Raw genomic sequence first — 450,600 nt, 5'->3', positions numbered from 1 at the left:
GCCGGACTTGGTGGTGTCCAGCGGCACGGTGCCGACGTTGTAGCCGGTGCCGGAGCCCTCGACGGTCTCCACGTCGGCCCACTTGTCGACGACCTTGCCGGTCTGCGCGTCGACGAGCACGTGGGTGACGCCGTCGCCGCCGGCCGGGTCCTTCACAGTGATCACCGTGCGCCACACCAGCACCGGCGTCGCGGGCAGCGCGTCGACGGCCAGGGTCGTGGAGGCGCCCGCGGTGGCGGTGCCGCCGAGCGCCTTCGCCGCCGCGCGGACCGCCTTCGCGGCGCTGAGGGTGGGCACTGCCGACAGGGTGAGCGGGGCCTGCTGGGTCTTCGTCACGGCGCTCAGCCCGCCGTCGCGGCCGAGGTGGGCGATGACGTCACCGCCGATCACCTCCAGCCCGCGGTACGCGCGGTTGAGGTGGACGTGGCTCGCGCCGCTCTTCTCGACGAACACGCCGCGCTGAGCGAACGTGTCCGACGCGCCGGCCGCGAACGCGGCGCCGTGGCTGCCGATCGCACTCGTGGCGCGGGAGGCGGCCAGGGCGGGCGTGACGGGCTGCGGCTCGGCGGCCTGTGCCGCGGCGGGGGCGGCGAGTGCGGCCGACGCAAGCGCGGTCGCGGTGACGATGGCTCTGGTGCGCACCGTTTCTCCTCTCGTTCCGGCCGGGGTGGGGCCGGACTGAGATAGAGCTTCGTGAATATTTTTCGGCAGCGGAAGGCCTTTTGGTAACAAACGTATGACGCTGAGGAACATATACGGACGTCTTTGGCGTGATCCACCCCCGCCGACTCCTCAACCGGGGCCTCCCGGAGCCGATCTGTCCGGACATGCAGTCGACACCGCGCGTCGGGATCCTCGGCACAGGCTCGTACGTGCCCGAGCACGAGGTCACGAACGAGGCCCTGGTGGAGCGGGTGACCGACACCACCGCCGAGTGGATCTCCCGGAAGACCCTGATCGAGGCCCGCCGGTTCGCCGGGCCCGAGGAGGCCACCTCCGACCTGGCCACCCGTGCCGCCGCCGCGGCCCTGGAGAGCGCCGGCATCGCCGCCGACCGGGTCGACTACCTCATCGTCTCGACGTCGACCGGCGACTCGCCGCAGCCGCCGACCGCCTCGCTCGTGCAGCACGCCATCGGCGCCCACCGGGCCGCCGCCTTCGACATCAACGTCGTCTGCGCCGGCTTCGTGTTCGGCCTCGCGCTGGCCAACAGCCTGATCGCCACCCGGCCCGACGCCGTGGTGCTGGTCGTCGCCGCCGACATCTACTCGCGCATCCTCGACTTCGACGACCGGCGTACCGCGATCCTCTTCGGCGACGGAGCCGGCGCCGCCGTCGTCGGTGCGGTGCCCGCGCCGTACGGGCTGGTCGACCTCGAGCTTGTCACCAGGGGTGACGAGCACGAGCTGATCCACATCAAGGCCGGCGGCAGCCGCCTGCCCGCCTCGGCCGAGACCGTCGCCGACGGGGACCACTTCTTCCGGATGAACGGCCGCGGCGTCCGCGACTTCGTCATGGCCGGGGTGCCGCCGGTGCTCGAGGCCCTGCTCAAGCGCGCCGGGGTCACCGCCGGGCAGGTCGACCACTTCGTGCCGCACCAGGCCAACGGCGTCATGATCCAGCAGCTGGTGGACGCGGCGGGGCTGTCGTCCGCGCGTACCCATCTGGTCCTGGACCGTTACGGCAACACCGGCAGCGCCTCCGCGGCGGTCGCGCTCGACACCGCCGCCCGCGCCGGGGAGCTCGGCGCCGGCGACCTGGTCCTGCTCGCCGGCTTCGGCGGCGGCATGTCGGTCGGCGCGGCCCTGCTGCGCTGGTACGCCGCCTGACACCGCGGGAATTCTCCCGGGGATAGTGTCGATCCGCGTCCGGTCCGTTCGTCGCAGGAAGGAACGGGCCGCAGGGGCCCCGACGAGATCGGACACGACATGGCCAGGTACCTGATCCTCATCTACGGCGACGAGCAGGCATGGGACGCGGTGTCGCCGCAGGAGCTCCAGGAACGCCACGCCGCCCACGTGGCGTTCGCCGCGACGGCCGGGCCCGCGATCTTGGGCGGAGCGCAACTGCAGCCCGCCGGCACGGCGACCAGCCTGCGGGCCGGCGCCGACGGCCGGCCCACCCCGACCGACGGGCCCTTCCTCGAGACCAAGGAGGTGCTCGGCGGCTACTACGTCGTCGAGGCCTCCGACCTCGACGCCGCCATCGCCATGGCGAGCCGGCTGCGCGAGGTGACCGCCGGGAACGGTGGCGTCGAGATCCGTCCCCTGGTGGAGCCGAACTGACCGGCGTCGCCGCGGCGGTGGCCGACGCGTACCGGCGCGAGTGGGGCCGGGTCCTCGCCGCGACGGTACGCGTCACCCGCGACCTCGACCTCGCCGAGGAGTGCACCCAGGACGCGTATGCCCGGGCCGTGCAGGCGTGGGAGCGCGACGGCATCCCGGACCGCCCCGGCGCCTGGCTCACCACCGTCGCCCGCAACCGGGCCACCGACCTGCTGCGCCGCGAGACGGTGCTGCGCCGGACCCTGCCGCTGCTCGTGGTCGACGAGGTCGAGGCCGGGCCGGGGGAGAGCGAGCCGCCGGCGGTGCCGGACGACCGGCTGCGGCTGATCTTCACCTGCTGTCATCCGGCGCTGGCCCACGAAGCACAGGTGGCGCTCACGCTGCGGCTGCTGTGCGGGCTGTCGACGGCCGAGGTGGCCCGCGCGTTCCTGGTGCCGGAGCCCACCATGGCCGCGCGGATCACCCGGGCCAAGAAGAAGATCGCGGCGGCGCGGATCCCGTACCGGGTCCCGGCGGCGGAGGAACTGCCCCCGCGCGTGGGCGCGGTCCTCGAGGTGGTGCACCTGGTCTTCACCACCGGGCACACCGCGCCCGCCGGCGCCCGGCTGGCCCGGCACGACCTCGCCGACAGCGCGATCCGCCTCGCCCGGATGCTGCACGACCTGCTGCCCGGGGACGGCGACGTGACCGGGCTGCTCGCCCTGCTGCTGCTCACCGACGCCCGGCGGGAGACCCGGACGGCCGCGGACGGCCGCCTCGTTCCCCTCGAGGAACAGGACCGCACCCGGTGGGACCGGCGGCGGATCGCCGAGGGCACGGCCCTGCTCACCGAGGCGCTCTCCGGGCGCCCGCCGGCCCGGTACGCCGTGCAGGCCGCCATCGCCGCGGTCCACGCCGAGGCGCCCACCTGGCAGGACACCGACTGGACCGAGATCTGCGGCCTCTACGAGGTCCTGCGGCGGCTGTGGCCCAATCCCGTCGTGGAGCTCAACCGGGCGGTGGCGGTCGGCATGCGCGACGGCCCCGAGGCGGGCCTGGCAGCCCTGGAACCGCTGCTCGGCGAGCCCGCGCTCGCCACGTACGGCTACCTCAGTGCCGCTCGCGCCGACTTCCTGCGCCGCCTGCGACGCTGGGACGAGGCGCTCGTCGCGTACGAGGAAGCGGTGACCCTGACCGCCAACGACGTGGAACGCGCGTTCCTCGGCGCGAGGCTCGCCGAGGTCCGCGCCCGTCGCGGCTGACCGCTAGGCTTCGCGCCCATGGATCATGTACCACCGCAGCGTGCCGCGCTGCCCCTGGAAGACCTCGCGGAGGCCGGCCCGAGCGCGGTCGCCGCGGAACGGCTGACGTTCTTCGGCGACGCCGTCATCGCCATCGCCATCACCCTGCTCGCCCTGGAACTGCCGGTGCCGGAGGGCCTGACGAACGGCGACGTGCTGCACGAGATCTCGGGGGAGCGCGGCGACTACATCGCGTTCCTCATCAGCTTCGTCGTGATCGGCGCGCACTGGAGCGGCCACCACCGCGTGTTCCGCCACGTCAACCGGATCGGCGGCCGGTTGGTGCCGCTGACCATGCTCTGGCTGCTCATGCAAATCGTCACGCCCTTCGCGACCAAGGTGCTCAGCGGCGACGGCGCTTTTCAGTTCCGGTTCATCCTGTACGCGGCGGTGCAGGCACTCGCCGGCATCCTGTTCATGCTCATGGTCCGCGAGGTTCAGGCGCATCACCTGTACGGCCCGCAGACGCCTCCCGCCATGTTCGCGAACGCGTACATCGGGACGGGCAGCCTGGCGCTGGGGTTCCTGCTCTCCATCCCGGTGGCGTTCTTCACCGAGTACGCCTACGACTTCTGGTTCGGGGTACCGGTGCTTATCGCGCTGTTTCGCCGCCTCGTGGTCAACGGTCGGCGGGGGCGGACCAGTCCGGAAGCAGCGCACCCGGCCGGCTGAACGTCGCGAAGTCGGTCGTGTCGCGGAAGGCCGGGATCGTGTACAGATCGCGGGCGTACGACCACAGGTGCGGGTACACGTGCAGGCCGGGGTTGACGGTGCGCCCGGCGTTGGGGCCGACGTCGTAGCGGACCAGGGTGACCCAGAGCCGGACGTCCGCCTCGGTGAGCTCCTCGCCGAGCAGGTAGCGCGAGCGCGACAGCCGGCCGTCGAGCTGCTCGAACGCCTCCAGCAGCGCATCGCGGGCGGGCCCGGGGCGCACCGCCGCGCCGACGCCGTGGTTGACCGCCGGGCCGAGCCACCCGTCCAGCTGCTCGATCCCCTCGCGCAGGTGCTCCGGGTACGTGCGGACAGCCGGCGCCGCCAGGTGCCCGAAGCGGGTCGCCAGGTCGATGCCGATGCCGCGGCTGTCGTTGCTGACCAGGCGTGCTGTGGCCCGGTCCCAGAGCGCGGGCACGCAGACGTGGCCGTCGAAACCCTCCTCGGTCGCCTCGTACACCTCGCGCAGCAGGGTGAAGCCGTTGACCGGGTCGGGGCCGTACTGGTCGCGGAAGGCCCAGCCGCGTCCGTCGCGCTCGCCGTCGACGAACGACATCGTCACGATGTCCTCGAGCCCGGCCAGGGCGCGGGTGATGGCGACACGGTGGGACCAGGGACAGAACCAGCCGCCGTACACGTGATAGCGGAACGGCCGGGCGGTGAAGTCGCCGTCGGCGGTGATGCGGCCGGTGAAGCGCAGCAGGGGTCCCGGGGTGTCGGGGATGCGGTACTCGCCGTAGGTGGCGACGTCCACGGGCCCGGCGAGGCGGGTGGCTTGCGACAGCTTCGCCATCGGCAAAGTCTATAGTTTCAGTAGGAGATGAGCAAGGGGTTCAGGCCGCGCTCTGCGTCGCCGCGACCGCCATCCGGGACCACCGCATCGCCGCCATGACCGTGCCCGAGAGGTCGTCGCCCGCGTAGGCCGCGGCCACCTCGCCGAGATCGCCCCGCTCGTACGCGTTGACGATCCGCAGCACCTGGCCCAGCGCGCCGGTCCCGCGCTCGAGAGCCGCGGTGATCTCCGCGTCCAGTGGCAGCTGGTGGGCGATCGCCGCCGGGGTCAGCCCGATCATGTGGGCCACCGCCGTGATCAGGCCCGCCATGAACGCGGCGTCGGAGCTGGCGCCGAACGCGCCGGCGACGTTCTCGCACAGCCGGGCGCGGGTCAGGGCGTCCGCCATCTGCTCCTCGGTCGCCTCGGCGACGTCGTCGACGACCATCAGCATCGCCCACTGCCGGATGTGGGCCAGGCCCAGCATCACGACGGCCTGGCGTACGGACGACACGCGGATCGAGGCGCCGGAAGCGGCGGAGTTACTGGCCCGCAGAACCCGCATGGTCAGGGCCGGGTCCCGGGCGACGATCGCGAGCACCGTCTCCAGGTCGGCGTCGGCGGCACTCAGCGCGCCGATCAGCTCCAGGCGGCGCAGCTTCGAGGGGGTCAGGCTGGCCGCGGTCAGCACCTGCGGGCGGCTGAGCACGTAGCCCTGGCGCAGCTCGAAGCCGTACTTGTTGCTCAGCGCCAGCTGCTCGCCGGTCTCCAGGCCCTCGGCGACGATCTGGATGCCCGGGAAGGCGCGGCACGCGGAGACGATCTCGTCCAGGTGGCCGAGGTCGGCCGTGAGCAGGTCCAGCTTGACGAAGTCGGCCAGCGGCAGCAGCCGCTCGTGACCGGAACCCCAGACGAAGTCGTCCAGCGCGATCCGGTACCCCTGGGCCGCGAGCGCGGTCACCCCGGCGACCACCTCGTCGTCCACGTCGACCGTCTCGAGCACCTCCAGCACTACGTGCTCGGGCCCGAACGGCAGGGTCAGCACCCCGGTCAGGAACTCCCGCGTCATGTTGATGAAGCAGGTGCGGTCCCCGACGACCTCGTCGATGCCGAACTCGGTGAAGGTGTTGACGATGACCTGGCTGGTCGCGTACGTGTCCCGGCGGCCCGCCTCGACCGCGTCCATGCTGCCCCGGAACAGCAGCTCGTACGCGACGACATCGCCCGTCCGGTCGAAGATCGGCTGCCGGCCGACGTGCACGAGCTGTGTGCCCGGCAGCGGGAACGGCACCATGGGGTTCACGCCGTCACTGATCGGCCGCCACGGCCCCCGGTTGAGCTTTCTGCGAACTCGGGCGTAAATCAGGGGCACTTCGGGTGCGGCGGCCCGAGGGTCAAGTGGCGTTCTTCACAGCGAGGTCGATGGCCCGGTGCAGGTCGGAGCGGCGGATGCTGACCACCTCGTCGGCGCCGTCGTCCAGGTAGTCCTCGACGATCTCCCGGATCTGGTCGTTCGGGCTGATGCCCCGCCGCTGCGCCAGCGTGACGAGCCGTTCCGTCATCTCGTAGGACATGGTCACCGCGTGCACCACCCCGGCCGCCCGGGGTCGGTTGTCACGCTGCGCCGAGTTCCAGTCCCGGTCGTTGACGGAGGCAGCGGCATCGTCGAACCTGCTCATGAGGTGTCTCCCTTGATCCGCGCGATCGCGTCGATCTCCACGTCGTCGAGGTATCGGGCCGAGGCGACCGTGTACGTGTCATCGCTGTCCTCGATCAGTGCCACCACCAGCCACGTTCCCTTGCGATCGGGCCCGGCGACCTGCATGGCGGGCCCGATGTGACGGCGTACCACCCCGTGAGCATGCAGGACCTCGATGACCGACAGGGGATTGACCCGGGCGGCGAGGAGATTTTCGTAGGTCTCGTCCGTGAAGACGAAGACTTCGTACGGCGTCTCGGCGTCATCATCGAACAGCTGCGGCACCTCCGGATCCGTGTGACATTGTTCGGACAGCCGGAGCATTACCCTAGGCACCCCGTATTACGGGAAGTGCCGGAAAAATGACAACGTGTCGTGCGCCGCATCCTTCCACCGGCACCGAAAGATGCGGAACATCATTAGCGCCAGATGCTGATGAATCGGCCTCAGCGAGGCGTGTTCTGATCATGCAGGAGCAGCCACGTCCCGCCGACAAGGGCGAAGGTCAAGGTCAGAAGATAGGTCATCGTGTACGGACGGCCGCCGGCGTCGAGATCGTCGTAGGTGACGGCGTACGGTGCGACACCCGTGCTCCCGGCCTCGGTGCGCCGTAGCGGCTCGAGCTTCCACGTCCAGTCCGGATCACCGAACCATTCCCGGTGAAACGACCCGACCTCGTCCCGGCCGGCGAACATCCGCCCGTTCGGCGCGATGACGGTGACGTCGTCGTGCACCGTCGCCAGGAAACCCTCGACGTCCCGGTCGTTGATCGTGGCCAGATGCTGCTCGAGTGCTGCGGCGAAATCCATACGGTGATCCTTTCCTCGTTTCTGCGCGCCGCAGCATGGCATTTCTCCAGGCCCTCCGGCACCGCATTTCCCCGTACCCGCTGTTACGGTCGCGGCCGTGACCGATCCCGCGGACGCCCGCCTGAACCGCGTCCGCCGGCTCATCCGGCTGCCCCGCGCCGAGCCCACCCGCCTGCCGAGCGACTCGAACGACACCTGGCGCCTCGGCGACACCATCCTGCGCATCTGCTGGCGCGGCGACCTCGACCGGTTCCAGCGCGAGGCGGCGGTCACGGCGGTCCTGCCACCGCAGGTACGCGCCCCGCACCTGCTCGACACGGGCCGCGCCGGCGACCTGGCATGGCAGCTCACCCGGGCGATCGACGGTGAGCCCCTGCAGGCCGTGTGGGGGACACTCACCCCGAGCCGGCGGGACGACGCCATCGCCCAGCTCGGGACCTGCCTCGCCGCCCTGCACGCCTTCCCTCTGCCGGCCGCCGTCCGCGCCCTCCTCGGCGTGCCCCGGCCCGGCCCGGATCCCACCCCGTCCGAGGTGATCGGCTCCGACATCAACCCACTGCCGTACGCCCGCCTGGTCCGCCTTCTCGCCCCGGCCCGAGCGCTGCCGGGCGGCGATCCCGGCATCATCGACGCGCTGACCGACCGCCTCCGCGACCTGGCCCGGCACGACCCGTTCGACGCCGGCCAGCAACGCAACGGCTGCATCCACGGCGACGTGCACCTCGGCAACGCCCTCTGGCACGAAGGCTCGGTGTCCCTGCTCGACTTCGAATGGGTACGCCTGGGCCCACCCGACGCCGACCTCGAGGCGCTGCTGCGCACCGGCCCGGACGGGCTCCCGCTGACGCCGGACCTGGACACGGTGCTGGCCCGGCTGGCGGAGGCGTACCCGGCGCTGGTGTCCGTACCGGATCTGGTGCCTCGGTTGTGGCTCTCCCAGCTGGCGTTCGCGCTGCGCCGGACGCTGACCGACGCCGGCAACCCGGCTGCGGCCTTCGCGGCGCTGCGCCGCCTGCTCGACGGTCCGGACGTGGTGCGCTCGGCCCTCAAGATCGCCGGGTGAGGTCCCCGTCCGCCCGAACCAGTGCCGAGGTGCGACCGGACGATCTCACGCTCTTCACGGAGATCGCTACCGCCGCACACGGCCGGCCGGGTACCTCCGTTCGGCTCGTCTGCTTCACCGGCCCGAGCGCCGCGTCGCCGACAGCCACCGGCGAGATCGCTGAGGTGGCGTGGTTCACCGCCGCGGACGCCGGCCGGTGCGCCTCCGCGATTCAGCAGCTGATCGCGCAGCTGGTGGAGTCCGGCCTGATGGACTGATCGCTTCTCGCCGGTGACCACCGGGTGCGGACGCTTCGAGCAGGTGGCAGCGAGCTGAGATCATCGGCGATCAGGGCCGGTCACGCGGAGGCGAGGGTCTCCAGCACCTGCTGACCGTACTTGGCCAGTTTGTTCTCGCCGACCCCGCCCACCGCCGACAGTTCGGCCAGCGAGCCCGGCCGCAGTGCCGCGATCTGGCGGAGGGTGGCGTCGTGGAAGATGACGTACGCCGGGACGCCGGCCTCGCGGGCCGCCGATGCGCGCCAGGCTCGGAGCCGTTCGAAGGCCTCGGCGGCGGCCGGGTCGAGGTCGGGTGCGGGGGCGACTGCCGCGGAGGTGGCGCGGCGGGCCCGGGGGGTGCGGGTTCGTTCGGGCTCGCGGCGCAGCATGACCTGGTGTTCCTTGCGCAGGACCGCGCTGCTGGCGTCGGTGAGGGTGAGGGTGCCGTAGTCGCCTTCGACCGCGAGCAGGCCCTGGGCCAGGAGCTGGCGGACCACGCCGCGCCATTCCTGGTCGCGGAGGTCGGTGCCGATGCCGAAGACCGAGAGCTCGTGGTGGCGGAACTGGAGCACTTTCTCGGTGGTCTTGCCGAGGAGGATGTCGATCGACTGGCCCGCGCCGAACTTCTGGCCGCGTTCGCGTTGCAGGCGCAGCACCGTGGACAGCAGTTTCTGGGCGGCGACGGTGCCGTCCCAGGACTCCGGCGGGGTCAGGCACGTGTCGCAGTTGCCGCACTGCGGGTCGGCGGCCTGGCCGAAGTAGGCGAGCAGCTGGGCACGCCGGCACTGGACCGTTTCGCAGAGGGCCAGCATCGCCTCGAGGTGGGCGGCGAGGTTGCGGCGGTGCGCCAGGTCGCCGTCCGAGGTCTCGATCATCTTGCGTTGCTGGACGACGTCCTGCAGCCCGTACGCCAGCCAGGCGGTCGACGGCAGTCCGTCGCGCCCGGCGCGGCCGGTCTCCTGGTAGTAGCCCTCGACCGATTTGGGCAGGTCGAGGTGGGCCACGAACCGCACGTCGGGCTTGTCGATGCCCATGCCGAAGGCGATGGTGGCCACCATGACCAGGCCGTCCTCGCGCAGGAACCGGCTCTGGTTGGTGGCTCGGGTGCCCGCGTCGAGGCCGGCGTGGTACGGCAGGGCGGTGACGCCGTTCTGGGTGAGGAACTCGGCGGTCTTGTCCACAGAGGCCCGCGACAGGCAGTACACGATGCCCGCGTCGCCGGGGTGCTCGGTGCGCAGCAGGTCGAGCAGCTGGCGGCGGGGCTCGTTCTTGCCGACGATGCGGTACTGGATGTTGGGGCGGTCGAAGCTGGCGGTGAAGTGTCGGGCGCCGGTCAGGTCGAGCCGCGACGCGATCTCCTCGCGGGTGGCGCTGGTCGCCGTCGCCGTCAGGGCAATGCGCGGCACGTCGGGCCAGCGCTCGTGCAGCATCGACAGGTTGAGGTAGTCGGGCCGGAAGTCGTGGCCCCACTGCGAGACGCAGTGCGCCTCGTCGATCGCGAAAAGGGCGATCCGGCCGCGGTCGAGCAGCCGCTGGGTGGCCCCGACGCCCAGCCCCTCGGGGGCGACGTAGAGCAGGTCGAGCTCGCCCGAGACGAACAGGTGCTCGGTGAGCCGGCGTTCGTCGGGATTCTGGGTCGAGTTGAGGAATCCGGCCCGCACGCCGAGGGTGCGCAGCGCGTCGACCTGGTCCTGCATGAGCGCGATCAGCGGGGAGATCACCACCCCGGTGCCGTCCCGCACCAGGGCAGGGATCTGGTAGCAGAGCGACTTGCCGCCGCCGGTGGGCATGAGCACCAGCGCGTCGCCGCCGTCGATGACGTGCTCGATGATCTCGCGCTGCCCGCCCCGGAAGTCGGAGTAGCCGAAGACCCGGCTGAGCACGTCGAAGGCGGGGCCGGCGAGTGGGGGAGCGGAAGTCACCCCGCGAGTTTAGTGACTCCGCCCGTGGCCGGGCCGGGGCCTGTGGACAACGCGTCCGGGAGCGCCAGGAGCAGGCCGATCAGGCGATGCGACGCCGACCGGAAACATCGGCCCTCTTGCATTGACATCCGTCGAGGTCCGGGGGGCGGCTGCTCCTCACGCGACTGCTCCGCACCGACGAGGGCATCGTGCACGGAGGTCGCGCCGGCGTTCGGCGGCGACCCGGGGCGGGTCACGGTCGGCGGTGAGTCGGCCGTTCCGAGCGCCGGCCGGGGCTACCGGTCGCTGCGTGCGGGCGGGCGCAGCGTCCAGATCGGCGACGCACGCTACGTCGCCGAGCACCAGTGCGGTTTCTGGGACTTCCGGTCCTGATCAGTCGAAGTTCAGGCCGCCCGAGCGGGTGCGCTTCAGCTCGAAGAAGTCGGGGTAGCTCGCCAGCGCCACCGCGCCGTCGAAGATGCGCGCCGCCTGCTCGCCGCGCGGGATGCTGCTGAGCACCGGCCCGAAGAACGCGACGCCGTCGATGTGGATGGTGGGCGTGCCGACGTCGTCGCCGACCGGGTCCATGCCCTCGTGGTGGCTCTTGCGCAGGGCGGCGTCGTACTCGTCGGTCTGCGCCGCCGCGGCCAGCTCGGCCGGCAGGCCCACCTCGGCCAGCGCTTCGCGGACGACCGCCTCGAAGTCCTTGTTGTCCTGGTTGTGGATGCGGGTGCCGAGCGCGGTGTAAAGCGGCGCGAGGATCTGGTCGCCGTGCTGCTGCGCGGCGGCGGTGACCACCCGTACCGTGCCCAGCGAGCGGTCGACGAGCTCCCTGTACCACTCCGGGAGCTCGCGGTTCTCGTTGAGCACGTAGAGGCTCATCACGTGCCAGCGCAGGTCCAGGTCACGCTGCTGCTCGACCTCGAGGATCCAGCGGGAGGTGATCCAGGCGAACGGGCACGCCGGATCGAAGTAGAAGTCGACAGTCGTCATGCTCCGACGATAGGCGCCGGGCCCGCGTCCCCGCCCCGCGAAGCGGCGGATCCCGGTGTGGCGTCGGTCGCAGCTCCCGGTAAGGAGGCGCGCGGCTGATCCACCCGGTGCGGCAGCGCGACCAGCTCGAGCACCGCCTGCGCCGGACTGGCCCGGGCCGCGTGCAGGTCGAGCTCCCCGCCCTGCTCGCGGTGTTGTTCGGCCACGTGGTGCAGGGCCGAGACGCCGGCGCTGGCCAGATGGGTCACGCCGGTGAGGTCGACGCTGAGCGGCAAGTGCCCGCCGCGCGTGCGGTGCAGCAGCTCCTGCCGGAGCCGCACGGCGCCGGCGGCGTCGAGCGTGCCGCTGACCCGGACCTCCGTCCCGGTCACCTCGTCGATGCGCAGCGGCTCCCCGTCCGCGGACGCGAGGGCGGGCTGGTCCGGGCGGCCGGGCGACTGTGCCGGGCGCAGCAGCGGGTGCCGGATCGTCGCCGCCGTTCCCTCCGGGCCCGGCGCGACCCGCAGAGTGCCGACGAGCTGACCGGTCAGGGCCAGGCCGCGCCCGCGCAGCGACTGCCGGGCCGGTACGCGCCAGCTCCCGTGGTCGGTCACCTCCGCCTCGACCTGTCCGTCGGGGGCGAGGCGTACGGCCAGCCGGACGACGTCCTTGCCGGGCACGCCGTCGTAGCCGTGCTCGATCGCGTTGGTGATGAGCTCGCCCAGCGCGTGCTGGAGGACGAAGGCGTCCTCGGCGGTCGCCCCCACCGTGGCCAGCCAGCCGGCCAGCGCCACCCGGGAGGTCCGCAGCGAGGAGAGCTCGGCGGGCAGCTCGAGATCCAGCTCGGGCGGGGCGGTGACGCGGTGCGCGGCCAGCAGGGTGATGTCGTCGCTGTGCCCGGTGACGCGCACCATCAGCTCCACCGTCTGGGTGCACACGCGCTCGGCCGCGGTGGTTCCCGGGGCGTGCAGCGCCCGCCCTGCCGCGGCGGTGGCGGCCGTACGCGCCAGCTCCCCGGCGCTGTCCGCCGCAGGGACGCCGGGGCGCTCGAGGATGCCGTCGCTGTAGAGCAGCAGCAGGTCACCGAGGCCGAGGTGGCCGGTGCGGACGGGGAAGCCGCCGCCGGTGCCGAGCGGCGCACCACCGGTCGTGGGCAGGAAGCGGGTGCCGCCGTCCGCGGCGACCACGAGTGGCGCGGGGTGCCCCGCCGTGCAGTAGCTGAGCGTGCCGTCCGCCGGGTCGAGCAGCGCCAGGCAGACCGTGGTGGCGTGGGCCGCCGGCAGCCGCCGGGCGAACCGGTCGGCCGCGGCCAGCGCCTCGCCGATGTCCGCGCCGTCGTCGAGCCGGTCGCACAGCACCGCCCGCAGCTGACCCATCACGCCGGAGGCGGTGACGCCGTGCCCGACCACGTCGCCCACCACCAGCCCCACCGTCCCGTCGGCGCGGACCACGGCGTCGAACCAGTCGCCGCCGGCCGCCCGGTCGCTGTCCGCGAGCAGGTAGCTGGCCGAGATCTGGGCACCGGGCAGCACCGGGAGCCCGCCGGGCAACAGCTCGCGCTGGAGGGCGGTGATGACGTCGCGGGTCTGGTCGTAGCGCTCCTGCAGCTCCGCCGTCCGGCTCTCGGCGGCGAGCCGGGCCCGTACGGAGTCCGTCACGTCGAAGCCCGCGCCGATGACGCCCCGGATCGTGCCGTCCTCCCGGCGCCAGGGGGAGATGGTGAAGGTGGCGTACATCTCCAGCAATGAGCCGTCGGGCTGGGCCAGCGTCGCCCGCCACTCGGCCCCGGCGACCGGGGTGCCGGAGGCGTAGACGCCGGCGTACATCTCGAGCCACTGCTGGCCGCTGACGTCCGCGAGCGCCTCGCCGAGCGGCAGGCCCACCGCCTCGCGGCCGCCGAGCAGCACCCGGGTCGTCGCGTTGACGTAGGCGATCCGCAGGTCGGGGCCCTCGCAGACGATGACGATGAACGGCATCTGCTCGGCGGCGGAGATGATCACCTCCGGATCGCCGGCCTGCTCCTCGCCCATCCCACCCCGCGCTTTCCGTCGGCCCCGTGCCATCATCGTGCGCCGGCGCCCCGCCCGCACGGCGTGGCGGCCGGATTCACCGCCACGGGCCGCCCGGCGGGACGATCACAGCCCGGGGATGTCGAGGGTGTGCGCCGTGTGCGTGGCCTTCGTCGCGAGATAGCGCAGGTTGGCGGCGGACAGGTGCACCCCCGTCGGGATCCGCTCCTTGACCTCCACCCCGCAGGCCTGCAGCTGGGTGGCCTTGTCGGGGTTGTTGCTCAGCAGCCGGATCTTGTCCGCCCCGAGGGCCAGCAGCATCTGCGCCGCCGCGGTGTAGTCGCGCTCGTCCTCGCCGCGGCCCAGCGCCACGTTGGCCTCGTACGTGTCCAGGCCCGCCTCCTGCAGCGCGTACGCGTCGAGCTTCGCGTACAGGCCGATGCCGCGACCCTCCTGGCGCAGGTAGAGCAGCAGCCCGCCGCTGACGGTGATGCGCTCGACCGCCTCGCGCAGCTGTGGGCCGCAGTCGCACCGCTGGCTGCCGAAGACGTCGCCGGTGAGGCATTCGCTGTGCGGGCGCACCAGGGGGACGTCGCCGATCGCCCGCTCCCAGTCGCCGAGACCGAGCGCGATGTGCTCCCGGCCGTCGACGAGGCCGTCGAAGGTCAGGACGCGTGCGGTCGTCGTGTACCCGTCGGCGAAACGCAGGGGGACGGTCACGCGGGTCCGTACCGAAGCTTGCGGAGTGTCTCCCGACGCTTCCACCATCAATTCCCCTCCCTGATCGTGCACCGGCCGGAGAGCGCGTAGCGCAGCAGCACCACGTCGCCGATCTGGCGCACCTCGATGAGGTCGGCGCGGCGTTGCGGGCCCCACGGGAACTCGCCGTCGCCGACGAAGCGGGGCGCCTTGGAGTCGCCCACGAAGAACGGTGCGATCACCAGCTGCAGCTCGTCCGCGAGACCGGCGGTCAGGAACTGCGTGTGGACGGTGCCGCCGCCCTCGACCATCAGCCGCCTGATGCCGCGGCGGGCCAGGTCGGCGGTCACCCGTACCAGATCCACCGGGTCGCCGGCGTCGATCACGGTGGCGAGGCCGCCGAGCTTGCTGCGGGCCGAGGCCACCGACCGGCCGGCGCAGTAGACGAGCTTCTCGGCCTCGCCGAGGGTGAAGAACCGCGCCTGCGGGTCGAGGTCACAGCTGCCGGTGACGGTCACCTTGACCGGGTCGGGCCGCTGCCCCCGGGCGACGCGGGCGCGCCGCCGGGCCTCGTCGCGCACCAGCAGCCGCGGGTTGTCCTGGCGCACCGTGCCCGCGCCGACCATGATCGCGTCGCTGCCGGCCCGGACCTCGTCGACGCGGTCGAAGTCCGCGTCGTTGGACAGCAGCAGCCGCTGGTCGTCCGCGCTGTCGACGTATCCGTCGATGGACATGCCACAACTCAGCAGCACGTACGGCCGATCTTCCACCGCCCCAACATAGTGCGAGCGGAGGACGGCGGCATGACCGTCAGGCACCGCTGCCGACCAGCTCCCGCACCGGCGCCGCGGTTCCGGGACGGACCGGCAGGATCTCCAGGACCGCCGCCGCGGACCGCCCGGACCCCGTGACCTGCGGCTGGACCGTGATCCCGACCCGGGCCGTCGCCCGGCGCCGGGCGACGGCCCGGCTCAGGATCACGGCCAGACCCGGCAGCGCGGCGACGAAGGCGAACAGTCCGTAGACCACGGCGATCGTGAGGCCCTGAGCGGCGCTGAGCCCGGCCGCGCCGAACGCCCAGGCGGTCACGCCCTCGCGGGGTCCCCAGCCGCCGACGTTCAGCGGCAGCGCCATCGCCAGCAGCGCCAGCAGCATCAGCGGGGCGAGGCGCAGCAGCGACGCCTGGGAGCCGGCCGCCCGCGCCGCCACCACGAACGTCGCCAGGTGCCCGGCCAGGACGGCGGTGGAGGCGAGCACGATGCCCGGCCAGTTGCGGCGCGCGAGCAGGCCGGCCCGGATCTCGGCGACCGCGGTCCGGGCCGCGCGGGCCCACCTCGACGCGCCGCTGCGCAGCCGGCCCACGGCGATGACCAGCACGACCGCGGCGACCGCGAGGGTCCCGGCCGCGACCGCGACATCCGCGCCGTGCGCCCGCAGCTGCGTCAGAACCGGCGACGGTACGGTCAGCAGCACCGTCAGACCCACCGAGAGCAGCACGATCTGCCCCGCCGTACGTTCGAGCACCACGGCCCGCACGCTGCGGCCGACGTCGCCCTCTTCCCGGCCGTGCTGCACCGCGCGGTCGACGTCGCCGAGCACCCCGCCCGGCAGGGCCGCGTTGATGAACAGCGCCTTGTAGTAATCGGCGACCGCGGTGCGCAGCGAGAGCCGCAGGCCGAGGCCGCGGGCCACCAGGCACCAGCGCCAGGCGCAGAGCACGGTGGTGGCCACGCCGATCGCGAACGCGGCGCCGAGCGTGCCGGCGTCGATGACGCGCAGCCCGTCGAGGAACGCGCCGGTGCCCAGGCGCCAGAACAGCACGGCGAGGATCCCCACCCCGCCTAGCAGCCGCACCCACGCCCAGATCGATCGGTTCATTCCCCAGCCCCCTCCGCGTGACCCTTCCTGCGACTAATACGTCCGGCTGCCACGAGGCGGTTCAGTCTTTCTGCGCGAAAAGATCTTGATGTCCGACCGTGACCTTCAGCGTCCCGGCGGCGGCCGCCTCGAGCCGGGCCGCCAGATACTCGTCGGTGGCCAGGTCAGGGCGCTGATCGGCGGCCGCTCCCACCCAGCCGCGCAGCCATTCGGCGGTCAGCTCCGCGTGCTCCGCGCCGAGCCGCCACGGGCTCGGCCGGGTCGTCACCGCGGCCCCCGCCTTGGCGAAGGCCTCCGCGGCGGCGCCGACCGCCTCCGGCCCCAGCAGCCACCGGCCGCCGGTCTCGCGGCGCTGGTGCTCGTTGAAGGCGGCGGCCACGGCGGCGTCCAGCGGGTGCGGCGGGTCGAAGGTCACCTCGCCGTCCACGGAGAGGGTGAAGAGGACGGGCGTGCCGGCCGCGACGCAGACGTCGGCGAGCGCGGTGACCTCATCGGCGGTGAACAGGTCGAGCAGAGCGGAGCAGGTGACCAGCGACACCCCGGAGAGGTCCGCCGCGGTGAGCGTGGTCACATCACCCTCGACGGTCTCCACGGTGACCGAGCTGCCGTCGCCGGCGGCGTCCGGCACGTGCGCGGCGGCGTGGGCGAGCAGCGCCGGGTCCCGGTCCTGCAGGATCCACCGTTGCGGGCCGGGCAGCCGGGGAGCGAGCCACCGCGCCATCGATCCGGTGCCGCACCCGAGGTCGCGGACCACCAGGGTCCCGCCGGTCCGGAGCATGCCGGGCAGGTCGGTGGAGCGGGCGGCGGCGTCGGCCGGCTCGCGCAGGCCCAGCCAGTCGGTGCTGAACTCTCCGGTCATGGGTGAAGTACCTCACTCAATCGTCGTGTCGTCTCGTCCCAGCCGCGCAGGCCGGCCCGGCGCGCGCGGGCGGCGGCCCGCCACGACCGGCGCAGGCCGGCGTCGGTCAGCCACCTCCGCAGGGCCGTGGCCAGGGACTGTACGTCGCCGGGCGGCACCAGCCCACCCGGCACCGTGCCGTCCGGAGCCTGCCCGATCGCCTCGGGTACGCCCTCGACGGTGGTGCCCAGCACCGGGATGCCGCGCGCCAGGGCCTCGGTGACGACCATCCCGTACGTCTCCGCACGCGACGGGAGCACCAGCAGGTCGGCGGCGGCGTAGGAGCTCTCCAGCGCGGCGCCGGTCCTGGTGCCCGCGAAGTGGATCCGGTCGCCGGCGAGGGCCCGTACCCGGGCGGTGAAATCGGGTTCCCGATCCAGCGCGCCCACGCAGACGCATGCGACGTCGAGGTCGTCGAGGGTGCGCAGCGCCTCGGCCAGGACATCCTGGGCCTTGCGCGGCGTCACCGCGGCCACGCACAGCAGCCGGCCGCCGGTCACGCCGCCGGTGGCCAGCGGTGCGGGGTCCACGCCCGGAGGGGCCACGTGCACGCTGCCGGCCGGCAGGTCGTGCAGGGTCTCGATCCGCCTGGCGGCCCCTGTGCTGGTCGCCACCACGGCACGGGCCGCGTGCAGGGTCCGGCGCTCCCGGCCGGGCAGCTCCGGCGCGGCTCCGGTCTCGTCGCCGAGGGGCAGGTGCACCAGCACGACCAGGTCCAGCCGATCGGCCTCGGCCTCGACGACCTCCGGAACCGCGCAGGCGACGAGTCCGTCCAGCAGGGCCGTGGCGCCGTCCGGCAGTGCCGCCAGCTCGTCGGCGAGGCGGGCGGCGTCCCGCGCGGACGGGTACGGCCACGGCGCCGCGACCGCGATCTCGTGCACCTCGCGGGTCGCGGCCAGGCCGGTCAGGACCCGGCGGTCGTACGTGTTGCCGCCGCTGGGCGCTGCCGGGTCGTCGATGTCGCCCGGCAGCACCACATGGAGCGGATCGGTCACAGGTCCCGCTCGTAGCTCGCCCACGCGATGTGCGACTCGTGCAGGGTCACGGCGATTCCGGTGAGCCCGCTCGCACCGGCGCCGAGCTCGCCGTTCGCGGCCTTGCCCGCCAGCCGGTCGGCGATGACCTTGGCGAGGAACTCCGTGGACGTGTTGACGCCCCGGAAGTCCGCCTCGTCGTCGAGGTTGCGGTAGCTCAGGGCGCCGCAGATGGCGTGCAGCTCCTGGCTCGCCAGGCCGATGTCGACCACGATGTTGTCCGCGTCCAGCTCGGGACGCTTGAACGTCGCGTCCACGACGAACGTCGCGCCGTGCAGCTTCTGGGCCGGTCCGAAGACCTCGCCGGAGAAGCTGTGGGCGATCATGATGTGATCACGGACGGTGACGCTGAACATTCACTCTCCAGTCGGATAGGTGATGAGGTGGCACATCGCGGCCAGCTCCCCGCCGGCCAGCCGGGGCAGGACCGAGGGCAGCTCCGCGAAGTCCGACTCGCCGGTGAGCAGCGTGTCGAACACCGGGTCGGCGAGCAGGTCGAGGGCGACGGCCAGGCGGTCGGCGTACGAGCGGCGCCCGCGCCGGGCCGGGGCGATGCCGCCGACCTGGCTGCTGCGGATCGTCAGGCGTCGGGAGTGGAAGAACTCACCGAGGGGTACGCCCACCTGGCGGTCGCCGTACCAGCTGAGCTCGATGACCGTACCCTCGGCGGCCAGGAGCTCGAGCGAGCGGGTCAGGCCGGCCGAGGTGGCGCTGGCGTGCACGACCAGGTCGCAGTCGCCGGTGGCGTCAGCCGGCAGCGTGAACTCCACACCCAGCGCCCGGGCGACCCCGGCGCGTGCCGGGTCGGCGTCCACGAGCTGCACCTTCGCGGCAGGGAAGCGGGACAGGATCGCGGCGACGCTCGCGCCCACCATGCCGGCGCCGACCACGGCGATCCGGTCGCCGACCAGGGGTGCCGCGTCCCACAACGCGTTCAGGGCGGTCTCCACCGTGCCGGCGAGCACGGCCCGCGACGGCGGTACGGACGCCGGCACGACGGTGACCGCCTCCACCGGTACGACATAGTGGGTCTGGTGCGGGTACAGGCAGAACACCGTGCGGCCGACCAGGTGTGCCGGGCCCTGTTCGACGACGCCGACGCTGAGGTAGCCGTACTTGACCGGGGCGGGGAAGTCGCCCTCCTGGAACGGGGCGCGCATGGCCGCGTGCTGGCTCTCCGGAACGCCGCCGCGGAACACGAGCGTCTCCGTGCCCCGGCTCACCCCGGAGTGCAGCGTGCGAACCAGCACCTCGTCCGGGCCGGGATCCGGCAGCGCCACCTCCCGGATCTCGCCTTCGCCCGGCGTGGCCAGCCAGAACGCCTGGGCCGTACGTGTCATGGGGTGGATTCTCCTCGGACGGTGAACCGAACTTGGCGATAGCGCGTGTTCACGGGTGGACTGCGGCAACCATACGCGGGACCCGATCTTGCGGATCCGGAGGCAGAGTGACTATGAGTATCGGCACGATGACGGCACGTTCGGGGCGGGGGCCGCTCGTGGGCGTGGCCGTCCAGCTCGTGCTCATGGCCGTCCTGGCGGCGACGTCGGGGCTGAGCCTCGCCGGCTGGCTCGCCGGTACGGCCTACGCCGTCGTGCTCTGCATGCTCCTGCGTACGGGCCTCCGCCGCGCCGGGATGGACGCGCTCGGCCCGGCGAACACGGTGACCCTGGGCCGCGCCACCCTCGTCGGCGCGGTGACCGCGCTGGTGGTGACCTCGTTCGACGCTCCGGTGAGCCTGCCTGTGCTGGTCACGCTGGTCGCCGTCGCGCTCGCCCTGGACGCCGTCGACGGCCAGGTCGCCCGCCGTACCAACAGCACGACGGCCCTCGGCGCTCGCTTCGACATGGAGGTCGACTCCATCCTGGCCCTCGTGCTGAGCGTCTTCGTCGCCGAGACGTTCGGCTGGTGGGCAGTGGCGCTGGGCGGCTTCCGCTACGCCTTCGTCGTGGCGTCCTGGGCGGCGCCGTGGCTCGACGCCGCACTCCCGCCCCGGTTCTCCCGCAAGGTCGTGGCCGCGGTGCAGGGCGTGGTCCTCGTGGTCGCCACGGCCCGGTTGCTGCCCGACGCCGTGCTGCTCGTCGCGGTGGCCGCCGTCGCGGTCTCGCTGGTCTGGTCGTTCGGCCTCGACATCGCCTGGCTGTGGCGCGCCGAGCGGGCCCGCCGGGCCGCCGTCGCCACGGTTGCCGCCGTGGCGCGCCCGGTGCCGCGCCCGGCCCGGCGCATCCGCCGCCCCGCCTCGGCCAGCGCCTGACCCTTCCTCAACGCACCCGCCGGATCGCGTCCGGCGGGGCTGCGGGAACCGCGTCCGGATGCAGGATCGCCGCGATCGCCTCGACCCCCTCGACCAGCCGCGGGCCGGGACGCACCACCAGGCCGTCGCCGTCGATGGCCCACACCTGAGCCGCGGGGAAATGCGGCACGACCCGGGCCGCCTGCTCGACGGCACCGGCCAGGTGGAAGCCGCACGGCGTGACCAGCACGACGTCCGGGCGGGCGGCGGCCAGCTCCGTCCACGTCGTCTCCTCGGAGCGCCGGCCCGGACGCGCCGCCACCGGCTCACCACCGGCGGCGGCCACCAGGTCAGGCACCCAGTGACCGCCGGTGAACGGCGGGTCGACCCACTCGACGATCGCCACCCGCGGCCGGGGCCGTCCCGCGACCGCCGCGGCCACGGCGTCCAGCCGGGCGCGCAGTCCCGACACCAGCGCGGCGGCCCGCTGCGGCACCCCGGCGCGGTCTCCCACCTCGGTTATCGTCGCCAGCACCTCCTCGAGGGAGTACGGATCCAGCGACAGCACGTCCGCGCGGCAGCCGAGGTGGTCCAGCGCACCGGAGACCTGACCGGAGGGCAGTGCGCACACCCGGCACAGGTCCTGCGTGAGGATCAGCTCCGGGTCCAGCCCGGCCAGCGCCCCGGCGTGCAGCGTGTAGAGGTCGGCCCCCGCCGCCATCTGCGCCTTCACGTACGCGTCGATCTCCGCGGGGGACATGCCGCGGGTGTCCCGGCCGCCGACCACGACCGTCTTGTCCCGCCGGGCCCGCGGTGGTTCGTCGCACTCGAACGTGACGCCGACCAGGTCGTCGCCGAGGCCCAGGGCGTACACGATCTCGGTGGCGGACGGCAGCAGGGAGACCAGGCGCATACCCGGGAGTCTGCCGCAGCCCGTGCCTAGCCGTTCACTCGCGCGACGAGATCGAACGCGGCCGGGAGGCAGGTGCTCCAGTAGGCGAAGTTGTGCCGGCCGGCGGCGTAGCTTCCCCCCGCCTTGGGCTGCGGCAACGCCCGCTCCAGCGCCCGTACGTCGGTGAGCAGCCCGTCGTCGGTGCCGCACCACAGCCCGACCCGGACGTCGCGCAGGGCGGCCACGTGAGTGAAGACGTCATCTCCGGGCGACACCGCGGGCGAGAAGGCGGCGACCGCCCCCGCGAATCCGGGGAAGGTCTCGGCCAGCAGGAGGGCGCCGTAGCCGCCCATCGACCAGCCGGCCACCGCGAAGCGCCCGGTGTCGAACCCCCGCTCGGCGCACCAGGCCGGGATGTCCTCGTGGACCATCCGCTGCGGGTCGTCGCCGCCCGACGGTCGCCACGAGAGCCGGCCCCCGGTCGCGCCGGCGAGGACGAACGGCGCGTTGCCCCGGCGGACCGAGTCGGTGACGAACCGGCCCAGGCCGAGCGCGGGGAAGTCGGCGGCGGTCTTGGAGGCGCCGTGCAGGACGAGGCATACCGGCAGGCCCCGGCCGTCGCCGTGGCCGGCCGGGACGGCGGTGTAGAAGTCGACGGTGCGGCCCCGGGCGGGGGAATGCCGCTGCTCGAGGCGCTCGTCGCCCAGCGGTGCGTCGGGGATCACCGGCTCGGCGGCGTACCGCTGCCGGGCGTACCCGCCGGCGGCGGCGACCGCTACCGCGGCTCCGGTGCCGGTCAGCAGGGTGCGTCTGTCCATCAGCCGATCAACGCGCCGCGAGCGGCGGCGTGACGGCCTCGCGGTCAGCGGCAGCCGGGCCCGGCGGCCTGTCCCCGGACGATCCGGTACGCCGAGATGTCGCCGTCCACGTACGGCTTCAGGTCGGCCGTGCGCGTGGGAGCCGTGCCGTGCTGGGCGACGTACGCGACGATCGCCCCGTCGACCGTGCGGCAGGTGGCCTGCTGCGAGACCTTGGCGGCCTTGTCCGTGAGGTGGCTCGTGTTCACCACAGCGTAAGACACGCCGCCGATACTCACAGTGATAGCCACGGCCATGGCCAGCTCGCTCAGGTTCACTTGATCTCCCGCTCGGACCCGACGGCTCGGTGCCGGCGAGGGTGCAGAGGAAAGATACATAGCGTAGTCAGCAAGCCGCAACAGTCGGGATTATCACTCTGAGTAAGCTCGGGAGGCGTTTGCCTCGCCGGGCCGACACGGGGGAAATATAGCGAAACAGCCGTGGTAGTCCGGTTCCTACCTGTATGACGGTTTCATGATTGAGTTGACGAGGCGGGAAAAGAAGATCATCGGGTGCATGGCGCTGGTGTGCCTGGTGTCCGGCGCGGGCGCGGTGATCGCGGGCGCCGTCGACGACCGCGGCGGCGCACCCGAACCGGGCGAGCGGACCGTGATCGCCGGCGCCGAGGAGGCGCTGGGCGCGGCCGCCCGCCCCGGCGTCGCGGCCCGCCCGGGGGTCACGCCGCCGCAGCTGCCCGGCCCGCAGCCCCCGGCCCCGGCCCGGATCCTGACCCTGACACCGGGGACTCCTATGACGACCGCGGCGGCGACCGCTGCCGCAGGCGCCGCTGCGGGCACTACGGTGGGCACCGCTGCGACGACCGGCGCGGCACCGGCGCCGGCCACCGTCGCGCCGCAGCAGCCGACGGTCTTGCCCCGCCCCCCGGTGGTGATGCGCCCCCCAGTGCCGACGCCGACGACGGCCACCACCCGGCCGGTGCCGCACCGGCCCACCAGGCCGCCGGCCACCGTTCCGGCCACGACGCCGGCCACCGTTCCGGCGACGACGCCCGCCACCGTTCCGGCAACCACGCCGGCCACCACTCCGGCGACGACACCCGCCACCACGCCGGCCACCACTCCGGCCACCGTTCCGGCGACGACTCCGGCCACCGTCCCCGCCACCACTCCGGTCACGACACCGGTCACGACACCGGTCACGACGCCGGCCACCGATGAGCCGGCCGCCCCGATCCCGGCGAAGTCCGAACCGCAGGACGACGACGCGCACGACTTCCCGTGGGAGCCGGGCACCGGCGGCCTGCCCGGATCGGACTCGGTGAGCTGGCCGCCGGCCGTGCCGGACGGGAACCCCTTCGGGTAGATCCACGGAGGGTCATACGATCAGCGGCGGGAACTGAGTTCGCCCGCGGCGCAAGGCCGGCGGCGGACCCGGAAAAGCACGCACGGAGGGATGACATGAGCACCGAGACGCTGGAGTTCCAGGCCGAAGCGCGCCAGCTCCTGCAGCTGATGGTCCACTCGATCTACTCGAACAAGGACATCTTCCTGCGCGAGCTGATCTCCAACGCCTCCGACGCCCTGGACAAGCGGCGCCTGGCCGGCCTGCACGACGAGGCGCTCCGGGCCGAGGACCTGCACATCGAGATCGAGGCCGACAAGGACGCCCGCACGCTGACCGTGCGCGACAACGGCATCGGCATGTCCCGCGACGAGGTCGTCGAACTCATCGGCACGATCGCCCGGTCCGGCACCGCCGAGATGCTGCGCCGGCTCAAGGAGAACCAGGAGTCGGCCGAGCTCATCGGCCAGTTCGGCGTCGGCTTCTACTCCACGTTCATGGTGGCGGACAACGTCACCCTGGTCACCCGCAAGGCCGGCGAGGACACCGGCACGCGCTGGGAGTCGGCCGGCGAGGGGACGTACACGATCGAGGAGGTCACGGACGCGCCCACCGGCACCGCCGTGACCGTCCACCTGCGTCCGAAGGACGAGGAGGACGCGCTCTACGACTACGCCGACGAATGGAAGATCCGGGAGATCGTCAAGCGGTACTCCGACTTCATCTCGTTCCCCATCCGCCTGATCAAGGGCGAGGGCGAGCCGGAGACCCTCAACTCCATGAAGGCGCTGTGGGCCCGGCCGCGCTCCGAGGTCAAGGACGAGGAGTACGCCGAGTTCTACCGGCACGTCAGCCACGACTGGACCGACCCGCTCGAGATCATCAATCTCAAGGCGGAGGGCACGTTCGAGTACGAGGCGCTGCTGTTCATCCCGTCGCGGGCACCGCACGACCTCTTCCAGCGCGACGCGCGCCGCGGCATCCAGCTCTACGTCAAGCGCGTGTTCATCATGGACGACAGCCGCGAGCTGATTCCCGACTACCTGCGCTTCGTCAAGGGTGTCGTGGACGCGGCCGACCTGTCGCTGAACATCTCCCGCGAGATCCTCCAGCAGGACCGGCACATCCAGATGATCCGGCGCCGGCTCGCGAAGAAGGTCCTCTCCACGGTCCGGGACCTCATGGCGAAGGACCCGGAGAAGTACCGCACCTTCTGGCGCGAGTTCGGGCGGGCGGTCAAGGAGGGCCTGCTCGGCGAGGCCGACGACCAGAAGGCGATCCTGGACGTCGCGTCGTTCGCCTCCACCGCGAGCGAGGAGCCGACCACCCTGGCCGACTACGTGTCGCGGATGAAGGAGGGACAGGACGCGATCTACTTCATGACCGGCGAGAGCCGGGCCCAGGTCGAGAACTCCCCGCACATGGAGGCGTTCAAGGCCCGGGGGTACGAGGTCCTGCTGCTCACCGACCCGGTGGACGAGATCTGGGTGGAGGCGGTGCCCGAGTACGACGGGAAGAAGCTCCAGTCGATCGCGCGCGGCTCCGTCGACCTGGCGTCGGACGAGAAGCCCTCGGAGGAACAGACCGGCGAGTACGCGCCGCTGCTGACCTGGCTGGGCGGGACGCTCGACGAGGTCAAGGAGGTGCGGCTGTCCACCCGGCTCACCACCTCGCCGGCCTGCCTGGTCAGCGACGCCGACGACATCACCCCGACCCTGGAGAAGATGTACCGCGCGATGGGGCAGGAGGTGCCGCCGGTCAAGCGCATCCTCGAGCTCAACCCGGAGCACCCGCTGGTGAGCGCGCTGCGCGACGCGTACGCCCGGAAGGCCGACGATCCGGCCCTGCCGGAGACCGCCGAGCTGCTGTACGGCACCGCGCTGCTGGCCGAGGGCGGGGACCTGACCGACCCGGCCAGGTTCGCGAAGCTGCTCGCCGACCGGCTCGCCCGTACCGTCTGACCATGATCTTCGTCGCCCGGGCCCCGCGGAGGGCCCGGGTGGCGGGGAGCCCGGACTAGGGTCGGGCCATGAGTGTCGAATCCATCGAAATCCGTCTCGCCGCGCGCCCGCAGGGGTGGCCGACCGCCGAGACGTTCGAGACCGCCCGCACCGAGGTGCCCGACCCGGCCCCGGGCCAGCTCCTCGTGCGCAACATGCTGATGAGCGTCGACCCGTACATGCGCGGCCGGATGAACGACCGCGAGTCCTACGTGCCGCCGTTCCAGGTCGGCGAGCCCCTCGACGGCGGCGCGGTCGGTGAGGTGGTCACCAGCGAGGCCGACGGTTTCAAGCCCGGAGACATCGTGCTGCACGGCCTCGGCTGGCGCGAGTACGCCCTCGTGCCCGCGAAGGCGGCGGCCAAGGTGGACCCGTCGGTGGCGCCGCTGGGTGCGTACCTGGGTGTGCTGGGCATGACCGGGCTGACCGCGTACGCCGGACTGCTGCGCAGCGCGGAGTTCAAGGCGGGCGACGTCGTCTTCGTCTCCAGCGCCGCCGGGGCGGTCGGCCAGGTCGTGGGCCAGCTCGCCCGGCTCAAGGGTGCCGCCCGCGTCATCGGCAGCGCGGGCTCGGCGGAGAAGGTGGCGTACCTGCGCGACGAGCTCGGCTTCGACGCGGCGTTCGACTACCACGACGGCCCGGTGCTCGACCAGCTCCGCGCGGCCGCCCCCGACGGCATCGACGTCTACTTCGACAACGTCGGCGGCGACCACCTGGAGGCCGCGATCTCGGCGCTGAACGTGCACGGCCGGATCTGCGTCTGCGGCATGATCAGCGTCTACAACGCCACCGAGCCCACCCCCGCGCCCCGCAACCTGGCCGACGTCATCGGCAAGCGGATCACGCTGCGCGGCATGCTCGTACGCGACCACGGCGACCTCCGCGACCAGTTCGTCGGGGACGTCGCCCCGGCGCTCGCGGACGGCCGCATCCGGCACCGCGAGACGATCTTCGAGGGCCTGGCGTCGGCCCCGGAGGCGTTCCTGGCCATGATGCGCGGCGACGGCGTCGGCAAGAACCTGGTGCGGATCGCCTGACCGCCGCCTCCGCACCGGCGCGGTGGCGTGATGTCATGGGGGCATGCCGACGATCTTTTCCAGAATCATCAGCGGCGAGCTGCCCGGCCGGATCGTCTGGTCCGACGACCGGGTCGCCGCGTTCCTCACCATCGCGCCGCTGACGCCCGGGCACACCCTGGTGGTGCCCCGGGCCGAGGTCGACGAGTGGACGGACCTCGAGCCCGAGCTGGTCGCCCACCTGATGACCGTGAGCCACACCGTCGGCGCCGCCCTCAAGCGGGCCTTCGACGCCCCGCGCATCGGGCTGATCGTCGCAGGGTTCGAGGTGCCCCACGCCCACGTGCACGTCTTCCCGGCGCACGACATGGCGGATTTCGACTTCGCCAGGGCGAACGCCGACGTCAGCGCCGAGGAGCTGGACGCGAACCACCAGCGCATCCTCGCCGCTGTGGGAAGGGACACCTGACCGGGCTGTACGGTGCCGCGGGAGGCGCGGCACCGTACGGTTTCCGATTCAGGCGTCCTCGTCGGTGAACAGGGTGATGGAGACGTTGCCGACCGGCTGGCCGAGGCCGGCCGGATTCTTGGCGCACCACCGGTAGTTGCCCGCGCCCACGAAGACCTTCGTCGAGTTCGCACCGGTCCGGCGGGAGTCGGTGCGGTAGATCTCCGTGCCGCTGCGTTCCAGCGTGTAGATCACCCCGGGGGCGGCCGCCGTACCCGTGGCCTTGGCGTCGCTGACGGCGCGGGCGCCGATGCAGACCTGCTCGCCGGGCTGCAGGGTGACGGGCCGGCCGGGCAGGGTGGTGATGGCGGCCTGCGCGGCGGCGGGTGCGAGCGCGAGCAGGGCCCCGGTGACGCCCATGGTCACGGCGGTGCCGAGGGTGCGAGTGCGGGTCATGACGTCCTCCTTCAGTGGGATCCGTTCGGACGAACGGACGCGAGGAGTTCGTGGCACCCGCCGACGGAGATGGCTCACTGTCAGTTGCCGGACACGTTGCGTGGTAACACCTCCGCGGAGCGGGCGGCTGCCACGTTCCGGATCAGGTCGATCGCCTGCCCGCCCGGCTGGGCGGGCAGGTGCCGCCCGTCGCGCAGGCGCAGCGCCACCTCGCCCGGTGCCTCCTGCGCGCCGATCACCGCGGCGTACGGGATCTTCCGCCGGGCCACGTCGCGGATGCGGGCGCCGACGGTCCCGCCGGCACAGACCTCGGCGCGCAGCCCGGCGGCGATCGCGTCCGCGGCGAACGCGTCGGCCGCGGCGAGCTGACCGGCTGACACCGGCACGACGGCGATCTGCACGGGCGAGTACCAGACCGGGAACGCCCCGGCGTGGGCCTCGATGAGGTGCGCGAACAGCCGCTCGAAGGAGCCGACCAGGCTGCGGTGCACCATCACCGGCCGCGACCGCCCGCCCGAGGCGTCCCTGTAGGACAGATCGAAGCGGGCCGGCTGATGGAAGTCGACCTGCACGGTGGACAGGGTCGACTCCCGGCCGGCCGGATCGGCGATCTGCACGTCGATCTTCGGCCCGTAGAACGCGGCCTCGCCCGCCGCGACCGAGTACGGCACGGCGGCGTCGTCCAGCGCCTCGCGCAGCAGCCGCCCGGCCCGCTCCCAGGACTCGTCGTCCCCGGCGTACTTCCCGCCGTCGCCGCGCAGCGACAGGCGGTACGACGAGACCTCGAGGCCCAGCGCCTCGTGGGCCTCGCGCAGCAGCCGGAGCGCCCCGGCCACCTCCGCGCCGGCCTGCTCGGGCGCGCAGAAGACGTGCCCGTCGTTGAGCGAGATGGACCGTACGCGCGCCAGGCCGCCCAGCACACCGGAGCGTTCCGCGCGGTACATGGTGCCCAGCTCGGCGATGCGCAGCGGCAGCTCCCGGTACGAGCGCTGCCGGGCCTTGTAGACGAGCGCGTGGTGCGGGCAGAGGCTCGGCCGCAGCACCAGCGCGTCATCGCCGGCGCCGAGGTGCATCGGCGGGAACATGTCGTCGGCGAAGTGGGACCAGTGGCCGGACAGCTCGTACAGCTGCCGTTTGCCCAGCGCCGGCGAGTACACGTGCCGGTAGCCGGCGCGGCGTTCGAGGTCGCGGACGTACGACTCCACCTCGTGGCGGGCCGCGGCGCCTTCGGGCAGCCAGAACGGCAGCCCCGCGCCGATGAGCGGGTCGGAGTCGAAGATGTCGAGCTCGCGCCCGAGTCTGCGGTGGTCGGCGGGCATGGTCGTCTCCCTGGGATCGTGGCCGGGGGAGAGGCCGGGACGCACGACGGCCCCGGGCATCTCGCCCGGGGCCGTGTCGTCGCTCGAAAAGGATCAGCGCGAACGTGCGCCGGGGTGTCCCGGCGCCGTCGTCATCATCCTGGCGTTCACACCGCCGATGGTAGGGGCGGCCGGCCCGTGCTCACGACCGATTTTCCAGGGCGGCCAGCCACGAGCGGGGGCCACGGTGCCGGACGCGGACGCCGGCGATCGTGACCGCGTACCGCAGGGCCTCGGTGGTTCCGGCACCGCGCGCGAGCGCGACGGCGAGCGCGCCGTGGAAGGCGTCGCCCGCGCCCGCGGTGTCGACCGCCTCGACCGGCGGCACCTCGATCTCGCCGGCGTCGTCGCCCGACCACCACCGCACCGGGTCCGGGCCGCGCGTGATCGCTCCACGCCGGACGCCCAGGGCCCGCAGGGACGGCTCCACGGGCAGGTCACCGGGCGGGCGGAACGCCGCCGAGCAGGCGGCGAACGCGGCCCGGGGGAGCAGCTCGGCGAAGACCGGGCGCCAGCTTCCCGCGTCCAGCACGAGCGGCCGACCGCTGCGCGCGGCGGCCCGGGCCAGTGCCGGGTGATGCCCGTCGGCCAGCACGACGTCCGCGGTGGCCAGCGCTTCCTCCAGATCCTCCGGTACGCCCACCGCCGCGCCCCGGGCGTTGCGGCTGACGATCGTGCGTTGCCCGGTGCCCTCGAGCACGGTGACGGCGGAGACCGGCGGGGGCTCGGCGGCGTCCGGCGTGGCGTTTAGCAGCGTCACCCTGCAGGCGGCGAGATCGGCGCGGATCAGATCGCCGAGCGGGTGCGTGCCCACCGCGGTGACCAGGACGACGTCGGCGCCGAGGGCGGCGGCGGTGACCGCCGCGTTGGTGGCCGGGCCGCCGGCCGCGACCTCCGCGGAGAGTGCCTCGGCCTTCTCGTCGGCCCCGGGCAGCCGCTCGACGCGCTGCACGAGGTCCACGGTGGCCAGGCCGGCGCAGACCACCCGCACGGCGGTCAGGACGCCAGGTCGGAGAAGAAGACGCCGATGTTGCGGAACACCTCCGCGACGCCGTCGCCGATGCCCTGCGCGATGTCCGCCGCCGGGCCGGGGTTGGTGCCGATGTAGAAGATGACCAGGATGAGCACGATCCAGCCGACTGCCTTCTTCATCGTCGCCGGTCACCTCCCTGCGGGCGCGTCTCGATCGATGTGATCGTGGCACAGGGCCGCACGCCGGGCTGCCGCAACGCGCCGTCAGAGGCCGAACAGCCGGGCCGCGTTGTGCCAGCAGACCGCGGCCAGCCAGTCGTCGCCGAGGTCGAGCGCGGCCAGGGACTCGAGCTGGTGCGCGTACGGGTAGGGGATGTTCGGGAAGTCGCTGCCCAGCAGGACCCTGCCGGCCAGGCCCAGGTCCCGCAGGCGGGGCAGCAGGTCGCGGGGGAACGGCGCCATGTCCTCGAAGAAGCCCGTGAACGCCATCGTGGTGTCCAGCCCGGCGCGCTCGTGGCGCTCGGCCAGCTCGAGGAAGCCCGCGTACTCGGGGGCGCCCAGGTGCGCGGCGATCATCGTCAGGCGTGGGTGGCGGGCGAGGACCTCGCCGATCGGGCCGGGGCCGGTGAAGCCGTGGGCGACCGGTCCGGAGCCGGCGTGCACGATCACCGGCGTGCCGGACTCGGCCAGCAGGCCCCACGCGTCGTGCAGGGCGTCGTCGCGCGGGTCGAAGCCGCCGACCTGCAGGTGCAGCTTGAAGATCCGCGCGCCGCGGTCCAGCGCGTCGCGGACATCGCGGGCCGCCGACGGCTCGGGGAAGAACGTGGCGCTGGGCAGGCAGCCCGGGGTGCGGGCGGCGAACCCCAGGGTCCACTCGTTGAGGTCGGCGGCCATGCCGGGTCGGTGGGCGTACGCGAGCGCGGAGAACGCCCGCACGCCGAGCCGGCCCAGTTCCGCGACCCGTTCGGCCTCGGTGCCGCGGTAGCGGATCGGCCATTCGCGGCCGATCAGCGGCCCGGCCTCCGCGAAGTGGGCCCAGACACGCCGCTGCATCCGCTCGGGCAGGAAATGGGTGTGCACGTCGGCCAGGCCTGGCAGGCCCAGCGTGCGGACGAAGTCGTTCACAGGTCGATGATGGCGCATCTCACATTCTGACCGTTCCTAGCTTTTGATGGTTACTGTCATTTCATGGCTACTTCCACTTCACGCTGGTGGGCGCTCGCCGCCCTCTCGCTCAGCACGATCGCCATCGGCCTGGACAGCACCGTGCTGTCCGTGGCGCTGCCGACGCTCGCCGGGGACCTGCGGGCCTCGACCGGGGACCTCCAGTGGTTCACCACCTCCTACCTGCTGGTCCTGGCGGCGGCGCTGCTCCCCGCCGGGATGCTCGGCGACCGCCTCGGCCGCAAGCGCCTGCTGCTCGGCGCGCTGGTGCTCTTCGGCCTCGCCTCCGCCGCCTGCTCGTACGCGACCACCTCCGGGCAGCTCATCGCGGCCAGGGCGGTGCTCGGCCTCGGTGCGGCCGTGATCATGCCGCTCAGCGCCGCCGTCCTCACGGTGATCTTCGAGCCGGCGGAGCGCGGCCGGGCGCTGACCGTCTGGATCACCGCCAACACCCTCGGCATCCCGCTCGGCCCGCTGGTCGGCGGCTGGCTGCTCGATCACTTGTGGTGGGGCTCGGTCTTCCTCATCAACCTGCCGCTGGTGGTCGCGGGCCTGGTCGCCGTAGCGCTGTGGGTGCCCGAGTCGCACGGCGACCGCACCCGGCGCTCCGACCCGGCCGGCGTCGCGCTGTCGGCGGCCGGCCTCGTCGCGCTGACGTACGGGACCATCGAGGCCGGCGAACGCGGCTGGGGCGACCCCCGTTCGCTGCTCACGATCGCCGCCGGGGCGGTCGTCATGGCCGCCTTCGTGTGGTGGCAGCGGCGCTCGCCGGCGCCGCTGGTCGACCTCGCGCTCTTTCGTTCGCGCGCCTTCACGTGGGGCTCGATCCTCGCCACGGTGGCCAGCTTCGGCATGTTCGGCCTGCTCTTCGCGCTGCCGCTGTACTTCCAGGCGGTCGGCGGCAACGACGCGTTCGGCACCGGCCTGCGGCTGCTGCCGGTGATCGGCGGCCTGATGGCCGGTGCGCGCATCGCCGGACGGCTCGAACCGCGACTCGGCGCCAAGGCCGTCGTCGCGAGCGGCCTGGTGCTCATGGCGGCCGGGCTGTTCACCGGCACGGCGAGCGGACCGGACACCGGCTACGGGTTCGTCGCCTGCTGGATCACCGTCACCGGGATCGGCCTGGGCTTCACCATGCCGCCGGCCATGAACGCGGCGCTCGGCGCGCTGTCCCGCGAGCGCAGCGGCGTCGGCTCGGGGCTGATCCAGGCCATGCGGCAGGTGGGCAGCGCGGTCGGGGTGGCAGTGCTCGGCACGGTGCTCAACGCGGCGTACCGCGACGGCATCGACGCCTCGGGGCTGCCCGGCGCCGCCCGCGACAGCGTCTCGGCGGGCATGGCGGTCGCGTCCCGGCTCGGCGACCCCGGCGCCGCCGCGGTGGTGCGGTCCGCCTTCACCGACGGCATGGGTACGGCGCTGCTCGTCGCCGGCGTGGTAGCGGCGGCCGGAGCGGTCCTGGCGGCGATCTTCCTGCCCGGCCGCCCGGATCGCGCGCCGGACGTCCCCCTCGCGCCCGTTGCGCCGCAGCCGGCGGCAGAATCGACGGTATGACCTCGCCGGGACTTCGGGAACGCAAGAAGGCCAGGACGCGCGCCGCGATCCGCGAGCACGCGTTGCGGCTCTTCGAGGAACAGGGGTACGCCGCCACGACGGTCGACCAGATCGCCGAGGCGGCGGACGTCTCGCCGAGCACGTTCTTCCGGTACTTCCCCACCAAGGAGGACGTGGTCCTCGCCGACGACTACGACCCGCTGCTGCTCCAGGCGCTGCGGGAGCAGCCGGCGGACGTGCACCCGGTCGAGGCCGTCAAACGCGCCATCAGGCAGGTGTTCAGCGCCGTCAGTGCCGAGGACTGGGCCGTGGAACGCCGCCGGCAGGGCATCCTGCAGTCGGTGACCGACCTGCGTGCCCGCGCCCTGCACCAGTACACGTCGACGATGGGCCAGCTGGCCGGCGCCGTTGCCGAGCGTGCCGGGCTGCCGGCGGACGACTTCTCGGCCCGGGTGCTGGCCGGCGCCGTGATGGGCGTCTGCCTGGCCGCGCTGCCCGGTGGCGCGATGTCCTTCGACGAACGCGAGTTCGTGAACTTGGACCGCGCCCTCGACCTGCTCCAGGCGGGGCTGCCGCTCGAGCCTTAGCCGAGGGCGTCCCGGGCGGCGGCGAGGACGCGGTCGGAGACCGGGGTGCCGGCCGTCGCGCGGGCGAGCAGCAGGGCGCCGACCATCGTCGCGACCGCGGCCAGGTCCTCCTCGCCGTCCCGGCCGGCCATCCAGCGGGCGAACTCCTCGATGCCGCAGGCGTACGCCTCCCGCGCGGGGCTCGCCGGGTCCTCGCGGGCCATGTCCGGGCCGAATCCGGTCGCCGGGCAACCGGTGCCGGCGTCGTCGCGGTGCTCGGCGGAGAGGTAGCGGTCGAGCAGCTCGTGGCGGGCCGCGTCGTGGTCACCGGCGTGCCGCTCGGCCAGGCCGGCCAGCCGGGAACCGTGCTCCGTGAAGGCGCGGCCGGCGGCCTCGGCCACGAGGGCCTCCTTCGACGCGAACTGCTTGTAGAAGCCGCCATGGGTCAGCCCGGCCGCACCCATGAGGTCGGCCACGCTCACGCCCTGGACGCCGTGCTCGCGGAAGAGGCGGGCGGCCGTACGCACCACCCGCTCCCGGTTCTCCTGCGCCTGCGCCTGTGACACCCGTGCCATGACGCCGAGTATATGACGTTAGACATCTAACGGGCGCACTCCGGCGGGTGATTCGATTTCTCTCTATCCGGGTACGGGCCGCCCATGACAGCGCACGCCGCTCCTGTGCTGGCGGCGGAGGCCATCACCTCCGCCGGTACCGGCCAACTGATCCTCGCCGCGGTGCTCGGCATCGCCGTGGTCATTTTGCTCATCGCGTGGGCGAAGTGGCACCCCTTCCTCGCTCTCATCCTGGGTGCGGCCGTGCTCGGGATCGTCGCCGGCGCCGCGCCCGGAGACACCATCACCTCGTTCACCGCCGGGGTCGGCAGCACCGCCGGCAGCGTCGGCCTGCTGATCGCGCTCGGCTCGATGATCGGCGCGCTGCTGGCGGAGTCCGGCGGCGCCGACGGCATCGTCGGCACCATCGTCCGCCGGTTCTCCGGCTCGGCCCTGCCGTGGGCGATGGCGGGCGTCGCCGCCCTCGTCGGCCTGCCGCTGTTCTTCGAGGTCGGCGTCGTGCTGCTGGTGCCGATCGTGCTGCTGGTGGCGCAGCGCACCGACGTACCGCTGCTGAAGATCGGGATTCCCGCCCTGGCCGGCCTGTCGGTGCTGCACGGGCTGGTCCCACCGCACCCCGGCCCGCTGGTGGCGATCGCCAGCCTCAACGCCGATCTCGGGCTGACGCTGGCCTTCGGGCTGATCTGCGCGATCCCGACCGTGATCATCGCCGGCCCGGTCTTCGGCAACTTCATCGCCAAGCGGGTTCCCGTGGCCGTGCCGGCCCGCGCCGTGCTGGCCGGCGCGACCCGGGAGCGGGCCGCCGTCGGGGACCGTCCCGGCTCGGGCCCGGCCGGCGGTCAGGACTTCGTGGACCGCGACGACCTCGCCAACGCCGGCACCCGCGAGCCGGACGAGCCCGTCGACGCCGGCCTGCCCGCCGGCCGGCGCGGGCCCGGCTTCTGGCCCGCGGTGCTCACTGTGCTGCTGCCCATCGTGCTGATGCTGCTGCGCGCCGTCGCCGAGCTCGTCCTGGACGAGGGCACCCGGCTGCGGACCGTCTTCGAGGTCCTGGGCACCCCGGTCGTCGCGCTGCTCTTCGGCGTGCTGCTGGCGATGTGGACGCTGGGCAAGCGGGCCGGCTTCGACCGGGCGCAGACGTCGTCGGTCATCGGCGGCTCGCTGCCGCCGATCGCCGGCATCCTTCTCATCGTGGCCGCCGGCGGCGGGTTCAAGCAGGTGCTGGTGGACGCCGGCGTCGGCAACGTGGTCGCGGACGCCGCCAAGGACGCCAACGTCTCGGCGCTGCTGCTCGGCTTCCTGGTCGCGGTCGGCATCCGGGTCGCGACCGGCTCGGCCACCGTCGCGACGATCACCGCCGCCGGCATCGTGGCGCCGCTGGCGGCCACCCTCGACAAGCCCGAGGTGTCGCTGCTGGCGCTGGCGATCGGCAGCGGCTCGCTGTTCTTCTCGCACGTCAACGACGCCGGGTTCTGGCTGGTGAAGGAGTACTTCGGGATGACCGTCGGGCAGACCATCAAGACGTGGTCCGTCATGGAGACCGTGATCTCGGTGGTCGGTTTCGGCTGCGTGATGATCCTCGACATCTTCGTCTGACGCGGCCCGGCCGTGCCCCGCGCGGGCGGGGCACGGCCGGGCGCGGTGGATCAGGCGTTCTGCTCGTCGCGCCAGGCCAGCCAGTCGCGCAGCGGGCCGAGGTCCGGCTTCGGGCCGCCGACGCCGACCGTGAACAGCGAGACACCCTGCTCGCGCAGCGCCGCCGCGGCGCTCAGCGCGTCGTCGCCGGAGGTCAGCCCGCCCGAGATCTCGATCTCCGAGAAGTCCCGGCCGACGTCGGTGCAGTGCTGCTGCAGCACGCCCAGCTTGTGTGCGACCGTGTCGGCGTCACCGAAGCTGTGCCAGATGTCGGCGTGCTTGGCGACGAGGCGCAGCGTCTTCTTCTCCCCGCCGCCCCCGATCAGCGTCGGGATCTTGCGGGTGGGCGGCGGGTTCAGCTTGCCGAGCCGCGCCTCGATCCGCGGCAGGGCCGCGGCGAGGTCGTTCAGGCGGCCGCCGGCGGTGCCGAATTCGTAGCCGTACTCCTGGTAGTCCTTCTCGAACCAGCCGGAGCCGATGCCGAGGATGAGCCGGCCGTCGCTGATGTGATCGACGGTGCGGGCCATGTCCGCGAGCAGGTCCGGGTTGCGGTAGCTGTTGCAGGTCACGAGGGCGCCGATCTCCACCCGCGAGGTCGCCTCGGCCCAGGCGCCCAGCATCGTCCAGCACTCGAAGTGCAGGCCCTCGGGTGCGCCGTACAGCGGGTAGAAGTGGTCCCAGTTGAAGAGGACGTCGACGCCGAGCTCCTCCGCCTCCGCGGCGGTACGCCGGATCGTCGCGTAGTCGGCGTGCTGCGGCTGAAGCTGCAGCGCGATCCTCACAGGCCTGTTCGTCATGAACCGGAGCATATTCCGGTTACGCCGGGCGCCGGGTGCCGGTCACGTGATCTTCGGCTCGCCGGATTCCCAAGGTCATCACAGGTACGCCTTGCACACTTGTCACCATGCGTAGACGGACACTGCTGCTCGGGCTGGCCGGCGTCGCCGGGGCCGGGGGCCTGGCCGCCTGCACGGCGGAGACCGGCGTCGGCATGTCCGGGGCGACCAGCGCGTCCGCCTCGGCCGCGCCGATCCTCGCCTCGACCACCGCGTCGTCGCTGGCGCCCCGGAACATCGCGACCGCGTACACGCCGCCGCCGGGCACCGCGCCCGCGGTGGCGTACCCGGTGGGTCGCCGGACCCTGCAGCTCAGCCGCGAGGGCCGGGCCCTGCCGACCACGGTCTGGTATCCGGCGGGCGGCACCGCCTCGGGCAGCCCGGCCCCCGCGGACGACGCGCCGGCGGCGAGCGGGCGCTTTCCGCTGGTGCTCTTCAGCCACGGGCTGACCGCCCAGCCCCGCGACTACGAGGCGATGCTGGCCCGCTGGGCGCAGGCCGGGTTCGTGGTCGCCGGCCCGACGTACCCGAAGACCTCGTACGGCGTGCCGGACCTCGACCCGCTCGACATCGTCAACCAGCCCGCCGACGCCTCCCACGTGATCGACGAGCTGCTGGCCCAGGGCGGGCCGACCAGCGCGATGATCGATCCGGACAGGCTGGCGGCGGCCGGGCACTCGGCGGGCGGGATCACCACCGCCGGACTGTTCAGCGCGCAGCGCGACGAGCGCCTCAAGGCCGGCGTGGTGATCGCCGGCACGGACTTCCAGGGCGCGCCGTTCACCGGGCCCGCCGCCGCGATGCTGTTCGTGCACGGGCGCAAGGACGGGACCGTCACGTACCGGGCCGGTCACGCCGTGTACGCGGCCGTGCCGTGGTCGCGGGCGATGCTGTCGGTCACCAAGGGCGGCCACGTCACCGAGAGCGACGACTTCGAGGCCACGACCCGGACCTCGACGGAGTTCCTGCGCTGGGCGCTGTACGGTGACGCGACCGCGAAGGCCAGGTTGCCCGAGGCGGCTGCGACGGGCGGCGTGGCGACCTTCGAGAATCAGCTCTGACCCACGAGCCGATCACCGGGAGCCGTCGTGCACGACCTGTACGAGACCATCCACCGCCGCCGCGACGTCCGCGGCGAGTTCACCGGCGAGCCCATCCCCGCCGACGTGCTGGAACGGCTGCTGACCGCGGCCCACGCCGCGCCCAGCGTCGGGCTGTCGCAGCCGTGGGACTTCGTCCTCGTCCGCGATCCCGGGGTGCGCCGGCGGTTCCGCGACCACGTCGAGAGCGAGCGCCGGGTCTTCGCCGCCGGGCTCGAGCGGGAGGCCGCGGAGCGGTTCGCGCGCATCAAGATCGATGGTGTGATGGAGTCCACTCTTTCGGTGGTGGTGACGTACGACGCCGACCGCGGCGGCCCGGCGGTGCTGGGCCGGCACGCGATTGCCGACGCGGGCCTGTACTCGGTGTGCCTGGCGATCCAGAACCTGTGGCTCGCCGCGACCGCGGAGGGGCTGGGTGTGGGCTGGGTCTCCTTCTACCGGGAGGACTATCTGCGCAGCTTGCTGGGCATACCGCAGGGCGTGCGCCCGGTGGCGTGGCTGTGCCTGGGCCCGGTCAGCCATCTGGAGCGCGTACCGGACCTGGAACGGCACGGTTGGCGGCAGCGACGTCCCCTTGATGCCGTTCTGCACGCAGACAAATGGGGCAACCCTCGAGAGGCGGTGCTGGATCCCCGTGGCTAACGTGGGCCGGGTGAGTTTCTGGACCCGAAAACGCGATCGCTCGTTCTTTGCCAACACCGGATCCCTGGTGATCTGCGGCTTGCTCGCCGGGGTGGTGGTCGCGGCGGCCTCCTTCCCGGCCGTCGCGATGTCCGGGCTGGCGGCGAAGGCGGGTTCGCGGGGGTTCGCCGAGCTGCCCAGCGAGCTCGAGCACCAGTCGGCACCCCAGGTCACCCGGATCTTCGCGTCGGACGGCAAGACGCAGATCGCGGTCATGTACGACGAGTTCCGCAGCGACGTACCGCTGAAGGACATCTCGAAGAACATGCAGAACGCGATCGTCGCGGCCGAGGACCACCAGTTCTACGAGCACAACGGCGTCGACCTCAAGGGTGTGGCGCGGGCGTTCGTGAACAACCGCAACGGCGGCTCGCAGCAGGGCGCTTCCACGCTGACCATGCAGGCCGTGCGGATGATGCTGGCGTACTCGGCGAAGACGCCGCAGGAAGCCATCGACGCCACCAAGGACACGCCCGAGCGCAAGCTCAGCGAGATGAAGTACGCGATGCAGCTCGAGAAGGAGCTCACCAAGGAGCAGATCCTCGAGCGCTACCTGAACATGGCCCCGTTCGGCAACGGCGCGTACGGCGTCTACGCCGGCAGCCAGGTGTACTTCAAGAAGAAGCCGAAGGACCTCACGGTCGCCGAGGCCGCCCTGCTCGCCGGCATGGTCAAGGCGCCGACCTCGTTCGACCCCACAACGCCGTCCGGCTATCCGCAGGCGCTCGACCGGCGCAACTACATCATCGACAACATGGTGGACCTGAAGTACATCACCGCGGCGGACGCCACCAAGGCCAAGGCCGCCAAGCTGGGCCGCACCACCAACCGCCCGGGCAACGGATGCGTGTCGGTGGCGAAGAACAACTGGGGCTTCTTCTGCGACTACTTCTACCGCTGGTGGCTGAGCCAGAAGGAGTTCGGCGAGACCACGTACGACCGTGAGCGCCAGCTCAAGAGCGGCGGCTACCGCGTCGTGACCTCGCTGGACGTCAAGGCGCAGGCCTCGGCCCGCAAGGAGATCACCGACCGGATCGACGACACCAACCGCAACGCCCTGCTGCTGGCCGGGGTCGAGCCCGGGACCGGCCGGGTCCGTACGCTGGCGGCGAACCGCAAGTTCAAGCTGGACAACGCCGAGCACCCGAAGAACAAACTGAACTCCAACCCGGAGCTGGCGGCCAAGGGCATCCGCGGCACGTACCCGTACACCACCAACCCGATCATCACCGGCGGCGGCGACATCGTCGGCTACCAGGCGGGCTCGGTGTTCAAGATGCTGACCATGGTGGCGGCCCTGGAGAACGGCTTCGAGCTGGACCACCAGATCACGTCGGGGGCCACGTACAAGTCCGGGTACATCATCGACCCGAGCTCGGACGCGGCCTGCCCGGGAACCCACTTCTACTGCCCGTCGAACGCGTCCAAGGACGAGCAGGGCACCTTCAACATGTGGACCGGCTTCGGCAAGTCGGTGAACACATATTTCGTGCCGTTGCAGGAGCAGGTCGGCGCCGAGAAGGTGGTGGACGTCGCGAAGCGCTTCGGCGTGCAGTTCCGGGCGAGGTCCGACGCCGAGATGGCGAACAACCCGACCGCGGCCAACCAGTGGGGCGCCTTCACGCTGGGTGTCTCCGCCTCGACGCCGCTGGACATCGCGAACGCGTACGCGACGCTGGCCGGCGACGGTATGTACTGCAAGCCGACGCCGATCCAGCGGATCACCTCCGCCGACGGCACCAAGGTCAAGGCGGGCCAGCCGGAGTGCACCCGGGCCACGAGCAAGGACGTGGCGCGCAAGGCGCTGGACGCGGCCCGCTGCCCGGTCGGTGACCAGGCCCAGCTGGGCAACTGCGCCGGTGCGACCGAGCCCGGCGCGCACTCGGCGGTGGGTCACCCGATCTTCGGCAAGACGGGTACGACCGACGCCGACAAGACCGCGGCGCTGGTGGTCGGCACGCAGTCGCTGGTCGTCGCCGGCTACCTGGTGAACCCGGACTGGGCGGGGCACTACGACCGGATGTCCCACGGCATCGTGAACCCGGCGGTGTACCGAACCATGGCGGACTACATGGACGGCAAGCCGCAGGAGGAGTTCAAGAAACCGGGGGAGTGACCCCGGCAGCGGAAACCTTCGGACTCATGGCGGTGGACCCGCCGCGCCGTCGGATCGTGTGGAGCGGATGCGCATAATGATCCGCATAGATCCGACGGCCCGGAGACAGGAGCCATGGCGCAGGACGACGTGCCCGACCCGTTCACCGAACTCGAGGAATGGGGCAGGAAGACCGAGCGCCGGGTGCGCCAGAGCCGCCTGCGAGGTGGGCTGGTCCGGCGGATCCCGCTGGTCGCTGTGGCTGTCGCCGCGGTCGTGGTGCCGGCCCTGGTCGTCCCCCGGCTGTGGTCATCGGTGTCCGCATCGAGGTCCGCCGGTCATCCGGCCGCGAACGTGCCCGAGGGCACCACGGCGACGACGTCACGAAGCGCTACGCCCACCAGCGCGTTCGCCGGCACCCCTGCCGCCGGCTATCCGGTGGGCGCTGCGGGCATCACGCTGCCGCCGGCGGCCGCGGTGCCCGGCTTCACCGCGGCGCGGGTGCGGACGGCGCTGAAGAGCGTCCGGGAGGCGTTGATCGCCGGCCGGCTGGACGACGCGATGCTGACCGGTCACGATCCGTCCCGGCTGCTGGCACTGCTCGCACCGAACCAGCGCGACGATGTCGGCACATGGTTCGAGGACAGGACCTTCGACACGGTCGCCACCTGGATCGACCCGGCCGTCCGGCTGGACGCCCGCGAGCGGCCGCGGGTCAGCGGCCGGGTGACGTACGCCTCGACAACGGTCGACGGCATCCGCACGCTCCGGGTGACGACGAACTTCGTCTGGGTGTACGCCTTCGACCGCGCCGACCGTCCGCTCGCCGCCGCGCACGACGAGATCCGATGGGAGTTCCCGGCCACCGCCCACCTGCGTGCCCATGACCGGGGCATGTGGATCGGTGCGACCAAGGCGTACACGGCGTGGGTGGACTGCGCCGCCTCGGACCGCGGGTTGCTGGCACCGACGCGCCGGGAGGCCGCCCCGCAACCGACCCGTACGGAGGACCCCGACGCGCTGCTCGAGGCCGACCACTCCCTGACGATCGAGGACGAGTGCCCGTGAGTATCTCGCCGACGGGTCGGCCGCACGTACTACCCGGATCGTGGCGGACCGCCCGATCGGCTTGCCGGGGAGCTGGACGGGGCCGCATCATGCCGTCGTGGGGTCGGACTGGATCTGGGAACTGAGGGTGCCGGTGGCGGCGGAGCCGGCCCTGCGCGTGCTGTACGCGCTCGCGGCCGAGCGGGACCTGCGGACGATCGAGGACCCCGAGGTGACACTGGCCGCCGTGGCGACGGGCAAGGAACACGGCCGGCTCCGGGCCGGTGGCGACGTCGACGTCTTCGTCAACTGGCGGGACGGGTCGCTGAGCTGGGCGCTGAACGCGGGGTTCTGTCACCGCCGCCCGGCACCCGAGGCCGACGCCTTCCGCGAGGTGCACGCCCGGCTGACCGGCCTGTGGCTGGACGTCGCGGAGCGCCTGAACGCGGACGTCGGCCGGGTCCTCGACGAATGGTCAACCGAGCAGGTCTGGAATCTCGGCATTCACGAGGGGATCCACCCGGGCGGCGGATGGCCGGCGGAACTCGGCTGGTGGACGTACCTGGGCGCCGGGCGCCACCTGCCGCAGTCGCCGTTGCCCGAGGTCACCGCCCGGGCGTACCGGCTTCCGAACGGTGCCCTGGTGGTGGCGCTCCTCGACGACCCGGCCGCCGTCGACCCGTTGCGCTACGCGGACATCCACGCCCGCTGGATGCGCGCGGCGTGATCCGGAGGTTTCCGGCGGACTCCACCTGCTCGTCGTCCAGCGGCCATGTACACGCCGCGCCTGATCTTTTAGGTTGACCGCGATCTATCTCTTCGAACGCGGGAGAACCTATGTCCGTCAAGGGCAGGATCGCGGCCGTGCTGGCCGCCGCACTCGTCACCGCGGGGCTCGCGGGCCCGGCGCCGGCGCACGCAGCGGTCAGCCGGGCACAGCTGGCGCTGCGCTGGGCCCCCATCCACTACCAGGACGTCGACGCCACCGGCAGCCACGCCCTGGGCGGCAAGTCCGACTACCTCACCCGGGTCGACTACGACGGCGACCTGAACGGGCGCAACAACTGGGACGACGCCGGGCAGGCCGGGGTGTCCTTCGCGGCGCACGTGTACTACTCCGTCGTGGAGACCGGCAGCCATTGGTTCATCACGTACTTCTTCTTCCACCCGCGCGACTGGATCGACCACCCGTTCTTCGAGAGCGAGCACGAGAACGACGGCGAGGGCGTCACGCTCGCGATCGAGAAGAACGGTACGGACTACGGGGTGCTGCGCGGGGCGGTCACCGTCGCGCACACCAACTTCTACTCGTACACCCCGGCCGGGAGCACCTGGACCACCGGCCGCGAGACCGTCGACGGCACGCTGCAGATGCAGTCCTCGCCGCACGACTCGTTCCAGCACCCCGTGACCGCGCAGGAGCGGGGCGGGCACGGGCTCAAGGCGTACCCGCAATACAAGATCAACGGCGACGGCATCGTGTACTACCCGTCGGCGACGGCCGAGACGCCCAGCACCACCGACGACCGCGACGTCCAGTACGCCCTCGTCGACATCTTCGCCGCCGGCGGACTCTGGGCCGAGCGCGCAAACAGCAGCCTCTTCGCAAACCTGGGCACTTTCGCCGGGGACACCTCCGGCGACTGCGGCGTAGGTACCTTCTCGTGCGGCACCAACTCGGCCAACGCGCCGTGGGGCTGGGACGACGGCGATGACCTGCCCGGACGGGGGGAGATCGCCACCGACCCCGCGAAGCTGTCCGCGGAGTACTTCACCGTGCCCGGGACGCTTTCCCGTTCGTACACGTACAACCCGTACTCCGTTGCGGCGGCGGCGCTGAAGGAAGCGGCCCGGACCGCGCCGCGCGTCGTCGACTGACGCGGCGGCCCGCGTCCCGGCTCAGGAATCCCGGGCCGGGACGCGCGGTGCGGCGGTGCTGTCACGGACGACGAGCTCGGTGGCCAGCTCGAGCCGGGGCGTCTCGATCTCCTCGCCGACGGCCAGGCGCAGCGTCGTGCGCGCCGCCAGCCCGCCCATCTCCGCCAGCGGCTGGCGCACCGTGGTCAGCGGGGGAGACGCCCAGCGGGCCTCCGGCAGATCGTCGAAGCCGACCACGCTCAGGTCGCCGGGGACCCGCAGGCCGCGGTGCCGGGCGGCCTCGTACACGCCGAGGGCCATGGTGTCGCTGGAGGTGAAGATGGCGGTCGGCGGGTCGGGGAGTTCCAGCAGCGAGCGGCCGCAGGCGAAGCCCGACTCGTACATGAAGTCGCCTTGCCGGATCAGCGACTCGTCGACCGACTCGAGGCCGGCGCGGTATCCGTCGAGCCGCGCCCGGCTGCAGAGGAGGTTCCTCGGGCCGGCGATGAAGCCGATCCGTCGGTGCCCGAGCCCGGTCAGATGCTGGGTGGCGGACAGGCCGCCGGCCCAGTTGGTGGCGCCGACGGTCGGGATGTCCAGCGGGGCGCCGCCGGCCGGGTCGATCACGACCACCGGGATGTTGAGCCGCTGGAGTTCGGCGTAGACGGGGGTGGTCGGGTCGGAGGTCACGAAGATGACGCCGTCGGACTGGCGGGCGTAGAGGTTCTGCAGCCACTGCCGGGTCGCCGTCGAGCGCCGGTGCACCGCGGAGACGACCGTGCCCACGCCGGCCGCGTGCATGACGTCCTCGACGCCGCGGATCAGCTCGACCGCCCACGGGCTGTCCAGGTCGTTGAAGACGAGGTCGACGAGGGCCGCCTTGCCGGTCTGCTGGCGCGAGGCGCGGCGGCGGTAGCCGTGCTCCTTGAGCAGGTTCTCCACCAGTTCCCGGGTCTGCGGGGCGACGTCGGCGCGCCCGTTGAGGACGCGGGACACCGTGGGGACGGAGACTCCGGCCTCCCGGGCGATCGCGGCAATGGTCACGCGGGCCACGGACCCTCCTCGAAAGTTTCGGGGCCAAGTCCCGGAAGTATTCCACAGTCCGTGCGTTGAAACATGAATCGCATTAACATCTCGGCTTATTGATCGCCCTCGGTCTATATCCGGAGGTGCCCTTGTCCCCCAGACGGCTGCTCGCGGGCCTCGCCGCGAGCCTGCTCCTGCTTCTCCCCGCTCCTGCCTCCGCCGCGCCCTCCGGTTATCAGGTCGGAGTGGGCATCGGCGACATCACCGGTGAGGCGGCCGAGGTCGGCATGCTCGGCTACGCCGACCCCACCCAGACCACATCCGGCCTGGCCTCGCGCCAGTGGGCGCGGGCCTTCGTGGTCGCCGACGCCGCCGGCCACCACGTCGCCTTCGTCAGCACCGAGATCGACTTCGTCACCCAGGCCGTCCAGATGGAGGTCCTCAAGCGGCTGCGGGCGAAGCACGGTTCCACGTACACCGACCAGAACGTCGTCCTGACCGCCACCCACACGCACTCCGGCCCCGGTGGGTACTCGGAGTACACGATGTGGAACCTCACCACGCTGGGCTTCGAGGCGCCGGTCTTCGAGGCGATCGTCTCCGGCATCGTGCGGGCCGTGGACGCCGCGGACGCCGGGCTCGCCCCCGGCACCGTCAAGATCGCCGAGGGCGACCTGATCGGCGCGAACGTCAACCGCTCGCTCCCGGCGTTCGAGAACAACCCCGCGGCCGACAAGGCGAAGTTCCCCGGCGCGGTCGACACCCGGATGACGGTGCTCCGCTTCGAGCGCGGCGGCCGCCCGGTCGGCCTGCTGAGCTTCTTCGCCACCCACGGCACGTCGATGACCCCGGCCAACCACCTCATCAGCGCCGACAACAAGGGGTACGCGGCACACCTGATCGAGGACGGCGTGCACGGCGTCGACTGGGCCCACCGCGGTGCGTTCGTGGCCGCCTTCGCCCAGACCAACGCCGGTGACATGTCGCCCAACCTGCGCAACGGCGGCGCCCAGGGCCCGACCGACGACGAGTTCGAGAACACCCGCATCATCGGCAGGCTGCAGGCCGACAAGGCCCAGCAGCTGTTCGACAGCGCGACCGAGGAGCTCACCGGCCCGATCGACGCCCGTGGCCGCTATGTGGACTTCTCGAACGTCCAGGTGACCGGGGCGTACACCCCGGACGGCCGGGAACACCGAACCTGTCCCGGCGCGCTGGGGCAGAACTTCACCGCCGGTGCCGAGGACGGCCCCGGCCCGCCGATCGTCGACGAGGGTGACCTGAGCACCAACCCGCTGCTGCTGGTCGCCGGCATCGTGGTGAACCCGACGCCGGCCGAGGTACGGGCCTGCCAGGCACCCAAGGACGTGTTCCTGGGCAGCGGCAGCCAGAACCCCCCATGGACGCCGCAGATCATGCCGCTGCAGATTCTGCGCATCGGGCAGCTCGCTGTCACCACGGCGCCGGGGGAGTTCACCATCGTCTCCGGCCGCCGGGTACGCGATGCGGTCGGCGCCGAGCTCGGCGGCATCGCCACCCACCAGATCCTGGCCGGGTATGCGAATGCCTACGCCGGCTACGTGGCGACCCCGGAGGAGTACGACCTCCAGCACTACGAGGGCGCCGCGACGCACTTCGGCCGCTACACGCAGTCCGCGTACGCCCAGGAACTGGCGAAACTGGCCGCCGCTCTGCGCACCGGGCAGCCGACGCCCAGCGCGGTCCAACCGCCCGCCCTGCCGCAGAATCGGATCAGCGTCCGCCCGGGCGTGGTGCTCGACTCGCCGCCGCTGGGCAAGTCCTTCGGCAGTGTCGTCACCGAGCCGGCCGCCTCGTACGGCCGCGGCGCGACGGTGCGCGCCGACTTCGTCACCGGCCACCCGAACAACAACCTGCGCGACGAGGGCACGTTCGTCGAGGTGCAGCGCCAGGACGGCAGCGCGTGGACGACGGTGTCCACCGACTCCGAGTGGCAGACGATCTACCGGTGGAAGCGCGAGTACCTCGGGGTGTCCACGGCCCAGATCAGCTGGACCGTGCCGGCCGACGCGGTGCCGGGCACCTACCGGATCGTGCACCACGGCGACGCCAAGAGCATCACCGGAACGATCAAGCCCTTCACCGGGACCACCCGTACCTTCTCAATCACTCCCTAGGGGACAAAAACGGCGGCGCTCGCGTCCTCCTGGCGCGAGCCCCGTTGACCCCTGGTGTGCTTAACAACCGAAATGGCCTGAAATCCGCCACGCGAAAGCTGGTGACGCTCGGCGTGGCGACCGTCGTGGTCGCGGCGGGCGGTGCCGCCCTGGCCGAGGTCGTCTCCGGTACGCCCGCGACAGCGCCCTCCTTCAACGGCCCGGTGTACGCCCTCGCCCACCGCGGTGACGTCGTCTACGTCGGCGGCTCGTTCACCGGCGCGGTCGTCGGCGGCAAGACGATCGCCCGCGCCCGGCTCGCCGCCTTCGATGCGAGCACCGGGGCCCTGCTGAGCTGGAACCCGGGCGCCGACTCCACCGTACGAGCCCTGGCGGTCGACGGCACCACCGTCTTCGCCGCCGGCGACTTCGACAAGGTCGCCGGCATGTCCCGTGACGCGATCGCCGGCATCGACGCCTCCTCCGGTGAGCTCACCGCCCTCAAGCACACCGTGCTGGGCCAGCCGAACGCGCTCGCCGTGGGCAACGGCCGGCTGTACGTCGGCGGCCGGCTCACCTCCGTCGACGGCTCCCCGCGGACGAACCTCGCGGCGTTCAGCACCGCCGGCGGAACCCTGGACAGCTGGGCGCCGACCACCGACGACACCGTCAACGCGCTGGCGGTTGCCGGCAGCCGGGTCTACCTCGGCGGCAGCTTCCACAAGACCAACGGGATCAGCTCCACGCTGCGGCTCACCGCGGTCGACGGCGTGACCGGTGTCCTCGACAAGGGCTTCCTGCCCAAGCCGGTGTCGCAGGTCTTCGCCCTCACCACGGACGCGGACGGCGTGTACGCCGCGCTCGGCGGCCAGGGCGGCCGGGCCATCGCGTACACCTTCGGCGGCCTCGCCCGCTGGACCCGCGTCTTCGACGGCGACGCCCAGGCGATCGCGACCCTCGGTGGCACCACGTACGTCGGCGGCCACTTCGACCGGGCGTGCACGACCACCAACAACGGCACCAAGGGCGTGTGCACCGACGGCTCCGTACCCCGGGTCAAGCTCGCCGCGATCGACGGCGCGGGCAACCTGACCGAGTGGGCGCCGCAGGCCAACGGCGTCGTCGGCGTCCGCACCCTCGCCACGAACGCCGGCAACGGCCTGCTCGGCGTGGGCGGCGACTTCACCACCATCGGCGGCGTCACGCAGAAGCGTTACGCCTCGTTCGGCGGACCCACTGCGCGGATGCCGGTGCCGCCCGTGCCGCCCTCGCCGTACGTGGCGTCGTACAACTTCGACTCGACGGTGCCGGACGGCACCTACGACGACGGTTCCGGCAACGGCCACCTGCTGCGGACCCGCGCGGTGAACGGAGCCGTCCTCAAGACCGTGGCGCACGGCAGCGGCCAGGCCATCATGTACCCGGCGAAGTGCACCGGGACGACGTGTCCCCGGGTGGTGCTGCAGGCCGCCGACGCGCCGGAGCTCAACCCCGGGGCCAAGGATCTGCGGTACGGCGCGCACGTGCTGCTCTCGCCGGCGGAGACCTCGTCGGGCGAGAACATCCTGCAGAAGGGCTACTCGACCGCCGGCGGCCAGTACAAGCTGCAGGTCGACGGCGCCTCCGGCAAGCCGAGCTGCGTGATGAGCGACAAGTCCTCGACGACCATCCACCTGGCCAAGAGCGGCAAGTCGATGGCCGACGGCGGGTGGCACGCCCTCGAGTGCAGGCGCGCCGGCACCTCGCTGACCATCCTGGTCGACGGCCAGGTGGAGGGTTCCGCGACGCTGCCCGCGGCCCTGTCGGTGGTCACGACGCAGCCGCTGAGCCTGGGCGGCAAGGGTACGGGCGTGAACAACGACCAGTTCCACGGCGGCCTCGACGACGCCTGGGTCAGCATCAGCTGAAGCGCGACACGAAGGAAGCGGCCGGGATCCGTCCCGGCCGCTTCCCGTCTCTCACGCCGCCTTCGGGCGTCCCGGCAGGAAGAGCGCCACGATCGCACCCGCGGCGATAATGGCGGCGCCCACCATCACCGCCGGCACGATGCCGTCCACGAACGACTGGCCGCCGGTGTAGCCGCCGTACGAGCTGAACACCGAGGCCAGCACCGCGACCCCGACCGCCACGCCGAGCTCCCGGACGGTGTTGTTGGCGCCGGAGGCGACACCCCGGTCCTGCTCGGACACGCTGGCCAGCGCCATCGTGCTGATCGGCGCGAAGGTGAGCCCCATGCCGACGCCGGCCAGGACGAAGGCGATCACGAGATCGCCGTAGGAGACGGTGGTCGAGCTCGCGAGTGCGATCCAGAGCACGCCGGTGGCCAGCAGGACCTGCCCGGCCACGATCAGGTTACGGACCCCGGCCCGGTCGGCGAAGATGCCGGCGAGCGGCGCGACGACCATCGGCGCCATGGTCCACGGCAGCGTCCGGACGCCCGCCTCCAGCGGGCTCAGCCCCTGGACCACCTGGAAGAACTGGGCGAGCAGGAACACCGACCCGAAGGTGCCCGCCGAGAACGTCAGCGTGACCACCGTGACCAGTCCGAAGCCTCGCGACCGGAAGAGTTTCAGCGGCAGCATCGGCGTGCGGTTGCGCCACTGCCACAGGACGAAGAGGGCGACCAGGACGCCGCCCGCGGCGAGCATGCCGAGCACCCGGCCCGAGGTCCATCCGTGATCCGGCCCGTCCACGACGCCCCAGACCAGCAGCAGCATCCCGGCGGCGGACAGCACCAGGCCCAGCGGGTCCAGCCGCGGGGCGCCGCCCCGGGACTCCCGCAGCACGACGGCGGCGAGCACGGTGGCGAGCACCCCGACGGGCACGTTCAGCCAGAAGATCCACGACCAGTGCAGCCCCTCGACGACGGCGCCGCCGACCACGGGCCCGACGGCGACCCCCAGGCCGCTGATCCCGCCCCAGATGCCGACCGCGGCGTTGCGCATCCGTTCGGGTACGGCCTGCGCCAGCAGCGTGAGGGACAGGGGAGCGACGGCGGCGCCGGCCAGCCCCTGCACGGCTCGCGCGGCGGTCAGCATCCACGGCTCGGTGGCCAGGGCGGCGGCCCCGGACGCCAGTGTGAACACGACGATCCCGGCCAGGAACATCCGCCGCCGCCCGATCCGGTCACCCAGCGCGGCGGCGGTGAGCAGGAAGGCGGCGAACGGCAGCGTGTACGCGTTGACGAACCACTGCAAGTCGGCCAGGGAGGCGCCGAGCTCGGCCCGGATAACGGGCAGTGCGGTGGTCACCACGAGGTTGTCGAGCGTGACCATGAAGACGGGGATGCCGACGGCGGCCAGCACGGCGGCGAGCGGGCGGGCCGCACGGGGTGGTGCGGAAGCGGGCGGCTGCACGCTCGGCACGGTCACGGTGGTCATGGACTGGCTCCTTGTTGTTATCGAATGATAACTAGTGCGCCCGCCAGGTTAGTTATCAACCGATGCCTTCCGCAACCCCGGAGTGCAGGGAATCTCGTCCGGACGCGGCGGAACGGGCCGGCGCTGCGATCGCCGGCCCGTTCCCGCCTCATGTCACGGCACGAGGACGTTGCGGTAGATCCCGTCGTCGGTGCCCCGGACGAATACCTGGAGGCTGCCGCTGTACACATCCGCGCCCGGGCCGGCCAGCGTCGCTCCGCCGCCGGGAACCGGGACCCACCCGCTCCAGGCGCCACCGCTGAGGACATTTCGATAGATGGCGTTGTCGGTGCCGCGCACGAAGACGTTCAACGCGCCGTTGAAGACAACTGCCGCGGGGCCTGAGGTGGTGGCGCCGCCGCCGGGAAGCGGTGCCCATCCGCTCCACGTGCCGCCGCTGCTGAGGACGTTGCGGTAGATGGCGTTGTCGGTGCCGCGGACGAACAGATTCAAGGCGCCGCTGTAGACGACGGCAGCCGGGGCCGACGGTGTGGCGCCGCCGCCCGGGACCGCGCTCCATCCGGACCAGGTGCCGCCGCTGCTGAGGACGTTGCGGTAGATGGCGCTGTCCGTGCCGCGGACGAAGAGATTCAGTGCACCGTTGAAGACGACGGCCGCGGGGGCCGCGAGGGTGGCGCCGCCCCCGGGGACCGCGCTCCACCCGGACCAGGTGCCGCCGCTGCTGAGCACGTTGCGGTAGATGGCGTTGTCGGTGCTGCGGACGAACAGATTCAAGGCGCCGCTGAAAACGACGGCCGCGGGCCCCGACGTGGTGGCGCCGCCGCCGGGAACCAGCGTCCACCCACTCCAGTTTCCAGCGCTCAGCACATTGCGGTAGATCGCATTGTCCGTGCCCCGGACGAAGACGTTCTGGGTGCCGTTGTACGAGACGGCGGCCGGGCTGTCCGGCGTCGCGCCGCCGCCGGGCAGCGGAGCCCAGCCGGTCCACTGCTCGAGGGGTGCCGCCGCGGCTGCCGGGGTCGCCGCCTGGGCCGGAGCGGAGATGCCGAGCGCGGCCAGCGCGACCAGCGCGACACCCGCGACCGCCGCCCTGAGGCGCCTCGTTCCGTGCTGCGAGAAGGTCATCGCGTCTCCTTCGAAAGGTGTGCGGGACGATCGGCCGGGGTGCGGCCGATCGGTGCGATGACTGCCGGCGGGCCCGCCTGTGCGTCGCCTTCAATCTCGTCCCGGACCGACCCCCCCGTCAAGACCCGATACACATCGAAGGACGACAATACAAATTCACCTTTTCGCCATTCCTTCAAAGCTGCGACGACATTGTGTCGGAGGTGCGGTGTCATCGGCTGATAACCTGGACGGGTGGCCCGTACCCGTCTCACCGCCGTGGAGCGCCACGAGCAGCTGCTCCGGGCGGCCCTGACCGCCTTCACCACCGGCGGCTACGCCGGCACCACCACCGACCAGGTCGCCCGGATCGCCGGGGTCTCCCAGCCGTACGTGATCCGGCTGTTCGGCACCAAGCAGCAGCTCTTCCTCGCCACCGTCGACCACGCCGGCCGTCGGATCGAGGAGCGGTTCCGCCGGGCGGCCGCCGAGGAGCCCACGCTGGCCAGCCTCGGTGCGGCCTACGACGACCTGCTCGCCGAGCGCGAGCTGATCACCGTCCTGCTGCACGGCTTCACCGCCAGCGCCGACCCCGCGATCGGCCCGGTGGTCCGCGACTGCTTCGGCCGCATCTACCGCACGGTGCGCGAGCTGACCGGCGCCGACCAGGAGGAGGCCCGGCAGTTCCTCGCCATGGGCATGCTCCTCACCTGCCTCGGCGCGATGCAGGTCGTCGGCCCCAACGCCGTGCCGCGGGAGCCGTGGATGACCGAGCTGCTCGACAAGTAGCTCAGGGCATGTTGTGGCGGGTGTACGCCGGCTCCCGCAGCCCCAGCATCGCCTCGGTCATCCGTACGGCCTCCACCGCCGGCCGGACGTCGTGCACCCGGACGATGCGCGCCCCCCGGAGGATGCAGAAGACCACCGTCGCCAGCGTGCCGGCGAGGCGTTCCCGTTGCGGCAGGTCGAGCGTCTCGCCGATGAAGTCCTTGTTGCTCACCGCCGCCAGGAGCGGGTGGCCGATGTCCGCGACCTCGTGCAGGCGGCGGGTGATCTCCAGCGTGTGCACCGTGTTCTTGTTCAGGTCGTGGCCCGGGTCGATGATGATCTGCTCCGGGCGTACGCCGCGGTCCTCGGCCAGGCGCACCCGCTGCCGCAGGAAGTCCGTGACCTCCGCGGTCACGTCGCCGTAGGTGGGTCCCGGGTACGCGGTTCGCGGCGCCGCGAGGCTGTGGGTGATGACCAGGGTGGCGTCCGTGCCCGCCACCGCGTCGGCCATCGCCGGGTCGCGCAGGCCGGACGTGTCGTTGATGACGCCCGCGCCGGCCTTGATGACCTCGCGGGCCACCTCCGGGCGGAACGTGTCCACCGAGACCACCGCGAGGCCCTGGGCCGCCTCGACCACCGGCAGGACCCGGTCGAGTTCCTCGGCCGCGGTGACCTCCGGACCGGGGGCGAACGGTACGCCGCCGATGTCGATCCAGTCGGCGCCCGCCTCCGCCGCCGCGCGGACCGCCTCGGTGGCACGGTCGAGGGCGAAGGTACGGCCGCGGTCGTGGAACGAGTCGGGTGTGCGGTTCACGATCGCCATCACCACCACCCGCCGGGAGAAGTCGTACGGGCGCCCGCCGATGACCCGTTCGGCGCTGATCAGGGGCGGTGCGTAAAGGCTCACGACCGGAGACTAACCGGCGATGAGGTGCGGGAATTAGGGACTCCCGGGAATGATCGCGGCGCTCTAGGGTGCAAGGGGTGACGGAAGCAGGACTCGCGGTCGCCGACGTGCGGGGTCCGTTGCGGTACCTGTGGTGGCTGGTACGCCGGCAGAAGCGCCGGGTCGCGGTCGGTGCGCTGCTCGGGTCCTCGTGGATGGTGGGACTGACGCTCCCGCCGTACCTGCTCTCCCAGGCCATCGATCTGGGCCTGCGCCGGCGCGACCTGACCGTGCTGACCACCTGGGTCGCCGCGCTCTTCGCCGTCGGCGTGGTCAACGCGGTCCTGGCCATCCTGCGGCACCGGACCATGACGAAGATCCGGATGGACGGTGGGCTGCGCACCATCCGGACGGTGATCGCCCACGCGACCCGGCTCGGTGCGGCCCTGCCCCGGCGCATCGGTGGCGGTGAGGTGGTGACCATCGGGGTGGCCGACGTGTGGGTGCTCGCCCAGGCCCTGACCATCACCGGGCCCGGGTTCGGCGCCGCTCTCGCGTACGGGGTGGTCGCCATGCTGTTGCTGAGGATCTCCCCGTTGCTGGCCGTCGTGGTCCTCGCCGGTGTTCCCGTGCTGGCGGTGGTGGTCGGGCCGATGCTGCGCCGGCTGCAACGCGCCGGGACCAGGTACCGGGCGCATCAGGGCGCGCTTGCCGACCGGCTCGTCGACATCGTCGCCGGACTGCGCATCCTCAACGGACTCGGCGGCAAGCAGGCGTACGCGGCCCGCTACCGCCGCGAGTCGCGCCGGGTCGTCGAGGAGGGCTACCACGTCGGGGCGGTGACGAGCTGGATCCAGGCGCTCGGCGTCGGCCTGCCCGCGCTGTTCCTGGCGGTGGTGATCTGGCTGGCCGCCCGGATGGCCGCCCAGGGCACCATCACGGTGGGCGAGCTCGTCGCGGTCTGGGGGTACGCCGCGGTGCTGGTCGTGCCGGCGGCCTTCGTCATCGAGGGCGGCTTCGACATCGGCCGTGCCCTCGTCGCCGGGCGGCGCATCCTGGAGTTCCTGCGGTTGCCGGCCGACCCGTCGCCCCCGGAGCGCGGGCCGGAGCGGCCGGCGGCGCTGTACGACCCCGAGTCCGGTGTCGTGGTCGCCCCGGGCCGGCTCACGGCGATCGCCACGGCCCGGCCCGGGGATGCGGCCGCCGTCGTCGACCGGCTGGGCCGCTACGGGCTCACCGCCGCCACGTGGGACGGCGTTCCCGTCGTACGGATCGCCGTGCGCGAGCGCGTGCTGGTCGCCGACGGGGACGCGTACCTGTTCACCGGCACGCTGGGCGAGGTGGTCGCGGGCCGGACGGCGGTGGATGACGCCGCCGTGTCCCGGGCCCTGGCCGCGGCCGCGGCGAGCGACATCGTGGACGGTCTGCCCGGCGGGACCGCCGCCGTGCTGGACACCCAGGGCCGCAACCTCTCCGGCGGCCAGCGTCAGCGGGTCCGCCTGGCCCGGGCGCTGCACGCCGATCCGGAGATCCTGCTGGCCGTGGAGCCGACCTCGGCGGTCGACGCGCACACCGAGGCGGCCGTCGCCGAACGGCTCGGTGCCGCCCGGGCCGGGCGGGCGACGCTCGTCACCACGACCTCGCCCGCGCTGCTCGAACGCGCCGACGTCGTGCACTACCTCGTCGGGGGCCGGGTCGTCGCGACCGGCAACCACCGCAGCCTGCTCGCCGCGGAGCCGGGATATCGCGCGCTGGTCAGCCGCGCCGCGGGGGAGGGCGTGCCGGCCGGGGCGGCCCGATGACCACCCTGCCCGTCGCCGGGACCGCCCCGATGCGCCGGGCGGCCGCCCGCCTGCTGCGCGCGGAACGGCGCACGGTCGCCTGGATGGTGCTGCTCAACGCGTCGGCCGCGGTCGCGGCGCTGGGCGGCCCGTGGCTGCTCGGCCGGATCGTCGACACGGTGGCCGGGGGCGGCGCCTCGGTCGGTGCGGTGGACCGGCTCGCCGCCGGGATCCTGGTGTGCACGCTCGCGCAGATCATTCTGACCCGTACGGCGCTGGGGGTCGGCTACCGCTTCGGCGAGCGTACGGCGGCCCGGGTCCGCGAGGACTTCCTCGACCGCGCCCTGGCCCTGCCCGCGTCCGTGGCGGAACGGGTGCCCACCGGTGACCTGGCGACCCGGGGCACCGCGGACGTCGGCGCGGTCGCCACCACGCTGCGCGACGCCGTGCCGGAGGTCCTCATCGCCGCCGGGCAGGCGCTGTTCGTGCTGGTCGCGGTCTTCCTCCTGGACCCGCTGCTGGGGGCGGTGGCCGTGCTCGGCCTCGCCGGGATCCCGGCCGTGACGCGCTGGTACCTGCGCCGGGCCCGCCGGGCATACCTGGAGGAGGGTGCGGCGGTGTCGGCGCTCGCCGACGAGATGGCGGCGACGATCGCGGGTGCCCGTACCGTCGAGGCCTTCGGGTTGCAGGAACGCCGGATCGCCGTGGCCCGCGACGCGATCTCCCGGGTCCGGCGCACCCGGCTGCGGACGCTCTTCCTGCGCAGCGTCCTGTTCCCGGCGGTCGACGTCTCCTATGTGGTCCCGGTGGTGGCGGTGCTGCTGATCGGCGGCGCCCTGCACGCGGACGGGCGGCTGACCCTGGGCGCGGTGGCGGCATCCGCGCTCTACCTGCGCCAGCTCGCGGTCCCGCTCGACGCCATCCTGATCTGGCTGGAGCAGCTGCAGAGCAGCGCGGCGTCGTTCGCCCGGGTGGAGGGGCTGGCGGCGATCCCGCCGGCGGTCACCGTGCCGGGTCCGCCGCCGGCCGGGGACCGGATCGAGGTCCGGGGCCTCCGGTACGCCTACGACGGCGGCCGCGACGTGCTGCGCGGGGTGGATCTGACGGTACGGCCGGGGGAGCGGCTCGCCGTCGTCGGGCCGTCCGGGGCGGGCAAGTCCACGCTGGGTCGCCTGATCGCCGGAGTGGACCGGCCGCGCAGCGGGACGGTGACGGTGGGCGGGGTGCCGATCGCCGACCTGCCGCCGGACCTGCTGCGCCGGCAGGTCGTGCTGGTGAGCCAGGAACACCACGTGTTCCGCGACGCGGTCCGCGACAACCTGACCCTGGCCGCGCCCGACGCCACGGACGACCAGCTCCGGACTGCGCTGGCGGTGGTCGGCGCGGATTGGGTGGACGAGCTGCCCGAGGGCCTGGACACGCCGCTGGGCGGGACGGGCCTTGCCCTCGACGGCGCCCGCGCCCAGCAGCTGGCGCTGGCCCGGGTGGTCCTCGCGGATCCGCACACGGTGGTGCTCGACGAGGCGACGGCCCTGCTCGACCCGACGACCGCCCGGGACGCGGAGCGGGCGCTGGCGGCGGTGCTGCACGACCGTACGGTGATCGCCATCGCGCACCGGCTGCAGACGGCGCACGACGCCGACCGGGTCGCGGTCATGGAGGCCGGGCGCCTGGTGGAGCTGGGCACCCACGACGACCTGGTCGACGCCGATGGCGCGTACGCGGCCCTCTGGCGCACGTGGCACGGATAGTGACGGTCATGAGCGCAGTAAGCCGATAGGAAAAGTAGGAAAAGCGCGAATCCGCGGGAATACCCGATCACACGCGATCTATGCAGGGTTAATTCGCACCATCGGTCAACCGGAATCAGGTTCGGCGCGCGCTCCCAGCGGGTAGCGCATAGGGGACGCACCGACGGACGAACCAACTTGGAGGTAGCGATGAGTGACCCTTACACGGGCGCCCGCGCACCGGACGGCACCACGGGCTACGGCGAGGTGCCGGTGCAACCGGCGACCGAAACTTATCCGGCCACCGAGACGTACCCGGCGACCGAGACCTATCCGGCCACCGAGACCTACCCTGCGACGGGCCTGACTCCGGGCGAGAGCCTGACGGCCGGCGACGACCGTGCCTTCGGCTCGACGGAGAGCGACACCGGCTCGGGCGCCAAGGAGCAGGCCAAGCAGGTCGCCGGCGAGAGCGCGCACGCCGCCGGGCAGGCCGCGAGCGAGGTGAAGGACACCGCCAAGGAGCAGGTCCAGCGGGTCGGCGCCGAGGCGAAGACCCAGGCGCGCAACGTCGCCTCCGAGGTCCGCGACAAGGTGAGCAGCCAGGCGCGGACCCAGAACGACAAGCTCGTCGGCAACATCCGGCAGGTCGCCGACCAGCTCGACGAGATGCGCGGCGACCGGCAGGACTCGCCGGCCGCGAGCGTGGTCTCGCGGGTCGCCGACGGTGGCCGGCAGTTGGCCGACTACCTCGACCACCACGGTCCCGAGGGCGTCCTGCGCGAGGTGCAGGACTTCGCCCGGCGTCGTCCCGGCGCCTTCCTCGCGACCGCCCTGGCCGCGGGCTTCGTGGTCGGGCGGCTCGGCAAGGGAGTGGCCAAGGCCGACGACACCGCCGGCAAGCCGCAGACGGACTCCTTCGTCTCCGGTACGGACACCGCCGGCTCGTACGGCACCGCCGGCACGTACGCGACCGGCTACGACACCACCGGCTACGACACCACGGCGACCACGACGGGCGCGACCGGCACCGGCTACGCCGACCCGGCCGTCGAGACCCGCGGGTACACCGCCGGCGGCACCGAGTACGCCTCCACCGGCACGGGCACGCCCGTCGTCGTGGAGGAGGAGTATCCGGGTGGCGCGCGATGACCACGCCGTACCCGGCCGAACAGGAGCGCGCCGAGGAGGTCTCGTCGACCTCCGTCGGTGAGCTGATCGGCAACATCAGCAACGACCTCTCCCAGCTGTTCCGCCAGGAGGTGGAGCTCGCCAAGGCCGAGGTCAAGGAGGAGGCCGCCAAGGCCGGCAAGGCCGCCGGAATGCTCGGCGGTGCCGGTTTCGCCGGCTACCTCGCGGTCGTGCTGCTCAGCTTCGCCCTGGTGTTCGGCCTCGCCAACGTCATGGACGCCGGCTGGGCCGCGCTCATCGTGGCCGTCCTCTGGGGGATCATCGGCGCCGTTCTCTACGCGAACGGCCGCAAAAAGCTCAAGACCGTCGATCCCGTGCCGCACCGCACCGTCGACACGATCAAGGAGGACGCGCAATGGCTGAAGAACCCGACCGGCTGAGGCAGGAGATCGAGCAGACGCGCGCCTCGCTGACGCGCGACGTGGACCTGCTCGCCGAGAAGACAAGCCCGAAGCAGGTGGCCAAGCGCCGCTGGACCTCGGTGAAGGAGAAAGTCATGGGAAGCTCGGGGAGCGCACACTCGGCGGCCGGCACCGTGCAGGACAAGGCCTCGCAACTGGGCGACAAGGCGTCGGAGAAGGCGTCGCACCTGGGTGACGTTGCGTCGGAGAAGGCGTCGCAGCTCGGTGACAAGGCGTCGGACGCGGCGCACAACGTCGCCGACACGGTCCGCGGCGCGCCGCAGGCCGTGACCCAGCAGACCCAGGGCAACCCCCTCGCCGCCGGCATCATCGCCTTCGGCGTCGGCATGCTCGCAGCCACCCTGATCCCGGTCACCGACGCCGAGAAGCACGCCGGCGAACAGATCAAGGAGCACAGCGGCGACCTGACCGACAAGGTCAAGGACGTCGCCGCCGACCTCAAGGACGATGTCTCCGGCACCGTGCAGGAGGCTGTCGGCCAGGTCAAGGAGACCGCACAGGACGCGGCTCAGACGACCAAGCAGCAGGCGCAGTCCTCGGCGCAGGACGCCAAGGAGCAGAGCAAGCAGGCCGTAACCGACGCCCGCTCCTGACCCACGAGAAACCGCGCACACCCGAACGGGGGTGTGGTGACCGAAAGTCACCGCACCCCCGTCGGCGTACGCCAACCCGTGTTTGCCACCCCCCGCCCAGGGCACCCCCGGACGAGGAGCCGGCAACCAAGGGGGAAAGAGCATGAAGTTCGGATACAAGCTGTCAGCCGAGGGCTTCGGCCCCAAGGAGCTGATCCAGCAAGCGGTACAAGCCGAGCAAGCCGGCTTCGACTTCGTCGAGATCAGCGACCACTACCACCCCTGGCTCGACATTCAAGGCCACTCACCATTCGCCTGGACCGTCCTGGGCGCCATCGCCGCGAAGACCGAGCGCATAGGCCTCGCCACCGGCGTCACCTGCCCGACCGTCCGCTACCACCCTGCGATCATCGCCCAGGCCGCCGCCACCCTCGCGATCACCTCGGACAACCGCTTCACCCTCGGCCTTGGCTCCGGCGAACGGCTCAACGAACACGTCGTCGGCCAGGGCTTCCCGAGCGTCCGCGGCCGGCAGGAGCGGCTCCGGGAGGCGCTGGAGATCATCAAGCTGCTGTGGCGGGGCGGCTACCAGTCGTACGAGGGCAGGCACCTGCAGCTCGAGGACGCCCGCGTCTTCGACCTGCCGGACGAACTGCCCGTGATCGCGGTCGCCGCCGGCGGCAGGAGCGCCGCCACCCTCGCGGCGGAGCTGGCTGACGGCCTGTTCGCCACCGAGCCGCGCAGCGACCTCGTCGAGACCTACCGTGGGGCGGGCGGCGCCGGGCCGCGCTACGCCGAGGTCCCGATGGCCTGGGCGACCACCGAGGAGGCCGGCGTGCGGGAGGCGTTGAAGACCACCCGCTGGGCGCTGACCGGCTGGAAGGTGATGAGCGAGCTGCCGAACCCGGCCAACTTCGAGGCCGCGTCGCAGACCGTCCGCGAGGAGGACATCCGCGGGCAGTTCGCGGTCGGCCCGGATCCGGAGCCGTACGTGGAGGCCGTCAAGGAGTATGCCGCCGCGGGCTTCGACCACATCGTGCTGATGAACGCCGGCCCGGACCCGGACGGCTTCATCGACTTCTTCCACAAGGACCTGGCTGACAAGCTGCGCGCCCTGTAGTCAGTCCACGAGTTTGCGCAGGACGGCGGGGAGCCGGGCGATCATGGCCCGCTCCTCGCCGTCGAGCGTCCGCAGGGTGGCGGCGATCCGGGCGGAGCGCTGCCGCCGTTCCTCCGCCAGCCGTCGCGTGCCGGTGGAGCTGAGCGTCACGACGACCCGGCGCCGGTCGTCCTCGGCGACGCCCAGCGTCACCAGGTCCTGATCGCCGAGCAGATTGACCGTCCGCGTCATCGACTGGTGCTTCACCCGCTCCCGCCGGGCCAGGTCGGCGATCGACAGCGGCCCGGTCCGGGCGAGATGTCCCAGCACCGCGACCTGACTGCGCGGCATCGTGTCGTACGCGCGCACGCGCCGCACGAAGTCGCCGAGGGCGGTCCGGAGTTCCTCGGCCAGGTCGGTGAGATCCGCGTCATCGTCCATGGCCAAACAATACAGGCTTGCTGTATGTTTCGGATCTACAGCAAGCCTGTATTTCTGAGGAGCCCGTCATGGAGCACGACCCGTACGCGAAGGCCTTCCCCGTCCCGGCTTTCCCGTTGACCAGCAGCGACTTCCCGCCCGGCGGGCCGCTCCCGCCGTCGGCGTACGCGACCACGGACGGCCCCGGCGAGTCGCCGGCCCTGTCGTGGGGGCCGCTGCCAGAGGGTGCCCGCAGCCTCGTCGTCACCGCCTTCGACGCCGACGCCCCGATCCCGGGCGGTCTCTGGCACTGGGCGGTCAAGGACGTCCCGGCCTCGGTCGGCGGCCTCGCCCGGGGCGCCGCCGACCGGCTGCCGCCCGGAGCGAGCCACCTCGCCAACGACCTGGGCCATGCCGCCTACTCGGGGGCGAAGCCGCCGCCGGGAACGGGCACGCACCGCATGTTCGTCGCCGTGACCGCCCTGGATGTCGACGTCCTGGAGGTGCCGCGCGGCGCGAGCCTCGCCATGCTCCACATCCTCATGATCCCGCACACGGTCGGCCGCGCCGTCCTGGTCGGCACGAGCGTCGCTCCTTGATGGACGATCGCGTTTCCGCGGGGGCCGCACCGGGTAGCGGTGGTGCATGCGTCCAGACGTCCTGTTGCGCGCCGCCGTGCTCGGCGCCTCTGCCGGTGCCCGGAGTGTGACCCCGCTCGCGGCGCTGGCCCACGACGGCGGCGGCCGCTGGGCGCGGGCCGTCACGCTGGCCGCCGCGGGCGGCGAGATCGTCGCCGACAAGCTGCCCCGGACGCCGAGCCGGTTGATGCCCGCGCCCCTCGCCGGCCGGCTCGTCCTGGGCGCCGTCGCCGGCGGTTGGTACGCCCGCCGCCGCGGGCAGTCCGTGGTCGTACCGGCCGTGACCGCGGCCGCCGCGGCAGCTGCCGCGAGCTGGGCGGGAGCACGCTGGCGGGCCCTCGGGGCGCGACACGGGCTCGCCGTGCCCGCGGCCCTCGCCGAGGACGGGCTCGCGGTGGGCCTGACCGCCGCCGCCACCCGCCGCTGAAGCCGGGCGCGCCGCGTCACGCCATCTGCTCGACCGGCGGCGGCATCTTCTCGCGGTGCCGGTCCGGTTTGCAGCCGGCGAACGGCCCGGTCGGGTCCCGCAGCGTCTCCATGGCGGGACCGGCGTGGTCCCGGTGCCAGGTCGCCGCTTCGTGCAGGTCGCTTCGGGCGCCGGTCAACGCCTGCCAGGCCAGGAACAGAGCATGCAGCCGGGCGATCGCTTCCGGATGCCGCCACCACTGTGTGCACCAGGGGGATCCGGACGTCACCTCGCGGACGTAGACCGGCACCAGCACGTCGTGCACCCAGCCGGCGAGGTCTTCGAGCAGCTTTCCGTAGCTCTCCCCGTCGTGGTACAGGATGAAAGCCGTCTCGCTCCTCGGGGGCGGGGGCGAAACGGGCTGGTCCGACGACGAGTCGGCCGGATCCTCGTCCGGCGCGGACTCCGTCAAGAAGCCCATGATGTCTGAGTCAGCGGCCATGCCCGCCATCAACGTAGGAGGGCGACCGCCGGTTCAGTGCGGAAGTCCGGCCGGGCAGGCGGAGGTGCCCTTCCGGGCAGTGCGCCGCAAGCCTGCGAACCCGGGTCGCCGGCGGCCCGTCGCTGGGAGGTACGGGCGCACCGGCCCGCAGCCCCAGACTCCGAGGACGGCGCTGATGCCACGCACCAATGAGTACAGTGAGACGACCGCCAGCATCCTGAAAGAGATCGAGATCCGCGACGAACTGAGCAGCCATTATCGGCGGGCCAGCAAGGCGGCGTTCGTAGCCTTCTACCACTACGACAAGCATCAGGCTCCGCTGGTGTTCCAGACCCCGATCGAGGTCAGCGGGCAGGCGAGCACGAGGGGCACCCGCGCCTCCCAGCTGCCGCATCCCCAGAACGAACTGGCGAGCAGGGAGGCCGAGTCGGCGGCCGCCCAGTCACACTTCACGACCCTGCAGAACCTGAAGGAGAACAACTGGCAGGAACTGCGCCTCACCGGACCGCTGCCTCCGCCGTACCGCGTCTCCCAGCGCGTGGTCGGTGACAAGGGTGCCTGCGACAAGTGCGAGGACACGTCGATCTATCTGGCGAACTACGCCCAGCGGCTCTGGCCGGGTAACCAGCAGGGTGATCCGGACATGGAGCAGATCGCCGGAAGCATGTCCAGCGTCTATCTCAGGGACGGGGCGCACGCCGAACAGAGCACGATGCCCGGCCGCTTCCGGGACCATGTGGCCCGGTCCCAGTACGGCTCTCCCAGCGCGATTCCGACCGTGACCGGCGGGACCCCGACCTGGCGGAACGACCTCTACGGTGACGAGCCGTCGACGCGGAACCAGACCGCGCCCGGATACTCGTCCTCCAGCCTTCCCCCGATCGCGGACAACGATCCCTACACGTCGACCGAGTATTCCTCCTCGTCCCGGCGGGGCTCCGACCGTACCGGCTCGCCGGGCTCGGGTTCGGACGGAACCGGGGTGTCGTCCTGGTCCGACGAGGCGGGAAGTCCGACCAACTACCTGCCGGCGGGTAGCACGGCGAGAGTGTCGCACCCCAACAAGCACATCCCGGAGACCAGGGCGGAGCAACCGTCCGGACCGCAGTTCAGCCAGGACCGGGCGTGGGCCTGGCACGGTGACAAGACGTACGCCCTCGAGGCGCGGGTGACCAGTCCGGAACGGGTCAGCCACATCTACCGCAGTGTCGATTCCTCCCACTCCGCCCTCGCGGCGCAGTTCCGTTCGGACGGAAGCCTGCGCGACTTCCGGACCCAGAACGCGAAGGCCGAGAAGCTGTGCGGCGACGCGGCGCGCGCCGGGCACACGGTCGAGTCGTACAGCGATCGGGTGTACGGCGGTTACGGCACGGGCGACCACCGCAAGAAGCACCACAGCGGCCACAAGCAGAAGCGGGGCGGGCCCACGGCTTGACTGGCGAACCGCCGCCGTTCACCCGAAGTAATGGCTTCGACACGCAGGCTCGGGGTACAGGCCGGGCCATGACAATTCAGATCGACCGAGCCGCGGCACCCGGGCGCAGCGCCGCGCCCGAGACCGGCGACGTGACCGTGGTGGTCGCGACCCGGAACCGGCATGACCGGCTGCGCGAGACGATCCCCCGGCACGCCGCCCCGGTCATCCTCGTGGACAACGGCTCCGACGACGGCGGCCCCGGCGACATCCCCGGCGTCGAGGTGGTGCGGCTGGGGGAGAACCGCGGCGCGGCGGCTCGCAACGTCGGGGTGGAGCGGGCGGGGACGAGGTACGTCGCGTTCGCCGACGACGACTCGTATTGGGAGCCCGGTTCGCTGGCGTGTGCGGCCGCGTTGCTGGACGCGTACCCGCGGACCGCGCTGCTCTCCGCCCGCGTGCTGGTCGGACCGGAGGGGCGGGAGGATCCGGTCTCGGCGGCCATGGCCGCCGCGCCGCTCGGCGTGCCCGGCGACGCGCCCGGCCCGTCCATCCTGGGCTTTCTGGCCTGCGCCGTCGTGGTCCGGCGGGACGCCTTCCTCGCGGCCGGCGGTTTCGAGCCGGCCCTGCACGTGTACGGCGAGGAGGCGCTGCTCGCGATGGACCTCGCCGCCGCGGGACACCGGCTGGCCTACGCGCCCACGCTGACCGTGCGGCACCTGCCGTCTCCCGCCGGCCGCGACGCCCCGGCCCGGCGCCGCCTCGAGGTGCGCAACCGGGTGCTGACCGCGATGCTGCGGCGGCCGCCGCGGGTCGTACGGCGTACCGTGGCTGCGGCGTGGCGGGAGGACCGCGCCGGGGTGACCGACGCGGTGCGGATGGCGCCCTGGGTCCTGAGGCAGCGGCGGCCGCTGCCCCGCGACGTCGAGCAGGACCTCGTCACGATCGGCTGCTGAACCGCCTCACCAGCCGGCCGGCGGAGCCTCGATGTGGACGGCCTTGGTCACCGTCAGCTCGTCGAGCAGCTCCGGACCGTAGCCGAAGCCCTGGCCGCTGCCGCGCCGCGGATGGGCAGCGCCGCCCGGGGCGCCGCCGAAGACGGCGTTGACCTTCACCGTGCCGGCCGGCAGGTCCCGCCAGGCCTGCTGGGCGTGGCTCATCGAGCCGGTCAGGACGGTGGCGGCCAGCCCGTACGGCGAGTCGGCCGCCCGGGCCAGCGCCTCGGCGAACGAGTCGACCACGACCACCGGCGCGACCGGGCCGAACGTCTCCTCGCGCACGACCGCCATGTCGTCGGTGCAGTCGGCCAGCACGGTCGGCGGGTAGTACGCGCCCGGCCCGTCCGGCACGCAACCGCCGGTCAGCACCCGCGCACCGGCCTCGACGGCCGCGCTCACCTGGGCGTGCACGCCGTCCCGCAGCCGGGCGTCGACCAGCGGGCCGATCCGCGCGGCCCACGTCCCGGCCTCCGCGGCGAGTGCCTCGAGGAACGGCCCGGCCACGTCCCGGTGCGCGTAGATCCGTTCGACCGCCACGCAGATCTGGCCGGAGTTCACGAACGCGCCGAGGGCCGCCTGCTGCGCCGCCCATGCCGGGTCCACATCGGCGTCGACGACGAGCGGATCGCTGCCGCCGTTCTCCAGCAGCGCCTTGGCGCCGGTGCGCGCGCACGCCGCCGCGATCGCCCGGCCGGTGGCGGTGGAGCCGACGTGCGCCACCACGTCCACCTCGGCCTCCGCGAGCGCGGCGCCGACCGGGCCGTCGCCGTTGAGCAGGGAGAGCACGCCGTCGGGGAAGTGCGGCGCGAGAATCTGCGCGAGCCGCCAGCCCGTCGCGGGGGTGCGCTCGCTGGGTTTGTAGACCACGGTGTTGCCGGAGACCAGGGCGGCGCCGAGCAGGCCGCAGGAGACCGCGACCGGGTCGTTCCAGGGGGTGATGGCGGCGACGATCCCGCGCGGCCCGTACGCCATCAGGTCGATCGCCTCGTCGTTACCGGCCAGGCTGCGGCCGCGGTGGGTGGGGCCGAGCTCGGCGTACTGGCGCAGCGTGCCGACGCCCGCGCCGATCGAGTCCTTCGCCCCGTCCACGGGCTTGCCCATCTCCGCGTTCATGATGCCCGCGAGCTCGTCCGCGGCGGCCTCGACCGCATCCGCCGCCGCGTGCAGCGCCGCGGCCCGCGCCGACGGTCCGGTACGCGCCCAGCCCGGTGCCGCGTTCCGGGCCGCCTTGACGGCCGCGGCCACGTCCGCGTCGGAGGCGATCGCGACGGCCGTGACCGGCTGCCCATTCGCCGGGTTCGTCACGGTCAATCGACGCGTGCCGCTGCCGGGTCCCCACGCGCCATCGATGAGCTGTTCCACGTCATGCATGCGGGCCGGGTGCCCGTCCGGCCCGCCTCCAAACCTCGAGCCTGTGACTATCAGTGCAGCTCACAATGCGAATAATGAAGTTTCGAAGAAGTCGATGACCATGGGAGTAAGTCGATGGGAGCCGGGTATCCGGCGCCCCATGCGAGTCCTGGGTATCAATGCGATCTTCCACGATCCGGCCGCCGCGCTGGTCGTCGACGGTCGGGTCGTCGCCGCCGCGGAGGAGGAGCGCTTCAGCCGGCGCAAGCACGGCAAGCGGCCCGTACCGTTCTCGGCCTGGGAGCTGCCGGAGCTCGCCGCCGCCTGGTGCCTGGCGGAGGCCGGCCTGAAGCCCGGCGATCTCGACGCTGTCGCCTACTCCTTCGACCCCGGGCTGTCGCGCGACGCCGAAAGCCTCGGACTCGACGACCCGTGGGACCACCTGCGCGTCGACTACGCCCGGCGGGCACCGCAGTTCCTCGCCGGCGCCCTGCCCGGCCTCGACCCGGAGCAGGTCCGCTTCGTACCGCACCACGTCGCGCACGCCGCCTCGGCCGGGCTCTCCGTCCCCGAGGACAGCGCCGTGCTGGTGCTCGACGGCCGCGGCGAGGTCGCGAGCCACCTGGCCGGTGTCTACCGCGACGGGCAGCTGACCACGCTCGCGAGCCAGGAGCTGCCGCACTCGCTCGGTCTGCTCTACGAGGACCTCACCCGCCACCTGGGCTTCCTGCACTCGTCGGACGAGTACAAGGTGATGGCGCTGGCCTCGTACGGCCGGCCGAAGTACCTCGACCTGCTCCGCGAGTGGGTGCACGCCGACGAGGACGGTGGCTTCACGGTCGAGCGGATCGAGTGGGCGGCGCTGGCCAAGGCGCGTACGGCCGACGGCGAGATGACCGACGACCACGCCGACCTCGCCTCGAGCGTGCAGGTACGCCTCGAGGAGGTCCTGCTCGACCTGGCCCGCTGGACGTACGAGGCCTCCGGCGGCGTCAAGACCCTGACGATGGCCGGCGGCACCGCGCTGAACTGCGTGGCCAACGCGCGGATCGCCGCGGAGGGCCCGTTCGACCGGGTGTGGGTGCAGCCCGCCGCGGGCGACTCCGGCACCGCGCTCGGCGCCGCCCTCTCGGTGGCCCGCGCGGGTGGCACCGTCGCCCCGTTCGCCGGCGCCGACCTGGGTCGCGGCTGGAGCGACGAACAGCTCGAGGCCGAGCTGAAGCGGGCCGCCCTGCCGTACTCTCGGCCGCCGTCCATCGCCGCCGAGGCCGCCCGCGTGCTCGCGGGCAACGGCATCGTCGCCTGGTACCAGGGCCGCAGCGAGTACGGCCCGCGCGCGCTGGGTCACCGGTCGCTGCTCGCTCACCCGGGCGACGCCGACACCCAGACCCGGATGAACGACGTCAAGGGCCGCGAGCAGTTCCGGCCGATCGCGCCGATGGTGCGCGCCGAGCGCTTCGCCGACATCTTCGAGGGCGTCTACCCGAGCCCCTACATGCTGTTCGTCCACAAGGTCAAGCCGGAGTGGAAGGACCGCATCCCGGCGGTCACGCACGTCGACGGCACGGCCCGGGTGCAGACCGTGCACAACGAGACCGAGCCGCTGGTGGCCGCGATGCTGGCCGAGTTCGAGCAGCTCACCGGGCTTCCGGTGGTGGTGAACACCTCGCTGAACACCGCCGGGCGCCCCATGGTGGACACCCCGCGCGAGGCGATGGAGCTGTTCGGTTCGGCGCCGGTGGACCTGCTGGCCCTCGGGCCCTTCGCGGTGCACCGCGCGTCCACCTTCGGGGACGGCCGGTGAGCGGAGCGGTGAGGCTACGGCCCGGGACTACGACGGCGGACGATCGCCGATCCGTGGAGCGGAGGTAAGCAATGCGCGGCATATCCGTGGTTGTCCCCACGCTCGGCAGGCCCAGCCTGACCGCGCTGCTCGCCGCCCTGGCGACGGGGGAGCCGGCCCCGGGCCCGGTGGAGTTCCTGGTCGTGGACGACCGGCCGGCGGCGGCCGGCGAGCTGCCGGTGCCCGCCGGCATCGACGTGAAGGTCCTCACCGGCCGGGCCGCCGGCCCCGCGGCGGCGCGCAACGTCGGTTGGCAGGCGGCGAGCCACGAGTGGGTCGCCTTTCTGGACGACGACGTGCTGCCGGACCCGGACTGGCTGTCCCGGCTGCACGACGACCTGACCGGCGCGGGCCCGGGCATCGGGGGAGTGCAGGGCAACCTGCGGGTGCCTCTGCCGCCCGACCGCCGCCCGACCGACTGGGAACGGGTCACCGCCGCGCTGGCCGGCGGCGCCTGGATCACCGCGGACATGGCGTACCGGCGGCCGGCGCTGGTCGCCACCGGCGGCTTCGACGAGCGGCTGCCGCGGGCGTTCCGGGAGGACGCCGAGCTCGCGTACCGCGTCCGGCAGGCCGGCTTCGAGCTGGTCAAGGGGGCGCGGACGGTCACCCACCCGGTGCGCCCGGAGGACCGCTGGGTCAGCGTACGCACCCAGCGCGGCAACGCCGACGACGCTCTCCTGCGGCACCTGTACGGCCGGGACTGGCGCGACCGCCTCGAGATCCCGCCGGGGCGCCGCCGCAGGCACGTGACGGTGACCGCCGTGGGGGCCCTCGCCGCGGCGCTCACCGTCGCGGCGGCGCTGACCCGGCGACGGTCGGTGGCCACCGCCGCGGCGGTCACGGCGGCACTCTGGGCAGCCGGTACCGCGGAGTTCGCCGTCGCCCGGATCATGCCCGGGCCCCGGGACGCCCGCGAGGTCACCACGATGGTGCTGACCAGCGCCGCTATCCCGCCGGTCGCCACCGTCCACTGGGTACGGGGCTGGGCGAGGTGGCGCGGAGCCGGCCCGGTGGAGCCACGGCGGTGAGCGGCCTGTACGACGCCGTCCTCCTCGACCGGGACGGCACGCTGATCGTCGACGTGCCGTACAACGGCGACCCCGCGCTCGTCCGGCCGATGCCCGGCGCCCGGGCGGGGCTGGACCGGCTGCGCGCCGCCGGGCTGCGGCTGGGCGTGGTCACCAACCAGTCCGGCCTGGCCCGGGGCCGGTTCACCGTCGAGCAGCTGCGCGCCGTCAACGCCCGCGTCGAGGACCTGCTGGGCCCCTTCGACACCTGGCAGATCTGCCCGCACGACGACACCGCGGGCTGCCGGTGCCGCAAGCCCGCCCCCGGCCTCGTCGAGGACGCCGCGACCGCCCTCGGCACGGTGCCGCAGCGCTGCGTGGTCGTCGGGGACATCGGCCGCGACATGGTGGCGGCCGGTGCGGCCGGCGCCGCCGGTGTCATCGTGCCCACCGAGGTCACCCTCGGCCCGGAAGTCGCCGCCGCGCCCGCCGGAGCCGCGGGCCTGGCCGGGGCCGTGGACCTGATCCTCCAGCGGCAGGCGCTGGTCACTCCGGCCGCGAGCCGGGACCGGGCCGGCACGGTGCTGGTCGTCCGCTCGGACTCCGCGGGCGACGTGCTGCTGACCGGTCCCGGCATCCGGGCCGTCGCGGCCGGCGCCGAGCGGGTGGTGCTCCTGTGCGGGCCGCGCGGCCGGGCGGCCGCCGAGCTGCTGCCCGGCGTCGACGAGATCATCGAGGCCCGGCTGCCCTGGATCGATCCGCGTCCGGCACCGGTGGACCCCGGCTTCGTCGACGGGCTGGTCACCCGGCTGGCCGCGATCGGCGCCGACGAGGCGGTCGTCTTCACCTCGTTCCACCAGTCGGCGCTGCCGCTGGCCCTGCTCCTGCGCGCCGCCGGGGTCGGCCGGATCACGGCGATCAGTGAGGACTACCCCGGATCGCTGCTGGACGTGCGGCACCGCGTACCGGTCGGAGTGCCCGAGGCGGAACGGGCCCGCTCGGTCGCCGCCGCCGCGGGGTTCGCCCTGCCGGAGACCGACGACGGCGGGCTGCGGGTCGACGCCGGTCCGGTCCGGGCCGGCACCTACGTCGTCGTGCACCCGGGTGCCTCCGTCGAGGCGCGGTCCTGCCCGCCGGAGACCATGCGGGCGATCGTGGCCGCCCTCGCCGCCGAGGGGCACGAGGTGCTGGTCACCGGCGGTCCCGACGAGCGGGAGCTGGCCGCGTTCGTGGCCGGTACGGAGGCCACCGACGCCGGACCGACCAGCATGCCCCGCCTCGCCCGCCTGCTCGCCGGGGCGGCCTGCGTGGTGGTCGCGAACACCGGCCCGGCGCACCTCGCCGCCGCGGTGGGCACCCCGGTCGTCAGCCTCTACGCCCCGACCGTCCCCTTCGGGCAGTGGGGTCCCTACCGGGTGCCGCACGTACGCCTGGGCGACGCCGCCGCGCCGTGCCGGGACACCCGTGCCACCCGCTGCCCGGTCGCGGGACACCCCTGTCTCTCCTCGATCCGGCCCGCCGACGTGCTCGGCGCCCTGCGGCTGCTCGGCGTGCCGGCACCCGCGAAGCAATCGGAAGAGGTAGCCGCGTGAACATCCTGCTGTGGCACGTGCACGGCTCCTGGACGACGTCGTTCGTCCAGGGCAAGCACCGCTACCTCGTCCCGGTCAACGCCGGGCGCGACGAGTGGGGGCGCGGCCGCGCCCGTACCTTCGACTGGCCCGGGACCGTCGAGGAGGTCGACGCCGGTGCCCTGCGGCCCGGCGACGTCGACGCGATCGTGCTGCAACGCCCCGGCGAGCTCGCACGCGTCGCGCACCTGACCGCGCCGAAGATCTACGTCGAGCACAACACCCCCAAGGGCGACGTGCCGGACTCGCGGCATACCGTGGCCGACCGCGACGACCTGGTCATCGCGCACGTCACCCACTTCAACGAGCTGTTCTGGGACACCGGCGGCACCCGCACCACGGTGATCGAGCACGGCATCGTCGAGCCCGCGGCGCGCTGGACCGGCGAGCTCGAACGGTTCGCGGTCGTGACCAACGAACCCGTCCGGCGCCACCGGGTCACCGGCACCGACCTGATGCCGCGGTTCGCGGCGGTCGCCCCGCTCGACGTGTACGGGATGGGCGTCGCCGGGCTGGATCTCGACCGGGTCACCGCGTACGACGACCCGCCGCAGACGCGGATGCACGAGGCGATCGCCCGGCGGCGGGCGTACCTGCACCTGTGCCGGTGGACGTCGCTGGGGCTGAGCCTCATCGAGGCCATGCAGATCGGCATGCCGGTGCTCGCGCTGGCCACCACGGAAGCGGTCGCCGCCGTTCCCCCCGACGCCGGTGTGCTCTCCACCCGGGTCGGCACCCTGGTCGAGGCGGCGCAGTGGCTGATCGAGGATCCCGACGCGGCCCGGCGGCTCGGCGCGCGGGCCCGTCAGGTCGCCCTTGCCCGCTACGGCCTCGACCGCTTCCTCGCGGACTGGGACCGATTGCTGGAAGAGGAAACATGCGCATCGCGATGATCTCCGAGCACGCCAGCCCGCTGTCCGCCCTCGGCGGGGTCGACGCCGGCGGTCAGAACGCGCACGTCGCCGAGCTGTCCGCGGCGCTCGCCGAGCAGGGCCACGAGGTGCGCGTCTACACCCGGCGCGACGATCCGGGCCTGCCCGCGGTAGTCGCGGCGAAGGGTTTCGAGGTCGTGCACGTCCCCGCCGGTCCCGCGATGACGCTGCCCAAGGACGACCTGCTGCCGTACATGGGCGACTTCGCCGAGTGGGCGGCCAAGGACTGGCGCACCACCTGGCTGCCCGACGTGGTGCACGCGCACTTCTGGATGAGCGGCCTGGCCGCCGTCACGGCCGCGCGCAGCAGTGACGTGCCGGTGGTGCTCACCTACCACGCGCTCGGCTCGGTCAAGCGCCGCCACCAGGGCGCCGCCGACACCAGCCCGGAGCACCGGGTCGCGTACGAGAGGCAGCTCGGCCGGGTCGTCGACCGGGTCGTCGTGCAGTGCCAGGACGAGATCCGCGAGCTGCTGAGGATGGGCGTGCCGCGCGGCCGGATGGCCCTGGTGCCGTCCGGCGTCAACACCGGGCTGTTCCGCCCCGAGGGGCCGGCCGAGCCCCGGGACGCCGACCGGCCGCGCATCCTGACCGTCGGCCGGCTCGTGGAGCGCAAGGGCTACGAGGACCTGATCCGCGCCCTGCCCTCGGTGCCCGGCGCCGAGCTGGTCGTCGTGGGCGGGCCGCCCGGCGGCCGGCTCGACGACGACCCGTACGCCCGCCGCCTGCGCGCCCTCGCCGAGCACTGCCGGGTCGGCGACCGCGTACGGCTGGCCGGCGCGACCGCCTCGGCGGACATGCCGCGCTGGTACCGCTCCGCGGACGTGCTCGCCGCCGCGCCCTGGTACGAGCCGTTCGGGCTCACGCCCCTGGAGGCGATGGCGTGCGGCGTACCGGTGATCGGCACCGCGGTGGGCGGTCTGACCGACACGGTCGTCGACGGCCTCACCGGCGACCTCGTCCCGCCCCGCGACCCGCGCGGCCTGGGCGTGGCCCTGCGCCGGTTGCTCACCGACGACGTGCGGCGCGTCTCGTACGCGGCGGCCGCGGCCGACCGGGCCACCCACTCGTACTCGTGGCGGCGCATCGCCACCCGGCTGGCGGCGGTCTACGCGACGGTCGCCGGCCGCGCCCGCACCACCACGGATTCCCCCCGAGAGGCGGTTGTGTGATGGACCTGTTGGACTCCCACCTGCGTGGCATGGCGGCGGCGCTCGGCCCGTTCCGGGCCGTGGCGTCGGAACGGCTGGCCCGCTGGGGCGCCCAGCTCGCCGACCACCTCGGCACCGGCGGGCGGCTGCTGGTCGCCGGCAACGGCGGCAGCGCCGCGGAGGCGCAGCACCTGGCCGCCGAGCTCGTCGGCCGGCTGCGCGACGAGCGGATGCCGCTGTCGGCGATCGCGCTGACCCCGGACTCCTCGGCGGTCACCGCGATCAGCAACGACTACGGCTACGAGGAGGTCTTCGCCCGCCAGGTCCGGGCGCACGGCCGCGCCGGCGACGTGCTCATGCTGCTGTCGACCAGCGGCCGCAGCCCCAACCTGGTCCGGGCCGCGCACGCCGCCCGGGAGCTGGGCGTACGGACGTGGGCGCTGGCCGGTGACGGCCCGAGCCCGCTCGCCGAGGTCTGCGACGAGGCGCTGTGCTGCCCGTCCCGCGACTCCCAGGTCGTCCAGGAGCTGCACCTGGTCTCGGTGCACGTCCTGTGCGAGTACGTCGACGCCCATCTGCCGGTGGTGCTGGGAAAAGCGCCGGCCGCCCGGCGCGAGGCGGTGCTGGTGCCATGAGCCGCCCGCTGCTGGTCGTCGTGGGCGACACCCTGCTCGACCGCGACGTCGAGGGTGCCGTCAGCCGGGTCGCCCCGGACGCGCCGGCGCCGGTGCTCGACGAGCGGTCGGTGTCCGACCGGCCCGGCGGCGCGGGCCTCGCCGCGCTGCTCGCCGCCGGTCAGGGCCACGACGTCGCGCTGGTCACCGCGCTGGCGGACGACCCCGCGGCGGCCCGGCTCAGCGAGCTGCTGACCGCCGCCGGCATCGAGGTGTACGCGCTGCCGCTGCCGGGCGCCACTCCGGAGAAGATCCGGCTGCGCGCCGGCGGCCAGGTCCTCGTCCGCCTGGACCGCGGCGGCGAGCCGGTGCCGCCCGGTCCCGCACCCGAGGCGGCGCTGGCGGTCCTGCGCGACGCCACCGCGATCCTGGTCAGCGACTACGGCCGGGGCGTCGCCCGGCACCCGGAGCTGCGCCGGGCGCTGGAGGCGGCGAAGGTGCCGGTCGTGTGGGACCCCCACCCCAACGGGCCGGCGCCGGTGCCCCACGTGCGCCTCGTGACACCGAACCAGGCCGAGGTCCGCAAGCTGACCGGGGACGCCGGCGGCGGCTCGATGCTCAGCACCGTCCAGCGCGCCGGCCACCAGCTGCGGCAGCGCTGGCGGGCCGGGGCGGTCGTGGTCACCATCGGCGCCGCCGGCGCGGTGCTCTGCCACAACGGGCCGACGCCGTTGGTGGTCCCGGCGCCGCAGGAGGCCGAAGGGGACACCTGCGGGGCGGGGGACCGGTTCGCGTCCACCGCCGCGCTCGCGCTCGCCCGCGGTGCCCTGGTCTCGGAGGCGGTCCAGGAGGCCGTCGCCGCTGCCACCGCATACGTCGCCGCGGGCGGGGTCGCCGCGGCCCTGGCTCCTCCGGAGCGGGTGGCGGAGCCGGAGCGGATCGGCGCCGCCGCGGCCGGGAAACTCCTGGCCGACGTCCGGGCGCGCGGCGGCACCGTCGTGGCCACCGGCGGCTGCTTCGACCTGCTCCACATCGGACACCTGGCCACCCTGCAGGCCGCCCGCAAGCTCGGCGACTGCCTCGTCGTCTGCCTCAACTCCGACAGCAGCGTCGCCGCCCTCAAGGGCCCCGACCGGCCGCTGACCCGCCAGGCCGACCGGGCCCGGCTGCTCGCCGCCCTCGACTGCGTCGACGCCGTCGTGATCTTCGACGAGCCGACGCCCGAGGCGGTGCTGACCTGGCTGCGCCCGGACGTCTGGGTCAAGGGCGGCGACTACGCCGACGGCGGCCCGGACCTGCCCGAGGCCGGGCTCATGCACCGCTGGGGCGGGCAGACCGTGATCGTCCCCTATCTCGACGGCCGTTCCACCACCAAGACCATCGCCGCGGCCCGGTCCGCGGCCTCCAGGAGGTAAAGCATGGACGCAGTCATCGTCACCGGCGGCTCGAGCGGCCTCGGCGCCGCCGTCGTCGACGGCGTCGTCAAGGCCGGCGGGCGCCCGTTCGTCATCGACCGTCAGCCGCCGGAGGACGGCATCCCCTGGGTCGAGTGCGACCTCGCGGACACCCGCGCCGCCGAGGGGGCGACCCGGAAGCTCATCGAGCGAGCCGGCGGCAGCATCGACGGCGTGGTCACCGCGGCCGGCATGGACGTGCCGGGCACCCTCGCCGACATCCCCGGCGAGACCTGGGACCGGATCGTCACCATCGACCTGCTCGCCACCGCCGCGGTCATCCGGGCCGCGATCCCGGCGCTCAAGCAGTCCCACGGCGGCGTGGTGACCATCGCGTCGACGCTGGGCGTCAAGGCGGTCAGCGACGCCACCGCGTACTGCGCCGCGAAGTTCGGCGTCGTGGGCTTCACGCGGGCCCTGTCGGCCGAACTCGCCGGGCAGGTCAACGTCACCCTGGTCATCCCCGGCGGCATGAAGACCAAGTTCTTCGACGACCGCGACGCGCAGTACAAGCCGGGGCCGGACGCGATCCTCAACGAACCGGCCAATGTGGCCAACGCGGTCATGTTCGCGCTCAGCCAGCCCGCCGGCTGTGCGGTGCGCGAGCTCGTCATCGCCGCGGAGCAGGAGAGCTCGTACCCGTGATCCTGGTCCTGCGTGCTCTCGGCGTGGGCGACCTCGCCGCGGGCGTACCCGCGCTGCGGGCGGTCCGGGCCGCCTTCCCGGACCGGACCCTCGCCCTGGCCGCGCCGGCCTGGCTGACGCCGTTGATCGACCTCGTCGGCGGCGTCGACCGGGTCGTGACCGCCGACGGGCTTGCCGCGCCGCTGCCCGCCCTGCCGCCGGTGCAGGTCGCCGTCAACCTGCACGGCAGCGGACCCGAGTCGCACCGGCTGCTCCAGGCGGCGCGGCCGGCGGAACTCTGGGCGTTTGCCAGCGCGGAGGCGGGGCATCTGGTCGGTCCGACCTGGGCGGAGGAGGACCACGAGGTGCGACGCTGGTGCCGGCTGCTGAGCCACTACGGTGTGCCCGCCGATCCCACTGACCTGTCCCTGGCGGTGCCGGACGCCGACGTGCCGCACCGGGCGACCGTCATCCACCCCGGCGCCAAGTCCCCGTCCCGCCGCTGGCCGCCGGAGCGGTACGCCGCCGTGGCGAAACGTCTCGCGGCGGCCGGCCACCGGGTGCTGATAACCGGTTCCCCCGCGGAGGAGCCGATCGTGCAGCAAGTCGCCGATCACGCCGGACTGGGCCCGGACGCCGTCGCGCGCACCGGGCTGGGCGAGCTCGCCGGCCTGGTCGCGCACGCCCGGCTGCTGGTCAGCGGGGACACCGGCATCGCGCACCTTGCCACGGCGTACCGGACGCCCTCGGTCGTGCTCTTCGGGCCGGTGCCGCCGCGACGCTGGGGGCCGCCGCCGGGGCGTCCGTACCATCGGGCGATCTGGCACGGCACCCGGGCCGAGCGCGGCGACCTGCCCGGACCGGACGCCCACCCGGCGCTGCTTGCCGTCGGCGTGGACGAGGTGCTGGACGCGGCGGCCGAGGCGGAACGTCATGCGGTTACGGCGTAGCGACCTCACCGCGCCGGGCTTCGGACGCCGGCGCAGCGGCAAGGGCTTCACCTACCTGGACACCGGCGGCAAGCCGCTCAAGGACGACGAGGCCGTGGCGCGGATCAAGGACCTCGTCATCCCGCCGGCCTGGACCGACGTGTGGATCAGCACCGACCCGCGCGGGCACATCCAGGCCACCGGAACCGACGACGCCGGGCGCAAGCAGTACGTCTACCACCCGCAGTGGCGCACGGCCCGCGACGAGAAGAAGTTCGACCACGCGCTCGAGGTCGCCGAGCGGCTGCCGGAGATCCGGTCCCGCCTCTGCGCCGACCTCAGTGGCCGGGGACTCACCCGCGACCGGGTCCTCGCCGCGATCACCCGCCTGCTGGACATGGGCATGTTCCGCGTCGGATCCGACCAGTACGCCCAGCGCGAGGAGGACCCGTCGTTCGGCCTGTCGACCCTGCGCCCGGAGCACGTACGGGCCGGCCGCGGCTGCGTGGTGCTGGAGTTCGTCGGCAAGTCGGGCAAGGAGCACGCCAACCCGGTCCAGGACGGCGAGGTGTGCCAGGTGCTGCGCGACCTGCGGCGGCGGCGCAAGGGCGAGGAGCGGCTGTTCGCGTACTGGGACGGCAGGGAACGGCGGTGGCGGGAGATCCGTTCCGACGACGTCAACGAGTACCTGCGCGAGATCAGCGGGCACGAGATGACCGCGAAGGTCTTCCGGACCTGGCACGGCACCGTCAAGGCGGCCGGGGAGCTCGCGGAGGCCGGGCCGCAGAAGACCAGGACGGCCCGCAAGAAGGCCGTGTCGCACGCCATGAAGGAGGTCGCCGAGCTGCTCGGCAACACCCCGGCCGTGGCGCGCAGCTCGTACGTCGACCCGCGAGTCGTCGAGGCGTACGAGAAGGGCGAGACCGTGGACGAGCCGACCGAGGAAGCGGTCCTGGACCTGCTCACGGATTGACGACGCCGAGTCGTAGATCACTGGACGCCGAGCGCCGCGGATGACCATATCTGGGATAGCCTCCCAGATATGAGAGATGCGCTGGACGACAGGCTGGCCGCCCGGCTGGCGGGGATGCGCGTGCAGCAGGGCTGGTCGCTGGACGACCTGGCCGCACGCACGGGCGTGAGCCGCTCGACCCTGTCCCGCCTCGAACGCGGCGAGATCAGCCCGACGGCCTCGCTGCTCGGCAAGCTCTGCACCGCGTACGGGTGGACGATGTCGCGCCTGCTGGCAGACGTCGAGTCCGCCCCGCCCGCGGTCGTCCGCGCGCAGGAGCAGGCGGTCTGGCACGACGACGCCTCCGGCTTCACCCGCCGGGTCGTGTCGCCGCCGCACGCGGGGCTGCGCGGCGAGATGATCGAGGCGGTGCTCGACCCGGGGGCGGACATCGCGTACGACGGGCCCGGCGTGCCCGGCCTCGAGCAGCACGTGTGGATCCTCGGCGGCACCCTCGCGCTCACCGACGGCGGCACGACGTACGAGCTGCACGCCGGCGACTGCCTGCGGTTCCGCCTGTGGGGCGCGACCCGCTTCCGCAACACCGGCGCCGAGCCGGTCCGGTACGCCGTGGTCATGGTGCTGCCATGATCGAGCGGCTGACCTCCGAGACGTTCGCCGCGGCGCTGCCCGGCCTGGCGGACCTGCTGGTGGACGCGGTGCACGGCGGCGCCTCGATCGGCTTCCTGGCCGGCTTCGACCACGAGCAGGCGACCGCGTGGTGGCGGGAGCGGGCCGAGGCCGTGGCCGGCGGCAGCCTCGCGGTCTGGACGGCGGCGGGGCCGGACGGCCTCGCCGGCACCGTGAGCCTGGCGTACGCGGACAAACCCAACGCCAGCCACCGCGCCGAGGTGGTGAAACTCGCCGTCCACCGCGACCATCGGGGCCAAGGCCTCGGCCGCCGGCTTCTCGCCACCGCCGAACAGGCCGCCGCTGCTGCCGGCGTCACCATGCTGCTGCTGGACACCGAGACCGGCAGCGCGGCCGACCACCTCTACCGGTCGGCGGGCTGGCAGCGGTACGGCGTCGTCCCCGACTACGCGGCCGGGCCGACCGGCGAGCTGAGGGCCTGCAGCTTCTACTACAAGCCCGTTCCCGCGGCGTGATGCCGGCTCGTCTGCCCAGCCCGCCGGGCCGTTCCGCGCATTCGCCGGCGCTCGGCCTCCCGGGCTCGGCGAGGCTCGGCTAGCCTGTGCGCCGTGTCGATCTTCGCGGAGCAGCCCGGGCGGCCCGGGGACCCGCCCGGCGCCGCACTGCTGGCCGGCCGTTACCGCCTGCTGCAGCGGATCGGGGCCGGCGGGATGGGCGTGGTGTGGTCGGCCCACGACGAGGTCCTGCGCCGGCATGTCGCGGTCAAGGAACTGCGCCACAGCTGGGGGAGCACCGACCGTACAGTGGCGCAGGGGCGCGAGCGCAGCCTGCGCGAAGCCCGCGCCGCAGCCGCTCTGGACCACCCGAACATCGTGGCGGTGTACGACATCGTCGACCACGACGAGCGGCCCTGGATCGTCATGGAATTCGTGGCGGGCCGCTCGCTGAAGGAGATGGTCGCCGGTGAGGGTCCGCTCCCGGTGGACCGCGCGATCCCCGTCGGGCTGCAACTGCTCTCGGCCCTGCAGGTGGCCCATGCCGCCGGGATCACCCACCGAGACGTCAAACCGGCCAACGTTCTGATCTCCGGCGATGACGTGGTACGGCTGACCGACTTCGGCATCGCCACCATGCAGGACGCCGAGACGCTCACCGAGACCGGCGCCGTGCTCGGGACGCCCGGCTATTTCGCCCCGGAACAGGCCAAAGGTCTCACCCCCGGGCCGCCTGCCGACGTGTTCGGCCTCGGCGCCACCCTCTACTTCGCCATCGAGGGCGTCGGGCCCTTCCAGCGCGACGGTTACCTGCCGATGCTGGTCGCGTACGCCCGTCATGAGATCCGGCCGCCGCAGCGCGCCGGGGACCTCGGCCCGGTCCTGCTGCGGTTGCTGGCCGCCGACCCCGCGCGGCGGCCGACGGCGGAACAGGCCCGCGAGATGCTGCTCAGCGGCGCCCCCGCGCGCGTACGCGGACTCTCCCGGCGCGCGGTGATCGGCGCGGGCGCCCTGACGGTGGCGGCCGCGGGCGGCACGGCCCTGTGGCGGGGTACGAGGGGATCCCGGGCCACGGCCACGCCCCGGTCCTCGGCCTCGGCCACGCCCCGGCCGAGCCCGGCGCCCGGACTCGGCGCCCCCGCCTGGCACCGCGACGACCTGCGGCAACCGATCGCCATGGGGTCGGTCGCGGTCGGTACGGACGGCGATGCGGTCCGCGCCGTCGACCTCGAGACCGGCAAGCAGCGCTGGCGCCGCAAGGAGCCCGAGATCACCGATCTGCTGACCTTCGCCGACAACCAGGTCCTCGTGGAGGCGGGCGACACGTTCCGCGTGCTCGACGCGGCCACCGGCGCGGTGCTGGCTGCCCGCCCAGCCGGGAGGCAGGGCATCCTCACCGGGCTGGGTGGCCTGTTCCTGACGCTCGAGGGGTCGTCCACGCTGAGCGGGTACGACGCCCGCACGAGCCGCCGGAGATGGCGTCTGCGCTGGGCCGGAGCCTTCGGTTACCAGTACTGTATGAGCCGCGGCGGGCTGCTGCACGGTCAGGCGGGGAAGACCGAGCGGGATCCCTGCTGGCTGTACGGCATCGAGCCGGTCACCGGCAGAGTGGCCTGGAAGACCGCGGTGGCGCCCAAGGGCGTGATGGATGGCCCCTGGTGCACCGGCGACCGCCTCAGCGTCACGGTCGCCGCCGGCGACGCCTGGAAGCTGTTCACCGTGGACGCGCGGACCGGCACGGTGACCAGCGCCGTACCCGTCGCGACCTACATCCCGGGCCAGGACTCGCCGACCGAGATCTCCGTCGTCACGTCGGCGGGCGCGATGACCGTGGTCGGCGTCTACGACGCCCGGCTGACGGCGGGGGAGTCGGGGGTGGCCGCCGCGGAGGGTACGACGCTGCGCTGGCGCCGCCGGCTGCTGAACCCAGTCGTGGCCACCAGCCAGGGCGGCCGCATCTTCGCCGCCTCCTACGACTCGATCCTGCACGAACTGGATCCGGCGACCGGGAAGAGCCTGTGGTCGACGCCGACCCCGGGCCCGGTGGAGACGCTGACCGTGGGCGCCACCATGGTGGTGACCTCGATCGGTTTCACGTCGACGGGGTATCCGCTGCGGCGCTGAGCCCCGTTCGTCACTGCCGCCGGCCACCCACGCCGGCCACCTGCGGCTCGGCGGCTGCGGCGGTCAGCCGGCCGTCGCGCAGGTGATATGTGGCGTCCACCCGGTCCAGGCCTTCGGTCCGATGCGTGAAGAGCACCACGGTCCGGTCACCCGCCGCGTCCAGCAGGTCCGCCATCAGCGCCGCGGCACCGGCCTCGTCGAGCCCCTCGGTCGGCTCGTCCAGCACCAGCAGGTCCGGATCGGCGAGCACGGCCCGGGCGGTGGCGAGGCGTCGGCGCTGGCCGCCCGACACGGTGCTTCCGCCGGCTCCCAGCCACGTGTCCAGCCCCTCCGGCAGCCCCGCCAGCCACGGCCCGAGACCGACGCGGGTCAGGGCCGCCCGCAGTTGCGGGTCCGTCGCGGCCGGGCCGGCCAGACGCAGATTCTCCCGTACGGTGGAAGCGAACACGTGATCCGCGTCGTCGCTGACCAGCACCGTGCGCGCGGGGCGGCGTACCGCTCCGGAGCGCGGGTCGAGCAGCCCCGCCAGCACCGCGGCCAGGGTCGACTTGCCGCCGCCGGACGGGCCCAGCACCGCGACCTTGGCGCCGCGCGGAAGCTCGAGGTCGACGCCGCGCACCGCCGGCGGCCGGTCCGGGTCCCATCCGGCGACCAGCCCGCGCATCACCACGCGGGCCGAGTCCGGGGGCGTGCGGGTGGCGGACGGGCGCTGCGTACGGATCTCCGCCAGCCTCTCCCGCGCCACCGCCGCCCGGCCCCGCGCGACGGCGGCGTCCGGCAGGGCGGCGACCGGCTCGCCCAGCGCCACCACCGCGAGCAGCAGCACGGCGGTCCACTCGGGAGACAGGCCGGCGGTGTGCCGGAGCACGACCTCGGTCCCGGCCACGGCGACGCCCCAGCCCAGCAGGCTCAACGCCGCGGCGGCACCGGACGCGCGGGCCGCCCGCGCTTCGAGCCGGGCCAGGTCGCGGCTGCGCCGGTCCGGTACGCCGAGCGCGTCGCCGCCGCGTGACGCCAGCTCCTCGACCCCCTCGACGGTCTCCACGACGGCGTCCCGCAGCTCGGCGCGGGCCCGCCCGGTGGCCGCCTCCACCCGGCCGGCGAGACGGGTGGCCAGGGCCGGCGCCAGCACTGCCGCGATCAGCAGCCCGGCGCCGAGCGGCAGCAGGAGCCGGGGGCTCACCGCCACCGCCACGGCCGTGGTGACGATCAGGACCACGGCCGCGCTCAGGGCGGGCAGGCGGCCCCGGAGCAGCCCGTCCACCCGGGCGTCGACGTCCGCGCCGATGCGGGTGAGCAGGTCTCCCCGGCGCCGCAGCCGCGGACCCGGTACGCGGGGGACGAGGTCGGCGTAGACCCTGGAGCGCCACCGGCCCAGCCGCGCGAACGCGACGTCGTGCGCGACCAGCCGCTCGAGGTAGCGCAGCAACGGCCGGGCGACGGCGGAGCCGCGGACCAGCACGACGGCGGCCGAGAGGCTCAGCACGGGCGGCAGGGTGGCGGCCCGCACCAGCAACCAGGCCGCGGCGCCGGTGAGCACGATCCCCGCCAGCGTCGAGGCCGCCCCCAGCGCCACGGCGGTCGCCGGCCGCCGGGCCGGGCCCCAACGTATCTTCCCAGGATGCGTAAGAGGGCGTGCCAACGGTCCCGGCCGAGCGTCCCGGGCTGAGGGGTCGCCGGCCCCGACGGCGCTAGCGGTCGGTGCGGTAAGACGCGGCGAAGCCACCTCGACCACGCGGTCCGCCTCGGCGAGCAATGCCGGCCGGTGCGCCACCACCAGCACCGCGCACCCCCGGTCCGCCGCAGCCCGGACGAGCCCGATGACGGTCCGCTCGGCGACCGCGTCCAGGTGCGCCGTCGGCTCGTCCAACAGCATCACCACCGGCCTGCGTGCCGCCGCCCGGAGCAGTGCCGCCAGCGCCAGCCGTTGCCGCTGCCCGGCCGAGACCCCGCTGCCGTGCTCGCCCAGAACCGTCTCCGCGGTGATCCCCTCGTCGAGCCCGACCGTCGTTAGCGCCGCCCGGATCTCGTCCGGGCCCGCGCCGGGGAACACATCGGCGACCGTGCGGACATGGGGCAGCGCCGGCCGCTGGGGGAGGTACAGCACGCCCGGGCCGCCGCACGAGACCCGGCCCTCCGTGGCCGGCTGGAGTCCCGCGAGGACCCGCAGCAGCGTGGTCTTGCCCGCCCCGGACGGCCCCCGTACCGCCACGACCTCGTGGTCGCGGACGGCCAGCCCGCCGATCGTCAGCGCGTCGGCCGTCGTGCCCGGATAGCGCACCCGCAGGCCCGACGCGTACAGGCCCGGCCGGTCGTCGTCGCCGGTGCGACCAGGCAGGTACGAAGCGTCGTCGCGCAGTATCTCGTCGACGTCTGCGATCACCGCGGACGCGTCGGCGCTCGCGTGGAAGCGGGCCGCCATCTCGCGCAGCGGCCGGTACGCCTCCGGGGCCAGCAGGATCACCAGCAGGGCCGGACCGAGCTCCAGCGCGCCGCCCGCGACCCGCAACCCGGCCTCGACCGCGATCAGCCCCACCGACAACGTACCGACGAGGTCCAGGGCCGTCGAGGACAGGAAGGCGACGCGCAGCACCCGTACGGTGGCGTTGCGGTGCTGGTCGGTCATCTCGCGCACGACGGCGGTCTGGCGATCGGCTCGCCCGTACAGTCGCAGGGTCGGCAGCCCGCTCACGACGTCGAGGAAGTGGCCCGCCAGGCGGGCGTCCGCGTCCCAGGCCCGCCGGGCCCGCTGCTGCGTGGCCCAGCCGATCAGCGCGCCGAGCAGCGGGATCAGGGGCAGCGTGAGCAGCGCGATCAGCGCGGACGCGGGGTCCACGATCGCCATCGTGACGATCACCAGCGGGGGCAGGGCCACGCCGAGCACGAGCGCGGGCAGATAGCCGGAGAACCACGGGCGCAGGGCGTCGAGGCCGCCGGTCAGCACGGCGCTGAGCCTGCCGCTGCCGTAGGACGCCACCCGGGCGGGCCCGTGCCGTAGCGCGGCGGCGAGCGTGTTGCGCCGCAGTTCGTCGGTGACCCGGGCGGCGGTGCGCCGGGCGGCGACCTGCTCGGCCCAGGTCAGCGCGGCCCGCAGCACGAACGCGGCCGCGAGCAGGGCGACCGCGTCGCGGCCGGTGACGATCCGGGCCAGGGCGATCGCGACGATCACCGTGGCGACGGCCTGTCCGGCTCCGATCAAGGACAGGACCGCGATTCCGGTACGCCCGGAGCGGGCGTGCCGCAGCAACCGGGGATCGACCGGGGCGCGGCTCACGACGGCACCCGCTCGCTCGCGACGCGCTTGCGGAACACCCAGTAGGAGAAGGCCTGGTAGACCAGCACGCCCGGGAGTACGACCACGCCCACGACGCTGAGCAGCCGCAGCGCCGACCCGGTGGCGGCCGCCCCGGTCGTCGTCAGCGACCACGCCGGGTCGAGCGTGCTGCGCAGGACGACGTCACCGTGGACGGTGAAGACGGCGACGACGGCGGCGGCGACACCGAGGGCGGTGGCGGCGAACGCGACCAGTTCGTGGCCGTGCCGGGCGACCAGTGCGACACCCATGCAGAGCACCGCGGCGGCGAGGACGAGCCGGGAGCTGCTCGCGATGCCGGCCGTCCCGAGCAGCAGCGTGCCGGCCGTGGCGAGGCGGCCGCTCCAGGTCCGGGCGCGGGCGTGCACCGGGCCGGTCGTGCGCAGGGCCAGGAACGTGGCGCCGATCAGCAGGGCCGCGTACAGGGCGAGGACGGCTCCGGCGAGGGCGGGCCAGGATGCCAGCGGGGCGAGACTGCGCGCCGGGCCGGTGCCGGTCACCTGACCGTCGGCCCCGACCGCGAGGCCGTGGGTCAGCACACCGAGGACGGCACCCCACAGCGCCACGATCCCTGCCGAACTGGCGGCCAGCGCGGCGTCGCAGCGCCTGCGCCACGCCGGGCCGTCGCCCTTACCGCGGAACTCGAGGGCCACGCCGCGGACGGCGAGCAGGAGCAGCAGCGCGGCCATCGGCAGGTAGAGACCGGACAGCAGGGCGGCGTACCAGTCCGGGAAGGCCGCGAAGGTGACGCCGATCGCCGCGACGAGCCAGACCTCGTTGCCGTCCCAGAACGGCCCGACCGTACGCACGATGGCGCCGCGTTCGTGGTCGTCGCGGCCGAGGACCGGGCCGAGGAGGCCGACGCCGAAGTCGAAGCCCTCGAGGACGAAGAAGAGGACCCAGCAGAGGACGACGAGCGCGAACCAGACGGTGACCATGGGTGCCTTCCTCAGTAGACGGGGGCCGGGATCCGCTCGGCCTCCGTGGCCGGTGCGGATGCGGACTCGAGCGGTTGCCGGGAGAGGTGGCGGACCAGGCGCAGCCAGACGACGGCGAGCACGCCGTAGACGACGGCGAAGCCGATGAGGGACCCGGCAACCTCGCCGCGGGTGAGGCCGGGGGAGATGCCGTCGGCCACGCGCGAGATGCCGAAGGCGAGCCAGGGCTGGCGGGCGGTCTCGGTGAAGATCCAGCCGAGGCTGTTGGCGGCGGCCGGCAGGACCGGGATGAGCGGCAGGGTCCGCAGCAGCAGCGGGTGCGTACGGCGGTCCTGGCGGGTGCTCCACAGGTAGTACGCCGCGACGGCCGCCGCCAGCATCCCGATGCCGATCATCAGCCGGAAGCTCCAGAACGCGACCGGGATCATCGGCACGTAGCTGCCCGGGCCGAACTGGGCCGCGTACTGCGCCTGGAGGTCGTCGATGCCCTGGACGGTGGCGCCCGGGGTGCCCTTGGCGAGGATCGACAGCAGCCGCGGGATCTCGATGCTCAGGAACGGCTCGCCGCCGTCCGGGCCGCCGACGGCGAACACCGAGAAGGGCGCCCCGGCGGTGGTGGCGTAGAGGGCCTCGGCGGCGGCCATCTTCATCGGCTGCACCTCGGTGATGACCTTGCCGAGGTGGTCGCCGGTGACGGCGGTGAGGGCGCCGCCGACGACGGTCAGCCAGGCACCCAGGCGGGCCAGCGTACGGAAGGCCGCCGCCCCCGCCGCCCGCAGCCGCCACGCGCCGACGGCGAGCAGGAGCGACCCGCCCGCCATCAGCGCTCCCGACAGGGTGTGCGGGAAGGCGGCGAGGTTGACCTTGTTGAGCAGCAGGGCGCCGAAGTCGTCGAGGCGGGCGCGGCCGGTGACCGGGTCCATCGAGTACCCGACCGGGTTCTGCATGAACGAGTTCGCGGCCAGGATGATGAACGCGGACAGCACCGTGCCGACGGCGACCACGACGATGGTGGCGGCGTGGAGCCTGCGGGGGAGCCGGTCCCAGCCGAAGTACCACAGCGCGAGGAACGTGGCCTCGAGGAAGAAGGCGAGCATGCCCTCGATCGCCAGCGTGGGTCCGAAGACGTCGCCGTAGAACCGCGCGAAGTTGCTCCAGCCCATGCCGAACTGGAATTCCTGCACGAGGCCGGTGACCACCCCGACGGCGAACGTGACGATCAGCAGTTTCCCGACGAACTTCGTCAGGTCCCTGTACGTGTCCTTCCCGGTGCGCAGCCAGGCGATCTGGAGCCCGGCCGCGGTGGCGGCGAGGCTGATCGACAGCGGCACGAAGAAGTAGTGGTAGATCGTCACCACCGCGAACTGGAGCCGGGTCAGGTCGAGCACGTCCACGTCGGTATCCCCTCTACGACATCTCGTAGTAGATACTACGACGTGTAGTACGACGCCGTGCAGTAGAGTGGGTCACATGGCTTTGGGAGACCTCGAGCGGGAGGTCATGCAGCAGTTGTGGAACGCCGCGGAGCCGCTGACCGTCCGGCAGGTGCACGAGCGCCTGAGCCGCGAGCGCGACCTGGCGTACACGACGGTGATGACCGTGCTGGACCGGCTGGCCCGCAAGGGTGTGGTGACCCAGCACAAGGCGGACCGGGCGTACCGCTACGCGCCGGCGCAGTCGCGCGAGGAGATGACCGCGGCGTTGATGCTCGACGCGCTCAGCACCGCCCCGGACGGCGTACGGGACGCCGCGCTGGCCCACTTCGTCGGACGCATCGACCCCTCGATGCTGACCGCCGCCATCGAGGCGGCCCGGAGGGAATCGGCCGCCGGGTCGTGACCGCGCTGCTGCTCGGCGCGCTGGGCCTGACCCTGTCGCTGGCCGTGCCGGGGATCCTGGCCGCCGCGCGGTGGCCGGGCCGGGCGCCGGCAGCCGCGGTGGCCCTCTGGCAGAGCATCACCCTGACCGGCATCCTCTGCGCCCTGGGTGTCGTCCTCGCCGGTCCGCAGGAGCTGGTCGGCGCGCTGGGCTCGGGCCGGCCGGCGGGGGCGGCCGCCCTGGTCGCGGCCCTGGTGGTGGCGGCCGTGATCATCGTCCGGCTGCTCGTCTCGCTTGCCGGGGTGACCTACCGCTCGCGGACCCGCCGCGCCCGGCACCGCATGCTCGTGGACCTCCTCGACGACGCCGAACGCCATGGCGAGCTGCCGGCCGAGGTGCCGCACGGGCTGCGGGTGCTCGACGGCCCGCTGCCGTTCGCGTACTGCCTGCCGGGCCGCAACCCCCGGGTGGTGGTCAGCGGGGGAGCGCTGCGCGTGCTCGACCGTGCGCAGGTGGCCGCCGTCATCGCACACGAGCAGGCGCACCTGCGGCACCGGCACGACCTCGTGCTGGAGTCTTTCACCGCGTTCTATCGTGCGGTCCCGCGGCCGCTGCGCAGCCGGGCGCCGCTGGACGCCGTGCACCTGCTGCTCGAGATGGTCGCCGACGACGCGGCCCGGCGCCGCTGCGGGGCGGAGCCGTTGCGCACCGCCCTGTCGGTGCTCAGCGACGCGGTGAGCCCGGACGTGCCCGCGGAGGCCGGCGGCGATGCCGGCGAGGAGCGGCGCCGCCGGCTTGAGCGGCTGGCCGGGACGGACGGCAGATCTCCGATGTGGACCGTCCTGGCGGTACTGATGACAGTGAGTTTGCTGGTGTTACCCACAGTGATCCTGGTGGTGCCCTGGCTGGGGCGTGCGCTCACCGCGTGGCCGCTTTAAGTCTTTCTTAATCACGGTCGGTCACTAGGCGTTGTGCGTTAAGTGTCCTGACATCGCCGTGTTTAGTTCTGCCGTCATCGGGAGTACGGTGGGGCCCGGCTCGTCGGTCCCCCTTCGCCCGAACCGGGCGAACCGGCGCGTCACCGCCTAATCGTGCATCACGAACCGGGGACCCAGGCATCTGGGGTGAAGCCGCGGCACCATCGCGGCCGGGCGCGCTTCCCGTCCGAACCCGACAGCTAACCCGGTCGGCGGCCGAGGGAAGAAAGGACACTGCACCTTCGTGAAACGGATTGCGGCGCGCCGCGCCACGATTCTGCGCGGTCTGCTCGGTGTCGTCGCCGCGGTCGGCGTGCTGCTGGTACCCACCGCGGCCCACGCGACCCCGTCGCCCTCGAGCATCGAGAAACAGATCGACGAGCAGTGGGACAAGCTCGAGTCGATCATCGAGCAGTACAACGACGTGCACAATCAGCTGATCAAGAACCGGGCCCAGCTCAAGAAGATCAACGACCGGCTGGAGCCCCTCCAGCTGGAGGTGGATCTGGCCATGTCGCACGTGGGTGGCATGGCGGCCGACGCGTACAAGCAGGGCTCGCCCGGTGCGGTGGAGGCCATGGTCGTCAGTGGCTCGCCGACCGGCCTGACCGAGAAGCTCACGTTTCTCGACCAGATCGCCCGCCACCAGCGCCAGCAGGTGGCCGGGGCGGCGCAGCTCCGCGACAAGTACGCGCAGGACAAGGCGGCCCTGGTGACCCTGACCGACGCCGTGGCGGTCCGCGACAAGGACCTCGGCACGCGGAAGAAGGAGATCCAGAAGAAGGTCGACGCCTTGCAGAAGCTGCGGATCAAGGCGTACGGCTCGGCGGGTGCGAACGACGGCCCGCTGCGCACCGGTCCCTGCCCGGTGAGCTACACCAACGACAAGGGCGGGCGCGCGGCGCAGAAGGCGTGCGACCTGATCGGCAAGCCGTACATCTTCGGGTCGGAGGGGCCGGGCGGTTACGACTGCTCGGGTCTCACCAAGGTGGCGTGGGCCTCCGTGGGGGTGCACCTGGAGCACTTCACGGGTGACCAGATCCACGAGGGCCGGGCCGTCAGCCGCAGCGAACTGCAACCGGGTGACCTGATCTTCTACGGCAGTCCGGTGCACCACGTGGGCATCTACGTGGGCGGCGGCATCATGGTGCACGCACCCCACACGGGTGACCATGTGCGCATGGCGCCGATCGACCGCAGCGGTGCCATCACGGGCATGCGCCGCCCGGGCTGACCCGGCACCCGCACGACGCCGAAGAGCCGCCACGAACGCGTGGCGGCTCTTCGCGTGTCCGGTCAGCCCTCGACGCGATGCGCCGCCCAGAAGGACGTGAGGTCCGTCGACCCCGCGGCGGCCTGCGCGGCCGCCTTGAAGTCGGCCACGGTCGAGACGCCGTACCAGTGCGACGCCGCGTACGAGCGCAGCAGCCCCGTCATCGCCGTGGAGCCGATCAGCCGGCGCAGGTCGTGCAGGGTGCACTTGCCGTACCCGTACACCACCGTGCTGTAGCGGTTCGAGTGCGCGTCCCAGTACGCCATCGAGTTCGTCAGCTTCTCGGCGGCCGACTGCCAGGTGATGCCGCAGCCCGAGCCGGTGCGGTTGAAGTACAGGTCGGTGGCGTAGTCGGTGAAGCCCTCGTCCAGCCACGGCGTGCTGTACTCGTCGTCGCCCACGATGCCGTAGAACCACTGGTGTGCCAGCTCATGGGCCAGCGCGGTCGAGTTGACCAGGTCAAGGACGAAGCCCGGGTACTCCATCCCGCCGAACCAGAAGCCGTTGTCCAGCACCACGTCGGCCTCCCCGTACGGGTACGCGCCGAACCGCGAGGCGTGGGAGTCCAGGGCGCCGGTGGCGACCGACAGCATCGAGGTGGCGCTGCGGTTGGAGATCGACGCGACCGAGTAGACGTTCACCTTGACGCCGGCCGCGGTCGTACCGGAGATCTTCTTGAACGGTCCCGCCGCCCAGGCGAACTCCCGCACCTGCTTGCCCACCGCGTGGGTGACGGTCCGCCCGGCGGTCCCGGCGCTGTCGGTGGACGTGCCCGTCGCCGGCACTTGCATCGAGGCCGGGTGGTCGAGGGTGACGTCGTAGTCGCTCGCGAGCTGGTAGAAGGACTCGCCGTTGTTCGTGTACGGGTCGAGGTGCCACCCGGCCCCGTCGCGCACCGCCAGCACGGGCAGCGCGTTGCCGACGAAGTAGTAGCTCCCGTCGTGCCCGAAGCGGTCCACGCCGGACGGGATCACGATCCGCAGGTCGAAGCCGACGGTCGCCGACCGCCCCTGGGCCAGCGGCGCCGGCAGCGTGATCGGCAGCGCCGTGCAGGCCACGGAGAGCGATCCCGCCGTGCCGCCCGTCACGTTGCTGACTGTGATCGGCATGGCCGCGCAGGTGCCGTGCGCGTTGTCCCACAGCCGCAGATAGACCTCGGTCAGGGGTTCGGCGGACGCGTTCGTGAACGAGACGCTCTGATGCCCGGTCCACGTCCCGCCGACCGCGTCGCTGGCCAGCGAGATGGTGTACGCCGGGGTCGCCGGTGTGCGGGTGGCATCGGCCGCCGCGGCCGCCGCCGGGGTGCCGGTCACGGCGAGCGCCGGGGCCAGCAGGAGCAGTCCCGTGAGGAGTTTGGTAACCATTCGATGAGCTTGGATCTCCACCGGCCCGGCGGTCAATGGAGGAAACCCTTGTCGGGCCGGCCCGTCACATCCAGGGCGCGCTGACCTCTTCCTCCACGTACAGCGTCGCGCCGTTGCGGCCGCGGCGCTTCGACCGCTGCATGGCCGTGGTCGCGTGGCGCAGGATCGTCACGGCGTCCGAGCCGCCCGGGTACGCCAGCGCGATCCCCACGCTGCACCCGACGCTCATGCGGACCCCGGCGACCGCCCCGTAGCTCGCCACGCCCTCGACGATCCGCCGCGCCACGTGCAGGGCCTCGTCGGCGTTGCGGACCCGGGTCAGCAGCACGCCGAACTCGTCGCCGCCGATCCGCGCGGCGGTGTCGGTGTCGCGGGTGATGCGCTTGAGGACGTGGCTGACCGTCTGCAGCAGGCGGTCGCCGACCTCGTGGCCGTACAGGTCGTTGACGGCCTTGAAGCCGTCGAGGTCGCAGTAGATCATCGCCACCGGGTACTGGTAGCGGGTGCCCTGGGCCAGCGCCCGCTCGAGGTCCCGGTGCAGCGTCGGGCCGTTCGCCAGGCCGGTCAGCCCGTCGTGCGACGCCGCGTACGCGATCCGGTCCTGGGCCTCCCGGCGCTCGGTGATGTCGCGCTGGTGGCTGACGATCGCGTGCACCGCCGGGTGGGCCAGCATGTTGCGGGCGATGATCTCGTGCCAGTGCCAGGACCCGTTCGCGTGCCGGACCCGCACCTCCGCCGAGTGCTCGACCGTGCTGTCCGAGGCCAGCAGCCGGGTGAACAGCTCCTGCGAGGCCATCTCGTCCTCGGGGTGGAACAGGCCGCGCATCACGCGGCCGCGCAACTCCTCCGGCTGGTAGCCCATCATCGTGCGGGCGGCCGGGCTGACCCACGTCATGTCGCCGGCGGCGTCGCTCATCGTGATGACCTCGGAGCCGTCGCGGACCAGCGCCCGGACCCGGTCCTCGCTCAGCCGGCTCGCCGCCTCGGCCTGCTCCCGCTCCGCCACGAACCGCCCGAGCGTACGAGCCGTCGTGGCGGTGCCGATCGCCATCAGCAGCGCCAGGCCGTGCGAGGAATACCCGCCGACATAGCTGGGCAGCACACCGAGCGCGACGAGGAGCTGGCCGGCGGCGAGCGCCGTGACGCTCGCCAGCGCGGCCGGCTTCCACGCCCGCGATCCGGACTGGCGCAGGTGCACGGTGAGGATGTGCAGGTGGGCGACGGCCAGCAGGGCGCCCCACCCGATGATGTACATGGTCGCGGTGGTGGCGAGGATGTGCACGGGGATCCGCAGCCAGAGCCGGCGGCCGGTGTCGCCGCCGGCGACCCGGAGCTGTACCTGCGGCTGCATCCACACCGTGGTCCCGGCGAGCGGCAGGGCGACGGCCCACAGCGGTACGTCCCCGCCCAGCCCGAAGCGGCGCAGCACGACGACGGCGGCCAGCACGAGCAGCGGTTCCACGCCGTTGCGGGCGAACCGCGCCGCCTTCGCCACCGAACTGTTCCCCACGTCGTTCCCGCCTGTCGAGTCGCACCCGCGCGCCGGGCACGCGCTGGCCCCACCATCGACCGGCCCCGCCGGAATCCAAATCATCCGGCGGCAAAGACCCTGATGTCCGGTTGGGCCCGGCCTTCGCCGCGCCGGGCCGTGCGGCGGCGAGGGCATAATCGCCTCTCATGAGCGACGCCCTGATCGAGAGCCTCACCGCCGCGGTCGGCGCCCGGCCCGACGACCTGCCGCTGCGGCAGCACCTGGCCGAGCTGCTGGTGGCGGCCGGCCGGCCCGCCGAGGCGGTCGGGCACGCCGCCCACATCCTGGCCCGGAACCCGGGCGACGCCGCGGCCCGGCAGGTCATGGCGGCGGCTCTGGGCCCGGCCCCCGCGCCCGGTGCGGCCCCGTCCCCGGCGCCCGGGAGTGTGGACTGGGATGCCCTCGAGGGTGAATTCCGCGGCGTCGTCCCGCCCCGGTTCGTGACGGCCGGCGACGACGGTGAACCGGTACGGGGCGGTGCGGACCGCGCGTTCGACATCGAGCGGGCGGGCGTCACCCTGGCCGACGTCGGCGGCATGCGGGAGGTCAAGGAGCGGCTCGAACTCTCCTTCCTCGGGCCGCTGCGCAACCCCGGCCTGCGCGGCCTGTACGGCAAGAGCCTGCGCGGCGGCCTCCTGCTGTACGGGCCACCCGGCTGCGGCAAGACCTTCCTCGCCCGTGCCGTGGCGGGGGAGACGGGAGCCGCCTTCCTCTCCCTGTCGGTGGTCGACGTGCTGGCGATGTGGGTCGGCAGCTCCGAGCGCAACCTGCACGACCTGTTCTCGGCCGCCCGCGCGCACGCTCCCTGCGTACTGTTCCTCGACGAGATCGACGCGCTCGGGCACAAGCGCAGCCAGCTGTCGTCGTCGGGCCTGCGGACGCTGGTCAACCAGCTGCTGACCGAGCTCGACGGGATCGACGGCGGCAACGACGGGGTGTTCGTGCTCGCCGCCACCAACGCGCCCTGGGACGTCGACGCCGCGCTGCGCCGGCCCGGCCGCCTCGACCGCACCGTCCTCGTCCTGCCCCCGGACGAGCCGGCCCGCGCCGCCGTCCTCGAGTACCACCTGCGGGACCGCCCCATCGCCGGCGTCGACCTGCGCCGGCTCGCGGCCGCCACCGACACGTACTCGGGCGCCGACCTGGCCCATGTCTGCGAGACCGCCGCCGAGTACGCGATGCGCGACTCCCTCGCCACCGGGGAGGTTCGCATGATCACGCAGGACGACCTGGCCGCGGCTGTCCGCGAGGTCCGCCCCTCGACCGGCGCCTGGTTCGCCACCGCCCGCAACGTGGCGCTGTTCGGCAACCAGGGCGGCGAGTACGACGACCTGGCTGCCTACCTGAAGCAGCGCAAGCTCCTGTGACCGGGGACGACCCCTACCGCCGGGCCCGGCACCTCGCGGAGCTGGGCCGGCACGCCGACGCGGAGGCTGAGCTGCGCGCGGCCCTCGCTGCGGAACCGGGCGACGCCGACCTGCTCACCCTGCTGGGGTACGTCCTGCGCCGGCACCACGACTACCAGGCCGCCCTGGAGGCCTGCGACGCGGCGACGGCGGCCGGCCCGCGTCTCGCCGACGCCCACGCCGAACGTGCCGAGTGCCTGATGGCGTTGCTCCGCGACAGGGACGCGATCGTGGCGGCGGGGGAGGCGGTCCGCCTCGCGCCGTACGCGCCCGCCGGCCACCTCGTGCTGGCCCGGGCGCTCGCTTCCGCCGGCCGCTACGACGAGGCCCGCGCGGCGGCCCGGCACGGCCTGTCGCTCGCACCGCAGTCGGTGGACGCCCTGCTCACGGTCGCCGGCGTCGAACGTGGCGCCGGCCGCCGGGAGGAAGCCGAGCGAGCCGCCCGCCAGGCCCTCGCGATCGATCCGGCCGCCGCGTACGGCCGCTGGCTGCTCGCGATGCTCGACGCGGAGCGCCTCCGCGTGGGCCGCTCGATGCGGGCCCTGCACGACGTGGCCCGCGACGACCCCGCCCGCCCGGACGTCATCTCGATGACCTGGCCGGTGCGCAGCCTGCTCAGCGCCCTGCGCCGATGGTTCGCCGCGGCGGTGCTGCTGGTGGCGGCCGCCGGGGTGGCCGCGACCTGGTGGCGGCCGGCCGCCGAGGCGAGCCGTCTCCTCGCCGCCCTGTTCGCCGCCGTGGTGGCCGGCTTCGCGCTGCGCGTGCTGATCCCGGCCGGGCGGCTCCCGTGGCGCTGCCTGCGCCTGGTGCCGTCGCGGCTGCGGCGGGCCACCCTCGGCGGTACGGCCACGGTGGCCGTGATGCTCGTACTGCTCGGCGCGTACGCGATGACGGGTCTGCGATCGTTCCCGGTCCTGGCCCTGGCGGCGGTGCCGGTGTTGTGGACTTTCGGCGCGGTGGAACGGGCCGGGACGCGACCGGACGGGCACCGATAAGCCATACCCGCCGCGCCCCGGCCCGCCGGTTCAGCAGTTGCGCAGCTCGGGGGACGGGTTCAGCAGCTGGCCCCACCGCACGAAGCGGAACGCCGCGACGCGGTGGCAGTTCTGGAACGCGAGCCGGGCGCCGAAGTGCCGCTCGAGCCCGCCGCGGATGGCGTCGCTGGCCAGGGCGCGCAGGAGCTGGCCGCGCTCCGTCTCGGACGGCGGCGGTACCTCGCAGTCGACGAATTCGGCGTCGGAGACCTCGCCACGTTCGGCCACGGCGAGCAGGTCGGGGGAGACGTTCAGGGACATGCGGTTCCTTCCACGACGGGAGCGCCACCGGCCGGACGGCCGGCGACGCGGTCCATCTTGTTGGCAACGATTTTCATCGTAAAGTCCGCCACGCCGGGGCCCGCCGGTTTGACGACCCGGTGCGGCCGTGCTGGGGTGAGGCCGTGATTCTCGACTGGCCCGGCTGCCGCAACGCCCGCGACCTGGGCGGACTGCCCACAGTGGACGGATCACGCATCCGCGCGGGTGCCCTGGTGCGCTCGGACCATCACGCCCGGCTCACCCCGGAGGCCGTGGCGCGGATCCGCGCGGCCGGGCTCGCCCGGGTCCTCGACCTGCGCTGGCCGCGGGAGCTCGCCGAGCACCCGAGCCCCTTCGCCGGCGACCCGGGGTATGCGCATGTGCCCCTGCTCATGGACCCCGTCTCGTACGACTTTCCCGAGGACTCCTACGGCCCGCTGCTCGACCACAACCAGGACCGCGTCGCCGCCGCCTTCAGGGCGATCGCCGGCGCCCCGCCGGGTGCCGTGGTCGTGCACTGCACCGCCGGCCGGGACCGTACGGGCGCCCTCGTCGGCCTGCTCCTCGCCGTCGCCGGTGTCGCGCCGGAGGTGATCGCCGACGACTATGCGCTGACCGACGGGACCACGGCCACCGCCATGCTCAACACGCTCGCGTACGCCGGGGGAAAGTACGGTGGCGTCGAGGCGTACCTGCGCACCACCGGCGTGACCGGGCGGGAGATCGACGCCGTCCGGGAGCGGCTGCGCGAGCCGGCGTTCCTCACCGAGACCCGCACCGGCTACGACGCGCTCGCGGCCGAGTACACCGCGCTTTTCGGCAACGAACGGGACCGGCACCACTGGGACCGCGTCATGCTCGACGGCTTCGCCGGGGTCGTGGACGCCGCGCCCGGCCCGGTGGTCGAGGTGGGTTCGGGGCCGGGGACCGTCACGGCGTACCTGAAGGGCCGGGGTCTCGATGTCAGCGGGATCGACCTGTCGCCGGAGATGGTGGCGATCGCCCGCCGCGACCACCCCGGCATCGGCTTCGAGGCCGGTTCGATGACCGCGCTTGACCGTCCCGACGGCTCGCTGGCCGCCCTTGTCGCGTGGTACTCGATCATCCACGTGCCGGAGGAGGAGCTGCCGGCGGTCTTCGGCGAGTTCCGCCGCGTGCTGCGCCCCGGCGGCCACGTGCTGCTCGCGTTCCAGGCCGGCGACGAGGTCCGCCACCTGCGCGGGCTGGCCTTCCGCCGGCTCCGGCCCGAGCGGGTCGCCGGCCTGCTGGCGGACGCCGGCTTCGAGATCCGCCTGCGGACCGTCCGCGAGCCCGACACCGACGCCGTCCTCGCCGAGAAGCTCCCGCAGGCGTATCTGGTCGCCCGGTCGGCGGCTTAGCCCCGCAGCCGGCCCCAGCTCGGGCGATCGCCCCAGATCGAGAGCTGATCCAGGTACGGCCTGGCGAGCATGGTCAGCTCCGGGTCGCCGCGCCCGTGCAGCTCGTCCTGCGCGATCTTGCGGACGGTGCCGGCGAGGATGTCGGCCAGCTGCACCCGCGGTTCGGACTCGGCGGCCGCCAGGCGCACCCGCTCGAGCGTCAACCCGGACCGCCGCAGGGTCCGTTGCAGCCCGGCGATCCGCTCGGCGGGGAGCATGGTCTGCCGGTCGTGCACGATCGTCACCGGCCGCCCGTCGTGGCCCCAGTGCGCCACCGCGCGCACCAGCGCGGGGATCAACGGGTCGAGGATCGAGAGCGAGGGATCGTCCTTCATCCGTACGCGCAGAGCCACCGCCCTGTCCCGCGTGGCCGGGTCACTGCCGATGCCCGCCGTGCCGTCCCCGAGGGCGGCGAAGAACGCGTCGACCGGCCCCCGGACATCGTCGCGTTCCTTGCCGCGCATCAGGTCGTTCGCGGCCACGAGCAGGACGTGACCGGCGCCGTCGCGGGCGGCCAGGCGGTACAGCTCGGCGGAGGCCGTCCGGGCGCTCAGGCCCGGGGCATCGGTGTCGGCGAGGACGAGGTCGGCGAGCTGGTCGAGGACGAAGCACACCTTGTCGATGAGAAAAACGTGCGCGTGGCGGAACAGCGGGCTGGAGGGGCCGAGCAGCCACACGAGTACGGCCCGGTGCTTCTCCCGCAGCAGGTGGGTCGCCTTGTACTCCGTCGCGGGGGAGCGGATCCGCTGCCGCAGTTCCGTCAGGCACGCGTCGGCTACGTCGGCCGGCAGGTGGACGCCCGCGTGTGCGAAGACGTCGGTCGTGGTGCCGATGAGCCGCTCGCCCTCGTACCCGGATTCGTCGCACGCGATCTCGACTTCCTGCACGAAGCGATTATGTCCGATCTCGCGACCCGGCGACAGTTATAGAACTCTCGGAAGAGATATGGCATGCTCATCCAGAAGTTCTAGAACTCTGGAGGTCCGTGATGACCCTCGCTTCGTCTCCTGCCATGCGCCTGCCGGCCGCCGGTGGCCGATTCGGCGCCTTCGGCGGGCGGTTCGTGCCCGAGTCGCTGATCCCGGCGTGCGCCGCCCTGGAGGAAGCGTTCCGCGACGCCTGGAGCGATCCTGCGTTCCGGCAGCAGCTCGACACGTTCCGCGCGGTGTACGCCGGACGGCCGACCGCGCTCACTCCGGCCTGGAACCTCTCCGCCGAGCTGGGCGTCACGCTGCTGCTCAAGCGCGAGGACCTCGCGCACACCGGCTCCCACAAGATCAACAATGTGCTCGGGCAGGCACTGCTGGCCCGGCGGATGGGCAAGACCCGCCTGATCGCCGAGACGGGAGCCGGCCAGCACGGCGTCGCCACCGCCACCGCAGCGGCGCTGTTCGGCCTGCGCGCGACGGTGTTCATGGGCGAGCGCGACATCGAGCGGCAGGCCCTGAACGTCTATCGGATGACCCTGCTCGGCGCCGAGGTCGTGCCGGTCACCAGCGGCAGCCGGACGCTCAAGGACGCCACCAGCGAGGCGATGCGGCACTGGGTCTCGTGCGTCGAGGACACCCACTTCTGCCTGGGGTCGGTCACCGGGCCGCACCCGTACCCGTGGATGGTGCGCGAATTCCAGCGGGTGATCGGCGACGAGGCCCGCCGCCAGTGTGCTGCCGAGCTGTCGGCCGGCGCGCCCGACGTCGTCGTCGCCTGCGTGGGCGGCGGCTCCAACGCGGCCGGAACGTTCGCCGGCTTCGTCGACACGGGCGCCCGCCTGGTCGGCGTGGAGGCGGCAGGCGGCGCCGCGATGACCGACGGCCGCCCCGGCGTCGTGCACGGCTCCCGCTCGATGGTGCTCCAGGACGACGAGGGCCAGATCGCCGAGGCCCACTCCGTCGCGGCGGGCCTGGACTATCCCGGCGTCGGGCCCGAGCACGCCCACCTGGGCGGCGCCGGCCGCGCCGAGTACGTGACCGTGACCGACGACGAGGTGCTCGCCGCGGTCCGCCGCCTCGCCCGCGCCGAGGGCATCATCTGCGCCCTCGAGTCCGCCCATGCGGTGGCCTGGGTGCTGAGAGCGGCCGGTACGGGCGAGCTGCCGCGCGGTACGACGGTGATGCTGACGCTGTCGGGGCGCGGCGACAAGGACATGGCGCAGCTCCGGGAGATGGACGCACTGGAGGTCTCGCGATGATCGAAGCCGCCTTCCGGGCCGCCCGGCGCTCGCTGCTCGTGCCGTACATCACCGGTGGCCTGACGCCCGACTGGACCGACTATCTCCTGGCCTATCAGGAGGCGGGGGCCGACGCGATCGAGGTGGGCCTGCCGTTCTCCGACCCGATGCTGGACGGCACCACCATCCAGCAGGCATCCGACCGCGCGCTGGCCCGTGGCGCCACGACCGGCGGGATCCTGACCGGCCTCGCGGCCGTCTCCGGGCGGCTGCGCGTGCCGATCATCGTGATGACGTACGCGAACCTCGCCCTGCGCGTGGGGATGCACCGGCTGGCACAGGCGGGCGTCTCCGGCCTGATCGTCCCCGACCTGCCCCTGGAGGAGTCCGCGGAGCCGGCGGCAGCGGCTGCCGCGGAGGGCGTCGACCTCGTCCTGCTCGCCGCACCGTCCACCCCGGACGCCCGGCTCCGCGAGATCTGCGCCCGCAGCCGCGGCTTCGTGTACGCCGTCAGCCTCATGGGCACGACCGGTGAACGCGACGAACTGCCGCCCGGTGCCGCCGCTCTCGTCCGCCGCATCCGGGCGGCGGCGGACGCCGGACCCACTCGCCGGCTGCCGGTGCTGATCGGGTTCGGCGTGTCGACGCCCGCGCAGGCGGCCGAGGCGGGACGCGCCGGGGACGGTGTGATCGTCGCCTCCGTGCTCATGCGTAGGGTGCTCGACGGGGCCACCGCCGATGATCTCCGATCCGACGTCGCGGCCCTGCGCACCGCACTCGACCTGGGGGTGTCCACTGGAACGCCGTACGCCGAAGTATCAGGCGATCGCCGATGACCTGACCGCGAAGATCCGCGGCGGCGAGCTGGCGCCGGGCTCGATGCTGCCCCCGCAGAAGGAGCTGAGCTCCCGGTACGGGGTGACGCTCGCGACCCTGCGCCAGGCGCTGCGGCGGCTCGAGGACGAGGGCCTGGTCTCGCAGGAGCCGGGACGGGGCACGTTCGTCGCCTCGCCCCGGCTGATGTACCGCCTGGACTCCCTGCGCGGGCTTGCCGAGGACCTGAAAGCCCAGGGGCAGGAGGTCACCACCCTGATCGTCGGTCAGGAGCTGCGCCGGCCGCCGGCGTGGGTGGCCGCCCACCTCGGCGTTCCGGCGAGCCGGAGAGTCCTGCGCCTCGAGCGGCTGCGCCTGCTCTCCGGCCGCCCGGCGGTGCACCAGCTGTCCTGGGCGCCGGACCGCGCCGGGCTCGGCCTGGCCGACCTCGACTACAGCGGCGCGTCCCTGTACGCGGTCCTGGCCGCCCACGGGGTGGTGGTGCACCGTGCGTCGGAGGCGCTGCGCCCGGCGCTGCTCGACGAGGAGCTCGCCACGCTGATGCACCAGCCGGCGGGGTTGCCGGTGTTCGTGTCCGACCGGGTCACCTTCGGCCTGGACGACCGCCCGATCCTCTTCGACCGGGCGACCATCCTCGGCACGGTCATGGAGATCCGCACGGAACGCGCCGCCACCGGCGTCTCTCTCCAGTGGACCCGCCAGCAGCAGTGACGCTAACGAAGGATGTCGTCGATCGCGCGCTGGGCGCTCGCCGCATATGCGTCCGCCGCCCGGTCGAACTCGCCCCCGGGAAGCACCAGCCCGGCGGCGATCAGCCGTCCGGCCGACCCGGCGAACTCGGCCTCCTCGATCATCTGGTGCTCGAGCGCGTCGGACCGGGCGATGACTTCCGAGAGGCTCGCCGCCGAGTCCGCGCCGGTACCGCCGAGCGCACCGAGCACCCAGGCGTCGTTACGTGTCCACACGTTCACCATGCGGGAAAGGTAATCGTCCCGCGCAACCTCGCGAGCCGCTCAACGAGCCACACCGGGTGAGGTGGGTCAGCTGGTGACGTCGCGACCCGCGAACCGTGCCCAGGCCGCCGGTAGGAACACCGCGATGTACGCCCCCGCCGACAGCAACCCCGGCCCGAGCGCCCGCCACGACACCGGGTCGCGGAGCAGCTCGCCGAAGTCCTGCCAGTGCCGCGTCAGCAGGTACGGATGGAGCCAGTCCAGCTGCGGCACCTGCCCGAGCACGAAGCTCGCCACGGTCAGCATGGTCAGCGCGATCGTGGCCCCCATCGGCTGCACCGTCAGCGTCGACAGGAACAGCCCCACCGCACCCAGCGCGGCCAGGCACACGCCGAGGTAGAGGCAGACGGCGAGCAGCCGCAGCAACGCCGTGCCGAAGCCGATGCTGCTGCCCGACAGCGTCGTCACGTCGCCGCCGCCGAACAGGAGCAGGCCGACGATCAGGCCGGAGACCGCCACCACCAGCGGCGCGACGCACGCGCCCAGGATGATGCCGGCGTACTTGACCGCCAGCAGCCGGGTCCGGCCCACCGGAACCGTCAGCAGGTAGCGCAGCGTGCCCTGGTCGGCCTCTCCCGCGACGGCGTCGCCGGCCAGCATGGCGATCGCGATCGGCAGGAACAGGGTCAGCTCCACGCCGAGTGCCGCCAGGGCCACGAAGAAGCCGTTGCCGAGGATCTGCTGGAAGAAGTCGGGACCCCGGCCGCTGTCGCGCCCGTCCGGCGCCGACACCTTCATCGCCACGGCGAGCACCACCGGTACGGCCGCCAGCGCCGCCAGCCCCACCTGGTTGCGCCGGCGTACCGCGATGAGCCGCAGCTCCGACAGCAGGAACCGGGGCGACACCCGCGCGTCAACCCGAGACATCGAAACCCCGCCCGGTCAGCTGCACGAACACGTCCTCGAGGCTCGGCGCCTCGACGGCGAAGCCGCGGACGGCCACACCGTCATGCACCAGGGCCGCCACGACCTTCTCCGGGGCGGCCGCGCCGAGCCGCCCGGAGGCCTCCGCCGCGGTCTCGGCGATCTCCGTCAGGCCGAGCGCCCGCAGCACCCGCGCGGCCTCCACCGGCTGGTCGGTGAGCACCCTGGCCCGCGGCGCCGCGTCCGACCGCAGCTCGGCGAGCGGTTCCTGGCCACCAGCCTGCCGCGGTGCATGACGCCGACGTGGGTGCAGACCTGCTCGACCTCGGCCAGCAGGTGGGTGCTCAGCAGCACCGTCGCCCCCTCGGCGGCGAGCGTGCCGACCAGCGCGCGGACCTCGCGGGTGCCCTGCGGGTCGAGGCCGTTGGTGGGCTCGTCCAGCACGAGCAGCTCCCGGGGCATGAGCAGCGCGGCGGCGATCGCCAGGCGCTGCTTCATGCCGAGCGAGAAGGTGCGGTAGCGCTTGCCCGCCGCGGCGGACAGGCCCACCCGGTCCAGCGCCGCGCCGATCCGGGCCTCCGAGGTGCGCCGGGCGGCCGTGCGGTCCGCCGCGTCGAGCCGCCGCAGGTTGTCCCGCCCCGACAGGTACGGATGGAAGCCCGGCCCCTCCACCAGCGCCCCCACCCGGGGCAGGACGCCACCGGCGCGGTCCGGCATGGCCTCGCCGAGCAGTTCGTGCCCGCCGGCGGTGGGACTGATCAGGCCGAGCAGCATCCGGATGGTGGTCGTCTTGCCCGAGCCGTTCGGGCCGAGGAAGCCGTACACCGCCCCGCGGGGGACAGCCAGGTCGACGGCGTCCACCGCGACCTGGCTGCCGAACCGCTTGGTCAGCCCGTGTGAGGCGACCGCGAGGTGGGTCACCGACCCGCTGCCTCGTACAGCTTCTCGGGGGCGACCGCGCCGACGAGGATCCGGCCGTCGTCGGTGAGCAGGGCGCTGAACAGGGCGCTCTGCAGCAGCCGCCCGCTGCCCCAGGTGCCGCTGACCTTCGGCAGGAGGCCGGTCAGCGCGTCGAGCTGCTGCCTGCCCTCGCCGGCCTTGGCGCCGTCGTCCTTGGGCAGCTTGGTGACCAGGACCGAGGTCCAGCCCTTGCCGACCACCTTGGTTCCCTCGGGCGCCTCCGGCTTGCCGGCCGCCGGCTTCCCCTGGGCGTGTTCCGCCTGCTGCTGCGCCCGCTCCGCCTGCTTCTGCAGCTGGGCCTCGCTCGGCGTCTCCACCTTCGTGCCCGGGGGCGGGTTGAAGGCGAACTGCTCGGGATCCGGCTGGGCGAAGCTGACCTGCTGGAACGCGATCCGGACTGCCGGCTTGGTGGCGTCCTTGGCGTACACGTCCACGCCGAGCGGGATGTGCTTCTCGGCGTCGATCGCCAGCCGCACCTGGCCGACCAGGGAGCCCGTGTCGCGCGGCGTGAGGACCAGCTCGTACGCGTCGCGCCCGGCGACCTTGGCCGCGCCGGTCGTCGTGACCGCCGTGGTCGGGTCGATGGCGGCGAGCGCGGCGTCCGCGGCCTCCTGGGGCGTCGCCGGTACGCCCTGCGGCAGCGTCTTCTGCTCGTGCTGCTTGTCCGTCGGGACCTTGAAGTGCGTGGCCGAGCTGTCGTTGCTGCGCCACAGCCACACGTCGGAGCCGTTGCGGATGACGTCCGTCTCGCCGAGCTTGCTCAGCACGGCAAGGCGCACCTTGTCCTCCCCGCCGTACCAGACGCGCGCCGTGTTGCTCCCGGCCACGAGGTTGATCAGGTCGGCGTTGGTGCCGGACCCGCCCGTGATGCCGGGCAGGGTGGGCAGTCCCAGATCCGCGGTCTGTTGGATCGTCCCGGACAGCCCGTCGATCTTCGCCGTCTGCACGTCCACGAGCAGTTGCGCCGCGCTGCGCTCCGGCAATGTGGGGTCCGCGCTCGCCACGATCGTGCCCGCCGCCGCGCCACCGCCGATCACGACGGCCGCCGCGGCCGCCGGAACCAGCCAGCGCATCGCCGGCCTCGACTTGAAGACACTCACGATGTCCACCTCCCGTTGTCTGCAGCCATCCTGCGTCGGCCGTGCTGTGACGCCGCTGAGAGCGTCCCCTAGGGGCACCTCAGGGTTGCCGGGAGGGTGCCGAACAGGACTCTGTGCGCCTCTCCTTCGCCGACCTGAGCGTGAACGTCAAGATCCTCGCGGCCGTCCTCGTCGGCACCGCGGTGTCGCTGGCGGTCGGGGTCGTCGGGCTGGTGGCGCTCGGCCGGTCCAGCGACGCCGCCCAGGAGATCTATCGCAGCAACGTCGCCTGCGTCGAGGCTGTCGGTGACCTGAAGGCCACCATGGCGCAGGGCCGGGTGGACCTGGCGAACCAGGCGATCTCGGAGGACGAGGTCACCACCGCCCATTACACCGACGCCTTCACCGCGGATCTGCGTGCTGTCGATGCCGCCTTCGCCGGCTACCGGGCCTGCGGCCCGGCCGGCGCTTCCTCCACCGTCGCGGCGCTGGAAGCCAACTGGCGGGCCTGGGTGAAGGTCGCCCAGGAGAAGCAGCTGCCCGCGGGGGCCAGTAACGACTTCGCAGGGTGGCAGCGGGTCCGGGACACCTCGATCCAGCCGATCCTCACCGACATCAACGGGGCACTCGAGCAGCTGAGCAGGGCCGAGGCGGCCGATGCCGCGAACTCGGCGCGGTCCGCCCAGTCGGCGTACGAGAAGAGCCGGTGGGTCTCGACCGTCCTCATGGTGGTGGGGATGTTGCTGGCCCTGGCCGCCGGCCTGGTGGTCGCACGGCGGATCGTCCGGTCCCTGAACCGGGTCAAGGCGGTCTGCCTCAGCCTCGCCGAGGGCGACCTGACCCACTCCACCGGTTTGACCTCCCGGGACGAGACCGGGCAGATGGGTGCCGCCCTGGACACCGCAGTGACCCGGCTGCGCCACACCATCAGCACCATCGGCGGGTCCGCCTCCACGCTCTCGGCGGCCTCGGAGGAGATGTCGGCCGTCAGCACCCAGCTGGAGTCGGGCGCCGGCGAGGCCGCGGAGAAGGCGAGCACCGCCAGCGCGGCCACCGAGATGGTGAACGCCGGCGTGCAGACCATCGCCGCCGGCGCCGAGCAGATGAACGCGTCGATCAGCGAGATCGCCACCAACGCCGCCCGTGCCGCCGAGATCACCCTGCAGGGCCTGACCGTCGCCGAGCGCACCAACGGGGAGGTCGCCGAGCTCGGCACGGCCAGCGCGGAGATCGGCGACGTGGTCAAGCTGATCACCAGCATCGCGGAGCAGACCAACCTGCTGGCCCTCAACGCCACCATCGAGGCGGCCCGGGCCGGCGAGCTCGGCAAGGGATTCGCCGTCGTGGCCGGGGAGGTCAAGGAGCTCGCCCAGCAGACGGCCCGGGCGACCGAGGAGATCACCGCCCGGATCGCCAACATCCAGGCGTCCAGCGGCTCGGCGGCCCACGCGATCGGTGAGATCACCGAGGTGATCAGGCTGGTCGGCGACTACACCACCACGATCGCCTCGGCGGTGGAGGAGCAGACGGCGACGACCAGCGAGATGGGCCGCCAGGTGGGGGAGGCCGCGCACAGCAGCGGGGAGGTGGCCCGGACCGTCTCCAGCGTCGCCGAGGTCGCCGGGGCGACCGCCGACGGCGCTCGGGCGACCCAGCAGGCGGCGGCGGACCTGACCCGGCTCGCCTCCGACCTGACCGTGCTCGTGGCGGACTTCCGGCACTGAGCGCAGGTCCGTACCGGGGCCAGACCGGGCCTTGAGACGGCATTGAGGATCCACGCCGATAGCTTCCGTGACAGCCCGGGAGCATCGCGAAGGAGACCTCACATGTCCATCACCGCCCAGCCCGGGGACCGCCTCGTCTACGGCCTGCGCCGGCCCACCCTGGACGACGCCCGGGAGAGCCTGCGCCGCAGCGTCGCCGATCCCGCGGCGGCCTGGCAGGAGTTGCTGACGCAGACCGGCCTGACCGGTGCCGAGACCGATGCCGGCTCGGTCGCGTCGATGGCGCGGGCGATGGTCGGCAGCGGCGGATTCATCGGCCTGTGCGGCAACGCCCTGTCGATCCGGATCACCGCCTACACCGCCCTGGGCGCCGTCGAGGAGCTGTTCGCCGCCGCGTGAGCCGTCCCGCGCTGTGACCCTGCTGAGAACCGATTCGCTCGCGGGCCCCCGCATGCCAAGGTGGACGGGTGCGCTTGCTGGTGGTGGAGGACGAGGCGCGGCTCGCGACCGCGCTGCGACGCGGCCTGCAGGCCGAGGGTTTCGCCGTGGACGTCGCCGCGGACGGCGCGGACGGCCTGGAGATGGCCCGGCACGGTGAGTACGACGCGATGATCCTCGACGTGATGCTGCCCCGCCTCTCCGGCTACCGCGTGGTGCGGCAGCTGCGGGCGGAGCAGAAGTGGCTGCCGGTGCTCATGCTCTCGGCCAAGGACGGCGAGTACGACCAGGCCGACGGGCTCGACTGCGGCGCCGACGACTACCTGACCAAGCCCTTCTCGTACGTGGTGCTGCTGGCCCGGTTGCGCGCCCTGCTGCGCCGGGGCACCCCGCAACGCCCTGCCGTGCTGCGTCACGGCGACGTCGAGCTCGACCCCGCGCAGCGCAAGGTGACCGTCGGGGGTGCCGAGGTGGTGCTGACCGCCCGCGAGTTCGCCCTGCTGGAGTATCTGATCCGCCGCCCGGGCGAGGTGGTCTCGAAGACCGAGCTGCTGGACCACGTCTGGGACGCCGCGCTGGACACCGCGGCGAACGCCGTCGAGGTGTACGTCGGCTACCTGCGCCGCAAGATCGGCCGGGACCGCCTCGAGACGGTCCGGGGCGCGGGCTACCGGCTCGCCGGGGGCTGAGCGTGACGAGGCTGCGCCGGTTGAGCCTGCGGGCGCGGCTGCTGCTCGTGTCCGTCGTCGTCCTTGCCGTCGGGCTGGCCGGCGGCGGGGTCGTGCTCGTCGCCACGATGAACTTCGCGCTGCAGCGCACCGCCAACACCGAGGCCCTCCAGACCGCCCGCGCGGTGGCCGGGCTGGTCGACACCGGGTCGCTCTCCGACCCGGTGCCGGCTGCTCCGGCCGTACGGGTGCAGGTCGTCAACGCCACCGGCCAGGTCCTCTCGGTCTCGGCCGGGACCGACCGGCTGGTGCCGATCCTCTACGAGCGCGAGCGGAAGTCCCTGCCCGACGGCGAGGGCATGTTCATCCCCGGCTCCCGGATCGGCTTCGCGGGGCGGGCGCGGGTGGTGGCCCTGGCGGCGGGGCCCTCGGATGCCCGGGTCACGGTGCTCGTCGCCCGGTCGACCGACGACCTGATCCAGAGCGTGCACCTGCTGCGCACGACGCTGCTGGTCACGTTCCCGCCGCTGGTGGCCCTGCTCGCCCTGGTGGCGTGGCGGGTCGTCGGTGCGGCGCTGCGCCCGGTCGAGGCGCTGCGGGCGGGCGCGGAGGAGATCACCGGCGGGGCGCGGCCCGGCATGCTCCCGATTCCCGATTCGCGCGACGAGATCCACCGGCTCGCCATTACGCTCAACGACATGCTGCACCGCCTCGACGCCGCGCGGGCGCGGCAGCGGGCGTTCGTCGCCGACGCGGCCCACGAGCTGCGCAGCCCGCTCACCAACATGCGCACCGAGCTGGAGGTGGCGCAGCGGCTGCCGGACACCACCGACTGGCCTGACCTGGCCGGTGACCTGCTGACCGATGTGCACCGGCTGAGCCGCCTCGTCGACGACCTGTTGCTGCTGGCCCGCGCGGACGACGAGACGACCCGCCCGGCCCGCCCGGCGACCGAGGAGGTCGAGCTGGGCCAGCTGCTCGCCGAGGTGGCGGGACGCTACCCGGACGTGGTCTACGAGCGTCCGGCCGTGCCGCTGCGGGTGTCCGGCGAGCGGGACGCGCTGGGCCGGGTGGTGGCCAACCTGCTGGACAACGCCGTACGGCACGCCCGCTCCTCGGTGCGCCTGGAGGTCGTGGCGGACGGCGCGTACCAGAGGATCGCGGTCGTCGACGACGGCCCGGGCATCCCGGCCACCGACCGTGAGCGGGTCTTCGACCGCTTCACCCGGCTCGACGACGCCCGCGCGCGCGACGCCGGCGGTTCCGGCCTGGGCCTGGCCATCGTCCGGGAGCTGGTACGCCGCCACCACGGCACGGTGACCCTGCGCGGCGCCACCCCGCCACCGGGCCTGCACGCCGAGGTGCGCCTGCCCGCGGCCTGAGCCGCGAGATCCGCCGGAACTATCCCGCCGCGGGCACCGACCAACGACCGTGCCCGGCAGCCGCCCGGAGCAGATCGAGCTGGAAGGCCTGAAATGTCCCTGTTGAAGCGTTCGGCCGTGGTCGGCAGTGTCGTCGCCGCGCTGACCCTCGCCCTCGCGGTGCCGGCCGCCGCGCACGTGACTGTGAACCCGAACACCGCCGTCCAGGGCGGCTACACGAAGGTCACGTTCCGGGTGCCGAACGAGACCGACACCGCGAGCACCACGAAGGTGGAGGTCAGCCTGCCGTCCGACGCGCCGTTCGCATCGGTGTCGCTCAAGCCGGTGGCCGGGTGGACCATGACCGCCGAGAAGGGGAAGCTGGCCCAGCCGATCCAGGCGCACGGCTCGCCGATCACCGAGGCGGTCAACAAGATCACGTGGACCGCCACCGGCGACGCGGCGATCAAGCCGGGCCAGTTCCAGGAGTTCGACGTCTCCCTCGGGCCGCTGCCGAAGGTCGACCAGGTGGTGTTCAAGGCCCTGCAGACGTATTCCGACGGCACGATCGTGCGGTGGATCGACGAGCCCACCACGGACGGCACCGAGCCGGAGAAGCCCGCGCCGGTGCTGAAGCTCACCGCCGCGGCCGCCGCGACCGGCGGCCCCACCGTGACGAGTGCCGCCGTGGACGATGCCAAGGGTGACGGGAACGGCACCTGGGCCGGCGTGGTCGGCATCGTGCTGGGCCTCGCCGGCCTCGTGCTCGGCCTGCTCGCCTACCGGCGTGCCAACGCCACAAACCCGGGCGGTGCGGCTTCGGGCGGTGCGGCGAAGTCCGCGGTCGCGGCTGAGTGACCGACGCCTGACAGGTGACCGGACGGGCGTCGGCTGCGGCGTCCGTCCGGCTTGATCAGCTGGTGGCCGGCGGGTCGTATTTCGGCTCGTAGAGCGTGATGTCGCCGGCGCCCGGGACCTTGAGCTGGATGGCCAGCCCCCAGCCCTGGTCGCGGACCTCGCCCTCGAAGGTGGCGCCCTTCGCGGTCAGCTCGGCCACCGTGGCGCCGAGGTCGTCGCACATCAGCGAGACGTCGAACCGCTGATCGGTCGAGCCGGAGCGTCCTTCGTGCTCCCACGCACTGGGGTGCAGGGCCAGCTCGCTGGGCCCGGTCTTGAAGATCAGCCAGCCGCCGCCCGTGTCCGTGCCGGGGAAGCCGAGCACGTCACGGAAGAACGCCCGGGCGGCGTCGGGATCATGGGCGTAGACGAGGGTGTGCACCGCGGTGATCACGCCGGTCATCGTATCCGCTTTCCGGCGCTCAGGCGGCCCCTGTGTACGCCGCGTACGTGCGGTCGGCGGCGGCCCGGGCCTGCTCCGGCTCCTCGCCGGCCATCACCGCGAGCTGCGCCCAGGCGTCGACGCTGAGCCGCATGAACTCTTTGCCCTCCGGCGACATCATCCAGGCCGGGCCGTCCTCGGGGCGGATCGCCGTGGCCGGGTCGGCGAGGTGGTTGGCCAGCCCCAGCATCCCCAGGTCCCAGCCCAGGCCGGTGGCCGAGGGGCCGAAGCGGTCCCAGAACTCCGCGGCGACGTGCGCGACGTGCTCCAGCTCGAACCGCGTGCGCCCGTCGCCCTCCGCGGTCAGGCGGACCTCGATCCAGCTCACCTCGCCGTTGTACTCCCACGTGGCGGCGAATCCGTGCGGGCGCTCGCACCGGCTGATGGTGCCGTTCGCATTGCCCTCGAGCTGGTAGTTGCCGCCCTCGCGCAGGTCGCCGGTGACCGGCATGAACCAGCGGGGGATCCGTTCGGGGCTGGTCACCGCCTCCCACAGGTCCTCGGCGTCCGTGTCGTAGACCTGGCTCATCGTGGTCACCTTCGCCTCGCCGGCCTCGAGGCGCCGGTCGCCCAGCGTCCGGCGCACGTCGCTGATCTGCTGCTTCACCTGGATCATGGGGTCGCTCCCGGATCGTCGTCGCGGCCGGCGAGGCGCCGCTGCCGCTTGCCGCGGGCCACCTCGGTGGCCAGCGCGTCGAAGTGCGGCGTCCAGAACCGCCGGAACCGGCCCAGCCAGGCGTCGGCCTCGCGCAGGGCGGTGTCGTCCACCGCGTACAGCCGCCGGGCGCCGTCCGGGCGCACGGTCGCGAAGCCGTTGTCGCGCAGCACCCGCAGGTGCTGGGAGACGGCGGGCTGGGAGATTCCGAACTCGGCCCGGATCACCCCGGTCACCGCCCCGGAGGATTGCTCGCCGTCGGCGAGCAGCTCCAGGATGCGGCGGCGCACGGGGTCACCGAGCACGTCGAACGCATGCACGATGCCAAGTTATCAACTGCGGCTTATATTAGCCAGGCCTGAATCACCCGTACGCCGGGGAGAAAGTTGGAAAACTCGGCACATGCGACTCGCCGGCCTCCTGCTCTGCGGCCTGCTCCTCGGGGGATGCGACGACGCGACACCGCAGGCGGCGCCCTCAGCGCTGCCCCGGGCGTCCCTCGGCGGCACGTGGAGCATGCCGTCCTCGCCGGCTCCGGCTCCGGCGCCGTCCCGATCCGCACCGCCCCTGCGGCTGCCGGTCGTCACCGTCCCGGTGCTCACCGGCGGCTGGGAGGTGACGGTCTACTACACCGCCGTCGAGGCGTACCACTCCGGGGCGGCCGAGACCGTCACCGGGTGCCCGCGGATCGATTGCGCGCACGGTGATCAGGATCTGGGGGCCTACAAGGCCGACTTCGTCGCGGCGGTACGGGAGGAGGGCGCCGGGCGTACGGCCGACGGCACGTATCTGAACTGGTCCCACGACGTCGGCTTCTGGCTCGACACCCGGCCGCGGGACACCGGCGGGCGGGCGCTGCGCCCGTTCATCTCCGCTGCCGCCGACCCCGGCGTGCTGCCCAGGGGTACGCAGTTCCGGATCACCGACTGCGGCGACGCGGACGACGGCGGCCGACCCGCGGCGAGGGTCTGCACGGCCCTGCGCGACGCCCGGTGGACGGTGACGGACGAGTTCACGCCCGGGCTCGGCGGCAGCAAGCACATCGACGCGTACATCGGCGAGGAGACCGGGCCGGACTTCACGTCGTCGCCGTGGTACCTCACGCTGCGCGGCGCGACGCTGCGACGCGGGTGAGGTCAGGACGCGTACCGCTGGCGGGCCTTCTCGCGGGCCTTGGCGGCCTCGATCTCCCGGTCGCGCGGCGGCGCCGCGGTCACCAGCTCCTCGAGCAGCTCGCTCGTCGCGGCGGCCACGGCGGCGACGGCCTTGTCGAAGGCGGCCTGGTTGCGCTGGGAGGGCTTCGTCGAGCCGGCGACCTTGCGGACGTACTGCAGGGCGGCCGCCTGCACCTCGTCGGAGGTGGCCGGCGGCTCGAAGTTGTGCAGCTGACGGATGTTTCGGCACATGGGCCGAGCGTAGCGCCGCCGGGTAGGTTTCCTCAGTGACCGCCGACCTCGAGGAGCGCGCGGCCGGCGCGCCGGCCGCCGACCGCCCCCGCCGCCGCTGGGTGGTGCCGCTGCTCGTGCTGGTGCTGCTGGGCCAGATGGCGGCCGTCATGGTCACCACCGCCGTGCAGCAGACCCCGACCATCGACGAGCCCGTGTACGTCGGCACCGCGGTCACGTACCTCGAGCAGCGCACCGTGCGGTACAACCCCGAGCACCCGCCGCTGGGCAAGCAGTTCATGGCGCTCGGGCTGGCCTTCGCCTCGCCCCGCCTCGATCCCGCGTTCCGGGGCGACCAGACCGCGCTGGGCCGGCACGTGCTGTACGGGGCCGGCAACGACCCGTACGAGCTCATGTTCCTGGCCCGGCTCCCGATCATCATCCTGACGCTGCTGTTCGGGCTGGTCGTGTTCGCCTTCGCGCGCGACCTCACCGGCGCCGCGGGGGGAGTGCTCGCGCTGACCCTCTACGCCTTCTCTCCCGACGTCATCACGCACGGCTCGCTGGCGACGCTGGACGTACCCGCGATCGGTTTCCTGCTGACCGCGGTCTGGCTCACCTGGCGGGCGCGCGACCGCGACCGGCCGCTGCTCTACCTGCCGCTCGCCGGTGTCGCGCTGGGCGCTGCCATCGCCACCCGGATGAGCGCGCTGCCCGCGGTGCCGGTCGTGCTCCTGCTGGCCCTGCTCGCGACGTCCGCGTGGCAGCGGGGGGTGCCGGTGCGGGAGCGGCTGCGCGGGCTGGCCGTCGTGGCCGGGGTGGGCGTCGCCGCGGTGCTGGTCGTGTGGCTCAGCTACCTGGCCGTCGACCCCGGGCTGCGGTGGACCGCGCCGAGCGGTACGCCCGTCGTGCACGGCGTACGCGGCCTGCTCACCGCCTGGCTGCCGCTGCCGGAGTCGTACCGCGACGGCATGCGCATCCAGTTCGGCTTCGAGGACTCGACCTTCAGCGGGTTCCTGTTCGGCCGCCACTACCAGGGCTCGCTCTGGTACTACCTGCCCGCCGCCCTGCTGGTGAAGACGCCCCTCGGGATGCTCGTGCTGTGGCTTGCCGGGGCCGTGGCGATGCTCACGCTGCCCCGTCTGCGCGCCGCGGTCCCCTACCTGCTGGTGCCGCCGGCGTTGCTGCTGGCGGTAGCGATGACCGGCGCCCGCGACTTCGGCACCCGGTACGCCATCTTCATGCCGATATTCCTGGCCGTGGCGGCGGCGGCCGTGGTGGCGGTCCGGTGGCGGTGGGCGCACGTCACCGCGGCCGTGCTGGTGGCCTTCGTGGCGGTCAGCTCGGTGCGCACGTTCCCGTACTACCTGCCGTACTCGAACGAGGCCTTCGGCGGTCCTGCCCGTACCCACCTGCGGCTGCACGACTCGAACGCCGACTGGGGGCAGGACCTGGGCCGGCTCGCCGACCGGCTGCGCGAGGAGTATCCCGGCGAGCCGGTGTGGCTGGTCTACAAGGGCGCCGGGGTGCCGGACGCGTACGGGATCCACGCCCGCGACCCGCTGCGGGTGCCGGCGGACGAGGTGCACGGCCTGCTCGTGGTCTCGGACAGCTCGATCGCGAAGGCGACCGGCCGGCTGGCGGCGCTGCTGGGCACCAGCGGTCAGCCGATCGACGAGGTCGGCCACTCGATCAGCATCTACCGCCGCCCGTGAGCCGGGGCGGGGGGTTGGCGCATGATCGCCCGGGTAATTCACCGGCATGAGTGGTGAACGATCCGGCGATCGGACGGAACGCGCGTCGGACCTCATGCAGCTCAACGCCATGGCGCTGGAGGAGACCGAGCTGAGCCTGCACGAGGACGCCGACGGGCGCGGCGACCCGGCGGCGGCGGAACGGTTGCACCGCCTCGCCGATTCGATGACCGACACGGCGCGCGACATCGCGGACCGGGCGCGGAACCTGGCCGATCCCGTTCCGGAGCGGGAACGACGCTGAGCCGGCTCAGCCCGCGGTGAGCTGCGCTCGCAGCTTGGCCAGGGCACGGGCGATGAGCCGGGACACGTGCATCTGCGAGACGCCGATCTGCCCGGCGATGTCCGACTGGGTGAGGTTGCCGAAGAATCGCAGCGACAGGATGGTCCGCTCGCGCTCGTCGAGGGTGGCCATCGCGGGCCCCAGCGCCACCCGCAGCTCGGCCAGCTCCATGTCGTGGTCGGTCTCGCCGAGCAGGTCGCCCAGCGACGTCGCGCCGTCCTCGGTGACCGGCGTCGACAGGCTCTTCGCGCTGTAGGCCCGGGCGCCCTCGAGTCCCTCCAGCACCTCCTCCTCGGTGGTCTTCAAGTGGGCCGCGATGTCTGCGACCGTGGGCGAGCGGCCCAGCGAATGCGTGAGGGCGTTGCTCGCCTCCGTGATCGCCATCCGCAGCTCCTGCAGGCGCCGCGGCACCCGGACCGACCAGGTGCGGTCGCGGAAGTGCCGGCGGATCTCGCCGAGGATCGTGGGGATCGCGAACCCGGCGAACTCGACGCCCCGGTCCGGGTCGAACCGGTCGATCGCCTTGATGAGCCCCACCGTGGCCGTCTGGAGCAGGTCGTCGTCCGGTTCGCCGCGGCCGGTGTAGCGGTGGGCCAGGTGCTGGGCGAGGGGGAGCCAGGCCCGCACGGCCTCGTCCCGCAAAGCGGCCCGGCGTGGCCCGGTGGGGGCCGCGACCATCCGCTGCAACACCTCTCCGCCGTTCCGTGGCACCCGCGTGGTCATGGTCGTCATTACGCATTCCTTTCGCCGACGCGCACGGTGTCTACCCGCCTCCTGCCACTCTAAACGACGCAGAAACCGACGCAACTCGCGCCGGGCATGAATCTTCGGCCGCCGGGTACGCGCGCTGCATGACCGTGAGCGCCAGCGTCACCTTCGTGGGCAACGCGACGACCGTGCTGCGGCTCGGGGACTTCACCCTGCTGACCGATCCCGCGTTCGGGCCGGCGGGCAGCCGGGTGTACCTGGGCAAGGGCATGTGGACCAGGCGGCTGGTGGACCCGGCGCTGGAGGTGGTCGACGCCGGGGCGCTCGACGCCGTCCTCCTCTCGCACCTGCACGGCGACCACTTCGACCGCTTCGCGCGCCGCGACCTGCCGCCCGAGATCCCGATCGTCACGACCGTCCAGGCGCAGCGCAGGCTGCGACGCTTCCGCTTCACCGCCGCGCACGGCCTGCCCACCTGGGACAGCACCCAGTGGGAGCGCGGCACGCAGCGGCTGCGGATCACCGCGGTGCCCGGCAGGCACGGGCCGGGGCTCGTCGACCGGCTGCTGCCGGACGTGATGGGCTCGGTGGCCGAGCTGGAGGTCGACGGGAGCTGTCGGCTGCGCCTCTACATCACCGGCGACACGCTCTACGGCCCGCACCTCAGCGAGATCCCGCGGCGGTGCGGTGAGATCGACGCGATGCTCATCCACCTGGGCGGCACCCGGGTGCTGGGCATGCTGCTCACCATGGACGACCGGCAGGGGGTGGCGACCACCCGCCTGATCAAGCCGGGGCTCACCGTTCCCATCCACAACGACGACTACAAGGTCCAGAAGACGCCGCTGGCCACGTACCTGAAGCGGGCGGGGGAGGAGGGCCTGCCCGGCATCCGGCCGGTCACTCGCGGCGAGACCTTGGAGATACCCGTACGCGTCTGACGCGGCTCCGGGTGTCTGCCCTCGTTCGCCCGCGATCGGGGAGCGGGCGCACCCGACCCGCACCGGGACTCATTGCCTCCCGCTGGGCCGGGCAGTTGAATCGGACCGTGGTCACCCGTACCGTTCTCGCCGCCGGCACCGCTCTCACCGCGGCGCTCGCCACCACCTTCTTCGCCCTGCACGCCGACGCCGCCGCCACGCCGTATGCGGAAGCCGCGATCGCGCCGCCGCCGGCGAACGCGACGTTCGACTACCAGATCGGCGCCGCGTACGACCCGCCCGCCGGCGTGACGGTGGTGAGCCGCGACCGCGAGGCGCCGGTCGCATCCGGCCTCTACACGATCTGCTACGTCAACGCCTACCAGACCCAGCCGGGCGAGGCCGCCTGGTGGCAGAGCGAGCACGACGACCTGCTGCTGCGCGACGGCGAGGGAAGCTATGTCGTCGACGGCGAATGGGACGAGATCCTGCTGGACATCTCCACCCCGGACAAGCGCGAGGCGATCGCGGGCATCGTCGGCGGCTGGATCGACGGCTGCGCCCGGGACGGCTTCCAGGCGGTCGAACCGGACAACATCGACTCGTACGACCGCTCGGACGGCCTGCTCAGCGTTGACGACTCGGTCGCATACCTCGAGATGCTCGTCCCGTCCGCCCACCGCGCCGGGCTGGCCATCGGCCAGAAGAACACCACCGAGCTGGGTACCCGGGGCCGGGACCTCGGCCTCGACTTCGCGATCGCCGAGGACTGCGGTCGCTGGAACGAGTGCACCGGCTACACCGACGTGTACGGCGGCCACGTCATCGACGTCGAGTACACCGACGCGGGCTTCCGGAAGGCGTGCCGGGCGGTCGGGGCAGGCGCGTCGGTCGTCCGGCGCGACCTGAAGGTGACCGCGCCGGGCAGCGCCACGTACCGGTACGACGCCTGCTGACGGCTATCGCACCAATGCTGCCAGCCGGTGTACCGCGGGGTTGGTGGTGTCGCGGGGGTAGGCCAGCGCGATGTCCACCGTGGGCGTCGGTGCGGCGAACCGGCGCAGGCGCACGCCGGGCACCTTGAGGGCCCGCGCCCGGCCCGCCGGCACAGCCGCGATGGCCGCGCCCTCGGCCACTGCACGCAGCAGTTGCTCGTCGTCGGGTTCGTGCCGGACCAGGTGGAACCCGCCGTCGGGCCACACCTGGGCGATCGTGCGGTCGTACATGCCCGCGGCGTTCTCCCGCGGCCACATCACGGCCGGCTCGCCCAGGATGTCGGCGCGGTGGATGCGCCTGTGCGTGGCGAGGCGGTGCTTCTCCGGTACGGCCAGAAGCAGCTCCTCGCTGTCGACGTGCCGGCAGACGAGCGAGGGTTCGTCGATCGGCGGCCGGACGAACGCGGCGTCGAAGCGGCCGGATAGCAGACCCGCCACGTTGGGCGCCGTCCAGGCGGTCTCCGGCACCACCTCGACCAGCGGGTGCAGCACCCGGAAGCGGGCCACGAGCGCGTCGACCCGCCCGCCGCGGGCCGACCGGGTGTACGCGAGCCGCAGACGTCCGTCCCGTCCGCCGACCGCCGCCCGGATCCGTGCGGCCGCGCCGTCCACCTCGGCCAGCGCCCGCCCGGCCTCGGCGGCGACCAGGCGGCCCACCTCGGTGAGGGTGCAGCCGCGGGCGTCCCGGCGTACCAGTTCCGTGCCGAGCTGCCGCTCGAGCGCGCGGATCTGCTGGCTGAGTGCGGGCTGTGTCAGGTGCAGCCGCGCCGCGGCCCGGGTGAAATGCAGCTCCTCGGCCAGCACCCGGAACGATCGCAGCCGGTCCAGCTCGGCCCCGGTCATTCTTGCGTCCCCCATGCGCCGAGCGTAGGCGGGACCGGGCGGCCGTGGCATAGGCGCTTCTTATCGCCGCTGCGGCAACGGCTATTGGCCACCGCTACGGCCCGGTCGCCACGATGCGGGCATGACGAATGTGACTGTCCTCGGCGGAGGGATCATCGGGCTGACCGCCGCCGTACGCCTGCAGGAGCGCGGCGCCCGGGTGACGGTGGTGGCCGACCGGCACGCCCTCGACACCGTGTCGGCGGTCGCTGCGGCGGTCTGGTACCCGACGCACACCGACGGCGGCGAACGGGTGCTGCGCTGGGCCACGCGGACCCGGGCGGAGCTGCTGGCCCAGGCCCGGGCACGGGTTCCGGGGGTGCTGCTGCGCGACACCCGGATGCTGCTGCGGACCCCGATCGGCGAGCCGCCGTGGTGGGCGCCCGGGGACGCGTCGCTGACCAGCGCGCCCGAGCCGTACGCGCAGCAGCTGAGGTTCGCCGCGCCGCTGGCCGAGATGGACGTCTACCTGCCGTGGCTCCAGCACCGGATCGTGGCGGCGGGCGGCCGGTTCGTGCACCGGCGGGTGACCCGGCCGGAGGATCTCCTGGCGGAGACCCCGGTGGTGGTCCATGCGACAGGTCTGGCGGCGGCCGATCCCGCGATGGTTCCGGTACGCGGTCAGATCGTGCTCGTGCCCAATCCGGGCCTGCGCGAGTCGGTACGCGACGAGGACAGCCCCGCCGGCATCACGTATGTCCACCCGCGCCGGCACGACGTCGTGCTGGGCGGCACTTTCGAGGAGGGCCGCGCCGACCTGACCCCCGACGCCGCGTCCCGGGCCGCCATCGTGCGCCGATGCACCGCCCTGGTGCCGGAGCTGGCCGGAACGCCGGTGTACGGCGACCGCATCGGTATCCGGCCGGCGCGGCGCGGTGGTCCCCGGGTGGCGGCCGAGGAGGTGGCGGGGGGACGGGTCGTGCACGCGTACGGCCACGGGGGAGCGGGCGTGACCCTGTCGTGGGGGTGCGCCGACGAGGTCGCGGACCTGGCCCTCGCCTGATCCGGGCCCTTGGACAGTGGCGATCGCCACAATCCGATACGGAACCGTTCCGTATTGCAGACCGGCGTCCTAGGGTCGGTTCGTGATACGGAACAGTTCCGTATCGTAATTCTCGGATTCTCGGGGGACCACCACATGGACGTTCCGCAAACGGGACACCCGCGGCGCTGGGCCATTCTCGGCGTGCTCGTCATCAGCCTGCTCGTGGTCGTGCTGGACAACACCGTCCTCAACGTCGCCCTGCGCACCATCGCCGACCCCCAGGCCGGCCTCGGCGCCAGCCAGGGGCAGCTCGAATGGGCGATCAACTCGTACACCCTCGTCTTCGCCGGCCTGCTCTTCACCGCCGGCATCCTCGCCGACCGGCTCGGCCGGCGGATCACCCTCACCATCGGGCTGGGGCTCTTCGGCGTGGCGTCGCTGCTGTCGGCGTACGCGCAGTCGGCCGACCAGCTCATCTGGGCCCGCGCCCTCATGGGCCTGGGCGCCGCCGCCGTCATGCCGGCCACCCTGTCGATCATCGCCAACGTCTTCGAGCCGCACGAGCGCGGCCGGGCGATCGGCGTCTGGGCCGGCGCGGTCGGCATCGGCGTCGCCATCGGCCCCATCGTGGGCGGCGTGCTGCTCGAGCACTTCTGGTGGGGCTCTGTCTTCTTCATCAACGTACCCGTGGTCATCGCCGGGATCGTCCTGGTCAGTGTCCTGGTCCCGGAGTCGCGCGACCCCCGGCCCGGCCGCATCGACCTGGTCGGCGTGCTGCTGTCGATCCTGGGCCTGACCCTGCTGACGTACGGCGTCATCGAGGGCGGCGAGAACGGCTTCGGCCAGCCCGGGTCCTGGGGCGCGCTGGCCGGCGCGGCCGTGGTGCTCGCGCTCTTCGTCGCCTACGAGCGCCGCATCCCGTTCCCGTCGCTGGACGTCCGGCTGTTCACCAACCGGCAGTTCGCCGCCTCGACCGGCATGATCGGCCTGGTCTTCTTCGCAGCCATGGGCTCGATGTTCTTCAGCGCCTTCTACCTGCAGCTCGTCCGCGGGTACGGCCCCCTCGCCTCGGGCGTGCTCTTCGTCCCGTTCGCGGTCGGCCAGATGGTGTTCGCCCCCCGCAGCGCCGCCATGGTCAAGCGCTTCGGCCCCAAGGCGGTCAGCACGGTGGGCCTGCTGCTCGTCGCGGTGAGCCTGGCCGGCTGGCTGGTCATCGGCGCCACCACGCCGATCTGGATCGTCGGCGCCCTGTTCTTCATCATGGGCGTGGGCATGGCCAACGTCATGCCCCCGGCCACGGAGTCGATCATGGCCGCGCTGCCCCGGGAGAAGGCCGGTGTCGGGTCGGCCGTCAGCAACACCGTCCGCCAGGTCGGCGGCGCGCTCGGCGTCGCGGCGCTCGGAGCCGTCCTCTCCTCGTCCTACCGCGACGACATGGCCGGCGCCACGGCCGCGCTGCCTGCCGCCGCCCGGGACGCGGCGAGCGAGTCCGTCTCCGGTGCGTACGGCGTCGCGACCCAGGCCGGGCCCGCGGGGCCGGCGCTGATCCAGAGCGCCAACGACGCGTACATCTCCGCCATGCACTACGCGTCCATCGGCACCACCGTGTTCGCGCTCCTCGGGGCCCTGGTCGCGGTGATCTGGCTGCCCGGCAAGCGGCCCGCGCAGGCGCCCGCGGCGACGACCGCGGAGGGTCTCGCCGAGGAACAGGGCGTGGAACTGGTCGAGGCGTGACGGCCGCCGTAGCCGGAAAGTGAAGGCTCGGTAACAATGGAGCGCATGACGACGGTCAGCGTTGACGCGGGGACCGACCAGGGCCGCAAGGCTCCTGGCCGGCCCCGCGATGCCCGGGCCGCGGAGGCCATCCTCGACGCCGTGACGGCGCTGCTCGGCGAGGGGCAGAGCGCCGACGCGCTCTCCATCGAGGCGGTGGCGGCCCGGGCGGGCGTGGGCAAGGCGACGATCTACCGCCGCTGGCCCAACAAGGAGGCCCTGCTCATCGACGCGGTGGCCCGGATGAAGGGCCCGCTGCCGGTCCCGGCCGGCGAGTCGGTCCGCGACGACCTGATCATGCTGGTCGCGCAAACCCGCAACAAGCGCATGGAGCAGTACGGCAAAGTGACCGCCTGCCTCGTGCCGGAGATGGTGAAGAGCCCGGAGATGCACGCCGTCTACCAGGCCATCATCGAGCCCCGCCGCGACGTCATGCGCCAGGTGCTGCGGCGCGGCGTCGAGACCGGGGAGCTGCGCGCCGACCTCGACGTCGAGCTCACCCTGCTGATGCTCACCGGCCCGACAATCGCGCAGAACATGCTCAACTGGAACCCCGGAATCCCGATCGAGGGGTACGCCGAAGCGCTCGTCGACGCCGTCCTCCGAGGCGCGGCCGCCTGACCGTAGCCTTTCGGTCACCTCTAGTTATGGCCCAGTACGTGGATGACTATCTATGTTGATGGTCATGAATCTCCGAGCCCGCGCGGGCCTCAGCACCGCCGCTGCCGCCACCGTCGCCCTCGTCCTCGCCGCCCCGGCACCCGCCTCCGCCGCCCCGGCACCCCCCGCCGCCGCGGTGCAGGTGCGCACCCAGGCCCTGCCCCCGTACCAGACCTGGATCGCCGACGTCACCGCCGTCGCCGGGCAGGCCGCCGGCTACCTCGACGACGTCCTGCCGAACCCGTCGCTGAAACCCGCCGTCGTGTTCGACATCGACAACACCGCGCTGCAGACGACGTACCGTCCGGGCCTGACCTCTCCGGCGACCCCACCGATCCTGGACATCGCCCGCCAGGCCGACGCCGACGGCGCGGCGATCTTCTTATCACCGCCCGCCCGGAGATCCTCGGCTGGCAGACCGAGCTGAACCTGCAGTCCGTCGGCTACCCGATCGAGCGCGTGTACCTGCGGCCCTGGTTCAACACCCAGCCTGACGCGGAACTGAAGGCCGACGCCCGCAAGGCGATCGAGGCGCAGGGCTACCGCATCGTGGCCAACATCGGCAACAGCCCCAGCGACCTCTCCGGCGGCCACGCCGACCGCACCTTCAAGCTCCCCGACTACGACGGCCAGCTGGTCTAGGCGCGCCGGAACGGCCCTCGCAGGGCGGCCCACTGCAGCAGCATGACCGTCTTCGCGTCGGCGATACGGCCGTCGTAAGTCATGTCGAGCGCCTCGTCGAACGGCAGCTCCACCACACCGATGTCCTCGCCCTCGTGGGCCAGCCCACCGCCGGAGGCCGTCCGAGCCTCCGGCGTGTAGGGCGCGGCGTAGAAATGCAGCCGCTCGGTGACGGAACCCGGGCTCATGAAGACGTCGAAAACGTGTTCCATCTCGCCGACGGTCACGCCGAGCTCCTCACCCGCCTCGCGCCGGATCGCCGTCTCGGGATCGTCGTCGTCGAGCAGCCCGGCGGCCGTCTCCAGCAGCATGCCGTCGGGATGACCGTTGACGTACACCGGATACCGGAACTGCCGGGCGAGCAGCACCGTCCGCCGCCCGGAGTCGTACAGCAGGATCGTGGCGCCGTTGCCCCGGTCGTAGGTCTCCCGCTGCTCGGTGGTCCAGCTCCCGTCGGAATGCCGGTAGTCGAACGTGGTCCGCCGCAGCACGTGCCAGCCGCTGGCCAGCAACTCCACGTCCGTGACCACGACATCCGGGTTGCCGCTCAGATCCCGTCCCGCCCGGTCCAGGCCGGTGCGGCCACGATGGTCGGGAACGTCGACGCCGGGCACCGGCAAGATCGTCGAATCCATGCCCGAACGCTATCGCGGTAACACGCCCCGCCCACCCCCCATCGATGCGCTGGAGCACCCGGCCTGCCCTCTTCGATGTGCTAGAGCACCTCGTCGTCGAGGTCGGCCAGCAGGGTGTCGCCGCTCGCCAGGAGGTCCAGCCACGGGCCGATCCGCGGCAGCTCGTGGTCGAAGAAATATCTCGCCGCCAGCCGCTTGCCGTCGTAGAAGGCGCCCTCCTTGCCCGCCGCCGCGATCGCCTGTTCCAGCCACATCCATGCGATGACGATGTGCCCCGCCGCGTCGAGGTAGGCGGTCGCGTTCGCCAGGGCCTTGTCCGGGTCGCCGGACGCCCAGAGCCGGCGGGTGACCTCGGCCAGCCGGGCGCAGGCCGCCTCGAGCGCTCCGGCCATGCCCGAGAGCTCCGGTGGCGCCCCCGCGATCGTCGTGCCGATCGTGCGGAGCAGGAGTGCCAGGCCCGCGCCGCCGTTCATGGTGACCTTGCGGCCGAGCAGGTCCAGCGCCTGGATGCCGTCGGTGCCCTCGTGGATGGGGTTGAGGCGGTTGTCGCGGTAGAACTGCTCGACCGGGTACTCGCGGGTGTAGCCGTACCCGCCGTGGACCTGGATCGCGTAGTCGTCGGCCTTGAGGCACCACTGCGACGGCCACGCCTTGACGATCGGGGTCAGCACGTCCAGGAGCTGCGGGGCGTCCGGGGAGTCGTCGTCGAGGAGCTTGGCCGCGTACAGGATGAGGGCCATGCCCCCCTCGACGTAGGTCTTGGAAGCCAGCAGCATCCGGCGCACGTCAGGGTGCCGGATGATCGGCACCGGCGGCGCCGACGGATTCCGGTCCGCCGCCGGGCGGCCCTGCTGGCGTTCCCTCGCGTACGCCAGCGCATGCAGATACCCGGTGTAACCCAACGCGACCGCGCCCGCCCCGACCCCGATCCGCGCCTCGTTCATCATGTGGAACATGTACGTGAGGCCGCTTCCGTCCTCACCCACGAGATAGCCGACCGCGCCGGGCGCACCCAGTGGTGTGTGCGTGCCGTCGCCGAACGACAGCACCGCGTTCGTGGTGCCGCGGAAGCCCATCTTGTGGTTGAGCCCGGCAAGCACGACGTCGTTGCGTTCGGCGGGAGCGCCGTCCGGACCCAGCAGGTGCTTGGGAACGATGAACAGCGACAGCCCCTTGACGCCGGCCGGCGCGCCCGCGACCCGCGCCAGCACCAGGTGCACGATCGTCTCGCTCAGCTCGTGGTCGCCGGCGGAGATCCACATCTTGCTGCCGGTCAGCCGGTAGACGCCGTCGCCGACGGGCACGGCCCGGGTGGTCACGTCGGCCAGCGACGAACCCGCCTGCGGCTCCGACAAGCACATCGTGCCGGTGAACCGGCCCTCGATCATCGGTCGCGCGAAGGCTTTGACATGCTCCTCCTTCGCGTACGCGAGGAGCAGGTTGACGTTGCCCATGGTGAGCATCGGGTACGCCGACGTGGCAATGTTCGCGGCCTGGAACCAGGCGAAGCAGGCGCGCAACACGACCTGCGGCAGCTGCAGACCGCCGACTTCCTCGTCCAGCGCCCCGGCGAGCAGCCCGGTGTCGCTGAACGCCTTGAGCGCGGCCTTGACCTCGGGGATGACGGTGACCCGCTCGCCGTCGAAGGTCGGCTCGTGCAGGTCGTTCTCGCGGTTGTGGTTCGCGAACTCCCGCTCCGCGATCCGCGCGGAGACCTCGAGGAACGCGTCGAAGGTCTCGCGCGAGTGCTCGGTGAACCGGGGGAGCTCGGTCAGCGTCTCCACATCGAGCCACTCGTAGAGGAGGAACTCGAGATCACGCTGCGACAGGATGCGGGACATCAGCCGAGCCTAACGGCTGTGAGCTGGGCGAGGAGTGTGGCAAATTCCTCAGCCGGCATGCAGGGTATGCCCAGTTCCTCGGCCTTCGTGGCCTTCGAACCCGCCCCGTCGCCCACCACCACGAGGTCGGTGCGTTTCGACACCGAGCCGGACGACTTGCCGCCGAGGCGTTCGACGGCCTCGTTGCCCTCGGTGCGGCTGAGGCCGGGAACCGAGCCGGTCACCACCACGGTCATCGGGCTGCCATCCTCCCTCTGAAGGGGCAAGCGGGGAGCTTCCAGAGCCTCCGCAGACCCCGGCGCGGCGGGACGGGTGGGAAGCTCCGGCTCGCTCATGGTGAGGCCGCGGGCGGTCAGCTTCGCGATCACCGGGGCGAGCTCGGCCAGCTCCGCCGCGATCGTGGCGGCTCGCTCCGGGCCGACGCCGTCGACCCGCTGAAGGTCGTCGACCGTGGCCGCCTGCAACGCCGGCATGGTGCCGAAGTGGCGGGCCAGGCGGCGTGACATCGATCGGCCGGTCATCCGTACGCCCAGGCCGGTCAGGACCCGGGACAGCGGCTGGGTCTTCGACCCCTGGATGGTCGCGACGAGTTTCGCCGCCGACGTCCGGCCGAGACGTTCCAATTGGGCCAGGGACTCGGCGTCAAGGTCGTACAGGTCGGCGGGATCGGTGACCAGGCCGGCCCGGACCAGCCCCGCGATGACCTTGTCGCCGAGGCCCTCGATGTCCATGGAGTCGCGAGCCGCGAAGTAGGCCAGTGACTCCTCCGCCCCGCAGGCCCGCCCGCGCACGCAGCGCCAGCGTTTCTGCGAACGATCGATCTCACCGCCGCAGCGCGGACAGACCTGCGGCGGCATGAATGCGGTGGCGCCGTCCGGCCGCGCGTCGAGCAGAGCCCCGGTGATCTCAGGAATGACGTCTCCGGCGCGGCGGACGAAGACCGCGTCGCCCACCCGCACGTCCCGGCGGACCAGGTCGTCGAAGTTGTGCAGGGTCGCCGACGTGACCACGACGCCGCCCACCTGCACGGGCTCCAGCACCGCCACCGGCGTGATCACGCCGGTGCGGCCGACCTGCACCTCGATGCCGACCAGCCTGCTCGTGCGGGTATCGGCGGGAAACTTGTACGCGACGGCCCAGCGCGGCGCACGGCTGGAGAAACCGGCCCGGTCGCGGTCGGCGGGGTCGTCGGCCTTGACCACGGCGCCGTCGATGTCGAACCCCAGACTGCCCCGGGCAGCGCCGAGAGACTCGATCGCGGCCAGTACGTCGTCGATCGTGGCGCACAGGGGCATTCCGGCCGGCGGGCTGGAGGTGGTGGTGGCTTCCGGGTCCGTGGTGGCGGCGGTCGGGGTGGTGGTGGCAGTGACCCCCGGCTCGGTGATGGCGGCCATTGGGCCGGCGGTGGTGGCTACCCCCAGGTCTGCGATGGCGGCCATGGCGGCGGAGTGGAACAGGCCCTCGCCACCGGGCAGGTCGTGCACCGCATAGGCGAAGAAGGACAGCGGCGCATCGTAGGCGCGATCCTGGGCGCGTAATGTGCCTGCCGCCGCGCTGCGCGGGTTGGCGAACGCGGTGCCGCCGTGGCCGGTCCTCAGCTCGTTGGCCCGTTCGAAGTCGGCGTCGGTCATGAACACCTCACCGCGGACCTCCACGGTGACGGGCCGGGCGAGCTCGGCGGGCAGGCCCGCGACGAGCCGGGCGTTGACCGTCACGTCCTCGCCGGCCCGCCCGTCGCCGCGGGTCGCCACCTGGCTGAGCCGGCCGTCGACGTACCGGGCGGCGACGGCCATCCCGTCGATCTTGGGCTCCACCGTGTAGCCGTTCGCCGGCCGCCCGAGAACACGTTCGAGCCGGGCGGCCCATGACGCCAGCTCGTCACCGTCGAAGACGTTGTCGAGGCTGAGCATCGGCGTGCTGTGCTCGACGTCGCCTCCGGCTATCCCGGCGGCGACCGTGGTGGTCGGCGAGTCGCTCGCTGCCCAGCCCGGCTGTGCACTCTCGGTGGCCGCGACGCGGGCGAGGAGAGCGTCATAGGCCGCGTCGTCCATGACGAGGTCGGCGCCGGCGTAGTACGCCTCGGCAGCGGAGCGGATCCGGCCGATGGCACCCGCATACTCGTCGCGGGTGGCATACGGCTCGGCGTGGGCGGCGTCGACGACCGGCGCGACCTCGTGAACGGCGGACATGTGACACCTTCCCCTCGTGACACTCAGTTCTTACCGGAGGGGTCCGACAGATTGCGGGTTTTGATCTCGACGCCCGCGGTCCGGAGCCGGTCGACCAGAGCGTCGCCGATCGCGGTGGCGGGCGTCAGCACCCCGCCCTCCGACGGCGGCAGGGAGTCCCGGTCGGCGGCGAGGGCCAGGGCTGCCTCGCCGAGCATCAACGCCGTGGCTGCGTACCCGGGATCGCCCTTGGCCCGGAAGCGGGCCGTGTAGCGCGCCCCGGTGGTGGTCCGGGTGTAGAGGTCCATCGTGAAATGCCCCTCGCGGCGGGCGCGCTCGCTCGGTCCCTCACCGGGCTTGGGCAGGATGCGGTCGAGCACGAACCGGGTCGGCGGCAGCGAGAGACCGACGACGAGCGCCGCCAGACCGACTTTCGTGCCGGCCGCGATCAGCGGGGACAGCGGCGAGGAGCCGACGCTCATGGCTTCGCGGTAACGGAAGCTCCGCCCGTACGCGAAATGTCGCAACGCGTTGCTCCGCCGCACGATCCGGGTGTTGTAGGAGGCCATCACGAACGGGGCGAGGCTGCCCCGCAGGGCGGGATCGACGTCGGTGCCGCGCAGTGAGACGTGATCCTCCTGGCGGCCGACGTCGGGCTCGGCGGCCCGGTCGGGGCTGAGCGAGTACGGGCTCGCGGCGATCCGCCTCAGATCACGATCCTTGCGCACGACGTCCAGCTGATGGCGCATCGAGTCGATGGTGCCGCCGCTGAACCCGCCCCGCAGGCTCGTGACGACGAGCGTGGTCTCGCCCAGCTCGCCGGCGCCGTCGGCGGTCACCTGCTTGTGCAGGACGTGCACGCCGAGGTCGGACGGGATGGAGTCGAAGCCGCACGAGTGCACGATCCGGGCGCCGGTCGAGCGGGCCAGCTCGTGGTTCTCGTCGATGCTGTGCCGCACGAAGAGCACTTCGCCGGTCAGGTCGGCGTAGTCCGTGCCCGCGGCGGCGCAGGCATGGGCGAGGGCACGGCCGTACTTCGCGTACGGTCCGACGGTGGTGACCACGACGCGAGTGGAAGCGGCCATGGCAGCCAGCGCGTCGGTGTCGTTCGCGTCGGCGACGATGAGCGGCCAGTCGACACCGAGCCGGTGTTGCAGGGAGGCGAGCCGCTCGCCGGACCGGCCGGCGAGCGCGATGCGGATGCCGGCAGGGGAGTGACCGGCCAGATACTCCGCGACGAGCGCGCCGACAAACCCCGTGGCGCCGTAGACGACGATGTCATGATCCCTCATGCCGGTCGATTGTGCGGCATTCGCTGGTTGCTCGCCGAGCGGCGGTGAGGGTGCCATCAGGAACGGACCGTCAATCTCGCCACCGGAAACTTGCGACCGGTCTTCTTCTCGTATTCGGGGGCGTCGGGCCAGTAATCGCGCCAGATGCCGTAGAGGTGCTCCCACTCCGGCTCTCCGGGCCGCACCACGGCATGGTCGGCCCGCACGGTGTCAGCGCCCAGCTCGATGGTCACCGGCCCGTTCATCGCTTCGAGGTTGGCCACCCACTGCGGATCTTCCGGCGCACCGCCGAGGCTGCCGCAGACCACGTAGGCGTCGCCGTCCGGGGCCGCGACGAGGGGATTCACGCGTGCCTTGCCGGAGCGGCGGCCGGTCGTGTGCAGCAGCACCAGCGTCTTCCCCTCCCAGTGGCCGCCGAGTACGCCGTGCTGGCGGCGGAACGTCTCGATCACCGTGTCGTTGAACGACGCCATTGCAGTTCGACCTCGCTTCACCTTGGGATGTCGTGGAACGGAATCTACTCGGGACGGTCGGCGATAATCCTTCGAAGTCGTAACCAGTTAGCCTGCGACCGTTGGCATCGCCTGCCCACCTGGGCGGTGACCACCGAACTGGGTCAAGAGCGGTGCCCGCGCCTCATCGGCGTGGATCCCAGGCGAAGGCCCTCACCGCGGCCGGCGCCACCAGCACGCTGAGTGCGATGACCGCGAGGATCGCCGCAAGCACGCCCGGGCCCCCGTCCCACGCCGCCCGGGCAAGCTGCGTAATCGGCACACCGGGTACGGCGAGCATCGCCCACGAGACCTCGGCCGGTGGCGTACGGACGGCCCACAGGCCCCCGCCGAAGAACCCGAGAGCGATCGGTGAGGTGGTGAGCTGGGCCAGCTCGGGGCTGGGCGTCACCACCGCCGTCGCGACCGCCAAGACACTCCCGGCCGCCGTCCCGGCGACGGCGGCTGCCGCCATCAGCCACGGCTGGGCCGGTCGGTGACCCGCCGCGACCAGCACCCCGAGGAGGACGGCCGCCTGAACGAGGGTCAGCACTGCCAGAGGCAGCAGCACCGCGCCGAGGATCTCCGCGTCACGGGCACCCGACATGCGCAGCCGCTTGAGCACGAATTGCTGACGGCGGGCGGCAAGGGTGGTGGTGCCCCCCGCGTACGCCGTGAAGGCGACAAGAGTCACCAGCAGCAACCCGGCCGCGCCGCCCCACCCCGCCCGACCGCTGTCCTGCTCGGCCCACACGATCAGCAAACCGACCGCGGCCGGCAGCAATCCCGCCATGACGATGGCGAAGGGGCTGCGCGCCAGAAGGCGGAACTCCGCGCTCGCCAGGGCCCTCATCGGACGACCTCCTCGACGCGGTCGGCGTGCGGAGAAGCTTCTTCGAGCAGGTGAGTCGAGAGCAGGACTGACGTGCCTTTGCGGCGCCGATGCCGCAGCAGGTCCCACACCAGAACACGCGATTCGGGGTCGAGGCCGGTCGTCGGCTCGTCCAGCACGAGCAGATCCGGCTCTCCGATGAGTGCGACCGCCAGGTCCAGCCGTCGCCGTTCACCGCCGGAGAGCTGCCGCACCCTGATGCGCTCCCGATGCTCCAGGTTCAGCTCCGCTACCGGATCGTGGTCGCCGACGGGTCGCCGGTGCAGGCGGCGCCACATCCCTACGGTCTCGGCGACGGTGAGGTCCGGCGCACATCCGCTTTCTTGAAACACCGCTCCGACGGCGTGTGCGAGGCGGCGGCGCTCCCGGTAGGGGTCCCGCCCGAGCAGACACACCGTGCCCGAGGCGGGCCGGCGCAACCCGAGCACCACCTCGAGCAGCGTTGTCTTCCCCGCGCCGTTGGCTCCTGCGAGCGCCACGATCTCGCCGCGTCTCACATCGAGGTCCACGTCCTGCAGGGCCTCGTATGGCCCGTAGGAGAAACCCACTCTGCGGCAGGTCAGCGTCGTTGTCATGGGTTCGAGTCTCGGGCCTTTCCAGGCCCTGCAGGTAGTGGCGAAACTCAGCATCCTTGATGACAGATGTCATCTCGGCAAACGGCAGCGCAAGCAGCATCATGGTGGCGTGAACGCACCTCCCGATGGTCTTCCGCTGCTGCGCCGCCTGACATGGTGGACGCTCCTCGGTTGCCTGATCGCGATCGAGCTCATCCTGGTCGCGGAAGTAGGAAATCTGCCGTCGGGAGCCGCGGCGACGTCGATCGTCGCCTCCACGGTGGCTCTCACGGTGGCGGCCGTCCTCTTCGCCCGCGCCGTGCCGCATACCGTCCTGGCCGTAGGCGCACTCGCGGCGGCCGTGGTGGTCGTCGTAGCCCGGGCGAACGACACGGGCGGCTTTCCCTGGGTGCTTCCCTTGGCTTGCGTCACCGCCGCGGCCTGGGCGACGTGGCCTCCACCCGTCGTGCCGGTCGCGGGCTGCAGCCTCGCCTTCCTGGCCGCCCTGGTCGGATCGCGCGGTGCCGTGACGGAGGCATTGGTCGACGCGGCCATCACCGCGCTGGGCGCCGCCGGGCTGTACGCACAGATCTGGGTCCTGCACGTGGCCGAACGCCTCGAGCAGGCCCGCAAGCTGGAACGTGCCGCCGCGGTGGCGGAGGAACGACTGCGGTTCGCGGCGGACCTGCACGACATCCAAGGCCACAGCCTGCACGCGATCGCGCTCAAGAGTGAACTCGCCGGACACCTCGTCACCGGCGACCCGGCCGGCGCCGCCGCTGAGATACGCGACATCCAGGCGTTGGCGCTGCGGGCATTGGAGGAAACCGGCGACGTGGTGAACGGCTACCGCAAGGTCGCCCTGGACCGGGAGATAGTCAATGCAGCCCGGCTGCTGCGCTCGGCCGGGATCGAGGTCTCCGTCTCCGAGCTGCCGGACGTTCCCGAGCCCGCCAAGGGCCTGTTCGGTCTTGTGGTCAGGGAGTGCACCACGAACGTCCTCCGTCACAGCTCGGCGAAACGCTGCGAGATCAAGGTGTCAGCCGCCGACGGCTTCACCGAACTGCTCTTCACCAACGATCGGCCACTCGGTCCGGAGCCCGGCCCGGCGGGTGGCCTGGCCGGCCTTGCCGACAGGCTCGACGCCGCGGGCGGCAAGGTTGACTATTCCGGTACGGCCGAGAGCTTCCTCGTTCGTGCCACTGTCCCGGTGACCGCATGATCCGCCTCGTGCTCGCGGACGACGAGGACCTCATCCGCGGCGCTCTCGCGGCGCTGCTCGGCCTCGAGCCCGACCTGGAGGTCGTCGGCGAAGCCTCCGACAGCCAGGCGGTGGTGAGCGTGGCAATGCAGGAGCGTCCCGACATCGCCGTCCTCGACCTCGAGATGCCACCAGGCGACGGCCTGGCGGCCGCGATCGAGATCCGTACCCGGCTCGCCATCCCCATCGTGCTGGTCACGCGGCATGCTCGCCCGGCCATCCTGCGCCGGGCTCTCGAGGCGGGCGTCGCCGGGTTCGTGCCGAAGACCACGCCGGCCGCCCGGCTCGCGGAGATCATCCGTACGGTGCACGGCGGCCGCCGCTACGTCGACGCACAGATCGCGGCGAGCGCCATGGCCGAGAACCCCTGCCCGCTCACGGACCGGGAGCTGGAGGTCTTACGCATCGCCCGCACGGGGGCGACGGTGGCGGCGATCGCCGCGAGCATCCATCTGGCGCCGGGAACGGTGCGCAACTACCTCTCGCATGCCATGACGAAACTGAACGCGGCGACCCGCCACGCCGCCGCGCACCATGCCTGGGAGGAGGGGTGGATCTGAGCGGCCGGAGGAGGGGTGGATCTGAGCGACTGGAGGAGGGGCGGAACTGAGTGTTGGTGAGGAGGCGGGAGGTGACTGCCTGGAAGGAGGGGGGATCTGAATGCCCGCGGGAGGGGCGGAGGCGAGCGCCTGGGAGGAAGGGATGGATCTGATGGTGTCGTGAGCCGGCGGGTTGGACGGAGCGGCCTGTCGCTCGTCCGAAGCCGGAGTGTGCATCGGATGGGCGAGAGGGGGGTGGGGAATACCCGAGCTGGGTATGCAGAGGCGCAAGGACCCAGCTCATAGGGAGATCAGACAGATGTTGTTCGCACTCCTTCGCCGTTACGTCGTGATGGCCGTCGCAATCCCACTCGCCGCCGCGGGTGCCCGCAAGCTGAGCGACGCCGTCGAGGCGCGGCGCGGGCCGAGCCGTGGCACCCGCCTGCTGCGTCGCGGTGCGGACACGCTGCAGGGCCAGTTCGGGCGCCAGAAGAAGCGCCGCCGCTTCGCCTTCGGACGCTGACCCCGGTAGCCGTGCTGCAAGAGCCCGGGCCGCGCTGACAGCGGTAGGCGTGAGCACGGTCCGGATCAGGGTGCTTCTCACGGCGGCCGTGTGGCGGTCAGCTCGGACCGGAGTGCTGGCGGCGGCAGGCACGAGCGCGGCCTGCCGTGTTAAGGAAGCCGGTCCGCGGGTACCCCGGCCGCGCACAAGTGCTGCGGGAGGAGTGCCAGCGTGTCGGTCATGCGGACCAAACCCATCGCGGACGTCGTCGCGCAGGGCGGTGACGACGGAGGCGACGGCCAGCAGTTGCGCCGGCGGCTCGGGCCGCTGGATCTGATGGGGTTCGGGATCGGCATCGTCATCGGTACGGGCATCTTCACGCTCACCGGCATCGAGGCGCGCGACCACGCCGGCCCGGCCGTCATCCTCTCCTTCGTCCTGGCGGGCGTCGCGAGCCTCCTCGCCGCCCTCTGCTATGCGGAGCTGGCGTCCAGCGTCCCGACCGCGGGCAGTGCCTACACGTACGCGTACGCCACCATGGGCGAGATCATCGCGTGGATCATCGGCTGGGACCTCGTGCTCGAGTTCGCGCTCGGTGCGGCCGTCGTGGCGCGGGGGTGGTCCGGATATCTCGCCGAGCTGCTGCACCTGCCGGGATCGGTGTTCGGCGAGACCAGCGCTGTGAACGTGGGTGCCGTCCTCATCACCCTGGTGCTGGGCGGCGTGGCCACCTTGGGGATCCGGCAGTCGTCCCGGGTCACCAACGTGCTGGTCGCCGTCAAGGTCGCCATCTGTTTGTTCGTCGTCGTCGCCGGGGCCTTCTTCCTCAGGACCGCGAATCTGACGCCGTTCGTGCCGCCCGCGCAGCCGTCCGGTGCCGGGGAGTCCGGGCTGACGCGGCCGCTGTCGCAGGTGCTGTTCGGGCTCGAGCCTTCCGCGTTCGGCATCGCCGGGGTGCTCACCGCGGCTGCCGTCGTGTTCTTCGCCTACACCGGGTTCGAGGCGGTGGCGAACCTCGGCGAGGAGACCCGGCGTCCCAAGCGCGACCTGCCCTTGGGTCTCTTCGGCACGCTGGCGGTCTCCGCCCTGCTGTACGTGCTGGTGTCCTTCGTGGTGGTCGGCATGGTCGACTACCGGGAGATCGACCCGGGCGCGCCGATCGCCTCGGCGTTCTCGGCGGTCGGCGCCGGGTGGGCCTCCGCGCTCGTCTCGATCGCCGCCGTTGCCGGGCTCACCAGCGTCATCCTGGTCGACATCGTCGCGATCGGCCGGATCGGCTTTGCGATGTCCCGCGACGGTCTGCTGCCTGCGGCCGCCGGGGCGGTCCATCCCCGCTGGGGTACGCCGTACCGCACCACCCTCGTGGTCACCGCCGGGATCGCCCTGCTCGCCGGCCTCGTACCGCTCTCGTCGCTGGCGAACCTGGTCAGCATCGGTACGTTGTTCGCGTTCGTCATCGTGTCGGCCGCCGTACCGATTCTGCGGCGGACGATGCCGGACCTGGAGCGGCCGTTCCGCGTGCCGTGGTCGCCGGTCGTGCCGGTGGTGTCGGCACTGGCCTGCCTGTATCTCATGACCAACCTGTCGGTGGAGACCTGGCTGCGTTTCCTCGCCTGGATGGTGCTCGGCCTCGTCGTCTACCTGGGGTACGGACGCCGCCGCAGCCGGGTGGCCACCGCCGGACGCGTGTCCTGATCGCAGCTCCCGGCTGAGCCGCGACGCACCGCAACCAGCGGGCGAAGGGCCCGGGGACGACGGGGGACCAGCGCAGGCTCAGGAGTCCAGGTCGGTGGTGCGGTATCCCGTGGGCGACGACAGATCGATCCGCCAGCTCTGCACTCCGGTGCTGTCCACGAGCTCGACGTGACTGATCTCCACCTTGCGAGGCCGCCCATCGCTTGCCGGGACGCCATCGTGGCGGGTCGCGACCGTGACTTCGTCCCAGGCCGGCGGGGCGAGACCTGCGCCGCGCTCGCACGGGGTCTCCCACTCCGGCGGCAGCTCTGCGAGCGCAGCCCGCAATGCCTCACGGGCCCGGTCGTCGCCGCGGGTGGCCGGGTCGAGCGGGCAGACGTACGCCGCCAGCGCTGCGGCCAGGCCGGGGTGTTCCTCCAGCGCCTCCGCGCACGCCGGCAGCGTGGCGATCCGGTAGACGGTCGCGTCCTCGTGGCAGAAGATCACGAGGCGGCCGAGGAAGCCGGGGCGCGGCAGGTTCGCCAGGCGCAGGGGTTCCGCGGCGACCGGGAAGCCGTGGGCGCGCAGGTCTCCCGAGAGTGTCTCGCGGGCGGCCTGGTCGCGGGGGTCGCCGAGCAGGTCCGCGATCGCCTGCCGGACGTCCTGCCGCTCGAGCGCCGCGCCGAGGCCGGAGGGTGCCGTCCCGGCGCGGGCCACGAACCGGTTCACCGTCACCTGGCCGGCGACGGGCGGGCCTGGCACGTCGGCCACGCTGATCCGGCGGTCCACGGCCGCCAGGAGCCCGGCGCGGCGGCCGGCGGGGTCGAGGTCCGCGGATTCCCAGCCCTCGCCGAGGTCCAGGTCGGCCGCGGCAGGACCGAACGGGTCGCCCGCGAGCGTGACGCGGGGTGTGATCACGGCGGGGCCGCCGGGTGCGGCGACCAGCTCGGCGCTGATGTCCGCGAGCGGGCGGATCACGGAGCGCAGGATCTGTTCGCGTACCGCCGGTAGCTCCCGGTCGGTGACGGCGGCCAGGAAGAACGGCCAGAGCAGGAACGGTACGGGCTCGCCGGTGACGATGCGCCGCCATTCCGCGTCGGCGTCCGGGAACGCCCCGGCCGTGGCCGCCTCCGGGGAGATCTCCTCCGACCGCCAGAAATCGTCGGACGTCTCACCCGTGGCGCGGTCGGCGACCGTCCTGTGCAGCAGGAGCCAGCCGGCCGCGGTGCCGTGCGGCACCCATACGAAGCGGGTCGTGACCATGGTGGATCCGTCGCCCCGGCTCATCCGGCCTCCTCGGGGAGTCGCTCATCGAAGCAACTTAGCGCCGCGACGCGGCCCCGTCACTGTACGGAAGCCTGTTGATCTCCTGGGGTGGTAGATGGCGCCCGGAAAGGATCAAAGTGCGGGAGCACTCGGAGGAGAGCGTTCTCCCGTTCTAGGGTAGGAGGGGCCGGAACTTTCGCAGGACCCGGGAGGACAGATGCGCATCAGCGACGTACTGCGCGACAAGGGCGACCGTGTCGTGACCGTGACCCCCGACCTCACTGTCCAGGAACTGCTCGCCACGCTCGCCGAGCACCGCATCGGTGCCGCCGTGGTGTCCGCCGACGGCGCCACCGTCGAGGGCATCGTCAGTGAGCGCGACATCGTCCGCCGGCTTGCCGAGCACGGTGCCGCCGTGCTCGCCCGCCCGGTCTCCGCCATCCAGACGACCCGGGTGCACACGGTGGGGCCCGAGGCCGACGTGGCGGAGGTGGAGCGGCTCATGACCGAGCACCGCTTCCGGCACGTCCCGGTCGTGGCCGGGGGCCGGCTGGCCGGCATCGTCAGCATCGGCGACGTGGTGAAGAAGCGCATCACCGAGCTGGAGGTGGAGACCTCGGCGCTCAGCGGCTACATCACCGGGGAACGCAGCTGACCGAGGACGACAAGGACCTGACGCGGCATCCGGCTACCCGTTAAGGCGGGTGCCGCGGTGTTTGTCCCGAATCGGCGCGGGTAGACGGCCGCCATGCCGAGCGAGATCCACTCCTTCCTGAACGACCGCCGCGATCGGCTCGCCGACGAGCTCTGCGAGTGGCTCCGGCTGCGGTCCGTGGCCGGCGTGCCCGAGCACGTCCCTGAGGTGATCCGTTCCGCGCACTGGCTCGCCGGGCGGCTGCGTGACCTCGGCTTCCCGATGGTCGAGATCTGGCCGGCCGACGGTACGCCCACCGTGTACGCCGAGTGGTGCGCCGCCCCCGGTGCGCCGACCGTGCTGGTGTACAGCCACCACGACGTGCGGGCGGTGAAGGACGAGCAGTGGTCCGAGACCGCCCCCTTCGAGCCGGTGCTGCGCGACGGTTACGTCTACGGCCGGGGTTCTTCCGACGCGAAGGGCCAGGTCCTCGCCCACCTGTGGGGACTGCGCGCGCACCTGGCCGCCACCGGCCGGGACGCCCCCGCGGTCAACCTCAAGGTCCTGGTCGAGGGCGAGGAGGAGACCGGCTCCGCCCAGCTCGCCGGCCTGCTCGACGAGCACCGGCCCGGGGCGGATCTCATCGTCTTCTCCGACACGCTGCTGTGGCACCGGGAGCACCCGGCGGTCTGCTTGAGCATGCGCGGCATGCTGCTCGCCGAGCTCGAGATCCACGGCCCCCTGCGGGACGTGCACAGCGGCGCGGTGTCCGGGCCGGCGCCGAACCCGGCGGTCGAGCTGGCCCGGCTGATCAGCGCGCTGCACGACGACAAGGGCCGGGTCACGCTGCCCGGCTTCTACGACGCGGTGGTGGAACCTTCCGGGCGTACCCGGGAACAGCTGGCGGCGCTGCCCTACAGCGACGAGGACTGGCTGACCCGCTCCGAGACCCGCAGCATCTGCGGCGAGGCGGGCTTCACCGTCCTCGAGCGGCTCTGGGCGCGGCCCGCGGCCGAGGTGCTGACCGTCGTCGCCGGGGATCCGGACGGTCCCTCGCGCGGGGCCGTACCGGCGGTGGCGACGGCCGCGATCAGCATCCGCACCGTGCCCGACCAGACCGTCGCGGAGGTGGCGGACCAGCTGCGCCGGTGGGTCGCGACGACGATCAGCGACGGCTTCGATTACGAGCTGAGCATCGGCGAGGAGACCGGGCAGGAGCCGTACCGGACGCCGGAGGACCATCCCGCGGTGGCGATGCTGGCCGCGGCGATGGAGGACGGCTTCGGTGCGCCGGCCGGGCGGATGGGCAACGCCGGTGGCGGGCCCGCGAGCCTGCTCGCGCGCAAGATCGGCGCACCGCTGCTGTTCTTCGGCACGGGGCTGCCCGAGGACCGCTGGCACGACGACGACGAGCGGGTCGCCCTCGACGTTCTGGTCGCGGGCGCGGCCACGCTGGCCTCCTTCTGGGACCGGCTGTCCTCCTCCCGGGTGACTGCAGAAGTACCGGACTACGGCGAAAACGGCACGGTTGACACAGGTACGGCCGGGGTAGCCGACCAGCCGTGACGGACTTCAAGGACGCGGGCACGCCCGGCGCGACCCGGGTGATCTGTGCCGACAGCCTGGGTGGCGGCCTCCTGGAGGCCACGGCGCGGGCCGTCGCCGGGCAGGACTGCCGCAGCCTGAGCCGGGTGCCGACGCTGGGGCAGCGGCCCACGGTACGCGAGCACGTACGCCTGGAGGCGCTGGCGTACGACGCCGCCGAGGAGGCGCTGCCCGTGGGGCTGGCGGCCCGGCTCGACGCCGATGCGGTCGCGTCCTGGATCACCGCGCACTATCCCGCGGACACGTACCCGGCGGTTCTTATCGGGTCTGCGCACGGGGGCGCGTGTCACCTCGCGGCCGCGCTGGGGGCGCCCTGGCTGCCCGACAGCTTCAGCGTCACCGTGCCGTGGCCCGGCGGGGCGGTCGGGGACTGGGAGGGTGCGATGGAGTGGGGGGCGATCGTCGCCGACTCCATCATCGCGGCCAACCCGGACGTGTCCGTGCGGCAGGTGCACGACCCGGTGCAGCGTGGCACCCTCTGCGGCACCACCATCACGCTGCACGTGCGGTGGCGGCGGCTGCCGGCGGCGTACCGGAGTTTCCTGCGCTCGCGGCTCGAACCGCGAGCGGCCGCGCTCATGGTCCGGGACGTGCGGACCTGGCCGGTCCTCGAGCTCGCCCCGGGGCACAGCTTCCAGCTGGGCAGCCCGGTCAGCGGCTGGGAACCCGATGACTACACACCGGACAATCCCGGGTTCCGCCGGACCCTCGCGGCGCTGGACGAGGTGCAGTGGGCGGCGCCCTACCAGGACGCGCGGCAGGGCACGGCCGAGGTGGCGGGCGAACCGGACTTCGGCGCCGACCTGCGCCGGTGCGCGACCACGCCCTTGCGGATCCGGTACGCGCGTCCGTCGGCGCTGAGCGCTTTCGTGGCCGGGCTGTACCGCCGCTGGCTGGCGGCCGAGCGGGGCGGAGGCGAACACTGCCTGGTCAGCTCCGGCACGCTGGTCGATCCGTGGCTGACGTTGACGGCCGGACTGGTGCCGTACTGGCTGGAGTCCGCGACCCGGCAATCGGTGGAGGCCGCCGAGTGGTGGCTCGCCGGGAGCGCGGGATTCGACACGGTGACGGTGCTCCCGCAGCCGCCCGGTTCGCGATCCGAGGCGTACGCGCCGGCCGCGCAGTGGCGTTCGGTCGCGGCGTTCGCGCGGTTGCGCCCGCACGCCGATCCGCTGGCGCTGAGCCACTACCCGCTCCTCCCGCTGCCGGTCGCGCACGCGTCCACGGTGCTGGCCACGGCGGCGCCGCTGGGTGCGGTGCCGCCGCCGCGGCTGACGACCGACGAGGTGCTGGCCGCCCTGGGCAGCGGCGGCGCGGCCCTGGGCCTGCTGGTCAGCTGAGTCGCCCGGCGGCGAGGCGGAACCGGCCTTAGGTTGACGGGTATGGAATATCGTCAGCTCGGCCGGTCCGGCCTCAGAGTCTCCGTCCTCACCATGGGCACCATGACCTTCGGCGGCAAGGGGAACTTCGCCGCCGTCGGCGCCACGGACGTCGCCGAGGCTCGGCGGCAGGTGGACCGGTGTCTCGATGCCGGGGTCAATCTCATCGACACCGCCGACGTCTACTCGGAGGGGGCGTCCGAGGAGATCGTCGGCGAGGTGCTCGAGGGCCGCCGCGAGCAGGTGCTCGTCGCGACGAAGGTCCGCATGCCCATGGGCCCGGGTCCCAACGACGCCGGCCTCTCCCGGCACCACATCGTCGCCGGGTGCGAAGCGAGCCTGCGGCGGCTGCGGACCGACCACATCGACCTCTACCAGGTGCACGAGTGGGACGGTCACACTCCGCTGGAGGAGACGCTGGAGGCCCTCGACCTGCTGGTGCGGCAGGGCAAGGTGCGCTACGCCGGTGCCTCGAACTATGCCGCCTGGCAGCTGATGAAGGCGCTCGGCATCGCGGACCGCACCGGCGCGTCCCGCTTCGTCAGCCAGCAGATCTACTACTCGCTGCAGGCCCGCGACGCCGAGTACGAGCTCATCCCGGCCGCCGTCGACCAGGGACTCGGCGTGCTGGTGTGGAGCCCGCTCGCCGGTGGCCTGCTGTCCGGCAAGTACCGGCGGGGTCAGCAGCCGCCGGCCGGGTCGCGGCAGCTCACGGACTGGAACGAGCCGCCCGTGCACGACCAGGAGCGGCTCTACGACACCGTCGAGGTGCTCGTCTCCATCGGACAGGAGCGAGGCGTCTCCGCGGCTCAGGTGGCACTGGCGTACCTGCTCGGCAAGCCGGCCGTCTCGTCGCTGGTCATCGGCGCGCGCACCGGCGAGCAGCTCGCCGACAACCTGGCGGCTGCCGACCTCAAGCTGAGCGACGAGGAACGCGCCCGGCTGGACGAGGCGAGCGCGCCGCCGCTGTTGTACCCGTACTGGCACCAGGCGAAGACCGCCCGCGACCGGCTCTCTCCCGCGGACCTCACCCTGCTCGGCCCGCACCTCTGACGACCGCAACCGATCGCCGGCGACTCCTAGCTGTCGGAGACCGAGAACCGGTCGACGATGACGCTCAGATTGCGGGCCGTCTCCCGTAGGGTGCCGGCCATCTGCCGGGTCTGCGTGGCACCGGTGGCGGTGCTGCCGGCCGCCTCGGACACGTCGCTGACGTCGGCGACGATCGCCTCGCAGTGCCCGGCCGTGCCGGCCACGCCCGCACCGATCTCGCGGGACGTGGCGGTCTGCTCCTCGACGGCGCCGGCGATGGTGGTCTGGAGCTCGCTGACCCGGCCGATGAACTCGCCGATCTCGGTGATCGCCTGGGCCGCCGCGGCGCTGTCGGTCCCGATGGCGGAGATGCGGGCGCTGATGTCCTCGGTGGCCGCGGCAGTCTGCAGGGCCAGGTCCTTGACCTCGCCGGCGACGATGGCGAATCCCTTGCCCTGCTCGCCGGCCCGCGCCGCCTCGATCGTGGCGTTGAGCGCGAGCAGGTTCGTCTGCTGGGCGATCGCGGTGATCGCGCGGACCACGTCCTGGATCGCGGCGGTGCTGGTGCCCAGCCGGGCCACCGTCTGGTTGGCCTCGGTCGCCGTCTGCACGCCCTGCGCGGCGACCTCGGCGGCCGTCGCGGAGCTGCGCGCGATCTCGGCGATGCTCGCCTCCACTTGCGCGGCTCCGGCGGCGATCGAGGCGACGCTGGCCGTGGCCCGGGCCGCGGACTCGCCCATCGCCGAGGCCCGGCCCGAGGCCTGGGCGGCGTCGCCGTCCAGGTCGGCGCTGACCGTACCGAGGCGGTCCGCCGACTGCACGAGCTCGGCGGCGTTGGTGCGGAGCGCCCCGACGGCACCGCCGAGCAGCTCGGTGAGCTCGTTCAGCGAGCGGGCCGTCTGTGCCACCTCGTCGCGCCCGCCCACCTCGACCCGGCCGCGCAGGTCCCCGGCCACCAGCCGGCCCAGGAACGAGCGGATCTGCTGGAAAGGCAGCGTGATGGCCCGCGCCGCCCAGAGGACGACGAGGAAGCAGAAGACGACGTTGCCGACGCCGAGCAGGGCCATCCGGGTCACGAACCCCGACGGCGCCGGACCCTCGTAGAGCAGGGCCGCCCCGATCGTCAGGATCACCGAGGCGTTCGCGCTCAGCGCGATCGCCAGGAAGATCATGAGGGCGCGGATGCTCGGGAACATGCGGAAAGGATTGAATCGCGGCACGTATGTCTGGTCGGCCGGGAGCCCGCGGACTTGAGCTTCTGGCCGTCCGGAAATATCAGAGCGATATTGCCGGCTGATTACCGATGGACGCTCGTCACAGTTTTGCACCGTCGGCGGATATCCGCCCACCGCGTCCGTAGCATCGACACGCAAAAATTCCCTCTCGATCGGCAGACCGGAATCCTTATGGTCATCACCGCCGTCCTGTCCACCGTGTCACTGCTGCTCCTGCTGTATTTCGGCTGCTTTGCGGCATACAACTACGCCTATTCGATCGCCGCGTTGTTTCCCTCGCGCATTCCCACGGTGGTGCCACGTCCGGATGCGAAGGTCGCCGTCGTGGTGGTGTCGTTCAACGAGCGCGAGGTTCTCGCCGACACCATCGCCGCCTGCGAACAGCTCTCCTACCCCGGCAAGACCGTCATCGTCGGCGACGACTCGAAGGATCCGGAGACGATCGACCTGCTGCGGAAGCTGGCGGCCGATCGCGGCTGCCTACCGGCGACAGTGGCCGGTGTGGGCGACGACGTCGAGATCTGGGAGTCCGAGCGGTTCGTCGTGTTCCACCGCGCGGACAACGTGGGCTTCAAGGCCGGCAATCTGAAGGCGCTCGAGGGATATCTGCGGCACCGCGGATTCGACTACATGTACCTGCTGGATGCGGACTGGCGTCCGCAGACCGATGCGATCGAACGCTGCCTCGAGGTGATCGAGGCCGACACCCGGATCGCGTACGTGCAGACGAAGCGCCTCTACCACCACGGTCCCGGCGACCACTTCCAGCGCTGCCTGGCCATCAACGAGGAGGCCTGTTACGTCGTCGACCTCGCCGGCCGGCAGCGGCTGGGCCACATGGTGCTGTTCTCCGGCTGCTGCGCCCTGTTCCACCTGCCCTCGCTGTACGCCGTCGGCGGGTTCCGGGCCGGCCACCTCACCGAGGACATCGACCTGTCGAACCGGTTCTACCTGGCCGGATACCGCGGCGTGTATCTCGGGAGCGTCGCCAACGTCGGCGAGGTTCCTCCGAGCTACCGGGCCTTCCGCCGCCAGCAGGAGCGCTGGGCGATCGGCTCGGCGCGTACCTTCGTGGAGTATCTGGTCCCCGTGCTGCGGTCGGATCTCGACCTACGCACCAAGCTGAGCCTGCTGCGTCAGAATGCTTACTACACGGCGGCGCTCGGCATCGAGGTGTCCGTCCTCTGGTGCGTCGTGGCGACCCTCTGCGCCGCGTTCGGCGGGGCCCGCGGCTGGGCCGGTTCCGCGATGGCACCGGTGATGGTGCTCACGCTGTTCGGCAGCGTCCTGCCGTTGATCGTCGCCACGGGCCGGAAGCGGTCGTGGTCCGATCTGCTCTACATTCCCGCCGCCTGCTGGATCTCCCTCTCCGTGGTGCACACGTACGCCGTCGCGAACATCAAGGGCTTCCGCCGCCGGGCCCAGACGTGGTTCGTCACGCCGAAGACCAACCGGCGGAGAGGTCACGTACGCATCCGCGGCGCGCGGCGCATCCGCGCCGTCAGCATGGTGACCCTGCTGACCCTGGCGGGTGCCTACGCGGCCGCCTATCAGGTGGCGCCGGGATCGGCGACGGCCCGGGTGCTGATCGCGACGTATGCCGTTCTGTGGATCCCCTCGATGCTGATCGCCGCGTGGAAGAGTTGACGGTCGGCGCCGTTTTCCCGGAAACGGTAAATGTTGCAAACAGAAGTTCATCATCGATCAATGCCCGGCTTCTTTGCCGGCCTTCGGCGAGTCGGCATACTTTCAAAGGAACCGGTACAAAGGAGCGCACCATGAAATGGGTGTTTCCGCCTGGCAGCGTGGTTCCCCACCGGTGAGCCGCGGCTCGGCAGTACCGGTCGCGGGCCGGGATGCGGAGCGGCACATCCGCATCCCGGCTTCCGGCACGGCCAGGAGTTCCCATGCATGACCCGGCGGCGCTGGGAGCCGAGATCTCCACCATCGCCTCCCGGGGCACCTGCCTCGCCGAGCGCGCCGAGGCCCTGCTCGAAGCCCTGCGGCACATCATCGCCGTCGACGCCGCCTGCGTCACGCTGCTCCGCCCGGACCGGAGCCGGCAGCCCCCGCTGTACGTACGCGGCTATTCCGAGGCGATGGAGGACCACCTGGCCACCCCGGAGTTCCTCGCCAACGTCGAGCTGGTGGGGCTGCATCGCAACCGGACCCCGCTGCGGGTCGTGGATCTGCCGGCACCCACCGCGGCGACGAACGCCTGGGCCCAGTACATGGCCCCGGCCGGGTTCTGCGAGGGGATCGGCATCCCGCTGCACACCGGCGACGGCCGCTACCTCGGCGTGCTGGCCGCCCACACGGACGACCCCACCCCGGTCGGTGACGACATCCGTGACCTGCTCACCGGGCTGGCGCCGCTGATGGCGTACGCCATGGACCCGATGCGGACCGTCAGCGCGCTGACCGGCCTGGTCACGGATGCGGTCGCCGGCGTCGTGCTGACCCAGGACGACACCGTCGAGCCCCTGCCCGGGCTGCCCGGACACCGGCTGCTGGCGCGCGGCTCCCCGGTGCTCACCGAGGCCGCGGCCTGCTACGCCGACGGCGACAGCCAGGCCAACTTCCTGGTTCCCCGGTCGTGGAAGGACCGCAACCGCTACTGGCGAACGACCATGCTGGCCTGCCCCGACCGGCCGCCGCACCACGCCAGCGCCGTCGTCGTGCTGCGGCCGCCGGACGATCTGCTCGGCCTCGGCCACCGGGAGCTGACCGTCCTCGGCCTGCTCATCGCCGGCTGGCCCACCGCGCACATCGCCGCCCGCCTGCAGGTGAGCGTGCTCACCGTGTACGCCTACCTGGACGAGGCGCGCGGCAAGCTGGGCGCCCGCACCACCGCCGCCGCCGTGATGCGCGCCGCCGACCGCGGCCTCTACCTGCCGGCGACGCTGACCGGGCAGCGGCCCTGACCCTTACCCGCCCTCACCGCCGTCGTACGGGATCCAGCCGAGATGGGCAGCGCGGACGCCGGCCTGGAACCGGGTCTCGGCGTCGAGCCGTACCAGCAGCTCCCGCAGGCGACGCTGGAAGGTGCGGTAGCTCAGCCCCAGCTGCCGGGCGATCACCACATCCGGCATGCCCGTGGTGAGCAGCGCCAGCAGGCGCCGTTCGTCGCGGGTGGGCCCGGCGTCCACGGTGGCGCCGCCGGGCACTAGCCCCAGGGGCAGGGCGCGGGCCCACAGCGACTCGAACAGCGCGCTGAGCGCCTCGAGCAGGGCCGAGGGATGGACGACGATGATGCTCTCGATGGAGGACGGGGCCGCCTGCAGGGGCATCATGCCCACCCGGTCGTCGGCGAGGATCAGCTTGGTCGGCAAGCCGGTCAGGACCCGCGCCACCTCGCCGCGGGCGGCGGTCTGCTCCAGGTCCGCCCGCAGGTCGTGGAAGTCCGTCAGGCCCTGCGGGTCGTAGATGACCCGGTACCGGATCCCGCGGCCCAGCATCTCGTGCTCGACCGGGTTGCGGTTGCCCGACGGTACGGCGTACGGCGGTTTGTCGATGGCGCGGATCTGCTGCCGGGCCGCGCGCTGGACCTGCTCGAAGCGTTCAAGCACGGCCATCCGCCCGGTGACCACCTCGACCAATGACGCCGGGTCGTCGCCGGCGTGGGCCCGGCGGTGCCGGGCGGCCAGCTGGTGCGCGTGCAGGCGGGCCCGCTGCAGCCGGGCCTCCTGGCGCAGCAGGAGCGCCTCGAGTGCCACGTCGGGCGCCGCCGCGGTGTGCCGCTCCGGATGGCCCGCGCCCCGGCCGGTCAGGCCCGCCTCCTCGAGGTGGTCCAGGGCGACGCGCACCAGCTCCTCCGCCAGGCGGGTGCTGCGCGCGAGCTCGGGCACGGTCGCGGGGCCGTCCACCAGAGCCTCGTAGACGGCCTCGTCCTCGGGTCCGAGCCCGGCGACGGAGAACACCTGACTCATGGTGGCCGGGTGTCCCCCCGCCGGGCTGGCGCTGTGGTGTCAGCGGCGAGTTCGCGCCAGGGCGGAACCGTTCCGCCATGCCTCACCGGACCTCATCCTTTTCATAAGTTGTTAGCGGCTGGTTCATATCCGGCGCTCTAACGGCCCCCCAGCACCGCGCCGTGCACCCACTGGCGCGGTGCTGCTGCTTTCGCCATCCGGACGAAAGGACGGTTCCATGAGCTCCAGTCACCGTTCCGGCTCTGCCCGGCGCTGGATCGCGGTCACCGCCGCGGTCCTCTGCGTCGGCGCCGCCCTCCCGCCCACCACCGCCCAGGCCCGCCCGGCGGTGCCCGGTCACGCGGCATCGACGCCCGCGGCCGCAGATGGTACGCACACCGTCACCCTCCTCACCGGAGACCAGGTCCGCTACCGCGAACTGCCCGGAGGCCGGGCAGAGGTCACCGTCCAACCCGGAACGCCGGAGCGGACCGGTGTCACCTTCGCCACCACGTCGCAGCGGACGGCGCCCGGCGGCCCGGCGCTCTACGTCGTGCCTTCGGACGCCGATCCGCTGCTCACCGCCGGCGCGCTGGACCGGGAACTGTTCAACGTGCGGGGGCTCAGCCGGCAGGGTCTGGACGACAGCCGCGCCGCCACGCTGCCGGTCATCGTCAGCCACCCCCGTACCCGGGAATTGGCGGCGCTTCCGGGCAGTAAGCGCACCCGTGAGCTGCCGGCCGTGCGCGGCTCGGCGTTGCGCGTCGAGCGCAGAGGATCCGGGTTCTGGGCGGCGATCAGGCCCGCCGGCCGGGGACGGGCGGCGCTGAGCCGGGGCGTCGGCAAGGTCTGGCTGGACGCCCGGGTGACCGCTTCCCTCGACCACAGCGTGCCGCAGATCGGTGCGCCGGAGGCGTGGCAGGCCGGATACGACGGCCGGGGCGTCAAGGTCGCCATCCTCGACACCGGCGTGGACGCCGGCCACCCGGACCTGCAGGGCAGGATCGCCGCATCCGCCGACTTCACCGGCTCCGGCTCCACCCAGGACGGGCACGGGCACGGCACGCACGTCGCCTCCATCATCGCCGGCAGCGGCGCGGCGTCCGGCGGCCGGCTGCGCGGCGTGGCCCCCGCCGCCCAGCTGATGATCGGCAGGGTGCTCGACGACGACGGTGCCGGGCTGGACTCCATGGTGATCGAGGGCATGCAGTGGGCGGCCGGCAACGGGGCCCGGGTGATCAACATGAGCCTGGGCGGCGAGCCCACGGACGGTACGGACCCGCTGAGCGCGGCGGTCGACGAGCTGAGCCGGGAGACCGGCGCCCTGTTCGTCGTGGCCGCGGGCAACGACGGCGCCCCGGTCAGCGTCAACACACCCGGCGCGGCCCGCTCCGCGCTGACGGTCGGCGCGGTGGACCGCGACGACCACGTGGCCGCCTTCTCCAGCAAGGGCCCGCGGCTGGGCGACGGCCTGATCAAGCCGGAGATCGTGGCGCCCGGCGTCGGCATCGTCGCCGCGCGCGCCGCCGGCACCGAGCTCGGCGACCCGGTCGACGACTCGTACACCGCGCTCTCCGGTACGTCGATGGCCACCCCGCACGTCGCCGGGGCCGCCGCGATCCTGGCCCAGCGCCGCCCGGCGTGGCGGGGCGACCGGCTCAAGGACGCACTGATCAACAGCGCCGCCCCGGTCGACGGCAGCTGGTCGGCCATCGGCGCGGGACGGGTGGACGTCGCCCGCGCGGTCCGGCAGGACATCGCCGCCACCGGCTCCCTGCAGGCCGACGGCGGCGGCACCCCGGGCACGGACGTGACGGAATACCCGGTCAGCTACGTCAACGACGGCACCGAGCCGCTGAACCTGCACCTCGGGGTCACCTTCACCGGCTGGAACGGCGCCTCCGCCCCGGCCCTCGGCCGGCTCTCGACGACCGACCTCACGGTCCCGGCGGGCGGCCGCGCCACCGTCACACTCACCATCGACGCGGCCGCGGCCGGCGGTGCGTACGGCGGCGCCGTCACGGCCACCGGGGCGCAGGTCTCGCTGCGTACCGCGGTCAGCGTCTACGTCCGCCCGGAGACCTCGCAGGTGACCGTACGGATGATCGACCACCACGGCGAGCCGGTGCCGTACGGCAGCGCGTACCTGGTCGACGCGGACCTCGACCCGGCCACCTCGAACGATCCCTTCGCGACCCCGACGGTCGTCGTACCCGTCGAGGAGGGCTCCGCCGTGGTGCCGGTGCGTCGCGGTGGCGTGTACACGGCGATGGCCTCGCTGTCCTCGGCGGAGCTGACCGGCCGGCGTACCGACGTCATGGTGTCGCCCGAGATCAGCGTCACCGGCGACACCGAGATCACGCTCGACGCCCGCAAGGGGCAGCGGCACACCGTGACCACCGGCGAGGCCACCGACGAGCTGGCCCGCGCGCTCGAGGTGGTGCGTACCACCGCCGGGGCGCAGATGAGCCTGCTGGCCGCCGTCCGCAACGATCCCGATCTGCAGTTCTTCGTCACCCCGCAGGCGGCGGCGCGGCACGGTTCGCTCGACACGTACGACAAGCGCACGCTGGCCACCGCCGGGCTGCGGGTACGGGCCGAGTCCGGGTCCGCCGCCGTGGACCTGCACCCCCGGTACGACGTCTACCGCACGCCCGCCCGCTGGGCCGGAACCCGCCAGTCCGATCTGGTCTGGGCCGGACGGGGACGGCCGGAGGACCTGGCGGGGCTGGACCTGCACGGCCGGCTCGCCCTGGTCGCCCTCGCCGGTGACGGCGACGATCCGGTCGCCACTGCGGCCCAGGCGGCCACCGCCGCAACCCGGGCCGTGTCCGACGCCGGTGCCGCCGGCGTGCTGCTCTACGTCGACCGCCCGGGGGCGGTGCCGCTGTCCCGGCCGGCCGCGACGCCGGTGCCGCAGCTGTTCCTCGGCCAGCAGGAGGGGGCCGGCCTGCGGTCGTGGCTGACGAGCAAGCCCGTACGGGTCACCCTGGCCGGCGACGACTCGCCGGACAGCAACTACAACCTCTTCTATCCCGCCGCCGGCGTCCCGTCCGGGCGCAGCGACGCCGCCACCGCCGCCGGGCTGGTGACGATCCCGACCCGCTACCATGCCGGCACCCCGATGACCTACGAGAAGAACTGGTACGCCTTCGGCACCCGCAGCGTCAGTGCCGTCCGGGAACGCGTCCAGTTCGCGGCGCCGGCCGTCCGTACCGAATATGTGGGACCGGCGAACCCGGGCGTGACCTGGATCCGCTGGATCACCCAGAACGAGCAGCCGGCGAACTCGCCGGCGTTGACGAGCTCGCTGATCAGCCGCGACGTCTTCGGCACCGGCACCCGGTCGCTGCCCGAGGAGCGCTGGTACGAGGGCCCGATCCTGGAGGGCGAGCCGGAGGGCGCCACCGACGGCTGCGGCCTCTGCCGGGGCGGTTCCGACGGCGCCGTGTTCTACCCGGCATGGCACCTGCGGGACTCGGCCGACACGCACGCCGTCCAGTCCTGGCCGGACTACCGCAGCAGCGTCCGGCTCTTCCGCGACGACACCGAGGTGGCGGCGGAGGAGCAGACCAACGGCCTGCCGATGCCCACGTTCCGGCTGCCGGCCCAGCCGGCGACCTACCGGCTCGAGGTCGACGGGCCCACCCCGGCCGGCCCGGGGGTACGCCCGGTGCAGCACACGACGTCGCAGTGGTCGTTCCGGTCGGCGCCGCCGCGGTCGACGGGCGTTCCCTGCCCCAACGCCGTCGCGGGCGGATGTGCCCCCCAGCCGCTGATCCAGCTGACCTACCGGCTCGGCCTGGACCCGGCCAACCGGGCCCCCGCCGGGCGCGACCTGGCCTTCGAGGTGCTGGCCCGGGAGCCGCAGAAGGCGGAGAACGGCGGCGCCCTGGCCGGTCTGTGGCTGTGGTCCTCCGCGGACGCGGGACAGACCTGGCGCCCGGCGGCGGTGCGGCAGCTGGCTCCCGGACGCTATGGGATCACCGTACGGAATCCCGCCACCGCCGGACCGGACGGCATGTGGCTGAAGGCGGAGGCGTGGGACAGCGCCGGCAACCGTCTCCAGCAGACGGTGCGTGCTGCGTACGCCCTCGCGGATCCGGCACGGGCAGCTCAGCTCTCCCGATAACGAGATCCCGGTACGGCCCGGTGGGGACTTCCACCGGGCCGTACCCGTCGAGCGGGTCAACCGTGGATCAGGACGAGCTGCTGTTCCGCGGCATGGCGGGCGTCACCCTGCGGAAGTCGAACGCGTTGTTGTTGGTGTCGCGGTCGTTCACCCGCAGCGCGGCCTGGTCGGTGAAGTCGACGCTCTGCGCGGGAGCCGCGGCCGTCTCCGTGCAGGGGTTCGCGGACGAGAAGCCGACCGAGTCGATCCGGGCGCCCGTCGGGCTGCCCTGCTGAGGCGCGCCGCGCAGCAGCACGCCACCGGTCCGTGCGATGTTGCCGTTGTAGGTCAGGTCCGGCGGCATCAGCCGCTCATAGCCCTGCGCCGCCAGCAGGTAGAACTCTCCGGTGTCCGGCTGCTGGTCCTCGGTGCCGCTCAGGATGGTGCCGGAGGGGACCGTGGCGAGCATGATCTGCTGCCCGGAGTTGGTGCAGGACCAGACGGTGAAGTTCGAGATGTCCATCGACTGCGTGCCGAGGTTGTGGATCTCGACGAACTCGTCGGTCACCCCGGCCGGACCCTGGGTGGAGACCTGGCTGATCACCAGGCTGGACGCCGGCGCCGGAGGCACGAGCGGCGCGGCGTTGGCGGGCGTCATGGACAGTGCGACGGCAGCGCCCGCCGCCAGGGTGGCTGTGCCGAGAGCGGTGAGACGCCGGGTGGTGTGAGACACGGGATCCTCCTTGCGATCGTGCACGGTTCCGGTCGCCCGCCGGTGGTGCGGGCCCCGGTCTTTCCGGAATCGATCCTGGTCCTGGGCGGGGCGATGAGAAAGAGTCCGTTTTCTGGCCACATCGACATTGAGGTACATCAATGGAAAATGAGGCTTCACAAATCGCCGGTGGCGCTGGACAGCAGGCGTTCCGCCCGGGCCCGTGCCGCCGCCCGATCCAGCTCGGTGCGCGGCAGGCCGAGCACCACGCTCAGCCAGCCGCGCCAGTACGGCCCCGGCACCCGGCCGCCGCCCTCCCAGCGGCTGACCTGGTCACGGGTGGCGGATCCGTTGCCGGAGACCGACGCCAGCGCCTCGGCGAGGGCCGCCTGGGTCAGGGCGCGGCGCAGCCGGTGCCGCCGGATCAGCTGCCCGACGGGCGGCTCGGCATAACTGATCACGAAAGTCCTCCTGCGACTCGGCGAGCGGGACGGAGACCATTCCGCAGTCAACACCGAGGCGTTCGCGACCGCGCGGGCGGAAACCCGCGGCGCCTCATCGAGCAGGGTTTCCGTGTGGATACCTGCACCAAGGGAGTGCCCGTGACTACACCTTTCGTGGTAGGGCCGTCCGGCGGCGAATTTGAACAGTCCGGCGGCGTATGTGAAAAGACGTCAACCGGTCCGGGATTCGTGGACAATCGCGCCCGGATGTCGGCAGAATCGATGTCGTCAGGCATGTGCCGAACCGCGGCGCGGTCGTTCAGCGGGAGGTGGCTCGGCCGTCCGCGACGACGGCTGCCGCAACCGGAATGTGCGAGGTGTCATGCACAAGCTCGACAGGAACGCGCACGCCCCGTTCGTCTCGCCGGGACCCGCTCGCAACCGGGGCCGCGCCCGGCGGTCCCCGAGGCAGCGGTCCCCACGCCCGGCCGCGACCCCGGCCGGCGCGGCGATCGACATCCTGGTGGCCGGTGACCACGCCCTGCTTCGCGAAGGGCTCGTCGACTTCATCGCGGCCGAGCCGGACCTGCGCGTCGTGGGGCAGGCGGGCAACAGCGTGACCGCCGTCCAATCGATCGCCGTCCGGCAGCCGCGGGTGGTCCTGCTGGACGTCACGATGCCGGACCACCCGGTGTGCGCCACCGTGCGGCACATCCGGCGGATCTCGCCGGGCACCCGCATCGTCGTGCTGGCGATGGATGACGACCTGCGCCTGCTCCAGGACGTCCTGGCGGCCGGTGCGCACGCCGTGCTGGTCCGGTCCGCCAGCCGTCAGGAGCTGGTCGGCGTGATCCACACCGTCTGCCAGGAGGCGAACAGCGTGCTGGTGGTGTCGCACCACAACGCCACGCGCCTGGCCGTGCCTGCCGACAACCCGTTGAGCCGGCGTGAGCTGCAGGTCCTCGAGCTGGCCGCGCTGGCGCTGAGCAACTCGCAGATCGCCGCCCGGCTGCGGATCGCCGAGGGCACGGTGAAGCGCCATCTGACGAACGTCTACACCAAACTGGGTGCCGTCTCGCGCATCGACGCCGTCAACAAGGCGACGGCGGCCCGGCTGATGCCGGCGCCGGGGCCGCAGGCGTGGCCCGGGCCGCGGCGCACGGCCCGGGTGCGAGCCTGACGATCCGCCCAGCCGGGGTGGCCGCTCAGCCCGGGTGGGGGCCGCGAAGCCGGGGCGGCCGCGAAGCCGGGGCGCCGCGGACGGTGGCCCAGACGATCTTGCCGGGGCCGATCGACCGGGCGCCCCACGCGTCGGCCGCGGCGTGCACGATGCGCAGACCCATGCCCCCGCCGGGTGTCCCGGGATCGGGCGGCGCGGGGTCGGGGAGGCGGGGGAGGCGGGGGTCCTCGTCGTGGACGGACAGGTACAGCCCGCTGCCGCGCCGGGAGACCACCACCGCGATGTCGGTGGCGGCGTGCTCGACGGCGTTGGTGACCAGCTCGCACACGATGGTCCGGGCCGCGGATACCAGCGGCGCCAGGCGCCAGGCCGAGCAGGCCTCCTCGACCAGGACTGCCGCGCGGCGGGCCGTCGCCGGCACGGGAGGCAGGACCAGCCGCAGGTGATCCGGCAGGGGAAGGCTGCGGGCCAGTGCCGAGCGGGCCTCCGGCATGCTGGCGTACATCGGCAGGAAGTGCGGGACTCCGATCCTGCGCAGCCGGCCGGCCAGCAGGGTGGACGGCGGTACGCACAACGCCAGGCGTACGGGCGGCTCGGGGATGGTGCCGGCGTGGTACGCGGCCAGCCACATCGGCGCGCTGTGCCCCTGCGGGTCGCCGAGGTCATGGAGGTCGATCAGCACGGCGACCGGGTGTTCGGCCAGGCACTTGTGAATGCCGGTACGCAGTTCGGTGGCGACTGCGGGACTCCAGCGGGCGTGCACCGCCAGTTCCATCGATTCGCGGTCGGCATCTCCGGTGATCGTCATGGATGATTCGTTCACCGGTGTTGCCACCAGGTGCGGAGGGTGCGCTTCCATGGCCAGCCCTTTCAGGTCGTACGCGACCTTCAGCCGTCGATGCGGCCGCGGTGCCGTGCACCTCCACCCCTGCTGGCTATCGCGATTCGCCGGCCGCGCAACTCATTCCACTTTCCCATTGATTGTTGGACGGCAACATGCCATTCCGTGCGTAACATTTGAATTCCATTTCCTATGTGTTACATCACGCCATGACGTGATCAGGCGGGGCCACGATCGACGAAGCTGAACGTCGTCCGGCGCCGGTGGCCGGCGGTCTCCGCCACGATGACGCGGTCGTCCTTCCCGGACAGTCCGACCGCGCCGTAGGCCTCGTTGACCAGGAGGTACGCCGGTCGGCCCGCGCGGTCCCGGGTGCCGCTGGGGCGGATGGAGAAGACGGTCGCCCGGGTCTGGTGACAGGGGGCGGTCACGAGGACCGCATCGGTGCCGGGGTTGATGTGCACGCCCAGGCACTGGCCGGGATACTTTTCGGACAGCCACCTGATCTGATGACCGGCTCCGAACGGTACGAGCGTGAACTGCGACTCGCCGCCCACCGCGTCGACGCTGCCGGTGGTCTCCGCCTCGCCGCCGTTCGGGTAGACCCACATGTCCTCGCCGAGCTCCGCGAAGTGGATGACGGCCCGCCGCCCGCCCGAGAGGACGTCCGGCGCCGCGGCCGGGTCCGGAGTCCGGCCGGCTCCACCGGCGGTCAGCGCCCGTACGGCGGGCACCGCCGCCCCGAGGAGCGCGACCGCGGCACCGGCGACGGCGAATCGCCGCAGCCCGCGGCGCTCCTTCGGCGGCGGCGCGGCGTCGGCCGCCTTCGCCCGGCTTCCGTCGACGCCGTCCAGGTACGCGCGGTCGGAACCGGGCAGCACCAGCTCGTCCAGGAGGTCGCGGGCGGCCGGCCGCTCGTGGGGATCCTTGGCCAGGCACCGGGCGACGAGGTCGCGCAGCGGGCCGGGCACGCCGGCGAGCTCGGGCGGCCGGGTCAGGATCCGTACGGCAGTGGCGGGCGGGCTCTCGGCGTGGAAGGGGGTACGCCCGGTCGCCGCGTACGTGACGAGGACACCCCAGGCGAAGATGTCCGCCGGGAAGCCCACCTGCGGATGCTCCTGGAAGCGCTCCGGGGCCATGTACGCGACCGTGCCGACCATGTCATCGGTGGCGGTGTGGTGGCTGGTGGCCTCGAGCGGCCGCGCGATGCCGAAGTCGATGACCTTGACGCCGCCCCGGGGCAGCAGGACGTTGTCGGGCTTCAGGTCGCGATGGATCACGCCGGCGCGATGGATGGCGGTCAGAGCGGCCGCGGTGCCGACGGCGATGCTGTGCAGGGCGGCGCCGCTCAGCGGGCCCCGCTCGGCGACGACCCCGGCGAGGCTGGGGCCGTCGACGTACTCGACGACGAGGTAGGGCGGGTCGTGGTCCGGGTCGGCGTCGAGGACCTCGGCGGTGGAGAACGGCGGCACCTGCTGGGCCCGGTGGACCTCGCTGCGGAAGCGGCCGCGGTATTCGGGATCGTCGGCGTACTCCGGGCGGACGGTTTTGATCGCGACCTGGCGGTTGCCGGGGGAGCGGCCGAGGAACACCGTACCCATGCCACCCTCGCCCAGCCGGGCCAGCAGCACGTACGAGCCGAGCCGGCGCGGGTCGCCGGGGCCCAGCGGCATGACCATCTCGACTCCCTTCCACCTCGTGCGGCACGCCGCCCGGCACCCTACCCGCGCCCGGCCCGGTGCCGGTAGTGCTGGGCCACGAGGGCGGTGGCGCAGGCGAGCGTGACGATCCCGAAGCCGGCGCCGACGAGGACGTTGACGCCGGTGCCCGACGCCACCGCGTTGGCGGCCGCGCTCACCACCAGGACGAGCCACAGCAGGGTACGGGTGCCACCGGTGCGTTCCTTGTTCTCTGTCATACCCCCGACGCTAGGAACTCCGGCGCGCCGGATCGATCCCGCCTGCGCGCCCCCTCGGGTACAGCAGGCTGTACTTCCGGACCTCTGGACTGCCGCAACCGCCGGTGAGGCCCTAAGGTTGCTGCCCGTGAGGTACGGCCGCAGCACCCGCGAGGCGCTGGAGCATCTCGTCGGCGGGCTGGGCACGGCGTGCCTGGCCTTCGCCGCCCTGCTCTGGCTCATCCTCGTGGCGCTGGGCTGCGTCGTCGGCGTGGGACTGCTGTTCGTGCCGACCGCACTGCGCCTGCAACGCTTCGCCGCCGACCGCGAGCGCGCGCGGCTCTCGCGGTGGGGCGACGAGGTGGTCAGCCCCGGCCCGGCTCCGGGGCGGTGGCGCGACGCCGTTGCCGATCCGGTCGCCCGGCGGGAGTGGCGCTGGCTGCTCGTGCACGGCACCCTCGGCCTGCTGCTCGGCATCCTCGGGCTGGCCCTGCCGCTCAACGCCGTCCGCGACGGCACCTTCCCGCTCTGGTGGCGGCTGCTGCCGCCGGAGGACGCCACGTCCTCGCTCGGCTTCCCGGTCGTGCACGACTGGGTGGGCGCCTTCGGGGTGTGGGCCCTCGGGGTCGCGTGGGTCGCCGTGGCCGTGGGTCTGGGCCCGGCTTTCGCCCGTACGCAGGCGTACCCCGGCCGCCGGCTGCTTCCGCCCGGCGCCGATCTCGACCTGGCGCTGCGGGTCGCCGAGCTGACCGCCACCCGCGCCGCAGCCCTCGACGCGCACGCCGCCGAGCTGCGGCGCATCGAGCGCTCCTTGCACGACGGTACGCAGAATCGCCTGGTCGGCGTCACCGTCCTGCTCGGAGCGGCCCGTCGGGCGCTGGCCCGGGACCCGGCCACCGCCGAGCAGATCCTGTCCCGCGCGCAGGACGCCGCCGAGCAGGCGCTGGCCGAGCTGCGTACGGTGGCCCGTAGCATCCTCCCGCCGGTGCTGGCCGACCGCGGCCTCGCCGGGGCCCTCGACGGTCTCGCCGGCACCTGCGGCGTCCCGTGCCGGGTCGAGGTCGACCTGCCCGGGCGCTGCGCCGCCTCGGTGGAGGCGACCGCGTACTTCGTCGTCGCCGAGGCGCTCACGAACGTCGCCAAGCACAGCGGTGCGGCGCACGCCGTCGTCACGGTGCGCGGCCGCGACGACCTGCTCAGCCTCACCGTGACCGACGACGGTCACGGCGGTGCGGACGAGGAGGCGGGATCCGGCCTCACCGGCATCCGCCGCAGGGTCGGCGCCCTGGACGGAACCCTGACCCTGACCAGCCCACCCGGTGGGCCGACGACCCTGCGGGTGGAGCTGCCATGCGGATCGTGATCGCCGAGGACGACCCGCTGCTGCGGGAGGGACTGGCGCTGCTGCTGCGCGCCGAATCCCTCGACGTCGTCGCCACCACCGAGAACCCGGCCGCGTTCCTGGCCGCGGTCGGCGAGCACGAGCCGGACGTCGCCATCGTGGACGTACGGATGCCACCCACCCACACCGACGAGGGCATCACCGCCGCCGTGGAGGCTCGGCGCCGGCGGCCGGACCTGGCGGTGCTGGTGCTGTCGGCGTACGTGGAGCAGGCGTTCGCCACAGAGCTGCTCGCCGGCGGCGCCTCCGGGCTCGGCTACCTGCTCAAGGAGCGGGTGGGACGGGTCGAGGAGTTCCTGGCGGCGCTGCACCGGGTCGCGGACGGCGGCACGGCGATCGACCCCGAGGTGGTGGCGCAGCTGCTCACGCGCGGCCGCCCCGATGCGGCCCTGGAGCGCCTCAGCCCCCGGGAACGCGACGTGCTGGCGCTCATGGCCGAGGGTCTCGGGAACACCGCGATCTCGGAGCGGCTGTTCGTCACCGAGGGAGCGGTGCACAAGCACATCCGCAACATCTTCGCCAAGCTCGACCTGCCGCCGGACGACCGGGCGGACCGCCGGGTGACCGCGGTGCTGCGCTACCTGGAGGACACCCAGCGGCAGGCCTGACAGCTCACCGGGGGGCGAAGACCATGATGCCGAGGCACATCTCGTCGCTCGTGCCCTCACCCCAGACGACGTAGCGCGACGGCAGCGTCTTGAGCTGGGGCAGTTGCTTGCGCAATGTGGCGTCGTGGGTGCACGTGACCCGCACGGTGTCCCCGGCCGCGACGCTGATCGGCTTCGCCAGCGGCACGAGCGCCTGGTTGTCGAAGTCGTACTTCGGCACGTCGATGATCGTCTGCGCCCGCGGCGTACCCGGGTTCAGCTCGACCTTGATCGAGCGGCCCAGCAGGTGCATGTGGCCCGCCGCCAGGTAGATCGTGCCGGCCTCCCGTACCGGCTGGTCGCAGTGCTGGGTCGGGCCCGGGACCGGTGGCGCGCCGCCGTTGCACATCTCATTGAGGCCGGCGACCTGCTCGGCCGAGCCGGCGCCGAAGCGCTTGCCGACGTCGGCGACGGCGGCCTTGCGGTCGCAGAGGGGTCCGGTGCCGCCGGGCTCGCAGGGCAGCTCGATGGGCGCCATCGCCAAGGCGGTCTGCAGGGGCTTCAGTGCCGTCTTGCCGTCGGCGATGCGCATCCGGATGCCGGACTGGTCGGCCGTGGAAGTGCCGCTGCCGGCGCCGAGCAAGTTGTAGTGCACCTGCATGACCAGTTTGCCGCCGGGCGGCATCGTGAAGCCGAAGCCGTCGGGCATCAGCGTCTCGCCGACGCCGGGCGCCCAGTGCGCGACCCATGCGGTCTCGCCCTCCACGCCGGCGTCGCCGAAGCAGGTCCAGCCCTCGCCGGGCGTGCTCGCGTCCACCCGCGCGGCGTCCTTCGCCTGCTCCGGGTCGAGCCGGTAGAAGATCGCGTGGTGCACGACGGCGGCGTTCTGCGGCAGGAAGCGGCTGCCGGTGAGGTACGCCGGGCTGGTCAGCCCCGGGTCCACCAGGAAGCATCTGTACTCGTCCGTGCCGCCGTTCGGGGCCGACGGGGTGTAGGGCTGGGGCAGCGCGAGATCGACGAAGCGTTCCCCCTGGCGCAGGGGCTTCGAGGGCGCCGCCGACGTCGCGCCGTGCGAGCCGTGCGAGGCGGGCCCGGGGTCGGCCGCGGGAGAGGTTGTCGTGGTGTCCGAGCCGCACGCCGCGGCCAGCAGCACGGTGGCCAGGGCGGTGGCGATACCGAGGGTAGGGCGGAGGGATCGCATGCCTGCAATCCTCTCGGGAAGGGCGCAGGCCGTATATCCGGGGGAACCCGGATATACGGGTATCGATCACGAGACCGGGGTGAGGAGGAGGAACAGCCCCGCCCAGGTGAAAGCGATCATGAGCAGGACGACCGGCAGCTCGTCAGCGAGGGCGGCCGGTCCCGGACGGCCCCGCGCCGCGCGCAACGACAGCTCGTGCGCCACGATCACGCCCAGCACGTGCCCGAGCAGGATCAGAGTCACCTGCGCCGCGGCGACCGCCCCGGGCGCCGGCACCGCTGTCCGGGCCCCCGGTCCACTGAGGAGCAGGGTCAGATAGTGCGCCAGGGTGTAGGCGGCCGCGATCGGTATGAGCGAGGGGGTCACGGCAGGTCCGCCCGGAAGCCCACGGATGCCGGCGTAGACGACCGCGCACATCAGCACCAGGCCGGCGGTGAGATACAGCAAGGGCGTGCCGGCGCGCTGCACGAAGTCGGCCCACGCCACCGAGGCTGAGGCGCTGTCGAAGACGGTCGAGCCCCACCAGACCGCCAGGAACGCCGCCACGCCCGCGTCCACCGGGGTGCCCGCCACGGCCGCCAGCGGGCGCCGCCGATGCAGCGGGCTGAGGCGCCCGGCGAGCGTGGAGTACACCTCGAAACAGTCGCCCCGCGCGAACCACTCCTCGCCGCGCAGGGCCGCTGCGCCGAGCTGCACCAGACCGTACGCCACCAGCCACAGCCCGACCATGACCGGCTCGTCGCGGTGCGGCGCCGCCAGCTCGAACCAGACGAAGGCGAGCAGGGCGAGGGCGGCGGGCCACCGTCCGGCCGATCCATCCGCCTTCGCGGGACGGAATCCGTGGCGTGGCAGGCGCAGCGCCCGGAACACCGTCCGAAGGGGATTGACGGCCCGCCAGACCGGTCCGAGCAGCAGGCTAAGTGGCACGAGACCGACCCACAGCCCGGCGAACAACGCGTACGGGGCCGGATTGCGGGGCGCCGGCGGGCCGGCCAGGGCCACACCGACGACCGACAGGCTCGCCGCCAGCGCGAGCAGCCGCGCGACGAGCTTCACCCCGGGCGGTGCGACCGTACGGACGCCGCCGTCGGTGAGCCGGGGGCGCCGCCACCAGAACGCCACCACGAGGAACGAGACGACGACCGCGGCAGCGCCGGCCTGGAGCACCAGGTCGAGGGGGAGGGGCAGATCCTGCGACCGGCCGATCCCGTGCGCGAGCGCCGTCATGCCGCCTCGGCGCCGGAGCGCGCGGAGAACGTGCGCAACACCGCCGCCCCGGCGACCGCGACACCGACCCCGGCGCCGAGGGTCAGCACCACGAGGGCCCGTTCGGCGGCGGCCGGCCCGGCGAAGGGCAGCACCGCCCGGTGGAAGGAGGTGACGTCGGGCAGCACCGACACCGCGATCAGCGCCGCCCCGGCACACACCCCCAGCACCCCGGCGGGCCGCCCGCGCAGCACCACCGCCGCGCCCCCGGCGACCAGCGGCCAGCCCAGCAGATTCACCCCGCACGCGCCGAGGAACGTGCCCAGGGCCGGCGCGGATTCCACGGCCAGCGTCGACCCGGTGACGTGGGCGGCCGACGCGGCCAGGGCCACGGCACCGGCGGCGGCCAGCACCAGGTCCGGGCGTCGCAGCCGGCGGGACATCACGGGTACGGCGACAGCCAGCACCACCGTCGCGACCCACCACGGCAGGGCGGCGGGCGGCTGTCCGCCGGTCAGTTCGCCGCTGACCGTGACGGGCGTGCCGCCGACGTCCAGCACCAGGGACCACGGCTCGGTGCGGCCGGGGGCCACCGTACGCCCGACCGCCGTCGAGCGGCTGTCGAGCCACGTCCGCTCCGTACCGGGACCGACGACCGCCGGTGTGGCCGTACCGCCGCCCGCCGGCACCGTCACGGCGACGGCGGTGTCGTTGCGGAGCCGGAGCCGGGCACCGTCCTCGATCGCGGTGACGGCCAGGCCCGCGACGCCGGGCGTCACGGCGACCACCCGGCCGCGTACGTCGGTGGCGGTCAGGCCGCCCGCATGCGCGAGCGCCGGCGCGCCCGTGCCGAGCACCAGGACCACGACCGCGGCCACCGTGGCGAAGGCCTGGCGCAGTGCCGTCACCGAGCCGTCGAGGAGGCGGCGGCGACCGGCTCGTCGCGCGAGGGCGCGGCCGGGGGCTGGAACCGGCGGGCCACCAGCGCCGTCGCCCCGCCCGTGAGGGCGGTGAGGGTGAGCAGGCCGGTGACCATGTGGATGTTCCAGCCGACCCCGTCCGTCCGCGCGCCGACGGCCAGCACGGCGCCCCACACCACCAGCGGCGCGATCAGGCCCGCGGCGATCCAGCGCGCCTCGTCCGACCAGGCCACCATCCGGCCGGCCACCCGCAGCACCACCTCGGCGCCGGCACCCGCGGCGGCCACGGTCAGCGACAGCCACCAGCGCTCGTCGGTCGCGAACATCAAATGCATGAGGACGGCGGGTACGGCGACCAGCACCGCCGGTACGCCGTACGGCACCCGCCACCGGCGTCCCAGGACGAGGACCGGCAGCAGGAGCAGCGCGGTGCTGAACAGGTAGCCGTGCACCATCTGCGCGTCGATGGAGAAGATTCGGACCGGGTTCTCGCCCGTACCGACCCAGGTCATGCCGAGCGCGGAGGCGTGCAGCGAGTAGATGTGCAGCGGCAGCACGGACAGCAGCGCGGAGACCGTCGCGAGGACGGCGTCCCCGGCGGACAGGGCGCGGCCGGCCCGGGCGGCCAGCATCAGCGCGGGGCCCGCGGCGACCAGCGCCATGCCCAGGATGATGAGCTCGTGGCTCGGGCTGACGAAGATCTCCAGGCCCTGCTCGATGCCGAACACGTTGTGCCACAGCGTGTCCACGCCGCCGCCGGCCAGCAGCAGCGCCATGCCGGCGACCGGGATGCGCAGGGCGTTCGGCAGGGCCAGCACCGACCGGTACGTGGGCACGACGGGCAACCGCGGGCGCAGCAGCCACACCAGGGTCAGCCCGCAGGCGGCGATGCCGGAGTAGAGCACGCCGTGCCACGGCGTCCAGAAGGTCTCGAGCTCAGGTGTGGTGGCGTGCGCGTACGCGTCGAGCTGCAGGCCGGCGACCAGCCAGACGCTCGCGACGAGCAGGATCCACCGCTCGCGCGCGGTGAAGGACACGGCGGTGGGGTCCACCCGGTCACTCCTCTCAGGGCGGCCGGGCGGCGGGCGCTTCCCGGCGCCCGTCAACGTACCGAACCCGCTGCCTCAGCCCGCGCCGAGCCGCGCCAGGAATTCCCCGGCACGGGCCGCCGCGGCCCGGTCGATCGCCCGCAGGGCGTTGTCGTCGAGCTGATGGTCGGTGCGCATCCGGGCGGCGAGGAGCTCGACCGGGTCGACGTCCGCGGCCGCGGCCCGCAGCCCCAGCAGGCACGGGCCGGCGCCGGTCCGCAGCTCGCCGACCTCCGCGGCGGCGGCACCCGCGATCGCCTCCACGTCGCCGCTGTCCACCGACAGGACGCTGACGACGGGGGACCGGCCGGATCCGGCGAGATGCTCGCCGCGGCAGAACAGCACGGGCAGCCCCGCGTACGCCGGCGAAACGAAGCTGGCCCTGTCCAGGTCGGCGCCGGGGATGCAGACCGCCACGATGCGGCGGTCGCCGGCCCGCGCCTTCCGTCGCGCCGCCGCCACGGCCTCGGCGGGACCGGGAGCGTTGATCACGTCCGCGCCGAAGAGCAGTGCGGCCGCGCCGACCGCGTGCCACGGACGCTCGCCCGCCGAGACGACGGCGTCCTGCGGGCCGAGGACGCTCAGCAGCCCGACCGCGACCGCCTCGTCACCCGCCGGAACCGCCCGCAGGAGGCGCTGTTCCAGCCGCCGGACCAGGAGCATCCGGTGCAGCAGGCCGGTGCGGCGGGCCGCCGCTGACTCACCCATCGCGGCCTCCCGCGTACGCCAGGATCCAGGTATGACCAACGCCACACTCAGCGTGGTCGCCCCGGCGACGAAGCGCAAGCGCCCTGGTCGGCGGGGGATTGCGGGCGTCCGGTTGGCCGGAAAGGGCACGTCTTCCACCCGATCGGATCAGGGGACGCTCGCCATGATCCGCTACTGTGTGTGACGTTGTGTCGGGACCTATTTGTGCAGGAGTCGCTGGTGGTGGACGTGACGAGTGCTAAGGCGCCCGCCCGGGATCGCTATTTTGACACTCTGCGTGCATTGGCCATCGTGCGGGTCGTGGCGTACCACGCCTTCCACTACGCGGTCCTTGCCCTGCTCTTTCCGTCGATGGGCGTTATGTTCGCGCTCGCCGGATCCCTGATGGCGAGGTCGCTCGACCGGTCTGCGGCGCCCACGGTCATCCGCGGCCGGGTGCGCCGCCTGCTGCCGGCGCTGTGGGTCATGGCCGCCGTCCTCGTCCCGCTGATGCTGATCGCCGGCTGGGGGCACCGGCCGGCCTGGCCCGACTTCCTGCTCTGGGTGCTGCCGCTGGCCACCCCGCCGGCCAGCCACGGACTCGGTGACGTGGGCGCGGAGGGTGCGGGCGTGCTGTGGTACCTGGCCACGTACCTGTGGATGGTCCTGCTGTCACCGCTGCTGCTGCGGCTCTACCGGCGCCAGCGGCTGCTGACCATCGCGTTGCCCCTCGTCGTCCTGGCCGCGCTGCACAGCCGGCACATCGCCGACGGCAACAACGCCGTGCAGACCGCCGGGTACGTCCTCACGTTCCTGCCCTGCTGGCTGCTGGGCTTCGCGCACCGCGACGGTGATCTGCGCAGGATGCGCCCGGTGGTGGTCGCCGGGGTGGCCGCGGGATGCGCCGCGCTCGGGCTCGCCTGGGTGGTCGACCACCCGGGACCCGCCGGCCTCGACCTCGTGCCGTTCCCGCTGGCGCACGCGCTCTACTCGATGGGCTTCGTGCTGGCGCTGCTGCGCCTCAACCCGAGCCTGGCCTGGCTCGGCCGCAGGCCGCTGCTCCAGCGGATGGTGTCCGCCCTGAACAACCGGGCGGTCACCATCTACCTCTGGCACAACGTCGTGATCACGGTCGCGATCATCGTCGGGGACCGCCTCGAGCTCTGGGACGTCCATCCGGGCGCGCTGATCTACCTCGGTTTCACCTGCATCGCCCTGTCACTGCTCACGGTCACGGTGCTCGGGCTCGGCTGGGTCGAGGACCTTGCGGCCCGCCGCCGGCCGCGGCTCCGCCCGTGGCCGATCCCATCTCCCCGCCACTCGCCCCGCCACGCGGCCGGCCGGATGGCCGACGCGGTGGAGCCCGCCCCGCGAGTCGGCGCCGCGGCCTGATCGCCGGTGGTCACCCCGCGAACTGGGGGATGACCTCCTCGGCGAAGCGCAGCATCGGCTCGTGGTCGTACGCGACCCGCGGCACGTACACGATCACGTAGTCGGCGCCGGCCTCGGCGATCCGCTCGATGCGCCCGATCGTGTCCGCCGTCGAGGCGCTCAGGTCCAGCTCCAGCCCGGTGGACTTGATGATCCGGTCGTAGTCGCGCCCCAGGGCGTCGCAGTGGCCGCGGAGCACGCCCAGCTTGTGACGGATGACCTCCGGGTCGCCGCCGCCCACGTTGCAGGCGTCCGCGTACTGGGCGACGAGCTTGAGGGTGACCTTCTCGCCGCCGCCGCCGAGCCAGAACGACGGGTGCGGCCGGCGCACGCCCTTCGGCTCGTTGATCGGCCTGTCGATCGAGTAGTGCCGGCCGGCGAACACGGGCCGGTCCTCGGTCCACATCTTGTGCACGATCTCGACGGCCTCGCGGAACTCGCCCATCCGCTGCGGGACCTCCTTCCACTCGTAGCCGTAGGCCTTCCACTCGTGCTCGTACCAGCCGGCGCCGAGCCCGGCGTAGAGCCGCCCATGGCTGGCGACGTCCACGGTGGAGGCGATCTTGGCGTAGAGGGAGGGCTGCCGGTAACCGTTGCAGCCGACCATCTGCCCGATGTTGACCCGGCTGGTGTCCCGGGCCAGCGTCGAGGTCACGGTCCAGCACTCGAAGACGGTGTTCATGGTCGGCTTCGGGATCGTGTGGAAGTGGTCGTACACCCACACCGAGTCCCAGGGACCGGCGTCGGCGGCCTGGGCGACGGCCGTCATGGCCTCGTACTGCTCGATCGGGTCGGCGATCTCGACCAGGTCCATCTTCCAGCCCTGCGGCACGAACACCCCGAAGCGCACACTCATACCGGCAACGTACCCGATCAAGTGACGACCGGCGGGGCGCCCGTCAGGCGTCGGCGAAAGCGTCGTACCTGATGCGGGTGGACGGGATCTGCATCTCGGTCAGCCGCCGCAGGGTCGCCGATACCATCGGTCCCGAGCCGGCCACATAGAAGTCGTGGTTGCGCCACGGGCCGTGCCGCGACAGCACGTCCGGGATCGAGCCGCGTTCGCCGGGGTAGTCCGGCTCGTCGCTGACCGCGCGGACGATGGTGAGCCACGGGTAGCGCTCGGCGATGCGGTCGAGGGGCTCGCGGTCGTAGAACGCGTCGCGGTGGCGTTCGCCGCGGAACAGGTGCACCCAGCGGGTGCGGTTGTAGCGGGTGAGCTCGTCCAGCAGCGCCTTGACCGGGGCGAGCCCGGTGCCGCCCGTCACCAGCACGACGTCGCGGCGCGAGGCCGCGTCCAGCGTCATCGAACCCATCGGGGCGCCCAGGCGCAGCATGTCGCCGGGCTTGAGCCGGCGGACGAGGGCGCTGGAGACCCAGCCGCCGGTGGAGCGGACGTGGAACTCCAGGATGCCGTCGTCGCGGGGGCGGTTCGCCATCGAGTACGTGCGCCACAGCCGCGGCTGGTACCCGCACTCGATGCTGACGTACTGGCCGGCCCGGAACCGCAGCGGGTGCAGGGGGCGGCAGGTGAAGACCGCGACGTCCGTGCCGCGCCGCTCGTGGGTGAGGACCTCGGCGTGCCGGTAAGGAGGGCCGTCGTCCTCGGCCGCGCCGGCGATCATCTTCCCCGCGACGAGGTCGTAGACGTCGTTCCAGGCCTGCTCGTAGAGGCTGTTCCAGCCCTCGCCGGCGTAGGTGCGGATCGCGTCGAGCAGGGCCGCCTTGACCTGGGCGTAGTGCTCGGGGGTGACGTGGAACTTGCGGTGGTCGCGGCCGAGGGCGCGCAGGTACTCGTCGAGATGGCCGGGGTCGTCGACCAGCTGGACGGTGGCCACGATGGCCCCCAGCAGGCGGTGCCGCTGGATGTCCATCTGCACCGGGAACAGGTCGCGCAGCTGGGGGTAGGAGAGGAACATGCGGGCGTAGAAGTGAGCGGCCACCCGGTCCTGGCGGTCCTCGACGAGCGCCCAGCTCTCCTTCAACGTGGTGGACAGACTGGCCATGTGATCAGGGTCGTGACCACCGGGGCCCGCCGGTCGCACACGCGGTGCGACTCGGCGGGGCCGGCGGGGGGTCATTTGCGGTGCGCGACGACCGCCTGCTCGCAGGAGGGCATCAGGTCCATGCCCTTCGTGATCGATTTGTGGTCGTTCTGCTCGCCGCCCAGCGCGATGTCGGTCCCGTTGTCGCCGACCTCGACGTACTTCACGCCCTTGCCCTTGAGGCATGAAACGACGTCCCTCGCGAAGTCCTTGGCCTCGGGGTTCGACGGGTCCTTCTCCCACGGGGGCAGCGGGAAGTACAGCGGCTCGCAGATCCGGTTGGCCGCCTCCAGCTTGTCGATCTCCGAGTTGGTCGGGCGGTGGTCGCCGCGCCAGTCCTGCTTGGGCTTGGCGCCGTGCTCGCGGACGCATTTGTTGTACGGCTCGAGCATCGCCTCGAACTCCTCGGGCGTGGTGTCCAGGCGCTCGCGGGGCCGGTTCGCGGCCGCCGACGCGGATGCCGCCGGGGTGGCGCCGGCGCTGGCCAGGGTCGCCACCTGCTGCTCCCCGCCGGTCGAGCTCTTTGTCGACGAACACGCCTGCACCGGTACGAGCAGCGTCAGCGCCACCAGCAGACTTCCCGCCGTGCGTTTCCGGACCATCATCGTGCCTCTCTGCCTCGGATGCCTCGAGGCAGCATTGCGGGCAGATGTGTGGAAACTGTCAGGTCGCGTCGCTGCGGTCCCGGGAGCCGATGTAGGCCAGCACCTCGGGGTCGGTCGCGTGCAGCCGGTCGACCTCCTCGCCGGCGTCGCAGCTGAGCAGGGCCACCACGACCGAGCCGGGGGAGCGGCCGAGCACCCGCCAGGTGGCGCCGGAGTCCTCCCAGCGGCGCAGCAGTTGCAGCGGCGACGACCCCGCGGCCGGGCGGTCGATCAGGTCCGGCTTCGCGTCGTCCTCGGTGAGCACCGACCCGCCGGCGACGCGTTCGGCCGTGTCCCGCGCCCACGCGGTGAGGCTTCCGACCGGCACGCCGTGCGGCGGGCTCGTGGCGTACGGTTCGATCCGGTCGGCGGCGCGCCGCAGCAGCCGGGCTGCGCCGACGGTGTTGCCCCGGCGGGCGTGCGTGAGGCCCACCGCGAGCTGAGCCAGCCCCTGCCACAGATCGCGTTCGTGATCGCCGGCCGCCTTCCACGCCGCCTCCAGCACCTCGTGCGCGTGGAAGGGGCGTCCCGCTGCCAGCAGGCGCTGGGCCTCGCGCAGCGACTCGTCCGGCGGCAGGGCGATGTCGTCGGGGGTCGTCGGCACGCCGGTCATGCCGTGCGGCAGGGGACGGCCCAGGCCGTCGCGGGGGCGGGCGTTGCGGGGACGGCCCGCCGCGTCGCGGTCGCGTGAGTCCTGGTCGCCGGCTTCCCGGCCCGGTGCGGTGGTGGCCATGCCCCGATTCTGCCCGCCGGGCGCGGCGCCGCGCGAGCCGCGGGTGCCGGCGTCAGACCGCGCCGGCGGTGGACGGCCCGGCCACCGGGTGGGCCCTGCGGGCGCCGCGGAAGTCCGGCTCGGCCACCGGCCTGCCGAAGTGGAAGCCCTGCGCCAGCCGGTACCCGAGGCGTTCCAGCTCGGCCGCCTGCTCGGCGGTCTCCACGCCCTCCGCGACGGCGGTCAGCCCCAGCCCGTTCGCGACCTGGATGAGGGCGGTGGCGATGACGGCGTGCCGCCCCGCCATGGTGATGGTGTCGACGAAGCTCTTGTCGACCTTCAACACGTCGACCGGGACGGTCTGCAGCAGGCCGAGCGACGAGTGGCCGGTGCCGAAGTCGTCGAGCGCGATCCGTACGCCGAGGGCCCGCAGGTCGTGCAGCGCCTCGATCGCCTGGCCGCCCTCGAACACCGCGGTCTCGGTGACCTCGATGGTGAGCCGGGTGGCGGGCAGGCCGCTGTCGCGCAGAACGTCGGCGACCATGGCGGAGAACCCTCGGTGGGCCAGCTGCCGGGCCGAGGCGTTCACGCTGATCCGCTCCGGCGCGTCGTCGCCCAGCTCGGCGCTCCAGCGGGCTGCCTGGCGGCAGGCCTCGCGCAGGATCCACGCGCCCATCTCGACGATCAGGCCGTTGCGTTCGGCGGCCGGGATGAACTCCGTGGGCCCCACCAGGCCGCGTTCCGGGTGGTCCCAGCGGACCAGGGTCTCGACGGCGACGATGCGGCCGTGCGGCAGTTCCACGATGGGCTGGTAGACGAGCCGGAACTGCCCGGTGTCCAGGGCGGTCCGCAGCTCCGCGCCGAGCTGCGCCTCCTCGCCCGCCTGCCGGTCGAGCTCGGGCTCGTACCAGCGGAACGGCTCGCCGCCGTCCTTGGCCGCGTACATGGCCAGGTCGGCGCGGCGCAGCATCTCCATCGCGTCGGCGTCGCCGGCGCTGTCGGTGAGGCCGATGCCGGCGCTGACCAGGAGCTCGTGGCCGCAGCTGCGCAGCGGCTCGTGCAGGGCCGTGGTGATCCGGCGCACGAGGTCGCGCGCGGCCCCCGCTCCGGTGTCGGTGATCAGGACGGCGAACTCGTCGCCGCCCATGCGCGCCACCAGGGTGTCGCTTCCGACGATGGCGGTCAGCCGGTCGGCCACGGCGATCAGCAGCTGATCGCCGACGGAGGGTCCGAGCTGGTCGTTGACGCGCTTGAACCCGTCGAGGTCGAGCAGCGCCACGTACGGCCGCCCGCGGGTCAGCTCGGCGCCGAGGACCTGCTCGAACCGGCGCCGGTTCGCCAGCCGGGTCAGGTCGTCGTGCATCGCCAGGTCCTCGAGCTTGCCGGCCTGCCATTGCACCTGCCCGACGAAGCCCGCGATGCGCATCAGCACCAGCAGGAACAGGATGATCGCGCCGACCGCGATCAGGGCGCGGTCCAGGACGTTGCCGCCGATCGCGGGTACGAGCAGCAGCGCCGGCCCGAGCAGCGAACTGGTCACCAGCAGCACGACCCGCGGGGCACCGATCCGGGGGTTGGCCCGGACCGCGATGACGGTGCCGGCGGAGCGCATGGATGGGTGCAGCGCGGCGGCGGCCCAGCAGACGTAGGACATCAAGAACGCGGCGTCGAGGATGGTGCCGCCAGCGTCGGAGTAGATGCTCACGATCGAGAAGCCCACGTCCCCGATGAGGAGCAGGACCACCGCGGTCAGCAGCAGGCGGGTGCCGGCCGTACGCTCCGCCGCACCGAAGTAGAGGCGGGCGAGCAGGGCCAGCAGCATCGCGTCAGCGGCCGGGTAGGCGACGCTGATGATCCGTTCCTGCACCGACACGCTGGCGTTCGCGGCGACCGGTTCGATGACGAAGATCCAGAACACGAGGCCCAGCCCGACGGCCACGGTGGCGGCGTCGACCAGGGCGGCCTTGTCACGTCGGCCGCCCCCGCGCACGAGCAGGACCAGACCCACCAGAAGCATCGGGTACGCGCTGAGATAGAAGGCGTCCGCCGGCGACGGGTACGGCTCCTGGTGCAGCACGTACTGGTAGTACTCGTAGATCACGTCGCCGACGACCCACACCAGCTGCCCGCCGGCGAACCAGTACCACATCGCCGGGCGCGCGGGCCGGTGCAGCCGTACGGCGGCCAGGATCAGCAGGCCGGAGACGAGCCCGACGACGTTGTAGCTCAGATTGCGGGCGAGGCTGTCGGCGGGCAGGACGTAGTAAAAGCCGGTGGCGAGCGCTCCCGCCGCCAGCCACAGCCACCACCACCGCCCATGCCGCACGACCTGCTATCGGCTTCGCACCCTGCGACCTGAGCAGCCTGCACGATGCAAGCAGGCCCGTCAGGCGGCGGCGAGCTCCCGGACGACCCGGACGAACAGGTCGATGTCGGCCTCGGTGGTGCGCCAGTTCACGATCGCCGGGCGCAGCGCCACCCGCCCGTCGTACACGGTGGTGCCGGCGAAGACCCGGCCGTCCGCCAGCAGCGCGGCGCCGACCCGGCGGTTCAGGTCGTCGAGCTCGCTCTCGGGCACGCCGGGCGGGCGTACCCGGAAGCACGCGATGCAGAGCGGGACGTCCGCCAGCCGTTCCAGGTCGTCCGCCTCGTCCACCCGGCGCGCCAGGTAGCGCGCGAGGTCGAGGTGGCGCTCCACCATCGCCCGGTAGCCGTCGCGCCCGTAGGCGGCCAGGGTCGCCCAGATCGGCAGCGCGCGGGCCCGGCGAGACGACTCCGGCCCGTACAGTCCGTATCCGCCGCCCGGATCCTGCGGCCCGGGCAGATAGGCGGCGCCCGGCATGCCGAAGGCGGAGCCGAGCCGTTGTGGCTCCCGGATGAGCGCGAAGCCGCTCTCGTAGGGCACGTTGAGCCACTTGTGGGCGTCCGCGGCGATCGAGTCGGCCCGCTCGATGCCCCGGGTCAGGTGCGACGAGCGCGGCGACAACGTGGCGAACAGCCCGAACGCGCCGTCCACGTGCAGCCAGGCGCCGTGGTCGCGGGCCAGGGTCGGCGAGCGCGTCCAGCGGATCGAAGTCGCCGGCGTTGACCTCGCCGGCGTTCGCGATGATCACCGCCGGGGCGGCGCCGAGCCGGTCCAGCCGCCGCGCCATCGCCTCCAGGTCGACGCGCCCCACGCCGTCGGCGGCGAACACCTCCACCGCATCGCGCCCGTGGCCGAGCATCTGCAGCGCCTTGCGGGCGCTGGCGTGCACGTAACCCCCGGACAGCACCGGCATCCGGGGCAGGCCGGCCAGCCCGTCCCGTACGGGATCAGCACCGTGCCGCTCGCCCCACCAGTGCGTGGCGCACCCGAGAGAGGTGAAGTTGGCGAAGGTGGAAGAACCGGGGACCGGACGAGGCCGTGCCCGCGGCGGTGCCGGTGGCGATCAGCCGCTCGACGGCCGTCACGGTGCCCAGGCCGTGCTCGGGAAGGACGCCGCCGAGCGTGGTGAGCAGCTCGGCGGCCTCCGCGTCGTAGACCTTGCGTTCGCTCAGGGAGTCGAGGTACGGGCCGGCGGCGTCGGTCACCCGGCGCAGGGCGTCGGCTGCGAGGTCCCGGTCGGCGAGGGGGTCGGCCATGCCGACAGCGTGCCAGATCCTGCGGCTCGCGTCGCTCAGCTCTCCGCCGGGGAGGTGACCAGGTAGTCGTCGGCGTCCGGGCTCCACGCGAGGTCGACCGCGCCGCCGGTCGCCGCCGCCTTGCAGAACTGCAGGAAGCTGCGGTAGCCGAGCTTGCGCTCGCTGAAGTCGGGCGCCACCTTGCGGAGCTGGTTCTTGAGGCCGGACAGCGCCACCGGCCCGTCGCGGCCGGCCAGGTCGACGACGACCGCGCGCAGCAGGGCGAAGGCCGTCTCGCGGTCGCCGTGCTCCGGCAGCGTCACCTCGGGGTCGCCCTTGGCCGGGCGCTCGCTGAGCTCGACCACGTTGTGCTCGGCAAGGTGGCGCAGCAGCTCACCGAAGGCGCGGAATCCCCAGTCGGCCTCGTTGAACGTGGGGTCCTTGCGCAGCAGGGTCCGCTTGAGCGTCGACGAGGTCACCGCGCCGCCGGAACTGCGCTGCAGACCCGCGACGGTCTGCGCCACCAGGGCCGTGAGGGCGTCCATGTCCCGGGCGGGCGCCTCCGCGGCGGCCTGCGGCTCGGGCTCGGGCTCCGGCACGACCGGCTGCGCGGCCGGCTCGGGCGCCGGGGCGCCACGGCCGCGCCGGGTCCGCTCCGGCGGGACCTCGACACCGTCGAGGCGGTCGTAGTAGAGGAACTCGTCGCAGGCCGGCGGCAGCATCGCGGAGGTCGTCCGCTCGACCCCGACGCCGATGACCCGCTTGTTGAGCTCGCGCAGCTTGTGGACCAGGGGCGTGAAGTCGCTGTCGCCGGTGCACAGCACGAACGTCGAGATGTAGTCCCGCTCGAACGCCAGCACCAGCGCGTCCACGACCATCTTGATGTCCGCGGCGTTCTTGCGCGAGGCGCCCATGCGCTGCGGCATGTCGATGAGCTCCACGTGCGAGCGGGTCAGCATCCGGCGGTCCTCGTCGAAGTACGACCAGTCCGCGTACGCCCGGCGCACCACGACCCGCCCCCGCTCGGCGAGCGCATCGGTGACCGGCCGCAGGTCGAACGTCATGCCGCCGAGGTGCTCGCGCGCGCCGATCGCCAGGTTCTCGTAGTCGAGGAACAGGGCGATCCGCTCTTCTTGATCCACGCCGGCCAGCGTACGCGGTGTCCTGCGGCAGTCCGGTTCCGGCGGCGACTACGCGAGCCGCAAGCCGGCCTTCTCCGACCGGCTGACCGCGGCGGCCTGACCCTGGTCCGCGAGCAACGTGTGCAACGCCGCGACCGGGGCGGGCCGGGCGAAGTGGTAGCCCTGGGCCAGGTCGCAACCGAGGGCGCGCAGCCGCTCCGCCTGCTCGGCCGTCTCCACCGCCTCGGCCACCGTCCGCAGCTCCAGGCTGCGGCTGAGGTCCAGGATCGTCCGGACGAACGCCACGTCGCGCGGGCTGCCGCTCTCGATCTGCCGGGCCGTGAACGAGCCGTCCATCTTCAGGATGTCGACCGGCAGCTCCCGCAGGTACGCCAGGGACGAATAGCCGGTGCCGAAGTCGTCGATCGCGATGCGTACGCCGTTCCCGCGCAGCTCCTGGAGTTGCGCGACCGCGCTCGCCGCATCCGTGACCGAGGTCATCAGCACGGTCTCGGTGATCTCGACGATGAGCGCGCGGCCCGGGACGCCGTGGCGATCGAGGAGTTCCAGCAGGCGGGCGGCGAACAGCGGGTCGCGCAGCTGGTGTGCGGAGACGTTGACCGTCACGGACAGCTGGTGCTCGGTCCAGAGCCGGCGCAGGTCGGCGCAGACGGTGGCGAGCACCCAGTCCCCGAGGGCGACGATGGAGCCGCTCTGCTCCGCGAGCGGGATGAACCGGTCGGGACCGATCCGGGTGCCGTCCGGCCGGGTCCAGCGCAGCAGCGCCTCCGCGGCGGCGATCCGCCCGCCGGCCAGGTCGACGATGGGCTGGTAGTGCATGCTGAACTCGCCCGCCGCCAGGGCGCCGGGCAGCTGGGCGACCAGCGCCATGTTGGCCAGCCGCTCCGCGTGCACGGCCGGGTCGAAGACGGCGACGAGGCCGCCGCCCTGCGTCCGGGCGCCGCTGAGCGCCAGGTCGGCGTCGCGCAGGCCGTGCGGGTGCGGGGTTCCGGCCGCGAGCGTCATGACCCCGATCCCGGCGGTGAAGCGCCGGGTGCTCAGGCCCTTCAGCCGGTACGGCTCGTGCACGGCCTCGAGGATGCGCCGGCCCAGGCGTTCGCCGTCGGCGTCGTCGGTGAGCACGGCGAACTCGTCGGCGCCCAGCCGCACCACCGTCGCGCCGCTGGGCACGGCCGCGCGGATCCGCTGGGCCGTCTCGATGAGCACGGCGTCGCCGGCCGGGTGCCCGAAGGTGTCGTTGAAGTCGCGGAAGCCGTCGAGGTCGGCCATCAGCAGGGTCCGGTCCCGGGTGGCGGCGCGGCACAGCTGTTCCTGGAGCACGACCCGGTTGCCGAGCCCGGTGAGCTCGTCCAGGCGGGCGCGGCGGTTGAGCAGCCCGGCGAGCTGGGACAGCCGGACGACGAGGAACACGGACATCGTGCCGCCCAGCACCTCCAGCACGAGCAGGCGTACGGCGTCCGTACCCGGCACGGAGGCGAGGAGGCTGGCCACGGCCAGGCCGGTGATACCGGCCGTCAAGGACACGTACGTGGCGAGCCGGCGGCGGGAGGCGGGGGACGGGTTCCTGGGCACCGTACCGGTGCTGCGGGCCATCGACGGGTGCAGCGCGGCGGTGCCGATCAGCAGGTACGACCCGAGCCAGCCGAGTGCGATCAGGTGGTCCGCCGATCCGCCGCGCACGATCAGGCTGTAGTTGACGGTGTCGGTGAGCACGAGCAGCGCGGCTGATCCGACCATCAGCCGGTACGCCGGGGTGCGTACCCGCGACACGATGACGACCCGCGCGGTGAACACGAGGATCACGAGATCGATGCCCACGTAGCACAGGTAGCTGGTGAGCCGCAGCCCGGTGAAGCGGCCGTCGAACAGCATCGGCGCCACCACCAGCGTCCAGAGCAGGGCGCCGGCGCCCAGCGCCACGATCCCCATGTCGACGGCGCCGCTGCGGCGCTCCTGCGGCCGCACCCATCGGTAGTTGCTCCAGGCGACCAGCAGCAGCATCGCCGCATAGCAGGCGTCGCCGAGGGACGGGAACCGCGGCACGCCCGCCGGTGTCATCGCCATCGCCCAGAAGAGGTTCGCCAGCAGCGACATGGCGACCCCCGCGACGATCAGCCACCACGGGAGCGACCAGCCGGGCCGGTGCCGGCGCACGCCGGCGACCACCGCGGCGATGACCGAGGCGGCGACCGCCACGTACAGCCACTTGCGGGTCGTCGGGTCGAGCAGCAGGGCGCTGCCTACCAAGATCAGTGCCCCGACGGCGAAATACCAGCGGTGCGCGGCCCGCCACGGTCGAGGGGATGTCTGTGCGGTCACTCGCTCAGGTGTACGGACTCCCGGTTGCTTTTGCGTTGCCGCCGGGCGGTAAGAGCAGCGCAACCGGGGCCGGTGGGGGATGGTCGCGCGCCGCTGGCATCCTGACGGGATGTCTTCGCAGCCCTCTGACGACGCTCCGGTACGCATCGGGCTCGCCCTCGGCGGCGGGGCGGTACGCGGTGCCGCCCACATCGGGGTGCTCGACACGCTCGACCGGGCCGGCCTGGAGCCCGCCGTCATCACCGGGACCAGCGCGGGTGCCCTCGTCGGCGCGCTGTACGCCGCCGGCACCAGCCCGTCCGAGATCAGCAAGGTGGCCCAGGCGCTGCGGTGGTCCCGGCTCGTCCGGCCTGCGCGTACCCGCAAGGCCCTGTTCGACACCGCCCGGCTCGGCACGTTCCTCGACGGGCTGCTCGGCGGCCGGGATTTCGACGCGCTCGACCGGCCGTTCGCCGCGGTCGCCTGCGAGCTGTGCACCGGCGACCGGGTGGTGCTGCGGGACGGCCCGGTGTCCAGCGCCGTGCTGGCCAGCGCGGCCATCCCGGGCGTCTTCCCGCCGGTGGAGCGCGACGACCGGCTGCTGGTCGACGGCAGCCTGGTCGACATCGTGCCGGCCCGCCTCGCCCGCGAGCTGGGGGCCGACATCGTCGTGGCCGTCGACGTCTCAGGGCCGCTGCCCCGCCGCCCGCCGACGACGCTGCTGCACATCATGGTCGCGGTCAGCGCGCTGCAGCCCGGCGGCACCGGTCAGCTGGCCGAGGACGCCGACCTGCTCCTGACCCCGACGGTGGACGCGTACGCGTTCTGGGAGCTGTCGCGCATCACGGAGTTCGAGGATGCGGGCCGCGCGGCGGCCGAACAGGCGGTGCCGCTGCTGCAGTCGATGGTGGCGACGGCCGCTGCCCGGCGTGCCTGGGAGCGCGAGGTGGCCACGACCCCGCAGCCCTGAGCCGGCCGGCGGGTCAGGCGGGCACGGCGAACGCCTTTCGGAAGCGACCCGGAGCGGCAAGTCCGCCTCCCGGCTGCGGCCCGGTCAGCGGGCGTCGCCGAGGAGCCGCTCGATCAGCCGCGGCTCGCCGGGCCACGCTGCGAGCAGCACGTCGCGGGGGACCTGGCGGCCGGCGTACCGCAGGGCCAGCGCCACCACGACGATGTCGTCCAGCGGGCCGATGACCGGGATGAACTCCGGGATCAGGTCGATCGGGCTGGCCACCCACACGCCGGCCACGACGATCGCGATCTTCGCGCGCCGGGGCACCCGGGGGTCCTTGCGGAGGCGCCGGACCGTGGTCACGCAGTCCGGGATGAAGGCGGCGAGGTCGCGCAGGATGCCCGGCGGCAGGCGGCGCGCGAGGATCAGCAGCAGCCCCCAGCTCGCCGCCAGGCACAGCATCGCGATGCCGAGTCCGATGAACCAGTCCCGCATCTCGCCTCCCCGGGCGAAGTCTAGGCCGGGGGCGGATCAGCGGGTGAAGAACACCGCGATCACCAATAGCACGGGTACGCAGCAGATCGTCGACAGGAAGATGGCGTCGCGGACCACGACCAGGCCGGTGCCGAAGCTCTGGGCGTACAGGAAGATGTTCTGGGCCGTGGGCAGGGCGGCCAGGACCGTGACCGCGTAGGCCGCCTCGCGCGGCAGGCCGAGCCCGGCGGCGAGCAGGAAGGCGGTAGCCGGCATGGCGACGGTCTTGAGAGCGACGGCGGCGATCGTCGCGATGCGGTCCGGGCCGGGTGCCAGGACCCGGCGTCCGGACAGGGACATGCCGAACGCGAGCAGCACCACCGGTACGGCCGCCGATCCGACCGTGGCGACCGGCTCCGCGAGCACCGCGGGCAGTCGCAGGCCGGTCACGGACGACGCCACACCGGCCAGCACCGCCACGATCAGCGGATTGCGCAGCGGCGCCGTCACCGTGGTCCGCAGCGACGCGTGCCCGGTGGTGGCGACCTCGAGCAGCGTCAGCGCGATCGGCGTGACGATCAGCAGTTGCAGGACGATGATCGGTACGACCAGGGCGGCGTCGCCCAGCACGTAGGTGGCGACGGGGATGCCGATGTAGTTCGCGTTCGTGTAGCCCGCGGCGAGCGCGCCGAGGATCCGGGTGCCGCGGTCCCGGCGCCGCGTGACGAGCGTGTGCGCGCCGAAGCAGAGCACCGCGGCGACGGCCGAGACGAACAGCGGCTCGCTGAGCAGCACGCCGAGGTCAGCCGCCGCCACGCCGGTGAACAGCAGGCACGGCGTCATGACCGTGTAGACGAGCCGGCCCAGCACCGCCTCCGCGTCCGGCGGCAGTCCGGCCCGGCGCCGGGCCGCCCAGCCGATCAGCACGATCACGCCGATGAGCGCGAACCCGGAGAGAGCCTTGATCATGTGTGGACACGCTAACCGGCGAAAATCCGTTGCCGGCGCCGGGCGGGCCCGGGAAGCTGTGCGCATGACGTTCTGACGGATCACCCTCCCCGCCGCACCGCTGTCCGTCCGCATCGCAGTCCGTCCGGACCCTGTCCAGGGAGAACGTCCTTGTCCACCGTCACCGTGCTCGCCTCGCCGGCGAGCTGGATCGAGTCCGACGCCGTCGCGCAGTGCCACCAGGTTGCCGCCCTCGACGGCATGCGCCACGTCGCCGGCATGCCCGACCTGCATCCCGGCAAGGGTGCCCCGATCGGCGCCGCGATGCTGTCGTCCGTGCTCTACCCGTTCCTCGTCGGCTCCGACATCGGGTGCGGTATCGCCGTGTTCCCGATCCGGCTCAAGCGGCCGGTGGCCGAGAAGCTCGCCGCCCGGTTCCCCGACCTCGACCGCCCGCTGGATCCCGCGGAGGTGGACGGCGACATCCCCGCCGGTCACCGGGAAAGCCTGGGTACGGTCGGCCGCGGCAACCACTTCGTCGAGCTGGCGCGGGTCGGCGCCGTCCTCGAGCCGGGCCACGCGAGCCGCCTCGGGCTCGCCGCCGGCGACCTCGTGCTCATCGTGCACAGCGGCTCGCGCGGCCTGGGGGAGCGGATCCTGCGGGCGCACACCGAGGTGCACGGCGCCGGGCCCGCGCCGGACCCCGCCGCCTACCTGGCCTCGCACGACGCCGCGGTGGCCTGGGGGTCGCTGAACCGGCGGCTGATGGCCGCCCGGGTGGCCCACGCCCTGGGCGCGCGGCCGGCCGAGCCGATCGTGGACGAGTGCCACAATCTCGTCGAGGTCCGCGACGGGCTGTATCTGCACCGCAAGGGCGCCGCGCGCGGTGACGGCCGGGACGTGCTCGTCGCCGGCACCCGGGGCACCCCCTCGTACCTCGTGGCCGCCCACGCCGGGCCGGACGCCGGGTATTCGGTGGCCCACGGCGCGGGGCGCAAGATGTCGCGGGCCGACGCCCTCCGGCGGGGCCGGGCCAAGCACACGGTCGAGGAGCTGCGGCGTACACCGGTGGGCTCGCTGGTGGTGTGCGGCGACCGGCAGCTGCTCTTCGAGGAGGCGCCGACCGCGTACAAGCGCATCGAGCAGGTCGTCGGCGATCTGGTCGCGCACGGGCTCGCCACGCCGGTGGTCACGACGGTGCCGCTGGTCACGTACAAGACGGCGGAGCGGACGGCGGGGGACCGGCGCCGCGGCCGGCGCTGACCGGACAGGTTTCGCCGCCTCAGGCCCGGGTAGCCGTGCTGCGCTGGTATGTACCGCACACGGAGGACGGGGTCACATGGATTCGAGCAAGCCGGTCAAGGCGGTCAAGGACGTGGTGGAGGCCGCCGCCGCCAAGGTGGCGGAGGCCCTGACGTCCGAGGTCCCCGGCGCGCCGGGAAGCGCACCGGCCACCGTCGATGAGCCGACCGCCCCGAAGGGCCCGCTGCCGCCGAAGAAGGAGCAGGGCGCCCCGGACACCCGGACGCCCACCGGCGCCGAGACCGGCGCCCCGGCCGAGTCGAAGGGGCAGCAGGGCGCCTTTTTGACCACCTCGCAGGGTGCGCGCCTGCGGGACACCGACCACTCGCTGAAGGCCGGGCCGCGAGGCCCGATCCTGCTCCAGGACCACCACTTCCGCGAGAAGATCACGCACTTCGACCACGAGCGCATCCCGGAGCGGGTCGTGCACGCGCGCGGCGCGGGCGCACACGGCGTGTTCACCGGCTACGGCGCCGCGCAGAAGGTCACCAAGGCGGGCTTCCTCGCGAAGGGCAAGGAGACCCCGGTCTTCGTCCGCTTCTCCACGGTACTGGGCTCGCGCGGCTCGGCCGACACGGTGCGCGACACCCGAGGCTTCGCCACGAAGTTCTACACCGACGAGGGCACGTTCGACCTCGTCGCCAACAACATCCCGGTCTTCTTCATCCAGGACGCCATCAAGTTCCCGGACATCATCCACGCCGGCAAGCCGCACCCGGACCGGGAGATCCCGCAGGCGCAGAGCGCGCACGACACGTTCTGGGACTTCGTCTCGCTGCACACCGAGGCGCAGCACCACACGATCTGGAACATGTCGGACCGCGGCATCCCGCGCTCGTACCGGACGATGGAGGGCTTCGGCGTCCACACCTTCCGGCTGGTCGACGCGGCCGGCGAGACGGTGCTGGTCAAGTTCCACTGGAAGCCCAAGCTGGGCGTGCACTCCCTGGACTGGGAGGAGGCCCAGATCGCCGCGGGCGTCGACCCCGACTTCCACCGGCGGGACCTGTACGACGCGATCGAGGCGGGCGCCTTCCCGGAGTGGGAGCTCGGCATCCAGGTCTTCCCGGACACGCCCGAGGAGACGTTCGCCGGCATCGACCTGCTCGACCCGACGAAGATCGTCCCCGAGGAGCTCGCACCGGTGCAGCCCGTCGGCAAGCTCGTGCTCAACCGCACGCCGCGCAACTTCTTCGCCGAGACCGAACAGGTGGCGTTCCACCTCGGCCACCTGCCGCCGGGCATCGACGTCACCAACGACCCGCTGCTGCAGGGCCGGCTGTTCTCGTACGTCGACACGCAGCTCACCCGGCTGGGCGGCCCGAACTTCTCGCAGATCCCGATCAACCGCCCGCACGCCCCGGTCAACGACATGCTGCGCGACGGCTTCCACCAGCACGCCGTGCACGCGGGGGTCGCGCCGTACCGGCCGAACTCGCTCGACGGCGGGAACCCGTTCACCACCGAGGAGAACGCCTTCCTGGACCTGCCGGTGGTGGTCGCCGAGGCGCCGAAGGTACGCGCGAACCCGGCCTCCTTCGACGACCACTACAGCCAGGTCCGGCTGTTCTGGCTGAGCATGTCGCCGGTGGAGAAGGAGCACATCATCCGGGCGTACACCTTCGAGCTCGGCAAGTGCTACGAGCAGGCGATCAAGGAACGCCAGCTGCAGTGCCTGGCCAACATCGACCCGGTGCTGTGCGCCGAGGTCGCCAAGGGTCTGGGCCTGCCCGCGCCGGAGCCCACGGTGCCACTCGCCGACGTCCACCCCAGCCCGGCGCTGTCGCAGATCGGCCGCATGTGGCCCGCCGACGGCCGCCTGATCGGCATCGTGGTCGACCCGGCCGTGGGCCTCGACGACGTGGGTCCGGTGCGCCGGGCGGTGTTCGCCGCCGGCATGGTGCCCCTGCTGATCGCCCCGTACGGCGGCGTGGTGGACGGCATGCCGGTGCAGCGCACCTTCGCCACGGCGCGTTCGGTCGAGTTCGACGCGATCCTGGTGGCCGGCGCCCCGGCCCCGGCCGCGGACGCGCTGCCGGTCCGCGACGCCAAGGCCGGCGCGGCCGGTTCGCTCGCCGTCGACCCGCGCGTGGTGCTGCTGGTCGACGAGGCGTGGCGGCACGCCAAGGCGATCGGCGCCTGGGGCAACGGCCTCACCGTGCTGCAGGAGGCCGGCGTGGCCGGCACGCCGGGCGTCGTGACGGCCGAGTCCGGGGAGGACGCCCTCACCGCCGTGCAGCAGCTGCTCGCGGCACACCGGGTGTGGGAGCGGTTCCCCGCCTCCGTCGCCTGACCGGCCGGCACCACCGGGCCCGCCCTGCGCCGCAGGGCGGGCCCGTTCACGTCCGGCGGCCGGCCAGGGCGAGCTCGGCCTGGCCCGTACGGTGCATCCGCTGCCAGCGCTGGCGGTCGCCGAGCAACGCCGCCACGGTCGCGTGCACCACGACGAGGTACATCAGCTGCCGGTACACGATCTGCTGCAGCGGCAGGCTCCACAGCGGCCCGAGGCGCTCGCCGTCGAGGCGCAGCGCGTAAGCCGCCGTGATCATCTGCAGGACCTGGAAGCCCGCCCAGGTCGTGGCGATCTGCGGCCAGGGCAGGAAGAACACCCCGTAGACCGCCGCCACGTCCACCGCCGGGGCGGTCAGCGGCAGCAGAACCTGGAACAGCAGCAGGTACGCCAGCCCGCGCCGGCCCAGCCTGCCGCCGGGGCCGCGCTCGGCCAGGGACCGGCGGTGCTTCCACATCGCCTGCATCGTGCCGTAGCACCACCGGTAGCGCTGGCGCCACAGCTGCCCGAGGGTCGCCGGCACCTCGGTCCACGCGACGGCGCGCGGTTCGTAGACGACCCGCCAGCCGGCCCGGATGACCGCCATGGTCAGGTCCGTGTCCTCCGCCAGGGTGGCCTGCGAGACCCCGCCCACCTCGGCCAGTGCCGTACGCCGGAACGCCCCGATCGCCCCCGGCACCGTCGGCATGCAGCGAGCCAGGTCGAACATGCGACGGTCCAGGTTGAAGCCGATCACGTACTCGAGGTGTTGCCAGCGGCCGAGCAGGCCACCGCGGTTGGCGACCTTGGTGTTGCCCGACACCGCGCCCACCGAGACGTCGGCGAACGGTTGCACGAGCCGGCCGATCGCGTCCGGGGCGAATATGGTGTCCCCGTCGACGAGTACGAGCAGGTCACCGGTGGCGGCGGCGATGCCGGTGTTGAGGGCGGCGGGCTTGCCCGCGTTGGCCTGCCGGACGACTCGGACCCCGGGCAGGCCCAGCCGGGCGACGATGCCCGCGGTGTCGTCGTTGGAGCCGTCGTCGACGACGATGATCTCGAGCGGCCGGTAGTCCGAGGCGGCCAGGGAGCGCACGGTGCCCGCGATGTTGGCGGCCTCGTTGTACGCCGGCACGACGACGCTGACCGTACCGAAGCCGGCCTGCCGGTGGCCCTGCCGCCGCGTCCGCCGTACGTGGCGCCGCGAGTGGTACAGCTGCATCACCAGGCGTCCGACGCCGAGCAGGACCGCCGCACCCAGCAGCACCGACATCGCCGTGGCGGCGACGGCTCCGGCCCGTTGCACCCCGGTGAGCGCGTACCCGCGCAGGCGCAGGGCGAGCGGGGCGGCCGGTGTCGGGGTGAGACGTACGGCCTGGGACACCGTCGCGAAGCGGTAGCCCGCCGCGGTGCTCAGCAGCCGGTCGACGGCCGCGACGGTCTGGGCGCGGTCGCCGCCGCTGTCGTGGAACATCACCACCGCCCCGCGCCCGGCGGCCGGCGTCGCGGCACGGACGATCGCCGCCGTGCCCGGGCGGCGCCAGTCACCGCTGTCCCGGTCGGTCAGTACGGTGAGGTAACCGGCCGCCCCGGCCCTGTTCATCGCCTCGGCCTCGGCCCGGGTGACAGCCCCCGGGGTGGCGGCGTACGGCGGGCGCACCAGCCTGGTCCGCGTGCCGGTGGCCGAGGCGATGACGGCCTGGGTGGCGGCGAGCTCGGCGCGCTGCCGCCAGGCGGGAATCGCCGCCAGCTCGGCGTGGCTGTACGTGTGCACGCCCAGCTCGTGGCCCTCCGCGACGATCCGGCGGGCCAGCTCGGGGTGCTCGGCCACCTTGGCGCCGACGACGAAGAACGTCGCGTGGGCGCCGTGCCGGCGCAGGACGTCGAGAATCCGCGGGGTCCACCGGGGATCGGGTCCGTCGTCGAAGGTCAACGCCAGGACCCGAGGTGGCGGGCGCAGGCTGCGGATCGGCTGCCCGGGCGCCACGCGCTGGACCGGGCCGCCGGCGCGGATCACGGGATCGGCCGCGGTCGCCGGGCCGGTCCGCTGCGGCGTACCGGAGCCCTCGCTGCCCACGTGCCGGACGTAGCCGTTGACGCAGAGCGCGATCAGCAGCAGCATCAGCGCGGCGACGAGACCGGCCCAGTGGGATCGGGGGCGGGCTCCGGTCACTTCTTGTGACCGGAACGGGCCCGGCAGGCGGCGGCCGCCCGCGGCGGCTTCCGGCCGGGGGCGGTGCACGCCTTGGGCTTCCGCCCGGTGGCCGGAGCCGCCGCCGACGACGTCGACGGCTCCGGCGTCCCGGCATCGCCGGCGCTCGGCGAGGGCGGGGACGGCACCACTGCGGGCCGGGACGGGGATGCGCTGGTCACGGCGGTCGTCGGAGCCTTCGCCGGCCGGACGGCCGCCGTCTCCAGGACCGGTGTGGACACCGTGACGGCCTCGCGTCCGGGGATCCGCGAGGCCGGCGGTTGCGCCTCGCGAGTCGTCGGGTGGGTGGTGGTGCGGGGCGCCGCCGGGTTCAGGGGAGCGGGCAGCGCGAGCGAGGGCAGGCGGGCCCCGCCCGCGAGGCCCGCGACGGTCACCGCGGTGGCCGCGGCCAGGGCGGCGACGCCCAGCCGGCCGCAGAGCACCAGCCGCCGGCGCCGGCGGCCGGTGCGGTCCACGAAGACGGGGTCATCACCCACCGGCTGGATCTCGTGCGAGGCCACCGCTCGCCCTCCTGACGTCCGACGGGATCGCCCGATATCCGGACGTATCGGAAACAACGACCCGGGACTCCGGAGGTGGTGCTCATAGTTGCGGCCACTCCCGCAGCGGACCGTAGGCGGCCCGGTAGCCGGCCGGCCCGGTCAAGGGCGCGGTGAGGGCGCGGACCCAGCCCGGGACGGACGCGGTCCGCGAGAAGCGGTCGGTCTGGGTCTGGACGTGCGTGACCCTCGGGCGCCGCACCTGGTCGAAGCGGGCGGCGGCGGCCGGTACGTCCGCCCCGGCGGCGAGCAGGGCCGCCAGGACCTCGGCGTCCTCCAGGGCGAGTGCGGCCCCCTGTGCCCAGACCGGCGCGGTGGCGTGGGCGGCGTCGCCGATCAGCACGGCCCGGCTGTGCGTCCACCGAGGGATGCGGACCTCCTCGATGGGGGAGTGGTACAGCTGCGACGGGTCGGCGAGCACCGACTTGAGGGTCTGGCGTACGGGCTCCGGGAAGCCGGCGAAGGTGTCCGCCAGCCAGCCGACGTCCGGGCTGGCCGGGCCCCCGCCGGTCGCGCAGGCGAAGCCGTACACCTCGGCCGGGGAGACCGGGATCAGCAGGTAGGTGCCCCGGTCGCCGATCCACACCGCCCAGCGGTCCACGCCGGGATTGGGCGCCATGAAGCGGTAGCTCGCCGCCGACAGCACCGCCGCCCGGACCCCCTCGTCGCCGAATGCCGCCCGGCGCACGGTCGAGCGCACGCCGTCGGCCCCGACGACCAGGACGCCGCGCGCGGTCGAGCCGTCCGAGAGGTCCACCTCCACGCCGGTCCCGTCCTGCCGGACGGCGGTCACACCGAGGCCCAGGTGGACGGTCCCGTCCGGCAGCCCGGCGCGCAGCATGGTGTGCAGGTCGGCGCGGCGGACGCAGCGCGGCGCGGCCCGCGGTCCCCAGAAGGCGTTCTCGTCGACGCCGAACAGCAGGCGCCCACGCCGGGTGCGGTACTCACGGCGGGCCACCGGGAAGCCCACGCCCTCGATCGCGTCGCCGAGGCCGGCCCGGTGCAGGGCGCTGATCGCGTTGCCGGGCAGGTTGACGGCCAGGCCGGCATCCGCCGCCTCCGTGCGCCGCTCGTAGATCGCGTACGGGATGCCCTCGCGGTGCAGCGCGCGGGCGAGGGCCAGGCCGGCGATGCCGGCGCCGATGATCAGGACTGGCTCGGTCATGCCGCCGATGGTGGTGCCCGGAGCGGGCGCGCGCCAGGGCCCGGCGGACAGGAAAACGTGCCGATTCCTGTCGCTTATGGACGGCTGTTGCGCGGCAGCGCGGACAGGTTGCGCCCGCGGACCAGGGCCTGGCGGCGGCCGATCTCGCGGCCGTCCACCGTGACCTCGACGCCGTCGACCTCGTACCAGCTGTCGTTGTCGTATTGCACCGGCCGGTTCCAGTCCACCCGCTCGACCCGCATCCGCAGCGGTCCCGCCCCGAACCGGTAGTCGGACTCCGGGAAGAGGCTCACCGGAGCGGCGGGGCCGCGATTCCTGTCCATCCACGCACTCCTCGTCTGCCGGGCCCGCGTCCGGGCTGGACGCTGCCATCGCCGGCGGGTGCGCGGAGCCGCGCACGTGCCCAAGCATGGCCAGATGGCCTCGACGATGCAAGTACTGCTGCACGTGCATATGCACATTGGCTGGTAAGACAACAGGAAAGGATGTCTGAAGTGCACCGTTCGGAGGAGGCTGACCAGCTGACCAGCTGATCAGCTCTCCGCGGCACTGAGCTCGTCGAGGATCTTGTGGAGGATCGCGGAGGTCCGGTCCGGCGGCTCCGCCTCGAGGCAGGCGCGCTCCATCGTCTCCGCATAGAGATCCACGTCGCCCGGCTTGTCGAGGTAGAGCGCGGTGGTGAGCTGCTCGACGTACACCACGTCGGACAGTTCGGCCTCGGCGAAGCGCAGGATCGCGAAGGGCAGGCCGGCGGCCGCGTGCGCCGTGGCGTGGAACGGCACGATCTGGATGTGCACGTGCGGCAGCTCGGCGGCCTCGATCAGCGCCTCGATCTGACCCCGCATCACCGTGCGGCCGCCGAACTGGCGGCGCAGCACGGCCTCGTCCAGGACCGCCCACACCTGCGGCGGGTCCGGCCGGTGCAGCACCCGCTGCCGGCCCAGGCGCAGCGCGATCCGCCGCTCGATCTCGTCGGCGGGCGCCTCCGCGTGCCCGTGCGCGATCACCGCACGCGCATAGTCGCCGGTCTGGAGCAGGCCGGGGACGAAGTGGACCTCGTACGCCCGGACCAGCGACGCCGCCTCCTCCAGGCCCAGATAGGACAGGAACCAGGGTGGGGCGACGTCGGCGAACTCCTGCCACCAGCCGGGCGCGTTGGCCTGCCGGGCCAGGGCCAGCAGGTCGTCGCGCTCGTCCTCCGGCACGCCGTAGAAGGCGAGCAGGTCGGCGACGTCGCGTTCCTTGAACGGGACCCGGCCCAGCTCCATCCGGCTGATCTTCGACTCGGAGGCCCGGATCTCCCAGCCGGCCGCCTCGCGGGTGATCTCCCGTTGTTTGCGCAGCCTGCGCAGCTTGGTCCCCAGCCTGATGCGCAGCGCGGCGGGGCCGGTGCCGGCGTCCTGACGAGCTGCGATCAATCCACCCACCCCGATCAGCCCTCGGTCCTCTCGGGGAACTCCATAACCTGATGCACGTGCATCCAAACGTGCAGCTTCCCTCGACGATGCCCAACCACCTGCACGATCATAGGGCCGCGGCGGCCCTGATCCACCCGTGTCACCCGGTCGCCGCCGGCGGGGCGCGCCGCCTCTATTCACCTCTGTAGATGCATTCCCCGGCCTGACGTGGTAGGCCGATGGCAGGCGCGTGCGTACCAGCAGGGAGGACCGTCATGACGACGACACCGGAACGGTTCGGATCGGGCTCGGGGATCTTCCGGCGAAAGCCGGTGGAGGACGTCGCCGACGACAAGGCCGACCTGTCCCGCACGCTCGGGCTGTGGCAGCTCACCGCCATCGGCGTCGGCGGCATCATCGGTGCCGGCATCTTCGCCCTGGCCGGCGCAGTGGCCCACGAGACCGCCGGCCCGGCCGTGCTGATCTCGTTCCTGATCGCCGGCGTGGCCAGCGCCGCCGCGGCACTGTCCTATGCGGAGTTCGCCGGGATGATCCCCAAGGCCGGCTCCGCCTACACGTACGGCTACGTGGTGCTGGGCGAGATCGTCGGCTGGTTCATCGGCTGGGACCTGCTGCTGGAGTACACCGCGATCGTGTCCGTGGTGGCGATCGGCATCTCCGGCTACTTCTCGTTCCTCGTGGGGGAGCTGGGCCTCGACCTGCCGGCCTGGATGCTGGGGGCGCCGGGCACCGGTGACGGGCACGTCGTGGACCTGTTCGCCGTGCTGCTGTGCCTGCTCATCGCGTACCTGCTGAATCTGGGCATCCGGGCGGCGGCCCGGGCCGAGACGGCCGTGGTCGCGATCAAGATCGCGGTGGTCCTGCTCGTCGTGGCGGTCGGCGTCTTCCACATCCGTACGGCGAACTACCGGCCGTTCTTCCCGTTCGGGGTGAGCGGCGCCGTCACCGGAGCCGCCACGGTGTTCTTCGCGGTGTTCGGTTACGACGCCATGAGCACCGCCGCCGAGGAGGCACGCGACGCGCGGCGGCACCTGCCCCGGGCGATCATCTACTCGCTGATCGTCTCGATGCTGCTGTACGTGGCGGCCACGCTCGTGCTCACCGGCATGCAGAACTACCGCGACATCGACCCGGAGAGCGGCTTCTCCTCCGCCTTCGCGGCGGTCGGCCTGTCCGGCCTCGCCGACGTCATCGCGGTCGGCGCCATCATCGGCATCCTCACCGTCATGTTCACCTTCATGCTCGGCGTGACCCGGGTCTGGTACGCGATGAGCCGCGACGGCCTGCTGCCGGCCTGGTTCGCCCGGCTGCACCCGGTGCGCCGGGTGCCGAGCCGGGTCACCTGGATCGCCGGGGCCGCCTCCGCCGTCATCGCCGGCTTCCTGCCCATCCGGGAGGCGGCGGAGCTGACCAACATCGGCATCCTGCTCGCCTTCGTCGTGGTCTGCGTCGCGGTGATCGTGCTGCGCTACCGGCGCCCGGAGCTGCCCCGCACCTTCCGCCTGCCCGGGATGCCGGTGATCCCGGCGCTCGGCGTGCTCTTCTCGCTCTGGCTGATCACGTTCCTCAGCCCGGTGACCTGGCTGCGCTTCGTGGTCTGGTTCGTGCTCGGGCTGCTGGTGTACCTGCTCTACAGCCGCCACCACTCGCAGCTCAACCGGTCGAAGTGAGGAGCATGCCGCGTTCGTGAACCTGCGCCTCCGGCGGCCCGTTGCGATGGCGGCAAGGGACGTCGACCCCTCTCGGAGGTTCAGGTGCTCAAACGTACGGTCACCGCCGCGGCGATGCTGCTGGCGGCCGGTTCGGCATTCGCCATCGCGGCCAACGCCCGGGCGCAGACGCCGGGTGCGGAACCTGCCCGGTACGTCGCCCTCGGCGACTCCTACGCCGCCGGAGTCGGCGCGGACCCCTACGACCCCGCGAGCGGCCCGTGCCGGCGCAGCCCGCTCGGCTATCCGCGGGCCTGGGCCGCCGCCCACCCGGCGTACGCCCTCACCGACATGACGTGCAGCGGCGCGACCATCGCCGACGTCGGGGAGACTCAGCTCGGCGCGCTGGACGAGCGGACGACGATGGTGACCGTCACGGCCGGCGGCAACGACGCCGGCTTCGCCTGGACCGTCCGGAACTGCCTGGCCCGCAGCGAGAGGATGTGCCGGCGTTCCACCCGGATCGGTACGTGGTACGCGCGGCACCGGCTGTCCGGCCGCCTGGCGGGGCTCTTCACGGAGATCCGGCGGCGGGCGCCGCACGCCGACGTGACCGTGCTCGGCTATCCCCGTTTGGTGGGGGAGGGCGGCACCTGCCCCGGCCTGGACCTCGACGAGGCCGAGCGGCGCGGGCTCGCCGACAACGCGGATGCGGTCACGGACGGACTCGCCGCGGCCAGCCGCCGTGCGGGCTTCCGCTTCGCCGACGTCCGCGAGGCCTTCCGCGGCCATGAGGCCTGCAGTGCTGACCCGTGGCTGCACGCCGCCGACCCCCGGCGGCCGACTGAGACGTTCCATCCCACCGCCGCGGGGTACGCCGGTGCCTACGGTGCCGTGCTCGGCGGCGTACCGGACGCGACACCGCCGTCGACACCGCCGTCGACGCCCCCTTCATCACCTCCGTCTCAGCCCTCGACGCCTCCGACCGAGCCGGCTACGCCCCCGGCGCCGGATGCGCCGGTCGGTGACGCCGCACTGGAGAGCCGGATGATCGATCTGATCAACACCGAGCGGGCCCGGGGCGGTTGCCCGCCCGTCAGGCCGAGCGACACCCTGACCGGCGCCGCGCGCGCCCACTCCCGGCTGATGGCGGGGAAGCGGGAGCTGAGTCACCGCCTGGCCGGCGAGCCCGACCTCGGCGACCGGATCACCGCGGCCGGCTACCGGTGGGCGTCCATCGCCGAGAACGCCGCCCCGGGTGCCTTCCGGACGCCCGAGATCGCCATGTACGGCAAGCACGACGCGACCACGGACTTCACCGGCTTCATGGAGAGCGAGGGACACCGCGCCAACATCCTCCGCTGCGGATACACCGAGGTCGGCGTCGGCGTGGCACGCGACGCGGACGGCGCACCATGGTGGACCCAGGACTTCGGTTCATCGCGCTGAACGGTCTTCACTAAGATGCACGCGGACGCTCGCCGACACCGGGAGGAACCATGGCGGAGCCGCTGGACACCGGGCGACCGCATCCCGCGCGCGTGTACGACTACCTGCTCGGCGGCAAGGACAACTTCGCCGCCGACCGCGCCGCCGCCGAGCAGGGGCTGACAGTCAACCCCGACGCCGCCACCGCGCCGCTGCAGAACCGGGCCTTCCTGCGGCGGGCGGTGCGGTTCCTGGCCGCCGAGGCCGGGGTCGGGCAGTTCCTCGACATCGGTACGGGCCTGCCGACCTCCCCGAACGTGCACGAGGTGGCGCAGGCGGCGGACCCGTCCGCGCGGATCGTCTACGTGGACAACGACCCGATCGTGCTGACCCACGCGCGGGCCCTGCTCACCAGCTCGCCGCAGGGGCGGACCGCGTACGTGGACGGCGACCTGCGCGACGTCGGCGAGATCCTGCGCGCCCCGGAACTGGCGGGGACGCTGGACCTGGGCCGGCCGGTCGCGGTGCTGCTGCTCGCGATCCTGCACTTCTTCGACGACGACGCCGACCCGTACACGATCGTCGGCAGGCTCATGGACGCCCTGCCCAGCGGCAGTTACCTGGTGGTGTCGCACATCACCGCCGACTACAACCCCACGTCCTGGGCGCGCTTCTCCGAGATCATGCGGCGGCAGGGCATCACCACCCGGTTGCGCAACCAGCCGGAGGTGGGCCGCTTCTTCGCCGGCCTGGAGCTCGCCGAGCCCGGCGTGGTGCCGATCCTGCGGTGGCGGCCCGAGGGCGAGGAGCCCCTCACCGACGCCCAGGCGGCCCTCTACGGCGGGGTGGCCCGCAAGCCCTGAGCATTTATTCGGGCGTTACGCACCGGCAGGCAAGATCGTCCGCATGCGCTATCAGCTCGATCTGGCCCTGGACCGCCCCGGCGCCCTGCCGCTGCTCGTCTGCTGCGCCCTGGCCGCCGGTGTGCTGTTCCTCCCGGTGTCCCGCCTGTTCGGGTGGCGGCCCGGATGGACCCTGCTCGCGCTGCTGTCCCTCGCGCCCATCCTGGTCTTCACCGTGCCCCTGGAGGCGCCGGGCTGGCAGGACGGCGCGGTCCACCGGGCCGGCGCGTACGTCCGCACGTTCCTGCACGCGGCGACCTTCCGGGCCGAGCTGCACGAACCCACCTCGCCCGACGAGCAGATGGCGAACCTACTCCTGTTCGTGCCACTCGGCCTCTTCGGCGCGCTCGCCACGCGGCGGGCCGTGTGGACGGCGGTGGCGGGGGCGGCGTTGTCGTTCGGCATCGAGGGGTGGCAGGCCGTCAGCGGCGTACGCGTCGCCACCGCGGGGGACTGGGTCTACAACAGCGGCGGGGCGCTGATCGGCGCGGGCGCCGGGCTGGTCCTCCTGGCCGTCGGCGCGATGGCGCGACCGCGCGCCGCAGCTCCGGCGCCGCCGCCTGCTGTCGTCCCACAGCCCTTTGTGCCGCCGCCCTTTGTGCCACCGCCCGTTGTCCCACCGCGCATCCCCGCGGCCCGGTCGTGGTCGCCGGCGCTCGAGCCGACGCTGGTCCTCACACCCGCAGTCGAGGACGAGACGACGCTGAACCTGACCCGCTGAATCCGAGCCGGCCGGCCGGCGGGACCGCCCGGACGACGGTCGTGGGGCAGTCTGCGTGGAAGATCAGGTGCTGGCTGACCGAGCCGAGCATCAGGCCGGCGAGCCCGCTGTGGCACCGCTCGCCGACGACCACCAGTTGCGCCAGGTGGGACCAGTCCGCGAGCAGCGGTCCGGCGTCGCCGCGGACGACGTGGCGCCGTACCGGCACCTCCGGATAGCGGTCGGCCGCGCCGGCCAGCGCCTCGGCGAGCACCCGTTCCTCCTGCGCCTCGCCCGACCGGAACCCTGAGCGCATCGCCACGCTGCTGGTGAGCTCCGTCCCGTCGGTGCCGCACCAGGCGTGCAGCGCCACCAGGGACGTGTCCCGCAGCGACGCCTCCTCGAGGGCGACGTCGACCGCCCCCGCCGAGTCCCCGGCTCCGTCGACGCCGACGACCACCGGGCCGGTCGTCCGCGGTTCGCCTCGTACGACGAGCACCGGGCAGTCGGCGTGCGATGCGACGTGGTTCGGCACCGAGCCGAAGAGCAGGCCGCCCAGCCCGCGGTCGCCCACGACCAGGAGGCTGGCATGCCGGCTCAGCGCCGTCAGCGCCGCCGCCGGGCGCCCGGCGACGACCTCGGTGGTGACGGCGATGTCGGAGGTCACCTTCCCGGCCATCCGGACCGCCTCCGCGAGGCAGGCCGCCGCGCGCTCGCGGACTTCGTCCGGTTGCTCCCGGGCAGCCGTTCTCGCCTGCGCGTGCACGATCCGCAGCGGCCGGCGGCGGCGCGCGGCCTCGGCGGCGGCGACCTCGACGGCATCCATGCTCCGCGGCGATCCGTCGACTCCGACCACCACGGCGGCTCCGGCGACTGTGGTCATGACCCCGACCTCCCGGCCCCTCGGGCCTCCAGGCCCGCGACCGGACCCCAATACAGCATCCGCCGGTGCGGCGCCGTTCGGAAGGGCCGGAGGTCCCGTCCATGGGATTCAATGTGATCGATGTCGAATGAGGACCTTGGAGGCCCGGCGTCAGCTGACTTCAGGCGCATTGGCGACGCCGGCGGGCGTGGCGGTCCAGCTGGCGAGCAGGCCGAGCGCCTCCTGCGAGGCGGTGCCCGATTCGGCGGTGTACGCGTTGAGCCGCAGCCCCTGATCGGCGGTCAGCTCCAGCGACTCGTAGGTCAGCGTCAGGTCCCCGACGACCGGGTGGTGCAGGTGCTTGACCCCGGAGCGGTGCAGCCGCACGTTGTGCGCGGCCCACCGGGTCCGGAAGGAGTCGCTGATGGTGGACAGCTGCCCGACCAGCTCGGTCAGGGCCCGGTCGTACGGATCCCGCCCCGCCTCGCCCCGCAGCAGGGCGACCGTGTCGCAGGCCAGCTGCTCCCAGTCGACGTAGAAGTCACGGGCGGCGGGGTCGAGGAAGATGAACCGGGCGATGTTCGCCGGCCGGGCGGCGGTGGTCGTCGGACTGTCGAACAGGGGCGCGAACACGGCCCGGCCGAGCGGATTGGCCGCCAGCAGGTCGAGGCGGCCGTTGCGTACGTACGCCGGCGCGGTACTCATCGCGTCGAGGACACGCTGCACCCCCGGGCGTACGTGCTGCCCGGCGGAGCGGCGCCGGGCCCGAGCCGTCAGGGTGCCGGCGGCACGGGCCAGGTCGAGCAGGTGGGCGTGCTCGGCCTCGTCGAGCTGAAGGGCCCGGGCGAGCGCCTCGAGGACGCTGTCGGACACTCCCTTGAGATCGCCACGCTCCAGTTTGGTGTAGTAGTCGACGCTCACCCCGGCCAGCAGGGCGACTTCCTCCCGCCGCAGCCCTGCCACGCGCCGGTGGCCGCCGTAATCGGTCAGCCCCGCCCGCTCGGGGGTTATCTTGGCGCGCCGGGTGGTCAGGAAGTCGCGGATCTCGGACCGGTTGTCCATGACCACCACGCTACGAGCGGTCCGCCCGGTCTGGGAGGTTCTGTCAGTACCGGGCTCAGCAGACACTGCCACCCGGACGGGATCCCGGGAAAGATCGGTATCACGCCGCCACCCGACGACAGGAGTACGACGATGGACCAGCGCACGCTCGGCACCGGCCTGCGGGTCTCGGCACTCGGCCTGGGCTGCATGGGCATCAGCCACGGGCTCGGCCCCGCCGCCGGCCGCTCCGAGGGCATCGCGGTCATCCGCGCCGCCGTCGAGGCCGGCGTCGCCCTCTTCGACACCGCGGAGGTGTACGGCCCGTTCGTCAACGAGGAGCTCGTCGGCGAGGCCCTGGCCCCGTTCCGCGGGCAGGTCGCGATCGCCACCAAGTTCGGCTTCGCGTTCGACGCCGACGGCCGCCAGGTGGGCCTCGACAGCCGGCCGGAGCACATCGCGCAGGTCGCCGACGCGTCCCTGCGGCGCCTGGGCGTCGAGGCGATCGACCTGTTCTACCAGCACCGCGTCGATCCGGACGTACCGATCGAGGACGTCGCCGGCGCCGTCAAGGACCTGATCCAAGCCGGGAAGGTGAAGCACTTCGGGCTCTCCGAGGCGGGCGCGCAGACCATCCGCCGGGCCCACGCGGTCCAGCCGGTCACCGCACTGCAGAGCGAGTACTCCCTCTGGTGGCGCGAGCCCGAGGCCGAGATCCTGCCCACCCTCGAGGAGCTGGGCATCGGTTTCGTGCCGTTCAGCCCGCTGGGCCGGGGCTTCCTCACCGGGAAGATCGACCGCAACACCGCCTTCGCCGCCGGCGACATCCGCAGCACCCTCCCGCGGTTCAGCCCGGAGGCGCGGCAGGCGAACCAGGCGCTGGTGGACCTGCTGGGCGCGGTCGCCGGCCGCCGGAACGCCACGACGGCCCAGGTGGCGCTGGCCTGGCTGCTCGCGCAGAAGCCGTGGATCGTACCCATCCCCGGCACCCGCAACGTGTCCCGCCTGACCGAGAACGTCGGCGCCGCGGACCTCCGCCTGACCGCCGATGAGCTCACCGAGATCGACGGCGCCGCCGCGAAGATCGAGGTCCAGGGGGACCGCTACCCGGCCCACCTGCAGGCGCTCATCGACCGCTGACCGGTGGGACGGCGGCGCGGGCGGTGCTAGCTTGCTGGAGTGTCCGAGGACAAGCATGACCGGCTCCGGGCCGAGTTCGAGGCGATGCGCGAGGACATCGCCGTCCGCGCCGCCGCGCGCGAGACGGCGAGCCACAAGGCCTTCGACGCGCAGCGGGCCGCGCACCGCGAGGAGACGGCCGCCTGGGACCAGCTCACCCGGCTGCGGGAGGCCCGCCGCGGCGAACCCGGCAACCTGTCCCTGGTGGCGCAGGCCGACCAGGCGGAAGCCGCCTACGAGGGGGCGCGCGAGATCGCCGAGGCCGTCACCCGGACGGCGGAATCGCTCGCCCAGCGGGCGCTGGAAGCATCCATGGCGGAGAGCCGGCGTCTGGCCGAGCTCGGCGGGCGCCTCCGGGCGGCCCGCTCGGCCGCCTTCCCGCCGCCGGGCTCGACCCGCATGGACCGCGCTCGCTAGCGGTCGCGCCCGAGGCGTCAGGAGCGCACTTCGGTGAGGCGGCGGGGGTCGAAGAAGCCGATCGGGTGCGCGGTCGCGCCCGTCGTGGCCAGGTCGGCCAGGATCTCCCCGACGACGGGCACGAATTTGAAGCCGTGACCGGAGAAGCCGCACGCCACCGTCACCGCCGGGTGGGCCGGGTGGGTGGCGATGACGAAGTGCTCGTCGGGCGTGTTGCTGTAGAGGCACGTCTTGGCCCGGAGAAAGGCGCCCGGCAGGGTGGGCAGGTGCCGGCGGGCGCGGGCGGCCATCGTGGCGATCTCGTCGTCGTGGACCTCCCGGTCGACCGTCTCCGGGGTGGTCGGGACGCCCCGGCGGAAGAAGGCGATCTTGGCTCCGCCCTCCGGGCCGTCGATGGCCGGGAAGCCGTACACCTGGCTGCCGTGCCGGTCCTCCCAGATGTAGACCGGGAAGCGGTCCGGAAGGTACGGCCCGACGCCGCCGTCGGGCTGGAACCAGTACTGCACCTGGCGCTCGATGACGAACGGGACGCCCAGGTCGGCCAGCAGGCGGGGCGCCCAGGGGCCGGGCGCCAGGACCAGGTGGCCCGCTGTGTACGTACCGGACTCGGTGTCGACCCGGACGCCGCCGTCCGCGGTGGGTTCCCATCGGGTCATGGGCTCGTGGAAGCGCAGGTCCGCGCCGTGCCCGGCGGCCAGGTCCAGGTGGGCGCGGACGGTCGGCTCCGGGCGTACGAAACCGGCCTTGGGTTCGAAGAGCGCCACCTCGTCGGCGCGCGGATCGAGGGCCGGGAATCGCCGCCGCAGTTGCGCCGCGTCGAGCATCTCGTGCGGCAGGTCCCACTGTTCGGCGCTGCGGCGGCTGCCCGCGACGGTCCGGCTCTCCGGGTGCCCGGCCATGACCCCGCCGGTCAGGCTGATCACGTCCTGGCCGGAGTCGTGCGCCAGGGTCTCCCAGAGCTCGTACGCCCGCAGGAGCAGCGGCACATAGTCGGCGCTCTCGAAGTAGGACTGCCGGATGATGCGGGAGCCGCCGTGACTGGCGCCCCGGTCGTGGGCCGGCCCGAACTTCTCCAGCCCCAGCACGCGCCGGCCGCGTGCGGCGAGGTGGTGTGCCGCCGCGCTACCCATGCCGCCCAGCCCCACCACGATCACGTCGTTGACCGTCACGCCGCCAGCTTCGGGGGATCCAATGGCGATGGTCAATGCCGTACGGCGAGTTTTCCGGATGCGCCGCAAACGGGCTCTCGTAGGATGCCACCATGCTCGCGGTTCCCTGGCGTGACGTGGTGCTGGCGGTGTTCCCCGCGGCCGGCCTGGCCGACGGCGCCCCCGTGGCGGCGATCGCGGCCGCGCAGGAGCGGCTGGGCCAGGTCTTCCCGGAGGACCTGGCGAGCCTGCTGGCGGAGTCCGACGGCGTCCGCGGCGACGACGAGCTCGACGTGATCTGGCCGGTGGAGCGGATCGTGCGCGACAACCTGGAGTTCCGCACCGTCGCGGACTTCCGGGAGCTCTACGCCCCCTTCGACGGCCTGCTCTTCTTCGGTGACAACGGGGGCGGCGACCAGTTCGCCCTCGTGCCCGGCGACCCCGTGCGGGGCGTGGTGGTGTGGGACCACGAGACCGACGAGCGCCGGACGGTGGCCGACGGCCTCGCGGACTACCTGACCCGCATCCTCGTCGCCGACGGCGACGAGTGGTACGCCCCCACCCGCTGAGGCGTCACCGGCGAGGCGCCTGCTCGGCCAGCACCCCGAGCAGGCGGTCGACGTGCTCCTCGCGGGTGCCGAGGCCGAGGCTCGCCCGGATCGCCGCGCCCGGCGCCTCGGCGGCCGGGTCCAGCCGGCCCGCCGCCTCGTGCAGCAGCCGCCGGGTCAGCGGGTGGGCGCAGAACAGTCCGGTGCGGACCCCGATCGCGTGGTCGCGGCCCAGGGTGGTGCTCAGCTCGTCCGGGTCGCGGCCCAGCACCGCGAACGAGACGATGCCGACCCGGGGCGCGGCGGCGTCGAACAGCCGCAGCTCCTCGGCGTGCGGCAGCGCGGCGATCCCGGCCCGCAGGCGGTCGAGCAGGTGATCCTCGGCGGAGAGGTCGGCGTCGGCCAGGGCCCGGCAGGCGGTCGCCAGGGCGACCGCGCCGACCAGGTTGGGGGTGCCGGCCTCGTGCCGGGCCGGGCCGTCGTGCCACCGTACGGCGAAGTCGGCGGACACCCCCGCGGTCGCGCCGCCCCCGGCGAGGTACGGCGGCGCCGCGTCGAGCCAGTCGGCCCGCCCGGCCAGCACGCCCGCGCCGAACGGGGCGTAGACCTTGTGCCCGGAGAGCGCGATGTAGTCGGCGCCGAGGGCCGTCATGTCTACCGGTGCGTGCGGCGCGAGCTGGGCGGCGTCGACCGCGATGCGGGCGCCGTGGCGGTGGGCGACCGCCGCCAGCTCCTGCACCGGCCACAGCTCCCCGGTGACGTTGCTGGCGGCGGTGACGGCCACGAGCACCGGGCCGGGCAGCCCGCGCAGCGCCTCGTCCAGCGTGGCGACCGCCTCGCCGGCCGAACGGGGCGTCCCGATGCGTACGGGGTTGCGCCAGGGGAGCAGGTTGGCGTGGTGCTCGACGTCGAAGGTCACCACGGTCGTGCCGGGCGGCAGGACGTGGGCGAGCAGGTTGAGGGCGTCGGTGGTGTTGCGGGTGAACACGACGGTGTCCTGCGGGCCGCAGCCGAGATGCTCGTACAGGGTCTCCCGGGCCTGCTCGTACTCGCGGGTGCTGCGCTGGGCCAGGGCGCCGGCGCCGCGGTGCACGCTGCCGTACCAGGGCAGCAGGTCCGCCACCGCCGCGGCGACGACGTCGAGGCACGGTGCGGTGGCCGCGATGTCGAGGTTGGCGAAATCGATGCTGCTGCCGTCGGGAAGTTTGACCTCTGCGGGGCTCAGGACGCTCACCATGACCGGACCATATCTAATCGATAGGAAATATGGATAGTGTGTCGGCATCGAGTCGCTCTGGAGGAAGCAATGACGCTTCGCACCGCCGTGGTGGAGACCTCGTCCCTCGGTGACCGCACCTACCTCGTGCACGACGGCGAGGTGGCCGTGGTGGTCGACCCGCAACGTGACATCGACCGCGTGCTCGCGGTCGCCGGCCGCCTCGGCGTCCGTATCACCCACGTGGCCGAGACCCACCTGCACAACGACTACGTCTCCGGCGGCCTCGCGCTCGCCCGGGTGACCGGGGCGGTGTACCTGGTCGCCGCCGCCGAGGAGGTGAGCTTCCCGCGGCTGCCGGTTGCCGACGGGGACCGGGTCGTGGTCTCCGACCGGCTGACGCTCACGGCCGTCGCCACGCCGGGCCACACCTTCCACCATCTGTCGTACGTGGTGCGTCACGACGACGAGGTGGCCGGGGTCTGCACCGGCGGCTCGCTGCTGTTCGGCACCACCGGGCGCACGGACCTGCTCGGCGCGGCGCACGCCCGGACCCTGGCCCGGCACCAGCACGACTCGGCGCGCCGCCTCGCCGACCTGCTGCCCGACGGCACGCCGGTCTGGCCCACCCACGGCTTCGGCAGCTTCTGCTCCGCCACCCCGCCGGACGCCGACTCGTCCACGATCGGCCGGGAGAAACGGGTCAACCCGGTGCTGCGGCTGCATGCCGACGCGTACGTCGAGCAGCTGCTGGCCGGGCTCGGCGCCTATCCCGCGTACTACGCGCACATGGGCGTCCGCAACGCCGAGGGGGCGGAGCTCATCGACCTGACGCCCGCCCGGCGCGCCGGCGCCGACGAGCTGCGGGCCCGCATCGAGGCCGGGGAGTGGGTGGTCGACCTGCGCTCGCGCAAGGCGTACGCGTACCGCCACCTCGCCGGGACGCTCAGCTTCGGTGTGGACGGTCCGCTGGCCACCTGGCTGGGCTGGACCCTGCCGCACGGCACCCCGCTGACGCTGCTCGGCGAGTCCCCGCAGCAGGTGGCGACGGCCCAGCGGGAGCTCGCCCGGATCGGCATCGACCGCCCGGCCGCCGCGGCCACCGGCACGCCCGACGACTGGGCGCGTACCCCCGGCGACCTGGCGGAGCGCCGCCGGGCGACCTTCGCGGACCTGGCGGCCGAGGGCGCGGACGTCGTCCTCGACGTCCGCGCCGACGCGGAGTGGCGGGCCGGCCACCTCGCCGGGGCTGTCCACATCCCGCTACCGCAGCTGACCGAGCGCTGGACGGAGGTTCCGGACGGCACGGTGTGGGTGCATTGCGCGGCGGGCTACCGCGCGGCGGCCGCCGCGAGCCTGCTGGCCCGGGCCGGACGCCGCGCGGTGGCCGTGGACGACGACTGGGCGAACGCGGCCGCCGCCGGCCTGCCCGTCGCGACCTAGGTCCAGACCATGTCGATCTGCCGCTCGAACACGCGGTAGCCGCCGCGGGCGAACGCCGCCGCCATCGGGGCGTTCGCCACGTCGGTCGCCGCGCGGATGCGGGGCACGTCCCGGCCGGCGAGCACGCGGGTGCCCTCGGCCAGGATGTCGTCGATGTAGCCGTGGCCGCGCAGGTCCGGCACCACCCCGATGTACGCGATGATCGGGTTGTAGCCGTTGTGCGCCGGGATCACGAACCCGGCAGGCGTGCCGTCCGGGCGGTGCGCCACCCGCCACCACTCCTGCGGGCTGGGACAGCGGACCAGCTCGTCGTGGTACTGCCGGTGGGCCGCCTCGGCCGGAGTCATCCGGGTGAGCTCCTCGCGCCCGTGGGCGTCGAGGGTGCCGTCCATCACGCGGGTCATCAAGGCGATGAGCTCCTCCGGGCCGGACGGCGGGCGGAACCTGAGGCGGCCGGTGTCCGGCGGGACCGGCGTGCCCGGATCCCACTGCAGGCGCAGGCGCTCGACGAACAGCCTCGCGCCGGTGCGTTCCAGGGCGCTCATGCGAAGCTCCACGTCGCGGCGGGCGCCCGGGTCGTCCCGCCAAGCGGCCGGCACGAACCGGGTGTACTCGGGCCGGGCCGGCAGGGTCGCCAGGGCCGTCTCGAGCAGGCGTACGCCCACCTCGAGGTCCGCGGGCCCGGCCACGTCGAAGATGTCGAGGAACATGGGCTCGTCGTCGCCCACCGGGGCCCAAAATCCGGCCCGGGCGGCCACCCGGCCGTCGTCGAGCGCCACCCACAGCCATCCGGTGCGGCGCCGCCCGGCGTCCAGGTCACCGGCGACCTCGGTGTTGAGCGCGTACGGCAGGGTGGTGAACAGGTCGATCTCGTCCGGCCCGCGGAGCGGGCGCAGGTGCTGCGTCAAGGGGTGTTCTCCTCGTGCGGAGACGGGCGCCCGTGCCGGGGGTCAGAAGTGGCAGCCCCGGGAGGACACGAGCGCGATGGTCGTGCGGAACATGGCTCAGCCCTCCTTTCATGTCGGATCCGTCCGGTAGGTGTAGCCGGAGCCCGGGCGGCCCGGCAACCGATTTCCGGCCGGGTAACGTGCGCGGCATGGACGACCTGCTCGACGCCGCCGCGCGGCTGATCGCCATCCGGTCCACCGCCGACCGGCCGCAGCTGCTGGGCGAGGCGCTCGAGCTCGTGCTCGGCCGCGTCGGCCCGGGTTTCACCGTCGAGCGGTTCACCTCCCGGGGCAAGCCCAGCGCGCTCGTGCACACCGGCGGGCCGCGACCGCACTTCCGGGTGCTGCTCAACGCGCACCTCGACGTGGTGCCGGCCCCGGACGAGCAGTTCCGGCCGCACGTCCGCGACGGCCGGCTGTACGGGCGCGGCGCCCAGGACATGAAGGTGGCGGCGCTGGTGCTGGCCGACGTCTTCCGCGAGCTGGCGCCCGTCCTGCCGTACCCGCTGGGCCTTCAGTTGGTCACCGACGAGGAGGTCGGCGGGTACGACGGCACCGCCCACCAGATCGAGGCCGGCGTGAGCGCGGACTTCGTCGTGATCGGGGAGCAGAGCGGCCTGCGGGTGGTCACAGAGTCCCGCGGGATCCTCCAGGTACGCCTGCATGCCACCGGCACCGCCGCGCACGCCGCCTACCCCTGGCTCGGCGACAACGCCCTGCTCAAGCTCCTCGCGGCGATCGGACGGGTGCTGGCCCGCCATCCCGTGCCCGGCCACGAGGTGTGGGCCACCACGGTCAACGTGGCCCGGATCGAGACCCCGGACGCGGCGGTGAACCAGGTGCCCGCCGCGGCGACCGCGTGGCTCGACATCCGGTTCCCGCCCGAGGACGAGGCGTACGCCGGGCGTACCCGTGAGCAGGTCGCGGCGCACCTGCGGGAGCTGTCCGGGCTCGAGGTGACCGTGGACGGTTTCGGGCCGCCGCACCGGGCCGATCCGGACCGCCGCGAGGTGCGGTTGCTGCAGGCCGCCGCACGGGAGGCCGGCTGGTCCGGCGAGCTGCTGCGCAAGCACGGCGCCGCCGACGTCCGGTTCTACTCGGCGCGGGGAATCGCCGCGGTCGTCTTCGGTCCCGGCGGCGACGGCCAGCACGGCCCCGGCGAGTACGCCGACCTGACCACCGTGGCGCCGTACCGGGCGGCGCTCAGCACCTTCCTGCGAGCCCTGCCGTGATCGCCCCCACGTCGAGGAGGACGACCCCGAGCCCGGCGATCTCCCGCAACCCCTGCTCGGTGGCTCGGGAGATCGCGTCCGTGGCCAGCACCACCCGGTAGTCGCGCTCGCTGGCCTCGACGATGCTGGCGCGGGGGCAGTTCGGCAGGTTGCACCCGGCGAAGACCACCGTGTCGACCTCCCGGTCCCGCAGCATCTCGTCCAGCGGAGTCCGGTAGAAGGCACCCCAGCGGGGCTTGAAGAGGGCGTACTCGTGCGGGCCGAGCGGCTGCGGCCGCCCGCCGAGCAGCAGATCGTCGTCGAGGCCGGGGCCGTCGCCGATCAGCAGGCCGGGCGCGAGCAGCCGGCCCTCGGTGCCGGGCCTGAGCATCTCGGCGCCCGCGCCGACGAGGGTGCGCCGCACCAGGTCGACGTCGTCGCCCCGGTACAGCCGCACGATGTGCACGATCGGCCGGCGCGCGGCCCGGAAGGCGTCCACCAGCTCCCGTAGCGCGGGGACGATCTCGGTGGTGCCGGCGAGCCCGAACCGGCTCTCGGACAGGAAGTCGCGCTGCATGTCGATGGTGACGAGCGCGGAGGTGCCCCAGTGCGGCGCCAGATGCGGGTCGATCGCGGTTCCCGTCATGCGCCCGTCCTCGACGCCTCCATGCGGCGGGCGAGCTCGCGGGCCCGGGCCCGCTGCACCGAGCGTGCCTGCCCGATCACGAAACGCCGCAGCACGCGCGGGGACGTCACGGTCACGAACTCGGTCACCCGGGTGCCCTCGCCGTCCGGCTCCAGGTCGACCGTGGCGACCAGGTGCACCGATCCGGGGCTGCGCACGTCGCTGACGATCCGCCGCCCCGGGTCCGGAAAGGTCATGGTGACCCGGATCGGATTGTCCCAGTGCAGTGGTCCGAGCCGGAAGCGTTCCACCGCTACGTACGCCACCGCGCCACCCGTATGCCGGACGTCGCGCACGGCCACCACCAGCGGTGACAACCCGACGTAGCTCTCCGGATCGCCGAGGTGGTCGTAGATGCGCCCGGGCGTGGCGGCCACCCGGAACGCGTGGCGGAACTCATCGATGGACACGCCCGCCATGGTCGCACGAACCTTTCGAAAACCTTTGCTGGGAAATTGCTTTGAACCCCTTCCCGGGCGTCTTCGTACTGATGGCTGTCGACGACGTCTGTACCGGGCAACATTCCCGATTTGCGCGGCGGTGGGAGACCTCCGCAGCGCGTGACGAAAGGCCGAGCATGAGTCGTGTCCACTACGGCACGCGGGCGGTTTCCCGCCTGTCGCGCCGTCGGGTTCTTACGATCGCCGCGACCGTGGGCGTCGGAGCCTCCGCCGCCGGGGTGGCCGGGCTGAGCCTGGCGGGGGAGAAGGGCGGCGCATCCGCCGACGCCGAACCGCTGGTCCTCTCGCTGCGGGACGCGAAGAAGGGCACCTTCGACCTGTTCTCGGGCGGCTCGAAGGTCACCATCACCGACGCGGCCCTGGCGAAGAAGCTGCTCAAAGCCGTCAAGCGCTGACCAGGAAGGCAGACTCATGTCCTCGCACCGCGAAGCCCCGGAGATCAGCAAGGACCCGGTGGCCGACAGCTCCGACCTGTACGCGTTCGTCAGCCCGGACCATCCGGACACTGTGACGCTGATCGCCAACTACGTCCCGCTGCAGCTGCCCGCGAGCGGCCCGAACTTCTTCGAGTTCGGCGACGACGTGCTCTATGAGATCCACGTCGACAACAACGGCGACGGGCGTCCCGATCTGACGTACCAGTTCCGGTTCCGCACCGAGCTGCGCAACGACAAGACGTTTCTCTACAACACCGGCCCGATCGAGTCGCTCGACAGCGAGAACTGGAACCGGCGGCAGTTCTACTCGGTGACCCGGGTGGACGCCAGCGGCAAGCACACCGTGCTGGCCGAGAAGTTGCCCTGCCCGCCGTGCAACGTCGGCCCGCTGTCCATCGCGGACTACGACAAGCTGGCCGAGGACGCGGTGCACAAGCTGAAGACCGGCGAGAAGGTCTTCGCCGGCCAGCGGGCCGACCCGTTCTTCGTCGACCTCGGCGCCATCTTCGACCTCGCCACGCTGCGGCCGTTCCAGGACAAGCACCTGGTCGGGCAGAAGCTGTTCAACTACGCGGGCAAGGCGGTCAACGCCACCGACAAGACGAACGTGCACAGCATCGCGATCCAGGTGCCGATGCACATGGTCCGCAAGGACGGCAAGAAGAAGGTGCGCGGGCGGGACCCGGGCGCGGTCGTCGGCGTGTGGACCTCCGCCAGCCGCCGGCAGGTCCAGGTGCGGCACGGCCGCAAGAACGACGACGTGTACGTGGGCCCGCAGGTCCAGGTGTCCCGGCTGGGCAACCCGCTGTTCAACGAGGTCATCGTGCCGATGGCGCAGAAGGACCTGTGGAACAGCCTGCCGCCCAGCGAGGACAAGCGCTTCGTCGAGTTCGTCGAGCAGCCGGAACTCGCCCAGCTGCTGCCGGTGCTCTACCCGGGCCTGTTCGACAACCTGGCCGAGCTGAACAAGGCGAAGACCGCCCGCGCCGACCTGGTCGCGATCCTGCTGACCGGCATCCCGGACGGGCTGATCGACGACTTCCAGAACAACACCGGCGAGACGCAGGCGGACATGCTGCGCCTCAACACGGTGGTGCCGCCGACCAAGGACGAGAACAAGTTCGGCATCCTCGGCGGCGACCTGGCCGGCTTCCCGAACGGGCGGCGGCCCGCCGACGACGTGGTGTCCATCTCGCTGCGCGCGATCGCCGGCGTCACCGTGCCGCTGGTCGACGAGAAGTTCAAGCCGGACGATGCGGCCGCTCTCGTGGAGCAGGGGCTGAGCGCCAAGGACGTCAGCTCGAAGCTGCTGCACAAGTTCCCGTACCTCGGGGTGCCGTTCGACGGCTTCAACACGCCGTCGGGCAAGGACGGCAAATGAGCGTCGGCGTCCACCATCACCACACCCTGGCGCCGTCCGGGCAGGGCACCGTGGTGCTCAACATCGGCGCGGGGATCGGCGCCCTGGTGATCCACACCCCGGGCAACCTGCACGGCCACGAGATCGAGGTCAGCCCGGTCGGGGACCCGTCCCGGCGTACGCACGCGGCGGTCCGGGCGCGGTACGTCCGCGACGGCGTGATGTTCAGCGTGGTCATCGACAGCCTGCCCGAGGGCCGCTACGTCGTCTGGCGGGACCCGGTGACCCCCCTGGCCGAGGTCGGGGTGTCCGGCGGGTCCGTGACCGAGTACGAATGGCCGGAAGGTGCTACTTCGTAACCAGCGGTGACCCCCCTGCCGGTCTAGGGTGAGCGAATGGACACGGCAGGGGTGACCGATCGGGACCCTGGTCCAGCCTCGGCGGGCTCGGACGTGGCGGCGCGCGCGGCGTTGCGGACCGTCGACCCGGAAGAGGCGGGGGCGTTCTGCCGCCGGATGTTCTACGGTCCGCTCGAGATCAAACCGGCCGGCAGCATGGAGGGCTTCGCCTTCTCGGGCGACGTCGTGCAGGTCGGCCCGCTGACCGTCGGCGAGGTGAGCTACGGGGTGGAGATGTGCGTCGCCATCGGCGACCTGCGCACGGCGTACCACGTGCTGGCCCCGATGACCGGTTCGGTCCAGGTGCGGCACCGCGGCACGGCGACGACTGCCGATCCGGGCCGTGCCGCGGTGTTCCAGCCGATCGGTGACATCGACCTGCGCTGGTCCGCGGACTGCCGGCTCTACAGCGTCAAGGTGGAGCGGCTGGCGTTCGAGCGGGAGCTCGAGGCGGCGTACGACGCGCCGGGCGGGGTGCCGCTGCCGCTGGGCGCCACGTTCGGCGTCTCCGGCGGGCCGGGCCGCAGCTGGATGGCCCTGATCCGGATGCTGCACGCCGAGCTGCGCGAGATGGACGGCCTGACCACCCTGCCCTGGCTGCTGCGGCGCTGGCGGGACCTGGCGATCAGCGCCCTTGCCGGCGCCGTGGAGCACTCGTCCGGCGACGGCGTCCGTGGCCGGCCGACCGCGCGCCGGCCGCGGACGGTCAAGCGCACCCTCGACGCGATGCACGCGGAGCCGGGCCGGTCCTTCACGGCGGCCGAGCTGGCGGGCATAGCGGGCGTCGGCATCCGGGTGCTGCAGGAGTCGTTCCGCCAGCACGTGGGCGTGCCGCCGCTGACCTACCTGCGCCGGTTGCGCCTGGAGGGCGTGCACGCCGAACTGACCCGGGCCGACAAGGGCGAGGTGAGTGTCAGCGAGGTCGCCTACCGGTGGGGCTTCACCCACCTGGGCCGGTTCGCCGGCGCCTATCGCGCCCGCTACGGCGTCTCGCCGTCCCAGACCCTGCGCGGCGACCGCCTGTAGCGGGTGGCCGGTACGGCGGGATCAGGCGGGTATCGTCCCCGCCCGCAGCCGGACGGTGAAGCCGTCGCCGCTGCGGATGAGCGTGGTGTCGAGGTCGAGCTGATGCACGAGCCAGAGCCCCCAGCCCGCGCGTACGAGGCGCTGCGCCGCGGGGACCAGGCCCGCGAGGGGGTCGGCGGGGCCACGGCCATGGTCATGGACGCCCACCACGATGCGGTCCGGCGCGGCCCAGATGCGGACCGTCACCGGTGGCTCGCCGTGGAGGTGGGCGTTGGCGGCTGTCTCCGACGTGGCGAGGGTCAGGTCGGCGAGCGCGGTGCCGGAGACCCGGCCGGTCCCGATGCACGTCAGCGCCCGGCGGACGTCGGCCGGGGGCCGGTCGGTCAGCTCGGCGATCGGGGTGGAGGCCTCGAGCGGGTCCGGTCGGGGCGGCAGACCCTCGAATGCCGGGACGGGCTGGTAGCGCTCGCTGGTCCGGCGCTGCCCGGACGGCATGACGAGGCGGGGATGGGTGCGCTCGACGACGTCCAGCACCGCCTGGGGCGCGGTGCTGGTGTCGTACAGGCAGAAGCCCCAGACCGGGTAGTCCTGCCAGACGGTGTTGACGGCGCACTCGTACCGGTCCCAGCCTTCGAACCGGCCCCCGTTGCCGGGGTGCGGTACGTCCCCGGCGATCCGGATCTGCCCGGCGCCGCGGGCGAGATGGACGTCGAACAGCCGCCGGTAGGCGTCGATCGCCCGCGCCGGCGTCGCGTACAGGCCCTTGTCGCCGATGAAGGAGACGGCGGACGTGTCGGCCAGCCGGGACCGGAGCAGCCCGGACTTCCGGTCGTCGTACCCGAGGATGACCGGCTCGCCGGCGGCCACACCTTGCTCGACGAACGGCACGATCAGGGCGGCGAACTCGGCGTCGGAGCCGTAGAAGCCGGCTTCGTGGAAATGACCCACCTGGCCGCGGGCTGCGCCCGTCCTCACCACACCACGACGGTACTCCCACGGCCGGGCTATGTCTGCGGGCGGCCGCGGTCCTGGCGGCGCTGGCGGTCGACGAGTCGCGCCTCGATCTGCCGGAGGCGCTCACGGAGTTGTACGGCGCGCCGCTGGGCGGCCTCGGCCCGCGCCTGGGTGCCGTACTGACTGTGGCCGGCGGGGCCGCCGGTGGGAACGGTGACGGACAACCGGACCTCGAAGCCGGCCGGGGTGGTGGTCATGTCGAGCCGGTCGCAGCATTGCCGGGCCAGCCACAGTCCGGCGCCCGAGCGGAGGGGACGGTGGCCGGTGTCGGCCGGGGCGTATCCGGCCAGCGGGTCGTCGAAGCCGGAGCCCTGGTCGGTGACGGTGCACAGGACCCGGTGGGGGTTCGCCCACAGCCGCACCCGCACGGGTGGGCGGCCGTGGGTCAGGCCGTTCGCGGCCACCTCGGCGACGGCGGCGATGAGGTCGCTGCGGGAGAGCGGCGGCAGGCCCGACAGGACGTCGCCGGCACGGAGCTCGTGGCGCATTTCCGCGATCCGGCCGGGGGAGGTGAGGTCGATGGTCGCCGTCGCTGAGGTGCTCGGCAGCGGATCAGGGTCGACGTCCGCGGAGTGGCGGAGGAACGCTGCCGGGTCCTGGTAGCGCGGGTTCGGCCGGCTCCCGCCGGGAGTGAGCAGCAGGGGGTGGGTTTGTTCGGCCCCGGCCAGCAGCGGCTCAGGAAGGCTGCGGGTGTCGTAGGCGCAGACGCCGGACAACGGGTAGGAGATGAGGGCCGCGTTGGCGACGGCCTCGAACCGGATCCATTCGCGCCAGGTCTCCGGGTCGGCCCCGAAGGCCACTTCGCCGACGAGCCGCACCCGGCGGGAGCCCGCCGCGGCGTGGCGGCGCATGATCTGGCGGTAACTTGCCACGGCGTGCGCGGTGCGGGTATGGACGGAGGCCCGGTCGACCACGGTCACCTGTGGACCGCCGCCCACGGCATCCGCCAGGGCCGCGCTGGCATCCCGGCCGCACACCAGGACAGCGGGTTCGCCGGCGTCCAGGCCGGCTCGCAGGAACGGCACCGCCCCTGCGAGCAGGGCGTCGGTGGAGTCGCAGAACAGGACGTGATGGTCATAGCCGGTGCTGTGCGGGGCGGTCACGGGTCACCTCCGAGCAGCTGCACGCCGGGCTCGGCCGCCAGGCCGAGCAGCCGCATGGTCCGCTCCACCTCCAGCTGCGGTGCGACGAGCAGGAGGTGGCCGCCGTCGGCGCGAAAATCGGCGCTGGCGGTGAGCAGGGCCCTGCAGGCCGCGACGTCGAGGAAGTCGACGGCGCCGAGGTCCAGCCAGACCGGGCCGCTGCCGTGGCTGGTGGCGGTGGCCACGACCGCGGCGAACACGTCGGCGTTGACGAGGTCGATCTCACCGCGCAGGACCAGGCCGTGTCCGATGTCACCGGTGGCGAACCGGGTCTGGCGCACCCCGACCACATGGGCCTCGACGGTAGCGCGCAACGCCGGGCCGGTCATGGCCGCGCGCGCATACTGGCACATCGCCGAGACCGGCCGCGTCCGGCACAGCCGGTCCATGGTCCGCTCGGTACGCAGGTAGGCGTCCGGGGCCAGCAGGGTCAGCGCGGCGGTGGGCTCCGCCGACATCCGCACCGCGGAGAACCCCTCGGCCAGCGCCCGCTCGACCAGCCCGTCCTGCCCGGCCGGAGGATAGAACTCCTCCAGCGGCAGCACCGCCAGCCGGCCGTCCCGCCGGGCCGCGCCGGTGTCGAGACCGGTGGCCTCCAGCACGGCGACCAGTGAGTCCTGCGAGGCGACGGGCCCGTCGGCGTAGATGACCTTCTCGCCCCGTTCCAGCCCGCGCCGCACCCACGCCGCCAGGCCGGCCCGCCGCTCCGACTCAGCTTCATAGAGCAACAGCACATGGCCGTCCCACTGCGGACCACACCCGTGGACGTCAGGACCAGCCACACCTCGAACGTACCCAGGTCGGCATCGGATGGATACCCACGGCCGGTCAGAGCTCGATCTGCTGGCCCTTGCCGACCACCACGATGCCGCTGTCGCTGACGGTGTAGCGCTTGCGGTCCTGATCGAGATCGACGCCGATCTGCGCGCCCTCCGGGACGACCACGTTCTTGTCGAGGATGGCGTTGCGGATGACCGCGCGCCGGCCCACCTGCACGCCCTCCATGATCACCGAGCCCTCCACGTGCGCCCAGGAGTTGACGCGCACGTTGGGCGAGATGACCGAGCGCTCGACCAGCGCGCCGGAGACGACCACGCCGGGGGAGATCATCGACTCGATGGCGCGGCCCTGGCGGTCGTCGTACCCGTGGACGAATTTCGCCGGCGGCCAGGAGCCGTAGTTGGTGTAGATCGGCCAGTCCATGTTGTAGAGGTTGAAGACCGGCAGGGTGGCGATGAGGTCCATGTGGGCCTCGTAGAACGAGTCGAGCGTCCCCACGTCGCGCCAGTAGCCGCGGTCGCGGTCGGTGCTGCCGGGCACCTCGTTGTCGCGGAAGTCGTAGACGTTCGCCTCGCCGCGCTCGACCAGCATCGGGATGATGTTGCCGCCCATGTCGTGCTTGCTGTCGGGGTTCTGCGCGTCGGCGCTCACCGCCTCGCACAGGGCCCGGGTGGTGAACACGTAGTTGCCCATCGACGCGTAGATCTCGTCGGGCGAGTCCGGCAGGCCGTCGACCTCCGTGGGCTTCTCGCGGAAGGCGCGGATGCGCTTGCCGTCCGCGGCGACGTCGATGACGCCGAACTGGTCGGACATCGACTTGGGCTGGCGGATGCCGGCCACGGTGACCGCCGCGCCCGAGGCGATGTGGTCGTTGACCATCTGCTTCGGGTCCATGCGGTAGATGTGGTCGGCGCCGAACACGATCACGTAGTCCGGGTTCTCGTCGTTGATCAGGTTGAGGCTCTGGTAGATCGCGTCCGCGGAGCCGGCGAACCAGCGCGGCCCGAGCCGCTGCTGCGCCGGTACGGGCGTCACGTAGTTGCCCAGCAGCGTCGACATCCGCCAGGTCTTGGTGATGTGCCGGTCCAGCGAGTGCGACTTGTACTGGGTCAGCACGACGATCTTCAGGAAGCCGCCGTTGGCCAGATTCGAGAGGACGAAGTCGATCATGCGGTAGATGCCGCCGAACGGGACGCCGGGCTTGGCCCGGTCCGCGGTGAGGGGCATCAGGCGCTTGCCTTCGCCACCTGCCAGAACGATCGCGAGCACCTTGACTGCCATGACGAGACGCTAACTTTCCTGCCGCGCTCACGCCAGTCGAAAGGCTTATTCTGCGTCACGTGACCGACTCGCGTTCGAAACTCGCCACCGGCAGCCTCCGCGTCGACCTGTTCACCCGGGAGTACCCGCCGGAGGTCTACGGCGGCGCGGGCGTGCACGTCGAGTACCTCGCCCGGGACCTGCGCCCGCTCACCGACGTACGGGTGCACTGCTTCGGCGCCAAGCGCGACGAGCCCGGCGTCACCGCGTACCCGGAGCCGGCCGAGCTGGCCGGGGCCAACGCCGCCCTGCGCACGATGGGCGTCGACCTGGCGATGGCAGCCGGGGCGGAGGGCACGGACATCGTGCACAGCCACACCTGGTACGCGAACTTCGCCGGGCACACCGCCAAGCTCCTGTACGGCGTACCGCACGTGGTCACCACGCACAGCCTGGAGCCGCTGCGCCCGTGGAAGGCCGAACAGCTCGGCGGCGGCTACGCGCTCTCGTCGTTCTGCGAGCGTACGGCGATCGAGGCGGCGGACGCGGTCATCGCCGTCTCCGGGGGGATGAAGCGCGACGTGCTGACGGCGTACCCGAGCGTCGACCCCGACAAGATCCGCGTGGTCTACAACGGGATCGACACCGAGCAGTACGCCCCCGACCGCGGCACCGACGTCATCGAGCGCCTCGGCATCGACCTGAACCGCCCCAGCGTGGTGTTCGTCGGGCGCATCACGCGGCAGAAGGGCCTGCCGTACCTCATGCGGGCCTGCCACGACCTGCCCGCGGAGACCCAGATCGTGCTGCTCGCGGGCGCCCCGGACACGCCCGAGATCGCCGCCGAGGTGGAGGGCCTGGCGATCCAGTTGCGCAACGCCCGCGACGAGCACGGTGTGATCTGGGTCCAGGAGATGCTGCCCAAGCACGAGGTCGTCCAGGTGCTGACCCACGCCACGGTCTTCGTCTGCCCTTCGATCTACGAGCCGATGGGCATCGTCAACCTGGAGGCGATGGCCTGCGAGACCGCCGTGGTGGCCACCGCCACCGGGGGGATCCCCGAGGTCGTCGCCGACGGCGACACCGGCGTGCTGGTCCCGATCGAGCAGGTCGCCGACGGCACCGGCATCCCGGTCGACCCGGACCGGTTCGTCGCCGACCTGGCCGACGCGATGCGCCGGCTGATCGAGGACCCGGCCCGGGCCGGGCAGATGGGCCTCGCGGGGCGCAGGCGCGCCGTCGAGAAGTTCTCCTGGGGCACCATCGCCCAGGACACCCTCGAGGTCTACCGCTCGCTGCTCTGAAGCAGCGCGCCGGCGACCGCGCGCCCCGACAGCCACGCCGTCTGGACGCGTGGCCTCCCGAACGCGTCCCCGGCCAGCCACACCCGCCCGTCGGTGGCATAGTCGCCGGTGGTGGAGGCCGGCTGGGCGTATGTCCAGCGGTGCACGTGGATCTCGGGCCGCGCGGGGATGCCGAGGAGCTCACCGACCGCCTCACTGAGGACCGGCCCGGCGGCGTGCGGGTCCGCGAGGTGCTGCCGCGCCAGGTCCGGCGTCGAGTGGGCGACCAGCACCGGCGCGCCGTCGCCACGGCGGTCGCCGTCGTCGCAGACGGTCGCCAGCACCGGGTGGTCGTTCACGAACGCGCCGTGAAAATCACCCCAGACCCTTTCCGGGTACGCCAGGACGGCCGCGAGCACCGGCTGCCACTCCTGCCCCCGCGCGGCGTCCGCCACCGCGGCGGGCGGCCCCAGCCGGAGCGCCTGAGGCCCGGGCATGGCCAGCACGACCGCGTCCGCGTCGTCCGGGACGGCCCGCACCTCGTGCTCCAGCGTCACGTCCAAGCCGTCCGCCAGGTCCGCCGCGAGCGAGCGCAGGCCGCCCGGCGCCGCCCACCGCATCGGCCCCCGGGCGGGGGAGCCGGGGTGCACGGCGAACGTGTCGGTCCACGGACGGGCGAGTCCCCGCGCCCGCCACCGCTCGGCGACGGCGGCAAAGTCCGGGTCGTCGGCCACGAAGTACGCGGCGCCGATGTCGGCGTACCGGCCGTTGTAGCGCCTGCTGGCGAGGCGTCCGCCGACCACCCGGCCCCGCTCGAGGACCCGTACCCGCACGCCCGCGCCGGACAGCGCCCGCGCGCAGGCCAGCCCCGCGATCCCCGCCCCGACCACCACCACATTCATGTCCCGAGCCTAGGAGCGGGCACACTGGGTGGGTGCCCCGTCCCCCCGTACGGCTCGTCCTGATCGTCGCCGCAGTCCTGCTGACGGTCGCCGTGCTCGGCCTCGGCCTGCTCCGGGCGGCCACCTACGACGAGCCGCCGCCCGCGTCGATCGCCGGTCAGCAGGCGGTCCCGGCGAACGGCACGTCGGGGCGCTGCGGGCCGGTGCCGGCGCGGGCCACCCGCGAGCTGCGCGGCATGTGGCTCACCACGGTCATGAACATCGACTGGCCCAGCCGGCCCGGCCTGCCCGAGGCGCAGGTCAAGGCCGAGTACGTGAAGTGGCTGGACCTCGCCGTGGCGCAGCACCACAACGCGATCTTCGTGCACGTCCGGCCGTCCGGCGACGCGTTCTGGCCGTCGGCGTACGCGCCGTGGTCGGAGTGGCTGACCGGCAAACGGGACGGCCGCTCGCCCGGCTGGGACCCGATGGCGTTCATGGTCACCGAGGCGCACGCGCGCAACCTGGAGTTCCACGCGTGGTTCAACCCGTACCGTGGCACCCAGCCGGCCCCCGCCGGGCCCGGCGCCGACCTCACGAAGCTGGCGCCGAACCATCCGCTGCTCAAGCACCGCGACTGGGCGATCGCCTACCCCGACGGCGAGCGCGCCCGGCTGTACTTCGACCCCGGCAACCCGGCCGCGCGGAGGTTCGTCGAGGACGCGATGCTCGAGGCCGTGCAGAAGTACGACGTCGACGGCGTGCACTTCGACGACTTCTTCTACCCGTACCCGGAGGGCGGCGGGAACGCGTTCCGCGACGACGCCAGCTTCGCCCAACGCGCCGACAAGGCGCAGAGCCGCGCCCAGTGGCGGCGGCAGAACGTGAACACCCTGGTCCGCGAGATGAGCGAGCGGATCAAGAAGCTCAAGCCGTGGGTCAAGTTCGGGATCAGCCCGTTCGGGATCTGGCGCAACAAGGACACCGACCCGGCCGGCTCGGACACCCACGGCCTGGAGAGCTACGACACGATCTACGCCGACACCCGTACGTGGGTGCGCGAGGGTTGGCTGGACTACGTGGTGCCGCAGCTGTACTGGGCCATCGGCTTCGACAAGGCCGACTACGCCAAGGTGCTGCCCTGGTGGTCCGCGCTGGTCAAGGGCACCGGCGTGCAGCTCTACATCGGCCAGGGCGATTACCGGGTCGGGGAGAAGGGCCCGTGGCGTCAGCCCGACCAGATCGAGCGCCAGCTCACCCTCAACGCCAAGTACGGCGTCCAGGGCAGCGTGCACTTCAGCGCCAAGCAGATCCGCGACGACCGCCTCGGTTCGGTGACCCGCTATCGCACCCAGCACTACGCGACCCCGGCGCTGCTGCCCACCATGGCGAAGCTCCCGGCGCAGCCGCCGACCGCGCCCCGGGCCACCGCCGCGCGCCGCGCCGACGGTACGGTCGCCGTGGAGTGGCAGGCGAGCGGCGACACGAAGGCCGTCTCGTGGGCGCTCTACCGGGTCGACGGCGCTGCCGCGAACCTGGTAGCGACCGGACGGGCGGGCAGCCAGAAGGTCGTCGACCCGGCCCCACCGCCGGCCGGCGCCACGTACTGCCTGAGCGCCCTGGACCGCTCCGGGAACGAGAGCGCCTTGAGCAACCCCGTGTCGGTCAGCCCGTGACCTTGCCGTCCGCCACCTCGAAGTGGCGGTCGGTCCGTACCGCTTCCAGCATCCGCCGGTCGTGGGTGACCAGCAGCAACGTCCCGGGGTAGTCCGCCAGGGCGGACTCGAGCTGCTCGATGGCGGGCAGGTCCAGGTGGTTGGTCGGCTCGTCGAGCACCAGCAGGTTGACCCCGCGGGCCTGGAGCAGCGCCAGCGCCGCCCGGGTCCGCTCGCCGGGGGAGAGGGTGGCCGCGGGCCGCAGCACGTGCACCGCCTTCAGCCCGAACTTGGCGAGCAGCGTCCGCACGTCGGCGTCGGCCATCTCCGGCACGGCGGCGCCGAACGCGGTCAGCAACGGCTCGCCGCCGAGGAACAGCCCCCGCGCCTGGTCCACCTCGCCGACCACGACCTGCGGACCCAGGTGGGCGGCGCCGGCGTCCAGCGGCAGCCGGCCCAGCAGGGCGGCGAGCAGCGTCGACTTGCCCGAGCCGTTCGCGCCGGTGATCGCCACCCGGTCCGCCCAGTCGATCTGGAGAGTCGCCGGGCCGAGCGTGAAGGCGCCCCGGTGGACCACCGCGTCGCGCAGCGAGGCCACGACGGCGCCGGCGCGGGGCGCGACGGCGATCTCCATCTTCAGCTCCCACTCCTTGCGGGGCTCCTCCACGACATCCAGCCGCTCGATCATCCGCTGCGTCTGGCGGGCCTTCGCCGCCTGCTTCTCGGTCGACTCGGTGCGCATGCCCCGGCCGATCTTGTCGTTGTCCTTGGCCTTGCGGCGGGCGTTGCGGACCCCGTGCTCCATCCAGTTGCGCTGCATCCGCGCCCGGTCCTCGAGGGCGGACACCCTGCCGGCGTACTCGTCGTAGCTCTCCCGCGCGTGCCGGCGCAGCGTGGACCGTTCCTCGAGGTACGCGTCGTAGCCGCCGCCGTACAGGTGGATCCGTTGCTGGGCGAGGTCGAGCTCGAGGACCGCGGTGACCGTACGGGACAGGAACTCCCGGTCGTGGCTGACCAGCACCGTCCCGGCCCGCAGCCCGGTGACGAACTCCTCCAGCCGGCGCAGCCCGTCGAGGTCGAGGTCGTTGGTGGGCTCGTCCAGCAGGAACACGTCGTAGCGGCTGAGCAGCAGCGACGCCATCTGCGCCCGGGCCGCCTGCCCGCCGGACAGCGCGGTCGCCGGGTGGTCCAGCGTCACCGCCAGCCCCAGCTCCGCGGTGACCTGCTCCGCCCGCTCCTCCAGGTCGGCGCCGCCGAGGTCCAGCCAGCGTTCGAGCGCCGCCGCGTAGGTCTCCTCCGCGCCGGTCACCCCCTGCGCCAGCGCTTCCGCGGCCGCGTCCATGGCGGCCTGCGCCGGGCCCACCCCGGTGCGCCGGATCAGCAGGTCGCGGACCGTCTCGGCGGGGCGCTGCTCGCGCTCCTGCGGCAGATAGCCGACCGTGGCGGTGGGCGGGCTCAGCGAGACGGAGCCGGCCTCGACCGGCAGCAGGCCCGCGAGGGTACGCAGCAGCGTCGTCTTGCCGGCCCCGTTGGATCCCACCAGCCCGATCACGTCGCCGGGCCCCACCACCAGGTCGAGGCCGCTGAACAGGGTGCGGTCGCCGTGCCCCGCGGCGAGGTCCCGGGCGATCATCGTGGCGCTCATCGGGACCCGACTCTAGCGCCGGTTCAGCCGGGGATCGGCACCGCCGTGCCGCTCACCCGTACGCCGGCCTCTCCCGGGGTCAGCGTCACCGTCAGGTGCCCGGGGCGGCCCATGTCGGCACCCTGCGACACCTCCACCACCGCGTCGCCCTCGACCAGCCAGAGGTCGCGCAGGTAACCGCCGAACGCGGCCGCCGCGGCGCCGGTCGCCGGGTCCTCGTAGACGCCGCCGACCGGGAACGGGTTGCGCACGTCGAAGCGGTGCTCGTCCTCGCGCCAGACCAGCTGCACGGTGGTCCAGCCGCGGCGCTCCATCAGCGCCTTCAGCGCCGGCACGTCGTAGTCCAGCTCCGCGAGGCGCTGCCGGCTGTTCACCGCCACGATCGGGTGGTACGCCCCCGCGTACGCGACCCGCGGCGGCAGCGCCGGGTCCAGGTCCTCCCGGCCCCACCGCAGCGCACCCAGCAGGGCGTCCAGGTCCGCGTCGTCCAGGTCCGCCACCCGCGCCCCGACGCTGGTCAGCGTGGCGCGCCCGGCCTCGTCGACGGTCACCGGCACCTCACCGGCGTTCGTCACGAAGACGAAGGTGCCCGGCCCGCGCCGGTCGGCCAGGGCGACGGCCGTGCCGACGGTGGCGTGCCCGCAGAAGGGCACCTCGGCGAGCGGGCTGAAGTAGCGGACCCGCAGGACCCCGTCCCCGCGGTCCCCGGTGACGAAGGCGGTCTCCGAATAGCCCACCCCGGCGGCGATGGCCAGCATCTCCTCGTCGGAGAGGGCGCCTCCGTCCAGGACCACGCCGGCGGGGTTGCCGCCGTCCGGATCGGTGCTGAACGCCGCGTACCGCAGGATCTCGAGGTCTGTCATGACGCCGAGCCTGCCGGGCGGCAGCGTGCGGAACCAGGGCCAATCGCCCGGCTCTGGTCTTGGTCACCGGCCCCGGCCGCGGGGTAGCGTTCTCGAAGTGACAAAGGCTCCCACACCGCTTGTCCCCACACCGCCTACAGATCTTCCGCGTACCCTCGGCGAGCTGCGCGCCTCCGGGCACGAGTTCCGCACCGTGAAGCAGGAGTTGCGCGACAACCTCCTCGACCGTTTGCGCAGCGGCGCGCCGCGGTTCCCCGGCATCGTCGGCTACGACGACACCGTGCTGCCCGAGGTGGAGCGGGCGTTGCTCGCCGGCCACGACATGGTGCTGCTCGGCGAGCGCGGCCAGGGCAAGACCCGGCTCATCCGCGGCCTCGTCGGCCTGCTCGACGAGTGGACCCCGTACATCACCGGCTCGGAGCTGCGCGAGCACCCGTACCAGCCGCTGACCCCGGCCTCGCGCCGCCTCGCCGACCAGACCGGCGACCTGCTGCCGATCTCCTGGCTGCACCGCTCCGAACGGTACGGCGAGAAGCTCGCCACCCCGGACACCAGCGTCGGCGACCTGATCGGCGACGTCGACCCGATCAAGGTGGCCGAGGGGCGGGCACTGGGCGACCCGGACACCATCCACTTCGGCCTGGTGCCGCGGACCAACCGGGGCATCTTCGCCGTCAACGAGCTGCCCGACCTCGCGGAGCGCATCCAGGTCTCGCTGCTCAACGTGCTGGAGGAGCGCGACATCCAGGTCCGCGGCTACCAGCTGCGGCTCCCGCTCGACCTGCTGCTCGTGGCCTCGGCCAACCCGGAGGACTACACCAACCGGGGCCGTATCATCACCCCGCTCAAGGACCGCTTCGGCGCCGAGATCCGCACCCACTACCCGCTGGACATCGAGCTGGAGACGGCGCTGGTCCGGCAGGAGGCGGCCCTCGCGGCGGCGGTGCCCGACCACCTCGTGGAGGTCATCGCCCGCTACACCCGCGCCGTCCGCGAGTCGCCGGCCGTCGACCAGCGCTCCGGCATCTCCGCCCGGTTCGGCATCGCCGCCGCCGAGACCGTCGCCGCCTCCGCGCTGCGCCGGGCCGGGCTGCGCAACGAGCGCGAGGCGGTCGCCCGCATCTGCGACACCGTGTCGGTGACCAGCACCCTGCGCGGCAAGGTCGAGTTCGACAGCGGCGAGGAGGGCCGGGAGACCGAGATCCTCGCCCACCTGCTGCGCCTCGCCACCGCCGAGACGTTCCGGGCCCGGCTGTCCGGCCTCGACCTGTCCGGCTTCACCGACCTGGTGGCCGAGGGCGCGATCATCGAGACCGGCGACCTGGTCTCCGCCGAGGAGCTGCTCGGCCAGATCGGCACCGTGCCCGGCCTGGCCAAGGTGCTCGACCGGCTCGGCCTCGGCGACGCGCCCAGCCCCGGGCAGGCCGCCGCCGGCGTCGAGTTCGCCCTCGAGGGCCTGCACCTCACGCGCCGGCTGGCCAAGGAGCTGACCGACGACGGCCGCACCCTGTACGGGAACTGACCGTGACCGGCAACCGATTCCGGTACGGCGCGTGGCGCGACGGCCCCGACCCGCTCGCGCCGCCGTACGACGTACGGGCGGCCGTCGACGAGGTCGGCGAGCGGGTCCTGGGCGGCGAGAGCCTGCGCGACGCGCTGCGTGACCTCATCCGCCAGGGCCCGCGGGACGGCCGGGGGCTCGACGACCTGCGGGCCCGGGCGCGCCGGCTGCGCCGGGAGGCGCTGCGCCGGGGCAACCTCGACGGTGCCGTCACCCGGGCGCAGCAGCTGCTCGACCAGGCGCTCGCCGCCGAACGCGACGAACTGCGCGGCCGCGACGACATGGACGCCCGGTTCAACGAGGCGGTGCTGGACAACCTGCCCCGCTCCACGTCCCGCGCGGTCGAGGAGCTGTCCGGCTACGACTGGGCGAGTCCCGAGGCCCGCGCCCTCTACCAGCAGATCCTCGACGGCCTGCGCCGCGAGGTCGTCGAGCAACGCTTCGCCGGCATACGCGACGCGCTGCAGGGCCGCGACCCGGCCACCGACGCCCGCGTGGCCGAGATGGTGAGCGACCTCAACGACCTGCTCGGCAAGCACGCCCGCGGCGAGGACACCGACGACGCGTTCCAGCAGTTCATGGAGAAGCACGGCGAGTTCTTCCCGGAGCAGCCGGCCACCGTCGAGGAGCTGATCGACTCGCTGGCGCGCCGGGCCGCGGCGGCGGAGCGGCTGCTGCGCTCCCTCAGCCCGCAGCAGCGCGAAGAGCTCTCCCGGCTCATGGACCAGGCGTTCGGCGACGGGCCGCTGCGCGATCAGCTGGCCGAGCTGACCGCGAACCTCCAGGCGCTGCGGCCCCAGCTCAACTGGGGGCGCGGCGAGCGGATGCGCGGGGGAGAGGACCTCGGCTACGGCGACGCGGCCGCCGCGCTCGGCGAGATCGGCGAGCTGGACGAGCTGCTCGACCAGCTCGGCCAGGAGCATCCCGGCGCCACCCTCGACGACGTCGACGTGGAGGCGGTGGAGCGCCAGCTCGGCCGCGGCGCCGCCGACGACGTCCGCCGGCTCCGGGACCTCGAGCGGGAGCTGCGCCGGCAGGGCTGGGTGACCCGCGACGACGAGGGCCTGACGCTCTCGCCCAAGGCGCTGCGGCGGCTCGGGCACACGGCCCTGGCCCGGGTCTTCGACGACCTCGACGGCAAGCGGCGCGGCGAGCACGACCTGCGGGACGCCGGGGCGGCCGGCGACCTCATCGGCTCGTCGCGGCGGTGGCGCTTCGGCGACGAGCAGCCCCTCGACGTGGTGCGCACCATCGGCAACGCGGTTCGCCGCCGCGCCGGCGGTGGTACGGCCACCGTGCCCGTACGCCTCGAGCCGGAGGACTTCGAGGTCGCGGAGACCGAGCGCCGGGCCTCGGCCGTGGTGGCGCTCTGCGTCGACCTGTCGTATTCGATGTTCGCGGACGGCCGCTGGGGCCCCATGAAGCAGACCGCGCTCGCGTTGTCGCACCTGGTGGCCACGAAGTTCCCGCAGGACTCGCTGCAGATCGTGGGCTTCGGCCGGCACGCCGTGCCGCTGACGCAGGGCGAGCTCGCGGGCATCGAGCCGGACATGGTGCAGGGCACCAACCTGCAGCACGCCCTCAAGCTGGCCGGCCGGCATCTGCGGCGGCACCCGGGCGCGGAGCCGGTGGTGCTGGTGGTCACCGACGGCGAGCCGACCGCGCACCTGGAGGACGACGGTTCGGCGTTCTTCACCTGGCCGACGACGCCGGAGACCGTGCGGCTGACGGTCCAGGAGGTGGACCAGCTCACCCGGTACGGCGCGACGCTGAACCTCTTCATGCTCGGGGAGGACCCGGGGCTGCGCCGGTTCGTGGACGCGGTGGCCAAGCGCAGTGGCGGACGGGTGTTCAGCCCGGATGTCAGCGAGCTGGGTCGCTACGTGGTGGACGACTACGTACGGAGCCGGCGCGGCAAACGCTGAGGCCCCGCCGTTTCCTATCTTCCTAGGATGCGCTACGGCGTGTGCGACGGGTGACAGGCGGTGAAGCCACGGCACGGGGTGGTCCGGGCCCGCGGCGTGGCTGGATATAGTGACTCGGCGAGTGAGCGGCCCGGCGTGCCGGCGGCCATCCGGGGGGACGGCGGCAGGTGCCGCACCCGGGCCGGGCTGGTGGGGTTCGCGGCCGGTTCGGGGGAGAGGGGGCGCCATGTCGCAGCAGGCTGCGCCTTTCGCCACGGACCGCATCTGGACCCTGCCCAACGTGATCAGCTTCGTGCGCCTGCTGGGCGTGCCGCTCTTCCTCTATCTGCTGCTCGGGCCGGAGAGCGACGTCGCGGCCGTGATCGTGCTCGCGCTCGGCGGCACCACCGACTGGGTCGACGGGTACATCGCCCGGCGGATGAACTCGGTGAGCCGGCTCGGCGAGCTGCTCGACCCGTTCGCCGACCGGCTCTACATCCTGGCGACGCTCATCGGCTTCACCCTGCGCGAGGTCGTCCCGTGGTGGCTGACCGCGGCCCTGCTGCTGCGCGAGGCCGTGCTCGGCGTCGCGCTGCTGGTGCTGCGCCGCCACGGGTACGGGCCCCCGCCCGTGCACTACGTCGGCAAGACCGGCACGTTCGTGCTGCTCGGGGCGTTTCCCGTGCTCCTGCTCGCCGAGGCGGTGCCGGCCGCGCACAGCGTCGCCGCGCCGATCGGGTGGGGCCTGGCCTGGTGGGCGCTCGGCCTGTACTGGGCGGCCGCCGTCCTCTACCTGGCGCAGACCCGGGCGCTCCTGCGCGCCGACCGTGCCGCGGACTCGCGCGAGGCTGTCGCCGGATGACCTCGCCCGACGGCGGCACCGACGGCGCCCAGCGCCGGACGTACACCCCGGACTTCCTCACCGAGCTGTTCCGCAACCCGCTGGATCCCGGCTACGCCGACGCCGCCGCCCGCCGGGCCCGCGGCGAGGGTCCGACTGCCGGGCGCCGGAGGCTGCTCAGCGGCGTCAGCGCCGTGACCCTGGCCGGGGTGGGCTTCCTGCTCGTGGTGGCCTACCAGCAGACGGTCGCGGACGAGCCGGCCCGCGCCCGGGCCCGCGACACCCTCGTCGAGCAGGTCCAGGGCCGCCGCGAGGAGACCGCCGAGCTCCAGGAGCGCGCCGACCGGCTCCGGGCCGAGGTGGCCGGCCTGCGGGAGCGGCAACTGGGCGGTGCCGCCGTGGCGCGGCTCGAGGGCATGGAGGCCGAGACCGGGCTGGCGCCGGTGCGCGGTTCCGGCGTACGGGTCACCGTCGGCGACGGCCCCACCCCGATCGACCCCGTCACCGGTGAACGCCGCAGCGAGGCCCGGGTCCGCGACACCGACCTCCAGCTCGCCACGAACGCGCTGTGGGCGGCCGGCGCCGAGGCGATCGCCGTCAACGGCCAGCGGCTCACCGCGACGTCGACGATCCGCCAGGCCGGCGAGGCGATCCTGGTCGACTTCCGCCCGGTGACGACGCCGTACCAGGTGGTCGCGATCGGCCCGGCGTCCCTGGTGGAGGACTTCCGCGACGGCGCGGCGGGCAAGTTCTTCCACGCCCTGAGCAGCAAGTACGGCATGTCGTTCGACGTGACCGAGGTCCGCGGCGTGACCCTCGACGCCGCCACCGCACCCCGCCTGCGCCAGGCCACCCCGTCGGCGGCGCCGCCGGCCTCCTCGTCGTCCCCGTCCCGAACCCCGTCGAAAGGCGGCTGATGATCGCCGTACTCGCCCTGATCGCCGGTGTCGTCCTCGGCATCGTCTTCCATCCGACGGTGCCGCCGGGGTTGCAGCCGTACCTTCCCATCGCGGTGGTGGCCGCGCTCGACGCGGTCTTCGGCGGGGTACGGGCGAAGCTCGACGGCATCTTCGACGACAAGCAGTTCGTCGTGTCGTTCATCGCGAACGTGGTGGTGGCGGCGGTGATCGTCTACCTGGGCGACCAGCTCGGCGTGGGCAGCCAGCTCTCGACGGGCGTCGTGGTGGTCCTGGGCGTCCGCATCTTCGGTAACGTGGCGGCGATCCGCCGGCATCTCTTCCGGGCGTAGGGCGAACCGATGAGCGACGAGAAGAACCCCCGGCCGGGCGAGACGCCGCCCGAGCCCTCCCTTGCGTCCCTCGATCCGGTCGATTCTCAGCCGGCCGCCTCGGACGAGCCGACCGTCGTCACCTCGCCCGAGGTGGGCGGCCCGATCTCGACCGACACCGACACCGTCGCCTCTCCCGAGCCCGAGCCCGAGCCGGCTCCCGGGTCCGACCCCGAGCCCGTGCCGGAGCCCGTCGCGGCGGCGGCCGAGCCGGACCCGGCCGGTGATCCCGCGGCGCCGGCACCCGAGCCTGCGGGCCGGGTACCCGAGAAGGTCCTGGCGCCGTGGCGGCGGCTCTCCTCGGCCGGCGCGCTGATCTGGGTGCTGCTGGCGCTGTTCAGTTTCACCCTGGTGGTGCAGCTGCGCAGCAACGACGCCGACTCCGGGCTGGCCTCGGCCCGGCAGGAGGACCTGGTCCGGATCCTGTCCGACCTGGAGGCCCGCGACCAGCGGCTGCAGCAGGAGATCAACGGCTTGGAGGAGAGCCAGCGTCAGCTGACCTCCGGGGTCGCCGGGCGGCAGGCGGCGCTGGCCGAGGCCGACAAGCGGGCGGAGGAGCTGGGGCTGCTCTCCGGCACGCTGCCCGCGACCGGGCCCGGCCTGAGGATCACCATCGACCCGAAAGGGCAGCCGATCAAGGCGTCGGCGGTCCTCAACGCGGTCCAGGAGCTGCGCGGCGCCGGCGGCGAGGTGATGGAGCTCGTCGGCAACAACGGCGTCGCCGTGCGCATCGTCGCGTCGTCGTATTTCGTCGACGCCGACGGCGGTGAGGTGATCGTCGACGGCAAGCAGCTCAGCGGTCCTTACACCCTCTGGGTGATCGGGGTGCCGGCGACGATGCAGACTGCCTTGCAGATCCCCGGTGGGGTGGTGGCGTCGGTGAGCCAGGCCGGCGGTAACGTGACCATGGAGCAGCGCACTTCGGTCGACGTGACCGCGGTGCGTCAGCCCGCCAGCCTGCAGTACGCGCGTCCGGTCTCCTGAGCGGACGCGCTTGTCGACGGAGGAATGTGTGATTCCCGAGGATCTGCGCTACACGGCCGAGCACGAGTGGGTGTCCGGCGACGGCACCGGCCCCGTGCGCGTGGGCATCACCCACTTCGCGCAGGACGCGCTCGGCGACATCGTCTTCGTGCAGCTGCCCGAGGAGGGCACGGCGGTGCAGGCCGGTGACCAGCTCGGCGAGATCGAGTCGACGAAGAGCGTGTCGGAGATCTACGCGCCCGTGGCGGGCACCGTGGTGGCCCGCAACGCGACGCTGGCCGACGAGCCCGAGTTGATCAACGCCGAGCCGTACGCGGCCGGCTGGCTCGTCGAGATCGCCCCGGACGACCCGTCGGCCCTGACCGGGCTGCTGGACGCCGAGGCGTACAAGGCCCTGACCGACGGCTGATCCGCCGTCCACGCGGCTCGGTCCGGCAACGTCCGCGCGTCTGGTTGCCCGGCATTTGCGCGCTGACTAGGCTCGCGGAGCACATGTAGAAACCGTTATTACTTCGAAACCGATAGTCGTACGTCCGGAGCACCGGGCAGCGGCGGCGGGGGCGCTGCGCACCGGACCTCACGTCCGGCTCGCTCACCCTTCGTCGTCGGGCGGCGACCGAAACAGATCCGTGAGGTGGTCCATGACGCGCCCAGACGACGAGTTCCCCCCGCTCGACGTCACGTCCACGCTGAACCTCGGAGCGCTCGACGAGGTGCTCGAGGGACCTGAGACCGACGTGGTGCCGAGCCGGATGTCCGGTTCGCTGCCGCCCGGTATGGCCCTGCTGGTGGTGCGCCGGGGCCCGAACGCGGGCGCGCGCTTCCTGCTGGACCACGACGTGACCACGAGCGGGCGGCACCCCGACAGTGACATCTTCCTCGACGACGTGACGGTCTCGCGCCGGCACGCCGAGTTCCACCGCGACGGCGGCACCTTCACGGTCCGCGACGTCGGCTCCCTCAACGGCACGTACGTGAACCGCGAGCGCGTCGAGTCCGCGACGCTCAGCAACGGCGACGAGGTCCAGATCGGCAAGTTCCGCCTGGTCTTCATCGCCGGTCCGCGGCCGGAGGGCGAGGGCGGCGGGGCGTGAACCCGGCGGGGGCGGCCGCACACGACCCGGGCGCGCGCCCGGGTCGTGACGTCGCGCTGATGAGCATCGGGGAGGTGCTGGCCCAGCTGCGCACGGAGTTCCCGGACACGACGATCTCCAAGCTCCGGTTCCTGGAGGCGGAGGGGCTGGTCGACCCGCAGCGCACCGCCTCCGGCTACCGCAAGTACTCGTGGAACGACGTGGCCCGGCTGCGGTTCGTGCTGACCGCGCAGCGGGACCAGTACCTCCCGCTGCGCGTGATCCGCGAGCAGCTCGAGGCCCTCGAGCGGGGCGACGACCCGCTCAGCCGCCAGCGCCCGTCGCTGGTGGCGGTCGGCTCGGAGACGGAGGTGGCCGCGGACGCCGCGGACACCCGGGTGGCGCGAGCCGACCTGATCGAGCGCACCGGCATCGCCGAGCAGCTCCTGACGGAGCTCGAACAGATCGGCGTTGTCACGTCCCGGCCCCCGGGCTGGTACGACAACGACGCGCTGGTGATCGTGGAGGCGGTGGTGGGCCTGACCCGCCACGGCCTCGAGGCCCGGCACCTCCGGGCGTTCCGCACCGGCGCGGACCGCGAGGTCGGGCTGTTCACCCAGCTCCTGGCGCCGCTGGTCCGCCAGCAGGACCCGGCGGCGCGGGCCCGGGCGGCGGAGACTGCCCGCGAGCTGCAGGCGCTGTCCCAGCGGCTGCATGCGGCCCTGGTGCGGGCGGGCCTCCGCGACACATTGGGTCGCTGAGCGACGCCGGTTTCCCTGGCGACGGGGAGCATTACGCCGAGCGCTGAACAACGTCACGACGAACGCGGCGGACCGGTCGCGGAGATCATCGGGCCGCCGCGCGGGAACAGGCGATGACCAGCGGCCGAAGGGCGATTCGGCGCCACCCCGCGGGGTAACCGCAGTGGGATCGGACACGGACCTCGTGTGGCGCTCGTCGCGGGGCGCCCGTGTACCGTGCAGGATAGGGCGGGAAACAGCCTGGCGGTCACCGTTTCACTCGGGGGGCCGGCGGGGCGGCGACGACGTGCGACACGGAGGCGGGCGGTGCGCGAGCTGAGCGTGGTCGGGGTTCGGGTAGAGCTGCCCAGCAACCAGCCGATCGTCCTGCTCAGGGAGGTCGACGGGGATCGTTACCTGCCGATCTGGATCGGCGCGGTGGAGGCGACCGCCATCGCGTACGAGCAGCAGGGCGTCAAACCGGCACGGCCGCTGACCCACGACCTGCTCCGTGACGTCCTCGCCGCGCTCCAGGCGCCGCTGAAGGCCGTCGAGATCACGGAGCTCAAGGAGAACGTCTTCTACGCCGACCTGCTGATCGGCGACGACCTGCGAGTGTCGGCCCGCCCGAGCGACTCGATCGCGCTGGCGCTGCGTGTGGGCGCCCCGATCCGCTGTGCGGACCAGGTGCTGACCGAGGCGGGGATCGTCATCCCGGACGAGCAGGAGGACGAGGTGGAGAAGTTCCGCGAGTTCCTCGACCAGGTCCGCCCGGAGGACTTCGCCGGCTGACCCGGCCCGGCACGATCGTGCCGGATGAGCGTGGAAATGCGCCCTGAACTGCCCTTTCGTGAATAATGCATTGACGGTCACCACATGTCCGGTCGTCCATACGCGGCGTGTCGCGTCATTACCTCCCTGTTTCCCGGCACGCTGAGTTATAGGCTCGTGAAGTCCAGGTGAAGCGGCACCGCGCAGCGGGGAGGTAGTCGCGTGCACGACTCAGATCCTCAGGAGGGTCCTCTCGTCGGCGAGGACGACGAGGTCGGGTATCGCGGGGTCACCGCGTGCCAGGCGGTCGGCATCAGCTACCGCCAGCTCGACTACTGGGCCCGTACCACCCTCGTCGTGCCCAGCATCCGGGACGCGTCCGGGTCGGGGACCCAGCGGCTCTACTCGTTCCGGGACCTGGTCGTCCTCAAGGTGGTCAAGCGCCTGCTGGACGCCGGAGTCTCGTTGCAGAACATCCGCAAGGCGATCGAGACGCTGCGCTCGCGCGGGGTTGACGACCTCGCCGGCATCACGCTGATCTCGGACGGCACCACCGTCTACGAGTGCCGGTCGCCGGAGGAGGTCGTCGATCTGCTCCAGGGCGGCCAGGGCGTCTTCGGCATCGCCATCGGCGGCGCCTTCAAGGAGATCCAGGGCTCGCTGTCGCACCTGCCCGCCGAGCCGGCCGCGGCGGCGCAGCCGGTCGGCACCCCGGCCCAGCCCGCCGCGGGCGACGAGCTCGCCGCCCGCCGGGCCCGGCGCCGTGCCGGCTGACCGGGTTCAGGGCTGCGCCGTCTCCTGCAACAGCCGCAGCACCAGCGCCAGGGGCGGCCAAGTAGCCCGGCCGCGTCGCACCACGGCATAGCTGCGCAGCCACACCGGCGTACCGATCAACGGCAGCAGCCGCACCCCCGCCGCCGGCCGCCGGTCGGGGAGCAGAGCGACCCCCATCCCGGCCACGATCAGGTCCTCCACGAGATCCAGACTGTCGGCCCGATGCGCGATCCGGGGCGTGCAGCCCGCCAAGGCGGCAACGGTACGCACGACGTCCTCGTCCGCGGTGTTGCGCGAGTTGACGATCCAGTCACCGCCCGCGAAGTCGGCGAAGCCACTGCCCGGCGCCTCCGAGGCGACCGCGAGAGCCCACGGTGTGCGCCACAGCGGGAACACCTCCCGGGCCGGGTCCGGCGCCGCCGGGGCGAGGTTGTAGTCGTACGTCAGCGCCAGATCGACGGCATCGGCGGCGAGCATGGCGAACGCCTCGGCGGGCTCGTGCTCACGGATGCTCAGCCGTACCCGTGGATGCGCCTCCGCCAGCCTGGCGGCGACCGGCAGCAGCGAGCGGCGTACCCCCGTGGCGAAGCCCGCCACCCGCACGTCTCCGGACGGCTCGGCGTCCGGTGCCAGGTCGAGCCGTGCCTCGTCGACCGCGGCGAGGATGGTCACCGCGTGGTCGGCGAGCCGCCGCCCGGCCGGGGTGAGCCGCACCCGGCGGCCGTCCGGTTCGACGAGTGCCGTGCCGGCCTCGCGGGCCAGGACGGCGAGCTGCTGCGAGACGGTGGACGTGGTGAGGTGCAGCACATCGGCGACCTCCCGCATCGAGCCGAGCCGGGACAGTTCCAGCAGCAGGCGCAGACGGCGGGTCTCCATCCCGCCATCGTCCGGCATCGGCGAACGGTTGGTCCAGGATTATCACGTGGACGCGTACGGTCATGCGGCGTGTACTGGTGCCCATGCGCTCCGAAGCCCGTACCGGGACCGCCATGGCCCTCGCCTCGATGCTCCTCGTGCAGCTGGGGCTCGCGGCGTCGGTCGGCCTGATCGACCAGCTCGGGGCCGTCGGCACCGCCTGGCTGCGCCTGGCCTGGGCGGGCGTGATCCTGCTGGTGCTGGTCCGTCCCCGCCGGGGCGCGTTCTCCCGCGGTGCCCTCCCGGCCTGCATCGCGCTGGGTGTGGTGACCGCGAGCGTCACGATGCTGTTCATGGCCGCCGTGGCGCGGCTGCCGCTCGGCACCGCCAGCGCTCTGGAGTTCCTCGGGCCGCTCGGGGTGGCCGTGGTTCGCGGCCGCCGCGGGACGTTGCTGTGGCCGGCGCTCGCCGGGGTGGGCGTCGTGCTGCTCACCGAGCCGTGGCACGGCGGCATCGACCTCGCCGGCGTCGGGTTCGCGCTGGGTGCTGCGGTGTGCTGGGCGGCGTACATCGTGCTCACCCAGCGGGTCGGGGACGGCGTCTCGGGCTTCCATGGCCTGGCGGTGTCGATGCCCGTGGCGGGCGTGGTGGCCACCGTCGTCGCCGGGCCGTCGGTGCTGCCCGTGCTGACCTGGCAGCTGCTGCTGGCCGGCCTGGGGCTGGCGGTGGTGCTGCCGGTCGTACCGTTCGCGCTGGAGTTCCTGGCGCTGCGCCGGCTCACCACCGCGGCTTTCGGGACGCTGATGAGCCTCGAGCCGGGCTTCGCCCTGGTCATCGGCCTGCTCGTGCTGGGGCAGCGGCCCGGCTGGGTGCCGGTGGCGGGCATCGCCTTCGTGGTCGCCGCCGGCGTCGGCGCAGAACGCACCGGCGGCCGCCGCCCGACCCCGGCGGCCGCGAGCCCGGCGGCTGTCAGCCCGGCGGCCGAGAGACCGGCGGCGCTGGACGGCGATGAGAAGGCGCCGTGCCAGGCCGGCGCTGCGCCAGGACGAGCGAACCTCGGAAAAGGTTGACGCCGAACGAGATCAACTATTCGGGGCCCTCACCAGTCTCTCTCTGCACACACCGCCCCCGGTGCGAAGGAGAGATGCCATGCCCGTCCGCGGTCTCGCCGTCCCGGCCGTCCTCACCGCCGTCCTGCTCTCCGGTTGCGGAGCGGTCGCCTCCGGCAGCGAGCCGCCACCGCCGCCGCCCCGGCACTCGTCCGGCACACCGGCCGCGCCCGCATCCAAGGCTCCCGTGGTCACCTACCCCGAGGCCGGCGACGGCAAGTTCGCCGCCGCCACGGCAGAGCGGGCATCGGACGCCCCGGGCACGATGCTGCGCTACCGGGTGCTGGTCGAGAAGGACATCACCGGCATCAGCCCGGGTACGTTCGCCGGCACCGTCCAGGCCACCCTGGCCGATCCGCGCGGGTGGACCGCCGGCGGCGAGCGCTCGTTCCGGCGCGTCGAGGGCCGCCAGCCGTACGACTTCACGATCTACCTGGTGACCCCGGGTACGCGCGACGACCTGTGCCAGGACGTCCCGGACGGCTACACCTCCTGCCGAAACGGGGACAAGGTGGTGCTCAACGTCGCCCGCTGGGTCAAGGGCGTCCCTGGCTACGGCGCACCCTTGAGCGTGTATCGGCAGTACATGGTCAACCACGAGGTCGGGCATCGCCTGGGCAACGGCCACGAACGCTGTCCCGGCCAAGGCCGCCCGGCGCCGATCATGCAGCAGCAGACCTTGGGGCTGCACGGTTGCAAGGCCAACCCCTGGCCGTACCGCGACGGTCAGCGCTACACCGGCTCGTCCGGCGTCTACGACGACCGGATGCCGCCGCGGGACCGGGGCTCTCGGGGATGAGGGCCGGGCACCACCGGCGGTGGCGCCCGGCCGCGGGGCGGTTACCGGAACAGGCTGCCGTCGCGGTACTCGACGGTGGCGCGTACGGGGGTGGTGAGCGGGTCGTCCGGGAGCGTGACCGGGCCGATTCGGGCCGGCCGTTCGACCAGGACGCAGACCTCCTCGCCGGGCCACCACCAGCCGGTGGCGCGGGCGAGGGCGGCCCACTCCTCCAGGTGGGCTGCGTCGCGGGGCGCCGGCTGGGACAGGCCGAGCCGGTGCATGACGTCGTGGTGGGCGATCCAGGGCGCGTCCTGCTGGCCGTACCAGCAGATCGGCAGCGTGGCCGGCGGCCCGAGCGCGGCCCGGACCGGCAGCGCGACGCCGTGCATCAGCGCCGAGCGCAGCGCGTCCCGGACGCTCTGCCCCAGCACCACACGCAGCGGCACCCCGGCCTCGATGGCCGGTACGGGCGGCAGCACCGGCCACGGCTTGTCGCCCTTGCGGACCTTCCGTACCGGTTCAAGATCGGGATGGACGGCCGCCTCGTCGAGGGCGGCGCGCAGGCGGGCCCAGGTCGCGGCGAGGTCGACGGCGATCGGCGGCCTGCCGGCCGGCTGGTCCGGCCACAGCCATGCGTGCAGGTCGTCGTGGCCCGGGATGCCGGCGGTGTGCGGCAGCGCGGCGGCGGGGGAGGTCACCCAGGTGAAGCGGGGCCGCTCGCGGCCCTGCCGCAGATAGAAGCGGGTCAGGATCCGTTCGGCGGTCTCCCGGTCGGCGGGCCCGGTGGCGAGTCCCACGCCGAGCCATTCCCGGCGCCCTTCGTCGGCCCGGTGCCAATGATCGAGAACTGTGGCGGCGCCTCTGCGCCGCACGGTGGCGGTCAACGCGTGAGGGCGCGCACGCCCTTTCGGTCAGCGGTCATCATGCGCACCACCATCGCGGATCATCCCCGCGGCGGCAACCCGGTTTCCGGAGCGGGTTCCCGCTCGTCGTAGACCCCGGCCGGGCCGGTGTAGCGCTGACCGTCGCGGTACGGCCAGGGGTTGGCCTTGCAACCGTGCAGCCCCAAGGTCTGCTGCTGCATGATCGGCGCCGGGCGGCCCTGGCCGGGACAGCGTTCGTGGCCGTTGCCCAGGCGATGCCCGACCTCGTGGTTGACCATGTACTGCCGATACACGCTCAAGGGTGCGCCGTAGCCGGGGACGCCCTTGACCCAGCGGGCGACGTTGAGCACCACCTTGTCCTCATTGCGGCACGAGGTGTACGCATCCCGCGAACTGCCGCACAGCACGTCCCGGGTCCGCGGCGTGGCGAGGTAGATCGTGAAGTCGTACGGCTGACCGGGACCCGAGCGCCGCAGCCGCAGCGTGCCCCCGGCCGTCCAGCTGCGCGGATCGTCGAGCGTGGCCGTCACCGCATCGGCGAAGCCCTGCAGAGCCAGCCCCTTGATGTCCCGTTCGACCCGTACGCGGTAGCGCAGCACCCTGCCGCCCTTCCCGCCGGTACGCGACGACGCCGGGGCCGTCCGCCACTCCGCGCCTCCCCGGGCGGGGTAGGTGACCTTCTCGGCGCGGGCGGCGTGGGCCGTTGACGAGGTGGCCAGTGGGGCGGGTGCGGCCGCTGGTTCCGGAGTCACAGCGGGCAGCGGGCTGCACGCGGCGACCGCGGGCACAACCACGCCCAGCAGCGCCGCAGCCACCCGGATCCGCCCCATATCCGACCATCGGCGCCCCCGCCGATCAGCTGAGCCGGGCGATTCTGTCGGAGGTGACCGCTACGGTCTGCCCGTGACTGCGAACCTCGACGACTTCTACCGCGACGTCGCCACCATCGCCCTGACGGCGGGGGAGAAGCACGGCTTCGTGCTCGGCGGCGGCGTCGCCTGGCTGGTCAACGGCCTGGTCCGGCGTCCCACCGAGGACATCGACCTGTTCACCGACACCGCCGGCGCCGTCGAGGCCGCCGCCGCGGGGGTGACCGGTGCCCTCACCGCCGCCGGCTACCAGGTGTTCCGCGAGGTCGGCGACGAGATGTTCGCGGGCATGGACGAGGACCTGCGGGAGTATCACGTCGCCGACGGGCGGCGGGCGCTGCGGCTCACCCTCACCCGCCTCGACCGGCGCCGGGCGCCCGTGGTGATGGACGTCGGCCCGGTCATGCACCTCGACGACCTGGTGGCCTCGAAGGTCGCCGCCCTGGTCAACCGCCGGGAAGTGCGCGACTACATCGACGTCGCGGCCGCGCTCGAACGCTATCCGCTGGCCCGGGTGCTGGAGCTCGCCCACGCGCTGGACGACACCCTGGAGAACGAGGACATCGCCGACGCCGGTCGCTACCTGGACCGCCTCGACGACGCCCGGTTCGCCGTCTACGGGCTCTCCGCCGCCGACGTGGCCCGGCTGCGGGAGCGACTGGCGGGCTGGCCGCGATGAGCGCAACCGTTTCGCAACCGGACGCGTCCCGGCCGGCAACCGCGCGCACCGAATCTTGCTGTCAGCGAGGCCAGTCAGACCAGGAAGGCTCCCGGAATGCGCCAGAGAATCGGTTCCACCATCGCCGTCTTCGCCGCCGTCATCGGCCTCGCGGGCAGCGTCGCCGGCCCGATCTACGCGGCGCTCGCCGCGTAGGTCACCGCTCCCAACTCCACAGCAAGGTCCCTTCCGTGGCCGGGCGCGTGTGCGCCCGGCCACGGTGCTGTCCGCGGACGGGCTGCTCATAGACTGGCCGCATCATGAATCTCACCGAACGCCTGCCCGGCACCGCCGAACCCGACGCCGTCTTCGACGCCTTCCAGACCTGGGTCGCCGAGCAGGGCCTGACGCTCTATCCCCACCAGGAGGAGGCGCTCATCGAGATCGCCACCGGGGCGAACGTCATCCTCAACACCCCGACCGGCTCCGGCAAGAGCCTGGTGGCGACCGGCGCGCACTTCGCGGCCCTGGCGCAGAAGCGCACCACCTTCTACACCGCCCCGATCAAGGCGCTGGTCTCGGAGAAGTTCTTCGCCCTCTGCGCGGTCTTCGGCGCGCACAACGTCGGCATGCTCACCGGCGACGCCAGCGTGAACGCCGACGCCCCGATCATCTGCTGCACCGCCGAGATCCTGGCCAACCTGGCGCTGCGCGAGGGCGCCGACGCCGACGTCGGCCAGGTCGTGATGGACGAGTTCCACTTCTACGCCGAACCCGACCGCGGCTGGGCCTGGCAGGTGCCGCTCATCGAGCTGCCCCAGGCGCAGTTCCTGCTGATGTCGGCCACGCTGGGCGACACCACCCGGTTCGTCGACGACCTGTCGCGGCGCACCGGGCGTGAGACCGCCGTGGTCGCCAACGCCGAGCGGCCGGTCCCGCTGCTCTTCTCGTACGCGATGACGCCGCTGCACGAGACCATCGAGGAACTGCTGACCACCCACCAGGCGCCGGTGTACATCGTGCACTTCACCCAGGCGGCCGCCCTGGAGCGCGCGCAGTCCCTGATGAGCATCAACATGTGCACCCGCGCCGAGAAGGACGCGATCGCCGCGGCGCTGGGCGGCTTCCGGTTCACCGCGGGCTTCGGGCGTACGCTCACGCGCCTGGTGCGCCACGGCATCGGCGTGCACCACGCCGGCATGCTGCCCAAGTACCGCCGCCTGGTGGAGACCCTCGCGCAGGCGGGCCTGCTCAAGGTCATCTGCGGTACGGACACCCTCGGCGTCGGCATCAACGTGCCCATCCGCACGGTGCTGTTCACCGGCCTGTCCAAGTACGACGGGGTGAAGACGCGGCTGCTCAAGGCGCGCGAGTTCCACCAGATCGCGGGCCGGGCCGGCCGGGCCGGGTTCGACACCCTCGGCACGGTCATCGTGCAGGCACCGGAGCACGTCATCGACAACGAGCGCTCGCTCGCCAAGGCCGGCGACGACCCGAAGAAGCGCCGCAAGGTCGTGCGCAAGAAGCCGCCGGAGGGCACGATCGGCTGGGGCCAGCCCACCTTCGACCGCCTCGTCGCCGCCGACCCGGAGCCGCTGACGTCGTCGTTCCAGGTCTCGCACGCGATGCTGCTCAACGTGCTCGCCCGCGGCGGCGACCCGTTCGCGGCGATGCGGCACCTGCTGACCGACAACCACGAGGAGCCCGCCGCGCAGCGCCGGCACGTCCGCCGGGCCATCGCGATCGCCCGCGCCCTGCTGGCAGGCGGCGTCGTCGAGAAGGTCGACGGCACCTATCGCCTGGTCGACGACCTGCAGCTGGACTTCGCCCTCAACCAGGCCCTGTCACCGTTCGCCCTGGCCTGCCTCGAGCTGCTCGACCGCGAGTCGCCGGACTACCCGCTCGACGTCGTGTCGGTCATCGAGGCCACCCTGGAGGATCCCCGCCAGGTGCTCTCGGCCCAGCGGTTCAAGGCCAAGGGCGAGGCGGTCAACGCCATGAAGGCCGAGGGCATCGAGTACGACCAGCGCATGGAACTCCTCGAGGAGGTCACGTACCCGAAGCCGCTCGTGGACCTGCTCGAGTCCGCGTATGAGACCTACCGCCGCGGGCATCCCTGGGTGGCGGACCACGAGCTCAAGCCCAAGGCCGTCGTCCGCGACATGTACGAGCGCGCGATGACCTTCACCGAGTACGTGTCCTTCTACGGCCTGTCCCGCTCCGAGGGGCTGGTCCTGCGCTACCTCGCCGACGCGTTCCGGGCGCTGCGGCAGACGGTGCCGGAGGACGCCCGTACCGAAGAACTGACGGACCTCATCGAATGGCTGGGTGAGCTGGTCCGCCAGGTCGACTCGAGCCTGCTGGACGAGTGGGAGCGGCTGCGCAACCCGGGAGCGGAGATCGCCGAGCCGTCGCCGCTGGACGACAAGCCCCCGGCGGTCACCCGCAACACCCGGGCGTTCCGCGTCCTGGTCCGCAACGCCCTGTTCCGCCGCGTCGAACTCTTCGCCCTGCGCCGCGCCGAGGACCTGGGCGAGCTCGACGCCGAGTCCGGCTGGACGACGGACCGCTGGATCGAGGCGCTGGAGGACTACTACGCGGAATACCCGGTGGTCGGCACCGGCCCGTCGGCGCGCGGCCCGGCGTTGCTGCAGATCGAGGCGGGCCCGGCGGTCTGGAAGGTCCGCCAGGTCTTCGAGGACCCGGAGGGCGACCACGACTGGGGCATCGACGCCGAGATCGACCTGGCGGCCAGCGACGAGGCGGGCGCCGCGGCGATCCGCATCATCGCCGTGGGACCGCACTGACCTCCGCGGCCGTCTCGCGGGTGGTGTTCCGGCCTGCCGCCAGCGGTAGCCCGTAGACCACCAGCAACCAGACGGCGATGAGGAGCCGGTCGCGCTGAAGCTGGTTCGGATGACCGATCTGATTCCCCAGGCCCGCCAGGGCGGCGGCGAGGATCGTGAAGGTCACGGAGCGACACCCCACACTACGAGCGTCAGGGGTGATCGCCGTTGCGCGTCGGACCAGGCCGCCAAGAACTGCGCGTCGGCTCGCAGCCACTGCAGGACGGGGTGGGGGACGTCGGGCTGACGGAACTGCTGGGTCAGCAGGTCCTGTATGGATTCGACGGCCCCCGGCCAGCCGAGCAGCTTCGCGCCGGCATCCTGCACGACGGCCGCCGCAGCCGCTGTCACGGCGACCGTCCAAGCTCCCGTTTCCGGCCGTCCGGCACGACGGTGCCGCCACGCCACGCCGCGACGGCTGCGGTCGCGGCCAATGCGGCGGCGAAGAGGAGGAACTGGGAGTACCTGACGACCATGCCGACACCGAAGCCGGCGGCCAGCAGGATCAGGCCCCGGTTCCGCATCCCAGCGTGCGCAGCATGAGGAACACCAGCACGCTGCCGAGCAGCACGATGATCAGCGTGGTCGCCCACATTCCCGTCCTCGCGCCGGCCAGGGCCACCCCGGGGGCGTAGAGCACGGCCACTGCGGGCCAGGAAGATGGCTTCGTAGCGCGGCGAGGTGACGGGCCCGCCGGTGGAGATGCCGGGCCGTGCACTGCCGCCCGCCGTCATCCGCACTCCCCGTCGACGTCCCCGCCGTGACGCTCTCACCAGGGACAACGATCAAGAGGGCTACGTGAGGTGGGAGTGCGTCACGCGAGGTAGGTGCCCAGAGCCTCGAGCAGGCCCCGGCTGCCCCCCTCGCGGTTCGGTCCGTCGGCCCAGAACTGGTCGAAGAAGACGCCGTGCTCGACGTGCGTGAACCGGGCGCCCTCCTCGATCGGCTCGAACTCGAGCGACGCCACCGACGTCGACATGTGGACCCCGTCGAGCCACATGTCGTACGTCGTGACGATGCGGACGTGCTCGACGATGTCGGTGTACGTGGCCTCGTACCGCGAGACCGGACCGTTGTGAAACTTCCCCTCGGCGACGTCGCGTCCGCCGACGCGGAAGTCGAACACCCACTCGCCGGGCTCGATGGCGTCGCCGGCACCCCACCAGCCCAACTTCTGATCCTCCTCGGCGAACGCCTCCCAGACGCGCTCGACGGGAACGGGGTAGTCGCGGGTGAGAGTGAATCCGGCGCGGGCCAGTCGGCGTTCGATCGTCATCTGCAGGTCCTATCGCGTGAAGGTGACGTGGGTCGTGCCGCTCTCGGCCACTTCCGTCGTCACCTTGTGGGTGAGCTCCAGGCCGCGCAGGTCGTCCCACAGCCGGGTGCCCCGGCCGAGCAGGATCGGGGCGATCATGACGTGCAAGTGGTCGACCAGGCCGGCGCGCAGGAAGGCGCGCGCGGTGCTGACCCCACCGCCGACGCGCACGTCCAGGCCGCCGGCAGCCTCGGTCGCCTCGGCGAGCACGTCCTCGATGGCGGCGGTGCTGCGGAAGTGGAATGTCGTCCCGCCCGGCATCGGGATCGACGGGCGCGGTGCGGTGTGGGTGAGGACGTAGACCGGGGTGCCGAACGGCGGCTGGTCGCCCCACCAGCCCTTCCAGTCCGGGTCGTCGGGGAACGTGTGGAGGCCGAACATGGCCGCGCCCATGATCTCGGCGCCGACGCCCTCGAAGTGCGCGGCGGCGTACGAGTCGTCGATGCCGGTCGTGCCGGCGCCGCTGGTGTCCCCGAAGACGCGCTCGTGGAACGTGCGGGTAGCGGCGTAGGCCGCCGTGAGGCGCCCCCAGTCCTCACCCATCGGATTCTCCGCGGTCTGGCCGGCCGACGTGTAGCCGTCCAGCGAGGCGAACAGGTCGATGCGAACACGGGTCATGTCAGATTTCCTTCGGGCTGGTGCGGGTCAGGTGGATGCCGAGCCGGTCGGCCTGGCGTTCTGCGGGGGTCCGTTGCTCGTCGAGCCACAGGTGAAGGACGTCGAGGGCGCCCGGTCGCAGGCTCACGGTGCGGACGCGTCCGTGCTTCTGCGACGTGACCAGTCCCGCGTTCTCGAGGACGCGCAGGTGCTGCATGAGCGACGGCAACGCCATCGAGAACGGTGCCGCGAGGTCGGACACGACGGCTGGGGACTTCGCCAACCGTTCCACGACGGCCCGACGCGTCGGATCCGAGAGAGCGCGGAGCACGGCGTCGAGCTCGTCGTGATACTTAGGCACACACCTAACTATTGTCGAAGAGCAGGGATCGGTCAACCAGCTCAAGGAGGAAGGTCCGTCTGGGGGGAGTGAAAGGGTCAGGCGGCGTGGGCAGCGCGGCGCAGTGCCGGGTGCCGGGCCTCCCAGGCCGCCCGCACCCCCCGCGGCAGGTTCAACTCGGGCCAGACCCGCACCAGCGTCGCCCCGTCGATGTGGTCGCGCAGCTCGTCCACGCGCACCGCCTCGCGCAGCACGTTCTCGTACATCCACAGCAGCATCGTGTGCTCGCCGAGGTCGAACGCGCGCTGGGGATTCCACCAGAGGCGCAGTGGCAGCTCGACCAGTCCGTGGGTCGGGCCGCTCAGCTCGCCCAGGGTCCCGGCCACCAGGACGGGCCGGTGCGGCCGCGCCAGGTGGACGACCGGGCCGTCGAGCGTGCGGGTGGACATGACGACCAGCGTAGACCGCAACCCGCACCGACGGATAACCCCTAGGTTCCTAGGATGCTTTACGCGCGGAGCACCACACCACAAACCGGAACAAATGCTTCAGCTAAGGCGGGTACGCACGACCAGCTCGTGCAACGCCTCGACCGCGGCCGGATCGGCGTGCTGGGGGAGAGTCGAAGCGTCACGCGCCGCCTCGAGCTCCGAGCGCAGCCGGGCAACGTCTTTCTCCACCTCGTCGCGCAGCGAGTCGGGGAACGCCCCGTGCTCCGCGGACCGCTTCATCGCGATCAGCTCCGGCACGTACGCCAGCGAGCTCAGCACCCCGAGGTCCGCGACGACCTCTCCGGTGCGCATGAGGTGGATGCCCGTGTGCAGCACCCGCAGCGTGTACAGGGCCGGCTTGAGCTCCCCGGTCTTGGCGAACAGCCGCTCCTGCGTGGCGGCGAACCCGAGGTAGTGGTGGGCATGGTGGCTGGTGATCAGGTCCGGAGCCAGCGCGATCAGCGCGCGGTGGATCTCGGAGGTCGTGACGACCCGCGGCGACAGGAGCTGCTCCAGGACGTAACCGTTGCGGCTGTTCAGCAGGCGGGCGAACTTGAGCAGATCGTGGCTGACCACGTCGAGCTCCACCCCGTCGCGCCAGGTGTCGGAGGCGATCGTCTCCGGGCCGGTTCGCAACCCGACGACCTCGGCGGCCGGCAGGACGTGGCTGGCGCGCAGGTCGAGGTCGCTGTCGACGGACGCGAAGCCGTAGAGGTGGGCGCCGCTGACTGTCACGAAAACCGTGGGATAGGGCAGGGCAGCGGCTTCCGCGGCCCAGGCGGGCACGTTGACGGTCACTTCAGACCCCTTTCTCGTACGCCGGTGAGCAGCGCGTCGATCGCGGCCCGGTCAGGCTCGTCCGGGAGCTCGCTGGCGGCCTCGGCGGCGGCCAGGTCGGCCTGCAGCTCGTCGGCCCACGAGACCACGGATTCCCACCGCTCTCCACCGTTTTTGATCAGCAGGAGCCGGTCGCGCAGCGGGCGGACGTCGACCAGGATCTCGCCGGTGCGCAGGACGTGGGCGCCCGCCAGCAGCAGCCGGATCATGTGCATCGCCTGTTTGCGGTTGGTCTCGCCGGTGCGCGCGCGCCGGGCGGCGACGCGCTTGAGCTGGTCGCGGGCGTAGGCGCCGTATGTGTGGGCGACGTGCCGGGAGAGGAACGCGGCGCGGGCGCCGAGCAGTTCGTGGCCGTCGGCGGTGGCGTGTTCGACCAGGGGTGACCAGAGCACTTCGAGGACGGTCGGGTTGGCTTGCAGGGCGAGGGTGCAGAACCGTTCGATCTCCCACGAGAACTGTTCGTCGTGGGGCCCGTCGAGGTGGGTGGGCGGCTTGTCGAGGTGCCAGAAGGCGCGGGTGGGTGCCGCGTACACGCCGCGGCGGTCGTGGTCGGAGTCCGGCCCGTCGAGGCCGTACGCGCGGGAGCCGACCACGACCGCGAGGATCGTGTGGGGCGGAAAGTCGGTCACAGGTCGAGGACGGTGGCGTCGACCGCGTCGAGCTCCTCCTGGCTCAGCGCCGGGTTCCGCAGCGCCGCGACGTTGGTCTCGAGCTGCTCGACGCTGCTGGCCCCGATGATGAGGCTGGTCATGCGCGGGTCGCGCAGGGCCCAGGCGAGGGCGAGCTGGGCGAGGCTCTGGCCGCGGCGCCGGGCGATGTCGTCGAGGCTGTGGATGCGGCCCATCGTCCGGGCGTCGAGGTCGCTCTCGTCGAGGAAGACGCTGGTGCGTACCCGGGAGTCGTCGGGGATGCCGCCGAGGTAGCGGTCGGTGAGCAGGCCCTGCTGCAGGGGGCTGAAGGCGATGCAGCCGGCGCCGACGCGTTCCAGCGTGTCGAGCAGGTGGTCGCGCTCGATCCAGCGGTTGAGGATCGAGTAGGAGGGCTGGTGGATGAGCAGCGGGGTGCCGAGTTCCTGGAGGATGGCGGCGGCCTGGGCGGTCTGCTCGGCGCTGTAGTTGCTGATGCCGACGTAGAGGGCCTTGCCGGCGCGGACGACGGCGTCGAGGGCCGTCATGGTCTCCTCGAGCGGGGTCTCCGGGTCGGGGCGGTGGTGGTAGAAGATGTCGACGTAGTCGAGGCCGAGCCGCTTGAGGGACTGGTCGAGCGACGACACCAGGTATTTGCGGGAGCCCCATTCGCCGTACGGGCCGTCCCACATGGCGTAGCCGGCCTTGGTGGAGACGATGATCTCGTCGCGGTGGGCGGCGAAGTCGGTGCTCAGGATGCGGCCGAAGTTCGTCTCGGCGCTGCCGGGCGGGGGCCCGTAGTTGTTGGCCAGGTCGAAGTGGGTGACGCCGAGGTCGAAGGCGCGGCGGGTGATGGCCTGCTGCCGTTCGAGGGGGCGGGCGTCGCCGAAGTTGTGCCAGAGGCCGAGGCTGATCGCCGGCAGCTTGAGACCGCTGCGACCGGCGCGGCGGTAGGTCATGGTGGCGTAGCGGTCGTCCGAGGGGGAGTAGGTCACACGCCACAGCCTAGGGACACGTGATCGACATCCGTCCGCTGGTAGGTTGAACGCAGCCGTACCACCCACGCGGGAGAGACCACCGGTCCGCCGGCGGCGCCGAAGGGGCAAATCCTCCCCGGAACCTCTCAGGCAAAAGGACCGCGGGGGAAGGCGACTCTGAAGTGCGCTCGTGGGTATGTCCGACTCGTGGGTATGACAGAGGGGGAGGTTGCCCGTCGACCTCGGAAGTCCCCTGGAGCCGCCATGACGTTCGCACATCGCCACATCGGTCCCGATCCGGACGCTCAGACCCAGATGCTCAAGGCGATCGGGTACGCATCCCTCGAGGCGCTGATGGATGCCGCGATCCCGGAGGTGATCCGCTGGCACGGCACGCTGGAGCTGCCGGCCGCGGCCTCCGAGGAGGAGACGATCGCGGAGCTGCGGGAGATCGCCGGGCGCAACACGGTGACGACCTCGATGATCGGGCTCGGCTACCACGGCACCTTCACGCCGGCGGTGATCCGGCGCAACGTGCTGGAGAACCCGGCTTGGTACACGGCGTACACGCCGTACCAGCCGGAGATCAGTCAGGGGCGCCTGGAGGCGTTGCTGAACTTCCAGACGATGGTGACCGACCTGACCGGGCTGACGACGGCGAACGCGTCGATGCTCGACGAGGGCACGGCGGTCGCGGAGGCGATGACGCTGGCGCGCCGATCGTCGAAGAGCAAGAGCAACGTGTACGCGGTGGACGCGGACACCCTGCCGCAGACGCTGGCCGTGCTGCGGACCCGGGCGGAGCCGCTGGGCATCGAGCTGCGCCAGGTGAACCTGGACACGGATGCGGCTCTGCCGGCGGAGTTCTTCGGCCTGCACCTGCAGTATCCGGGGGCGTCCGGCGCGGTGCGGGACCACGCGGCGCTGGTGGAGGCGGCGCACGAGGCCGGTGCCCTGGTGACGGTCGCCGCGGATCTGCTGGCGCTGACCCTGCTGCGGGCGCCGGGGAAGATCGGTGCCGACATCGCGGCCGGCACGACGCAGCGTTTCGGCGTACCGCTGGGATTCGGTGGTCCGCACGCGGGCTACCTCGCGGTGCGGTCCGGGCTGGAGCGGTCGTTGCCGGGCAGGTTGGTCGGGGTGTCGCGGGACGCGGACGGGGCGCCGGCCTACCGGCTGGCGCTGCAGACGCGGGAGCAGCACATCCGCCGGGAGCGGGCGACGAGCAACATCTGCACGGCGCAGGTCCTGCTCGCGGTGATGGCGAGCATGTACGCGGTCTACCACGGCCCGGAGGGGCTGCGGGAGATCGCGCGCCGCGTCCACGGGCACGCCCTCGCGGTCGCCGGTGGCCTGGCCGAGGCCGGTGTGGAGGTCACCCACTCGCGGTTCTTCGACACGGTGACGGCGTACGCGCCGGGCCGGGCGGCGGCGGTGGTCGAGGCGGCGGCCGGGGCCGGGATCGATCTGCGCCTGGTGGACGCCGACCGGGTGTCGGTGGCGTGCGACGAGACGACCACGGCCGCGCACGTCGAGGCGGTGCTGGCGGCGTTCGGGGCGACGGCCGGCGCGCCCGCCGGGTCGGGGCTGGCGGAGCTGGCCCGCACGTCGGACTTCCTGACGCACCCCGTGTTCCGGTCTTACCACTCGGAGACGGCGATGCTGCGTTACCTGCGCAGGCTGTCGGACCGCGACTACGCGCTGGACCGGGGCATGATCCCGCTGGGCTCGTGCACGATGAAGCTGAACGCGACCACGGAGATGGAGCCGGTCTCCTGGCCGGAGTTCGCGAACATCCATCCGTACGCGCCGACGTCGCGCACCGCGGGCTACGAGGCCCTGGTCGCGCAGCTGGAGCGCTGGCTCGCGGAGATCACCGGGTACGACGCGGTGAGCGTGCAGCCGAACGCCGGGTCGCAGGGTGAGCTGGCGGGCCTGCTGGCGATCCGCGGCTACCACCGGTCGCGGGGCGAGACGCACCGGGACGTGTGCCTGATCCCGTCGAGCGCGCACGGCACGAACGCGGCCAGCGCGGTGATGGCGGGCATGCGGGTGGTCGTGGTGGCCTGCGACGAGAACGGCAACGTGGACCTGACGGACCTGGACGCCAAGATCGAGAAGCACCGGGACGCCCTCTCGGCAATCATGGTGACGTACCCGTCGACCCACGGCGTGTACGAGAAGGGCATCGCGGAGCTGTGCGGCAAGGTGCACGACGCCGGCGGCCAGGTGTACGTCGACGGCGCGAACCTGAACGCGCTGGTGGGCTTCGCCCGGCCGGGGAAGTTCGGTGCCGACGTGTCGCACCTGAACCTGCACAAGACGTTCTGCATCCCGCACGGCGGCGGCGGCCCGGGTGTGGGTCCGGTCGCGGTGCGCGCGCACCTGTCCGAGTTCCTGCCCGGTGACCCCCTCGAGCCGGGCGACCATCACGCGGTGTCGGCGGCGGCGCACGGCTCGGCGGGGATCCTGCCGATCTCGTGGGCGTACCTGCGGATGATGGGCCCGGACGGCCTGGCGCAGGCCACGGCGGTGGCGGTGCTGGCGGCCAACTACGTGGCGGCGCGGCTGCGCGACCACTACCCGGTGCTGTACGCGGGCAACGAGGGCCTGGTGGCGCACGAGTGCATCCTGGACCTGCGCCCGATCACGAAGGCGACGGGTGTGTCGGTGGACGACGTGGCGAAGCGGCTGATCGACTACGGCTTCCACGCGCCGACGATGTCGTTCCCGGTGGCGGGCACGCTGATGGTCGAGCCGACCGAGAGCGAGGACCTGGCGGAGCTGGACCGGTTCTGCGCGGCGATGATCGCGATCAGGGGCGAGATCGACCGGGTGGCCGCGGGGGAGTGGCCGCGCGACGACAACCCGCTGCACCACGCCCCGCATACGGCGGCGGCGGTGTCGGCGGACGAGTGGGAGCACGCGTACCCGCGGTCGCTGGCCGGCTTCCCGGAGGGCGTGGACCGCACGGCGAAGTACTGGCCCCCGGTGCGGCGCATCGACGGCGCGTACGGGGATCGGAACCTGGTGTGTTCGTGTCCGTCGCCGGAGGCGTTCGAGGACTGAGGCCGCCGGGCGGGTCGGCCGGTGTGCATCGGTCGGCCCGCGGGCGGTGTGTGTGCCATGCGCGGGGCGCCTCGCCGTCGTGCGGCGTGCGCGGCCCTGACGCCGCGGTGGGCGCGGGCGCCGCGGGTGGGCGCGGGCGCCGGGTGGTGCAGGCCGGTCCGCGGTCGCGGCCTCGTCGCCGTTACTCTTCCGGCGGTCGTACTAGTTGCGGTCGTCTCGTCGACGGCCCGAGCCGCCCGGTGGTCCGGTCAGGCCGGTCAGGCCGCGAGGGCGTGCCGGGCGGGGCCGCGGTGCGGTTCGATCTGGCTGCCGTCGGGCAGCAGTTCGCCGGTGTCCTCGAAGAGGATGACGCCGTTGCAGAGCAGGCTCCAACCCTGCTCGGGGAAGGTTGCCACGACCCGGGCCGCTTCGCGGTCCACGGCCTCGGCGGAAGGGCAGGTGGTTTGGTGCTGGCACATCGGAGGTCTCCGGTCAGGGGGGTTGTGTTGTGTTGTGTTTCACATCAACGGTGGCGAACACTACTCCCATCGGAACGAGTCCGGGGGGAGCGGGTGACGGCGCCCCATTGAGCGAATCCACTGTTGAGATGGGCCACGGGAACCGTGGATACCAACACTGTGCGACAGTCGCGCCAGCCGTTCCACCGGGTTCTCCGGCCTCCTGCCAGCGCCGTCACGGTCCGTCATCGGTGTTCGAGTGGTTCCTCGGTGACGGTGGTGACCCTGCAGAGCTTGTTACAGCGTGGCTCGCGGACAACGGACTACCGGTGCGAGACCTCATCCGAACGGCTAATGCAAACCACCCGAACGGCGTCGGCACGGTCTGCGGATCCTCACTGTACGTGTCAGCCGCGGCCGGATCGGTGATGGCCGGCGGGGCGATCGGGCGCCCCACGCCGGTTCCCGGAATCCCTGACGTGGCAGCGGTTCTCTACCGCCACACCGGCGCCGGGGAGGAGCCGGGGAGCGGTGTCTCCCAGCGCCCGATCGGTGACCCTGAGTCAATTTCCCGGGGTTGGTCGCTGGGTCCCTGGCAGGACAGCTGGACACGTCAAGATCACGCCGATGCGGTCGAAACCGTCCGCGCCGCGATCCGGCGCGGGGACGTCTATCAGGTCAATGTCGTGGGCCACGCCAGCGCTCCGTACACGGGAGATCCGGGCCCGTCCCTACAGCGGGTGACCAAACTGTCCGGAGCCCGATACGGCGGCATCCTGGCGGGCGGGGACTGGGCCATCGCCACCGCGTCCCCCGAGACCCTCGTGGAGGTCCGCGCCGGGCGGGTCGTCACCCGGCCGATCAAGGGCACCCGGCCGGCGACCGCGGCGGGCCGCCGGGAGCTGCTCGGCTCCGCCAAGGAACGCGCCGAGCACGTCATGATCGTCGACCTGGAGCGCAACGACCTGTCGCGCCTGCCCGGCGTCGGCCCGGTGCAGGTCGACGAGCTGTTCGCCGTACGCCGCTGGTCCGGGCTGTGGCAGGCCGAGTCCCAGGTGTCCGCGCCCATCCGGGGCACCCTCGGCCTGGCGGAGCTGCTGCGGGCGGTGTGCCCCGGCGGCTCGGTGACGGGCGCGCCGAAGCTCGCGGCGCTCGACCTCATCGCCGACATCGAGCCGGTCGGGCGCGGAGTGGCGATGGGCGCGCTCGGCTGGGTCGGCACCGACCACATGGACCTCGGCCTGACCATCCGGACGGCGGCGGTCACCGAGGGCCGGGTGCACCTGTGGGCCGGCGGCGGCATCACCTGGGACAGCGACCCGGTCGCCGAGGTCGACGAGGCCGCGGCCAAGGCGGGACCGCTCAGGGCAGCCCTCGCCGGCGACTGAACGGTCCCGGCGAATAGGTTGGGTGCCATGACTGTGCGCCCCATCCGGCTGTTCGGCGATCCCGTCCTGCGTACCGCGGCGGAGCCCGTGACCGATTTCGACGACGAGCTGCGCCGGCTCGTCGCCGACCTGGAGGACACCGTGCGGGAACCGGGCCGGGCCGGGGTCGCGGCGCCGCAGATCGGCGTGAGCCTGCGCGTGTTCTCGTACAACGTCGGCGGCCGGGTCGGTCACCTGGTGAACCCGGTGCTGTCCGGCTTCGAGGGTGTGCAGGACGACGAGGAGGGCTGCCTGTCCGTGCCGGGGATGGGCTTCGCGACCGCGCGGGCCCTGACGGTCACGGCGACCGGCTTCGACGCGCACGGGCGGCCGCTGACGATCGCGGGCACGGGTTTCCTGGCACGGGCCCTGCAGCACGAGACGGACCACCTCGACGGCCGGCTGTACATCGACACGCTGACCGGCGATACCCGTCGGCAGGCGCTGCGCGAGCTGCGGCGTACCCGCCCGATGCCGGCATGACCTCGGCCTTCTCCGCGAAGCCCGGCCCCTCGGGGCCGGGCGATCCGGCGCGGGTGCCGGACACCACGCGGCTGGCGGCGGCGTCGCTGGCGGCCGGCGACCCGACCGGCTGGTTCGAGCGGCTCTACGCCGAGGCCGGAGCCGGCACCGCCGAGGTGCCGTGGGACGTGCCGGAGCCCAGCCGCTACCTCGCCGGATGGGTGCGCCGAGGCGAGATCACCGGCCGTGGCCGCAGGGCCCTGGTAGTCGGGTGCGGGCTCGGCCGCGACGCCGAGTTCCTGGCCGGCCTCGGCTTCACCGTGACCGCTTTCGACATCTCCGGAACGGCCGTGCGCACGGCCCGCGAACGGCACCCGTCCTCGTCCGTCGAATATGTCGTCGCCGACCTGCTCGACCCGCCGCCGCAGTGGAACGGCCGCTTCGACCTGGTGCTGGAGAGCAACAACGTCCAGGCGCTGCCCGGCCCGGAGCGCGCCCGGGCCATCGCGAACGTCGGCCCGATGGTGGCGCCCGGCGGGACGTTGCTCGTCATCGCGGTGGCGGAGCAGGGCGGGGGCGAGGGCGCGGGGCCGCCGTGGCCGCTGACCCGCGCCGAGATCGACGCGTTCGCCGGGCCGTCCCTGACGCCGGTGGCGGTGGAGCACCTGCGAGATCCCGGCGATCCGCTGGTGGCCCGGTGGCGGGCGGAGTTCAGAGCCGGCGGATGATCTCGGCCAGGCCGGGCGGGTCCAGCCCGGCCAGCCCGGCGAGGTCGCCGACGGCCACCCAGGCGTGCCCAGCCAGCTGCTCCCGCTCGTCCGGGAGCAGCCCGTCGCGGCCCAGCGCCGGCCGGGCGGTCTCGAACCGGGCGAGGAAGAACCGCTCCGGCCCGGTGAATCGCCGTCCCTTCCAGACGAAGTCGCGGTCCACCACCACCGACCGGTCGCGCACCGCCGCCGGATCCAGGCCGGTCTCCTCCGCGAGCTCGCGGAGGGCGGCCTGCAGGTGGTCCTCGCCCGGATCGAGGCCGCCGCCGGGCGGCTCCCACACGTCGTGGCCGTCGAGCGGGTCGCGCCAGTGCATGAGCAGCACCCGCCCGTCGGCGTCGAGGCAGACGACCCGGGCGGCGGGCCGGTGAGTGGCGTCTTCCATCAGAGGATGATGAACGACGGCGGCGGGTGGCGCAGGAACTCGTGGTGCGAGATGTCCCACCCGTACGCGCCGGTGCGGCCGAACACCAGCACGTCGCCGATCCGCAGCCGGGTGACGTGCCCGTCGCGGGCGAGGACGTCGCGGGGGGTGCACAGCTCGCCGACGGCGTCGACGGCCGTGTCGCGTACCTCCGGGCGGGGCCAGTCGTACGGCCACCGGTCCCGGGGCAGCACGGTGAACGGGTGGCTGTAGCCCCAGGCGGCGGGCAGCCGGAAGTGGTGGGTGCCGCCGCGCAGCACCGCGAACCACCGGCCGTGGGTGCGTTTGAGGTCGAGGACCTCGGCGGCGTACCAGCCGGCGTCGGCGGCCAGGATGCGACCGGGTTCGACGATCAGCTCCACACCGGGCGGCACGTCCAGCCCGGCGCCCACCTCCGCGAAGTCGACGGTGGCGTCGCCGAGATGGTCCACGCCGAGGCCGCCGCCCGCGTTGACCACACGCAGCGCGATCCCGTGCCGCCGGGCCGCCGCCTGTGACCATCGCAGCGCGCCGGCGAGGAATCGGGCGTGGGCGGCGCCGTCGAGGTTGTTGGACACCGCGTGCAGGTGGAAGCCGATGACCCCGACGTTCTCGTGCGGCAGGGCCAGGACCTCGCCCAGCTGCGCCTCGTCGACGCCGAACGGGGTGGGTGCACCGGTCATCGCGTGGCTGCCGGAAAGGGCGGCACCGGCGCGGTTCACCCGTACACAAGCGGGCACGACGATCCCCGCGGCCCGGGCGAGGCGATCCAGCCGGAGCAGCTCCTGGCCGCTCTCCACGTTGACCTGCGCGCCCGCGGCGATCGCCGCGGCCAGCTCCGCGTCCGTCTTGCCCGGCCCGCCGAAGACGATGCGGCGCGCACCCGCCGCCACGGCCAGCCGCAACTCACCGCCGGAGGCCACCTCCAGGCCGTCACAGGCCTCCGCGAGGGTACGGACGACGTCGGGGTGCCCGTTGGCCTTCACCGCGTACAGGAGCGTGGCCCCGGGCAGGGCGGCTCGCACGGCGGCGGCCCGGTCGCGCAGGGCCTGCCGCTGGTAGACGTACGCGCACACCGGCGACGGCAGGTCGCCGAGCGCGGCCAGAACCGGCTCAGGCGGGCGCATGCAGGGGATTCTCCACCGGCACGTACTCGTCACCGGCGCCGGTCAGCCGCATCCGCACCAGCGCCTTGTGCGGCACCAGCGGGGCGGTGAACGCGGCGTGGTCGTCCCGCCCGGCGTCGCCCAGCGCGTCGTACGTCTCGTCCACGACCGACCGGACGATCCGCCACGCCGCGTCCTCGGCCAGGCCGTGCGACTCGCCGAGGCGCAGCACGAGCTCGCCGAGGTGGGCCTGGAACGCGGTGTAGCCGATCTTGGCGCGCAGCACGGCTTCGTCGTCGGTGCCGACGACCGAGCCCGGCCACAGCGCCACGTCGTGCCCTGCGGCCGCGAGCCGGCCGGGGTGGATCCGCAGGCCGGCGAAGTCGCGTACGGCCAGCCGGTGCGGGACGCCGTCCACGAAGGTCGGCAGGCAGTTCTGCAGGTGCGCCTCCAGGGCGACGCCGCGGACGGTCAGCCGCAGCAGGGGCGGCAGCAGCAGCCGGGCGTATGCGTCCAGGAAGGCCCCCGCGGCCGCCGCATCGTCGCGGCGCCCGGTGCTCGCGGCGAAGGCCGCGACCAGGCCGGCGGCCAGGAACGGCAGCGCGCCACCCGCGATCGCCCGCTCGCCGGGACCGAGCCGGCCGGTGATCCCGTCGCGCAGGATCGCCGACATGTCCCGCCCGGACCCGACCGGCACGGCGGCACCGGCGGTCTCGGCCATGAGCAACAACCGGCCGGCGTCCGGGTCGCCGGCGACGAGGCGGTGCAGCAGGGCGGAGACGGGCGGCCCGTTGCGGGTGCTGGCCACCGAGATCCCGCGCCGCGTCGAGGTGACCTGGATGTCGAGGGAGAGCTTGAGGTACCGCCGCCGGCCGTCTGCGCTGACCGGCAGCAGCACGGTACGCAGCGCGGCGGTCGGTGTCGCGCCGAGCTCGCCGTCGAGGATTTGCACGGCGCCGCCGGCGAGCAGCTCCCGGTGGCGCCGCGGCACGACGGTGTCCCGCTGCCAGGCGTGCACGGGCTGCAGCCGGAATCCCGGCGGCACTGCGGGCAGCCCCGGGTACGCCGCACTCAGCGCGTCGCCGAGGTCCTCGCCGAGGTGCAGGTCGTCGCGGACGGCGAGGAAGCCCACCGAGGTGTGGCCGGCCTCCAGGTCGTGGGTGAGCACGTCGAGGGTGTCCCAGCCCAGCCGGGTCCGTCCGCAGGGGTGAAGGTTGTGCCCCGCCACGGCGAGCCGCTCCCCGGCCACGGCGCACGCGTCCGGGTCCTCGCCGCGCTCCGGGCCGTGGTCCTGCCGGGCCATGGCGATGGCGAGGTTCACCACCGCGTTGCGCAGTTCCGCGGCGAAGCCGGTGGTGTTGCCGGGCAGCCCGTCCGGGATGAGGTCGGCCGGATCGTCGGCGCCGGCGTCGGCGTACTCGACCCGGTGGAACGCGTGCACGTGATCGCCCGGCTCAGGGGCGGCCAGACCCTCGCGGACCAGCGCCTCCCGGAGCCGGCGCCCGACGACGTCAGCCGCAGTCGGCAGTGCGGCGCTGAACGGGTCCAGCAGGTGCGGGGCGTGCACCGCCAGGGAGGCCCCCGTGTCGGCGGCGGACACGGCGAGCCGGCGTGCGGTCAGGCCGGAGGTCATGGTCGGGCCATCGGGTTGTCGAGGTGGGTCCACACGTCGTCGAGCGGGTCGGCGGCGAGCCGCATCGCCGTGGTGGCCTTGACCGGCAGCGGCTCGGCGAGCAGGGCGGCCGCGTCGCTCGTCCCGGCCGAGGCGACCGCCGCGGCGGCCGTCGCCCACAGCTTCGCGGGGTCCGCGCCGCCTCGTTCCAGCACGGCCACGAGCTGCCCGGCCACGGTGCCCACGGCCGCGGCCAGCTTGGTGCGCAACACCCGGGGATCGTCGGTGGGCAGGTCGCCGGTCAGCCGCGGCGGGTCGATGCCGGCGGCGCGCAGCCGGGCCGGGCTGACGCGAACCCCGCCGAGGTCGCGGTAGACGATCCGCACGGGCCGGCCGCCGTCGAGGACGACCAGGGTGTTCTGGCCGTGGGCCTCCAGCGCGACGCCGCGGTCGAGGACCGCCAGCAGCGGCGGGAACAGCAGGTTCGTCAGGTCCTGCCACCACGTGTACGGGTCGGTCGCGGCGTGCAGCAGCAACGCCCGTCCGTCGTACGGGTCGGCGGCGGCGAGCGCGGCCAGCGGCACGACGGTCTCGCCGGGGCGCATCTCCGGGGCCTGCCGGTGCAGGTGGGCGAGGTGCCGGTCGGGGCGCCCGTCGACGAGGACCGCGCCGGGGGCGTACTCGGCCGGTACCGACAGCGGCAGCCCCGCGGTGAGGTCGCGCAGCAGGGCGGACAGCCGGGGTCCGTTGTGGAGGGCGGCGGGGGACACCGTCCGCACGGCGGAGGTCATCTGGACGTCGACGGCGGTCTTGACGTGGCCGGTGGGGGTCGCGACGGTACGCAGGGACATCAGCGGGCGGACCGGGGCGGTCTCGCCGTCGGGGGCGAGCCACGGGTGGCGCTCGAGCAGGCGCGGGGCCTGCCAGGGGTGGGCGAGCAGCACGGGCGGCCCCTCGCCGTACCAGCGGTCCGCGGGCACCCGCAGCCGGTGCAGGCGCAGGGTGGGACGGTGTTCCGGGCCGTACGCGAGCACGTCGGCGACGTCCATGCCGCCCCGGCTCCGGCAGCAGGGGTGCAGCGGGTGCCCGTCCAGGACGAGCTGTTCGAGGGTGGCCGGGTCGGGTTCGGTGTCCAGGATCGGCCGGGTGGTGGCGGCCGGCGGGTCCGCGTACGCGAGGGCGAGGTTGGCGACGCTGCCGGCGATCTCGTCGCGGAATGTGTCCGGCCAGCCCAGGCGGCGTACCAGCAGGACCGGGTCGGTGATCGCCTCGGCGCCGAGGCGGCAGGCCAGACCCGCGGCGGGCACGGCGAAGGGGAGCGCAGCGGCGGGGTCGAAGGTCAGCACCCGGCCGCCGCTGACCGTGATCCGGCCGGGGGCCCGCGCGGCCACGCCGGGCAGGGGTTCGCGGGCGAGGGCGCCGAGCAACCGGGCCAGGATCTCGGCCCTCGCCCGCGGCAGCGCCCGGTCGTAGGGCCCGGTCAGCTCCGGCCGCAGACGCTCCAGCTCGGTACGGGTCCGGACGGCGTCGGCGGTGGGCACGGCGCCCATTCTCCGGCACCGTGCCGGGCCCGCGGCACGGGCCCGGCCATCAACATCCTAGGACGCTCTACAGGGTGTGCGACCCGTCACAGGTCGCACACAAGGTCAAACCCAAAGAGGAATTTCATCGACCCCATCAGAACAGAAGTTCGGCCTCCCTGGCCGGGTCCAGGCCCACGGGAGGGCGATCGGGGCGATGCGGTGGCGTACCGCCGATGCTCTGCAGCCACGCCCACGTGTCGGCGACGGTCTCGCGCACCGGGCGGGGCCGCAGCCCGGCGGCGATCGCCCGGCTCACGTCGCCGCCGTGCATGAAGGAGTGGTCGAACCCCGGCGCCAGCCAGATCGGCAACTCGGTCCACTGTGCGATCCCGGCGGCGAGGATCGCGTCCGGCTCGGTCCAGCGCAGCTCGGCTCGGCCGCCGGTGATCTCGGCCGCGGTCTCCAGCAGCTCGCCCATGGTCGTGTGGCCCGACTCGCTGACCACGTTGTACGGGCCGGAGCGGCCGGCCGCGGCGGCGTCCAGGACGAAGGCGGCCAGGTCGCGGGCGTCGATGTACTGCAGGGGCAGGTCGCGGGGGCCGGGGGCGAGGGTGGGTCCGCCCTTCGCCAGCCGGTTCAGCCACCAGGGCAGGCGGCCGATGTCCTCGTGCGGGCCGAGGATGAGCCCGGCCCGGGCGAGCAGGACCGGGCCGTCGAACGACTGCTGGGCGGCGAGCTCACCGCCGCGTTTGGCGGCGGCGTACGCCATCGGGGCCGAGAATTCGACGTCGTCGCCGGCGTCGGGGGAGGCGTCGACGACGGGGGCGTCCTCGGTGAGGGGTACGGGGCCGCCGCCGGCGTAGACGCTGCGGCTGGAGACGTACGTGTAGTGGCCGGCGCGACCGGTCAGGGCCTTGGCGGCGTCGCGGACGGCGTACGGGGCGGCGGACCAGGTGTCGACGACGGCGTCCCACGTGCCGTGGTCGAGGGCGGTGAGGCCGCCGGGGGTGGTGCGGTCGGCGACCAGTGCGGTGACGCCGGCGGGTGCTGGGCGGTGGCCGCGGTTGAGGACGGTGACGTGGTGGCCGCGGGTGCGTGCCTCGTCGACGACGGTACGGCCGACGAATCCGGTTCCTCCGAGTACGAGCAGTCTCATGGGAGCGACGATGCCTTTTGTCGTACCCGGGGTGGAAGATGCTATCGCTGTCGGCGGAAACGAGGTGTGACGTGGCGTTACGGGTGGATCTGACGTTCGACTGCGCAGGGGCGGGGGCGCTGGCGGAGTTCTGGAAGCTGGCGCTGGGCTACGAGGACGAGCCGCCGCCGGCGCCGTTCGCGACCCGGGAGGAGTGGGCGGCGTCGTTCGTCGACCTGGAGGACGACGACGGGGACGGCGCGTGGTTGCACGATCCGTCGGGGGTGGGTCCGCGGCTGGTGTTCCTGGAGGTGCCGGAGCCCAAGGTGGCGAAGAACCGGCTGCACATCGACGTGCGGGTGGGCCGGTCGGCGGGGCAGTGGGCGGTGATCTCGGCGAAGGTGGCGCAGCTGGTGTCGGCCGGTGGGCGGGTGCTGGCGACGTTCGAGGGGCATCACGTGGTGATGGCCGATCCGGAGGGCAACGAGTTCTGCGTCGCGGCCTGACGGCTCCGGGGGCGAGTGGCGTGACCTCGCAAGGCCCGCTGACAGAGTCCGGGGCGAGTGGCGTCGCTTAGCGGGGTCCGAGGGGGAGTTCGGCGGCGGTGTGCCAGGGTCCGCCGGGGGCCGGGATGCCCTGGATGAGGTGGACGGCGTCGATGTCGGCCGTGATGGGCAGGTGGGTGGCGGCTTCGTCGGCGGCGGCGCGCAGTGTGGCAGGCGGATGGTCGTGGCCGATGGTGAGGTGCGGCACGACGTCGGGGTGGGCGCCCTCGTAGGGCTGTGCCCCGGGGAAGCGCGCGGCGATCGCGTGGGTGAGGGTCGTGAAGGGTTCGGCGGGTGTGGGGGCGAGCCAGACGACGGTGTCGCCGAACCAGTCGGCGTGGGTGATGGCGGCGGTGAAGCGCGGCACGCCGGCGACGATGTCGCGCAGGGTGTCGAGGACGGCCGCGGTGATCCGGGCCGGCGGGAGGAACGGGTAGAGGACGGTGATGTGGGCGGGCACTCCCCAGCCGGCGGCGCGGTCGAGGTGGGCCCGGTGGTGGCGGACGGCGGGTTCGGCGGTGGGCACCGGGACGATGAGGGCGCTGTGGGTGGGCGTCATGGTGGCGACTGTGCGGCGGGGGACGCCGGGTGTCCAGCGGTTTCGGGCTATGAGACGCCGGGCTCGGTTGATCCGCCGGCGGCCGCGAGACCCGGTGCGGCCGTCCCGATGGGTGCGGCCGCAAGAGCCGTACCGGACCGCACCGGGCTGCCCTCGGAGCCACCCGGCCGCGCCGTTGCTCCCGTGGGAGACGGCGACTGCGGATCCAGTGTGGATGGGCGTGACACGTCATGGGGACCGGATATGGGACAGCGGATCGATCCGATCGTCCGATGGACCGGAATCCCTGACAGATGTCATGGGGTGGTCGTGACGCGTGACCTGGTCGCGAGGGGCGGCCGGCGGCGAAGCTGGGTGGCATGACAGTGATCGTGGAGAGCGAGGCCCCGCCGCGGGGCCTGGCCGTCGAGCTGGACGGTGTGGTGAAGCGTTTCGGGGCCGTGACCGCGGTCGACGGGATCAGCCTGCGGATCCGCCCGGGTGAGGTGGTGGCGTTGCTGGGGCCGAACGGTGCCGGCAAGACCAGCACGGTCGACATGCTGCTCGGGTTGTCGACGCCGTCGCAGGGCTCGGTGCGGGTGTACGGGCGGCCGCCGCGGGAGGCGGTGGCGCTGGGCCTGGTGTCGGCGGTGATGCAGACGGGCGGCTTGCTGAAGGACTACACGGTCGAGGAGACCGTTCGCCTGACCGCGGTGTTGTTCGGGCGTCCGGCGGGCGAGGCCGACGCCGCGCTGGAGCGGGCCGGCATCGGCGACATCCGGCGGCGGCTGGTGGGCAAGTGCTCGGGCGGGCAGCAGCAGCGGCTGCGGTTCGCGATGGCGTTGCTGCCCGATCCGGAGCTGCTGATCCTGGACGAGCCGACGACCGGGATGGACGTCGGCGGCCGGCACGAGTTCTGGTCGGCGATCCGGGCGGACGCGCAGTCGGGCCGCACGGTGGTGTTCGCCACCCACTATCTGGAGGAGGCGGACGCCTATGCCGACCGGGTGGTGTTCGTTCGCCGGGGCCGGATCGTGGCGGACGGCACGGCGGCGCAGGTGAAGGCGATGGCGTCGGGGCGTACGGTGCGGGCCACGTTGCCGGGCGCCGACGAGCGGGCGTTGCGGGAGCTGCCCGGGGTGGACTCGGTGGAGGTGCGTGGCGACACCGTGATCCTGCAGGCGGCCGACGCCGACGCGGTGGCGCGGCACCTGCTGACCGCGACGACGGCCCGGGATCTGGAGATCACCTCGCGGAATCTGGAGCAGGCGTTCCTGGCGTTGACGGCCGACGACATCCAGGAGCACGACGAGCGTACGGCCGACGAGGGTGTGGGGGTGCGGCGATGACGGCCACGGTGCAGCGCAGTCTTCCGCGTTTCGGCGGGTTCTCGGCCGGGGTGGTCCGGCTGGAGTTGCGGCGGCTGGTGCGCAACCGCCGCACGGTGATCTTCACGCTGGTGATGCCGGCGGTGTTCTACCTGCTGTTCGGCTCGAGCGAGGCTTATCGCACCGAGCGGGCCGGTGCCGGCAATGTGGCGGGTTTCGTGCTGGTCAGCATGGCGGTGTACGGGGCGATGCTGGCCACCACCAGCGGCGGGGCGATGGTCGCGGTGGAGCGGGCCGCGGGTTGGAGCCGGCAGTTGCGGCTGACGCCGTTGCGGCCGGCGGCGTACATCGCGGTGAAGCTGGTGCTGGCGATGATTCTCGGGGCGGTGTCGGTGGCGGTGGCGTTCGCGGTGGGGGCCGTCGCGGGGGCGCAGCTGCCGGCGGCGGCGTGGGTGGAGTGCGGGGTGCTGGCGTGGGTGTGCGCCTTGGTGTTCGCGGCGTTCGGCCTTTTCATGGGCTATCTGCTGCCGAGTGAGAACGTCATGCAGATCCTGGGCCCGGTGCTGGCGGTCCTGTCGTTCGCCGGTGGCCTGTTCGTCCCGGTGGACCAGCTGGGCACCACGTTCGCCACGATCGCGAAGTTCACCCCGGTGTACGGCGTCGGTGAGATCGCGCGCTACCCGCTGGTGCACGATGGGAACCTGTGGCTGGCGGCGCTCAACGTGGTGGTGTGGACGGCACTGTTCGCCGGGGGCGCGGTGTGGCGGTTCCGGCGCGACACGGCGAGGGTCTGACGGGAACCGTCGTGGAGGCGTTCGAGCACCGCGGTTTCCGGTTCGGGTGGCTGTTCGCGGCCCTGTGGCTGTTTTACCTGAGCGAGAACCTGTCGGCGCTGCTCGCGCATCCGGGCGGCTGGCAGCGGGACGTGGGCCTGGCGGCGCTCGCCGGCTTCGCCGGGCTGTATCTGGCCATGGTGTGGTGGTTCAGCGCCGTCCGTGGCCGGCTGCGGGACATGGGCGGCTCGCTGCGCGTGTGGGCCTGCCTCGTGGCTCTGCTGGCGCTGACGGCGTTGCAGGTTCCCGGGGCCGGCTTCCACGCCCTGACCTGCCTGGTGTACATCGGGGCGTCGGCGGTGGCGGCCCTGCCGTTGTGGCAGGCGGCGCCGTTCTCGGTGGCGCTGGTCGTCACCGCGGAGCTGCTGGCGTGGCGGGTGCCAGGCTGGGAGGACAACGGGTACGGCCTGGCGGTGCTGCTGGGCTCGGCGGCGACCTGGGGCCTGCGGCTGGCCGGCGAGCGGCAGGCGCGGTTGCGCGTGGCGCAGGAGGAGCTGGCGGAGATGGCGGTGCAGAACGAGCGCACGCGCATCGCCGCGGATCTGCACGACATCCTGGGGCACTCGCTGACGGTGGTGACGGTGAAGGCGGAGCTGGCGCAGCGCCTGCTGGACGTCGACGTGAACAAGGCCCGGGCGGAGCTGCGGGACCTGGAGGCGCTGGCCCGCGACGCGCTGGCGGACGTGCGGGCCACCGCGCTGGGCGTACGGGGGATCTCGCTGCCGGGGGAGATCGCCGCGGCCCGGGAGGCGCTGGCGGCGGCGCACGTGGTCGCCGACCTGCCCGGGGCGGCCGACGACGTGCCGACCCGCAACCGGGAGCTGTTCGCGTGGACGATCCGGGAAGCGGTGACGAACGTCGTGCGGCACAGCGGCGCCGGCCGGTGCGAGGTGCGCCTGGCGCCGGGCTGCGTGGAGATCGTCGACGACGGCCCCGGCGACGCGGCGCCGGGGCCGGGGCCGGGCGGTCAGGGCCTCGCCGGCCTGCGGCGGCGGGCCGAGGCGGTGGGGGCACGCCTGACGGTGGGCCGCCGTGACGATCGGCCGGGCTTCCGCGTGCGGGTGGAGGTGCCGTCATGATCCGGCTGTTGCTGGCCGACGACCAGGCGCTCGTGCGCGGTGCGATGGCGGCGCTGCTGAACATGGAGCCGGACCTGGAGGTCGTCGCGGAGGTGGGCCGCGGGGACGAGGTCGTGGCCGCGGCCCGCGAGCACGGCGCCGACGTGGCGCTGTTGGACGTGCAGATGCCGGGGCTGGACGGCGTGGCGGCGGCCCGGCAGCTGCACCGGGCGGTGCCCGGGTGCCGGGTGCTGATGGTGACGACCTTCGGCCGGGCCGGTTACCTGCGGCAGGCGATGGCGGCGGGGGCGAGCGGCTTCGTCGTCAAGGACACACCGGCGCGGCAGCTCGCGGACGCGGTGCGGCGGGTGCACGAGGGCTTGCGGGTGGTGGATCCGGGCCTGGCGGCGCAGTCGCTGGCGTACGGGGATTCGCCGCTGACCGAGCGGGAGACGGATGTGCTGCGCGCCGCCCGGGACGGCGGCACGGTCGCGGACATCGCCCGTGAGCTGCGCCTTTCCGAGGGCACCGTGCGCAACCACCTGTCGGCGGCGATCGGCAAGACGGGCGCTCGGACCCGCGCGGAGGCCGTCCGCCTGGCCCGTGACCACGGTTGGTTGCTGACCTAGGTGCTGCCTGAGAGGTAACTGTGTGACTTTAGGTTTTCTTCGGGTGCAACCGAGCGGCAACCGACTGTGACCGTCCCCTGCACCCAGCGCCACGAAAAGTTCCCCCTGTCAGCCGGTGAGCCGTCACCGGGCGACGGGATACGAGGGGGAACACACGATGTCCGCAGCGACCGCGAAGAAGTCCGTCAGCCGTGAGCTGGAGAACCTGATCCGCGAGAACATGCCGCTGGTGGGTCACATGGTCCGCGAGATGCTGTTCAAGGTCCCGGCGCACGTGCACCGCGACGACCTGGCCTCGGCCGGGTACGCGGCCCTGGTCACCGCCGCCCAGGCGTTCGACGCCTCCCGCGGCATCCCGTTCGGCCGCTTCGCCGCGGTGCGGGTGCGCGGCGCCCTGCTCGACGAGCTGCGCAGCATGGACTGGGCGAGCCGGTCGGTGCGGGCCCGGGCCCGGCGCGCCGACGTTGCCCGGCAGGAGCTGACCGGTCAGCTGGGCCGTACGCCGACCCCGTCCGAGCTCGCCGAGCTGCTCGGTGTCGGCGTGACCGAGCTGGCGAGCGTCGACGACGACGTGCAGCGCGCCGCGGTGCTGTCGCTGCAGGGCTTCGCCTCCGGCGCTGCCGAGGACCTGGTGACCGAGGCGGCGCTGAACCCGGAGGAGATGCTGCTGCACCGCGAGCGCATCGGCTACCTGCACGACGCGGTCGCGGTGCTGCCCGAGCGGCTGCGCTTCGTCGTGGAGGCGTCGTTCCTGCAGGAGCGGCCGCTCTCGGAGGTCGCCGCCGAGCTGGGCGTGACGGAGTCGCGGGTGTCGCAGCTGCGCACCGAGGCGCTGGCGCTGCTGCGCGACGGCCTGACCACCCACCTGGAGCAGCAGGACAACGGCGATGCCAAGGATGGTTGCGTGGCCCGGCGCAGGGCGGCGTACGCGGCGCAGATCGCCGGCCGCAGCACCATGTCGACGCGCCTGGGCGTGACCGACGTCCAGGGCCTGAACCGCTCGGTGGCCTACGCCGCCTGACCCCCGCACCACCGGAGGCCGTCACCCGTACCCGCCGGTGGCGGCCTTCGCCATATTCGGTTGCGACCCGTCCCTGGCGGCGGCACAGTGGCAACCGGACCACCGCCGAGCCCCGAGGAGCAGTCACTCCCGTGTGATACCGACCCGACCCGTTCCGTGCCGCCGATCATGGCGGGTGCGCGGGTCGTCGTGTCCCATCGGTATCCGCCTTCGGAGGACCCCTTGCTCAAGGCCGTCTCGATCAGCGCCGCCCACGACGGCGAACCCCTGTTCGCCGGCGTCGACCTGGTGCTCGGCGCCGGCGACCGGATCGGCGTCGTCGGGCCCAACGGCGCCGGCAAGACCACCCTGCTGCGGGTGTTCGCCGGTGAGCTCGCCCCCGCCACCGGCACGGTGACGCGCGGCCCCGGCACCCGCGTCGGTTACGTGCCGCAGCAGCTCACCGGCCGGGACGGCACCGTCGGCGCCTTCCTGCACGCCGGGCTCGGCGAGCTGGCCGAGGTCACGGCGCGCCTGCACCGGCTCGGGCAGGAGCTGGCCGCCGGCGCCGACGTGCTCACCGCGTACGGGGAGACCCAGGAACGCTGGACCACCCTGCGAGGGTGGACCGCCGCCACCCGGCTGGACCGGATCCGGCAGCGCCTCGACATCGCGCACCTCGACGACGGGCGGCCGCTGCACGAGGTCAGCGGCGGCGAGCAGGCCCGGCTGCTGCTCGCCCGCGCCCTGCTCGACGCCCCGAACGTCCTGCTGCTCGACGAGCCCACCAACCACCTCGACGCCGAGGGTGCCGCCTGGCTGGGCGAATGGCTGGCCGGATTCCAGGGCGGCGTGCTCACGGTGAGCCACGACCGGGCCTTCCTCGACACCGCCGTCACCCGCATCATCGAGCTCGACGGCATCCACGACGTCCCGCAGGACTATCCCGGTGGCGGCTACGGCGCCTACCGCGCGGAGAAGACCCGCCGCTGGCAGAGACTGCTGCTCGACTACGAGGCCCAGGAGAAGGACCGGGTGCGATGGGAGGCCGACATCGAGCGCACCAAGGCCCAGTCGCTGTTCGTCGAGACCACCGTGCGCTCCGGCGCGGAGGCGCCGCACCTGCGCCGCATCGCCCGCAAGGTCGCCGCGAAGGCCAAGGCCCGCGAGCGGCGGCTGCGCCGGCAGATGGAATCGGTACGGTGGATCGCCGAGCCCCGCACCCGCCCGCCCCTGACCCTGGCGTTCCCCGGCGACGACGCCGAACCCGGCGAGACCCTGATCGAGGTGCGCGACCTCACCGTGAAGCTCGGCGGGCGTGCGGTGCTGGACGGCGTCGACCTCGCCCTGCGCCGCGGCGACCGGATCCTGGTCACCGGCCGCAACGGCTCGGGCAAGACCACCCTGCTGCGGGCGCTGCAGGAGCAGGCGACGGTCCCGGTGGCGGTGCTGCCGCAGACCGACCACGGCCTGCGCACGAAGACCACGGTCGTGGACTATTTCCGCTCCCGGGTGCCCGTGTACGCCGACGACGCGGAACGCCTGCTCGCCGCCCACCAGTTCGGCGCCGACCAGTGGGACGCGAGCCTGCGCAGCCTGTCCGCGGGGGAGCTGCGCCGGCTGCTGCTGGCCGTCATGGTCAACAGCCCGGCGCGGGTGCTGCTGCTCGACGAGCCGACGAACTTCCTCGACTTCGACGCGCTCGACGTCGTCGAGGAGGCGCTGCGGGCGTACCGGGGGACGCTGGTGACCGTCACCCACGACCGGTACTTCGCCGGGGCCGCCGGGCACGACCGCACCTGGCATGTCGCGGACGGCCGGGTGCACGTCAGCTGAGATCATGAGGGGCATGTCCCTGGTACCGCGTCAGCCCGCCGGGACGGTCGCGGCCGCCGGCGGCGCCGAACAGGTGACCGAGGCGTGGCTGCAGAACCGGCGGTTGTCCGCGCACACCCGTGAGGCGTACCGGCGGGACGTGGGCGCGTGGCTCGGCTGGTGCGCCGCGCGGGACGTCGACCCGCTGCGGGCGTCGTTCCTGGACGTCAACGCGTACGCGCGCGGCCTGGAGGCGCAGGAGCTGGCCCCGGCGACGGTGGCGCGCAAGCTGTCCGGGCTCTCGAGCTGGTACGACTTCCTCGTCAAGCTGCGCGCGGTCGACGCGAACCCGGTCGCCGGCGCGGACCGCCCGTACGTCTCCCGCGACCACTCGGCGACCGTGGGCCTGAGCCCCGAGGAGGTCGACGCGGTCCTCGCCGCCGCCGAGGCCGCCACCGGGCCCGCCGCGGTACGCCACCGCGCCGTCATCGCGCTGCTCGCCGACCTGGGCCTGCGCGTCGGCGAGGTGGTCAGCCTCGACGTCGCCGACCTGGGCGTGGAACGCGGGCACCGCAGCGTGCGCTTCGTCGGCAAGGGCGGCCGGCCGCGCCGCCGGGCGCTGACCCCGTACGCGGCCGAGGCCCTGGACACCTATCTGGCCGCCCGGGCCGCCGCCGAGGGCACCACCGCCGACCGGCTCGACGGGCCGCTGCTGGTCACCGCCACCGGCGCCCGGCTGGACCGGCACGCCGTGTTCCGGCTGGTGCGCCGCCTCGCCGCGGAGGCGGGGATCGCCGGGTGGGCCCGGCTGTCGCCGCACTCGCTGCGGCACGCGTTCGCCACCACTGCCCGGGCCGAGGGCGTGCCGCTGGAGGACGTGCAGGACGCGATGGGACACGCCGACCCGCGTACCACGCGCCGCTACGACCGGGACCGCCACAACCTCGACCGGGACCCGGCGCACACCCTCGCCGCGGCCCGGGCCAGGCGCAGCAGCACCTGAGCGACCACCTATCCTCGACCGCGGTCCGGTGAGTCGATCACGAGACGGGGTTGGGTTGAACATCTTCGAAGCGGTGCTGCTGGGCGCGGTGGAGGGTTTCACCGAATTCCTGCCCATCTCCAGCACGGGCCACCTGACCATCCTGGAGAAGCTGCTCGGCTACCAGATCGACGCCGAGGACATCACGGCGTTCACGGCGATCATCCAGTCCGGCGCGGTCATCGCCACGGTGATCTTCCTGCGCCACGACCTGATCCGGATCATCACCGCCTGGTTCCGCGGCGTGCTCAGCCGTGAGCAGCGCGGCAACGCCGACTACCGGTTCGGCTGGGCGGTCATCCTCGGCTCGATCCCGATCGGCATCGTCGGCCTGCTGTTCCAGGACACCATCGAGACGACCCTGCGCAGCCTGTGGTTCGTCGCCGGCGCGCTGATCCTCTACAGCGGGGTGATGTGGTTCGCCGACCGCGCCGCCACCCAGATCCGCCACGCCGAACACGTCGGCTGGAAGGACACCCTGATCATCGGTACGGTGCAATGCCTGGCCCTGATCCCCGGCGTGTCCCGCTCGGGCGCGACGATGACCGCCGGCCTGCTGCGCGACTTCGATCGGGTGACAGTAACGAAACTGTCCTTCTTCCTGAGCATCCCGGCCCTGCTGGGCGCGACCGTGCTGCAGAGCGTCACCGAGTACGACAAGATCTCGGCCGACAACGGCGGCGTCGGCTGGCTGCCCACGATCGTGGCGACCCTGGTGAGCTTCGTGGTGGGCTGGTTCGCCGTGTCGTGGCTGCTGAAGTTCATCGCCCGGCACTCTTACTCCATCTTCATCGGCTACCGCCTCGTCCTCGGCGCGCTGCTGATGGTCCTGCTCGCCACGAACGTCATCGACCCGAAGTGACCCCGCCGGCCCGGGCCCTCGCGCACGTCCGTGGCCTCGGCGCCGCCGGTGAGCTGCCCGTGCCCGGGACCCGGATCACCGTCAACTTCCACCCCGATCGGCTGCTGGCTGACAGGCGTACGGTCGCCGAGCATCTCGCCGCCGACGGGGTGTACCGCAGCCAGTTCGAGAGCGGCATCTCCAACGGCGGGCTGACCGCGTACCCGGGTGGCGACCGCGACCGGTGGGAGCAGCGGATGTTCGCCGGGGCGTATCCGAGCGGCGTCGCGGCCGGGCGGCCCGTCTACGGCGGCCTCGACCTCGCCGGCCATCCGGACGGTGCGTCGCCCCGCTTCGGCAGCTGCCACCTGCGGTTGCGTCCGGAGGTGCTGCGGCGGGCCACGTTCAGCCACGGTGACAGCGTCACCGAGCCCACGGTGGTCGGCACCCACCGCACGGCTGACTTCGCCGCCTTCGGCACCGGCGCCGAGGTGCTGCAACTACTCAAGTACCTGTGGCACATCCTGGTGCTCCGCGGTCGGCCCCGGACGTAGGTTTCATCGACATTCGTTGTCCTTTGCCCGGTGTGGCGATAACGTAGCGCTTGCGATCCAGTACGCCCTGCTACGTTCGAGGAGCGCCGCTGTGGCCGACGTGTTGACCGACCGTCTTCCGCTGTTCCCGTTCCGGAGTCCCGGCGACGACCCGTTCACCCCGGTGACCGCCGCCGATCTGCGCAGCCTGGACGGGCCCGTCAGCCGGGTGCGGCTGCCGACCGGGGGCTGGACGTGGCTGGTCACCCGGCACGCCGACGTCAAGAAGATGCTGCGCTCCGACGCGTTCAGCGCCGACATGACCCGGCCCGGGTTCCCGTTGCTGCGCGCCGTGCCGCCGCAGGTCACGCGCAACCGGCAGGGTGGTTTCATCCGGATGGACGGGAGTGAGCACCTGCGGCTGCGCCGGATGCTCACCGCCGAATTCATGATCAAGAACATCCGGCGGATCGAGCCGCTGATCGCCGGGGTGGTCGACGACGCGATCGACGCGCTGGGGCAGGCCGGGCCGCCCGCCGACCTGGTCGCCGGGTTCGCGCTGCCGGTGCCGTCGCTGGTCATCTGCCACCTGCTCGGCGTCCCGTACGCCGACCACGCGTTCTTCCAGCAGCGCAGCGCGATCCTGCTCGACCAGGGCGCCGACCCGCTGCTGGCCCGAGACGCCGCCGCCGGGCTGCGCACGTACCTCGGCACCCTGATCGAGGCGAAACGCGCCGCCGGCGATCCCGGCGACGATCTGCTCGGCCGGCTGATCAGCGAGCGGGTGCGTCCCGGCGAGCTGGAGGTCGGCGAGCTCATCGGCATGGCGCTGCTGCTGCTCATCGCCGGGCACGAGACCACCGCCAACATGATCGGCCTCGGCGTGCTGTTGCTGCTGCAGCGCCCGCAGGTGTGGCAGCGGCTGCGGACCGGCGACGACGAGACGGTCGACGGGATCGTCGAGGAGCTGCTGCGCTACCTGACGATCGTGCGGACCGGCCTGCCGCGCCTGGCCGTACGCGACGTCGAGATCGGCGGCCGGCTGATCCGCGCCGGCGAACCGGCGACCGCGCTGCTGTCGCTGGCCAACCGCGACGACGACGTGTTCGGCGACGGCGACGCGTTCGACCCGTACCGGCAGGCGCACCAGCATCTGGCGTTCGGCTTCGGCGTGCACCAGTGCATCGGGCAGCCGCTGGCCCGCGCCGAGCTGCGGATCGCCCTGGCGGGCCTCGCCCGCCGCCTGCCCGGGCTCAGCCTCGCCGCCGACCCCACCCGGCTGCCCACCCGCGACATGTCGATCGTGTACGGCCTGGCCGAACTGCCGGTGACCTGGTGAGCGCCCGGGTGCGCGCCGACCGCGACGTGTGCATCGGCGCCGGCAACTGCGTGCTGACCCTGCCGCAGGTCTTCGACCAGGACGACGACGAGGGCCTGGTGGTGGTCACCGACCCGGACGCCGGCGGCCAGCCGGACGAGCTGCTGCGGCGCGCGGTGCTGATGTGCCCTTCCGGAGCGATCACCGTCGACTGAGCGGCCCTCGGGGCTACTTACCGTGCGGGTCGGCGGCGTTGAGGGCCGCGACGACCTGGTCGTAGTCGCCGCGTGCCTCGCCGTAGCGCAGGAACTTGACCCGCTCCACCTGGATCTCGGTGGCGTCCGGCTCGCTCTCCAGCAGGCCGGTCACCTCGGCGACGAACTCGCCGAGCGGCATCGCGAGGTGGTTGGACTCCTGCCCGGGCACCAGCTCCGTACGCACCGACGGCGGCACCAGCTCCACGACCCGCACCGAGGTGTCGGCCAGTTGCAGGCGGATCGACTCGCTGAGCATGTGGATCGCGGCCTTCGACGCGTTGTAGCTGGGGGTGACCTTCAGCGGGGCGAACGCCAGGCCCGACGAGACGGTGACGATGGTGGCGTCCGGCTGCGCCTGCAGATGCCCCACGAACGCGGCGATGAGGCGGATCGGGCCCAGCAGATTGGTGGTGACGACTTCCTCGGCGGAGGCGAGGAACGACTCCGGCTTGTGCCAGTCCTCGACCCGCATGATGCCGGCCATCGTGACCAGCACGTTGAGCCGCGGGTGCCGCGCCAGGACCTGCTCGGCGGCGGCGGTGACCGACGCGGCGTCCGCCGTGTCGATCTGCACGGTGTCGATGCCGGGGTGCTCGGCGCCGATGCGGGTGAGCAGCTCGGTGCGGCGACCACCGACGATGACGGTGTTGCCGCGCGACTGCAGCTCGAGCGCGAGGGCCAGGCCGATGCCGCTCGTCGCGCCAGGGATGAAGATCGTGTTTCCGGAGATGTTCATGCCTCGAAGTCTGGCCGCGTCGGCGCCCGGCCGGCAGAGAGCACTCATCGGGGGATCGGCGATCCCTGGCTGGGCGGTGGCGCCCGGCGATACTGGAGCGCATGGACCGTGCCGCCCTCGCCGACTTCCTGCGCCGCCGCCGCGAGGCGCTGCGCCCGGGCGACGTCGGGCTGCCCGCCGGCGCCCGCCGCCGCGCCCCGGGCCTGCGCCGCGAGGAGGTGGCGGCGCTGGCCGCGATGTCGGCCGACTACTACACGCGGCTGGAGCAGCAGCGCGGCCCGCAGCCCAGCGAGCAGATGCTGGCCTCGCTGGCGATCGCGCTGCGGCTGAGCACCGACGAGCGGAACTACCTGTTCCAGATCGCCGGTCGCAACGCTCCCTCGTCGGTGTCGGCGGCCGCGCACGTAGCCCCCGCGCTGCTGCGGGTGCTCGACCGGCTCGGCGACACCCCGGCGCTCATCCTGTCCAACCTGGGCGAGACGCTGGTGCAGAACCGGCTGGCGATGGCGCTGTTCGGCGACCGGTCCGGCGACACCGGGCTGGAGCGCAGCGACATCTACCGCTGGTTCACCCGCCCCGGTGAGCGGTTGCGCTACCCCGAGCACGACCGGGAACGGCAGAGCCGCGCCCAGGTGGCGAACCTGCGGGCGGCGTACGGCTCGATGGGGCCGTCGTCGCGCGCCGGTGAACTGGTGCGGGCATTGCAGAAGGCCAGTGCGGAGTTCACCGCCCTGTGGGAACGCCACGAGGTCGGGCAGCGCTTCCACGACCACAAGGTGCTGCTGCACCCGGAACTCGGTGCCATCGAGGTGGACTGCCAGGTGCTGTTCACCGAGGACCAGGCGCAGGCCCTGCTGGTGCTGACCGCCCCGCCCGGCAGCGAGGGCTACGAGAAGCTGCAGCTGCTCGCCGTCATCGGGCAGCAGGACTTCGCCCAGGCGTAGAAGGGCAATGCGGGGTTCCCTTTCGTGCAGCACCTCGCGGACGCCGTGCAACGGGACGGCAGAGCGCCGGCCTGCGGAGACGGTTTTCGCGGCAACCTGCGACGCGCCCAGGGCACGGTGTGACGTTCATTTCGTCGTTGCGCCTGGTTCGCGGCAACCGTCTACCTTGCCTGCGTCGCCCCTTTTCTGCCCAACGGCGACACCTGTCTGAACCCCTTGTGAAAGGACCCCATGAAGTTCCGCATCATCGCCGCCGCCCTCGCCGGTGCCCTGACGGCCCTGGCGGCCGCTCCCGCCGCCCACGCCGCCGCGCCCAGGACCTTCGCGACCGAGGTCTCCGGCACCTGTGACACCACCACCGGCGAGTGGGTCGTCGACTGGGCCATCACCAACGAGTCGGACACCGCCGCGCTGCTCATCCTGATGGAGTCCACCCCGGCCGAGGCCGCCCTCACCTCCCTGCCGTGGCCGCAGGGCGGCGCCACCGAGCACGCCATCCAGCGCATCCCCGGTGCCAGTACGGGCGCACACCTCACCTACATCGCCGTCTGGACCGACTTCCCGGGCGGCAGCTTCCGCAGCAGCACTGAATTCACCCCCGCGTCGGTATGCGAGATCTCCAGCCCCGCGTGACCATCGGTTGACGCAGCGGCGGGTGCCGGCGGACGACTCCGCCGGCACCCGCTCGCGGGACCACGACGCTCAGCCCGGACGCCGGAGAACGGCCTCGACCAGCGCCAAGGCCGCCTCCGGTGTCAGTCCGAGGGACTTTGTCTCGTCCGCGTACCGTTGGGCGGCTCTGCGGGCCGCGACCGGGGTGCCGGCCGCCGCCGACGTGATCAGCGTGCCCGCCCGGCCGTGGGTCTCCACCAGGCCGGCCTGCTCCAGCTCCCGGTAGGACCGCGCAACCGTGTTCGCCGCCAGACCCAGCTCGGCCGCGAGCTGCCGCACCGGCGGCAGCCGGGTGCCCGCCGCCAGGACCCCGTCCGCGGCCAGCGCCGCGATCCGCAGCCGAACCTGCTCGTACGGCGGCACCGCCGAGTCCGAGTCGATCACGATGTCCACACTGTCCTCCTCCGGCGGATGTCCTCTCTCAGAGCAGCCGCGGCGGGGTGTTGCCGGCGGCCTCGATGGCCCGGCGCAGCGGGACCATCGCCAGCAGGATGCCACCGACGACGAAGAACACCACGAGCGACACGATCCCGATCCGGTAGCTGGCCGTCAGCTGGAACACCAGGCCGAACGCGAGCGGGCCGAGCCAGCTGGTGCCCTTGTCGCTGATCTCGTAGAAGCCGTAGTACTCGCCCTCGCGGCCGTGCGGGATGAGCTGGCTGAACAGCGAGCGGCTCAGCGCCTGGCTGCCGCCCATGACCAGGCCGATGCCGACGCCCAGCAGCATGAACGGCACCGGTTCGCCTTCCGGCAGCCAGAACGCGGCGAGGATGACCAGCAGCCACAGCGCCAGCGCGAGCAGCACCGTGCGGCGCGCGCCGATCCGTGTGGCCAGCGCTCCGAGCAGCAGCGCGCCGCCGAACGCCAGGAACTGCACGATGAGGATGGTGATGATCAGCGTCGACTGGCCGAGGTGCAGCTCCTCCGTCCCGAACTGGCTCGCCAGGGCGATCACGGTCTGGATGCCGTCGTTGTAGACCAGATAGGCGCCCAGGAAGAACAACGTCAGCGGGTACGCCTTGAGGCTGCGCAGCGTGTGCCCGAGCTGACGGAACCCGGCGGTGACCACGCTGCCGCGCCGCACGGCCGCCTCCGCGCTCGGGTGTTCGCGCAGCCACCGCAGCGGCAGCAGGGTGAACGCCGCCCACCACACCCCCGCCGACACGATGCACCAGCGGGCGAGGTCCAGGGTCCGCCGGTCGTCGCCCTCGACGCCGAGCCTGGTCACCACGATCAGGTTGAGCAGCAGCAGAACCCCGCCGCCGAGGTAGCCGAGCGCCCACCCGCGGCTCGACACCTTGTCCCGCTCGTCGGGCCCGGCCAGCCGGGGCAGGAACGAGTTGTACACGACCACCGACGCGCCGAACGCCACGTTGGCCACGATGAACAGCGCCCCGCCCAGCAGGTAGCGCTCGCCGGTCACGAACGCCATCGCGACGGTCGCCCCGGCGCCGAGGAACGCGGCGGCGGCCAGCAGCGGCTTCTTGCGCTCGGCGCGGTCGGCGATCGCGCCCATCACCGGAAGCACGAAGACCGTCAGCAGCACCGACAGCGACACCAGATAGGGGAAGTACGAGCCGGCGGCGACGCTGATCCCCAGCGGATGCACCCGCCCGTGGCACTCGTCGGCGCCCAGCGCGCAGCCGGCCGCCTGCTCGGTGACCGAGGTCAGGAAGGGGCCCAGGAACACCGTGATGACGGTGGTGGAGAACGCCGAGTTGGCCCAGTCGTACAGGTACCAGCCGGTGCGTTCACGCCGGGTGCTCTCCGGCGCGGTGGTGACGGTCATGGGCGCACATGATGTCACCTAGTCAGCTGTTTTGGCTCCACCATCGGGCCAGCGCGCCGGTGGCCGGATCCTCGGAGTCGGCCAGCGCCGCCCACGGGTCCACGCCCGGCGGCAGGTCCTGCGCCGCGTACGCGGCCAGCTCGTGCGGGTCGACCGGCGCGCCGGTGGCGTGCACGGCCGCCGGGTCGACCAGGCCGAGGCTGCCGGTGTCGATCCAGGGGAACCCGTCGACCGGCTCCGGCAGCGGCCCGACCTCGACGACCGGCGGGAACAGGCTCGCCGCCTCGTCGCCGGGCTCGACCGCGTCCGGGTCGGCGCCGACCGGGCCCATGCCGTGCCCGTCGGTGACGTCGGCGACCTCGTGCCCGGCGACGTCGTCGTGGCCGGTGCCCGGCTCGGCGTGGTCGTCGTGCCAGCCCGCATCGTGGTCGGCGTCGTGGTCGAAACCGGCGTCGTGACCCGGGTCGTCGGCGCCCAGGTCGTCCAGGTCGTGGCCGGCGTAGAGGTCCTCGTGGAACGGGTCGGCCTCCGGCGCCACGTCGTCATGGGCGGTGACGGCGTCGTCGTGGTGCCCCGGGTCGTCGTGGTGGCCGGCGTCGTGGAAGTCCGGCCAGCCGTACTCGTCGCTCATGCGTTCTCCTGACCGAGGGATGACGGCGCGGGTGCCAGGGCCCGCGCCCGGGTGAGGACCTCGTCGACGTTCTTCAGCTGTGCCCGTACCTGCTGCAGCTCCGTTGTGGCCCGGGAGCGGCGCCGGGCCCGCCCGGCGGCGTCCTCGGCGGCGGCCGCGTCGATCTCGGCGATGTGCGCGTCCAGCTCCCGCAGCCGGCGCTCGACCGCGTCGTCGACGGCGACGCCCAGCGCGTACTGCAGGTCGGTGAACCGGTACGAGATCTCGTCCTGCAACGCCGCGCGCGCCTCGCCGAGCACGTCGCGCAGCCAGGCGCGGGCCTGCTGCCGGTCGGTCTGCACCCGCCGGCGGTACAGCACGTACCCGCCGGCGGCCAGGCCCAGACCCAGGCCCGCGACCGGGATCAGCAGACCCCCGGCGACCCCCACGCCCAGCGCCGACGCGCCGAAGATCGCTCCCCGGCCGGCCATGAACGCGATGCCGCCCGCGGACAGGGCGATGAGCACGTTGTCGCCGGAGCCGTCGCGCGGCGATCCGGCCGCCAGGGCGTGGCGCAGCGTCGCGTTGAGCCGGTCCAGCACCCCGGCCAGCTCCTCGTCGTCGAAGACCTCCGCCAGGATCCGCTCGCCGACCTGGCGGAAGGTGGTCTGCAGATCTTCCGACATCCGTACGGCCACCGCCTGCAGCTCGGCGTCGACCTGATCGGGCAGCCCCGTCAGCCCGTCGCCGCGCAGCCGGTCGATGCGCGCGGCGACGTCGGCCTGCAGCTCGGCGATGCGGGTCCGCAGCAGGCCGACCACCTCGACGCGGGCCCGCTGGGTCTCCGTGGTCAGCAGCAGCGCCCACTGCCGCGACTCGGTGCGCTTGCGGGCGGCCAGGGCGCTGCGCTCGGCCCGGACCCGGGCGGTCTCGGCGGGGTCGGCCTCCGCGGCCTGCACCCGCGCCTCGGCGGCCTGCTCGAGCCGGGCCAGCTCCGCGCGGGCGGCCCGCAACACGTTGGCCAGCTGCAACTGGTGCCCGTGCCCGGCCAGCTCCACCAGGGCGTGCTGGAGTTCGGCGATGTGCGACGCCTCGACCAGCGCCGCCTGCTCCGGCGCCGGCACGCTCAGGGCCAGCTCCGCCAGCCGCGCCGACACCGGGAACCACGGCGCGTCGGCGAAGCGCGGGGCCCGTACGCGCAGCAGCGCCCGATTGTCCTCCGCGATGCGCCGCCACCCGGGGAAGGCGTCCACCTTGGTCAGCGCGAACACCACCGCGTCGACCCGCTCGCTGGCGGCCACGAGGAAGTCCAGCTCCGGCTGCGACAGCGGGGCCGAGGCGTCGGCGACGAACAGCAGGGCGGTGGCCCGCTCGACCGCGTCCAGCGCGACGGTGGTGTGGGCCGGGTCGAGACCGCCGACGCCCGGGGTGTCCAGCAGGCTCACGTACTGCAGCAGCGGCGCCGGATGGGTGATCTCGATGCGCCGCGGCGAACGCCCCGCCCCCCGCCCGGTAGCCCGGTCGCCGAGCTCGCCCAGGTCGAGCTCGACCGGTTCGCCGAGACCCGGCACGTACGCGAGGGCGCCGGGAGTGGGGCCGGGGGAGAAGTGCAGGTACGCGGCGGTGGCCACCGCGGCGTCAACGGGCGACAGCCCCGGCACGCCCAGCAGCGCGTTGATCAGGGAACTCTTGCCGCGCTTGGTCTCGCCGACCAGCACCACCGACGGGCGGGTGAGCCGGCGGCGGCGCAGATCGGCCAGTTCGGCGCCCGCGTCGGGGTCGGCGGCGCGGACCGCAGCCAGCGCGTCGCGGACGGTGACGTCGAGGCTCTGGGCAAGCTCGCGGGTCGCGCTCATCGGCCTGCCTCCTGCCGGGTGGCCTCTTCGCGGATCGCCTGGGACAGCAGGTGGAAGCCCCGATGGGCGACCTGCGCCACCCGCGACTGGGCCGGACCGGCGCCAGCGACCGCGTACACCCGCCACCGGTTCGCGGCCTCGACCGCGGCGGCGGCCAGCTCGTCGGCCCCGGCGTGCGGGCGGCGCAGCACCCACCGGGCGTCCTCGGAGGTCGCCAGCCGGGTCAGCTCCTGCTCCCACGCCACCGGCAGCTCCACCTTGCCGGTCGCGACGCGCTGCGCCACCTCCAGCAGGCGCAGCCGGTGGTACGCGGGCTCGCGCAGCAACCGCTCGGTGGCGTCGCGCAGCGTCTCCCGGTCGCGGCGGTCCCCGGTGTGCCCGGCGACGCGTTCCAGCCGCGACAACGCCCAGCCGGCCTTGATGGCGTCGGCACGCCAGCGCAACGTCTGCTCCAAGGTGTGCCGCAGCCGCGGGAAACCCGAGGCCGCGACCAGCCGCCGGACCAGCTCCCCGGTGCCCAGCTGCGGCTCGGCGGCGAGCTGGGCCAGGGCGAAACCCACGCCGTACAGGTCCAAAAGGCCCAGCAGTCGCTCGCGGCGCTCGGCGGGGACGGGGGCGGGCCGGCTGCGGAACAGGTCGACGGAGGCGAGCAGCACCTGCAACTGCCCGGCCGGCATTCCCGCGAGCTCCTTCAGGGCGGCGCAGTCGGCCGCGGTGAGCCGCCCGGCCTCCCCGGTCTCGGCCAGCAACCCCACGACCGGCACGACCTCGGAAACGGTACGGGCGAGCAGCGCGCCCTGCTGCTCGGCGAGCGGACCGGCGACCGGCCACGGGTCCCCGGCACCGCCCACCAGGGTGTCGACCTTGCCGAACACGCCCAGCGCGTTGATCGGGCTGCTGGCCAGGCGCGCCGACGCCGCCCGGAAAGCCTCCAGCGCCTGCACGTCGTCGGCGCGTACGGCCTGGGTGAACACGTAGACGACCGCCTCGGCGGCGGCGACCTCGGAGGCGGAGTCGGCATCGATGCCGGCGTCGAACGGCGCGGTCGTCTCGCTCAGCTCCGCGGCTGCCCGCGCGGACACCTGCGTGTCGGTCGAGGCCAGCCCCGGGGTGTCGACCACCGTCAGGTCACGCAGCTTCTCGCTGGTCAGCATCACGTCGACGTACGCGACCCGCCCGGCCGGCACCCCCAGGCGCTGCGGGATCATCCCGTCGTCGCCCAGCGGCAGGCTCGAGCGGGTGCCGTCGCGGCGCACCACGTCGACGCGGTCGGCCGGCCCGTACCGGAACCGGGTGACCACCCGGGTGCACTCACCGACCGCCGTGGGCGCCACCCGCCGCCCGATCAACGCGTTGACGAGTGTCGACTTTCCGGCTTTCAACCGCCCCGCGATAGCGACGCGTAACGGCTCGGCAAGCCGGTCATGGACGTGTCGCACCTGGCCAGCGACCTCCGGACCGACCCGGGCGCTAATGTCGTCGCACAGGGTAGCGACCCGCGCGGACAGCGGCCCGACGGTCATGACTCGTCAGCCGAGCACACATTCGGCGAGAATGTGCTGACCGCGGCCGTCAACGCAGACAAAGGTGGCTGCCCTTCCCCTCCAGGGCAGGGCGGAATCGCCTGCCGCAGCACAGACTACGGACCCGGGGCCGAGCGAGGATCCCGTGTTCGTGCCAACGGACGCTGCCGGGGGCGCAGCGGGACAGGAGCGTGCGTGTCACAGCAGGACCTGGCCGGGCTCGCCGCCGCGCATCTGCGCCGCCCCGGCCTCGTCGTGCTCACCGGAGCCCCCGGCGCCGGCCGCACCACCCTGCTGCGCCGAATCGCCACCACCGCCGCCGGGCCCGCGCACACCGGCGGCGGCCTCGCCATGCTCGCCACCGTGCCGGCCCTCGCGCTGTCCCGCGCGGTCAAGGCCCGCCTGCCCGCCCACGACGTCCCGCTGCTCGCCGAGGCGGTCCGCTCCCGGGTCCGCACCGGCCTGCTCGTCCTCGACGACCTCCAGTACGCCGACCCCGCCACCCTCGCGGCGCTGCCCCACCTGGCCGCACGCATCCGGGTCGTGGCGGCCCTGCGCACCCCGCACCGGCTCCCCGAGGAGACCCTGACCGCCCTGCGCGACGCGGCCACGGCGTGGCTCGACATCCCGCCGCTCGACCCGCAGGCCGCCGCCGACCTGGCCCGCCGCACCGCCGGGCAGCTCGACGACACCGCCGTGGCCGCGGTCGTTGCCCGCGCCGGCGGCAACCCGCTCGCCGTCACCGCCCTCGCCCGCCAGGCCGGCGCCGGCCGCGGCACCCCGGACACCGACGTCGACCAGGTCGCGTACGCGATCGCCACCGCCCTGGCCGACCTGCCCCGCGCCGCCCGGACCGCGCTCGCCGCCCTCGGCCTGCTCGGCCGGCCCGCACCCGAGTCCCTGCTCGGCGCCGGCGCCGCCGCCCTGCACGAGGCCGGACTCATCCTGCGGACCGGGGACGAGGTCGTGCCGGTGTCGGCGTACATCGCCGAGACCGCCGCGGGCCTGCTCGACGCCGACGCCCGCACCGACCTGCACCGGGCCCTGGCCACCGCCACCCCCGACGCCGAGGCCGCCCGCCACCTCGCCGCCGCCGGCGACCACCAGCAGGCGTACCGCAAGGCCCTGACCGCGGCCGACCGCACCGCCGGCGGCGACCGCGCCGACCTGCTGCTGTTCGCCTGCAACCTGCCGGGGGTCACCCCGGCGCCCCGGGTACGGATAGCCGCCGCCGACGCGCTGCTGGCCGCGGGACGCCCGCACACCGCCGCCCGCGCCCTGACCACCGCCGGTCCCCTCGGGGTGGAAGCCGACGTCCTGCGCGGCGAGGCACTGCTGCAGGCGGGCGACCCGGCGGCGGCCCGCGCGGCGGTCACCCCGATCCCCGACGCGGCCACCGGCACGGTCGTGGCGGCCCGCGACCGGATCCTGCTCCTGGCGGACCTGGCCGCCGACCCGGCCGGGGCCCTGGACACGGCCGAGAAGATCGCGGCCCGCCATCCGGCACCTGCGCCGGGTGTGGCGGCGGCGCTGGCCGCGGTGCGCGCGGCCCACCGTGCGCCAGGATGGGAACGCGACCTCGCCGCGGCCGCCAGTGACGGGGCCGATCCGCTGAGCGGGCGGTGGAGCGCCTGGCTGCTGGTCGAGCATCTCGCCGCGGACGGGCGGCTGGCGGAGGCGGCAGCGGCGGCTCGGACGGCCGCGGTGGCGTGCGGGGCCGGCATGGCGTACAGCTGGCAGACGCGGTTCCTGGCCGTCGCCGGGTGGGCGGACGTGCTGCAGGGCCTGCCCGCCGCTGCTTCTGCCTCCTCGGAGTCTGCCGCCTCGGACGAAGCGGTGCGGCGTAGTGGCGACCTTGCCGACCGGGCCCTTCCCGCGGACGCCCGGGCCTACGCGGTGGCCGCGACCGCGCTGGTCGAGGCCGACACCGGATTGCTCGCCGCCGCCCGGAGCCGGCTCGCCGACCCCGACGGGCACCCGGCCACCGCCTGGGTCGCCCGCGAGGCCGCCTGGCTCGACGGGCAACCCGACCGCGCCACCCAGCACCCGGACACCCCCGGCGCGGGACTGCTCACCGGACTGCAGCACATCACCGCCCGCTGGGCCGCGTACGACGGCGGCGCCGGGGCCCGGCCCGCGTACGCATCGGCGTTCGACATCGAGGACGCCGCCCCGGCCATCCCGGGCGGCCTGCCCACCGCGGCCCGCCGCACCCTGACCGCCTGGGCGACCGGCACGGGATTCACCGCGGCGGCCGAGGCCTGGGCCGGCACCGCCCGCCGCGAACAGATCCGCTGCCTGCTCGCAGCGGGCCTGCACGACCCGGACCCGCAGCGAGCCGTGTCAGCCCTGCTGCAGGCCGAGCACCTCGCCGACGAGGCCGGCCTGGTGGTCCTCGCCGGCCGCGCCCGCCGAGGCCTGCGCCGCCACCACGTGCACCGCGACACCCGCAGCCCGCGCTCGGGCAGCAACCTGACCCGCCGCGAGACCGACGTGCTGCGCCTGGTGGCGGCGGGCGAACCGACCCGCCGGATCGCGGGGCAGCTGGGCATCTCGGCGGAGACGGTCGACACCCACATCCGCGCGGGCATGCGCAAGCTGGGGGCGCGTACGCGTACCGAGGCAGCGGCCCTGGCCCTCACCCAGCTGGAGACGGCCCGCTCCAGCCCTTCCGATTCGGCCGGCTCCGTCAGCCCGTCGGACCGATCTGCCGGCTTCGGCCGGCCCGACCCGTACGACCGCCTGGACCGACCCGACCGTGAGGATGGCCGGTGACCCGACAGCCCGACGCCCCCCGCCACGTCGTCGCCTCCAGCGCCGACGCCGACACCGTGGTGCGCCGCCTCGCCCGGGACGGCTGGACCGTCCGCGAGGGATTCGCGCTGCCCAGCTCCGCCTGGGATGTCACCACGGAACGCCTGGTGCTGCACGGACGCATCGGCGACCGGGACGCCCTGCAACTCGCCGTGCTCGCGGCGGCCCGGGGCGCGGGCATCGTCGCCGTGTGCGACGCGGACAGCGCCATGGGTCATGCACTCATCGACGACCTCAGCCGGCTCGGGACGGTGCAGCTGGGACCGGGCAGTCAGAACTCGACGCCCGTGGAGGCCGGGGATGCGGTCGCTGAGCTCGTACCCGAACAGCGCGCCCTGCTCGACCGCCTCGCCGCCGGCGACACCATCGCCGCCGCGGCGGCTGCCGAGTTCCTGTCCTTGCGGACGGCCAACCGCCGCATCGCCGAGGCGAGAGCCCTGTTCGGGGTCCGTACCACCCGCGAAGCGGTCCTGGCGTACCTGAGGCAGCGCCGCACGAGCGACTGACGCCGCCTCTCCTTCGGTTGACGGCGGCGCGGGCCGTGCGTTCAGCTTGTTCGGCGCGTCCGTGACCGAGGTGCGCCACCTGCCGGCGTCACCCGCCACCCGCCCGGCACGACCCCGCGGCCGCGACGCGTAGGGTGCTTGTCGATGAAGGTACTGATCTCCGCCGACATGGAAGGCGTCTCCGGGGTCGTGCACCCCACCGAGACGAACCCCGGCGGCTACGACTACGACCGCAGCCGGAACCAGATGACCGCCGAGGTCAACGCCGCCGTAGCCGGAGTGCTGGAGGCCGTACCGTCGGCCGAGGTCCTCGTCGCCGACGCGCACGGACCGTTCCGCAACGTACTGCCGGAGAACCTTGACCGCCGCGCCCGCCTGGTGCGTGGCAGACCCCGCCCGCTGGGCATGCTGGCCGGCCTCGACGACCGCACCGAAGCAGTGCTGTTCGTCGGCTACCACGCCCGCGCGGGTGCCGGCCCGGCCGTGCTCGCCCACACCATCAGCGACGCGGTCCTTGACGTCCGCGTCGACGGCCGCCCGATGGGCGAGATCGGCCTCAATGCGGCCATGGCCGCCCACCACACCGCGCCGGTGGTCCTGCTCTCCGGGGACGACGCCGCCTGCGCGGAGATCCACGACCTCATCCCGGGTACGACGACAGTCACGGTGAAACACGCCCTCGGGCAGGCGGCCACGGTAGCGCTGCACCCGGAGGAGGTCTGCGACCAGATCCACCGAGCCGCGGCCAAGGCGATACGCCGCGCCGACAGCGTCCCGCTGCTGACCGTCCCGGGCCCCGTACGCGTCGAGGTGGACCTGTACAGCCCCGTCACCATCGACCTGGCGATGCTGATACCCGGCGTGACACGGGTGGGCGGGCGGACGGTGACCTTCACGGCCGGGGACATCGGTGAGGCGTACCGGCTGGTACAGCTGCTGACCCAGCTCGGCCAGATCAAACCCGCCTGACCGTTGACCCGGCTCAGCCGGATCAACTCGCCTGACCGCCGGCCGGGCTCGGCCGTGCAAACCCTGACTGACCGCTATCAGGGCGCGGCCAGCTCGGCTGACCAGCTCGGTCAGATCGAACCGGCGGGCCGCGTCTCAGGCCGCCGCGCGGCGTCGACGGACGCGGGACATGTCGACCGGGCGGGTCCGGTCCACGAAGTGGGGGACTTCCGGCTCGTCCTCGCGCAGCGGGACCAGGGTGTCCGCGATCCCCTGCACGATCCGGTCGGTGGCCCGCATGGCCCGAGCCCCCGCCGATCCGCTCAACCCGGTCAGGTCCACCGGCTCCCCGAACCGGATCATCACCACCGGCCGCCGCCACATCGCCTTGAGCACCGACCGCACGATGCCCACCGGCGCCGTGTACGGCAGCACCGCATGCGAGCCCCACTGCGCCACGGGAATCACCGGCGCGCCGGACATCGACGCCATGCGGGCCACGCCCGTCTTGCCGCGCTCGGGCCACATCCACGGGTCCAAGCCGATGCGGCCCTCCGGGTACACCAGCACCACCGACCCGGCCCGCAACGCGGCCGCGGCGTTCGGCAGCGCCTCGGCGACCTGCGCGGTGTGCCGGTCGACCCGCAGATGTCCCGAGGCCCGCATCGCCCACCCCGCGATCGGCGCGTCGAACAGGCCACCGGTCGCCATGAACCGGGGAGCCACCTTCGCGATGCTGCACGCCGCGGTCATCAGAACCGGATCCACCGGGCTGACGTGGTTTGCCGCCAGGATCAGCGGACCGTGCCGCAACTCCGCAGGAACCTCGCCCGACACCCGCAACCGGCAGATCAAGGGAACGAGCACCCGCGAAAACCGCAGCAGCACCCGCCACACCACCGGCACTTGCCATGACGCATTCATCAATGCGCCATGATCGCACGCCGGACCGCCCGCCAAGCCCGACCCCCGCCACCCCACGGCCCCGCGCCGCGGTCGCCCCGGATGAGGTGGATCCGTGCGGCGCACCACTGAACGCAGTGGCCTCACAGCCCGGCCCGGGCATCAACGCCAACCGCAGGCCGATGGTGGCAGTCACCCGGCACCAGCTGGCTCGCCCGGCTTGCGTTCGGCCCGGTGTTCCAGCCGACCGCCAGCCATTCGGGACCCTGTCACCCGCTGGCCGAGGGTGTCCACCGCAGGCCGAGGCTGGCAGGTGGTTCCGCACAGTCGAGTCGAGCGCAGCCAGGCAGACCCACGGTGGCAGGCATCCGCCGGCGCCAGCCGCATCGAGCGCAGGAAGCCACCCCGCTGGCGGCCGGTGTCAGCTCGCGTCGCGCAGCTCCTGCAGGCGCGCCTCGATCTCGGCCAGCTCCGCCCGTAGCCGCTCGGCCTGCTGTTCCGCCTCCGCCCGCTCGGCCCCCAGGATCTGCTCCACCGCTTCCTGCACCCCGGGCACGTCGACCAGCGCCACCATCCGCATCGCCTCGGCCGGGCGGACCACGTAGGGCTTCGCCAGCGCCTTCGAGCCCTGGTTGGCCGCGATCGTCCATTCGCCCTCGGTGTACGCCAGCGTGACCGTCAGACCGGGAGGCGGCTTGGGTTTCGCCGCCCGGGAGGAAGCCTTCCGAGGCGCCGGAGCCGGCCCACCCGACGCGCTCCTGCCATTGCCTCCCACGACCGCGGGGGCCTTACCGTTGCCGTCCGCGGCGTTCGAGGGCTCACCGTCAGCGGCTACCGCAGCACCGGGACGACCGTTTCTGCCCGCCGGCGTCGTCCGAGCAGCGCCGCTGGGAGAGCCACCGGCCACCGCGCCCGCATTGGAGGAGTTCGCCGCCGGCCCAGCGCCATCCGCGCGGGAGGCATCCACGCCCGAGCCTGCCGACATCGAGCCAGCCGACACCGTGCTCGGCGCACCAGCGCCTGTCGCGCCACGACCGTCCGCTGCACCGCCGGACCACCTACCGACACCAGACCCCTTCCCGGAACCTGACTCAGTCACCGCCGCACCACCCCTGCCTCCCGAAGACCCCGACCGGCCGCCCCGAACGGGAACCACCGGCTTGTCGATAACGAACTCCGGCTCCGGCCGGGACGGCGGCGGCGGGGCCGGCGGGGGAGCCGGCTTCCGGGCAGCCGCACCCTTGGGAGCCACTTGCAGATCACCCGGCGCGAACGGCAGCTCGTCGCGCCCGAACCGCACGACCACCCACTCGTCCGACACCGACGGGTCCGTCAACGCCACCACCTGACCCAGCTGACCCGCGATCTGACCGGCCGACGCGGTGAACATCACCCGCGGCTTGCGCCCGGCCGCCAGCCCGTCGCGGATCGCCTGCAACTCGTCGGAGCCCAGCCCTCGCACACCGGTACGCGCCGCCGCCATCGGCCCACCCTTCCTCGTACGTGTGTTCCAATGCCGTCAGTTTTACCAGCCGCCACCGACAAGAAACGCGTCAGCCCAGCCCGCCCGTCGCCGGGTTCCGATCCGTCACGCAGTAGTGCCGGCCCACCGGATCTTGGAGGGTGGTCCAGGACTCCGCCACCCGTACCACCGAAGCGCCGAGCCCCTCATGCCGTGCGACCTCGGCATGCCTGTCGTCACTGGCTAGATCGGGATGCATCCCGGACGCCGCGTCACCGGTCCGCTGGAGGAGCAGGCGTAACGGCATGCCGTCCGGGCGTACCAGAAAATCGAACTCGGGCCGTGAACCGGACCGCCGGGCCCAACCCGTCACCGCGGCCCAGAAATCAGCCTCCGCCTCGAACGAAGCGGCCGGAATGTCCAGACACCACTGATCCACCAGGCTCCGCCCACCCGGCCACGACACCGGCTCCGGCCGCACCGCCTCCCCATGCCACGCCACCAGGCAGAACAGCAGGCCCGTGGGGGAGCGCAGCACCACGAGATCATCCTCGTCGTGCACCACCACGGCACCGAGCCCCACCACCCGGCGCGCCTGCGCCGCCACCCGCTCCACATGCAGATCCAGGTGCGCCCGCGCCGGGCCGTCGTCGCCCACGACCTGCACCCTCAGGTACGCGTCACCGCCGCCGGGAAGCAACGTCGCGAACTCGCCACCGGGCCCCCGCCGCGGCGACAGGCCCGAGCCCGTCGCCGCCTGCCAGAAGGCCTCCGCCGCACGAGACGGCGAATCGAGAAAGCCGGTGATCCACCGGACAGAACTGTCAGACCCCACCGCTACGGTCCCCGCCATGACCGAGATCCTGCCCTGCCCGTCCCGTACGCGCCTCAGCGGGCAGCTTCCCGCAACCGCTCCAACAGGCCCGCCAGTTGCTCGAGCTCGGCAGGGGAGAGGACGGCACCCACCCGTACCTGCACCTCGTCCTCGAAAACGACCTCGGCATCGCTCAGCGCCGCCGCGCCCGCCTCCGTCAGCTCGATCAACGACGACCGCCGGTCATCGGGATTCGGCCGGCGTACACAGTGACCGACCGCCTCGATCCGGTCCACGGTCTTGCTGGCCGCGCCGACTGTGATCTGCAGCTGCGCCGCTACGTCGAAGACCCGGCAGCCCGGCGTCGTGGCGATCACCCGCATGGGCAGCAATCGGCCCAGCGTCAGTTGGTGCTCGGTCTGCAAACGCGCGTCGACCCGCTCCCACAACGCGATCTCCACGCTTACGACGCGGTCGAAGATGTCCATGGCCTTGGTCACGATCCACAGCGTAACGACATCCCCGGAAGCAGCTTCCAGGGAAACAACCGTCCGACCGCGGAGGGGGAGAGGCCGCAGAAACGACCGCCGATCGAGCGAACACAGCAGCGCACGCTTGGTGACTCCTCTTGTCCGAATCAAGCGAGGGCCGCGCTCCGCGGCTTGCCGTTCAGTGGTTCGCCACGAGGTTCACAACCGGCGTCCGCGTCACGGTGCGCGGACGATCCAACGTGTCGTCCGCTGCCGACTCGGTGCCGTGTGTCGGGCGTGCGGGGCCGGGCCATGCTGTAGCTCTCGAGATCGTCGAGGACCTCCGGACTGGGGTGCACTTCCCGAGCTCGCACATCCTGGCTCCAGGCGTGGCCGGAACCCTGAACGTTCACCCCTTTGGATGTGGTCGATAATTGACATTATGTCAACCTAAGCGCGAGAGGAGGGAGGAATCCCTCGGCAGTGCACATCCCAGCTCCGACTGAGGTTCGAAACCCCTGCCTAGCAGGGTCGAAATTCGGCGTAGGGCCATGCGAGTCGTCGCATGCGAGGCGGAACCGCTAGTGCGCCATACGAAATCCCAGCAGGATCGTTCTGACAGAACGCTTGCACCACCCGCCGCGGACTGGCCGCCGAAACGACGCTGCGGGACCTGGAGGGTGTGGCCCCCGACGCGCTGGCGGACTTGCGGGCCACGCGAGCCATGGGCAGGCACGCGAGTTCGGATTTGATGACAGCCACGCTCCCACTCCCGCCGGATGGGACTTTCCTGCATAATATTCCTTATGCAGGACGAACAAGACATATCGACCGAAGCGCTCGTCGAAGAGTTTCTGGCGGCTCGCGCCGTGAGGAAGCCGTCCGAGCACACCCTCCTCGCCTACCGCCGCGACCTGAACGCCGTCCTGCGGGTCATCGGCGAGAACGTCACTCTCCGTGACCTCTCCCCTCGCGCGCTCCGAGCCGCGTTCGCTCAGTTCGCCACCGGGCGGGCTCCCGCCTCCGTCTATCGGGCCTGGTCGAGCTGGAACTCCTTCTTCGGGTTCCTCGTCGTCGACGGCGTGGTCGCCGGCAACCCCATGTCCGCAGTGGGCAAGCCCCGGATGGCGACGCCCTCCCCCAAGCCGTTGCGTGGCGAGGACACTCCCGAGCAACTCCTTGAAGCGGTCAACCACGCCGACGACCGCCAGCGCGACCCCTGGCCCGAACGCGACGTGGCGGTCCTGGCTCTGGCGTTGTGTGCGGGCTTGCGGCTGTCGGAGCTGCTGGCGTTGAGGACCGGTTCCGTGCTGGGCCGACCCGGCGAGCGCCGGGTCGAGGTGGCGGGCAAGGGCGGCCGTCCCCGTACGGTGCCGATCGAGCCGGAGCTGGACGCCGTGATCAAGCGGTACGTGGAGAGCCGTCAACGGCGGTTCGGGCGGGTGCGGCCGGACGACCCGCTGCTGGTGGATCGGCGTGGTGTGCCGCTGCGGCGCGGTGGCCTGCAGTATCTGGTGCAGTCGTGTTTCCGGCGGGCCGGGGTGTCGGACCGGGTTCCGCGAGGCGCGCAGTTGCACGCGTTGCGGCATACGTTCGCGACGCGGCTGGCGGAGGACGGGGCGAACGCGTCGGAGATCATGCGGCTGCTGGGGCATGCGTCGTTGACGACGTCGCAGGGCTACATTGAGGTCACGGCGGCGCAGCAGCGGGCGGCAGTGCGAGCGAATCGCACCAATCGGGCGTTGGGTCGGTTGCAGTAGGCCTAAGCAGCCACCTCCGGAACCGGTCGGACCGGCCGCCGGATTCACGCGGCGCGATCGTCGGCAGCCGGCCCCGCGACGTCGCCGGCAGCGTCGGCACCCGGGTTGACGAGTCGTTGGCGCGCGGCGTGGGCCTCGGCCGTCAGACGATGGGCACGTTCCACGGCCGCAAGAGCAGCCTGCCTCGCCGCAACAGAGTGGGCTCTCGCCTCGCGCGCGAAGACCACGGCTGGATGCTCGCCAAAGGCGGCAGAGGTGTCACTGACGACAGCCATCCCGACCGGCTTTCCTCGACCACCTCGGGGCCGGGTAACACCGGAAGCGATGACGGCTGATGCACTCCTGAGGCTACGCCGACACGGCCGACACCGCTCGGTTCGCGAAAGTGACCAACCGTGAGGGTTGGCCGGAGCGGTCCGGGTCGGCCGTCCGCGGTGAGGCGGATGAACCAGCGCGGGTCAATGCGGGTGTGGTGGCGGGCGCAGGGTGGCCCACACCATCTTGCCGTTGCGGGCGGGCATTGCTCCCCAGGCGTGCGCGGCGGCGTCCACGACGCGCAGTCCCAGGTGGCGATGCTCAAGCGGCTCGGTGCTGCCGGTCGAGGGGCGTTGCGGCAGCCGCGGATCGCGGTCGTAGACGGCTAGATGCAGCCCGAGGTCGCGGTTGGTGGTACCGAGGCGGGACATGATCACATCGATCGGGGTGCCGGCGTGTTCGGTGGCGTTGGCGACCAGTTCGGAGATGACCAGCCGGGCGGTGTGGATCAGCGGCGTGAGGCGCCATTGTCGGCACGCGCCGGCGACGGCGTCTCGGGCTGCGACGGTGGCTGCCGGCTCGGGTGGCAGCGGCAGCCGCAGTTGGTCGGTGAACGGGTCGTGCTCGGCGAGCGTTGCGTGCGCGTCTGCGACGGTGGCAGCCACCGGCAGGTGCCGGCGGGCGCCGGGCCGGTTCAGTCGGGCGGCCAGCGCTGTGGTGGCGGGCACGGTGGCCAGCACCGGCACCGGCGGGTGCAGGGCGGCGCCCTGGGCGCGGGTGGTCAGCCACAGTGGGACGCTGCCGGCGCGGGGATCATCGAGGTGATGCAGGTCGATGACGATTCCGCCGGCGTGCCCGGCGAGGCACGTGGCCACCGCCTGATGAGCCTGCTGCCACAGCTGGTGCCTCCAGCGGCCGCGCACGGCGAGGTCGATGATCCCGGTGTCGCAGTCGACCACGGTCGTCACCGATGCGTCGTCGAGGTCGCCGTCGCGGATTCCGTACGGTGAGCCTGACTCCATGCCAACGCCTCCAGCCAGAAAATGTCCGGCTCGCATGTCAGGGCCGGCACCGCAACGGCGACTTCCCACCGGCAGTGGGCTCTCCACTGTGCTGGCGGAAACTGTCCGACTACCCACTGATGCTACGACCTAACGCTGCGTCTACCCTTGCCCACTGCTGCGGGGTTACTGGCGTCACCGAGACCCTCGTTCATCACCGCGACGCTGAACGGCGCGGATTTCACCAATGCCGCGTGAATCTTCGGTCTGAGTGGGGTAGTTGTCGTTCGCTGTGCGGGGCAGGTCGTACCTTTGCGGTATGCGTGGTGGTAGGCGGTCGATGGGATGACTCGTCCTGGTGAACCCTCTGGTGGAGTGTCGGGTCCTTCGCGCCGTACGCCGTGGGGGCCGTTGGCGGATGATGTGGTGTCGTTGGCGGAGGTGCCGGATGACGCCGATGGCCTGGTGGACGCGTTCCTGACCAGGATCACGTCGGCGGCCGCCCAGGTGATTGCCGGTGTCGACTATGCCTCGATCACCGCGTGGCGGGATGCCGGATACACCACAGTGGCGGCCAGCAGTGACCTCGTTCGGGCGGTGGACGACGCTCAGCACGTCGAGGCCTCCGGCCCGTGCGTGCAGGCCGAGCAGACGGCTGCGCCGGTGAGGGTTCCCGACATTCCGGCGGCGATGATGTCGTGGCCCAGGTTCCATGAGCAGGCCACCAAGTTGGGGCTACAGGCGTCGGTGTCGGTGCCGTTGTTCGCGGGTGGCGGTGCTGTGGTGGGGGTGCTGAATCTCTACGCCCGCGAGTCTTCGGCGTTGATACCGTTGTCCGCCGGAGTGCGCGACGTCTTTGCCGCGGAGCGGATACCGGCAGGTGGCTTCGGCGTGGACGGGAGCGCCGGCACACTGCAGTTCCTCAACGGGCTCGGGTTGGCGTTGCAGCTTCGGGTGACGATCCAGCGGGCGGTCGGCATGCTGATGGCCGATTCCGGGTGCGATGCCGTGCAAGCGCACCGGATGCTGCGGGCCCGTGCCGCTGCTGCGGGCAATTCGCTGTCCACGGCCGCGCTGCTGGTGATCGATGAAATGGGGCCGGACCCGGGTACCGATGTGCGGGTAACGGTGGGTCCACTCGTCGGGGACGTGGTGTCGGTTGCGGTCAGCGGTGAGCTGACGAGACCGGTGGATGCGGCGGTTGCCGGGCGGCTGGCCAGGGTGCTCGAAGAGCTGGCACTCGTGGTGGAGTGGGATCTGTCCGGGTTGCGGTTCTGTGATGTCGCCGGGTTGCGGCTCCTGCTCGACCTGCGGCAAAGGGCCGTCGCGGGCGGCCGGCAGATGCGCGTGGTCGCGGCTTCGGACTCCGTGCGCACCCTCATGCTGTTCACTGAGACAGCGGCGCTGTTCGGCTATCCTCCGGCGCCCGAATCGACGGCGGACGGCGACCCGCTGGGCTGAGTGGGCAGCGACCGGCGCAGCAGCAGCCGGGTCCCGCGTGCACTGCTGGTGATCTTCAGATCGGGGCAGACACGCTGGATCAGCCACAGGCCCGCATGCCGGCGGCGGATGTCCTGGGACCCGGTCGGGATCTCGAAGCCGGCGGGCAGGCCGGGACCGTTGTCGCTGATCTCGCACCACGCGCTGCCGTGATGCACCCACAGCCACAACCGGCCACCGCCGGCGTGCTCCTGCGCGTTCAGGGTGGCCTCGTGGACGGCGAGCAGGAAGCTGTCGAGGGCCGAGCCGGACAACCCGGCGGCGAGCAGCCGGTGCCGGACCTGGGTCCGCAGCTCGGCCATCGAGGCCATGGTGACGGGATGCGCCAGCAGGGCTGCCACGGTGCCGTTGCGCCGGTCGGCCGTGGGGAGGCTGGTGACCACCTCGATGGCCGTGGCCCGCAGGCTCCGGCCGGTGCGGGTGGCATGGCGGCGCAGCTCATCCAGGGCGGTGTCGACGTCCATCTCGAATGTTTCGGCCAAGATGCCCCGGGCCCGTTCGACCGCCACCCGCCCGGTCAGGACGTGCTGGGACTGGGCGGCCAGCACTGCGCGGTGCCCGGCGTCGCGCTGCACCAACAGTCCGACGGTGGCCACGTTCGCCAGCGCCTGCGTCAGACGCAGCTCCTCGTCGGTGAACCGGCCGGGTCGGTGCCGGAGCACGCTCAGCACGCCGACGATCTCACCGCGCATCCGCATCGGCGCCGCCGCAACCGACCGGAAACCGTCATCGCGGGCCTGCTCGGCGTACGCCGCCCACCGCGGGTCCGGATCGTCCAAGTCAGCGTCAACCGCCGGTCGTCCGGTGGCGAAGCACCAGCTGGCCGGTGCGGACGGGGCCTCGAACAGCCTCGCCCGTGGGGTGTACTCCGGTGCCGCCGCCAGCAGACACAGCACGCCCCGGCCGTCGGCGACCATGATCCCCGCCGCCTGCGCGGACAGTAGTCGCACGGCCCGCTCGGTCACCCAGTGCAGCAGCCCGTCAGCATCGAGGTCGGCGACCAACGTGTCGGACAACTCCACCAGAAAGTCCACCATCGCCGGATCGTCTGCCACGCTCACCGGTACTCACCCGCCCTGTCCTCATCGTCGTCCAGGTCGCTGAACCGCAGCCGCCGGGCCACCACGTCGGCGGCCACCTCGTCCAGCTCACGTCCGGCGGCGAACGCGTGCGCCCGCAGCCGCGCCAGCGCGTCCTCCACCGGCACCGCGAGCTGCACACTGATCATCCCGGTCGCCTGGTGCACGGCCGCGCGCTGCAGAAGATGCTCGCCGCGGCCATTGCCGAGCATCGGAGTCTCGTCGTCGCTGTCCGCCACGGTCTCGGCGAGGAGAAGCTCGGTGACCGCCTCCGCCATGACCAACGCGTCCGCCAGCGTCTGATCGGCCAACCCGCCCGCGGTGTCGCGGTACAGATCCAGAACGCCTACCCGCGTGTCGCCCACGTGCAGCGGTAGCGCGAAAACCGCATACGCTCCGGCCAACACCGCCGCCGGGGCGAACGCCGGCCACTGCTCCTGCCACACCGGCGCCCGCAGATCCTCGGCCAGCACTGGCTCGGTTCCCGCGTACGCAACCCGGCACGGCCCTTCACCGAGCAGGAACTGCAACTGCTCCACCCGGGCACTCACCGGATCGCTGGCATAGCGAACCTGCTGCGTGTCCGGCGTCATCACCGTCACGCCCCCGCCACGAACCCCCGCAAGAGCGGGCAGGCAGGCGTTACACAGGCTTTCCACATCCGGGCCGTGCTCGGCCATCAAGCGTTCCACCCGCAATCGGCGGTCAGGGTTATCCACACCGATCACGGCCGACTCCGAATATGCGCAAGTACTGGTTCACCATGACGGGAACCTCCGACCCTGCCCCAGAGGCGCCACCCAGGTTCGGATCCAGCGCCACAAGCTCCTGGCATCCCACCGAGCACCACCGGATACGGCAGATACCTCGCAACCCTACGCTGCAGGTGGTGAATCAGCCGCTTCGGGGCGTCGCCAGGCGCCGAGGCGAGGGGCCGGGAGGGCGGGAAGCCGGGAGGGCGGATACCCGCCCTCCCGGCTTCCCGCCGTCATGAATCAGCTGTTGAGGAAGCCCAGCAGGGCTTCGTTGAACTCGGTCGGGTGGCTGGCGTTGATGCCGTGCGGCCCGTCCTCGATGACGACGAGCTTCGCGCCGGGGATTGTTTCGGCGGTGCGCTTGCCGCTGTGTTCGATCGGCACGATCGCGTCGCTGTCGCCGTGGATGACCAGCGTCGGGATATCGATCTTGGCCAGGTCGCCGCGGAAGTCGGTGAGACCGAATGCCGCGATGCAGTCCAGGGTGGCCTTGGCCGAGGCGGCGTGGGCGAGTTCCTGAGCGTAGCGGACCTGGTTGTCGCTGACCTTGAGGGTCTTGCCGGCGGTGAAGAAGGCCTGGGCGAAGCCGTCCACGAAGGCGATGCGGTCGGCGGTGACGCCGTCCTGAAAGGCCTTGATGGTCGCGTCGTCCAGGGCGCCCTCGGGGTTGTCGTCGCTCTTGTAGAGGTACGGCGGGACGGCTCCCGCGAACACGGCCTTGGCGATACGGCCGCTGCCGTACGTGCCCAGGTAGCGGGCCACCTCTCCCCCGCCCATGGAGAATCCGACCAGGGTGGCACCGGTCAGGTCGAGGTGCTTGAGCAGGGCGTCGAGGTCGGCGGCGAAGGTGTCGTAGTCGTAGCCGTCCCAGGGCTGGCTGCTCTTGCCGAAGCCGCGCCGGTCGTACGTGATGACGCGTTTGCCGTCGGCGATCAGGGCCGGGGTCTGGGCTTCCCAGCTGCGGCCGGACAGGGGCCAGCCGTGGATGAGGACGACGGGGTCGCCTTTGCCGAAGTCCTCGTAGTAGAGGTCGACTCCGGTGCTGACGGGTGCGTGCGGCATGACGGGCCTCTTCTCAGGCGAGGGTGAGGGTGACGTCGATGTTGCCGCGGGTGGCGTTGCTGTACGGGCAGACCTGGTGCGCCGCGTCGAGGAGCTTGCGGGCGGTGGCCTCGTCGACGCCGGGGATCTCGGCTTCGAGGGCGACGGTGAGCCCGAAGCGTCCGCCGTCCAGGGGGCCGATGCCGACGTCCACGGTGACGGCCGTGTCGGTGAGGGTGATCTTCTCCTTGCGGGCGACGGTCTTGAGCGCGCTGTGGAAGCAGGCGGCGTAGCCGGCGGCGAAGAGTTGTTCCGGGTTGGTGAGGGGGCCGCCGGGGCCGCCGAGCTCCTTCGGCACGGCGAGGTCGAGGTCGAGGACACCGTCGCTGGAGCGGGTGTGTCCGCTGCGTCCGTCGCCGGAGGCGGTGGCGGAGGCGGTGTAGAGGGGGGTCATCGTGCGGTCTCCCGTCGGTTGGGGGTGGCTGCCGCGGCGCCGCGGATGCGGCTGAGCAGGCTTTGCAGCGTGGCGAGGTCTTCGGGGGTGAGGTCGAGGGTGCAGCCGAGCTGGCGGGGCAGGTCGGCGAGTTCGTGTTCGAGGGCGGCGCCCTTGGGCGTGGGGCTGATCCAGACGACGCGTTCGTCGTCGGTGCCGCGTTCGCGGCGGATGATTCCCTGGCTTTCGAGCCTCTTGAGCAGCGGTGAGAGGGTGCCGCTGTCGAGGTTCAGGGCGGCGCCGAGGTCTCGGACGGTGATGCGGCCGCGGTGCCAGACGACCCGCATGGTGACGAACTGGGGGTACGTGAGGCCGGCCGTGTCGAGAGCGGGCCGGTAGAGGCCGGTCATGGTGCGGGACGCAGCGTACAACTCGAAGCAGATCATCTGTTCGAGGCCGGTGCTCTCGGTCATGGCGAGAACGGTAGTCCGCGATTTAGTTGTGTACAACCGATGTGTGGCGCCGCCCACACTACGATCTCACCGTGGTCAATTTTGTGCCGCTCCCGTTGCCGGCGATGCGGGCCCTCATCGATGGCGACGTGGCGGCGGCGAGCGCGGCGGCCGGTGTCGCGTTGACCCCGTGGATGGCCGGCGAGAGGTGGCTCTGGGAGATCCGGGCGGAGCAGATCGAGCAGGATCCCGGGGCGGCCGAGTGGGTGGCGCGTGCGGCGGTGATTGACGGTCAGGTCGTGGGGCACGGCGGCTTTCACGGGCCACCGGACGACGAGGGGTGCGTCGAGGTCGGTTACTCGGTCGATCCGGCGTACCGGAGACGGGGTTTCGCGAGGGCCATGCTCGCCGAGCTGATCCGGCGCGCCGAGGGTGACCCCCGGGTGCGGGTCGTCCGGGCGAGCATCCGTCCGGACAACACGGCGTCGCTGGCGACGATCGCCGGGTTCGGTTTCGAGGCCGTCGGCGAGCAGTGGGACGCCGTGGACGGCCTGGAGACCGTCTACGAGCGGGCGGCGGCCGGGTCGAGGTGAACGACCAGCGGGCGGTGGTCGGAGACGGCGACCGCGGGGGTGCGGATCTGCACCACCGGTCCCAGGCCGGCGGCGTCGCGGGGGTGGACCAGGATGTGGTCGAGCTGCGCGCGCGGTGAGGGACTCGGGTATGTGGGCCGCCGGGCGAGGCTGCGCCAGCCGGTGAAGGCGCGTACCGGCCCGGCGGGCATGTTGAGGTCGCCCAGAAGCACGCGGGGCGCGGGCATGGACCGCAGCGCACGGACCGCGGCGCGCAGCTGGCGGATGTTCCAGCCGGGCACGAACGACAGGTGGGTGGTGGCGACGGTCATCGGGCCGCCCGGCGCGTCGATGACCGCGGCGACCATCACCCGGGGCTCGTCCTTGAGCAGCAGCAGGCCGCCGTCGGGGCCGGGTGCCCAGACGGGCGAGCGTACGGGTGCCGCCGGCAGCTCGGTGATCTGCCAGCGGGCGACCGGGTAGCGGCTGACCAGGGCGATGCCGTAGAGCGGGTGCACGTTGTCCGCCTCGGAGCGCCAGGGCCGCCAGGTCTCCCCCGGCGTGCCGGCGACGGCGGCGGCGAAGCGGTGGGAGGGTGCGCCGAGGGCTTCGGCGGCGATGGCCGTGAGGTCGAGGTGGCCGCTGCGGGGCTGGGCGCGGTCGACCTCCTGCAGACCCAGGACGTCGGCATCAAGGTCGGCGACGGCGGCGGCGACGCGGTCGGCGTGTACGTTGCCGTCGGAGAGGGACCTGCCGTGCAGCAGGTTGAAGGTGGCCAGGCGCACGGAACAAGACCTTATCGAGGTACGGAGGGTGGCGCGGTGTTCAAGGCGGTGTGCTGTTCGGCGTCGGTGTTCCTGCTGATCGGGATGGCGGGCATCTGGCTGCGGCGGCGCCGGGGGCGGTAGTCCATGCTTGTCAGCCGTGGATGCGTTTTCGGTCGTTACCTTGCTGGGGGCGGCGACGGCGGCCGGATGGGTGGACGCGGTGGTGGGCGGCGGCGGTTTGCTGTTGCTGCCGGCGCTGCTGATCGCGGCGCCCGGGTTGCCGCTGGCCACGGCGCTGGGCACGAACAAGCTGGCGGCGGTGGCCGGGACGAGCACGGCGGCGGTGACGTACGCACGGCGTACCAAACTCGACTGGCGCGTGGCGGGGCCGGCGGCCGGACTGGCCGTCGTGGTGTCCGGGCTGGGCGCGGTGCTGGCGGGTGTGGTGCCGGCGGCGGCGTACCGGCCGGTGGTGCTCGGTGTGCTGGTGGCGGTGGCGCTGTTCGTGACGCTGCGCCCGGCGGTGGGCCTTGTCGCCGACCCGTCGCGGCGCACCCGGGGCCGGGTCGCGGTGGTGGTCGCGCTGGCCGGCGGGGTGATCGCGGCCTATGACGGGCTGATCGGACCGGGTACGGGAACCTTCCTGGTGCTGGCGTTCACGACGGTGGTGGGCGCGGACTTCGTGCACGGCTCGGCGATGGCGAAGATCGTGAACACGGGTACGAACCTGGGCGCGCTGGTGGTGTTCGGCGCCACGGGACACGTGTACTGGCTGCTGGGCGCGGCCATGGCGGTGTGCAACATCGGCGGCGCGGTGCTGGGCGCACGGATGGCGTTACGGCGCGGCTCGGGTTTCGTACGGGTGGTGCTGCTCGTGGTCGTGCTGGCGTTGATCGTGAAGCTGGGAATCGACCAGCTACGCGCCTGAGCCGTGCACGAGAATGGGCTCATGACCGACGAGGACCTCATCGCCCGGCTCGAGGAGCACGAGGAGCGGCTGACGTTCACCCGCTTCGACAACGCGGACGCCTGGCACCTGGGCAGCCTGCTGGTGGATCTGGCCACCGGCCGGGATCTGCCGGTGGCCGTCGACATCCGCCGCGGGACCCAGCAGTTGTTCCACGCGGCGCTGCCGGGCAGCACGGCGGACAACGACCATTGGATCGCGCGCAAGGTACGGGTGGTGGAACGCTTCGCCGCATCGTCGTACCTGGTGGGCCGGCGGCTGGCGGCGAAGGGCGACGCGCTGGACGCCAAGTACGGGGTGGACCCGGCCGACTACGCGGCCCACGGCGGTGCTTTCCCCGTACGCGTGGAAGGCGTGGGTGTGGTCGGCGTCGTGACCGTGTCGGGGTTGCCGCAGGCCGACGACCATGCCCTGGTGGTCGAGGCGATCGAGACCTACCTGGCGGACTGAGCGAGCGCCGCCTCCACGGCGGCCTTGTCGATGCCGAGCTCCCCCAGCACCCCGCCGCCCTGGGCCTCTTCGAGCAGCGCGAGCACGATGTGACCGGTGCCGACGGTGTCGTCGCCGAGGCGCAGCGCCTCGCGGAAGGTCAGCTCGAGAGCCTTGCGGGAGCGGGCGTCGAACGGGATGAGCTCGGGCATCGCCCCGCCGGGCGCCTCGGGCAGCGCGGCCCTGGCGGCCTCCCGTACGCGTCCGATGTCGCCGAGGGTGGCGTGCGCGCGGGCGTCGGGGACGTCGAGCATGCCCAGCAGCAGGTGCTCGGGGTGGATCTCGGGGTGGCCGGTGGCGCGGGCCGCCGTCATGGACCCGACGACGGTGCTGCGGGCGTTGTCGCTGAAGCGGCTGAAGCCCTGCCCCGCGTCGAGGTCACCCTTGGGCACGAAGCGCTTCTGGGCGGCCTGCTTGGACACCCCCATGCTGTGGCCGATGTCGGTCCAGGAGGCGCCGGAGCGGCGGGCCTGGTCGACGAAGTGGCCGATGAGGTGATCGGCGAGCTCGCCGAGATGGTCGGCGAGCAGCACCGCGTCGGAGAGCCTGTCGAGCGGGGCGTCGGGGCGGTTCCTGGTGATGGACTGGATGAGGTCGTCGAGCCGGACGGGCGGCGTGGTCTGCGTCATGGCGTCAACTCTAGGTTGACGGTCGGGCTGTCGTCAACCACCGGTTGACGCGTACGCTCAGCGTTCATGTACCTGAATCCGGTCCGGCACATCACCATCGACGCCCACGACCCCTGGAAGCTCGCCACCTTCTGGGCTGCGGTCACCGGCTACACCGTCGGTGCGGAGGACGCCCCCGGCGACGACGAGGTGCTGCTCAGCGCCCCGGAACCCGGCGCGCCCGGAATCCTGTTCATCCGCGTACCCGACGACAAGGCCACCAAGAACCGGGTGCATCTCGACATCCAGCCGCCGGCGGGCACCCGCGACGAGGCCGTGGAGCGGCTGGTCAAGGCCGGCGCCACGGTGTACGAGGACCACCGCACCGGGGACGGGCTCGGCTGGGTCACGCTCCGAGACCCCGAGGGCAACGAGTTCTGCGTGGAACGCAGCGCGGCCGAGCGGGCGTGAGACTCCCCGAACCCGCGGGCGGCCTCACCCTGCGCCGGTGGCGTGACGGCGACGCGGCCGCGCTGACGGCCGCCGCCGGAGACCCGGATCTGCACCGCTGGACGTCCTTGCGGGTCGAGCACCCCGACGAGGCCAGCGCCTGGCTCACCGCCCAGCACGCCGGCTGGACCACCGGCACCCGCTACAGCTTCGCCGTCGTCGACGACCAGGACGGCCTGCTCGGCCACGTAGCCCTGAAGCGCCCCGGCGCGCCGGCCACCGAGGCCGAGGTCGGCTACTGGACCGCCGCGTACGCCCGTGGTCGCGGGGTCGCCCCGGGGGCGGTGCGCATCGTCACCTGCTGGGCCTTCGCCGAGTTCCCGCACCTGCGGCGCTTACGGCTGCTGCACCAGGTGGACAACACGGCGTCGTGCCGGGTCGCCCTCAAGAGCGGGTACGCGTACGAGCAGACGCTCAAGGCTCAGGACCCGTACCCGCGCGAGGGCCACGTGCACGTCTTGCTCGGGAGCCGTGCGATTGGTGATGGCGAAGCCTGATCGCGGCCATTCTGGAGGGTCGAGTCGGCGGCTCCCGGGTTTATGGTGGGGGCATGGCGGCACAGTTCGACTGGGGTCTGGATCAGCCCGCGAACCCTGCAGCGCGACCTGGGGAGGGTGTTCAGGACATCGAACCTGAACAGTTGCCTGAGGTGCGCGCGTTGTCGGCCGAGGGGTGGCAGCTGGCGCCGGACGCTCCGGTGCTGGCGTTCCTACCGGCGGTGTGGCCGCCGGAGCTGCGCACCTGGGTCCCGGATCGCTCGACTCGCCACGAGCAGCGGTTCGAGCAGTACCCCGTCAATCTCGCCATCTACTCGACGGCGACCGTCTCGGCCACTCCCGCTGCCCGCGAGGAGGCGGAGGCCGACATCGACGAGCTGTTGGCGGCTGCAGGGGCACCCGGCCGACCGCGAGGCCGAATATGGTTGCTCAAGCCGCCGCAGGGATATGACTCTGTCGAGCGCGCCTGGCGGCCGAGCTGTTGCACGACGCGAACCGCTGAGCACCAGACGGGGCCGTTTGCCCAGTGGCTTGGCACGGCCCCATCCGCTTCTTAGCGGCACCTCCGGCGACATGCGCTACGCCTGGCGGGCGGTCTCTTTGCGGCCGCGCTTACCGAGGGGCGTCTGCGACAGGTCCACCGCCTGGGCGGTCAGGTTCTTGTGGGCGTACCCGTGGCAGGTCAGCCACCGCACGGCAGCGGCCTGACCGCGGGCCGTCACCGCCGGGATGTCCCGCTCGTCGTCCACCGTCTCCGCGTAACGGAACGTGAAGAAGGGCCGCGCGGCGATGTCGTAGGTCATCGAGCCCTCAGCGGTGAACGCCGCGTACGCCACGTCATGCCGGGCGGCGTCGTCGAGCAGCGCGGTGCGCTGGGCGTCGGTGAGGGCGTCGAAGGCGCCGCGGACGGTGACCCGGATCGTGCGTGTACTCATGCACGCGACGGTAGAGCCACCGCGGACCGGCGACACCTCAATTACCGCGGCGCCTCGGCGGAGGGTCCGAACGCCGTGAGGAAACGGTCGCGGAATTGGTCCATGCGCCACACCGGTGCCTGCGGGTCCGGCTTCAGGCCGTCGGTCCAGCCCCAGGAGGCGACCCGGTCGAGCACCTTCGGGTCGTGCGCGACGATCGTCACCGGCACGTCGTGGCTCGCCCGGTCGCCGACCACGATCGGGGCCGGCTGGTGGTCGCCGAGGAAGACCAGGACCAGGTTCTCGTCGCCGTACTCGCGCACCCAGGACAGCAGGCTGCCGATCGAGTACGTGATGGACGTGGCGTACGCCGCACGGACTTGGCCGGCGTCCTTCCACACCTCGGCGGCGCCGGTGCCACGGGCGTGCTGGGCCTGGTACACCGAGCCGTCGCCGACCTGGTCCCAGCCGATCAGCGTCGGCAGCGGCGCCCACGGGGTGTGGCTCGACACGAAGGTCATCTCGGCCATCAGGGGGCTGCGGCGGGGGCGGGTGTACTCCAGGTCGGTGAACGACTTGAGGGTGAACTGGTCGGGCACCGGGCCCCAGCCGAACACCGGGCCGTGGTAACCGAGCGTGTGCGAGTCGTACACGCGGTCGTAGCCGTAGAACTGCGCCTCGGGCCACGCGTACGTGACGCCCGGCTCGACCCCGACGGTCTGCCAGGCGCCGGCCTTCTTGAACGCGCCGGTGATGGTGAACCGGTCGCCCGAGACCAGGCTGCGGTAGCGCTGCTCGTTGTCGATCCACACTCCCGACTGCATGGTCGAGTGCGCCAGCCAGCTGCCGCCGCCGGCTGTCGGTGAGGTCAGGAACCCGCTGCGGGCCGCGTACCCGGCCGCGGCGAGCTGCTTGGTGCCGTCCGTGAGCAGCCGGCTGACCGGCGGGTCCAGCTGCGGATCCTCGATCGCGGAGCGGCCGTAGCTCTCGATGAACGCGAACAGCACGTCCTTGCCGCGCAGCCCGGTCAGCAGCGACGCCGGCGGGGTGCCGCGGAACGCGTCCGCGGCGGCCTCGGCGGCGAACGCCTGCCGGTCCCGCACCGCGGCGGGCACCTTCAGCACGTTGTCCCGCGCCAGCAGCGCGGCGCTGTCGGAGGCGACATATACCCCGGGTACGAACGAGGTGCCCTGCAAGGCAAGCGCCAGCCACGCCACCGCGGCGAACCCGGTGGTGACCCGCGTCGCATCCTGGTGCCGGGCGGTGACCGCGGCCAGCCGCCGTACGGCCAGCACCATTCCCGTCAGCACTCCGGCGGCCAGCAGCACCGCCCCGGCGGCCGCGGCCACGGCTCCGGCCGTACCCGTGGAACCCTGGACGAAGCGGTAGCCGTCTGCCAGCAACGGCCAGTCCAGCACCGGGTTGAACGGCCGGGACAGCACCGCGAAGAAGCCCATGTCGACGATCTTCACGACGGTGAGCAGGCCCAGCACGGCGCCGAGCACGCTCGCGGTGATCGCCCGCGCCCGCGCGGGCAGCACGAGCAGCACGGCGAGGGCGGCAAGGGCCTCCACGGGTACGCGCACCAGCGCCGCCCACGGCGACGCCCCCGGAGGCAGGCGCGTCAGCTGGTCGGGGACGACGAGGGCGAGGAAGACGAAGAGGGCAGCGAGGCCGGTGAGGGCCCACGCGGCGGCGCGGCGCTTGCGTGACACTGCGACGGTCCTTCGGTTCGAGACGTGGCGGAGGCAGGAGCGTACCCCCGCCCTGTGCACACGCCCGAAATCCGGATCCGGTTCAGGCGCGCCGGCTCTCTTCGCGGCGGCGGACCAGTTCCTCGACCGCGCTCGGCAGGGTGGTCTCGAAGTCGATCAGCTTCGCCCAGGTCGGGGTCACGACGATCCGGACCATGCCGTCGTAGAGCGACCGCACCTCCGCCTTCCAGTGGACCCGCTGCTCGGGCGTCATCTCGTAGCTGGTGTTGGCCTCCAGGAACTCGTCGGGGATGCCGTCGACGACGTCCAGCTCGGCCCGGCCGCGGATGAGCAGGATCGCGGGCGGGTGCACCTCGGTGTCGATCGTCAGGGCCACCATCGGGTTCGCGCGCAGGGCCGGCAGCTTCGGGGCGTTCTTCGGGGTGCACATGACGATCTCCGAGCCGTTCCAGGAGAACCCGATCGGGATCGTGCGGGGAGTGCCGTCCTTGGCGACGTAGGCCAGGCGGGTCAGGTCGCGGGCCAGCAGTTCCCGGCTGAGCGGCCGGTCCAGGATTTCGGCGATCTCGTTCGGCTGCACGGTGGTACCTCCAGGGCGTCACGCGGACGGGGTGTCCGCTGCTGCCCCTGGGACGGAGCCGGCCTTCCGTTCTCGACATCGGCCAAGCCGCTACACCATAACTGTCATTATGGTGTAGTGGCGTTATGTCCGGTTTTTGGATTACCGGATTACTGTTAATCGCAATCCAGTAATTCTCGCAAGGGACTGCGCTGGCTTGGCAGCTACGGAGCTTTACGAGGGTGACTGCCGCCTGTCGAATTGCCAGCGCTGATACCAGCCGCCGTCACAGGCTGCGAGCGCGAGCCCGGCATCGAGCAGCCGCTGCCGCCCCTTGATCTCCACGCATCGGTGGTCCGCTCTGCTCTGCAGGGCGCCGCCGGCGCCGAGCTGCCAGCCTTGTTCCGGCGTGTCTTCGCAGTCGGCTTGTTCCAGCGCCGCGACGTCGTTGCGGGTCAGGCACTTGCTGCTGAATTTGTTGACCATGCGCCAGGTCGTCGGGTCGAGGCGTTCGACGACCCAGAGTTGGTTTCTGTAGTCGCCGTCGGTCCGCCATGTCCACAGGTGCACGCGGGCGCCGTTGTCCATCGACCAGTTCTCCACGTCGAGGACGTACGGAATCGAGCTGGTGCCGGGGTCCGCGTTGGTGATCGCGATGGTGGTGCCGGAGGCGGGCTGGGCCGGCGACGGTGAAGTCGGGGAAGGCTCGGGCGCCCGGCTCGGCTGGGTCACGGGCACGACCGGGTGCGATGTCGCGGGCCGCGATGCCGGATGGGTGTGCGACGGCGCGCTGTCCGGTGGCGCCGCGTCCGGTGGCCGCGCAGTGGGAAGCCGCACCCCTCCGGGCGGCTGCGAGGTGGGAAGCGGCGTGCCGCTGCTGGGCGCACCGGCCGGCCCGGCGGGCGTTGCCGTGATCGATCGCGGGTCGGCGGACACGGTGACGCCGGACAGGGCGTACGCCATCCCTGCGGAGACGGTCATCAGCAGGACGACACCGACGCCGACAGCGGCGAAGCGCCGGGCGGAGGGAGCGGGTGGCGGTGAGGTCGCCGGCCAGTCGGGCTCCCACAGGGGCGCCGACAACACTTTCGCCGGCCGCGTGCGGTCGGAGTGACGCGACTGTTTACGCGCTCTGTGCGTCGCCTCCCACTCGGCACGAAGCGTTCGCGGGTCGACCCCGGCCAACGTGGCCAGGGCCTCGACCATGTCCCAGGGCGGCAACGCCTGCGCGGTGAAGTATCGCGACAACGATGAATCGCTGACATGCAGCTGCTGTCCCAGCTGCTTCAAGCTGAGCCCGGTTTGCGCCCGTAGTGCCGCCAACCGTGAAGAAAGCGGTTCCAGGTCGTGGTTCGTCACGCCAGCCCTCCGTCCCCCGTTGATCCTCATTGTGCTGGCCACCGGTGCGGGATCGATGTCTATAACTTGACTGAACGGCGCGGACGGGTGCAGGACTCCGACTCCTGTCGACTGTCGACAGTGGCCTGAGCTGGGCCTTCATCGTCCCTCGCCGTCCCGGGACGAACCTGGGACGGCGGCGGTCTTGTCGGGCCCGGACCATCGCCGTGAGCGTTGACGTGCCGGCGACGTGCCGGCAACGACCGGCGCCGGGTTCGCCGCGAGGACGTCCCTGGGACGACCCCGAGCGCCACGTACGAGGGGGACAATCGTGTTGAAGATGCTCACGCGCCGCGGCCTGGCGGTCGCGGCGGCAACCGCCATGGTGACGGCGGCGGTCGTGACCGGTAGCGCCACAGCGGGAACCGCGGCGCCTGCCGCTTCGGGATCTACCGACCTCGGACCCGTCGCCGTGGCACCGGTGCCGCCGCCGGCAGTGAAGGCGGACAAGGCCGCGGTGAAGGCGGACAAGCAGACAAGCTCCCTGGCCGCGGTCTACTGGCACTGGTACAACTACAACTCCGGCAAGTGCCTGGGCATCGCCGGGGGCAACATGGCCAACGGCACCAAGGCCGTCCAGTGGTCGTGCCTGGACCATCCCGACCAGTTCTGGCTCTCCACGCCGCTGGACGACGGCAATTACTACGAGTTGCGCAATCAGGCCAACAGCAACAAGTGCCTGGGCGTACCGGGCGGCACGACCGCCAGCGGTGCACAGCTCGTGATCTGGGACTGCAACGGCCACGCCGACCAGTTCTGGAGCCCGGTCCGCAACGCCTCGACGGGCGCCTACGCGTTCCTGAACCGCAACTCGGGCAAAATCATCGGAGTCGGCGGCGGCTCCCTGGCCGACGGCGCGCCCGTGGTTCAGTGGGACTGGGAGGGCCACGCCGACCAGCTCTGGTACTAGCTCGGCAGTAGCCCCCCGGGCCGCTTTCGGTCCGGGGGGCGGACGCCCTTACTCACCCGGTGAAGACGCGTCGCCACGTCGGCGCAGCCGTGCCGTACGACGCGGGCAGATGCGGCCAGCGCAACGGCCGCCCGTCGAGCGACCCGGGCGGGCTGATGCCGGTCCAGCCGCCGCCGAGGTCGACCCGATAGGCGTCCGGATCGTCCACGCCGGGGTCACCGGCACCGCGGGGTCCCTGCTCGAGCAACCACCGGGCGGTGCGCTCCAGCGACACGGACACGTGCGCCGCCTCGCCGGTGCGGGCTCGCCGGGTCAGGGCCGCAAGGACACCGGAGGCGAGCAGGTAGCCGGTGGCGTGGTCGAGCGCCTGGCACGGCAGGGCACCCGGCCGGGTCCCGTTCCCGGCGGCCCAGCCGATGCCGGTGGCGATCTGCACGAGGCTGTCGAAACCACGGCGAGCATCCCAGCCACCCGTCGTGCCCCAGGCCGAGAGGGTGGCCACGATCGTGCCGGGGTGCCGCTCGGCGATCAGCGCGGGCGCCAGGCCGTACCGGTCCAGCGCACCGGGCCGGTAACCGGTGACGATCACATCGGCGTGGGCCGCGAGCCGGTGCAACGTCTCCAGCCCTTCTCCGGTGCGGGCGTCCACCAGGGTGCTCGCCTTGCCGAGCACACCGTCCACCGTGAGCGAGTCCAGCTCGGGCCGCTCGGGATCGTCGACGCGCAGCACGTGGGCGCCCAGCGCGGCGAGCATCCGGGTGGCGACCGGCCCGGCGAGCACCCGGGTCAGGTCGAGGACCCGGACCCCGGACGCGGGCAGCTGACCGGTGGCCGGTAGCCCGGGCGCGGCGCCCAACGGCACGATGCTGATCAACGGCGCGTCATCGGGCGGGTGCTCGCTCCGCCATTGTTTCGTCGTTCGCGCCGCGACGGCGAGTCCGCCCGCGTCGTACACGAGCTGCTCGACCTCGGCAGCCGGGCGCTGCTTGATCGCCTGGGCGACCAGCGGCAACACTGTGTCGTCCGGGCCGTCCGGCACGAACAGGGCACGCAGCAGCGCGGCACGATGCCACGGATAGTTGGCATGGGTGCGTACCCAGCCGTCAGCGGTCGGCCAGAGTCGTGACAGCGGCGCGAACCCGGGAACGCCGTGGCCGGTCGGGTCGCGCAGCAGAGCCTCGCTGCGTACGGCGGCAGCGACGTGCGCGGTGTCCACGGTGACCCGGGGCCGATGGCCGGTGCGGGCGTGCGCAAGCTCCGCCGCGGCGAGCAGGCACCCGGCCACGGAGGCCGTCGCGCATTCGGCAACCGCCAGCGAGGAGTGCAGCGCTGCCGGGCGGACGACGCCGGTCACGACCGCGGCGGCACCATCGGGCAGGCCGAGGCCGGTGGGCAGCGTCATGGGCCCAGCACCCGGCGGGCCTCGGCCAGCACCGGTTCCGACGCGAGGCCCTGCCACGACGCGAACACGTCACGGAAGTACCCGCCGTACCGTTGCCCGAGCGTGGGGTCCTGCTCCACGACGTCGAGCTCGTTGACGATGCTCAGGTCGGCGAAGCCCTGCAGCAGGTAGTCGGGGCGGCCGGTCCAGCGGTTCCACACCTGGCTCGTGCCGGGCAGGGTCCGCCAGGTGCGGGAGCGGTCACAGGCGCCGTACTGGTGGACCAGCGACTCGGCGCGCTCGCCCACCAGCTGCCGCAGCGGAGTCCGGTCAGCCTTGCGCAGCCACGCCTTCACGTCGTCGGCGTTCATGGCAGCATCCGGACGAGCCGGCCGATCTCGCCGCTGTGCGTGCAGGTCACCCACACTGCCCGGTCCGGGCCGATGGTGATCCCGTACGGGCCGGCAGCGTCGCCGGTGATCACGAACTCCTGGATCCGCACAGGTCGACCCTGCCGTCACGGGCGTGGGGCCCGCAACGGGTTTGTGCGCCTTCTTACTTCACGGATTCCAGGGCACCCTCGACGGCGGCGGGCGCTGCCGGCACCAGCGGCAGCCGTACGGCGGGTGTCGGTATCCGGCCACGGGCGTGCAGCACCGCCTTGATCACGGTGGGGTTGGGCGCGGCGAACAGCGCCAGCGACAGCCGCGCGAGCCGCCGACCGGCGGCCCGGGCACCGGACACGTCCCCGTCGCGCCACGCCTGCACGAGCGCCGCGAAGCCGGCCGTCTCCACGTGCGCCGAGGCCAGGACGCCGCCGTGCGCGCCGAGCGCCAGCAGCGGTGAGAGGAAGGCGTCGTCGCCGCCGAGGATCGCGAAATCCGGGGGCGGGTCGGCCAGCAGCGCGACGGTCTCGTCGTCGATCCCGCCGGCGGCCAGCTTCACGCCGGCCACGTTGTCCAGCGCGGCGATCCGGCGCAGGGTCGCTGCCGACAGCGGCTGCCCGGTCCGGTACGGCACGTGGTAGACGAGTACGGGTACGGGGCTGCTGCGGGCGTACGCGGAGAAGTAGGCGACGACGCCCTCCTCGCCGGGACGCACGAACGGTGGCACCAGCGTCAGCACCGCCTGGGCATCGCCGGGCGGCGGCACCACGAGGGACGCGCCGACGACGAACGGGGCCTGCCGCTGCCGGCACACCCCCGCGATCACGTCCACGACCCCACGCTGCTCGTCGGGGCTCAACGACCCGGGCTCGCCGGTCGTTCCCAGCGCGACGAGCCCGTGCGCGCCGTCGTCCAGCAGCTCCCCGGCGAGCCGATCCAGGGCGTCGTAAGCGACGTGACCGCCCGCGTCGAAGGGGGTGATGAGCGGGACGTACACGCCGGTGAGAGTCATGCCCCGACCCTCGCGCGCCCCGACCATCAGGTCCAGTTCAGATTTGTACGGTGATGCGTAAGCTCACCTGATGCTCGACGTACGCCGGCTGCGGCTGCTCTGCGACCTGGACCGGCTCGGCACGATCGCGGCCGTGGCCCACGCGCACAGCTACACCCCGTCGGCCGTGTCGCAGCAACTGTCCACGCTCGAACGCGAGGCCGGTGTGGCCCTGCTGGAACGCACCGGCCGGCGGGTCACCTTCACCGCGGCGGGCCGGGTCCTCGTCGCCCACGCCGAGACGGTCCTGGCCGCGCTCGAACGCACGACGGCAGCGCTCGCGGAGGTGTCCGCCCAGCTGACCGGCCCGCTGCGCATCGGCGCCTTCCCGACCGCGGTCCGCACCCTGCTGCCCCCGGCCCTGGTGGCCCTCGGAGGCGACCACCCGGCGCTGGAGCTGCGCGTGACGGAACTCGACCCGGTGGCGGTCCCCCGGGCGCTGCGCGAACGGCAGCTGGACGTGGGCCTGGTGCAGGACTACGACTTGGCCCCGGCCGAGCCGGATGCCGGACTGGACACGACGCCGCTGCTCGACGAGACGGTGCACCTGGCGGTGCCCGCGGACGCGCAGACGGCGACGATCCCGGCTGCCCGCGACCATCCGTGGATCGTGGCGACGCCGGGCACGCTCTGCCACACGGTGACGCTGCAGGTGTGCCGCGCGGCCGGGTTCACGCCCCGGACTCGGCACCAGGCCGACGACTTCGCGACGGTCCTGGCGCTGGTCGCGGCCGGTCAGGGGGTGTCGCTGGTGCCGGATCTCGCCGTGGCCGGGCCGGGCACCGTGGCCGGACCGGGCACTGCGGTGCCGCCGCCGGGGGTCAAGCTGGTCGCCTTGCCGTACCGGCGGCGCACGTGGATCGCCTACCGCAAGGGTGCGGCCGCCCACCCGGCGGTGACGGCCTTCGTCGCGGCCCTCCGCGGGTGTCTTCCGCCCCGCACGTAGGGTCACAGGTGATGAGACTCACCTACTGTCCGGACACCTCCGCCGCGGACTGGCTCGTCCGTTCGGGCACACCGGCCATGCGGTTGATCACCTTCGGGCCGGCGGTCTTCGAGGCCTTCGCCCGGCTGCGCTTCATCCCCGATCCCACCGTCCCGGGCCAGGACGAGACGGACGTCGAAATGCCCGACGACCACCCGTCGGACATCACGCAGACGCGCCGGGCGTTGCACCTGCTCGCAGGGTTCACCTCCACTCCGCAGGAGTGCTACTTCTGCGTGTGGGAGGGCTACTCCGACATTCCCCTGCCCCCGCACGGGCCGCTGGTCGAGATACCGCATCGCCGTTACGCGCTGCTGCGGGGTGCGCTCCACGACATCGACGCGTGGGAGACGGATCTCGGCGGCGGGCACCCGATCGCACCGCCCGCGTTCGTCTGGCCGGCCGACCGCCGCTGGTGCCTCGCCGCCGACGTCGACCCGCACTGGGCCGGGATCGGCGCCGAGCGGGCCGCCGTCGACGCCCTGGTCGCCGATCCGCAGCTGGACGTCGTCCCGGCCCAGCCCGCCGACGACCAACCGCTGTACTACTGAGGGACCCTCGTCATCCCTTCGGTCCTGCCGCCGGTTTCCGCTGGTCCGTACCGTCCCGGTGATGATCTCGTGGGTCACGGACGCGACGGCGCGACGGCGTCGTCCGATCCTGATGGCCGGCGTCGTGCTCGCCGTCGTCCAGGCGATGCTCACCGCGTCGGCTCCCGGGACCGTCTCCACGCTGGCGATCGTGGCGTTGCTGGTGGTCATTGTCGTCTGCATGCCGCGCCGGGCGGCGTCCGCGGCGTTGGTCGTCCGGGCCGAGTCCGCCTCCTTCACCGCACCCGCCGGCGTGTGGCCGGTGTATTACGCGCTGTGCATGCTCGGCCGGCCGACCGCCCGGACGAGGTCCGCCTGGGATGCCTCCGGCCGGAGCTCGTCCGCCGCAGGGGCCTGGTGTGGAACACGACGCGGATCCAGAGCGCGCACGTCGACGTCCGGTTCCTGGCGGCGGCCATCCGCTACTACGCGACCCGGCCCGAGCAGCAGGTGGCGATCGGCACGGACGAGGGCTATCGGCGGCTGCGGGAAGCCGTGATCTGAGTGGTTAGCTGATCGGGTGCAGCGCCGACATCCGCCGATGATCACCCAGTGTTCGGCGGGTCACTGACATTCATAAGCCAAGTGTGACCGGGTCGGCGGGTATCCCGGACGTGAGCAGGTCGGTCAGCGGTGTCGCAAGGTCACGGGGCGAGAACAGGTCAGGTCCGGTGTAATTCGTGATCTCGGAAAGCCGCCACCATCGAAAGGCAGCGATGTGCTCGGCGGCGAGTTGGTCGTCGGTGAACTCGCCTTGCGGCTCGAAGTGGGTGGCGCGGATGAGGAAGTAGTCGTTGACTATGCCGTCGAAGCCGGGCGCATGATCCGCGGCAATGACTACTTGATGCCAGACGTGCGGCGGGTCGATGGCGGCGACCAAGCCGGTTTCCTCTCGCAGCTCACGGCGCAGCGCGGACAGCCCGTCCTCACCTGGTTCGATGCCGCCACCTGGAGCAGCCCAGACGACCTGCGCCCCGTTCGGCACCGCCGGGTGCGGGAAGACGAAGCGGCACAGCAGGACGCGATCATCCTCGTCGAGGATGATCGCGCGGGCGGAGGTGCGAAGGTTCAGCGACACGGCAGGCTCCTGATCCTGTGCGGGGTGCCGTCGGGAGCAACCCGGGGAGCCGCCGAAGGTCCAGCCAGCTCGGATTCTTTCCGCAGGGTTTTCTTGTCAGGTGTCGGTGGCGTCCGCCGGCCCCGCCGGACGCCAGCCTCTGCGGCGGCCGTGGCGGACCGCGCCAGCCAGCAACACGACCAGCACGACCACCCCCGCGCCCGCGCCCGCCAAGACCAGGGACATGTCCTGAGCACGCGCGCGCCGGGCCGCCAGCGCCGCTGCCGCCGGGTCCTCCGTGTGCAGCACCACCGGTGCCGGGGCTGCGGGCTCCTCGGGGCCCAGTGTCTCTGTCAGCGCCCGGTACGGGTTGACCACCCCGTACCCGTACTCGTCGCTGTTGGCGCCGCCGGGGGCGGGGTCGGCGGTGGCGAGCAGGCGGCGGGCGACCTGGGGCGGCGTCAGGTAGGGGAAGCGTTGCTTGATCAGCGCGGCCGTTGCGGACACGAACGGTGTCGCGTAGCTGGTGCCGTCGCCCGAGGTGTGGCCGGAGTGGCGGGCGGCGAAGGTCACGCCGACGCCGGGGGCCACCACGTCCACGTAGCGGCCGTGCTGGGAGAACGCGCCTCGGACGCCGTTGACGTCGATGGCGCCCACGCCGATCACGCCGGGGAAGGCTGCCGGGTAGGGCGTGAGGTTCTTGTCGGTGGCGCTGCCGTGGTTGCCCACCGCCGCGACGACAACCACCCCGCGGTCGATCGCGCGGGCGACGGCGGCGCGGACCAGCTCGCTCTCGTCCGTCATGACCAGGGACATGTTGATGACGTCGGCGTTGCCGGCGGCGGGGTCGGACGCCCAGTCGATGGCCTGGGCGAACTTGGCGGGGCTGGTCGGCTCGGTCTGCACGGCCTGGCCCGGGGTGTCGGTCTGCTCGCTGACACGCACCGGCACGATCGTCGCGCGCGGGGCCAGGCCGCGCATGCCGGCCCTTCGGTCGTGGGTCGCCGCGATGATGCTGGCCACCGCGGTGCCGTGGCCGACGCAATCCTGGCGACCGTCCGGGTTCCCGTGCAGGAAGTCGTGACCGGCGTCGACCTGCCCGCGCAGCTGCGGGTGGGTCGCGTCCACGCCGGAGTCGATGACGGCGACGCGCACGCCGAAGCCGGTCGCGAACGGCGCCAGCCGCTCCGGTGCGTACATCTGGGTCTCGTAGGGCGTGGCCTTGCTGACCTGGGCGACGCCGGGTGGCCGACACTCGTTGGCCTTCGCCTGTGCCGGGGCAGCCGGCAGCAGCGTGGCGGCCAGCGCCGCGACGGCGAGCGCCGCCCTGGCGAATGCCGCCTTTGTGAGCCGTGTCCCGATGTGCATGCCTACCCCCGTGCAGCGATCGGATTGGATGCTACCGAGGTGGGGGCCGGGACGGGGAGCCGCGGCCGATCGGTGAGCGGATCGTCATGATTCGGTGTGAGCGGGGCCGCGATTGACCCGCTCACCGGCGCGCCGCTAGGTTGTGGGGACCATCTGCGGCGTCGTGAGGGAAACCGGTGGAATTCCGGTGCGGTCGCGCCACTGTGAACGGATCCGTCCCGGGTTCGTGAGTCAGGACGCTCACGCGTCGCAGGCCTGTCGATCCGGGACGCGTCATCCCGCAAGGAGGTCTGATCCGTTATGCCCAAGGTCCAGTCGGTTCGTCCGCTCAGCCCGGCCACCGTCTCCCCCCGCGTGTTGTGGACGGCGGTCGGCGTCGTGGCGGCCCTGCTCATGCTCGCCTACCTCGTGGCCTTCGACCAGGGTGCGGTGTCGCAGAGCGGCATGTACCTGCACGAGCTCATGCACGACGGCCGTCACCTGCTCGGCGTGCCGTGTCACTGACGCCGGCCCGCAGCGCTCCCACCTATGGGGCGCTGCTGCTGCGGGGGTTGCTCGCCGGTCTCATCGCCGGACTGCTCGCCGGTGTGTTCGCATACGCTGTCGGCGAGCCGAAGGTCGACGCGGCGATCTCCATCGAGGAGGCCGCCGCCGCGCACGAGCACCCCGGTGAGGCGGCCACCGCGGCCGACCATCACGACGACGAGGAGCTGGTGTCCCGCGACGGCCAGAAGGGCGGCCTGTTCCTGGCCACGGCCCTGTACGGCATCGCGATGGGCGGCCTGCTCGCCACCGCGTACACATTGCTGCGCCGCCGGCTGCGCACGGAGCACGACTCGCGCGCCGCGCTCGGGCTGGCCGCGGCCGCGTTGCTCGGGCTGGTGCTCGTGCCGTTCGTGAAGTATCCGCCGAACCCGCCGGCGGTCGGGGATCCGTCCACGATCGACCAACGCACGATCAGCTACCTCTCGATCGTGGTGATCGGCCTGGTCGCGGTATGGGCCGGGGTGCTCGCGTTCCGCTCGGCGCGCGCCGGCGCCCCGGAATGGGTACGCGCAGCCGCGGGCCTGGCGGGCTTCCTGGTGGTCGTGATCGTCGGGTACGTGCTGCTGCCCACCGTCGACGAGGTGCCGGCCACCTTCCCGCCCAGCCTGCTCTGGAACTTCCGGATCAGCTCGCTGGGCACCCAGGTGACGTTGTGGACGGTGCTCGGCCTGGCGTTCACTGCGCTGCTGTCCCGGCTGGGTTCCCGCAACGCCGCCACAGCGCCCGAGCAGTCGGAGACCGTGCCGGTGTGAGTGGCCTGCGGCTGCTCGCCTGCGCGCCGACGGCAGCCCTCCGGGGCGGACGGTTCGGCGGCGACGAGGACATCGACGAGGGTGGCCGGCGGGCCGCCCTCGCCATGTCCTCGCCGGGCCGCGGCGATTTGTGGGTGTGCGCCCCGTCGCGGGCGGCCCGGGAGACCGCGCAGGCGCTGGGCCATTCGGCGATCGCGGAGCCGCAGCTGGCGGACCCGGACTTCGGCCGCTGGGACGGGATGAGCCTGGACGAGGTGGCGGCCGCCGACGGCAAGGGGCTCGAGCAGTGGCTGACCGACCCGCAGTCCGCTCCGCACGGCGGTGAATCCCTGGCCCGGGTCCGCGAGCGGAGCGGCTCCTGGCTGGACGCGATGGCCCGCCAGCGGGTCGTGGTGGTCGCCCACCCGGTCGTCGTACGGGCGGCGCTGGTGCACGCCCTCGGGCTGCCGGACGAGGCGGTGTGGAACCTCGACGTGGCACCGCTGTCCCTGACCCGGCTCACCCACCGCTCGGGCCGCTGGCGCCTGCACTTCCCCGCCGCCTGAGGCGCCATCAGGCTCAGCCGAGAGCCTCCCGCGCCCATCGCGCCACCACCTCCAGCACCGGCGCCCGCCCCGCGAACATCGCCGCGGCGTCACGCGTGTCGTAGGCACCTTTCCGCGGGCTCTGCGCCGCCGCCATCACCATCCGCGGCGCCAGCCAGTGGTACTTCGCCGCCCCCGTCACCTTGACCGCCCGGGTGATCGTCGCCTCGTCCACCGCTCCGCCCAGTCCCCGCCGGTACCCGTCGACGACCGCCGCCACCACCTCGTCGAGCAGCGTGATGTCGATCAGCCCGTCGAAGAAGCTGTCCAGCGCCAGGTTCGCCACGTCCTCACCGATGGCGCCGGGACCGGCGAACGCCCAGTCCAGCAGCACCGGCCCGGACGTACCCAGGATCAGGTTCATCGGCCACAGGTCGTGATGGCACAGCGTCCGGGGCAGCCGGTCGGCCTCGGCCAGCAGCTGCGTCCGGCGTTCCCACACGGTGCGCAGGTCCTCGCGCAGCCGCGGCGACCATGCCCGCGCGACGGCCGGGTGGTTCCAGTCGGGGTCGTCGCGGACCGGCTGGGCGCCGGTGTAATCGCGCAGCCAGTCGCGGGCCAGCCACGGTTCGGCCGGCGGCCGGCCCAGCCAGCGGGCCTGGCCCACCCCCATCCGGTACGCGACGTCGCCGAGCTGCCCACTGCCGCACGCGGTGCCGGGCGTACCGGCGACGTCCTGCAGCCACAGCGCCACCGAGCCGTCGGGGCGTTCCTCGGTCGCGAGCAGCTCCGGCGCGGACAGGCCGGCGTCGGCGAAGGCGGTGCCGGCCAGCCCGCTGCGGTACGCCAGCAGTTCGCGCCGCCAGTAGTTCCAGTGGCCAGGGTCGCCGGAGGCCTGGAAATGCGCTGCCGCCGCGGCCCGCCCCGGCGTGGAGATCTTCAGCACCGCGCTGCCGCCGTCGCGGTGCACGCGCCAGATGCCGCCGGTGGCGCCGTTGACGGTGTTGTGCGGCAACTCTTCGGCGCGGCTGTCCGGGACCAGATCCGGCGGCGGTATCGGCACGACTGAGCACCGTATCGCGGCGCGGTTACCGGGTAGGGACCGCCGGCGGCATTAAGGTCGGGTCGCGATGGCTGAACACGACGTTTCCTCCGTACCGCGGCAGACGATCGACGCCGACGAGGCGCCCGAGACGCGCCCTTGCGCGCATTGCGGGCGGCCGGTGCCGCAGCGTTCGTCGGCGGGCCGCCCGTTCCGGTACTGCCGCGACAACGACGGCGAGTGCCAGAGGGCCTCGCGCAACGTGCGGATGCGGCACCGTTCGTCGCCGGGCCTGGCGGGGCAGGTGGCCCGCACCTGGGAGGTCGTGGACCGGCTGGACCAGTTGGTGGTCACGCTGGGCGAGGCGTTGCACGCCGAGATGTCGCCGGCCGGGGTCGAGCGGCAGGTGGCCGAGGTCCGCGCGGAGACCTCCCGGCAGATCGCCGCCGCGCACACCGAACGCGACGACGCGCGTCACGACGCCGACCGGGCCGCGGAGGCGGCCGCGACGGCGGTGCAGGAGGCCGTCGTCGCCCGGGCCGAGCGGGACGACGCCCTGCAGGCGGCGCAGCGGGCCCACCGGCTGGCGGAGTCGGCGGCGGCCGAGTCGCGCCAGGCCGTCGCGGCCCGGGACCAGGCGCAGGCGGCGGCGAGCGGGGCCGCCGCCCTGCAGATGCAGGCAGAGACGGACCGCGATGCGGCGCGGCGCGAGCGGGACGAGGCCGTCCGGGAGACCGATACCGTACGCCGGGAGCTCGCCGAGGCCCGTCACGAGTCCGCCACCCGGGCCCGCGACCTCGACCAGGCCCTGACCGAGCTGGCGGCGGCCCGTGCCGACCGCGACGCCGTGCAGGTGGCCCGGGACACCGCGCAGCGTGAGCTCGACGAGGCCCGCACCGAGCGGGACGCCGCCACGGCCGCTGTCGAGGCCGCCCGCGCGCGGGCCCAGCGGGACGCGGAGCAGGCCGCCCAGTTGCGGGCCGAGGCGGCGCGCGCCGCCGAGGAGACGGAGTCGTTGCGGCGTACCGTCGCTCAGGTTCAAGCGGACGCCGAGCGCGACCGGGCGGCGCTGGCCCGGGCGACCGGTGAGCTCGCCGCCGTGCGGGAGGCCGCCGAGCGCGACGCGGGCGAGGCCCGCAGCCGGCTGGAGGCGGCCCGCTCGGACGCGGACAGCGCGCACGACCGGGTGGCGCAGCTCTCGGCTCAGGTCAGCGATCTGGCGTCGGCGGTGGCAGCTCTGGGCACCGCCCGTTGACGCGTCGGCCGGGAGGGCGAGCGCCGAGGCACGACGCGCGGCGGCGGGCGGTGAGCGGTACCCTGAAACGGCCGATGGCCGACAGGAACCCGGGAACTATCCGCCCGAGTGACCGACATCGCACTATCCGTAAGTCGCGCAATATCCCGTAAAGTGGACCAAGGTCCACTTCAGGACGGGGCTGAGTCGGCCGATAGGGGACCCTGCCGGTTACGCTCGGAGCGTTAACACCGTCGACATACGGCCGTCGCCGAGGAATCGCGCGACCGTCCGTTTCGTTACACCAACGGCAAGTAGCACCACGAGCGAGGGGAAAGCCGATCATGGGCGAACGCATGCTGCGCGGCAGCCGACTTGGCGCAGTCAGCTACGAGTCCGACCGCAATACGGAACTGGCGCCCCGGCAGACCCGCGAGTACCTGTGCGTGAAGGGTCACCAGTTCGAGGTGCCGTTCGCCGTCGACGCCGAGGTGCCGATCACCTGGGAATGCAAGTTCGACGGCAGCGTCGCGCGACTGGTGGACGGTAACGAGCCGGAGCAGAAGAAGGCGAAGCCGCCGCGTACCCACTGGGACATGCTGCTGGAGCGGCGGTCGATCTCGGAGCTGGAGGACATCCTCAACGAGCGGCTCCAGGAGGTTCGCACCCGCCGCGGCCGCTGACCCGCAGCAACCTGATCGCCGTTCCGCCGACGAGGGCGGGACGGCGATTTGCTGTGCCCGGAGCGGGCCCGCGGTCAGCGGTCAGCGGTCAGCGGTCAGCGGACGATCTCACCCTCGACGACGTCGTCGGCCACGGCCGGGCCGGGAGTGACCGCGCCGGCCGATGCGCGCGGCGCCGGCGCGGGTTCGTCGACCGGGTCGGACAGGCGCACCCGCACGTGCCGCGGGCCGAACAGGTCACCGGCGAGCGCCGCGGACAGGCGCCGCTCGGCGAAGCGTTCCACCACGCGCCGGGCGAGCGGACGAGCGGGCGGCACGAGCAGCAGCAGCCCGGCGACGCCGGAGACGAACCCGGGCAGGGCCAGCAGCAGGGCGCCGAGCAGACCGACGAGCGAGTTGCTGACCTGATGGCCGGGCGGGCGGCCGGCCTCCGCGGCGGCGCGGAACGCCCGCCACCCGCGGATGCCCTCACGGCGCAGCAGCACCAGCCCGGCGAGGCTGGACACGACGACGAGCAGCACCGCCCAGAGCGCGCCGAGCGCGTGCGCCACCGCGGCGAACACCGCGATCTCGGCCACCGCGAGCAGCAGCAGACCCAGCGGCAGCAGAACCAGAGCTCGACGCATGGTGGTCACCTTCCCGCGAATACCGGCCTGTCCAGCATGACGCGGCTACGCCGTCACGGCCAGGTCGACGGCTGCCGCGGCTTGCGCCCGAGCTTGTTCAGCAGGGCGTCCTTGCGGGCGGAGACACCCCACACCGTGACCCTGAGCAGCTGTTCCTTGAAGATGTTGCCGCTCATCTTGCTGACGCCGTGTTCGCGCTCGGTGAACGTGATCGGCACCTCGGCCATCCGGAACCCGTGCCTGTACGTACGCCAGGCCAGCTCGACCTGGAACGAGTAGCCCTGCGAGGCCACCGTCGACACGTCGATCGCGTCGAGGACCGGCATCCGGTACGCCCGGTAGCCGCCGGTGGCGTCCTTGAACGGCATGCCCAGCGCCATGCGGATGTAGATGTTGCCGCCGCGGCTGAGCAGCAGCCGGTGCAGCGGCCAGTTGTGCACGCTGCCGCCGGGGATGTAACGGGTGCCCAGGACGGCGTCGGCCTCGCGCAGCGCGTCGAGCAGCTTGGTCAGTTCCTCGGGGGCGTGCGAGCCGTCCGCGTCCATCTCCACGACCGCGTCGTAGCCCTTGTCCTTGGCCCAGGCGAACCCGGCGACGTACGCCGCCCCGAGGCCCTCCTTGCCGGCACGGTGCAGCACGAACACGTGGTCGTCGGCGGCGGAGATGTCGTCGGCGATGGCCCCGGTGCCGTCGGGCGAGTTGTCGTCGGCCACGAGGATGTCCACCGATGGCACGGCGCGGCGCACCCGTTCGGTGATCAGCCGGACGTTGTCCGCCTCGTTGTAGGTCGGGATGACCACGAGCACACGGCCGACCCCCGGGTATCCCTCCGAGCCCGCTGCCGTCGGGTTCGTGTCGCTCACCGTACCTCCGTCTTTCCCTCAGCCGCGGTGTCGTCGCCGGTCCTGCGGCGCCGGCGCAGCGGTGCCGCCGCGGCCAGGACCAGCAGGGTCAGCGCGACCGCCGCGAGCTCCGGCCACTGTCCCAAACGAGTGGCCAGCGTACGCGGTCCGCCCACACGCATGTCATGCAGGACCACGGCGTCCACATTGAAGCCGGTGGCGGCGTGCACCCGGCCGTCGGCGCCGGCGAATGCGGACACCCCGACCGTCGAGACCATCAGCGCCTCGCGCCCGTGCTCGACGGCGCGCAGCCGCACCATCGCCAGCTGCTGGCGCGCCTCGGCCTCGTTGAACGTCGCGTTGTTCGTCTGCACGGCCAGGATCTGTGCTCCGCCGGTCACAGTGTCGCGCACGATGCCGTCGTACGCGACCTCGAAGCAGATGACGTCGCCGACGGTCGCGGCCGGGGTGTGCAGGACGCCGGGGGTGGCACCGGCGACCATGTTCTGCACCAGGTTCACCTTGTCGGACACGACCCGCGCGACCGGACGCAGCGGCATGTATTCGGCGAACGGCACCGGATGCCGCTTCACGTACACCTGGTCCAGGTCGGGGCCGGTGACCGGCATCCACAGGATCCCTGCGTTGCGGATCTCCCCCGGCACGTCGCCGCGCAGCACCGCGCCGACCAGGATCGGCACCCCGATCGCGCCGGCCGCCGCGGCGATCTGCTGGGCGGCGTCCTGGTTGCGCAGCGGGTCGATGTCGCTGGCGTTCTCCGGCCAGATCACCAGGTCCGGCTTCGGCTTGCGGCCCAGCCGTACTTCCTCGGCGAGCTTCTCGGTGGCGTGCACGTGGTTGAGCAGCACCGCCGCGCGCTGGGCGTTGAAGTCCAGCCCGAGGCGGGGCACGTTGCCCTGCACCACCGCGACCGTACGGGTCTGCCCGGCCGGCGCCGCCGTCGGCACGAACGCCGGGCCGGCCAGCAGCGCCGCCAGCACCACCGCGAACCCGGCCGCGGGCAGCCACGTGCGCGGCCGCCAGCTGCGCCACGCCAGCGCCACGAGGGCCCCGCCGGCTGCGGCGACGGCGAACGTCACCAGCGGCGCACCGCCGAGCACCGCCAGCCGCAGCGCCGGCGCGTCGTCCTGCGCGAACGCCAGGCGCCCCCACGGGAACCCGCCGAACGGCGCCCGGTCCCGCAGCGCCTCCTGGCTCACCCACAGCAGCCCGATCAGCAGCGGCCATACCGCCCGTACCCGGTCGGCCAGCGGCGACAGCCACGCCGTCGCCATTCCCAGCAACGCCAGGTAGCCGGCCTGGGCGAACGACAACAACATCCACGGGAGCCAGCCGGCGGCGATGCGGGTCCAGTCCAGCAGCGGCACGAACAGCACCAGCCCGGCGATCAACCCGACGCCGAGGCCGGCGCGCAGCCGCCGCCGGTGCGCCGCCGCCGTCAGCAACGCCACCGATACCGGGGCGAGCCACCACAGTCCGTAAGGGGGGAACGACAGCAGCAGCCCGGCGCCGGCGCCGAACGCCAGCACGACCGACACCCACAGCGGCAGCGGCCGGGGGCGCGGCGGCACGGTCGCGGCGGCGCCCGTCGGGGCCGGTGTCGGCTGAAGCGTCAACAAATCCACCCGCGGAAGGCTACCTGGCAGGGATCACGAAACTATCGCGCCGCCAAGTCCCCGAGAACCGGAAATCGGGGCGCAGCCCGCAGACTGCGCCCCGATTGCTCCCAGAGATCCGTTTCCGGGCCGATACGCCGGAACGATGTCGCGTGACCTTCGGACCGACCCGCCACAGGCTGGCTGCCCGCGTCGTGCCGTTGTCTACTGGCCGCACTCCATCCCCGACCCGCACCGGAAGGGCGCGGCCGGTCCGCGCCGCCCCGCCGACCCCCACCCCCTGGACCTGGCGTACGCGCGACGTTCGGGTCTCGGCGCGTGGCCAGTGAGCGAAGGAACGAAGCGAACAACAACCGCTTCCCGGAAAAGGACCCGTCGACGGTACGTCGCACCCCCGGCGCCTTGTCAACCATGTCCCGCACGGGTGGGCGTGTCGCATTCTTCGGCGTGTCCCCGGCCCGGCAGACGCCCGTCACGCACCGTTCACCACAGCCGCTCCCCCGGCGAGGAGACCCCCGTCACAGACTGTTCACCAGCGCCGCCGCCGCACGCGGATGATCGTCGGCGAGCAGGCCCGCGGCGGCCAGCACGTACTCGGTGTCGACCGCCCGGCGCACCTGCCGCGGTGCCGCCCAACCACCGGCGGTGTCACCCAGCACGGCGTCGAGGACCTCCGGCCCGCCGCCGTGGCGCAGCACTCCGCCGGAGCCGACCACCAGCCGCACGTCGCGCAGGTCACGCCCGCCGGTACGGGGCATGCCGGGCCCCGGCGAGTGGCCGCGCGCGTGCCGGCGCAGCGCGATCATCGCCGCCGTCGACGCCAGCGCCCGGTCCGTCGCCACGTCGTACGGCCGCCCGCCCGAGATGTCCGGCTCGGGGAGCTTCTCCGTGGCCGCGGCGGCGACCACACCCGCGGCGCCCACCCCGACCCCCAGGTCACCCTCGACGGTGCGGGACCGCCACAGCGTCCCGGCCACGTCGCGCTGCGGGCCGTGCGACAGCTCCGCGTCCGGCAGCAACGCCGAGTACACGTCGGTCGTAGCCCCGCCGACGTCGACGACCAGCACCCCGGCGGCGGTCTCGTCGGCCAGCAGCGACACCCCTGCCAGCACGGCGTCCGGCGTCGCGCACCGCACCAGCGACGCGAACCGCCGGCCCTTCGACAGCTTCTTGCCGCCGATGACGTGCCGCAGGAACATCTCCCGGATCGCGGCCCGCGCCGGGCCCGGGTCCAGCACGCCTATGCGCGGCAGCACGTTATCGGTCACGGTCACCGGCACGCCCCGATCGGTCAGCACCCGCGCCGCGTCCGGCCGGGCGGCCGCGTTGCCCGCCACCACCACCGGCACCCGCATCCGCGAGGTCGCCAACCGGCCCGCGTTGTGCCGCAGCGTCTCCTCGTCACCGCCGTCGGTGCCGCCGACCAGCAGGATCACATCCGGACGAGCCGCCCGCAGCGCCGCCACCGCACGCCCGTCCAGCAGGCCGGCGGCCACGTGCACCACCTGCGCCCCCGCCGACAGGCCCACCCGGTGCCCGGCCTCCGCCGTGACCAGCGACTCGTACCCGACGACCGCCAGGCGCAGCCCGCCCCCGGCCGAGGAGCACACGTAGAGCTGATCGCCGCCGCCGGCCACCTCGACCGCCTCGTCAAGACCGGTCAGCACGTCCGTGCCCGACGTCGTCGGCACCTCGGCACGCCCCAGCACCCGGCCGCTGCCCAGATCCACGCGCAGCGCCTTCGTGTACGTGGACCCGACGTCGACGCAGACAGCCGTGTTCAAGATTTCGGCGGCACGACCACCGTGCCCGTCGCGGTCACCGCCACGATCGGCTCGTCCAGAACGGAAGCCGCCGAACCGCCCGTGCCCCGGCACACCACGGTCGACGTGAACTCGATCTTCCGCGACCGGGTACCCATCTTCACCACCGTCGCGGTCACCTCGAGCACGTCACCGGCCTGCACCGGCGCCTTGAACTGCACGTCGTCGTACGAGGCGAACAGCCCCTCGTCGCCGTCGAGCTGAATGCACACCTCGGTCGCCACGTCCCCGAACAGGCCCAGCGAGTACGCCCCGTCGACCAGGTTCCCCGCGTAGTGCGCGTGCGCGTACGGCACGTAACGGCGATGCTTAACAGTGATCATGCGGTACTCCCGGTCAGCGCGTGGACGAGGTATGAGGCGACCTCCCGGGGCGTCGTACCCCGCGAGAAGATCCGGTCGACGCCGAGCTCCCCGGCCATCAACTCGTCGAAGCGCGGGCCGCCCACGATCAGCAGCGGCCGCTTGCCCGCCGGCAACGCCTCCCGGAACGCCGCGGACATCGCCCGCGTGTTCAGCAGATGCGCGTCGCGCTGCGTCACCACCTGCGAGACCAGCACCGCGTCGGCCTTCTGCGCCTTCGCCGTCTCCACCAGATCCGGCACCGACACCTGCGCGCCCATGTTCGTCACCGCCAGCTCCCGGTACGACTCCAGGCCCTTCTCGCCGGCGATGCCCTTGAGGTTCAGGATCGCGTCGATGCCGACCGTGTGTGCGTCCGTACCGATGCATGCACCGACGACGTTGAGCCGGCGCCGCAGCCGGCGCTTGATGACGGCGTTGATCTCCTTGGCGCCCAGCAGCGGGAAGTCCCGCTCGACGATCTGCACCTTCTCGGTGTCGACGAGGTGGTTGACCTTGCCGTAGACGACGAAGAACGTGAACCCCTCGCCCATCGGCTTGGCGTGCACCAGCATCGCCGGGTCCATGCCCATCTTGTTCGCCAGCTGGATCGCGGCGCCCTCGGCCCGCTTGTCGTGCACCAGCGGCAGGGTGAACGACACCTGCACCATGCCGTCACCGGTCGTGTCCCCGTAGGGCCGGACGATGCTCATGACTCCAGAGCCTCCGTCACCGGGTTGTAGTAGCCGGGCTCGTGCTTCGCGACCCCGTCCAGGCCCTTGCCCCGGTCCGCGGGCCGCTTCATGATCCCGAACGTGCCGTCGGCGATGGCGTTGAGCATCCCGTCGTCGACGACCCGCTCCAGCAGCTCCACCGCCTCGTCGAGCACCTCGTGCGCCCGCCGCTGGATGAACCCGCCCGGCGCCGGCACGAAGTCCTCGTGCAGGTTCCCGGCGCCGTTCAGCACGTACCGCACGTTCTGCAGGGCGATGTCGCGGTCCGACAGCCACGGCGTCACCACCGCCTCGGTCATCATCCCCACCAGCAGGATCCCCTGCCCGGTCAGCGCACCCACCAGGTTGAAGAACCCGTCCAGCAGGTTGCCGCGGAACACGTCACCGGTCATGTGCTTCGTCGGCGGCATCCACTTCAGCGGCGCGTCCGGGAACAACTCCCGCGCCAGCAGCGCGTGCGCCAGCTCGAGGCGGAACGACTCCGGCACCTCCGGGTTGATCTCGAAGGCGTGCCCGAGGCCCAGCTGCCAGTCCGCCAGCCCCGCCTCGTGCGCGAAGAACTCGTTCAGCAGCTGCGACACCGTCACCGTGTGCGCCGCCTCGACCGCGTCCGCCGTCGTCAGGTAGTTGTCCTCACCGGTGTTGATGATGATCCCGGCCCGGGCGTGCACCTGCCGCGAGAACCGCTGATCCACGAACGTGCGGATCGGGTTGATGTCGCGGAACAGGATCCCGTACATCGAGTCGTTGAGCATCATGTCGAGCCGCTCCAGGCCCGCCAGCGCCGCGATCTCCGGCATGCACAGGCCCGACGCGTAGTTCGTCAGCCGCACGTAGCGGCCCAGCTCCTTCGACGTCTCGTCCAGCGCCGCCCGCATCAGCCGGAAGTTCTCCTGCGTCGCGTACGTCCCCGCGAAACCCTCCCGGGTCGCGCCCTCCGGCACGTAGTCCAGCAGCGACTGCCCCGTCGACCGGATCACCGCGATCACGTCCGCGCCGGCCCGCGCCGCCGCCTGCGCCTGCGGGATGTCCTCGTAGATGTCCCCGGTCGCCACGATCAGATAGATCCACGGCCGCCGCGGCGGGTCACCCCACCGCTTGATCAGCCGCTCCCGCTCGGCGCGGCGCCGGTCCACCACCTTCAGACCCGCGTTGGTCGCCCGCCGCGCCGCCCGCCGGGCCGCCGTCACGTCGGCCTTCTTCTCCGGTACGCCGAACCGCACGGCCCCCGCAGCAGCCTTCTGCGCCAGCACCGTCACATCGTCCAGCCCCTCAGCGGCCAGGGCATGGAACACCGGCACCGCCACCCCGTGCCCCAGCCCGACGTCCGCGCGCACCGCGTCCACCAGCCGGTTCACCCACGGGATCCCGTCGGAGTCCGCACCGCTCACCCCTGCCAGGCGCAGCACCGCCCGCTCCACCGACACGGTCGTGTGCGACCGCGCCAGATCGACGACCGGCTGCCCCGCCCGTACGGCGAGCTCCCTCGCCCGCCGCACGACCTCCGGGTCCAGACCCAGCTTCCGCACTGTCACTCCTCGTAGATGGTCTCGCCGGACAACACCGTCCGGCGGCACACCGGCCGCGCCGGCACCTCACCCTCGACCCCCGGCAGCAGCGCCGGCAGTCCCCCGTCCAGACCCGCCGGGGTGTCCCACACCGCGAACGTCGCCTGCGCACCCGGCGCCAGCACCCCCGCGTCGTCCACCCGCGCGGCCCGCCAGCCGCCACGCGTCGAAGCCCCGAACGCCGCCCGCACACTCATCCGGTACACCGGATTGCGCGGGGCCGCCGCGGCGACCACCGCCGCCCACGGATCCAGCGGCGTCACCGGCGAATCCGAACCGAACGCCAGGGTCACCCCGGTCGCGTACATCGCGCCGATCGGGTTCGACGCCAGCGCCCGCTCCACACCCAGCCGCTGCGCGTACATGCGGTCCGCGCCACCCCACAATGCGTCGAAAACCGGCTGGACGCTGGCCACGACCCCGAACTCGACCATCCGGGCGATCATCGCCTTGTCCGCCAGCTCCACGTGCTCGATGCGGTGCCGGCCCTCGCGGACCCGGTCCACCCCGACGTCCTTGGCCGCGATCGCGAAGCCCTCCAGCACACTCTCGATGGCCGCGTCCCCGATCGCGTGGAACCCGCCCTGCACACCCAGCCCGATGCACTCCAGCAGGTGCGCCCCGGCCTGCTCCGCCGACACGAACGCCTCACCGCACCCGGGGCCGTCGGCGTACGGGCTGCGCACCGACGCCGTCCGCGACCCCAGCGCACCGTCCGCGTACAGGTCACCGGCCGCACCCACCGCGCCCAGATCCTTCGCCCGCTGCGCCCCGCCCAGCTCACCCCAGTAGCCGAACACCCGCGGCAGGCCCCGGCCCGACAACGCGAGCACCGACGCGAAATCCTGCTCGCTCGACGTACCCGGACCGGCGCACTCGTGCACCGCCGCCACACCGCGCGAGGCCGCCAGCCGCAACGCCGAACGCTGCGCCGCCTCCCGCTGCGCCGCCGACAACGCACCCAGCGCCACCGCCCGCACCGCATGATGGGCCTGCTCCCGCACCCACCCCGACGGCGCGTGCCCCGGCACCCCCTCGATGCCGGGACACGCCGCCAGCATCGACCGCGACGCCAGCGCCGAATGCACCGACGCCTGCGACAGATACACCCGCCGCCCGCCGGCGACCCGCTCCAGCTCATCGGCGTCCGGCGGCGTCCGCTCCACCCACGTCGACTCGTCCCACCCGTGCCCGTGCACCACCGCGTCCGGGCCGCGCGTACCGGCGAACGCCGCCACCGCCGCCAGCAGCTCCGGCGCCGACCGCACCCCGGACAGGTCCAGCCCGTCCGCCGCCAGCCCGGTGTCCGTGGCGTGCAGATGCGCATCCACGAACGCCGGCGTCACCAGGCCGCCGCCCAGGTCCACCACGGCATCGGCCGGCGGCGCATCCGCCGCCGCACCGAGCCACCCGATCCGGCCGTCGCGCACCAGCATCGCCGTGGCCCTCGGATCCGCCGCCGAATAGAACCGGCCGTGGGTGTAGAGCACCGTTTGGGAAGTCATGACCGTCAGTGTGCCGAAACCCGCGCCTCGAACAACGCCCGCACCGCAGGAGTGCGCCGCACCACATCCAGCGCGAACTCGGCGTGGCCGGGCACGTACCCGTTGCCCACCAGCATCCGGACGTCCGCGGCCAGGCCCTCCGCGCCCAGCGCCGCCGCCGAGAAGCTCGTCGCCATCGAGAAGAAGATCACCGTGCCGCCGTCGGCCGTCGACAGGATCGCCCCGTGCTCACACCCCGGCACGTCCACGCACACGACCGTCACCGTCGCCGGCGCGCCCAGCGCACCGGTCACCGCCGCCGACACCGCCACCGGATCCCGCGCGTCGGCCACCGCGACATGGTCGGCCAGGCCCGCCGCCGTCAGCGACTCCCGCTCGGCGTCCGACACGACCACACCGACGGTACGGGCACCCGCCAGCCGCGCCGCCGTCAACGCCAGCGACCCGCTCTTGCCCGCCCCACCCAGCACCGCCACCGACACCGGTACGCCCGAATCCGCGTACTCCCGCACCACCCGGTCCGTCAGGGCCGGCGCCCCGCACACGTCGAACACGGCAAGGGCCAGCTCCGGCGCCAGGTCGTCCGGCAGCACCGCCACGACCGACCGGCCGAACAGAATCGCGTGCCCGGACGCCGGCACCTGCTCACCCATGCCGTCCCAGCGCTCCAGCCCGTCGTCGATCACGAGCGGCGTCAGCGTCAGCGAGACCAGGGTCGCCACCCGGTCACCGGCCTTCACCGGCAGCGGCGACTCCGGACCCACCTCGTCCACGACCCCGATCAGCATCCCGCCCGACCCCGTCACCGGGTTGTGCATCTTGCCGCGCGACCGCACGATCTCCAGCACCTCGGCCCGCACCGCCGCGCCGTCACCGTCATGTTTGCCGGACAGCTGCCGATAACTGGCTGCGTCCAGGTTCAAACGCTCCACACGGATCCGCACCTCGTCCGGCCCGATCTCCGGGCGCGCGTCGAGTTTCCACGCCGCCTGCGGCAGCACACCCGCCGGCTCCACGACCCGAGACAGCCCCACCGCGAACGTCATTCCCACCATCCTCACGAGAAACAAGCTGCCAGATCGCCGGTACACCGTAAATCCTCCGGGCCTACGGTTTCTAGACCGGAGATTCTCCAGTATCGTCGACTACGATCACACCCCGACCCCAGGAGGCACCGTTGCCGCAGCTGGATGCGACCCCGGACACCACTGCCGGCCAGCCGTACGAATACCGGCGCCGCCCCCTCGCCGAGCCCGACTGGACCCGCTTCCCCGGCTGGCGCGACATCACCACCGCCCAGTGGGAATCCGCCCAGTGGCAGCGCGTCAACTGCGTCAAGAACATCAAGCAGCTGCGCGCCGTCATGGGCGACCTGCTCAACGACGCCTTCTACGACGACCTCGAAGCCGACATGCAGCGCCTCGCCACCATGTCGATGCTCATCCCGCCGCAGATGCTCAACACCATGGTGCCGGACCGCACCCCGGACACGGAGTCGTTCTACGCAGACCCGATCCGGCGCTACATGCTCCCCGTCGCCACCGACCGCCACCTCGACTGGCCGTCACACCCGCACGCCACCCGCGACAGCCTCCACGAGCACGACATGTGGGTCGCCGAAGGCCTCACCCACCGCTATCCCACCAAGGTCCTCGCCGAGCTGCTCAGCACCTGCCCGCAGTACTGCGGCCACTGCACCCGCATGGACCTCGTCGGCAACAGCACCCCCGTCGTCGACAAGCTCAAGCTCTCCCTCAAGCCCGTCGACCGCTACGACGCCCACCTGGCCTACCTCAAGGCCCACCCCGGCGTCCGCGACGTGGTCGTCTCCGGCGGCGACGTCGCCAACGTGCCCTGGAAGCAGCTCGAGACGTACCTCATGGGCCTGCTCTCCGTGCCCACCGTCCGCGACATCCGGCTCGCCACCAAGGCCCTCATGGGCCTGCCCCAGCACTGGCTGCAGCCCGACGTCGTCGAGGGCCTGCACCGCGTCGCCATCACCGCCGAACGGCGCGGCGTCAACCTCGCGGTCCACACCCACGTCAACCACGTCAACTCGCTGACGCCACTGGTCGCCCGCGCCGCTCGTACCCTCATCGAGGTCGGCGTCCGCGACGTCCGCAACCAGGGCGTGCTCATGCGCGGCGTCAACGCCACCAGCACCGACCTGCTCGACCTCTGCTTCGGGCTCCAGGGCGAGGCCGGCATCCTGCCGTACTACTTCTACATGTGCGACATGATCCCCAACGCCGAGCACTGGCGGGTCCCCGTCTGGTACGCCCAGCAGCTCCAGCACGACATCATGGGCTACCTGCCCGGCTACGCCACCCCGCGCATCGTCTGCGACGTCCCCTTCGTCGGCAAGCGCTGGGTGCACATGATCAACGAGTACGACCGCGAGCACGGCATCTCGTACTGGACCAAGAACTACCGCACCTCCATCGAGCGCGAGGACCCGGAAGCCCTCAACAAGCTCTACGCGTACTACGACCCGATCGACACGCTGCCCGAGTCCGGCCAGGACTGGTGGCGCAAGCAGATCGCGGAATGACAGAAGCGGAATGACGAAAGGGCCCCGGGAGTGATCCCGGGGCCCTTTTCCGCTGTACGGCTCAGCTGAACGCGTCGCGCACGTCCTTGCCGGCGTCCTTGACGTGCTCGCCGGCCTGCTTGGCGTGCGCGGAAGTCTCCTGCGCCTGGCCCTCCGCGATGAGCCGCTCGTTGTCGGTGGCGTCGCCGATGCCCTGCTTCGCCTTGCCGGTCAGTTCTTCGGCCTTGTTCTTGGCCTTGTCCGTGAAGCTCATCGTCAACCTCTCATCGACTCGAACCTTGTTTTGTCCTTGTCGGTGAATTCAGTGCCCGAAGGGCTCGTGATTAAAACTCGGTGACTCAGCGACTGGGCGGCCCAGCGCACAACGCGTAGAGCATCCTAGGATCCTGAGATATAGGGGATGGCAGGATGGGCGCATGGTCGACCGCGCCGCGCAAGCCGGCTCCTTCGGACCCGCCGCAGCCACCTATGAGCGTGGGCGGCCCGGATATCCCGCCGAGGCACTCGACTGGCTGTTGCCTCCCGGCGAGCCCCGGGTACTCGATCTCGGCGCCGGCACGGGCAAGCTCACCCGGCAGATCGCCGCCCGCGGCCTGCCCGTCACCGCGGTCGACCCCTCCGAGGGCATGCTGGACGAGCTCCGGCGGGTTCTTCCGGGCGTACCGGCCCACGCCGGGACCGCCGAGGCCCTGCCGCTGCCGGACCAAAGCGTCGACGCCGTCGTGTGCGCCCAGGCGTGGCACTGGGTCGACGTCGCTCGTGCCGTACCCGAAACAGCCCGGGTCCTCTCCCCCGGCGGCCGCCTCGGCCTCATCTGGAACCTGCGCGACGAGACCAGCGACTGGGTCCGGCGCCTCGGCGAGATCCTGCGCTCCCCCGAGGAACCCCGCCGCACCGACGTCGGCGCGCCGTTCGGACCGGTCGAGCACCGCCGCTTCCGCTGGACCCACCGGCTCGGCCTCGGCCGGCTGCTCGACCTCGTGGGCTCCCGCAGCTACGTCATCCTGCTGCCCGAGGACGAACGCCGGGCTCTGCTCGACCGCGTCCGCGAACTCACCGAGACCCACCCCGACCTGGCCGGACGGGACGTCCTCGAGCTCCCGTACGTCACCGAGTGCGCCCGGGCGTCGCTACCGGGCTGACCGCTGCGTCACGCCGTCCAGCCGCGGCGGATGTGCCACTGGTCGTCGTCGCCGTTCGTCGGATCGTCCACCGCGTGCTCGACCGGCTGCATCGTGGTCATCTCGTCGGGACTGATCCGGGGCGGCAGCCGCCGGTAGTCGTCACGGGTCTTCTCCGCCGGCTCGTCCTTCTCCATGGCTCTGAGGCTGGACCCGGCGCACACCCTCTAAGGCATCCTAGGATGAAGCTCCAGGCCCAGCCACCGGGCGAGGTCCGTGATCTGCAGCAGGCCGGGCGGGCGGTCGACACCCACCCGGCCGAGCTGCAGGCCCTCCGGCGCGAGCTGGTCGCGGCCCGCCCGATCGGCCCGGCGGGCGGTGGCAGATCGCCGCCGATGCCGCGGCGTCGGCCCGGCGCTGCGCGAGGCGGCTCGGGGCCGTCCTCGCCGACCGGCCCGACCGCCGCCGGGCGCCCCTTTCGGTGACGGGCCCCCTACCGTGTGATTGACCGGGGTTCGCGGGGTCCGGTTTCGTGGACGCATGAATGCGGAGGGCACACCCGATCCGGAAGCGCGCGGTCGGATCACCGAGGCGCTGCGCCTGAGGTGGCCCCACCTCCCCGCCGCGGTCATCTCCCACCACGTCGCGGAGGCGTTCGCGGCGTTCGGCGACGCGACCGTGCGCGACTTCCTGCCGGTGCTGGTCGAGCGGGAGGTACACCGCCGGCTCTCCTCCGGGGGACGCATCCCTTCGGCACGCTCCGGAAATGACGAGCCGAACCCGTAACGCCCTCTATGGCATCCTAGGAGGCTAGTTCATTCATGGGGCGACGATGCGGGGCGGGCGGTTCTCGTACGGCGTGCTCAGCACCACTGTGGTCCGAGTCGTGACGCTGGCCGCCGTACGGATCTCCTGCAGGAGCCGTTCCAGGTCCGCCGGGCTGGCCACCCGTACCAGAAGCATGTAGAAGTCCTCCCCCGCCACCGAGTAGCAGGAGTCGATCTCGGCCAGGTGCGCCAGCCGCTCCGGTGCGTCGTCGGGCTGCGACGGGTCGAACGGGCGGATCGCCACGAAGGCGGTCAGCGGCAGTTCGAGGGCCTCGTACGAGACCTTGGCCGTGTAGCCGTTGATCACGCCGCGCTGCTCGAGGCGGCGGACGCGCTGATGCACGGCCGACACGCTCAGGCCTACGCGCTCGGCGAGGTCGGTATAGGACAGCCGGCCGTCCGCGGTGAGGGCGCCCACGATCGCCCGGTCGATCTCTTCCACCGCGTCACGATACCGGTCGGGCCGAGGCCGTACCGAATCAGTCGCGGGTGAGGGCGCGCGAGATGACGAGCCGCTGGATCTGGTTGGTGCCCTCGACGATCTGGAGCACCTTCGCCTCGCGGAACCACCGCTCCACCGGATGGTCGCTGACGTAGCCCGCCCCGGCCAGCACCTGCACCGCGTCCGTCGTCACCTTCATCGCGACGTCCGTGGCGAAGAGCTTGGCCTTGGCGGCCTCCGTCGAGTACGGCCGGCCCGCGTCCTTGAGCCGCGCCGCCGCCAGCATCAGCGCGCGCGCCGCCGAGGTCTGCGTCGCCATGTCGGCCAGCATGAACCCGATCCCCTGGAAGGCCGAGATGGGCTTGCCGAACTGCGTGCGTTCCTTCGCGTACGCGCAGGCGTAGTCCAGCGCCGCCTGGGCCAGGCCGACCGCGCACGCCGCGATGCCGAGACGGCCCGAGTCGAGGGCCTGCATGGCGATACGGAAGCCGATACCCTCCTCGCCCACCAGCCGGTCCGCCGGGACCCGGGCCTCCTCGAGGACGATCTGCGCCGGCGCCGACGACCGCAGGCCCATCGTGCGTTCGGGGGTCTGGGGCAGCAGGCCGGGGGTGTCCGCGTCGGCGAGCAGGCACGAGATGCCGGCCGCGCCGGGTCCGCCGGTGCGGCAGAAGATGTTGTAGAAGTCCGCGTGGCCGGCGTGGGTGATCCACGCCTTGGTGCCGGTCACCACGTAGTCGTCGGCGTCGCGCACGGCGCGCGTCGTCAGCGCCGCCGCGTCGCTGCCGCCCTGGGGCTCGGACAGGCAGTACGCACCGAGCAGGTCGCCGCCGAGCATGTCGGGCAGGCTCTTGCGCTGGCGTTCGCTGCCGAACGCCGCCACCGGGAAGCACGCCAGTGTGTGCACGCTGACCGCCTCGGCGATGGCCAGCCAGGACGACGCCAGGATCTCGAGCACCTGGAGGTAGACCTCGTACGGCTGGCCGCTCCCGCCGTCGGCCTCGGGGTAGGGCAGCCCGAGCAGGCCGGCCCGCCCGATGGTCCGCAGCACGTCGCGGGGGAACTCGCCCTGCTGCTCGTGGCGGGCGACCCGCGGGGCGAGCTCGCCCTCGGCGATCTCCCGGGTCAGCCCGAGCAACTCGTACGCGTCTTCGGTGGGAAGGATCCGTTCGACCGTCACGCCCCTGAGCTTAACGGGCGTTAGGTTCTGGCGTCATCTCCGCCCCGCCGACGAGGCAGATCGGCAAAAATCGGTCATGCTGTGCTGGCTGGGCATGCCCTCCTGGCCCTTGCTCCGCTGCGGTGCAGTCGGTCATGCCGATGCCAGGGCGTCGACAAGGCGGCGCGCCGAACCGGCGAGATTCCACCGCTCGGCGAGCGCCAGCAGCGCGTCGGCGTCCTTGGGCGACCGGGGCAGCTCCGGGTCGAACTCGGGCAGCGGCACGTCGAGCGCCACCCGGCACACCGGCAGCGCCGCCGCGAGGTAGTCCTTGGCCGCGGCCAGCTTGGTGCGTACGCCGGGCGCGAATCCCGAGGCCGGGTCGTCGAGGGCCGCGACGATCTGCTCGACGCCCCCGTAGCGGGCGATCAGCCGGGCTGCCGTCTTCTCCCCCACCCCCGGCACGCCGGGCAGGCCGTCGCTGGGGTCGCCGCGCATCGCCGCGAAGTCCGCGTACCACCTGGCCGGGACGCCGTACTTGGCCTGGACCAGCGCGTCGTCGCTGTCCTCCAGCTTGGCCACTCCTCGGCCGCAGTAGAGCAGGCGGGTGCCGCGGGCGTCGTCGACGAGCTGGAACAGGTCCCGGTCGCCGGACACCACCTCGACCGGGCCGGGCTGGGTGGCTGCCAGCGTGCCCAGCACGTCGTCGGCCTCGTAGCCCTTGACGCCGAACGCCGGGATGCCGACCGCCTCGAGCACCTGCAACAGCACCGGGATCTGCTTCTCCAGCGCCGCGGGAACCTCCTCGACGTCGCCGTGCGCAACCCGATGCTTCTTGTACGAAGGCACGAGCGCGACTCGCCACGCCGGCCGCCAGTCGGCGTCCAGGGCGCACACCACGCGTCCCGGGCGGCGGGTGCGGATCAGCTGGGCGAGCATGTCCATGCAGCCCCGGATGGCGTTCACCGGCTCGCCCGCGTCCGTGCGGGCGGCGGACTCGGGGATGCCGTGGAACGCCCGGAAGTACAGGCTCGGGGTGTCGACGGCCAGCAGAGGTCGCATGGCGAAACCCTAATCGGTCTTCGGGAACTTTCCGGCGGCGGCGTGCGACTGTAAGCCCGGCAGTCTTTCTCGACGAAGGTGGTTCGGCGTGCGTAACGGTTTTCGGCTGGCGACGATCAGTGTCCTCGCGGGAATGGGGGTGCTCGCTGTGGCCGGCCCGGCCGCCGCGCACGTCGAGGTCAGTGCCGACAAGACGCAGGCCGGGGCGAGCGACGTGACGCTCACCTTCGCGGGCGAGGCGGAGAGCGAGACGGCTGGCATCAAGAGCGAGCGCGTGGTCCTTCCGGAGGGCATCGCCCCCGACGCCGTGACGCTGGTCAAGGCCCCGGGCGGGTGGACGTTCGCGCGCACCGCCGACGGGTTCACGGTGGGCGGCAAGGCGCTCAAGGTCGGCACCGACGCGGAGTGGGAGGTCAAGGTCGCCAAGCTGCCGGACGGCGAGACCCGGCTGTCCTTCAGGACGCTGGAGACGTACGGCGACGGGAAGGTCTCGCGCTGGATCGAGATCCAGGAGGAGGGCAAGGAGGAGCCCGAGAACCCGGCGCCGCTGGTCACCCTCAAGCCGGGGCCGAAGCCCACGGCCACGACGTCGGCGCCCGCGAGCGCGCCGGCCAGTAGCGCCGCGGCGAGCGCACCGGCCGTCAGTGCGCCGGCGGTCGTGCAGGCCGACCCGGTGTCCGACACGTCCGGCGGTTCGAGCACGTGGTGGATCTGGGTCCTGATCGGCGCGCTCGTCGTGGCGGGCGGCGCGGTCTTCCTGGCCCGGCGCCGCCGCAGCTGATCTGGTACGGGGTCGGCGACGTCTCGCCGACCCCGTACCGTCACCCGATCTCGTACGCCAGGTTGGGCCGCAGCCAGCGCTCGATCTCATCGACCGAGAGGCCGCGCCGGGCCGCGTAGTCCTCGATCTGGTCCTTGCCGAGCCGGCCCACGGTGAAGTACCGCGACTGCGGGTGGGCGAAGATCAGGCCGCTGACCGCCGCCGCGGGGGTCATCGCGTACGACTCCGTGAGGCCGATGCCGAGCTCCTGCGCGCCCAGCAGGTCGAAGAGGTCCTTCTTCTCGCTGTGGTCCGGGCTGGCCGGGTAACCCAGCGCCGGGCGGATGCCGCGGAAGCGCTCGGCGTGCAGGTCCTCCATCTTCGGGTCGGCGTCCGGCTCGAACCACTCGCAGCGCGCCTGCAGGTGCAGGTACTCCGCGAAGGCCTCGGCGAGGCGGTCGGCCAGCGCCTTGACCATGATGGCCCGGTAGTCGTCGTGCTCGGCCTCGTAGCGGGCGGCCAGCTCGTCCGCTCCGTGGATCGCCACGGCGAAGCCGCCGAGGTGGTCCCCCTCCGGCGCGATGTAGTCGGCGAGGCAGCGGTTGGCGCGGCCCTGCGGCTTCTCCGTCTGCTGGCGCAGCATCGGGAAGCGGACGCCGTCCGGCAGCACGATGTCGTCGCCCTCGGCGTGGGCGGGCCAGAACGCGTACGCGCCGCGCGCCCGGAACGAACCGTCCGCGATGATCTTGTCCAGCATGGCGTTGGCGTCGTCGAAGAGCTCGCGGGCGACCGGCTGCTCGAGGATCGCCGGGTACTTGCCCTTGAGCTCCCACGCGAGGAACAGGAACTGCCAATCGATCATGTCGCGCAGCCTGGCAAGGTCCGGCTCGACGGTGCGCACGCCGGTGAAGGCGGGCGTCGGCAGATCAGCGAAGTCGACGACCTCGCGGTTGGCGCGGGCCTGCTCGACGGTGAGCAGCGGCTGGCTGCGCCGGTTGGCGTGCTGCTCGCGCAGCCGCTCCTGCTCGGCGCGGTTGGCCTCGTCCAGGGTCTTGGCGCGACCGGGGTCGAGCAGGTCGGAGACCACGCCGACCACGCGGGAGGCGTCCAGGACGTGCACGGTCGGGCCCTGGTACGCCGGGGCGATCCGCACCGCCGTGTGCTGCCGTGACGTGGTCGCGCCGCCGATGAGCAGCGGCAGGGTCATGCCGCGGCGCTGCATCTCGGCGCCGACCGCCACCATCTCGTCCAGCGACGGCGTGATCAGGCCGGACAGGCCGACCGCATCGGCGTCCTCGGCGATCGCGATGTCCAGGATCTTCGCGGCCGGCACCATCACGCCCAGGTCGATGACCTCGTAGCTGTTGCAGCCCAGCACCACGCCGACGATGTTCTTGCCGATGTCGTGCACGTCGCCCTTGACGGTGGCGAGCACGACCTTGCCCTGGCCGCGCCCGGAGGCCTTGTCCTTCTCCATGAAGGGCTCGAGGTAGGCCACCGAGCGCTTCATGACGCGGGCGCTCTTGACCACCTGCGGCAGGAACATCTTGCCGGAGCCGAAGAGGTCACCGACGACCTTCATGCCGTCCATCAGCGGGCCCTCGATGACGTCGAGCGGGCGGTCGAGCAGCTGACGCGCCTCCTCGGTGTCCTGCTCGACGAAGTCGACGATGCCGTGGATCAGGGCGTGCTGGAGGCGCTCGGAGACCGGGGCCTCGCGCCAGGACAGGTCTACGGTCCGCTTGGTGCCCGAGCCGGTGACGGTCGACGCGAAGGTGACGAGCCGGTCGGTGGCGTCCTCGCGGCGGTCGAAGATGACGTCCTCGACGAGCTCCAGGAGCTCGGCCGGGATGTCCTGGTAGACGGCGAGCTGGCCGGCGTTGACGATGCCCATGTCGAGCCCGGCGCGGACGGCGTAGAACAGGAACGCCGAGTGCATGGCCTCGCGGACCACGTCATTGCCGCGGAACGCGAAGGACAGGTTGGAGATGCCGCCGCTGGTGCGCGCGCCGGGGCAGCGCTCCTTGATCAGCGGGAGCGCGTCGATGAAGGCCTTGGCGTAGCCGTTGTGCTCGGCGATGCCGGTGGCCACCGCGAGCACGTTGGCGTCGAAGATGATGTCCTCGGGCGCGAACCCGGCCTGCTGCACGAGCAGGTCGTACGCGCGTCCGCAGATCGCGACCTTACGCTCGGCGGTGTCGGCCTGGCCCTGCTCGTCGAAGGCCATCACGACCACGCCGGCGCCGTAGTCGCGGATCCTGCGGGCCTGCTCGAGGAACGACTCCTCGCCCTCCTTGAGGCTGATCGAGTTGACCACGCCCTTGCCCTGCACGCACTTGAGTCCGGCCTCGAGCACGCTCCACTTCGAGCTGTCGATCATCACCGGGATCCGGGCCACCTCGGGCTCAGTCGCGATGAGGTTGAGGAACGTGGTCATCGCCCGCTCGCTGTCGAGCAGGTCGGCGTCCATGTTGACGTCCAGCAGGTTCGCGCCGCCGCGTACCTGCTCGGCGGCGACGGCCACCGCGGCCTGATAGTCGTCGGCCTCGATGAGGCGGCGGAACTTGGCCGAGCCGGTGACGTTGGTGCGCTCGCCGATCATCACGAAGCCGGTGTCCGGGCCGATCGCGAACGGCTCGAGGCCGCTGAACCGGGTGGTGCGCTGCGGCTCGGCGACCGTACGCGGGGTGTTGCCGCGCACCGCGCCGGCGATCGCCGCGATGTGTGCCGGGGACGTGCCGCAGCAGCCGCCGACGATGTTGACCAGGCCCTCATCGGCGAACTCGCGGATCAGGCCCGCGGTCTCGGCCGGGGTCTCGTCGTAGCCACCGAACGCGTTGGGCAGGCCGGCGTTCGGGTGGCAGGCGACGTAGGTGCCGGCCAGCCGGGCCAGCTCGGCCACGTGCGGGCGCATCTCGGCCGCGCCCAGCGAGCAGTTCACGCCGACCACGAGCGGCTCGGCCCGCTCGATCGAGCGCCAGAACGCCTCGACGGTCTGCCCGGACAGAGTGCGCCCGGACAGGTCCACGATGGTCACCGAGATCCACAGCGGCAGCTGCGGGGCGACCTCGCGGGCGGCGGCGATGGCGGCCTTGGCGTTCAGCGTGTCGAAGATGGTCTCGATCAGAAGCAGGTCGACGCCGCCCTCGGCCAGTGCGGCGATCTGTTCCGAATACGCCGCCTTGACCTTGTCGAAGGTGGTCGTCCGGTAGGCCGGGTCCTCGACCCGCGGCGACAGCGAGAGGGTCACGTTGAGGGGGCCCACCGACCCGGCGACGAACCTGCCCCCGGCCTCGTCGGCGGCCTGCCGGGCGAGCTGCGCGCCGCGCACGTTCATCTCCCGCACCAGCGACTCGAGGCCGTAGTCGGCCTGGGCGATGCTGGTCGCGGTGAAGGTGTTGGTCGTGGTGATGTCCGCGCCCGCCGCCAGATACTGCCGGTGGACGTCGAGGATGACGTCCGGCCGGGTCAGGTTGAGCAGGTCGGGGTCGCCGGTGACGTCCTTGGGGTGGTCGGCGGCGATGAGCTCGCCGCGGTAGTCGGCCGGGGCGAGCTTCGCGCCCTGCAGCATCGTGCCCCACGCGCCGTCGAGCACCAGGACACGCTCGGCCATCAGCCGGCGCAGCTCTGCCGCCTGGGATGTCGAAGACACAGTGACCACCTCCGCGAAAATCTCGGAGGCGCCCTTGGTCGGTGTGGTTCCAGTCCGAGCGTGGCGGGTGGTCCCCGTCGCAGCGCCCCTCGGCCTGGCGCATAAGAATACCCGAAGGCGGTCGTATCGACCGGCCCGGAGGGCGCCGTCCCGTCAGTTGGACGACGCATCCGGGCACCCGCTGGTCAGGCGCCGCGGGCGAGCAGGGCGCCCATCACCATCACCTTCCGGCGGCGGCTGAGCAGCGGGCTCAGGCCGACCAGCAGGCGGTTGCGGCGGCCGGAGATCACGCTCGGCGGCGGGTCCCGGCGGTCGAGGGTACGCAGCGCCACGTCGACGACCTCGGCGGCGGTCTGCCGCTTCGTGCCCCCGTCCGCCGCGTCGGTGCCCACGACCTCGAAGAACTCCGTGCTGGTAGCGCCCGGGGACAGGGCCAGCACGCGCAGGCCGGTGCCGTGCGACTCCTGCCAGAGCGCCTCGGTGAAACTGAGCACGAACGCCTTGGTGGCGGCGTACACGGCCATGGCCGGGCTGGGCTGGTAGCCGGCGACGCTGGCGACGTTGACGAGCACGCCGGTGCCGGCGGCCCGGAGCGGCTCGATGAAGGCGCGGCTGATGTCGACCAGGGCCGCCACGTCGACGGCGATCTCCTCCGCGAGCCGCTGCGGGTCCTCGCCGTGAAACGGCCCGTAGGTGCCGAACCCGGCGTTGTTGATGACGCTGGTCACGGTCAGGCCGCGCTCGGCCACGGCCGCGGCGAGCTTCTGCCCGGCGCCGGGCAGGCCCAGGTCCAGCGGCACGACGGCGACCGGTACGCCGTAGGCGGCGGTCAGCTCGGCGGCCAGGGCCTCGAGGCGGTCGGCGCGGCGGGCGACGAGCACGAGGCCGGAGCCCCGGGCGGCGAGGCGCCGCGCGAACTCGGCGCCGATGCCGGAGCTCGCGCCGGTGATCAGGGTGGTCTGGCGGCGGTAGTCCACGGGAGTCATGCCTTCACTGTACGTCGCTTGTGGCACTCAGTGTCAACCGTGTCGTCGAGTGATACTGTGCCCGGCATGGCTGACGAACGACCCTTGATGGTCTTTCTGCACGGCTGGCCGGAACGCGGGCTGGTGTGGCGCGCCCAGGTCGAGTACTTCACCGCGGCCGGGTTCGAGTGCATCGCCCCCGACCTGCGCGGATACGGCGACGCCGAGGTGCCGGACGACCCCGCGGCGTACGCGGTGGAGCACGTCGTCGAGGACCTGGTGCGCCTGCACGACTCGCTCGGCGGCCGCCCGGCGGTGTGGGTCGGGCACGACTGGGGCAGCCCGGTCGCCTGGTCGCTCGCCGCGCATCACCCCGAGCGCTGTCGGGCCGTCGCGAGCCTCTGCGTGCCGTACCTGCCGGAGGGGTTCACGCTGGCCCATCTGCTGCCGCTGGTGGACCGCGAGGTCTATCCCGAGGACCGGTTCCCGTACGGCCAGTGGGACTACTACCGCTTCTACGAGGAGCACTTCGACCAGGCCGTCGCCGACTTCGAGGCGGACGTCCCGGCGACGGTCTCGCTACTGTTCCGCCGCAGCCGCCCCGAGGTCGTGGGGAAGCCGGCCCGCAGCGCCGGCGTACGCGCCAACGGCGGCTGGTTCGGCGACGCACACCACGCCCCCACCCTGCCGCGCGACCGCTCGATGCTCAGCGACGCCGACCACGCCGAGATCGTCGCCGGCCTCTCCGCACACGGGTTCCGGGGACCCTGCTCCTGGTATCTCAACGACGAGGCCAACCGGGCCTACGCCGCCCGGGCCGCGGACCAGCTGCGCATGCCGGTGCTGTTCGTCCACGCGGCGTGGGACACGATCTGTGAGACCCGGCACAGCCGCCTGGCCGAGCCGATGCGGGCCGCCTGCGCCGACCTGACCGAGGTCACGATCGACGCCGGCCACGAGGTGATGCTGGAACGCCCGGCCGAGGTGAACGACGCAATCGGTAACTGGCTGGCCACTCTCAAGCTGGTTCCTCCGGGCGGCGCCTCCTCCTCCTAACGGGCCGATCTCCCGCCCGCCCCGGGCCCCGTTCTGCGAAACCCCAGCTCAGCGGGGAGGATGCAGCGGTACGCCGATCTTGGGGGGACACGGACATGGAGATCCATCATTTCGAGCACGGGTGGGTCACACCGGCCGTCAGCTACGCGCTGTCGGTGCTCGGTTCGCTGCTCGGGCTGATCTGCGCGACCCGGCTGCGCGCCGCCCGTACCGGCGGGGGCCGGGCCTGGTGGCTGACGCTCTCGGCGATCGCCATCGGCGGCACCGGCATCTGGACCATGCACTTCGTCGCGATGCTCGGCTTCGACGTGGTCGGCACCCCGATCCGGTACGACGCCGCCCTGACCGCCGCCAGCGCGCTGCTGGCGATCGCGGCGGTCGGCGCCGGGATGATGATCGTCTTCGGCGGCGAGCGGGCCCGCCTCCTGCGCATCGTCGCGGGCGGGGTGCTCGCCGGGCTGGGCGTGGCCGCGATGCACTACATGGGCATGTACGCCCTGCACCTCAACGGAGAGATCGGGTACGACCGGACCAGGGTGATCGCCTCGGTGGTGATCGCGGTCGTGGCGGCCACGGTCGCGCTCTGGCTGACCGTCACCGTGCAGAAGCCGGTCGTGATCTTCGGCGCCGCCCTGATCATGGGCATCGCCGTCAACGGCATGCACTTCACCGGCATGGCCGCGATCTCCGTACGCCCCGACCCCGCGGGCACCGTCCCGTCGGGCGCCACGGCCACCGCGATGCTCGCCCCCATCGGCCTGGCGGTGATCTTCGGCGTCCTCGGCCTGATGTACGCGCTGATGGCCGCCCCGACCGACGAGGACCGGGCCGCGGCGGCATACCTCGCCGCCCGGCTGGAGCAGGGCGAACCCGCGCAAGCCCCGGCCACCGCCCCGGAGGCGCCGCAGCAGCGCGGGTCGGCGCTGGGTGGGGCGACGTGGACGTACCGGGACCGCTCATCGCGCCAGTGACCGGTCGCTCAGGAAGCGCAGGTATTCCTCGCGGTCCAGCGGGTTGCCGTCCAGGCGGGGGCGGACGGGCGCCGGCCCGCGCACCGGGCGGTCCCGGCCGGGCCGCGTCCACCATGCACCCTCGCCGTGGGTCAGGCCGGGCAGCGCCCGTGTGACCTCCTGCGCCGACCGGGCCGGCACCTGACCCGCCACGATCCAGGACGGGCCGCGCTGCCCGGATCCGGAGATCTCCGCGCCCAGGCCGGTCAGCCGGCCGAGCACCGCGCCGAGCGTGTCGCCGGGCACCTCCGCCTCGAACGCCTGGCAGGGCTCGTGCACCCTGGTGCCGGCGTCGCGCAGCGCCCGCAGCAGCACGATCGGCGTCAGCCCGCGGAAGTCGGCGGTGGTCGAGATCGGTGACTTCCACCCGGCGCGGGTCACCGTCACCGTGCAGTCGAGCACCTCCCAGCCGTACAGGCCCTGCTCGAGGGTCGCGCGGACGGCGTCCTCGGTGGCCGTGTGGAACGCCCGCGGCAGCGCGCCCCACTCGACGTCGCGGACGTAGCGCAGGCCCGAGCCGGCCGGTCCCGGCTCGACCCGCAGGCCGACCGTCGCCCAGAAGTCGCTGCCCCCGTGCTTGTCGAACGCCGTCTCGGCGTGACCGGTGCCGCACAGCCGCTCGACGAACACCGGCCGGACGTCGCCGAACAGCGCCTCGACACCGAACTCCCGGAGCAGCCGCTCGGCGATCACCTCGCGCTGCACCGCCCCGTACAGCAGGAGGGAGGTCCGCCCGTCGCCGGCCGGACGCGTACGGATCAGCGGGTCCTCGTCGGCGAGGGCGGCCAGCGCGGCGTGCAGGCGGGCCTCCTGGCCGGGGTGGGCCGGCCGGACCACGGACTCGAGGCCGGGCGGCGAGAACTGTGCCGCGGCGACCGGGCCGGGGTCGCCGAGCCGATCACCGACGCGGACGCCGTCCAGGCCGCGCACCCTGCCGATGCCGCCCGCCCGCAGGACGTCCCCGCCGCCGGCGACGGTCAGGCCGGTCACCCTTCCGCTGACGCCGCCGCCGGGCCGGGTGAGCCGCAGCCGCCGGCGCTCGCGCACCTCGCCGGCGAAGAGCCGCAGCCACGCGGCCCGCTCGCCGGTCGGCGACCGATCGACGGCGAAGACGAACCCGCGCGGCCCGCCGTCGGTGGGGCGCTGCGGCCGCAGCAGCGTGGCCAGGCCGTGGGCGAGGTCACCGACGCCCTCCCCGGTCAGCGCGGAGCCGAAGAAGAGCGGATGCAGCCGGCCGGCGGCGGTCTCCTCCGCGATGTGCGGACCCAGCTCGTGCAGGGACGCCTCGGGCGAGGTCGCCGCGCCCGGGGTGCCGGCGGCCCGGACGGTGTTCATCGCCACGACGTCCACGCCGAGCTTCGTCCGCACGTCGGCGACGAGGCCGCCGGTCCGTGCCCCCGGCCGGTCGATCTTGTTGGCGAACAGCAGCGTGGGCAGCCCGCACCGGCGCAGGCTGCGCACCAGCACCCGGGTCTGGGCCTGCACGCCCTCGACGGCGGAGACCACGAGCACCGCCGCGTCGAGCACCGCCAGTGCCCGCTCCACCTCGGCGATGAAGTCCGGGTGCCCGGGTGTGTCGATGAGGTTGACGCGCAGCGCGCCGAGCCGGAACGAGGCGACCGCGGAGCGGATGGTGATGCCGCGCTCGCGTTCCAGCTCGCCGCTGTCGGTGCGGGTGGTGCCCGCGTCGACGCTGCCGAGCGTGGCGATGGCCTCGTGGGCGAAGAGCAGGCGTTCGGTGAGACTGGTCTTACCGGCGTCGACGTGTGCCAGGACGCCGAGATTCAGCGTACGGAAGGACAAGGAGATCCTCGGAGGACGAGAGCGGACTGGTCAGCCGGAGCGTGCCGAGGTCTCGCATGTCGTCTCCCGGGTCAGAGGTCGTCGTCCGGCCGACCGTACGACGGGGACCGCGCGGTCGCCACTAGATTTCCGGGGATGACATCCGGACTGACGCGGCGGCTGGGCACGACGGACGCGGTGGTGGTGGGCCTCGGCGCGATGATCGGGGCCGGGGTGTTCGCCGCGTTCGCCCCCGCCGCGGCCGCCGCCGGTTCGTGGCTGCCGCTCGCGCTGGCGATCGCGGGAGTGGTCGCGTACTGCAATGCGATCTCCTCGGCGCGGCTGGCCGCGCTCTATCCGTCGTCCGGCGGCACCTATGTGTACGGCCGCAAGCGCCTCGGCGACCTCTGGGGCTTCCTGGCCGGCTGGGGGTTCGTGGTGGGCAAGACCGCCTCCTGCGCGGCGATGGCGCTCACCTTCGGCGCGTACGTGGCACCGGGCCACGAGAAGGTGCTCGCGGTGCTGGCCGTCGCCGCGCTGACCTTCCTCAACCTGGCCGGGGTCCAGAAGTCGATGACGGCCGCCCGGGTCATCGTCGCGGTGGTGATCGCCGTGCTGCTCGCCGTCGTGGCCGCCGGGCTGACCGCCGGCGCACGACCGAGCGGCGGCGCGGTGCCGGCCGACGCGTGGGGCGTGCTGCGAGGCGCCGGGCTGCTGTTCTTCGCCTTCGCCGGGTACGCGCGCATCGCCACGCTGGGCGAGGAGGTACGGGACCCGCAACGCACGATCCCCCGCGCGATCCCGCTCGCCCTCGGCGTCACGCTCGTGCTGTACGCCCTGGTCGCGGCCGCCGTGCTCGGAGTCCTCGGCCCGGCACGGCTGGCCACCTCGGCGGCGCCGCTCGCGGACACGGTCACCGCGGCCGGCGCGGCGTGGCTGACCGGCGTCGTCCGGGTGGGCGCGGCTCTCGCCGCCCTGGGGGCCCTGCTGGCGCTGATCCTGGGCGTGTCCCGGACGACCTTCGCCATGGCGCGCGAGCGGCACCTGCCCGGCGTGCTGGACGCGGTCGGCGCCCGGCACGGGGTGCCGCACCGGGCGGAGGTGGCGGTCGGCGCGGCGGTGGCGGCCCTGGTCGTGCTGGTGGACCTGCGCGGGGCGATCGGCTTCTCGTCGTTCGGCGTGCTGGTCTACTACGCGGTCGCGAACGCCTCCGCCCTGACCCTGCGGCGCGACGAGGGCGCACCGCCGCGGCCGCTGCCCGTGCTGGGCCTGGCCGGGTGCCTGCTGCTGGCGGCGACCCTGCCGCGCCCCTCGGTGCTGGCCGGCCTCGCCGTGTTCGCCGTGGGCGCGCTGGTGTGGCAGGCGGGCCGCCGGTCACGGGAGTCCCGCGACCGGCGGCAGCAGGGTTAGGGGCGCGGAGGGGTACGGGTGGCGGGGATGTAGCCGTATCCCAGCTGCTGCACCATGTACGTGTTCGCGTCGCGGAACTCCAGGCGCAGCGTCGGCGCGAGGGTGCCGCCGTAGACGGGTGCCTGCTCCCCCGGCTGCGTGAAGATGGTGTCGATGAAGCTCTCCACGAGCAGGTTCGGCATCACGTAGTGCGAGTACTGCTGCAGGCGCTGGCTCGCCGGGTTGCCGAGCACCAGGGCGCTGCCGTTGAGCGGCCGGTAGTCGCCGCGCACCGTCCGCGACACGAAGCCGTAGACGCCGTCGGGCCCGGTCAGCCCGGGGGCGTACGTGAAGGTGTGGCTGATGGTGAACAGGTAGACCTGCCCGCGGTGGAACACCAGGTGCGGCCGTTCGGTCTGCTGATTGACACAGTTGGCGGACAGCACCGGCGGCAGCAACCGGAAGGTACGCAGGTTCGCGCTGGTCGCCTCGGCGAGGCCGATGTTGCCGGTGTAGAACCGGGAGTCGGCCGGGACTGTGTGCCCGGGCGGCAGCGGGCCGAGGTCGCGCGAGGTGCACCGGTAGTCGCCCGCCACGCCGCCGGTGTTGCCCTCGAACAGGACGTAGACGCGGCCGTCGGCGGGGTTGCGGAAGGCGAACGGGTCGCGGAAGGCATAGATGATCGGGCCGGCCTGCGACTGCTGGAGAGTCTGGTACATCCGCCCGTCCGGCTCAGCGATGATCTTGTGGTCGCGGAAGCCGGTGAACCACACCCGGCTCGCGTCCGCGTGGATGCGCCCGCTCGCGGTCGCCAGGCGCTGCAGCGGGTCGTTGGGGTCGACGCCGCCGTTGTCGTGGCCGGAGGCGGTGTAGAAGGTCTGGACCTGGTCGCGTCCCTTGAGGACCGTCGACCCGGCCCACTCCCGGGAACCGAGGGAATAGCCGGGCGGGAACAGCGGTCCGCCGTAGGTCCACGTGCGAGCGTCGCGCGAGTAGAAGTAGCCGATCCGGGCCTGCCAGTGCCGGTCGCCGAAGAAGATGTTCCGGGGCGCGGTGAGCGAGAAGATGACGTGCCAGCCCCGGTACGTCACCACGTCGGTGGTCAGGTCGGTCAGCGGCCAGGTGTCCCAGATCCAGACCTGGTCCGTCATGACCGGGAAAATCGCGGGGATGAGCGGGCTGGTGTTGGTGGCGTCGGGGCGGACCTTCAGGGCGTCGGCGCGGCTCCAGACCGCGGTGTAGGTGCCCTGCGGGCTGAATCGGTCGGCGCCGGTCGCCGCCTGCGGGCCCGCGGATGCGGGAACGCCCAGCAGGCCGAGCGTGGCGACGAGGACGACGGTGGCCAGCGCGGGCCGGACCCGGTGCGGGGTTCGATGGTCGGTGAACATTCGTACCCTCCTCCGTCTTGTGTCAACTCGATTCAGCACCGGTGCCACGAAGACGGTAAGGTCGGGCAGGAATTCCATCACCATCAATGCGTTGGGTCGATATGTCTGACCGGTGGAACCGGTCAGCGCACGCTGACGCCCTGGATCAGGCAGCTGCCGTCGAAGACGTTGACCCCGAACAGACCGGCGGCGTAGGCGCCGTCCGTGGCGCTGATGACCGGCGCCGCCCGCCCGTCGAGGAACACCTCGAGACGATCGCCGCTCGCCACCACCCGCAGGTGATAGGTGCGGCCGGGCACGATCGCCGTCTCGAAGGTGGCGATGTCCCGGCCGGGGCGCCACAGCTTGACGTAGCCGTCGGTGTCGATGTTCGCGGTGTAGTGGCCGGTGGCGCCGGGCGTGGCCCGGAAGGTCAGTCCCGCGGCCCGGCCGGAGACCACCCGCAGGTCGGCCTCGTAGGTGAAGTCGGCGCCGCTGCGCGCCGACAGATAGAACCCGTCACCGGTACGGCGGCCCGCCACGCCGGCGCCGGGCGCGGTCCAGGCACCGGCCGCCGGAGCCCAGGCGCCGCCCACGTTCTGCTGCCAGCCCGCGGCGCCGGTCTCGGGGTTCTGCAGCACCGCGCCGCCCTGGAACACGTTGAGGCCGAACGGGCCCGCGGCGTACGCGTCGTCGACGGCGTCGATCAGCGGCGTGGCGGCGTGGTCCAGGTAGCCCCGCAACCGGGAGCCCTCGGCCACGACGCGCAGATGGTGGAACCTGCCGCGGGACACCGGCGCCGGGACCGACGCGATGTCGCGCCCCGGCCGCCACAGCTTCATGACCCCGGCCCCGGCGTCCACGTTGAGGGTGTAGTGGCCGCGGAAGGTCAGCCCCGCCGCGACGGCGGTGTCCAGCCGGACGTCGCCCTCGTACGTGAAGTCGGTGCCGGTGCCCGCGCCGAGGTAGAAACCGTCCCCGGGCGCCTCGCCCCGCTTGCCGTCGGCGGTGTCGCTCCAGGTTCCCCCGGCGCCGTGCCACGGCCCGGCGACGTCACTGTGCAGGGTCGGCTCCCCGCTCCCCCACGCGGGACGCAGCGGGGTCAGCCGCAGCGAGACGAGCCGTACGCTCCCGCCCTCGGCGTAGGCGCCCAGGCCGTACGCGCCGGGGTCGAAGGCGACCGTACGCGTCACCGACAGCCGCCCGTCGTTGCCGAAGATCTCGAGCTGGCCCCGGTCGACGATCATGCGCACCCGGATCCGGCCGGCGATCGGGGCGAGTGCGGCGCCGTCCAGCGTCCCGGCCGCCCGGTCGTACGTGACGTCGCGGGTGGACGTACCGTCGGGCCGGATCCCGAGCCGGAACCCGAAGCGGGCGGCCGTGGCGGCCGCGGTGTCGAATTCGGCCGTCAGCTCGTACGCGTCGGCCGACGCACCGCGCAGCGGGTCGCCGGAGCCGTCAGGGGTCACCGTCCGGTCCGACCACGAGGTGGCGGCACCGCGCAGCGAGTCGATCTCGGGGACAGGCGTACGGGTCACGCGCAGGCCGTCCGGATACGTCCGCAGTCCGAGCTCGACCGGGAAGGTGGCGCTGCCGGTCCACACGCTGCCGTGGTTGCCCGGCATCCACGCCATCTGCACGGTCCGGCCGCCGGGCAGGTTGCTGAACGTGAGCCCGGCGTAGAAGCTGCCGTCGAAGCGGTTGTCGCCCTCGTCCATCCGCTTCGGCCGGGGATCGTCGGCGGTGAACGTGGTGCCGTCGAAGGAGCCGACGACGTACTCGCCGCTCGCGTCGTTGAGGACCCATCGGGTGGCGCCGGTGCCGTCCGCGCGCAGCGGGAACATGTCGGGGCACTCGAAGAGCCAGTCCGCCGCGTACCGGCTGGCGAAGGTCCAGGTGAGCAGGTCGGGCGAGGTGTAGAAGTGTGCGGCGTTGCCGCCCGCGCCGGACCAGACCACCATCACCCAGCGGCGGGCCGGTTCGTACCGGAACACCTTCGGGTCGCGGCTCTCGGCCGGCATGGTGATGACCTTGCGGCCGTGGTCGTACGCCTGGAAGGTCTCCCCGCCGTCGTTGCTGTACGCGACGCTCACCCCGTCGGTGCCGGTGAAGACGACGATCGGGGCGCGCTCACCGGTGCGCAGTCCGGACGTGTTCGCGTTGTCCACCACGCCGCCGCCGGAGAAGAGGTTGCCGGGGTGCACGCCGGGCTCGAGGGCGATCGGCCGCTGGGTCCAGTGCACCAGGTCCGGGCTGACGGCGTGCCCCCAGTGCATCGTGTCCCACTGCAGGCCGTGCGGGTTGTGCTGGAAGAACAGGTGGTACACGCCGTCGGCGTAGAGCGGCGCGTTCACGTCGTTCATCCAGCCGCCCGCCGGGCTGAAGTGCACCTGCCCGCGGTGCGGCTCGGCGTAGGCGGTCGGGGCGTACGGGAACTCGGGGTAGTCGCCGGCGGCACCGGCGGACGCGGGGGCGCCGGGGGCGACAACGGCGACCGTGACGAGCAGGACCAGGGCGAGCAGGCCGTGACCGCGCATGCGGGGATCCCTTCGCCGTCTTTCCGGCAGTTTCCCCATATCACCATCTGTCGATGGCTCGACACAACGTTCATCGGATTCTCATGCTGCTCTGGTCTCATGGCCCGAATGACCAGTCCTCGTATCCTCGTCGTCGACGACCAGCCGGCCGTCGTCGACATGCTCTCCACGGTGCTGAGCTTCCACGGCTTCGCGGTGGACACCGCCGGAACCGCCGCCCAGGCCGTCGAGAAAGCCACCGAACACCGGCCCGACCTGCTGCTGATGGACGTCATGCTGCCCGACGGCGACGGCATGGACGTGTGCCGGCGGCTGCGGGCCGGCGGCTCCGGCGCGGGCGTGGTGTACCTGACCGCCCGCGACACCCGGGCCGACCTGGTGGCCGGGCTCGCCTACGGCGGCGACGACTGGATCACCAAGCCGATCGACCTGGGCGTGCTGCTGCCCCGGGTCCGCGCCCTCTTGCACCGGACCACCCGGGTCCTGCGGCACGCCGACGTCGAGCTCGATCAGGACACCCTGGAGGTGCGCCGCGCCGGCGAGCCGGTCGAGCTCTGCACCGCCGAGGCGCACCTGCTGCGCCACTTCCTGCAGAACCCCCGCCGGGTCCTGCCCCGGGTGGAGCTCCTGGAGGTCGTGCAGGGGCACGGCGGCACCGGTTCCGACACGGTGGACGCGTACGTCGGCTCCCTGCGGCGCCGGCTCGAGGAGCTCGGGCCGCCCCTGATCGTGACCCACCGCGGCTTCGGTTACGCCCTCCGCGCCGCCCTCCCCTGAGCGCTCACCGACGCCGGTCCGAGCAGGGATCCCCCTGGACCGTGTCCGGGGGAGCCACTCCCTGGACACCGCACCGCCCCCGGCGGCAGGGGCGCCGGCGGCTGAAAGATCTTGCGGAGCCGGAAACGTCGTGCATCGACCGTGGTCGTTGAATATCACCACTCCGTCAGCACAGGAGCACTTTTAGCTTTCTTAATCGTTTAAGAACAGCGCTGGTCCGGTGCCGAATCGTTACTCGGTTGATCAACCGGAAACATTGCGAAAGACGGCTGCCCGTTCTTGACTGACAGCCGGGGGAACCGGAGACGGTGACGGTGTTGTCACGCCCCGGCGTGATGTGACATAGGGAGAGGTATGTTCGGTCATTCCAGGAGTCCGCGCCTGCGCGGCGCCCTTGCCGGCTCGCTCGGCGTGGGCCTGGTGTTCGGTCTGGCCGCTTGTGGCGGCAGTGACGACTCGAACGACGATTCCACGGCCAAGCAGTCGATCGACTGCGCGCAGTTCAAGTCCTTCGGCGACCTGAAGGGCAAAACGGTCTCGGTCTACGCCAGCATCGTGACGCCGGAGGACAAGGCGTACAAGGACTCGTACAAGCCTTTCGAGGACTGCACCGGTGCGACCATCAAGTACGAGGGCGACAAGGCCTTCGAGACCCAGGTCCTGGTGCGTGCCAAGGCCGGCAACCCGCCGGACATCGCCATCGTGCCGCAGCCGGGCCTGCTCAAGCAGCTCGTCGCCACCGGCAAGGCCGTCGAGGCCCCGGCCGAGGTCGCCGCGAACGTGGACAAGTTCTGGGGCAAGGACTGGAAGGGCTACGCGACCGTCGGCGGCAAGTTCTACGCCGCGCCGTCCGGTGCCAGCGTGAAGTCCCTGGTCTGGTACTCGCCCACCGAGTTCAAGGAGAAGGGCTACCAGGTCCCGACCACACTGGACGAGCTCAAGCAGCTCTCCGACAAGATCGCGGCGGACGGCGGACGCAAGCCGTGGTGCGCCGGCATCGCCAGCGGTGAGGCCACGGGCTGGCCCATCACCGACTGGATGGAGGACTTCATGCTCCGGCTCTCCGGGCCGGAGACGTACGACAAGTGGGTCAACCACGAGATCCCGTTCAACGGCCCCGAGTCCACGGCGGCCCTGGACGCGGTCGGCGCGTACCTGAAGAACGACGCGTACGTCAACGGCGGCCTCGGCAACGTCAAGAGCATCGCCACCACCACGTTCCAGGACGCGGGCCTGCCGATCGTCGACGGCAACACCTGCTCGCTGCACCGCCAGGCGAGCTTCTACGCGGCGAACTTCCCGAAGGACGTCAAGGTGGCCGAGGACGGCGACGTCTTCGCGTTCTACCTGCCCGGCAAGGACGCGAGCAGCAAGCCGGTGCTCGGCGGCGGTGAGTTCAACCTCGCCTTCGCCGACCGGCCCGAGGTCAAGGCGTTCCAGACCTACCTGTCCACCGACACCTGGGCCAACAACAAGGCCAAGGTCTCGCAGGGCTGGGTCAGCGCCAACAAGGGCATCGACCCGAACAACCTGAGCAACCCGATCGACAAGCTGGCCGCGACGATCCTGAAGGACCCGAACACGGTCTTCCGCTTCGACGGCTCGGACCAGATGCCGGCCGCCATCGGCTCGAACGCGTTCTGGAAGCAGGCGACGAGCTGGGTGACCGGACAGGACACCAAGACCACCGTCGACAACATCGAGAACGCGTGGCCCAAGTGAGGTAGAACCACCCCGGGGCCGGTCGCCGAGAGGTGACCGGCCCCCTTGCACCTACAAGGAGGTACGGGTCGCGTGTTAACCGCCGAGACCAACACCGCGAAGATCGGGCTGATGTTCGCCGCGATCCTGCTCTTCGCCGCGGTCGTGGGCATCATCCTCTTCCTCGCCACCCTGTTCCGCGGCCGGCGCGCCGACCGCTGGGTCGCGTACGCCTATCTCGCGCCCACCCTGCTCATGCTGCTCGTCGGCCTGGTCTACCCGGGCGTGCGGACGATCTACGAGTCGTTCTTCGACGCCGCCGGCAACGCGTTCATCGGCCTGGACAACTACAAGACGATCTTCACCGACGGTGACCAGCTCACCGTCCTGCGCAACACGGTGTTCTGGGTCGTCGTCACGCCGTTCGTGGCGACCGCGGTCGGCCTGCTCTACGCCATCCTGGTGGACAAGTCGAAGTTCGAGTCGGCCGCCAAGGCGCTGATCTTCCTGCCCATGTCCATCTCCTTCGTCGGCGCGGGCATCATCTGGAAGTTCGTCTACGAATACCGGCCCGACCAGGGCAACGTGAAGCAGATCGGCCTGCTCAACCAGCTGCTGGTGTGGGTCGGCGGCACGCCGCAGCAGTGGCTCGTGGACTCCCCGCTCAACACGTTCCTGCTGATCGTCGTCATGATCTGGATCCAGGCCGGCTTCGCGATGACCGTGCTGTCCGCGGCCATCAAGGCGATCCCGGACGACATCGTCGAGGCCGCCCGGCTCGACGGCGTCACCCCCTGGGGCATGTTCCGCTTCGTCACCCTGCCGGCGATCCGCCCGGCGGTGGTGGTCGTGCTGACCACCATCGGCATCGGCACGCTGAAGGTCTTCGACATCGTGCGGACCATGACCGGCGGCCAGTTCGACACCAGCGTCATCGCCAACGAGTTCTACAGCCAGAGCTTCCGCAGCGACAACCAGGGCCTCGGCGCGGCACTCGCGGTCCTGCTGTTCCTGCTGGTGATCCCGATCGTCGTCTACAACATCCGGCAGATCCGCCGATCGGAGGCGCTATGACCACCACCACCCCGCCCGCGACGGCACTGCCGGTGGACAAGAAGCAACTGTCCTCGGCCGCCGTCGCGAAGCGCAAGCTCAGCTCCCCCTGGGCCTCGCTGGCGGCGATCGTCATCGCGGTGCTGTGGACGCTGCCGACCTTCGGTCTGCTCGTCTCGTCGTTCCGCCCCGAGCGGGCGATCAAGACGACCGGCTGGTGGACGTTCTTCTCGAACCCCACCGTCACCATGGACAACTACAAGGCCGTGCTCGACTCGGAGAGCGGCGCCGGTCTGGGCGCGTTCTTCGTCAACTCGGTGGTGATCACGATCCCCTCGGTGATCATCCCGCTGACGCTGGCGACGATCGCGGCGTACGCGTTCGCCTGGATCAAGTTCCCGGGCCGCAACGTCCTGTTCCTGGTGATCTTCGCCCTGCAGATCGTGCCGCTGCAGGTGACCCTGATCCCGCTGCTCACCCTCTATGTGGACGCGGGCCTGGCGAACACCTTCTGGACGATCTGGCTGTCGCACTCGATCTTCGGCCTGCCGCTGGCGATCTACCTGCTGCACAACTTCATGCGGGAAGTGCCGTCGACGCTGCTGGAGGCGGCGCGGGTGGACGGCGCCGGGCACGTGGCGATCTTCTTCAAGGTGCTGCTGCCGCTGCTGCGCCCGGCGCTCGCCGCGTTCGGCATCTTCCAGTTCCTCTGGGTGTGGAACGACCTGCTGGTCGCCCTCACCTTCGCGGGCGGCGGCGACGCCGTCGCCCCGATCACGGTGGCGCTGGCGAACCTGAGCGGCACCCGGGGCACGGCGTGGCACCTGCTGTCGGCGGGCGCCTTCGTGTCGATCATCGTGCCGGTCACGATCTTCCTGCTGCTCCAGCGCTACTTCGTCCGCGGCCTGCTCGCGGGCAGCGTCAAGGGCTGACACGCGTCCCGGCCGCCCGGCCCACCCGGGCGGCCGCGGACGGTGATCACTTCTCGTTGGGCCGTACCGGCACCGCGTGCCAGATGTCTCGGCAGTAATCGCGAATCGTACGGTCGGAGGAGAAGAACCCGCTGCGCGCGACGTTGCGGATCGCCCGGCGCGTCCACTCGTCCTGGTCCCGCCATACCCGGGCCACCTCGTCCTGGCAGTCGGTGTAGGCGCGGAAGTCCGCCAGGGTCAGATACTCGTCGTGGCCCAGCAGGTCCCCCACCAGGATGTCGCCGCCGTCGAAGGCGAACGGCCCGCCGGTGATGGCGTCGATCGCCGCCCGCAGCTCGTAGTCCTGCTCGTAGTAGGCACGGGGCTGGTAAGGCCCGGCTCGCAGCGCGGCGGCCTCGGTGGCGTCCATGCCGAAGAGGAAGAAGTTCTCGGCGCCGACCCGGTCGCGGATCTCCACGTTCGCGCCGTCGAGGGTGCCGATCGTCAGCGCGCCGTTCAGGGCGAGCTTCATGTTGCTCGTCCCGGAGGCCTCCTTGCCGGCCATGGAGATCTGCTCGGAGAGGTCGGCGGCGGGGATGATCAGTTCCGCCCGGGTCACGTTGTAGTCCGGCAGGAAGGCCACCTTCAGGTACGGCGCGACCTCCGGATCGGCGTTCACCACGCCGGCCACGACGTTGGCCAGTTGCATGACGCGCTTGGCGGCGTAGTAGCCGGGCGCCGCCTTGCCCCCGAAGACGATCGAGCGCGGCACGACGGCGGCCAGGTCGCCGCGCTTGATCCGCTGATGGAGCACGATCACGTGCAGCACCCGCAGCACCTGGCGCTTGTACTCGTGGAAACGCTTGATCATGACGTCGCAGAGGGCGTCGGGGTCCAGGGTCACCCCCGTCGCCGTCTGCGTGTACTGGGCCAGCTCCTGGCGGTTGCGCCGCTTCACCGCCTGCCACCGCGCCCGGAACTCCGGGTCACCGGCCGCCGGCTCCAGGTCGGCGAGCCGGTCGAGGTCGCGCAGCCACTCCGGGCCGCCCAGGCGCGCGCTGATCAGCCGGGTCAGCCCGGGGTTCGCGACGAGCAGGAAACGCCGGGGCGAGATGCCGTTGGTGACGTTGTGGAAGTGGTGCGGCAGCACGTCGGCGAAGGCCCGCAGGGTCGTCTCGGTGAGCAGCCGCGAGTGCAGGGCGGCGACCCCGTTCACCGCGAAGCTGCCGATGACGGCCAGGTGGGCCATCCGTACCCGCTGCTCGCCGCCCTCCTCGACGATCGACAGCAGGCGCAGGCGTTCCGGCTCGCCCGGGTGCAGGCGCTCGACGTGCTGCAGGAAGTGGTGGTTGATCATGAAGATGATCTCCAGGTGCCGCGGCAGCAGCCGGCGCAGCAGCCACACCGGCCACGTCTCCAGTGCCTCCGGCAACAGCGTGTGACACGTGTACGCGAAGACCCGCCGGGTGATCGACCAGGCCCGCTCCCAGTCCAGGCCCTCCTCGTCGACGAGGATGCGCATCAGCTCGGGGATCGCGATGACCGGGTGGGTGTCGTTGAGCTGGATCACCACCTTGTCGGCGAAGGCGTCCCACCCGTCGTTGCGCAGCCGGTAGCGCCGGATGATGTCCCGCAGCGAGCAGGCGACCAGGAAGTACTGCTGCTTGAGCCGCAGCTCGCGGCCCAGCTCGGTGCTGTCGTCCGGGTACAGGACCTTGCTGATGGTCTCCGACCGCACGATCGCCTCGACCGCCTCGCCGTACCGGCCCGCACCGAACTGCGACAGGTCGAACGACTCGCGGGCGGCGCGAGCGCGCCACAGCCGGACGATGTTCACCGTGCCGGTGCCGTACCCGGGGACCAGCATGTGGCTCGGCTCGCCCCGCACCACCTCGCCGGGCGCCCAGGTGGCCCGCCCGCCCTCGCCCGGCTCGGTCGTGCCGTAGAAGCCGACGCGCTGCTGGTCGTCCGGCGCCGGGAATTCCCAGGGGTTGCCGTAGTACGTCCAGTCGTCGGGACGCTCGACCTGAGCGTCCTCCCGGAACTCCTGCTTGAAGATGCCGAAGTCGTAGCGGATGCCGTAGCCGACCGCCGGGATGTCCTGCGTGGCGAGGGCGTCGAGCAGGCACGCGGCGAGCCGGCCGAGGCCGCCGTTGCCCAGGCCCGGTTCGACGTCGAGCGCCGCCACGTCGGCCGGATCGACCCCCAGCGCCTCCAGCGCCGAGCGGGCCACGTCCGCGGTGCCGGTGTACAGCAGGTTCTGCCCGAGCTGGCGCCCCAGCATGTACTCGGCGGAGAAGTAGTACACGAAGCGCGGATTCGCCGCGTAATGGGCCTCCGTGGTGCGGATGTACCGGTCCACGAGGTGGTCCCGCACGGTCAGCGCGAGCGCCTGGTAGAGGTCCTCCGGGCTGGCCGACTCGACGGTCGTGCCCCGCGACCGGGCCAGGTTGCCGACGAGCTCGAACTCGATCTCCGTGGGCGTGGCACAGACAGGGCTGACGTGGGTCACGGATTGAGCCTCTCCCCCGCGGAAACACCGGACCCTTCGAGTATCGGTAACCGCGCGAGCCCGCGGCGCCACTTGCCGATGAAACCTCGGCCGACCTCGTCATGCCGGTCACGGCGGGCAACGGAAAAGGGGACGCCGGAGCCGGCGTCCCCTTCCCGTCACGGGAGATCGGTCGTTCAGACCGACGGGTCGCTGGACGGCTCCACGGTCGGCTCGGTGCTCGGCTCATCGGTCGGCTCATCGGTCGGCTCATCGGTCGGCTCGTCACCGGGCTCGGTCGTCGGGCTGGTGCTCGGGCTCGGCGTGACGCTCGGGCTCGGCTTGGCGGTGACCTTCTTGCCGTTCGCCCGGAGGACCTCGACCGTGTAGACGGTGCCGGTACGGCGGCCCGTCACCTCGATCTTGAAGCCGGCGGCCAGAACGGCGACGGTGGCCTTCTTGCCGTTGACCCGGATCGACGCCTGGGCGGGCACGGTCACGGTGACAGTGCGCTTGTGAACGTCCTTGCTGCCGCCCTTCGCAAGCAGCGTGACGGTGCCGGCCTCGGCGTCGACGGCGGTCACGGTGCCGGACGCGGTGAAGCGTACGGGCTTCTGCGCCTTGGTGGTCTTGGTCGGCTTCGGGGTGGCCTTGGGCTTGGCGCCGGCCTTGGGCTTGGCGGTGGCGTGGGACGCGCCGGGCGCCGGGGGCTTCGCGAAGGCGACGGCCGCGGTCGAGACGGCGGGAACCAGGATGCCGGCGGTCAGCAGGGCGGTGACAGCGGTACGGCGCAAACGCATCGGAAGGAGCTCCTCGGATCGGGGGAACTCCAGAGTTCGGGTGTCCGGTTGCAGGCAGGTTGCGGGCCGTGGAGCACCTCGGTTGCGCAACCGCCCGCGCGCTCAGGGCGTCCCGTCGAGCGCCCGATGCAGCGCCGTCAGGATCGCCGCACGGTCGGCGCCGGCCGCGCGTGCCCGCCACACGTACTCCTCCGCGGCGCGGTCGAGATCCGGGTCGGGGCTGCCGGCATCCGGGGGGCGTGGCGGCCGGTCGGCCACCCGGGTGCCTCCGCCGCGCCGGGAGACGACCAGTCCGGCCGCCTCCAGCTCGCGGTAGGCGCGGGCGACCGTACCGACCGCCAGGCCGAGGTCGCCGGCCAGCTGGCGCAGCGGGGGCAGCCGGTCGCCGCGGCGCAGCAGGCCGCTGCCGATGAGGTCGGCGAGCTGGCGCCGCACCTGCTCGTACGGCGGTGTCGGGTCGCTCGCGGAGACCGTGAGCGTGGGCCGGGCGGTCATCCGGCGGTGCGCGACGGCAGGAGCAGGCAGGCGGCGCACCAGGCGGCCGCGGCGAAGGCGGCGATCGCGACTCCGGTCAGCACCGGGCCGGCGGTCGCCCACCACGACGTCGCGCAGTCGCCCGCGAGCGAGCTCAGGGCCAGGCCCGCCGTCAGGGCGACCCCGGTGAGCGGGATCAGCACCGAGACACCGGTCGCGGCGACCACCCGCTCGGCCGACCGGCGTCGCAGGGCGTCGTCGGCGGTGGCGTCGGAAGCGGCCTGGGGACGCCGGACCACCCGGCGCAGCACCAGTGCCGCCGCCACCAGGCCGGCAAGGACGCACACCGCGCCGGGCAGCGTGTAGTAGCTGCCGGGCCAAGGCCCGTAGGACGACGACCAGCCGGCGCGTACGCATGCCAGCGTGCGGCCGGCGCGTCCCATGTCGTCCGGCGCGCCCATCGCCGTGGTCACCGTGGTCACCGCGACGAGGACCACGGTGGCGACGACGACCGTGGCGCCGAGCAGGCGCGGCAGGTAGTCGGCGGAGCGCCGGACGCGCAGCGCAGCCACCCGGAGCTCGCCCGCGGGCGCGGGGCGGGTGACCTCGCCGGCCAGCGCCCCGGCGAGCACGCCGAGCCCGAACACCGGGGCCGCGAGCAGGAGCCCCCGGCCGAGCGCTCCCGTCTGGGCGACGACCGCGGCGCCGGCCAGGCCGGCGACGACGCCCGCCCAGCGCCAGCGCGCGGCCCGGCGCTCACCCGCCACCCACGCGATCGGGGCCGGCGGCCGGGTGGGCGACGCGGCACTTCTGCCGGCGAACGGTCCGGGACCGACCGCCCGGACGACGAGCAACGCGGCGATCGCGAGAACGAGCAGCACGGTCGCCGCCACAGTGAACACGGGCAAGGCCACCTCGACCCTCCTTGTATCAGGGGATTGATACAAGACCAGGGTCGGCGCCTTGTGTCAATACAAGTGGCGTCAGCCGGCCGTCCGCAACGGCAGCCGGACGGTGAAGGTGCTCCCCTGGTCCAGCTTCGACTCCGCCGCCACCGTGCCGCCGTGCTCCGTGACGATGGTGCGGACGATGGCCAGCCCCAGCCCGGACCCCTGCACCGCCCGGTCCATGGCGTTGGCGGCGCGGTGGAAGGGCGTGAACAGCCCGGGCAGGTCGGCGTCCGGGATGCCGATGCCGGTGTCGGTCACCACCACGACCGCCGTGTCCTCGTCGGCGTGGACGCGGTAGGTGACGTGGCCGCCCGTACCCGTAAATTTGATCGCGTTGTCGAGCAGGTTGCGCAGGACGCGTTCGAGCTGGCGGGGGTCGCCGTCGACCGCCACGGCGTCGGTCTCCCCGGTGAGGCCGATGTTGCGGGCCGCCGCGACCGGCGCGAACTCCGCCTGCACGGTCGCCGCCACCGCGACGAGGTCCACCGGTACGGCGCTTTCGGCCATCGCGTGGTTGGCCCGGTCCAGCAGCAGCAGGTCCGAGACGGTCTCGTGGAGGCGGTGGGCGTTGCGCAGGATCGCCGACAGGCCGCGCTGCTGCATCGGGGCCAGGTCGCCGCCGTCGCCCTCGGTGAGCATCTCCGCGTAGCCGAGGATGCTGGTCAGCGGCGTCCGCAGCTCGTGGGTGACGGTGGCGACGAAGGCGTCCTTGCGCTCGTCGAGCACCCGCATCTCGCTGATCAGCCGCTCCTGGCGGTAGGTCAGCCGGTGCTGGCGCGCCGAGCGGTCGATCTCGCGCGCGACGGTGGCCAGCAGGCGCCGGTCCTCCTCGGTCCACTCCGGGCGGTCGCGGCGCAGGAGCAGGAGCAGTCCGGGCGGGTGCTCGGCGTCGCCCCCCAGCGGTACGGCCAGCGCCCCCTCGACGCCGGGCACGGTCATGACGACGCCCGGCTCCGCGGCGAGCACGTCCCCGGCCGCCTCCGGTGACAGCGACGGCGCGCCGTCCGGCCAGCACACGTCGACGGCGCCGGCGGACTGGACGCAGATCCGCCCGTGGACGGCGTCCGCGCCGAGCGCCTCGCCGATCAGCCGCGCCACCCGGCGGGCGCCGAGCGCGGCGTCGCCGCCGTCCAGCAGGGCCCCGGCGACGGCCTGGCGCAGCTCCGTACGCACGAGCCGGGCCTGATCCGCGGCATGCAGCCGCTCGGTCTCCGAGGCCAGCCGGTTGAGCGTGCCGATGACGGCCCGCATCTCCCCCGGGCCCGAGGGGACGGCCCGCGCGGACAGCTCTCCGCGGGCGAGGCGGTCCAGGGTCGCCCGCATGTGCTCGAGCGGCGCCAGCAGCGAGCGGCGGCCCCACAGGCCCAGCGCGACCGCCACGGCGAGCAGGGCAGCGCCGAGCCCGGCGAACAGCAGCTGGGCGAGACTCGACTGGCGGCGGGCGGCGGCGGCGTACGTGCGCTGCTCGCCCTGGATCGCGGCGTCGACCGCGGTGTTGGCGGTACGGACCCGGTCGAACAGCTCCTTGCCGCGTTCCGCCTGCGAGTAGTCCGGATCGGCGACCCCCGCGATGACGATCGGGGTCGCGTACGCGTACATCCACTGGGACGCCGCCGCACGCTCCTCGGCGAGCAGCCCGAGCACCCGCTGATCGGCCGTCTCCGCCGCCGCCCGGTCGAGCGACGTGAAGGCACCCACCCGCCCGTGCTGGTACGGCTCCAGGAACGCCTGGTCGCCCGTGAGCTGGAAGCCGCGTACGCCGGTCTCGGCGTCCGTCAGATGCTGCAGCACGGCGATGTTGGCGTCGCGAACCCGCTCGAGCCGGGACGTGTGCTCGGCCTGCTCCGCGCGGAGCCGGTCCCCGACCACGATCTGGAGGACCACGACGGCCACGAAGAGCGTCACGAGGACGACGAAGGCGGCATTCGCGCGGCGCCGCATGCTCCCCACCTCAGGCACCCGGCAGGGTGAAGGCGATGGTGGTGCCGCCGCCGGGCGCCGCCTCGGCCCGGATCCGGCCCCCGTGCCGCTCGACGATGCGCTGACAGGTCGACAGGCCGACCCCGTGACCCGCGCGGGCACCCGGTTCGACCTGCGCGAACATGTCGAACACGCGACGCCGCTCGGACTCGGCGATGCCGATCCCGTTGTCCGTGACGGTCACCAGCCATTCGTCGTCGCGGGGTACGGCGGACACCTCGATCCGGGCCGGCCGGTCGGGATGGCGGTACTTCACGGCGTTGCCGATGAGGTTCTGCAGCAGCTGGCGCATCAGGGTCGGATCGACGTCGAGGCGGGGAAGGTCGGGGGCTACCGTCACCTCCGCACCGGCGGCGGCGACGCTGTCCCGCAGGTCGCTCAGCGTCTGCCCGGCGATCTCGCCGAGGTCCGTCTTCTCGCGGCGGCAGGGCTCGCTCCCTGCCCGGGCATAGGTCAGCAGCCCCCGGATGAGCCCCTGCATCCGCGCGATCGCCCGGGTCGCCGAGCCCATCCACTTGCGCGCCTGCGGATCCAGGCCGTCGCCGTACTCGTCGGAGAGCAGCTCGAGGTACCCGTTGACGACCGCGAGCGGCGCGGCCAGGCCGTGGCTGACCACGCCGGCGAACTGCTCGAGCTCGGTGTTGGAACGCCGCAGCTCCGCGATGGTGGCGGCGAGGTCGGCGTGGGCCTGTTCCAGGGCCCGCCGCTGGGCCCGGTCGGCGGTGACGTCCGCCATGGCGACGACGGCGCCGAGCGGCGTACCGCCGGGCGAGGCCATCGCCCGCCCGCTCGCGACGACATGCCGCGGCGGGCTGCCCGCCGGCCGAATGATCATCTCGGCGCCGTGCACCGCCCCGTCCCGCAGCGCGCACAGGAGCGGGATCTCGTCCGCGGGAAGCGGCGTGATCCCATCGACGCGGAACAACTGGTAGCGCTCCGAGAGGTCCTCGGGCTCGATCGAGTCGTCCGCGTCGAGCCCGTGCCAGGCGCGGCCGGCGCGGTTGAACATGCTCAGGTGCCCGGCTGGGTCCGAGGCCACGACGGCCACGTCGATGGTCTCCAGGACCGCGTCCGTGAACTCCTGGCGCGCCTCCGCCTCGGCCAGCAGCCGAGCGTTGACCCGGGCCTGCCGGCGGCGCTCGAACAGGGCCAGGATCACCTGCGCGAGGTCCTTGAGACGGGCGACCTGCTCCGCGTCGAGCTCCCGCGGCTGCGAGTCGAAGACGCACAGGGTGCCCAGCGCGTGTCCCTGCGGCGTCACCAGCGGCGCGGAGGCATAGAAGCGCACATCGGCGAGCAGGCCGGTGACCCAGGGGTTGGCCAGGTACACGGGGTCCTGGCTCGCGTCCGGCACGTAGGTGAACCCACCGGTCTCGAAGCGGATCGCGCACATCGAGTCGGCGCGGGGCGAGTCGCCGCCCTCGAAGCCGGTGGTGGTCAGCTGGCACTGCCGGTTCTCATCGATGAGGTTGAGCGTCGCGGTCGGCACGCCGGCGACCATGGCGGCCACCCGGACGACCGCCTCGAGCTCGTCGTCGGCGGGCGCGTCGATCAGGCGGTACTCGTGCAGGGCCGCAAGGCGCTCCCGCTCGTCTCCGCTCACCGGCCACAGTCCTCTTCTCACAAGGTCCCGACCTGAGGTAATTCGGCACGGAACGCCCCGATCTGAACGGGCGCTCTCCGCACGCCCCGTGCACAGACCTGAGAGCTTCCTGAAAGTTGTTACCTATCCGTAACCTTCGAAGTCTGCGTACGTGTGGTGACGGTCACATGTGAGTTGGACAACCGATGTGTCCGATTGTGACGCATCTTACGGACGCGAACCCCGTCTATGGTCGCGCACAGTAATCGTCCTCGTTTCGCAGACGTTACCGGCGGGTAGCCGACCCCCTTGTCCCCGTCACCCGGTAGAGGCAACATTTCCCGCACGTTAACCGGCTGCATCGATGTGCCTCACTTCCGGACCGACTGATGTCGGCCGCGATGCGAGCCGCATGGCGGTGCGGCCGAGCCGTTCCACCAGTCACGTACGAGGAGGATCCGTGAAGGATGCGCAAGGCGGTCCGGCATACGGTCGCACCAACTGGCGCCGTTTCGCCGTAGCGGCAGCGGTGCCTGCCGCGGCAGCCGGTGCCTTGGTCTTCGGGATGGCCAACGGGGCGTTCGCCGCTTCGTTCGCCGTGTCCGGTCAATCGTTCAAAATCTCCGCCGACAAGCTCGACGGAAACGGCTTTGCGCAGTACGGCGACTCCGTCAAGAAGGTCGACGGAACTCCCATTCCGGTCGCCATCTCCGGAATCTCCTCGGCGAAGCTTTACAACCTGTGTCAGTCCGTGAAGACTCCGGGCCTGCCCATCACCCTCACCATCCGGGCGGGCCGGGACGAGGCCAAGCCGGCGGCGGCCACCAACCTGCTGATCGGTGTCAGCGAGCTCAGCGGCGACGCCGAGTTCACCGACATCAACATCGGTCAGGACGCCTCCACGCTGGGTCTCGGCGGCAAGGACGCGCACTACCCGGATGCGGGCATGTTCGGCCAGGAGGCCAAGCACGTCACCATCACGGGCCTCCGGCAGACCGCGGTCTCGACCTCGGCAGGCACCTTCAAGCTCACCGGGCTCAACATGAAGGTCAACCTGCCCGGTAGCGACGGCAAGCCGGTGGAGTGTTTCTGACGTAGGACCCGAGGCCCGCGGAATGCACCGTCCGCGGGCCTCACCCATGCCGGGAGCGGCACAGCACCACCTGACTGGAGGAGTACGTGGTAACACCTGACACGTCGTCCGGCGGCGGCTTCCGCCACTGGCGGCGCACCCGGCCGTTCTGGGGCGGGCTACTGCTCCTGCTTTCCGGGCTGGAGCTGTTCCTCAGCGCCAACCTGACGCTGGGTGACATGGAGGTCCACTTCGGGCCGGAGGGCTTCCTGTCCTACCTGTTGCCCCTGCTGCTCCTGCTCTGCGGCATCCTGACCTGGCTCACGCCGGGCCAGCGCCTCTTCTACGGCATCCTCGGCCTCCTCACCGCGGTCTACTCGCTGATCGGGCTGAACTTCGGCGGCTTCGTGCTCGGCATGTTCCTGGGCATCCTCGGCGGCGCCCTGGTCCTGTCCTGGTCCCCGCGCAAGCCGGAGCCTCCGATCGCGATCCCGGACGACGTGGCGGAACCCCACGACCCCGAGGAGACGGCACCCGACCTGCCGTACGGCGCGCCCCCCGAGGCAGCCGCGCCCTACGGCCCGGCGCCGGCCGCCGACGACACCGCGGTGCTGCGCCCGTCGAGCCAGTCGGGGATCGTGCCCGGGTTCACCGGCGCGGACGCCGCGCACGGCGACCAGCCGGAGCCGCCCCGGCCGCCCTCCGGGGGCATCCACCGCAAGGCGTTCGTGATCGCCCTCGTGCCGCTCGTGTTCTCCGCCGCCCTGGTGGCGGGAAGCCGGACCCCGGCCCGCGCCGACGAGGAGTGCCCGGAAGGGCTCCCCTCCCGCCCGGCCGCCGCCGCGAAGAAGGAGGCCGCACGCCAGTCGTCCGCCTCCGTGTCGGCGAAGGCGAAGACGAAGACCACGACGAAGGCCGCGGCGAAGACCAAGACGTCGGCGCCCGCCACCCGCAGAAGTGCCGCTCCGTCGACGCCGGGCAAGAGCTCGCCGGCGAAGGCGGACGAGGCAGAGGAGGGTGACGGGAAGACCGGCAACCCCATCGTCGACGGGTGGAACGACCTCGTCGACGGCGTCGGTGACCTGCTCGGCATCGGCGAGGAAGAGCCGGCGAACCCGCCGGCCGAGGAGCCTGCCGGCGAATCGGCGAGCGCGTCGCCCAGCACGTCCGCCCCGGCGGATCCCACGCCGAGCTCCAGGGAGCCGTCCGGGTCCGCCACCACCGAGCCGACCGGGCCCGCCACGACCCCCGGCGGGAAGCCCACCCCGGACGGCAGCGCCTCCACCGGCGCCCCGACGGGCTCGGCGTCGCCGTCCCCGGCGCCGAGCCTGTCGGACATCCCCTGCCTGGGCCCCCGGGTCTTCAAGGAGGCCGGGCCGGACGACGTACCGATGGTCTCGATCAACGGCGGCACCCTCGAGGGCAAGTCGCTGACGATGTACAACCCGACCTACGACGGCGTGGTCGACCTGACCACCGCCCAGGGCACCCTCAAGGCGCTGAAGTTCAGCATGAAGAAGTCGGTGACCAAGCCCTTCAAGCTGACCGTGCCGGAGAAGGACGGCCACACCACGGTCATCGACAGCGACGAGCTGACGACCGAGGGCAACGTGCGCTTCTACACCCCGAAGTTCCAGGGCAAGCTCTTCGGCCTCATCCCGGTCACCTTCACCCCGGAGCAGCCGCCGCCGCTCACCCTGCCGGTGCTGTGGTTCACCGATGTGAAGATCAACCTGGCGTTCGTGCGCTGCGACACCCTGACGGCTGACCCGCTGAAGCTGACCGAGAAGAGTTAGGCCCGGCGCTGCCGCCAGCCCCGGACGACCTCGTCCGGATCCAGCGGCGGCAGCAGGACGGGCGGCCCGTCGAGCAGGCCCGCGCGCGCCTTGCGCAGCTGTTCGTTCAGCGCCGTGACATAGGCGCGTACGTCCTGCTCCGAGGTACGCCGGTCGACGGTGTCCCGCAGGTCCTCGGCCTCACGGCGCAGCGAGAGCGTGGGCGGCAGGGCCCCGGCGGTCGCGCCCTCGCGGCGCAGCCAGTCCTTGACCCACCAGTCCTCGTCGTACTCGCGGCCGTGGTCGCTCAGCGGCTTCCCGGCGCCGGGCAGGCCGTCGAACTGCCCCTGCTCCTGCGCCTCACGGATCTTCCGGTCGATGTGCGACTCGTACCAGCTCGCCATGGCCCTCAGTCTAGGTGCGGGCCAGAGCCCGCCGCTGCGCCCGGCGCCGTCGCGCTTCCTCCGGGTCGGTGACCGGCACCGCGGCGAGCAGCTCCTTGGTGTACGGGTGCTGCGGCCGCTCGTACACGTCCGCCACGTCCCCGAGCTCGACGATCGTGCCGGCGTGCAGCACCGCCACCCGGTCCGCGACCTGGCGCAGCACGGCCAGGTCATGGGACACGAAGACGAGGGTGAGCCCGTACTCGCGCCGGACGTCCTCCAGCAGGGCGAGGACCTGCGCCTGGGTGGTCACGTCGAGCGAGGACACCGGCTCGTCGCACACGATGAGCCGGGGCCGCGGCGCCAGGGCCCGGGCGATGCCGACGCGCTGGCGCATGCCGCCGGAGAGCTCGTGGGGATAGCGCTCGTACGCGCCCGGGGTGAGGCCGACCCGGTCCAGCAGGTCCTCCACCCGCGCCCGGGGTGCCGCCTCGCCCTGCAACCGCAGCGGATCGGCGATGCTCTCCCCCACCGTGCGGCGCGGGTTGAGCGAGGACAGCGGGTCCTGGAAGACCATCTGCACCGAGCGGCCGCGGCGGCGGGCGACGTCCGCGCCGTCGAAGGTGATGCGGCCGGCGCTCGGGCTGATCAGGCCCACCATCATCCGGGCGAGGGTGGTCTTGCCGGTGCCGCTCTCGCCGACGATGCCCAGCGTCTCGCCCTCGCGCACGTCGAGGGTGACGTCGTCGACCGCCTTGACCGGGTCGGGCCGGCGCAGCGACCGGCGGCGCGGCTGCGGGAAGTGCTTGCGGACCCCGGTGAGCCGCAGCAGCGGCGCGCCGTCGATCGTGCGCGCCGGCGCCGGCTTGGGGACTGCCGCCAGCAGGGCCTTCGTGTACGCGGCCCGCGGCGTCGTCAGCACCGTGGCGGTGGGACCCTCCTCGACCGCGACCCCCTCACGCATGACGACGACCGACTCCGTGGCTCCCGCCACCACGCCGAGGTCGTGGCTGATCAGCAGGAGCGCCGCGCCGGTCGTGGTGCGTACCTCGTCGAGCAGGTCGAGGATCTGCGCCTGCACCGTCACGTCGAGGGCGGTGGTCGGCTCGTCCGCGAGGATCAGCCGGGGGCGGCACGCGATGGCCATCGCGATCAGGGCGCGCTGCCGCATGCCGCCGGAGAACTGATGCGGGTACGCCCCGGCCCGCCGCGCCGGGTCCGGGATGTGCACCTGGCCCAGCACCTCGACGGCCCGCTCCCGGGCGGCCCGCCGGGTCCCGCCGGTGTGCAGCCGATACACCTCGGCGATCTGGTCGCCGACGGTGTGGAAGGGGCTGAGCGCGGTCAGCGGCTCCTGGAAAACCATCGCGATGCCGGCGCCCCGGATCGCCCGCAGCTGCTCCTCGCCCGCGGTGGTGAGCTCGGTGCCGTCGAAGGTGATCCGGCCGCCGATCTCGGCCCGGTCGTGCAGGCCGAGCAGGGCCAGGGCGGTGGCGCTCTTGCCGGAGCCGGACTCGCCGACGATCCCCAGCGCGCCGCCCGCGACGAGGTCGAAGGAGAGCCCGTCGACCGCGCGGGTCGCTCCGAAGCTGATGCGCAGGTCGCGCACCGACAGCAGGGTCATCGCAGCTGCACCCTCGGGTCGACGGCGGCGTACAGGAGGTCGGCGACGGCGTTGGCCACGACGACGAGGAAGCCGGTCAGCAGGGTGACCCCGACGACGACCGGCAGGTCGATCTGGTTGACCGCCCCGACCAGCAACTGGCCGACGCCGGGCAGCCCGAACATGGTCTCGGTGAGCACCGCGCTGGCCATGATCGCCGCCAGGTCGATAGCGGTGATGGTCACCAGCGGGACGAGGGCCCCGCGCAACGCCCGCCGGAACACGATGCGCCGCTCGGTGAAGCCGTACGCCCGCGCCGTACGCACGTGATCCTCCGCGAGAGTCTCCTGGACGCCGGCGCGGGTGAGGCGGGCGTACGCGGCGGACTGGATCACGGCGAGAGCGATCCACGGCAGCAGCAGGTTCTGCGCCCAGGCCGGCGGATCGGTGGTGAACGGCACGTACGCCGGGAACGGCAGCCACTGCAGCTGGACGCAGAAGAGCATCAGCAGGAAGAGGCCGACGAGGAATACCGGGACCGCGTACCCGGTCAGCACGAGGCCGTTGACCAGGCGGTCGAGGACGCGGTAGCGGCGTAGCCCGGAGAGCAGGCCGGCGCCGATGCCGACGGTCAGGGAGAGTATCTCCGCGCCGAGCGCGAGCGACGCCGAGACCGGCAGCCGGTCGGCCAGCAGCGCGGTGACGGGCTGGTCGGTCTCGAAGGAGTAGCCGAGGCAGGGCGCGGGACAGTGCCGCACATCCGGACCGGCCGGGTAGTCCCGCCCGACGAAGAATCCCTGGAGGAACTCGCGATACTGCGTCGCCACCGAGTGGTCGAGGCCCATCGCGGCCCGGACCTCGGCGAGACGTTCGGGCGTGCAGCCCTTGCCGCAGGTCAGCACGGCCGGGTCCTGCGGCGCGAGGTAGAAGAGCCCGTAGACGACGACCGACAGTCCGATCAGGACGAGCACGGCGCCACCGGCACGGCGCAGCAGGTAGCCGATCACCGCAGCACCTCGCTCCGCCGCGGGTCGAGGATCCGGCGGATGCCGTCCGCCACGAGGACGAAGGCGAGCAGGGTGAGGAAGAGCAGACCGCCCGGGATCATCACGTACGCGGGGTCGGCGCGGAACCAGGTCGTGGCGCTGGAGAGCATCTGGCCCCAGGACGGGGTGGGCGGCCGTACCCCGACGCCGAGGAACGACAGGCCGGCCTCGGCGATCATGTTCGCGGGCAGCACCAGGGCCGCGTAGGTGAGCACGGGCACGGCCAGTCCCGGCAGCACCTCCCGGCGCGCCACCCGCATCGGCCCGGCGCCCGAGACGCGGGCGGCCGCCACGTAGTCGCGGGTCTTGAGCGACAGGGTCTCGCCACGGGTGATCCGGGCGGTCCCGCCCCAGCCGAGCACCGCGATCACCACCGCCAGCAACGCCGGCCGGGGCCAGCTCTGCGGCACGATCGCCAGCAGCGCGATCGCGAGGACCAGGCTCGGGAAGGCGAGGACCAGGTCGGCGAGGCGGCTCAGGGCGGCGTCCGCCCACCGGCCGCCCAGGCCCGCGGACAGCCCGACGCCGACACCGAGCAGCAGCTGCAGCAGCAGTGCGGATACGGCGACGCCGAGCGAGACGCGGGCGCCGTAGACGACGCGGGCGAACAGGTCGCGGCCGGTGCCGGGTTCGACGCCGAGCCAGTGCTCGCCGCTGATCCCGCCGAAGCGGCCGGTCGGGACGCCACCGCGGGCCGAGTCGAGCAGCTCGGTGTGGAAGGTCGTCGGATCCTGCCCGGCCAGCGCCGTCAGCAGGGGCGCGGTCAGGGCGACGAGGACCATGAGCGCGGCGACGACCGCGCCGGTGAGGAAGGCGCGGTCGTCGAGCAGGCGGCGCGGGACGGTCACTTGACCGAGATCCGGGCCAGGTCGTACGTGCCCCGCCACCCGTCCGGCACGGCGTTCTTGACGTTCTTGCCGTACAGGTAGACGTCCTTCTCGTGGGTGAGCGGGACGACCAGGGCGAGCTTGCCGAGCTTGGCGTCCAGGGCACCCCAGCGCTGCGCGGCGGCGGCCGGGTCGGTCAGGGCGTTGACGGCGTCGATCTCGGCGTTGACGGCGGGATCGTCGTACTGGGCGAGGTTGAAGTTGCCGCCCGCGGTGATGATCTGGCGGCCGTCGAAGATCGGGATGAGGAACGGCCCGCCGGACGGCCAGTCGGCGCCCCAGCTCTGCAGCGACAGTGCGGGCTGGGTGGCCGGCTTGCCGGTGACGTCGCGGTAGGTGGCGCTGTCGATGGCGTTCAGCGTGACGGTGACGCCGGCCTGCTTGAACGCCTCCTGCACGGCGGCGGCGGTCTTCGGGCCGAGGCCCAGCGCGTCGTCGTTCTCGTGGGCGAGCTCGATCGTGAGGTCGGCCCGCCCGGCGGCGGCGAGCAGCTCCTTGGCCTTGGCCGGGTCGCCGGTGTCGCCCGCCGGGAAGTAGTCGTACGGCTGGTAGCCGAGCGCCGTCTGCGGGGGCAGGAAGGTGGTCGAGGGGCCGGCCACCGCGCTGCCGCCGAGCGCGTTGACGACCGAGGCGCGGTTGACCGCGTACGAGAGGGCCTGGCGCACCCGCTCGTCGTCGAACGGCTTCTTCTTGGTGTTGAAGGCGAGGTACGTCGTCGACGGGAACTCGCCGCGCGCCACCCGCTTGTCCAATGCGGATCCGGTGCCGAGCTGGGCCAGCTGCTCCGGGCCGACGACCGCGTCGGTGGTGACAGCGTTGGCATCCTGGCCCGCGCCGGTGGTGAGGCGCTGATTGATCACGGCGGCGTCCAGGCCCGCGGTCACGTCGATCTTGTCAGGGCAGGCGTACCGCAGGGAGTCCGAGGACCGCGTCCAGTGCGGGTTGCGGACCAGGGACAGCGACTTCTTCTGCTCGTACGAGGAGACCATGTACGGCCCGGACGAGATCGGGTGCTTCTCGTAGTCGACGCCCTTGTCCTTGTTCCGGGGCACCGGCGCGAACTGGGTCGCCGTGGCAAGGAACGGGAAGTCCCCCTCGGGCTTGCGCAGCTTGAAGACGATCGTCCTGTCGTCCGGCGTCTCGATGGCCTTCAACCCCTCGGGCTGCTTGTACGGCCCCGGGTATCCGGCCCCGCCGACGAGCCAGTCCCGCAGGTAGGGCGCGCCTCCGGGCAGCTCGGGGGCGAAGGAGCGCTCGATGCCGTACTTGACGTCGGCGGCCGTGATCGGCGTGCCGTCCTCGAAGAAGACGCCGTCGCGAAGCTTGTACGTCCACGTGCGAGCGCCGTCGGAGGGGGTGCCGAGGTCGGTCGCCAGGTCGGGGGCGGGCTTGGTGCCGGCCTCGCCGGGCTGCCGGTTGCGGGTGGTCAGCGTGCGGAACAGCAGCGAGGGGATGTTGCCGCCGCCCGAGGTGTAGAGGCGCGCCGGGTCCAGGTGCGTGATGCCGCCCTGGTTCAGCACGGACAGCGTGCCGCCCTGGCAGGTCGCCGGGTCGAACGCGGCGGACGACGAGCCGCCTCCGCCGGCGTCCTGGCAGGCGGCCAGGGCTCCGGCCAGCAGCGTCGCGGCAACTGTCACGGGCACGAATCTGCGGATGCGCATGGCACACCCTATCTATTCGTGCGGTAGGCGATGCAAGTTCCTCGATACGTAGTGGCCCAGCCCACAAAGCCTATCGGTAAGGTAGGATGATGACCCGCATCGACCAGGGAGCGCGGCATGATTTCGCTGACCGAACGAGCCGCCGAGCTCATCCTCACGGACACCGCCTTCGCACCGGCCCGCCCCGGCCTCGTCGGCGCCGCCGTGGATCTGCTCCTGTCCCGGCCCGGCCTGCCCGGCTCGCTGACCGGCACGCTGATCAGGCAGAGACCACGCCTGCGGCACGGCTTCCTCACCGCCCGCTCGCCCCGGGTCGCCGTGGTCAGCGGGCCGCCGTCACCCGGCATCGACTCCGCGATCACCCGCCTCGCCGAGGACCTGCCCCTGCCGCTCCCGCTGATCGGCGGGCACGACGTCGCGGTCCTGGAGGAGGCCTCCGACGACGTCGATCCCGCGGTCACCGGCCCGTCGCCGGCCTGGGCCACCGCCGGCATCCGGATCGGCCTCGAGGCGGGGCTCGACGAGGACGGACTGCTCGGGCTGCGCCGGCGCTGGGCCCTGGCGCACGCCCTGGCACCGATCCTGGCGGGCGCGTTCGCCAACTCGCCGCTGCGGCACGGGCGGCCCACCGGCTGGCGCAGCAACCGCCAGGCCCTGCGGCGCCTGCGTCCCTGCACCGCGGACCCCCGCGCGGACTGGACCGCCCTGGTGATGGACGCGCCGGTGGTGCACGCCGGCCGCACCTTCCGCGAGTGGACCCGCTCCGGCGACCGGCCGCTCCTCACCGACCTCGCGCGGCACCTGGGCACCGTACGGCCACCGATCGCCGCCCGCCGCCACCTGGAGCTCGACGTGGTGGACCGGCAGCCGGGCGCGGGCTGGCGGATCCCGGTCGCCGTCACGGCCGCCCTCATGGACGACCCGCGCGCGGTGGTGCAGGTCCTGACCGCCACCGAGCCACTGCGGACAGTGCCCGGGCTGTGGGAGCGGGCGGCCCGTGCCGGCCTGACGGATCCTCAGCTGGGTGCCGCGGCGAGGGCGTGCTTCCTGGCGGCGTACGAGGCCCTGGCCCGGCAGGGGGTGTCCCGGGAGCTGCGGGATGCGGTCGCCGCGTTCATCGATCGCTACGTGATGCGCGGACGGTGCCCGGCCGACGACGTCCTCGACCGCGCCACCGCCCCGCACCGCCTCTGACGGTTCCTGCCGGCGGTCACCTGACGGCGGTCACCGGCGCGTGGACGACGATGCCCACCGCTCCGGTGTCCAGCCGTCCGTCGGCATGCAGTGTGAAGCTCCAGCGGGCTTCCGGCGCCGCTCCGAGCACGACGACGGCCCAGCCCGATTCCGGGCTCGCGATCAGCGCCTTGAGCACCGCCGCGTCCCGGCCGGAGGGCGGGGCGGCGAGAAACAGCACACCCGCGGCGGCGGCACTCTCCGTGACGGCCGAGACCTGATCGAGCGCGGCACGCGCGCTGTCGACGAACAGGATGCCACCGTCACCGTCAGACGGCGCGGCGCCCATGCCGGCGGCGATGACCCGGCCGCCGGCGGACCAGGAATTGGTGGCCAGCTCGGCGGCCCAGGTCAGCGCGAGGGTGCGCGCGGCGCTCTTCTCGCCGCCGAGCGCGATGAGGCCGTGGCACTGCCCGAGGTCGAGCAGCACCCGGGTCTGGCCGGCCGAGCCGAGCGTGACGAGACGCAGGCTCGGCACCGGCACGGCGAGGTCGACGGGGGCGGCCTGAAGATCGAGCAACGGCGATTCCCAGGTACGGCCGTTGTCGGCGGCCACCCACGGCGCCGGGGCCCGGTCGTCCGGCGCGGCCAGCCGCAGCGCCATCCGGTCGGCATCGACCATGAGGGCGTAGAGCAGCGGGAGCGGGCGCCCCGCCTCATGGCACGCGGTCGCCACGACCCGCAGTGCGCGGTCCACGGTCCAGCCGGCCGCGGCATCCACCCGATCCAGAACCACCGACGGCGGCGAGTGCTTCCCCCTTCTCTGCGCCGGAACGCCCGGCTTCGCCCGCGGCAGCGTGGAGGCAGCGGGTGCGTCGGCCTCCGCCGACCGGGCGGCCGACGCATTCGCCGCTCGGCGTCGCCGGCGCAGCAGCAGGGCGGCGGCGGCCACCGCGGCGGCGAGGACCAGGCCACCGGCGGCGAGCGCGAGCACCAGGCCGAGACCCGGGCCGGCGTCCGACCGCGCGGAGTCCTTGGCGGCACCGGCAGGCGGCGCAGCGGCGTCGCCCGCGGGGGCGGACGCCGGGCCGGACGGCGCTGCGGTGACGTCGGGCAGCGGCCCGGTCACGACGCCGTCGCCCTTCGCGTCCTTCGGCAGCTGGAGAATCCAGCCGGTGTCCAGCTCTCCGGGGTTCGTCACCCGGCCGCCGTCCGGCTGCACCCGTCCCTTGTTCAGCCGGAAGATCTCCCGGTAGCGCTCACCGTCGCCGAGAAAACGCTCCGCGATCTCGTAGAGGAACTCGGGCTCGCCGCGGTACTCCGGGCGCACCACGTAGTACTTCACCGGCTCGGCGGGAGCGTACGCCACCGGGTGTCGCGGCACGGGGGCGACGCGGGCGGCTGCCGGAGTGCCCAGGACCATCACCAGAGCGGCTGCGGCCAGCGCCCACGCCAGCGCCGCCCGCCCGTGCGGGACGGTTCGCGGCGTTGCGGGTGGTACCGGTAGCGCTCGACGTGGCATGGCGATCCCTGCAGACGGTCCGACGAATGCGAATAGATTACGCAATGTGCTCGGCTAGCATCGTCCGGGCCCGCCCGAGACCGGCTTCCGCACGGTCCCGTGTGGACCCCTCGCAGGCCCGCAGCCACCGGAGACGATGTGCGATTCTTCCTGACTGTCGTTGATCCCCGTACCCGGGAAAGCGCCGACGTCGTCGTGACGGCGGACGAGGGGAACCGGATCGGCGAGCTGGCCCGGGAGCTGCAATCGCTGATGCGCGACGCCGCCGAGCGCACGGGCGGGCCGGACGGCGCCGCCACGCTCTACGTGAACGGCCGGCCGGTGGACGCCGCCCTCACGCTCGCCGAGTCGCAGCTGCGGGAGGGCGCGGTCGTCGGGCTCGACGCCCCCGCCGACGGGCCGCTCGCCGAGCCGGCGGGTCTGCTGGAGGTGCGGGTGACGGGCGGACCGGCGATCGGCTCGGTACGCACCCTCGGCGCCGGAGCCGGCGACCTCGGGTCCGGCGCCGATTGCTGGATCACCGTCGCCGGGGTGCCCGAGGTGGCCGCGCACCTGACCGTCGACCTGAGCGGGCGATGCTGGATCGAGCCCGCACCCGGCATCGGCGTGCACCTCGAGGACGAGCCGGTCGACGCGCGTGCCGAATGGCTGCCGGGCGACCAGGTCGGCATCGGAGCGACGCTGCTGGAACTCGCCGACTACACCCTGCCGGATGCGGCGCTGCAGATGTCCGCCGACAGCGTCTCCGTGGACTACAACCGCCCGCCCCGCATCCTGCCCGTCGCCCCGCAGACCCGCTTCCGGCTGCCGGCCCCGCCGCAGCCCCCCTCGCGTTCCCCGCTGCCCTGGCTGATGGCGCTGCTGCCGCTGGTCGGGGCGCTCGCCCTGGTCCTCATCACCGGCAATCCCGGCATGCTGTTCCTCGCCCTGCTCAGTCCCCTGTCGATGATCGGCAACCACCTGATGAACCGCCGCCAGGGCCGGCGCTCCCACGCCCAGCACCTGCGGGACTACCGGGCGCGCCGCGAAGGCGTCGAGACCGCCGTCCGCGAGGCCGTACGGCTGGAGCGGCGGGAACGCCGGCGGCGATATCCCGACCCGGCCGCGGTCCAGGGCATCGCCCTCGGTCCCCGTCACCGCCTGTGGGAACGCCGCCGGCGCGACGCCGACCATCTGGTGCTGCGGATGGGCGCCGGGGTGCTGCCCTCCGAGGTCGCCGTGGAGGATCCGGAGCGGGAGGAGCACCGGCGGACGGCCCGGCGGAGCCTCGGCGACGTACCGGTGACGGTTCCGCTGCGCGAACGCGGTGTGGTCGGCATCGCCGGAGCGGCCGGCGGCGCGCAGTCCCTGGGCCGATGGGCGGTGATCCAGGCGGCGGTCCTGCACAGCCCGGCCGACCTGCAGATCGTGGTGCTGACCGAGCCGGGCGCCCAGGCCCGCTGGGACTGGGTACGGTGGCTCCCCCACGCCCGCCCGGCGGAGAGCTCGGGGCCGGCGGTGCTGATCGGGACCGACGCGGACTCCGTGGGCCGGCGCGTGGCCGAGCTGCTGGAGCTGGCCGTGCACCGGGCGAGCGTCCGTACCGGGGCCGGCGAGGTGACCGTGGGCGAACCGGACGTGCTCGTGGTCCTCGACGGCTCCCGCCGGTTGCGCTCGCTGCCGGGGGTCGTGCAGCTGCTGCGCACCGGCCCCGCCGTCGGCGTCTACGCCCTGTGCCTGGACGACGACCGGCGCCTGCTCCCGGCCGAATGCCAGGCGGTGGTCGAGGACACCGGCGCCGGGCTGCGGGTGACCCAGGCGGACGCCGACGAGGTGAGCGATGCCCGCGCCGACCATCTCGACGCCGCCTGGTGCGCCCGGGTGGCAAGGGCCCTGGCGCCGCTGCGCGACGTCAGCGACGACGAGGACGCCGTGCTGCCGGCGTCCAGCCGGCTGCTGGACGTGCTGGCCCTCGAACCGCCCGGGGCCGAGGCGATCCTGGCACGGTGGCGGCTGGGCGGCCGCAGCACCGTGGCGATGGTGGGGGAATCCTACGACGGCCCGTTCGAGATCGACCTGCGCCGCGACGGCCCGCACGGCCTGATCGCCGGCACCACCGGCGCGGGCAAGTCGGAGCTGCTCCAGACCGTGGTGGCGGCGCTGGCCGTGGCCAACCGGCCGGACGCCATGACCTTCGTCCTCGTGGACTACAAGGGCGGCAGCGCCTTCGGCGACTGCGTCCGGCTCCCGCACACCGTCGGCATGGTCACCGACCTCGACGAGCACCTGGTCCGCCGGGCACTGGAGTCGCTCGGCGCCGAGCTGCGCCGGCGGGAGCACCTGCTGGCGGGCGCGGGCGCCAAGGACATCGACGACTACGTACGGGCGGCGGACCGGCACCCCGGCCGGCCGCCGCTGCCCCGGCTGCTCATCGTCATCGACGAGTTCGCCTCGATGGTCCGCGATCTGCCGGACTTCGTCACCGGGCTGGTCAACATCGCGCAGCGCGGCCGGTCCCTCGGCATCCATCTGCTGCTGGCGACGCAGCGTCCGGGCGGCGTCGTCTCGCCGGAGATCCGGGCCAACACGAACCTCCGGATCGCGCTGCGGGTCACCGACACGGCCGAGAGCCAGGACGTGATCGACGCCCCGGACGCGGCGCGGATCTCCAAGGGCACGCCGGGCCGGGCGTACGTCCGGCTCGGTCACGCCTCCCTGGTGCCGTTCCAGTCCGCCCGCATCGGAGGACGGCGCAGCGGGCTGCACGTGGCCGAGCTGCCGGCGCCCCGGGTGCGGCCGCTCGGCTGGACCGACCTGGGCCGTACCGTCGAAGCGGACCCGGTCGCCCGGCGCGACGACCGTGACGACGTCACCGACCTGCAGGTCCTGGTGGAGGCCGTCCGCGCCGCCGCGACGGCCGCAGGAGTTCCGGCGCAGCACAGCCCGTGGCTGCCGGCGTTGCCCACGGTCACGACCCTGGACGAGCTGGACGCCGCGGGCGGCGCCCCGTACGGCATCGACGACCTGCCCGCCCAGCAGTCGCGGCACACCGCTGTCGTGGAGGTGGAGCGGTTCGGACACCTGGTCGCCGCGGGCGCACCCCGTACCGGACGCTCCCAGCTGCTGCGCACGATCGCCGGATCGCTCGCACGGACCTACTCCACCGCCGACCTGCACCTGTACGGCCTGGACTGCGGCAACGGCGCCCTCCTGGCGATGGCGGAGCTGCCGCACTGCGGCGCGGTGGTCACCCGCGTCCAGGTCGAGCGCGCCGTCCGGCTGATCCGCCGGCTGGACGAAGAGCTCCGCCGCCGCCAGGCGGTGCTCGCCGCGGGCGGCTTCGCCACCGTGACCGAGCAGCGCGCGGCCGAGCCACCGGAACGGCGGCTGGCCCACATCGTGCTGCTGCTGGACAGCTGGGAGGGGTTCCTCGCCTCGCTCGGCGAGCTCGACGCCGGGGCTCTCACCGACGACCTCTTCCGGTTCCTGCGCGAGGGTGCCAGCAGCGGCGTCCATCTGGTCGTCGCCGGCGACCGGTCGGTGCTCACCGGCCGCATCGCCACGCTCACCGAGGAGAAGCTGGTGCTGCGCATGCCGGACCCCGGCGACATGTCCCTGGCCGGCATCTCGCCGCGCGGTGTGCCGCCGCAGATGCCTCCGGGGCGCGCGTTGCGGGCGGGTTCCGGCGTCGAGACCCAGATCGCCCTGCTGCCCGGGGAGGCGAGCGGCCCGGCGCAGGCCGCCGCCCTGGCCGAGATCGGGCGCCGGGCGCGCGAGCGGGACGCCGGGGTCCCGGCCGGGGCGCGGCCGTTCCGGCTGGGTGAGCTGCCCGCACAGATCTCGTACGCCGAGGCGGCAGCGCTGTGCGCCCCGGACGCCGGTGCGGGCTGGCTGTTGTTCGGTGTGGGCGGTGACCAGCTCGCCGTGTACGGGCCGGACCTCGCCGAGGGGGTGCCGGCGTTCGCGATCGGCGGACCGCCGAAGTCCGGGCGCAGCACGGCGCTGTCCGCGATGGTGCGCTACGCCCTGGACGCGGGACAGCAGGCGATCCTTCTGACGCCGCGTACCTCGCCGTTGCGCGACGTCGCGGACCATCCCGGCGTGATCGCGTCGTTCACGGGCCCGGACGTCGGCGCCGCCGAGTTCGCCGCCGCCCTGGACAAGGTGGCGGGGCGCGCGCTGGTCGCCGTCGACGACGCGGAGGCGTTGCGCGACGTCGAGGCGGCCGCGGAGCTGCGGGCCATCCTGCGCGGCGGCGAACGACGCGGGCTGGCGATCGTGTACGCGGGAGACCCGGAAGACCTGAGCGCCGGCTTCACCGGGTGGCTGGTGGATGCGCGCAAGGCACGGCGGGGAGCGTTGCTGTCCCCGCAGAACCGCACGGACGGCGACCTGGTCGGCGCGCGGCTCCCCCGCACCGCCGTGGGCCGGCCGGTCCAACCGGGACGGGCGTTGCTGTACGCAGGCGACGGCGAGCCGGTCGTGGTCCAGGTGCCCCGCTGACCCGCGGGGCCGGGGCCGGGCCGGCGCGTCCGGCATCCGGCCCGGCGACCCCGGGCGGCGCGGGTTACTTGGAGATGGACTTCGCCAGTTCCTCGTCAGCCTGCTTGAAGGCGTCGGCGGCAGCGGTCAGGTACTTGCCCATGCCCTCGAGCCCTTCGGCCATCTTGGTGGCGCCCTGGTTGAACTCGTCGTACGACTGCTCGAACTGCTTGCTGGACGAGTCCGTCACGTACCCGCCGTTGACCAGGTCGTTCACCATCCGGCGCAGCTCGTTGAGCTTGTCGAGGACCTCGTCCTTGCCCCGGACGAGCCGGTTGGCGCCGTCGCGCATGTCCTGATAGGTGACGTTGACGTTTGCCATGGCGGCATATCCCTTCGTCGTTCTTCCGGTGCGAAGCGGATCTTCACCCGGGGTGCTGAGGCCGGCGATCGGTCAGGAGCCGGCGGAGAGGAACCGGAACGTGCCGGTGACCGCGTCGAAGAGATCCAAGAGGTCCTCGGTCAGCGGCAGGATGGGTGAGCTCGCGGTGATCACGGCGATCCGTCCGGGATCCGGGCCCGGGAACGGCACGAAGGTCTGCATCATCACGGACCTGATCCATCCCTCGCCCTCGGGCAGCACGACGTCCTCGACGCCCCGGGTCCGCGCCACGCTGCCGACCTCCGGCAGTGCCGCCTGCACCACCTCGCGCCACGGGCTGTCAGCGCCCGTACGGGGCAGCGGCCGCAGCTGGGCGGTCACCGCCGAGGCGTCCGTGTCGTTGCCGGGAGCCCGCACGATGCTCACCGTGACGCTCGCCGTCAGCAGGGCCTCGTCGAAACCCTGCACCATCACGCCGCAGTAGGCGGCGCCGTTCGCGTACGCGCTACGAGCGACGCCGCGCAGCGCGCGGGTCAGCGCCGCGCGGTGCGGCATGAGCTCCGGAACCTCCCGGATCCGCTCGTTCACCAGCGCGCTGATCGCGGTGTTGCGGGTGTCGGGGTGTACGTCGATCTCGAACCACGAGTCCGGAACGGTGATGGCGAAGCCGGTCGGTTCCGTCATGCCTTCACCTGCTCGCGCAGCTCCGCGGCCAGCTCGTCGTCGACCTTGCGCAGGTTCTCCACCGCCTGCCGGGCGATCTTGACCAGCCGCTCGCAGTTCTTGTCCACACGCGAGCGCCCGTCGCTCCAGTGCGACTCGAAGTGGTCGAGCGCCCCGTCGACGTCGTCACCGCCGAGGTCGCCGGCGAACTGCACCATCCACCGGTCGGCGTCGTGCAGGCCGTCACGGATGCGCTCCAGCGTGCTGGCGAAATCCTCCAGCCCGCCCAGATCGACCTTCAGCTGCTCGGATGATCCCATCTCTACCCCCAGACCGAGCCCGTTGGCGTGGTGAAGACCCCGGTGACCGGGTCCATCCTGGTGCCCGGCGGCGGCAGGGCGGGCAGCGGTTTCTCACCCTGGCCCAGCAGCCTGTCGTTGATCTTGCCCAGGTCCGCCGGGGAAAGCGGCACGCCGTCACGCAGGTATTGCGCATCGAACTCCACGAAATCCCGGATCGCTCTTTCTCCCGCGTCGGTGGAGGCAGGGAACTTGGGCGCGTCACTGACGGTCGCCTTGTAGCTGACCGCGAAGTCCCCGTCGATCTTGTAGTTGGACCGGAGATTGCGGAACCGGTCGAGCGCGTACTTGATCGGCTGCTCGAGGAGATTCTTGTGGCTCACGTTGGCCATGTGGGTGAGCGGCGTAAGATTGTCCGTCGTACCGTGGCCGCCGAGGTTGTCGTTGATCAGATGTCCCCTGATCCACTTGTCGTCCTGACGACCGGCCTGCAGCAGGGCTTGTTCCACGTCCCCCGTGCGTGAACTGTTGTTCAGCCACTCCACCGACCAGCATTGGGTGCTCCGCGTGCTGGTACCCGGAACCAGCTTGGTGAGAATCTCCGACTGCGGCAGCGGACCATCGAAGTCCGCCTTCGTGAGAATGCGCGGCTCCTTGCCCAGAGCCCTTCTGATGTTGATCATCGTCCGCTTGTTCGGCACGTGTGTGTTCAGTTGTTTCCCCGGCTTGGAAATCCCGCCGGCCGGGGCGGAGGAGGAGGATCCGGCCGGCTTGGTGCCCTTCTTGTACAGATTTCCGATCTTGACGTTGGCCTTCTGGGCGGCCGCCCGGCACGACACCAGGCCGAGGGGGTCGATCTCGAGCAGGGGGTTGTCCACGTACCGGACGGGGCTGGGGCCCGCGCCGAGGCCGAGCGGATCGGGGCTGATGTAGCGGCCGGTGCGCGGATCGTAGTAGCGGTGCAGGTTGTAGTGCAGGCCGCTCTCGGGATCGGCGTGCTGGCCGGGGAACCGCACCGGAGTCCCGTCCGACGGGTTCCGCTCCTGGCCCCACAGTCCCGCCGCGGAGCGCCAGGCCACCGAGCCGTCGACCTCGATCAGGTCGGTGGGCACGCCGGTCGGGTCGCAGACCATCAGGCGCAGCCGGCCGTCCGGCGCGACACCGTCGGCCGCGCCGTCCAGTTGCAACAGCGGCCGGAGCCCGTCCAGGTCGTGCTGCCAGGTGGTGACGCGACCGGCGGTGTCCGACTCCTCGACGATCGTCGGGCCGTCCCAGCTGACCTGCACCTGCGCGACAGCCGGGCCGTCGAGCGGGGCGTCGGCCGGGCCGTCCGCCAGCCGCTGCTTGGCGACGCGCCGCCCGAGCGCGTCGTACCGGTACCGCCACCGGCTGCCGTCCGGGGTGACGACCCCGTGCAGCTGACCGTCGGCGTTCCACACGAAGGTCCAGACCCGCAGGCCACCACGGCCGTCCGGCTCCTGGCGGCGGATCAGCCTCCCCGCGCGGTCGTAGCGGTACGCGATCTCTCCCGCCCGCGTCAGGTCCGTGCCCTCGTACGCGCGGTCACCGGCCGCGCCGCCATCGCCCGACGTCTCGACGGGCTCTCCCGAGAGGTCGTAGCGGTAGCTCTCGCGGCGGCCGGGACCGTCCACATCGGTGACCCGTCCCTCGTCGTCGAGCCGGAACGTGGTGGTGCCGTCCCGGCTGTCCGACACCGTCGTCAACAGGCCGTCCTCCCGGTAACCGAAGGCGCGGTGCCCCTCGGGCCCGCGGACAGCGGTCAGCCGGTCGCCGTCGTCGAACTCCCGGGCCACGGTCACCGACTCGTCGAGCCGTTCGGCCCGGCGCCTGCCACGGTCGTCATGCTCGAATTTCAGGCTGTGCCCGGCCATGGTGAGGCTGACCGGATATCCCGCCGCGTCGAAGACCCACCGCGTCTGCGCCCCGGACGGCGTGCCGCGGACGACCGTCCTGGTGGGGTCGTCGTACGCGAACGAGACGGTGCGGCCGTCGACAGACTCGGCGGTGACCCGGCCGAAGAAGTCCCGCTCGATGGTGAGGGCGGCGTCCGGGCTGGTGGCGGCGACGAGCCGGCCCACGGGATCATGCAGGAACGTGGTCGACCGCTCGTCCCGTGCGGAGATGGCGCGCCGGCGTACGAGGTTGCCGAGCAGGTCGTACTCGAACTCGGTCGTCTCCCCCGCGGCGTTGACGATGCGGAGCAGCTGCCCGGCCGCGTCGTAGGAGTAGCGGCGGACGCGGCCGTCGAAGTCGGTCTCCCCGACCAGCCGGCCGGCGGCCTCGTAGCGGTAGTGCCACTGCAGGCCCGCCGGATCGGTGACCCGGCTCAGCCGCAGCTCGGTGTCGTGCTCGTAGGTGGTGCGGGCGCCGGACGGGGTGACGGTGGCCACGGGAAGGTCGAACGGCCCGTACTCGGTGCGGGTGGTGAGGCCGCGCGCGTCGGTGTGGGCGACCTCGTTCCCCTCTGCGTCGTACTGCCACTCCTGGCGGCCGCTCGCCGGGTCCTCGCGCCAGGCAGGCTCGCCGTCGACCGTCCAGCCGCACGAGACCTGCCGGCCGGCGGTGTCGTCGACGACGGCGGGACGGCCGAGCGGGTCGGCGGCCAGGACCGCCACCTGCGGGTCGCGGCCACCGACGGGCATCGGCGACGGTACGGCCGGTGCCGCCGCGGCCGGTTCGTTCCCGTACGCCGGCTCGTCGTCGTCATCCTGCGATGCCGGCCCGGGGTCGTACGCGTGCCCGCCTGCCAGCTCCCGGTGGCCCAGCAGCAGGTCGACGCCGAGCGGATCGGTGAACGGGTCGGGTGACTCGGCCGGCTCGTAGGGGCGCCGCCACACCCGGCCGTCCTGCTCGACCGAGACGGCCGTGACCCTGCCTTCCTCGTACGTGATCTCGCACGGGCTGCCGTCGGGGCGCACCACGGTGTCCAGCACGCCGTCCGCGTCGTAGAGGAACCGGGTGGTGCGGCCGAGCGGGTCCGTACGCGACAGCAGACGGTGCTGCGGGTCCCACTCGCGGTACGTGGTGCCGCCGAGCGGATCGGTCTCGGCCACCACCTGCAGGTCCTCGTTGAGGTCGAAGATCGTGGTGTGGCCGAGGGAGTTCGTAGCGTGGGTGCGACGCTGCTCCGGCTCGTAGGCGAACTTGTAGGAGAAGTAGCCGTCGCGGCCCTCGCCGAGCACGCACCGGCCCTGCTCGTCGTACGTGTAGCGGTACCACCGGCCGTTGCGGTCCTGCCACCGGATCAGCCGGCCGTCGTCGTCGTACGCGAAGTGCACGGGCAGGCCGGAGGTGTTGACGACCTGGACCAGGCGGCCGTCCGCGTACCCGAAAGTTCTCAGCGGTGTGGGCGAGCCGCCGTCGGCCGGAATCAGATGCAGGGCGGTGACCAGCCCGCTCTCGGTGGTGACGGTGACGCGCCGGCCGTCGCCGTGCCGCACCTCCCGCGGCATGCCCTGATCGTCGCGCAGGATCTCGATCCGGTTGCCCTCCCGGTCGACGATCGCGACGAGCGGTGCGAACGCGACCGGGGCGGCGCCGGCCGGACCGGGCAGCAGCTCCGCGGGCAGGGCCGGGCCCCCGGCATCCGGCTCCGCGCTGCGCGGATCGTCCGCATGGGGCGCGGCGAACAGCAGGGTCAGGCCGGCGGCGGGGTCGGTGACGAGGAAGCCCGCACCGGCGCGGCGCAGCGGCAGGCCGCGACCGTGTCGCGGCAGGACCGCACCCTCGGCACCGGGCACCGGGTACGTCAGCAGCGTGCCGTCCGCGGCCAGCAGGTGCACCCCGCCCGGCTCCACGGCGATGCGCTGGTCCAGCGTGGACGCCCAGGACGCCCCGAAGGAGCGGCCGGCACGGTAGTCGGAGCGGTGCGTACGTTCCAGCAGCAGCGGCGGATCGCCCGGCAGTTCCAGGTCGGTCTCGGTGAGGAACACCCGCCCGGTGCTGATGTCGACCGGATCGCCGCAGGCGGGCATCTCCAGGGTGCGCTTGGAGGTGCGCAGCGGCAGTTCATTGATCTTGTTGGTCAGCCGGGTGAGCCCCGACTTGACCACGTCGAGGGTGCCGCGCGCCGCATTGGCGACCGTGTTCGCCAGCCCACGGACGGTGTTGCGCATGGACGTCAGCGCGGCCTTGGCGATCTCTCGGAGCCCGCCGGCCTTGTAGAGCGCGGAGAGCCGCGAGATCGAGGTGAGGCCGCGGACCCCCGGGATGATCCCGAGCACGCCGAAGACGAGGTCCAGGATGCTGCCTTTGCCCTGCGCGAAGTCGACTATCGCCTTGACCAGCAGGACCGCGCCGGCCGCGACGGCCACCCAGGCGAGCGGACCCCCGATGATCATCGCGATGATGCCGGCCACGAGGGCGACCCACTTGGCCACCTCGCAGAGGACCTCCCACAGCTTCTTCAGGGCGTCGCCGAGTTTCTGCCAGAAGGACCGGGGCTGGATGCCGGCGTCGGAGGCCTCGGAGATCTCCCTCTTGCATTCCCGGGCGGCGCCGTCGCGCAGCTGCCGGGCCTGCTCGGCGAGCGACTTGGCGGCGTTCAGCGCCTGCTCGGCGGAGGCGGCCCGGCCCTGGACGTCGGACAGCCGCTGCTGGGCCGTCTCGGCGTCGCGCAGCGCCCGCTTGACCTGCTCAGGGTCGGGGTCGGTGTGCTGCTGCAGGGACTCCGCCTGCCGCGCGACCGTCTCGACGTCGCCCTGCGCCAGCTGGAGCTGCCCGGTGAGGCCGCCCAACTGCTCCCGGGCCGCACGCCCGTCGGCCAGTGCCCGGTCCGCCATGGCCTGCGCGTTCTGAAGCTTGGGCGCGAACGCGTGCAGCGCGTCGCCGACCATGCGGTGCGAGGTGTGCAGCTTGCGCAGCTGCTCCGGGAACTCGCCGAACTGCTCGCGGAACGCGTCGCCGGACTGCCCGATCCAGGTGAGCACCGCGCCGTCGCCCTGCAGCGAGTCGACGGCCCGCTGTGCGCGGTACGCCTCGTCGGCGAAGCTCAGGAATCGGTCGCCCACGGTGACGAGATTGTCCGGCGCGCCTGGCGTGGGATCTCCGTCGATGTCCAGCACCCACCAGTCACCCGGCCGCGCCATCCAGGAACTCCCACCGTTCGTCGTGGGCGCGAAGGCCCGTCCAGCCGGCTGGAGTGTCACGGTTCAGCCGGGATTGCAGAGTGGACCGTACCCCACCCCACCCACCCTTCCCGGAGGGTGTTTGCGGCTGTCCTCGCAGGTCAGCGCGGCTGGCGGGCGGACGGATCAACGGGGGTGCTGTGATTGATCCCTCAGGCGGGACGGAAGCTGTCGAAGACCAGCTGCAGGTCGTCCCGGGCGTCGTCCCAGTCGGCGTCGCGCGTCTGCCAGTAGATGCCGTACGCCTGGTTCGCGTCGACGACGAAGCCACGGTTGTTCACGTGCTGGCGGGTGCTGCTGCCGTCGAAGGTGAACTCCCAGTCGGCGGCCTTGCGGAAGTAGCGCACCTCGCGAATGTGGATCTCGTCGTAGCCGGGGAAGTCACCCGCCCGCACCCGCTGGTCGGCCTTGCCCCGCCAGTCCGCCACCGGGTTCCACTGCGGATGGTCGGTCTGGTCGATGCCGAGCACCCGCCCGGTGGCCGGGTCCCGGAAGTAGACCATGGTGCCTTCCTTCGACCGCCGCCAGCCCTCGGGCACGTAGAGGGCGAAGCCGGTCCGGTCCCGGTAGTCGCGCCACCCCGCCGGCCGCGGCGGGAGGTCGCGCCCGGCGGCTGGGGTCGTCGCGGTCGCCTTCCGCGTGGTGGAAGTGACCGGCGGCGCCGCGGGTGCCGTGGTGAGCGCCGTTGTGGCCGGTGTCCGGGAAGCCGGCGTGGTGGCTGCCGGCGCGGTCCGTGCCCCGGTCTCTCCCGGGGAACGGGTTACCAGCCAGGTGATCGCTCCACCGGCGAGCAGCACGACGACGATCGCCGCGATGACGAGAACCACCGATCGCCGGGGGCGCCGCGTCGCAGCAGAATCCTCTTCGGCGGGGACTTCTTCCACCGGGGCCGCGGCGGCGCGCAGACGGCGGCGGGTCTCCGCGATGTCGGTGCGCTCGGCCGGGTCCCTGCGGAGCAGCCCGTCGAGGACCGGCTGCAGGGCGCCCGCCTGCCGCGCCGGGTCCGGCTCGTCCACCGCGAGGGCGGTCAGCGTCCCGATCGCCGACGGTCGCTCGAACGGTGAGCGGCCCTCGACGGCGGCATAGAGGGTCGCGCCCAGGGACCACAGGTCCGCCGCCGGCGAGGCGGTGCCGTCCTTGACCCGCTCCGGCGACATGTACTGGGGGGAACCCAGCACCAGCTCGGTGCTGGTCGTGATGATGCTGTCCCCCTCGATGGAGGCGATCCCGAAGTCGGTGAGCACCACCCGGTCGTCGGGGCCGAGCAGGACGTTCGCCGGCTTGACGTCACGGTGCCGTACGCCCGCCCGGTGCGCCGCCTCCAGCGCGTCGAGCAGTTGCAGGCCGATCGCCGCCACCCGCTCCGGTTCCAGGGGGCCGTCCTCGCCCACGACCTGCTGCAACGAGCGGGAGGGCACGTACTCCATGACGATCCACGCCCGGCCCTCGTCCTCGAACACGTCGTAGACCTGCGCGACGTTCGGGTGGCTGAGCCGGGCGGCGGCCCGCGCCTCCTGGAGCATGCGCCGGTGCACGGCGTCCCGTTCGGCGGCGACGAGATCCGCCGGGAGGACGACCTCCTTGACGGCCACCTGCCGGCCGAGGATCTCGTCGTGGGCGACCCACACCCGGCCCATGCCGCCGGCGCCGAGGGACTCCCCCAGCCGGTAGCGCCCGGCGACGCCGACCGGTCCCGCACTCATGCGAGCCGATATACCCGGGCATGCCCGCGGTCACACCGCCTCCGGGCAGGCCCTGCGGCGTTACGCTTCCGTCGTGGATGACCTTGCGTACGCCCGTACGCGCGTGGCGGAGCTCGGCCCCCGGTTCTGCCTGACCTTCGTCAAGGGCGTCGACGAGCGGGAGGCCCTGCGGCGGATGGGCGCCTACCCCGACACGATCGCCGACCGCGACGGGTCGCGGCTCGACGGCCACGCCGCGGCGGCAGCGCTCGGCCGGTGGACCGTGGTGATCGAGTCCGGCGGCGCCGCGGGGGCCGACCACCTGCTCCTGGAGACGGTCTCGCGCGGCACCGAGGCGCTGTCCCTGCTGGGTGACGACGAGGCGTCGCCGCGGTTCACGTACGCGGTCGGCGGCAGCACCGCCGTGGCCTTCGATCCGGCGTACCCGGCGCTGGAGCTCACCTGGGGCTCGGACCCGGAGCTGCTGCGGCACCTCATGCAGGCGATCGGGCTGCGCGAGCCGGGCGGCGAGGACGAGGAGACGTGGCGCGACGCCGAGGCGAAGGCGCTGGTGCTGGCCCAGCGCCTCACCGGCGCCCGGCTGCCGGAGGACCTGCTCGGCCGGCCGCTGGTGTCGGCGCGGATCGAGCCGTGGTTCGCCGGCCCGGTGCATCCGGGCGACCTGCTGCGCCCGGGCCCCCGGTTCGCGGACCTGTTCGCCGCCGCCGAGGCAGCGCCGGACGACCGTAAGCGGCAGGTCGCCGTCGCCGAGGTACGCCGGCTCGCCGCGGCCGCGGGCGTGGCCGACGCCGCCGGGCTGGACGCCGCCCTCGATCGCGCCGCGCTCGGTGCCGGGGCGCCCGTCGCCATGGACACACCGCTGGGCCGGGAGGTGCGTGGCTGGCTCGGCGAGCCGGCCGGGAAGGGGCTGCGCAGCCTGGCCGTGGCCCTGCGCGGGGTGCTCGGCCGGGACGCCGACGTGGCGCTGCGGGCAGCGCTGCGCCCGCTCCGCGACGCCGCGGAGGCCGACGGCGAAGCCGTCCAGGCGCTGATCGCGGCGCTCGGCGCCCCGTGATCCCTAGCTGGTCGGCACCTTCACCGCGCCGCTGAGGATGCGGTAGCGGGCCTTCTCAAGCTTCGCCTCATACGGCTTCAGCGCCGGGTTGGAGGTCGAGTATCCGAGGCCGTCCACCTTGAGGTCGTAGCGCTTGGCGCCGCCCGAGCGGTCGCCCTTGATGAACGCCTGGATCTCCTGGAAGACGCTGTTGTCGACGCGCTTGAGCATCGAGGTGAGGATGCGCTCCTTCACCGCGCCGTCCGCGCTGAGGTACTGGTCGGAGTCGACGCCGATCGCCCAGGCGTCGCCCGCCGCGGCCACGGCCTGCATGGCGCCCTGTCCCGAGCCGCCGGCCGCCGAGTAGACGACGTCCGCGCCGTCGGCGAGCAGGGCGGCCGCGGCGGCCTTGCCCTTGTCCGGGGAGCCGAAGCCGCTGAAGTCCGGCGGCTTGCTCAGGTAGCGGGCGCCGACCCGGATGTCCGGGTCCACGCTGTGCACGCCCGCCGCGAACCCGGCCCCGAACTTGCGGATCAACGGTACGTCCACGCCGCCGATGAAGCCGACCCGGTTGCGCTTCGTGGCCAGGCCCGCCGCGACGCCGACCAGGTACGAGCCCTGCTCCTCGGAGAAGAGCAGCGACACCACGTTCTTGGCCTGCACCGAGTCGTCGTCGATGATGGCGAACAGCGTGCCCGGGTTCTCCTTGGCGACCGTGCCGACGGCACCGGCGTAGAGGAAACCCACCGCGATCACCGGGTTGCTGCCGGCCTTGACGAGGTCGCGCAGCGCGGCCGCGCGCCCCTCGTCGTCCTCCGACTTCGTGGTGGTCTCGGTCGCCTCGATGAGCAGTTCCTTCTTCGCCCGGTCGAGGCCGGTCCCGGCCATGTCGTTGAAGCTCTTGTCGCCGCGGCCCGCGCTGTCGTACGCGATGCCGACGTGGATGGTCTCGCGGCCGAGCCCGGTCAGCGCGTCGGACGAGACGGTGACCGGCGCCGAGCCGCACGCCGACAGCGTCGCGACGGCGGCGGCGAGCAGGGCGGCGGTGATCCTTCTGCGCATCTGCATCCTCAGTACCGGAACTGCCCGACGGCGTCGCGCAGGGTGGTGGACATGCGGGTCAGCTCGGCGGCGGCCTCGCGGGCTCGGGCCACCTCGGCGGAGGTGGCCGACGTCGCGGCGGCGACCGCGCGGATGTTCTCGGCGATGCTCGCCGTGCCGCTGGAGGCGGCGACCGCGCCGCGGCTCATCTCGACGGTCGTGGCGGTCTGCTCCTCCACGGCCCCGGCGATGCTGGTCTGGTAGTCGCTGATCCGCGCGATGACCCCGCCGATCTTCTCGATCGCGACCACCGCCGCCCCGGTGTCACCCTGGATCGCCCGGACCAGGCCGTCGATCTCCTCGGCCGCCTTGGCGCTCTCCTGCGCCAGGTCCTTGACCTCGCCGGCCACCACCGCGAAGCCCTTGCCGAGCTCACCGGCCCGGGCCGCCTCGATGGTGGCGTTGAGCGCCAGCAGGTTGGTCTGCTCCGCGATGCTGGTGATCAGGCGTACGGCGTCACCGATCGCCGAGGACGAGGCGCCGAGGTTGGCCACGGTGCCGTTCGCGGTCTCCGCGGCCCGGACCGCCTCGGCGGCGACGTTGGCGGCGTCGGTGGCGTTGCGCGAGATCTCCTGGATCGAGATGCCCATCTCCTCGGAGCCGGCGGCCATCGTGTCGACGTTGCGGTTGACGTCCTCGGCGGCGCCGGCCACCAGCTCGGCCTGCAGCGACGTGTCGCCGACCGCGTTGGCGAACGCCGCGGACACCGCGTCCAGCTCCACGGAGGTCCGGGTGAGTGCGTCGGCCTGCACGGCGACGTCGGAGACGATGGCGCGGACCGACCCGACGGCCTGCCCGAGCGCGGCGGCCATCTGCCCGACCTCGTCGCGCCAGGCGCTCGTCGGCACCTCGGTCAGGTCGCCGTCCGCTACCTTGCGCAACGCGTCGCGGGCGGCGCTGACCGGGCGCACGATGCTGCGGGTCACCACGTACGCGGAGGCGGCGCCGAGCAGCAGCGCCAGCGCGGTCGCGATGCCGATGGCCCATTGCGCGCGGGTCGCGTCGCTGGCGGACACCTGGACGGCCTCCACGCTGCGCGCGTCGACGGACGCGGCGAGCTTCTGGGCCGCCACCATGATCCGGTAGTAGCTGTTGAAGCTGTCGTACATGGCGATCTGGTCGGCGTTCCACAGCGCCTGCGGTGTGCCGGGCTTGTACGTGGCCACGAGCTTGTCGTTGACCGAGACGTACGTGTCCAGCTCCTTGCCGACCTGCGCGAACAGCGCCTTCTCGGTCGCGGTGAAGGCGGGGGCGTCGACCCGGCTCAGGAAGGTGCGGAACGTGTCCCGCTCCTGCTGCCAGGCCTTGTACGCCACCGAGTCCCCGCCCAGGGCACGCGCCGCCCCGAGCCGGTAGATGTCGTTGATGTAGCTGGACTGCCACCCGTTGAGCGTCGCGGCGTGGGTCTTGATCTCCCCGGCCTGCCGCGTGAGCACCTCGAGGCGCCGTACGTCGTTGGCGGAGCCGCGCTGCTCGACGATGGTGGCGAAGGCCATGGCCGCGATGCCCAGCAGCAGCACGAGAACCGCGGCGAAGGTGCCGAACAGCCGGGCGCCGATGGGAAACCGCCGCACGTGGAATACCTCCGGTCCGATGGCAGCACAGAGCCGCCGCACTCCTCTGATCGGCATGCGCGCGCCGCGACTGAGCCCCAAGCACGGCGGTGATCAGTCGTTCGAACGGTGCGCTCCACCGCCGGCAGATGCAGGACTCACCGTAGTTCCAAGATCACTGGCGGTAGCCGAATCGGCGGAAGGTTCGGTCCTGCGACGCGAGAACACCCCCTGAGAGGTAGCGACACCCGCCAGCACGACGAGCGCGCCGACCGGCTGGAACCAGCGGAGGTGCTCGCCGAGCACGGTCACACCGACCACGGTGGCCACCACCGGCATGAGATACGTGACCGACGCCGACGTGCTCGCGCCGGCCAGCCGGATGACCCGGAAGTTCAGCACGAACGCCACGCCGGTCCCCAGCGCGCCGAGCGCCAGCACGCAGAGCACCACCTCCGTCGACAGCGAGGCCGGGGCGGGCGGCTCCCCGGCCAACAGCGGTGCGGCGATGCTGAGCTGGGCCAGGGCCATGAGCAGTTGCGCGGCCGCGATGGAGACGCCGCTGCCGGTCCGTCCGGCGACGAACTTCTTCTGGTACGGGATCGCGACGGCGTAACACATCGCCGCGCCGAAGCACATGAGCTGGCCGGTGAACTGGGTCCCGCCCACGCCGTGCCACACGCCGAGCACCGTCATGACGCCCGCGAAGCCGATGCCGATCCCGGCCGCGCGCCGCCTGGTGAACGGCTCGGTGCGGAACACCAGCGCCGCGAGCGGCAACGCGACCAGCGGCGTGGCGGCGTTCCAGATGCCGGCGAGGACGGAGGAGACCCGCTGCTCGCCGTACCCGAAAAGGGTGAAGGGCAAGGTCACGCCCAGTGCGGCCACCACGACGAGATGGCCCCACAGCCGGGGGTCGCGCGGCAGGCGGTCGCGGGTCAGCAGCAGGATGACCAGCAGGGTCAGGGCGCCCGCGGCGACCCGGCCGAAGGTGAGCCACAGCGGGTGCAGCTCCCGGACGCCGACCTTGATGAACAGGAAGCTGGTCCCCCAGATGGCCGCGAGGGCCAGGAAGCCCGGGAGCCAGCCGCGCAGGGAGTGAGTGTCAGGAGCGGTACGCGATTCCACCCCTGACACTCTGCCGAAGAGGTACGACAATTTCCCCGCGTTTTCCGCCCGCGGTCAGAAAGTTGCGAGCATCGCGTAATGCCATTGATCACCGAGACCGCGGTGTCTTCCGGGCTGCGCGGCATGACCGTCAGGCCGTGTCGGCCCTGACGCCGGCGCCGCGCCTCCGGAAGACCGGAAGCCGCCAGAGCCGACCCGCCAGCACGGTGGCGAGGATCCAGAGGACGTACATGAGCACGGTCCAGGAACCGCCCGTGCTGCTGACACGGCCGTCGGCGACCGTGATCGTCGCCGCGTTCTGGACCAGCTCCAGGCCATCCCATACGAAGGTGCCGGTCACGTGGGGATCGACCGTGGTGAGGCCGCGCTCGAACGCCACCTGCGCCTCGGCGAAGACGTAGTTGACAAGTAGCGGGATGAGCGTGGCGACGTACGCGGCGGCGACCCAGGAGTGGCGGGGACCCTCGCCGAACTCGGCGATCAGATACTGCTCCGCGAGCCCTCGGCTGCCGCCGACGCGGCGCAGCGCCTCGGTCGTGCCCACGTCGCTGGCCGCTTCCAGCAGGTTGGCCCGCACCTCCCGCCGTGTCGTCAGGCGCGACTGCCGGGGCAGGTCGTAGAGCTGCTGGTCGAGCATCCAGACCAGCCGCTCGATGCGGAGCCGGTCGAACCATCGGACGGTACGGGACATGTCAGTCTCCCTCGGTGACGGCGTCGGGCAGCGGGCGGGACAGCACGGCATCGACGCCGGCGGCATGCCGCGCCCAGGCGGCGGTGCCCTCGGCGAGCGCCTGCCGGCCGGCGGCGGTCAGGTAGTAGTACTTGCGCGCGGGGCCGCTCGGGGACGGCACGAGACGGGTGGTCACGCGCCCTTCCCGCTGCAGCCGGGACAGCGCGGGATAGACGCTGCCCTCCAGGACGTCGGCGAAGCCCGCGGCCTGCAGCCGTTGCACCACCTCGTAGCCGTACGACTCGCGTTCGGCCAACAGATGCAGCAGCAGCACCGAGAGCACCCCCTTCAGCAATTGCGGATCATGGCTTTCCGGCACGGTTCTAGACTCCGTCAGGTACTAGGCATTGTCAAGTAGTGGGTGATAGATCTCAGGCATGACGCATCCGGCCGACGAGGTCGTGACCCTCGCCAGCGAGCTCATCGCCATCGACACCACCAACCCCGGCACCCACGGCGGCCCGGGACCCGAGCGGGCCGCCGCCGAATACGTCGCCGCCCGGCTCGCCGAGGCCGGCTACGCCCCCGAGTACGTCGAGTCCGGCGCACCCGGCCGGGGCAACGTCGTCGCCCGGCTGCCCGGCGCGGACCCGTCGCGGGGCGCACTGCTGATCCACGGTCACCTCGACGTGGTCCCGGCCGATCCCGCCGACTGGACCGTCCCGCCCTTCGCCGGCGAGGTGCGCGACGGCTACCTGTGGGGCCGCGGCGCCGTCGACATGAAGGGCATGCTCGCCATGACCCTGGCGGTCGCCCGGCACTTCCGGCGCACCGGCGTCGTCCCGCCCCGCGACCTGGTCTTCGCGTTCCTCGCCGACGAGGAGGCCGGCGGGGTGGTCGGAGCCCAGTGGCTCGTCGCGCACCGGCCGGATCTGTTCGAGGGCGTCACCGAGGCGATCAGCGAGGTCGGCGGGTTCTCCGTCACGCTGCCCGGCGGACCGCGGGCGTACCTGGTGCAGACCGCCGAGAAGGGCTCGATGTGGCTGCGGCTGGCCGCGCGTGGCACCGCGGGGCACGGCTCGCTGCTGCACACCGACAACCCCATCGGCAAGCTGGCCGCCGCGCTGGCCCGCCTCGACGCGCACCGGTTCCCCGTGGTGCTCACCGAGCCGGTGCGCGAGTTCCTCACCGGGGTCGCCGGGCTCACCGGCGTACCGTTCGATCCCGCCGACCCGGAGGCCGCCGTCCGCCGGCTCGGGCACCTGTCCCGGCTCATCGAGCCGGGGTTGCGCGACACCGCCAACGCCACGATCGTCGGGGCGGGCACCAAGTCCAACGTGGTGCCCTCGATCGCCCGGGCCGAGCTCGACGGCCGGATGCTGCCCGGGCGCGACGAGGCGTTCCGGGCCGAACTGGCCCGGGTGCTGGGCCCGGACGTGGCGATCGAGTGGGACAGCCTGCCCGCCGTGCAGACCACCTTCGACGGGGACCTCGTCGCCGCGATGGACGCCGCGGTGGACGCCGAGGATCCGGGGGCGCGGCTGCTGCCGTACCTGATGCCGGCCGGCACGGACGCCAAGTCCTTCGCCCGCCTGGGCATCCGCCACCTCGGGTTCGCCCCGCTGCGGCTGCCGCCGGAGCTGGACTTCACCGCGCTGTTCCACGGCGTCGACGAGCGGGTGCCGACCGCGGCGCTGGAGTTCGGCACCCGGGTGCTGGACCGGCTGTTGCGGACCTGCTGAACGGTCGTCTGCTACCTTCGGAGCAGGTCATGAGTGCCAGCGACAAGCCCCGGCTCGCTGGCCGGCAACCCTTCCGTTCGCGATGGGGTGCCCCGGGTGAGGACCGGGCTTGCGCCGGCACCGGCGCGGGCAAGCGCGGACCCCGTGGGGGTCCCTGACCTCGCGGAGGTTCCCGTGACCCTGGCCCTGCAGCACGACCTGGACGTCGTCGGCGACGACGCGGCCGTGCGCCTCGGCACCGGCGAGACCGTCCGGTTCGCCCACCTCGACCACGCCGCCTCGGCGCCCTGCGTACGCGCCGCCGCCGACGCCGTGCAGGGCCTGCTGCCCTGGTACGGCAGCGTCCACCGCGGCGCCGGCATCCGTTCGCAGACCTCGACGCTGGAGTACGAGCGCGCCCGGGACCTGGTGGCGGCCTTCGTCGGCGCCCGCACCGGCGACACGGTCGTGTTCACCCGCAACACCACCGACGCGCTGAACCTGCTGGCCCGCGCCCTGCCGCCGGGCACCACCACGATCGTCTTCGACGGCGAGCACCACGCCAACCTGCTGCCGTGGCCCCGCCAGCACCGCCTGCCGTGCCCGGACAGCCCGGACGCGGCGGTGGCGGCCCTCGAGGAGGCGCTCCGGACGGTACGCGGGCCGGCCCTGCTCGCGGTGACCGGCGCGAGCAACGTGACCGGCGAGGTGTGGCCGGTGCGCCGACTGGCCGACGTGGCGCACGCGTACGGCGCCCGGGTGGTCGTCGACGCCGCCCAGCTCGCCCCGCACTCCCCCGTCGACCTCACCGCCCTCGGCGCCGACTACCTGGCGTTCTCCGGGCACAAGCTGTACGCACCGTTCGGCGCGGGGGTGCTGGCGGGCCGCTGCGACTGGCTGGACGCCGCGCCGCCGTACCTGGCCGGTGGCGGCGCGAGTGCCGTGGTCGGTGACCGTCCCGGCGAGGTGACGTGGGCCGAGGGCGCGGCCCGGCACGAGGGCGGCACCCCCAATCTGCTGGGCGCGGTGGCCCTGGGGGCGGTGTGCGCGGCGCTGGGCCGGGCGGACCGTGCGGCGCTGCACGAACGCGAGCAGAGCCTGCTGACCCGGCTGCGGGACGGGCTCGCGCGGGTGCCCGGGGCCGTGGAGGTCGGCGCCTTCGGCGGTGCCGTACCCCGGGTCGGGATCGTTTCCCTCGCCCTGCCGGGGCACGACACGGCCGTCGTGGCGGCCCGGCTCGCCGACCGGTACGGCGTCGGCGTCCGCGCCGGCCAGTTCTGCGCCCATCCCCTGACCCGCAGGCTCACCGCCTCGGCCGGCGCCGCCGCGTGCGAAGCCGGTGCCATCGGGCTGCTGCGGGTGAGCTTCGGCCTGGGCACCCGCGACGACGACATCGACCGGCTGGTGCACGCCCTGGGCGAGCTCCTGAGCCGGCCGGGGGCCGGTTCTCAGGGATAACTCGGGGGCCGCTCCCGATGCCGGTGGGGTACGCGGCAGGCGACGCTGGATCCCATGAACGCCTTCTCCGACTCCATGACCCGTCAAGGCCTCACCCGTCCGCGCGAGGGCCGCATGCTCGGTGGTGTCTGCGCCGGCCTGGCGCGGCGCTTCGGACTCGACCCGTGGCTCACCCGCCTGCTCTTCGTGCTGGTGCTGCTCGTGATCCCCGGCAGCCAGTTGCTCATCTACCCGCTGCTCTGGATCCTGATGCCGGGCGAGAAGGCGGGCTACCCGCTCTGACCGCGGGGCACCACCGGATCCGCACCCGGACGGTAGGGTGCGGGTCGGTGTGCCCCGCGAGGTGAGATGAGGGACCGATGAGCCGGCCGCTGCTCCCCGGTGATCCGCGCCGGCTCGGCCGCTACAGCGTCCTCGCCCGGCTCGGCCAGGGCGGGATGGGCACGGTCTACCTGGGCGAGGCGCCGGACGGCCGCGAGGTCGCGATCAAGATGGTACGGGCGGAGTTCTCCCACGAGGCCGAGTTCCGGGGCCGGTTCCGCAGCGAGGTGAACCGGGCCCAGCAGGTACCGCCGTTCTCCACCGCCGAGGTCCTCGACGCCGACCCGGACCACGATCCGCCCTACCTCGTCGTCGAGTACGTCGACGGCCCCAGCCTGGCCGCGGTGGTGCGCGACCGGGGGCCGCTGGGCGGCGCCGCCCTGCACAGCCTCGCCGTCGGCATCGCGACGGCCCTGACCGCCATCCACGGCGCCGGCGTCATCCACCGCGACCTCAAGCCCGCGAACGTCCTGCTGGCCCGCGGCGGCCTCAAGGTCATCGACTTCGGCATCGCCAAGCCGCTCGAGGCCACCAGCCACCACACCGCCGTCGACCACATGGTCGGCACCGTCGCGTACATGGCGCCCGAACGCCTCGAGCCCGGCCCCGGGCAGGTGGCCGGCTTTCCCGGCGACGTGTTCGCCTTCGGGGCGGTCATCGCGTACGCCGCCACCGGCCGTACGCCCTTCGCCGCCGACTCCGCCCCGGCGACCGCCCTGCGGATCCTGACCGGCGCACCGGACCTGACCGGCGTCCCCGGCTCGCTGCGGGACCTCGTGGCCCGGACGCTCGCCAGGAATCCGGCCGAGCGTCCCACCGCCCGCGAGCTGCTCGACGCCCTGCTGTCCGGGCCCGCGCCGGTCACCGAGCCGCCGGTGCCGCCCGCGGCGCTCGATTTCCCCGGCGAGCCGCCCGAGGCCTGGCGCACGCCGCCGCCCGCGCCGGTCGTACGGCCACGGCGCACCCGCCGCGGCCTCCTCCTGGCCGGCGCCGCCGTGCTGACCGTGGCGGTGGTGGGCGGGGCCGGTCTGCTCCTGGCCGCCGGCGGCGGGACGCCCGAGCCGCAGACCGAGCCCGCCCCAGTCGCCGAGGCGAGCCCGGCGGCGACGACGAATGCGGACGGCATCCTCGTGGGCAGCCGGCGCACCCTGCTGCACATGGCCACGATCGACCGGGATCTGGCCCTGCCGGACACCGGACCGGCCCGGGCGTCGGACGGCACCGGTCCGGACGCCCTCTTCATACTCGAGTCCTACGGCGTCGACTACCTGATCAAGGCGGTGCGCCCCGGCTCCCGGGGGCAGGAGCGCTGCCTCGGCGTGAAGGTCGACCCGGACGGGCCGGGGTCGCTGGTCGCCACCGCCTGCTCGGCCACCAAGGCCACAATCTTCGGGATCCAGCCTGCGGAAGGGCGGGACGAGAAGGGCCGGCCGACGTACACCATCGGCAACGAGGCGTACGGCCTGGTGCAGTGGAGCGAGAACCGCCGGGCCGTGTACGTCGAGGAGGCGGGCGACTTCCCCAACCTGCTGAGCTTCAGTCTCGTGGACCGCGGCCCGGCCTGAACACGCGCCGTCAGGGCCTTGCCACCCCGCGTCACCTGTGATCGCCTCGGAGGACCACCTTCGAGAGGAGCGGCGCAATGTGCACAGAGGAGTGTCTCCGCCGGGCCACCGGCGCACGCGTCACCCGTCGCGCGGCACTGTTCGGCGCGGCCGCCGCGGCGGGCGGGCTCACCCTGTCCGAGCCGGCCGCGGCCGCGTCATCGGCGTCCGCGCTGACCGGCCCGCGGCGGGGACTTCGAGACCTGACCTATCCGCTGACCACGACGTTCCCGGCGTTCGCCGACGGCGAGGAGGCCCGGCGGCGCACGTACGTGACGATCGAGGACGACGGCTACTACATGCAGGAGTGGCGGCTGGTCGAGCACACCGGCACCCACGTCGACGCACCGGGACACTTCACCGCCGGCGGGCGGCTGTCGCCCGAGCTGACGCTGGACGAGCTGATCGTGCCGGCGGTGGTGGTGGACATCGCCCGCAAGGCGGCCGCCGACGCCGACGCCGAGGTCACCGTCGGCGACCTCAAGGCCTTCGAGCGCCGGTACGGCCGCATCCCGCGCGGCGCCGCGGTGCTCATGTACTCCGGCTGGGGTGCGAAGGCCGGCTCGGTGGACGCGTACCGGGGCACCGACGCGGACGGGGTGCTGCACTTTCCTGGGTTCAGCGCGGACGCCTGCGAGTGGCTGCTGGAGAAGCGCGCGATCCGGAGCCTGGGCGTCGACACGCTGAGCATCGACCCGGGCCGCTCGGAGGACTTCCCCGTGCACCTGACGCTCACCGGCGCGGACCGCTACGGCGTGGAGAACCTCGCAAACCTCGCGTCCCTCCCGCGGCACGGCGCGACGGTCGTCGTCGGCCTGCTCCCGTTCGAGGAGGGATCCGGCGGTCAGGCCCGCGTGTTCGCGATCTGGTGACATCGGGCGGGTGACTCCCGGCGAGCCGATCACGCCGATCGCGGCTAATCTCGGCAGATGTTCAGCAACTCTATGGTCGCGTACGAGGACGTCACCTCCGACGGGCTGCTCGTCGCGGCGCTCGACGGAGAACTCGACCTCGATTCTGCCGACGAGGTGCGCGACAGCCTCGCCGCGGCCGCCAAGGGCACCGGCTGCCGCTACCTGCACGTCGACGTCAGCCGCCTGACCTTCATCGACTCGTACGCCCTGGGCGCGCTGGTCAGCGCCCGCAACTCGGCGGCGGCCGCCGGCGTCACCCTGACCCTGGTCGACCCGTCGCAGCCGGTGCGCAAGGCCATCCAGGTCACCGGCCTGGCGGACGTCTTCGGGCTGCCCTCGGACGACTGATCCGGCCTCAGCCGGCGGCCGCGGTCGCCCGCAGGACGTTCTCCGTGATCGCTTCGGTGATCCGCGGCCAGAGCTCGCGCGGCAGGTCGTGTCCCATGCCGGGCACGGTCAGCAGCCGCGCGTCCGGGATCGCCGCTGCCGTCGCCCGGCCGCCGCTCACGCCGACCAGCGGATCGTCCTCACCGTGGACGACCAGCGTCGGCACCTTCACCTGGCGCAGGCCCGGCGTCCGGTCGGGCGAGGCGATCACCGCCGCGTACTGCCGCAGCGTCCCCAGCGGACGGTAGGCCCGGTCGTACTTGGCCGCCGCCCGGCGCAGCAGCTCCTCCTCGGCGGCGGGGAAGCCCGGCGAGCCGATGACCCGGGAGCCGGCGACCGCGGCGGCGAGGACCTCCTCGCGGCTGCCGGCGGGCGGCCGGCCGAGCAGCGCGGCCGCCTCCGGGGTCGAGCGGCCCACGGTGCGGTCGCCGGTCGTCGACATGATCGAACAGAGGCTGGCGACCCGGTCGGGGCGGTCCACGGCGAGCTGCTGCGCGACCATGCCGCCCATCGACGCACCCACCACGTGGGCCGAGGTGATGCTGAGCGCGTCGAGCAGGCCCGCGGTGTCGGCGGCCAGGTCGGCAAGCAGGTACGGCACCGACGACCGGTCGCCGGCCATCAGCGCGGCGAAATCGGGAATGCCCAGGTCGTCCAGCTGCGTGGACAGACCCGCGTCGCGATTGTCGAAGCGGACCACGCGCAGCCCCTGCCCGGCGAGCAGGTCGCAGAATTCCTGCGGCCAGTCGATGAGCTGCGCTCCCAGGCCCATGATCAGCAGCAGCGGGGGTGCCGCCGGATCTCCCAGGGTCTCGTACGCCAGCTCGACGCCATTGGTCCTCGCTACCGCCACGCCTCCACCTCTCGCCGTCCGTGTGCAGGCCGGTCGCCGTCAGCGGGCGGCCACCAGGCAGCGCTCGACCCGGTCGGCGACCGCTGACAGGTACGGGCCGCGCAGATGGTCGACCTTAGCGTTGTACGAGGCGGGTCCGTGCCGGCGGAGCATCTCGTCGTGCCGGTCGGTGGCGCTCACCCGGTCGCCGCGCGGGCCCACCGTCTGGTCGGCATAGGTCAGCGCGTCCGACATGAGGCCTTCCGCATACGGGTACGCGGAGAGCCGCTCCGCCAGCCCCCGCGCGGCCGCGACGAACCGGGCCCCGGAATGGTGGGCGACCTGCGTGGCGATCGACAGGGGCCAGCCCCGGCCGGCGAGGTGGTCCGCGCCGTCCAGCGGGTGGAAGCCCGTGACGACGGCCGGGGCGGCGTACCCGATGTCGTGCAACCAGGCGGCGCACACCAGGACGTCGGGGTCGAGATCGAGCGCGGACGCCAGCTCGGCTGCCCGCCCGGCGACGCCGACGGTGTGCCGCCAGCGATCACCCATCGTGCCGAGCAGCGCGAAGGCGACCTCGCGGGCGGCCGTGGCGAGGGCGGGGGTGCGTACCGTCATCGGCGGATCGTCGTCCCCGAAGGTGAACGGAAGCTTGCGGGGCCGTGCACGGTGACTGAATCACCCGCTAGGGCAACACGGGGACGATGGGCCCTGGCCGCGGCGGCTGAAAAGCGCCATGCTGAGGGGGAACGCCCCCGTACGCGTCAGCGGAGGGACGGGTGAGCCATGACCACCTCTGGACTTTCCGGCACCGGCATCCGCGCCGGCGATGTCGCCGCGGCGATTCTCGAGCTGACCCGGGCGGGACGGCGGACCGCGGCCGCCGGGGACCCCGGTGAGGCCGTCGTGGTGCCGGGGTGCGCCCGTCCGGCGCCACGGGCCGCGGTCGTCGCGGCGGTCGACGACGACGGCGACCCCGGCCCGGTCGTGCGGTACGCCGCAGCCGAGGCCCGCCGCCGCTCCGTACCGTTGCGGGTCGTCCACGTCTGGGGCGTGCGCGGCACGACCAGGGACGCACGGGACGCCATGTACGACGCCGACCGCCTGCTGTCCGCGGTTCTCTACGACAATCTCGGCGAGAGCGACGCCGCGTCCGCCGAGCGCGAGATCCTGCACGACGATGATCCGGCCCGCGCGCTGTGCGCGCTGAGCGCCGGCGCCTCGCTGCTCGTCGTGGCGGCCGGCGCCGGTGGCGAACCGCTCGGGCACACCGTGCAGGCCCTGATCGGCGTGACCCGGTGCCCGCTGGCCGTGCTGCCACCGGCGAGCACCGGAACCGTTCGGAAAGGCGCCTCGACACGGGAGGAACGATGATCGCGCACACCGGAGATCGGCTCGTCTTCAAGGGCATCCACGTCGGCGACCCCCAGCGGGTCGGCGTCATCGTGGACGTACCCCACCCGGACGGCACCCCGCCGTACCGGGTCCGCTGGCTCGACACCGACCACGAGGCACTGGTGTTCCCAGGTCCGGAGGCACACGTGGAGTCCCCGCACTGAACCCTTTCTCGCGAGTCCCGCACACTGTCAGGCATGCAGGATCGACAAGGACCCCTGGCGGGCGTCCGGGTGGTCGAGCTGGCCGGTCTGGCCCCCGCGCCCTTCGGCGGCATGCTCCTCGCCGACCTGGGCGCGGACGTGGTGCGGGTGGACCGGACCGGCCCGTCCGCCGCGGACTCCCTCGCTCCGCCCTCCGGCGGGCCGCTGCAGCGCAGCCGCCGCGTGACCGCGCTCGACCTCAAGTCGCCGCCGGGGGTGGCCGATCTGCTGCGCCTCGCCGATCACGCCGACGTCCTGATCGAGGGTTACCGGCCGGGCGTCGCCGAGCGCCTCGGCTTCGGCCCCGAGGTCTGCCTGCGGCGCAACCCCCGTCTCGTGTACGCCCGGATGACCGGCTGGGGCCAGCAAGGGCCGCTGGCACACCGGGCCGGCCACGACATCGACTACATCGCGGTGGCCGGGGCGCTGGACCCGCTCGGACGCGCCGGCCAGGCACCGCACGCGCCGCTGAACCTGCTCGGCGACTTCGCCGGCGGCGGGATGCTGCTGGCGGTGGGCGTGCTCGCCGCCCTGTTCGAGCGCGAGCGCTCCGGCGCCGGGCAGGTCGTCGACGCCGCGATGGTCGACGGCTCGGCGCTGCTCACGGCGTTCCTGCACGGGCTGATCGGCGCCGGACGGTGGACCGGGCCGCGGGGCACCAACCTGCTGGACGGCGGCGCACCGTTCTACGACACGTACGCCACGGCTGACGGCGGGTTCATGGCCGTCGGCGCGCTCGAGCCGGCGTTCTACGCGAACCTGCTCGCGGGGCTGGACCTCGGCGACGGCCCCGGCCTGCCGGACCAGTACGACCGCGGCGGGTGGCCGGTGCTGCGGCAGCGGTTCACGGAACGGTTCGCGCGGCGTACCCGGGACGAGTGGACGGCGATCTTCGACGGCCGGGATGCCTGCGTGGCGCCGGTGCTCTCGCCGGCCGAGGCACCCCGGCATCCGCACAACCGCGCCCGCGGCACCTTCGTGGCGGTCGGGGACGAGACGCAGCCCGCGCCGGCGCCGCGCTTCGGCCGGACGCCGGCCGCCCCGCCGCGGCCGGCGCCGGATCCGGGCCGGGACCGTGTCGAGGTCTCGGCCGTGCTGCGGGATTGGGCGTCCTGAGCCGGCTCACCAGTCGAACTCGAGGCCCCGTGCCGTGCCGCCGGGCAGCAGGGAACGCCCGGTGTACCGCCAGCTCTCCACCACCACGTACCGGTGCCCGTGCGGCGCGGAGAGGTCCGCCGGCCCGCACGTCTGCTGCAGCGCGAAGTCGGTGAACATCAACCCCTGGCACGTGTACGGCCCCGCCACGACCTCGTCGGTACCGGCGTCCTGCACCGTCAGGGAGACGTCTGCCTGCACCCCGGGCGTCGCCTCCATGTGACCCACGACCCGCACCTCGGAGCCCAGGGCGTGGCACGGCTGGGCGAGGACCGGGTGGCCGACGTCCCACTCGTACTCGTCACCGCACCGGTACGGCCCGAAGGCGACCTGGGCCTGCCCGCCCACCTTGCCGGCACCGGTGTCCACATCGGCACCGGCCGACGCCGCCACCCGCGGACCGGCACCGTCCTCCCGCGTAGCGTGTGCGGCGAGGCTGGGCGGGTCCTTCGCCGCCCCGGCCGCCGCGGCCGCCTCGACCGCGGGCGCCGCCCCGGTGGCCGTCGTCGCCGCCGGCAGCGCGGACCGGTCCGGCAGCACCGCGGGAACGGCATCCGGTAGCACCGATTGGTTGCCGGCCGCCCGGTTCTCCCGCACCTGCCACACGCTGTACCCGCTGAGGGCGGAGCCGGCGAGCGCGCCCGCGATCAGCACGGCCATGGCGCCCCGACGGCCCCAGGCCCAGCTGTGGGGGCGGTTCGGCGGCCGCCGCTTCGGCCGGGCCCGGACGCTGCGCGCCGGCGTCACCGCGGACACCGCGGACGCGGCGCTTGCGGGATCCACCGGCGGCGCCGACAGCGCCGGCACGCCGGCCAGCTCGTCGCGCAGCTCACGCAGCGTCAGCTCCAGCTCCGCCGCGGACGGGCGGGCCGCCGGGTCCTTGTCCAGGCACCGGCCGATCACCCGCCACACCGGCTCCGGCATGCCCTCCGGGCGCCGGGGCGTGTCCTCGAGGTGGCCGCGCAGCACGGCGAAAGGCTCACCCGTGTACGGCGTGCGGCCCGCCACCAGTTCGAAGAGGACGATGCCCAGGGCGTAAACGTCGGCGGCGGGCGTCGCGTCCCCGCCGCTGATGGCCTCCGGGGCCATGTAGTGCGGGGTGCCGATGACCGCGTGCGGGGTCGTGACCCCCGGCGCGTCCAGCACCCGGGCGATGCCGAAGTCGGTGAGGCGTACGTCGGCACGCTCGGCCCGGACGTGCAGCATGATGTTGTCCGGCTTGACGTCGCGGTGCACCACCCCGAGCGAATGCGCCTGGGTCAGCGCCGCGGCGACCTGCGCCAGCAGCCGCGCCGCCTCGGCCGGCTCCAGCGTGCCGGCGTCCCGCAGCCGTTCCCGCAGGTTGCCGCCGCCCACGAAGTCCATGGCCAGAGCCAGCGACTCCCCCACGCTGAACAGGTCCCGGACGCCGACGATGTGCTCGTGCCGCAGCATCTTGAGGATCGACCGCTCCTGCACGAACCGGGTCACGAGCTTGGGCTGCCGCAGCAGGCCCTCGTGCAGCAACTTCACCGCCACCTGGTCGCCGGACGCCTGCTCCAGGCCGCGCCAGACCGTCCCGGTGGCGCCGTGCCCGACCGGGCAGATCAGGACGTACGCGTTCCCGACGCAGCGCCCGCTGAGATCCATCGTCGCGGCCTCGTCGCTGGGCGCTGAGGGGATGTACGACACGTGATGTCGGGTCCTTCCGTCTTCTGGCGGCGTCGACCGTCCACGCCGAAGGCTCGGCGGGGGCGCCGACGATCGTGGCGGCCGGTACGCGCGACGACAAGGGACGGACGCCCGAACTCCCGCCAGCCGCGACCCTCGCCGGCCGGCCGTCACCGCGTCCCGGCGGGCTCGTTGGGCAGGGTTGCGCCGCCGCCACGATGTGGCGTTCGTCGCTTGTCCCGGCGCCGAGGCCCGACGGGACTAGCATCCGATCAGCACCATCGTTCAGCGTGCTCCGGGGTCGGTGAAAATCCGAACCGGCGGTGACAGTCCGCGACCCGACCGCAGCCGGCGGCCGGTTGACCCGGTGGAATTCCGGGACCGACGGTGAAAGTCCGGATGGGAGGCGGCACGCGGACGATCACTTACCCGCGTGCGCGGTCGCTCCCCGGCGTGCACCTCTGTCGTACACGGAGGTGATCCGGATGGATTCGCTGAACACCCTGCTGACCGCGTTCTACGACGCGAAGTGGCAGGTCACCGACACCCAGGCGATCTACTACCGGGAGATCGTCGGCAACGCGTTCGGGCTCGGCTCGGCCCTGTTCGGCCTGCGCCGCAACGCCTGGGCGTGGCCGGTCGGCATCGTCGGCAACGTCCTGCTCTTCACGGTGTTCCTGGGCCAGGCGGTCGGCAACGACCAGGGCACCCCGCTCTACGGCCAGGCCTCCCGCCAGGTCTTCTTCATCGCCACCAGCATCTACGGCTGGTGGCGCTGGCGCCGCAACCGCCACGCCCCCGGCGGCGCGGCCGTGGTGCCGCACTGGGCGACCCCCCGCCAGCGAGCGGTGGTCCTGACGCTGGCACTGTCCGCGGTGGTCCTGTGCTTCTTCGTCTTCCGCGCCGTCGGGGCGGGATTCCCGGTCCCCTGGTGGTACTACCTCGCCGACTCCTGGATCTTCGTGGGCTCGATCCTGGCGACGTACGCGATGGCGCGCGGCTGGGTCGAATTCTGGCTCTGCTGGATCGCGGTGGACCTGGTGGGCGTGCCCGAACTGCTGCACTTCCGCTACTATCCGTCAGCGGTCCTGTACGCGGTCTACGCGGGATTCGTGATCTGGGGCTTCATGGTGTGGCTGCGGATCTCCCGGACGGCACAGGCTCAGCGGATCGACTCCCCCGCCATGGAGACCGTCGCGTGACGCCGTCGTAGCACCACCACCACAGCAACCCCGATGACCATGAGCAGTACGCCTCCGCCCGCGACGGCTGCGGCGGCGCTCCCCGTGACGGGAAGTCCACCGCCTCCACCGCCGAGGCTGACCGTGATGGGGGCGCTGTTGTCGCCGGCGTACCGGTCGACGGACTTCCCGTCGTCGAGCATGCTCAGGCCGACCGAGCCCTTGCCGTCGCGAACGCCGGGGGCGACCCGCACCGTGAAGGTGAACGACAGGCGCTGTCCGGGCCGCAAGAGCAGCGACTGAGGCGTGCAAACGTAATCCGGCGGCCTCGAGCCGAAGGACTCGGCGGCGGCCATCGACGGGGGCGGCCCGGACGGTTCGTCGCCGCCGAACAGCGTCGAGCAGCGCTCGTCGGCCCGCACGATGGCGACTCCCCGCGGCAGGGTGACCTCGATCCATGGCAGGTTGTTCACGAACGGCGGGTAACGCAGCGTACCGGGACCGCGGTTGACCAGCCCGAGGTTGATGGTGCGCGCCTCGCCCGGTGAGCCGGTGATGGTCGCCCCGATCGCGACGACGTCGGCTCGCCGGTTGCCGGTGACGGTGACCGTGCTGAACGTGCCGTTGTCGTCGCCGTCGACGTCGGCCTGCGGCACCTCCGCCGCAGCCGATGCCACCTCGACCAGCTCCAGGTCGGGGCCGGTGCCCTGCCGCCCTCTCCCCAGGCCGGGCAGCATGTCCTGCCAGTCCTGCCACTCGGCCCGGGTCAGCCACTGCGCGTCCATCCCGGTCTTGCTGCCGGCGGCCGCATCACGCGGAACCTGAAGCATGAACTGCTCAGAGGTCTGGTACGTCCGCCCGGCGGCCAGCGTCGTGTCGAAGGCGCAGGCGACGCCGTTGTTGTCGTCGTCGTACGTGCAGTTGCCGAAGTCGGTGCCGGCCATCGCACCCTCGCCGTTGACCGCGAGGGTCAGACCCTGGACATCGCGGGAGCCGGTGTTGCGCACCTGGGGGCGCAGGACGGCGCTACCGCCGGGTGCCACCGACGACGACGGCGGATCGATCGCCGTGAGGTTCACCCCTTCGCCGAGCCGAATCCTGGAGGTCTCGGTGGTGGTAGGCCCGTCGTCGGCCCGCGCCGTGACGGTGAGGGCGCCGGTGTCGCCCGCCGCCGCTCCGGGCTTCGGCGTGAGGCTGATCATCACACTCGCGAAGGTGCCGATGCTGACCTTGCCGCTGTCGGGCAGGCTGAAAATTGGGTGCGGACCGGGCACGGTGCATCGCACGACGGCGCCGGTCGTCGAGCACGTCACCCCGGGATACACCTCCTCGACGGTCACGTCGGCAACCCCGGTAGCCGCCGACGTGTCGACGGTAAGGGTCTCTTGGTTCGCCCAGCCCGCGCGGTCGGAGGTCAGGAAGACGCCCAGATCGTCGTCGAGGGTGGGACCGCCGACGGGCAATGTGAGATCACGCAGGAAGACGTTCGCCGTGACCGTGTGGCCGGGTGCCGCGCTCGCCGGGAAGCCGAGCAGGGCGAATGTCGCCGTCGCCAGCATGGTCAAGGCAAGAAGGCGGCGCGGCCGGATCATGAATTCCCCTGATCGAGTCGGCGGTATGACTGGTCGAACTATCGCGAAACGGACGTTACCGCCGTCAGCGGTGCTCGTCCCGACATCCGCACGACAAGGCCACCTTCGCGATCCGGCGCCGGAGGCGCTCAGGTCAGGGGCGCGTACCAATGCGCTCCGGTGAGGAGGATCCGGGTGTCCTGGTCTCCGTTCCACTCGACGCGCATGCCGTTTCTCCGAAGTACCGGAAAGACAAGCTCGTTCAGCATGCGCTCGACGTCGGCCTCGTACTTGGCTCGCTTCTCATCCGTCGACAGGGCGTCGAAGGAGGCCCTGTCGAAATCCGGGGGCGGATAGGCGCCGTAGCCGAGGTAGACCGAGCCGTCCGGACTTGCCACCAACGACTCGGTGTCTTGCTGGTGAAACCAGAGGTATCCGCGCCACTGCCGGGAGTCGTCGCGCTCGTCGTGGATCTCGGCAGCGGCGCAGGTGCCGCAGCAGCTGAAATTCTCCCTTGCCAGCACGCCGAGCCGGTTGAGCTCGGCGAAGGCGAGGGTCAGGTTGCTCTGCACAGCACCCCATCCGCGCTGCTGGGCTCGCCGGGCGTCGAGCGCCCTCTCGTAGGACGCCGCGAGCTCCTCGTCGGTGAGGCCGTGGCGCTGCTCGTCGTCATCGAGGTAGTACACGAACTCTTGGGCGTCGAGCTCCCCGCGCACGATCCAGGACCAGATCTCGTCCTCGATCTCGGTGCGAGCCGGTTCCTTGATCCGCTCAGGCAGGAACCTGACGCCGTCGGGGCGATCGTTGTAGGGCCATTCGCTCACATCGGCGATCATCACACGAGCGCCTCGAGGGCGGTGAGGCGGCCCGAGCGTCTCCGAGCCTTACTTACCGGCCGCGACGTAGGTGCGAAAAGCATCCACCGCGCGGCCGGTCAGGGCCGTCCCGTGGCCGAAGACGGCGTGCTCGAACTCGAGCGCGGCGAGCTTCTCGACGCTGCGCCGCTGCTGGGCGAGGTCCACCGAGACCATCTTGGGGGTGCTGCCGACCTTGCCGCCCCGGCCACCGGCGGCCGCGTCGCCGGCGAAGAGGATGCCGCCGTCGCGGTCCAGCAGGTACGACAGGTGTCCCGGCGTGTGCCCGGGGGTGTGCAGGGCGGTGAATCCGGGCAGCGGCGTGGCGCTGTCCGTGGTGATGATGTCGTCCACGGGGGCCGGTTCGGCCTTGCCCAGGAACAGGCCGACGAGCCGGACCACGGGGTGGGGCATGAACGCCTTGGCCTCGCCCGTCACGTACGGGACGTCGTCGCGGTGGGCGACCACGCGGGCGCCCGAGCGGCGGCGGACCTCGGCGAGGCCGCCGGTGTGGTCGACGTGGTGGTGGGTGAGCAGGATCGTGGTGACGTCACCGATCTTGCGCCGGATGTCGTGCAGCGCCCGGCCGATCCGCGCGGAGCGACCCGGGAGTCCGGTGTCGACCAGCACGACGCCGTCGTCGGTCACCACCAGGTGTACGTGGACATAGCCGATGCCGACCTCGAAGACGCCGTCCACCACTTCGCGCATGGCGCGATCATGCCACCCCGGACCGCGCCCGCCCGCGATCCGCGCCGGGACGCCGCCCGATCGAGCCGCCACTTGGCGACGCCGGCGCCCACGGGAATTGATCGCTCGCCATCAAGAGGCCGTCCCTGTTCAACGCGTCCGACCTGCACACACCGCGCCTGTCAATGCGATTGGCCGTCGGCGATCGCGCGCAGAGCCGCAAGGTGGCGAGCCATCGCCTCCCGACCGGCCGGCGCGAGCGTGAGCCAGGTCCGCGGCCGTTTGCCGACATAGCCCTTTTCGACCGTCACGTAACCTGCTTCCTCGAGCATGGACACCTGCTTGGAAAGCGCAGCCGCGGTGAGTTCTACGGTGTCGCGGACAAGCGCGAACTCCGCTCGATCCACTTCGGAGAGAAACGCCATGATGGACAGCCGGATCGGGGCGTGGATCAGCGGATCAAGGCTGTGGCGAGGGTGGACTCCGGTCACCGGCCCACCCACCACGCGGCGGCCGCCCACACCGAGAAACCGGCGGCGGCACCGATCGGATACGCCACCGGATAGTCGATCCCGACTGCCATCGTGAGGCCGAACACCACGGACCACGCCAGGATGGTCAGGATCTGCGTACGCCGGGGTATCGCGCGCACCGGCTGGCGTCGTAGCCAGGTCCCGAACAGCACGACGAGCAGGGCGTACCACAGTCCCCACCACGCCGACGATATCCAGGGCGAGACCGCCCAGACGGCCAGCACGGAACCGGCCGACACGGCGCCGAAGCCGAGCAGGTAGCGCCGGGCCCAGCGGCCTGCGGCTCGGCGGCCGGCGGCACGTGCCTGCTCGGCAGCATCAAGAGCCGCGCGTGCCTGTGTGTTGTCGAAAATGTTGTCGGTCATGTCGCCCCTTGGTTCGCCGGACCTTCCGGCTCCAAGTTAGTAACTAGTTTCCGTCTTGGCAACTAGTTCCTGCCCAAGGCCCCCCAGACTGCTCGCCGGGATCGTGGCGACCGCTTTCCTGATGGGCGGCAGACGACATCCCATGTCGCCGCTGCGGAGGAATGCCAGGGCGAGCGCTTGGGCGGCCGGCGCGGCGGGTCAGCTCTTGGTGACCCAGGTGGGGTGGGCCTGGACGAACTCGTCCACCCGGTCGTTCTTCACCGCCTTGAGCAGCTCCTGGCTCGTCTTGCTCAGGATCTCGGCGCTGCCGACGCCGGGGATCGTGCGGCTGTTGAAGGTGCCGTTGTTGGTTTTGATGGTGACCAGGTCGTCCGGGCGGACGGCTCGCATGGCGAAGACCCAGTCCTGCAGGGGGATGCCGCCGTCGTCGACCGTCATCGTCTTGCCGAGGGCTTTGAGCAGGCCGGGCAGTTTCGCCGGGGAGTTCAGGCCGCTGCCGGCGATGTTCTTGAGGACCGCCTTGAGGAACTGTTGCTGGTGGCGCTGGCGGCCGTAGTCGTAGTCGCCGTCGGCGAGCAGGTCGCGCTGGCGGACGAAGTCGAGTGCCTCGGCAGGGGTGAAGCAGTGGTCTCCCTTGCGGTAGATGTTCGGGGTCACGCCGCTGATCCGGTGGTTCACCGTGCCGTCCGGATTGATTTTGTACGGCGCGGCGCGCTTGCCGGTGCGGTTGTCGGTGCCGACGTGGATCGAGGCGGTGTCCTCGTCGACGTACATGCAGACCTTGCCGAGGACGTCGACGACGTGGCGGAAGCCTTGGAAGTCGATGATGGCGCCGGCGTCCGGGGTGATGCCCGTCAGGTCCTGGACGGTCTCGGCGAGCAGGGTGAAGCCGCCGGTCAGGGCCTCGTCACCGGTCAGTCCTCTGCTTCCGTACGCGAAAGCCGCATTGATCTTGTTCTCGCCGCCGGCGTAGGGGACCTTGCCGTTGTCGAAGCGCGGGATGCGCACGAGGGTGTCGCGGGGCAGGGAGATCAGGTAGGCCTTGTCGCGCTTCGCCGGGATGTGCAGCAGAATGATCGAGTCGGAGCGGGTGAGCTTGCTCGGGTCCTGGCCGGGGCGGGTGTCGAGGCCGGCCAGCACGATGGTCTTGGCGCCCTTGACGGTGACGTGTTCCGCCTCGGGCCGGGCCGGGAGCAGATTTTGCTTCTTCACCGTGTCGGTGGCCGAGCCGAGCAGCACGCGGGTGCCGGCGACCGCCGTGCCGCTGCCCAGCATGAGCAGTGCCCCGAGGACGAGGCACCAGCGCGCCCAGCGGGGTGAGCGTCCTGTGCGGTGTCGCCGAATTCCTTTCACATCCTTGACGACGGATGTGGGACCCCGAAACGTTGCAGTGATCTCAGCGGCGGCGGGAGACGACCGACGATGCCAGCGCCGCGAGGGCCGTACGCGCGTCCGCGGTCAGCGGCGCCCGGTCCAGGGCCGCCGTGGCCGTCGCGGCGCGCCGGCGGATGAGGTCTTCGATGCCCTCGCGTGCCCCGGTCGCCTCGATGATCGCGCGGAGTTCCCCGGCGCCGGCGTCGTCGAGGGCCGGGTTGCCGAAGAGTTCCCGGATGCGGGCGCCCTGGGCGCGGTCGGCGCGGTCGCGGGCCATCGCCACCATCACGGTCGGCTTGCCCTCGCGCAGGTCGTCGATGACCGGTTTGCCGGTGACGGCCGGGTCGCCGAAGACGCCGAGGACGTCGTCGCGCAGCTGGAAGGCGTCGCCGAGCGGGTCGCCGAAGGCCTGCAGCGCGGCCTGGAGGTGCGCGGTCGCCCCGGCCAGGCCGGCGCCGATCTGCAGCGGCCGGGTGACGGTGTAGCGGGCGGCCTTCATCCGGATCACGGTCAGCGCGCCCGCCACCGAGCCGTCGCCCACGCCGGAGACCAGGTCGAGGTACTGCCCGGCGATGACCTCGGTACGCATCACCGTGAACAGGCGGTAGCCGCGGTGGATCCACTCGATCGGCAGCCCGGACTCGTGGAACATGTGGTCGGCCCAGGCGGCGCAGAGGTCACCGCAGAGCAGGGCGGCGCTGTGGCCGTACCGGACGGCCTCGCCCTTCCAGGAATGGCGGGCGTGCAGGTCGGCGAAGTGTCGGTGCACGGTCGGCTGCCCGCGGCGCAGGCTGCTGCCGTCCATGATGTCGTCGTGGATGAGGGCGAAGGCGTGGAACAGTTCGAGCGCCGCGGCGGCCGCCACGATCGGCTGGCCGTCGGGCTGGCCCGCGCCGCGCCAGCCCCAGTAGCAGAACATCGGGCGCAGCCGTTTGCCGTCGGCCAGGACGAACCGGCGGACCGCGTCGAGGACGCCCCGCGGGGTGCCGTCCGGCCAGTGCGGCCGCTGCCGGTCCAGGTACGCGATCAGCGCCGACTCGCACCGCCGCGCCAGGCCGGCCGCATCGGTCTCGGGGGCCATGTCCACGGTCATGAGGGCAGCCCGGCCAGCTCGAGCAGCAGACCCTTCACCTCGGTGGCGGCGATCTCGTCGCGGGCCGCCGAGGCGTCGGAGCAGAGCAGCACCGGGGCGTCCTGCGGGTCGGTGGGCAGGCGCCCGTGCGAGCCGCGGACCGCGCGCGCCCCCGCGTCCAGGCCGACCACGGTCATCGAATAGCGCATGCCGAGCTTCTTGCGCAGCAACGCGAGTGCCGCGCGGCCCTTGGCGGCGGCCGGTCCGGCGGGGTCGAAGAACAGTTCGGCGGGGTCGTACCCGGGTTTGCGGTGGATCTCGACGAGCCGGGCGAAGTCGGGCGCCGCCGCGTCGTCCAGCCAGTAGTAGTACGTGAACCAGGCGTCCGGCTCGGCGACCAGGACCAGCTCGCCGGAGCGTTCGTGGTCGAGCCCGTACGCGGCCTGCCCGGGCCGGTCCAGCACCTCGGCGACGCCGGGCAGGCCGGCGCACAGCTTGGCGACCGCGGGTACGTCGTCCGGCGACGCCACGTACACATGGGCCACCTGGTGGTCCGCGACGGCGAAGGCGCGGGAGGTCCACGGGTCGAGGTACTCCATCCCGGCCTGGGTGTAGACGTGCAGCAGGCCTTCGGCGCGCAGCAGCCGGTTGATGTCGACGGGACGCGAGACGTCCGTGATGCCGTACTCGGAGAGGGCCACGATGGTCGCGCCCCGGGCGTCCGCGGCGGCGAGCAGCGGGCCGAGGGTGGCGTCCAGCTCGGCGGCCGCCCGGGCGGCCTGGCGGGAGGAGGGGCCGTACCGTTGCAGGTCGTAGTCGAGGTGCGGCACGTAGACCAGGGTGAGGTCGGGGTCGTGCAGGGCCATGATGTGCTCGGCCGTCCGGCAGATCCACGCCGACGAGGCGATCCCCGCGTTCGCGCCCCAATAGCTGAACAGCGGGAAGGTGCTGAGCTCGTCGTGCAGCGAGGGCGGGTACGTGTAGCAGTCCGGGTCCTTGCGGCCGTCGGCGTGGTAGATCGGCCGGGGCGTGACGGTCCAGTCGACCTCGGCGCCCATCGCGTACCACCAGCAGACGTTCGCGACCGTGTAGCCCGGCACCACCGCGCGGGCCGCGTCCCAGACCTTCTCGCCCCGGACCAGGGCGTTGTGCTGGCGCCACAGGAACACCTCGCCGAGGTCGCGGAAGTACCAGCCGTTGCCGACGATGCCGTGCCCGGCCGGCATCGCGCCGGTGAGGAAGGTCGACTGCACCGAGCACGTCACCGCGGGCAGGACGGTGCCCAGTGAGGCCTGGAAGCCGAGGCCGGCGAGCCGGGACAGCCGCGGCATGTGCCGCAGCAGCCGCGGGGTGAGGCCGACGACGTCGAGGACCACGACGGGTTTCATGACGACACCCCCTGCGAGGTCGCGAGCCCGAGCGCGGTCAGCTGCGCCCGGGCGAAGAACAGTTCCGCGGCGATCCCGGCGGCCAGCTCCGCGGGGCCGTCCGGGCGGGACGCCGGCGGCAGCACATGCCATGTGTACGTCTCGACGTCGAAGTGGTCGCACTCCGCCGTGTCCCCGCCGACCAGCTCGCGCAGCGCGGTGGCGAGGACGCCGACCGTGGTCTGCAGCGGCGGCATCGGCGCCTCGTGCAGCGGCACGTGGAAGTGGATCCGCCACGGCTGCTCGTCGCCGCCCGGCGTGGCCAGGGCCTCGTCGAGATCGTCGGCGGACAGCCCGAACGGCCCGCGGGTCTGGTGCAGGAAGCGCGGCTCGACGTACTCCCGGAGCACCGCGGCGTCGCGTCGCGGGTCGGTGCTGGCCAGCGCCGCGGACACCTGGGTCTTGACCACCGGCAGCCCGGCCTCGCGCAGCCGGTCGAGCGCGAGCGCCGGTTCCTCCCACGCGCAGGCGAGATGGGCCAGGTCGAGGCAGACGCCCAGCACCGACGTGTCGGCCTCGCCGAGCAGCGCGACCGCCTCGGCGGTGTTCTCGATGATGCAGCCGGGCTCGGGCTCGAAGGCCACCCGGATCGGCCGCGGCATCCGGTGCAGGCCGCGGGCCAGCTCGTCGAGGCCGCGCCGGCAGGCGCTCGCCCGGGCCGCGTTCCACGGCTCGCGCCAGGCGAGCGGCAGCGTCGAGACCGACCCGCGTACGGCGTCGTCCGGCATCAGGTCGCTCAGGATCCGGGCCAGGTCCAGCGTGTACGCCAGCCGGTGCGACGTCGTCCAGTCCGGCTGATAGACCGCGTGCTTGACCACCGGCGCCTGGAAGGCCTGGTACGGGAACCCGTTGAGCGTCACCACCTCGAGCCCGCGCGCCGCCAGGGCCCCGCGCAGCCGCTGCCGGTCGGCGACGTCCGAGGCGAGCCCGGCGGCCACCGGCGCGGACAGCCACAACCCGAGCCCCAGCACGTCGGTGCCGAGCCGCTCCCGGATCGGTACGGCGTAGGTGTCGAGCTGATCCAGGATCCCCTCGAGAGTCTCGCCGGCGTGGACGTTGGTGCAGTACGACAGGTGCACGGTCTGCCCGTCGCGATGGCGCAGGCGCATCAGCTGCCTCCCCGGGTGATCGAGCTGCCCGCGTACGCCGGGCCGGGGCTGACCGGTTCCAGGTCGAGGCGCCCGGACTGGGCGTAGAACTCGATGGGGTTGCGCCACAGGACGCGGTCGACGTCGTCGGCGGTGAACCCGGCGTCGAGCATGGCCCGCCCGGTCTCGACGGTCAGCAGCGGATCCGAGTGGCCCCAGTCGGCGGCGGAGTTCACCAGGATCCGCTCGGTGCCGTACCGCTGGAGGATCTCCACCATCCGCGGCGGCGACATCTTGGTCTCCGGATAGATGGAGAAGCCCATCCAGCAGCCGGTGTCGCGGACCAGGCCGACGGTGACCTCGTTGAGGTGGTCGACGGCGACGCGGCCCGGTTCGATGCCGGCGGCGGCCACGACGTCCAGGGTCCGCCGGGTGCCGGCCGCCTTGTCGCGGTGCGGGGTGTGGACCAGCGCGGGCAGCTCGTACTGCACGGCGAGCTCGAGCTGCGCGGCGAAGGCCTCGTCCTCGGCCGGTGTCATCGAGTCGTACCCGATCTCGCCGACCGCGACCACGCCGTCCTTGTCCAGGTAGCGCGGCAGCAGGTCGAGCACGCCCTTGCAGCGCTGGTCGTTGGCCTCCTTCGGGTTCAGCGCCAGCGTGGCGTGGTGCCGGATGCCGAACTGCGACGCCCGGTACGGCTCCCATCCGAGCAGCGAGTCGAAGTAGTCGGCGAAGGAGCCCGGGTTGGTGCGCGGCTGCCCCAGCCAGAACGCGGGCTCGACCACGGCCCGCACGCCGTGCTCGGCCATCCTGCGATAGTCGTCGGTGGTCCGTGAGGTCATGTGGATGTGCGGGTCGAAGACGCGCATCAGTCCTCCTTGCGCAGCAGGTGCCGGTTGAGCAGCGCGAGAGCGTCGGCCGGCATGCGGCGCCCGGCGGCGGCGCGCTCCCGGGCCAGGGCGGCGAGCATGGCGGTGAGCTCGGCGTCGGCGCGGTCCTCGAGGCGGTCCACGACGCTGAGCGGGATCCCCATGAACACGCACTTGACGACGCCCTGGCGCCAGGTGCTCGCGTCCAGATGCGCCGCGTACGGCCCGAGCGCCGCCGCGACGAGCCGCGGGTCGTTCGTGCGCAGCGCGTCCTCCGCCAGCGGCACTCCAGCGTCGCCCATCTCGAGCAGGGGCAGCGCTTGCAGCACCGCCAGGCGTTCGGCCGCGTCGCCGTGCCAGTAGAGCTCCGCGATGCGCGCGGGATCGTCGAGCGCGGCCAGCAGCAGCACCCGCCCGGCCTGCCCGGCGGTCCATCCCGGCCGGTCCGGCACCGGCTGCCGGCCCAGCTTGCGCCCGGCCCGGGCGAAGAGCGGCGCGACGCTGTCCGGGTCGGCGCGCACGCGGGCCTCCGCGTCGTCAAGCCAGTCCTTCTCCGGTACGCCGGCAACCACGGCCCGCAACTCGTCGAGGGTCACTGCTGTGCCTCCTCTTCGGCGGCCCGGAGGAAGGCCAGCGACTGCCGGGCGACGGTCGGCGCCGCGTGGGAGTGCCGGGGCAGTTCGACGGCGACCAGGCCGCGGTATCCGCCGTCGATCAGGGCCCGCAGCACGGGCGGGAAGTCGATCTCGCCGGTGCCGAACTCGAGGTGCTCGTGCACCCCCCGGCGCATGTCGTCGATCTGCACATTGACCACGTACGGCGCCACGGCCGCGACGCACTGCGGCACCGGGTCCGGCTCGAGGCACCGGCAGTGCCCGATGTCGAGGGTGAGCCCGAACGCGGCCGGCGCGCCCAGGTCGGCGCGCAGCCGGTGCCATCCGGCCAGGTCCTCGACGAGCATCCCGGGCTCCGGCTCGAAGCCGACCGGGACCCCGAGCACCGCGGCCACGGCGGTGACCTCGGCGCAGCCGTCGACCAGCCGGCGCCAGGCGGTGCGCTCGTCGACCTCCGGCGGGCGTACGCCGGCCCAGAAGGACACCGCCTCGGCGCCCAGGTCGGCGGCGACGGCGACGGCCCGGCGCAGGAAGTCCAGCCGCAGCTTGCGGTCGTCGTGCAGCAGCGTGGGCGCGTGCTTGCGCCACGGGTCGAGCAGGTAGCGGGCGCCGGTCTCGACCACCACGCCGAGGTGGCGGTCGCGCAGCTGGTCGGCGACGGTGGCGACGCGCCGGGCCAGGGCGGGGGCGAACGGGTCCAGGTGATCGTGGTCGAGGGTCAGGGCCACGCCGCAGTAGCCCAGGTCGGCGATGACCCCGACGGCGTCGGCGAGCCGGTGGTTCGCGAAGCCGTTGGTGCCGTAGCCGTACCGCAGGGTGCTCATGTGGGGGAAACCCTGCGCGCGAGCAGCCTGCCGATCGGCACGGCGGCCGCGACGGCCAGCCCGGCGAGGGTACGGCCGGCACGCGCGGCCAGCGCACCCTGCAAGGCAGGCAGTGCGGTGATCCCGGCGCCGACGGCCGACCGGACCCGGGTGGCGGACGGGTCGCCGAAGAGGGCGGCCTGGGCACGGCCGAAAGCGGTGGCGTACTGCCCGGCGAGCAGCACGGCGGGGGTGCCTCCGCGGGCCGCGACGGCGCCGGTGACCGCGGCAGTGGTGAGCAGCGTCGCGGCGGGCAGCTCGCCGCCGGGGCTGCCCGCGACTTCGTGCCGGGACAGCGCCGTGACCGCGTACGTGTGCACGCCGATCACCGCGGCCGCCGGCAGGGCCCGGACGGGGTTGCCGGCGCCGGCCCCGAGCAGCACGTCGAGGGCCCGGCAGGCGGCCATCCCGGCGGGCCCGGCAGCCGTGTTCTTCAGTTGCAGGTCGTACGCCCACACCGCCGCGGCCAGTGGCATCGCGACGGCGAGGGCGCGAGGGCCGCCGGCCCGCCCGGCGACGGCCAGTCCGGCGGCGGTGAGCGCGGCGGCGATGCCCAGCGCGACCGGCGCGCTCACCCGGCCGGACGGGATCGGCCGTTCCGGGCGTTCCACCGCGTCGAGGTCCCGGTCCGCCCAGTCGTTGGCGGCCATCCCGGCCCAGTAGAGGCATACCGAGGCGGCCGCGAGCCCGGCGCTGCGGGGCCCCAGCGTGCCGGCGGCCGCGGCGCCGGCCACGACGTCGCCGGGCACCGACAGCGCGGCGGGCGCGCGGACGAGCTCGGCCAGGGTCCGCAGCGGCGCCTTCATCGGCCCAGGCCGGCGACGAAGCCGGCGAGCGCGTCCCACTGCGCGGCGAGGGCGGACGAGCCGTCGCCGAGCGGGTCCTTGAAGAAGAACCCGAGCTCGGGCAGGGCCCCGTGGCGCCCGGCGCGGTGCGCGGCGGCGGTCAGCCGGGCCAGATCCAGGACGAGCGGCGCGGCCAGCGCGGAGTCGCACCCGTGCCAGGTGAACTCCAGCCGCATGCCGGTGCCGAGGAAGCCGGCGAACGTGATCAGGTCCCAGGCGGTCTTGAAGTCGCCGATCTCCGGGACGTAGTCGATGCGGCTGGTCCCTTCCGGACGGTATCCGAGGGCGTCTCCGAGGACCCGCTGCTTGCTGGCCACCTTGGCGGCGTTCGCGGCCGGGTCGGCGAGGTTGGCGCCGTCGCCGCCGCCCAGCAGGTTCAGCCCCGACCAGCTCGTCACCCGCAGGTTGCGCTGCGCGAACATCGGCGCGAGCACCGACTTGACCAGGGTCTCCCCCGTTTTGCCGTCGTTGCCGGCGTACGGCACCCCGGCGCGGTCGGCGAGCTCGGCCAGGGCGGGCAGGCGCGCACCGGTCGAGGGGGTGAAGTCGACGAAGGAGCAGGCCGCCTCGAAGGCGGCGTACGCGGCCAGCGAACTGGGCGGCAGCACGGGTTGCGGGCCGTCCAGCGCCTCCCGCAGCGCGGCGAGCGACGCGTGGGCCGGGTGCGCCGCCGCGACCGGCTCGGTCGTGGCCACGTTGAGCACCACGACCCGCTCCAGCCCGTGCCGCTCCCGGAACTCGTGCAGATCCGCGGCGATGTGCCGCGCCGTGTCCGCCTGGGCGTCGCGGACCGGCAACGGTCGCAGGTCCTGCTCCGTGCGGCCCAGCTCGTCGGCGAGCGCGGCCACCAGCCGTCCCGGCAGCACACCCGCGGCGGCCAGCGTCTCGGCCTTCTTCAGCAGCGGCAGCGTGACCACGTCGTGGCCGCCGAGGACCAGGTCGGTCCAGGCGGGCAGCGGGGCGCCGCGCAGCTGCGGGAGTTCGGTGACGCAGCCGGTCGGTGCGACGAGGCGGGCCCGCAGCGCGGCGGCGCCGACGATCGCGGTGACGGCGACGGAGCCGCGTGCGCCGATCAACCAGATTCCGGTACGCATGCAGCATCCCTCCCGAGAGCGGACATAGACGCGCCTCGCGATAACACGACGTATCACCCGTGTTACGTGAAGCGACGCTAACCCAGCTCACGGGACAAAGGAAACCCTCGATATCGAGAAACTTCTTCTCGTGACGGAGAAACTTTCCCCTCGGCCGTACGAAAGTGTGGCAGTCAGCCCTTTCCGCTCTTGCCCTTGCCCTTCCCCTTGTCCTTGTCCTTCTTGCTCGCCTTCGGCTTGCCGCTGCCCTTGCCCTTGCCCTTGTTGTCTGCTTCGGACTTCTCGGCCTTGACCGGCTCGGCTACCGGACGTGCCGGAGACCGGACTGCCGGGGACGGGGCCACCGCCGCCAGCACCGGTTCGCACGCGACACCGTTCACCTCGAAGCGGGTCGGGAACGTGGCGGCACCCTTGTCGTACGCGGTGTCGAAGCCGGTGGTCGCCGTGGCGCCCGGAGCCAGGCCGGCGCCGCGGACCTGCGCCTTGCCGTCCTTCTGGTGCCACCGCTCGTCCCAGCCGCGCACCAGGCGCTGGCCGGACGGCAGGGCGAAGGTGAGGCGCCAGTCGGCGAAGGCCGTACGGCCGGTATTCACCACCGCGACCGCGTTGGCGAGCCGGCCGCCGGGTGCGCTGCTGACGGTGTACCGCACGGTGCAGCGGGGCGTCGCGGCCGCCATGGGCACGGCGGTCGGTCCCGCGGCGGCGGCGGGGGCTGCTCCCCCGCGTACCGGATCAGGGTTCTGCACCGACCAGGCCAGGCCCGCTGCACCCACGGCGAGTACCGCCGCCGCAGTCGCGCCCACCAGCCGCCGGCGGCGCACGGGACGGCGGACCGGCACCGTGTCCACGCCCGGCGCGGGCACGGCGAGCGGGGTCAAGCCGGCCGCCTCAGCCAGGATCCCGGCCGCCTCGGCCGCACTCGGCCGGTCCTTCGGGTCCTTCTGCAGGCACCGACGGCAGAGATCGGCCACCCACGGCGGCAGGCCGGCGATCAGGGGCAACGGTGCCGGTTCGGCGTAGAGGTGGGCGCGCACCATCTCGGTGACCGTCCCGGCGTGCCAGGGCATCCGGCCCGCCAGCGCCCGGTAGAGCAGCAGGCCGAGGCCGTAGACGTCGGTCGCCGGGCGCACCGGGCCGCCGTCGAGCCGCTCGGGAGCCAGGTACGCGGGCGTGCCCAGCACCTCGCCGTCGGTCTCGTCGGCGGCGCCCACCTCGGCCGAGATGCCGAAGTCCAGCAGCTTGGCCCCGGCCGGGGTCACCATCACATTCGCGGGCTTGACGTCGCGGTGCACCACCCCTCGCGCGTGGGCGGCGGCGAGCGCGGCGGCGACCTGGGCACCGAGGTGCGCCACGGTGCGCCACGGCAGCGCCTCCTGCGCGAGCAAGCCGGCGAGCGGGCGCCCCTCGACCAGCTCCATCACCACGTACGGCACCGGGGGGCCGCCGGGCTCGCCCGGGGACTCGCCGTAGTCGTAGACCTCGACGATGTTCGGATGCCGCAGTCCGGCCGCCGCACGCGCCTCCAGGCGGATGCGGCTGAGCCGCGCCGGGTCCGGGGCGGCCGCGGCGGACAGCACCTTGACCGCGACATCCCGCCCGAGCACCTCGTCGTGTGCCCGCCACACGACCGACATGCCACCGACGCCGATGCGCTCGCGCAGCTGGTAGCGATGATCCACCAGCGGGCAGTGCCCGGCGCGGCGGGGAGGGAAACCTGCCGGCCCGGATCGCCCCGATACGCGCTCGGTGGCCGCCACCGCCGTAGGGTGGCCGCATGGATATCCAGGAGAGCCAGTGGTGGGGAGTCATCGGTGAGCTCCTGGACCGCTCCCACCTGTGGCGGCCGGAGGACCTCGGCGGCGTCCTCGACGGGGCCGCCGCCGAGCTGGGCCTGGCGATGACCGTCTACCTGGTCGACCACGAGCAGCGGTCCCTGCGGCCGCTCGCCGTTCCCGGCCGGCCCACGCCCGGCCCGGAGCCCATCGACGGCACCCCCGCCGGGCAGGCGTTCACCCTGGTCGAGTCGGTCGCCGGGGCCGACCGCCGGTGGGCGCCGATGGTCAACGGCACCGACCGCCTGGGCGTCCTCGAGGTACGGCTGCCCGCCGGCACCCACCAGGACGAGCGGCTGGCCCGCGCCTGCGAGACCGTCGCCGGTCTCGTGGGCCACCTCGTCACGACCACCAACCCGCGCGGCGACCACCTGCACCTGGTCCGCCGTTCCACCGCGATGACGGCCGGCGCGGAACTGCTCTGGCCCCTGCTGCCGCCGCTGACGGTCAGCGTCGCCGATTTCGCCGTCGCCGCCGTGCTGGAACCCTGCTACGACGTCGGCGGCGACGCCTTCGACTACACGGTCGACGCTCGGCGGCCCCAGTTCGCCGTCCTCGACGGCACCGGGCGCGGCATGCGTGCGGGACTCGCCGCCGCCGTCGCGCTGTCCTGCATCCGGGCCGCCCGCCGCGCCGGCGGCGATCTGCTCGGGCAGGCCCGCGCCGCCGACGAGGAGCTGATGCGGCAGTTCCCGGACGCTCGGTTCGCGACCGCGGTCCTCGCCGAACTGGACCTCGACACCGGGGTCCTGCGCTACGTCAACGCCGGTCATCCCCCACCGCTCGTCCAGCGCGCCGGCAAAATTGTCGACACGCTGACCGGCGGCCGGCGCCGGCCGCTCGGCATCGAGGGCCCGGCCGCCACGTACGGCGAGGTCACCCTCAGCCCCGGCGATCGCCTGCTGCTGTACACCGACGGGGTGACGGAGGCGCGTGACGCCACCGGCCGCCAGTTCGGCGCCGAGCGCCTCGCCGACACCGTGGAGAAGCACGTCACCGAGGGCTTGCCGCTGCCCGAGGCGCTGCGCCGGCTGTCCCACGCCGTCCTCGAGCACCAAGCCGGACCCCCGGCCGACGACCTGACGCTGCTGCTGGTGGAATGGTCGTCGGCCGCGGCGCACCGCACCGTGCCACCCACCACCCGAGCGGACGACCAGGCGGCATGATGCCCGACATACTCAGCGTGACCACCCACGACCCGGCCGACGGCGTCCGGGTGCTCTGTGTAGCCGGAGAACTGGACCGCGACAGCGTCGCCATGCTGCGCACGGAGATCGAAGAGGCGATCGAGGACGGCATCGACCGGCTGATCGCCGACCTGACGTCGATGGACTTCTGCGACTCGGGCGGCCTGAGCCTGTTCGTGGAGACCCACCGCCGCACGATGGCGCGGGGCGGATGGTTCCGGCTCGTGGGGCCGAGACCCGCGGTCCGCAGCGTGCTCGAGACGACGAACCTGACCGGCTATCTGAGTGTCCACTCGGAGCTGGCTTCGGCGCTGGAGTAGGACCGCCTCCCCCACCCCTGCATTCGTCGATGCCCGTCACGCGGGAGGCCATCTGGTGTTCAGCGGCCGGTCGGCAAGCGTCCGTAGCCTTCCGTCGTCATGGACACCCCCCAGGTCAGCGTGGTCATCCCGACCCGCAACCGCCCCGAACTGGTGACCCGCGCGGTTCGGGCCTGAGCCGCAGCAGGTAGGCCCACGGCGCGCCGACGACGTAGGTCTCGCGCCGCCCTAGTGACCAGGCCCGCCGCCGGGTGCGTTGGGACCACAGGAACAGCGGCACGCCGGGCACGTACTCATGGTCGGCGGCCATGCCGTCGCCGATGTTCCACCCGTGCTGGAGATGGCCGAACATCCGCGGCGGCGGGCCGGCCGGTACGCCGCAGTAGCGGGCCAGGACGTGGGAGTGCCCGTAGTAGTCGTTGGCCCGGTGCACCGCAGCATTCTTTCCCGGCGGAAATCGTTGCCGCTACGGCCGGGAAGGACTGTTCCCTGGCCGTCGCCTACGCGTAGCCCTGCATGCATCGCCGGGACAGCGGCAGGCGGCCGACCGTGAGGCCGGCGATGACGGCGGCGGCGAAGGCCTCGCGATCCGCCGGTGAGAGTCCTTTGGCGGCTGCCGCCCGCACGGCGTCCGTCCAGATCCGGTGCAGGTGAGGCTCCTCGAGGGCGGGAAGGACGAGATCAGGCACCAGGGCGAGGTCACCCCACCGCAGCCGCCGGCCCGCCCGCGACGGTAACCACCCCCACCACGGCGAGCCCGGCGGCTCAGCCGCGCCCCCGGGCGACCATCCCGCCGCCCGCAGGAGCCCGACGACGTCCTGGGCGACGAAGCCCATGGCGAACGGCGCCCAGGGCACGCGCTGATCCACGGGGGACCTCGCGTCGTCCTCGAGGGTCCACGGGTCGAGCCGATAGGAGTCGAGCACCGATTCCAGGAACGGCAGCTCCCGGGGTGACAGCGCGACGATCACTTCGCGGACCACATCGGCGCCGGTCCGCTCGTTCTCCTCCGTCACCCGCCCTCCTTCCGAGGCCGGCGGTGTGCAGACCTCGACGATAGGCGCGTTTCGTCGCAATCGAGTCATTCGTGCGGATGACACCGGGCGCCAGCATCGAGTCCCATGATCGTCTGGATCAACGGCACCCACGGCGCCCGCAAGACCACGACCAGCGCGCTCGTGCAGCACCTGATCCCGGATTCACGGGTGTTCGACGCCGAGAAGGTCGGCGAGACACTCATGGACATCACGCCCGTACTGCCCGGGACGGACAACTTCCAACACTGGCCACCGTGGCGCCAGCTCGTCGTCGAGACCGCCCGCCGCGTCCTCGACTACACCGGCGGCACCCGGGTGATGCCCATGACCGTCCTGGTCGAGCAGTACTGGCGCCGCACCTCACGCCGGCCCAGGCCGCCCGCCGGATCGCGGAGGCCGTCAGGTCACACCGGTAGCGCGAGGCGGAAGCCGACTCCGCGCCGGTTCTCGATCCAGCCCGGGTCACCCAGCTTCCGGCGCAGGCTCGCCACATGGAAGTCCAGCGTCTTGCCGGGTCCCGGGAACGCCGGCCCCCACACGCTCTCCAGGATGTGCCGCCGCGACACCACCGCGCCCGGGTCCTGGGCCAGGAGGGTCAGCAGGTCGTATTCCTTGGGGCTCAGGGAGACCGGGATCCGGTGGACCCGGACCTCGTGCGTACGGGTGTCGATGCTCAGCGGCCCGCAGATGCGGACCGGTACGGCGCGCCGCCGGCGGCTGACCGCTCGCATGCAGGCCACGAGTTCCGGGACGCTGAACGGCTTGGGCAGGTAGTCGTCCGCGCCGAGGTCGGGAGCGGTGTCCGTCCGTTCGCCGCGGGCGGTGAGCACGATCAGCGGGGTCTCGCCGGTGTGGCTCAGGCGCCGGCAGATCTCGATGCCGTCGATGTCCCGCACCGCGGCGTCCAGCAGCACCATGTCGGTGGGCGCGGCGGCGAGCGCCGCCGCGCCGGTGGCCACGTGGTCGGCCACGATGCCGTACCGGGCCAGGCCGTCGACCAGGGGCTCGGCGATGGACTGGTCGTCCTCTACCAGCAAGACCTTCATGGGCGATGGTACGGATCATCGCCCCTGCGCGGTTCAGTGAGCCCGTCACCCGCGTGCGGCCCAGTCCCCCAGCACCCAGCGTGTTGGCGTCCGGCGGCAGGTAGACGCGGGCCACGTCGCCGCGCTGGGTCAGGACCACCTGGATGAGGCCGGGGCCCTGGTGGGAGAAGCCGTTGTGGTCGTTGCGCCAGGCGGTCGAGGTCAGCAGGACGTTGAGGCTGGGCACCTTCGCGCGCCACGGCAGGTGTTTGGCCTCCTGGAGCCACTTGCCGTGCTGGACCGTCTGGGAGGCGCTGACCATGGCGAACGCCTCGTACGTGGCGAACATGCCGTGCCGGCCGGTGAGGGTGTCCTCCAGCCAACCGTGGCAGTTGTGTTCCGAGAGGACCTCCATGACCCGGCCGTCGCGCCCGATCTGCACGTCGGCGTCGGTGACGTGCTCCATGAAGCCGCGGTCGGAGGCCTCGAACACGGCGCCGAGCCGGTTGCTGTTCGTCTCGTCCGGGCAGAACAGCCGGAACGTGTCCGGGTTGCGCCGGTAGATGTCGCGCATGAACTCGCCCAGCCTGCGGGTCGACTCGGCGCGCAGCTCCGCCGGGCGGGGTACGTCGACCGCGTAGTCGCGGAAGTCGGGCAGGTCGAGGTCGCGGGTCAGCCTGCCGCCGTTCGCGTGCGGGCCGGCGCTCATCCGCAGGTCGCCCTCGGGGTTGGCGTCGCGGATCAGGGCCACCGGCGCGCCGGTCTCGTCGAAGAGCTCCTCCGGCCGGTACGAGCGCAGCCAGCGTTCCAGGATCGCGAGGTGGTCCGGGTTGTCCTTGACGCCGGACAGCGGCACCTGGTGGGCGCGCCACGTGCCGAGGACCTGGACGCCGTCGACCTTGTCCGGTCCGGTCCAGCCCTTGGGCGAGCGCAGGACGATGAGCGGCCAGCGCGGGCGGGTGCCGTCCCAGTCGCCGCCGCGGGCGGCTTGCTGGATCTCGCGGATCCTCGTCCACGCCCCGGCGAGAGCGGCGGCGAGGCGGTGGTGCATGCCGGGCAGGTCGTCACCCTCGACCTCGATGACCTCGTAGCCGTGCCCCTCGAGCAGGGAGCGGACCTCGGCGCGGTCCTTGCGCGCCAGCACGGTCGGGCCGGCGATCTTCGCGCCGTTGAGGTTAGCCCTCCAGCGGGCCGGTCTCCGCCTCGCCGTCGCCGACGACGGCCACGGCGATCAGGCCGGGGTTGTCCATGACCGCGCCGAAGGCGTGCACGAGCACGTACCCGAGCTCGCCGCCCTCGTGGATGGAGCCGGGCGTGGTGACGGAGACGTGGCTGGGGATGCCGCCCGGCGCCGAGAACTGCCGGAAGAGGCGGAGCATGCCGTTCTCGTCCTGGCTGACCGCCGGGTAGATCTCGCTGTAAGTGCCCTCGAGGTAGCCGGCGGCCACGAGGGCCGGACCGCCGTGGCCGGGCCCGGCGAGGTAGATCGCCTCCTGCCCGGTCCGTCTGATGAGCCGGGAGACGTGCGCGTAGATCAGCGACAGGCCGGGGCTGGTCCCCAGTGGCCGAGCAGCCGGGGTTTGATGTCCTCGGGGGTGAGCGGGCGGCGCAGCAGCGGGTTGCCCTGCAGGTAGATCTGTCCGATCGTCAGATAGTTGCTGGCGTGCCACCAGGCGTCCAGGCTCGCGACGTCCGCGTCGTCGAGCCGGCCGAGGGTCGTCAGGTCCTCCGAAACCGTCGTCACGTCCGCGACGCTACGACGAACACCGAGCGGCGCAGTCCTCGCGGCATCCGGCGGGCATGCCGGCGCGCGGGGTCCACCTCGGACAGGCGGGCTCGCAGCCGCTCGGGCACCCACGGGCCACCGGTATAGAACTCGCCGCCGACGCGCCTGGCGTAGGCGGGACCGAACCAGCACCACACGGGCGGCTCCGGCGGCAGGCCGAGCCAGTCCCCCCGCGGGGCGAGGTACGGCTCCTCGGGCCGCACCGCCGGGCCGTACAGGGTGGTGCCGTCGAGGACCATGTCCCCGGCGACCGAGGCGGAGACGTACACGGTGCCCGGATGGGTCAGCGCGAGCGCGAACCGACGTACCCGTTCGTCGCCGGGGTCGAGCTCGGCGTGCAGGGTGTGCACCGCGACGGGGCCCCGCGCGTCCGCGACCGCCAGCGACGCGTGGTACACCGGCGGCGTCCCGGCGAGGAGCAGCATCGTGTCCGCACGGGCGTACGCCTGGAAGAGGTCGCCCCGGCCGCGCAGCGGTTCGGTGTCACCGAACCGGAGCGGAACCGCCTCCGGCAGGTGCTCCCGGGCGGCACCGAGCCAGCGGGCGACGACGTCCGGTGACCGGTTCCGGCGCTCGTACCAGTGCACCACCAGCACGTCGAGCTTGCGTTCCGCCACCGCCGCAGCCTAGGCGACCCCCGCCTTCTCGCGATCCCCGGAAGGCTCGGTGCGCCGGGCCGCCCGGACGTCGGCGAGGGCGGCGACCAGGGCGACGACCACGAAGCCGATGGTGATCAGGAGCGAGGTCCGGAAGGCCAGAGACCAGCTGCCGCCGTTGGCCGCGAGCCGGTTGAAGAAGATCGCGCCGACCACGGCGATGCCCAGGGCGGTACCGATGCGCTGGCCGGTCTGGAGCACGGCGCCCGCACTGCCGGCCCGGCGCACCGGGACCTCGGAGAGGGTGAGGGTCTGGTTCGGGCTGATCACCAGCCCGCTGCCGGCGCCCGCGATCAGCAACGGCAGGGCCGCGGCCCAGCCGGCGTTGTGGCCGGGGACGAAGTGCAACGCAACCACGGTGGCGATCAGGCCTGCGGCGACGAGGGCGAGTCCGGCGGCGACCAGCGGGCGCCCGTACCGGTTGACGATCCGCCCGCCGACCGCGGCCGTGACCGCCGAGCCGATGGCGAACGGGGTGATGGCCACGCCCGCGGCCAGCGCGCTGTAGTGCAGGCCGCTCTGCAGATAGAGGGTGTAGATGAAGAAGATCGTGGTGAAGCCGGCGAAGTAGAGCAGGCCGATCAGCGCGCCGAGGCCGTAAGAGCGCACCCCGAACAGGCCCAGCTCCACCAGCGGCGTCCCGCCGCGGCGGGCGAAGCGGCGTTCCCAGGCGACGAACCCGGCGAGGACCGCCACGGCGGCCACCACGAGCAGCCACTTGGCCGGGCCCTGCCACTCGCGCTCCTCGACCAGCGGCAGGAGCAGCAACAACACGCCCAGGCCGAGCAGGAGCACGCCGGCCGGGTCGAGGCTTTCGCGGGCGCGGTCCTCGCGGCTGCGTCCCGGGATCCACATCCGGCCCAGCACGATGGCCGCGATCCCGATCGGCACGTTGATGAAGAAGATCCAGCGCCAGCCCTGCTCGGCGCCGAGCAGCTGGATCAGCAGCCCGCCGAGCAGCGGGCCGACCGCGGTGGAGACGCCGATCGTGGCGCCCAGCAGGCCGAAGGGCCGGCCCCGCTCGGCCGGCTTGAACAGTTGCTGGATCAGCCCGGAGACCTGGGGGTTCACCACGCCGGCCGCGGCGCCCTGGACGAGCCGGGCGACGATGAGCCACAGCGCGCCGTTCGCCATCCCGGCGACGGCACTGGACAGGGTGAATACGGCGAGCCCGGCGATGAAGACGTCCCGGCGCCCACGCGCGTCGCCGAAGCGCCCGGCCGGCACGAGCAGCAGCCCGAAGGTCAGCGCGTATCCGGACAGCACCCACTGCAGCCCACCGGCGCTGAGGCCGAGGTCGTCGCGGATCGAGGGCAGGGCGACGTTGACGATGCTGACGTCGAGCAGGGTCATGAACCCGGCCACGAGCGCGACCGTCAGGGCTTTCCAGCGGTTGGTCACCGGCCCGTGGTTCCCGCACGGGCCGGTGGGAAACCGTGACTAGCGGTACAGCCGCAGGTCGGCGATGCTCCACCAGCTGCCGCTGCTGCCGGTGTTGGTGATGCGCAGGTGCCGGGCCCGGGTGAGCGGAAGCTCCACCGTGGTCAGCTGGCCGGTGCCGGCGCCGGTCGCGAGGGTGCGCCAGTGCACGCCGTCGGTGCTCGCGGCCAGTTCCCAGGAGCGGGCGTAGTCGCCGAGGTTGTCGCCGCTGTCGATGGCGGCCTTGCGGAACCACCGGGTCGTGCCGAAATCGGCCTGCAGATACTGCCCCGGCGTCTGGGCGGCGCCGCTGGACCAGCGCGTGGACGCGTCGCCGTCGACCGCGGCGCCGGGGTTCTCGCCGGCCGGGGAGGCGGTGGCGGTCACTCCCCCGGACGGCAGCAGCCGGTCGACGCCGTCGAAGGCGCCCCGCGGCCACGTGAAGGTGGCCAGGGCACCACCCGGCAGCTCGTACTCGAAGGTGCGGTCGCCGACGGCGACGGCGAAGGAGCGCGGGTCGTCGTTCTCGTTGTGCACGATCAGGGCCGTGGAGCCGTCCGGGTTGCGGAAGGCGACGTCCATGATCTGGCCGTTCCAGCCGACGGTGCCGAACGAGGTGCTGGCGATCCGGACGGCGCCCGGCTTCACGAACTTCGACAGGTGCCCGATGGTGTAGTACTCGGCGTCGCGGGTGACGCTGCCGTCCGCCTGGAGGGTGAGCAGGCCGGTGCAGGTGCCGCAGCCGCCCAGGTGCGGGCCGCCGGTGTGGTCGAGGGCGATGTTCCAGTTGACCACCGACTTCGCCCAGTTGCGGGTGGTGCCGATGGCCAGCGTCCGGGCATGCCAGGTCAGCGTGCCGCGGAAGGTCTGCTCCGGGGTGTCCTGCGGCCCGTGCGAGCCCGAGCACTCGGTGAACCAGATGCCCTTGCCCGGGTACGCCTCGTGCAACGCACTCTGCGCACTCGGGTCACCGGAGTAGCAGTGGTACGCCGTACCCGCGAGCCACTTGCCGGCCGGGGAGGCGAGCAGCCGGTACGGGTAGTCGGTCTCCGGGTCCTCGCCGGGCGGGGTGGTGGCCACGTCGCCCGGGTGCGTGGTCCAGTTGTGGTCGTACCCCAGGATCTTCGTACGCGGGCTGGCCTTGCGCAGCAGCGGCCCGAGCGCCTCGATGAGCTTCGCCTCCTGCGGCACCGGCACGGCCGCGCCGGGGTAGCCGCCGTCGTGCCGGTTCTGCGGCTCGTTCTGCACGGTCAGGTAGTCGATCGGGACGCCGGCCCTCGCGTACGCCTGCACATACTTGACCAAGTAGCGGGCGTACGCGTCGTAGACGGCAGGGTCGTCCTTGAGGTGCCCGCCCATCAGCGAGTCGCTCGTCTTCATCCACGCGGGCGGGCTCCACGGCGTACCCATGACGGTCAATCCGGGGTTGAGCTGCCGGGCTCGGCGCAGCAGGGGCAGGATCTGGGCCTCGTCGTGGGCGATGCTGAAGTGCGCCAGCGGGAAGTCGGTCTGCCCGGCCGGCACGTCGTCGTAGGTGTAGTGGGTGCTCGTCGCGGTGAAGTCGGACGAGCCGATGGGCTGGCGCAGGAAGCTGACGCCGATGCCCTGCCGGGGGTCGAAGAGCGAGCGCATCGCGGCGTCGCGGGCGGCCGGGGCGAGGCGGTCGAGCACGCTCGCGGCCGAGTCGGTCAGGGACGCGCCGAAGCCGTCCATGCGCTGGTAGGTGGTGCCGGGGTCGATCGTGATCGTGGTCCGGTCGCTGGTGGCGCGGGTGAAGGACACGGGTGCGCGCTCGTGCAGCTGCTCGGCCCGGTCCGGCGTGGTGACCCAGACGCGGGCCTGGGGTACGCGCTCGCGATGGGCCTGCGCGGGCCCCGACGCCAGCAGGAGGACCGCGGCGCTGACCGCCGCGCCGAATGCTCGCCGCCTCATGACCACTCCCTTGAAACAAATGAAACAGCGGCGCTCGCCGCCATCGACAGGAAACAATCAGGAAAGGCTCGTGTCAAGCCCCATCTGCATGTAGCTATGGTGGAGGTATGAAACAAGGTGATGTAACAACACCACTACGGGGGACCGTCCGGGACGTCGCCGCCGCGGCCGGTGTCTCCATCGCCACGGTGTCCCGGGTGCTCAACGGGCGCGGGAACGTCGCGCCGGAGACCCGGGAGCTGGTCGAGCGGACCCTGGAGCGGATCGCCGGCCGCGGGCCCCGGCCGCGCGGCGCGGTGCGGCCGCCCACCGGGCCGGTGTTCGTCCGCTGCCCGTACCTGCTCACCGACTACTTCGGCGTGATCGTGTCGTCGATCGCCGAGACGCTGGACCGGCACGGGCGCGCGGTGGTGCTCAACGCCGGTGAGGCCGCCCAGCAGACGCCGGTGCTCGCCCGGCTCCCGCAGCGGGCCGGGCCGGCCGGCGCGGTGCTGATCCTGCCGCCCGAGCCGGCCGAGGAGCTGGCCGCCCTGCGCGCCCGGCGGTTCCCCTTCGTCGTCGTGGATCCCCGCGTCCCGCCGCCGCGCGACACGCTCGCGGTCTCGGCCGCGCACGCCGCCGGGGCGCGCAGCCTCACCGCCCACCTGACCGGGCTGGGGCACCGCCGCATCGGCGTCGTCGCCGGCCCGGACGAGTGGCTGGCCAGCGACGCCCGGCTGGCGGGACACGCGGCCGCCCTGGCCGACGCCGGGGTGCTCGCCGCGCCGGAGCTGGTCCGGCACGTGGAGCCGACGGTGGCGTGGGGCCGGCGGGCCGCCGGGGAGCTGCTCGACCTGCCGGACCCGCCGACGGCCGTCATCGGCTTCAACGACAAGGCCGCCGTGGGGGCGCTCCAGGCGGCGGCCGAGCGGGGGCTGCGGGTCCCGGCGGACCTCTCGGTCGCGGGCTTCGACGACATCGACCTCAGCCGCGCCACCAGCCCGCCGCTCACCACCGTCCGGCAGCCCCTGGCCGAGCTGGGTCGGATGGCGGTGTCCCTGCTGATCCGCGTCCTCGAGGGCCACGACGTGGAGGCGCTGCACGTGGAACTCGCCACCGATCTGGTGGTGCGCGGATCCACGGGTGTCGCTCCCGCCCGATAGGGTGCGCCCGTGACATCGTTCGCGACTGTGGGCGCCGGTTGGCGCGCCGAGATGTTCTGGCGGCTGGCCGCCGGCCTCGACGGCCTCGAGTGTGCCGGCGCGGTGGTGCGCACGCCGCGGACGCTGCCGGTGCCGGCGTACGCGTCGCTGGCGGAATGCATCGAGCAGGCCCGGCCCGACTTCCTCGTCACCGCGGTTTCCTGGGACGCCAATCCCGCGGTGATCACCGAGGCCGTGGAGCGAGGGCTGCCGGTGCTCGCCGAGACCCCGCCCGCGCCGGACGCCGACGGCCTGCGCGCGCTGTGGGCCGCGGTCGGCGCCTCCGGTCTCGTCCAGGTCGCCGAGCAGTATCTGCTGATGCCGGCGCACGCCGCCCGCCTGGAGGCGGTCCGCCTGGGCCTCATCGGCATCCCTGCCCAGGTCCAGGTGTCCTCGACGCACATGTACCACGCGGTCGCGCTGATCCGCGGGCTGCTGGGCGTGGGCCGGGAACCGGTCACCGTACGGGCGAGCCGCACCACCGCTCCCCTGGTCGACCCGCTGAACCGCGACGGCTGGACCGACGACCCGGACCCGAGGCCCGCCACCACGACCATCGCGACGCTGGACTTCGACGAGGGCCGTTCCGGCGTCTACGACTTCACCGACAACCAGTGGCACAACCAGCTGCGATATCGCCGGCTGCTGGTCCGCGGCAGCCACGGGGAGTTGCGCGACGACGAGGTGGTCCGGCTGACCGCCCCGCGCACGATCGTCCGGACCCCACTGGTACGCCGCCAGACCGGCTACGACCTGGACCTCGACGGCTTCGACACCGACACCATCACGTTCGGCGGCGAGGTGCTCTATCGCAACCCGTACCCCGGGCGGCGCTGGAGCGACGAGGAGATCGCGATCGCCACGCTGCTGGACGCCACCGCCGCGTGGGTCCGCGGGACCGCACCGGCGCCGTACCCGCTGGCCGACGGGGCGCAGGACCACCTCGTCGCGCTGGCCGTCGAGGAGGCGGCCGGCACCGACCGCACGGTCACCACGGCGGCGGAGGACTGGTCGTGATCCGGTAACGGAACGCCCGCGCGGGTCAGGAGCGGCGCGGATCCGCCGAACAGAGGGTAAGACCCGACGTTCGGCCGGACGGAGCCCGCATGACGACGCGATTCGCGCGCGCGTGCTGCACCGCTTGGATGATCTTGCTCGCCGGGGTCTTCTACGCCTGGCCGGCGACCCACATGTACAGCTGGGCCGCGATCGGCCTCTCCGGCGTGGCCGGCATCCTGCTGGGCGTCCGCGTCCACCGTCCGGCCCAGCGGCTGCCCTGGTACCTGATCGCGACGGCACTGCTGTTCTTCGTCTCCGGGGACACGATCTACTTCGTGCAGACCACGTACGACCTCGGCGCGCCGTTCCCCGGCCCGCCCGACATCCTGTACGTGCTCGTCTATCCGTTGCTCGCCGGCGGGCTGCTGCTGTTCGTCCGGGCCCGCTCCGGGGACCGTAACCGGGCGGCGCTGCTCGACGCGCTGGTGCCGACCGTCGGCCTCGGGCTGCTCTCCTGGGTCTACCTGATCGCGCCGTACACCCGGGCCACGGACCTCAGCCTGGCCGAGAAGGCGGTGTCGGTCGCGTACCCGCTCGGCGACGTGCTCGCCCTGGCGATCCTGCTGCGGCTGCTCGCCGCGCCCGGGCCCAAGCCCGTCGCCGTCCGGCTGCTGAGCCTCAGCATCGTCGGCGTCCTCGTCTCCGACGTCGTGTACGGACTCGCCCGCCTCAACAGCGACTGGAACGCCGGCGGCCCGATCGACCTCGGCTGGGTCGTCTTCTACGGCACGGCGGGGCTCGCCGCACTGCACCCGTCGATGATCATGCTCACCCGCGCCTCCGCCCCCACCGATGCCCCGCCCACGACCGGCGCGCGCCGCCTGGCGCTGCTGACCTTGGCCGCCCTCATCGCCCCGGGCGTGCTGCTCGCCCAGCATCTCGGCGGCGGGGTCGTCGACGCCCCGGTGATCGCGGCCGGCTCGACCGCGCTGGTGCTGCTGGTCATGGCACGGGTCGGCGGCCTGCTGAGCGAGCAGCGCCGGGCCCACCACAGCGAGCGCGCCCTGCGCCGGGCGACCGCCGCCCTCGCGGCCGCCGCCGGCCCGGACGACCTGCTCACCGCGATCGGTACGGCCGTCGCCGCGATCATGCCGCCGGGCGAGCCGTACACGATGCTCACCGGCGAACCCGTCCCGCTGGAGGATGCCGCCACCGTCGAACCGGAGGTCACGCTCGAGCCGGTCGACCGGGCCACCGCCGGATTCCCGTACGCCCTGCACGCCGCGATGGTCGTACCCGGTACGCCGCCGCGGAGGAGCGAGATCCAGCTCGCTGCCCGGGCGGGCACGCTGCGCGCCGTACGCCCCGCCGTACAGGCGCTGTTCGCCCAGGTGGACCTGGTCGTCGAGCGGATCGCGCTGGCCGCCGAGATCAGCCGCCGCGACGGCGAGGCGTACTTCCGGACCCTGATCCAGAGCGCCTCCGACGTCATCCTGATCATCGACGACGACGATGTGATCCGGTACGCGAGCCCGTCCGCCGGCGCCGTGCTCGGCCACCCCGACCTGGCCGGCGTCCCCCTCGCCCGGCTGGTCGCGGACACCCACCACGACGAGCTGGCCGCGCTGCTGATCCGGGCCCGCGCCGGTGACCGGGACGGCTCCGACCTCACCGTGGTCTGCGGCGACCGCAGGCTGCTGCAGGTCGAGTGCCTGGCCCGCGACCTGCGCGACGATCCGACGGTCCGCGGCCTGGTACTGACCGTGCGCGACGTGACCGAGCGGCGCCGCCTGGAGAACGACCTCGCCCACCAGGCCTTCCACGACGGCCTGACCGGGCTGGCCAACCGGGCACTCTTCCGGGACCGGCTCGAGCAGGCCTTCGCCGGGGCCGCGAGCACGGGCACCCACCTGGGCGTGCTCTTCGTCGACCTGGACGACTTCAAGGAGGTCAACGACACCCTCGGGCACGCCGTCGGCGACCAGCTGCTCGTGGCGGTCGGGCAGCGCATCGCCGCAGCGATCGGCCCGCGCGACACCGCGGCCCGGATGGGCGGCGACGAGTTCGCCGTGCTGGTCGCGGACGCCGCGGACGCGGGTGCGGCCGAGGACGTCGCGGACGCGGGTGCGGCCGAGGACGTCGCGGCCCGCATCGTCGCGGCGCTCGGCTCGCCGGTGGAGGTCAGCGACGGCCTCGGCGGCAGCCACGTGGTCAGCGGCGCGGCCAGCGTGGGCGTCGCCACCAGCCGGGACGCGAGCAGCCCCACCGAGCTGCTGCGCCACTCCGACCTGGCGCTCTACCTGGCCAAGGGCGCGGGCAAGGGCTCCTGGCAGCGGTACCGCAACGACCTGCAGACCGCGATGGTCGAACGGCTCGCCCTGCGCACCGCGCTGCAGGAGGCCGTCGAGGACCGGCAGTTCGTGCTCCAGTACCAGCCGATCGTGGAGATGCGGACCGGTACGGTCGTCGGCGCCGAGGCGCTGGTGCGGTGGCAGCACCCGGAGCGGGGGCTGCTGGGGCCGTACCACTTCATCGAGATGGCCGAGGAGAACGGCGCGATCGTCGGCATCGGGGCCTGGGTGCTGCGCGAAGCGCTGCGCCAGTTCGCGCAGTGGCGCGAGGAGTCACGGGGGCTGTCGCTGCGCTACGTCAGCGTGAATGTGTCGGCGCGGCAGTTCCGCCAGCCGGGCTTCGTCGGCCAGGTACGCGAGGCGCTGACGACCGCCGGGGCGCAGCCCGAATGGCTGCTGCTCGAGATCACCGAGAGCCTGGTGCTGCGCGACGCCGAACAGGTGTGGGCGGACCTGGAAGAACTGCGGGCGCTCGGCGTGCGCATCGCGATCGACGACTTCGGTACGGGCTACTCGTCGCTGAGCTACCTGCGGCAGATCCCGGTCGACGTACTGAAGATCGACAAGTCTTTCATCGACGACATCCTGGCCGGCAGCCGGCAGCGGGCCCTGGTCGACGCGATCGTGACCCTGGCCCGCCACCTCGACCTGGCCGTCGTGGCCGAGGGCATCGAGGACGAGGGGCAACGCGCCGTGCTCGCCGCCATGGGGTGCCCGTACGGCCAGGGCTACCTCTTCTCCCGGCCGGTATGGCCCGCCGAGATCCCCGCCACTGCCGCGGCGGTCGTGCCGGCCTGATGCGACGCCTTTGCGAGGATCGTGACGTGGAAGCTCTCGACAACCCGGTCTGGGCGGCGCTGTCCGGCCCGCAGGCCGCTCACGCCGACCGGCACGGCCGCGCCGCCCGCTTCGACCCGGAGATCAGCCCGTTCGCCGCCGTCGACGACCCCACCGACCCCGACGCCTGGCGGGACCTCGCGGACCTCGTCGGATCCGGCGCTCCGGCGCTCGTGGCCGCCCCCGTGGTGGCCCTGCCGCCGGGCTGGACGGAGACCGGCGGCGCGCCGGGCGTCCAGCTCGTCGGGCACGCGTACCAGGGCGAGCCGGACCCGGAGGCGCAGCTGCTGACCGCCGGCGACCTGCCGGAGATCATGGACCTGGTGGCCCGCACCCGGCCGGGGCCGTTCCGCGAGCGGACCGTGGCCCTCGGCACGTACCTGGGCATCCGGCGCGGCGGCACGCTGGTCGCCATGGCCGGCGAGCGGATGCGGCTGCCCGGCCACACCGAGATCAGCGCCGTCTGCACCGACGAGGCGCACCGCGGCAGCGGGCTGGCGACCCGGCTGGTCGCCGCGGTCTCCGCCGTCATCCGGGCCCGCGGTGAGGTGCCGTTCCTGCACGCCGCCGCCGACAACACCACCGCGGTACGCCTCTACGAACGGCTGGGCTTCGAGCAGCGCACTTCCATGCAGTTCATCGCCGCCGCGGCGCCCTAGAGCTGACCGTGGTTGGGCGGCTGGACGTCCGCCAGCTCGTACGCGGCGAGATGGTGGTACTTCCAATCGAGCGGGTCGTGGACGCTGTGGGTACGGGCGTTGCGCCAGTGCCGGTCGAGGTCGTACAAGGCGGCCGTGGCGCTCGTGCCACACATCTGGAAAAGGTCGGACGCCACCTCCAGCGCCACCTCGCTGCCGAACGCCTTCGCCGCCGCGACGGCCAGCGAGCCACGGGCCGCCTCCGCCGCACCGGGCGGCACCAGCCCGACCTCGTCCAGGGTGCGGGCGGCGCCGGCGAGCAACGCCTCGGCCGCGCGTACCCGTGCGGCGGCACGCCCGTATCGGTGCAGCACGTGCGGGTCGCCGGCGGCGGTGGCCGCGCCGGCCCGTACCGCCTCGGTGGACGGCCTGGCCTTCTCCCGCAGGTACGCCCGGGCGTCCCGCAACGCTCCCCCGGCGATGCCGACCTCGATCGCGGCGTGCACGAGCTGGGCCCGGGCGCCCAGCTGCTGCGGCACCTCGTACGCGCCCGCGTAGTCCAGCACCAGCGGCGCCTCGACGTCCTCGAAGGTCGCCGTACCGCTGATCGTGGCGCGCTGGCCCATCACGTCCCAGTCGGTGCCGACGGTCACGCCGGGCGCCTCCCGCGGCACGAACGCGAGGAGCAGGCGGCCGGTGTCGTCCAGCGCGCTGACCGCGATCCACGCCGAGGTCAGGGCACCCGTGGTGTAGTACTTACGGCCGGTGAGCCGGCCGCCGGCCAGCCGGGTGCTCAGGTCCTGGGCGTGCCGGCCGCCGCGCTCGGCCAGGGCGTTGCCGATCCGCCGGCCGGCCAGGACCTCGGCGTACAGCGCGGCGCGGGTCTCCTTGTCGCCGTGCACGGCCAGGACGTCGACGAGCAGGTAGTGCGCCTGCGGCACCTGGGCGATCGCGGGGTCGACGGCGGCGACGATCCGGGTGACCTCCGCCAGGGTCGAGGGGCCCAGCCCGGGACCGCCGTCGGCGGCCGGGACGGTGATCGCGAGCAGGCCGGAGGCGTCGAGGGCGGCCAGGGCCTCGACCGGCACGGTGGCGGCGCCCGCACGGTCCCGCTCGATCACGCCGGGCGCCAGCGCCGCGGCGACCTCGTGGGCGGCGGCGACGGCGGCGTCATGGGAGTCGATGGTCACCCCGCGATCCTAGGGTCGCTCCCCGGCCGCACCGCTAAAGCACCGGTACGGCAACCCGCGTCGCGTTGACTGAGGCGGTTGAGCTGTCCGGCGATCGGGGCGCGCATGCGAGGCAGAAGCTGGCAGACCTTCGCGGTCGCCATGGCCGTGATGATCGCCGCGTACCAGGTGCTGCCGGACGACCCGGTGTGGACGACGAGCTGGCAGGTCGGCATCGGCTGGGCCGGCACCGTCGCCGTCGCCGTGGGCGTCCGCCGCCTGCCGAGCTGCGACCGGCTGCCCTGGTGGTGCTTCGCGCTCGGGATCTTCGCCAACTCCACCGGCATCGCCGTCGCGGTCTACGCCGACACCGTGCTGGGCTGGGAGGACATGCCCACGCCGGCCGACCCGTTCTTCCTCACCCTCTATCCGGCGTGCGCGCTCGGGCTGGCCCTGCTGATCCGGCGCCGCGAGCCGGGCGGCAACTGGACCGCCATGGTCGACGCCACCACGATCACCACCGGCCTCGGCCTGCTCGCCTGGGTGTACGTGATCCAGCCGGCGGCCCAGGACGCGGACATGTCGCTGCTGGGGCGCACGGTGCAGGTGGCGTACCCGGTCGGGGACCTGCTGCTGCTGGCCATGCTGACCCGGCTGCTGCGGGCGGGCGGTGTCCGGGGCGCGTCGTTCTGGTGGATCGCCGGCTCGCTGGGTGCTTTCCTGGCCGGAGACACCGCCTGGGTGGTGCTCGGCAACCTCGGCGAGGCCGGCATTCGCCTGGAGGAGACGCTCCCGTTCCGCCGCGGCATCGACATGATCTTCCTGATCGCGTTCGTGCTCTTCGGGGTCGGCGCGCTGCACGCCCATGCCCGCGACCTGAGCCGCCCGACGGTCCCGCGCCCGCCCCGGCTCGGCGGGCTCCAGCTGCTGGCGCTCACGGTCGCCACCCTGATCGCACCGGCGATTCTGGCCGGTCAGCTGATCGCCGGGGAGGTCACCGACGGCGCGGCGGTCGTGGTCGGCTCGACGGCCCTGTTCCTGCTGGTGGTGGCCCGCATGGCCCAGCTCGTACGCCAGGTCGAGCAGCAGGCCCGGCAGGTCCGGGAGCTGTCGCGCACGGACGAGCTCACCGGCCTGCCGAACCGGCGGGCCTGGAACGACGAGCTGCCCAAGGCCCTCGAGCGCTCCCGCCGCGACGGCCAGCCGATCTGCGTGGCCGTGCTGGACCTGGACCATTTCAAGCTGTTCAACGACAGCTACGGGCACCCGGCCGGCGACCGGCTGCTCAAGGAGGCCAGCGCGGCGTGGCACGAGGCGCTGCGCCGGGTGGACACCATCGCCCGCTACGGCGGGGAGGAGTTCGCCGTCCTGCTGCCCGGTGCCGACCTGGACGAGGCCGGCGCCACGGTCGGGCGCGCCCTGGCCGTGACGCCGCTCGGGCAGACGTTCTCCGCGGGCATCGCCGTGTGGGACGGCACCGAGACGTCCGACGAGCTGGTGGAGCGCGCCGACGCCGCGCTCTACGCCGCGAAGGCGGCCGGGCGCAACCGCCTCGTCGCCGCCGGGTCGGCGCCGGACGCGCGGGTACGCAGCTCCGCACTGCCCGGGTAGGGTGGGCGCGGCCCGCCCCCGACCGCGACCCGGAGCCCTGCTGTGAGCGCAACCGACGAGATCGACACCCGGCGCCGGGCCGGCTCGGTCGAGGTTCTCGCGGGCGTTCTCGTGCTGCTGGTCCTCTTCCGGGGCCCGCTCGGGTCGCTGATCTCCGATCCGCGGCTGCAGACCTGGACCACCGTCTTCGTGTCCGTGCTCGTGCAGGCCGTGCCGTTCCTGGTGTTCGGCGTGGTGCTGTCGGCGGTCATCGCCGTGTTCGTGCCGCGCTCCTTCTGGGCCCGGGCGCTGCCGCGGCGCCCGGCGCTGGCCGTTCCGGCGGCCGGCCTGGCCGGGGTGATCCTGCCGGGCTGCGAGTGCGGCAGCGTGCCCATCGCCGGGTCGCTGATCCGGCGCGGGGTGACCCCCGCAGCGGCGCTGGCGTTCCTGCTCGCCGCGCCCGCGATCAACCCGATCGTGCTTACGGCCACGGCGGTCGCCTTTCCCGGCAGGCCGATGATGGTCGTCGCCCGCGGCGCCGCCAGCCTCGTCGTGGCGGTGGCCATGGGCTGGCTCTGGCTGCGCCTGGGCAAGGCCGAGTGGATCCGCTTGCCGCACCGCCCCGACCTCGACGGGATGAGCCGCGGCAACGCCTTCTGGGCCGCCGCCCGCCACGACGTCATGCACGCCGGCGGCTTCCTGGTGCTGGGCGCCGCGGCCGCCGCGACGATCAACGTGGTGGTGCCGGAGCGGTGGCTCACCTCGCTGGCGGGCAGCCCGGTGCTCTCGGTGCTGGCCCTGGCGGTGCTCGCCGTGCTGCTGTCGATCTGCAGCGAGGCGGACGCGTTCGTGGCGGCGTCGCTCTCACAGTTCTCGCTCACGTCGCGGCTGGTGTTCCTGGTGGTGGGGCCGATGGTGGACCTGAAGCTGATCAGCATGCAGACCGGGGTGTTCGGCCGCCGCTTCGCCTCCCGCTTCGCCCCGGCGACGCTGCTGGCCGCGATCCTGGTGGGCTCGGCCGTCGGGGCGGTGCTGCTGTGAACCGGCAGGCCCAGGCGGTGATCATGCTGCTCTTCGGCGGGGCGATCCTGCGGGCCGGCCTCGGCGACCTTTACCTGCGCTACGTCAAGGAAGGCCTGCGGCCGTTCCTTCTCGGTGCCGGGTTCCTGCTGGTCGTCGCCGCGGTCATGACCCTCTGGTACGAACTGCGCCCCCGTCCCGCCGCCACAGCCCCCGAGCCGGACGGCCACGGCCACGAGCACCACCACGAGCCCCGCATCGGCTGGCTGCTGATCCTGCCCGTGCTCGGCCTGCTGCTGGTGGCACCGCCCGCCCTGGGGTCGTACGCGGCGGGACAGGCGGGCAGCGTCCTCACCGCGCAGAACTCGGCGTCGGACTATCCCCCGCTGCCCGCCGGCGACCCGGTCGACGTGGACCTGCTCGACTACGCGTCCCGGGCCGTCTTCGACAAGGGGCGCAGCTTGACCGGCCGCACGCTGCGGCTCACCGGCTTCGTGACGCCGGGGCCGGACGGGGAACCGATGCTGGCCCGCATGGTCCTGTCCTGCTGCGCCGCGGACGGGCGCCCGATCAAGGTCGGCCTGGCCGGCGAGGGCCCGGCCGGCGTCGCCCCGGACACCTGGGTACAGGTCGTCGGCATGTACGCGGACCGGGTCGGCAAGGACCCCGTCAACGACGCCGACGTGCCGTACCTGCAGGTGAAGAGCTGGCAGGAGGTCGCCGCGCCGAAGCAGCCGTACGAGTGAACCGGCTCAATCGAGGTGGTTCGGCAGCCCGAAGAGGGGGAAGAGGCGGGCCGTGTCGAGGAAGTTGCTGACCCCCGCGATCCGCCCGCCGGAGATGTCCAGCACGATCAGCGCCCACGGGTCGTGGCCGATGCCGCCCGCGCCCGGCCGGTACTGCCCGAAGGCCGGTACGCCGTTGGCCGCCACCGGGATCAGGCGCGAGCCCTGGCAGCCGCCGCCCGTACCGCCCATCCACACGGCGATCTCGTCGCGGCCGCTCAGCCACAGCGGTAGCGGCGGCATCGACAGCGTCGCGTCCTCGTGCAGCAGCGTCGTGAGCGCCTCGAGGTCGTACGCCTCGAACGCCCGTACGTAACGGGCCAGCAGTGCCCGCTGCTCCTCGTCCAGCGGCCGGTGCACGTCGGCGCCGAGGTCGGCCGCCGCGATCGTCGCGCGGGCCCGCTGCAGGACGCTGTTCACGCTGGCGACCGACGTGTCGAGCAGCTCGGCCACCTCGCTCGCCGACCAGGCCAGCACGTCACGCAGGATCAGCACGGCCCGCTGCCGCGGCGGCAGGTGCTGGAGGGCGGCGACGAAAGCCAGCCGGATCGACTCGCGCCCGGCGACCACCTCGGCCGGGTCGGCGCGTTCCGGCAGCACCCGGGAGTCCGGCACCGGGCCGACCCAGATCTCGTCGGGACGCGGCTCGCCCGCGTCGGTGGCCCGCCCGGAGCCGGCCGGGCCGAGGTCCATCGGCCGCACCCGGCGCTGCGCGCTGCTCAGCATGGTCAGGCAGACGTTCGTGGTGATCCGGTACAGCCACGACCGCAGGGCGGACCGCCCGTCGAAGCCGTCGAAGCCACGCCAGGCGCGGACCATCGCGTCCTGGACGGCGTCCTCCGCGTCGAATGCCGACCCCAGCATGCGGTAGCAGTAACCGGTCAGCTCCGGCCGGTACGCCTCGAGCTGCGCCACATCGTTCACCCGGCCAAACTAGCGGAAACTTTTTGCGCCGGGACCGATGAGTCTCCGGTGTCCCCCGGGTCTACCCCTGCGACAGACAGCACGGCACACCAAGGAGCCAGCCATGTACGCGGACGTCAACGGCATCAACCTGTACTACGAGACGCACGGGACCGGCCGCCCGCTGATCCTGCTGCACGGCGGGCTCGGCTCGGGCGAGATGTTCGGCACGGTCACCGACACCTTCGCCGCGCACCACCAGGTCATCCTTCCCGACCTCCAGGGCCACGGGCGCACCGCCGACATCGACCGCCCGCTCGACATCCGCCTGATGGCCGACGACGTCGCCGCCCTCATCGACCACCTGGGACTGGACCGGCCGGACGTCGTCGGCTACTCCCTCGGCGGCGGCGTGGCGCTGCTGACCGCGATCCGGCACCCGCAGAAGGTGGGCCGGCTGGTCTCGGCGTCGGCGGGCATCCGGCGCGACGCCACGTACCCGGAGATCCTCGAGCAGCAGGGCCAGGTGAGCGCGGCAGCCGCCGAGTTCATGAAGGAAACCCCGATGTACGAGCTATACCAGCGGGTGGCGCCGCGTCCCGAGGACTTCCCGCGCCTGCTGGACAAGATCGGCACCGCGATGGCGCAGGACTACGACTTCACCGAGGAGGTCCGCGGACTGCAGGTGCCGACGCTGGTGATGGGCGCGGACGCCGACATGGTGCCGCCGAGCCACCTGGTCGAGATCTTCGCGCTGCTCGACGGCGGGGCGCGGGACGGCGGCTGGACCGGCGAGGGCCGGCCCAAGGGCGGCCATGCCCTGGCGATCCTGCCCGGCCTCACGCACTACAACCTGTTCATGTCGCCGTTGTTCGCGGCCACGGCGCTCGCCTTCCTCGACAAGGATCGCTGAGCCGCGGCGGGCCGCCGGAGGAAGGTCCGGTGGCCCGCCCGGGCGTCAGGTGCCGATGATCCCGCCGTCGAGGCGCCAGGTCACGATCACGGCCGGCTTGGCGAAGTCGCCGTCGGGCCAGGTGGACGCCGGATTCTCCACCGTGGCCCCGGTGATCTCGCCGGGGTGCTGCACCGCGGTGAAGACCGACCGGTCGTCGCCCGTGATGAAGGGGCCGCACGTCTCCGCGCCGGGCGGCACGGTCAGGAACTGCTTGAGGTGACCCCGTTCCGGGCCCTCGATCGCGGTGGCGAAGAGGCCGTCGTTGCTGCCGAGCGCGTTGCCGTCGGTCGCGATCCAGAGATTTCCCGTACGGTCGAACGCGACGTTGTCCGGGCACGAGATCGGCGACACGGCGCTCTTGTCGTAGCCGGCGAAGTAGGTCGACGGGTCCGCCGGGTCGCCGCAGACGATCGGCAGCGACCAGGTGAACGTCTCCGCCGTGTGGTCCCCGCCGTCCTCGGTGATCTCGAAGATCTGGCCGTGCTTGTTGGCGACCCGCGGGTTGGCCTCGTCCACCCCGGGATAGGTGCCCACCCCGCGGTTGGTGTTGTTCGTCAGCGCGGCGTAGATCTTGCCGGTGATCGGGCTGGGCTGCACGTCCTCGGGCCGGTCCATCTTGGTCGCCATGACCTTGTCGCCGGCCAGGCGGGTGTACGCCAGGACCTCGACGACGCTCATCCCGGGCACGTGGGAGCGGTCGCCGGAGGCGAGCTTGATCCAGCGGCCCGTGCCGTCGAAGGCGCCGTCGGAGGGCAGCTTGCCCGTGCCGTCGATCTCCGAGGCCGGGCTGTCACCGGTGAGCTTCGCGACGTAGAGCGTGCCCGCCTCCAGCAGGCTCAGGTTGTGCCGCCGGTCGCCGGGGACGTAGCGCTTCTTCGACACGAACTTGTACAGGTAGTCGAAGCGTTCGTCGTCACCCATGTAGGCCACGACGTGCCCGCTGCGGGCCACGATGACGTTGGCGCCCTCGTGCTTGAGCCGGCCCATCGCCGTGTGCTTGCGCGGGCGCGAATGCGGGTCGTGGGGGTCGACCTCGACGATCCAGCCGAAGCGGTGCGCCTCGTTCGGATGCTTCGCCAGGTCGAACCGCTCCTGCGCCCGCTCCCAGCGCCGCGACCCGGCCGGATACCGCGCCGTCGTGGAGATGCCGTAGCGGGCCAGCGACGGCTTCAACTCGGCCGGCGCCTGGTCACCACCGACGAAGTACTGGTTGAAGTTCTCCTCGCCCGACAGCACGGTGCCCCACGGCGTCACGCCGCCGGAGCAGTTGTTGAGCGTACCGATCGGGGTCGTGCCGGCCGGGTCCTGCGCCGTCCGCAGCAGCGCGGAACCGGCGGCCGGTCCGGTGAAGGTGAACGGCGTCTCCAGCAGCGTCAGACGGCGGTTGTACGGCAGCCGCTCGCCACTCCCGGGCCGCCACTGACCGGTGTGGCCGACGCGCTCCAGCTCGACCACGGACATGCCGTGCGCGGCCATGGCGACCCGGATCTGCTCGACGGTCATCGCCTCGAGCGAGGTGAAGCCCGGGAACATCAACTCCTCGTTGGTGTACTCGTGGTTGGACACCAGCAGGGCCCGCCGGCCGTCGCGCCCGAGCGGGAGGACGCCGAGGAAGTCGTTGTTGAAGCCGAACTGGCACCGCTGCCGGTCGGCGCTCTGCTGGTGCACGTCGAACGCGGGTGCCCCGGGGAGGATCGGGTCGCCCCAGCGGATCACCACCGCGTGGTCGTAGCCGTTGGGCACGATCACGGTGTCCAGCTCGTTCGGCGGGATCGGCTTGAAGCTCAGCGCGGCGGCGCGGCCCGGAGCGCTCCCGGCGGCCTCCCCCGGCACCGGACCCGCCGCCGCGGCCGGAGCCGCTCCGGAGGTGGCACCGAACCCGAGCACCAGGGCACCGGCGGCGCCGGCCCGGACCAGACCCCGGCGGGTCATCCCCGCGCTCAGCACGTCGCCCAGGTACGGGTTCAGGGACCGGTTGGGCACGTCGTGGTCGCACGCGTTGCCGCAGCGGTAGAGGCAGGTCATCTGATCACGCATCGACAGACCTCCAAGCGGTGGGGTGCGGGTGAGTCTAAACCGGACGCTGGGTAAACGGTAGGTTAACGATGCGTGGTCAAAGGGCCAGGGCGGCCACCTCGTCCGCGCACCCCCAGGACAGCGTCATCCCGGCGCCGCCGTGCCCGTACGCGTGCACCACGACGCCGTCCGGCCACTTCTCCGTCTCGACCCGCGGCCCGCCGCGACGGGCCGGGCGCAGCCCCACCTTCTCCCCCACCACCGGCGCGCCGGCCAGCTCGGGCACCAGCGCCACGCACCGCTCGACGATCGCGTCGCGGGTCGCCGGGTCCGGTGTGGTGTTCCAATCACCGGCCTGGAAGGTGCCGCCGAGCACGACGTCGCGGGTGCGCGGGTGCACATAAGTGCTGGGCTCACCCTGGTCGCGTACGGACACGAACACGCCGGGGTTGGCGACGAGCACGATCTGGCCGCGTACCGGATGGACCTCGGGGTCGCCGCAGAGCGTGCCGGCGGCGAGCCCGGTGGCGTTGACGACCACCGGCGCCTCGGCCAGCGCCTCCTCCAGGCGGTCGACCCGGCGGCGCACCACCCGGCCGCCGGCCCGCTCGAACCGGTCCCGCAGCCACGGCAGGTAGACGCCCATCTCGACCATCGGGGCGTGGAAGCGCACCTCCCGGGTCCACGGCGGCCCGATGGGCAGATACCGCACCCGGCGCGCGGCGGGCGCCCACCACGGCTCGCCGGTGGCGCCGTCCCGCTCGAGGTTGCGCGTCTCCCGGACGAGGACGCCGGGCACCCGGTCATGAGCCTGCCGGCGGAAGAACTCGTACGTGGCGGCGGCCCAGGCGAGCACGCGCGGCGAGAAGTACATGCCGGTCGGGTACCAGGCCGCCGCGGCGACCGCCGAGACCGTGTCCGTGGGTCCGACCGGCGTCCAGAGGGCCACGTCGGCGCCCCGCTCGCGCAGCCGCACCGCCGCCGTCATCCCGATGATCCCGCCGCCCACCACGATGACGTCCGCCATCCCGCCATCCTCCTGCACGCAGCGGGTGAGTACGCACACTCAGTCGCGTTGGCGACCGGCCGGGCAGGCTCCTCGCATGGACACGAATCCTCAGCCGAGAACCACCACCGCGTTCCACGTCCAGTCGATGGCTTCGTTCGGCCTGTCCCTGACCGCCGTGACCGCGGGAATCGTGTATCTGCCGGTCGGCGCCTGGATCCGGGCCTTCCTGGCGGTCGGCCTGCTGTACGTGGTCACCTCGGCGTTCACCCTCGCGAAGTGCGTCCGCGACCAGCAGGACGCCGGGTCGGTCACGCGCCGGGTCGACCAGGCGCGGATGGACAAGCTGCTCGCCGAGCACGACCCGTACCACGTGCCGGGTGCCTAGAGCCGGTCGAGCGTCGCGGGGTCGGGCTCGCCGTCGTAGTAGCGGTCGAGGACGGCCTGGAACAGCTCGGGGTCGTCCGCGGCCCGCGCGAACAGCGTCATCGACGAGCGCAGCTTCAGGTCGTCGGGGTAGCCGAGGATCTGCCCGGCCGTACGCCCCTCGACGGCCAGCAGGGCCCGCGCGCACTCGGCGAGCCGCGGGCCGAGCACCGGGTGGGCCAGGTACGCGCGGGCCTCGGCGAGATCGCGGATCGCGTACGTGCGGGCCGTCGGGCTGGAGCCCAGGCCGGCGACCTGCGGGAACACGAACCACATCCAGTGGCTGCGCTTGTCGCCCGCCGTCAGCTCGGCGAGCGCGCGCTCGTAGATCCCGTCCTGCGCCGCCACGAACCGGTCCAGATCGTGCTGGTCTGCCATGGTCCCATCCTGCCCGCCGGTCACCCCGTCCCCAGCAGCGGGGCGGCCGCCCGGCACCGGACCGGATCGGTCAGCACGTCCGTGGAGTCGGTCACCTGGTCGATCGTGCCGGGCAGGGTCGGCACCGGACCACCCCGCCGCCCGCCGAGCCGCTCCAGCAGCGCCCGCACCGGCGGGTCCCCGATCGCGGCGGTCAGCGCCACGACGAACCGGTCGGCGCCCAGGACCCGGATGTCGCGCGTGTAGTAGGGACGCGGCGCCGGGTCCACCGGCGTCGCGAGGCCGAGGTCGTTGGTCGCGGCGGCGATCCGGCTCGCCGCCGTCACCAGGGCCGCCTCGCGGGCCCGCCAGTCCGGCGCGGCCACCGCCTCGGCCAGCGGCGGGCCGATGTCGGCGGCGAGGCGCAGCCGGGCGAAGGCCGTGCCGAACCATTTCGGGTACGGCGCCCAGCGGCGCTCGACGAGGAACGCCAGGCGCATCAGCTCCCGGACCAGCCGGCCCGCGATCACCCGGGAGCCCAGGTCGTCGCCGGTCGAGCCGGCCCGCGCCACGAACGCCTCCTCCTGGGCCACCCGCAGCCACCCGGCCGCGAGCGCGTAGCGCCAGACGTCGTCCGGATACCACGCCAGCCGGGCCCGGCGCCGCGCCAGCTCGCCGTCCGGGTCGTGGAGGACCGCGCCTGCGATCAGCGTCGCCAGCGTCTGCGTGGGCGCCACCAGCCAGTCCTCGAGGGTGAAGCCCGCGGCCGGATCGGCGCCGAGCCGGTCCGCGAAGAACCGGCCGGCGGTCGTCACCTCGACGCGGTCGTCGCCGCCGAGCTCCGCGACGACCGGTGCGCCCGGCGGTAGGAAGATCTGTACGCGGGGACCGAAGTCGTGGTCGGTGGAGACCTCGTCGTCGAAGCCCAGTACCTCCGAGCCGGCGCCGAGCAGGGCGGCGGCGTGCGGGCGGGCGCCCAGCCGGGGCCGTACCTCGTGCTCGTAGAGGCGGCGCGCGAGATCGATTCCGGACATGGCGGCCAGCCTGTCGCCCCGGCGCCGCCGCGACAACCGGATCAATACCGGCAGCGCAGCACGACCATGGTGTGGCCGCCGACGTCGAGGGTGCCGGCGGCGCGGACCGTTTTCTTGCGGTTGGCCAGCAGCGGGTCGGCCGTGTCGACCACCGTCTCCCAGGTGCGGCCGTACGCGCGGGGCGGCACGGTGAATGTGACGTTCTCCGGCAGCGGGTTGAACAGCACCAGGAACGAGGCGTCGGTGATCGCCTCGCCGAGGGCGTCCCGCTCCGGGATCCCGTGGCCGTTGAGGAACACCGTCATGGTCATGCCCGACTGGGCGGTCCACTCCTGGGCTGTCATCGGCTCGCCGTCGCGCCGCAGCCAGGCGATGTCGGGCACCTTCGAGTCACCGGCGGGTTCGCCGGTGAAGAACCGCCGGCGGCGGAAGATCGGGTGGTCGGCGCGGAGCTTCGTCAGCCGCCGGGTGAACTGCGTGAGCACGTCGTGGTGCCGGGCGTCGGTCCAGTCGATCCAGCTCAGCTCGTTGTCCTGGGCGTACACGTTGTTGTTGCCGCGCTGGGTACGGCCCAGCTCGTCACCGTGGGCGATCATCGGTACGCCCTGGGACAGCAGCAGCGTCGCGAGGAAGTTGCGCTTCTGGCGCTCGCGGAGCTTGATGATCTCGGGGTCGTCGGTCGGGCCCTCGGCGCCGCAGTTCCAGGACCGGTTGTGGCTCTCGCCGTCGCGGTTGTGCTCCCCGTTGGCGTCGTTGTGCTTGTCGTTGTAGGAGACCAGGTCCTCGAGCGTGAAGCCGTCGTGGGCGGTCACGAAGTTGATCGACGCGATCGGGCGGCGGCCGTCGATCTCGTACAGGTCGGACGAGCCGGTGAACCGGGAGGCGAACTCGCCGAGGCTGGCCTGCTCGCCGCGCCAGAAGTCGCGCACGGTGTCCCGGTACTTGCCGTTCCACTCGGTCCACAGCGGTGGGAAGCCGCCGACCTGGTAGCCGCCGTCGCCGACGTCCCACGGCTCGGCGATGAGCTTGACCTGGCTCACCACCGGGTCCTGGTTGACCAGGTCGAAGAACGCGGCGAGCCGGTTGACCTCGTGGAACTCGCGGGCCAGCGACGCGGCGAGGTCGAAGCGGAAGCCGTCGACGTGCATCTCGGTGACCCAGTAGCGCAGCGAGTCCATGATCAGCCGCAGCGACTCGTGGTGGCGCACGTTCAGGCTGTTCCCGGTGCCGGTGGTGTCGTAGTAGTACTGCTTGTCGCCGTCGACGAGGCGGTAGTAGGCGGGATTGTCGATGCCCCGGAAGGACAGCGTCGGGCCGAGGTGGTTCCCCTCGGCGGTGTGGTTGTAGACGACGTCCAGGATCACCTCGATGCCGGCCGCGTGCAGCGCCTTGACCATCGACTTGAACTCCTGGACCTGGCCGCCGCGGCCACCGAACGACGCGTAGTCGTTGTGCGGGGCGAAGAAGCCGATCGTGTTGTATCCCCAGTAATTGCTCAGCCCGCGCTCGATGAGCCCGCTGTCGTGCACGAACTGGTGCACCGGCATCAGCTCGACGGCGGTCACCCCGAGCTCCTTGAAGTGCTTGATCATCTCGGGGTGCGCCAGGCCGGAGTAGGTGCCGCGGACGTCCTCGGGGATCCTCGGGTTGTCCATGGTCATGCCCTTGACGTGCGCCTCGTAGATGACCGTCTGGTGGAACGGGATGCGCAGCGGCCGGTCGTTGGCCCAGTCGAAGTACGGGTTCACCACGACCGAGCGCATCGCGTACGCGGCGGAGTCGGCCTCGTTGACCGACGCCGGATCCCCGAAGTGGTAGGAGAACAGCGCGTTGTCCCACTCGTTGTGCCCCTCGATCGCCTTCGCGTACGGGTCGAGCAGCAGCTTGTTCGGGTTGCACCGCAGCCCCCGCGACAGGTCGTACGGGCCGTGCACGCGGTAGCCGTACCGCTGACCCGGCACGATCCGCGGCAGGTAGCCGTGCCAGACCAGCGCCTCGCGCTCGGGCAGGTCGATCCGGGTCTCCTTGCCCTCGTCGTCGAACAGGCAGAGCTCGACGCGGTCGGCCACCTCCGAGAAGAGGGCGAAGTTGGTCCCGCCACCGTCGTAGGTGGCGCCGAGCGGATACGGGTTGCCCGGCCAGATCTTCATACGTCTCTCCTCCACGCGAACGCCTTCCGCGCTGGCCTTCCCACTCCGGAGCGGGATCAATCCTTACCGCACAGTGATGCCGGACGCGCCGGCGTCCCGCGGCTCGGAGGCCACGGGACGCCGGGGACGACAGGGGTTGCGCTCAGCGGCGCGTACCGTCGGGGTCGTCGAAGTCGATCTGCTCCTTGCGGACCTCGCCGGTGACGCTCTCCTCGTCGGTCACGACCTCCTTGCCGAGGCGGACCCGCTCGACCGGCACGGCCTCGGTGTCCACCACCGGCCGCTCGGCGTGCAGCGTGACCTCGTGCTCGCCGTCGGAGATCTCGGCGCCGGACAGCGCGTCGCCCCGGTTGGCCTCGGTGATCGGCTCGCGCTCGAGCCGGACCTCCTCGCGGCTCACCGGTACGCTGACCTGCTCCTGCTCGGTGACCACGTACTTGCGCAGCCGGGCCTTGCCGACCTGCTCCTTGCGGGTGTCGGCGACGAGCCGCTCCTCGGAACGCGTCATGGCGTCGTCCCCGGTCGCGGAGCTGTCGCGGTCGTAGTCCGTGCCCGTGGTGTCGCTGTCGTAGCTAGCGGTTCCGGTGGCGGTCGTGGTCTCGTCGCCGGTGAGGCTCCCGCCGCTGGATGAGAAGCCGTAGTAGCGGTAGAGCTCGTCCTCCTCGTCGGGCGACAGCCGGCCGTCGGGGTCGATGCGCGGCGCGTCCTTCACCGTGGACTTGTCGAACGGCACCACGATGCGGTCGCCGCCGACCTCCGCGCGCTGCAGCGGGATGAACGACTGCTTGGTGCCGAACAGCCCGGTCTTCACCGCGAGCCACTCCGGCTCGCCGGTCTCCGCGTCCAGGTACACCTCGTCGGTGGAGCCGATCTTGCCGCCGTCGGTCTCGTAGACGTCCATGCCGTACAGCTTGGGGATGTCGTTGCGCGTGATCATCGTTTGTCCTCTCCGGGGGTGTGGACCTACGCCCCGGACAATCCCCGGGCCTTTGCGCGATAAACGGAGGATCACACGACCAATTCGTGGCATCTTTCCCGCGTTATTCCGGCTCCTTGCCGGGTAACAACTACGTCCCCCGACCTGCGGCGCGACGGCAGCCGAAGCGTCGGAGCCGACGCTCGACAATGGACCCGAAAGGGCTCAGGCCGCAGTCAGCGGAGTCGCCAGTTTCTCCAGGCTCTGCCGCTCCGCCCTGACGCCCAGGACCGCCTCGACCAGCCCTGCGACGATCATCAGCACGGCGCCGACGACGAACGCCAGCACGGTGTCGCCGACCCTGCCCGTGCCGACCAGGCGGGCGAAGAGCAGCGGGCCGGTGACGCCGCCGACAGCGGTGCCGATGGCGTAGAAGAACGCGATCGCCAGGGCCCGCGTCTCCATCGGGAAGATCTCGCTGACCGTGAGGTACGCCGAGCTGGCGCCGGCCGAGGCGAAGAACAGCACGACGCACCAGCACGCGGTCATCGTGACCGCGCTCAGCCCTCCGGTGGAGAACAACCAGGCGGTCACCAGCAGCAGCACACCGGAGAGTACATACGTACCGGTGATCATGATCTTCCGGCCGACGGAGTCGAAGAGCGGGGCGAGAGTCAGCGGGCCGAGCAGGTTGCCCACGGCGATGACCGCGAAGTAGTAGCCGGTGCTGCCGGACGGCACGTCGAAGAAGGTCTGCAGGATCTGGGCGTACCCGAAGGTGACGGCGTTGTAGAGGAACGCCTGACCGACGAAGAGGGCGAGGCCGAGTGCGGCACGCTTCGGGTAGCGGAGCACCAGGGTCCTGGCGATCTGCCCGAACCCGATGCTGCGGCGCTGGTGGATGGTGATGTAGTCCTCGGCCGGCTCGAGCGTGACCCGGTCCTCGCGCTCGACGGTCTGCTCGACGTCGCGGACCAGGTTCTCCGCCTCCTCGCCGCGGCCGTGGATGAAGAGCCAGCGCGGGCTCTCCGGCACGTGCCGGCGCACCAGCAGGATGACCAGGCCCAGCACCACGCCCAGCCCGAACGCCGCCCGCCAGCCCCAGGAGACCGGCAGCTGCGTCAGGATCGGTACGGTCACCAGCGCGCCCACCGCCGCCCCGGCCCAGAAGGTGCCGTTGATCACGATGTCGATGCGGCCACGGTGCCGGGCCGGGATCAGCTCGTCGATCGCCGAGTTGATGGCCGCGTACTCGCCGCCGATGCCGGCGCCGGTGACGAAGCGGAACAGGAAGAACCACCACGGGTCGAAGCTGAACGCGGTCATCGCCGTACCGAAGAGGTAGACGCCGAGGGTCAGCATGAACAGCTTCTTGCGGCCGAACCGGTCGGTGAGCCAGCCGAAGAACAGCGCGCCGAAGCAGGCGCCGAGCACGTACGTGGCGGCGCCCAGGCCGGTGACCTGGCTCTGGCTGATCGAGAGCCCGCTGCCCGGCTCGGCGAGGCGGCCGGAGAGGTTGCCGACGATGGTGACCTCGAGGCCGTCGAGGACCCAGACGGTGCCGAGCCCGATGACGATCATCCAGTGCCAGCGGGCCCAGGGGAGGCGGTCGAGGCGGGCCGGCACGTTCGTACGCACCGTTCCCGGGTCGGTGGTGGTCATGTGACGCACCTACCCCTGGGAATGCTGCATTATGCACCCGCATCGGCGGTACAAAGGAGGCGATGCCCGAGCTCAGCCCCCGCCGCCGCCAGCTGGTGCTCGCGATCTGCTGCATGAGCCTGTTCATCGTCGGGCTCGACACCACGATCGTGAACATCGCGCTGCCCTCCCTCCGCGCCGACCTGGACGCCTCCGTCTCCGGCCTGCAGTGGGTCATCGACGCGTACACGCTGGTGCTGGCCAGCCTGCTCGTGCTCGCCGGATCGACCGCCGACCGGGTGGGCCGCCGGCGTACCTTCCAGACCGGCCTGGCGCTGTTCACCGCGGGGTCCCTGCTGTGCAGCGTGGCTCCGGGCCTCGGCTGGCTGATCTTCTTCCGCACGCTGCAGGCGATCGGGGGCTCGATGCTGAACCCGGTCGCCATGTCGATCATCACCAACACCTTCACCGAGCCGCGGGAGCGGGCCCGCGCGATCGGCGTCTGGGGCGGCGTCGTGGGCCTGAGCATGGCGCTGGGCCCGGTGCTCGGCGGAGGCCTGGTCGCCGCGCTGGGCTGGCGGTCCGTCTTCTGGATCAACGTGCCGGTCGGGCTGGCCGCCATCGCGCTCGCCGCCGCGTACGTCCCGGAGTCGCGGGCCGCCCGGCCGCGCCGGCTCGACCCGGTGGGTCAGCTCCTGGTGCTGATGCTGCTGGCCGCGGTCACCTTCGGGATCATCGAGGGGCCTGCCGCAGGCTGGGCGGCGCCGGAGATCATCGGGTGTTTCGCGCTGGGGGCGGCGGCCCTGGGCGTCCTGATCCCCTACGAGAACCGCCGCGCGGAGCCACTCCTCGACCTGCACGTGTTCCGCAGCGTCCCGTTCGCCGGCGCGGCCGTCATCGCGGTGTGCGCGTTCGGGGCGCTGGCCGGCTTCCTGTTCCTCAACGCGCTGTACCTGCAGGACGTCCGCGGCCTGTCCGCCCTGCACGCCGGCCTCTGGACCCTGCCCATGGCCCTGGCCACGGCGGTCGTGGCGCCGCTGTCGGGACGCATCGTCGGCGCCCGCGGACCACGGCTGCCCCTGGTGCTCGCGGGCACGGCGATCGCCCTGGCCATGATGCCGCTGACCCGGCTCACGGCGAGTACCCCGGTGTGGCTGCTGATCGCCGCCTACATGCTGTTCGGGTTCGGCTTCGGCATGGTCAACGCCCCGATCACGAACACGGCCGTCTCCGGGATGCCACGCGCGCAGGCCGGGGTCGCCGCCGCGATCGCGTCGACCAGCCGCCAGGTGGGGGCGGCGCTCGGCGTCGCGGTCATCGGCGCCGTCGTCGTCTCGGGCCTCGACGGCCCGTCGGCCGCCCACTTCGCGGAGGCGTCGCGGGCCGGGTGGTGGATCATGGCCGGCTGCGGCGTCGCCGTCCTCGCGCTCGGGCTGGCCACCACCGGCCGCCGGGCCCGCGCGACGGCCGCCCGAGTGGAGACTCCCGAGGCGGTTCCCGCCTGATGGACGAGATCCTGGACATCCGGCGGATCTACGTAGAGCCCGAGGCCGCCGCCCTGCCGCGCGGCCGGGAGATCCTCGCGCGCTTCCCCGGCGCCGAACGCGTCGAGGTGGAGAGCCACCACCGCATCCCCGAGCTCTACGGCGACGAGACCAACGTCCGGCGCTGGGTCCGGATCAAGCGCGAGGCCCTGGTGCTCGGCGTGAAGAAGTCGCTGACCGCCCGCCCCAACGGCCGCTCCGCCGACTTCATCGCCCCGTCCACCGCCAACGGCTGCGCGATGGCCTGCGCCTACTGCTACGTGCCCCGCCGCAAGGGTTACTCCAACCCGATCACGGTCTTCGCCAACATCGACAAGATCCTCGGGTACGTCCAGCGCCACGCCGGCCGCCAGGGGACCAAGCCGGCGCCGAACGAGTGCGACCCGGCGGCCTGGGTCTACGACATCGGCGAGAACTCGGACTGTTCGCTCGACGCCCGGATCAGCGACAACGTGCGGGACCTGGTCGAGCTGTTCCGCTGGTTGCCGACCGCCAAGGCCAGCTTCGCCACCAAGCACGTCAACCGCGACCTGCTCGACTGGGACCCGCAGGGGCGTACCCGGATCCGCTTCTCCCTCATGCCGCCGCGCGACGCCAAGCTGCTCGACATCCGCACCAGCCCGATCGCCGACCGCATCGCGGCGATCGACGACTTCGTCGCGGCCGGGTACGAGGTGCACGTGAACTTCAGCCCGGTGGTGGTCCGCGACGGCTGGCTGGACGACTGGGCGGCCCTGCTCGCCGACCTCGACGCGGGGATCGGCCCCGCGGCCAAGGCGCAGCTGGCCGCCGAGATCATCTTCCTCACCCACAACCGCGACCTGCACGAGGTCAACCTCGGCTGGCACCCGAAGGCGGAGGAGGTGCTGTGGCGCCCGGACATCCAGCAGGGCAAGCGCTCCGAGAACGGCGCGTGGAACGTGCGCTACCGCACCGGGCAGAAGGGACGCCACGTCGCGGCCCTCACCGAGGTGATCAACCGCGTGACGCCGTACTGCCGGATCCGCTACGCGTTCTGAGCTAGCCTCCGTGCCGGTTCAGCAGGGCGCGGGCGACGGCGGCGACGGTGGGCAGGTCGCGGGACGTCACCAGCTCCAGCGGATGACCCGACCGGACGCAGACGGCGTAGCCGTACCCCGGTCCGATGACCGCCGTGGCGAGCTCCCCCGGGATGGGCCGGTCCAGCAGGATGACGGAGCGCACACGGCCGGCCAGTTCCTGCAGTGCGGAGGTGATGGCGCCGGTGTCGGCGATGCCCGGACCGGGGCAGGACGCGATGACCACGGCGGACTCGTCGGCGGCGGCGGCATCCCGCAGCCGGGCCAGGGCCGCCGCGATGGCGTCGGCCGTGCCGGCGGTGACCGGCCCGCCGCCGGTGGCGACCTCGAACGGGGTGCCGCCGGCCTGGTGGAAGCCCGGCCGCGGCGCCGGGAGGGCGCTCGCCGCCACCGGGTCGAACCGGTGGCTCACCTGCTCGATGCTGCCGGGCCGGCCGAACAGCCAGCCCTGGCCCCAGCGCGCCCCGAGCGCCTGCGCGGTGACCAGGTCGTCCTCGGTCTCGATGCCCTCGCCGACGACCATGGCCCCGGTACGCTGCGCCTCCGCGCGTACGACGGCACAGACGGCGCGGGTTTGTTCGGCGGACGGATCGCGGATCAGGCTCATGTCGAGCTTGATCACCTCGGGCTCGAGCACCGGCAGGAACGCCAGCGACATCGGGTCCACGCCCACGTCGTCGAGCGCGAGGCTGTTGCCCCACTGCTGCGCCTGCCCGGCGATCCGTAGCAGGCTGCCGGGCAGAGCCGGCAGGGCGCGCTCGGTGAACTCCAGGATCTCGCGGAACGGCAAACCGCCCATGATCAGCTCGACCAGGCGGGGTGACAACGGCTGATCCAGCGCCGCGGGCTCGGCGTTGACGAACACCAGCGGCGGGGAGACCGGGGCCGCCACGGCGCACTCCAGCGCCCGCTCCGAGCACAGCATGTCCAGGTCGCCGAGCCGGCCCGCCTCCCGGGCTGCGGCGAACAACCGGTCCGGGAACTCGAGGTCGGTGCCGGCCGGGCCCCGGGCGAGCGCTTCCACCCCGACGACCGTACGGGTGGACAGGTCGACGATCGGCTGGAACAGCGGTCGCACGAGCCGCTCGGCCAACACCGCCTCGATCGCGGCGTGGGCCGGCGACGACGCCTGGGTCGGTGCGTGACCGGCGTGCATCCCCCAGCTCCCTCCGGTGGCCTCACCAGACCTATCGGCACCGGAGCGGGAGGACTCAAGCCGGCGGGCGTAAAAGGGAGGGATGCGACCGGTGATGCGGGTGAGGCCGGCGTCAGGCCGCGGCGCGGCGCCCGGCACGGCGGGCGATCAGCACGGTGACCAGGACGTACGCGATCATCAGGGCGGTGGCCGCGTAGCCGAAGCCGTCCGCGAACGAGATGTCCGCCGTCCAGTAGCGGTCGTCGTCCGGGGAGAACTCCGGTCCCGCACTCGAGCCGGCGCCGAGCGGCAGCAGCGCCACGCCCGCATAGACGGCGGCAAGGCCGAAGGGCCACCAGACGAGCGACACCACGAGCGTGCGCAGCGTACGGCCGTAGACCAGGCCCAGAAGACCGGCCACCGCGGCGGTGAGCACCGTCTGCATGACCATGAACCCGGGGTGGTTGAGGTGCAGCATCTCGATCAGCTCGTAGAGGTCGTTCGCGAGCAGCGTGTACCGCGCCGCCACCAGCCGGTACACCAACGCCGGCGCCGCCGTGCAGACCGCCCCGGCGAGCAGGGCGCAGGCCAGCTTCGTCACCACCCAGCGCCCCCGCGGCACCGACTGAGTGAGGACGAACGCGACGGTGCCCTCCTCCCGTTCGCGGGCGAACAGCGGCACCCCCAGCACCAGTCCGATGAGGACGGGCACGAAGGCGGCGACCAGCTCCATGCCGAGGATCGCGTTCATCGCGGGGCCGGTGGGCCAGCACAGGTTGGGATTGACGCAGCCGGGCATGCCGCTCGCGTCGAGCTGCCGCTGGACCACACCCGAGGCGAAGAAAAGGAAAGCGGTCGACACCCCGGAAATCACCACGGCGACGATCAGGTACGGCCTGAGCAGCCGCATCGCGAGCCAGGTCATCGGACGGCCACCTCCCGCACCGGCAGGGCTCCGGTCGTCCGCAGGTAGCCCAGGAGCAGCTCCTCGAGCGTGGGCCGATGCCAGGACAGGCGGCCGGCAAGGACCGGCTCGGCGATCCTCACCAGCGCGGTGAACCCGGGGCCGTCCGGTTGCGCCTCGACGATCTCCGCCCCGTCCAGCGCGGCCAGGTCACCGGCGCCGCCGACCGCCACGTGGTGCGCGGCCAGCGCCTGGTCGACGTCGCCGGCGAGGCGTACCCGGCCGTCGGCGAGCACGACGACGTGGTCGCAGACGCCCTCGATGTCGGCCACGACGTGGGACGAGAGCAGCACGGTCGTCCCGTGCTCGGCGACCTCGGCCATCAGCGCGCCGGCGGCCTCGGTGCGGGCCACCGGGTCCAGGGGTGCGAGCGGTTCGTCCAGCAGCAGCAGGCCGGGCCGTTTGCCGAGCGCCATGATCAGGGCCAGGCGGGTGCGCTGCCCCGGCGCCAAGGCGCCGACCTTCACCGCCGGGGGTAGGTCGGCGGCGTCGGCGAGGCGCTGGGCGTACGCGGCGTCCCAGCGGGGGTTGAGGCGGCCGCCCAGGCGCAGGGTCTGCGCGACGGTCAGGGCCTGGTAGAGCGGGGCCTGCTGGCCGACGTACCCGATGCTGGGGAGTGTGCCTTCGCCGACCTGATCCCCGAAGACGGTCAGGCTGCCGCGATGCGGCGTCAGCAGCCCGGCCGCGGCGCGCAGCAGCGTGGTCTTGCCGGCGCCGTTGCGCCCGACCAGCGCGGTCACGCTGCCGGCAGGCACCGTGACGGAGCAGTCGTCGAGGGCTGCGCGGTCCCCGAACGAGTGGGTGAGACCGGCGGCGGCGAGCGCCGGGATGTCCTTAGACACGCTGTGCCTCCTCTTCGGCGGCCACCTCGGTGACGAGCGCCTGGATGTCCGACGGGTCGAGGCCCGCCGCACGGGCCCGGGCCACCCATTCGGCCAGGTCCCGGCGGAGCTCGCCGATGTCGGCGGGCAGCGGCGGCAGGTGGTCGCGCACGAACGTCCCCGAGCCCTGCCGCGGCTCCACGAGACCCGCCACCTCGAGCTCCCGGTACGCCCGCAGCACGGTGTTGGGGTTGATGCCGGTGCGCTCGGCCACCTCGCGGGCAGTGGGCAGCCGGTCGCCGGGGCGCAGCCGTCCCATCCGGACCGCCTGGCGGACCTGCTGGATCAGCTGGACGTAGACGGCGGTGCCGGTGCGGCGGTCGATCCGGAAGATCATGACTAGCACCAATCCACTAATCAACTAGTGGACTGAGGATGATCCGCTTCCGGGACTTTGTCAACCACCGTCCGCCGGTCGTCAGGCAGCCGCCGGGTCGCGCCCGTGCGGTCCAGCAGGCCCAGCAGAGGCACGGCGACCCGCCGCGTGGTGCCCAGCGCCTGCCGCGCCTCGCTCAGGGTGAACGGCTGCGGCAGCCCCGCCAGGACCTGCGCCGCCCGTTCCGGCGCGCCCGCCCGCAGCACCACGTTCTCCGCCACCTGGACGACCAGGCCGGCCCGTACCGCCGCCCCGAGCTGCCGGGTACCCAGCCCCACCTCCGCCAGCCGGTACGCCTCCGGCGCGGCGAACGGCCGGTCGGCCAGGTCGGCGAAGGCCTTCTCCACCGCGGCGACCAGCTCCTGCGGCACCCCGGTCGCCCCGGCCGCCACCCGGCCCGCGCGGAGCACGAACGGCGGGCGTACCAGAGCCTCCACCAGCGAGCGGTCCGGCAACTCCAGCCGGTGCCGCAGCGCTTCCACGGGTACGCCGGGCTCGAGCGGCCGTTCCCCGGCGTGGGCCTCGACCTCCGCCGCCAGGCGCGTCCCCAGCCACGCCCAGTGCTCCGGGTCGGCCAGCCACTCGCCGGCCACGGCATCCCCGCCGGCGGGCACCCCCATGCGCACCAGTTCGCTCCGCCGGGCCAGCCTGCGTCGGCGCAACTCTCCCGCCAGGTCCGGCACCCCGTCCATCCCGGACAGCGTGCCGGCCCGGGCCGCGGCCGCACCGCGCCGCTGCAGACCCGGGGGTACGACGTCGAGCACGGTCACGCCGCCGGCGACGTGGTGCCGCCCGGGGTCCCGCAGCAGCGCCCGGTCGCCGATGCGCAGCGGCAGCGCCCGGGCCAGCCGCAGGCGTGCCGTGTCGGTGCCCAGCGGGCGTACCCGTACCGGAACCGCGGCCGACCCGGCATGCAGGGTGAGCGTGCCCGGAAGGCCGGCCACCGGATCGCCGTGCACCCGCACGTCCACGAGATCGGTGAGGTGGAAGCGCCCGGGCGTGAGCAACGCGGCACCCCGGCCGACCTCGTCCTTGCCGACGCCCCGCAGGTTCACGGCCACCCGGGCCGGGCCGCGGACCGCGGTGACCGGCTCCCCGAGGCTCTGCAGACCCCGCACCCGCACGACCCGGTCCGCGCCGGTCAGCTCCAGCTCGTCACCGGTACGCAGCTCGCCGCCGCCGAGGGTGCCGGTGACGACCGTGCCCGCACCCTTGATCGTGAACGCGCGGTCGACCCACAACCGCACCGGACCGACGGCCGGTACGGGCAACGCCGTGACCAGCCGGCTCAGGGCGCTCCGCAGCTCCCCCAGCCCGGCTCCCGTGACCGCGCTGACCGCGACGACCTCCACCGCACCCAGCGACGTGGCGGCGATCTCCTCGGCCGCACGCCGCATCGCCGGCCCCGGATCCGCCAGGTCGGCGCGGGACACCACCAGCAGTCCGTGCCGCACGCCGAGGGCGTCCAGGGCGGCGAGGTGCTCGGCGGACTGCGGCATCCACCCCTCGTCGGCGGCGACCACGACCATGGCGGCGGGCACCGGCCCGATCCCGGCGAGCATGTTCGGCACGAAGCGCTCGTGCCCCGGCACGTCGACGAAGGCCACGGTGCCGCCGGGATCCAGGGTGGTCCAGGCGAAGCCGAGGTCAATGGTCATCCCGCGGCGGCGCTCCTCGGCCCAGCGGTCGGGCTCCATCCCGGTCAGGGCCCGGACCAGCGTGGACTTGCCGTGATCCACGTGTCCGGCGGTGGCGACGACGTGCACGTCAATCCGCCAGGACGGCGTTCACCACGGCCTTGTCCTGACCGGGCGGCACACATCGGAGGTCCAGCAAAAGCCGTCCACGGACGACCCGGCCCACGATCGCCGGTTCACCGAGGCGCAACCGCCGTGCGTACTCCTCCGGCAGCGCGACGGCCCACGACGGCAGCTCGAGCTCCGGCGCGCCGCCCCCGCCGACCACGGCGACCGACTCGACGACCTCAGCGGCCACGCCCGCGGCGGAGAGCTCGGCGGCGACGCGCCCGGTCCGTGCCCGCAGCGAGGCCGGGTCCGCCCGCAGCGCTCGCCACGTCGGCGTCTCCGGCCCGGCGACCGTGGCCTGCAGCGCGGCCAGGGTCAGCTTGTCCACCCGCAGCGCCCGGGCCAGCGGATGCCGGCGCAGCCGCTCCACCAGGGCGGCGTCGCCGAGCAGCAGCCCGGCCTGCGGGCCGCCGAGCAGCTTGTCCCCGCTGGCGATGACGAGACCGGCACCGGCCGCCAGCGTGGAGGCCGCGTCCGGCTCGTCCGGCAGCAGCGGATCGGGCGCGAGCAACCCGGAGCCGATGTCGGCGACGACCGGCACCTCGAGCCCGGTCAGCTCCGCCACCGGAACCGCCCGCGTGAACCCCCGCACGACGAAGTTGGAGGGATGCACCTTGAGCACGAACCCGGTCTCGGGCCCGACGGCCGAGGCGTAGTCGTCGCGCGAGGTGCGGTTGGTGGTGCCGACCTCCCGCAGCCGCGCACCGGTGGACACGAGCAGGTCGGGCAGGCGGAACCCGTCGCCGATCTCGACGAGCTCCCCGCGGCTGACGACGATCTCGCGCCCCTGGGCGAGGACGGTGGCGGCCAGGACGAGAGCCGCGGCGCCGTTGTTGACGACATGGACACCGCCCGCGGCGGGCACGGCCACGGCCAGGGCGGCGAGGGCATCGCGGCCCCGCCGAGCGCGGCGGCCGGTATCGAGGTCGAGTTCGACGTCGGTGTGCCCGGCCGCGGCGGCGACGGCCTCGACCGCGGCCGGCGAGAGGGCGGCCCGGCCCAGGTTGGTGTGCAGGACGACGCCCGTGGCGTTCAGGACCGGCCGCAGCCCGCCGGCCGTTCCGGGCAGCGCGGCCAGGGCGGCGGCGATGACGTCGCCGGGCTCCAGCCCGCCGGCACGGGCCCGCTCCTGGGCGGCGACCACAGCCGCCTTGACGGGCCCTCGCCCGATCCGCTCCGCGGCGGCGGCCAGGCGCGGATCGTCGAGCGCGGTGTCGGTACCCGGGATCCGGCGGCGAGGGTCCACGCTGTCACCGTACCGACCGGCGGGCGGATCTACTCGGTGAGGTCGTCCAGCCCCTGCTCCCAGCGCCGGCGTCGCTGCTCGAGCGTCTGCTCCCACCACGGCGTGCCCCGTTCGCCGAGCGCCACCTTCGCCGCCTGCACCCTCGCGCGGGCGGACGCCGGATCCTGGCCCGAGCGCAGCGCCGCGCCGACATCCCGTCGAGCGGCCATCAAGGCCTTGCGCAGAGCCGCCGCCGTGTCCCCAGGAATGGCGGGATCGGTCGCGCGCCAGCGGCGCCCCGAGATGACGACGAAACGCCCGTCCTCGGTGCGCTGAGGCTCAGGCAACCGCGGCCTTCACCAGCGCGATGACCTTCTTCTCCACCGCGGGGGTCCACTTCCGCAGCGCGTACGACACCGGCCACAGATCGCCGTCGTCCAGGGTGGCGGTGTCCTGGAAGCCCAGTGTCGAATACCGGTAGTTGAACTTGCCCGAGTCCTGGAAGAACACGACGATCTTGTCGTCCGCGTTCGCGTAGGCCGGCATCCCGTACCAGGTCTTCGGCGAAAGCTCCGGAGCGCCCGCGGTGACCGCCACGTGCACGCGCTCGGCCAGCGCCCGGTCCTCCGGAGCCATCTGCGCGATCCGGTCGAGAAGCGCCTGCAGCCCGTCGGCCCGCTTGGCCCCCTTCTTACCCTCGGCACGCAGCTCGGCGGCGCGCTCCTTCATCGCGGCGCGCTCCTCAGCGCTGAAGCCGTCGGAACCGGTCTGCGGACTCTTCGCGGGCATTCCTCACGCCACCTCTCGACCCTCAAGGCGCGGCGCGACGCCGGCCACCTGCGGAAAGACTAGGACCGGCGGAATCCGCCGCGCTTCTCGAATCCTGACCGGATCGCCGGAGGAAATCTGTGCCGTTGGACTCACCCGCTCCCGGACGGGGCTCCCAGGGTTGATCATCGACTGGTGATTCTGGTCGTGTTGTCCCTCGTGCTCGGAGCCCTGTTCCTCGTCACCGGCGGCGGCAAGGTCGCCGGCCTGCCCCAGAGCCTCCGGGCCCGGGACCAGTTCGGCATGACCCCCCAGGCCTGGCGCACCATCGGCCTCCTCGAAGCCGCCGGCGCGATCGGCCTGCTGCTCGGGCTGAAGGTGGGCCTGATCGGCCTGCTCGCGGCGATCGGCTTGGCGCTCCTGATGCTCGGCGCCACCGCCACGCGGGTCAAAGTACGCGACCAGGCTTGGCTGATCGGGCTGGATGTCGTGGTTCTCGTCCTGGTCGGCATCACGGCGGCACTGCAGATCGCCCGATAGCCGATCGCCAGCGCCGTATGCACGGTTGAGCCGCGGCGCTGAATCGGCGGTTCTCCTCGGCGGCCCGTCCAGAATCGACGTTGACCAGGTAGAAGTCGGCGAAGTTGTCGTGCGGGTCCGCGTACAGCAGGTCCTCATGCGTGGCGGCATCGGCCAGAATCTCGTCCACCGGGCGGTCGGCGGCCGCGAGGGCCTGCTGCAGGTCCCGAAGGCGCGGAAGCCATTACGCCCCGCGGCGTCCCTCCCGGGCGACGGCAAGGCTCACCCGAGGCAACGCATCGGCTAGAGCCTCACTGCCGCAGTGCGCCTCACGCGGTTGGCCGCCCCGAACTCCGGCGTACAGGCCGCCTCGGGCGTGCAGGGTCACCGGCTGCGCCGGACTCGCTGGCAGAGGGCTTCGGCTACCGCGGTTGAAGGTGAGGGCCAATGCAGTCCGGCCTCACCGGGCTGTTCACCCGTACGACTGACGAAGTGACGAAGTAGGTGCCTCAAGCTGCGCAAACACCGCGGCAACTGGAAGGAACCAAACGAGCTCGGTGGCTGGGAACGGTGCGCCTTCGTGCCCGGCTGATCATGCAATGTCCAATAGGGGATATGCCTACAGTCCGCGATCGCTTCAGCGCCGCCCGTGACGCCTGGAAAACCGGCGCGTCCTCCCCCACCCCACCGTCAGTGGTCGGCAGCGCCCGATCGAGAGGGCGGCGGCCTAGAGCCGCCGCACGGGTCGGCGCGGTACCGCGTCGGCTGCGCCAGGTCAGATCTGCGCCGACCGGGGTGAAGCAGGACAAGTGGCAACGGGCCACCGCGATCGCCAGTCTCCTGTCGGTCCTAGCGGTAGCAGTCGGCCTTGTCGTCACCAACAACTACAACCGAGAACAGCAGAATCTCGCAGAACAAGGGCAGATCACCGACCGATTCACCAAGGCCGTCGAACAGCTCGGCCAACCCGGCCCCAACAAGATCGACATACGCCTAGGAGCGATCTATGCCCTACAACGCATCATGCGTGACTCGGCCGCAGACCAACCCGCAGTCGTAGAAATCCTCGCAGCTTTCATCCGCGTCCACGCTCCCGCACGCGCACCACGCCCGGTCGGGCCAGACGCGAACACCTCGCCCCCGGTGGACATTCAGGCGGCCGTGACCGTGCTGGGCCGCCGCAACGCCACCTACGACAGCTCAGTGGATCGCTTGAACCTGGTGGGCACACAACTGCACGGCGCTGACCTGACCCGCGCGGACCTGGCCGACGCGGACCTGGCCTACGCGAACTTGACCCAAGCGGACCTGACCAGCGCGGACCTGACCGGCTCGTACCTGCGCAGCGCGTACCTGAGCGACGCGTTCCTGGGCTACGTGAACCTGACCGGCGCGGACCTGAGCGGCGCGCACCTGGGCAGCGCGTTCCTGACCGGCGCGCACCTGACCGACGCGTTCCTGACCGGCGCGCACCTGACCGGCGCGGACCTGACCGGCGCGGACCTGAGCGGCGCGCACCTGAGCAGCGCGGATCTGACCGACGCCCATCTGCTCGGCGCGGAGCTGACCGGCGCGGACCTGACCGGCGCGAACCTGACCGGCGCAAACCTGAACTACGCGAACCTGACCGGGGCGCGCCTGAGGCCCGAGCAACTGCGCTGCGCCTACGTCACCGACGCCACGAAGCTCTCGCCGGGAGTGGAGCGGCCGGGCGCAGACGCACCGGTCAACAACCCGAACTGCAAGCACTGAGCCCAAGTCGCAACCCGGCGACGATTTACTTCCGCAGCTTCCTAGCCGCCTGTGCCCACGTCCCAGGTCAGCCCGCTCACTCCGGAACCTCGTCAGTTCGTCGGTCCGGGCCGCGCCTCGACGAACTGGTGCAGGAAAGGGCGTGGAGACGTGAGGACGTCGAAAAATGGATCAAAGAGCATCGTGCGGATCTCTGGATCGAGTGACCGCTTCCGTCAAGGAACGATTCCGGTGCGTCGACCAGCAGCGGGCTGCAAGCTGAGCTGCGACGACGGTCCGTCGTGATCCACTGACGTTCAGCGGCAATCGATGCGGTTGTCAATCGGCTAGTCACCCGACCATTCCGGTAGCGCTGCGCAATCATCACAATCTTCGAAGAGGCGGCGGGTCTCGGCCGAGATGTGGTATGCCGGTAGCGCAGCCACGCCGTAACACCGAAGACCATCGCGAGAAGGTGCGAAGGACCGGCAACTCCTGCCGCCGCCGCACCCTTCAGCCATGGGAGATGCTGGTGAGCGGAGGCGGACGGGAATCGAACCCGCCTGACTCGGATACCGAGCCACACCGGTTTTGAAGACCGGGAGGGGCACCAGCCACCTGAACGCCTCCGTCGATCACCCTAGCGGGATCTCCCCGGACCGAGCGCGCGGCCCGGCCCCGTGCGACAGTGCGGGGGTGACGACGACGCAACCCCAGCGGCTGACCCAGTACGCCCACGGCGGCGGGTGTGCCTGCAAGATTCCACCCGGCGAGCTCGAAGCCGTGGTCGCCGGCCTGGTCGGTTCCGCGGCGCCCGAGGGGCCCGGTGAGCTGCTGGTCGGGCTCGACGACGGGGACGACGCCGCCGTGGTGAAGCTGGGTGCCGGTATGGCCGTGGTGGCAACCGCCGACTTCTTCACGCCGGTCGTCGACGACGCGTACGACTGGGGCCGCATCGCCGCCGCCAACGCCCTGTCCGACGTGTACGCGATGGGCGGTAGTCCCGTCGTCGCCGTGAACCTGCTGGCGTGGCCGCGTGACGTGCTGCCGATGGAGCTGGCCGGCGAGGTGTTGCGGGGCGGTCTGGATGTCGCCCGCGAAGCGGGGTGTCATGTCGCCGGCGGGCACAGCGTGGACGACCCGGAACCCAAGTACGGCATGGCGGTCACCGGTGTCGCCGACCCGGCCCGGCTGATGCGCAACGACGCCGGGGTGGCCGGCACTCCCCTGACGCTGACCAAGCCGCTGGGCATCGGGGTCCTCAACAGCCGCCACAAGGCGACCGGCGAGGTGTTCCCGCAGGCCGTGGCGGCGATGAGCCAGCTGAACCGGGACGCCGCGGAGGCCGCCCTCGAAGCCGGCGCGGTATGCGCGACCGATGTCACCGGGTTCGGGCTGCTCGGCCACTTGCACAAGCTGGCCCGGGCGAGCGGGGTCACGGCCCGGGTCGACGCGGGAGCCGTGCCCTACCTCGACGGCGCGCGGGAGGCACTGGCCGGCGGGTACGTCAGCGGCGGCACCCGCCGTAACCTCGAATGGGTCTCGCCGCACGCCGACACCGGCACCGTGTCCACCGAGGAGTTGCTGCTGCTGGCGGACGCGCAGACCTCCGGCGGGCTGCTGGTCGCCGGAGTCGTTCCGGGCTACCCCGTCGTGGGCGAACTGGTGCCGGCCCGCGCCGACGGGAAGACGCTCGAGATCCGCTGAGGGGTCGGGATGCCGGGCCCGCGACAGCAGCAGGATCAGTGTCCGACGGCGCCCCGCCGCGGAGCACCGGACGTCTTCGCCGTCGGTTCGTCGGGAGCCACGGTGTCCGCAGGCGGGGGTGACCCGGCCGGCGACCGCGAAGCCAGGCGTTCGCGCTGCGGGACCACCGTGTACTTCGGGTCCTTCGCCGAGGCCACGCCGCCGTCGAAGATGCCGAAGCGGGTGGCGAGCGACGCGGTCAGCAGCGAGAGCCCCGACACTGCCGACACCAGCCGGCTGCGCCGTCCCAGCACCGCCCCGACGACCCCGGCCACGGTCAGCAGCCGGCCCGTCCGCAGCAGACGGCCGGCCCTGCCCTCACGGTAGGGCTCGCTGAGGATGCCCTTGGTGGTCTCGATGCGGTGGGCGCCGTAGAGCTCGAGCGCCGCGCCGCACACGGCCATCCGCCGGGCCGGGCCCGCCTGGTCGGCCGGCGCGGCCAGCAGGCCGACCCCGGCGCCGCTGGCCAGGGCGCTGCCGGCGAAGACGAACGGCAGTTCCGGGTACGCCTCGTGCCAGCTGGGCGTGGCCGTGTCGGAGAGCAGCACCGCCGTGTACGTCGCCAGCGCCGGCGCGAAGACGGCGGCGCCGTACTGGCCCGCGGTGCCGAGCGGGGGCAGGACGCGGCGGGCCAGGCCCAGCACACCGCGTCGCGGCAGCAGCGGTGCCGCCTCCGCGACGGCCGACGCGCCGGCGGCCGCACCGAACGCGCTGAGGATCCAGGTGCCCATGGACATCGGTGACGTCGGCTTCGCCACCCGCAGCATGTTGATGAAGCGTTCGGGGCGGCCGAGGTCGTGGACGAGGAAGTACGAGCTGGCGGTGAGGGCACCCAGTGCGGTCAGCCGCCCGGCCCGGCGCAGGGCCGGCCGGCCGGTGGCGTCGCCGCCGGCCGCCAGCAGCGCCGAGCCGGCCGCGAGCCCGCCGGTGAACAGGTACGCGGCGATGTCGTGGTGCCACACCGGCGCCTTGACGATGGGCCGGCCGTAGTAGGACCGGAACTCGGCCGGCGGCACCATCGACCGGTCGCCGCCCTTGCGGGGGCTCACGAGCGCCGTCCCGCGAACGACACCACGACGGTGGCGGCCATGGCGAGGCCGGCCAGACCGGCCCGCTTCCACATCGCCTTCAGGTCCCGGGTGGTCACCACCGGGTCCGGCGGCAGGCCGTACACCTCGGGTTCGTCGAGGAGAAGGAAGAAAGCGCCGTCGCCGCCGACACCGTCCTCCGGGTCGTGGCCGTACAGGCGGGCCTCGGCGACACCCTGCTCGTGCAACTTCTCGAGGCGGTGGGCGGCGCGGCCGCGTAGCTCGTCCAGCTCGCCGTACTGGATGGACTCGGTCGGGCAGGCCTTGGCGCAGGCCGGGGTGAGGCCGTCGCCGATCCGGTCGTAGCAGAGCGTGCACTTCCACGCGCGGCCGTCGTCCTTGCGCTGGTCGATGACACCGTACGGGCAGGCCGGGATGCAGTAGCCGCAGCCGTTGCAGATGTCCTCCTGCACCACGACCGTGCCGAACTCGGTGCGGAACAGCGAGCCGGTGGGGCACACGTCGAGGCAGGCCGCATGGGTGCAGTGTTTGCACACGTTGGACATCATCAGCCAGCGGAAGTCGCTGCGCGGCGCGTCGAGGGTGCGCCCCGGCAGGTCGGACATCGGCATGCCCAGGAACTGCGTGCCGGCCGCGGCGAGGGCGTCGGCAGCCGGCGGCACGCCCGGTGAA

General features: G+C 72.8%; 434 protein-coding genes, 1 tRNA gene, 4 pseudogenes and 6 riboswitches (2 of these 445 running past the window's edge). Of the genes and pseudogenes, 200 read left to right on the top strand and 239 right to left on the bottom strand.

Going from position 1 to position 450,600, the window contains the following annotated elements; genetic code table 11:
* Positions 1-642, bottom strand: partial view of a M4 family metallopeptidase gene (locus tag AB0368_RS04250; protein ID WP_366152310.1) — the 5' portion only. The gene continues 918 nt to the left of window position 1, outside the view; 642 of the gene's 1,560 nt are visible here — the first part of the coding sequence; the start codon lies at positions 640-642; its stop codon lies off the left edge, out of view.
* Positions 643-827: 185 nt separating this feature from the next.
* Between AB0368_RS04250 and AB0368_RS04245 the strand changes: the two genes are divergently transcribed.
* The 4 genes from AB0368_RS04245 to AB0368_RS04230 all read left to right on the top strand — a co-directional run bounded on the left by AB0368_RS04245 (position 828) and on the right by AB0368_RS04230 (position 4,237).
* Positions 828-1,829 (top strand): ketoacyl-ACP synthase III, encoded by a 1,002-nt coding sequence (locus tag AB0368_RS04245; RefSeq protein WP_366152309.1) that lies wholly within the window; start codon positions 828-830, stop codon positions 1,827-1,829.
* A 99-nt stretch (positions 1,830-1,928) separates the two neighbouring features.
* Positions 1,929-2,285 (top strand): YciI family protein, encoded by a 357-nt coding sequence (locus tag AB0368_RS04240; RefSeq protein ID WP_366152308.1) that lies wholly within the window; start codon positions 1,929-1,931, stop codon positions 2,283-2,285.
* Positions 2,286-2,302: 17 nt separating this feature from the next.
* On the top strand, positions 2,303-3,526 hold the full coding sequence (locus AB0368_RS04235; protein ID WP_366152307.1) for a sigma-70 family RNA polymerase sigma factor: 1,224 nt from the start codon (positions 2,303-2,305) through the stop codon (positions 3,524-3,526).
* A gap of 18 nt (positions 3,527-3,544) precedes the next feature.
* Complete coding sequence (locus tag AB0368_RS04230) at positions 3,545-4,237, top strand: TMEM175 family protein (protein WP_366152306.1); 693 nt, start codon at positions 3,545-3,547, stop codon at positions 4,235-4,237.
* On the opposite strand, the gene AB0368_RS04225 is transcribed toward AB0368_RS04230, so the two are convergent.
* From AB0368_RS04225 to AB0368_RS04205, 5 genes are all read right to left on the bottom strand, one after another.
* Complete coding sequence (locus AB0368_RS04225) at positions 4,185-5,069, bottom strand: glutathione S-transferase C-terminal domain-containing protein (RefSeq protein ID WP_366152305.1); 885 nt, start codon at positions 5,067-5,069, stop codon at positions 4,185-4,187. The two genes, AB0368_RS04230 and AB0368_RS04225, sit on opposite strands and share 53 nt — an antisense overlap.
* 40 nt (positions 5,070-5,109) lie before the next feature.
* On the bottom strand, positions 5,110-6,342 hold the full coding sequence (locus AB0368_RS04220; protein WP_366152388.1) for an HDOD domain-containing protein: 1,233 nt from the start codon (positions 6,340-6,342) through the stop codon (positions 5,110-5,112).
* A gap of 100 nt (positions 6,343-6,442) precedes the next feature.
* Positions 6,443-6,727, bottom strand: coding sequence for a hypothetical protein (locus tag AB0368_RS04215; protein ID WP_366152304.1), 285 nt, complete (start codon positions 6,725-6,727; stop codon positions 6,443-6,445).
* Entirely contained in the window at positions 6,724-7,032 is a 309-nt protein-coding gene (locus AB0368_RS04210; RefSeq protein WP_366152303.1) for a hypothetical protein, read from the bottom strand. Before AB0368_RS04210 ends, AB0368_RS04215 begins: the two co-directional genes overlap by 4 nt.
* 161 nt (positions 7,033-7,193) lie before the next feature.
* Entirely contained in the window at positions 7,194-7,556 is a 363-nt protein-coding gene (locus AB0368_RS04205) for a nuclear transport factor 2 family protein (RefSeq protein WP_366152302.1), read from the bottom strand.
* 97 nt (positions 7,557-7,653) lie between these two features.
* Between AB0368_RS04205 and AB0368_RS04200 the strand changes: the two genes are divergently transcribed.
* A complete protein-coding gene (locus tag AB0368_RS04200) occupies positions 7,654-8,619 on the top strand; it encodes an aminoglycoside phosphotransferase family protein (protein WP_366152301.1) in 966 nt (321 codons plus the stop codon).
* The gene (locus tag AB0368_RS04195; RefSeq protein ID WP_366152300.1) at positions 8,616-8,876 is read left to right on the top strand and encodes a hypothetical protein; all 261 of its coding nucleotides are present in this window, start codon (positions 8,616-8,618) and stop codon (positions 8,874-8,876) included. The genes AB0368_RS04200 and AB0368_RS04195 overlap by 4 nt, the downstream gene beginning before the upstream one ends.
* 80 nt (positions 8,877-8,956) lie before the next feature.
* Here AB0368_RS04195 and recQ read toward each other — a convergent pair whose 3' ends face one another.
* From recQ to AB0368_RS04145, 10 genes are all read right to left on the bottom strand, one after another.
* Complete coding sequence (gene recQ, locus AB0368_RS04190; protein ID WP_366152299.1) at positions 8,957-10,798, bottom strand: DNA helicase RecQ; 1,842 nt, start codon at positions 10,796-10,798, stop codon at positions 8,957-8,959.
* Between the two features lie 372 nt (positions 10,799-11,170).
* Positions 11,171-11,770, bottom strand: a complete 600-nt coding sequence (locus AB0368_RS04185) for a DsbA family protein (protein ID WP_366152298.1) — start codon at positions 11,768-11,770, stop codon at positions 11,171-11,173.
* On the bottom strand, positions 11,767-13,779 hold the full coding sequence (locus AB0368_RS04180) for a SpoIIE family protein phosphatase (RefSeq protein WP_366152297.1): 2,013 nt from the start codon (positions 13,777-13,779) through the stop codon (positions 11,767-11,769). The genes AB0368_RS04185 and AB0368_RS04180 overlap by 4 nt, the downstream gene beginning before the upstream one ends.
* 105 nt (positions 13,780-13,884) lie before the next feature.
* A complete protein-coding gene (gene ribA, locus AB0368_RS04175; protein ID WP_366152296.1) occupies positions 13,885-14,526 on the bottom strand; it encodes a GTP cyclohydrolase II in 642 nt (213 codons plus the stop codon).
* The gene (locus AB0368_RS04170) at positions 14,526-15,227 is read right to left on the bottom strand and encodes a dihydrofolate reductase family protein (RefSeq protein WP_366152295.1); all 702 of its coding nucleotides are present in this window, start codon (positions 15,225-15,227) and stop codon (positions 14,526-14,528) included. Before AB0368_RS04170 ends, ribA begins: the two co-directional genes overlap by 1 nt.
* 40 nt (positions 15,228-15,267) lie before the next feature.
* A complete protein-coding gene (locus AB0368_RS04165) occupies positions 15,268-16,335 on the bottom strand; it encodes a lysylphosphatidylglycerol synthase transmembrane domain-containing protein (protein WP_366152294.1) in 1,068 nt (355 codons plus the stop codon).
* Positions 16,336-16,396: 61 nt separating this feature from the next.
* A complete protein-coding gene (locus AB0368_RS04160) occupies positions 16,397-17,194 on the bottom strand; it encodes a class I SAM-dependent methyltransferase (protein ID WP_366152293.1) in 798 nt (265 codons plus the stop codon).
* The gene (locus AB0368_RS04155; RefSeq protein ID WP_366152292.1) at positions 17,191-18,228 is read right to left on the bottom strand and encodes a glycosyltransferase family 4 protein; all 1,038 of its coding nucleotides are present in this window, start codon (positions 18,226-18,228) and stop codon (positions 17,191-17,193) included. Before AB0368_RS04155 ends, AB0368_RS04160 begins: the two co-directional genes overlap by 4 nt.
* Entirely contained in the window at positions 18,225-18,623 is a 399-nt protein-coding gene (locus AB0368_RS04150) for a 6-carboxytetrahydropterin synthase (protein ID WP_366152291.1), read from the bottom strand. Before AB0368_RS04150 ends, AB0368_RS04155 begins: the two co-directional genes overlap by 4 nt.
* A complete protein-coding gene (locus tag AB0368_RS04145) occupies positions 18,624-19,607 on the bottom strand; it encodes a dehydrogenase (RefSeq protein WP_366152290.1) in 984 nt (327 codons plus the stop codon).
* Between the two features lie 128 nt (positions 19,608-19,735).
* On the opposite strand from AB0368_RS04145, the gene AB0368_RS04140 reads away from it, so the two are divergent.
* Positions 19,736-20,521 carry a CDP-alcohol phosphatidyltransferase family protein gene (locus AB0368_RS04140; RefSeq protein ID WP_366152289.1) on the top strand — a complete coding sequence of 262 codons (786 nt, stop codon included), beginning with the start codon at positions 19,736-19,738 and terminating at the stop codon, positions 20,519-20,521.
* Positions 20,522-20,528: 7 nt separating this feature from the next.
* Here AB0368_RS04140 and AB0368_RS04135 read toward each other — a convergent pair whose 3' ends face one another.
* From AB0368_RS04135 to AB0368_RS04125, 3 genes are read right to left on the bottom strand one after another with little or no spacing between them, the layout of a single operon-like run.
* Positions 20,529-21,413, bottom strand: coding sequence for an ABC transporter substrate-binding protein (locus tag AB0368_RS04135; protein WP_366152288.1), 885 nt, complete (start codon positions 21,411-21,413; stop codon positions 20,529-20,531).
* Positions 21,414-21,439: 26 nt separating this feature from the next.
* Positions 21,440-22,210 (bottom strand): alpha/beta hydrolase-fold protein, encoded by a 771-nt coding sequence (locus AB0368_RS04130; protein ID WP_366152287.1) that lies wholly within the window; start codon positions 22,208-22,210, stop codon positions 21,440-21,442.
* Positions 22,211-22,254: 44 nt separating this feature from the next.
* Complete coding sequence (locus AB0368_RS04125) at positions 22,255-22,473, bottom strand: hypothetical protein (RefSeq protein ID WP_366152286.1); 219 nt, start codon at positions 22,471-22,473, stop codon at positions 22,255-22,257.
* Positions 22,474-22,723: 250 nt separating this feature from the next.
* On the opposite strand from AB0368_RS04125, the gene AB0368_RS04120 reads away from it, so the two are divergent.
* The 4 genes from AB0368_RS04120 to AB0368_RS04105 all read left to right on the top strand — a co-directional run bounded on the left by AB0368_RS04120 (position 22,724) and on the right by AB0368_RS04105 (position 27,036).
* A complete protein-coding gene (locus AB0368_RS04120; RefSeq protein WP_366152285.1) occupies positions 22,724-23,572 on the top strand; it encodes a hypothetical protein in 849 nt (282 codons plus the stop codon).
* Between the two features lie 95 nt (positions 23,573-23,667).
* Positions 23,668-25,512 (top strand): molecular chaperone HtpG, encoded by a 1,845-nt coding sequence (htpG, locus tag AB0368_RS04115; protein ID WP_366152284.1) that lies wholly within the window; start codon positions 23,668-23,670, stop codon positions 25,510-25,512.
* Positions 25,513-25,580: 68 nt separating this feature from the next.
* Positions 25,581-26,588, top strand: coding sequence for an NADP-dependent oxidoreductase (locus tag AB0368_RS04110; protein ID WP_366152283.1), 1,008 nt, complete (start codon positions 25,581-25,583; stop codon positions 26,586-26,588).
* A 43-nt stretch (positions 26,589-26,631) separates the two neighbouring features.
* Positions 26,632-27,036, top strand: coding sequence for an HIT family protein (locus tag AB0368_RS04105; RefSeq protein ID WP_366152282.1), 405 nt, complete (start codon positions 26,632-26,634; stop codon positions 27,034-27,036).
* A gap of 48 nt (positions 27,037-27,084) precedes the next feature.
* On the opposite strand, the gene AB0368_RS04100 is transcribed toward AB0368_RS04105, so the two are convergent.
* From AB0368_RS04100 to AB0368_RS04080, 5 genes are all read right to left on the bottom strand, one after another.
* Entirely contained in the window at positions 27,085-27,471 is a 387-nt protein-coding gene (locus AB0368_RS04100) for a hypothetical protein (RefSeq protein WP_366152281.1), read from the bottom strand.
* A gap of 80 nt (positions 27,472-27,551) precedes the next feature.
* Positions 27,552-28,790 (bottom strand): threonine--tRNA ligase, encoded by a 1,239-nt coding sequence (thrS, locus tag AB0368_RS04095; protein WP_366152280.1) that lies wholly within the window; start codon positions 28,788-28,790, stop codon positions 27,552-27,554.
* Between the two features lie 181 nt (positions 28,791-28,971).
* A complete protein-coding gene (locus tag AB0368_RS04090; protein WP_366152279.1) occupies positions 28,972-29,820 on the bottom strand; it encodes a PfkB family carbohydrate kinase in 849 nt (282 codons plus the stop codon).
* Positions 29,821-29,825: 5 nt separating this feature from the next.
* On the bottom strand, positions 29,826-29,981 hold the full coding sequence (locus AB0368_RS04085; RefSeq protein WP_366152278.1) for a hypothetical protein: 156 nt from the start codon (positions 29,979-29,981) through the stop codon (positions 29,826-29,828).
* Between the two features lie 84 nt (positions 29,982-30,065).
* Entirely contained in the window at positions 30,066-30,926 is an 861-nt protein-coding gene (locus AB0368_RS04080; RefSeq protein WP_366152277.1) for an amidohydrolase family protein, read from the bottom strand.
* Between the two features lie 63 nt (positions 30,927-30,989).
* On the opposite strand from AB0368_RS04080, the gene AB0368_RS04075 reads away from it, so the two are divergent.
* The gene (locus tag AB0368_RS04075; RefSeq protein ID WP_366152276.1) at positions 30,990-32,516 is read left to right on the top strand and encodes a DHA2 family efflux MFS transporter permease subunit; all 1,527 of its coding nucleotides are present in this window, start codon (positions 30,990-30,992) and stop codon (positions 32,514-32,516) included.
* Positions 32,513-33,103, top strand: coding sequence for a TetR family transcriptional regulator (locus AB0368_RS04070; protein WP_366152275.1), 591 nt, complete (start codon positions 32,513-32,515; stop codon positions 33,101-33,103). Before AB0368_RS04075 ends, AB0368_RS04070 begins: the two co-directional genes overlap by 4 nt.
* Here the strand turns inward: AB0368_RS04070 and AB0368_RS04065 are convergent.
* Positions 33,100-33,657: a TetR family transcriptional regulator gene (locus AB0368_RS04065; protein WP_366152274.1), complete on the bottom strand. Its 558-nt coding sequence runs from the start codon at positions 33,655-33,657 to the stop codon at positions 33,100-33,102. The genes AB0368_RS04070 and AB0368_RS04065 overlap by 4 nt on opposite strands.
* Before the next feature lie 84 nt (positions 33,658-33,741).
* On the opposite strand from AB0368_RS04065, the gene AB0368_RS04060 reads away from it, so the two are divergent.
* Positions 33,742-35,253, top strand: coding sequence for an SLC13 family permease (locus tag AB0368_RS04060; protein WP_366152273.1), 1,512 nt, complete (start codon positions 33,742-33,744; stop codon positions 35,251-35,253).
* Positions 35,254-35,303: 50 nt separating this feature from the next.
* Here the strand turns inward: AB0368_RS04060 and AB0368_RS04055 are convergent, their stop codons facing one another.
* A complete protein-coding gene (locus tag AB0368_RS04055; RefSeq protein WP_366152272.1) occupies positions 35,304-36,089 on the bottom strand; it encodes an LLM class F420-dependent oxidoreductase in 786 nt (261 codons plus the stop codon).
* 107 nt (positions 36,090-36,196) lie between these two features.
* On the opposite strand from AB0368_RS04055, the gene AB0368_RS04050 reads away from it, so the two are divergent.
* The 6 genes from AB0368_RS04050 (at position 36,197) to AB0368_RS04025 (ending at position 42,929) form a co-directional block, all read left to right on the top strand.
* Positions 36,197-37,189, top strand: a complete 993-nt coding sequence (locus tag AB0368_RS04050) for a chlorophyllase (protein WP_366152271.1) — start codon at positions 36,197-36,199, stop codon at positions 37,187-37,189.
* 27 nt (positions 37,190-37,216) lie between these two features.
* On the top strand, positions 37,217-37,870 hold the full coding sequence (gene bluB, locus AB0368_RS04045) for a 5,6-dimethylbenzimidazole synthase (protein ID WP_366152270.1): 654 nt from the start codon (positions 37,217-37,219) through the stop codon (positions 37,868-37,870).
* Between the two features lie 10 nt (positions 37,871-37,880).
* Entirely contained in the window at positions 37,881-40,025 is a 2,145-nt protein-coding gene (locus AB0368_RS04040; protein ID WP_366152269.1) for a transglycosylase domain-containing protein, read from the top strand.
* 114 nt (positions 40,026-40,139) lie between these two features.
* The gene (locus AB0368_RS04035; RefSeq protein ID WP_366152268.1) at positions 40,140-41,072 is read left to right on the top strand and encodes a hypothetical protein; all 933 of its coding nucleotides are present in this window, start codon (positions 40,140-40,142) and stop codon (positions 41,070-41,072) included.
* A 97-nt stretch (positions 41,073-41,169) separates the two neighbouring features.
* Positions 41,170-41,778 carry a hypothetical protein gene (locus tag AB0368_RS04030; protein ID WP_366152267.1) on the top strand — a complete coding sequence of 203 codons (609 nt, stop codon included), beginning with the start codon at positions 41,170-41,172 and terminating at the stop codon, positions 41,776-41,778.
* Positions 41,779-41,888: 110 nt separating this feature from the next.
* Positions 41,889-42,929, top strand: a complete 1,041-nt coding sequence (locus tag AB0368_RS04025; RefSeq protein WP_366152266.1) for a hypothetical protein — start codon at positions 41,889-41,891, stop codon at positions 42,927-42,929.
* A gap of 21 nt (positions 42,930-42,950) precedes the next feature.
* Here AB0368_RS04025 and AB0368_RS04020 read toward each other — a convergent pair whose 3' ends face one another.
* Complete coding sequence (locus tag AB0368_RS04020; protein ID WP_366152265.1) at positions 42,951-43,961, bottom strand: LacI family DNA-binding transcriptional regulator; 1,011 nt, start codon at positions 43,959-43,961, stop codon at positions 42,951-42,953.
* A 122-nt stretch (positions 43,962-44,083) separates the two neighbouring features.
* Here AB0368_RS04020 and AB0368_RS04015 point away from each other — a divergent pair, with 122 nt between their 5' ends.
* The gene (locus AB0368_RS04015) at positions 44,084-46,090 is read left to right on the top strand and encodes a neutral/alkaline ceramidase (RefSeq protein WP_366152264.1); all 2,007 of its coding nucleotides are present in this window, start codon (positions 44,084-44,086) and stop codon (positions 46,088-46,090) included.
* Positions 46,091-46,191: 101 nt separating this feature from the next.
* Complete coding sequence (locus AB0368_RS04010) at positions 46,192-47,976, top strand: LamG-like jellyroll fold domain-containing protein (protein ID WP_366152263.1); 1,785 nt, start codon at positions 46,192-46,194, stop codon at positions 47,974-47,976.
* A 51-nt stretch (positions 47,977-48,027) separates the two neighbouring features.
* Here AB0368_RS04010 and AB0368_RS04005 read toward each other — a convergent pair whose 3' ends face one another.
* Complete coding sequence (locus tag AB0368_RS04005; RefSeq protein WP_366152262.1) at positions 48,028-49,449, bottom strand: DHA2 family efflux MFS transporter permease subunit; 1,422 nt, start codon at positions 49,447-49,449, stop codon at positions 48,028-48,030.
* Positions 49,450-49,602: 153 nt separating this feature from the next.
* Positions 49,603-50,574, bottom strand: a complete 972-nt coding sequence (locus tag AB0368_RS04000; RefSeq protein ID WP_366152261.1) for a hypothetical protein — start codon at positions 50,572-50,574, stop codon at positions 49,603-49,605.
* 234 nt (positions 50,575-50,808) lie between these two features.
* Here AB0368_RS04000 and AB0368_RS03995 point away from each other — a divergent pair, with 234 nt between their 5' ends.
* Positions 50,809-51,342 (top strand): TetR/AcrR family transcriptional regulator, encoded by a 534-nt coding sequence (locus AB0368_RS03995; RefSeq protein WP_366152260.1) that lies wholly within the window; start codon positions 50,809-50,811, stop codon positions 51,340-51,342.
* A 1-nt stretch (position 51,343) separates the two neighbouring features.
* On the opposite strand, the gene folP is transcribed toward AB0368_RS03995, so the two are convergent.
* On the bottom strand, positions 51,344-52,228 hold the full coding sequence (gene folP / locus AB0368_RS03990; protein WP_366152259.1) for a dihydropteroate synthase: 885 nt from the start codon (positions 52,226-52,228) through the stop codon (positions 51,344-51,346).
* A gap of 194 nt (positions 52,229-52,422) precedes the next feature.
* On the opposite strand from folP, the gene AB0368_RS03985 reads away from it, so the two are divergent.
* The 6 genes from AB0368_RS03985 (at position 52,423) to AB0368_RS03960 (ending at position 59,023) form a co-directional block, all read left to right on the top strand.
* Entirely contained in the window at positions 52,423-54,009 is a 1,587-nt protein-coding gene (locus AB0368_RS03985; protein WP_366152387.1) for an ABC transporter ATP-binding protein, read from the top strand.
* Positions 54,006-55,739, top strand: a complete 1,734-nt coding sequence (locus tag AB0368_RS03980) for an ABC transporter ATP-binding protein (protein WP_366152258.1) — start codon at positions 54,006-54,008, stop codon at positions 55,737-55,739. Before AB0368_RS03985 ends, AB0368_RS03980 begins: the two co-directional genes overlap by 4 nt.
* Before the next feature lie 189 nt (positions 55,740-55,928).
* Positions 55,929-56,870, top strand: a complete 942-nt coding sequence (locus AB0368_RS03975; RefSeq protein ID WP_366152257.1) for a hypothetical protein — start codon at positions 55,929-55,931, stop codon at positions 56,868-56,870.
* Positions 56,867-57,289, top strand: a complete 423-nt coding sequence (locus tag AB0368_RS03970) for a phage holin family protein (protein ID WP_366152256.1) — start codon at positions 56,867-56,869, stop codon at positions 57,287-57,289. Before AB0368_RS03975 ends, AB0368_RS03970 begins: the two co-directional genes overlap by 4 nt.
* Positions 57,265-57,924 (top strand): DUF3618 domain-containing protein, encoded by a 660-nt coding sequence (locus tag AB0368_RS03965; RefSeq protein ID WP_366152255.1) that lies wholly within the window; start codon positions 57,265-57,267, stop codon positions 57,922-57,924. The genes AB0368_RS03970 and AB0368_RS03965 overlap by 25 nt, the downstream gene beginning before the upstream one ends.
* Before the next feature lie 142 nt (positions 57,925-58,066).
* Positions 58,067-59,023: a TIGR03557 family F420-dependent LLM class oxidoreductase gene (locus tag AB0368_RS03960; RefSeq protein WP_366152254.1), complete on the top strand. Its 957-nt coding sequence runs from the start codon at positions 58,067-58,069 to the stop codon at positions 59,021-59,023.
* Here AB0368_RS03960 and AB0368_RS03955 read toward each other — a convergent pair whose 3' ends face one another.
* On the bottom strand, positions 59,024-59,443 hold the full coding sequence (locus AB0368_RS03955) for a MarR family transcriptional regulator (RefSeq protein ID WP_366152252.1): 420 nt from the start codon (positions 59,441-59,443) through the stop codon (positions 59,024-59,026). It abuts the gene before it with no gap.
* Between the two features lie 68 nt (positions 59,444-59,511).
* On the opposite strand from AB0368_RS03955, the gene AB0368_RS03950 reads away from it, so the two are divergent.
* Both AB0368_RS03950 and AB0368_RS03945 read left to right on the top strand, forming a co-directional pair.
* Positions 59,512-60,021, top strand: coding sequence for a YbhB/YbcL family Raf kinase inhibitor-like protein (locus tag AB0368_RS03950; protein WP_366152251.1), 510 nt, complete (start codon positions 59,512-59,514; stop codon positions 60,019-60,021).
* Positions 60,022-60,067: 46 nt separating this feature from the next.
* Positions 60,068-60,487, top strand: coding sequence for a hypothetical protein (locus AB0368_RS03945; protein WP_366152250.1), 420 nt, complete (start codon positions 60,068-60,070; stop codon positions 60,485-60,487).
* Between the two features lie 16 nt (positions 60,488-60,503).
* Here AB0368_RS03945 and AB0368_RS03940 read toward each other — a convergent pair whose 3' ends face one another.
* Entirely contained in the window at positions 60,504-60,968 is a 465-nt protein-coding gene (locus AB0368_RS03940) for a DUF4913 domain-containing protein (RefSeq protein WP_366152249.1), read from the bottom strand.
* Between the two features lie 175 nt (positions 60,969-61,143).
* Between AB0368_RS03940 and AB0368_RS03935 the strand changes: the two genes are divergently transcribed.
* Both AB0368_RS03935 and AB0368_RS03930 read left to right on the top strand, forming a co-directional pair.
* Positions 61,144-62,403, top strand: a complete 1,260-nt coding sequence (locus tag AB0368_RS03935; protein ID WP_366152248.1) for a hypothetical protein — start codon at positions 61,144-61,146, stop codon at positions 62,401-62,403.
* Positions 62,404-62,471: 68 nt separating this feature from the next.
* Positions 62,472-63,338, top strand: coding sequence for a glycosyltransferase (locus tag AB0368_RS03930; RefSeq protein WP_366152247.1), 867 nt, complete (start codon positions 62,472-62,474; stop codon positions 63,336-63,338).
* Between the two features lie 6 nt (positions 63,339-63,344).
* Here the strand turns inward: AB0368_RS03930 and AB0368_RS03925 are convergent, their stop codons facing one another.
* Positions 63,345-64,751 (bottom strand): aldehyde dehydrogenase family protein, encoded by a 1,407-nt coding sequence (locus tag AB0368_RS03925; RefSeq protein ID WP_366152246.1) that lies wholly within the window; start codon positions 64,749-64,751, stop codon positions 63,345-63,347.
* A gap of 139 nt (positions 64,752-64,890) precedes the next feature.
* Here AB0368_RS03925 and AB0368_RS03920 point away from each other — a divergent pair, with 139 nt between their 5' ends.
* The 13 genes from AB0368_RS03920 to AB0368_RS03860 all read left to right on the top strand — a co-directional run bounded on the left by AB0368_RS03920 (position 64,891) and on the right by AB0368_RS03860 (position 79,139).
* Positions 64,891-66,534 carry a carbamoyltransferase C-terminal domain-containing protein gene (locus AB0368_RS03920; protein ID WP_366152245.1) on the top strand — a complete coding sequence of 548 codons (1,644 nt, stop codon included), beginning with the start codon at positions 64,891-64,893 and terminating at the stop codon, positions 66,532-66,534.
* 71 nt (positions 66,535-66,605) lie between these two features.
* On the top strand, positions 66,606-67,604 hold the full coding sequence (locus tag AB0368_RS03915) for a glycosyltransferase (protein ID WP_366152244.1): 999 nt from the start codon (positions 66,606-66,608) through the stop codon (positions 67,602-67,604).
* Positions 67,601-69,175, top strand: coding sequence for an HAD-IIIA family hydrolase (locus AB0368_RS03910; RefSeq protein WP_366152243.1), 1,575 nt, complete (start codon positions 67,601-67,603; stop codon positions 69,173-69,175). The genes AB0368_RS03915 and AB0368_RS03910 overlap by 4 nt, the downstream gene beginning before the upstream one ends.
* Positions 69,172-70,107 (top strand): glycosyltransferase, encoded by a 936-nt coding sequence (locus AB0368_RS03905; RefSeq protein WP_366152242.1) that lies wholly within the window; start codon positions 69,172-69,174, stop codon positions 70,105-70,107. Before AB0368_RS03910 ends, AB0368_RS03905 begins: the two co-directional genes overlap by 4 nt.
* The gene (locus tag AB0368_RS03900; protein ID WP_366152241.1) at positions 70,092-71,318 is read left to right on the top strand and encodes a glycosyltransferase; all 1,227 of its coding nucleotides are present in this window, start codon (positions 70,092-70,094) and stop codon (positions 71,316-71,318) included. Before AB0368_RS03905 ends, AB0368_RS03900 begins: the two co-directional genes overlap by 16 nt.
* Positions 71,318-71,932: an SIS domain-containing protein gene (locus AB0368_RS03895; RefSeq protein ID WP_366152240.1), complete on the top strand. Its 615-nt coding sequence runs from the start codon at positions 71,318-71,320 to the stop codon at positions 71,930-71,932. Before AB0368_RS03900 ends, AB0368_RS03895 begins: the two co-directional genes overlap by 1 nt.
* Entirely contained in the window at positions 71,929-73,326 is a 1,398-nt protein-coding gene (locus AB0368_RS03890; protein WP_366152239.1) for a PfkB family carbohydrate kinase, read from the top strand. The genes AB0368_RS03895 and AB0368_RS03890 overlap by 4 nt, the downstream gene beginning before the upstream one ends.
* Positions 73,327-73,329: 3 nt before the next feature.
* Positions 73,330-74,010, top strand: a complete 681-nt coding sequence (locus AB0368_RS03885) for an SDR family oxidoreductase (protein WP_366152238.1) — start codon at positions 73,330-73,332, stop codon at positions 74,008-74,010.
* Entirely contained in the window at positions 74,007-74,939 is a 933-nt protein-coding gene (locus AB0368_RS03880; RefSeq protein WP_366152237.1) for a glycosyltransferase family 9 protein, read from the top strand. The genes AB0368_RS03885 and AB0368_RS03880 overlap by 4 nt, the downstream gene beginning before the upstream one ends.
* On the top strand, positions 74,923-75,891 hold the full coding sequence (locus tag AB0368_RS03875) for a DNA topoisomerase IB (RefSeq protein ID WP_366152236.1): 969 nt from the start codon (positions 74,923-74,925) through the stop codon (positions 75,889-75,891). Before AB0368_RS03880 ends, AB0368_RS03875 begins: the two co-directional genes overlap by 17 nt.
* A gap of 69 nt (positions 75,892-75,960) precedes the next feature.
* Entirely contained in the window at positions 75,961-76,521 is a 561-nt protein-coding gene (locus AB0368_RS03870; RefSeq protein WP_366152235.1) for an XRE family transcriptional regulator, read from the top strand.
* A complete protein-coding gene (locus AB0368_RS03865) occupies positions 76,518-77,036 on the top strand; it encodes a GNAT family N-acetyltransferase (RefSeq protein ID WP_366152234.1) in 519 nt (172 codons plus the stop codon). The genes AB0368_RS03870 and AB0368_RS03865 overlap by 4 nt, the downstream gene beginning before the upstream one ends.
* Before the next feature lie 93 nt (positions 77,037-77,129).
* On the top strand, positions 77,130-79,139 hold the full coding sequence (locus tag AB0368_RS03860) for a serine/threonine-protein kinase (protein ID WP_366152233.1): 2,010 nt from the start codon (positions 77,130-77,132) through the stop codon (positions 79,137-79,139).
* Positions 79,140-79,149: 10 nt separating this feature from the next.
* Here AB0368_RS03860 and cydC read toward each other — a convergent pair whose 3' ends face one another.
* From cydC to AB0368_RS03845, 3 genes are read right to left on the bottom strand one after another with little or no spacing between them, the layout of a single operon-like run.
* On the bottom strand, positions 79,150-82,413 hold the full coding sequence (cydC, locus tag AB0368_RS03855) for a thiol reductant ABC exporter subunit CydC (protein WP_366152232.1): 3,264 nt from the start codon (positions 82,411-82,413) through the stop codon (positions 79,150-79,152).
* Complete coding sequence (gene cydB, locus AB0368_RS03850; protein WP_366152231.1) at positions 82,410-83,390, bottom strand: cytochrome d ubiquinol oxidase subunit II; 981 nt, start codon at positions 83,388-83,390, stop codon at positions 82,410-82,412. Before cydB ends, cydC begins: the two co-directional genes overlap by 4 nt.
* A gap of 11 nt (positions 83,391-83,401) precedes the next feature.
* Positions 83,402-84,784, bottom strand: a complete 1,383-nt coding sequence (locus AB0368_RS03845; RefSeq protein ID WP_366152230.1) for a cytochrome ubiquinol oxidase subunit I — start codon at positions 84,782-84,784, stop codon at positions 83,402-83,404.
* Positions 84,785-84,860: 76 nt separating this feature from the next.
* Here AB0368_RS03845 and AB0368_RS03840 point away from each other — a divergent pair, with 76 nt between their 5' ends.
* The 3 genes from AB0368_RS03840 to AB0368_RS03830 all read left to right on the top strand — a co-directional run bounded on the left by AB0368_RS03840 (position 84,861) and on the right by AB0368_RS03830 (position 87,419).
* Positions 84,861-85,229 (top strand): BlaI/MecI/CopY family transcriptional regulator, encoded by a 369-nt coding sequence (locus AB0368_RS03840; RefSeq protein ID WP_366152229.1) that lies wholly within the window; start codon positions 84,861-84,863, stop codon positions 85,227-85,229.
* Complete coding sequence (locus AB0368_RS03835; protein ID WP_366152228.1) at positions 85,226-86,146, top strand: M56 family metallopeptidase; 921 nt, start codon at positions 85,226-85,228, stop codon at positions 86,144-86,146. Before AB0368_RS03840 ends, AB0368_RS03835 begins: the two co-directional genes overlap by 4 nt.
* A 134-nt stretch (positions 86,147-86,280) precedes the next feature.
* A riboswitch (cyclic di-AMP (ydaO/yuaA leader) is annotated at positions 86,281-86,415 on the top strand.
* 14 nt (positions 86,416-86,429) lie between these two features.
* The gene (locus AB0368_RS03830) at positions 86,430-87,419 is read left to right on the top strand and encodes an NlpC/P60 family protein (RefSeq protein ID WP_366152227.1); all 990 of its coding nucleotides are present in this window, start codon (positions 86,430-86,432) and stop codon (positions 87,417-87,419) included.
* A gap of 62 nt (positions 87,420-87,481) precedes the next feature.
* Here the strand turns inward: AB0368_RS03830 and AB0368_RS03825 are convergent, their stop codons facing one another.
* Together AB0368_RS03825 and AB0368_RS03820 are read right to left on the bottom strand one after the other, a co-directional pair.
* Positions 87,482-88,822 (bottom strand): M1 family metallopeptidase, encoded by a 1,341-nt coding sequence (locus tag AB0368_RS03825; protein WP_366152226.1) that lies wholly within the window; start codon positions 88,820-88,822, stop codon positions 87,482-87,484.
* A gap of 64 nt (positions 88,823-88,886) precedes the next feature.
* Positions 88,887-90,332, bottom strand: coding sequence for a sensor domain-containing diguanylate cyclase (locus AB0368_RS03820; RefSeq protein WP_366152225.1), 1,446 nt, complete (start codon positions 90,330-90,332; stop codon positions 88,887-88,889).
* Positions 90,333-90,499: 167 nt separating this feature from the next.
* Between AB0368_RS03820 and AB0368_RS03815 the strand changes: the two genes are divergently transcribed.
* Together AB0368_RS03815 and AB0368_RS03810 are read left to right on the top strand one after the other, a co-directional pair.
* Positions 90,500-91,720, top strand: a complete 1,221-nt coding sequence (locus tag AB0368_RS03815; protein WP_366152224.1) for an AAA family ATPase — start codon at positions 90,500-90,502, stop codon at positions 91,718-91,720.
* Positions 91,717-92,754: a tetratricopeptide repeat protein gene (locus tag AB0368_RS03810; RefSeq protein ID WP_366152223.1), complete on the top strand. Its 1,038-nt coding sequence runs from the start codon at positions 91,717-91,719 to the stop codon at positions 92,752-92,754. Before AB0368_RS03815 ends, AB0368_RS03810 begins: the two co-directional genes overlap by 4 nt.
* 30 nt (positions 92,755-92,784) lie before the next feature.
* On the opposite strand, the gene AB0368_RS03805 is transcribed toward AB0368_RS03810, so the two are convergent.
* Complete coding sequence (locus tag AB0368_RS03805; RefSeq protein ID WP_366152222.1) at positions 92,785-93,054, bottom strand: SCO5389 family protein; 270 nt, start codon at positions 93,052-93,054, stop codon at positions 92,785-92,787.
* A 143-nt stretch (positions 93,055-93,197) separates the two neighbouring features.
* On the opposite strand from AB0368_RS03805, the gene AB0368_RS03800 reads away from it, so the two are divergent.
* Positions 93,198-94,433 (top strand): tyrosine-protein phosphatase, encoded by a 1,236-nt coding sequence (locus tag AB0368_RS03800; protein WP_366152221.1) that lies wholly within the window; start codon positions 93,198-93,200, stop codon positions 94,431-94,433.
* Here the strand turns inward: AB0368_RS03800 and AB0368_RS03795 are convergent.
* On the bottom strand, positions 94,430-95,359 hold the full coding sequence (locus AB0368_RS03795; protein ID WP_366152220.1) for a hypothetical protein: 930 nt from the start codon (positions 95,357-95,359) through the stop codon (positions 94,430-94,432). The two genes, AB0368_RS03800 and AB0368_RS03795, sit on opposite strands and share 4 nt — an antisense overlap.
* Positions 95,360-95,460: 101 nt before the next feature.
* Between AB0368_RS03795 and trpB the strand changes: the two genes are divergently transcribed.
* Genes trpB through AB0368_RS03780 form a run of 3 tightly spaced genes read left to right on the top strand, consistent with a single transcriptional unit; the run spans position 95,461 to position 98,184 of the window.
* The gene (trpB, locus tag AB0368_RS03790) at positions 95,461-96,660 is read left to right on the top strand and encodes a tryptophan synthase subunit beta (RefSeq protein WP_366152219.1); all 1,200 of its coding nucleotides are present in this window, start codon (positions 95,461-95,463) and stop codon (positions 96,658-96,660) included.
* Positions 96,657-97,475 (top strand): tryptophan synthase subunit alpha, encoded by an 819-nt coding sequence (gene trpA, locus AB0368_RS03785; protein ID WP_366152218.1) that lies wholly within the window; start codon positions 96,657-96,659, stop codon positions 97,473-97,475. The genes trpB and trpA overlap by 4 nt, the downstream gene beginning before the upstream one ends.
* Positions 97,378-98,184 (top strand): GntR family transcriptional regulator, encoded by an 807-nt coding sequence (locus AB0368_RS03780; RefSeq protein ID WP_366152217.1) that lies wholly within the window; start codon positions 97,378-97,380, stop codon positions 98,182-98,184. Before trpA ends, AB0368_RS03780 begins: the two co-directional genes overlap by 98 nt.
* Positions 98,185-98,186: 2 nt before the next feature.
* On the opposite strand, the gene AB0368_RS03775 is transcribed toward AB0368_RS03780, so the two are convergent.
* From AB0368_RS03775 to AB0368_RS03755, 5 genes are all read right to left on the bottom strand, one after another.
* Positions 98,187-98,447, bottom strand: a complete 261-nt coding sequence (locus AB0368_RS03775) for a hypothetical protein (RefSeq protein ID WP_366152216.1) — start codon at positions 98,445-98,447, stop codon at positions 98,187-98,189.
* A 66-nt stretch (positions 98,448-98,513) separates the two neighbouring features.
* The gene (locus AB0368_RS03770; RefSeq protein WP_366152215.1) at positions 98,514-99,353 is read right to left on the bottom strand and encodes an ABC transporter permease; all 840 of its coding nucleotides are present in this window, start codon (positions 99,351-99,353) and stop codon (positions 98,514-98,516) included.
* Positions 99,340-99,555 carry a DUF4162 domain-containing protein gene (locus AB0368_RS03765; RefSeq protein ID WP_366152214.1) on the bottom strand — a complete coding sequence of 72 codons (216 nt, stop codon included), beginning with the start codon at positions 99,553-99,555 and terminating at the stop codon, positions 99,340-99,342. Before AB0368_RS03765 ends, AB0368_RS03770 begins: the two co-directional genes overlap by 14 nt.
* Positions 99,519-100,271 carry an ATP-binding cassette domain-containing protein gene (locus AB0368_RS03760; protein ID WP_366152213.1) on the bottom strand — a complete coding sequence of 251 codons (753 nt, stop codon included), beginning with the start codon at positions 100,269-100,271 and terminating at the stop codon, positions 99,519-99,521. The genes AB0368_RS03765 and AB0368_RS03760 overlap by 37 nt, the downstream gene beginning before the upstream one ends.
* Complete coding sequence (locus AB0368_RS03755) at positions 100,268-101,410, bottom strand: sigma-E factor regulatory protein RseB domain-containing protein (protein WP_366152212.1); 1,143 nt, start codon at positions 101,408-101,410, stop codon at positions 100,268-100,270. The genes AB0368_RS03760 and AB0368_RS03755 overlap by 4 nt, the downstream gene beginning before the upstream one ends.
* Positions 101,411-101,523: 113 nt before the next feature.
* On the opposite strand from AB0368_RS03755, the gene AB0368_RS03750 reads away from it, so the two are divergent.
* The 5 genes from AB0368_RS03750 to AB0368_RS03730 all read left to right on the top strand — a co-directional run bounded on the left by AB0368_RS03750 (position 101,524) and on the right by AB0368_RS03730 (position 106,438).
* Positions 101,524-103,113 (top strand): methyl-accepting chemotaxis protein, encoded by a 1,590-nt coding sequence (locus tag AB0368_RS03750; protein WP_366152211.1) that lies wholly within the window; start codon positions 101,524-101,526, stop codon positions 103,111-103,113.
* A gap of 102 nt (positions 103,114-103,215) precedes the next feature.
* Positions 103,216-103,512, top strand: a complete 297-nt coding sequence (locus AB0368_RS03745) for a hypothetical protein (RefSeq protein WP_366152210.1) — start codon at positions 103,216-103,218, stop codon at positions 103,510-103,512.
* 68 nt (positions 103,513-103,580) lie between these two features.
* Positions 103,581-104,240, top strand: a complete 660-nt coding sequence (locus tag AB0368_RS03740) for a response regulator transcription factor (protein ID WP_366152209.1) — start codon at positions 103,581-103,583, stop codon at positions 104,238-104,240.
* A 41-nt stretch (positions 104,241-104,281) separates the two neighbouring features.
* The gene (locus AB0368_RS03735) at positions 104,282-105,601 is read left to right on the top strand and encodes an ATP-binding protein (protein WP_366152386.1); all 1,320 of its coding nucleotides are present in this window, start codon (positions 104,282-104,284) and stop codon (positions 105,599-105,601) included.
* Positions 105,602-105,694: 93 nt separating this feature from the next.
* The gene (locus tag AB0368_RS03730; RefSeq protein ID WP_366152208.1) at positions 105,695-106,438 is read left to right on the top strand and encodes a YcnI family protein; all 744 of its coding nucleotides are present in this window, start codon (positions 105,695-105,697) and stop codon (positions 106,436-106,438) included.
* A gap of 55 nt (positions 106,439-106,493) precedes the next feature.
* Here the strand turns inward: AB0368_RS03730 and AB0368_RS03725 are convergent, their stop codons facing one another.
* Genes AB0368_RS03725 through AB0368_RS03715 form a run of 3 tightly spaced genes read right to left on the bottom strand, consistent with a single transcriptional unit; the run spans position 106,494 to position 107,894 of the window.
* Positions 106,494-106,880: a VOC family protein gene (locus tag AB0368_RS03725; RefSeq protein WP_366152207.1), complete on the bottom strand. Its 387-nt coding sequence runs from the start codon at positions 106,878-106,880 to the stop codon at positions 106,494-106,496.
* 19 nt (positions 106,881-106,899) lie between these two features.
* A complete protein-coding gene (locus AB0368_RS03720; protein WP_366152206.1) occupies positions 106,900-107,535 on the bottom strand; it encodes an SRPBCC family protein in 636 nt (211 codons plus the stop codon).
* A complete protein-coding gene (locus AB0368_RS03715; protein ID WP_366152205.1) occupies positions 107,532-107,894 on the bottom strand; it encodes a metalloregulator ArsR/SmtB family transcription factor in 363 nt (120 codons plus the stop codon). The genes AB0368_RS03720 and AB0368_RS03715 overlap by 4 nt, the downstream gene beginning before the upstream one ends.
* 82 nt (positions 107,895-107,976) lie before the next feature.
* Between AB0368_RS03715 and AB0368_RS03710 the strand changes: the two genes are divergently transcribed.
* Positions 107,977-108,708: a hypothetical protein gene (locus AB0368_RS03710; protein ID WP_366152204.1), complete on the top strand. Its 732-nt coding sequence runs from the start codon at positions 107,977-107,979 to the stop codon at positions 108,706-108,708.
* A gap of 2 nt (positions 108,709-108,710) precedes the next feature.
* Here the strand turns inward: AB0368_RS03710 and AB0368_RS03705 are convergent, their stop codons facing one another.
* Positions 108,711-108,980, bottom strand: a complete 270-nt coding sequence (locus AB0368_RS03705; RefSeq protein WP_366152203.1) for a DUF2277 domain-containing protein — start codon at positions 108,978-108,980, stop codon at positions 108,711-108,713.
* 35 nt (positions 108,981-109,015) lie between these two features.
* On the opposite strand from AB0368_RS03705, the gene AB0368_RS03700 reads away from it, so the two are divergent.
* Together AB0368_RS03700 and AB0368_RS03695 are read left to right on the top strand one after the other, a co-directional pair.
* On the top strand, positions 109,016-110,674 hold the full coding sequence (locus tag AB0368_RS03700) for a phospholipid carrier-dependent glycosyltransferase (protein WP_366152202.1): 1,659 nt from the start codon (positions 109,016-109,018) through the stop codon (positions 110,672-110,674).
* A 46-nt stretch (positions 110,675-110,720) separates the two neighbouring features.
* Entirely contained in the window at positions 110,721-110,957 is a 237-nt protein-coding gene (locus tag AB0368_RS03695) for a hypothetical protein (protein ID WP_366152201.1), read from the top strand.
* 6 nt (positions 110,958-110,963) lie between these two features.
* Here the strand turns inward: AB0368_RS03695 and AB0368_RS03690 are convergent, their stop codons facing one another.
* On the bottom strand, positions 110,964-111,674 hold the full coding sequence (locus AB0368_RS03690; RefSeq protein ID WP_366152385.1) for a SigB/SigF/SigG family RNA polymerase sigma factor: 711 nt from the start codon (positions 111,672-111,674) through the stop codon (positions 110,964-110,966).
* 173 nt (positions 111,675-111,847) lie between these two features.
* Here AB0368_RS03690 and AB0368_RS03685 point away from each other — a divergent pair, with 173 nt between their 5' ends.
* Positions 111,848-112,645: an MBL fold metallo-hydrolase gene (locus AB0368_RS03685; RefSeq protein WP_366152200.1), complete on the top strand. Its 798-nt coding sequence runs from the start codon at positions 111,848-111,850 to the stop codon at positions 112,643-112,645.
* Between the two features lie 107 nt (positions 112,646-112,752).
* Positions 112,753-113,580 (top strand): endo alpha-1,4 polygalactosaminidase, encoded by an 828-nt coding sequence (locus AB0368_RS03680; protein ID WP_366152199.1) that lies wholly within the window; start codon positions 112,753-112,755, stop codon positions 113,578-113,580.
* A gap of 3 nt (positions 113,581-113,583) precedes the next feature.
* Here the strand turns inward: AB0368_RS03680 and AB0368_RS03675 are convergent, their stop codons facing one another.
* The gene (locus tag AB0368_RS03675) at positions 113,584-114,477 is read right to left on the bottom strand and encodes a LysR substrate-binding domain-containing protein (RefSeq protein WP_366152198.1); all 894 of its coding nucleotides are present in this window, start codon (positions 114,475-114,477) and stop codon (positions 113,584-113,586) included.
* Between the two features lie 106 nt (positions 114,478-114,583).
* Between AB0368_RS03675 and AB0368_RS03670 the strand changes: the two genes are divergently transcribed.
* The 5 genes from AB0368_RS03670 (at position 114,584) to AB0368_RS03650 (ending at position 118,561) form a co-directional block, all read left to right on the top strand.
* Positions 114,584-115,504: an FAD-dependent oxidoreductase gene (locus AB0368_RS03670; protein WP_366152197.1), complete on the top strand. Its 921-nt coding sequence runs from the start codon at positions 114,584-114,586 to the stop codon at positions 115,502-115,504.
* A gap of 135 nt (positions 115,505-115,639) precedes the next feature.
* Positions 115,640-117,220, top strand: coding sequence for an MFS transporter (locus tag AB0368_RS03665; RefSeq protein WP_366152196.1), 1,581 nt, complete (start codon positions 115,640-115,642; stop codon positions 117,218-117,220).
* Between the two features lie 45 nt (positions 117,221-117,265).
* Complete coding sequence (locus AB0368_RS03660; protein ID WP_366152195.1) at positions 117,266-117,880, top strand: TetR/AcrR family transcriptional regulator; 615 nt, start codon at positions 117,266-117,268, stop codon at positions 117,878-117,880.
* Between the two features lie 64 nt (positions 117,881-117,944).
* Positions 117,945-118,346 (top strand): hypothetical protein, encoded by a 402-nt coding sequence (locus AB0368_RS03655; RefSeq protein WP_366152391.1) that lies wholly within the window; start codon positions 117,945-117,947, stop codon positions 118,344-118,346.
* Positions 118,304-118,561 (top strand): HAD family acid phosphatase, encoded by a 258-nt coding sequence (locus AB0368_RS03650; protein WP_366152384.1) that lies wholly within the window; start codon positions 118,304-118,306, stop codon positions 118,559-118,561. The genes AB0368_RS03655 and AB0368_RS03650 overlap by 43 nt, the downstream gene beginning before the upstream one ends.
* On the opposite strand, the gene AB0368_RS03645 is transcribed toward AB0368_RS03650, so the two are convergent.
* From AB0368_RS03645 to AB0368_RS03615, 7 genes are all read right to left on the bottom strand, one after another.
* Positions 118,558-119,235, bottom strand: coding sequence for an NUDIX domain-containing protein (locus AB0368_RS03645; RefSeq protein ID WP_366152194.1), 678 nt, complete (start codon positions 119,233-119,235; stop codon positions 118,558-118,560). The two genes, AB0368_RS03650 and AB0368_RS03645, sit on opposite strands and share 4 nt — an antisense overlap.
* Before the next feature lie 80 nt (positions 119,236-119,315).
* The gene (locus AB0368_RS03640) at positions 119,316-121,076 is read right to left on the bottom strand and encodes an acyl-CoA dehydrogenase (RefSeq protein WP_366152193.1); all 1,761 of its coding nucleotides are present in this window, start codon (positions 121,074-121,076) and stop codon (positions 119,316-119,318) included.
* Positions 121,076-123,265 (bottom strand): NAD-dependent DNA ligase LigA, encoded by a 2,190-nt coding sequence (gene ligA / locus AB0368_RS03635; protein ID WP_366152192.1) that lies wholly within the window; start codon positions 123,263-123,265, stop codon positions 121,076-121,078. Before ligA ends, AB0368_RS03640 begins: the two co-directional genes overlap by 1 nt.
* Before the next feature lie 23 nt (positions 123,266-123,288).
* Positions 123,289-124,536: a saccharopine dehydrogenase NADP-binding domain-containing protein gene (locus AB0368_RS03630; protein WP_366152191.1), complete on the bottom strand. Its 1,248-nt coding sequence runs from the start codon at positions 124,534-124,536 to the stop codon at positions 123,289-123,291.
* 56 nt (positions 124,537-124,592) lie between these two features.
* A complete protein-coding gene (locus tag AB0368_RS03625; RefSeq protein WP_366152190.1) occupies positions 124,593-125,009 on the bottom strand; it encodes a nitroreductase/quinone reductase family protein in 417 nt (138 codons plus the stop codon).
* Between the two features lie 163 nt (positions 125,010-125,172).
* Complete coding sequence (locus AB0368_RS03620; RefSeq protein ID WP_366152189.1) at positions 125,173-125,880, bottom strand: ABC transporter permease; 708 nt, start codon at positions 125,878-125,880, stop codon at positions 125,173-125,175.
* Positions 125,877-126,494 carry an ABC transporter ATP-binding protein gene (locus AB0368_RS03615; protein WP_366152188.1) on the bottom strand — a complete coding sequence of 206 codons (618 nt, stop codon included), beginning with the start codon at positions 126,492-126,494 and terminating at the stop codon, positions 125,877-125,879. The genes AB0368_RS03620 and AB0368_RS03615 overlap by 4 nt, the downstream gene beginning before the upstream one ends.
* 109 nt (positions 126,495-126,603) lie before the next feature.
* Between AB0368_RS03615 and AB0368_RS03610 the strand changes: the two genes are divergently transcribed.
* The 4 genes from AB0368_RS03610 to AB0368_RS03595 all read left to right on the top strand — a co-directional run bounded on the left by AB0368_RS03610 (position 126,604) and on the right by AB0368_RS03595 (position 130,470).
* Positions 126,604-127,695, top strand: a complete 1,092-nt coding sequence (locus tag AB0368_RS03610; protein ID WP_366152187.1) for a histidine kinase — start codon at positions 126,604-126,606, stop codon at positions 127,693-127,695.
* Positions 127,692-128,294 (top strand): response regulator transcription factor, encoded by a 603-nt coding sequence (locus AB0368_RS03605; protein WP_366152186.1) that lies wholly within the window; start codon positions 127,692-127,694, stop codon positions 128,292-128,294. The genes AB0368_RS03610 and AB0368_RS03605 overlap by 4 nt, the downstream gene beginning before the upstream one ends.
* A gap of 298 nt (positions 128,295-128,592) precedes the next feature.
* Positions 128,593-128,796, top strand: a complete 204-nt coding sequence (locus AB0368_RS03600) for a hypothetical protein (protein WP_366152185.1) — start codon at positions 128,593-128,595, stop codon at positions 128,794-128,796.
* A 219-nt stretch (positions 128,797-129,015) separates the two neighbouring features.
* Entirely contained in the window at positions 129,016-130,470 is a 1,455-nt protein-coding gene (locus AB0368_RS03595; RefSeq protein WP_366152184.1) for an amino acid permease, read from the top strand.
* 78 nt (positions 130,471-130,548) lie between these two features.
* Here the strand turns inward: AB0368_RS03595 and AB0368_RS03590 are convergent, their stop codons facing one another.
* Positions 130,549-131,736, bottom strand: coding sequence for a hypothetical protein (locus tag AB0368_RS03590; RefSeq protein WP_366152183.1), 1,188 nt, complete (start codon positions 131,734-131,736; stop codon positions 130,549-130,551).
* Positions 131,737-131,932: 196 nt separating this feature from the next.
* On the opposite strand from AB0368_RS03590, the gene AB0368_RS03585 reads away from it, so the two are divergent.
* The 4 genes from AB0368_RS03585 (at position 131,933) to AB0368_RS03570 (ending at position 136,386) form a co-directional block, all read left to right on the top strand.
* Positions 131,933-132,370 (top strand): CBS domain-containing protein, encoded by a 438-nt coding sequence (locus tag AB0368_RS03585; RefSeq protein ID WP_366152182.1) that lies wholly within the window; start codon positions 131,933-131,935, stop codon positions 132,368-132,370.
* 93 nt (positions 132,371-132,463) lie between these two features.
* Positions 132,464-133,915 (top strand): M20/M25/M40 family metallo-hydrolase, encoded by a 1,452-nt coding sequence (locus AB0368_RS03580; protein ID WP_366152181.1) that lies wholly within the window; start codon positions 132,464-132,466, stop codon positions 133,913-133,915.
* Positions 133,912-135,294 (top strand): hypothetical protein, encoded by a 1,383-nt coding sequence (locus AB0368_RS03575; protein WP_366152180.1) that lies wholly within the window; start codon positions 133,912-133,914, stop codon positions 135,292-135,294. Before AB0368_RS03580 ends, AB0368_RS03575 begins: the two co-directional genes overlap by 4 nt.
* Positions 135,295-135,336: 42 nt before the next feature.
* Positions 135,337-136,386, top strand: a complete 1,050-nt coding sequence (locus AB0368_RS03570) for an aldo/keto reductase (RefSeq protein ID WP_366152179.1) — start codon at positions 135,337-135,339, stop codon at positions 136,384-136,386.
* Between the two features lie 26 nt (positions 136,387-136,412).
* On the opposite strand, the gene AB0368_RS03565 is transcribed toward AB0368_RS03570, so the two are convergent.
* Positions 136,413-137,561 (bottom strand): methyl-accepting chemotaxis protein, encoded by a 1,149-nt coding sequence (locus AB0368_RS03565; protein WP_366152178.1) that lies wholly within the window; start codon positions 137,559-137,561, stop codon positions 136,413-136,415.
* Positions 137,562-137,771: 210 nt separating this feature from the next.
* Between AB0368_RS03565 and AB0368_RS03560 the strand changes: the two genes are divergently transcribed.
* Entirely contained in the window at positions 137,772-139,247 is a 1,476-nt protein-coding gene (locus AB0368_RS03560; RefSeq protein WP_366152177.1) for a glycosyltransferase family 2 protein, read from the top strand.
* Positions 139,248-139,507: 260 nt separating this feature from the next.
* Positions 139,508-140,524 carry a GAF domain-containing protein gene (locus tag AB0368_RS03555; RefSeq protein WP_366152176.1) on the top strand — a complete coding sequence of 339 codons (1,017 nt, stop codon included), beginning with the start codon at positions 139,508-139,510 and terminating at the stop codon, positions 140,522-140,524.
* 3 nt (positions 140,525-140,527) lie between these two features.
* Here the strand turns inward: AB0368_RS03555 and AB0368_RS03550 are convergent, their stop codons facing one another.
* Positions 140,528-141,529 carry a hypothetical protein gene (locus AB0368_RS03550; protein WP_366152175.1) on the bottom strand — a complete coding sequence of 334 codons (1,002 nt, stop codon included), beginning with the start codon at positions 141,527-141,529 and terminating at the stop codon, positions 140,528-140,530.
* 217 nt (positions 141,530-141,746) lie between these two features.
* Here AB0368_RS03550 and AB0368_RS03545 point away from each other — a divergent pair, with 217 nt between their 5' ends.
* A complete protein-coding gene (locus AB0368_RS03545) occupies positions 141,747-145,640 on the top strand; it encodes a S8 family serine peptidase (RefSeq protein ID WP_366152174.1) in 3,894 nt (1,297 codons plus the stop codon).
* Positions 145,641-145,707: 67 nt separating this feature from the next.
* Here the strand turns inward: AB0368_RS03545 and AB0368_RS03540 are convergent, their stop codons facing one another.
* On the bottom strand, positions 145,708-146,352 hold the full coding sequence (locus tag AB0368_RS03540; RefSeq protein WP_366152173.1) for a lamin tail domain-containing protein: 645 nt from the start codon (positions 146,350-146,352) through the stop codon (positions 145,708-145,710).
* A 155-nt stretch (positions 146,353-146,507) separates the two neighbouring features.
* A complete protein-coding gene (locus AB0368_RS03535) occupies positions 146,508-146,792 on the bottom strand; it encodes a helix-turn-helix transcriptional regulator (protein WP_366152172.1) in 285 nt (94 codons plus the stop codon).
* 364 nt (positions 146,793-147,156) lie between these two features.
* Between AB0368_RS03535 and AB0368_RS03530 the strand changes: the two genes are divergently transcribed.
* Positions 147,157-147,954 (top strand): response regulator transcription factor, encoded by a 798-nt coding sequence (locus tag AB0368_RS03530; RefSeq protein WP_366152171.1) that lies wholly within the window; start codon positions 147,157-147,159, stop codon positions 147,952-147,954.
* A gap of 25 nt (positions 147,955-147,979) precedes the next feature.
* Here the strand turns inward: AB0368_RS03530 and AB0368_RS03525 are convergent, their stop codons facing one another.
* From AB0368_RS03525 to AB0368_RS03515, 3 genes are all read right to left on the bottom strand, one after another.
* Entirely contained in the window at positions 147,980-148,762 is a 783-nt protein-coding gene (locus tag AB0368_RS03525) for an ATP-binding protein (RefSeq protein ID WP_366152170.1), read from the bottom strand.
* A 251-nt stretch (positions 148,763-149,013) separates the two neighbouring features.
* Entirely contained in the window at positions 149,014-150,474 is a 1,461-nt protein-coding gene (locus tag AB0368_RS03520; RefSeq protein ID WP_366152169.1) for a serine/threonine-protein kinase, read from the bottom strand.
* A gap of 41 nt (positions 150,475-150,515) precedes the next feature.
* A complete protein-coding gene (locus AB0368_RS03515) occupies positions 150,516-150,713 on the bottom strand; it encodes a hypothetical protein (protein ID WP_366152168.1) in 198 nt (65 codons plus the stop codon).
* Between the two features lie 127 nt (positions 150,714-150,840).
* On the opposite strand from AB0368_RS03515, the gene AB0368_RS03510 reads away from it, so the two are divergent.
* Both AB0368_RS03510 and AB0368_RS03505 read left to right on the top strand, forming a co-directional pair.
* On the top strand, positions 150,841-152,055 hold the full coding sequence (locus AB0368_RS03510) for a sensor domain-containing protein (RefSeq protein WP_366152167.1): 1,215 nt from the start codon (positions 150,841-150,843) through the stop codon (positions 152,053-152,055).
* Positions 152,043-152,702: a response regulator transcription factor gene (locus tag AB0368_RS03505; protein WP_366152166.1), complete on the top strand. Its 660-nt coding sequence runs from the start codon at positions 152,043-152,045 to the stop codon at positions 152,700-152,702. Before AB0368_RS03510 ends, AB0368_RS03505 begins: the two co-directional genes overlap by 13 nt.
* Positions 152,703-152,706: 4 nt before the next feature.
* On the opposite strand, the gene AB0368_RS03500 is transcribed toward AB0368_RS03505, so the two are convergent.
* The 5 genes from AB0368_RS03500 to AB0368_RS03480 all read right to left on the bottom strand — a co-directional run bounded on the left by AB0368_RS03500 (position 152,707) and on the right by AB0368_RS03480 (position 157,804).
* Complete coding sequence (locus tag AB0368_RS03500; protein ID WP_366152165.1) at positions 152,707-153,882, bottom strand: monooxygenase; 1,176 nt, start codon at positions 153,880-153,882, stop codon at positions 152,707-152,709.
* Between the two features lie 66 nt (positions 153,883-153,948).
* Complete coding sequence (locus AB0368_RS03495; protein ID WP_366152164.1) at positions 153,949-155,109, bottom strand: hypothetical protein; 1,161 nt, start codon at positions 155,107-155,109, stop codon at positions 153,949-153,951.
* Positions 155,106-155,996, bottom strand: a complete 891-nt coding sequence (locus tag AB0368_RS03490; protein ID WP_366152163.1) for a hypothetical protein — start codon at positions 155,994-155,996, stop codon at positions 155,106-155,108. Before AB0368_RS03490 ends, AB0368_RS03495 begins: the two co-directional genes overlap by 4 nt.
* Positions 155,993-157,060: a hypothetical protein gene (locus AB0368_RS03485; RefSeq protein ID WP_366152162.1), complete on the bottom strand. Its 1,068-nt coding sequence runs from the start codon at positions 157,058-157,060 to the stop codon at positions 155,993-155,995. The genes AB0368_RS03490 and AB0368_RS03485 overlap by 4 nt, the downstream gene beginning before the upstream one ends.
* Before the next feature lie 72 nt (positions 157,061-157,132).
* The gene (locus AB0368_RS03480; protein ID WP_366152161.1) at positions 157,133-157,804 is read right to left on the bottom strand and encodes a hypothetical protein; all 672 of its coding nucleotides are present in this window, start codon (positions 157,802-157,804) and stop codon (positions 157,133-157,135) included.
* Positions 157,805-157,984: 180 nt separating this feature from the next.
* On the opposite strand from AB0368_RS03480, the gene AB0368_RS03475 reads away from it, so the two are divergent.
* A complete protein-coding gene (locus AB0368_RS03475) occupies positions 157,985-159,175 on the top strand; it encodes an acyltransferase family protein (RefSeq protein WP_366152160.1) in 1,191 nt (396 codons plus the stop codon).
* A gap of 10 nt (positions 159,176-159,185) precedes the next feature.
* Here the strand turns inward: AB0368_RS03475 and AB0368_RS03470 are convergent, their stop codons facing one another.
* The 9 genes from AB0368_RS03470 to AB0368_RS03430 all read right to left on the bottom strand — a co-directional run bounded on the left by AB0368_RS03470 (position 159,186) and on the right by AB0368_RS03430 (position 169,676).
* A complete protein-coding gene (locus tag AB0368_RS03470) occupies positions 159,186-160,070 on the bottom strand; it encodes an LLM class F420-dependent oxidoreductase (protein WP_366152159.1) in 885 nt (294 codons plus the stop codon).
* Between the two features lie 43 nt (positions 160,071-160,113).
* Positions 160,114-161,220 carry a globin domain-containing protein gene (locus tag AB0368_RS03465; RefSeq protein ID WP_366152158.1) on the bottom strand — a complete coding sequence of 369 codons (1,107 nt, stop codon included), beginning with the start codon at positions 161,218-161,220 and terminating at the stop codon, positions 160,114-160,116.
* A gap of 71 nt (positions 161,221-161,291) precedes the next feature.
* Positions 161,292-161,864, bottom strand: a complete 573-nt coding sequence (locus AB0368_RS03460; RefSeq protein ID WP_366152157.1) for a hypothetical protein — start codon at positions 161,862-161,864, stop codon at positions 161,292-161,294.
* A gap of 58 nt (positions 161,865-161,922) precedes the next feature.
* Positions 161,923-162,636 (bottom strand): DUF309 domain-containing protein, encoded by a 714-nt coding sequence (locus tag AB0368_RS03455; protein WP_366152156.1) that lies wholly within the window; start codon positions 162,634-162,636, stop codon positions 161,923-161,925.
* Between the two features lie 52 nt (positions 162,637-162,688).
* On the bottom strand, positions 162,689-164,941 hold the full coding sequence (locus AB0368_RS03450) for a bifunctional diguanylate cyclase/phosphodiesterase (protein ID WP_366152155.1): 2,253 nt from the start codon (positions 164,939-164,941) through the stop codon (positions 162,689-162,691).
* Between the two features lie 60 nt (positions 164,942-165,001).
* Positions 165,002-165,661 (bottom strand): pyridoxal-dependent decarboxylase, encoded by a 660-nt coding sequence (locus AB0368_RS03445; RefSeq protein ID WP_366152383.1) that lies wholly within the window; start codon positions 165,659-165,661, stop codon positions 165,002-165,004.
* Between the two features lie 266 nt (positions 165,662-165,927).
* On the bottom strand, positions 165,928-166,236 hold the full coding sequence (locus AB0368_RS03440; protein WP_366152154.1) for a hypothetical protein: 309 nt from the start codon (positions 166,234-166,236) through the stop codon (positions 165,928-165,930).
* Between the two features lie 35 nt (positions 166,237-166,271).
* Positions 166,272-167,357, bottom strand: a complete 1,086-nt coding sequence (locus tag AB0368_RS03435; RefSeq protein WP_366152153.1) for a PIN domain-containing protein — start codon at positions 167,355-167,357, stop codon at positions 166,272-166,274.
* 48 nt (positions 167,358-167,405) lie between these two features.
* A complete protein-coding gene (locus AB0368_RS03430) occupies positions 167,406-169,676 on the bottom strand; it encodes a bifunctional diguanylate cyclase/phosphodiesterase (protein ID WP_366152152.1) in 2,271 nt (756 codons plus the stop codon).
* A 109-nt stretch (positions 169,677-169,785) separates the two neighbouring features.
* Between AB0368_RS03430 and AB0368_RS03425 the strand changes: the two genes are divergently transcribed.
* Positions 169,786-170,625, top strand: a complete 840-nt coding sequence (locus AB0368_RS03425) for a patatin-like phospholipase family protein (protein ID WP_366152151.1) — start codon at positions 169,786-169,788, stop codon at positions 170,623-170,625.
* Between the two features lie 84 nt (positions 170,626-170,709).
* Here AB0368_RS03425 and AB0368_RS03420 read toward each other — a convergent pair whose 3' ends face one another.
* A complete protein-coding gene (locus AB0368_RS03420) occupies positions 170,710-171,102 on the bottom strand; it encodes a DUF1232 domain-containing protein (RefSeq protein WP_366152150.1) in 393 nt (130 codons plus the stop codon).
* Positions 171,103-171,138: 36 nt separating this feature from the next.
* Positions 171,139-172,050: an AEC family transporter gene (locus tag AB0368_RS03415; RefSeq protein WP_366152149.1), complete on the bottom strand. Its 912-nt coding sequence runs from the start codon at positions 172,048-172,050 to the stop codon at positions 171,139-171,141.
* Between the two features lie 150 nt (positions 172,051-172,200).
* On the opposite strand from AB0368_RS03415, the gene AB0368_RS03410 reads away from it, so the two are divergent.
* Entirely contained in the window at positions 172,201-173,292 is a 1,092-nt protein-coding gene (locus AB0368_RS03410; RefSeq protein ID WP_366152148.1) for an RNA ligase RtcB family protein, read from the top strand.
* A 76-nt stretch (positions 173,293-173,368) separates the two neighbouring features.
* On the top strand, positions 173,369-175,624 hold the full coding sequence (locus tag AB0368_RS03405) for a catalase (RefSeq protein ID WP_366152147.1): 2,256 nt from the start codon (positions 173,369-173,371) through the stop codon (positions 175,622-175,624).
* Positions 175,625-175,670: 46 nt separating this feature from the next.
* On the opposite strand, the gene AB0368_RS03400 is transcribed toward AB0368_RS03405, so the two are convergent.
* The 5 genes from AB0368_RS03400 to AB0368_RS03380 all read right to left on the bottom strand — a co-directional run bounded on the left by AB0368_RS03400 (position 175,671) and on the right by AB0368_RS03380 (position 180,934).
* Entirely contained in the window at positions 175,671-177,773 is a 2,103-nt protein-coding gene (locus tag AB0368_RS03400; protein WP_366152146.1) for a bifunctional polysaccharide deacetylase/glycosyltransferase family 2 protein, read from the bottom strand.
* Positions 177,770-178,312 (bottom strand): hypothetical protein, encoded by a 543-nt coding sequence (locus tag AB0368_RS03395; RefSeq protein WP_366152145.1) that lies wholly within the window; start codon positions 178,310-178,312, stop codon positions 177,770-177,772. The genes AB0368_RS03400 and AB0368_RS03395 overlap by 4 nt, the downstream gene beginning before the upstream one ends.
* An 82-nt stretch (positions 178,313-178,394) precedes the next feature.
* The gene (locus AB0368_RS03390; protein ID WP_366152144.1) at positions 178,395-179,516 is read right to left on the bottom strand and encodes an FAD-dependent monooxygenase; all 1,122 of its coding nucleotides are present in this window, start codon (positions 179,514-179,516) and stop codon (positions 178,395-178,397) included.
* Positions 179,517-179,590: 74 nt separating this feature from the next.
* A complete protein-coding gene (locus tag AB0368_RS03385) occupies positions 179,591-179,839 on the bottom strand; it encodes a hypothetical protein (RefSeq protein WP_366152143.1) in 249 nt (82 codons plus the stop codon).
* 210 nt (positions 179,840-180,049) lie between these two features.
* Complete coding sequence (locus AB0368_RS03380; RefSeq protein ID WP_366152142.1) at positions 180,050-180,934, bottom strand: helix-turn-helix transcriptional regulator; 885 nt, start codon at positions 180,932-180,934, stop codon at positions 180,050-180,052.
* 254 nt (positions 180,935-181,188) lie between these two features.
* On the opposite strand from AB0368_RS03380, the gene AB0368_RS03375 reads away from it, so the two are divergent.
* The 4 genes from AB0368_RS03375 (at position 181,189) to AB0368_RS03360 (ending at position 185,634) form a co-directional block, all read left to right on the top strand.
* A complete protein-coding gene (locus AB0368_RS03375; protein ID WP_366152141.1) occupies positions 181,189-182,604 on the top strand; it encodes an amino acid permease in 1,416 nt (471 codons plus the stop codon).
* 84 nt (positions 182,605-182,688) lie between these two features.
* A complete protein-coding gene (locus tag AB0368_RS03370) occupies positions 182,689-184,032 on the top strand; it encodes a GDSL-type esterase/lipase family protein (protein WP_366152139.1) in 1,344 nt (447 codons plus the stop codon).
* Positions 184,033-184,082: 50 nt separating this feature from the next.
* Positions 184,083-184,874 (top strand): SAM-dependent methyltransferase, encoded by a 792-nt coding sequence (locus AB0368_RS03365; protein ID WP_366152138.1) that lies wholly within the window; start codon positions 184,083-184,085, stop codon positions 184,872-184,874.
* A gap of 43 nt (positions 184,875-184,917) precedes the next feature.
* Positions 184,918-185,634, top strand: a complete 717-nt coding sequence (locus AB0368_RS03360) for a VanZ family protein (RefSeq protein ID WP_366152137.1) — start codon at positions 184,918-184,920, stop codon at positions 185,632-185,634.
* Here AB0368_RS03360 and AB0368_RS03355 read toward each other — a convergent pair.
* Positions 185,588-186,496: a universal stress protein gene (locus AB0368_RS03355; protein ID WP_366152136.1), complete on the bottom strand. Its 909-nt coding sequence runs from the start codon at positions 186,494-186,496 to the stop codon at positions 185,588-185,590. The two genes, AB0368_RS03360 and AB0368_RS03355, sit on opposite strands and share 47 nt — an antisense overlap.
* Positions 186,497-186,646: 150 nt before the next feature.
* Entirely contained in the window at positions 186,647-187,537 is an 891-nt protein-coding gene (locus AB0368_RS03350; protein WP_366152135.1) for a helix-turn-helix transcriptional regulator, read from the bottom strand.
* A gap of 132 nt (positions 187,538-187,669) precedes the next feature.
* Here AB0368_RS03350 and AB0368_RS03345 point away from each other — a divergent pair, with 132 nt between their 5' ends.
* On the top strand, positions 187,670-188,656 hold the full coding sequence (locus AB0368_RS03345; RefSeq protein ID WP_366152134.1) for an aldo/keto reductase: 987 nt from the start codon (positions 187,670-187,672) through the stop codon (positions 188,654-188,656).
* A gap of 39 nt (positions 188,657-188,695) precedes the next feature.
* The gene (locus AB0368_RS03340) at positions 188,696-189,112 is read left to right on the top strand and encodes a hypothetical protein (RefSeq protein ID WP_366152133.1); all 417 of its coding nucleotides are present in this window, start codon (positions 188,696-188,698) and stop codon (positions 189,110-189,112) included.
* Between the two features lie 17 nt (positions 189,113-189,129).
* On the opposite strand, the gene solA is transcribed toward AB0368_RS03340, so the two are convergent.
* Positions 189,130-190,281, bottom strand: a complete 1,152-nt coding sequence (gene solA, locus AB0368_RS03335) for an N-methyl-L-tryptophan oxidase (protein ID WP_366152132.1) — start codon at positions 190,279-190,281, stop codon at positions 189,130-189,132.
* 92 nt (positions 190,282-190,373) lie between these two features.
* Here solA and AB0368_RS03330 point away from each other — a divergent pair, with 92 nt between their 5' ends.
* Entirely contained in the window at positions 190,374-190,829 is a 456-nt protein-coding gene (locus tag AB0368_RS03330) for an SMI1/KNR4 family protein (protein WP_366152131.1), read from the top strand.
* Positions 190,830-190,833: 4 nt separating this feature from the next.
* On the opposite strand, the gene AB0368_RS03325 is transcribed toward AB0368_RS03330, so the two are convergent.
* On the bottom strand, positions 190,834-192,045 hold the full coding sequence (locus AB0368_RS03325; protein WP_366152130.1) for an aminotransferase class V-fold PLP-dependent enzyme: 1,212 nt from the start codon (positions 192,043-192,045) through the stop codon (positions 190,834-190,836).
* Between the two features lie 69 nt (positions 192,046-192,114).
* On the opposite strand from AB0368_RS03325, the gene AB0368_RS03320 reads away from it, so the two are divergent.
* Positions 192,115-193,467, top strand: coding sequence for an MBL fold metallo-hydrolase (locus AB0368_RS03320; RefSeq protein ID WP_366152129.1), 1,353 nt, complete (start codon positions 192,115-192,117; stop codon positions 193,465-193,467).
* Here the strand turns inward: AB0368_RS03320 and AB0368_RS03315 are convergent.
* Complete coding sequence (locus tag AB0368_RS03315; protein WP_366152128.1) at positions 193,464-194,375, bottom strand: GNAT family N-acetyltransferase; 912 nt, start codon at positions 194,373-194,375, stop codon at positions 193,464-193,466. The two genes, AB0368_RS03320 and AB0368_RS03315, sit on opposite strands and share 4 nt — an antisense overlap.
* A gap of 188 nt (positions 194,376-194,563) precedes the next feature.
* Between AB0368_RS03315 and AB0368_RS03310 the strand changes: the two genes are divergently transcribed.
* On the top strand, positions 194,564-195,646 hold the full coding sequence (locus tag AB0368_RS03310; RefSeq protein WP_366152127.1) for a M20/M25/M40 family metallo-hydrolase: 1,083 nt from the start codon (positions 194,564-194,566) through the stop codon (positions 195,644-195,646).
* Here AB0368_RS03310 and AB0368_RS03305 read toward each other — a convergent pair.
* Positions 195,618-196,271 (bottom strand): isochorismatase family cysteine hydrolase, encoded by a 654-nt coding sequence (locus tag AB0368_RS03305; protein WP_366152126.1) that lies wholly within the window; start codon positions 196,269-196,271, stop codon positions 195,618-195,620. The two genes, AB0368_RS03310 and AB0368_RS03305, sit on opposite strands and share 29 nt — an antisense overlap.
* Positions 196,268-196,720, bottom strand: coding sequence for an SRPBCC family protein (locus AB0368_RS03300; RefSeq protein ID WP_366152125.1), 453 nt, complete (start codon positions 196,718-196,720; stop codon positions 196,268-196,270). The genes AB0368_RS03305 and AB0368_RS03300 overlap by 4 nt, the downstream gene beginning before the upstream one ends.
* Positions 196,721-196,962: 242 nt before the next feature.
* Here AB0368_RS03300 and AB0368_RS03295 point away from each other — a divergent pair, with 242 nt between their 5' ends.
* From AB0368_RS03295 to AB0368_RS03280, 4 genes are read left to right on the top strand one after another with little or no spacing between them, the layout of a single operon-like run.
* Positions 196,963-197,166 (top strand): hypothetical protein, encoded by a 204-nt coding sequence (locus AB0368_RS03295; RefSeq protein ID WP_366152124.1) that lies wholly within the window; start codon positions 196,963-196,965, stop codon positions 197,164-197,166.
* Between the two features lie 16 nt (positions 197,167-197,182).
* Positions 197,183-198,589 (top strand): DUF4331 domain-containing protein, encoded by a 1,407-nt coding sequence (locus AB0368_RS03290; protein ID WP_366152123.1) that lies wholly within the window; start codon positions 197,183-197,185, stop codon positions 198,587-198,589.
* A complete protein-coding gene (locus tag AB0368_RS03285) occupies positions 198,586-198,927 on the top strand; it encodes a phospholipase (protein WP_366152122.1) in 342 nt (113 codons plus the stop codon). Before AB0368_RS03290 ends, AB0368_RS03285 begins: the two co-directional genes overlap by 4 nt.
* Before the next feature lie 36 nt (positions 198,928-198,963).
* Positions 198,964-199,992 (top strand): AraC family transcriptional regulator, encoded by a 1,029-nt coding sequence (locus tag AB0368_RS03280; RefSeq protein ID WP_366152121.1) that lies wholly within the window; start codon positions 198,964-198,966, stop codon positions 199,990-199,992.
* A gap of 21 nt (positions 199,993-200,013) precedes the next feature.
* On the opposite strand, the gene AB0368_RS03275 is transcribed toward AB0368_RS03280, so the two are convergent.
* Genes AB0368_RS03275 through glgC form a run of 4 tightly spaced genes read right to left on the bottom strand, consistent with a single transcriptional unit; the run spans position 200,014 to position 204,209 of the window.
* Positions 200,014-200,970, bottom strand: a complete 957-nt coding sequence (locus AB0368_RS03275) for a sensor histidine kinase (protein WP_366152120.1) — start codon at positions 200,968-200,970, stop codon at positions 200,014-200,016.
* Positions 200,971-200,996: 26 nt separating this feature from the next.
* Positions 200,997-202,109: an anti-sigma factor RsbA family regulatory protein gene (locus AB0368_RS03270; protein WP_366152119.1), complete on the bottom strand. Its 1,113-nt coding sequence runs from the start codon at positions 202,107-202,109 to the stop codon at positions 200,997-200,999.
* Positions 202,106-202,930 (bottom strand): MEDS domain-containing protein, encoded by an 825-nt coding sequence (locus AB0368_RS03265; protein WP_366152118.1) that lies wholly within the window; start codon positions 202,928-202,930, stop codon positions 202,106-202,108. Before AB0368_RS03265 ends, AB0368_RS03270 begins: the two co-directional genes overlap by 4 nt.
* Before the next feature lie 46 nt (positions 202,931-202,976).
* Positions 202,977-204,209: a glucose-1-phosphate adenylyltransferase gene (glgC, locus tag AB0368_RS03260; protein WP_366152117.1), complete on the bottom strand. Its 1,233-nt coding sequence runs from the start codon at positions 204,207-204,209 to the stop codon at positions 202,977-202,979.
* A 59-nt stretch (positions 204,210-204,268) separates the two neighbouring features.
* On the opposite strand from glgC, the gene glgA reads away from it, so the two are divergent.
* The gene (glgA, locus tag AB0368_RS03255; RefSeq protein ID WP_366152116.1) at positions 204,269-205,492 is read left to right on the top strand and encodes a glycogen synthase; all 1,224 of its coding nucleotides are present in this window, start codon (positions 204,269-204,271) and stop codon (positions 205,490-205,492) included.
* On the opposite strand, the gene AB0368_RS03250 is transcribed toward glgA, so the two are convergent.
* The gene (locus AB0368_RS03250; RefSeq protein WP_366152115.1) at positions 205,474-206,373 is read right to left on the bottom strand and encodes an FAD-dependent oxidoreductase; all 900 of its coding nucleotides are present in this window, start codon (positions 206,371-206,373) and stop codon (positions 205,474-205,476) included. The genes glgA and AB0368_RS03250 overlap by 19 nt on opposite strands.
* 32 nt (positions 206,374-206,405) lie before the next feature.
* Between AB0368_RS03250 and AB0368_RS03245 the strand changes: the two genes are divergently transcribed.
* Positions 206,406-208,028, top strand: a complete 1,623-nt coding sequence (locus tag AB0368_RS03245) for a family 10 glycosylhydrolase (protein ID WP_366152114.1) — start codon at positions 206,406-206,408, stop codon at positions 208,026-208,028.
* Here the strand turns inward: AB0368_RS03245 and AB0368_RS03240 are convergent.
* The gene (locus AB0368_RS03240; protein ID WP_366152113.1) at positions 208,018-209,652 is read right to left on the bottom strand and encodes an ABC-F family ATP-binding cassette domain-containing protein; all 1,635 of its coding nucleotides are present in this window, start codon (positions 209,650-209,652) and stop codon (positions 208,018-208,020) included. The two genes, AB0368_RS03245 and AB0368_RS03240, sit on opposite strands and share 11 nt — an antisense overlap.
* 23 nt (positions 209,653-209,675) lie before the next feature.
* On the bottom strand, positions 209,676-210,515 hold the full coding sequence (locus tag AB0368_RS03235; RefSeq protein ID WP_366152112.1) for a PhzF family phenazine biosynthesis isomerase: 840 nt from the start codon (positions 210,513-210,515) through the stop codon (positions 209,676-209,678).
* 97 nt (positions 210,516-210,612) lie between these two features.
* On the opposite strand from AB0368_RS03235, the gene AB0368_RS03230 reads away from it, so the two are divergent.
* The 11 genes from AB0368_RS03230 (at position 210,613) to AB0368_RS03180 (ending at position 220,451) form a co-directional block, all read left to right on the top strand.
* Complete coding sequence (locus AB0368_RS03230) at positions 210,613-212,037, top strand: sigma 54-interacting transcriptional regulator (protein WP_366152111.1); 1,425 nt, start codon at positions 210,613-210,615, stop codon at positions 212,035-212,037.
* Positions 212,038-212,039: 2 nt separating this feature from the next.
* Positions 212,040-214,001 (top strand): VWA domain-containing protein, encoded by a 1,962-nt coding sequence (locus tag AB0368_RS03225; protein ID WP_366152110.1) that lies wholly within the window; start codon positions 212,040-212,042, stop codon positions 213,999-214,001.
* Between the two features lie 226 nt (positions 214,002-214,227).
* Positions 214,228-214,842, top strand: a complete 615-nt coding sequence (locus AB0368_RS03220) for a CDP-alcohol phosphatidyltransferase family protein (protein WP_366152109.1) — start codon at positions 214,228-214,230, stop codon at positions 214,840-214,842.
* Entirely contained in the window at positions 214,839-215,738 is a 900-nt protein-coding gene (locus AB0368_RS03215) for a DUF881 domain-containing protein (protein WP_366152108.1), read from the top strand. Before AB0368_RS03220 ends, AB0368_RS03215 begins: the two co-directional genes overlap by 4 nt.
* On the top strand, positions 215,738-216,070 hold the full coding sequence (locus AB0368_RS03210) for a DUF1290 domain-containing protein (protein ID WP_366152107.1): 333 nt from the start codon (positions 215,738-215,740) through the stop codon (positions 216,068-216,070). Before AB0368_RS03215 ends, AB0368_RS03210 begins: the two co-directional genes overlap by 1 nt.
* A gap of 9 nt (positions 216,071-216,079) precedes the next feature.
* Positions 216,080-217,093 (top strand): DUF881 domain-containing protein, encoded by a 1,014-nt coding sequence (locus tag AB0368_RS03205; protein WP_366152106.1) that lies wholly within the window; start codon positions 216,080-216,082, stop codon positions 217,091-217,093.
* A gap of 28 nt (positions 217,094-217,121) precedes the next feature.
* Positions 217,122-217,502, top strand: coding sequence for a glycine cleavage system protein GcvH (gene gcvH, locus AB0368_RS03200; protein ID WP_366152105.1), 381 nt, complete (start codon positions 217,122-217,124; stop codon positions 217,500-217,502).
* Positions 217,503-217,734: 232 nt separating this feature from the next.
* Complete coding sequence (locus AB0368_RS03195) at positions 217,735-218,187, top strand: FHA domain-containing protein (protein ID WP_067499957.1); 453 nt, start codon at positions 217,735-217,737, stop codon at positions 218,185-218,187.
* A gap of 59 nt (positions 218,188-218,246) precedes the next feature.
* Positions 218,247-218,927, top strand: a complete 681-nt coding sequence (locus AB0368_RS03190) for a MerR family transcriptional regulator (protein ID WP_366152104.1) — start codon at positions 218,247-218,249, stop codon at positions 218,925-218,927.
* 306 nt (positions 218,928-219,233) lie between these two features.
* On the top strand, positions 219,234-219,698 hold the full coding sequence (locus AB0368_RS03185; RefSeq protein WP_360637853.1) for a bifunctional nuclease family protein: 465 nt from the start codon (positions 219,234-219,236) through the stop codon (positions 219,696-219,698).
* Positions 219,699-219,899: 201 nt separating this feature from the next.
* Positions 219,900-220,451 carry a MerR family transcriptional regulator gene (locus AB0368_RS03180; RefSeq protein ID WP_366152103.1) on the top strand — a complete coding sequence of 184 codons (552 nt, stop codon included), beginning with the start codon at positions 219,900-219,902 and terminating at the stop codon, positions 220,449-220,451.
* Between the two features lie 6 nt (positions 220,452-220,457).
* Here AB0368_RS03180 and AB0368_RS03175 read toward each other — a convergent pair whose 3' ends face one another.
* Positions 220,458-221,327: a LysR substrate-binding domain-containing protein gene (locus tag AB0368_RS03175; RefSeq protein ID WP_366152102.1), complete on the bottom strand. Its 870-nt coding sequence runs from the start codon at positions 221,325-221,327 to the stop codon at positions 220,458-220,460.
* Positions 221,328-221,410: 83 nt separating this feature from the next.
* On the opposite strand from AB0368_RS03175, the gene AB0368_RS03170 reads away from it, so the two are divergent.
* Both AB0368_RS03170 and AB0368_RS03165 read left to right on the top strand, forming a co-directional pair.
* The gene (locus AB0368_RS03170; protein WP_366152101.1) at positions 221,411-222,376 is read left to right on the top strand and encodes an EamA family transporter; all 966 of its coding nucleotides are present in this window, start codon (positions 221,411-221,413) and stop codon (positions 222,374-222,376) included.
* 79 nt (positions 222,377-222,455) lie between these two features.
* Positions 222,456-223,214 carry a DUF3152 domain-containing protein gene (locus tag AB0368_RS03165; RefSeq protein WP_366152100.1) on the top strand — a complete coding sequence of 253 codons (759 nt, stop codon included), beginning with the start codon at positions 222,456-222,458 and terminating at the stop codon, positions 223,212-223,214.
* A gap of 41 nt (positions 223,215-223,255) precedes the next feature.
* Here the strand turns inward: AB0368_RS03165 and AB0368_RS03160 are convergent, their stop codons facing one another.
* Together AB0368_RS03160 and AB0368_RS03155 are read right to left on the bottom strand one after the other, a co-directional pair.
* Entirely contained in the window at positions 223,256-224,080 is an 825-nt protein-coding gene (locus AB0368_RS03160; RefSeq protein WP_366152099.1) for a DUF6745 domain-containing protein, read from the bottom strand.
* A gap of 59 nt (positions 224,081-224,139) precedes the next feature.
* On the bottom strand, positions 224,140-224,895 hold the full coding sequence (locus tag AB0368_RS03155; protein ID WP_366152098.1) for a DUF3152 domain-containing protein: 756 nt from the start codon (positions 224,893-224,895) through the stop codon (positions 224,140-224,142).
* Positions 224,896-224,983: 88 nt separating this feature from the next.
* Here AB0368_RS03155 and AB0368_RS03150 point away from each other — a divergent pair, with 88 nt between their 5' ends.
* Both AB0368_RS03150 and AB0368_RS03145 read left to right on the top strand, forming a co-directional pair.
* Complete coding sequence (locus tag AB0368_RS03150; RefSeq protein ID WP_366152097.1) at positions 224,984-225,628, top strand: nucleotidyl transferase AbiEii/AbiGii toxin family protein; 645 nt, start codon at positions 224,984-224,986, stop codon at positions 225,626-225,628.
* 299 nt (positions 225,629-225,927) lie between these two features.
* Positions 225,928-228,414 carry a DUF3516 domain-containing protein gene (locus AB0368_RS03145; protein WP_366152096.1) on the top strand — a complete coding sequence of 829 codons (2,487 nt, stop codon included), beginning with the start codon at positions 225,928-225,930 and terminating at the stop codon, positions 228,412-228,414.
* On the opposite strand, the gene AB0368_RS03140 is transcribed toward AB0368_RS03145, so the two are convergent.
* The 11 genes from AB0368_RS03140 to mgrA all read right to left on the bottom strand — a co-directional run bounded on the left by AB0368_RS03140 (position 228,392) and on the right by mgrA (position 233,654).
* The gene (locus AB0368_RS03140; RefSeq protein WP_366152095.1) at positions 228,392-228,580 is read right to left on the bottom strand and encodes a hypothetical protein; all 189 of its coding nucleotides are present in this window, start codon (positions 228,578-228,580) and stop codon (positions 228,392-228,394) included. The genes AB0368_RS03145 and AB0368_RS03140 overlap by 23 nt on opposite strands.
* Positions 228,577-228,804 (bottom strand): hypothetical protein, encoded by a 228-nt coding sequence (locus tag AB0368_RS03135; RefSeq protein WP_366152094.1) that lies wholly within the window; start codon positions 228,802-228,804, stop codon positions 228,577-228,579. The genes AB0368_RS03140 and AB0368_RS03135 overlap by 4 nt, the downstream gene beginning before the upstream one ends.
* Complete coding sequence (locus AB0368_RS03130; RefSeq protein ID WP_366152093.1) at positions 228,801-228,977, bottom strand: hypothetical protein; 177 nt, start codon at positions 228,975-228,977, stop codon at positions 228,801-228,803. The genes AB0368_RS03135 and AB0368_RS03130 overlap by 4 nt, the downstream gene beginning before the upstream one ends.
* Positions 228,959-229,099, bottom strand: coding sequence for a hypothetical protein (locus tag AB0368_RS03125; RefSeq protein ID WP_366152092.1), 141 nt, complete (start codon positions 229,097-229,099; stop codon positions 228,959-228,961). Before AB0368_RS03125 ends, AB0368_RS03130 begins: the two co-directional genes overlap by 19 nt.
* Before the next feature lie 168 nt (positions 229,100-229,267).
* On the bottom strand, positions 229,268-229,729 hold the full coding sequence (locus AB0368_RS03120) for an SRPBCC domain-containing protein (RefSeq protein ID WP_366152091.1): 462 nt from the start codon (positions 229,727-229,729) through the stop codon (positions 229,268-229,270).
* A gap of 9 nt (positions 229,730-229,738) precedes the next feature.
* A complete protein-coding gene (locus tag AB0368_RS03115) occupies positions 229,739-230,386 on the bottom strand; it encodes a dihydrofolate reductase family protein (protein WP_366152090.1) in 648 nt (215 codons plus the stop codon).
* 1 nt (position 230,387) lies between these two features.
* Positions 230,388-230,726 (bottom strand): metalloregulator ArsR/SmtB family transcription factor, encoded by a 339-nt coding sequence (locus tag AB0368_RS03110; RefSeq protein ID WP_366152089.1) that lies wholly within the window; start codon positions 230,724-230,726, stop codon positions 230,388-230,390.
* Between the two features lie 77 nt (positions 230,727-230,803).
* On the bottom strand, positions 230,804-231,154 hold the full coding sequence (locus AB0368_RS03105; protein WP_366152088.1) for a hypothetical protein: 351 nt from the start codon (positions 231,152-231,154) through the stop codon (positions 230,804-230,806).
* A gap of 99 nt (positions 231,155-231,253) precedes the next feature.
* Positions 231,254-231,994: a nucleotidyltransferase domain-containing protein gene (locus tag AB0368_RS03100; protein ID WP_366152087.1), complete on the bottom strand. Its 741-nt coding sequence runs from the start codon at positions 231,992-231,994 to the stop codon at positions 231,254-231,256.
* A complete protein-coding gene (locus tag AB0368_RS03095; RefSeq protein WP_366152086.1) occupies positions 231,991-232,662 on the bottom strand; it encodes a nucleotidyltransferase domain-containing protein in 672 nt (223 codons plus the stop codon). Before AB0368_RS03095 ends, AB0368_RS03100 begins: the two co-directional genes overlap by 4 nt.
* Positions 232,659-233,654: an L-glyceraldehyde 3-phosphate reductase gene (gene mgrA / locus AB0368_RS03090; protein ID WP_366152085.1), complete on the bottom strand. Its 996-nt coding sequence runs from the start codon at positions 233,652-233,654 to the stop codon at positions 232,659-232,661. Before mgrA ends, AB0368_RS03095 begins: the two co-directional genes overlap by 4 nt.
* A gap of 60 nt (positions 233,655-233,714) precedes the next feature.
* Positions 233,715-233,808: riboswitch (glycine riboswitch) on the top strand.
* A 92-nt stretch (positions 233,809-233,900) separates the two neighbouring features.
* Here mgrA and gcvP point away from each other — a divergent pair.
* Positions 233,901-236,705: an aminomethyl-transferring glycine dehydrogenase gene (gene gcvP, locus AB0368_RS03085; RefSeq protein ID WP_366152084.1), complete on the top strand. Its 2,805-nt coding sequence runs from the start codon at positions 233,901-233,903 to the stop codon at positions 236,703-236,705.
* A 257-nt stretch (positions 236,706-236,962) separates the two neighbouring features.
* Here the strand turns inward: gcvP and AB0368_RS03080 are convergent, their stop codons facing one another.
* A complete protein-coding gene (locus AB0368_RS03080; RefSeq protein ID WP_366152083.1) occupies positions 236,963-237,163 on the bottom strand; it encodes a DUF5999 family protein in 201 nt (66 codons plus the stop codon).
* Between the two features lie 128 nt (positions 237,164-237,291).
* Here AB0368_RS03080 and AB0368_RS03075 point away from each other — a divergent pair, with 128 nt between their 5' ends.
* The 3 genes from AB0368_RS03075 to AB0368_RS03065 are packed head-to-tail and all read left to right on the top strand — an operon-like array spanning position 237,292 to position 239,759.
* On the top strand, positions 237,292-238,530 hold the full coding sequence (locus AB0368_RS03075) for a chorismate-binding protein (protein WP_366152082.1): 1,239 nt from the start codon (positions 237,292-237,294) through the stop codon (positions 238,528-238,530).
* Between the two features lie 27 nt (positions 238,531-238,557).
* Positions 238,558-239,052 carry a peptide deformylase gene (locus AB0368_RS03070; RefSeq protein WP_366152081.1) on the top strand — a complete coding sequence of 165 codons (495 nt, stop codon included), beginning with the start codon at positions 238,558-238,560 and terminating at the stop codon, positions 239,050-239,052.
* Positions 239,049-239,759 (top strand): class I SAM-dependent methyltransferase, encoded by a 711-nt coding sequence (locus AB0368_RS03065; protein ID WP_366152080.1) that lies wholly within the window; start codon positions 239,049-239,051, stop codon positions 239,757-239,759. Before AB0368_RS03070 ends, AB0368_RS03065 begins: the two co-directional genes overlap by 4 nt.
* Here the strand turns inward: AB0368_RS03065 and AB0368_RS03060 are convergent.
* The 5 genes from AB0368_RS03060 to AB0368_RS03040 form a co-directional block, all read right to left on the bottom strand.
* Positions 239,743-240,183 carry an NUDIX domain-containing protein gene (locus tag AB0368_RS03060; protein WP_366152079.1) on the bottom strand — a complete coding sequence of 147 codons (441 nt, stop codon included), beginning with the start codon at positions 240,181-240,183 and terminating at the stop codon, positions 239,743-239,745. The genes AB0368_RS03065 and AB0368_RS03060 overlap by 17 nt on opposite strands.
* Complete coding sequence (locus AB0368_RS03055; protein WP_366152078.1) at positions 240,183-241,328, bottom strand: alanine racemase; 1,146 nt, start codon at positions 241,326-241,328, stop codon at positions 240,183-240,185. The genes AB0368_RS03060 and AB0368_RS03055 overlap by 1 nt, the downstream gene beginning before the upstream one ends.
* Positions 241,315-242,940, bottom strand: coding sequence for an IucA/IucC family protein (locus AB0368_RS03050; protein ID WP_366152077.1), 1,626 nt, complete (start codon positions 242,938-242,940; stop codon positions 241,315-241,317). The genes AB0368_RS03055 and AB0368_RS03050 overlap by 14 nt, the downstream gene beginning before the upstream one ends.
* Positions 242,937-244,460, bottom strand: coding sequence for an IucA/IucC family protein (locus AB0368_RS03045; protein ID WP_366152076.1), 1,524 nt, complete (start codon positions 244,458-244,460; stop codon positions 242,937-242,939). Before AB0368_RS03045 ends, AB0368_RS03050 begins: the two co-directional genes overlap by 4 nt.
* Before the next feature lie 136 nt (positions 244,461-244,596).
* Positions 244,597-245,598, bottom strand: coding sequence for an NAD-dependent epimerase/dehydratase family protein (locus tag AB0368_RS03040; RefSeq protein WP_366152075.1), 1,002 nt, complete (start codon positions 245,596-245,598; stop codon positions 244,597-244,599).
* Between the two features lie 71 nt (positions 245,599-245,669).
* Here AB0368_RS03040 and AB0368_RS03035 point away from each other — a divergent pair, with 71 nt between their 5' ends.
* The gene (locus tag AB0368_RS03035; protein ID WP_366152074.1) at positions 245,670-246,083 is read left to right on the top strand and encodes a VOC family protein; all 414 of its coding nucleotides are present in this window, start codon (positions 245,670-245,672) and stop codon (positions 246,081-246,083) included.
* A gap of 67 nt (positions 246,084-246,150) precedes the next feature.
* On the opposite strand, the gene AB0368_RS03030 is transcribed toward AB0368_RS03035, so the two are convergent.
* Positions 246,151-246,681 (bottom strand): 2'-5' RNA ligase family protein, encoded by a 531-nt coding sequence (locus AB0368_RS03030; protein ID WP_366152073.1) that lies wholly within the window; start codon positions 246,679-246,681, stop codon positions 246,151-246,153.
* Positions 246,682-247,040: 359 nt separating this feature from the next.
* Between AB0368_RS03030 and AB0368_RS03025 the strand changes: the two genes are divergently transcribed.
* From AB0368_RS03025 to AB0368_RS02975, 11 genes are all read left to right on the top strand, one after another.
* Positions 247,041-248,009, top strand: coding sequence for an ABC transporter ATP-binding protein (locus AB0368_RS03025; protein WP_366152072.1), 969 nt, complete (start codon positions 247,041-247,043; stop codon positions 248,007-248,009).
* On the top strand, positions 248,006-248,782 hold the full coding sequence (locus AB0368_RS03020) for an ABC transporter permease (protein ID WP_366152071.1): 777 nt from the start codon (positions 248,006-248,008) through the stop codon (positions 248,780-248,782). Before AB0368_RS03025 ends, AB0368_RS03020 begins: the two co-directional genes overlap by 4 nt.
* Positions 248,783-248,793: 11 nt before the next feature.
* A complete protein-coding gene (locus tag AB0368_RS03015) occupies positions 248,794-249,900 on the top strand; it encodes a histidine kinase (RefSeq protein WP_366152070.1) in 1,107 nt (368 codons plus the stop codon).
* On the top strand, positions 249,897-250,508 hold the full coding sequence (locus AB0368_RS03010) for a response regulator transcription factor (protein ID WP_366152069.1): 612 nt from the start codon (positions 249,897-249,899) through the stop codon (positions 250,506-250,508). Before AB0368_RS03015 ends, AB0368_RS03010 begins: the two co-directional genes overlap by 4 nt.
* A 157-nt stretch (positions 250,509-250,665) precedes the next feature.
* Positions 250,666-251,529: a sigma-70 family RNA polymerase sigma factor gene (locus tag AB0368_RS03005; RefSeq protein ID WP_366152068.1), complete on the top strand. Its 864-nt coding sequence runs from the start codon at positions 250,666-250,668 to the stop codon at positions 251,527-251,529.
* A gap of 222 nt (positions 251,530-251,751) precedes the next feature.
* Positions 251,752-253,344, top strand: coding sequence for an ABC-F family ATP-binding cassette domain-containing protein (locus AB0368_RS03000; protein ID WP_366152067.1), 1,593 nt, complete (start codon positions 251,752-251,754; stop codon positions 253,342-253,344).
* Between the two features lie 13 nt (positions 253,345-253,357).
* Positions 253,358-254,326, top strand: a complete 969-nt coding sequence (locus AB0368_RS02995; RefSeq protein WP_366152066.1) for a tyrosine-type recombinase/integrase — start codon at positions 253,358-253,360, stop codon at positions 254,324-254,326.
* Between the two features lie 55 nt (positions 254,327-254,381).
* Positions 254,382-255,227: an undecaprenyl-diphosphate phosphatase gene (locus AB0368_RS02990; RefSeq protein WP_366152065.1), complete on the top strand. Its 846-nt coding sequence runs from the start codon at positions 254,382-254,384 to the stop codon at positions 255,225-255,227.
* On the top strand, positions 255,224-255,760 hold the full coding sequence (locus AB0368_RS02985) for a DUF3626 domain-containing protein (protein ID WP_366152064.1): 537 nt from the start codon (positions 255,224-255,226) through the stop codon (positions 255,758-255,760). Before AB0368_RS02990 ends, AB0368_RS02985 begins: the two co-directional genes overlap by 4 nt.
* Positions 255,761-255,851: 91 nt before the next feature.
* Entirely contained in the window at positions 255,852-257,078 is a 1,227-nt protein-coding gene (locus AB0368_RS02980) for a cytochrome P450 (protein ID WP_366152063.1), read from the top strand.
* Entirely contained in the window at positions 257,075-257,272 is a 198-nt protein-coding gene (locus tag AB0368_RS02975) for a ferredoxin (RefSeq protein ID WP_366152062.1), read from the top strand. Before AB0368_RS02980 ends, AB0368_RS02975 begins: the two co-directional genes overlap by 4 nt.
* Before the next feature lie 13 nt (positions 257,273-257,285).
* Here AB0368_RS02975 and AB0368_RS02970 read toward each other — a convergent pair whose 3' ends face one another.
* On the bottom strand, positions 257,286-258,050 hold the full coding sequence (locus AB0368_RS02970) for an SDR family NAD(P)-dependent oxidoreductase (RefSeq protein WP_366152061.1): 765 nt from the start codon (positions 258,048-258,050) through the stop codon (positions 257,286-257,288).
* A 101-nt stretch (positions 258,051-258,151) separates the two neighbouring features.
* Here AB0368_RS02970 and AB0368_RS02965 point away from each other — a divergent pair, with 101 nt between their 5' ends.
* A complete protein-coding gene (locus AB0368_RS02965) occupies positions 258,152-258,994 on the top strand; it encodes a helix-turn-helix transcriptional regulator (RefSeq protein WP_366152060.1) in 843 nt (280 codons plus the stop codon).
* Between the two features lie 231 nt (positions 258,995-259,225).
* Entirely contained in the window at positions 259,226-259,627 is a 402-nt protein-coding gene (locus AB0368_RS02960; RefSeq protein WP_366152059.1) for a hypothetical protein, read from the top strand.
* A 69-nt stretch (positions 259,628-259,696) separates the two neighbouring features.
* Here AB0368_RS02960 and AB0368_RS02955 read toward each other — a convergent pair whose 3' ends face one another.
* Genes AB0368_RS02955 through AB0368_RS02935 form a run of 5 tightly spaced genes read right to left on the bottom strand, consistent with a single transcriptional unit; the run spans position 259,697 to position 265,444 of the window.
* Positions 259,697-260,059, bottom strand: coding sequence for a GntR family transcriptional regulator (locus tag AB0368_RS02955; RefSeq protein WP_366152058.1), 363 nt, complete (start codon positions 260,057-260,059; stop codon positions 259,697-259,699).
* Positions 260,060-260,087: 28 nt separating this feature from the next.
* Positions 260,088-261,455 carry an MFS transporter gene (locus AB0368_RS02950; RefSeq protein ID WP_366152057.1) on the bottom strand — a complete coding sequence of 456 codons (1,368 nt, stop codon included), beginning with the start codon at positions 261,453-261,455 and terminating at the stop codon, positions 260,088-260,090.
* Between the two features lie 22 nt (positions 261,456-261,477).
* Positions 261,478-262,086 (bottom strand): hypothetical protein, encoded by a 609-nt coding sequence (locus tag AB0368_RS02945; RefSeq protein WP_366152056.1) that lies wholly within the window; start codon positions 262,084-262,086, stop codon positions 261,478-261,480.
* A complete protein-coding gene (locus AB0368_RS02940) occupies positions 262,083-263,921 on the bottom strand; it encodes a dynamin family protein (protein ID WP_366152055.1) in 1,839 nt (612 codons plus the stop codon). The genes AB0368_RS02945 and AB0368_RS02940 overlap by 4 nt, the downstream gene beginning before the upstream one ends.
* Entirely contained in the window at positions 263,918-265,444 is a 1,527-nt protein-coding gene (locus AB0368_RS02935) for a dynamin family protein (RefSeq protein ID WP_366152054.1), read from the bottom strand. Before AB0368_RS02935 ends, AB0368_RS02940 begins: the two co-directional genes overlap by 4 nt.
* Before the next feature lie 195 nt (positions 265,445-265,639).
* On the opposite strand from AB0368_RS02935, the gene AB0368_RS02930 reads away from it, so the two are divergent.
* The 3 genes from AB0368_RS02930 (at position 265,640) to AB0368_RS02920 (ending at position 269,733) form a co-directional block, all read left to right on the top strand.
* Complete coding sequence (locus AB0368_RS02930) at positions 265,640-268,219, top strand: LuxR C-terminal-related transcriptional regulator (protein WP_366152053.1); 2,580 nt, start codon at positions 265,640-265,642, stop codon at positions 268,217-268,219.
* A complete protein-coding gene (locus tag AB0368_RS02925) occupies positions 268,216-268,764 on the top strand; it encodes a LuxR family transcriptional regulator (RefSeq protein ID WP_366152052.1) in 549 nt (182 codons plus the stop codon). Before AB0368_RS02930 ends, AB0368_RS02925 begins: the two co-directional genes overlap by 4 nt.
* Before the next feature lie 144 nt (positions 268,765-268,908).
* Entirely contained in the window at positions 268,909-269,733 is an 825-nt protein-coding gene (locus AB0368_RS02920) for a M55 family metallopeptidase (protein WP_366152051.1), read from the top strand.
* A 135-nt stretch (positions 269,734-269,868) separates the two neighbouring features.
* Here AB0368_RS02920 and AB0368_RS02915 read toward each other — a convergent pair whose 3' ends face one another.
* The 5 genes and pseudogenes from AB0368_RS02915 to AB0368_RS02895 form a co-directional block, all read right to left on the bottom strand.
* Complete coding sequence (locus tag AB0368_RS02915) at positions 269,869-270,636, bottom strand: lysophospholipid acyltransferase family protein (protein ID WP_366152050.1); 768 nt, start codon at positions 270,634-270,636, stop codon at positions 269,869-269,871.
* A 400-nt stretch (positions 270,637-271,036) separates the two neighbouring features.
* Positions 271,037-271,330, bottom strand: a pseudogene (locus AB0368_RS02910) (hypothetical protein); the annotation flags it as partial.
* A gap of 441 nt (positions 271,331-271,771) precedes the next feature.
* Positions 271,772-272,098: pseudogene (locus tag AB0368_RS02905) on the bottom strand (hypothetical protein); the annotation flags it as partial.
* 70 nt (positions 272,099-272,168) lie between these two features.
* Positions 272,169-272,930 (bottom strand): VOC family protein, encoded by a 762-nt coding sequence (locus AB0368_RS02900; RefSeq protein WP_366152049.1) that lies wholly within the window; start codon positions 272,928-272,930, stop codon positions 272,169-272,171.
* Positions 272,931-272,965: 35 nt separating this feature from the next.
* A complete protein-coding gene (locus tag AB0368_RS02895) occupies positions 272,966-273,379 on the bottom strand; it encodes a MarR family winged helix-turn-helix transcriptional regulator (protein WP_366152048.1) in 414 nt (137 codons plus the stop codon).
* Positions 273,380-274,167: 788 nt separating this feature from the next.
* Between AB0368_RS02895 and AB0368_RS02890 the strand changes: the two genes are divergently transcribed.
* Positions 274,168-275,121, top strand: a complete 954-nt coding sequence (locus tag AB0368_RS02890; protein ID WP_366152047.1) for a tyrosine-type recombinase/integrase — start codon at positions 274,168-274,170, stop codon at positions 275,119-275,121.
* A gap of 44 nt (positions 275,122-275,165) precedes the next feature.
* On the opposite strand, the gene AB0368_RS02885 is transcribed toward AB0368_RS02890, so the two are convergent.
* On the bottom strand, positions 275,166-275,396 hold the full coding sequence (locus tag AB0368_RS02885) for a hypothetical protein (protein ID WP_366152046.1): 231 nt from the start codon (positions 275,394-275,396) through the stop codon (positions 275,166-275,168).
* 183 nt (positions 275,397-275,579) lie between these two features.
* Complete coding sequence (locus AB0368_RS02880; protein ID WP_366152045.1) at positions 275,580-276,398, bottom strand: ATP-binding protein; 819 nt, start codon at positions 276,396-276,398, stop codon at positions 275,580-275,582.
* A 405-nt stretch (positions 276,399-276,803) separates the two neighbouring features.
* On the opposite strand from AB0368_RS02880, the gene AB0368_RS02875 reads away from it, so the two are divergent.
* A complete protein-coding gene (locus tag AB0368_RS02875; RefSeq protein WP_366152044.1) occupies positions 276,804-277,838 on the top strand; it encodes a GAF domain-containing protein in 1,035 nt (344 codons plus the stop codon).
* Here the strand turns inward: AB0368_RS02875 and AB0368_RS02870 are convergent.
* The 5 genes from AB0368_RS02870 to AB0368_RS02850 form a co-directional block, all read right to left on the bottom strand.
* Positions 277,790-278,938, bottom strand: coding sequence for a GAF domain-containing protein (locus AB0368_RS02870; RefSeq protein WP_366152043.1), 1,149 nt, complete (start codon positions 278,936-278,938; stop codon positions 277,790-277,792). The two genes, AB0368_RS02875 and AB0368_RS02870, sit on opposite strands and share 49 nt — an antisense overlap.
* Positions 278,935-279,684, bottom strand: coding sequence for a GAF and ANTAR domain-containing protein (locus AB0368_RS02865; RefSeq protein WP_366152042.1), 750 nt, complete (start codon positions 279,682-279,684; stop codon positions 278,935-278,937). Before AB0368_RS02865 ends, AB0368_RS02870 begins: the two co-directional genes overlap by 4 nt.
* A gap of 267 nt (positions 279,685-279,951) precedes the next feature.
* Entirely contained in the window at positions 279,952-280,773 is an 822-nt protein-coding gene (locus AB0368_RS02860) for an alpha/beta hydrolase (protein WP_366152041.1), read from the bottom strand.
* A gap of 13 nt (positions 280,774-280,786) precedes the next feature.
* On the bottom strand, positions 280,787-281,206 hold the full coding sequence (locus AB0368_RS02855) for an organic hydroperoxide resistance protein (protein WP_366152040.1): 420 nt from the start codon (positions 281,204-281,206) through the stop codon (positions 280,787-280,789).
* Positions 281,203-281,658 (bottom strand): MarR family transcriptional regulator, encoded by a 456-nt coding sequence (locus AB0368_RS02850; protein ID WP_366152039.1) that lies wholly within the window; start codon positions 281,656-281,658, stop codon positions 281,203-281,205. The genes AB0368_RS02855 and AB0368_RS02850 overlap by 4 nt, the downstream gene beginning before the upstream one ends.
* A gap of 71 nt (positions 281,659-281,729) precedes the next feature.
* Here AB0368_RS02850 and AB0368_RS02845 point away from each other — a divergent pair, with 71 nt between their 5' ends.
* The gene (locus AB0368_RS02845) at positions 281,730-282,230 is read left to right on the top strand and encodes a GNAT family protein (RefSeq protein ID WP_366152038.1); all 501 of its coding nucleotides are present in this window, start codon (positions 281,730-281,732) and stop codon (positions 282,228-282,230) included.
* On the opposite strand, the gene AB0368_RS02840 is transcribed toward AB0368_RS02845, so the two are convergent.
* The gene (locus AB0368_RS02840) at positions 282,200-282,994 is read right to left on the bottom strand and encodes an endonuclease/exonuclease/phosphatase family protein (protein ID WP_366152037.1); all 795 of its coding nucleotides are present in this window, start codon (positions 282,992-282,994) and stop codon (positions 282,200-282,202) included. The genes AB0368_RS02845 and AB0368_RS02840 overlap by 31 nt on opposite strands.
* A gap of 139 nt (positions 282,995-283,133) precedes the next feature.
* On the opposite strand from AB0368_RS02840, the gene AB0368_RS02835 reads away from it, so the two are divergent.
* Entirely contained in the window at positions 283,134-283,904 is a 771-nt protein-coding gene (locus AB0368_RS02835) for a TSUP family transporter (RefSeq protein WP_366152036.1), read from the top strand.
* Positions 283,905-283,925: 21 nt separating this feature from the next.
* Positions 283,926-284,393, top strand: coding sequence for a heme-degrading domain-containing protein (locus tag AB0368_RS02830; protein ID WP_366152035.1), 468 nt, complete (start codon positions 283,926-283,928; stop codon positions 284,391-284,393).
* On the opposite strand, the gene AB0368_RS02825 is transcribed toward AB0368_RS02830, so the two are convergent.
* On the bottom strand, positions 284,378-285,061 hold the full coding sequence (locus tag AB0368_RS02825) for a Clp protease N-terminal domain-containing protein (RefSeq protein WP_366152034.1): 684 nt from the start codon (positions 285,059-285,061) through the stop codon (positions 284,378-284,380). The genes AB0368_RS02830 and AB0368_RS02825 overlap by 16 nt on opposite strands.
* A 66-nt stretch (positions 285,062-285,127) precedes the next feature.
* Between AB0368_RS02825 and AB0368_RS02820 the strand changes: the two genes are divergently transcribed.
* From AB0368_RS02820 to AB0368_RS02810, 3 genes are read left to right on the top strand one after another with little or no spacing between them, the layout of a single operon-like run.
* Positions 285,128-285,511 carry a VOC family protein gene (locus tag AB0368_RS02820; RefSeq protein WP_366152033.1) on the top strand — a complete coding sequence of 128 codons (384 nt, stop codon included), beginning with the start codon at positions 285,128-285,130 and terminating at the stop codon, positions 285,509-285,511.
* A complete protein-coding gene (locus AB0368_RS02815; RefSeq protein ID WP_366152032.1) occupies positions 285,508-286,047 on the top strand; it encodes a GNAT family N-acetyltransferase in 540 nt (179 codons plus the stop codon). The genes AB0368_RS02820 and AB0368_RS02815 overlap by 4 nt, the downstream gene beginning before the upstream one ends.
* 53 nt (positions 286,048-286,100) lie before the next feature.
* On the top strand, positions 286,101-286,604 hold the full coding sequence (locus tag AB0368_RS02810) for a DUF5956 family protein (RefSeq protein WP_366152031.1): 504 nt from the start codon (positions 286,101-286,103) through the stop codon (positions 286,602-286,604).
* Between the two features lie 21 nt (positions 286,605-286,625).
* Here AB0368_RS02810 and AB0368_RS02805 read toward each other — a convergent pair whose 3' ends face one another.
* The 4 genes from AB0368_RS02805 to AB0368_RS02790 all read right to left on the bottom strand — a co-directional run bounded on the left by AB0368_RS02805 (position 286,626) and on the right by AB0368_RS02790 (position 290,594).
* Complete coding sequence (locus AB0368_RS02805; RefSeq protein WP_366152030.1) at positions 286,626-286,982, bottom strand: DUF6204 family protein; 357 nt, start codon at positions 286,980-286,982, stop codon at positions 286,626-286,628.
* Positions 286,983-287,023: 41 nt separating this feature from the next.
* Positions 287,024-288,676: a sulfatase gene (locus tag AB0368_RS02800; RefSeq protein WP_366152029.1), complete on the bottom strand. Its 1,653-nt coding sequence runs from the start codon at positions 288,674-288,676 to the stop codon at positions 287,024-287,026.
* Between the two features lie 82 nt (positions 288,677-288,758).
* Entirely contained in the window at positions 288,759-289,256 is a 498-nt protein-coding gene (locus tag AB0368_RS02795) for a pyridoxamine 5'-phosphate oxidase family protein (RefSeq protein WP_366152028.1), read from the bottom strand.
* A 213-nt stretch (positions 289,257-289,469) separates the two neighbouring features.
* Positions 289,470-290,594, bottom strand: a complete 1,125-nt coding sequence (locus AB0368_RS02790) for a helix-turn-helix domain-containing protein (protein WP_366152027.1) — start codon at positions 290,592-290,594, stop codon at positions 289,470-289,472.
* Positions 290,595-290,913: 319 nt separating this feature from the next.
* On the opposite strand from AB0368_RS02790, the gene AB0368_RS02785 reads away from it, so the two are divergent.
* Positions 290,914-291,543 (top strand): RICIN domain-containing protein, encoded by a 630-nt coding sequence (locus AB0368_RS02785; RefSeq protein ID WP_366152026.1) that lies wholly within the window; start codon positions 290,914-290,916, stop codon positions 291,541-291,543.
* Between the two features lie 52 nt (positions 291,544-291,595).
* Here the strand turns inward: AB0368_RS02785 and AB0368_RS02780 are convergent, their stop codons facing one another.
* The 4 genes from AB0368_RS02780 to AB0368_RS02765 are packed head-to-tail and all read right to left on the bottom strand — an operon-like array spanning position 291,596 to position 294,322.
* Positions 291,596-292,945, bottom strand: a complete 1,350-nt coding sequence (locus tag AB0368_RS02780; protein WP_366152025.1) for a CoA transferase — start codon at positions 292,943-292,945, stop codon at positions 291,596-291,598.
* Positions 292,942-293,295 carry a DUF6817 domain-containing protein gene (locus AB0368_RS02775; protein WP_366152024.1) on the bottom strand — a complete coding sequence of 118 codons (354 nt, stop codon included), beginning with the start codon at positions 293,293-293,295 and terminating at the stop codon, positions 292,942-292,944. Before AB0368_RS02775 ends, AB0368_RS02780 begins: the two co-directional genes overlap by 4 nt.
* The gene (locus AB0368_RS02770; RefSeq protein WP_366152023.1) at positions 293,292-293,426 is read right to left on the bottom strand and encodes a hypothetical protein; all 135 of its coding nucleotides are present in this window, start codon (positions 293,424-293,426) and stop codon (positions 293,292-293,294) included. The genes AB0368_RS02775 and AB0368_RS02770 overlap by 4 nt, the downstream gene beginning before the upstream one ends.
* Positions 293,427-293,479: 53 nt before the next feature.
* Positions 293,480-294,322, bottom strand: a complete 843-nt coding sequence (locus tag AB0368_RS02765) for a dihydrodipicolinate synthase family protein (protein ID WP_366152022.1) — start codon at positions 294,320-294,322, stop codon at positions 293,480-293,482.
* Positions 294,323-294,392: 70 nt separating this feature from the next.
* Between AB0368_RS02765 and AB0368_RS02760 the strand changes: the two genes are divergently transcribed.
* The 3 genes from AB0368_RS02760 (at position 294,393) to AB0368_RS02750 (ending at position 296,440) form a co-directional block, all read left to right on the top strand.
* Positions 294,393-295,307: a LysR family transcriptional regulator gene (locus AB0368_RS02760; protein ID WP_366152021.1), complete on the top strand. Its 915-nt coding sequence runs from the start codon at positions 294,393-294,395 to the stop codon at positions 295,305-295,307.
* A gap of 11 nt (positions 295,308-295,318) precedes the next feature.
* Entirely contained in the window at positions 295,319-295,897 is a 579-nt protein-coding gene (locus tag AB0368_RS02755) for a hypothetical protein (RefSeq protein WP_366152020.1), read from the top strand.
* Positions 295,898-296,212: 315 nt separating this feature from the next.
* Positions 296,213-296,440, top strand: a complete 228-nt coding sequence (locus AB0368_RS02750; protein ID WP_366152019.1) for a hypothetical protein — start codon at positions 296,213-296,215, stop codon at positions 296,438-296,440.
* Between the two features lie 70 nt (positions 296,441-296,510).
* Here the strand turns inward: AB0368_RS02750 and AB0368_RS02745 are convergent, their stop codons facing one another.
* Together AB0368_RS02745 and mycP are read right to left on the bottom strand one after the other, a co-directional pair.
* Positions 296,511-297,014: an NUDIX domain-containing protein gene (locus AB0368_RS02745; RefSeq protein WP_366152018.1), complete on the bottom strand. Its 504-nt coding sequence runs from the start codon at positions 297,012-297,014 to the stop codon at positions 296,511-296,513.
* A 96-nt stretch (positions 297,015-297,110) separates the two neighbouring features.
* Entirely contained in the window at positions 297,111-298,361 is a 1,251-nt protein-coding gene (gene mycP, locus AB0368_RS02740; RefSeq protein ID WP_366152017.1) for a type VII secretion-associated serine protease mycosin, read from the bottom strand.
* A 168-nt stretch (positions 298,362-298,529) separates the two neighbouring features.
* Positions 298,530-298,601, top strand: a riboswitch (cobalamin riboswitch).
* A gap of 60 nt (positions 298,602-298,661) precedes the next feature.
* Between mycP and AB0368_RS02735 the strand changes: the two genes are divergently transcribed.
* Genes AB0368_RS02735 through AB0368_RS02725 form a run of 3 tightly spaced genes read left to right on the top strand, consistent with a single transcriptional unit; the run spans position 298,662 to position 300,204 of the window.
* Positions 298,662-298,865, top strand: a complete 204-nt coding sequence (locus AB0368_RS02735) for a CbtB domain-containing protein (RefSeq protein WP_366152016.1) — start codon at positions 298,662-298,664, stop codon at positions 298,863-298,865.
* Entirely contained in the window at positions 298,856-299,659 is an 804-nt protein-coding gene (locus AB0368_RS02730) for a CbtA family protein (RefSeq protein ID WP_366152015.1), read from the top strand. The genes AB0368_RS02735 and AB0368_RS02730 overlap by 10 nt, the downstream gene beginning before the upstream one ends.
* On the top strand, positions 299,656-300,204 hold the full coding sequence (locus tag AB0368_RS02725; RefSeq protein WP_366152014.1) for a histidine phosphatase family protein: 549 nt from the start codon (positions 299,656-299,658) through the stop codon (positions 300,202-300,204). The genes AB0368_RS02730 and AB0368_RS02725 overlap by 4 nt, the downstream gene beginning before the upstream one ends.
* 13 nt (positions 300,205-300,217) lie before the next feature.
* On the opposite strand, the gene AB0368_RS02720 is transcribed toward AB0368_RS02725, so the two are convergent.
* Positions 300,218-301,246 (bottom strand): phosphotransferase, encoded by a 1,029-nt coding sequence (locus tag AB0368_RS02720; RefSeq protein ID WP_366152013.1) that lies wholly within the window; start codon positions 301,244-301,246, stop codon positions 300,218-300,220.
* 67 nt (positions 301,247-301,313) lie between these two features.
* On the opposite strand from AB0368_RS02720, the gene AB0368_RS02715 reads away from it, so the two are divergent.
* Together AB0368_RS02715 and AB0368_RS02710 are read left to right on the top strand one after the other, a co-directional pair.
* Entirely contained in the window at positions 301,314-302,480 is a 1,167-nt protein-coding gene (locus AB0368_RS02715; protein ID WP_366152012.1) for a serine/threonine protein kinase, read from the top strand.
* A gap of 323 nt (positions 302,481-302,803) precedes the next feature.
* On the top strand, positions 302,804-303,142 hold the full coding sequence (locus tag AB0368_RS02710) for an RNA polymerase-binding protein RbpA (protein WP_015622005.1): 339 nt from the start codon (positions 302,804-302,806) through the stop codon (positions 303,140-303,142).
* Positions 303,143-303,237: 95 nt separating this feature from the next.
* Here AB0368_RS02710 and AB0368_RS02705 read toward each other — a convergent pair whose 3' ends face one another.
* The 9 genes from AB0368_RS02705 to AB0368_RS02665 form a co-directional block, all read right to left on the bottom strand.
* Positions 303,238-303,768 carry an FxsA family protein gene (locus tag AB0368_RS02705; protein WP_366152011.1) on the bottom strand — a complete coding sequence of 177 codons (531 nt, stop codon included), beginning with the start codon at positions 303,766-303,768 and terminating at the stop codon, positions 303,238-303,240.
* 53 nt (positions 303,769-303,821) lie between these two features.
* Positions 303,822-304,631 (bottom strand): polyprenol monophosphomannose synthase, encoded by an 810-nt coding sequence (locus AB0368_RS02700; protein WP_366152010.1) that lies wholly within the window; start codon positions 304,629-304,631, stop codon positions 303,822-303,824.
* Positions 304,628-306,202 (bottom strand): apolipoprotein N-acyltransferase, encoded by a 1,575-nt coding sequence (lnt, locus tag AB0368_RS02695; protein ID WP_366152382.1) that lies wholly within the window; start codon positions 306,200-306,202, stop codon positions 304,628-304,630. Before lnt ends, AB0368_RS02700 begins: the two co-directional genes overlap by 4 nt.
* A gap of 563 nt (positions 306,203-306,765) precedes the next feature.
* On the bottom strand, positions 306,766-308,031 hold the full coding sequence (locus AB0368_RS02690) for a glutamate mutase L (RefSeq protein WP_366152009.1): 1,266 nt from the start codon (positions 308,029-308,031) through the stop codon (positions 306,766-306,768).
* Entirely contained in the window at positions 308,028-308,393 is a 366-nt protein-coding gene (locus AB0368_RS02685) for a hotdog domain-containing protein (protein ID WP_366152008.1), read from the bottom strand. Before AB0368_RS02685 ends, AB0368_RS02690 begins: the two co-directional genes overlap by 4 nt.
* A complete protein-coding gene (locus AB0368_RS02680) occupies positions 308,390-309,124 on the bottom strand; it encodes an OAM dimerization domain-containing protein (RefSeq protein WP_366152007.1) in 735 nt (244 codons plus the stop codon). The genes AB0368_RS02685 and AB0368_RS02680 overlap by 4 nt, the downstream gene beginning before the upstream one ends.
* On the bottom strand, positions 309,121-310,674 hold the full coding sequence (locus tag AB0368_RS02675; RefSeq protein WP_366152006.1) for a lysine 5,6-aminomutase subunit alpha: 1,554 nt from the start codon (positions 310,672-310,674) through the stop codon (positions 309,121-309,123). Before AB0368_RS02675 ends, AB0368_RS02680 begins: the two co-directional genes overlap by 4 nt.
* Positions 310,675-310,676: 2 nt before the next feature.
* Entirely contained in the window at positions 310,677-312,218 is a 1,542-nt protein-coding gene (locus tag AB0368_RS02670; RefSeq protein ID WP_366152005.1) for an amidohydrolase family protein, read from the bottom strand.
* A gap of 5 nt (positions 312,219-312,223) precedes the next feature.
* Complete coding sequence (locus AB0368_RS02665) at positions 312,224-313,264, bottom strand: L-erythro-3,5-diaminohexanoate dehydrogenase (RefSeq protein ID WP_366152004.1); 1,041 nt, start codon at positions 313,262-313,264, stop codon at positions 312,224-312,226.
* A 131-nt stretch (positions 313,265-313,395) separates the two neighbouring features.
* Between AB0368_RS02665 and AB0368_RS02660 the strand changes: the two genes are divergently transcribed.
* Positions 313,396-314,769: a lysine 2,3-aminomutase gene (locus AB0368_RS02660; protein ID WP_366152003.1), complete on the top strand. Its 1,374-nt coding sequence runs from the start codon at positions 313,396-313,398 to the stop codon at positions 314,767-314,769.
* 61 nt (positions 314,770-314,830) lie between these two features.
* Here AB0368_RS02660 and AB0368_RS02655 read toward each other — a convergent pair whose 3' ends face one another.
* Positions 314,831-315,022, bottom strand: coding sequence for a CsbD family protein (locus tag AB0368_RS02655; protein ID WP_366152002.1), 192 nt, complete (start codon positions 315,020-315,022; stop codon positions 314,831-314,833).
* Positions 315,023-315,185: 163 nt separating this feature from the next.
* On the opposite strand from AB0368_RS02655, the gene AB0368_RS02650 reads away from it, so the two are divergent.
* Positions 315,186-315,911 (top strand): class I SAM-dependent methyltransferase, encoded by a 726-nt coding sequence (locus tag AB0368_RS02650; RefSeq protein ID WP_366152001.1) that lies wholly within the window; start codon positions 315,186-315,188, stop codon positions 315,909-315,911.
* 8 nt (positions 315,912-315,919) lie between these two features.
* Here the strand turns inward: AB0368_RS02650 and AB0368_RS02645 are convergent, their stop codons facing one another.
* Complete coding sequence (locus AB0368_RS02645; protein WP_366151999.1) at positions 315,920-316,087, bottom strand: hypothetical protein; 168 nt, start codon at positions 316,085-316,087, stop codon at positions 315,920-315,922.
* Positions 316,088-316,132: 45 nt separating this feature from the next.
* Between AB0368_RS02645 and AB0368_RS02640 the strand changes: the two genes are divergently transcribed.
* Positions 316,133-316,375, top strand: coding sequence for a hypothetical protein (locus AB0368_RS02640; protein WP_366151998.1), 243 nt, complete (start codon positions 316,133-316,135; stop codon positions 316,373-316,375).
* A gap of 55 nt (positions 316,376-316,430) precedes the next feature.
* Positions 316,431-316,676, top strand: a complete 246-nt coding sequence (locus AB0368_RS02635; protein WP_366151997.1) for a three-helix bundle dimerization domain-containing protein — start codon at positions 316,431-316,433, stop codon at positions 316,674-316,676.
* A gap of 33 nt (positions 316,677-316,709) precedes the next feature.
* Here AB0368_RS02635 and AB0368_RS02630 read toward each other — a convergent pair whose 3' ends face one another.
* From AB0368_RS02630 to AB0368_RS02620, 3 genes are all read right to left on the bottom strand, one after another.
* Positions 316,710-317,159: an Lrp/AsnC family transcriptional regulator gene (locus AB0368_RS02630; RefSeq protein ID WP_366151996.1), complete on the bottom strand. Its 450-nt coding sequence runs from the start codon at positions 317,157-317,159 to the stop codon at positions 316,710-316,712.
* Between the two features lie 37 nt (positions 317,160-317,196).
* Entirely contained in the window at positions 317,197-318,339 is a 1,143-nt protein-coding gene (locus tag AB0368_RS02625) for an acyl-CoA dehydrogenase family protein (protein ID WP_366151995.1), read from the bottom strand.
* A 132-nt stretch (positions 318,340-318,471) separates the two neighbouring features.
* Complete coding sequence (locus tag AB0368_RS02620; RefSeq protein ID WP_366151994.1) at positions 318,472-319,380, bottom strand: 5'-3' exonuclease; 909 nt, start codon at positions 319,378-319,380, stop codon at positions 318,472-318,474.
* Between the two features lie 88 nt (positions 319,381-319,468).
* On the opposite strand from AB0368_RS02620, the gene AB0368_RS02615 reads away from it, so the two are divergent.
* Positions 319,469-320,161 (top strand): DUF1775 domain-containing protein, encoded by a 693-nt coding sequence (locus AB0368_RS02615; protein WP_366151993.1) that lies wholly within the window; start codon positions 319,469-319,471, stop codon positions 320,159-320,161.
* A 40-nt stretch (positions 320,162-320,201) separates the two neighbouring features.
* Here AB0368_RS02615 and metH read toward each other — a convergent pair whose 3' ends face one another.
* Entirely contained in the window at positions 320,202-323,792 is a 3,591-nt protein-coding gene (gene metH / locus AB0368_RS02610) for a methionine synthase (protein WP_366151992.1), read from the bottom strand.
* 19 nt (positions 323,793-323,811) lie between these two features.
* Positions 323,812-323,889, bottom strand: a riboswitch (S-adenosyl-L-homocysteine riboswitch).
* An 88-nt stretch (positions 323,890-323,977) separates the two neighbouring features.
* Positions 323,978-324,778 (bottom strand): SDR family NAD(P)-dependent oxidoreductase, encoded by an 801-nt coding sequence (locus tag AB0368_RS02605; RefSeq protein ID WP_366151991.1) that lies wholly within the window; start codon positions 324,776-324,778, stop codon positions 323,978-323,980.
* 66 nt (positions 324,779-324,844) lie between these two features.
* Here AB0368_RS02605 and AB0368_RS02600 point away from each other — a divergent pair, with 66 nt between their 5' ends.
* Positions 324,845-325,813: an alpha/beta hydrolase gene (locus tag AB0368_RS02600; RefSeq protein WP_366151990.1), complete on the top strand. Its 969-nt coding sequence runs from the start codon at positions 324,845-324,847 to the stop codon at positions 325,811-325,813.
* 95 nt (positions 325,814-325,908) lie between these two features.
* On the top strand, positions 325,909-326,784 hold the full coding sequence (locus AB0368_RS02595; protein WP_366151989.1) for an MHYT domain-containing protein: 876 nt from the start codon (positions 325,909-325,911) through the stop codon (positions 326,782-326,784).
* Here AB0368_RS02595 and AB0368_RS02590 read toward each other — a convergent pair.
* Positions 326,770-328,626 carry a translation factor GTPase family protein gene (locus AB0368_RS02590; protein ID WP_366151988.1) on the bottom strand — a complete coding sequence of 619 codons (1,857 nt, stop codon included), beginning with the start codon at positions 328,624-328,626 and terminating at the stop codon, positions 326,770-326,772. The genes AB0368_RS02595 and AB0368_RS02590 overlap by 15 nt on opposite strands.
* Before the next feature lie 135 nt (positions 328,627-328,761).
* Between AB0368_RS02590 and AB0368_RS02585 the strand changes: the two genes are divergently transcribed.
* The gene (locus AB0368_RS02585) at positions 328,762-330,015 is read left to right on the top strand and encodes an APC family permease (protein WP_366151987.1); all 1,254 of its coding nucleotides are present in this window, start codon (positions 328,762-328,764) and stop codon (positions 330,013-330,015) included.
* Here AB0368_RS02585 and AB0368_RS02580 read toward each other — a convergent pair.
* Positions 330,012-331,382, bottom strand: coding sequence for a glycoside hydrolase family 68 protein (locus tag AB0368_RS02580; protein ID WP_366151986.1), 1,371 nt, complete (start codon positions 331,380-331,382; stop codon positions 330,012-330,014). The genes AB0368_RS02585 and AB0368_RS02580 overlap by 4 nt on opposite strands.
* A 122-nt stretch (positions 331,383-331,504) precedes the next feature.
* On the bottom strand, positions 331,505-333,898 hold the full coding sequence (locus tag AB0368_RS02575; protein ID WP_366151985.1) for a glycoside hydrolase family 32 protein: 2,394 nt from the start codon (positions 333,896-333,898) through the stop codon (positions 331,505-331,507).
* A gap of 108 nt (positions 333,899-334,006) precedes the next feature.
* On the opposite strand from AB0368_RS02575, the gene AB0368_RS02570 reads away from it, so the two are divergent.
* From AB0368_RS02570 to AB0368_RS02555, 4 genes are all read left to right on the top strand, one after another.
* On the top strand, positions 334,007-334,675 hold the full coding sequence (locus AB0368_RS02570; RefSeq protein WP_366151984.1) for a response regulator transcription factor: 669 nt from the start codon (positions 334,007-334,009) through the stop codon (positions 334,673-334,675).
* A gap of 354 nt (positions 334,676-335,029) precedes the next feature.
* Positions 335,030-336,397, top strand: a complete 1,368-nt coding sequence (locus AB0368_RS02565; protein ID WP_366151983.1) for an ABC transporter substrate-binding protein — start codon at positions 335,030-335,032, stop codon at positions 336,395-336,397.
* A gap of 111 nt (positions 336,398-336,508) precedes the next feature.
* Positions 336,509-337,450, top strand: coding sequence for a sugar ABC transporter permease (locus AB0368_RS02560; RefSeq protein WP_366152381.1), 942 nt, complete (start codon positions 336,509-336,511; stop codon positions 337,448-337,450).
* Positions 337,447-338,361, top strand: a complete 915-nt coding sequence (locus tag AB0368_RS02555; RefSeq protein WP_366151982.1) for a carbohydrate ABC transporter permease — start codon at positions 337,447-337,449, stop codon at positions 338,359-338,361. The genes AB0368_RS02560 and AB0368_RS02555 overlap by 4 nt, the downstream gene beginning before the upstream one ends.
* A 46-nt stretch (positions 338,362-338,407) precedes the next feature.
* On the opposite strand, the gene AB0368_RS02550 is transcribed toward AB0368_RS02555, so the two are convergent.
* The 6 genes from AB0368_RS02550 to AB0368_RS02525 form a co-directional block, all read right to left on the bottom strand.
* Positions 338,408-340,852 carry a glycogen/starch/alpha-glucan phosphorylase gene (locus AB0368_RS02550; RefSeq protein WP_366151981.1) on the bottom strand — a complete coding sequence of 815 codons (2,445 nt, stop codon included), beginning with the start codon at positions 340,850-340,852 and terminating at the stop codon, positions 338,408-338,410.
* Positions 340,853-341,028: 176 nt separating this feature from the next.
* Entirely contained in the window at positions 341,029-341,631 is a 603-nt protein-coding gene (locus tag AB0368_RS02545) for a hypothetical protein (protein WP_366151980.1), read from the bottom strand.
* Positions 341,632-341,733: 102 nt separating this feature from the next.
* Positions 341,734-342,126 carry a GntR family transcriptional regulator gene (locus tag AB0368_RS02540; RefSeq protein ID WP_366151979.1) on the bottom strand — a complete coding sequence of 131 codons (393 nt, stop codon included), beginning with the start codon at positions 342,124-342,126 and terminating at the stop codon, positions 341,734-341,736.
* Positions 342,123-343,019 (bottom strand): hypothetical protein, encoded by an 897-nt coding sequence (locus AB0368_RS02535; RefSeq protein ID WP_366151978.1) that lies wholly within the window; start codon positions 343,017-343,019, stop codon positions 342,123-342,125. The genes AB0368_RS02540 and AB0368_RS02535 overlap by 4 nt, the downstream gene beginning before the upstream one ends.
* A gap of 69 nt (positions 343,020-343,088) precedes the next feature.
* Entirely contained in the window at positions 343,089-344,996 is a 1,908-nt protein-coding gene (locus AB0368_RS02530; protein ID WP_366151977.1) for an ATP-binding protein, read from the bottom strand.
* Positions 344,997-345,006: 10 nt separating this feature from the next.
* Positions 345,007-346,638, bottom strand: a complete 1,632-nt coding sequence (locus AB0368_RS02525) for an ATP-binding protein (RefSeq protein WP_366151976.1) — start codon at positions 346,636-346,638, stop codon at positions 345,007-345,009.
* 439 nt (positions 346,639-347,077) lie between these two features.
* Between AB0368_RS02525 and AB0368_RS02520 the strand changes: the two genes are divergently transcribed.
* Complete coding sequence (locus tag AB0368_RS02520; RefSeq protein WP_366151975.1) at positions 347,078-347,710, top strand: DUF6230 family protein; 633 nt, start codon at positions 347,078-347,080, stop codon at positions 347,708-347,710.
* A gap of 86 nt (positions 347,711-347,796) precedes the next feature.
* Positions 347,797-349,485, top strand: coding sequence for a DUF6114 domain-containing protein (locus AB0368_RS02515; protein WP_366151974.1), 1,689 nt, complete (start codon positions 347,797-347,799; stop codon positions 349,483-349,485).
* On the opposite strand, the gene AB0368_RS02510 is transcribed toward AB0368_RS02515, so the two are convergent.
* From AB0368_RS02510 to AB0368_RS02490, 5 genes are read right to left on the bottom strand one after another with little or no spacing between them, the layout of a single operon-like run.
* Positions 349,482-349,868, bottom strand: coding sequence for a DUF1992 domain-containing protein (locus AB0368_RS02510; RefSeq protein ID WP_366151973.1), 387 nt, complete (start codon positions 349,866-349,868; stop codon positions 349,482-349,484). The two genes, AB0368_RS02515 and AB0368_RS02510, sit on opposite strands and share 4 nt — an antisense overlap.
* A 10-nt stretch (positions 349,869-349,878) precedes the next feature.
* Complete coding sequence (locus tag AB0368_RS02505; RefSeq protein ID WP_366151972.1) at positions 349,879-351,471, bottom strand: ABC transporter ATP-binding protein; 1,593 nt, start codon at positions 351,469-351,471, stop codon at positions 349,879-349,881.
* Positions 351,468-352,457: an ABC transporter permease gene (locus tag AB0368_RS02500; RefSeq protein WP_366151971.1), complete on the bottom strand. Its 990-nt coding sequence runs from the start codon at positions 352,455-352,457 to the stop codon at positions 351,468-351,470. Before AB0368_RS02500 ends, AB0368_RS02505 begins: the two co-directional genes overlap by 4 nt.
* The gene (locus AB0368_RS02495) at positions 352,454-353,344 is read right to left on the bottom strand and encodes an ABC transporter permease (RefSeq protein WP_366151970.1); all 891 of its coding nucleotides are present in this window, start codon (positions 353,342-353,344) and stop codon (positions 352,454-352,456) included. The genes AB0368_RS02500 and AB0368_RS02495 overlap by 4 nt, the downstream gene beginning before the upstream one ends.
* Positions 353,341-355,044: an ABC transporter substrate-binding protein gene (locus AB0368_RS02490; protein WP_366151969.1), complete on the bottom strand. Its 1,704-nt coding sequence runs from the start codon at positions 355,042-355,044 to the stop codon at positions 353,341-353,343. The genes AB0368_RS02495 and AB0368_RS02490 overlap by 4 nt, the downstream gene beginning before the upstream one ends.
* A 117-nt stretch (positions 355,045-355,161) precedes the next feature.
* Between AB0368_RS02490 and AB0368_RS02485 the strand changes: the two genes are divergently transcribed.
* Positions 355,162-356,238 (top strand): glutamate-cysteine ligase family protein, encoded by a 1,077-nt coding sequence (locus AB0368_RS02485; protein ID WP_366151968.1) that lies wholly within the window; start codon positions 355,162-355,164, stop codon positions 356,236-356,238.
* A gap of 16 nt (positions 356,239-356,254) precedes the next feature.
* Here AB0368_RS02485 and AB0368_RS02480 read toward each other — a convergent pair whose 3' ends face one another.
* Positions 356,255-357,739: a hypothetical protein gene (locus tag AB0368_RS02480; RefSeq protein ID WP_366151967.1), complete on the bottom strand. Its 1,485-nt coding sequence runs from the start codon at positions 357,737-357,739 to the stop codon at positions 356,255-356,257.
* A 138-nt stretch (positions 357,740-357,877) separates the two neighbouring features.
* On the opposite strand from AB0368_RS02480, the gene AB0368_RS02475 reads away from it, so the two are divergent.
* Complete coding sequence (locus tag AB0368_RS02475) at positions 357,878-362,221, top strand: FtsK/SpoIIIE domain-containing protein (protein WP_366151966.1); 4,344 nt, start codon at positions 357,878-357,880, stop codon at positions 362,219-362,221.
* A gap of 64 nt (positions 362,222-362,285) precedes the next feature.
* Here the strand turns inward: AB0368_RS02475 and AB0368_RS02470 are convergent, their stop codons facing one another.
* The 5 genes from AB0368_RS02470 to AB0368_RS02450 all read right to left on the bottom strand — a co-directional run bounded on the left by AB0368_RS02470 (position 362,286) and on the right by AB0368_RS02450 (position 370,394).
* Entirely contained in the window at positions 362,286-362,582 is a 297-nt protein-coding gene (locus AB0368_RS02470) for a WXG100 family type VII secretion target (protein WP_366151965.1), read from the bottom strand.
* A 72-nt stretch (positions 362,583-362,654) separates the two neighbouring features.
* Positions 362,655-363,266: a hypothetical protein gene (locus AB0368_RS02465; RefSeq protein WP_366151964.1), complete on the bottom strand. Its 612-nt coding sequence runs from the start codon at positions 363,264-363,266 to the stop codon at positions 362,655-362,657.
* Positions 363,263-363,565 carry a hypothetical protein gene (locus AB0368_RS02460; RefSeq protein WP_366151963.1) on the bottom strand — a complete coding sequence of 101 codons (303 nt, stop codon included), beginning with the start codon at positions 363,563-363,565 and terminating at the stop codon, positions 363,263-363,265. Before AB0368_RS02460 ends, AB0368_RS02465 begins: the two co-directional genes overlap by 4 nt.
* 2 nt (positions 363,566-363,567) lie before the next feature.
* On the bottom strand, positions 363,568-368,652 hold the full coding sequence (locus AB0368_RS02455; protein ID WP_366151962.1) for an RHS repeat-associated core domain-containing protein: 5,085 nt from the start codon (positions 368,650-368,652) through the stop codon (positions 363,568-363,570).
* 191 nt (positions 368,653-368,843) lie between these two features.
* Complete coding sequence (locus AB0368_RS02450; protein ID WP_366151961.1) at positions 368,844-370,394, bottom strand: serine/threonine-protein kinase; 1,551 nt, start codon at positions 370,392-370,394, stop codon at positions 368,844-368,846.
* Between the two features lie 73 nt (positions 370,395-370,467).
* Here AB0368_RS02450 and AB0368_RS02445 point away from each other — a divergent pair, with 73 nt between their 5' ends.
* Positions 370,468-371,448: a DUF6461 domain-containing protein gene (locus tag AB0368_RS02445; protein ID WP_366151960.1), complete on the top strand. Its 981-nt coding sequence runs from the start codon at positions 370,468-370,470 to the stop codon at positions 371,446-371,448.
* 3 nt (positions 371,449-371,451) lie between these two features.
* Here the strand turns inward: AB0368_RS02445 and AB0368_RS02440 are convergent, their stop codons facing one another.
* The 5 genes from AB0368_RS02440 to AB0368_RS02420 all read right to left on the bottom strand — a co-directional run bounded on the left by AB0368_RS02440 (position 371,452) and on the right by AB0368_RS02420 (position 376,234).
* A complete protein-coding gene (locus AB0368_RS02440) occupies positions 371,452-372,489 on the bottom strand; it encodes a BMP family ABC transporter substrate-binding protein (RefSeq protein WP_366151959.1) in 1,038 nt (345 codons plus the stop codon).
* A gap of 8 nt (positions 372,490-372,497) precedes the next feature.
* Positions 372,498-374,102 carry a methyl-accepting chemotaxis protein gene (locus tag AB0368_RS02435; protein ID WP_366151958.1) on the bottom strand — a complete coding sequence of 535 codons (1,605 nt, stop codon included), beginning with the start codon at positions 374,100-374,102 and terminating at the stop codon, positions 372,498-372,500.
* Between the two features lie 93 nt (positions 374,103-374,195).
* Positions 374,196-375,209, bottom strand: a complete 1,014-nt coding sequence (locus tag AB0368_RS02430) for a DMT family transporter (protein WP_366151957.1) — start codon at positions 375,207-375,209, stop codon at positions 374,196-374,198.
* Between the two features lie 130 nt (positions 375,210-375,339).
* Complete coding sequence (locus AB0368_RS02425) at positions 375,340-375,900, bottom strand: hypothetical protein (protein WP_366151956.1); 561 nt, start codon at positions 375,898-375,900, stop codon at positions 375,340-375,342.
* 1 nt (position 375,901) lies between these two features.
* Positions 375,902-376,234, bottom strand: coding sequence for a PadR family transcriptional regulator (locus AB0368_RS02420; protein WP_366151955.1), 333 nt, complete (start codon positions 376,232-376,234; stop codon positions 375,902-375,904).
* Between the two features lie 82 nt (positions 376,235-376,316).
* Between AB0368_RS02420 and AB0368_RS02415 the strand changes: the two genes are divergently transcribed.
* The 6 genes from AB0368_RS02415 (at position 376,317) to AB0368_RS02390 (ending at position 382,245) form a co-directional block, all read left to right on the top strand.
* Entirely contained in the window at positions 376,317-377,621 is a 1,305-nt protein-coding gene (locus AB0368_RS02415; protein ID WP_366151954.1) for a M20/M25/M40 family metallo-hydrolase, read from the top strand.
* Positions 377,622-377,646: 25 nt separating this feature from the next.
* Positions 377,647-377,763: riboswitch (SAM riboswitch) on the top strand.
* 83 nt (positions 377,764-377,846) lie between these two features.
* Complete coding sequence (locus AB0368_RS02410; protein ID WP_366152380.1) at positions 377,847-379,058, top strand: aminotransferase class V-fold PLP-dependent enzyme; 1,212 nt, start codon at positions 377,847-377,849, stop codon at positions 379,056-379,058.
* Between the two features lie 54 nt (positions 379,059-379,112).
* Positions 379,113-379,340 carry a PspC domain-containing protein gene (locus AB0368_RS02405; protein ID WP_366151953.1) on the top strand — a complete coding sequence of 76 codons (228 nt, stop codon included), beginning with the start codon at positions 379,113-379,115 and terminating at the stop codon, positions 379,338-379,340.
* Between the two features lie 77 nt (positions 379,341-379,417).
* Positions 379,418-380,944: a serine/threonine-protein kinase gene (locus tag AB0368_RS02400; RefSeq protein ID WP_366151952.1), complete on the top strand. Its 1,527-nt coding sequence runs from the start codon at positions 379,418-379,420 to the stop codon at positions 380,942-380,944.
* A 77-nt stretch (positions 380,945-381,021) separates the two neighbouring features.
* Positions 381,022-381,855, top strand: a complete 834-nt coding sequence (locus tag AB0368_RS02395) for a cyclase family protein (protein WP_366151951.1) — start codon at positions 381,022-381,024, stop codon at positions 381,853-381,855.
* 57 nt (positions 381,856-381,912) lie between these two features.
* A complete protein-coding gene (locus tag AB0368_RS02390) occupies positions 381,913-382,245 on the top strand; it encodes an STAS domain-containing protein (protein WP_366151950.1) in 333 nt (110 codons plus the stop codon).
* Between the two features lie 7 nt (positions 382,246-382,252).
* Here the strand turns inward: AB0368_RS02390 and AB0368_RS02385 are convergent, their stop codons facing one another.
* On the bottom strand, positions 382,253-383,137 hold the full coding sequence (locus AB0368_RS02385) for an alpha/beta hydrolase (RefSeq protein ID WP_366151949.1): 885 nt from the start codon (positions 383,135-383,137) through the stop codon (positions 382,253-382,255).
* 39 nt (positions 383,138-383,176) lie between these two features.
* Positions 383,177-383,734 carry an HD domain-containing protein gene (locus AB0368_RS02380; RefSeq protein ID WP_366151948.1) on the bottom strand — a complete coding sequence of 186 codons (558 nt, stop codon included), beginning with the start codon at positions 383,732-383,734 and terminating at the stop codon, positions 383,177-383,179.
* A gap of 168 nt (positions 383,735-383,902) precedes the next feature.
* Between AB0368_RS02380 and AB0368_RS02375 the strand changes: the two genes are divergently transcribed.
* Genes AB0368_RS02375 through AB0368_RS02365 form a run of 3 tightly spaced genes read left to right on the top strand, consistent with a single transcriptional unit; the run spans position 383,903 to position 385,830 of the window.
* The gene (locus tag AB0368_RS02375; protein ID WP_366151947.1) at positions 383,903-384,490 is read left to right on the top strand and encodes a universal stress protein; all 588 of its coding nucleotides are present in this window, start codon (positions 383,903-383,905) and stop codon (positions 384,488-384,490) included.
* Entirely contained in the window at positions 384,487-384,675 is a 189-nt protein-coding gene (locus AB0368_RS02370; RefSeq protein WP_366151946.1) for a DUF1918 domain-containing protein, read from the top strand. Before AB0368_RS02375 ends, AB0368_RS02370 begins: the two co-directional genes overlap by 4 nt.
* A 33-nt stretch (positions 384,676-384,708) precedes the next feature.
* Positions 384,709-385,830, top strand: coding sequence for a CaiB/BaiF CoA-transferase family protein (locus AB0368_RS02365; protein WP_366151945.1), 1,122 nt, complete (start codon positions 384,709-384,711; stop codon positions 385,828-385,830).
* 6 nt (positions 385,831-385,836) lie between these two features.
* Here the strand turns inward: AB0368_RS02365 and AB0368_RS02360 are convergent, their stop codons facing one another.
* On the bottom strand, positions 385,837-387,540 hold the full coding sequence (locus AB0368_RS02360) for a serine/threonine-protein kinase (RefSeq protein ID WP_366151944.1): 1,704 nt from the start codon (positions 387,538-387,540) through the stop codon (positions 385,837-385,839).
* Positions 387,541-387,805: 265 nt separating this feature from the next.
* A riboswitch (FMN riboswitch) is annotated at positions 387,806-387,936 on the top strand.
* A gap of 68 nt (positions 387,937-388,004) precedes the next feature.
* Here AB0368_RS02360 and AB0368_RS02355 point away from each other — a divergent pair.
* Positions 388,005-388,721: a nicotinamide mononucleotide transporter family protein gene (locus AB0368_RS02355; RefSeq protein ID WP_366151943.1), complete on the top strand. Its 717-nt coding sequence runs from the start codon at positions 388,005-388,007 to the stop codon at positions 388,719-388,721.
* On the opposite strand, the gene AB0368_RS02350 is transcribed toward AB0368_RS02355, so the two are convergent.
* From AB0368_RS02350 to AB0368_RS02280, 15 genes are all read right to left on the bottom strand, one after another.
* Positions 388,682-390,292: a hypothetical protein gene (locus AB0368_RS02350; RefSeq protein ID WP_366151942.1), complete on the bottom strand. Its 1,611-nt coding sequence runs from the start codon at positions 390,290-390,292 to the stop codon at positions 388,682-388,684. The two genes, AB0368_RS02355 and AB0368_RS02350, sit on opposite strands and share 40 nt — an antisense overlap.
* Before the next feature lie 128 nt (positions 390,293-390,420).
* Positions 390,421-391,095, bottom strand: coding sequence for a hypothetical protein (locus AB0368_RS02345; RefSeq protein ID WP_366151941.1), 675 nt, complete (start codon positions 391,093-391,095; stop codon positions 390,421-390,423).
* Positions 391,096-391,155: 60 nt separating this feature from the next.
* On the bottom strand, positions 391,156-391,836 hold the full coding sequence (locus tag AB0368_RS02340) for an MBL fold metallo-hydrolase (protein WP_366151940.1): 681 nt from the start codon (positions 391,834-391,836) through the stop codon (positions 391,156-391,158).
* Positions 391,837-391,997: 161 nt separating this feature from the next.
* Positions 391,998-392,306 (bottom strand): transcriptional regulator, encoded by a 309-nt coding sequence (locus tag AB0368_RS02335; protein WP_366151939.1) that lies wholly within the window; start codon positions 392,304-392,306, stop codon positions 391,998-392,000.
* Complete coding sequence (locus tag AB0368_RS02330; protein WP_366151938.1) at positions 392,303-392,713, bottom strand: hypothetical protein; 411 nt, start codon at positions 392,711-392,713, stop codon at positions 392,303-392,305. Before AB0368_RS02330 ends, AB0368_RS02335 begins: the two co-directional genes overlap by 4 nt.
* A 198-nt stretch (positions 392,714-392,911) precedes the next feature.
* Positions 392,912-393,988 (bottom strand): LCP family protein, encoded by a 1,077-nt coding sequence (locus tag AB0368_RS02325; protein WP_366151937.1) that lies wholly within the window; start codon positions 393,986-393,988, stop codon positions 392,912-392,914.
* 121 nt (positions 393,989-394,109) lie between these two features.
* Positions 394,110-395,180, bottom strand: a complete 1,071-nt coding sequence (locus AB0368_RS02320) for a polyprenyl synthetase family protein (protein WP_366151936.1) — start codon at positions 395,178-395,180, stop codon at positions 394,110-394,112.
* Positions 395,177-396,547, bottom strand: a complete 1,371-nt coding sequence (locus AB0368_RS02315) for a nucleotide pyrophosphatase/phosphodiesterase family protein (RefSeq protein WP_366151935.1) — start codon at positions 396,545-396,547, stop codon at positions 395,177-395,179. Before AB0368_RS02315 ends, AB0368_RS02320 begins: the two co-directional genes overlap by 4 nt.
* On the bottom strand, positions 396,544-397,695 hold the full coding sequence (eboE, locus tag AB0368_RS02310) for a metabolite traffic protein EboE (RefSeq protein ID WP_366151934.1): 1,152 nt from the start codon (positions 397,693-397,695) through the stop codon (positions 396,544-396,546). The genes AB0368_RS02315 and eboE overlap by 4 nt, the downstream gene beginning before the upstream one ends.
* Entirely contained in the window at positions 397,695-398,543 is an 849-nt protein-coding gene (locus tag AB0368_RS02305; protein ID WP_366151933.1) for a TatD family hydrolase, read from the bottom strand. Before AB0368_RS02305 ends, eboE begins: the two co-directional genes overlap by 1 nt.
* The gene (locus AB0368_RS02300) at positions 398,543-399,139 is read right to left on the bottom strand and encodes an EboA domain-containing protein (protein ID WP_366151932.1); all 597 of its coding nucleotides are present in this window, start codon (positions 399,137-399,139) and stop codon (positions 398,543-398,545) included. Before AB0368_RS02300 ends, AB0368_RS02305 begins: the two co-directional genes overlap by 1 nt.
* Positions 399,136-399,981, bottom strand: coding sequence for a sugar phosphate isomerase/epimerase family protein (locus tag AB0368_RS02295; RefSeq protein ID WP_366151931.1), 846 nt, complete (start codon positions 399,979-399,981; stop codon positions 399,136-399,138). Before AB0368_RS02295 ends, AB0368_RS02300 begins: the two co-directional genes overlap by 4 nt.
* The gene (locus AB0368_RS02290) at positions 399,978-400,826 is read right to left on the bottom strand and encodes an SCO3242 family prenyltransferase (protein ID WP_366151930.1); all 849 of its coding nucleotides are present in this window, start codon (positions 400,824-400,826) and stop codon (positions 399,978-399,980) included. The genes AB0368_RS02295 and AB0368_RS02290 overlap by 4 nt, the downstream gene beginning before the upstream one ends.
* On the bottom strand, positions 400,823-401,959 hold the full coding sequence (locus AB0368_RS02285; protein WP_366151929.1) for an inositol-3-phosphate synthase: 1,137 nt from the start codon (positions 401,957-401,959) through the stop codon (positions 400,823-400,825). The genes AB0368_RS02290 and AB0368_RS02285 overlap by 4 nt, the downstream gene beginning before the upstream one ends.
* A 173-nt stretch (positions 401,960-402,132) precedes the next feature.
* Positions 402,133-403,638, bottom strand: coding sequence for a serine/threonine-protein kinase (locus AB0368_RS02280; protein ID WP_366151928.1), 1,506 nt, complete (start codon positions 403,636-403,638; stop codon positions 402,133-402,135).
* A gap of 95 nt (positions 403,639-403,733) precedes the next feature.
* Between AB0368_RS02280 and AB0368_RS02275 the strand changes: the two genes are divergently transcribed.
* Entirely contained in the window at positions 403,734-404,957 is a 1,224-nt protein-coding gene (locus tag AB0368_RS02275; protein WP_366151927.1) for a PP2C family protein-serine/threonine phosphatase, read from the top strand.
* Complete coding sequence (locus AB0368_RS02270) at positions 404,954-405,298, top strand: STAS domain-containing protein (protein WP_366151926.1); 345 nt, start codon at positions 404,954-404,956, stop codon at positions 405,296-405,298. Before AB0368_RS02275 ends, AB0368_RS02270 begins: the two co-directional genes overlap by 4 nt.
* Positions 405,299-405,464: 166 nt before the next feature.
* Here the strand turns inward: AB0368_RS02270 and AB0368_RS02265 are convergent.
* The 7 genes and pseudogenes from AB0368_RS02265 to AB0368_RS02235 all read right to left on the bottom strand — a co-directional run.
* Positions 405,465-405,731, bottom strand: a pseudogene (locus AB0368_RS02265) (hypothetical protein); the annotation flags it as partial.
* A gap of 67 nt (positions 405,732-405,798) precedes the next feature.
* Positions 405,799-406,314: a hypothetical protein gene (locus AB0368_RS02260; RefSeq protein WP_366151925.1), complete on the bottom strand. Its 516-nt coding sequence runs from the start codon at positions 406,312-406,314 to the stop codon at positions 405,799-405,801.
* A gap of 425 nt (positions 406,315-406,739) precedes the next feature.
* Complete coding sequence (locus tag AB0368_RS02255; protein ID WP_366152379.1) at positions 406,740-407,381, bottom strand: response regulator transcription factor; 642 nt, start codon at positions 407,379-407,381, stop codon at positions 406,740-406,742.
* A gap of 76 nt (positions 407,382-407,457) precedes the next feature.
* Positions 407,458-409,083 (bottom strand): annotated as a pseudogene (locus AB0368_RS02250) (phosphoketolase family protein); the annotation flags it as partial.
* A gap of 17 nt (positions 409,084-409,100) precedes the next feature.
* Positions 409,101-409,763 (bottom strand): hypothetical protein, encoded by a 663-nt coding sequence (locus AB0368_RS02245; protein WP_366151924.1) that lies wholly within the window; start codon positions 409,761-409,763, stop codon positions 409,101-409,103.
* A 9-nt stretch (positions 409,764-409,772) separates the two neighbouring features.
* Entirely contained in the window at positions 409,773-411,203 is a 1,431-nt protein-coding gene (locus AB0368_RS02240) for an MFS transporter (protein WP_366151923.1), read from the bottom strand.
* 39 nt (positions 411,204-411,242) lie between these two features.
* The gene (locus AB0368_RS02235) at positions 411,243-413,153 is read right to left on the bottom strand and encodes a discoidin domain-containing protein (protein ID WP_366151922.1); all 1,911 of its coding nucleotides are present in this window, start codon (positions 413,151-413,153) and stop codon (positions 411,243-411,245) included.
* Between the two features lie 107 nt (positions 413,154-413,260).
* Here AB0368_RS02235 and AB0368_RS02230 point away from each other — a divergent pair, with 107 nt between their 5' ends.
* From AB0368_RS02230 to AB0368_RS02215, 4 genes are all read left to right on the top strand, one after another.
* Positions 413,261-414,295: a LacI family DNA-binding transcriptional regulator gene (locus AB0368_RS02230; protein WP_366151921.1), complete on the top strand. Its 1,035-nt coding sequence runs from the start codon at positions 413,261-413,263 to the stop codon at positions 414,293-414,295.
* A gap of 9 nt (positions 414,296-414,304) precedes the next feature.
* Positions 414,305-415,351 carry a gfo/Idh/MocA family oxidoreductase gene (locus AB0368_RS02225; RefSeq protein ID WP_366151920.1) on the top strand — a complete coding sequence of 349 codons (1,047 nt, stop codon included), beginning with the start codon at positions 414,305-414,307 and terminating at the stop codon, positions 415,349-415,351.
* Between the two features lie 89 nt (positions 415,352-415,440).
* On the top strand, positions 415,441-418,482 hold the full coding sequence (locus AB0368_RS02220) for an EAL domain-containing protein (protein WP_366151919.1): 3,042 nt from the start codon (positions 415,441-415,443) through the stop codon (positions 418,480-418,482).
* 26 nt (positions 418,483-418,508) lie between these two features.
* Positions 418,509-419,180, top strand: a complete 672-nt coding sequence (locus AB0368_RS02215; RefSeq protein WP_366151918.1) for a GNAT family N-acetyltransferase — start codon at positions 418,509-418,511, stop codon at positions 419,178-419,180.
* Here AB0368_RS02215 and AB0368_RS02210 read toward each other — a convergent pair.
* The gene (locus AB0368_RS02210) at positions 419,177-420,349 is read right to left on the bottom strand and encodes an acyl-CoA dehydrogenase family protein (RefSeq protein ID WP_366151917.1); all 1,173 of its coding nucleotides are present in this window, start codon (positions 420,347-420,349) and stop codon (positions 419,177-419,179) included. The two genes, AB0368_RS02215 and AB0368_RS02210, sit on opposite strands and share 4 nt — an antisense overlap.
* 105 nt (positions 420,350-420,454) lie before the next feature.
* Here AB0368_RS02210 and AB0368_RS02205 point away from each other — a divergent pair, with 105 nt between their 5' ends.
* From AB0368_RS02205 to AB0368_RS02195, 3 genes are read left to right on the top strand one after another with little or no spacing between them, the layout of a single operon-like run.
* Positions 420,455-421,939 (top strand): diguanylate cyclase, encoded by a 1,485-nt coding sequence (locus AB0368_RS02205; RefSeq protein ID WP_366151916.1) that lies wholly within the window; start codon positions 420,455-420,457, stop codon positions 421,937-421,939.
* Between the two features lie 42 nt (positions 421,940-421,981).
* Positions 421,982-422,959, top strand: coding sequence for a permease (locus AB0368_RS02200; protein ID WP_366151915.1), 978 nt, complete (start codon positions 421,982-421,984; stop codon positions 422,957-422,959).
* Positions 422,956-423,684: a TIGR03943 family protein gene (locus tag AB0368_RS02195; protein WP_366151914.1), complete on the top strand. Its 729-nt coding sequence runs from the start codon at positions 422,956-422,958 to the stop codon at positions 423,682-423,684. The genes AB0368_RS02200 and AB0368_RS02195 overlap by 4 nt, the downstream gene beginning before the upstream one ends.
* A gap of 6 nt (positions 423,685-423,690) precedes the next feature.
* Here AB0368_RS02195 and AB0368_RS02190 read toward each other — a convergent pair whose 3' ends face one another.
* On the bottom strand, positions 423,691-424,647 hold the full coding sequence (locus tag AB0368_RS02190) for a sigma-70 family RNA polymerase sigma factor (RefSeq protein ID WP_366151913.1): 957 nt from the start codon (positions 424,645-424,647) through the stop codon (positions 423,691-423,693).
* Between the two features lie 103 nt (positions 424,648-424,750).
* Here AB0368_RS02190 and AB0368_RS02185 point away from each other — a divergent pair, with 103 nt between their 5' ends.
* Positions 424,751-425,539: an alpha/beta hydrolase gene (locus tag AB0368_RS02185; RefSeq protein ID WP_366151912.1), complete on the top strand. Its 789-nt coding sequence runs from the start codon at positions 424,751-424,753 to the stop codon at positions 425,537-425,539.
* A gap of 45 nt (positions 425,540-425,584) precedes the next feature.
* Here AB0368_RS02185 and AB0368_RS02180 read toward each other — a convergent pair whose 3' ends face one another.
* Positions 425,585-427,618 carry a PhoX family phosphatase gene (locus tag AB0368_RS02180; RefSeq protein WP_366151911.1) on the bottom strand — a complete coding sequence of 678 codons (2,034 nt, stop codon included), beginning with the start codon at positions 427,616-427,618 and terminating at the stop codon, positions 425,585-425,587.
* Between the two features lie 76 nt (positions 427,619-427,694).
* A complete protein-coding gene (locus AB0368_RS02175) occupies positions 427,695-428,624 on the bottom strand; it encodes an FAD-dependent oxidoreductase (RefSeq protein ID WP_366151910.1) in 930 nt (309 codons plus the stop codon).
* Positions 428,625-428,700: 76 nt separating this feature from the next.
* Between AB0368_RS02175 and AB0368_RS02170 the strand changes: the two genes are divergently transcribed.
* Positions 428,701-428,991: a YiaA/YiaB family inner membrane protein gene (locus AB0368_RS02170; RefSeq protein ID WP_366151909.1), complete on the top strand. Its 291-nt coding sequence runs from the start codon at positions 428,701-428,703 to the stop codon at positions 428,989-428,991.
* Here AB0368_RS02170 and AB0368_RS02165 read toward each other — a convergent pair.
* The 5 genes from AB0368_RS02165 to AB0368_RS02145 all read right to left on the bottom strand — a co-directional run bounded on the left by AB0368_RS02165 (position 428,988) and on the right by AB0368_RS02145 (position 435,148).
* Positions 428,988-429,407 (bottom strand): DUF1810 domain-containing protein, encoded by a 420-nt coding sequence (locus AB0368_RS02165; protein ID WP_366151908.1) that lies wholly within the window; start codon positions 429,405-429,407, stop codon positions 428,988-428,990. The genes AB0368_RS02170 and AB0368_RS02165 overlap by 4 nt on opposite strands.
* A 20-nt stretch (positions 429,408-429,427) precedes the next feature.
* Positions 429,428-430,420 (bottom strand): DUF4037 domain-containing protein, encoded by a 993-nt coding sequence (locus AB0368_RS02160; RefSeq protein WP_366151907.1) that lies wholly within the window; start codon positions 430,418-430,420, stop codon positions 429,428-429,430.
* Between the two features lie 41 nt (positions 430,421-430,461).
* The gene (gene glgX, locus AB0368_RS02155) at positions 430,462-432,570 is read right to left on the bottom strand and encodes a glycogen debranching protein GlgX (RefSeq protein ID WP_366151906.1); all 2,109 of its coding nucleotides are present in this window, start codon (positions 432,568-432,570) and stop codon (positions 430,462-430,464) included.
* Between the two features lie 142 nt (positions 432,571-432,712).
* Positions 432,713-433,507: a PRC and DUF2382 domain-containing protein gene (locus tag AB0368_RS02150; protein ID WP_366151905.1), complete on the bottom strand. Its 795-nt coding sequence runs from the start codon at positions 433,505-433,507 to the stop codon at positions 432,713-432,715.
* A 204-nt stretch (positions 433,508-433,711) separates the two neighbouring features.
* A complete protein-coding gene (locus AB0368_RS02145) occupies positions 433,712-435,148 on the bottom strand; it encodes an MFS transporter (protein ID WP_366151904.1) in 1,437 nt (478 codons plus the stop codon).
* Positions 435,149-435,210: 62 nt separating this feature from the next.
* Between AB0368_RS02145 and AB0368_RS02140 the strand changes: the two genes are divergently transcribed.
* The gene (locus AB0368_RS02140) at positions 435,211-436,632 is read left to right on the top strand and encodes an MFS transporter (RefSeq protein WP_366151903.1); all 1,422 of its coding nucleotides are present in this window, start codon (positions 435,211-435,213) and stop codon (positions 436,630-436,632) included.
* Positions 436,632-437,690: a spore photoproduct lyase family protein gene (locus AB0368_RS02135; RefSeq protein ID WP_366151902.1), complete on the top strand. Its 1,059-nt coding sequence runs from the start codon at positions 436,632-436,634 to the stop codon at positions 437,688-437,690. The genes AB0368_RS02140 and AB0368_RS02135 overlap by 1 nt, the downstream gene beginning before the upstream one ends.
* A 1-nt stretch (position 437,691) precedes the next feature.
* Here AB0368_RS02135 and AB0368_RS02130 read toward each other — a convergent pair whose 3' ends face one another.
* The 8 genes from AB0368_RS02130 to AB0368_RS02095 all read right to left on the bottom strand — a co-directional run bounded on the left by AB0368_RS02130 (position 437,692) and on the right by AB0368_RS02095 (position 444,904).
* On the bottom strand, positions 437,692-438,885 hold the full coding sequence (locus AB0368_RS02130; protein ID WP_366151901.1) for an EAL domain-containing protein: 1,194 nt from the start codon (positions 438,883-438,885) through the stop codon (positions 437,692-437,694).
* Positions 438,886-438,997: 112 nt separating this feature from the next.
* The gene (locus AB0368_RS02125) at positions 438,998-439,789 is read right to left on the bottom strand and encodes a hypothetical protein (protein ID WP_366151900.1); all 792 of its coding nucleotides are present in this window, start codon (positions 439,787-439,789) and stop codon (positions 438,998-439,000) included.
* The gene (locus tag AB0368_RS02120) at positions 439,786-440,670 is read right to left on the bottom strand and encodes an ABC transporter ATP-binding protein (RefSeq protein ID WP_366151899.1); all 885 of its coding nucleotides are present in this window, start codon (positions 440,668-440,670) and stop codon (positions 439,786-439,788) included. The genes AB0368_RS02125 and AB0368_RS02120 overlap by 4 nt, the downstream gene beginning before the upstream one ends.
* The gene (locus AB0368_RS02115; RefSeq protein ID WP_366151898.1) at positions 440,663-441,046 is read right to left on the bottom strand and encodes a GntR family transcriptional regulator; all 384 of its coding nucleotides are present in this window, start codon (positions 441,044-441,046) and stop codon (positions 440,663-440,665) included. Before AB0368_RS02115 ends, AB0368_RS02120 begins: the two co-directional genes overlap by 8 nt.
* A 20-nt stretch (positions 441,047-441,066) precedes the next feature.
* Positions 441,067-442,851: a selenocysteine-specific translation elongation factor gene (selB, locus tag AB0368_RS02110; RefSeq protein ID WP_366151897.1), complete on the bottom strand. Its 1,785-nt coding sequence runs from the start codon at positions 442,849-442,851 to the stop codon at positions 441,067-441,069.
* Between the two features lies 1 nt (position 442,852).
* On the bottom strand, positions 442,853-444,136 hold the full coding sequence (selA, locus tag AB0368_RS02105; RefSeq protein WP_366151896.1) for an L-seryl-tRNA(Sec) selenium transferase: 1,284 nt from the start codon (positions 444,134-444,136) through the stop codon (positions 442,853-442,855).
* A 29-nt stretch (positions 444,137-444,165) separates the two neighbouring features.
* The gene (locus tag AB0368_RS02100) at positions 444,166-444,462 is read right to left on the bottom strand and encodes a hypothetical protein (RefSeq protein WP_366151895.1); all 297 of its coding nucleotides are present in this window, start codon (positions 444,460-444,462) and stop codon (positions 444,166-444,168) included.
* The gene (locus AB0368_RS02095; RefSeq protein WP_366151894.1) at positions 444,455-444,904 is read right to left on the bottom strand and encodes a hypothetical protein; all 450 of its coding nucleotides are present in this window, start codon (positions 444,902-444,904) and stop codon (positions 444,455-444,457) included. The genes AB0368_RS02100 and AB0368_RS02095 overlap by 8 nt, the downstream gene beginning before the upstream one ends.
* Before the next feature lie 174 nt (positions 444,905-445,078).
* Here AB0368_RS02095 and AB0368_RS02090 point away from each other — a divergent pair, with 174 nt between their 5' ends.
* From AB0368_RS02090 to AB0368_RS02080, 3 genes are all read left to right on the top strand, one after another.
* Positions 445,079-445,423 carry a DoxX family protein gene (locus AB0368_RS02090; RefSeq protein WP_366151893.1) on the top strand — a complete coding sequence of 115 codons (345 nt, stop codon included), beginning with the start codon at positions 445,079-445,081 and terminating at the stop codon, positions 445,421-445,423.
* A gap of 109 nt (positions 445,424-445,532) precedes the next feature.
* Entirely contained in the window at positions 445,533-445,709 is a 177-nt protein-coding gene (locus tag AB0368_RS02085; RefSeq protein ID WP_366151892.1) for a hypothetical protein, read from the top strand.
* A gap of 488 nt (positions 445,710-446,197) precedes the next feature.
* On the top strand, positions 446,198-447,154 hold the full coding sequence (locus AB0368_RS02080; protein WP_366151891.1) for a pentapeptide repeat-containing protein: 957 nt from the start codon (positions 446,198-446,200) through the stop codon (positions 447,152-447,154).
* A 515-nt stretch (positions 447,155-447,669) separates the two neighbouring features.
* Here the strand turns inward: AB0368_RS02080 and AB0368_RS02075 are convergent.
* Positions 447,670-447,763 (bottom strand) — tRNA-Sec (locus AB0368_RS02075).
* Between the two features lie 66 nt (positions 447,764-447,829).
* Between AB0368_RS02075 and selD the strand changes: the two genes are divergently transcribed.
* Positions 447,830-448,840: a selenide, water dikinase SelD gene (gene selD / locus AB0368_RS02070; RefSeq protein WP_366151890.1), complete on the top strand. Its 1,011-nt coding sequence runs from the start codon at positions 447,830-447,832 to the stop codon at positions 448,838-448,840.
* 35 nt (positions 448,841-448,875) lie between these two features.
* Here the strand turns inward: selD and nrfD are convergent, their stop codons facing one another.
* On the bottom strand, positions 448,876-449,898 hold the full coding sequence (nrfD, locus tag AB0368_RS02065; protein WP_366152378.1) for an NrfD/PsrC family molybdoenzyme membrane anchor subunit: 1,023 nt from the start codon (positions 449,896-449,898) through the stop codon (positions 448,876-448,878).
* Between the two features lie 26 nt (positions 449,899-449,924).
* Positions 449,925-450,600 carry the 3' portion of a 4Fe-4S dicluster domain-containing protein gene (locus AB0368_RS02060; protein WP_366151889.1) on the bottom strand. Its footprint extends 368 nt past the window's final position, so the window shows 676 of its 1,044 coding nt (coding positions 369-1,044); the start codon falls outside the window, past its right edge; the stop codon is at positions 449,925-449,927.

Origin of the sequence: Actinoplanes sp. NPDC051475, from assembly GCF_040689425.1 — a bacterium.
Taxonomy (GTDB): domain Bacteria; phylum Actinomycetota; class Actinomycetes; order Mycobacteriales; family Micromonosporaceae; genus Actinoplanes.
This window is presented reverse-complemented; position numbering and strand designations above follow the sequence as displayed.

Coding starts and splice junctions, on each gene's coding strand:
- AB0368_RS03520 (WP_366152169.1), bottom strand. CDS start 150,474: ATGGTCATGCCGCTGGGCCCCGGCGACCCGCGCCGGCTCGGCTCGTAC.
- AB0368_RS03960 (WP_366152254.1), top strand. CDS start 58,067: ATGAAGTTCGGATACAAGCTGTCAGCCGAGGGCTTCGGCCCCAAGGAG.
- nrfD (WP_366152378.1), bottom strand. CDS start 449,898: ATGGTGCCGCCGGCCGAGTTCCGGTCCTACTACGGCCGGCCCATCGTC.
- AB0368_RS02285 (WP_366151929.1), bottom strand. CDS start 401,959: ATGCGTACCGGAATCTGGTTGATCGGCGCACGCGGCTCCGTCGCCGTC.
- AB0368_RS03080 (WP_366152083.1), bottom strand. CDS start 237,163: ATGTGCCAGCACCAAACCACCTGCCCTTCCGCCGAGGCCGTGGACCGC.
- AB0368_RS02775 (WP_366152024.1), bottom strand. CDS start 293,295: ATGAACGCCGACGACGTGAAGGCGTGGCTGCGCAAGGCTGACCGGACT.
- AB0368_RS02705 (WP_366152011.1), bottom strand. CDS start 303,768: ATGCGTCGAGCTCTGGTTCTGCTGCCGCTGGGTCTGCTGCTGCTCGCG.
- AB0368_RS04005 (WP_366152262.1), bottom strand. CDS start 49,449: ATGACCACCGTGACCGTGCCGAGCGTGCAGCCGCCCGCTTCCGCACCA.
- AB0368_RS02270 (WP_366151926.1), top strand. CDS start 404,954: ATGATGCCCGACATACTCAGCGTGACCACCCACGACCCGGCCGACGGC.
- AB0368_RS03660 (WP_366152195.1), top strand. CDS start 117,266: ATGACGACGGTCAGCGTTGACGCGGGGACCGACCAGGGCCGCAAGGCT.
- AB0368_RS03130 (WP_366152093.1), bottom strand. CDS start 228,977: ATGCGGAACCGGGGCCTGATCCTGCTGGCCGCCGGCTTCGGTGTCGGC.
- AB0368_RS03595 (WP_366152184.1), top strand. CDS start 129,016: ATGCGGACCAAACCCATCGCGGACGTCGTCGCGCAGGGCGGTGACGAC.
- AB0368_RS03285 (WP_366152122.1), top strand. CDS start 198,586: ATGAGCGTCGGCGTCCACCATCACCACACCCTGGCGCCGTCCGGGCAG.
- AB0368_RS04065 (WP_366152274.1), bottom strand. CDS start 33,657: ATGGCACGGGTGTCACAGGCGCAGGCGCAGGAGAACCGGGAGCGGGTG.
- AB0368_RS02340 (WP_366151940.1), bottom strand. CDS start 391,836: ATGCGCGAAGTGGTGGACGGCGTCTTCGAGGTCGGCATCGGCTATGTC.
- htpG (WP_366152284.1), top strand. CDS start 23,668: ATGAGCACCGAGACGCTGGAGTTCCAGGCCGAAGCGCGCCAGCTCCTG.
- AB0368_RS02130 (WP_366151901.1), bottom strand. CDS start 438,885: ATGCACGCCGGTCACGCACCGACCCAGGCGTCGTCGCCGGCCCACGCC.
- AB0368_RS02150 (WP_366151905.1), bottom strand. CDS start 433,507: ATGATCACGCGCAACGACATCCCCAAGCTGTACGGCATGGACGTCTAC.
- AB0368_RS02920 (WP_366152051.1), top strand. CDS start 268,909: ATGAAGGTACTGATCTCCGCCGACATGGAAGGCGTCTCCGGGGTCGTG.
- AB0368_RS03440 (WP_366152154.1), bottom strand. CDS start 166,236: ATGGCCGACCCCCTCGCCGACCGGGACCTCGCAGCCGACGCCCTGCGC.
- AB0368_RS02665 (WP_366152004.1), bottom strand. CDS start 313,264: ATGACGTTCGCGGTGGGGCTGTCTCGGGTCGTGGAGCCGGCGGGTGTG.
- AB0368_RS02605 (WP_366151991.1), bottom strand. CDS start 324,778: ATGACTCCCGTGGACTACCGCCGCCAGACCACCCTGATCACCGGCGCG.
- AB0368_RS04025 (WP_366152266.1), top strand. CDS start 41,889: ATGTCCGTCAAGGGCAGGATCGCGGCCGTGCTGGCCGCCGCACTCGTC.
- AB0368_RS03895 (WP_366152240.1), top strand. CDS start 71,318: ATGGACCTGTTGGACTCCCACCTGCGTGGCATGGCGGCGGCGCTCGGC.
- AB0368_RS03585 (WP_366152182.1), top strand. CDS start 131,933: ATGCGCATCAGCGACGTACTGCGCGACAAGGGCGACCGTGTCGTGACC.
- AB0368_RS03040 (WP_366152075.1), bottom strand. CDS start 245,598: ATGAGACTGCTCGTACTCGGAGGAACCGGATTCGTCGGCCGTACCGTC.
- AB0368_RS03055 (WP_366152078.1), bottom strand. CDS start 241,328: ATGCGCCCGCCTGAGCCGGTTCTGGCCGCGCTCGGCGACCTGCCGTCG.
- eboE (WP_366151934.1), bottom strand. CDS start 397,695: ATGCGCCTGCGCCATCGCGACGGGCAGACCGTGCACCTGTCGTACTGC.
- AB0368_RS03500 (WP_366152165.1), bottom strand. CDS start 153,882: ATGCGATCCCTCCGCCCTACCCTCGGTATCGCCACCGCCCTGGCCACC.
- AB0368_RS02455 (WP_366151962.1), bottom strand. CDS start 368,652: ATGGCGCGGCCGGGTGACTGGTGGGTGCTGGACATCGACGGAGATCCC.
- AB0368_RS02290 (WP_366151930.1), bottom strand. CDS start 400,826: ATGAAGGCGCCGCTGCGGACCCTGGCCGAGCTCGTCCGCGCGCCCGCC.
- AB0368_RS02315 (WP_366151935.1), bottom strand. CDS start 396,547: ATGAAACCCGTCGTGGTCCTCGACGTCGTCGGCCTCACCCCGCGGCTG.
- AB0368_RS03815 (WP_366152224.1), top strand. CDS start 90,500: ATGAGCGACGCCCTGATCGAGAGCCTCACCGCCGCGGTCGGCGCCCGG.
- AB0368_RS02715 (WP_366152012.1), top strand. CDS start 301,314: ATGGCTGAACACGACGTTTCCTCCGTACCGCGGCAGACGATCGACGCC.
- AB0368_RS02860 (WP_366152041.1), bottom strand. CDS start 280,773: ATGCCGCACGCACCCGTCAGCACCGGAGTCGACCTCTACTACGAGGAC.
- AB0368_RS04050 (WP_366152271.1), top strand. CDS start 36,197: ATGCGTAGACGGACACTGCTGCTCGGGCTGGCCGGCGTCGCCGGGGCC.
- AB0368_RS04085 (WP_366152278.1), bottom strand. CDS start 29,981: ATGAAGAAGGCAGTCGGCTGGATCGTGCTCATCCTGGTCATCTTCTAC.
- AB0368_RS02960 (WP_366152059.1), top strand. CDS start 259,226: ATGAAGTTCCGCATCATCGCCGCCGCCCTCGCCGGTGCCCTGACGGCC.
- AB0368_RS03330 (WP_366152131.1), top strand. CDS start 190,374: ATGCTCGCGGTTCCCTGGCGTGACGTGGTGCTGGCGGTGTTCCCCGCG.
- AB0368_RS02370 (WP_366151946.1), top strand. CDS start 384,487: ATGATCGCGCACACCGGAGATCGGCTCGTCTTCAAGGGCATCCACGTC.
- AB0368_RS03210 (WP_366152107.1), top strand. CDS start 215,738: ATGATCGCCGTACTCGCCCTGATCGCCGGTGTCGTCCTCGGCATCGTC.
- AB0368_RS04130 (WP_366152287.1), bottom strand. CDS start 22,210: ATGGACAGACGCACCCTGCTGACCGGCACCGGAGCCGCGGTAGCGGTC.
- AB0368_RS02890 (WP_366152047.1), top strand. CDS start 274,168: ATGCAGGACGAACAAGACATATCGACCGAAGCGCTCGTCGAAGAGTTT.
- AB0368_RS03105 (WP_366152088.1), bottom strand. CDS start 231,154: ATGTCCACCCGCACGCTCGACGGCCCGGTCGTCCACCTGGCGCGGCCG.
- AB0368_RS02180 (WP_366151911.1), bottom strand. CDS start 427,618: ATGCGTGATCAGATGACCTGCCTCTACCGCTGCGGCAACGCGTGCGAC.
- AB0368_RS02485 (WP_366151968.1), top strand. CDS start 355,162: ATGATTTCGCTGACCGAACGAGCCGCCGAGCTCATCCTCACGGACACC.
- AB0368_RS02125 (WP_366151900.1), bottom strand. CDS start 439,789: ATGACCTGGCTCGCGATGCGGCTGCTCAGGCCGTACCTGATCGTCGCC.
- thrS (WP_366152280.1), bottom strand. CDS start 28,790: ATGCCCGCCGACCACCGCAGACTCGGGCGCGAGCTCGACATCTTCGAC.
- AB0368_RS02510 (WP_366151973.1), bottom strand. CDS start 349,868: ATGGCGAGCTGGTACGAGTCGCACATCGACCGGAAGATCCGTGAGGCG.
- AB0368_RS03290 (WP_366152123.1), top strand. CDS start 197,183: ATGTCCTCGCACCGCGAAGCCCCGGAGATCAGCAAGGACCCGGTGGCC.
- AB0368_RS02115 (WP_366151898.1), bottom strand. CDS start 441,046: ATGATCTTCCGGATCGACCGCCGCACCGGCACCGCCGTCTACGTCCAG.
- AB0368_RS04225 (WP_366152305.1), bottom strand. CDS start 5,069: ATGGCGAAGCTGTCGCAAGCCACCCGCCTCGCCGGGCCCGTGGACGTC.
- AB0368_RS03625 (WP_366152190.1), bottom strand. CDS start 125,009: ATGGCGTCGTTCAACGACACGGTGATCGAGACGTTCCGCCGCCAGCAC.
- AB0368_RS03190 (WP_366152104.1), top strand. CDS start 218,247: ATGAGCATCGGGGAGGTGCTGGCCCAGCTGCGCACGGAGTTCCCGGAC.
- AB0368_RS02275 (WP_366151927.1), top strand. CDS start 403,734: ATGGATATCCAGGAGAGCCAGTGGTGGGGAGTCATCGGTGAGCTCCTG.
- AB0368_RS03145 (WP_366152096.1), top strand. CDS start 225,928: ATGAATCTCACCGAACGCCTGCCCGGCACCGCCGAACCCGACGCCGTC.
- AB0368_RS03060 (WP_366152079.1), bottom strand. CDS start 240,183: ATGGAAGACGCCACTCACCGGCCCGCCGCCCGGGTCGTCTGCCTCGAC.
- AB0368_RS03240 (WP_366152113.1), bottom strand. CDS start 209,652: ATGAGCGCCACGATGATCGCCCGGGACCTCGCCGCGGGGCACGGCGAC.
- AB0368_RS03010 (WP_366152069.1), top strand. CDS start 249,897: ATGATCCGGCTGTTGCTGGCCGACGACCAGGCGCTCGTGCGCGGTGCG.
- AB0368_RS03570 (WP_366152179.1), top strand. CDS start 135,337: ATGGAATATCGTCAGCTCGGCCGGTCCGGCCTCAGAGTCTCCGTCCTC.
- AB0368_RS02940 (WP_366152055.1), bottom strand. CDS start 263,921: ATGAGCGCGACCCGCGAGCTTGCCCAGAGCCTCGACGTCACCGTCCGC.
- AB0368_RS02170 (WP_366151909.1), top strand. CDS start 428,701: ATGGACACGAATCCTCAGCCGAGAACCACCACCGCGTTCCACGTCCAG.
- AB0368_RS02330 (WP_366151938.1), bottom strand. CDS start 392,713: ATGACCGACAACATTTTCGACAACACACAGGCACGCGCGGCTCTTGAT.
- AB0368_RS02255 (WP_366152379.1), bottom strand. CDS start 407,381: ATGAAGGTCTTGCTGGTAGAGGACGACCAGTCCATCGCCGAGCCCCTG.
- trpA (WP_366152218.1), top strand. CDS start 96,657: ATGATCGAAGCCGCCTTCCGGGCCGCCCGGCGCTCGCTGCTCGTGCCG.
- AB0368_RS03870 (WP_366152235.1), top strand. CDS start 75,961: ATGAGAGATGCGCTGGACGACAGGCTGGCCGCCCGGCTGGCGGGGATG.
- AB0368_RS03840 (WP_366152229.1), top strand. CDS start 84,861: ATGGCTTTGGGAGACCTCGAGCGGGAGGTCATGCAGCAGTTGTGGAAC.
- AB0368_RS03775 (WP_366152216.1), bottom strand. CDS start 98,447: ATGGTGAACGTGTGGACACGTAACGACGCCTGGGTGCTCGGTGCGCTC.
- AB0368_RS02935 (WP_366152054.1), bottom strand. CDS start 265,444: ATGACCGTCGGGCCGCTGTCCGCGCGGGTCGCTACCCTGTGCGACGAC.
- AB0368_RS03885 (WP_366152238.1), top strand. CDS start 73,330: ATGGACGCAGTCATCGTCACCGGCGGCTCGAGCGGCCTCGGCGCCGCC.
- AB0368_RS02575 (WP_366151985.1), bottom strand. CDS start 333,898: ATGCGCGGTCACGGCCTGCTCGCCCTGGTCCTGCTCGTCACGGTCGCC.
- AB0368_RS02135 (WP_366151902.1), top strand. CDS start 436,632: ATGGACGAGATCCTGGACATCCGGCGGATCTACGTAGAGCCCGAGGCC.
- AB0368_RS02950 (WP_366152057.1), bottom strand. CDS start 261,455: ATGACCGTCACCACCGCGCCGGAGAGCACCCGGCGTGAACGCACCGGC.
- AB0368_RS03770 (WP_366152215.1), bottom strand. CDS start 99,353: ATGTCTCGGGTTGACGCGCGGGTGTCGCCCCGGTTCCTGCTGTCGGAG.
- AB0368_RS03425 (WP_366152151.1), top strand. CDS start 169,786: ATGTCTTCGCAGCCCTCTGACGACGCTCCGGTACGCATCGGGCTCGCC.
- AB0368_RS03955 (WP_366152252.1), bottom strand. CDS start 59,443: ATGGACGATGACGCGGATCTCACCGACCTGGCCGAGGAACTCCGGACC.
- AB0368_RS02205 (WP_366151916.1), top strand. CDS start 420,455: ATGCGAGGCAGAAGCTGGCAGACCTTCGCGGTCGCCATGGCCGTGATG.
- AB0368_RS02945 (WP_366152056.1), bottom strand. CDS start 262,086: ATGAGCGACGAGTACGGCTGGCCGGACTTCCACGACGCCGGCCACCAC.
- AB0368_RS04120 (WP_366152285.1), top strand. CDS start 22,724: ATGATTGAGTTGACGAGGCGGGAAAAGAAGATCATCGGGTGCATGGCG.
- AB0368_RS02185 (WP_366151912.1), top strand. CDS start 424,751: ATGTACGCGGACGTCAACGGCATCAACCTGTACTACGAGACGCACGGG.
- AB0368_RS02415 (WP_366151954.1), top strand. CDS start 376,317: ATGACGCATCCGGCCGACGAGGTCGTGACCCTCGCCAGCGAGCTCATC.
- AB0368_RS02585 (WP_366151987.1), top strand. CDS start 328,762: ATGACATCCGGACTGACGCGGCGGCTGGGCACGACGGACGCGGTGGTG.
- AB0368_RS04230 (WP_366152306.1), top strand. CDS start 3,545: ATGGATCATGTACCACCGCAGCGTGCCGCGCTGCCCCTGGAAGACCTC.
- AB0368_RS02320 (WP_366151936.1), bottom strand. CDS start 395,180: ATGACCGTGGACATGGCCCCCGAGACCGATGCGGCCGGCCTGGCGCGG.
- AB0368_RS03890 (WP_366152239.1), top strand. CDS start 71,929: ATGAGCCGCCCGCTGCTGGTCGTCGTGGGCGACACCCTGCTCGACCGC.
- AB0368_RS03925 (WP_366152246.1), bottom strand. CDS start 64,751: ATGCATGACGTGGAACAGCTCATCGATGGCGCGTGGGGACCCGGCAGC.
- AB0368_RS04055 (WP_366152272.1), bottom strand. CDS start 36,089: ATGACGAACAGGCCTGTGAGGATCGCGCTGCAGCTTCAGCCGCAGCAC.
- AB0368_RS03805 (WP_366152222.1), bottom strand. CDS start 93,054: ATGTCCCTGAACGTCTCCCCCGACCTGCTCGCCGTGGCCGAACGTGGC.
- AB0368_RS02650 (WP_366152001.1), top strand. CDS start 315,186: ATGGTCGACCGCGCCGCGCAAGCCGGCTCCTTCGGACCCGCCGCAGCC.
- AB0368_RS03730 (WP_366152208.1), top strand. CDS start 105,695: ATGTCCCTGTTGAAGCGTTCGGCCGTGGTCGGCAGTGTCGTCGCCGCG.
- AB0368_RS04135 (WP_366152288.1), bottom strand. CDS start 21,413: ATGCGCCTGGTCTCCCTGCTGCCGTCCGCCACCGAGATCGTGTACGCC.
- AB0368_RS03325 (WP_366152130.1), bottom strand. CDS start 192,045: ATGGTGAGCGTCCTGAGCCCCGCAGAGGTCAAACTTCCCGACGGCAGC.
- AB0368_RS03120 (WP_366152091.1), bottom strand. CDS start 229,729: ATGACGATCGAACGCCGACTGGCCCGCGCCGGATTCACTCTCACCCGC.
- AB0368_RS02530 (WP_366151977.1), bottom strand. CDS start 344,996: ATGCGGCGCCGCGCGAATGCCGCCTTCGTCGTCCTCGTGACGCTCTTC.
- AB0368_RS02465 (WP_366151964.1), bottom strand. CDS start 363,266: ATGACGGAACCGACCGGCTTCGCCATCACCGTTCCGGACTCGTGGTTC.
- AB0368_RS03720 (WP_366152206.1), bottom strand. CDS start 107,535: ATGATCCAGGTGAAGCAGCAGATCAGCGACGTGCGCCGGACGCTGGGC.
- AB0368_RS02095 (WP_366151894.1), bottom strand. CDS start 444,904: ATGCCCGCGAAGAGTCCGCAGACCGGTTCCGACGGCTTCAGCGCTGAG.
- AB0368_RS02895 (WP_366152048.1), bottom strand. CDS start 273,379: ATGGACATCTTCGACCGCGTCGTAAGCGTGGAGATCGCGTTGTGGGAG.
- AB0368_RS03865 (WP_366152234.1), top strand. CDS start 76,518: ATGATCGAGCGGCTGACCTCCGAGACGTTCGCCGCGGCGCTGCCCGGC.
- AB0368_RS03930 (WP_366152247.1), top strand. CDS start 62,472: ATGACAATTCAGATCGACCGAGCCGCGGCACCCGGGCGCAGCGCCGCG.
- AB0368_RS02915 (WP_366152050.1), bottom strand. CDS start 270,636: ATGAATGCGTCATGGCAAGTGCCGGTGGTGTGGCGGGTGCTGCTGCGG.
- AB0368_RS02325 (WP_366151937.1), bottom strand. CDS start 393,988: ATGCTGGGCAGCGGCACGGCGGTCGCCGGCACCCGCGTGCTGCTCGGC.
- AB0368_RS03565 (WP_366152178.1), bottom strand. CDS start 137,561: ATGTTCCCGAGCATCCGCGCCCTCATGATCTTCCTGGCGATCGCGCTG.
- AB0368_RS03415 (WP_366152149.1), bottom strand. CDS start 172,050: ATGATCAAGGCTCTCTCCGGGTTCGCGCTCATCGGCGTGATCGTGCTG.
- AB0368_RS03530 (WP_366152171.1), top strand. CDS start 147,157: ATGCACAAGCTCGACAGGAACGCGCACGCCCCGTTCGTCTCGCCGGGA.
- AB0368_RS02365 (WP_366151945.1), top strand. CDS start 384,709: ATGCAGGATCGACAAGGACCCCTGGCGGGCGTCCGGGTGGTCGAGCTG.
- AB0368_RS03515 (WP_366152168.1), bottom strand. CDS start 150,713: ATGACAGAGAACAAGGAACGCACCGGTGGCACCCGTACCCTGCTGTGG.
- AB0368_RS03675 (WP_366152198.1), bottom strand. CDS start 114,477: ATGGGGGACGCAAGAATGACCGGGGCCGAGCTGGACCGGCTGCGATCG.
- AB0368_RS03360 (WP_366152137.1), top strand. CDS start 184,918: ATGCGCTATCAGCTCGATCTGGCCCTGGACCGCCCCGGCGCCCTGCCG.
- AB0368_RS03825 (WP_366152226.1), bottom strand. CDS start 88,822: ATGGTTACCAAACTCCTCACGGGACTGCTCCTGCTGGCCCCGGCGCTC.
- AB0368_RS03365 (WP_366152138.1), top strand. CDS start 184,083: ATGGCGGAGCCGCTGGACACCGGGCGACCGCATCCCGCGCGCGTGTAC.
- AB0368_RS03600 (WP_366152185.1), top strand. CDS start 128,593: ATGTTGTTCGCACTCCTTCGCCGTTACGTCGTGATGGCCGTCGCAATC.
- AB0368_RS02295 (WP_366151931.1), bottom strand. CDS start 399,981: ATGAGCACCCTGCGGTACGGCTACGGCACCAACGGCTTCGCGAACCAC.
- AB0368_RS03980 (WP_366152258.1), top strand. CDS start 54,006: ATGACCACCCTGCCCGTCGCCGGGACCGCCCCGATGCGCCGGGCGGCC.
- AB0368_RS03065 (WP_366152080.1), top strand. CDS start 239,049: ATGACCTCGGCCTTCTCCGCGAAGCCCGGCCCCTCGGGGCCGGGCGAT.
- AB0368_RS02580 (WP_366151986.1), bottom strand. CDS start 331,382: ATGTTCACCGACCATCGAACCCCGCACCGGGTCCGGCCCGCGCTGGCC.
- AB0368_RS02565 (WP_366151983.1), top strand. CDS start 335,030: ATGTTCGGTCATTCCAGGAGTCCGCGCCTGCGCGGCGCCCTTGCCGGC.
- AB0368_RS04140 (WP_366152289.1), top strand. CDS start 19,736: ATGACGGCACGTTCGGGGCGGGGGCCGCTCGTGGGCGTGGCCGTCCAG.
- AB0368_RS03005 (WP_366152068.1), top strand. CDS start 250,666: ATGTCCGCAGCGACCGCGAAGAAGTCCGTCAGCCGTGAGCTGGAGAAC.
- AB0368_RS02885 (WP_366152046.1), bottom strand. CDS start 275,396: ATGGCTGTCGTCAGTGACACCTCTGCCGCCTTTGGCGAGCATCCAGCC.
- AB0368_RS02735 (WP_366152016.1), top strand. CDS start 298,662: ATGCCCAAGGTCCAGTCGGTTCGTCCGCTCAGCCCGGCCACCGTCTCC.
- AB0368_RS03115 (WP_366152090.1), bottom strand. CDS start 230,386: ATGACCCGTGTTCGCATCGACCTGTTCGCCTCGCTGGACGGCTACACG.
- AB0368_RS03195 (WP_067499957.1), top strand. CDS start 217,735: ATGACGCGCCCAGACGACGAGTTCCCCCCGCTCGACGTCACGTCCACG.
- AB0368_RS03985 (WP_366152387.1), top strand. CDS start 52,423: ATGGTGGGACTGACGCTCCCGCCGTACCTGCTCTCCCAGGCCATCGAT.
- AB0368_RS03525 (WP_366152170.1), bottom strand. CDS start 148,762: ATGACGATCACCGGAGATGCCGACCGCGAATCGATGGAACTGGCGGTG.
- AB0368_RS02785 (WP_366152026.1), top strand. CDS start 290,914: ATGCTCACGCGCCGCGGCCTGGCGGTCGCGGCGGCAACCGCCATGGTG.
- AB0368_RS04145 (WP_366152290.1), bottom strand. CDS start 19,607: ATGACACGTACGGCCCAGGCGTTCTGGCTGGCCACGCCGGGCGAAGGC.
- AB0368_RS02230 (WP_366151921.1), top strand. CDS start 413,261: ATGAAACAAGGTGATGTAACAACACCACTACGGGGGACCGTCCGGGAC.
- AB0368_RS02235 (WP_366151922.1), bottom strand. CDS start 413,153: ATGAGGCGGCGAGCATTCGGCGCGGCGGTCAGCGCCGCGGTCCTCCTG.
- AB0368_RS02595 (WP_366151989.1), top strand. CDS start 325,909: ATGGAGATCCATCATTTCGAGCACGGGTGGGTCACACCGGCCGTCAGC.
- glgC (WP_366152117.1), bottom strand. CDS start 204,209: ATGGCAGTCAAGGTGCTCGCGATCGTTCTGGCAGGTGGCGAAGGCAAG.
- AB0368_RS03280 (WP_366152121.1), top strand. CDS start 198,964: ATGGACACGGCAGGGGTGACCGATCGGGACCCTGGTCCAGCCTCGGCG.
- AB0368_RS02395 (WP_366151951.1), top strand. CDS start 381,022: ATGTGCACAGAGGAGTGTCTCCGCCGGGCCACCGGCGCACGCGTCACC.
- AB0368_RS03250 (WP_366152115.1), bottom strand. CDS start 206,373: ATGAATGTGGTGGTGGTCGGGGCGGGGATCGCGGGGCTGGCCTGCGCG.
- AB0368_RS03020 (WP_366152071.1), top strand. CDS start 248,006: ATGACGGCCACGGTGCAGCGCAGTCTTCCGCGTTTCGGCGGGTTCTCG.
- AB0368_RS03405 (WP_366152147.1), top strand. CDS start 173,369: ATGGATTCGAGCAAGCCGGTCAAGGCGGTCAAGGACGTGGTGGAGGCC.
- AB0368_RS02995 (WP_366152066.1), top strand. CDS start 253,358: ATGTCCCTGGTACCGCGTCAGCCCGCCGGGACGGTCGCGGCCGCCGGC.
- AB0368_RS03640 (WP_366152193.1), bottom strand. CDS start 121,076: ATGTCCCGCATCCTGTCGCAGCGTGATCTCGAGTTCCTCCTCTACGAG.
- AB0368_RS03215 (WP_366152108.1), top strand. CDS start 214,839: ATGACCTCGCCCGACGGCGGCACCGACGGCGCCCAGCGCCGGACGTAC.
- AB0368_RS03545 (WP_366152174.1), top strand. CDS start 141,747: ATGAGCTCCAGTCACCGTTCCGGCTCTGCCCGGCGCTGGATCGCGGTC.
- AB0368_RS04105 (WP_366152282.1), top strand. CDS start 26,632: ATGCCGACGATCTTTTCCAGAATCATCAGCGGCGAGCTGCCCGGCCGG.
- AB0368_RS02970 (WP_366152061.1), bottom strand. CDS start 258,050: ATGAACATCTCCGGAAACACGATCTTCATCCCTGGCGCGACGAGCGGC.
- AB0368_RS03460 (WP_366152157.1), bottom strand. CDS start 161,864: ATGATGGTCCGGAAACGCACGGCGGGAAGTCTGCTGGTGGCGCTGACG.
- AB0368_RS04150 (WP_366152291.1), bottom strand. CDS start 18,623: ATGTTCAGCGTCACCGTCCGTGATCACATCATGATCGCCCACAGCTTC.
- AB0368_RS02655 (WP_366152002.1), bottom strand. CDS start 315,022: ATGAGCTTCACGGACAAGGCCAAGAACAAGGCCGAAGAACTGACCGGC.
- AB0368_RS03780 (WP_366152217.1), top strand. CDS start 97,378: ATGATCTCCGATCCGACGTCGCGGCCCTGCGCACCGCACTCGACCTGG.
- AB0368_RS03690 (WP_366152385.1), bottom strand. CDS start 111,674: ATGGTCGCGGCCCCCACCGGGCCACGCCGGGCCGCTTTGCGGGACGAG.
- AB0368_RS03470 (WP_366152159.1), bottom strand. CDS start 160,070: ATGAGTGTGCGCTTCGGGGTGTTCGTGCCGCAGGGCTGGAAGATGGAC.
- AB0368_RS03685 (WP_366152200.1), top strand. CDS start 111,848: ATGACCGTGAGCGCCAGCGTCACCTTCGTGGGCAACGCGACGACCGTG.
- AB0368_RS03075 (WP_366152082.1), top strand. CDS start 237,292: ATGGGCCACGGGAACCGTGGATACCAACACTGTGCGACAGTCGCGCCA.
- AB0368_RS02540 (WP_366151979.1), bottom strand. CDS start 342,126: ATGACCGCCCGGCCCACGCTCACGGTCTCCGCGAGCGACCCGACACCG.
- AB0368_RS02855 (WP_366152040.1), bottom strand. CDS start 281,206: ATGACCCCCCTCTACACCGCCTCCGCCACCGCCTCCGGCGACGGACGC.
- AB0368_RS02810 (WP_366152031.1), top strand. CDS start 286,101: ATGGCGGCACAGTTCGACTGGGGTCTGGATCAGCCCGCGAACCCTGCA.
- AB0368_RS02600 (WP_366151990.1), top strand. CDS start 324,845: ATGGCTGACGAACGACCCTTGATGGTCTTTCTGCACGGCTGGCCGGAA.
- AB0368_RS02900 (WP_366152049.1), bottom strand. CDS start 272,930: ATGGCGGGGACCGTAGCGGTGGGGTCTGACAGTTCTGTCCGGTGGATC.
- AB0368_RS03070 (WP_366152081.1), top strand. CDS start 238,558: ATGACTGTGCGCCCCATCCGGCTGTTCGGCGATCCCGTCCTGCGTACC.
- AB0368_RS02830 (WP_366152035.1), top strand. CDS start 283,926: ATGACCGACGAGGACCTCATCGCCCGGCTCGAGGAGCACGAGGAGCGG.
- AB0368_RS04185 (WP_366152298.1), bottom strand. CDS start 11,770: ATGACGACTGTCGACTTCTACTTCGATCCGGCGTGCCCGTTCGCCTGG.
- gcvP (WP_366152084.1), top strand. CDS start 233,901: ATGACGTTCGCACATCGCCACATCGGTCCCGATCCGGACGCTCAGACC.
- AB0368_RS03945 (WP_366152250.1), top strand. CDS start 60,068: ATGCGTCCAGACGTCCTGTTGCGCGCCGCCGTGCTCGGCGCCTCTGCC.
- AB0368_RS03580 (WP_366152181.1), top strand. CDS start 132,464: ATGCCGAGCGAGATCCACTCCTTCCTGAACGACCGCCGCGATCGGCTC.
- AB0368_RS02850 (WP_366152039.1), bottom strand. CDS start 281,658: ATGACCGAGAGCACCGGCCTCGAACAGATGATCTGCTTCGAGTTGTAC.
- AB0368_RS03710 (WP_366152204.1), top strand. CDS start 107,977: ATGCGACTCGCCGGCCTCCTGCTCTGCGGCCTGCTCCTCGGGGGATGC.
- AB0368_RS02645 (WP_366151999.1), bottom strand. CDS start 316,087: ATGGAGAAGGACGAGCCGGCGGAGAAGACCCGTGACGACTACCGGCGG.
- AB0368_RS04160 (WP_366152293.1), bottom strand. CDS start 17,194: ATGACCGGAGAGTTCAGCACCGACTGGCTGGGCCTGCGCGAGCCGGCC.
- AB0368_RS03345 (WP_366152134.1), top strand. CDS start 187,670: ATGGACCAGCGCACGCTCGGCACCGGCCTGCGGGTCTCGGCACTCGGC.
- AB0368_RS03385 (WP_366152143.1), bottom strand. CDS start 179,839: ATGGACAGGAATCGCGGCCCCGCCGCTCCGGTGAGCCTCTTCCCGGAG.
- AB0368_RS03965 (WP_366152255.1), top strand. CDS start 57,265: ATGGCTGAAGAACCCGACCGGCTGAGGCAGGAGATCGAGCAGACGCGC.
- AB0368_RS04245 (WP_366152309.1), top strand. CDS start 828: ATGCAGTCGACACCGCGCGTCGGGATCCTCGGCACAGGCTCGTACGTG.
- AB0368_RS02490 (WP_366151969.1), bottom strand. CDS start 355,044: ATGCGCATCCGCAGATTCGTGCCCGTGACAGTTGCCGCGACGCTGCTG.
- AB0368_RS04075 (WP_366152276.1), top strand. CDS start 30,990: ATGGCTACTTCCACTTCACGCTGGTGGGCGCTCGCCGCCCTCTCGCTC.
- AB0368_RS03050 (WP_366152077.1), bottom strand. CDS start 242,940: ATGACCTCCGGCCTGACCGCACGCCGGCTCGCCGTGTCCGCCGCCGAC.
- AB0368_RS02805 (WP_366152030.1), bottom strand. CDS start 286,982: ATGAGTACACGCACGATCCGGGTCACCGTCCGCGGCGCCTTCGACGCC.
- AB0368_RS02880 (WP_366152045.1), bottom strand. CDS start 276,398: ATGGAGTCAGGCTCACCGTACGGAATCCGCGACGGCGACCTCGACGAC.
- AB0368_RS02440 (WP_366151959.1), bottom strand. CDS start 372,489: ATGCGCAGAAGGATCACCGCCGCCCTGCTCGCCGCCGCCGTCGCGACG.
- AB0368_RS02480 (WP_366151967.1), bottom strand. CDS start 357,739: ATGCCACGTCGAGCGCTACCGGTACCACCCGCAACGCCGCGAACCGTC.
- AB0368_RS03375 (WP_366152141.1), top strand. CDS start 181,189: ATGACGACGACACCGGAACGGTTCGGATCGGGCTCGGGGATCTTCCGG.
- AB0368_RS02820 (WP_366152033.1), top strand. CDS start 285,128: ATGTACCTGAATCCGGTCCGGCACATCACCATCGACGCCCACGACCCC.
- AB0368_RS04165 (WP_366152294.1), bottom strand. CDS start 16,335: ATGAACCGATCGATCTGGGCGTGGGTGCGGCTGCTAGGCGGGGTGGGG.
- AB0368_RS02165 (WP_366151908.1), bottom strand. CDS start 429,407: ATGGCAGACCAGCACGATCTGGACCGGTTCGTGGCGGCGCAGGACGGG.
- AB0368_RS03655 (WP_366152391.1), top strand. CDS start 117,945: ATGAATCTCCGAGCCCGCGCGGGCCTCAGCACCGCCGCTGCCGCCACC.
- AB0368_RS02400 (WP_366151952.1), top strand. CDS start 379,418: ATGAGCCGGCCGCTGCTCCCCGGTGATCCGCGCCGGCTCGGCCGCTAC.
- AB0368_RS02350 (WP_366151942.1), bottom strand. CDS start 390,292: ATGATCCGGCCGCGCCGCCTTCTTGCCTTGACCATGCTGGCGACGGCG.
- AB0368_RS03320 (WP_366152129.1), top strand. CDS start 192,115: ATGACGCTTCGCACCGCCGTGGTGGAGACCTCGTCCCTCGGTGACCGC.
- mycP (WP_366152017.1), bottom strand. CDS start 298,361: ATGCACATCGGGACACGGCTCACAAAGGCGGCATTCGCCAGGGCGGCG.
- AB0368_RS03665 (WP_366152196.1), top strand. CDS start 115,640: ATGGACGTTCCGCAAACGGGACACCCGCGGCGCTGGGCCATTCTCGGC.
- AB0368_RS04240 (WP_366152308.1), top strand. CDS start 1,929: ATGGCCAGGTACCTGATCCTCATCTACGGCGACGAGCAGGCATGGGAC.
- AB0368_RS04060 (WP_366152273.1), top strand. CDS start 33,742: ATGACAGCGCACGCCGCTCCTGTGCTGGCGGCGGAGGCCATCACCTCC.
- AB0368_RS03495 (WP_366152164.1), bottom strand. CDS start 155,109: ATGACGGCGCTCGCGCACGGGATCGGCCGGTCGCAGGATCTGCCCCTC.
- AB0368_RS03505 (WP_366152166.1), top strand. CDS start 152,043: ATGCGGATCGTGATCGCCGAGGACGACCCGCTGCTGCGGGAGGGACTG.
- AB0368_RS02570 (WP_366151984.1), top strand. CDS start 334,007: ATGACCAGTCCTCGTATCCTCGTCGTCGACGACCAGCCGGCCGTCGTC.
- AB0368_RS03900 (WP_366152241.1), top strand. CDS start 70,092: ATGCGCATCGCGATGATCTCCGAGCACGCCAGCCCGCTGTCCGCCCTC.
- AB0368_RS02555 (WP_366151982.1), top strand. CDS start 337,447: ATGACCACCACCACCCCGCCCGCGACGGCACTGCCGGTGGACAAGAAG.
- AB0368_RS03355 (WP_366152136.1), bottom strand. CDS start 186,496: ATGACCACAGTCGCCGGAGCCGCCGTGGTGGTCGGAGTCGACGGATCG.
- AB0368_RS03305 (WP_366152126.1), bottom strand. CDS start 196,271: ATGACGGGAACCGCGATCGACCCGCATCTGGCGCCGCACTGGGGCACC.
- AB0368_RS03725 (WP_366152207.1), bottom strand. CDS start 106,880: ATGACCGGCGTGATCACCGCGGTGCACACCCTCGTCTACGCCCATGAT.
- AB0368_RS02620 (WP_366151994.1), bottom strand. CDS start 319,380: ATGCGACCTCTGCTGGCCGTCGACACCCCGAGCCTGTACTTCCGGGCG.
- AB0368_RS03745 (WP_366152210.1), top strand. CDS start 103,216: ATGTCCATCACCGCCCAGCCCGGGGACCGCCTCGTCTACGGCCTGCGC.
- AB0368_RS04110 (WP_366152283.1), top strand. CDS start 25,581: ATGAGTGTCGAATCCATCGAAATCCGTCTCGCCGCGCGCCCGCAGGGG.
- AB0368_RS02145 (WP_366151904.1), bottom strand. CDS start 435,148: ATGACCACCACCGACCCGGGAACGGTGCGTACGAACGTGCCGGCCCGC.
- AB0368_RS02305 (WP_366151933.1), bottom strand. CDS start 398,543: ATGCGCGTCTTCGACCCGCACATCCACATGACCTCACGGACCACCGAC.
- AB0368_RS03205 (WP_366152106.1), top strand. CDS start 216,080: ATGAGCGACGAGAAGAACCCCCGGCCGGGCGAGACGCCGCCCGAGCCC.
- AB0368_RS03455 (WP_366152156.1), bottom strand. CDS start 162,636: ATGGCCACCACCGCACCGGGCCGGGAAGCCGGCGACCAGGACTCACGC.
- AB0368_RS03165 (WP_366152100.1), top strand. CDS start 222,456: ATGCCCGTCCGCGGTCTCGCCGTCCCGGCCGTCCTCACCGCCGTCCTG.
- AB0368_RS03420 (WP_366152150.1), bottom strand. CDS start 171,102: ATGCGGGACTGGTTCATCGGACTCGGCATCGCGATGCTGTGCCTGGCG.
- AB0368_RS02220 (WP_366151919.1), top strand. CDS start 415,441: ATGACGACGCGATTCGCGCGCGCGTGCTGCACCGCTTGGATGATCTTG.
- trpB (WP_366152219.1), top strand. CDS start 95,461: ATGACCCTCGCTTCGTCTCCTGCCATGCGCCTGCCGGCCGCCGGTGGC.
- AB0368_RS03555 (WP_366152176.1), top strand. CDS start 139,508: ATGCATGACCCGGCGGCGCTGGGAGCCGAGATCTCCACCATCGCCTCC.
- AB0368_RS04070 (WP_366152275.1), top strand. CDS start 32,513: ATGACCTCGCCGGGACTTCGGGAACGCAAGAAGGCCAGGACGCGCGCC.
- AB0368_RS03630 (WP_366152191.1), bottom strand. CDS start 124,536: ATGAGGGATCATGACATCGTCGTCTACGGCGCCACGGGGTTTGTCGGC.
- AB0368_RS02460 (WP_366151963.1), bottom strand. CDS start 363,565: ATGGGATCATCCGAGCAGCTGAAGGTCGATCTGGGCGGGCTGGAGGAT.
- ribA (WP_366152296.1), bottom strand. CDS start 14,526: ATGGTGGAAGCGTCGGGAGACACTCCGCAAGCTTCGGTACGGACCCGC.
- ligA (WP_366152192.1), bottom strand. CDS start 123,265: ATGTCCGCCGTTCACGAGGTCGCGCCGGTCGTCGACGCCGCCCACGCC.
- AB0368_RS02545 (WP_366151980.1), bottom strand. CDS start 341,631: ATGCGTTTGCGCCGTACCGCTGTCACCGCCCTGCTGACCGCCGGCATC.
- AB0368_RS04100 (WP_366152281.1), bottom strand. CDS start 27,471: ATGACCCGCACTCGCACCCTCGGCACCGCCGTGACCATGGGCGTCACC.
- AB0368_RS02710 (WP_015622005.1), top strand. CDS start 302,804: ATGGGCGAACGCATGCTGCGCGGCAGCCGACTTGGCGCAGTCAGCTAC.
- AB0368_RS02505 (WP_366151972.1), bottom strand. CDS start 351,471: ATGACCCTGCTGTCGGTGCGCGACCTGCGCATCAGCTTCGGAGCGACC.
- AB0368_RS03875 (WP_366152236.1), top strand. CDS start 74,923: ATGCGGTTACGGCGTAGCGACCTCACCGCGCCGGGCTTCGGACGCCGG.
- AB0368_RS03590 (WP_366152183.1), bottom strand. CDS start 131,736: ATGAGCCGGGGCGACGGATCCACCATGGTCACGACCCGCTTCGTATGG.
- AB0368_RS03950 (WP_366152251.1), top strand. CDS start 59,512: ATGGAGCACGACCCGTACGCGAAGGCCTTCCCCGTCCCGGCTTTCCCG.
- AB0368_RS03975 (WP_366152257.1), top strand. CDS start 55,929: ATGAGTGACCCTTACACGGGCGCCCGCGCACCGGACGGCACCACGGGC.
- AB0368_RS03935 (WP_366152248.1), top strand. CDS start 61,144: ATGCCACGCACCAATGAGTACAGTGAGACGACCGCCAGCATCCTGAAA.
- AB0368_RS03170 (WP_366152101.1), top strand. CDS start 221,411: ATGCGCTCCGAAGCCCGTACCGGGACCGCCATGGCCCTCGCCTCGATG.
- AB0368_RS02425 (WP_366151956.1), bottom strand. CDS start 375,900: ATGTCCCGTACCGTCCGATGGTTCGACCGGCTCCGCATCGAGCGGCTG.
- AB0368_RS03390 (WP_366152144.1), bottom strand. CDS start 179,516: ATGACCGAGCCAGTCCTGATCATCGGCGCCGGCATCGCCGGCCTGGCC.
- AB0368_RS02355 (WP_366151943.1), top strand. CDS start 388,005: ATGGATTCGCTGAACACCCTGCTGACCGCGTTCTACGACGCGAAGTGG.
- AB0368_RS02965 (WP_366152060.1), top strand. CDS start 258,152: ATGGACCGTGCCGCCCTCGCCGACTTCCTGCGCCGCCGCCGCGAGGCG.
- AB0368_RS03480 (WP_366152161.1), bottom strand. CDS start 157,804: ATGGGTGAGTCAGCGGCGGCCCGCCGCACCGGCCTGCTGCACCGGATG.
- AB0368_RS03670 (WP_366152197.1), top strand. CDS start 114,584: ATGACGAATGTGACTGTCCTCGGCGGAGGGATCATCGGGCTGACCGCC.
- AB0368_RS02470 (WP_366151965.1), bottom strand. CDS start 362,582: ATGGCAAACGTCAACGTCACCTATCAGGACATGCGCGACGGCGCCAAC.
- AB0368_RS03645 (WP_366152194.1), bottom strand. CDS start 119,235: ATGGATTCGACGATCTTGCCGGTGCCCGGCGTCGACGTTCCCGACCAT.
- AB0368_RS02680 (WP_366152007.1), bottom strand. CDS start 309,124: ATGAGCATCGTCCGGCCCTACGGGGACACGACCGGTGACGGCATGGTG.
- AB0368_RS02160 (WP_366151907.1), bottom strand. CDS start 430,420: ATGTCCGGAATCGATCTCGCGCGCCGCCTCTACGAGCACGAGGTACGG.
- AB0368_RS04035 (WP_366152268.1), top strand. CDS start 40,140: ATGGCGCAGGACGACGTGCCCGACCCGTTCACCGAACTCGAGGAATGG.
- AB0368_RS03175 (WP_366152102.1), bottom strand. CDS start 221,327: ATGGAGACCCGCCGTCTGCGCCTGCTGCTGGAACTGTCCCGGCTCGGC.
- AB0368_RS03310 (WP_366152127.1), top strand. CDS start 194,564: ATGGACGACCTGCTCGACGCCGCCGCGCGGCTGATCGCCATCCGGTCC.
- AB0368_RS02640 (WP_366151998.1), top strand. CDS start 316,133: ATGAAGCTCCAGGCCCAGCCACCGGGCGAGGTCCGTGATCTGCAGCAG.
- AB0368_RS03615 (WP_366152188.1), bottom strand. CDS start 126,494: ATGACAACGACGCTGACCTGCCGCAGAGTGGGTTTCTCCTACGGGCCA.
- AB0368_RS02755 (WP_366152020.1), top strand. CDS start 295,319: ATGAGACTCACCTACTGTCCGGACACCTCCGCCGCGGACTGGCTCGTC.
- AB0368_RS02635 (WP_366151997.1), top strand. CDS start 316,431: ATGAATGCGGAGGGCACACCCGATCCGGAAGCGCGCGGTCGGATCACC.
- AB0368_RS03235 (WP_366152112.1), bottom strand. CDS start 210,515: ATGACAGACCTCGAGATCCTGCGGTACGCGGCGTTCAGCACCGATCCG.
- AB0368_RS03705 (WP_366152203.1), bottom strand. CDS start 108,980: ATGTGCCGAAACATCCGTCAGCTGCACAACTTCGAGCCGCCGGCCACC.
- AB0368_RS04000 (WP_366152261.1), bottom strand. CDS start 50,574: ATGACCTTCTCGCAGCACGGAACGAGGCGCCTCAGGGCGGCGGTCGCG.
- AB0368_RS04220 (WP_366152388.1), bottom strand. CDS start 6,342: ATGGTGCCGTTCCCGCTGCCGGGCACACAGCTCGTGCACGTCGGCCGG.
- AB0368_RS02405 (WP_366151953.1), top strand. CDS start 379,113: ATGAACGCCTTCTCCGACTCCATGACCCGTCAAGGCCTCACCCGTCCG.
- AB0368_RS02670 (WP_366152005.1), bottom strand. CDS start 312,218: ATGACTTCCCAAACGGTGCTCTACACCCACGGCCGGTTCTATTCGGCG.
- AB0368_RS03220 (WP_366152109.1), top strand. CDS start 214,228: ATGTCGCAGCAGGCTGCGCCTTTCGCCACGGACCGCATCTGGACCCTG.
- AB0368_RS02390 (WP_366151950.1), top strand. CDS start 381,913: ATGTTCAGCAACTCTATGGTCGCGTACGAGGACGTCACCTCCGACGGG.
- AB0368_RS04180 (WP_366152297.1), bottom strand. CDS start 13,779: ATGGGCGAGGAGCAGGCCGGCGATCCGGAGGTGATCATCTCCGCCGCC.
- AB0368_RS04205 (WP_366152302.1), bottom strand. CDS start 7,556: ATGGATTTCGCCGCAGCACTCGAGCAGCATCTGGCCACGATCAACGAC.
- AB0368_RS02140 (WP_366151903.1), top strand. CDS start 435,211: ATGCCCGAGCTCAGCCCCCGCCGCCGCCAGCTGGTGCTCGCGATCTGC.
- AB0368_RS02760 (WP_366152021.1), top strand. CDS start 294,393: ATGCTCGACGTACGCCGGCTGCGGCTGCTCTGCGACCTGGACCGGCTC.
- AB0368_RS02780 (WP_366152025.1), bottom strand. CDS start 292,945: ATGACGCTGCCCACCGGCCTCGGCCTGCCCGATGGTGCCGCCGCGGTC.
- AB0368_RS02825 (WP_366152034.1), bottom strand. CDS start 285,061: ATGACGCAGACCACGCCGCCCGTCCGGCTCGACGACCTCATCCAGTCC.
- AB0368_RS03550 (WP_366152175.1), bottom strand. CDS start 141,529: ATGAGTCAGGTGTTCTCCGTCGCCGGGCTCGGACCCGAGGACGAGGCC.
- AB0368_RS02765 (WP_366152022.1), bottom strand. CDS start 294,322: ATGACTCTCACCGGCGTGTACGTCCCGCTCATCACCCCCTTCGACGCG.
- AB0368_RS03620 (WP_366152189.1), bottom strand. CDS start 125,880: ATGAGGGCCCTGGCGAGCGCGGAGTTCCGCCTTCTGGCGCGCAGCCCC.
- AB0368_RS03350 (WP_366152135.1), bottom strand. CDS start 187,537: ATGGACAACCGGTCCGAGATCCGCGACTTCCTGACCACCCGGCGCGCC.
- AB0368_RS02375 (WP_366151947.1), top strand. CDS start 383,903: ATGACCACCTCTGGACTTTCCGGCACCGGCATCCGCGCCGGCGATGTC.
- AB0368_RS02685 (WP_366152008.1), bottom strand. CDS start 308,393: ATGATCACTGTTAAGCATCGCCGTTACGTGCCGTACGCGCACGCGCAC.
- AB0368_RS03025 (WP_366152072.1), top strand. CDS start 247,041: ATGACAGTGATCGTGGAGAGCGAGGCCCCGCCGCGGGGCCTGGCCGTC.
- AB0368_RS03605 (WP_366152186.1), top strand. CDS start 127,692: ATGATCCGCCTCGTGCTCGCGGACGACGAGGACCTCATCCGCGGCGCT.
- glgX (WP_366151906.1), bottom strand. CDS start 432,570: ATGAAGATCTGGCCGGGCAACCCGTATCCGCTCGGCGCCACCTACGAC.
- AB0368_RS03560 (WP_366152177.1), top strand. CDS start 137,772: ATGGTCATCACCGCCGTCCTGTCCACCGTGTCACTGCTGCTCCTGCTG.
- AB0368_RS02175 (WP_366151910.1), bottom strand. CDS start 428,624: ATGGCGGACGTCATCGTGGTGGGCGGCGGGATCATCGGGATGACGGCG.
- AB0368_RS02560 (WP_366152381.1), top strand. CDS start 336,509: ATGTTCGCCGCGATCCTGCTCTTCGCCGCGGTCGTGGGCATCATCCTC.
- AB0368_RS03915 (WP_366152244.1), top strand. CDS start 66,606: ATGCGCGGCATATCCGTGGTTGTCCCCACGCTCGGCAGGCCCAGCCTG.
- AB0368_RS04215 (WP_366152304.1), bottom strand. CDS start 6,727: ATGAGCAGGTTCGACGATGCCGCTGCCTCCGTCAACGACCGGGACTGG.
- cydB (WP_366152231.1), bottom strand. CDS start 83,390: ATGGTCACCGTCTGGTTCGCGCTCGTCGTCCTCTGCTGGGTCCTCTTC.
- AB0368_RS03465 (WP_366152158.1), bottom strand. CDS start 161,220: ATGGCCAGTCTGTCCACCACGTTGAAGGAGAGCTGGGCGCTCGTCGAG.
- AB0368_RS03695 (WP_366152201.1), top strand. CDS start 110,721: ATGAGTGGTGAACGATCCGGCGATCGGACGGAACGCGCGTCGGACCTC.
- AB0368_RS02380 (WP_366151948.1), bottom strand. CDS start 383,734: ATGACGGTACGCACCCCCGCCCTCGCCACGGCCGCCCGCGAGGTCGCC.
- AB0368_RS03030 (WP_366152073.1), bottom strand. CDS start 246,681: ATGACGCCCACCCACAGCGCCCTCATCGTCCCGGTGCCCACCGCCGAA.
- AB0368_RS03920 (WP_366152245.1), top strand. CDS start 64,891: ATGCGAGTCCTGGGTATCAATGCGATCTTCCACGATCCGGCCGCCGCG.
- AB0368_RS02450 (WP_366151961.1), bottom strand. CDS start 370,394: ATGAGTGCGGGACCGGTCGGCGTCGCCGGGCGCTACCGGCTGGGGGAG.
- AB0368_RS03970 (WP_366152256.1), top strand. CDS start 56,867: ATGACCACGCCGTACCCGGCCGAACAGGAGCGCGCCGAGGAGGTCTCG.
- AB0368_RS03940 (WP_366152249.1), bottom strand. CDS start 60,968: ATGGCCGCTGACTCAGACATCATGGGCTTCTTGACGGAGTCCGCGCCG.